The following is a 452,835-nucleotide window of genomic DNA, read 5'->3' as shown; positions in this document are numbered from 1 at the left end:
GAGCTCGTCGCGAGCGGGTTCGGTCGCCGGCAGCGGCAGGAGTCGCTGCACGGCAGGTAGGTGTGCGCGGCGTGGCCGCACCCCGGGCACGGCAGGTCGTGGCTGAGGTGGGTCCTGCTGGTCTGGACGGTGTCCCACATGGTGAGTCTCCTTCCGGTGCTGGTCGGGTCGTGTGTCCTCCAGCGTGCGCCTCGACGTACCCCTCGCGCATCCGGGTTATTACGTACGACGGCGCCCTCCCGCCGCGCCAGGCGTCCGCGTCCCGCCGGTAAAGGCGTTGCCGGGTACGGCGGTCACGAGGACGATCGCCCCATGCCCTCGACGCCTCCGCCCGGCATCCTCGAGCCCTTCCTCGCGGCCGCCGACGCCGCCGCCTCGTCGCGACCCGACGTGGACGCGGAGACCGCGCGCGAGCTGATGGCAGAGGCGGCGAGCATGCTGCACGACAGCCTCGCCCTGGACCACCTCGACGAGCACGACCTGCCGCAGGTGGTCGCTGCCCTCGCCGCCGACCTCACGGCCGTCGACCCGGGCGCGGCCGTGCGCGACCGCGCCGCCGCGGCCGGGGACGACCCGGCCCTCCACGACCCCGACGGCGTGCGCGGGGCGTACCTCGTGGTCGTGCAGGTGCTCGGGCTCTGACCGGAGACGCGCGGACCAAACCCCGGGGCAAACCGGGCGGCTGAGCGTGGGCCGGACCTCGACCGGCAGGTTCGGTCCGCGTGTCTACGCGCGCGGTCCCGCTCATCGCAGGCGCGCGACAAGCAGGCCGGGGCTCAGTCGTCGCGGGTCGCGGCGTGCTGGTCGACGTTGCGCACGTCGTCCGGCTCGGGCGAGCTGCCGGCGTCGACGCCGGCCACCATGTCCTCGGCGCGTACGCCGGCGGGGAGGGTCGTGAAGCGCGTGTCGCGCGAGCTCTCAGGTGCTCCCATGCGACGACCCTAACGCCGGATCGGACCAGTCAGCCGAAGGTCGCCCGGAGCCCGACGGCGGGACAGGTGGCCGGTCATTGACCGGCCGGACGTCCGGGGCGATGGTGGTGGCGGAGGAGTGACCATGGACGAGTACGCCAGCGTCCGCTACGTCGTGGACGACGTGCAGGCGGCGATCGACTTCTACACCGAGCACCTCGGCTTCACCGTGCTGAGCCACCCTGCGCCGCCGTTCGCCGACGTGGTGCGGGGGCACCTGCGGGTGCTGCTCTCCGGGCCGCCGAGCTCGGGCGCGCGGGCGACCCCGCCGGACGCGTCGGGGCCCGGACGCAACCGGATCCACCTGGTCGTGGACGACCTCGACGACCACCTCGAGCGCTTGCGGGCAGCCGGGGTCACCCTGCGCAGTGACGTCGTCGCGGGGCCTGGCGGCCGGCAGTTCCTCGTGGCGGACCCGTCGGGCAACCTCGTCGAGATATTCGAGGCCGCCCGCGGCTGATCAGCCGAAGGTCAGCCAGAGCCCGACGGCGGTCGGGACGACGGCGAGCAGCAACCACGGGGAGACGATCCGCTTGCCGTGGATCGCGCGGCCGACGGCGACGGCGAAGGCACCGAAGAGCCCGGCGATGACGTTGAGCCCGATCTTGGACGACGTGGGGGAGTCGTCCAGCATGACGGCTGCCACGACGAGGCCGACGACGAGGTGCAGGATCGTGGTGACGGCAAGCGTCGACATCACCCAGCGCTGGACGCGGGCGAGGTCACGGGCGTCCTTCTCGGGGTCCTGGACGATCCGGCGCGGGGCGTCGAGGTCGAGCAGGTGGCCGCGACCCTTCTCCGTACGTCGAGCGGGAACGCTGCCGGCCATGCGAGCCTCTCTCACGAATCGTTTGCTGTGACAACGATTGCTAGGCTAACGGAATGTCCGAGCCCCGCCGAATCGACGACCTCGACGACCCCCTCGCCCTCGAACGACAGGTCTGCTTCGCCCTCGCGGTGGCGTCCCGCACGGTCATCTCGGTCTACCGGCCGGTGCTCGAGCCGATGGGGCTCACCCACCCGCAGTACCTCGTGATGCTGGCGCTCTGGGGCGGGGAGCCGTTGTCCGTGACCGAGCTCAGCCGTCGGCTCGAGCTCGACCCGGCCACGCTCTCGCGGCTGCTCCGGCGGCTCGAGGCGGCCGGCCTGGTGCGTCGGGACCGCAACCCTGCGGACGAGCGCAGCCTCGCGGTGGCCCTGACGGACCGCGGCCGCGACCTGCGGACGCAGGCGCTCGAGGTGCCCGGCACGATCCTCCAGCGGCTGGGGATGGAGCTCGACGAGCTGCTGGACCTCCGCGACCGCCTCACCGAGGTGATCGGGGCCGCGAAGGCGGCGGTGGATGCGGGGGTGGAGGCGGGGGTGGAGGCAGCCACGGAAGCACGGCCCGCCTGAGCGGGTGCAGACTGCGCACGTGCGATCAAGTGCGCGGCCTCGTCGCGGGCGAGGGTGGTGGTCATGACGACAGCGGCCGACACCTTCGCCGAGTTCCTCGCCACCCTGGCCGAGACCCTCGACCTGGGCGGCGACGAACGGGCGCGTCGGCTCCACCTCTCCCGCTTCCACCTCGCTCGCGTCGTGTCGGCGGCGGGCGGTGAGCCGCCGGAGCGGATGCGCCGGAGGCTGCTGCTGGAGCGCGCGGCGTACCGCCTGCTGACGGGCGACGAGCAGGTGGTCGACGTCGCGTTCGAGGCCGGTTACGGCTCGCACGAGGCGTTCACCCGGGCGTTCGCGCGGGAGTACGGCATCGCGCCGAGCCGTTGGCGTCAGCACCCCACCCGCACCCAGATCGAGGGTCCGAGCGGCGTGCACTTCCACCCGCCCGGCAGCCTGCGGCTGCCGACCTCACGAAAGGTGACCCCGATGGACCTGATGACGCGCATGATCGAGCACCACGTCTGGCTGACCGGCGAGATGATCGACCGGGCGACCCGGCTCACCGACGAGCAGCTCGACGCCGCGATCGAGGTGCCGATCGGCACCATCGACGACGACATGACCATCCGCTCCGTGCTCGGCCGGCTCGTCGGGCAGCTCGCCCAGTGGAACGCCGCCGTCGACCAGCGGTCCTACGACTGGGACCAGGAGCGCGGCAAGTCGCTCAGCACGCTGCGGCGCGAGCTCGCCGAGGAGGGCCCCGCCTTCCTCGAGCAGGTCCGTACGACGATCGACGAGGGCCGTCTCGACGACACCTTCGTCGACGTCACCTGCGAGACGCCGCGGGTCTTCACCTACGGCGGGATGGTGGCGCACGTGCTCACCTTCGCCGCCGTACGACGCCTCGTGGTGCTGGGTGCCTTCGAGAACCTCGGCATCACGGACCTCGACGCCGGTGACCCGATGGAGTGGATGGGCGCCCCCGCCTGACCTCCGGGCGGGGCTCAGGTCTGGCGCAGCACCAGGACCGAGCGCGCCTGCAGTGCCATCGTCCCGCCCGCGACCACCGGGGTGCCGACGGCGACGTCGGTGTTGGTCGACAGGACGACCTCGCCGTGGTGGACCCACTGGTTGGCCGGCAGCACCAGCTCGACGTCGTCGACGCCGGAGTTGAGCCAGATCATGAACGAGCGGTCGCGCACCTGCTCGCCGTGCGGGCCGGGTGAACGCAGGGGAGCCCCGTTGAGGAACATCCCGATCGTGCGGATGCTGTCGTCGTTCCAGTCGTCGACCGTCATCTCGTGGCCGCTCGGGTGCACCCAGACGAGGTCCTTGATGCCGCCCTTGATCGTGGGCCGCCCCTCGAACCAGTGCCGCTGCCGCAGCGCCGGGTGCTCGCGCCGCAGCCGCAGCGCGGTCTTGGTGATCTCGTAGACGTCGAGCCACGCGTCGTCGGGGCGCCAGTCGATCCACGAGGTCTCGTTGTCCTGGCCGTAGGCATTGTTGTTGCCGCCCTGCGTGCGTCCGCGCTCGTCGCCGGCGGTGAGCATCGGGACGCCGCTGGAGAAGCACAGCGTCGCCATCAGGTTGGCCGCCTGGCGACGACGCAGCGCGATGATCTCCGGGTCGTCGGTCTCACCCTCGACGCCGCAGTTCCACGACCGGTTGTTGTCGGTGCCGTCGCGGTTGTCCTCGCCGTTCTCCTCGTTGTGCTTGTCGTTGTACGACACGAGGTCGCGCAGCGTGAAGCCGTCGTGGGCGGTGATGAAGTTGACCGAGGCGTAGGGGGACCGGCCGTCGTCGGCGTAGAGGTCGCTCGACCCGGCCAGCCGGGTCGCGACGGTCCGTACGCCGCGGGAGTGGCCGCGCCAGAAGTCGCGCACCGTGTCGCGGAACTGGTCGTTCCACTCGACCCACGGCGGCGGGAACTCCCCGACGCGGTAGCCGTCCATCGACGCGTCCCACGGCTCGGCGATCAGCTTCACGTGGCGGAGCACGGGGTCCTGCCCGATCGCGGTGAGCAGGTGGGAGCCCATGTCGACGACCTGGTCGGTGCGGGTCAGCGCGCTCATCAGGTCGAAGCGGAAGCCGTCGACGTGCATCTCGGTGACCCAGTAGCGCAGCGAGTCGAGGATCATCCGCAGGCTCTGCGTGTGGGTGGCGTCGACGGTGTTGCCGCAGCCGGTGACGTCCCAGTAGCGCACCGGCTCGGGGGCCTGGCCCGGCTTCGTCGCCGGCGGCACCACGCGCTGGTAGTAGCCGCGGTCGTCGAGGCCGCGGAAGCTGAGCGTCGGCCCGCGGGGGCCCGCCTCGGCGGTGTGGTTGTAGACCACGTCGAGGATGACCTCGAGCCCGGCGAGGTGGAAGTCCTTGACCATCTGCTTGAACTCGGTGACCTGCTGGCCGCGGTCGCCGGCAGCGGAATACGCGTTGTGCGGGGCGAAGTAGCACAGCGAGTTGTAGCCCCAGTAGTTGACCAGGCCCCGCTCGGCGAGGGCCGGCTCGGAGAAGAACTGGTGCACGGGCAGCAGCTCGACCGCCGTCACGCCGAGGTCCTTGAGGTACGCGGTCACGGCCGGCGCCGCCAGTCCGGCGTACGTCCCCCGGAGCTCCTCGGGCACCCGGTCGTGCAGCGCGGTCATCCCCTTGACGTGCATCTCGTAGATCACGGTGTCGCGCCAGCGGCGGTGCGGCGAGGTGTCCGGTCCCCACTGGAAGTCGTCGTGGACGACGACGCTGCGGGGGATGTACGGCGCGGAGTCGAGGTCGCTGCGGGTCGCGGGGTCGTCCTTGACGTAGCCGAAGATGGCCTTGTCGACCACGAGGTCGCCCGACACGGCCCTGCCGTACGGGTCGAGCAGCAGCTTGGCGGGGTTGAACCGCAGGCCGGCCTCGGGGTCCCACGGCCCGTCCGCGCGGTAGCCGTAGCGCGCGCCACGGGCCACACCGGGGACGGCGCCGTGCCACACGCCCAGTGCTTGCTCGGTGAGCCGGTGGCGCGTCTCGACACCGTCCTCGTCGAACAGGCACACCCACATCGCTCGTGCCTCGGGGGCGTACACCGCGAAGTTGGTCGACTCCCGCGACCACGTCGCGCCCAGGGGGTGGTTGCGACCCGGCCAGACCGCCATGGTCTCGCCGTCGTGGTTCCAGACTGCGCTCGTCTCGGGGGGCGGTGTCACGCGAGCCATTGTGGTGGCACAGTCCCGGCACGGCACAATGCGCCTCGCACCACGCCAACCGCGACGCCAACCGCGACGCCACCCACGACGCCGTCCCACGCGACAAGGAGCCACCATGGAGTTCGTCTCGATCGACGTGACCGACGGGGTCGCAGTCCTGCGGCTGGACCGGCCGAAGATGAACGCGATCAGCGTCCAGGTCCAGGCCGACCTGCGCGAGGCCGCCGCCGAGCTGACCGAGCGCGACGACGTGCGCTCCGTGGTGATCTGGGGCGGCGAGCGCGTCTTCGCCGCGGGCAACGACGTCAAGGAGATGGCCGACCTGACCTACTCCGACATGGTCAAGGTCTCCGCCTCGGTGAGCTCGGCCACCACCGCGATCGCGCGGATCCCCAAGCCGGTCGTCGCGGCGGTCAACGGCTACGCCCTGGGCGGGGGCTGCGAGCTCGCCCTCGCCGCCGACCTGCGCTTCGCCGCTGAGGACGCCGTCCTCGGCCAGCCCGAGGTGCTGCTCGGCATCATCCCCGGGGCCGGCGGCACGCAGCGGCTCGCCCGGCTGGTCGGCACGTCGCGGGCGAAGGACATCATCTTCACCGGACGCTTCGTCAAGGCCGACGAGGCGCTGCGGATCGGGATGGTCGACCGGGTCGTCCCGGCGGACAAGGTGCTCGAGGAGTCGGTGGCGTACGCCGCCCAGTTCAGCGGCGCCGCCGCGCTGGCCGTCCGGGCCGCCAAGGAGTGCATCGACCGGGGCAGCGAGGTCGACCTCGACACCGGCCTGGAGATCGAGCGCCAGCAGTTCGCCGGAGTCTTTGCGACCGAGGACCGTACCCGCGGCATCACCTCGTTCGTTGAGAACGGACCGGGCAAGGCAACCTTCGTGGGCCGCTGAGCGGCCCCGGGACGAGAGGAAGACCACCACGTGGCAACGAAGATCCGGGCGACGCTCGCCCAGCTGGTGTGGCTGGCGTGCGCGCTCGCGGCGCTGGTGCTCGCAGCGGGGGCGCTGCTGATCGCGCTGGACGCCAACAGGTCCAACGAGCTCGTCGACGCAGTCCTCACGGCCGCCTCGTGGGCGGACCTCGACGTGTTCTCCCGCCAGGACGGGATCAAGCAGTTCCGCGGGGAGGGCGCCGAGGTCAAGAACGCGCTCTTCAACTGGGGCCTCGCCGCCATCGCCTGGCTCGTGGCCGGTCGCGTCCTCTACCGCGTGATCAAGCCCTGACGCATGCCCGGGCCGGCCGCTGACCGTGACAGCGCCACTGTGAGCGACCGCACCCGGAACGCCATTCCGGTCGGCACTGACCGACCAGTAACCTCATAGCCACATCCGAGTGCACAGGAGGGGCCGCGAGGCCACACCACCATGAACATTGTTGTCTGTGTGAAGTACGTGCCGGACGCCACCGGTGATCGCAAGTTCGAGGACGACAACACCGTCGACCGCGTTGGCGTCGACGGCCTGCTGTCCGAGCTCGATGAGTACGCCGTGGAGCAGGCGCTGCAGTTCCGTGAGAAGCGCGAGGGTGAGGAGATCACCGTCACCGCGCTGACCGTGGGTCCGGAGAAGGCGGTCGACGCGGTGCGCAAGTCGCTGCAGATGGGTGCCGACTCCGGTGTCCACGTCGTCGATGACGCGATCGCGGGCTCCGACTACCTCGGCACCTCGCTGGTGCTCGCCAAGGCCATCGAGAAGATCAAGGCCGACACCGGCGCCGACCTCGTGATCTGCGGGATGGCGTCCACCGACGCGTCGGGCTCGGTCGTGCCGGCGATGCTGGCCGAGCGCCTCGGCATGCCCCAGGTGACGCTGGCCTCGGTCGTGGAGTCGCAGGGCGACCAGGTCCGGATCAAGCGTGACAACGAGGGCTCGACCGAGGTCATCGGCGCGACCCTGCCGATCGTGCTGTCGGTGACCGACCAGTCGGGCGAGGCCCGCTACCCGTCGTTCAAGGGCATCATGGCGGCCAAGAAGAAGCCGCTCGAGACGTGGTCGCTGAGCGACCTGGGCCTCGACGCCGACCAGGTCGGCCTGTCGGTGGCCTACACGCAGGTCGAGGACACCACCGCCCGCCCGCCGCGCACCGCCGGCGAGATCGTCACCGACGAGGACGGCTCGGGCGCCGGTGCGCTGGTCGAGTTCCTCGCGTCCAAGAAGTTCATCTGAGGAGCTTGTCGACATGTCTGAGGTTCTTGTTGTAGTCGACCACGCCGACGGCGAGGTCAAGAAGCCCACCTACGAGCTGCTCACGATCGCGCGCCGTCTCGGCGAGCCGTCCGCGGTGTTCTTCGGCTCGCCCGAGCAGGGCGACGCCGTGGCGGAGAAGGTCAAGAAGTACGGCGCCGCGAAGGTCTACGTCGTCGACGACGCCCAGATCAAGGGCTACCTCGTCGCGCCGAAGGCCGAGGCGCTGCAGCAGCTCGCCGAGAAGAGCAGCCCCGCCGCGATCCTGCTCCCGTCGACGTTCGAGAACAAGGAGGTCGCCGGTCGCCTGGCGATCAAGCTGGGCTCGGGCCTGATCACCGACGCCGTCGACGTCGCCGACTCGGGCGTGACCACGCAGAGCGTGTTCGCGGGCAACTACACCGTGCAGGCGAAGGTCACCCAGGGCACGCCGATCATCACCGTCAAGCCCAACTCGGCCGCCCCCGAGGAGGCCGACGGCGCGGCCACAGTGGAGGCATTCGCCGCGACCATCAGCGACGTCGCGAAGACGGCGCAGGTCGTGGCCACCCAGCCGCGTCAGTCCACGGGTCGCCCGGAGCTCACCGAGGCCGCGATCGTGGTCTCCGGTGGTCGTGGCACGGGCGGCAACTTCGAGCCGGTCGAGGGCTTCGCGGACTCGCTCGGCGCGGCCGTGGGCGCCTCGCGTGCCGCGGTCGACTCCGGTTGGATGCCGCACGCGTTCCAGGTCGGCCAGACCGGCAAGACGGTCTCGCCGCAGCTCTACGTCGCCAACGGCATCTCGGGTGCGATCCAGCACCGCGCCGGCATGCAGACGTCGAAGACCATCGTCGCGGTCAACAAGGACCCCGAGGCGCCGATCTTCGAGCTTGTCGACTTCGGCGTCGTGGGCGACCTCCACACGGTCCTGCCCGCCGCGACGGAGAAGATCACCGAGCGCAAGGGCTGACCCGCACCGCGTACGTCGAACGCCCCCGGCCGACCGGCCGGGGGCGTTCGTGCGTCGCAACCTGTCACCAGCGCTGGATCCGCACCGTCCACCCGTCGCCGCGCCGCACGATCCCCACGGTCTGGCCCTGGTCGATGCGGGTGCTGTCCATCTCGAACCGGCTGGGCCGGTCCCAGGACTGCTCGGTCCCGGCGCACCTGCCGGCCGTCGGCGCACTGGACCGCCCCAGGCGGTAGGCCCCGTCCGCGGAGAGGTGACGCAGGAGCACCGGCCACCTCCGCGAGTGCTGTCCCGCGACGAGCTGCACGGCTCCGTCCGGACCGTCCGGCACGACGACGTCGCACCTCCCGGTGACACCGCCGGGCAGGGTCACGACACCACGCTCGGGCGAGATGACGTGGGTGCTGGTCGGGCCCGGTACGGCGACGTACCGGCCGTCAGCTGACTGGCCCAGCGTGCGCGGGCCCATGCGCAGCGCCTGCCAGGCGAGGCCGTCGCGGGTGGTGAGTGCGACGTTGTTGCCCCCGCACGTGACGACCGCGACGAGGACCGCGAGGGGCTGGACGGTCTCGCTGCTGCCCCAGCGGCACCGGGTGCGCGACTCGTGCACCGAGACCGCGGGACCCCAGGCCTGGCCCACCGGGTCGTAGACCTGGGCCCGCACCCTGCGGCCCGAGCGCGAACCCAGGGCGACGAGCGGGACCCCGGGCGCCGTGAAGATGTCCGTGCGGAGGCCCCGCTGGACGAGGGTGAGGCCGGGGGCGTCGAGGGGTGCCACGCGTGTCACCGCCCAGGGGGACGAGGAGTCGGGCCGCGAGATGACGGCGACGGAGGCGGGGAGGGCGAACTCCCCGAACACGGCGGTGTTCGAGTCGACGTTGGCGAAGTTGCGGTCCTGGCAGGAGTCGTCGACCTCGACTTCCTGGCGCGTCGGCGCGGCGTCCCCGGTGCGGGTCAGGACGACCATCGCGCACCGCCGGCGCGACACGTGGGCGCCGTAGAGGTAGGAGATCTGGGCGTCGTCGGTGATCGTGACGGTGGTGGTGTACTCCTCGCGCGGTGCCTCGAACGCGTACCGCGTGAATCCCTCCGGGCCCCAGGTGACGTAGCCGTGGAACTCGGGCCACACCGCCCGGTTGCCGCCGGGGGAGATGCCGGGCTCGTCGTACGCCTCGCCCTCGAGCAGGAACGACGACCAGGTGACGGTGTCGGCGGACCACAGCGCGTGGGAGGCGGTGGGGGCCTGGTCGTCGGAATAGCTCCCGCGGTCGCACTTCGCCATCACGGCCACGGCGCCGTTGGCCGTGCGTGCGTCGACGTCACCGCACGAGAGGTCCTTCTCGCGCAGCACCTCCTGGCGCCCGCCCCACATCCGGGTGGCGGCGTCGTACCGCTTGCCCCAGACGGTGCGGTAGTCCTCGTCGACCCAGACGCGGAAGACGTCGCCGTCGGCGAGGGTCAGCTCGACGCCACCCTCGATCTCGCGTGGCAGGTCGGCCAACCCGGGGACGCCCCCCGGTGCGGACGGTGGTGCGGCGCCCGAGGTCGAGCCGGTCAGGACTGCCGCTGTCGTCGCCAACGCGACGATCACCCCCGTGATGCGAGACATGACGTCACCCTAGGTGCGCCCGCCCTACGCTGGACAGCATGAGCAGCGAGGAGGCAGTGCGCGAGGTCGCCGGTCGCGCCCGGACGGCCAGCCACGAGCTGGCCACCGCCACGCGGGCGACCAAGGATGCGGCGCTGCGGGCGATGGCCGACGCGCTGGTCGCCTCGTCGACCGAGATCCTGGCGGCCAACGCCGAGGACGTCGCCCGGGCCGAGGCCGCGGGCACGCCTGCCAACATCGTCGACCGCCTCCGGCTCGACGAGTCCCGCCTCGAGGCGATGGCGCAGGGCCTGCGTGACGTCGCCGGGCTGCCCGACCCCGTCGGGGAGGTGCTGCGCGGCAGCACGCTGGCCAACGGACTCGAGCTGCGGCAGGTGCGGGTGCCGTTCGGCGTGGTCGGGATGATCTACGAGGCGCGCCCCAACGTCACCGCAGACGCGGCCGGGATCTGCCTGAAGTCCGGCAACGCCGTGCTGCTGCGCGGCTCCTCCAGCGCCCGGTCGAGCAACGCCGCGATCGTCGAGGCGATGCGCGGTGCGGTGGCGCGCAGTGGCCTGCCGGAGGACGTCGTACAGCTCGTACCGGGGGAGACCCACGACGGCGTCAAGGCCCTGATGCGGGCCCGGGGCCTCGTCGACGTGCTCATCCCGCGAGGGGGAGCGGGGCTGATCCGCAGCGTGGTCGAGGAGTCGACCGTGCCGGTCATCGAGACGGGCGTCGGCAACTGCCACGTCTACGTCGACGCCTCGGCCGACCTCGAGCAGGCGCTCGCGATCGTGCTCAACTCCAAGACCCACCGCACCAGCGTCTGCAACGCCGCCGAGTCGCTCCTCGTGCACGAGGACGTCGCCGACGAGTTCCTCCCCGCCGTGGTCGAGGCGCTGCAGGCGTCCGGGGTGCTCATCCACGGCGACAGCGCGTTCGCGGAGTACGACGACGTGGTGCCCGTGACCGACGAGGACCACGCCGCCGAGTTCCTCGGCCTGGAGATCTCCGCCGCCGTGGTCCCCGACGTCGAGGGCGCGATCGCCCACATCCGCCGCTGGTCGTCGGGTCACACGGAGGCGATCCTGGCCCGCGACCAGGCGACCATCCGGCGCTTCGTCGCCGCGGTGGACTCCGCGGCGGTGATGGTCAACGCCTCCACCCGCTTCACCGACGGCGGCGAGTTCGGCTTCGGTGCCGAGATCGGCATCTCCACCCAGAAGCTCCACGCACGCGGCCCGATGGGGCTGCCGGAGATGACGTCGAGCAAGTACGTCGTGGTCGGCGAGGGCCACGTCAGGTGACCGTGCATCGGTGCCGGTAGGGTGAGCGCCATGCTGAGCACCGTCATCACGCTGGCCGCCGAGGCCGAGAGCGAGCCTGCCGTCCACCCCTACGTCGTGGGCGCCATCGTGCTGGGGCTGCTGCTCGTCCTGCTGCTGGCCGTGGTCTCCTTCGGTGGCGGTCGCGAGCACAGCTGATCCGGTGACAGGTCCCGTGGGGCAGCGTCGTGTCGGGGTGATGGGTGGCACCTTCGACCCCATCCACCACGGCCACCTCGTGGCCGCGTCCGAGGTGCAGGCCTGGTTCGACCTCGACGAGGTGATCTTCGTGCCCACGGGCGACCCGTGGCAGAAGAGCGACCGGCAGGTCACGACGGCCGAGCACCGCTACCTGATGACCGTGGTCGCCACGGCTGCCAACCCGCGCTTCAACGTCTCCCGGGTCGACATCGATCGCGAGGGCAAGACCTACACGATCGACACGCTGCGTGACCTCAAGGCCGAGATGCCCGACGCCGAGCTGTTCTTCATCACCGGCGCCGACGCGCTCGCCGACATCTTCACCTGGCGTGACGCCGACGAGCTCTTCGAGCTCGCCAACTTTGTCGGCGTCACCCGGCCGGGCTACGAGATGGACCCGGCGGCGATTGCCAAGATCCCCTCCGACCGCGTGACGATGGTCGAGATCCCGGCCCTCGCGATCTCCTCGACCGACTGCCGCGAGCGCAAGCGTCGCGGCGAGCCTGTCTGGTACCTCGTGCCCGACGGCGTCGTGCAGTACATCGCGAAGCACGACCTCTACACGGCTGCCGGCGCCATCGCCGACCACCCGACCAGCACCACCCACCGCACCAGCTCCACCTCGAGCAAGGACTCTGCATGACTGCCACCGACCACGCCCTCGAGCTCGTCGCCGTCGCGGCCCAGGCCGCGCACGACAAGAAGGCTGACCAGGTCCTGGCCTTCGACGTCAGCGACCAGCTCGCCATCACCGACGCCTTCGTGCTGGCCAGCTCCAACAACGAGCGAGCCGTCGGCGCGATCGTCGACGAGGTGGAGGAGAAGCTCCGCGAGGTGGGCGCCAAGCCGATCCGCCGCGAGGGTCACAAGGAGGGGCGCTGGGTGCTCCTCGACTACGGCGAGATCGTGGTCCACGTGCAGCACGAGGAGGAGCGGTCCTTCTACGCCCTCGAGCGCCTCTGGAGCGACTGCCCGCTCATCCCGCTGACCCTCACGTGAGGCGCCTCGTCCTGCTCCGGCACGGCCGCACGGAGTGGAACGACACCGGGCGTGCGCAGGGCCACGCCGACGTACCCCTCGACGAGACCGGTGAGGCGCAGGCCAAGGCGGTCGCTCCCGTCCTCGCCGCGCTGTCGCCGGTGGCGGTGTGGTCCTCCGACCTCGCCCGCGCCGCGGGCACGGCTGCCGTGCTCGCCGCGGAGGCCGGGCTGGAGCCGGCGCACGACGCCCGCCTGCGCGAGTTCGACATCGGCCCGCACCGCGTCGGGCTCACCGACGAGCAGTACGCCGCCGCCCATCCCGAGGAGCACGCGGCGCTGGTGGCCGGTGACGCCGCGTCCGTCCCGGGGCGCGAGACGCCGGACGACGTGGTGGCGCGCTTCCTGCCCGCGCTGACGTCGTACGCCGACGCGCTGGGGGAGGGCGAGACCGGGGTCGTCGTGTCGCACGGCGCCGCCCTGCGCGTGGTGGTCCCCGCCTTCCTCGGGTGGCGCGGGGAGGTCAGCGAGTCCCTCGGGGTGCTGAGCAACTGCGGCTGGATCGTGCTCGAGCACGGGGCATCCGCGTGGACCGGAGGGGTGGAGCGGTGGCGGCTCGCGGCCTGGAACCGGGTCGTGTGACCGATCGCGCCCGCGAGGTCGACGTGGCGCTCAGCCGCCAGCTCGCGAGGGTGATGGACGACGCCGTCACCGTGCCCGGCACCCGCTTCGGGCTCGGCCTCGACGCGGTGATCGGCCTGGTGCCCGGCATCGGCGACGCCGTCGGCAGCGCCCTGTCCAGCGTCATCGTCCGCGACGCGATCCGGGCCCGGGTCCCGATGCCGGTGCTGGCGTGGATGGGTCTCAACCTCGTCGTCGACGCGCTGCTGGGACTGGTCCCGGGCATCGGCGACGTCCTCGACGTCGCCCACCGGGCCAACCGCAAGAACCTCCGCCTGCTCCTCCGCGAGATCGAGCGCCAACCGCTGCGCGAGCCGCCGAGCACGGCGTACGTCGTCGGCGCGGTCGCGCTGATGATCGTCCCGGTGCTCGCCGGACTGGTCGTCACCGCGCTCGGGATCTGGCTCCTCTGGCGCTGGATGACCTGAGTCCGGACCCCGATTTCACCTGCCGGTCGGGTGTCGGCTAATGTTCTCCGCGTTGTCCTTCCGGCTCCACGGAAGGGCGATGTTGGGGCTGTGGCGCAGCTGGTAGCGCATCTGCATGGCATGCAGAGGGTCAGGGGTTCGAGTCCCCTCAGCTCCACCAACGAGAAGTCCGGCGCGAGAGCGCCGGACTTTTTCTCGTTTGGTGTGCCGGGCGCAGCTGGTAGTGGCTCCATCATTCCTGGGCGATGGCGTGCAGAGGGTCAGGGGTTCGAGTCCCCTCAGCTCCACCAACGAGAAGTCCGGCGCGAGAGCGCCGGACTTTTTCTCGTTTGGTGCGCCGGGCGCAGCTGGTAGCGGCTCCATCATTCCTGGGCGATGGCGTGCAGAGGGTCAGGGTTCGAGTCCCCTCAGCTCCACCAACGAGAAGTCCGGCGCGAGAGCGCCGGACTTCTGTCGTTTCCGGGGGATCGGGGAGCCGTGGCCTGCCCTGGGCGAGCCGAACGTCCCCGATCGGTGGCCGAGTCGCGAAGTCGGCGTTCGGATCGGCTCGATGGCACCATGTGCTCATGACCGCGACCGACGTCTCCACGGGCACCACCCCCGCCCAGATCTCCGAGCGCACCGCAGCCCACATCGAGGCCACCGAGCGCTACGCCGCACACAACTACCACCCGCTGCCCGTGGTGCTCGCCGAGGGCGACGGCGCCTGGGTCATCGACGTCGACGGCAAGCGCTACCTCGACTGCCTCGCGGGCTACTCCGCGCTCAACTTCGGCCACTCCAACGAGCGTCTCGTCGCGGTCGCGCGCGAGCAGCTCGGCAAGCTGACGCTGACCAGCCGGGCGTTCTTCAACGACAAGCTCAGCGGCTTCGCCGAGGCCCTGTGCCGCCTGACCGGCAAGGACATGATCCTGCCGATGAACTCCGGCGCCGAGGCCGTCGAGACCGCCATCAAGGTCAGCCGCAAGTGGGGCTACGAGGTCAAGGGCGTCCCGGCCGGCCAGGCCACCATCATCACGATGGAGGGCAACTTCCACGGTCGCACCACGACCATCGTGAGCTTCTCCGACGACGAGGTCGCGACCTCGGGCTACGCCCCGTTCACCACCGGGTTCCGTGGCGTGAAGTACGGCGACATCGAGGCCATCGCCTCCGCCATCGACGAGACCACCGTGGCCGTCCTGTTCGAGCCGATCCAGGGCGAGGGCGGCGTCGTCATGCCGCCCGAGGGCTTCCTGCGCGACCTCCGCGCGCTCTGCACCGAGCGCAACGTGCTGATGGTGGCCGACGAGATCCAGTCGGGGCTCGCGCGCTCCGGCAGGACGTTCGCCTGCGACCACGAGGACGTCGTCCCCGACATCTACATCATGGGCAAGGCGCTCGGCGGCGGCATCTACCCGGTCTCCGCGATCGCGGCCGACCACGAGGTCATGGACGTCATCACGCCCGGCTCCCACGGCTCGACCTTCGGCGGCAACCCGCTCGCCGCTGCGATCGGCACCGAGGTCATCACGATGCTCGAGGAGGGCACCTTCCAGGCCCGCTCCGCCGAGATCGGCGCGCAGCTCGAGGCCGGCTTCGGCCAGCTCATCGGCAAGGGCCTCTCCGACGTCCGCGTCCGCGGCGCATGGGCCGGCATCGACATCGACCCGACGCTCATGTCGGGCCGTCAGATGTCGGAGGCGCTGATGGCGCGCGGCATCCTCGCCAAGGACACCCACGGCTCCACCGTCCGCTTCGCCCCGCCGCTGGTCGCCAGCGACGAGGACATCGCCGGCCTGGTCGCCGCGGTCACGGAGATCCTCACCGGCGTCTGAGCCGCCATACCGGCTGGACGGGCCTTCTAGCCTGTCAGACATGGGAGCACGCTTCGACCACCTCGTCGTCGCCGTCGAGGACCTCGACGAGGCGGCCGCGCGGTGGGGTGCCGCCGGCATCCCCGCCGAGCGCGGGGGAGCGCACCCCGTCGGCACCGAGAACGTGCTCGTGCGCGGCCCCGCGCCCGCCTACGTCGAGCTGATCGCGGCCGGGTCGGAGGAGTCCAACCCGTGGCTCGACCGCATCCGCTCGGCTCGCGGCCCGATCTCGTGGGCCGTCGCAGTCGACGACCTCGACGAGGCTCGTACGGCGTTGCAGGCGGCCGGGTTCGAGCCCGACCCGCCTGTTCCCGGCTCGCGCCGCACTCCCGACGGCGAGCTGCTCGAGTGGCGGGTCTGCGACGTCGGCCCGGAGCCGTACGACGGTGCCCTGCCGTTCCTGATCGAGTGGACGACGTCGATGCGGCCCGGCCCCGCTGACGGCCCGGTCCTCGAGTGGATCTCGCTCGCGCCGCCCGACCCCGACCGGGTCGCCGAGCTGCTGCTGGTGCTGGGCTTCACCGGCCACCGCCACTTCCCGCGCCGCGCCTTCTTCGAGCGGGACGGGGTCTCGATCACGCTGGTGCCGCTCGGGGAGCCGGAGCACCTCGGCGAGGCGACCTGGGTGTCCTTCGGGACCGGTGCCGACATGCAACCGGCGTCCATCGTCCTGGCGATGCCGCACGGCCTGCCGGCCACGCTCGTCCTCGACCAGGTGGAGGTCACGACCCGCCCGGACCGGCGCCGGTTCCCCGAGAGGGCGTTGCTGCCTGCCGTGGACGAGGCGTTCGCACGACTGCGCGAGGACCTCGCCGACTGGCCTGACCCGCATCCCGACGGGCGTCCGGCCGCGGAGGAGGAGTACTCCCGGGTGACCGAGCCGGAGCGCTACCGGCTGCTCGCCGCTCGCGCGGACGCCTGGGTGGAGGCGATCGTCGCGGCCGGGCTGGGCGAGGCCGAGCAGGTCGATCCACGCTCCGTGTCGTGGGTGGGCGAGCAGCACCTGGCCCCGAGCCGCACCACCGTCGTGCGCGGGCGCCCGGGGACGCAACCGGTGGTGGTGGCGCTGCTGCAGGACGAGACCTTCGTCCAGGTCGGGGTCGGCGACCCGGTCGAGGTGCTGGACCTCCAGCCCGACTGCGGCTGCGACGCCTGCGACACCGGGTCGGCCGACCTGCTCGACACCGTCGACAGCGCGTTCGTGCTCGCCCTCCGCGGCGGCGTTCTCGTCGTCCGTGATGGCGACCGCGTGGTGCGGCGGTCGCTCGACGGGTGGTCGAGCAGCGGCGGGTCCGACGCCGAGCGCTGGCTGGACGACGCTGCGGCGGGACGGCGTACGGACGGCGTCGTCGCGGGCGAGCCCTGGCTCAGCTGAGCCGGTCGACCACCCCGGACAGGCCGGCCGCCCGCGCGGCCTGCAGCGGTGTCGTGGCCTCCAGCGGTGACCGGAGGGTGGGGGAGGCCCCGCGCTCGAGGAGCAGCATCGCGACCTCCGCGCGGCCCTCCTCGATGGCGGCGACGAGCGCGGTGGACTGCAGCTCCGGGTGCACGAAGTCGACGTCGACCCCCGCGTCGAGATGGTGCCGGACCAGCTCGACGTCCCCTGCGCAGGCCGCGGCGAAGAACGCCTTGTAGTCCCCGTGGGACATCAGGCGATGGTGAGTCCGCCGTCGACCGGGATCATCTGCCCGGTCACGTAGCCGGCGGCGTCGGAGGCCAGCCACACGGCGGTCGCCGCAAGCTCGCGGGGGTCGCCCTTGCGGCCGGCCGGCACCCGCGTCATCACCTGGTCGAGGTAGCCGTCGGGGTAGGTGGCGGTCATCTCGGAGGAGAAGAAGCCGGGCGCGAGCGCGTTGACGCGGATGCCCTTGCGGCCCATCCACTGTTGGGCGAGGTCGCGGGTGAGGCCGCCGAGACCGGCCTTCGAGGCGGAGTACGCCGCCTGCGGCAGGCCGCCGGTGGTCAGGCCGAGGATCGAGGAGATGTTGATGATGCTCGAGCCGGGCTGCATCACCCGGCCGCACGCCTGGGCCATCCAGTAGCAGCCGTTGAGGTTGACGTCGATCACCGAGCGGAACTCCTCGGGCGTCTCGCGGGTGGCGGGGACGGCGGTGCCGACGCCGGCGTTGTTGACCAGCACGTCGACCCGGCCGAACTTGGCGATCGCCTCGTCCACGAGCCGCTGGCACTGCTCGGGGTCGGCCACGTCGGTCGCGACGGTGTGCACCCGGCGGCCGGTGGAGCGCACGGAGTCGGCGACCCGCTCGAGCTTCTCCACCCGACGCGCACCCAGCACCACGTCGGCGCCGGCCTCGGCGAAGCAGTGGGCGAACGCGACGCCCAGCCCGCTCGAGGCGCCGGTGACGATGACGACCTTGCCGTCGAGGCGGAAGAGATCCATGACGCTCATGCTCGCTGACCCTAGGACGTGCCGCTCGTCACCTGGGCCACGGGGGTCGCCGGTGCCCGCGGCAGGTCGCGCACGGACCGGGAACAGAGCACCAGGGCCACCACGGCGACGTACGCCACCGCCGAGACGACGAGCACCTCCTCCACGCCGAACGCCACTGCCAGCGGCCCGAAGGCCAGCTGGCCGACGGGCAGCGCCACGAACGAGCCGAGCGCGTCGTAGGAGTAGGCGCGCGACAGCATGCCGTCCTCGATGTTCTCCTGCATCGCGAGGTTCCAGCCCATGCCGAACACCTCCATGCCGACGCCGGCCAGGAAGGCCGCGACGACGAGCCCGACCACATGGGGCGAGACCCCCAGCAGCAGGATGGGCGGGGCCATCAGGGCCACGCCCAGCATCCCGAGCAGGAGCGGTCGCTCGAGCCGCACGCGCAGCAGGACGACCGTGGTCAGCAGCAGCCCCGCGGCCTCGGCGGACAGGACGAAGCCCCATCCCTGGCGGCCGATCGTGTCGTCCGCGATCGCCGGGCCGAGGGTGAACCAGGCACCCGCGTGGATGAAGTTGAGGGCGCCGAACCCCAGGACCACCTGCCACAGCCACGGGGTGGCCCAGAAGAAGGTCCAGCCCTCGCGCAGCTCGCGGACGGTGTCCGCCGACTCGGCGCCGGGCTCCTTCGGGGGGAGCGTCACGGGCAGCAGGAGGGCGGCGGAGAGCAGCCAGGTGGCGGCGTCGACGGCGAGCGCCCAACCGGAGCCGACGGTGACGACGAGCAGGGCGCCGGCGGTGGGGCCGAGCACCATCATCCCGTTGCGGGTGAGGGAGACCAGGGCGTTGGCGGGCTGCAGCTCCGACCGCGGGACGAGCTGCGGGAGCACGCTCGCCATGGCGGGGAACGCGACGCCGGAGACGGCTCCCTGCACGACGGACAGCACGACGAGCATCCAGATCTCGGCGTGGCCGGACAGCACCAGTGCGGCGATCGCGCCCTGGCTCGCGGCCGAGCCGACGTTGGACACCTGCAGCACCAGGGTGCGGGGCAGGCGGTCGGCGATCACGCCGCCGTAGAGCAGGAGCGCGACCATCGGGATGGTGCGTGCGGCGAGCACCTGGCCGAGGGCGATGGGGGAGTCGGTGATGTCGAGCACCGCGAAGGCGAGCGCGATGCTGGCCATCATGTTGCCGAGGGTGTTGACGAAGCGCGAGGCGAAGTACCAAGCGAAGTTGCGGTTGCGCAGCGGGGCGATGGCCTCGGTCCAGGTCACCGGCCCTCCTCCTGCCCCGCGTCGCGCCGCGGAACCCAGCGGGCGGCGTCGCCCTCGAGCCCACCGGTCATCGTGAAGGCGTTGGTGGTGGCGCTGACGTGCACGGTCTCCGGGGTGTCGGCCGGCCGGGCCTCGGCGTGGAGGAGGTGGGAGGCCTCGTGCATCAGGTCGAGGGCACGTCGCCACACCTCGACCGGCACCCACGCCTCGAGGTCGCTCGACGACCCCGACCCGGGCCCGGCGTCGAGCAGCCGTCGCTCGACCTCGACTGCCGTGGCCCTGGCGTAGGCGATCCGGTCGTCGACGGGGCTCGAGCGGTCGGCGACCTCGCGCGTCGCGTCGTAGCGGTAGCGCTTGGCCACGCCGCCGCGGATCTTCTCCTCGCTCTCCACCACGAGCTCGCCGGCGTCGTGCAGCTGGCGCAGGTGGTACGACGCGTTGGCGTGGGTGATCTCCAGGGTGCGGGCCACCTCGGCCGCGCTCATCGCCTCGGCGGTGAGCAGCGACAGGATGCGCAGCCGCACCGGGTGCGCCGTCGCTCGCAGCCGCGCCACCGTGTCGTGGTCGGTCTCGTCCATGCCACCCTCCAAGAGTTCTTGGGGAGTAGCGTGCCCGGCGCCTCCAGCGACTGTCAAACCGTTCTTGACGGGTGGGTGTCCCAGCGCGGTCGGAGAGCACCCGCGACCGACCCTGAGGTCACCCTGACTCGCCCCCGGGAGGGGATGAATCCGGCTGGCCGGCGTGCTTGGCTTGTCATCGACAAGGCACGGGCACCCGGCCCGCCGAGGAGTGAGTGAGATGTCCGACCAGTACCCCAGCCCGTACGACCAGTCCGGTCCGGGCGGCCAGCAGCAGGGCGGCTACGGCCAGCAGCCGGAGCCCGCCTACCGCGCGACGCCGGCGACCATGTCGGCGCAGGAGGAGCGCACCTGGGGCGCGATCAGCCACGCCGGCGCCGTGGTGGCGATGGTCTGCTCGGCCGGCTTCCTCGGGTTCCTGGCCTCCATCGCGGTCTACGTCGTCTACAAGGACCGTGGTCCCTTCGTCCGCGCGCACTCCGCGAACTCGATCAACGTGCAGATCTCGATGTTCATCTGGCTCATCGTCGCCACGGTCCTCTACGTGATCCTGGGCATCATCACGCTGGGCATCGGCTTCGTCGTCTTCCTGCCGGTCTTCCTCGTGCCGCCGGTCGTGGCCGGCATCCTGCACGTCATCGGTGCGGTGAAGGCCTACAACGGCGAGTGGTGGAACCCCCCGATGACGCCGCAGTTCGTCAAGTGACGCTCACCTGAGCTCGCGCAGGACCTCGTCCTGCCACGCGAACGCTGCCCGGGTCCGGACCGCCAGGTCCGGCCCGGGCAGCACTGCTTCCACCTGCTCGGCCATCCCCGCGGGCAGGTCGGTGCGCAGGTAGCGCAGCCCGAAGTCGTGGCGCGCCGGGCAGTGCTGGATGCGCAGCAGCCGCACCAGCGGCTCGACCGCGAAGCGCAGGTGCAGGGCCGTCGCCTCGGCCAGGTCGCCGCGCACGATCGCCCGCTCGACCAGCCACGCCGCGGTCTGGCGCCGCGCGGAGGTCTGCGCCACCGCCTGCCGGCGCTGCGCCTCCATCTCGGCCTCGTCGTCGTCCTCGAGCACGAGCAGGCGGTCCGGGTCGTGCAGCACCAGCGGTACGCCGTGCCGGCGGGTGTCCATCGTGAGGCGGTCGGGCGTGGTCTGCACGACCACGTCGAGCAGCCGCGTCGGGCGGCCGAGGTCCGCGGCGTCGGGCTGCAGGTGGACGAAGCACTGCCGTCCCGTGGGCCACGTCGTCTCGGGCAGCTCCCACACGTGGTCGACCGGGAGCTCCTGCCGGAACAGCGCCAGCACGGCGTCGTACGTCGTCGCGGCATCGCCGCTGCACCAGGCCTCGACGTCGAGGTCGGAGTGCTCGTCCCAGCCGCCGGTCACTGCCGAGCCGTTGACCACGACCACCTGCAGCGTCGGCACACGGTCGGGGAGCGCGGTGAGGAGGCGGAGGCAGTCGTCGTACCTGCTCAGGTCAGCGGCCATGGGAGCGAGTATGATGTCTCCATGCAGAAGCAGCTCCTCCTTCGACAGCCGCGCTGATCGCGTCCCACACCCAGCGGACCGACCACGCGGCCACCCCTCCATGTGAGGGGTTTTTTCATGCCCGACCCCAGCACCACCCGCACCTGCAGAGGACATGCCATGAGCAGCCCAGACACGTCAGACACCGCAGCCCACGACGCTGAGCGCGCGACGTACGACATCGCCGCCACGGAGACGAAGTGGCAGCGTGTATGGGGGGAGCTCGACCCGTTCCGCGCCGACGACGACAGTCCGCGGGAGAAGCGCTACGCGCTGACGATGTTCCCCTACCCGAGCGGCGACCTGCACATGGGCCACGCCGAGGTGTTCGCGCTGCACGACGTGGTGGCGCGCTACTGGTGGCAGCGCGGCTACGAGGTGCTGAACCCGATGGGGTTCGACTCCTTCGGCCTGCCCGCCGAGAACGCGGCCATCCGCAACGACGAGCACCCCGACACCTACACCCGCGCCAACATCGCCAAGTCGATCGAGTCGTGCAAGAAGTACGCCGCGTCGTTCGACTGGTCACGCACCTTCAACACCTCCGACCCGGAGTACTACCGCTGGACGCAGTGGCTGTTCCTGGAGTTCTTCAAGCGCGGCCTGGCCTACCGCAAGAACAGCCCGGTCAACTGGTGCCCCAACGACCAGACCGTGCTGGCCAACGAGCAGGTCGTCAACGGCGCCTGCGAGCGCTGCGGGGCGGTGGTGACCAAGAAGGAGCTGACCCAGTGGTACTTCAAGATCACCGACTACGCCCAGGAGCTGCTGGACGGCCTGGACGACCTGCAAGACACCTGGCCGGACCGCGTCGTCACCGCGCAGCGGAACTGGATCGGGCGCTCCGAGGGGGCGCACGTCGACTTCGTCGTCCCGGGTCGCGAGGAGCCGATCACCGTCTACACGACGCGTCCGGACACGATCTTCGGGACGACCTTCATGGTCGTCGCCGTCGACTCGCCGCTGGCCGCTGACCTGGTCACCGACGGCCAGCGCGCGGCCTTCGAGGCCTACCGCGAGGAGGTGCGCCGCGAGACCGAGATCGAGCGGCTGTCGACCGACCGGCCCAAGACCGGAGTCGACCTGGGCGTCACCGCCACCAACCCGGTGACCGGGACGCAGATCCCGGTGTGGGCCACCGACTACGTGCTGGCCGACTACGGCACCGGCGCCGTGATGGGCGTGCCCGGCGGCGACCAGCGCGACTGGGAGTTCGCCACCGAGATGGGGCTGCCGATCGTCCGCACGACCGAGCCGCCGGCCGACTTCGACGGCGAGGCCTTCCACGGCGAGGGTGCCACCATCAACTCGCCCGCGCCGGGCGTGGACGCGCCGCTGGACATCAACGGGCTGCCGGTCGCCGAGGCCAAGAGCACGACGATCGCGTTCCTGGAGGACCGGAAGACCGGTCAGGGGACGGTCAACTTTCGCCTGCGCGACTGGCTGATCAGCCGTCAGCGCTACTGGGGCCCGCCCATCCCGATCATCCACTGCCCGGTGGACGGGGAGGTCCCGGTGCCGGAGGACCAACTGCCGGTGACCCTGCCGATGCTGAAGGGCTCGGACCTGAAGCCGAAGGGCACGTCGCCGCTGGGCGGCGCCACCGAGTGGGTGAACGTGGCCTGCCCGACCTGCGGCGGCCCGGCGACCCGCGACAGCGACACCATGGACACCTTCGTGGACTCGTCCTGGTACATGTTCCGCTACTGCTCGCCCCACGAGGCCGACCGCGCGTTCGACAGCGCCAAGGTCAACGCGTGGATGCCGTCCAACCTGTACGTCGGTGGCGTCGAGCACGCGGTGCTGCACCTGCTGTACGGCCGCTTCTTCACCAAGGTCCTGAACGACATGGGCCTGGTCGACTTCCGCGAGCCGTGGTCGGCGCAGCTGAACCAGGGCTTCGTGATCAACCAGGGCAAGAAGATGAGCAAGTCCCTGGGCAACGGCGTCGACCTGGGGAACCAGCTGGGCGCCTTCGGCGTGGACGCCGTGCGCCTGACGCTGGTCTTCGCGGGTCCGCCCGAGGACGACATCGACTGGGCCAACATGTCGCCGGACGGGTCGCTGCGGTTCCTGCAGCGGGCCTGGCGGCTGTCGGGCGACGTCACCTCGGAGCCCGGCGCGGACGTGTCGAACGGCGACGTGGCGCTGCGGCGTACGACCGCGCGGACGGTGCACGACGCCGCCGAGCTGGTCGAGGGCTTTCGCTTCAACGTGATGGTCGCCCGGGTGATGGAGCTGGTCAACGCGACCCGCAAGGCCATCGACTCCGGCTGCGGCCCGGCCGACCCCGCGGTGCGAGAGGCGACCGAGGCGGTGGCGATCCTGCTGTCCCTGGTCGCGCCCTACACCGCCGAGGAGATGTGGGAGCGGCTGGGCAACAACCCGGACCACGCGGTCACGGTCGTCCACGCCGGATGGCCGGCCGTCGACGAGGCGCTGCTGGTCGACGAGACGGTCACCGCGGTCGTGCAGGTCAAGGGCAAGGTGAAGGCGCGCCTGGAGGTGGCCCCGGACATCTCCGAGGCCGACCTGGAGGCGGCCGCCCTGGCCGACGCCGGCGTGCAGCGGGCGATCGACGGCGCGACCGTGCGCAAGGTGATCGTGCGCGCTCCCAAGCTGGTCAACATCGTCGTCTGACGTCCTGCCCCGACGAGTCCGACAAGTAGGGTCGCGCTATGCCTCGCGTGGTGGTGGTGACCGACTCGACCGCGAGCCTGCCCGCCGAGCTGGCGCAGGCGCGTGACATCCGGGTCGTGCCGCTCCAGGTGGTGATCGGCGCCCGGGTGCTCGACGAGGGACCCGACGGCGCCACGCCCGACGTGGTCGCCGAGGCGCTGCGTGACTTCGTGCCGGTCAGCACCTCGCGTCCGGCGCCGGCCCTGTTCACCGACCTCTACCGCTCGCTCGAGGCCGACGGGGTCGAGGAGATCGTCTCGGTACACCTCTCGGGCGAGATGAGCGGGACCTTCGAGTCCGCCCAGCTGGCGGCGCTCGAGGTCGAGCTGCCGGTGCACGTCGTGGACTCGGGGCAGGTCGGCATCGCGACCGGCTACGCCGCCCTCACCGCGGCCGACGTGCTGGACGCCGGCGGGACGGGGGAGGAGGCGGCGCTGGCGGCGCTCGCCCGGGGTCAGGCGGCCACCTCGCTGTTCTACGTCGACACGTTGGAGTACCTCCGCCGCGGCGGGCGCATCGGCGCCGCCGCCGCGATCCTCGGCAGTGCGCTGTCGGTGAAGCCCCTCCTCGAGATCGCCGAGGGTCGCGTGGCACCGCGCGAGCGCGTGCGTACGGCCTCACGCGCGCTGGCCCGGCTCGCCGAGCTCGCGGTCGAGGCGGCCGGCGACCAGCCGGTCGACGTCTGCGTGTCCCACCTGGCCAACGCCGGTCGCGCCGAGGAGCTCGCCGCCGCGCTGGCCGAGCGGCTCGCCGACGGGCTGGACGGGCGCGAGGTGATGTGTGGCGAGCTCGGGGCCGTGCTCGGTGCCCACGTCGGGCCCGGCATGGTCGCGGTCTGCGTCTCCCCGCGTCCCTGACCTCGATGTCTGAGGACGCCGTGAACGGATTCGGGTCGTGACCACGTTCACCACGTCCCCAGACGTCTGACGGTTCTCCACAGATCGGTCGGCGCCCCTGTCGACGGGGCTCGCGCGTTCCTAGCGTGGACGGCATGCGCCGATCCCAGTCGTCCTCCGAGCACGCCGAGGCGGTGTCGCGGCGGCTGGCGACGCTGAGCGCGGAGCTCGCCGCCGTGCGCGGTGATCCCGACGACGCAGCCGACCCGGCCCACGGGCACACGCGGGTCCGCGAGCGTCCCGACCCGTTCCCCGCGCCTGCTCCCGCGCCCGTCGTGCCGTCGGTGCCGGGCCGCCACGCGTCGCGCCGGCTGCGGGTCGGCGGGCTGCAGCTCGGCCCGGTGCACCTCGCCGTCGTTGCGGTGGTCGCGGCGCTCGCCGTCGGGCTCGCGGCGTGGTGGGCGGTGCGCGACCAGGCCAGGGCCGTGCAGGTCGCACCGGCTGTGTCCGACGCCGGGCCGGCGACGCCGCTCGCGCCGGTCGTGCCGCCGGACGGCGCGGGCGGTGGGTCCGGGCCTGCCGACCCCAGGGAGGACCTGGTGGTCGACGTCGCCGGCAAGGTACGACGTCCCGGGATCGCGGTGCTCCCCACCGGATCGCGCGTCGTCGACGCCCTGGAGGCGGCGGGCGGCGCCCGTCGCGGCGTCGACCTCACCGCGCTCAACCTCGCCCGGCCCGTCGTCGACGGCGAGCAGATCCTCGTGGGCGTCGCCCCCGCCCCGGGTGTGGCCGGCACGATCGACTCCCCGGTCCCCGGCGGTGAGGCGCTCGTCAACCTCAACACCGCCGACCAGGCGGCCCTCGACACCCTGCCCGGCGTCGGGCCGGTGACGGCCGACGCGATCCTCGCGTGGCGCGACAGCAACGGCGGCTTCACGTCCGTCGACGAGCTGCTGGAGGTCGACGGCATCGGGGAGGCCACCCTCGCCGACCTCGCGCCGCTCGTCACCCTCTGATCGACCGTGCCCGACCTGCGCGCGGTCGCCCTCGGCGTCGGCGCCTGGGCGGGCGCGCTCCTGGTGCTCGTCGCGCCGGGGTGGCAGGCCCTCGCGGCGGTCGCGCTGGTGGTGGCCGTCGTCGGGACCGGTGTGGTGCGCCGGTGGTGGTCCCTCGGGTGGCTCGGTCCGCTCGGAGCACTGGTGGCGGTGGCAGGCGTCGCCGCCCTGCAGCACGTCCTCCTCACGACGTCACCCCTCGCCGCGCTGGCCGATGAGGGCGCTGTGGTGCAGGTCGAGCTCGAGCTGACGTCGGACGTGCGGGTGGTGGCCGGGCAGTACGGCGACCTCCAGGTCGTCCGCGCCGAGGTGACCCGTCTCGAGGGGCGAGGGAGCGCATGGACGCTCGACGCGCCCGTCGTGGTGATGGCCGGTGCCGACTGGCCGCGGCTGCCCCTGGGCACCCGACTGGAGTCGACGGCACGGCTCGTCCCCGGCGACGGTGACGTCGCCGCGCTGGTCCGCCCGACCGGTGAGCCGGAGGTGGTGGCCGAGCCCGACGTGTGGTGGGACGCCGCCGCGGGCGTGCGACGGTCGGTGCGCGCCGCCGTCGCCGGGCGGGACGCCGACGCCCGAGAGCTGGTCCCGGCGCTCGTGGTCGGGGATGACGGCGGGCTCGACCCCGACCTCGCGGACGACTTCCGGACCACCGGGCTGACCCACCTGCTGGCGGTGAGCGGGACCAACCTGACCTTGGTGGTGGGGTTCCTGCTCGTCCTCGGCCGGTGGGCCGGGGTGCGGGGCCCGTGGCTCTACGCGCTCGGTGTCCTCGGCATCTGCGGCTTCGTGCTGACCGCACGCGCCGAGCCGAGCGTCGTACGCGCGGCAGCGATGGGTGTCGTGGCGCTGGTCGGGATGGGCCGCAACGGACGGTCTCGCGGGGTGCGCGGCCTGGGCGTGGCGGTGCTCGGCCTGCTGCTGGTCTGGCCGCGGCTCGCCGTGACGGCGGGGTTCGCGCTGTCCGCGCTCGCGACCGCGGGGATCCTCGTGCTGGCGCCGGTGTGGCGCGACGCGCTGATGCGGTGGACGCCGCGGTGGGTCGCCGAGGCGGTGTCGGTCCCGCTGGCGGCACAGGTGGCCTGCACGCCGGTGGTGGCGGCGATCTCGGGCCAGGTCAGCCTCGTCGCGGTGGCTGCCAACCTGCTGGCCGCACCGGCCGTCGCCCCGGCGACCGTGCTCGGGCTGTCGGGCGGGCTGCTGGGCCTGCTGTGGGGCCCGCTCGGTGTCGTGGTCGCAGCCCCGGCGGCGTGGTCGGCGGGCTGGATCATCGCGGTCGCCCGCTGGGGTGCGGGCGTCCCGACGGCGGCGGTCGACTGGGGCACCGGACCGGTGCCGCTCCTGCTGCTCACGGGGCTGTGCGTGCTCGCGGTGCCTCTCGCCCCGCGGGTGCTCGGCCGTCCGGTCACGACGCTTGCCTGCACCGGCCTCCTCGTCGTGGTGATGCTGGTCCGGCCTCCGACCCCGGGCTGGCCGCCGCGCGGCTGGGTGCTGGCGATGTGCGACGTCGGCCAGGGTGACGCGCTCGTCCTGCGCGCCGGTCCGGGGTCGGCGGTGGTCGTCGACGCCGGCCCCGAGCCCGCACCGACCGACGCCTGCCTCGACCGCCTCGAGGTCACCGCCGTGCCGCTCCTCATGCTCACGCACTTCCACGCCGACCACGTCGGCGGGGTGGCGGGTGTGCTGGACGGTCGCGAGGTGGGGGAGGTCGAGGGCACGGCGCTGGTCGACCCGCCCGAGGGGGCCAGCGCGGCAGCGCGCGCGGTCGGCCGCGACCCGGCCCCGGCGGCGTACGGCGTCACGCGGCGGTTCGGCGAGGTGACCCTGCAGACCGTGTGGCCTCGTCCCGGTGCCCGCCCGGTCGACCCCGCGGAGAGCGCGCCCAACAACGCCAGCGTCGTCCTCGTCGCCGAGGTGGGCGGGGTGCGGGTCCTGCTGACCGGGGACGTCGAGCCGTCGGCGCAGGCCGCACTGGCCCGCGACCTGCAGGGGTTGCGCGTCGACGTGCTGAAGGTGCCGCACCACGGCAGCCGTCACCAGGACCTCGACTGGCTCGCCTCGCTCGACGCGCGGCTCGCACTGGTGTCGGTGGGGGAGGAGAACGACTACGGGCACCCCGCCCCCGACCTCGTGGCCGCCCTCTCGGCTGCCGGCGCGAGCGTGTGGCGCACCGACGTCTCCGGCGACGTGGTCGTGGTGGTCCGGGACGGCGAGCTCGGTGTCGTCGCCCGCGGATAGGGTGGTCGCACCATGGCTCGCACCCCCTCCGCCGCGCAGGTCCTCGGCCACGTCGTCCTCGTGACGGGCAAGGAGGAATACCTCTCCGCCCGCACCGTCGCGTCGGTGCGTGACGCCGTCCGGGCCCACGACGCGGAGGCCGAGATGGCCGAGTCGACAGCCTCCGACCTGACCCTGGCCTCGCTCGGCGAGATGTCGGCGCCGTCGCTCTTCTCCTCGATCCGGTGCGTCGTCGTGCGCGGGCTGGAGGACCTCCCCGACGAGTCCGTCGACGGGCTGCTCGACTACTGCGGGGCCCCGGCCGACGACGTCGCGCTCGTGCTGGTGCACTCCGGAGGGCAGAAGGGGAGCGGTGTGCTCACCAAGCTGCGCAAGCTCTCGCCGGTGACCGAGGTGAAGTCGGAGGAGGTCAAGCCGAGCGAGATGACCGGCTTCGTGACCGCCGAGGTCTCCTCGCACGGCGCGCGGATCGACTCCGACGCAGCAGCCTTCCTCGTGCAGGCCGTCGGCACCGACCTGCGGTCGCTGGCCGCCGCCGCCGACCAGCTCACCAACGACTTCCACGGCGAGCAGCTCACGATCGACAAGGTCCAGCGCTACTTCGGCGGCCGCGCCGAGGCGAAGTCGTTCACCGTCGCCGACGCCGCGTTCGCCGGTCGTCGTGCCGCGGCCCTCGAGGAGCTGCGCTGGGCGCTCGACTCCGGGACCTCGCCCGTGCTGGTCACCTCGGCGATGGCCGCCTCCGCGCGCAGTCTCGCCCGCTACCTCGGGTCCCCTCGGGGCGCCCGCGACGCCGACCTCGCCCGCGACCTCGGCGTACCTCCGTGGAAGGTGCGCACCGTGCGCGACCAGTCCCGCTCGTGGACCGCCGAGGGCATCGCCGCCGCGGTCCGCGCGGTGGCACACGCGGACGCCGACATCAAGGGCCAGGCGCACGACGCGTCCTACACCCTCGAGCGGCTCGTGCTCACTGTCGCCGGTCTGCGCGACGGGCGCTGAGCCGACGCCTGCCCAGGGTCCGGGGGCAGCTTCTCGGACACGTGTGGCGGTGGCGGCCCTTGGCCGGGGACGTCATGGGCGGTGGTCGTCGGGGCAGCCCACCGCCATGACGTCCTGCTGACGAGGTCGTCCGAAATGCAGAACACCCGCCACGAGGGCGGGTGTCGCAGGTGAAGGTCCGCGTCAGAGCGAGGCGGCCTTCTTGGCGATCGAGGACTTGCGGTTCGCAGCCTGGTTGCCGTGGATGACGCCCTTCGAGGCGGCCTTGTCGAGGGCCCTCATCGCGTCGCGGCTGGCGGTGACGGCGGCGTCCTTGTCGCCCGCCTCGGACAGCTCGCGGAAGCGGCGCACAGCGGTCTTCAGGCGCGACTTCACGGCTTGGTTGCGCTGGCGCGCCTTCTCGTTCTGCTTGTTGCGCTTGATCTGGGACTTGATGTTCGCCACGTGTGAAATCCTCGGAGCTAGAACTGGTCTGGAATGGAAGTCTGGTGCTTGTCGGCTGCCTGGCAACCCCTCCCAAGATCAGCACGGGGAGGGTCGGGTGCCGGACATGCAGTGAGAAAGACTACCGCCACGCCTCGTGGGCGCCCAAATCGCCTGCACCGGTGCCGGAGCGCGTCCGACGTACGTCGAGGTGTGATCAGCGCCCGGTGCGTCGGGCCACGGCCTGAAGCATCCTCCTCGACTCCCGGACGCGGAAATCGTTGAGCGTGGGCAGGTTGACGTCGACCGCGACCACCGAGCGCACCGCGAGGTGGGCGCCGAAGCCGGCGAGGAAAGCCGTGATCGCCTCGTCGCCCACCTCCACGAGCGCTGGAGACGACGCCGCAGAGGTGTCGAACCACGGGTCCTCGACGCGCTCCAGCCGGGCGAGCAGCGGGTCGACCCAGGCGGGTCCGCGGGCGGCCACACCCCAGTCGACGAACACCACCTCACCTCCCGGGCGACGCAGCAGGTTGTCGACGCGGATGTCCCAGTGCACGACCTGCGACATGGGTCGGGCGCCGTGGTCGCGCAGGACCGCCGCCCAGTCGTGGGGGTCGTCGCGCAGCCACTCCGGCACCGGTGTCGCGGCAGGGGCGTCGGCGAGGGTGGCCAGGCTGTCGGCCCACTTCCCGAAGACGTGGGCGACGTCGACGAGGTCCACCGCCGGCGGCACGTCGCGCTCCTGCAGCACGACGGCCAGGCGGTCGACCGAACGGAGGACCGCGTCGACCTCCGCGGCATCGCCGAAGTCGGGATGGCGCCCGTCGACGTCCTCGATGAGCAGCGCGACCCACGCCCCGTCGTCGTACGACGCCAGCAGCGGAGCCCAGAGCTCGTGCTCGCCGAGGTGGTCGAGCACCGCGATCTCGCGGCGGAACAGTCCGGGGGTGTCGGGGTTGAGCTCGGCCCCCACCGCCTTGACGAAGGCGCGGGTGCCGTCGGCGCAGGTCAGGCGGGTGGCGCATCCCGGCGACATGCCGCCGACCTGCTCGCCCGTCCGGACGACGGGGGAGCCGAGCTGGTCCTCGACCCAGGAGTGGATCGCGGCGGGAACGGCGTCGTAGGTGAGGCGTACGCCGACCGCGCGCGGGGCGGTCACGCCCAGCCTCGCCGCTCCGCCAGCCAGTCCCAGCACACCTCGCCCTGCCAGCGCTGGTGGTCGCGGATGTGCGGCGACGTCGGCGGCACGGGCAGCTCGCACTGGGTGAAGAAGTAGCCGACGTAGAGGGCGAGGTTGATGTCGAACGCCTCCGGGTCGACGTCGCGCAGCAGCCGGCGCTCGGCGATGACGGCGTCGACGTCGATGCCCTCGCCGCGCGGCCCGATGAGGGCGGCGAAGGAGTCGAACCACGCGGCGCCGCGCACCGGCCAGTTCCAGTCGCAGATGAGCGCGCGACCGTCCGGGTCGATGATCGCGTTGTCGGAGCGGATGTCGGTGTGGACCAGGGTGTCGCCTCCGACGACCTCGGCGTAGCGCCGTGCCAGCGCCTCGGCCTCGGCCAGCCGGCCGGCGTCGAGGTCCGTACGCCGCTCGCGGAGCGCCGGCCAGCCCTCGAGGAGCGGGGCGAAGTCGTCGGCCGCCGTGTCGAGGTCCAGCCCCGGCGGGGGCGGGGTCAGCACGTCGGCGACGACCTCGAGGGAGTCGAGGAGCGCGTCGAGGTCCTCGGCCTGCCACGGCCGGTGCGGCGGGCGGGCGGCGACGTACTCGATGCCGAGGACCACCCAGTCGTCGTCGAGGTGCCACAGCAGCCTCGGGGCCGGCACCCCCTCCGGCAGGGCGGCGAGCTTGCGCGCCTCCTCGCGGTAGGAGTCGGCGAACATCCGCTGGGCCTTCGTCGAGGCCGCTTTCACGAAGTGGCGTGACCCGTCCTCGCAGACCAGCACGGAGGCGAAGCCGGGCGTGAACCCGCTCGTCTGGGAGATCGCCGAGACGACAGGGGAGCCGCACCGGCGCTCGATCCACGCCCGCAGGTGCGGCGGGAGGAAGGCCCACTCGAGCCGGCGCGCGGTCCGGCCGTGCGGAGCGGGGTAGGGGGCGATCGACGTGGAACGGGCCATGGGCGCATCCTCCACCACGCCGTCGGCGGTCACGACCGGATATCTGAGGACGTGACGAACGGGCCGGAGGGTCGTCCACGTCCACCGCGTCCTCAGATATCGGGTGGAGGCGGGAGCTGCCGACCCGGGAGACTTGCGCCATGCCTGAGCTCGTCCTGCCGACCACCACCGTCCGCGAGTCGTTCCTGGAGGCGATGGACGAGTTCGTCGCCGAGGGCGCCGAGTTCAGCCAGACGGCCGCGTGGATCGAGCACAACGCGCCCGGCTGGAAGGAGCCCGACGCCTTTGCGGCCTTCGTGGACACGGTCAGGGCGGACGCGCTCGCCGAGACGCCGCGGCTCGAGTGGCACGTGCCGTGCACGACGCTGTGGTGGGTCGACGGCGAGGACTACCTCGGCCGCATCGCCATCCGCCACGAGCTCAACGACTTCCTCCTCGACGTGGGCGGGCACATCGGGTACGACGTGCGCCCGACCCGGCGGCGTGAGGGCCACGCGACCGCGATGCTGCAGCACGCCCTGCCGTGGGCGCTCGGGCTCGGGATCGACCCGGCCCTGGTCACCTGCGACGACGACAACGTCGGCTCTATCCGCGTCATCGAGGAAGCCGGCGGCGTGCTCGAGGACGTGCGCGGGGTGAAGCGGCGCTACTGGGTGCCGACCGCGTCCTGAGGGTCCTGGTCAGGTTCCTGGGCCGGCACCGGCGTACGCCGGGTGCGCGTGGCCGCTCCGACGCCGACCACCGCGACCACGAGGCCGACGAGCTGGGTGGGTGACAGCGTCTCGTCGAGCACCAGCCAGGCGAGCACGGCCGTCACCGGCGGGCTGAGGAAGAACAGGCTGGCCGCCGCGCCCGAACCGCCGCGCAGCACGAGCAGGGCCAGCAGGACCAGGCCGACGATCGAGTTCACGACTGCCAGGAACAGCACGGACACGACCGCCTGCGAGGTGTCCGTCACCGGCCAGGCGCCCTCGGTGGTCCAGCCCAGCACGAGCAGCGGGGGAGCGGACACGGCGAACTGCGCCGCCGCGGACCACAGCAGGTCGGGCTGCGCGCCGATCCAGCGCTGTCCGAGGGTGCCGAGGCTGAGCGTGAGCATGCTCAGGCAGCCGACCAGCACGGCGACCGGTCCGCCGGCATGGCCGAGGTCGGCGCCGAGCACGAGCAGCACCCCCACGACGCCGGCGGCGAAGCCGGCCACCTGGAGCGCCGAGACCCGCTCCCCGAGGAGCACGGCCGCCAGCAGGGCGGTCAGCACCGGGCTCAGCGCGTGGAGGAGCGAGGCCAGGGTCGCGCCGAGGCCCAGGTCGAACGCGACGTACATCAGGCCGAACTGGACGGCGTTCATCACGAAGCCGACGACCGCGACGCGGCCCAACGTGCCGCGGTCCATCCGGGTCGGCCGCCTCAGCGCGAGGGCCAGGCCGGCGGCGAGGAGGGCTGCGAGGACGAAGCGCCAGCCGAGGACCGTGAACGGCGCCGCCGCGTGGACCGCGGCCGGGCCGGAGATGTAGCCGGACGACCAGATCAGCACGAACGCCGCCGCCGGGACGAACGGCAGGCTCGTTCCGTTCCGCGAGGTCACCGCTGCACGCTAGCGTCCGGACATGGAGGCACCGGCACCGGTCAGGAGGTCGGTGCCGCGCGCGCTGCGACGCGCCTGGCTGGCCGGCCTGGTGCTCCTCATCGTGGGGGTCGTCCTGCCCGGCACCCTGCTCTCGGTCCCGGGGCTGGTCGTGCTGGCGGCGGCGGCCGGCGTGACGGCCGCCCGCGACGACACCCCGCGCGGCTGGTACGCCCTCGCGGTGGCCGTGCCCGCCCTGCCGCTCGTGGTGGTGGCCGGCGTGATCGCCTGGATGGCGGTGCAGGGTGCCGACCTGCTGGTCGCCGCGCTGCTCGTCGTGTACGGCGGACCGGTGCTGGTCGGCTTCTGGGCGGTCTTCGCGATCGCGGCCGTGGTGGAGCTCGTCCGGGGGCGTCGGCGCCGGTTCGGTGCGGCAGGACCCGCGTGGGAGAATGACGCGACCCCGCCGTCGTACTCCTGAAAGCAGTCCGTGAGCCTCACCAACGCGCCGAAGCCTGGCTCCACCGACCCGTCGATCATCCGCAACTTCTGCATCATCGCGCACATCGACCACGGCAAGTCGACGCTGGCCGACCGGATGCTCCAGCTCACCGGGGTCGTCGACGAGCGGGCGTCGCGTGCGCAGTACCTCGACCGGATGGACATCGAGCGCGAGCGCGGCATCACGATCAAGTCGCAGGCCGTGCGGATGCCGTGGACCGTCCCCGTCGGCAACGCCGAGGACGCCGAGCCCGGCACCTACGTCCTCAACATGATCGACACCCCGGGCCACGTCGACTTCACCTACGAGGTGTCCCGCTCGCTCGAGGCCTGCGAGGCGGCGGTCCTGCTGGTCGACGCCGCCCAGGGCATCGAGGCGCAGACCCTGGCCAACCTCTACCTCGCGATGGGCGCCGACCTCCACATCATCCCGGTGCTCAACAAGATCGACCTCCCGAGTGCCAACGTCGAGAAGTACGCCGCCGAGCTCGCCGGCCTGGTCGGCTGCGAGCCGGAGGAGGTGCTCCTCACCAGCGCCAAGACCGGCGTGGGTGTCGAGGCGCTCCTCAACGAGATCGTGAAGCAGACCCCGGCGCCGGTGGGCGACGCGGACGCTCCGGCCCGCGCCCTGATCTTCGACTCGGTCTACGACACCTACCGCGGTGTGGTGACCTACGTCCGCGTGGTCGACGGCAAGCTCAGCCACCGTGACCGGATCAAGATGATGTCGACCAACGCCGTGCACGAGATGCTCGAGGTCGGCGTCATCAGCCCCGAGCCCGTCAAGGCCGGGGAGATCGGCGTCGGCGAGGTCGGCTACCTCATCACCGGGGTGAAGGACGTGCGCCAGTCGCGCGTGGGTGACACGGTCACCTCGCAGCACCACGGCGCCACGGAGTCGCTCGGCGGCTACAAGCACCCCAACCCGATGGTCTACGCCGGGCTCTACCCGATCGACGGCGACGACTACCCGTCGCTGCGAGACGCCCTGGAGAAGCTGCAGCTCAACGACGCGGCGCTGACCTACGAGCCGGAGACCTCCGGCGCGCTCGGCTTCGGCTTCCGCTGCGGCTTCCTCGGCCTGCTCCACATGGAGATCACCCGCGACCGGCTCGAGCGCGAGTTCAACCTCGACCTGATCTCGACCGCGCCCAACGTGGTCTACGAGGTCCTCCTGGACGACGGCACCGAGGTCGAGGTGACCAACCCCAGCGAGTACCCCGACGGCAAGGTCGCGGAGGTCCGCGAGCCCGTCGTGAAGGCGACGATCCTCGCGCCGTCCGACTACATCGGCACGATCATGGAGCTGTGCCAGCTCAAGCGCGGCAACCTGCAGGGGATGGACTACCTGTCGGAGGACCGCGTCGAGATGCGCTACACGCTGCCGATGGGCGAGATCGTCTTCGACTTCTTCGATCAGCTGAAGTCGCGCACCAAGGGCTACGCCTCGCTCGACTACGAGCGCTCCGGCGAGCAGGCCGCCGACCTGGTCAAGGTCGACATCCTGCTCCAGGGCGAGCCGGTCGACGCGTTCAGCGCGATCGTGCACCGCGATGCGGCCTACTCCTACGGCGTGATGATGGCCGGCAAGCTCAAGGACCTGATCCCGCGCCAGCAGTTCGAGGTGCCGATCCAGGCCGCCATCGGTGCGCGCGTCATCGCCCGCGAGACCATCCGCGCCATCCGCAAGGACGTCCTCGCCAAGTGCTACGGCGGCGACATCAGCCGCAAGCGCAAGCTGCTCGAGAAGCAGAAGGCCGGCAAGAAGCGGATGAAGAACATCGGCTCCGTCGAGGTGCCTCCGGAGGCCTTCGTCGCCGCGCTCGCCACCACGCAGCCGACGGAGAAGACCGGCAAGAAGTGACCGTCGTCCGTGCCGCCGACGTGCGGCCAAGACCGTGGGCCAACGGTGGCGGCACGACGCGTGAGCTCGCGGTGGCCGGCGACGGCGCGTGGCGGATCAGCCTGGCCGACGTGGACCGCGACGGGCCGTTCTCGACGTTCACCGGCCGACAGCGCCTCCTGACCGTCGTCGAGGGACCGGTGCTCGACCTGGAGGTGGACGGCGACGCCCACGTCGTCGAGCCGCAGCGTCCGTTCGCCTTCCCGGGCGACGCGACCACCGTGGCGTCCGTGCCGGAGGGGCCCGTGCGCGTGCTCAACGTCGTCGTCGACCAGGGGGTCGTCCGGCCCTACGTCACCGTGCTCGAGCTGGGCCGCTCCTCGACCCTCCCGCTGGGCGCCGACCAGGCGGCGTACGTCGTCTCCGGCGCACGCGACGGCCTCGAGACCGGCAGCCTCGTGCTGGGCCCCGGTGAGGTAGCCGGCCGGTGCACGGTCGCTGTCGTCACCCTGCAGCGCTCCTGACCCGACCGCCGGGTGGAACGGTCGCCCAGGTCGCGCCGTCCCACGCGCATGGTGGTCACCCGGATGCGCGCTGCGGGCGTGCTTCTCGCGGCATCGCTCCTCACCGGGTGTGGCGGCGGCTCGGAGTGCGAGGTCGCCGCCCACGTCGTCAGTGAAGTGAGTCCCTCGCTCGTCCTCGCCTCCGTGACCGGCACCGACGGGGGGCCCATCGACTCCGTCGAGCTGTCGCGCCTCCGCTTCGACGGCCACAGGGTGGATCGACGGTCGCTGGTGTCGTCGTGGTTGTCCGAGGGCCTGTCCCTCGACCGAGGTCGTCTGGTCTGCAGCTTGCCGTGCGGGCTGGCCGGGGCGACCGGGCGGTGGCAGATCCGCGTGACCGGACCCGCCGGGAGCACCGCGCTCGTCGACGTCCAGGGCCACCCACGGCTAAGCCCGGGCGGGTGCAGCCCGGTGGTGGGCCGGGTGCCGACGATCACCCCCGAGCTCACGCCGGGTGCCGACGCCTCCTGACGGCAGCGCGCGAGGCGCGTCAGCCGTTGCCCGGCTGCCAGCCGGGGTCGCGCCCGAGCCGGGCGAGCAGCCGGTCGGTCACCGAGGCGTCCGGGCCGACCTCGACGGCGTCGGCGCACACGCCCTCCGAGTGCAGGGCCGCGCCCCAGCCGTCCGCGGTGGCGTGCAGGTCGGCGGCCTCGGCGTCGCTGACCGACCACTCCTGACCAGTGGCGCGGGCGACGTCGGATCCGTGCACCACGAGGTCCCAGCCGTAGAAGTCAGCGACGGTGGCGGCGATCGTCGTACGGCCGAAGTAGCCGTCGTACTCCCGCGCGGCCACGCCGTCGGCCTCCAGAGCCGCCGTGACGTGCGCGCGCTGGGCCCGCCACGCCGCCGCCGGGTCGGCGAGGTCCGGCGGCGGACCGGCGTCGAGGCCCTGCGTGCTCAGGAAGTCGCGCTGGGTCTGGAGCACGTGACCGACGACGTCGCGGGCGCTCCAGCCCTCGCACGGCGAGGGCCCGTCCCAGTCGCCCCCCGAGACGTCGACCGTGTCCACCACCTGGGTGAAGCGGTCGGCGCGCTGCTGGAAGAGGGAGAGGTAGTGGTCGATGCCGGGGGTCGTCGTCTGGGTCATGCGACCACTCTCGTCGCTGTGGTGTCGGAGGTGATTGTGATAATCCGACACATGACCAGCCGGACCGGGGCGAGCGGCCCGCACCCGGTGGACCCGATCGACCGGGCCCACCTGACGAGCGTGAGCCGACCCTCCCCGCCGATCCACCGCTACGGCCCCAGCGAGCGCCTCGTCGGCCTGGTCGAGCGCTACTGGATCCCCGTGTGGTCGCTGGCCGAGCCGTCGACCCAGTCCACGCTCCAGCACCCGGTCTGCCTGGTGGTCGTCAGCAACACCTACGCCCGGTTCTACGGCGTGAGCCGGGGCCGCTCGAGCGTCACGCTGGAGGGCGACGGCTGGGCGGTCGGCACGATGCTCAGCCCGGCCGCGGGTCGTCTGGTCCTCGGACGGTCGGTCGCCGAGGTCACCGACACATGGGTCGAGCTGGCCGACCTCGTCACCGACCCGGCCGTCGTCGCCGGCGTGCGCGCTGCGATGGAGGACGACCCGCACGACCCCGCCGCCCACCTCGCGGCGATCGCCCACCTCGAGACGTGGCTGACGACGCACCTGCCCGTCGACGCGTCCGGCCTGCTGGTCAACCGGCTGGTCGCGTGGCTGGGCGACCACCCGGAGGTCACCCGCGTCGACGACCTGGCGCGCGAGGCGGGCCTGTCCGAGCGGAGCCTCCAGCGGCTGGTGGAGCAGCGCATCGGGCTGAGCCCGAAGTGGCTCCTCCAGCGGCGCCGCCTGCACGACGCGGTCGAGGCGCTGAAGGCCGGCCGCGGCACCCTCGCCGAGGTGGCCGCCGACCTGGGCTACGCCGACCAGGCCCACTTCACCCACGACTTCCGCACGGTCACCGGCATGACGCCGGGGGAATACCTCAAGGACCAGCCCCGGGACCAGCCCGTCAGGTCGCCTCGCGGCTGAGCGCCACCTCGGTGACGGTGATGCCGAGGGCCGACTCGAGGGCGGCGACGGGCTCGTCGAGCTCGGCCTTGCGCGGCCGCCTCGTCCGCGCGAACCACGTGATCTCGAGCGGTCGGCGCCTCGCGGTGCCGGCGGCTCGCCAGAAGCCGGTGATCCGTCCGTCGACCAGCAGCGGCGGGAGCAGCATCCCGTTGGACTCGTTCCACAGCCGCCGGTGGTGCTCGGACGTCGCGAACCGGTCGCGGGCCTTGGAGTCGTAGCCGCACAGCACGGCGTCGAACTCAGGCAGCAGGCGCACGCCCGGCAGGTCCCGCGGCGGCGGAGCGTCCGGCAGGTCGACGTACGCCCTGCCGTCCGGGCCGTCCTGCTCGACGACGTCCAGGCCCGCGAGCCCCTCCTCGACGGCCTTGAGCGGGACGCCGGCCCACCACGCGACGTCCTGCCGGGACGAGGGTCCGTGGGCGCGCAGGTGGAGCCGTACGACGTCGGCCAGCGTGACCGGTCCGGTGCGGTCGAACGTGCCGTAGACCGGCTTGCCCTGACCCTCCCACCGGTCGCCCGAGGCGGGTCTGCGGACCAGGGCGCCGTGGGCGAAGCCGAGGTACCGGCCCGGGCCGGCGGCCGCAGCGTCGAGGGAGGCGGGGGCGTGGCGGGCGAGCCAGGCGTCGACGTGGGCGCGGAGCTCGTCGGGGGTGCGCCACTCGCGGGCGTAGTCCTCGATGGAGACCCACAGGTCGGCGATCTGCGCGTCGCTGATGCCGAGCACCCGGGCCCACCGCTGGTGCTGCCCGACGCGAGTGGCCTCGGCGAGCACGGTGTAGGCCTCGGGGGTCGCGGTGTGGACGGTGCCCCGGATCGTGCTGCCGCGCACGATCTCGCCGGCGTCGTAGGCAGCAGTGATCTCGGCGTGGGTCACGCCGGGGAAGCGTGCGCCGAGGCCGATGAACGCCGAACGCGCGGTCTGGGTCTGCAGGTCGCCGATCGCGCGCACCCGCTCGGCCACCGTCCCCGGGTCGTCGGGGAACTGGCGGGCCAGCGACGCGGCCGCCAGGTCGTCCCAGCTGAGGCCCATCGCTCAGCCGCGCATCGGGCCGCCGGCCCGGCCGTAGGACTCGGCGACGATCTCGGCCACCACCGACAGGGCGATCTCGCCCGGTCCCTTGCCGCCCAGGTCGTGCCCCGCCGGCACGTGCAGCGTCGACACGTCGACCCCCTCCGCGGCGAGCTCGTCGAGGAGCCCGGCCGCACGGCCCCGACTGGCCATCATCGCGACGTACGACGCGTCCGAGGCCAGAGCGGCACGCAGCACGGCGGGCGCGTCGGGAGCGTCGTGGTCGCACAGGACCACGGCGTCACCGGGCCCCGGGTCGAGCCCGGGCCCGCCGTCGTCCACCGACTCGACGACCACCGTGCGCCCGGCCGTGGACGCGATGGCGGCGATCGACCGCGAGATCGGGTTGTCGCTGAGGACCAGGATCCGGCCGTGCCGGACGGCCTCGTCCGACCACGGCTGCTGCCGAATGCTCATGCACGTACTCGCTTCGCTCCGTGCGCGCATGAGGCACATGTCGCGCTGTACAGGATGATGAGCTCGCTGCGCTCGCTCATGCAATGCAGCCTAGGCTCGCGGGCATGCCGCTCACCATCCCTGCGGGGCTGCTCGCGCAGCGGGCGCTCGGTGACGACTGGGGGAGCTGGCTCGACCGGCTGCCGCGGCTCGCGGCCGAGCTGCTCGACGACTGGCGGCTGCGTCCGACCGGCACGTCGCTGCACGGCTTCTGCTCGCTGGTGCTGCCGGTGGTGGACGCCGACGGCACGACCGGTGCGCTGAAGGTCGGCTTCGACGGCGACGACGAGTCGCTCCACGAGGGCCTCGCCCTGCAGCACTGGGGCGGCCGGGGCGCCGTACGACTCCAGCGGGCCGACCCGCGGCGACGCGCGCTGCTGCTGGACTGGCTGCCCGGGCCGGACCTCGGTGACTCCTGGGACGTCGAGGCCTGCGAGGTGGTCGGCGAGCTCTACGGCCGGCTCCACATCCCGGCGATGCCGCAGCTGGCCGGCGTCTCGTCGTACGTCGAGCGGTGGCTGCGGGAGCTCGGCGAGCTGGGCCGCGACCTCCCCGTCCCGCGCCGCTACGTCGAGCAGGCCCTGTCGCTCGGCGCCGACCTGGTCGCCGACGAGGTGGCGAGCGTCGTCGTGCACGGCGACCTCCACTACGCCAACGTGCTGGCCGACGACGCGGGGGAGTGGCTTGCCATCGACCCCAAGCCGATGGCCGGCGACCCGCACTACGAGCCGGCGCCGATGCTCTGGAACCGGATGGACGAGCTCAGCGGCCCGGGAGCGGTCGGGTCGGTGCGCGACGGCCTGCGCCGGCGCTTCCACGCGCTGGTCGACACGGCCGGCCTCGACGAGGACCGCGCGCGCGACTGGGTGGTCGTGCGGATGGTGCTCAACGCGGGCTGGGCGGTGCAGGACGCGCAGCGCGCCGGTCGTCGCCTGTCGTCGGAGGAGCAGGACTGGATCACGCGCTGCATCGCCGTCACCAAGGCCGTGCAGGACTGAGCGAACCGGATGACGTCCTCTCGGCGTTGAAGCAGTGAGGGCCGCTCGGGCTCGTCCCTCCTGCACAGGGAGATGGTCATCACGCGCGCACGACACCTGGTGGCGACCGTGCTGGTCCTGGCGACCGGCTGCTCGACCGCGGCCGAGAGCCCGCCGGAACCGGCTGGCGCCGACCCCAGCGTCAGCGCGTCGGCGACGCCGTCGTCCAGCCCGGTCCGTGACATGGTGGGCGACTTCCCGCCCTTCCCGTCGGGAGGCCTGCCCCGGTCGACGGCTCGCGCCCTGCAGGCAGCCCTCCGCCACGGCGTCCTCGTCAGGCCGGAGATCCGGGGCGCCACCGCCTCGGTGATCGTGACGGGAGAGGGGAGCTGGTCGGGCGCCGTCGGCCGCGGGGCGCACGGACAGGTGTTCACCCCGACGTCCCGACAGATGACAGCGAGCATCGGGAAGACCATCACCACTGCCGCCATCCTGCGCCTGGTGGACGAGGGCGAGCTCGGTCTGGACGACCCGGCGACCGACCATCTTCCGCCCGCTCTCGCGTCCTTCGACCTCAACGACGCCAGCGTCCGGGACCTGCTGGGGATGCGCGGCGGCTTCGGAGAGCCGGACAGGTACTGGGAGCTGCAGGGCAAGGGCGTCAGCGTGAAGCGGTTGCTGTCCGGTCTGCCCGCCCCGCACTCGGCCGCTGGGGAGACGACGCAGTACACCAACGTCTACTTCGTGATCCTCGCGGCGATCGTCGAGCACCTCACGGGGCAGCCGTTCGCCGAGGCGGTCCTCGCAGGCGTGCTGAGCGACCCCGCCCTGAAGGGTTTTCGATTCCCCCTCAGGAACGCCCTGGCCGGGGACGGCGATGAGGTCGAGGTCGATGCCGCGACGCTCGCGCGGTGGGGGTACGAGCTGTACGGCGGCCACGTGGTCTCCGAGGCGATGGTCCGTGAGATGGCTGACTTCAAGGGTGAGTGGTACGGCCTCGGGACCATCGACATGTCCGGTGACGGCGACCTCGGCGTGCCAGCCCTCGGTCACGGCGGCGGCGACGTCTCCATCGCGAGTCGCCTGGTGGTCCTCCCCGAGGCGGGCGTGGTCGTCGCGATCCAGGCGAGCCCCGACCTCCTGGACCCGGTGTTCGAGATCGTGCCGGAGCTCGTCGACGCCGCCACGCGCCACTGACCAAAGTCGGAAAGTCGCTCGCCTGACGGGACTTTCGCCGCGTTTGCTACCGCTGGGTAAACCCAGTGATCTAGGTTACAGCCAAGTCAGCAGCAAGCCCCGCTGTGTGGTGCTGCCGCGCCACGCTCCGACGAATGAGTAGGTAACAGATGCCGACCACCATCGACACGGCCTTCCTCGACACCATGCCGCCCAACGTCGCTGTCCAGTTCTTCGACCGCGTCAGCGCGACCCCCGACGCCGAGGCCTTCCGTTTTCCCCGTGGCGAGGCGTGGGAGTCCGTCACCTGGAAGCAGGCCGGCGACAAGGTCGAGGCGCTCGCCGCAGGCCTGATCGCGCTGGGCGTCGAGCCCGAGCAGCGCGTCGGCATCGCGTCCGGCACGCGCTACGAGTGGATCCTCGCGGACCTCGCGGTGATGTGCGCCGCCGGTGCCACCACCACGGTCTACCCGAGCACCAACGCCGAGGACACCGTCTACATCCTGGGTGACTCCGAGAGCCGCGTCGTCTTCGCCGAGGACGACGAGCAGGTCGCCAAGCTCACCGCGCACCGCTCCGAGCTGCCCCACGTCACGAAGGTCATCACCTTCGAGGGCGCGTCGGACGGCGACTGGGTCATCTCCCTGGAGGACCTCGCCGCGCTGGGCGCGGAGAAGCTCGCCGAGCAGCCCGACGTGGTGCGTACGACGTCGCAGGCGATCCGTCCCGACCAGCTGGCCACCCTCATCTACACCTCCGGCACCACCGGCCGCCCCAAGGGCGTGCGGCTGCGCCACTCCTCGTGGGTCTACGAGGGCGAGGCGATCCGCGCGCAGGGCATCCTCGGCCCCGACGACCTCGAGTTCCGCTGGCTGCCGATGGCCCACTCCTTCGGCAAGGTGCTGATGTCCACCCAGATGGCGTGCGGCTTCGCCGCGGCGATCGACGGTCGCGTCGAGAAGATCGTCGACAACCTGGGCGTGGTGAAGCCGACGTTCATGGGTGCCGCTCCGCGCATCTTCGAGAAGGCCCACGGCCGCATCGTCACCATGCAGGCCGCCGAGGGCGGCGCCAAGGAGAAGATCTTCAAGAAGGCCTTCGACGTCGGCCTCGAGGTCGAGCGCCGCAAGCGCGAGGGCAAGTCGGTGCCGATCGGCCTCAAGGTGCAGCACGGGCTGTTCGACAAGCTCGTCTTCTCCAAGATCCGTGACCGCTTCGGTGGAAACGTCCGCTTCTTCATCTCCGGTGCCGCGGCGCTCAACCGCGACATCGCGGAGTGGTTCGGCGTCGCCGGCATCACGATCCTCGAGGGCTACGGCCTCACCGAGACCTCGGCGGGCTCGTTCGTCAACCACCCCGACCGCAACAAGTTCGGCACCGTGGGCCCGGTCTTCCCCGGCAGCGAGGTCAAGCTCGGCGACAACGACGAGATCATGATCAAGGGTCCCGGCGTGATGGACGGCTACCACAACCTTCCCGAGGAGACGGCCAAGACGCTGACCTCCGACGGCTGGCTGCACACCGGCGACAAGGGCGCCGTCGACGAGGACGGCCACCTGGTCATCACGGGCCGCATCAAGGAGCTCTTCAAGACCTCCGGCGGCAAGTACATCGCCCCGCCGGCGATCGAGTCGAAGTTCAAGGCCGTGTGCCCCTACGCCAGCCAGTTCATGGTCTTCGGCGACGAGCGCAACTACTGCACCGCGCTCATCACCCTCGACCCCGACGCGATGGCGGGCTGGGCCGAGGAGAACGGCATGGGCGGCAAGTCCTACACCGAGATCGTGCAGTCCGACGAGGTGCAGAAGATGGTCGGCGGCTACGTCGACGAGCTCAACAGCCACCTCAACCGCTGGGAGACCATCAAGAAGTGGAAGCTCCTCGACCACGACCTGACGGTCGAGTCGGGCGAGCTGACCCCGTCGATGAAGGTCAAGCGCAACGTGGTGCAGGAGAACAACCAGGCGCTCATCGAGCAGATGTACGCCTAGGACCGAGGCGACGGACGGGTGCCGGTGGGAGACCACCGGCACCCGTTCGCACGTGTGGCACGTGGTTGGATACCGGCGTGTCCCCCGCCCAGCCCGACGGTGACGTCGCCCCCGAGGACGGCCTGCTCCCCGACGAGGCGTGGGCCCAGTTCGGCAGCAAGCCCTTCGGCCTCTACATCCACGTGCCGTTCTGCTCGGTGCGGTGCGGCTACTGCGACTTCAACACCTACACAGCCCAGGAGCTCGGCGACGAGGTCGGCGCCAGCCGGTCGTCGTACGCCGAGGCGGCCATCCGCGAGATCCGCTTCGCGCGCCAGGTGCTCGGCCACCGCGACGTCCCCATCGAGACGATCTTCTTCGGCGGTGGCACCCCCACCCTGCTCAAGCCCGCGGACCTCGGGGCCATCGTGGCCAGCGCCGCGGCGGAGTTCGGCCTCGTCGACGACGTCGAGATCACGACCGAGGCCAATCCCGACAGCGTCGCCGCCTGGGACCTCGAGGAGCTGCGCACCGCCGGCTTCAACCGGATCAGCTTCGGCATGCAGTCCGCGGTCGACCACGTGCTGCGCACGCTCGACCGGACCCACGACCCGATGCGCGTACCCGCGGTCGTCGACTGGGCACGGCAGGCCGGCTTCGACGACGTCAGCCTCGACCTCATCTACGGCACGCCGGGGGAGTCGCTGGCCGACTGGGAGACCTCGGTCGACGTCGCCCTGAGCTGTCGCCCCGACCACATCTCGGCCTATTCCCTCATCGTCGAGGACGGCACCGCGATGGGCCGCCAGGTCAAGCGCGGCGAGCTGCCGATGCCCGACGAGGACGACCTGGCCGACAAGTACCACCTCGTCGACGAGAAGCTCTCCGCCGCTGGGATGAGCTGGTACGAGGTGTCCAACTGGGCCACGTCGCCCGACCACTGGTGCCGCCACAACCTCCTCTACTGGACCGGCGGGCACTGGTGGGGCGTCGGCCCCGGTGCGCACTCCCACGTCGGCGGGGTGCGCTGGTGGAACGTCAAGCACCCGGCGGCGTACGCCCAGCGGCTCGCCAGCGGCGTCTCACCCGCCCTCGCGCGAGAGGTCCTCGGCTACCACGACCAGCGGGTCGAGCGGATCCTGCTGGAGATCCGGCTCGTCGAGGGGCTCCCGGTCACCGCCCTCGAGGCCACCGGCCGCTCCCACGTCGCCCGCCTCGTGGCCGACGGACTCGTCGAGCTCGCCACCGAGCGCCTCGTGCTCACCCAGCGCGGCCGGCTCCTCGCCGACGCCATCGTGCGCGACCTGGTGGACTAGCCCCCTCGGTGGTCGAGTAGCCCGCGAGGAACGAGCGGGCGTATCGAGACCCATCAACCACGCGGATCCCGATACGGGTCGCCGGCCCTTCGCTCCGCTCATGGCCGGCCGAGCCCTACTCGATCTCCTGACCTCGTCAGCCCTTCGCTCCGCTCAGGGCTGGGTCGTGAAGTCGATCAGCTCCTCGACCCGGCCGAGGAGGGCGGGCTCGAGGTCGGCGAAGGAGCTCACCCGTCCGAGGATGTGCTTCCAGGCGCGCGCGATGTCGGCCTGGTCGCGGTGCGGCCAGCCGAGCTGCTGGCAGGTGCCGGTCTTCCAGTCGATCCCGCGGGGGACGGACGGCCACGCGTGGATGCCGAGCCGGTCGGGCTTGACCGCCTGCCAGATGTCGATGAACGGGTGGCCGACGACCAGGACGTGCTTGCCGATGGGGGAGCGGGCGATGCCCTGCGCGATGCGCGCCTCCTTGGACCCGGCGACCAGGTGGTCGACCAGGACGCCGACGCGGCGCTGCTGGCCCGGCTTGAAGTCGCGCAGGTGCTCGGCGAGGTCGTCGACGCCGCCGAGGTACTCGACGACGACGCCCTCGATCCGCAGGTCGTCGCCCCAGACCTTCTCGACGAGCTCGGCGTCGTGCCGGCCCTCGACGAAGATGCGGCTGGCGCGCGCGACGCGGGCGCGCGCGTTGGGCACCGCCACGGAGCCGGACGCCGTACGCGTGGGGACTGCGGGTGCACCCGTTCGCACGGGCCGGGTGAGGATCACCGGCCTGCCCTCGAGCAGGAAGCCGGGGCCGAGCGGGAAGGTGCGCCGCTTGCCGCGCCGGTCCTCCAGCGTGAGCGTGTCGATGTCACGGTCGACGGCGACGACCTCACCGCACCAGTCGGTGGTGACCTCCTCGACGACCATCCCGATCTCGGTCGGCACCTCGGTGGCGCGGCCGTTCTTGGGGACACGCCAGTCGCCGGAGAGGACGTCGGTTCCGTAGCGATCCTGAGGCACTGCTCCACGGTAGGGGCCCGCCGGCCCGCCGGCCGGGTGGCACGCCGTGCGTCGCGGATCACACCGGCACGAGGACGTGCCGGGGACTCAGCCCCCGGCGGCGTCGGAGTCGTCCGACTGGGTCGGCGCCTGGCTCGCGCCGTCGTCGTTGCCCAGGTCCTCCTGGGTGGCGTCCATCTCGAGCTCCTCGCGGCTCTTGGTGTCCTCGTCGTCGGGGTCGAGGGGCTCGGCCAGCGGGTTGTCCTCGCCGGGCTGCAGGTCGTCGGGCAGCTGGTCGTCGGAGATGCCGCCCAGGGTCGCGCCGTCGGGCGAGGTGGTGCCGCCGGAGTGGTCGGAGTCGGCAGGGCTGGTGCCGCTGCCCGCCTTGGGCGTGTCGGTCGACTCCGTGTTGTCGGTCTGGGACTCGCTGTTCTCGGTCATGCACCAGTCCTACTGGGCCGACCACCGCGGGACCAGCCCCCGGAGGGTGTGGGCCGGGTCGGGCGACTAGATGAGGGGGAGCCGCTTCTGGCTGCGGGGCAGGTGCTCGTAGCCCAGCTGGACGGCGCTCCCGAGCCGCTCGCGCTCCCACGGCCACTCGCCGGCGGCGAGGGCCTCGGACTGCGGCACCCCACGGGAGGCGAGGTCGCGGATGGTCTCGGCGATGACGCCGAGCTCGGTGCGCTGGTCCTGCACGAACTCCTTGTCGACGACCTTCCCGTGCCCCGGCACGACCACCGTGGCGTCGGTCATCAGGCCGAGGACCAGGTCGAGGGTCAACGGCCACTCCAGCGGCCACGAGTCGTCGCCGATGAACGGCGGGTCGGACTCCTCGACCAGGTCGCCGCCGAGCAGCACGTCGGCGTCCGGCACGCGTACGACGAGGTCGCCGGCCGTGTGCCCACGCCCGGGGTGGATCAGCTCGACCGCCCGGTCGCCCAGGTCGAGCTGGACCGCGGAGGAGAAGGTGCGCGTGGGCAGGCGGAGCGTGGTCGCGAGGATCTCGTCGCGGCGCGGGTGGCCGGTGTCCTGCTCGTACTGCTCGAAGGTGTGGGCCGACGACACCTCCATGTGCTCGGCCGCCCAGTCCGTCGCGTGGATCGGCACGTCGCCGAACTGCTCGACCATCGTCGCGTTGCCGAAGTGGTGGTCCCAGTGCTCGTGCGTGTTGACCAGCCCGGTCAGCGGACCCGCGCCGAGGCGGCGTACGTCGTCGGCGACGGTCCGCGCCTCAGCGGCCGACCCGTGCGTGTCGACCATCAGCAGGCCGTCGGACCCGCCGATCAGCGTGATGTTGACGTGCATCCAGTCGTAGTGGGCGACCCACACGCGCGGGGCGACCTCGGTGAACCGAGGGGTGTCGTCGGGCATGACCGCGAGCCTACGGACTGCTAGTAGTCTTGGCACTCCGGGCGAACGAGTGCCAGAAAACGCGATGAGCAGAGGAGTGGCTCGATGGTCGACGACCGCAAGCTCGACGTGCTCCGCGCGATCGTGGAGGACTACGTCGCGACGGAGGAGCCGGTCGGCTCCAAGGCGCTCGTCGAGCGGCACGGCCTGGGCGTCTCGCCGGCGACGGTCCGCAACGACATGGCGGCGCTCGAGGACGAGGGCTACATCCACCAGCCCCACACGAGCGCGGGGCGCGTCCCCACCGACAAGGGCTACCGGCTCTTCGTCGACAAGCTCGGCACGCTCAAGCCGATGAGCACGGCCGAGCGCCGGGCGATCGCGACGCTGCTCGACGGGGCGGTGGACCTCGACGACGTCGTGCAGCGCTCGGTCCGGCTGCTCAGCCAGCTCACCCGCCAGGTCGCGATCGTGCAGTACCCGACGCTCTCGCGCTCGACGGTCCGCCACATCGAGCTGGTGTCGCTGACGCCGACCCGGGTGATGCTGATCCTCATCCTCAGCACCGGGCGGGTCGAGCAGCGCCTCGTCGAGCTCGACGCACCCGTGGTCGACAGCGACCTCGCCGAGCTGCGGGTCGCGGTCAACCAGGCCAGCGTCGGCGTGCAGATCGCGGCGGCAGCCATCGCGCTCTGCGACCTGCCCGACGGCGTACGCCCCGAGCAGGCCGACTCCACCCGCGCGATCGTGGGCGCGCTCACCGAGGCGATGTCCGACCACCGCAACGACGAGCGGGTCGCGGTCGGCGGCACCGCCAACCTCGCCCGCTACGGCGACTTCGACACCGCCGTCCGACCTCTGCTCGAGGCGCTCGAGGAGCACGTCGTGCTGCTCAAGCTGCTGGGGGAGTCCGGGACCGACGCGCTGAGGGTGCGCATCGGCCACGAGGGCCCCTACTCCGAGCTCGCGGCCACGAGCGTCGTCGCCACCGGCTACGGCCCGCAGGAGTTCCACCTCGGCTCCCTGGGCGTCGTCGGCCCCACCCGCATGGACTACCCCGGATCCATGGCAGCCGTGCGCGCGGTCGCGCGCTACGTCTCCCGGATCCTCGATGAAGGAAACCAGTGACCCAGGACCCCTACGACATCCTCGGCGTCTCGCGTGACGCGAGCGCCGACGACATCAAGAAGGCCTACCGCAAGCTCGCGCGGCAGCTCCACCCGGACGTCAACCCCGACCCGGAGACGCAGGAGCGGTTCAAGGACGTCTCGCGCGCCTACGAGGTGCTGAGCGACCCCGGCAAGCGTGCGGCCTACGACCGTGGCGGCGACGCCTTCAGCCAGGGCTTCGGCGGCGCCGGGCAGGGCTTCAGCTTCACCGACATCATGGACGCGTTCTTCGGTGGCGGTGCCGCCGGCGGCGGGCAGACCCGTGGCCCGCGATCGCGCGCCCGGCGCGGCCAGGACGCGCTGATCCGGCTCGACGTCGAGCTCGCCGAGGCCGGCTTCGGCGTCACCCGCGACCTCAAGGTCGACACCGCGCTGCGCTGCGAGGCCTGCGAGGGCCAGGGCACCGCCCCCGGCACCTCGCCCACCACCTGCGAGACCTGCCACGGCCAGGGCGAGGTCGCCGTGGTCCAGCGATCGTTCCTCGGCGAGATCCGCACGCTGCGCCCGTGCGCGGCCTGCCGCGGCTACGGCTCGATCATCCCGGACCCCTGCCGTGAGTGCTCGGGCGATGGCCGGGTGCGTTCGCGCCGCACCCTGACGGTCAAGATCCCCGCCGGTGTCGACCACGGCACCCGCGTCCAGCTCACCGGCCAGGGCGAGGTCGGCCCCGGCGGCGGCCCGGCCGGTGACCTCTACGTCGAGATCCACGTCGAGCCGCACCCCACCTTCACCCGCCACGGCAACGACCTCCACACCACGATCTCGCTGCCGATGTCGGCGGCCGCCCTCGGCACCCAGCTCACGCTGCCGCTGCTCGAGGCCGACCTGCCCGCCGCGTCCGACGAGTCCTCGGAGACCGTGACGACGTACGACCTCGACATCCGCCCCGGCACGCAGTCGGGCAGCGAGCAGGTGGTCCGCGGCTTCGGCGTGCCGAGCCTGCGCGGCGGTCGTGGCGACCTCGTCGTCAGCATCGCCGTGGAGACCCCCACCCGCCTCGACCCTCGCCAGGAGGAGCTGCTGCGCGAGCTCGCAGCGATCCGTGGCGAGGAGCAGCCCGACGGCAAGAACGAGGCGCCGCACAAGTCGATGTTCGGTCGGCTGCGCGACGCCTTCCAGGGCTGAGCGGGGTGTCGCTCCCGGTCCACCTCGTCGAGTCCCTCGACGGAGCATCGCCCGGCACGCTCGTCGAGGTGACCGGCGACGAGGCGCACCACGCGGTCGCCGTACGACGCCTCCGCGAGGGTGAGCAGGTCGTCCTCACCGACGGCCGGGGCACCTCGGCCACGGGGTCGGTGGCGTCGACGGGCAAGCGGGTCTTCTCCGTCACCGTCGAGTCCGTCGCGCAGGAGCCCCGCCCGGAGCCGGCCATCACCGTCGTGCAGGCGCTCCCCAAGGGGGAGCGCGGCGAGCTCGCGGTCGAGGTCCTCACCGAGGTCGGCGTCGACCGCATCGTGCCGTGGGCCGCATCGCGCTCGGTCGCGGTCTGGAAGGGCGAGCGAGCGACGAAGTCCCACGCGAAGTGGCAGGCCACCGCCCGCGAGGCGGCCAAGCAGTCGCGCCGCTCGTGGCTGCCCACCGTCACCCCGCTGGCGTCCACGGCCGACCTCGCGGCCCTCGTCGCGGAGGCCGACCTCGCGCTGGTGCTGCACGAGAACGCCACCTTGCCGCTGGGCGCGCTGGTGGTCCCCGAAGCAGGCCGGGTCGTGCTCGTGGTGGGACCGGAGGGCGGCATCAGCCCCGACGAGCTGACGGTGCTGGCCGACGCCGGCGCCCACGTCGTACGCCTCGGGGCCGAGGTGCTGCGCACCTCCACCGCCGGTGTGGTCGCCGTCGCCGCGGTGCTGGCCCGAACCTCCCGCTGGGCCTGATCGGCGCGTCGTCACTCCACGGTGATCGTCTTCGTGTCGACGGCCGGGCCGGGGCCCTCGGTGCCCCCCGTGGGGTCGTCGGTCTCGCACTGCACGACCACCTCGCCGGAGACGTCGCCGAGCGGGAGGTCGACCTCGAACGGGAACAGCCGGTCCTCCATCCAGCCCGCCGACTGGTAGCCCTCGAGCGCGATCTCCTTGCCACCTTGCAGGAGTCGGCAGGGCCCGCTGGCCTCGAAGGAGTTGGCCACCCCCGTCACGGTCAGGGTGTCGCCGCTGACGGTGTCGCCCTCGGCGGGAGAGGTGATGTTGACGAGGTTGAGGGTGCGCAGCGCCCCGGCCGCCTCGAACGGCGTCCCGGTCGGCAGCCCGAAGAGAGGCGCGCCGCCCTCGCGCTGCACCTGCACCGGCACGCGCTCCTGCTGCACGCCTTGGAGCGTGTACACGAGCTGCTGGACGGCGAGCCTGGCGTCGCGCCTCGACATCCCGTCGGGGCGGTCGGTGAACCCGTCGGAGGGGATCTCGACGAGGAGGACCCCGTCGGTCGCCTGGACCGAGCTGATCTCCACGCCCGGCCAGAGGGTGCGGTAGTCCGGGTCGACGGGCTGGCCGCCGCCGGCGACGAGCCGGGCGGCCTCGGTCAGCGGGTCGCCCTCGACGCGCTGGAACTCGCGGAACAGGACGGTGCGCCCGCCGGGGCCGTCGCCCGCGAAGTAGACCGGGACCGCGGTGCCGGACGCAGGCTCCGACGGGGACTCGGCCGGTGACTCGGTCGGGGACGACGGGTCGGACTCCTGCCCGGCGTCGGACCCGGTCTCCGAGGGCTGCGGCTCCTCGGTCGCCGTGCCCGTGTCGTCGGAGACCGGCGTCGGGTCGTCGCTGCACCCGGCGAGGGCCAGGCTGCTCGCCACGACGACGGCCGCGACGCCCGCCCAGCGTCGTACGGCGCGGGCGCGAGCCGGTCGAGGAGTGGAGGGGAAGGTCATGATCGCCACGGTAGTGCGAGGCGCGGCCACCGTTTCCGGTCCCACGCCGCGCCGCCAGAGCCTAGGCTGGCGCCATGAGCGAGACGGCCCCCGACTGCATCTTCTGCAAGATCGTCGCCGGCGAGATCCCGGCCGACGTGCTCGGCCGCAACGACCACGCCGTCTCGATCAAGGACCTCAACCCGCAGGCACCGTTCCACGCGCTGGTGATCACGGTGGACCACCACGACAACGCCGCCGCCTCCGCGGCCGCCGACAAGGCCAGCATCGGCCACCTCGTCGCGCTGGCCGACGAGGTCGCCCGGGAGTCCGGCAACGCCGACTACCGGCTCATCGCCAACACCGGCACGGGCGCCGGCCAGACGGTGTTCCACACCCACCTCCACGTGCTCGGCGGCTCGCCGCGCATGTCCGAGACGCTGGTCTGAGCCGCCATGTCCCTCCGTGTGCCCTTCCTGCCGTCCCGCACCCGCCCCGCGCTCGCGGCCCTGCTCGCCGCCGGGCTCCTCGCCCTGTCCGCCTGCAGCGGCAGCGACGGCTCCGGCGACGCCGACCAGACGGCCACCCAGCCCGCGGACTCCCCGACGAGCGCGTCCACTGCGGACGCCGAGGAGGCCGCGCAGAGCGGGCAGGCCGGGCACAGCGGCCACTACGCCGAGCCGGCGAGGTCCCGACGCCTGCGCGCGGGTGAGACGCGTACGACGATCGCGATGCCGGGCGCCTACACGCCGTCCGCGCCCTACGGCACCGGCACCGACGACTACCGGTGCTTCCTGCTCGACCCCGAGCTCGACCAGGACACCTGGCTCACCGGCACGCAGGTGCTGCCCGGCAACCCCGACGTGGTGCACCACGTCATCCTGTTCCAGGTCCCGCCCCGGCAGGTCGCGGCCGCCGAGGCCAAGGACGCGGCGGAGGAGGACGAGGGCTGGACCTGCTTCGGCGGCACCGGGCTCGATCGCTTCCAGAACGTCGACCGGTCCTCGTGGATCGGCGCGTGGGCCCCGGGCGGCAAGGAGTCGGTCACCAAGCCCGGCTACGGCATCCGCCTGCGCAAGGGCAGCCGGATCGTGATGCAGGTCCACTACAACCTGCTCGCCGGGCAGCAGCCCGACACCTCCGCCGCCCAGCTGCGGCTCGCGCCCGGCACGAGGGACTACGAGGCGCTCAGCACCATGCTGCTGCCCGCGCCCGTGGAGCTGCCGTGCCGGCCGAAGCACTCCGACGGAGAGCTGTGCGACCGCGCCGCGTCGCTCGCTGACGTCAAGGAGCGCTTCGGCTCGGAGGGCAACACCGCCGACCTCCTCCACCTCCTGTGCGGTGGCGAGCCGCGCGCCGGCGAGGTCCAGTCGTGCGTGCGCACCCTCGGCGAGCCGATCACCATCCACGGCGTGGCCGGGCACATGCACCTGCTGGGCCGCTCCCTGAAGATCGAGGTCAACCCGGGCACCCCGCAGGCGCGGACCATCCTCGACATCCCCGTCTGGGACTTCGACGACCAGGGCAGCCGCCCGATCGACCCGATCCGGCTCGAGCCCTTCCAGCAGGTCAAGGTGACCTGCCGCCACGTCCAGTGGCTGCGCGACAAGCTGCCGTCCTTCGAGGGTCAGCCCGACCGCTACGTGGTGTGGGGCGAGGGCACGACCGACGAGATGTGCCTCGGGATGCTGCAGGTCACCCGCCCCTGACGGGGGCCACCCCACGTCAGGTGGGCCGCGCGTGGCCGGCTCGGTAGCATGGTGGGGCTCTACCACCGACCCGGAAGGCCGCCCGCACGGGCATCCATGACTGCGACGAACCAGCCAGGCTCCTCCCAGGAGCGACCGACCCACACCGTGGTCGTCCCCAACAGCATCGACATGGTGTCGGTCCTGGGCCCGGGAGACGAGCACCTCCGGCTGATCGAGCGGGCCTTCGACGCCAGCGTCCACGTCCGTGGCAATCGCATCACGCTCGCCGGCGAGTCGGCCGAGGTCGCCACCGCCGAGCGCCTCCTCGACGAGATCGTGACGCTGGTCCGCACCGGCCAGGGCGTCACCGGCGAGACGGTCGAGCGGATCATCCAGATGCTGCGCACCGAGACGCAGGAGCGCCCGGCCGACGTGCTGAGCCTCAACATCCTGTCCAACCGCGGTCGCACGATCCGGCCCAAGACGGTCAACCAGAAGCGCTACGTCGAGTCGATCGACAAGAGCACGATCACCTTCGGCATCGGCCCGGCCGGCACCGGCAAGACCTATCTCGCGATGGCCAAGGCCGTGCAGGCGCTGCAGGCCAAGGAGGTCAACCGGATCATCCTCAGCCGCCCGGCCGTCGAGGCGGGCGAGCGGCTCGGGTTCCTGCCCGGCACGCTCAGCGAGAAGATCGACCCCTACCTGCGCCCGCTCTACGACGCACTGCACGACATGGTCGATCCCGAGACGATCCCCAAGCTGCTCGCCGCCGGCACCATCGAGGTCGCCCCGTTGGCGTTCCTGCGCGGCCGGTCGCTCAACGACTCGTTCATCATCCTCGACGAGGCGCAGAACACCACGCCCGAGCAGATGAAGATGTTCCTCACCCGCCTCGGCTTCGGCTCGCGCATCGTCGTCACCGGCGACACCAGCCAGGTCGACCTGCCGTCCGGCACGAAGTCGGGCCTGCGGGTCGTCGAGGGCATCCTCGACGGCGTCGACGACATCACCTTCTGCCGCCTCACCGGCACCGACGTCGTGCGCCACCGCCTCGTGGGTCGCATCGTGGAGGCCTACGAGGTCTTCGACTCCGACAACGAGCGCCCGGGCCCGAAGAAGACCGAGCGGAGCCCTCGATGAGCATCGAGGTCCTCAACGAGTCCGGCCTCGACTTCGACGTGCGCCGCCTCTCGCGGCTGGCGCGCTTCGTGATGGACCAGATGCGCGTGCATCCGCAGGCCGAGCTGTGCATCAAGGCGGTCGACGAGGACACCATCGCCGAGCTCAACGGCCAGTGGATGGAGAAGGAGGGCCCCACCGACGTGCTGGCCTTCCCGATGGACGAGCTGCGCCCCGGCAAGGTCAACGAGGAGCCCGAGGAGGGCGTGCTCGGCGACCTGGTGCTGGCCCCGGCGGTGGCCGAGCGGCAGGGCGAGGAGGCCGGGCACGGACGCGAGGCCGAGATCGACCTGCTGACCGTCCACGGCATCCTCCACCTCCTCGGCTACGACCACGCCGAGCCCGAGGAGCACGCGGTGATGTTCGGGTTGCAGGGCGAGCTGCTGGAGAAGTGGCGCGCGTCGGCCGAGCCTGCCTGACATGACTGCTGACATCTGGCAGCTCGGCTCGGCCGCACTGCTGGTCGTGCTCGCCGGGCTCTTCTCGGCCGCCGACGCCGCCCTCGGCGGCTTCTCGCGCGCCCGTGCGGAGGAGCTCAAGGCCGAGGGCCGTCCCGGCGCGGTGCGCCTGGTCAAGCTTCTCGACGACCCCGCGCGCTACCTCAACACCGCGCTGCTGATGCGCCTGCTGTGCGAGATCAGCGCGATCGTGCTGGTCGCGACGTGGGCGCGCGACGCTTATCAGGGCTCGCCCGTCCCGACGTTCCTCACCACGATCGGCGTGATGCTGGTGGTGTCCTTCGTCGTCATCGGCGTCGCCCCGCGCACCATCGGCCGCCAGCACGACGTACGCGTGGCGCTGGCGTCGGCGGGCCCGCTCTCCCTGGTGACGACGATCCTCGGGCCGATCCCGGCGCTGCTGATCCTGCTGGGCAACGCGATCACGCCCGGCAAGGGCTTCAGCGAGGGCCCGTTCTCGACCGAGACCGAGCTGCGCGAGCTCGTCGACCTGGCCGAGGCCGGCGCGATCATCGAGTCCGGCGAGCGCAAGATGATCCACTCGGTCTTCGAGCTCGGCGACACCATCACCCGCGAGGTGATGGTCCCGCGCCCCGACGTCGTCTACATCGAGCGCCACAAGAACATCCGCCAGACGCTGTCGCTGTTCCTGCGCAGCGGCTACTCACGCATCCCGGTCATCGACGAGAACCTCGACGACATCGTGGGCATGGCCTACCTCAAGGACCTCGTCCGCCGCGACTTCGAGGCCCCCGACGTGGAGTTCACCCAGCGCGTCGACGAGGTCATGCGGCCGGTCCACTACGTCCCCGACTCCAAGCCCGTCGACGCCCTGCTCACCGAGCTGCAGGCCCGGCGCCAGCACATCGCGGTGGTCGTCGACGAGTACGGCGGCACGGCCGGGCTGATCACGATCGAGGACGTGCTGGAGGAGATCGTCGGCGAGATCACCGACGAGTACGACGCCGAGGAGGTCGAGGTCGAGCACCTCGAGGGCGGCGCCATGCGGGTGTCCTCGCGCTACCCGGTCGACGACCTCGACGAGCTGGTCGGCTTCGACGTCGAGGACGACGACGTCGACAGCGTCGGCGGGCTGATGGCGAAGCACCTCGGCAAGGTCCCGCTCCCCGGGTCGGTCGTGGAGTGCCACGGCCTGCGGCTTGAGGCCGAGCGCGCCACCGGCCGCCGCAACAAGATCGAGACCGTGCTCGTGACAGTGCTCGCCCCGGGGTCGGACGCCGCCGCCGACGACACCTCGGTCACCTCCGCCGGCCGCTGACGGACGGCGACCGGGCCGCTCACTAGGGTTCTCGCATGAGCAACGACGCCGTCGACCTCAGCGCCGAGGACGCCAAGCTGGTGACCCTCGCCCGAGCGACCCGGGCGCGGGCGCGGGCCGACGAGGGCGCCGCCGTGCGTGACCTCGACGGCCGTACCTACGCCGCCGCCAGCGTGCGCCTCCCGCACCTCGACCTGCCGGCGCTCGACGTGTGCGTGGCGATGGCCGTGTCGTCCGGATCGGCCGGCCTCGAGGCTGCTGTCGTGCTGGCGGACGACGAACCCGTCCTCGACGCCGTACGTGACTTCGCCGGCGCCGGCGTGCCGGTGCACCTGGGCGACGCACGGGGCGTGATCGCCCGCTCGCTCGCCACCTGAGAACCACTGGACTGCAACCTGCTCGCGCGCGCGGTCCCGGATCGCTAGCGTGGAGGGGTGCGAACGGCTGTTGGTCGCGAGCAGCATGCTGCCGGGGAGGCGAGGCTCAGGGAGTCCTACGCAGCCCTGCCGGCTGGTGCGCCGGTGCGACTGGCCAAGCGCACCAGCAACCTGTTCCGTGGCCGGTCGGCGTCAGAGGGTGGCCTCGACGTCTCCGGACTGACGGGTGTCGTCGAGGTCGACGGCGACGTGGCCGAGGTGCAGGGGATGTGCACCTACGAGCACCTCGTCGAGGTGACGCTCGCGCACGGCCGCATCCCACTGGTCGTGCCGCAGCTCCGGACGATCACGCTCGGCGGCGCGGTCAGCGGCCTGGGCATCGAGTCGACGAGCTTCCGCAGCGGCCTGCCGCACGAGTCGGTCCTCGAGATGGACGTGCTCACCGGGGCCGGCGAGGTGGTCACGACCAAGCCGGGGGACGAGCTCTTCGATGCCTTCCCCAACTCCTACGGCTCGCTCGGCTACGCGACCCGGTTGCGGATCGAGCTCGAGCAGGTGCCGTCGTACGTCGCGCTCCGGCACGTCCGCTTCCCTGACGCGGCCACGCTCGCCGGGGCCGTCGTCCGGGTGGTCGAGGAGCGGGCCTGGGCGGGGGAGCGCGTCGACGCGGTCGACGGCGTCGCCTTCGCCCCCGACGAGCTCTACCTCACCCTCGCGCGGTGGACCGACGACCCCGGTCCGACCAGCGACTACGCCGGCCAGCAGGTCTTCTACCGCTCGCTGCAGGAGCGCAGCACCGACCGGCTCACCGTGCACGACTACCTGTGGCGCTGGGACACCGACTGGTTCTGGTGCTCGCGCGCCTTCGGCGCCCAGCACCCGCTCGTCCGACGGGTCTGGCCGCGACGGCTGCGGCGCTCCGACGTCTACTGGAAGCTCGTCGCGCTCGACCGCCGTCTCGGCGTGGCCGACCGGCTCGACCGGCGTGCCGGGCGGCCCCAGGGGGAGCGCGTCGTCCAGGACGTCGAGGTCCCCGTCGAGCGGCTCCCCGAGTTCCTGGAGTGGTTCGACCGGGAGATCGGCATGCGCCCGGTGTGGCTGTGCCCGCTGCGGCTGCGTCGCGGGGCGGACGGCTCCGGCGACCGGCCCTGGCCCGGCTACCCGCTCAGCGCCGAGACGACGTACGTCAACGTGGGCTTCTGGGGCATCGTCAACGTCGGCCCCGACGCGCCCTCGTCCCCGCGCAACCGGGCGATCGAGGCGAAGGTCTCCGAGCTCGGCGGCCACAAGAGCCTCTACTCCGAGGCCTTCTACGCGCAGGCGGAGTTCGACCGCCTCTACGGCGGGGACCACCTGGCCCGCGTCAAGGCCGCCCACGATCCCGACGGCCGACTCACGTCCCTCTACGACAAGGTGGTGCAGCGACGATGATCTTCCACACGGATCCGGGCTCGGGACCCCGCCCACCGGCCCGCCTGAGCATCGGCGACGCGATGGACCGGCTGGTGAGGGGCGGGCTGCCGCTGCACTTCACGGCGTACGACGGCAGCAGCGCCGGCCCTCCGGACGCCGACGTCGGGATGCAGCTGCGCACCGAGCGCGGGCTCGCCTACCTGATGACGGCACCCGGCGACCTCGGCATGGTGCGGGCCTACGTCAGCGGCGACCTCCAGCTCTCGGGGGTCCATCCCGGCGACCCCTACGACGCGCTCGTGCTCCTCAAGGACCACACGAAGTTCCGGGTGCCGGCGCCGTCCGAGGCCGTGCACATCGCCCGCAGCCTCGGCCTCACGCACCTGCGGCCACCGCCCCCGCCGCCTCAGGAGCACCTGCCCCGCTGGCGGCGCGCGGTGGAGGGGCTGCGCCACTCGATGACCCGCGACGCCGAGGTCATCTCCCACCACTATGACGTGTCCAACCGGTTCTACGAGCTGGTGCTCGGCCCGTCGATGGCCTACACCTGCGCGCTCTACGAGACGCCCGACATGACCCTCGAGGAGGCGCAGGCGGCGAAGTTCGAGCTCGTCTGCCGCAAGCTCGACCTGCAGCCCGGCCAGCGCCTGCTCGACGTCGGCTGCGGCTGGGGGACGATGGTCCGCCACGTCGCCCGCGAGCACGGCGTACGCGCGCTGGGCGTGACGCTGTCGCTCGAGCAGGCGCAGTGGGCGAAGGAGGCGATCGACCGCGAGGGGCTCGGCGATCTCGCCGAGGTGCGCCACCTCGACTACCGCGACGTCGTCGAGTCCGGCTTCGACGCGGTCAGCTCGATCGGGCTCACCGAGCACATCGGCGTGCGCAACTACCCCGCCTACTTCCGCCACCTCCGCGACCGACTCCGGCCCGGCGGCCGCCTGCTCAACCACTCGATCACCCGGCGGCACAACCGCCGGCAGGAGACGGGCCACTTCATCGACCGCTACGTCTTCCCCGACGGGGAGCTGATCGGCTCGGGCACGATCATCCGCGCTGCGCAGGACCAGGCCCTCGAGGTGCAGCACAGCGAGAACCTGCGCCTCCACTACGCCGCCACGCTGCGCGACTGGAACCGCAACCTCGTCGAGCACTGGGACGAGTGCGTGGCCGAGGTCGGCGAGGGGACGGCCCGCGTGTGGGGCCTCTACATCGCCGGCTCGCGCGTCGGCTTCGAGCGCGACGAGGTCGAGCTGCACCAGGTGCTCGCGACCCGCAACCACGACGACGGCCGCTCCGACTTCCCGATGCGCCCCGACTGGTGAGCCACCGATAACCTCAGTGGGTGAGCACCCGTGCAGCGCAGTTCCAGGCGACCGTGCGTCGCCGCGAACCGCTCTCGGACCACCTCCTCCGGCTGGTCCTCGGCGACCTCGACGGCTTCACCTCGACCGGGATCGCCGACGAGTGGGTCGGCCTCGTCGTGCCGGGGCAGTTCCAGAGCCGCTACTACACCGTGCGGTCCTTCCGGGACGGCGAGCTCACCCTCGACGTGGTGGTCCACGACGTCGGCCTGGTCACCGAGTGGGCGATGCGCGACTGCGTCGGCGACACCGTGACGATCACCGAGCCCAAGGCGTCGTTCGCCCCGCCGCCCGGGGCGTCCTGGCTGCTGCTCGTCGGCGACCTGACGGCCATGCCGGCGATGGCCCGGATCGCCGAGTCCCGTCCCGACCTGACGACGTACGTCATGGCGGAGGTGCCCGACGACCTGTCCGGCTACCTGCCCGCCGGCGTCGACGTCACCTGGCTGGCGCCTCCCGCGCCCGGGCAGAGCGCGCTGGCCGAGGTGGTCGAGGGCATCGAGTGGCCCGAGGGCGAGGGCTACTTCTGGATGGCCGGCGAGTCCGCGCAGATGCGCGCGATCCGCAAGCACCTGATGCGCGAGGTCGGCCTCCCGAGCAGCCACTACGACGTGATGGGCTACTGGCGCGCCACCGCCGCGCGTCAGCCGCGCGCGGTCGACCCCGGACCGATCTGGCGCGCGGGCAAGGCGGCAGGCAAGACTGACGAGCAGATCTGGGCCGACTACGACGCTGCCCAGACCGAGGCGGCACCGACCGAGCAGGCGAGGGAGGCCAGCGATGGCTGACGACGACGACAAGGACCTCGCGCAGGTCGACGACGAGCTCGACGACCAGGTCGACGAGCCGGACGAGGACGAGGACGACGAGCTCGACGACGACTTCGACCTGTCCGGGGTCGCGCCGGCGGGCGCCTTCTACGAGGCGCCGGAGGGCTACCGCAGCGGCTTCGCGTCGTTCGTCGGCCGCCCCAACGCGGGCAAGTCGACGCTGACCAACGCGCTCGTCGGCCAGAAGATCGTCATCACGTCGTCCAAGCCGCAGACCACCCGCAACGTGGTGCGCGGGATCGTCCACCGCGACGACGCGCAGCTGATCCTTGTCGACACCCCCGGCCTGCACCGTCCCCGCACCCTGCTGGGCGAGCGGCTCAACGACCTGGTGCGCACCACGTGGGCTGAGGTCGACGTGGTCGCCGTCTGCTTCCCGGCCAACGAGAAGATCGGCCCCGGCGACCGCTACCTCGTCAGCGAGCTGGCCAAGGTGCGCCGCACGGTGCGCATCGCGGTCGCGACCAAGACCGACCTGGTGACCCCCGAGCAGCTCGGCCAGCACCTGCTCGACATCGCGGCGCTGGGGGTCGAGACCTCGACCGAGTGGGCCGAGATCGTGCCGGTCTCCGCCGTGGCGGGCGACCAGGTCGACCTGCTGGCCGACCTGCTCGTCGGGCTGCTGCCGGAGGGGCCGCCGCTCTACCCCGACGGCGACCTCACCGACGCACCCGAGGAGGCGCTGGCCGCCGACCTCATCCGCGAGGCCGCCCTCGAGGGCGTGCGCGACGAGCTCCCGCACTCGATCGCCGTGGTCGTCGAGGAGATGGGCCTGCGCGAGGGGCGTCCCGACGACAAGCCGCTTCTCGACATCGTCGCCAACCTCTACGTGGAGCGCGACTCCCAGAAGGGCATCATGATCGGCCACAAGGGCTCGCGCCTGCGCTCGGTCGGCACGACCGCGCGCAAGCAGATCGAGGCGCTGCTCGGCACGCCGGTCTACCTCGACCTCCAGGTCAAGATCGCCAAGGACTGGCAGCGCGACCCGCGTCAGCTGCGCAAGCTCGGCTTCTGAGGCGCCTCTCTTCTCCTTTTCCGCGACACCGGAGATCGTCGGCGTAGGGTGGCGGTGTCGAGGACAACCGACAGGCGTCGATCAACGAGCGTCACTCCTCCGCGATCGACCACCTGGCAGGACCGACACCCTTTGGCGCTCCATGCATCCCATCGCCCGACCCTCGTGACGGTGGTCAGGCGCGTCTCGCTGAGCCTGCTGGTCGCGGTGGTGGTCCCCGCGGCCGTCTTCTACGGCACCTTCGCCCTGGCCGGTGTGTGGGCCGCGATCGCTGGCGCGCTCGTCTGGTCGTACGGCGCCATCGCCTGGCGCGCGCTGACCCGGCGTCGTACGTCGGGGTTGCTGGTCCTGACCGCGGTCCTGCTCACGGGCCGGACCGCACTGTCGGTCATGGCCGACAGCACGTGGCTCTACTTCCTGCAGCCGGTGATCAGCGACGGCGTCGTCGCGACGCTCTTCCTGCTCTCGCTCGCAAGCGCGCGACCGATGGTGGCCCGCCTGGCCGGCGACTTCTACCCGATGGACCACGAGCTCGCCGTGCGTCCGCGGGTCCGCCGCCTCTTCCGACACCTCACCGCGCTGTGGGCGGCACTCGGGTTCGCCAAGGCAGGCATGACGCTGTGGCTGCTGCAGTCCCAGACACTGGAGACGTTCGTCCTGGTGAAGAGCGTCTCCATGCTGGCGATCAACGTGCTTGCGGCGTTCGCGACGATCGGCCTGGCCGCGCTGGTGGCGCGGAAGGAGGGGCTGATGGGCTCGACCCGCCCGGCACCCGTGCCGGCCGAGGCTCCCGCCTGACCGGACGACTCAGGCCGGCAGCCAGCAGATGCCGTAGCGCTGCCCGGCGTCCCACTGCTCGCGCGTGGGGCTCTCCTGCGACCACGTGAAGTCCAGGGCGTCGGTGGCGTCCGCCGCGACGTCGCGGCAGACCTGGTCCATCCGCGCGGCCACCGCGTCGCGGGTGGGCAGCTTGCGGCCCGGGATGTCAACGGTCGCGACCGCACGCCATGAGTGCTTCACGCCGCACGTCACCCGCCGGAACCCCCTGGTGCCGGGCGCCGCGGTGGCGCACATCAGTGGACCGTCCCATCCCTTCGTCCGGCGCGGGAGCCGAAGCAGCGTGCCGGGTGACGCCACGGCCACGATGTCGCAGCGGAACCAGTCGGCCCCGCCCTCGGCCCGCGCCTGGCTCGGGCTGAACCAGACGGCTCGCACCATGCTCAGCCTCAGCTCGCGCGGCGTACGTCCGAGGTGCCGGGGGAGCCGGGTGGTGCAGGCACGGCTCATCTGCCGCTGGGCGGCCTGCGAATCCACGCGCCGGGTGAAGCCGGACTTCGTCGTGAGGTCGAGCCGACCAACGAAGTAGGTCTGCGCCGTGTGCGGGCGACGGCACGCGACCGGCGCCGTACGGCCCACCACGGCGACCGCCTGGCGCATCGACAGGGCGTGGCACTCGCCGACCTCGGGCGTCGGGCCCGGGTCCGGGGCCGCGACCTCGGTCGGGGTGGCGGTCGAGGAGGGCGACGGCGTCGCGTCGTCCGCGGGCGCGTCGGTGGGCGAGGTGCAGCCCGACAGCAGGACGGCCACGGCGAGAAGGGTGGCGAGGGCCGCGTCAGGCCGTCTCATCCCATCACCAGGGCCGCGAGCGTCCCGCCCAGCTCGTACGCCGACTCGCGCTCCGCCTCGCCCACGTCGCCCAGCACCTCGAGGACCGGCGCGCTCTGCCGCCAGCCGAGCGCACCCACGATCGACTGCACCGATCGCACGGCCCCCGTCGTGTCGTAGCGCCCGTGGACGTAGAGCCCGAACGGCTTCCGGCCGCCCTCGACCGCCGCCGCCGAGCCGTCGTCGGTGAGGGCGCCGCCGGCCTGGAGGAAGATCGAGTCGAAGAAGTGCTTGAGTGCGCCGCTCATGTAGCCGAAGTTCGCAGGCGTCCCGAGCACGTAGCCGTCCGCGGCCAGCACGTCGTCCGCGTCGGCCTCGAGGGCTGCCCGGACGACCACGTCGACGCCGGTGATCGCCTCGTCCGAGGCGCCGGCGACGACGGACTCGGTCAGCGCGGCCACCGAGGCCGTCGGCGAGTGGTGGACGATGAGCAGGCGCGGCACGGAGCCGAGGCTACTCACGGCCCTGCGAGCGGCGTACCGTCGACGCGTGAGCTTCGAGGTGGCGGGGGAGGCCTACGACCGGTTCATGGGTCGATACTCCCAGCCGCTCGCGGTCGGGTTCGCCGACCTGCTGGAGGTGACCGCGGGGCAGCGAGCGCTCGACGTCGGCTGCGGGCCCGGTGCGTTCACCGCGCCGCTGGTCGACCGCCTCGGAGCGGAGCAGGTGTCCGCGATCGACCCGTCGGCACCCTTCGTCGAGACCTGCCACGCCCGCTTCCCCGGGGTCGACGTCCGCCGCGGCGCCGCCGAGTCACTGCCGTGGGACGACGACTCGTACGACGTGAGCGGCGCGTGCCTCGTCGTGCACTTCATGACCGACCCGGTCGGCGGGGTGTCGGAGATGAAGCGGGTGACCCGGGAAGGCGGCTGGGTCGGCGCCACGGTGTGGGACCTCGCCGGCTCACGGGCACCGATGGCGCCGCTGTGGACCGCCTTCGCCGAGGTGGCTCCGGAGCAGCCGGACGAGCGGGGCTTCCAGGGCGGCTCGCGTGAGAGCCTCCGCTCGATCCTGGAGGGGGCCGCCCTCCGTGACGTCGAGGTGAGCGAGCTGCCGGTCACCGTCACCCACCCGGGCTTCGACGAGTGGTGGCAGCCCTACCTGCACGGCGTGGGTCCGGCAGGGGAGGTCGTCGCCGCGCTCGACCCGGAGCGCAGGCGCGAGGTCGAGGAGACCCTTCGCCGCAGCCTCGGCGACGGTCCGTTCGACATCACCGCGGTGGCGTGGGCGGGCCGCGGACGGGCGTGAGCCCCGGCCTCGGCGCCTGACCCGGCCCCGACGCGTCTCACCCAGCGGGAGACGGGCGACGGCTGCACGCACACGGGGTTACAGTTGGTCCGTCATGATGCGCAGCCTTCTCCTCCTTCGCCGCCGCAGCGAGGCCTGACCCGGCCCCCTCGTTGCGGAGTGTGGCGCGTGCCGGTCGCCCGTTTCCGCAGATCGAGGAACTCATGACCAACCTGAGCAACACCGCCAACCAGCAGGGCACGAGCCCGATGCCGTTCGCCCGCTACACGCCGTTCGTCCCTGTCGACGTGCCCGACCGCACCTGGCCGACCTGGAAGGTCGAGAAGGCGCCGCGCTGGCTGTCCACCGACCTGCGCGACGGCAACCAGGCGCTCATCGACCCGATGACACCCGCCCGCAAGCTCACGATGTTCGAGCTGCTGGTGTCGATGGGCTACAAGGAGATCGAGGTCGGCTTCCCCAGCGCCAGCCAGACCGACTTCGACTTCGTGCGCAAGCTCATCGACGAGGACCGGATCCCCGACGACGTACAGATCTCGGTGCTGACCCAGGCCCGTGAGGACCTGATCGAGCGCACCGTCGACTCGCTGGTCGGCGCCCCCCGCGCGACCGTCCATCTCTACAACGCCACGGCCCCGCTGTTCCAGCGCGTGGTCTTCAACGTCACCCCCGACGAGTGCCGCAACATCGCCGTGCGCGGCACCGAGATGGTGATGAAGTACGCCGAGGAGCGGCTCGGCGGCCTCGTCGGCAGCGAGGCCTTCGGCTACCAGTACAGCCCGGAGATCTTCACCCAGTCCGACACCGACTTCGCGCTGAGCGTGTGCGAGGCGGTCTCCGACGTGTGGCAGCCCGAGGCCGGTCGCGAGATCATCCTCAACCTGCCCGCCACGGTCGAGATGTCGACGCCCAACACCTACGCCGACCAGATCGAGTACTTCGGCCGCGGCCTGACCCGCCGCGAGCACTCGGCGATCAGCCTGCACCCGCACAACGACCGCGGCACCGCGGTCGCGGCCACCGAGCTGGGGCTGATGGCCGGCGCCGACCGCGTCGAGGGCTGCCTGTTCGGCCACGGCGAGCGCACCGGCAACGTCGACCTGGTGACCCTGGCGATGAACCTCTTCAGCCAGGGCATCGACCCGCAGGTCGACCTCGGCGACATCGACGAGGTCCGCCGCACCGTCGAGTACTGCACCAACCTGCCGGTCCACCCGCGCCACCCCTACGCGGGCGACCTCGTCTACACCGCCTTCTCCGGCTCCCACCAGGACGCCATCAAGAAGGGACTCGAGGACCTCGACAAGAAGGCCGCCGCGCTGGGCGTCGAGGTCGGCGAGCTGCCCTGGGAGGCGCCGTACCTGCCGATCGACCCCAAGGACGTCGGCCGCACCTACGAGGCGGTCATCCGCGTCAACAGCCAGTCCGGCAAGGGCGGCGTGGCCTACGTCCTCAAGTCCGAGCACAAGCTCGACCTGCCGCGTCGTGCGCAGATCGAGTTCAGCCGCGTCGTCCAGCAGCGCACCGACTCCGAGGGCGGAGAGATCACGCCCGAGGAGATCTGGGCGGTCTTCCGCGCGGAGTACCTCGACCGCGAGACCCCGCTCAAGCTCAACTCGGTCCACACCTCCAGCGCGGCGGGGGAGAAGGACCAGCTCACCGTCGGGGTGTACGTCGACGGCGAGCGCCGCGAGCTGACCGGTGCCGGCAACGGCCCGATCAACGCGTTCACCAACGCGCTCAACGAGCTCGTCGAGGCCGAGCAGGCGGCGGGCAACCCGGCCTACGCCGCGCGCGGCGAGGTCCGGGTCCTCGACTACCACGAGCACGCGTTGTCGTCCGGTGGCGACGCCATCGCGGCGGCGTACGTCGAGTGTGCCGTCGGCGAGAAGGTGCTGTGGGGCGTGGGGCTCGACGCCAACATCGTCACCGCCTCGCTTAAGGCGGTCATCAGCGCGGTCAACCGCGGCTGAGCGCCGGCAGCGCTACATTCGGTCCATGTTGGTCAGCGAGCGGATCGGACAGTTCTTCGTCGAGTCCGATGGTGGGCGCGACCGGCTCGAGTACACCGAGTACGGCTCGGGCGACGACTGGGTCGTGCTGCTGCACGGCCTGCTGATGCCGCGCCGGATGCAGCAGCCGCTCGCCCGAGCGATGGCCGCGCAAGGGCTGCACGTGGTGACCCTCGACCTGCTGGGGCACGGCCGCTCGGACCAGCCGGCCGACCCGCTGGTCTACTCGATGACGTCGTTCGGCGAGCAGGTCGTCGCGCTGCTCGACCACCTCGGGGCCGAGCAGGCCGTCATCGGCGGCACCTCGCTGGGCGCCAACGTCTCCCTGGAGGTGGCGGTCATCGCGCCGGAGCGGGTCAAGGGCCTGATCGTCGAGATGCCGGTGCTCAACAACGCGCTGGTCGCCGGGATCCTCGCGTTCGTCCCGATCATGCTCGCCGCGCGCTACCTGCCGGTCACGGCCAACACCTTGCAGCGGGTCTCGCGGTCCGTGCCCCGCGGGATCGTCCCGTTCTGGGCCGGCATCTGCCTCGACACCGTCGACCACCGCGCCGAGTCCATCGCCTCGGTGCTGCACGGGGTGATCTTCGGCCGGCTGGCCCCGTCCCGCAGCCAGCGTCGTCGGATCCAGGCGCCGGTCTTCCTCGTCGGTCACCCGATCGACCCCATCCACCCGTTCGTCGACGCCGACATGCTGGCCGCGGAGCTGCCCAACGTCCGGCTCGAGCGAGCGACCTCGATCCTCGAGTGGCGGTTCCGGCCGGAGCGGCTGACCACCGCCGCTGCCGACTTCGCCCTCGAGTGCTGGCAGGAGCACCCCGCGACGACGAAGGCCACGACGAAGACCCGCACCCGGAAACGCTGACGCCGCACCCCGCCCGTACGGGCTTGCGCAGGCTCGGTGGGGGAGAATGACCTCGTGCCCCTGTACCGCGACGAGGCCGTCGTGCTCCGCACCCACAAGCTGGGCGAGGCCGACCGCATCATCACCCTGCTGACCCGTCAGCACGGGCGCGTGCGCGCGGTCGCCAAGGGGGTGCGGCGTACGACGTCACGCTGGGGCTCGCGCCTCGAGCCGTTCAACCACGTCGACCTCCAGCTCGCGGAGGGACGCAGCCTCGACGTGGTCACGCAGGCCGAGACGCTCGACCCGTTCCACGCGCGGCTGGGGCTCGACTACGACCGCTACACCGCCGGCACGGTGATGCTCGAGACCGCCGAGCGCCTGGTCACCGAGGAGAAGGAGCCCGCGGTCCAGCAGTTCCTGCTGCTCGTCGGCGGGCTGCGGGCGATGGCCGGCGCCGAGCACCCCGCCAAGCAGGTCCTCGACTCCTACCTGCTGCGCTCGCTGGCCGTCGCGGGCTACGCGCCGTCGTTCGACCACTGCGTGCAGTGCGGCGTCGAGGGTCCGCACCGATTCTTCAACCCGTCGGCCGGCGGCGTCCTGTGCTCCTCCGACAAGCTGCCGGGATCGGCCACCCCCGCCGGGGAGACGGTCGTCCTGCTCGGGGCACTGCTCGTCGGCGACTGGCCCGTCGTCCACGCCGCCGAGCCGCGCCACCTGCGCGAGGCCAGCAACCTCGTCTCGGCCTACCTCGCCTGGCACCTCGAGCGCGGCCTGCGCTCGATGGCGTACGTCGAGCGCTGAGGCCAGACGCGCGAGGCGGTCAGTCGGCTCGTCCCGCGGCCATCCCGCGCCGCGTACGACGAAGGGCGCCGGGCGCGCAGGCGGTGAGGACGACACCGCAGATGGCCATGAACCACGGGCCGCGACGACCGCTGTCGCCGAAGAACGTCTCGGCCACACCGAGGCCCCCGAGCGTGTAGACGACCGCGAAGACGGGGCCGGTCAGCAGGAAGGTCCAGGCGAGGATCCAGCCGGTGCGGTACTTCTGGGCCGGCGCACGAAGGAACGCGCCCCGCACCAGCATGGTCACGATGCCCACCCAGAACACCACCCACGCAGCGACCTCGAACCCCCGCACCACGGTCATCGACGGACCGTAGCCGCGTCCGCACGGCCGAGGACACACCCGCAGGAGTCACGGGCCGGCCACCGACATCGGCGGAGAATGAACAACCGACACCGACCGCCCGGTTCGCGCCGCGGGCACCACATCTTGGGGAAAGATCCTCGAGACGCTCCTGCACGCGTACCCGTACGCCACGGGACCTCGTTGAGCCCGGTAAGAGCCTGAGGGCCACGTCCGGCCCGGGCGAGACGGCTGTCCGGAGGCGATCATCATGACGAAGCAGTTGCACCCACTACCCCTACGACGATGGGTGGGGCGCGGTGTCGTCCTGGTTGCCGCCACGGTCGTGCTGGCTCTGTCCGCGGGCACGGGGGCGCACGCAGGTGATGCCGGACCCCTCGGCGACGTCACCGAGGGCCTCGGAGGTGCGATCCAGCCCGTGGTGCAGTCGGCGGTCGAAGCGGTCCAGTCGGCCGTCCCGCAACCGGTGCAGGAAGCCGTCGAGCCAGCCGTCGAGAACGTCGTGGAGCCGGCGGCGTCCGACGTCGAGCAGGCCGTCACGTCGCTACCGGGTGCTGGCAAGGCTGCCGAGCCGGCGGTCAAGGTCGTCGAACCGGTGGTGCGTCCGGCCGACGACCGTGCTGATGGCGGGGACGGCCGCGGCGCTGGGGGTCGGGCCGGTGAGCCAGTCGAGCAACCGGCGGGAGAGCCCGCGACAGGGACCGTCGATCCGGTCGACGGGCCGGCCCAGACCCCCGCCGCTGCCCAGGCGTCCGCTTCGAGTGGTCAGGCCGACAGCAATGCCGTCGGCGGCTCGGGCGACGGTGCGGCCGCCGGTCCCGCGTCGACCGGCCCCACACGCGTCGGACAACCGCCGTCACGAGCAGGTCTCTGCGACGAGCTGCCTCCACGCCCGATGGCAGTGTCGGCCATCGTGCAGCACCCCGACGAGCTGGACGCGGACCAGGAGCTGTGGAACCTGACGAACGCGCTCATGCACTCGTGGATCGATGGCGACGTGCCGGGCTCGGTCGACGTCGGCCCACCGAGTGATGAGGACGGCGACGCGTGGGCGCTCGGCCCGCTGGGGGGTGAGGAGACGGACCTCCGGGCGCCCGGACGGTGGGGCACGGTCGAGGTGCTGAAGCTGATCGGGCTGTTCGGGCTGCTCGGGCTGCTGGCTGCCGGTCTGGCAGTGGTCGTGGCCCGGCAGACCGAGTGACCTGAGGTCCCACCTCATGGCTGGTGCACGTCCACGCGCCTAGGCTGGCGCCGTGAAGCGACAGGTGAAGCCGCCGACCCCGCACCCGAGCGGCGCGACGCCGCCGCCGGTCCCGCGCGACCTCGTGCCCGAGCACGTCGCGATCATCATGGACGGCAACGGCCGGTGGGCGAAGGAGCGTGGACTGCCCCGCACGAAGGGGCACGAGCAGGGCGAGCACACGCTGTTCGACGTCGTCGAGGGCGCGATCGAGATCGGCGTGAAGGCCATCTCGGCCTACGCGTTCTCCACCGAGAACTGGTCGCGCTCGCCCGACGAGGTGCGCTTCCTGATGGGCTTCAACCGCGACGTGATCCGCCGCCGGCGCGACGAGATGCACGACCTCGGCGTACGCGTGCGCTGGGCCGGTCGCGCTCCTCGGCTGTGGCGCTCGGTCATCAAGGAGCTCCAGGTCGCCGAGCAGATGACCAAGGACAACGACGTCCTCACCCTCACGATGTGCGTGAACTACGGCGGCCGGGCCGAGCTCGCCGACGCCGCCCGCGCCATCGGCCGCGAGGTCGCCGCCGGCCGCCTCAACCCGGACAAGATCGACGAGCGCGTCTTCGCCCGGCACCTCTACGTCCCCGAGCTCCCGGACGCCGACCTGGTCTGGCGCACGTCGGGGGAGCAGCGACTGTCCAACTACATGCTGTGGCAGGCCGCCTACAGCGAGATGGTCTTCACCGACGTGCTGTGGCCCGACGTCGACCGACGGCACCTGTGGTCGGCCGTCGAGACGTACGCCAGCCGCGACCGCCGCTACGGCGGCGCGATGCCCAACCAGGCGCCCGACCACGCGCCCGACCAGGCTCCCGGCCAGCCCTAGCGGCAGGCGGGGCAGGTCCCGAAGATCTCGAGCGTGTGGCTGATGTCGGCGTAGCCGTGCTCGCTCGCGATCGCACTCGTCCACCGCTCGACGGCCGGGCCCTCGACCTCCACGGTCGCCCCGCACGTGCGGCACACGAGGTGGTGGTGGTGCGTGTCGGAGCAGCTGCGCCAGATGGCCTCGCCGTCCTCGTTGCGCAGCATGTCGACCTCACCGGCGTCGGCGAGGGTCGCCAGCGTGCGGTAGACGGTCGCGAGGCCGACCGACTCGCCCTGCTGCGAGATGAGGTCGTGGATCTCCTGCGCGCTGCGGAAGTCGTCGAAGCCCGCAAGCGCGGCGGCGACCGCCCGACGCTGGCGGGTCGGTCGGACCGAGGGCCGCGGGGTGGGGTCAGTGCTCGTCATAGTGCTCTCCGTGTACGGCGTGCCGGTGGCCGTCGTGGACGTAGTCGACGTGGTCCGCGTGCGGCACGGCCGGGTGGCCGCAGTCCGTGCCGTGCTGGTGCGGGTGCTCGTCGGTGATCGTGTGCGTGGCGACCTCGACGCTCGGGAACGGTGAGAGCATCCGACGGCGCCTGCGCAGCCACACGCCGATGGGCCAGGTGGAGGCGAACATCGCGAGGGCGAGCAGCACGATCGTCGGCCCCGGAGCCACGGTGGCCCGGAACGACAGGCCCGCGCTGAGCAGCAGCCCGCCGAGGGCCGCCAGGACGCCGACGACCATCGCGCCCGCGATCGTCGTACGGAACGAGCGGGCGAGCTGCTGGGCGGTCGCGACCGGCACCACCATCAACGCGGACACGAGCAGGAGGCCGACGGTGCGCATCGCGACGGTGACGGTCACCGCGGCGAGCACGGCGATCAGCAGGTTGTAGACGCGCACGCGCAGGCCGGCGACCCGGGCGAAGTCGGGGTCGCTGGAGACGGCGAACAGCTGGGGGAGCAGGCCGAGCGTGGTCACGAGCAGCACCACGGTCAGGCCGAACGTGAACCACACGTCGCTGGCGGTGATGCTGGTGAGCGACCCGAAGAGGTACTCCTGGAGCCTCGCCGCCCCCTGTCCGGCGAGGCCGGTGATCAGCACGCCGCCGGCGAGGCCGCCGTAGAAGAGCAGGGCCAGCGCGACGTCGCCGTTGGTGTGGCCCCGCTCGCGGATGACCTCGATCAGGACGGCGCCGAGGACCGCGACGACGACGGCGGTCCACGTCGGCGAGGTGCCGGTGAGCAAACCGATCGCGACGCCGGTGACGGCGACGTGGCCGATGCCGTCCCCCAGCAGGGCGAGGCGGCGCTGCACGAGGAAGGTGCCGATCGCCGGCGCGGCCAGGCCCGTCAGCAGCGCGGCGAGGAGCGCGCGCTGCATGAAGGGCAGCGAGAAGAGGTCGACGAAGTCGCTCATCGCCCGCCTCCCAGCTCGTCGAGCGGCGATCCCACGTGCGGGACGTGGTCGTGCGAGGCGGCCAGCGGGTGGTGGTGCCCGTGGGCGTCCTCCTCGTCGAGCGCAGGCCCGTCGTAGGCGATGCGGCCGTCGCGCATCACGACCGCGCGGTCGATCAGCGGCGCCATCGGGCCGAGCTCGTGGGCGACCAGCACGATGGTGGCGCCGCCGGCCTTGAAGGTGGCGAGCGCGTCGGCGAGGGCGCGCTGGTTGCCGAGGTCGACCCCGGCGGTGGGCTCGTCGAGCACCAGGAGGTCGGGCTCGCCGGCCAGTGCGCGGGCGATCAGGACGCGCTGCTGCTGCCCGCCGCTCAGCTGGGACACGCCGAGGCCGGTGCGGTCGGACAGCCCGACGACGTCGATCGCGTCGGCGATCGCCCGTCGGTCCTCGCGGGAGAGCGGGAGGAAGGGGCGCCGCCGGGTGATGCGCCCTGACGCGACGACCTCCCAGACGGTCGCGGGCACGCCGCTGGCCGCTGAGGCGCGCTGCGGCACGAAGCCGACCCGCTTCCAGTCGCGGAAGTCGGCGTACGGCGTTCCGAAGAGGCTGATGCCGCCGCCCGTCACCGGCAGCAGGCCGGTGACCGCGCGCACGAGGGTCGACTTGCCGGAGCCGTTCGCGCCCATCAGCGCCAGGAACTCGCCGGACCGGACGGTGAGGTCGATCCCGCGCAGGATCGGGCGGCCGCCGATCGCGACCGACCCGTCGCGGACCTCGACCGGAGGTGCTCCGGGGCTCACTGGCATCCGTTGGCCTTCCGGAGCGCGTCGAGGTTCTGGCCCATGAGGGAAAGGTAGTCGTCGTCGGACGTCTCGTCCGAGAGGCCCTCGACCGGGTCGAGCACCGCGGTCTCGAGGCCGAGGTCGCCGGCGAGGGAGTCGGCCATCTTGCTGCTGGCGAGGCGCTCGGAGAAGACGGTGGTGATGCCGTCGTCGGTGATCAGCTGCTGGAGCCGGGCCAGGTCGGCCGGCGTGGGCTCGGCGTCGGGGGAGAGGCCGGCGATCGCCTCGAACTGCAGCCCGTAGCGGGCGAGGTAGGAGAACGCCTCGTGGCTGACGACGGTCGTCGTTCGCTCGCACTGCGCCAGGCCGTCGACGTACTCCTGGTCCAGGGCCTCCAGCTCCGTGCGCAGGTCCGCCGCGTTAGCCTCGTACGCCGCGGCGCCGTCGGGGTCGAGCTCGACCAGCCGGTCGGCCACGGCGTCGCCGAGGTCGGCCATCAGGAGCGGGTCCTGCCAGAAGTGGGGGTCGAGGTCGCCGTGGTCGTGGCCCGCCTCCTCGTGTTCGTGCTCGTGCTCGGAGGCGGGCATGAGCTCGACCACGTCTGCCGCGTCGACGATCTCGGCGTCGGGCGCGTTGGCGTCGACGGTCTCGTCGACCGCGGGCTGGAAGTCGTGCTGGAGGACGATCAGGTCGGCCTCCGCGAGGGACGCGGTCTGCTTGATGTCGAGGGACAGGTCGTGCGGCTCGGTGCCCGGTGCTGTGAGGTTGGTGACCTCCCACTCGTCGCCCGCCACCTGACCGGTCACCCAGGCCAGCGGGTAGAACGCGGCGACGGCCGAGCGACCATTCCCGGCGCTGTCGTCGGACCCGCCGCAGCCGGCAAGGAGAGCGGCCGAGGCGAGGGCGGTGGCGAGGGCGATCGGTCGGGTGGCGGACAACATGAGAACGATTCTCACCCTGTTTGAGAACCGTTGTCAAACCGGGTGGACCACCCCGGCCGTAGGGTGAGCCCGTGCTCGTCGTGACCCGCCTCCGTACGCCCTCGTCCGATGCGGCAGCCGAGAGCGAGCTGCGCGCCGGACTGCTGCAGGCCCTCGACATCCTGGCCGCCAAGCCCGGGTGGGTCGGCGGCGACGTCGGCCGCAACGTCGACGACCCGACGCTCTGGGTGCTGACCACACGCTGGGAGAACGTCGGTTCCTACCGGCGCGCGCTGGGGTCGTACGAGGGCAAGATGCACATCCAGCCGCTGATGGTCCACGCGCTCGACGAGCCCAGCGCCTACGAGGTGGTCGAGGAGGGGACCGACCTCAACCAGGCGCACCCCCGCTCGATAGGCTGACCGCTCGTTTCTCCGAGCCGGCAGCCAGCCGGCCCGACCTGCCCACACCTGAGGACCTGCACCGTGGCCAAGCCCGCCCCCACCGCCCTGGACAACGTCGTCTCCCTCGCGAAGCGCCGAGGTTTCGTCTACCCCTGCGGTGAGATCTACGGCGGTACGAAGTCGGCCTGGGACTACGGCCCGCTCGGCGTGGAGCTCAAGGAGAACATCAAGCGCCAGTGGTGGAAGTTCATGGTGACGCGGCGCGACGACGTCGTCGGCCTCGACTCCAGCGTCATCCTGCCCACCCGCACGTGGGAGGCCTCCGGCCACCTGAGCACCTTCAGCGACCCGCTCGTGGAGTGCCAGTCGTGCCACAAGCGCTTCCGCGAGGACCACCTCCAGGAGGACCACGCGGCCAAGAAGGGCATCGACGACCCCGACACCGTCGACATCAACGAGTCGGTCGCCTGCCCCAACTGCGGCACCCGCAACGCGTGGACCGCGCCGCGCAACTTCAACATGATGCTCAAGACCTACCTCGGCGTGATCGAGGACGAGTCCGGCCTGCACTACCTGCGGCCCGAGACCGCGCAGGGCATCTTCCTCAACTTCGCCAACGTGGTGACCTCGAGCCGCCAGAAGCCGCCCTTCGGCATCGCCCAGATGGGCAAGAGCTTCCGCAACGAGATCACGCCCGGCAACTTCATCTTCCGCACGCGCGAGTTCGAGCAGATGGAGATGGAGTTCTTCGTCAAGCCCGGCGAGGACGACGAGTGGTTCCGCTACTGGATCGAGCAGCGCACCAAGTGGTACGTCGACCTCGGCATCAACCCCGACAACCTGCGCCACTACGAGCACCCGCAGGAGAAGCTGTCGCACTACTCCAAGGGCACGACCGACATCGAGTACCGCTTCGGGTTCTCCGGCCGTGACTTCGAGGAGCTCGAGGGCATCGCCAACCGCACCGACTTCGACCTCAAGCAGCACAGCGAGTTCTCCGGCAAGGACCTGTCCTACTACGACCAGGCCGCCGACGAGCGCTACCTGCCCTACGTCATCGAGCCGGCCGCCGGTCTCACCCGCTCGCTGATGGCGTTCCTCATCGACGCCTACACCGAGGACGAGGCCCCCAACACCAAGGGCGGCGTCGACAAGCGCGTCGTGCTCAAGCTCGACCCGCGCCTCGCGCCGGTCAAGGTCGCGGTCCTGCCGCTGAGCCGCAACGCCGACCTCTCGCCGAAGGCCAAGGCGCTGGCCGCCGAGCTGCGCGAGAACTGGAACGTCGACTTCGACGACTCCGGCGCCATCGGCCGTCGCTACCGCCGCCAGGACGAGATCGGTACGCCGTTCTGCGTGACGGTCGACTTCGAGACCCTCGACGACGACGCGGTCACCATCCGCGAGCGCGACTCGATGGCCCAGGAGCGGGTCAGCCTCGACGGCATCACCCGCTGGTTCGCGGAGCGCCTGGTCGGCTGCTGACGCAGGAGGCGATCTGCGTCGAACGCCGGCGCAACGCTTCGGACGCGAGGCATGATCCGCGGGTGCGCACACCTGTCGGCCGTCTTCTTGGCGTCGCTGCGTTCGCCCTCGTCCTCGTAGCCTTCGTCATCCTGGACGTGTGGCTGGGCGGGGACGGCCCGGCGCTCGAGCCCCTCGACGCGAGGGGCGACGAGGGCTCGGGACTGCCGATCCCGAGCACGGACCTGCCCGTTCTCGGTCCCCTGCCCGGCGACCCTGCGGACCTACCCAGGACGTTGTCCTTCGGTGCCGCCGAGGTCGTCCAGATGTCGATCGGGGAGGACGCCTGGGCACCCGTCGCGATCACGGTGCACGCAATCCGCCGCGGGGACGCCACCGCGATCGACCGGACCCGCCCCCACGGGCTCGCGCGGCCGCGCCACGTCTACTACGCCGACGTCACGCTGACGTTCGAGGGCCTCGGCGTCGTCGACGTGACGCCCTTCCTCACGCTCGCCCAGGGCTCGCGCGAGCTGAACATCCACCACGCCCCGTTGCCGCTGTACCGACCGTTCCCACCGTGCCCCGGCGCGGCTGACGGGGTCACCCTGCGGGCCGGCGAGCCGGTCGACGTCTGCATGGTCTTCCCCGGACCGCGACCCGAGCGGGTCCGCGGCGTCTCGATCCTGGGCGAGGCCGGCGTGCCGACCTGGGAGGGACCCGTGTCGTAGGCGGTCGAGCCGTGTGACCATGTCGCCATGCGGCGCACCACGCTCCTCGCGACAGCCCTCGCGCTGACGCTGGCGGGGTGCAGCGACCCGGGCCCCACCACGGACGAGGAGCCGACCGCCGCCGCCACGACCGCTGTCGACGACGGCACCGAGCCCGGCACCCGGCTCGAGCACGGTGAGACGGCGACCCTGGTGTGGCAGCCCACCCGCGACGTCGACGGCGAGCTCGAGCTGAGCGTCGACGAGGTCGCCGAGCAGCGACCGTCGGTCTTCGACGGGTGGACCCGCGACGGGGCGATCGCCGCGGCGCGGCCCTACTTCGTGACCGTGAACGTGGCCAACACCGGCGAGTCCGACCTCGGCGGCCAGGACGTCCCGCTCTACCTGCGCGACACCGCGGGCACGCTCGGTGCCCCCTGGACCCTCGGCGGCGACTTCACCGCCTGCCAGAGCGGCCCGCTGCCGGTGCCGTTCGAGCCCGGGGACGAGACCGGGATGTGCCTGGTCTACCTCGTCCCCGACGGCGGGCGGGTGCGCGACCTGGTCTTCCAGCCGACAGAGGGCTACGACCCGATCTCGTGGACCGGCAAGGTCCAGGAGCCGAGCACGGCGGAGCCCGGCCGAGAGCGCGGACGCGGCTGATTTTGGCCGGGCACGATCCCGCTCGGACAATGGGGGCATGACCGTCGTGCCCGACTCCCTCACCCTGGGTTCGCTGCGCGTCGACACCCCCGTCGTGCTCGCACCCATGGCCGGCATCACCAACGCCGCCTACCGCCGTCTCTGCGCCGAGCAGGGCGCGGGGCTATACGTCTCCGAGATGATCACCAGCCGCGGCCTCGTCGAGGGCGACGAGGTCACGAAGAAGATGCTGACCTTCGACGAGCTCGAGACGGTGCGCTCGGTGCAGCTCTACGGCACCGACCCGGTCTACATCGGCAAGGCCGTCGAGATCCTCTGCGCCGACCACGGCGTCGCCCACGTCGACCTCAACTTCGGCTGCCCGGTGCCCAAGGTGACCCGCAAGGGCGGTGGGGGAGCGCTGCCGTGGAAGCGCGGCCTCCTCGGCGAGATCCTCGAGCACGCGGTCGCCGCCGCGGCGCCGTACGACGTCCCGGTGACGATGAAGACCCGCAAGGGCCTCGACGACGACCACCTGACCTACCTCGACGCTGGTCGGATCGCCCAGGAGAGCGGCGTCGCCGCGATCGCCCTGCACGGACGCACGGTCCAGCAGGCCTACTCCGGCGAGGCCGACCGGGACGCCATCGCCGCCCTCGTCGACCACGTCGACATCCCCGTCCTCGGCAACGGCGACATCTGGGAGGCCGCCGACGCCGTCCGGATGGTCGAGCAGACCGGCGCCGCGGGCGTCGTCGTCGGCCGCGGCTGCCTCGGACGCCCCTGGCTGTTCCGCGACCTGGCCGCGGCCTTCCACGGCGAGGACGTCGCCACCCTCCCCGTCCTCGGCGAGGTCAAGGCGATGATGCGTCGCCACGCCGAGCTGCTGTCCGAGCACATGGGGGAGGAGCGGGGCTGCAAGGAGTTCCGCAAGCACATCACCTGGTACCTCAAGGGCTTCCCCGCCGGCGGTGAGCTGCGCCACCAGCTAGCCCTCGTCGACTCCCTCGCCTCCCTCGACGCGCTGCTCGCAGGGCTCGACGACACCGCGCCGTTCCCCGAGCGCGAGCTCGGCACGCCGCGCGGACGACAGGGGGCTCCACGCAAGCGGGTCGTGCTCCCCGACGGGTGGCTGGACGACACGGACGGGCGCGGCGCACACCTGCGCGAGGACGTCGACGAGACCACCGGGGGCTGATCCCGCGGGGTCGGCGTCGTACGCACGGATCCCGTCACGGGTGAGCCGGAACACGCCGGAATTTACCGGGGAAGATTGGGACAGGCCGAGTTTCCTGTGCTCTACTCGATGATCGCGTCGACGTGGGCACGAGTTCTTCCCCCGTTTCCGGGCTCGTGGATCGACGCAACGTCCCCCGTCAGCAAGTGCAAAGGATCAGCGCTGTGGCTCATCATCGCCACAAGCGGGAAGCCCCTGCTACCACCCCCCGTCCGTCTCGGATCCCCCGTTCCGTCCTCGTCTCCGCACCGCTCGCCGTCGTGGCGACGCTGTCCGCGGTGACCATGGGCGTCCTCGCCGCAGAGCCGGCGACCAACGACAGCCTGCTCGCCTCGTCCGGCACGTCCCAGCCAGCCGCTGGAGCGGCCGCCGACACCGTCGACGACACCGCACTCCGTCGGCGCAGCGAGACGACCACCGTCTCCCGCTCGCAGATCCGCACCGCTGCGAAGGCCGAGGCCGCCGCGCGCAAGGACATCAGCGTGGACCAGAAGGCGCGCCGGCTCGCCAAGAAGACCGACGACGCCGTGTGGACCACCGACGTCCTCAACCTCTGGGACGGCCCGTCCGGGGCGTCCGACAAGCTGGGCGTCATCGGCGCCGTCAAGCAGGTGTCCGTGACCGGCCGCACCCAGGCCGGCCGCACCCAGGTCGTCATCGACGGCCAGTCGCGCTGGGTCACCTCCGACTACCTCAGCCCCGAGAAGCCGAAGCCCGAGCCGAAGGAGCCTGCCGGCCCGAGCCTGGGCGGGGTCTGCTCCAACGGCTCGTCCATCGACGCCGGTCGCGCGTCGCTCTACGGCATCCACGACGTGGTGTGCGCCAACTGGCCCTCCGTGACCAGCTACGGCACGTGGCGCGGTGACGGCGAGCACGGCGAGGGTCGTGCCATCGACATCATGGTGAGCGGCGAGACCGGCTGGGCCATCGCGAACTTCCTGCGGGCCAACTACGCCTCGCTGGGCATCGAGTACATCATCTACTCGCAGAACATCTGGTCCGTGGAGCGCTCCGGCGAGGGCTGGCGCGGGATGTCCGACCGTGGGTCGACGACCGCCAACCACTACGACCACGTGCACGTCACGGTCTACTGAGATGTAGCCCGCCTCGGACGTCGTCGGCGTCCGAGGGGGGAGCTAGGCTGACCGGCCCATGAGCATCGAGGACCCGTACGACGACTCGGCGCGCGAGCGCATCGTCGCCGAGCCACCCAAGCGGGTGGAGGCGCCGGTGCGCCTCGCGTTCGAGCGCGACCGGGCGCGCGTCGTCCATGCGGCGGCGTCACGCCGGCTCGCGGCCAAGACGCAGGTCGTCGGACCACAGACCGACGACTTCGTCCGCAACCGCCTCACGCACAGCCTCGAGGTGGCGCAGGTCGCCCGCGACCTGGCCCGGGCCATCGGGACGCACCCCGACATCGCGGAGACCGCGGCACTCGCGCACGACCTCGGGCACCCGCCGTTCGGCCACAACGGCGAGCGGGTGCTGGCCGAGCTCAGCGCCGACTGCGGCGGCTTCGAGGGCAACGCGCAGACGCTGCGCCTGCTGACACGGCTGGAGTCGAAGACCTTCGACGCCGACGGTCGCTCGGTCGGGCTCAACCTGACGCGCGCGACCCTCGACGCCTGCACGAAGTACCCCTGGGTGCGGGCGGAGGCGACCGGGCCCCACGGGGTCCACGCCGACGGCACGCCGCGGGTCGTCGTGAAGTTCGGCGTCTACGACGACGACCGCCCCGTCTTCGACTGGCTGCGGTCGGGGGTCGAGGGCCGCCGGCGCTGCCTGGAGGCCCAGGTGATGGACCTCGCCGACGACGTCGCCTACTCCGTCCACGACGTCGAGGACGGCATCGTGGCCGGTCGCCTCGACCTGACCCGGCTCGACCGTGACGCGCTCTGGGAGACCGTCCGCTCGTGGTACCTGCCCGGGATCGACGACGCCGCGCTCGACGTGGCGCTCGCCGACCTGCGGGCCGTGGGCAGCTGGCCCCGGTCGTCGTACGACGGGAGCAGACGCAGCCTCGCCGCGATCAAGAACCTCACCAGCGACCTCATCGGCCGCTTCTGCGGCAGCGTGCAGCAGGCGACATTCGCCGCGACGGCGGGGGAGCCGCCGGTGCGGCACCGCGCCGACCTGGTGGTGCCCGAGGCCACCGAGGTCGAGATCGGGGTCCTCAAGGGGATCGCCGCCCACTACGTCATGCAGGCCGACGACCGGGTGGCGCTGATGCAACGACAGCGCCAGCTCGTCGCGGAGCTCGTCGAGGCCCTGTGGGTGCGCGGGGTCGACGCCCTCGACCCGGTCTTCGTCGAGGACTGGGAGCGAGCGGGCGACGACGCCGGCCGACGACGCGTGGTCGTGGACCAGGTCGCGTCACTGACCGACGCCAGCGCCGTCACGCGTCACGCCGCGCTGACCTGACAGGGGCCCGGCCCGAAGGCCGAGCCCCTGTCAGGCGTGCGTCCGGCGACCTACGGCAGGTTGCCCTGCGGGTACGGGTCGTCCTGGCGGGCCGTGCTGTCGGGGTGCAGCTGCTCCTCGAGGTCGGAGCGGTGATCGCCGCTGCCGCTGCCCGAGGGCGTCACCTTGTCGGCCGCCGTGCTGGCCGCCGAGGCGACCTTGTCCTTCACCACGGGGGCCTTGTCCTTGGCGAGGTCGGCCGCCTGGTGCGCCTTCTCCTGGACCCGGGGGTCCTCCTTGACGCGGGTGGCCGCCTTCTTGATCTGTTCGTAGCGCTCCCGGCCGGCACGCGTGCCGAGCACGTAGCCGACACCTCCGGCGACGAGCAGCATGAGCTTCTTCATGGGGTCTCCCTTCCCTGGTTGGCTTCTGTGCGAGCTGTGGTGCTCGGGGTGTTGCTCAGCGGTGTTGCTCAGCGGTCGCCGCGGCGCCGCCACAGCAGCAGGACCACGGCCATCGCCACGAGCGAGCCGGCGGCCGCGAGCACCTCGGTGCGGGGCTGGCCGGTGTCGGTCGTGGCGGCGTCCTTGAGCGAGGCCACCCGCTGCTGCGCCTGCGACTTCACGTCGAGCTTGGCCGCGAGCTGGTCGACGGTCCCGGCCAGCTGCTCGCGCTGCACCGCGATCTCGGCCTCGAGCTGCTCGGGCGTCTTCTCCGGCGTCTGGTCACTCATGGGTGATCTCCCTTCACCGTCGCGATGTCGTCCTTCAACCCCTGGATCGCCCGCTCGGGAGCGGGGGGTCCGGCCTCGGCGACCTTGTTCCTGCCGACCAGTCCGGCCACGGCAGCGACGGCGAGCAGGACGAGCGCCACGATGAGGGCGGCCAGCCAGGCGTCGACGACGAGCGTGAGGGCGAGGATCGCGGTCGCGACGAGCGACCCGAACGCGAAGAAGGCGAGCAGCCCGGCGACGCTGAACATGCCGATCCCGACACCCGCGCGCTTGCCCTTCTGGGCGACCTCCGCCTGGGCGAGGCGCATCTCCGAGCGGATGAGGTCGGGGACCTGCTGGGTGAGCTGGTGGACGAGCGCGCCGAGGGTCTGGTCCTGGGTCTGACTCTCTGGCGCTCCGTGCTGAGCGGTCATGCTTCGACCTTCCCAGACGCGCCCACGGGGCACCAGCGACGTACGCCCCAAGGGGTGGCCGGACGTGAGGATCCGGGCCACCGGCAGCCGTTGTGGAGACTCCGCCGTGCTCGTGGGAGGGCGCCCGTAGACTCCCCGGCGTGGTAGGCCGGATTCGCGACGACGACATCGCCGAGGTGCGCGAGAAGGCGCGGATCGACGACGTGGTGTCGGGCTACGTCACGCTCAAGCGCGCCGGCGGCGGGTCGCTCAAGGGCCTGTGCCCCTTCCACGACGAGAAGACGCCGTCGTTCAACGTCAATCCGGCCCGCCAGTTCTTCCACTGCTTCGGCTGCGGCGAGGGCGGTGACGTCATCTCCTTCCTCATGAAGGTCGACGGGCTCACCTTCACCGAGTCCGTCGAGCGGCTCGCCGACAAGTTCGGCGTCCAGCTGCGTCGCGAGGAAGGCGACGACGAGCCCGTACGACCGCGCGGACCGGCCCGCGGCCGACTGATCGAGGCGCACAAGGTCGCCCAGCAGTTCTACGCCGAGCAGCTGGCCGGCCCCGACGCCGTGGTCGCGCGGCAGTTCCTGCACGAGCGCGGGTTCGACCAGTCCGCGGCCGCGACCTTCGGGGTGGGGTTCGCGCCCCGCGACGGCGAGGCGCTGGTACGCCACCTGCGCGGTCGACGGTTCAGCGACGAGGAATCGGTGGCCGCCGGGCTCGTCGCGCTGGGTCGCTCCCACTACGACCGCTTCCGCGGCCGTCTGGTGTGGCCGATCCGGGAGGCCAACGGCGACACGATCGGCTTCGGCGCGCGCCGGATCTTCGACGACGACCGCATCGAGGCGAAGTACCTCAACACCTCCGAGACCGCGATCTACAAGAAGAGCCACGTGCTCTACGGCATCGACCTGGCCCGCACCGCGATGAAGGACAGCCAGCAGGCCGTCGTCGTCGAGGGCTACACCGACGTGATGGCGTGCCACCTCGCCGGCGTCAAGACCGCGGTGGCCTCGTGCGGCACGGCCTTCGGCCAGGACCACGCGCGGGTGCTGCGCCGCTTCCTCGGTGACCACGACACCACCAGCGGCGAGGTGATCTTCACCTTCGACGGCGACTCGGCCGGGCAGAAGGCAGCCATGAAGGTGCTCGACAGCGACCAGGTGTTCGCCTCGCAGACCTACGTCGCCGTCGCCCCCGAGGGGATGGACCCCTGCGACCTGCGGCTCAAGGAGGGCGACGAGGCCGTGCGCGAGCTGGTCGCCAGCCGGAAGCCGCTCTACCGCTTCGCGCTCGACAACGTCCTCACCCGCTACGACCTCGACCGCGCCGACGGCCGCGTCGACGCGCTGCGCGACGCCGCCGGGCTGGTGGCCGGCATCCGTGACAAGACCAAGGTCGAGACGTTCTCCCGCGAGCTCGCGCACATGGTCGGGGTCGACCTCGACCAGGTGCGGGCGGAGGTGCGCCGGGCGGCCGCCCGCCCCGCTGCCGTCAAGGACGAGCGCCGTCCGGTCCGCGGCGGCGACGCCCCGCAGGCGCCCGAGCCGGCTCGTCCGGCCCTGCCGAGCCTGTCCGACCCCCGGTTCCTCATCGAGCGTGAGCTGCTCAAGCTCGTCATCCAGCACCCCGCCGGGGTGGGCCGCACGACCGCCCACGTGACCACGGGCGACTTCACCCACCCGACGTTCCAGGGCGTCTGGGAGGCGGTGACCGCGGCCGGAGGGCCCGTCGCCGGTGTCGACGACGCGGGGTGGGCCGCCAAGGTGCGTGGGTCGGCCACCGACCCCGCCGTCGTCGCGGCGGTGACCGAGCTCGGGGTCGAGCCGGTCCGCGGCACCAGCGACCCCAACCCGACGTTCGCCGTCGCCTACGTCTACCGACTCCAGGAGCTCACCACGTCCCGCCGCATCGCCGACGTCAAGGCCCGCCTTCAGCGCACCAACCCCGTCGAGCAGGCGCTCGACTACAACCGGATGTTCGGCGAGCTGGTGACGCTGGAGCAGCACCGCCGCAAGCTGCGCGAGGGTGCCGTGGGCCAGCCGGGAGGGCAGTCCTGATGGTGCCCGTGAGCTGGCGGCGGCGTTCGCTCGTCCCCTCCGTGGAGGTGCCGCGCGGCGAGAAGGTGCTCGCCGTGACCACCACGACCGACGGCGCGGTGCTCGCCGGCACCCGCGACGCGTTCTACGTCGTCCGGGACGGCGAGACCCGGCGCGTGCCCTGGGAGCAGGTCGAGGCGGCCAACTGGGACCGCGACGCCGACACGTTCCGGCTCACCGAGGTCGGCAGCTGGGGCGAGGAGCGACCGGTGCACACCGCGACGCTCACCGACCCGGGGCGCCTGCTCGAGCTGGTCCGCGAGCGGGTCACCGCCAGCGTCGTGCTCCAGCGCCACGTGGCGCTCGGCCGACGCCGCGGGCTGCGGGTGATCGCGCGCCGCGCACCGTCCGGTGCGGGTGGTGTCGAGTGGGTCTACGAGTACGACGAGGGGGTCGATCCCGACGACCCGGAGGTCCGTGCCGCGGCCAGCGAGGCCCTCGAGCTGGCCCGCCGCGACGTCGGCCTGCCCTGATTTCACCCGCGGTGTCGAGGCTTGCTAAGGTTTCGCCTCGCTGCACAAGCGATCCCCTGTAGCTCAATTGGCAGAGCATTCGACTGTTAATCGGAGGGTTGTTGGTTCGAGTCCAACCGGGGGAGCAGTGATGAACGGCTCGTGACCTGCGGAGACGCAGGTCGCGAGCCGTTTCGCATTCCCGATGCAGGGGCCAGCCGCCCAGCCTCGCTACCCCTCGGTCGCCACCTCGAGCGGGGTCGCCGGCTCGCCGTCGCCGAACAACGTCGCGTACGTGGCTCCGGCGATGAGCCCGCCGAGGAGCGGCGCCAGGATGAACAGCCACAGCTGCCAGATGGCGTCCCATCCCGCGAACATGGCCGGACCGATGGAGCGGGCGGGGTTCACCGACGTGTTCGACACCGGGATGCTGACGAGGTGGATCAGGGTCAGCGTGAGTCCGATGGCGATGGGTGCGAAGCCCTTGGGAGCTCGGGTGTCGGTCACGCCGAGGATGACGTACAGGAAGAACGCCGTGAGGAGGACCTCGATGATCGCCACGGCCCACCAGTCGTAGCCCATCGGCGACCGGTCGCCGTAGCCGTTGGTGGCGAAGCCCGTCTCCGTGGAGTCGAATCCGGGGATGCCGTGCGCCACGACCCACAGCACGAAGGCCGCGGTGATCGCGGCAACGACCTGGACGACGACGTAGCCGGGCACCTCCTTCCAGGAGAGGCGCTTGCACATGGCCAGGCCCACCGTGATTGCCGGGTTGAAGTGTGCACCCGAGACGTGGCCGACGGCGTACGCCATGGTCAGCACCGTGAGGCCGAAGGCGAGCGAGACTCCGAGCCACTGGACGTTCTCGCTCGCGAGCACCGCCGTACCGCAGCCGCCGAAGACCAGCCAGAACGTGCCGAAGAACTCCGCCGCGAGACGCTGAGGGTTGGTGTGCATGGAGTGCCCCCTTCGGGCGATGACGGTTCGTCGCGGAGGAGGCGGCCTACTGGTCGTGCCGGTACTTGCGGTAGCCCACCACGATCCCGCCACCGACGATGACGAGGAGGACCAGAGCCACGATCAGGTAGACACCCGTGCTCGTGATCATGACAACCATGGCGCCCTCGCCCTCCCATCGCTCGACCGGTGCGCATCCGCGCGTTCGTGCGGTGGTGTCCGATCACCTCGGGCGACCGCCGGCTCCACACGCTAGCCAGCGCACGAACGCCGCACCTCATCCTCTCCGGGTGAGGCAGGCGCGACGCGTCACGCGTGCGAATCGTTGCGGGCCTATCCGGGTACGGCGGGCCAGGTCCCCGCTGCGTCGCGACACAGCGCGGACCAGGCCCGGGTGGTCAAGAAGCGGCCACCCGGGCCGCATCCCTCTGCCTGCCGGCTCGGGCTCCACCGGCCCATCTATACGATGCGCTCGGGGTCGAGCCACTGGGAGGGAAGGCGTGCGCATGGACCGTCATGAGTTCGGACGGCGGCTGGCAGAGGCTGCGCGGGGGATGTCGGAGGCCCGGCACCCTGCCGACACCCTGCAACGCATCGCCACGATGGCCGTCGAGCTGATCGACGCCTGCGACGTCGCCGGTGTCTGCGTGCTGCGGTCGGGGCGCAACGACACCTGCGCCCACACCCATGCGTCGCTGCAGGTGATGGACGACCTGCAGCACGACCTCGCCGAGGGGCCCGCAATGGGCGGACCGCCGATCGCCGACGTGGTCTCGGTGGGCGACCTCAGCACGGACGCCCCCTGGCCGCGGTGGGGGAGCGAGGTGGTCGACCGGACCGGGGTGCGGGCCTACCTGGGCTTCCGCTTGTTCGTCGAGGGCGACAGCATCGGCATGCTCAACCTCTACGCCTACGAACCCGACGCCTTCGACCACGAGGACAAGCTCGACGGCCTCGTCGCGGCGGCGCACGCGTCCGTGGCCCTCAGCGCGACCGTGCGGCACGACCAGATGCACACGGCCCTGACGAGCCGGCAGCTGATCGGCGAGGCGACCGGGATCCTGCGCGAGCGGTTCGCGCTGACCTCGGACCAGGCCTTCGCGGTGCTCAAGCGGCTCTCGTCGGAGCAGAACATCAAGCTCTTCGCCGTGGCCCAGCAGGTGGTCGAGACGGGCACCCTGCCCGGCTCGGCGTCCTGACCCGGTCCGGTCACCCGGTTGCCGTGAGGTAACGCTTCCACGGTCGCGTGTGAACTGTGCGTTACGCCGCCCCGTCCGGCGCAGGGCTGGGACAGGGTGGCGCCATGAGCGCAGGACCGATGGATGGCCACGACCGTTGCGAGTTCGTCGTACGCCCGGACGGGATCGTGGTCGGTGACGACGGCTCAGCGGGTGCGCTCGCCGCTGCTCTGCCCTACACGGGCCGGCTGGCGCGTCGCGCGGGGGAGCTGGTCGAGATCGGTGACCTACGGGCGCTGGAGGCGCTGGGCACGTGCCGCCTGACGGTCGGGGTGACCTGGACGCCCGCCGGGGAGGGCACCTACCGGGCGGTGCTCGCGCCCGCCGAGGCCCGCACCGTGCCGACCTTCATGGTGATCGGCGGCGCGGACGCCACGGCCACGGTCGTCCACTGCCTCGGCCGGGTCCAGGCGGTCGGGGGCGTCCGCTGGGCTGGTGTCGTCACAGCCGGGTCGCGCGTCGTCGCCACGGCGGGGGACGGGGCGGCGAGGCGCCACCTCGACGAGGTGGGCAACCGCATGCTCGCGATCCTGCGCTCGCTGGAGGACCAACCCGTGGCGGGATTCGTCCGGCTGCGGTTCGAGGAGGCGTACGTGGTCGGCGCGTCGCTCGGTCGCCACGCGCTGGTGGCCTGCACGGACGCGACGGACGAGCACGCGCTGCTCGCGACGATCGACGAGGTGCGCGCGATCCTGGCCGATCACGACCTGTCGTCGGTGCCGACGCAGGACGACCCCACTGCAGCCCATTCCACATCTGTCGACGAGACGGCCGACGAGGTCCTCGTGGAGGCCGCGCCGACCCCGCCGCCTCTGGTCGGCGCGCGGTTCGCCGGTGCTGGTGCGAGGCAGCCACGCGGGGGCAGGCGCCGGTTCGGGCGGGGGGCCCTCAGCCCCAGCCCAGGGGAAACACCTCGAACGTCGACGCATGGGTGACGCCGAGCCCCTGGCCGCCGCCGCGGAGGATCCCGTCGAGGAACTCCTCGGGGTCCCAGCCCTCCCAGCCGAGGCCCTCGATGTAGGCCCGGTGCTCCTTCAGGGAGGCGACGCCGGCCGCGAAGGTCTCGGTCACGTCCACCGCGTGCGTCGCCTGCGGTGACCCGCCCGCCCACACCGCCTTCACGCCGCCCCACGGCTCGAGGCCGTCGGTCAGCTGCTCGGGGAACACCCAGCGGTTGCCGGCGTCGCGGACCGCGTCGAGGAGCGCCCTGCCCACGGCGATGTGGTCGGCCTGGTTGAGGTTGGTGCCGCCGAACGTCTCGCGGAAGTTGATGGTCAGCGCGACGTCGGGTCGCTGCTCGCGCACGACCTTCGCGAGCGCGCGCCGCAGCTCGACGCCGTACTCCAGGACCCCGTCGGGCAGGCGCAGGAACAGCACCTCGTCGACGCCGACGGCGGCGGCGGACGCGATCTCCTCCGCCTCGCGCAGTGGTCCACACTCGTCGGGGTGGATCCCGTCGATCCCGGCCTCGCCGCTGGTCACCATGCAGTAGACGACCTTCTTCCCCTGGCCGGTCCACCGCGCGACCGCAGCGGCCGCGCCGTACTCGATGTCGTCCGGGTGCGCCACGACGAACAGGGCGCTCTGCCAGTCCTCGGGCAGCGGTTCGAAGGACGGGGGTGCGGGTCGTTCGGCGCTCATGCCCCGAGCATGGCACCGCGACGGCGGCGTGTCTGCCGGCTCGTGTTGTGTAGTGAAACGAACGACTTACTCCTATATGGTCGGGCGCATGACCTCGTACGCGCCCACCCGCCGTGGATTCCTCACCGCCGCTGCCGCTCTCGTCGGCGCCGCGGCCGTTCCCACCTCCGTGTGGCGCGCAGCCCCTGCGTCCGCTGCGTCCCCGTTCATCCTCAAGCCCACCCCGCCGGCCTACTTCACGGACTTCGGGACCAACGCCGAGATGCGCTGGGCCTCGGTCGACCCCCAGCGCTACCTCACGCCCCAGTCGCGCCTGTTCGTGCGCAACCACACCCGCACCCCGCAGGTCGACCGGTCGACCTACGCGCTGCGCGTGTACGGCGACGGGCTGGCGACGCCGAGGGGAGACGGGGAGGCGCTCAGCTTGTCGTTCGCCGACCTCCAGCGGCTGCCCCACCACGAGATCACCGCCGTGGTGGAGTGCACCGGCAACGGTCGGAGCTACTTCCGGACCCAGCAGGGACAGACCGTCTCCGGCACCGCCTGGACGCTCGGCGCCGTCGGCACCGTGCGCTGGAGCGGCGTCCGCCTGCGCGACGTCCTCGCCTCCGTCGGGCTGTCGCCGGACGCGGTGTCCATCCAGGCCACCGGGCTCGACGACCCTTTCGTCTCGGGTGGCACGGACTACGGCCGGGTGCGTCGTCCGTTCCCGGTGGAGAAGGCGCTCGACGACGCGCTGCTCGCGTGGGGGATGAACGGTGAGGACCTGCTGCCCGACCACGGCTACCCGCTCCGCCTGGTGCTGCCCGGCTGGGTCGGCATCGCGAGCATCAAGTGGCTCGGGTCGCTGGAGGTGTCGACGACGCAGCTGACGTCGCCGTGGAACACCACCTTCTACCGGATGGTCGGCCCCGACTGGCCGGCCGACTCCCCGCCGCTGACGGTCAACCCGGTGCGCTCGGCGTGGGAGCTGGCCCCGGACCAGGTGCTGCCGTCGCGGCCCGTCACCCTCAGCGGGCGGTCGTGGAGCGGCGCGGGCCGGATCAGTCGCGTCTCGGTGAGCCTCGACGGCGGGTCCAGCTGGCGCCCGGCCGTCCTGGACCGCCGGTCCCGCGAGGACGAGGGTTGGACGCAGTGGTCGGTGCGCTGGGGCAACCCGCGCCCCGGACGCCACGAGCTGCTCGCCAGGGCGACCGACGAGCAGGGCCGCACCCAGCCGTTCGTGGCCGCCTTCAACACGCAGGGCTACTTCTTCGACGCCGTCGTGCGCCATCCCGTGCAGGTCGTCTGACCGCCTGCGGGAGAACGGGAGGCCGTCAGGCCATCACGCCGACGGCCTGCGGGGCGAAGCCCGGGAAGACCTGCGCGACCGAGACACCGAACCGTCGGGTGACGACCTCCGCGAGCACGCTGCGGTAGTCGGTGGTGACCAGGAGGTCGGCGTCCGGTGTGTCGGACAGGCCGGGCCACGAGCCGTAGTAGCGGCCGCCCCGCACCCCGGCGCCGGCGACGAACATGACGTTGCCGAAGCCGTGGTCGGTGCCGTAGTCGTCGTTCTCCCGCACCCTGCGGCCGAACTCGCTCAGCGTCACGAGGGTGACCCGCTCGGCGGCCGGGCCGAGGTCGGCGAAGAACGCCGCGATCGAGCTCGCCAGGTCGCCGGCGTTGCGCTTCATGTCGCCCCACTCCAGCGTGCCCGCGTCGGTGTGCATGTCCCAGTCGCCCTGGTCGACGGTGATCACCTCGGTGCCGACGCCCGAGCGCACGATCCGGGAGACGTCCGAGAGTGCCTGGCCCAGCCCGCTGGCGGGGTAGGCGGTGGCGGGCGCGCCGGCCGGGGTGTCCCGGGCGGCGCCGAAGGTCTGCGCCCCCGAGATCGCGTCGCGCACTGCGCGGCTCATCCGGCTGCTTCCGCGCCACGCGTGCGTCAGGGACGCCAGCCGGCGTCCCTCCTCGTCGGCGCCGGCGACCTTGGCCTGGTCGACCCGGCCGACGACGAAGGCCGGCTGGGCGCCGAAGAGCGAGGTGGGCGCCTGGTTGCCCATCGCCGTGCCCTGCAGCGGCGAGGTGCCGGGCAGCTCGCCCAGCAGGCGGTTGAGCCAGCCGGTGCGCTCGGACGAGCCGGGAGCGGCGTCCTCGATGGCCTCCATGGCCGCGAAGTGCGAGCGGTTGGGCGCGGCCATGCCGGTGGCGTGCACGGCGGCCAGCGTGCCCGCGTCCCACATCGGCAGCAGCGGCGCGAGGGCGGGGTGCAACCCGAACATCGCGTCCGGTGCCAGCAGCGCGGTGTGGGGGATCGCGAGCCGCGGGCGCGCGGCGTAGTAGACGGGGTCGGCGTGCGGGACGACGAGCGAGAGGCCGTCGGCCGCGCCACGCAGCGAGAGGATCACCAGCACGGAGCCGCCGGGCGCGGCCAGTCGGGCGGCGCTGCGGCCGGTGACGGCGTACGCAGGCGGGCCGGTGCCCGTGAGCGACGGGCCGAGCGCGACGGCACCTCCGGCGAGGGCGGTGCCGAGCAGCGCACGGCGGCTCAGGGCCAGTCGTGCCTCGTCGTAGTCGGGGCAGCCGCAGGGTCGGGCCCCCGGAGCAGCAGGGGAGGCAGGGGTCGGGTGGGGAGCAGTCATGTCAGCACGCCAGGTGGTCGGGGGAGTCGAGGACGGCGGCCAGCAGCCGCGGGAAGCCCCACTGGTAGAGGGCGTGGTCGCGGTCGATCTTCTCCCTGGCCTTGCAGCCGGTGGCGATGGTCGCCGTCTGCACCAGACGCTTGCTCGCGGGCCGGTGCAGCAGGTCGCGGCTGACCGCGTCGACGAGGTCCTCGAAGCGCACCGGCTTCTTCGACGACACCCACGCACGCGGGGTGCGGTAGCGGATGCCCTCGGAGGGCCACCACCCGCCGGCCATCGAGTAGTGCAGGTCCATCGAGCCGAGCGCCCGCGAGGGCGAGGCCCACACGCGGTCGGTGACGGGAGTCCCGTCGGGGCGCGGCCAGGCATGGGGGGTGAGGCCAAGCCGGGACGCCTGCCAGAGGATCGCGTTGGACGCGGAGTCGTTGCGGCTCGGCCGGCCGACCTCGACGCCCAGGGCGCGATAGGTGGCGACGACGTCCTCGCCCGGGTCGCGCAGCTTGTCGCCCGCGGAGGACCGGAACTCCTTGCTGGCCGCCAGGGCGCGCAGCACTGGCACGATCGCGGTGTCGTTCTTCAGGTAGACCTTGGCCAGCCGCTTGACCAGCGACCGCGGCGGGTCGTCGCGCACGAACTTGGTCGCGAGCCGCTCGCAGACGTGCTGGGCGGTCAGCGGGTGGTGCGCGAGGTAGCGGAGGTACTCCCGGGTGACCTCGCGGCCGTCGGCCTTGCGGTTCGTGTGGGTGAACCCCTTGACCCGCACCTTCCCGGTCGCGTGGTCCTCCTTGACGTACGACGCCTTCCACGACTCCCAGAGGTCGACGTGGTGGCCGGTGAGGATCCGCGCCGACGCCTTGACGTCGTCCTCGTCGTAGTTGCCTGCGCCGAGCGTGTGCAGCTCGAGCAGCTCGCGCCCGAGGTTCTCGTTGGGTGCGCGCTTGGTCGAGGTCGCGGCGGAGAGGAAGATCAGCATCGCCGGGTGGGTCGTGGTCGCGGTCAGCAGCTCGTCGAAGCGGCCGAGCGCGTGGCGCCGGACCGTGTCGCCGTAGTCCACCCGCCAGGTGAAGTGGGCGTCGCCGCTCACCGGGACGTGGAGCATCGCCTCCCAGAACTCGGTCATCTTCTCCAGCACCGGGCGCCGCGTGCGGATGCGCCGGACGAGCAGCCAGCGGCCGTAGTCCTCCATGACCTGCCAGCCGCCGCGGACCTCCTGGACCTGGCGCTGCCAGAGATCGGAGGCCCGCCGGTCGAGGTCGGGCCACCACCGTCGGACGGCGTCGGCAGCCCCGTCGGGGAACGAGCCCGGGCTTGTGAGCTGCTGCTCGAACCACGCGGGCGCCCCGCCGGCACGGCGTACGTCGCGCGCGAGCGTTGCGTCGATGCCGTAGCCGAAGCGCGTCACAAGATGACGCTGCGACGGGGACAGCAGAGCAGACCGATCCTTGGCCACCGAGGTCCTCCCGTACCCGAGCCGCTGCGAAAGACGCATCACTGTCCCATGCCGGGCGGCGGACGCGAAGTCGAACGTCCGAATCCCGGTTGCCCGTCGGCTGGCGGGTGCGGTCGGATGGGCCGGTGGACACCGACGCGCAGATCGTGGAGCTCGACACGACCGACCCGCACGCCCTGATCGCCACGGCGGCCGCCTTCGAGGTCACGGCCACCTCGCCGAGCACCCACTACGCCCGCACGTGGCTGCAGGCCGTCGAGGGCGGCGAGGTCGTCGGGGTCGCGGAGCTCGAGCTGCCGCTGAGCGAGAACACCGACGTCGCGTGGGCCGAGGTCCAGGTGCTGCCCACCCACCGGCGTCGCGGCGTCGGCCGTGCCCTGTGGCAGGCCGTGGTGGAGCGCTCCCGTGCCGCCGCCCGCACCCGGGTCGGGGGAGAGGTGACCGTCGACGTCGCCACGCCCGGCCCCGCCCGCGAGTTCGCCGCGGCCATGGGCACGGTCGACAAGCACCGCGAGGACCACCTCGTCGCCGACCTCCCCGTCGCCACGTCGCCGGTCGACCCGGCGTACGAGGTCGTCACCTGGCGTGGCCGCTGCCCCGACGAGCACCGCGAGGCCTACCTCGCCATGCGCAACCAGATGAACGCCGACGTCCCGACCGGGGAGCTCGACCTCGAGCCCGAGGTCCTCAACGACGAGCGGCTGGCCACGTCGGAGGAACGGCTCATGCGGGCGTACGACGTCCGGGTGGCCGCAGCCCGCCGCCGCGCGGACGGCACGTTCGGCGGCTACTCGCTGCTGTTCGTCCCGCACGGCACCGACTACGGCTGGCAGGACGACACGCTGGTGATGCCCGAGCACCGCGGCCACCGCCTCGGAGCCGCCCTCAAGACCGCCAACTACGCCGACCTGCCCGACGACGTCCGGCTCGTCCACACGTGGACCGCGCCGTCCAACACCGCGATGCACCGCACGAACACGGGCCTCGGCTTCCGCGTCGTGGAGCACATGTACGAGGTCGAGGCCCCCATCGCCTAGTGTGCGGCCCGAGGGGCGGTAGCTCAGTCGGTCAGAGCAGAGGACTCATAATCCTTGGGTCGTGGGTTCGAGCCCCACCCGCCCTACGCAGTGCGCGTATTGCTTCGCCTCGAGGTCAGGATGCCGCTGTCAGCGTGCGGGACATGTCCTCGCTGTGTATGAAGTACGCGCCGCCGTGACCAGTCCGGGGGCGGACGGTCAGCTGCGCCTGAGGCAGCTGTGCTTCCCACCAGAGGCCATGCTTGAGCGGCAGCAGGTCGTCGTCGGCGCCGTACCACAAGAACGTCGGCTGGTGGATGGTCGTCAGGTCGATGTCCCAGTTCCTCCCGGCCGCGATGTTGTCGTGGGCCATGCCGTCGTAGGTGGTGAGCGCCTCGCGCACATCACGCGCGAACCGCTCGCGCCACTGCGGCGGGAACGCGTCCCAGTCGACGTCCCGTTTCCCGTCCGGCGACACCATGGCGTCGAACGCGACCATCAGCTCCTCGTCGGACTCCTTGGCCAACATGTCGTCGAACACGCCCGCCATCAGCTCGCGGTACGCCTCAACGGCCTCGTCGGTGCGTCCCGCGTCATCGAGGGCGAGGATGTCGAGCTCCGCAACCAGGTCGGGGTCGTCGGCGTCGAGGATGCGCCAGGGACCGATCCCGACACAGATGCCGAGCGCGGAGACCCGCTCCGGGTCGGCAGCCGCCGTCGCGGCCGCGAACGGGCCGCCGAACGAGATGCCGAGGACCGCGAACGTGTCTGCGCCCAGGGCTGTAGCGACGTCGAGGGCGTCGCGGCCGCATGAGGCGAGGCTGGGCTCCGCCCATGAGGACTGGCCGAAGCCGGGCCGGCTGAGGGCGAGCAGCCGCACCCCGGCCTCGCGGGCGCCGTCGTCGAGGTGGGTGGCCACCAGCCGGCATTGCGGCATCCCGTGTTGCACGAGGACGGCGGGCCCGTTCGGGTCGCCGCCGACGTAGGTGTCGACGCGGCGGCCGTCGCTCAAGGTCACGTGACCGAGCTCCATCCGAGCAGCGTAGCCCCGTGGGAGGCCAGGTTGAGCCCTAGCCGGTGGTGACCGGGGCCCAGAGGTAGCCGTTGTGGGAGATGGAGATCGTTCGCATCCCAGTGCGGGCGACGATCACTCCACCCGAGGTGGCGATCCCCACCGATCGGAAGGGGCCGAACAGTGCGCGCAGTGCGTGCCCCGGCGCGCTATCCCTCACCGGCGATGAGGAACCCGTCGCCCTGCTGCTCGAGCTGCAGCCGGCCCTGCTCCGTCCGCGTCTGGCCCGACGTGGTGACGAAGTCGATCGTGTACGTCGTGCTCAGCGACCGGGGATCGGCCTTGATGGCCCGCGGCGTCGCGGACTGGATGGTGCTCCAGAAACCGGTGTAGCCCTCGATGCCACCGCTCGCGGACTGGAACTCGGGCGTCAGCATCGCGAAGGTCGACTCCGGGTCCGAGGTGACGGTCGCGAAGTAGTCCTGGACGAAGGACCGCATCGCTGCGGGAGTCCCGCCCGCCGCGTTGGACGGACTCGGCTCGGTGGTTGGCTCCTCGCTGGCGGACGGGCTGTCGCTGGGGCTATCGGACGGGGAGTCCGAGGTCGGGTCCTGCGAGGCGCTCGGTGAGGCGTCGCTCCGTCCGGCGTCGCTCGGCTCCTCGTCGCGCGGCCACAGCAGCCACGTGCCGACGCCCGCCACCAGGACGAGCGCGACCAGGGCCGCCATCCAGCCGCGCGACCGTCCGCGCGAGGTGTCCGCGGCCGGGCTCACCGGGGTCGGGGCAGGTGTCGCTGACCGGCCGGCGCGCGGCGGTGTCGGGGCTGCAGCGGGCCCGGAGGTCGTGCTTGTGGTGGTGCCGCGCTCGTGCGGCGGAGGTGCCGGTGGAGCGGCGGCCATCACGGCGGTGGCCTGACCGTCGCGCCCGGTGGGCGCGGGCGCCTGCGACGGCTCGCCGCGGGCGATCCGGCGCAGGTCGTCGCGCACCTTCGAGGCCGGCCAGCGCTGCGCCGGTTCCTTGACGAGCATCGCGGCCAGGAGCCCGGCCGCCGGGTGGTCGTCGGGCAGGCGGGGCGGGTCCTCGTGGACGATCTTGTAGAGGCCCCCGAGCACGTTGTCCCCGACGTCGTACGGCGGCCTGCCGGCCAGCGCGTGGAACAGCGTGCCGCCGAGCGACCAGACGTCGCTGGCGGCGGTCGCGGGCTCTCCCGTGGCCACCTCGGGCGCGAGGTAGGCGGGGGACCCGGTGATCAGGCCGGTCTGGGTGAGCGCAGTGTCGCTGGCGGCCCGCGCGATGCCGAAGTCGCCGAGCTTGGCGCGGTCGTCGGCACCCACGAAGATGTTGCTCGGCTTGACGTCGCGGTGCACGATCCCGGAGGTGCCGGCCTGCACGAGCGCGTCGGCGGCCTGGGCGAGGATCGCCGCTGCGCGCCGGACGGGGAGCGGGCCGTCGTCCGTGACCAGCTCGGCGAGCGTGCGTCCCTCGACGTGCTCCATCACGAGCCAGTAGCAGTCCTCGTCCTTGACGAGGTCGAAGATCGACACGACGTGCTGGTTGCTGATCCCGGCCGCCAACCGCGCCTCGCGCTGGGCGCGCGACACGTCCTCGGTGGTGGTCCCGGGGAGCAGGCCGATGCGCTTGACGGCGACCCGGCGGTCCAACAGCTCGTCGTGCGCGAGGTGGACGACACCGGCACCTCCACGGCCGATCTCCTTCTCCAGGCGATACCTGCCTGCGATCACGTAGGCCCCTTCCGTGGCTGACCTTCAAGGCTAGTCACCTGCACCACGTCGCCCTCACACCCGTTGGGACCAGTCCGGGGTACTAGCACCATCGGCCATCTCGTCGGCGTCGCCCCGGGCGACGAGGCTGGGACCACCAACCGAGGAGGACCCATGAACAGCACGATCAGCAGCACGACCCGACTCGCCCGAGCACTCGCTGTCGGTGTCGCCATCGCCGGCCTGAGCGTCGGCACGGTGGGCGTCGGCACCGCCGGCGCCGCACAGGACGACGACGACCGCGTGATCCGCACCGGGAGCTGCAGCGCGGGCGCGGACTGGAAGCTCAAGGTCAAGACCGACGACGGGCGCCTCGAGGTCGAGGGCGAGATCGACTCCAACGTCGCGGGTCAGCGGTGGCGCTGGACGTTGCGCCACAACGGCTCGGTGAGCGACCGCGGCGTGGCCACGACCACCCCGCGCAGCGGCTCGTTCGAGGTCGAGCGCAAGGTGGTCGACCTCGCTGGCACCGACACCCTGGCGTTCCGCGCCGTGCGGGACGGCCAGGTGTGCCGGGGTGTGGTCAACTACTGACCACATCGGAGGTACGCCCCATGCGCTGGCTGACGAATCCCGTGGCACAGTTCCTGGCCGCGGGATTCGTCACGCTCGTCGTCGTCGTGCTGGCCACCAGTGCCCTGAGCCGCTCGGCAGCGGACGAGGAGGCGATCGCCGACGCACGCTCGCTGACCTGGGTGCTCGCGCGCTCCGTGGCCCAGCCGGCGATCCCGCCCGGCCTGACGGAGGGCGACGCGGCCGCCATCGACCGCATGGACCGTACGGCCCTCGACCGGTTGCTCGTCGACGACGTGCTGCGCATCAAGCTGTGGGACGCCGACGGCACCGTGCTCTACAGCGACCGCACCGAGCTGATCGGCGCGGTCTACCCGCTCGGTGACGACGAGCTGGAGGTGCTGCGCGACGGGGGGACCGATGCCGAGCTGTCCGACCTCGGCCGGCCGGAGAACCGCTTCGAGCGTGACCTGGGCGGCGACCTCCTGGAGGTCTACACCCGCGTCCGTTCGCCCGAGGGGGAGCCGCTCCTCTTCGAGGCCTACCTCGGCGTCGACGACATCCGCGCGAGCCGGGCGCAGATCCTCGACCGGTTCCTGCCCATCACCATCGGCGCCCTGGTCGCCCTCGTCGCGCTCGGCACCCCGCTGGTCCTCCTGCTGTCCAGGCGCCTGTCGCGTGCCGCGCGCGAGCGCGAGCGCCTGCTCGAGGCCGCCGTCCGCGCCTCCGACGCCGAGCGGCTGCGCATCGCCCGCGACCTCCACGACGGCGTCGTGCAGGACCTGTCCGGCTCGTCGATGGCCCTCTCGGCGCTGGCGGCCCACGCGGACGAGCCCGACCGCCGCGAGCTCGAGGACGTCGGACGGTCCTTGCGGGTGAGCATCCGGTCCCTCCGGTCCCTCCTCGTCGAGATCTACCCGCCCGACCTGCACACGGCCGGCCTGGCCGCCGCGGTCGACGACCTGGTCGCCCCGCTGGTGGCGGCCGGGACGACGGTCGACGTCGACGTCAGCGGCGCCGACGGTGCGTCCCGTCCGGCGGTCGCGCTGCTGTGGCGGGTCGCCCAGGAGTCGGTCCGCAACGTGGCGCGCCACGCCCGCGCCGACCGGATGTCACTGACCGTCCGTCACGAGGACGACCGGCTGGTGCTGGAGGTCGTCGACGACGGGGTCGGCTTCGACCCGGCCACCATGGCGACCGACGACCACTTCGGCCTGCGCGCGGCCGAGAGCCTCGTGCGCGAGCACGGCGGCACCTGGGAGGTCGAGTCCGCACCGGGCTCGGGCACGATGGTCCGCGTGGAGGTGCCGGTCGGATGATCCGCGTGGTGGTGGCCGACGACCACGCCGTCGTACGGCGCGGACTGACCGGTCTGATCGAGTCGACCGACGACCTCGAGGTGGTCGGCGTCGCGAGGGACGGCAGCGAGGCCGTCGACCTGGTGCGCGAGCACCGGCCCGACGTGGCGGTGATGGATCTGCAGATGCCCGTCCTCGACGGCGTCGAGGCCACCCGCGCGATCGTCGGCGAGGCGACCGGCACGGAGGTGCTGGTCCTGACGTCCTTCTCCGACTTCGCCCGCATCGACGCCGCCATCGAGGCCGGTGCGGTGGGTTACCTGCTCAAGGATGCCGAGCCCGAGGTGCTCCTCGACGGCATCCGCGCAGTGGCGCGGGGCGGCTCGCCCCTCGACCCCCGGGCCGCGCGACGGCTGTTGTCACGCCGGTCGACCGCCGCCGCCGAGTCCGAGGACGTCGAGGTCTCGGCCCTGTCACCGCGCGAGGCCGAGGTGCTCCGGCTCGTGGTCGAGGGCTTGCTCAACAAGCAGATCGCCCAGCGGCTCGGCATCACCGAGCGCACCGTCAAGGCGCACCTCACCTCGGCCTACCAGCGCATCGGCGTCGCCGACCGCACCCAGGCCGCCCTGTGGGCGCAGCGTCACCGCCTCGGCGGATCCGCGACGGGTTCCGGCTGACTACCCCTCGCCGGCGATGAGGAGCTGGTCGTCGAACCGCTCGAGCTGCAGCCGCACGCGCTGGGTGTTCCGCTCTCCGGTCCTCATCACGTAGTTGACGGTGTAGCCGACCGTCAGGTCCGACGGGTCGCTGGCGACCTCGGCCAGGGACGCCGACTGCACGCGGCCCCACCACCCCATGTAGCCCTCGTAGCCACCGCTGGCCTGCTGGAACTCGGGCGTCAGCCGGTCGAAGGCCGCCCGGGGGTCGCTCGTGACGGTGGCGAGGTAGGAGGTGATGAAGGCATCCATCTGCTCGCGGGTGTCCTCCGCCGTCACCGGCGGAGCGGTGCTGCCGGTGGTGGTCTCCGACGTCTCCGCCGAGCGTGTCTGCTGCTCGTCCGGCAGCGCCTCGGGGGTGCCGCGGCCCGCCCAGACGTACGCCGCTACGACGGCCGCGACCGCGAGCACCGCGACGGCAGCCAGCCACCCCCACCGGGCGCCGTGCCGGGGGGCGGGCGCAGCCGGAGGACCGGCCTGCACCGGCAGCATGCCGGTCACCTCGCGGGTGGGCGGCGGAGCGGGAGCCGGGGCCACGGTGGAGCGCTGCCCACGGGCGATGCGCGCCAGCTCGTCGCGCACGCGCGGCATCGTCCAGCGCGCATCGACCTCGCGGTTCATCATCACCGTCAGCAGACCGGCCATGGGGTGGTCGTCGGGCAACCGCGGCGGGTCCTCGTGGACGATCTTGTAGAGCGCCCCGATCAGGTTGTCGCCGACGTCGTACGGCGGCTTGCCCGTGACCGCGTGGTAGAGCGTGGCGCCGAGCGACCACACGTCGCTCGCCGGGGTGGCCGACGAGCCCGACGCGACCTCGGGAGCGAGGTAGGCCGGCGAGCCGGTCACCAGGCCGGTCTGGGTGAGGGAGGGGTCGTCCTCCGAGCGGGCGATGCCGAAGTCGTTCAGCTTGGCCGCGCCGCCCGCGATCATGATGTTGCTGGGCTTCACGTCGCGGTGCACGATGCCGTGGTCGTGCGCCTCGACCAGAGCGTCGGCGGCCTGCGCCAGCAGCGTCGCCGCCTCGGTGGCGTCCATCGCACCCGAGGTCCGTACCCGCTCGCTCAGCGTCTCGCCGTCGACGTACTCCATCACCAGCCAGCGCACGTCCTCCTCGTCGACGAGGTCGAAGACGGACACCACGTTGGGGTGGTTGAGCGCGGCGGCGAGCCGCGCCTCGCGCTCGGCGCGCTCGAGCTCGGCGCTGTCCGAGCCCGGGATCAACCCGATGCGCTTGATCGCCACCTGGCGGCCGAGGACCTCGTCGAGCGCGAGGTGCACCGTTCCGGAGCCACCGCGGCCGATCTGCCGCTCGAGCCGGTACCTGCCTGCGATCACGTGCCGAACCTCCTGCGTCCTCGCCCTAGGCTAGTGCCCGCGAACCAGTCCACCTCACCCGAAGGAACTCACGTGACCAGCCCCAACGTCCTCGACGAGCTGGAGTGGCGCGGCCTCATCGCGCACTCCACCGACCGCGATGCGCTCCGCGCCGCGCTGGGTGAGGGGAGCGTCAAGTTCTATGTGGGCTTCGACCCGACCGCCCCGAGCCTCCACATGGGCCACCTCGTGCAGGTGCTGACCGCGAGGCGGCTCCAGGAGGCGGGCCACACGCCGTACGCCCTCGTCGGCGGTGCCACCGGCATGATCGGCGACCCGCGCGACTCCGGGGAGCGCACGCTCAACTCCCTCGACACGGTCAAGGAGTGGGTCGAGCGCGTGCGTGGGCAGATCGAGCCGTTCCTGTCGTTCGACGGCCCCAACGCCGCGACCATGGTGAACAACTACGACTGGACCGCCTCGCTGTCGACGATCGACTTCCTGCGCGACATCGGCAAGCACTTCCCGGTCAACCGGATGCTCGCGCGCGACACCGTCAAGCGACGGCTCGAGTCAGGCATCAGCTACACCGAGTTCTCCTACGTGCTGCTGCAGTCGATGGACTTCCTCGAGCTCCACCGCCAGCACGGCATCACGCTGCAGTTCGGCGGTTCCGACCAGTGGGGCAACCTGACCGCAGGGGTGGAGCTGATCCGGCGCACCGACGGCGGGCACGCACATGCGCTCGCGACACCGCTCCTCACCAAGTCCGACGGCACCAAGTACGGCAAGACCGAGGGTGGCGCGCTCTGGCTCGACCCGGAGATGCTGTCGCCCTACGCCTTCCACCAGTTCTGGCTCAACGTGGAGGACGAGAAGGTCGGGGAGCTGCTCCGCGTGTTCACGTTCCTCTCCCGAGAGGAGATCGAGGACCTCGAGCAGCAGACGGCCGACAAGCCGTTCCTGCGTGCCGGCCAGAAGCGCCTGGCCGACGAGGTCACCGCCCTGGTGCACGGCGCAGACGAGGTCGAGCACGCCAAGGCCGCGGCCGCCGCGCTGTTCGGCGGGGGAGACCTGGACGGCATCAAGCCCGACACCCTCGCCTCCGCCCTGAGGGAGGCCGGCGGTACGACGCTTCCCGCCGGCGAGCTGCCCGGCATCCTCGACCTCCTCGTGGCCGCAGGTCTCGCGAAGAGCAAGGGGGAGGCCCGACGCACCGTCGCCGAGGGCGGCGCCTACCTCAACAACGTGCGGGTCGAGGACCCCGAGCTGCAGCCCTCCGCGTCCGACCTGGTCGCCGGGTCCTGGCTCGTGCTGCGCCGCGGCAAGAAGAAGTTCGCGGGCGTCGAGGTCTCCTGAGGACGTCGTCGGGCGGGTCCTTTCGGCCCGCCCGACACCCCCTCCCAACTGCCCCAGGGGTCACAACGGGCCTCTGACCTGCGGAAACGCAAGTGTGCTCGCGGTCACAGCGTTTCGATTTGCACGATCCGGGCGAACTGCATAATGTTCTCTCTGTCGCCAGGGAGCGGCGGGGAGCAAGACCGGTCAGGTCGGGCTCCCGGCCCCGGGCAGGACAACTCGAAGCGGTCACCGGTCACGGTGACACCACCGGGTCAGAGCGAAACAGCCGAGGATTTGCCACGGCAGAAAGTCGCTCGCTAAGTTTCACCAGTTGCCTCACGCAACCGAGATCCTCACCGGATCGCGATGTGGGTGCGTCTGATTCTTGAGAACTCAACAGTGTGTTTGATTAGTCGACGAATTAGTTTGTTATGCCCCGTTGACATCATGTTTGCTCACCGGCCTTTTGGGTTGGTGGGTGTGGTGTCGCGGTTTCTTTGACAATGATTCTGGCGGGACCCTTTCGGGGGTTCCATCGCTAGTTTTGTTCAGTCATGGATGTGGCTCTTATTGATAGTCCTGTTGGCCTCCTTTTGGGTGGTTGGTGGGTATGTTTTCGATGGAGAGTTTGATCCTGGCTCAGGACGAACGCTGGCGGCGTGCTTAACACATGCAAGTCGAGCGGAAAGGCCACTTCGGTGGTACTCGAGCGGCGAACGGGTGAGTAACACGTGAGTAATCTGCCCCTGGCTTTGGGATAGCCACCGGAAACGGTGATTAATACCGGATATGACATCTGACCGCATGGTTGGTTGTGGAAAGTTTTTCGGCCAGGGATGTGCTCGCGGCCTATCAGCTTGATGGTGAGGTAATGGCTCACCATGGCTTCGACGGGTAGCCGGCCTGAGAGGGTGACCGGCCACACTGGGACTGAGACACGGCCCAGACTCCTACGGGAGGCAGCAGTGGGGAATATTGGACAATGGGCGGAAGCCTGATCCAGCAACGCCGCGTGAGGGATGACGGCCTTCGGGTTGTAAACCTCTTTCAGCAGGGACGAAGCGCAAGTGACGGTACCTGCAGAAGAAGCACCGGCCAACTACGTGCCAGCAGCCGCGGTAATACGTAGGGTGCGAGCGTTGTCCGGAATTATTGGGCGTAAAGGGCTCGTAGGCGGTTTGTCGCGTCGGGAGTGAAAACCAGGTGCTTAACACCTGGCTTGCTTTCGATACGGGCAGACTAGAGGTATTCAGGGGAGAACGGAATTCCTGGTGTAGCGGTGAAATGCGCAGATATCAGGAGGAACACCGGTGGCGAAGGCGGTTCTCTGGGAATGACCTGACGCTGAGGAGCGAAAGTGTGGGGAGCGAACAGGATTAGATACCCTGGTAGTCCACACCGTAAACGTTGGGCGCTAGGTGTGGGGTCCATTCCACGGATTCCGTGCCGCAGCTAACGCATTAAGCGCCCCGCCTGGGGAGTACGGCCGCAAGGCTAAAACTCAAAGGAATTGACGGGGGCCCGCACAAGCGGCGGAGCATGCGGATTAATTCGATGCAACGCGAAGAACCTTACCTGGGTTTGACATACACCCTGCCGCTCCAGAGATGGGGCTTCTTTTGGGGGTGTACAGGTGGTGCATGGCTGTCGTCAGCTCGTGTCGTGAGATGTTGGGTTAAGTCCCGCAACGAGCGCAACCCTCGTTCTATGTTGCCAGCACGTAATGGTGGGGACTCATAGGAGACTGCCGGGGTCAACTCGGAGGAAGGTGGGGATGACGTCAAGTCATCATGCCCCTTATGTCCAGGGCTTCACGCATGCTACAATGGCCGGTACAAAGGGCTGCGATCCCGTAAGGGGGAGCGAATCCCAAAAAGCCGGTCTCAGTTCGGATTGGGGTCTGCAACTCGACCCCATGAAGTCGGAGTCGCTAGTAATCGCAGATCAGCAACGCTGCGGTGAATACGTTCCCGGGCCTTGTACACACCGCCCGTCACGTCACGAAAGTCGGCAACACCCGAAGCCGGTGGCCCAACCCTTGTGGAGGGAGCCGTCGAAGGTGGGGCTGGCGATTGGGACGAAGTCGTAACAAGGTAGCCGTACCGGAAGGTGCGGCTGGATCACCTCCTTTCTAAGGAGCACACACCCCGACATCTGGCCGGCCCATACTGGGTCGCGAAGCGCCCAGGTGCGATGGTGGTGTCTCACTAGTGGAATCGTCGACATCAGCGAGCTGGTTCGTCACGGGTTTCCGTGGAGAGCCGGGTACTTCTGGTTCACTCATGCCCTGCGTTGGTGGGGGTGGGGTCAAGCACACTGTTGGGTCCTGAAGGATCAGCCGTCGCGGCCGTCCTTGGCGTCAAAGCCGAGGGTGGTGTGTGTGGTTGGGCTTCTGTTCCTCTCTTCGCTCGTGCTCCTCCTTGTGGGGGGTGGGGGGGTTGGTGGGGTTGTTGTTTGAGATCTGCATAGTGGACGCGAGCATCTTCACTGCACGCCGTGATCGGGTGGCGCACCTTTTGGGTGTGGCTCCTGGCGATGGGTGTGTGGTGAGTGTGTAATTATCTTCGCGCCGTGGACTCGTTTCCTTACGGGTTTGCGGTGTGTGAAGAGTCTGCCGGCTCATTCCTTTGATTGGGGGGTGGGTCGGGTGTTCTTTGGTTTGTCTCGTGCGTTGTGTATGACGTGCGCGTGAATGGCGTGTGCTGTTTGGGCGTGTGTTGTTTTGACGTTGTTGAGACAAGCTATGAAGGGCACATGGTGGATGCCTTGGCATCAAGAGCCGATGAAGGACGTTGGAGCCTGCGATAAGCCCTGGGGAGTTGGCAACCAAGCTGTGATCCGGGGGTGTCCGAATGGGGAAACCCAGCACGAGTCATGTCGTGTTACCTGCACCTGAACACATAGGGTGTGTGGAGGGAACGTCGGGAAGTGAAACATCTCAGTACCGACAGGAAGAGAAAACAACAGTGATTCCGAGAGTAGTGGCGAGCGAAATCGGATGAGGCCAAACCTCGAGTGTGTGATACCCGGCAGGGGTTGCATTCGGGGGGTTGTGGGACCGTTCAGCTGAGTCTGCCGGCTCAGCACAGAGTAAGAAACCAGTGTGGAAGTCGAAGTCGGTTGGAAAGCCGTACCGTAGAGGGTGATAGGCCCGTAGACGTAAAGCGCTGGCTCTGGAGCGTGTTCCCAAGTAACACGGAACCCCTGAAATTCCGTGTGAATCTGGCGGGACCACCCGTTAAGCCTAAATACTCCTTGATGACCGATAGCGGACAAGTACCGTGAGGGAAAGGTGAAAAGTACCCCTGGCGGGGAGTGAAATAGTACCTGAAACCGTGTGCCTACAATCCGTCGGAGCTTCTGCCTTGTGCAGGGGTGACGGCGTGCCTTTTGAAGAATGAGCCTGCGAGTTTGCGGTGTGTTGCGAGGTTAACCCGTGTGGGGAAGCCGTAGCGAAAGCGAGTCCGAATAGGGCGTTTCAGTAGCGCGCTCAAGACCCGAAGCGAAGTGATCTATCCATGGGCAGGTTGAAGCGTCGGTAAGACGACGTGGAGGACCGAACCCACTTAGGTTGAAAACTGAGGGGATGACCTGTGGATAGGGGTGAAAGGCCAATCAAACTTCGTGATAGCTGGTTCTCCCCGAAATGCATTTAGGTGCAGCGTTGCGTGTTTCTTGCCGGAGGTAGAGCACTGGATAGCCGATGGGCCCTACAAGGTTACTGACGTTAGCCAAACTCCGAATGCCGGTAAGTGAGAGCGCAGCAGTGAGACTGCGGGGGATAAGCTCCGTAGTCGAGAGGGAAACAGCCCAGACCATCAGCTAAGGCCCCTAAGCGGTGACTAAGTGGAAAAGGATGTGGAGTCGCATTGACAACCAGGAGGTTGGCTTGGAAGCAGCCACCCTTGAAAGAGTGCGTAATAGCTCACTGGTCAAGTGATTCCGCGCCGACAATGTAGCGGGGCTCAAGTCATCCGCCGAAGCTATGGCATTCAGCGAATACATCAGCATCGACTTGATCGGTGTTCAGTGCGCTGGATGGGTAGGGGAGCGTCGTGTGGGCAGTGAAGCGCCGGAGTGATCCAGGCGTGGAGCCCACACGAGTGAGAATGCAGGCATGAGTAGCGAATCACGGGTGAGAAACCCGTGCGCCGAATGATCAAGGGTTCCAGGGTCAAGCTAATCTGCCCTGGGTAAGTCGGGACCTAAGGCGAGGCCGACAGGCGTAGTCGATGGACAACGGGTTGATATTCCCGTACCGGCGAAGTTGCGCCCATGACGAACCTGGTGATGCTAACCACCCGAAACTCATCGGACCGGACCCTTCGGGGCGAGGCTGGTGAGCGGAGCGTGGGACCCGAGCTGGTAGTAGTCAAGCGATGGGGTGACGCAGGAAGGTAGCCCAGCCACAGCGATGGTTGTCTGTGGGCAAGCGTGTAGGACGTGGTGTAGGCAAATCCGCACCATCCACTTCAGTGTGGAGTCTGAGACGTGATGCGGAGCCATATGGCGAAGTGGGTGATCCTATGCTGTCGAGAAAAACCTCTAGCGAGCAACGAGCCGCCCGTACCCCAAACCGACTCAGGTGATCAAGTAGAGAATACTAAGGCGATCGAGACAACCATGGTTAAGGAACTCGGCAAAATGCCCCCGTAACTTCGGGAGAAGGGGGGCCCGGATCGTGAACCCACTTGCTGGGGGAAGCGTGAAGGGCCGCAGAGACCAGGGGAAAGCGACTGTTTACTAAAAACACAGGTCCGTGCGAAGTTGTAAGACGATGTATACGGACTGACTCCTGCCCGGTGCTGGAAGGTTAAGAGGACCGGTTAGACCCTTTGGGGTCGAAGCTGAGAATTTAAGCCCCAGTAAACGGCGGTGGTAACTATAACCATCCTAAGGTAGCGAAATTCCTTGTCGGGTAAGTTCCGACCTGCACGAATGGAGTAACGACTTTCCCACTGTCTCAACCATGGACTCGGCGAAATTGCACTACGAGTAAAGATGCTCGTTACGCGCGGCAGGACGGAAAGACCCCGGGACCTTTACTATAGTTTGGTATTGGTGTTTGGTACGGCTTGTGTAGGATAGGTGGGAGACTGTGAAACCCTCACGCCAGTGGGGGTGGAGTCAACGTTGAAATACCACTCTGGTCGTACTAGATGTCTAACCTAGGTCCGTCATCCGGATCAGGGACAGTGCCTGATGGGTAGTTTAACTGGGGCGGTTGCCTCCTAAAATGTAACGGAGGCGCTCAAAGGTTCCCTCAGCCTGGTTGGCAATCAGGTGGCGAGTGTAAGTGCACAAGGGAGCTTGACTGTGAGACAGACATGTCGAGCAGGGACGAAAGTCGGAACTAGTGATCTGGCCACGGCATGTGGAAGCGTGGTCACTCAACGGATAAAAGGTACCCCGGGGATAACAGGCTGATCTTCCCCAAGAGTCCATATCGACGGGATGGTTTGGCACCTCGATGTCGGCTCGTCGCATCCTGGGGCTGGAGTAGGTCCCAAGGGTTGGGCTGTTCGCCCATTAAAGCGGCACGCGAGCTGGGTTTAGAACGTCGTGAGACAGTTCGGTCCCTATCCGCCGCGCGCGCAGGAAACTTGAGAAAGGCTGTCCCTAGTACGAGAGGACCGGGATGGACGAACCTCTGGTGTGCCAGTTGTTCTGCCAAGAGCACGGCTGGTTGGCTACGTTCGGAAGTGATAACCGCTGAATGCATCTAAGCGGGAAGCACGTTTCAAGATGAGGTTTCCCACCCAATAATGGGGTAAGGCCCCCCACAGAACATGGGGTTGATAGGCCGGAGGTGTACAGCAGTAATGCCTAGCCGACCGGTACTAATAGGCCGAGGGCTTGTCCCAACACCGTACAAAACCACACACACCAACTGTGTGACGTACGACCGCGCAAACCAACGAACACACACACTTGTTCGCGTCCACTAAGCAGTTCCCAACCAACAAACCCAACCCAGGACACCTGGGGGTTTGTAGAGGTTGAAAGAGTTACGGCGGCCATAGCGAAACGGGAAACACCCGGTCCCATACCGAACCCGGAAGTTAAGCCTTTCAGCGCCGATGGTACTGCAACCGAGAGGTTGTGGGAGAGTAGGACGCCGCCGGACAAACATTTGGCAGGGGCCACCAGTGATCTGGTGGCCCCTGCGCCATTTCTGGCGCGGTATGAGTAGCGTTGCCCCCGAACGGGGTGTCGAGGCGTGGAGAAGGGAAGTGCGGCTGTGGCCGAGGACCGTCGAGGACAGCGACCGTCACGAGGTGGGTCCGGCGGCGGACGAGATGGCTCGTCCGGCAGTGGCCGCGGCAGCTCGTCGTCCCGTGGCGGGTCGCAGAGCGACTCGCGAGGCGGCGCCCGCGGTGACTCCCGAGGGGGATCCCGCAGCGACTCACGCAGCGACTCCCGCGGTGACTCCCGTGGCGGCGCGAGCCGAACCGGGGACACCCGTGGCAAGTCGGGTGGCCGCGGCCCGTCGGGTGGCAAGCCGACGGGCGGCAAGCGCCCGGCCGGCGCCCAGCAGCGCGGGCCCAGGAGCCGCGCGGAGGAGAAGGAAGCCCGCACCGCCGACCAGGCGGCGTACGACGGACCGGACCTGCCCGAGCACATCACGGGCATCGAGCTCGACCGTGGGGTCCGTGCCCAGCTGAAGGGCCTGCCCGAGAAGCTCGCAGCCCGCGTCGCCCGGCACCTGGCAGCGGCCGGAGCCTTCATCGACGAGGACCCCGAGCTCGCCTACCGTCACGCCCTCGCTGCACGTGCCCGCGCCTCCCGCATCGCGGTCGTCCGCGAAGCGGTGGGCGAGACGGCGTACGCTGCCGGGCACTACGCCGAGGCACTGGCTGAGCTTCGTGCCGCCAAGCGGATGAACGGTGCGACCGACTACCTGCCGATCATGGCCGACTGCCACCGAGCACTCGGCAATCCCGAGCAGGCGATCAAGCTGGCCAAGACCCCGTCGGTCGCCAACTTCAGCTCCGAGGCGAAGGCCGAGATGACGCTCGTCGAGGCGGGTGCCCGGCGCGACATGGGCCAGCTCGACGCTGCCCTGCGCACCCTCGAGCTCGCGCCGCTGACGTCGAAGAGCCGTGCTGCCTGGGTGGTGCGGCTGCGTTACGCCTATGCCGACACGCTCGAGGCGGCCGGCCGCGAGTCGGACGCGCTGGCGTGGTTCCACCGCACGCACGCGGTCGACTCCGATGAGCTCACCGACTCCGCCGAGCGCGCGGAGATCCTGGAGCGCCGCCAGTCCTGATCGGACCTCATCGGCGTGACTGCTGGCGCTCGGGCGCCACATGGGTCACAATGGGGCCACTAATCACATACGTGTCACTCAACTCTTTGAGCACTGACGACAGAACGCTGGGGAAGGCGCATCTGGAGCGTCGGAACTCAAGGAGGTCACAGTGACCACACGCATTGCTTCCCGTCCGGACGGTCCGGCCACGAGGGGCATTCTTTACGTGCACTCTGCTCCCTCCGCACTCTGCCCGCACATCGAGTGGGCCGTGGGCGGGATCCTCGGAGTCGCCGTCTCGCTCGACTGGACGCCGCAGCCTGCCCAGCCGGGGTCCTACCGTGCCGAGCTGTCCTGGTCGGGTTCAGGTGGCACCGCAGCGGCGGTTGCGTCTGCCCTGCGTGGCTGGAACCACCTGCGCTTCGAGATCACCGAGGAGCCGACGAGCTCCACCGAGGGCACGCGCTTCTCGTGCACGCCCGACCTCGGGATCTTCCACGCCATCACCGGACCCCACGGCGACATCCTGATCCCCGAGGACCGGCTGAAGGCCGCGGTGGTGAAGGCCGCCCTGGGTGACACCACGCTGCTGCTCGAGATCGACAACCTGCTCGGCAAGCCGTGGGACGACGAGCTCGAGACCTTCCGCCACGCCGGCGAGGGTGCTCCGGTGCGCTGGCTGCACCAGGTGGTCTGAGGACGCCCTCAGAGGGGGATGTTGCCGTGACGACCGCGGCGTACGCCGACCGTGTCGATCTCGTGGCGCATCGCCTCGGCGATGGCGCTGCGGGTCCGGGTCGGCTCGACGACCTCGTCGACGACGCCGATCTCCACGGCCTTGTCCACGCCGCCGGCGATGCGCTCGTGCTCGGCTGCCAGCTCCGCCTCGACCTGCGGTCGGATCTCGGGGGAGACCTCCGCCAGCTTGCGGCGGTGGAGGACGCGAATGGCGGCCACGGCGCCCATGACGGCGACCTCGGCCCCCGGCCACGCGAACACCCGGGTCGCGCCGAGCGAGCGGGCGTTCATCGCGATGTAGGCGCCGCCGTAGGTCTTGCGGGTCACCAGCGTCACCCGCGGCACCACGCACTCGCCGAAGGCGTGCAGCAGCTTGGCGCCACGGCGTACGACGCCGTCCCACTCCTGACCCACACCGGGCAGGTAGCCGGGCACGTCGACCAGGACGACCAGCGGCACCCCGAAGGCGTCGCACATGCGCACGAAGCGGGACGCCTTCTCCGCTGAGAGTGAGTCGAGGCAGCCGCCGAGGCGCAGCGGGTTGTTGGCCACGACGCCGACGGTGCGGCCCCCGAAACGGCCGAGGGCGGTGACGATGTTGGGGGCCCAGCGGGCGTGGATCTCCTGCATGGTGCCCTCGTCGAGCAGGCCGTCGACGAGCGGGTGCACGTCGTAGGCGCGCTTCTTGGACTCCGGCAGGAGGGCCCCGAGGTCGCGGTCCTCGACGGACTCGGCCGCCAGGCTCCCCTGGGCGCCGAGGAGGGAGGCGACCGTGCGGGCACGGTCGAGCGCTTCGCGCTCGGACTCGGTGAGGATGTGGACGACGCCGGAGCGCCGGCCGTGCGGCTCGGGGCCGCCGAGACGGAGCATGTCGACGTCCTCGCCCGTGACAGAGCGGACGACGTCGGGGCCGGTGACGAAGATGCGACCCTCGGGACCGAGGATCACCACGTCGGTGAGCGCCGGGCCGTAGGCTGCGCCGCCGGCGGCGGGGCCGAGCACGACGGAGATCTGGGGGATGACCCCGGAGGCCTGCGTCATCACCTGGAAGATGCGGCCCACGGCGTGGAGGGACAGCACGCCCTCCGCGAGCCGGGCGCCACCGGAGTGCCACAGGCCGATGATCGGCACCCCGTCGGTGATGGCGCGGTGGTAGGCGTCCACCACGACGCGGCAGCCGACGTCGCCCATGGCGCCGCCCATCACCGTGGCATCGCTGCAGAAGGCGACGACGGACGTGCCGTCGACCCGACCGACGGCGGCGAGCATCCCCGAGTCGTCGTCGGCGGTGATCAGCTCGAGGGTGCCCTCGTCGAGCAGCGCCGTGAGCCGGTGGACCGGGTTGCGCGGGTCCTGCTCGCGGGGCAGCTTGGCGGGCTTCGTGGCCGTCGTCGTCATGGGGAGTCCTCTTCCGGTTCTCAGACGCTGCCGAAGGCGACCGCGACGTTGGCGCCGCCGAAGCCGAAGGAGTTGTTGAGCGCGACGACGTCGCCGTCGGGCAGGGCGCGCTTCGACGTCGGGATGTCGAGGTCGACCTCGGGGTCCTTGTCGTCGAGGTTGATCGTCGGCGGGCTGACGCGGTCGTGGAGCGCCATGACGGTGGCCACGGCCTCCAGTGCTCCGGCGCCACCGAGCAGGTGGCCGGTCATCGACTTGGTGCTGGTGACCACGCAGCGGTCCACGTGCTCGCCGAGGACGGCGTGGAGCATCAGGCCCTCGGCGATGTCGCCCTTGGGCGTGGAGGTCGCGTGGGCGTTGACGTGGACGACGGTGGCGGGGTCGACGTCGCCCTCGCGGAGCGCCATCTTGATCGCGCGGGTGCCGCCGCGACCCGCGGGGTCGGGCTGTGCGATGTCGTGGGCGTCGTTGCTGATGCCGGCGCCGCGCACCTCGGCGTAGATCTTCGCGCCCCGGGCGCGGGCGTGCTCCTCGGACTCGAGGATGAGCACGGCGCCGCCCTCGCCGAGGACGAAGCCGTCGCGGCCGGTGTCCCAGGGGCGGGAGACCGTGGTCGGGTCGCCGCCCTCCTCGCTGCCGGTCTTGGACAACGCCATCATGTTGGCGAACGCCGCCATCGGGAGCGGGTGGATCGCGGCCTCGGTGCCGCCGGCCATGACGACGTCGGCGCGGCCGAGGCGGATCAGGTCGATCGCCATGGCGATCGCCTCGTTGCCCGACGCGCAGGCCGAGGTGGGGGCGTGGACCGCCGCGCGGGCGCCGTACTTGAGGCTGACGTTGGCGGCCGGGGCGTTGGGCATGAGCATGGGGACCGCGAGCGGGGAGACCCGGCGCGCACCCTTCTCGAGGAGGGTGTCGTAGTTGTCGAGGAGCGTGGTGACGCCGCCAATGCCGGAGGCGAGCGCCACGCCGAGCCGCTCGGGCTCGAGGCCGGAGTCCTCCAGGCCCGCGTCGGCCCACGCCTGCTCGGCGGCGACCATCGCGAACTGGCTCGACCGGTCGAGACGGCGCGCCTTGACCCGCTCGAGGACCTCGGACGGCTCGACCGCCACGCGGCCACCGATCTTCACCGGCAGCTGGTCGACCCACTCGTCGGTGAGGCGCCGGATGCCGGACGTGCCGGACAGCATCGCCTGCCACGTGGAGGCGACGTCCCCGCCGACGGGGGAGGTGGTGCCGAGGCCGGTGACGACTACGCGGGTCGAGGGCATCTGATGTGGTTCCGTTCTCGCTGGGGATGAGGTTCCTGGGTCACGGGGGCCGGGGCTGGACGCCGGCCACCCGTGACGCGGGGGAGAGCGTCAGCCCTGGGCGCGCTCGATGTAGGCGACGGCGTCGCCCACGGTCTTGAGGTTCTTGACCTCGTCGTCGGGGATGGTCACGCCGAACTTCTCCTCGGCGGCCACGACGACCTCGACCATGGAGAGCGAGTCGACGTCGAGGTCGTCCACGAAGGACTTGTCCAGCTGGACGTCGTCGGCGTCGACGCCGGCCACCTCGTTGACGATCTCGGCGAGGTCGGCGCGGATTTCTTCGGTGCTGGCCATGGGGCCTTCCCTTCTTCTGGTGCTGCTTGGGCTGGTCTGTGGGTGGTGCGGGTCAGGGGACGGTGACGACCTGGGCGGCGTAGGACAGCCCGGCGCCGAACGCGATCAGCAGTGCGGTGTCACCGGACTTCGCCTCGCCCTCGGCCATCATCCGGTCGAGCGCGAGCGGGACCGAGGCGGCCGAGGAGTTGCCCTGGTCGGCGACGTCGCGGGCGATCTTCACCGAGGCGGGCAGCTTCATCGAGCGCGCCATGGCGTCGATGATGCGCATGTTGGCCTGGTGGGGCACGAAGACGTCGAGCTCGTCGAGCGAGACCCCGGCGCTGTCCAACGCCTGCTGACCGATCTTGGCCATCGCGAAGGACGCCCAGCGGAAGACCGGGTTGCCCTGCATGGTCAGGTGCGGCATCACGCCGGAACCCGGCTGGGTGTCGGTGCCGACGACGTCGCGCCAGTCCTCGCGCTGGCGGATGAGGTCGAACTGCTCGCCGTCGGAGCCCCACACCACCGGTCCGATGCCGGGGGTGTCACTGGGTCCGACGACGGCCGCTCCGGCACCGTCGGCGAAGATGAAGGCGGTGCCGCGGTCGGTGAGGTCGAGGATGTCGGTGAGCCGCTCCACCCCGACCACGAGGACATGGCGGGCGCTGCCGGCGCGGACGATGTCGGAGGCCAGGGCGATGCCGTGGCAGAACCCGGAGCAGGCCGCGGAGATGTCGAAGGCGGCCGCGCCGTCCGTGCCGAGCTCGTGCGCAACGGCCGTGGCCACGGCGGGCGTCTGGAGCAGGTGGCTCACGGTGGCCACGACCACGCAGTCGATCTGGCCGACGTCGAGCCCCGCCCGCTCGATGGCGATCCGCGAGGCCTCGACGGACATCATCTGCACGGACTCCTCGGGACCGGCCCAGCGGCGCGTCTTGATCCCGGAGCGCTGCTGGATCCACTCGTCGCTGGAGTCGATGGCGTCGACGACCTCGGAGTTGGGGACGAGGCGGGTCGGGCGGTAGGCCCCGACGCCCATGATGCGTGCGTGGGGGGCGCCCGTGCCGCCGGCGATGGTCGCCATCAGAGGGTGGCCTCGGGGTGGAGGCGCAGGAGGGGCTGTCCGGGCGAGACGAGGTCGCCGTCCTCGACCAGCCACTCGACCACGGAGCCACCGTGCAGCGCGGTGATGTCGGTGCGGTCGCGCAGGCTGGCGACGGCTCCGATGATGGCGCCGGGCGCGAGCAGGTGGAGCTGGGCTGCCTCGGGGGAGATGTGGAACGTGCCCTTCGCGGGCGAGACGACCATCCGCCACGTCGGCGTGGTCTCGATCATCGACGCCTCGCCGTGCTTGTCGCAGAACTCGCGGGCGTCGTCGAGCTGGTCGGGTGTCTTGAGCGCAAAGGTCTCGACGCCCTTCAGGGCGCGCTTCGCGATGCCGGTGAGCGTGCCGGCGGGCGGCATCTCCAGGATGCCGGTGACGCCGAGGTCGCTCATGGTCTCGAGGCAGAGGTCCCAGCGGACCGGGTTGGAGATCTGCCCGACCATGCGGCGCAGCACGTCGCGGCCGTCGTGGACGACCTGGCCGTCGCGGTTGGAGATCACCGGGGTGCGCGGGTCGTGGGTGGAGACCGACCGGGCCAGCGAGGCGAGGCGGTCGACCGCCGGTGCCATGTGGACGGTGTGGAATGCGCCGGCGACGCTGAGCGGCATCAGACGGGCCTTGGCGGGCGGGTCCTCGGCGAAGGCCGCGAGCTGCTCCGTCGTACCGGCTGCGACGACCTGGCCGGGGCCGTTGTCGTTGGCGGCGGTGAGGCCGTGGCGCTCGATGACCGCGAGGACCTCGTCGCGGTCGCCGCCGAGGACGGCGGTCATCCCGGTGGCGGTGGTGGCGGCCGCGTCGGCCATCGCGTTGCCGCGCTCGCGCACCAGCACCATCGCCTGCTCGGCGGTGATCACCCGGGCGCCCGCCGCGGCGGTGAGCTCGCCCACGCTGTGGCCGGCGACCGCGCCGATGCGTGCGAACGCGTCGGCGGGGTGCGGGAAGAGGTCGAGCGCCGCGATCAGCCCGGTCGCGACCAGCAGCGGCTGGGCGATCTTGGTGTCGCGGATCGTGTCGGCGTCTGCCTGGGTGCCGTAGTGGGCGAGGTCGATGCCGGCCACGGTGGCCAGCCAGTCGAACCGCGCAGCGAAGGTCGGGTCCTCCAGCCAGGGCGTGAGGAAACCGGGGGTCTGGGCCCCTTGACCAGGAGCGACAATGACGAGCACACGTCCACTGTGCCGGGTCGTGGCCGGTCGGCGCGGGTCCGACGCCGACGAAACTAACCCCCAGATCCTTGTAGGGTTCCTACAATTCCGTTCGACCCGACTGACGCCCTAGGATCAGCGCCAGCTGGAGGGCGAACGCTTCGCGCGGTCGGGTCGGTGACCACCCCGTGGTGTCGGAGATCTGGCGCAGCCGGTAGCGCACCGTGTTGGGGTGCACGAAGAGCGCGCGAGCCGTCGCCTCGATCGACGAGCCGTGCTCGAACCACGCCGACAGCGTCTCCAGCAGGGTGCCGCGAGCGGCCACCAGCGGGAGGTAGACCTCGTCGACGAGGTGGCGCCGCGCGTGGCCGTCGCCGGCGAGGGCCCGCTCGGGCAGCAGGTCGCGGCTGGCGACCGGGCGCGGGGCGTCGGGCCAGCCGCTGGCGGCCCGGTGGGCCGAGAGGGCGGCGCGGGCGGACGCGTTGGCGTGGGCCAGGTCAGCGGTCACCGGTCCGACCACGACGGGCCCGTCACCGAAGTGGTCCAGCAGCCGGGTCGCGGCGGGGAGCGGGTCGGTGACGCCGCCCAGCACGACCACCAGCCGGTCGCCCTGCGTGGCGCACAGCGCGTCCATCCCGCCGGCGCGCGCCGAGCGGCGTACGGACTCGAAGACGTCGAGCTCGGCCCGGTGCGGAGGCGTGGCGCCCAGCACCACGGCCACGTCGCCGTGCGCCCCCCAGCCCAGCGCGCTCGCGCGCGACAGCACGCTCTCGTCGGCCTCGGCGCGGACGACCGCGTCGACGACCAGCGCCTCGAGCCGGGCGTCCCACGCGCCGCGGGACTCGGCAGCGCGGGCGTAGACGGCGGCGGTGGCGAACGCCACCTCGCGCGCGTAGAGCAGCACCGCGTCGTGCACCTCGCGGGCGTCCTCGGGGTCGAGGAGCGTGTCGATCGTCGTCTCGACGACCCGGATGCTCAGCCGCACCAGCTCGACGGTCTGCTGCAGCGAGATGACGCCGGTCAGCTCGCGCGGCGCGGCGCCGAACACGACGACGTCGAGCGGGTCGTGGGCCGACGCCTCGACCTCGTGGTCGTACCAGTCGACGAACCCGCGGATGCCGGCCTGCACGATCAGGCCGACCCACGAGCGGTCCTCGGCGCTCAGGTCGTCGAACCACGGCAGGTCCGTCGACATCCGGCCCGTGGCGGCGGTGCTCAGTGCGCCCGTGGAGTTGCGCAGGGCCTCGGCTGCGCGGCGACGGGACGGGGTCACGGGACGACTGTAGTGGGGTGCGTCACGTAGTGGGATTCCCACGAACCGTGGAGCGTCGAGAGCGGCCCACCGTGGCGGCGTGTCCGTTCCTACGCCGCTCGACGCCCCAGGTCACGACTTGGCATCGCCGCGAGGCGGGTGGGGTACGGGGCAGCACGCTCTGGTTGAATCCCGAACAGTCCGCACCCCCTGAGATCGAGGTGGAAGGTCGAGTGACCCGTCGCAGCAGCCCGCAGGTCGAGCACGTGACCGTGCACGGTCACCGACGCGCCTACGTCCGCGCCGGATCGGGGCCCGTCGTCCTCCTGCTCCACGGCCTCGGCTGCGACCACACGACCTGGGGACCCGTCATCGACTCGCTCTCCCGGACGCACACCGTCATCGCGCCCGACCTGCTCGGGCACGGGTCGTCCGACAAGCCGCGCGCCGACTACAGCGTGGGCGGCTACGCCAACGGCATGCGGGACCTGCTGACCGTGCTGGGCATCGACACCGCGACGGTCGTCGGGCACAGCTTCGGCGGGGGAGTGGCGATGCAGTTCGCCTACCAGTACCCCGAGCGCACCGAGCGGCTCGTCCTCGTGGGCTCCGGCGGCCTGGGGCCCGAGGTCAACCCCGCGATCCGCGCGATCACCACGCCGGGCTTCCACCAGGTGATGGGCCTGCTGGCGGCGCCGGGGCTGCGCCACGCGGCCACGACGACGATGCGGATCCTCGCCCGGAGCGGGATCAGCCAGCTGCGCGACCTCGGCGAGGTCGCCGCCATCTACGACTCCTTCAAGGACCCCCGTGCCCGCGCCGCGATCCGCCACGTGGTCCGCGCCGTCGTGGACTGGAAGGGCCAGATCGTGACGATGGCCGACCGGGCCTACCTCACCGAGGCCATGCCGATGTGCGTGATCTGGGGCGCCGACGACCACGTGATCCCGGTCGGCCACGCGAGCAACGCCAGCGCCCTCGCGCCGACCGCGCGCGTCGAGATCATCCCCAACGCCGGTCACTTCCCGCACCGTGACCACCCCGAGCGCTTCGCGAAGATCGTGCGCGACTTCATCCGCGCGACCGAGCCCAGCCGCTACGACCGTGACCGCTGGCGCGACCTCCTCGACGAGGGGGCGCCGGTCCGCCCGGCCGGGGCGCGCGCCGGCGACGGCCCGGTCGACCCGCGGGGCGACGTACGACACGCAACACCCGCCTGACCCGGGCGGGTCAGGCGGGTGTCATCGCTCGTCGTCGCGGGGTTGACGCCGGTCAGGCGTCGCCGCCCTCCTGCTTGATGTCCTTGGTCGCAGTGGGGTCGTCGATCTTGTAGCGCTGCGCGGCCTCGACGACCTTCTCCACCGGGAAGTCACCGGCGTCGGCCAGGGCCTGGAGGGCCTGCACGACGACGCTGACCGCGTCGATGTGGAAGAACCGGCGGGCGGCCGGGCGGGTGTCGGCGAAGCCGAACCCGTCGGCACCGAGCACGCGGTAGTCGGCCGGGACCCAGCGGGCGATCTGCAGCGGGACGGCGCGCATGTAGTCGGACACGGCGACGACCGGCCCCTGGGCGCCGGCGAGCTTGTCGCTGACGTAGGCCGTGCGACGGTCCTCGCCCGGGTTGAGCAGGTTCCACTGCTCGGCGGCGGCGCCGTCGCGGGCGAGCTCGTTCCACGAGGTGACCGACCACAGGTCGGCCTGGACGCCCCAGTCGTCGGCGAGCAGGCGGGCGGCCTCCTCGGCCCACGGGAAGCCCACGCCGGACGCCATCAGCTGGACCCGCGGGCCCTCGCCCTCGGCGGTGGCGACCTTGTGGATGCCCCGCAGGATGCCGTCGACGTCGACGTCGGAGGGCTCGGCCGGCATGGAGACCGGCTCGTTGTAGACGGTGAGGTAGTAGATGACGTCCTCACCGGTGCCGTCAGGCCCGCCGGTGCCGTACATCCGCTCGAGGCCGTTCTGCATGATGTGGCTGATCTCGTAGGAGAACGCCGGGTCGTAGTGGACGATCGCCGGGTTGGTCGCGGCCAGCAGCGGCGAGTGCCCGTCGGCGTGCTGGAGGCCCTCGCCCGTCAGCGTCGTGCGACCGGCCGTGGCGCCGATGAGGAAGCCACGGGCCAGCTGGTCGGCCATCGCCCAGATGGAGTCGCCCGTGCGCTGGAAGCCGAACATCGAGTAGAAGATGTAGAACGGGATCATGTGCTCGCCGTGCGTGGAGTACGCCGACCCGGCGGCCGTGGCCGACGCCATCGCGCCCGCCTCGGAGATGCCCTCGTGGAGCATCTGGCCCTGCGCGGACTCCTTGTAGGACAGCAGCATCTTGCGGTCGACCGACTCGTACTGCTGGCCGCCCGGGTTGTAGACCTTGGCGCTCGGGAACATCGAGTCCATGCCGAACGTGCGGTACTCGTCGGGGGCGATCGGGACCAGGCGGTCACCGATCTCCGGGTCCTTCATCCAGTCGCGCAGCAGCCGGACGACGGCCATCGTGGTGGCGAACTTGTTCTTGCCAGATCCCTGCTTGAGCTCGGCGTAGAGCTCGTCGCCGGGCAGCTTGAGGGCGGCGGCGCGGTTGACGCGGCGGGGGATCGAGCCGCCGAGGGCCTGGCGCCGCTCGAGCATGTACTCGATCTCCGGGGCGTCGGCACCCGGGTGGAAGAACGGCGCGCCGCCGGTCTTCTCGTAGGACTCCTCGAGGTCGCGATCGCTGATCGGCAGGTAGAGCCGGTCGCGGAACTTCTTGAGGTCCGGGAGGGTCAGCTTCTTCATCTGGTGGGTGGCGTTCTTGCCCTCGAGGGCGTCGATCGTCCAGCCCTTGATGGTGTGGGCCAGGATCACCGTCGGCTGACCGGTGTGCTTGGACGCGGCGTCGAACGCGGCGAAGACCTTGCGGTAGTCGTGACCGCCGCGGGGGAGCTTCTCGATCTGCGTGTCGGACATGTGCTCGACCATCTTGCGCAGGCGCGGGTCGCCGCCGAAGAAGTGCTCGCGGACGTAGGCGCCGTCCTCGGTCGAGTAGGTCTGGAACGCGCCGTCGGGCGTGGAGTTCATCCGGTTGACCAGGACGCCGTCGACGTCGCGCGCCAGCAGGGCGTCCCACTCGCGGCCCCAGACGACCTTGATGACGTTCCAGCCGGCACCGCGGAAGTTGGCCTCGAGCTCCTGGATGATCTTGCCGTTGCCGGTGACCGGACCGTCGAGCTGCTGCAGGTTGCAGTTGATGACCCAGGTGAGGTTGTCGAGCTCCTCGCGCGCCGCGACGCGGATCGCGCCCAGCGACTCGGGCTCGGCCATCTCGCCGTCGCCCATGAAGGCCCACACCCGCTGCTGCTTGGTGTCCTTGATGCCGCGGTTGTCCAGGTAGCGGTTGAAGCGGGCCTGGTAGATCGAGCCGATGGCCGTCAGGCCCATCGACACGGTCGGGAACTCCCAGAAGTCGGGCATCAGGCGCGGGTGGGGGTACGACGGCAGGCCGGCGCCCTTGCCGTGCTGGACCTCCTGGCGGAAGCGGTAGAGCTGCTCCTCGCTGAGGCGACCCTCGAGGAACGCGCGGGCATAGACACCCGGCGAGCCGTGGCCCTGGATGTAGATCTGGTCGCCACCGCCCTCGTGGTCCTTGCCGCGGAAGAAGTGGTTGAAGCCGACCTCGTAGAGGCTCGCCGAGGACTGGTAGGTGGCGATGTGGCCGCCGACCTCGAGGCCCTTGCGGTTGGCCGACGAGACCATGACCGCGGCGTTCCAGCGGATGAACGCACGGATGCGGCGCTCGACCTCCTCGTCACCCGGGAACCACGGCTCGCGCTCCGGCGGGATCGTGTTGAGGTAGTCGGTCGAGCGCAGGGCCGGGACGCCGACCTGCTTCTCGCGCGCGCGCTCGAGGAGGCGCAGCATCAGGTAGCGGGCGCGGTCGCGGCCGCGGTCGTCGAGCATCGCGTCGAACGACGCGAGCCACTCCTGCGTCTCGTCCGGGTCGATGTCGGGCAGCTGCGTGGGAAGACCCTCGTGGATCACCGACGCGATGGCCGGGTTCTTGCTGGACTTCTCGTCGGACTTCTCGGCGTCACTCACCCGCTCATCGTGTCACGACCGTCGGCGCCACGAAATCTACCCATGGGTAGTCCCACAGGCCGTGCGGCGCGACCGCGGCCGCGGTCCGCGACGGGCGTGCGAGAGGACGGGGCGTGGACCGGGGTTGCGGCTCCTGCTGTGTTCCTGTGGACTGTGCGCATTCACGCCTGACCTCGACTGGTCGGGCACCCCGAACACAGGAGGCACTGCGTGAGCTCGACGGTGGGCGATTCTGCCCCGGTGACAGGAACGGGGGACCGCCTCGGGCTCAAGCCCGGCATGGTCGTCCAGGAACTCGGCTGGGACAACGACACCGATGACGAGCTGCGCGTCGCGGTCGAGGACTGCATCGACGCCGACATGGTCGACGGCGACTACGGCAACGTGGTCGACGCGGTCCTGCTCTGGTGGCGCGCCGACGACGGTGACCTCGTCGACGGCCTCGTCGACGCCCTGACCGACCTCGTCGGCGGCGGATCGATCTGGCTCCTCACCCCCAAGGTCGGCCGACCCGGCACGGTCGACGCGTCCGACGTCACCGAGGCGGCGCCGATCGCGGGCCTCTCGCAGACCACGACGGCGGCGGTCAGCAAGGACTGGCAGGCCACCCGGCTGGTCGCGCCGAAGACCCCCGCGTGACCGTTCGCGACCTCCCGTCCACGCTCGCGTCCCGGGCGTCGGGGGTCGCGACCACCGTCCGCGTGCTGGGTCGCGCGGGCGTGATCAGGCCCCACGGACCACGCACCCTGCTCGACATCGGCCGGCTGGTCGTGCGCTGGGGCACCGGCCCGGCGGGTGGCTTCGCCACGCTCGCTGCCCGTGAGCCGCACCAGGTGGGCGTGGTCGACGAGCTCGGCGAGCTCACCTGGGGCGAGCTGCAGCGTCGCTCGAACTCCCTCGCACGGGCGCTCGCGGAGCGCGGTGTCCGCGAGGGCGACTCGGTCGCGGTGATGTGCCGCAACCACCGTGGCTTCATCGACGCCACCATCGCGATCGCCAAGCTGGGCGCCGACATCCTCTACCTCAACACCGCCTTCGCGGGACCGCAGCTCGTCGACGTGCTCGAGCGCGAGGCGCCGAGCATGGTGATCCACGACGAGGAGTTCAGCGGGCTGCTCGCCGGCGCCGACCTCGAGCGCCGGGTGCTGGCGTGGACCGACGGCGACTCGGAGGCGCCCGGGACCCACGACACCCTCGAGCACCTGGTGACGGCGTACGACGAGGGTGACCTGCAACCGCCCGCCCGCCACGCCCGGATCGTGATCCTCACCTCGGGCACCACCGGCGCGCCCAAGGGTGCGCCGCGCAAGGAGGCCGGCATCGACGCCGCCGTGTCGCTGCTGTCGCGGATGCCACTGCGGGCGGGGTGGCGCACCCACATCGCGGCGCCGCTGTTCCACACCTGGGGCTTCGCGCACCTGGCGCTGGCGATGCTGCTCGGCTCGACCGTCGTGCTGCGACGCACCTTCGACCCGGTGGAGGCGCTGCGCACCACGCAGGCCGAGCGGTGCCAGTCGATGGTCGTGATCCCGGTGATGCTCCAGCGCATCCTGGCACTCGACCCCGCGGAGCTCGAGGGGGTCGACCTCTCCCGCGTCGAGGTGGTCGCGTCGTCGGGCTCGGCGCTGCCGGCCACCCTCGCGCAGGCGTGGATGGACCGCTTCGGCGACAACCTCTACAACATCTACGGCTCCACCGAGGTGGCCTACGCCTCGATCGCCACTCCCGAGGACCTGCGGGCCGACCCGACGTCGGCGGGCAAGCCGCCGCACGGCACCGTCGTGAAGATCCTCGACCACGACGGGCACGAGCTGCCGCGGGGCGAGACGGGCCGGATCTTCGTGGGCAACGGGCTGCTCTTCGAGGGCTACACCAACGGCGGGTCCAAGGAGGTCGTCGAGGGACTGATGTCGTCGGGGGACCTCGGCTGGTTCGACGAGGCCGGTCGCCTGCACGTCGCGGGCCGTGACGACGACATGATCGTCTCCGGCGGCGAGAACGTCTTCCCGCAGGAGGTCGAGGACTGCCTGGTCACCCACGAGGGTGTGGGGGAGGTCGCCGCCGTCGGCGTCGTCGACGAGGACTATGGTCAACGACTGCGCGCCTTCGTGGTGCGCACCGGCGAGGTGTCGGAGGACGACCTGCGCGAGCACGTGAAGGCCAACCTGGCCAGGTTCAAGGTGCCGCGCGAGATCGTGTTCCTCGACGAGCTGCCGCGCAACGGCACCGGCAAGGTGCTCAAGCGGGAGCTGGCCGGGTGGGACACCAGGGACGACCAGGCAGACGACCAGAAGGACGGCGAGGGACCAGCGTGACGGGCAACGGACTGTGCATCGGCGACGAGGCACCGGACTTCACGCTCCGTGACCAGTTCGGCCAGGACGTCCGGCTCAGCGACTTCCGGGGCCGCAAGGCGGTCGCGCTGATGTTCTTCCCGTTCGCGTTCACCGGCGTGTGCACCGGCGAGCTGTCGGGGGTGCGCGACCGGCTCGACGAGTTCCTCACCTTCGACACCGAGGTGCTGGCCGTGTCGTGCGACTCGGTCTACGCCCTTCGGACCTTCGCCGAGGCCGAGGGGCTGAACTTCCCGCTGCTCTCGGACTGGTGGCCCCACGGCGCCGTGTCGCGGGCCTACGAGGTGTTCGACGAGATCAAGGGCGCGCCGCGCCGGTCGTCGTACGTCATCGACCGTGAAGGCCGCCTGCGGTGGTCGGTGCACAACGCGAACCCCGACGGCCGCGACCTCGACGAGCACCTCCACGAGCTCCACGCGGCGCTCGAGACGCACCTCGTGTGAGCTCCGGTCTAGACCGATCCGGATCAATTCCGCGAATCCTCACCGCCGTTTGGGGCCGGGTGTAATCTTCTTCTTGTTGAACCGCTGGTGACCCGAGACGCCAGCGGTTCAACTCATTTCCGGACCCGGTCGCGCCGGCCCTGAGGGGCCTGGTGGACGCCGGCCGATGGTTTGCTGCGCCGGGTGCGCGGTCCCGTAGTGTGTGCCCCTGCGCGTCGGTAGCTCAGCGGTAGAGCACTCGGTTTACACCCGAGCGGTCGGCGGTTCGAAACCGTCCCGACGCACCCCTCCCGCACGCCGGGGACCGGATGAGAGGCCTCTCATCCGCGCCTCACGGACGGCTCACGCCGCCGCAGCACTCTTCTCGTGCACCGGGCCGAACCGGCCCCCGACGAGAGGAACCACGATGAGGAAGATCCTTCCCACCACCCTGCTGGGTGTCGCCGGCCTGACCGCCTTCGGCCTGATCGCCATGTCGACCCCGGTCGTGTCCGCCACGCCGGACGAGGCCGCCAAGCGCGACGACGACGCGCCCTCGCTCGTCCTGGTCTCCGACGACGACGATGACGACACCAACGACGACGACAACGACGACGACACGAACACCAACAGCCCGTCGTACACCGACCAGAGCCGCGACACCAACGACAACACGAACAGCCGGGTGACCGACGTCAGCCGTGACCGCGACAAGAGCCGGGGCGACAAGACCCGCGACTGGACGCGCGACGGTGGCGACAAGACGCGCGACAAGACGGCCAACAACACCAACGACCGCAGCCGCAACGACACCCGCGGCTGACCGCGGGCGGTGAGGGAGGCGACGTGGGAGACGAGATGGGCAGGAACGACGACGGCTGGCACCTCGACGAGGGCGAGCTCCTCGCGCCCGGCCTGAGCGCGCTGCGCCGCCTCGGTGGCGGGGCCGCCTACGAGGCCTGGCTGTGCTTCGACGAGGTGACCTGGTCGCCGGTCGTCGTCAAGGCGCTGCGTCCCTCCCAGCTCGAGGACGAGTCCTCCCGGCGCGGCCTGCGCCGGGAGGTCCTCGCCCTCGCCACGGTCAACCACCCGGTGGTGGTGCGCGGCCTCCGGGACGGGCAGGACGGCGCCCGTCCGCACATCGTGCTGGAGCACGTCGACGGCCCGCGGCTCTCCAGCCTGGTCCGCCGCTACGGGCGGCTCCAGGAGCAGCAGTACCTCCCGCTCGCCATCGACGTCGCCGCGGCCCTGCACTACTTCCGCCACATCGGCTGGACCCACCTCGACATCAAGCCCAGCAACGTCATCATGGGCGCCCCCGCGCGCCTGATCGACCTGTCGGTGGCCCGCCCCGAGGAGGACGCCCGCCGGCTCCGCCACCCGATCGGCACCGACGCCTACATGTCGCCCGAGCAGTGCGACCCGGGAGCCGCGCACCAGGATGGTGGGCCCGTGCCGTCCTACGCCTCCGACGTGTGGGGCCTGGGCGCGACGCTCTTCCACGCGGTCGCCGGCCGGCGACCGTTCGAGCTCGGCGACCCCGTCGCGGACGACGTACGCCGCCGGTTCCCGCAGCTCGTGGACGCCCCCGCGGCGCTGCCCGACGACGTACCGGCCGTGGTCGCCGAGACGGTCCACGCCTGCCTGCGCCGCGACCCCGACGACCGTCCGCTGCCCCACGAGGTGGCCGAGGCGCTCGAGCCGGTGCTGGCCGGGCTGCCGCGCGGCTCGCTGGCAGGCTTCAAGATCAGGGGCTGAGCCGGTAGCCCACCCCGCGCACGGTCGCGATGGTGTCGGTGCCGAGCTTCTTGCGCAGGTAGCCGACGTAGACGTCCACGACGTTGGAGCCGGGGTCGAAGTCGTAGCCCCACACCAGGTCGAGCAGCTGCTCGCGGGTCAGGACCTGGCCCGGGTTGAGCAGGAAGATCTCGGCCAGCGCGAACTCGCGTGCGGAGAGCTCGGACTCGCCACGCGGCCCGGCGATGCGGCGTGTGCGCCGGTCGAGCCGCAGGCCGCCGACCACGAGGTCGTCCCCGGCGACCTGGGCGTCGGCCGGCACCAGCGCACGGAGCCGCAGCCGGATGCGGGCCATCAGCTCGGCGAAGCGGAACGGCTTGGCCATGTAGTCGTCGGCGCCGCTGTCGAGGGCGGTGACGGTGTCGGTCACCGAGTCGCGGGCGGTCAGCACGATGACGGGCATCCGGCTGCCCTGGGAGCGCAGCTGGTCGAGCACCTCGAACCCGTCCATGCCGGGGAGCCCGATGTCGAGCACCATCAGGTCGAAGCGTCCCGACAGCGCCTCGTCGAGCCCGCTCGGACCGTCGCCCGCCACGGTCGGCTGGTGGCCCTCGGCGCGCAGGCCCTTGGCCACGAACGAGGCGATCCGCTCCTCGTCCTCCACGATCAGGATCTGGGCCATCTGGTGTCCGTCCTCGTCAGGTCGTCGGTCAGGTCGTCGGTCAGGTCGTCGGTCATCGTTCGATCTCCCGGTCAGGCAGGACGATCTCCACGTGTGCGCCGCGGGGCTCCGCGTCGGTGATGCGTACGTCGCCCCCGTGGGCGTCGGCGATCGCGCGCACGATGCTGAGCCCGAGGCCGAAGCCGTCGTCCCCGGCCCGCACGCTGCTGCGGCCGAACCGCTCGAGCACGGCCTCGCGGTCCTCGGCCGGGATCCCGTCACCGGAGTCGCGTACCCACAACCGAACCAGGCCGTCCTCGCGGGCCGAACCGACCGCCACGGCGGAGCCGGGGTCGGTGTGCTTGACCGCGTTGTCGGCGAGCTGCAGCAACGCCTGGGTGACCCGCTGCTCGTCGAGCACCGCGCGACCGCGGGCGACGCCGTCGAGCTGCCACTCGCGGTCGCCGAGCGCGGTGGCCTTGGCCAGCACCGACTGGGTGAGCTCGGCGAGGTGCACCTCGCCGAGGACGAGGAAGTCGGGCCGGCGGCTCTTCGCGAGCAGGATGAGGTCCTGCACGAGTCGCGACATCCGGTCGACCTCGTCGAGGAGGAGCTCGCGGGTCTGGGCCAGCTCGGCCGGGTCCTCGCCGTCGAGCAGCTCGAGGTGTCCGCGCAGGACGGTGAGCGGGGTCTTGAGCTCGTGGCCGGCGTCGTCGAGGAACTGGCGCTGCGCGGCGAAGCCGGAGTCGAGCCGCTCGAGCATGCTGTTGATCGTGCGGGTGAGCGCGGTGATGTCGTCGTTGCCGCGCTCCGGGATGCGGCGCGAGAGGTCCGTGGTGGTGATCTCGCGGGCCGTGCTCTCGAGGGTGCGAAGTGGTGCCAGGAGGCGGCCGGACTGGAAGGCGGCGATGGTGGTGATCAGCCCGAGCGAGAGCAGCGCGATGAGCGTGTAGGTCTGCAGCGTGCGGTCGAGCTCCTCGTGCTCGTCGCGCAGGAAGTTGACGATGACCAGCGAGCCCTCGCCCTGCGTGTTCGTGACGGGCACGAGCGTCACCCAGGTCTCGCCGAAGGTGGGCGACTCGATGACGCGGGTGCCGCCGACGCCGTCGAGGTCGGCGAGCGCGTCCTGGTAGGCGGGCTCGTCGAGGACCTCCTGGCCGTAGCGGTTGACGGTGCGCTCAGGGGTCTCGCCGCGGACGTAGCCGACGAGCATCTCGTCGTCGTCGGGGACGTTGCGGGTGAGGAAGACGTTGAGCACGCGGCCGACGTCGTCGAACTCCTCGCCGGTGTTGGGGTCGATGCGGAGGGCGCGGAACTCGGCGATCTCCTGGCTGATCTGCGCGTTCACCTGGCGCTCGATGCGCGCGGACTCGAGCGCATAGACCAGCAGTCCCGCCCCGGCCATCGCCACCGCCGTGAGGAGCGCGATGACGACCGTGATGCGGGTGCGGACCGAGACGCGCGCGAAGCGTCGGCGGGCACCGTCAGTCGTCCCACTCGTCGTCGGTGTCGTCATCGTCCGGCCCGTCGTCGTCATCCCGCTCGTCGTCGTCATCCTCTCCGACCGGTGTCGGCTGCGGCGTCACCACCCGGGCCTCGTCACCGTCGCCACGCTGCGCGTCCTGCCCGGGCCCGTCGTCCGGTCCGTCCGGGGCCAGCCGCGGCGTGCGGGGGGACTCCCGGCCGGGCGGGGGAGTGGCGGGGTCGGTGGTGGCCGGATCGGTGGTCGGGTCTGTGGTCGGCGCTTCGGTGGGGGCGTCGCGCAGGATCACCGGACTGTGGTCGGCAGGTGCCGGTGCTCCCGGCGAGGCCAGCGACCCGGCGACGTACGCCGTCACCGGCACCACGACCGCCAGGAGGAGGAGCACCCTCGTCACCTGTCCCATGGGGGTCATCGTGCGCAGCCGGCGTGGGGGCTGCGTGAGACGCGGATGAGAGCCTTCTTAGAGTCCGCTCCCGGTCCGCTTGTCGACGCCCTCGTGCCGTCCGTCGCACCCGCCGTCCGACCTCTCGCAGTGACAGGTGACGCGTGCCACAGTGGGCGCATGATCGTCCCCTTCAGCGTCACCGACTTCATCGAGCGCGCTGCGGCCGTCTACGGCGAGCGCCCGGGGTTCATCGACGAGCCCGACCAGCCCGCCGCGTCGCTGGGCACCCTGACCTATGCCGAGGCGTACGAGCTGGCGCGCCGGCAGTCCGCGAAGCTGGACGAGCTGGAGCTGGAGGTCGGCGACCGGGTCGCGATCATCAGCCACAACTCCGCGCGCCTGCTGACGTCGTTCTTCGGGGTGTGCGGCTCGGGGCGGGTGCTGGTGCCGATCAACTTCCGGCTGCGACCGGACGAGATCGCCTACATCGTGGCCCATTCCGGCGCGCGGGTGCTCTACGTCGACCCGGAGCTGGTGGACTCGCTGAAGGGCGTCGACGTCGAGCACACCTTTGTGCTCGGCGAGGACGGGTCGATGTACGCCGAGCCAGGCGTCGAGCCGCGCGCGTGGGAGCCCGACGAGAACGCGACGGCGACGATCAACTACACCTCAGGCACGACCGCGCGGCCCAAGGGCGTGCAGCTGACCCACCGCAACCTCTGGACCAACGCGGTGACCTTCGGCCTCCACGCCGGGGTGAGCGACCGCGACGTCTACCTCCACACCTTGCCGATGTTCCACGCCAACGGCTGGGGGATGCCGTTCGCGATGACCGGCCTCGGCGTGCCGCAGGTGGTGCTCCGCAAGGTCGACGGGGCGGAGATCCTGCGACGGGTCGAGCAGCACGGCGTGACCGTGATGTGCGCGGCCCCGGCCGTGGCGGCCGCGGTGCTCGAGGCCGCCCAGGACTGGGAGGGCGAGATCCCCGGTCGCGACCGGGTGCGCATCATCATGGCGGGCGCACCACCGCCCACGAAGACCGTCGTGCGGGTCGAGGAGGAGCTCGGCTGGGAGTTCGTGCAGATCTACGGCCTCACCGAGACCTCGCCGCTGCTGACCGTCAACCGCGGCCGCGCCGAGTGGGACGACCTGCCGGCCGAGGAGCGGGCCGCCCGCCTCGTGCGTGCCGGCGCGCCCGCCATCGGCGTACGCCTGCGCACCGACGCCGAGGGGGAGGTGCTGGCGCGGTCCAACGTCATCCTCGAGGGCTACTGGGAGCGGCCCGACGAGACGGAGAAGGCGCTCGTCGACGGGTGGTTCCACACCGGTGACGGCGGGGTGATCGGCGACGACGGCTACCTCACGATCAGCGACCGCAAGAAGGACGTCATCATCACCGGCGGCGAGAACGTCTCCTCGATCGAGGTCGAGGACGTGCTCTTCTCGCACCCGGCGGTCGCCGAGGTCGCGGTGATCGGCGTGCCGAGCGAGAAGTGGGGCGAGACCATCAAGGCGCTCGTCGTGCTGGCCGAGGGTGCGAACGCCGACGAGGCCGAGCTGATCGCGTGGTGCAAGGAAAGGGCCGCGGGCTACAAGGCGCCGACGTCCATCGAGTTCCGCGACGAGCTCGCCCGCACGGCGACCGGCAAGCTTCAGAAGTTCAAGCTGCGCCAGCCCTACTGGGAGGGGCAGGAGCGGCAGGTCAACTAGCCTGCGCGCATGCCCAGCCTCGCCGACGTCGTCGCCCTGCTGCACGCCTGGTACCCGCCCCGGACGGCCGACTCGTGGGACGCCGTCGGCCTGGTGGCAGGGGACCCGTCCGCGGAGGTGGCGCGGGTGATGTTCGCCGTCGACCCGACGGTCGAGGTCGCCCGCGAGGCGGTCGAGTGGGGCGCGGACCTTCTCGTCGTGCACCACCCGCTGTTCCTCACGCCCGTCAGCTCGGTCGCCGCGGACACGCCCAAGGGGCGCACCCTGCACACCCTGACCGCCGGTGGCTGCGCGCTGCTGGCCGCCCACACCAATGCCGACCAGGCGGTCTCCGGCGTCTCCGAGTCGCTGGCTCTGGCGCTCGGGCTCACCGACCTCGCGCCCATCCGGCCGGCCCCGGCGGGACCGCTCGACAAGGTCGTCGTGTTCGTGCCGGTCGACTCGGCGGAGGCCGTCCGCACGGCCATGACCGACGCGGGCGCAGGTCGGCTCGGGGACTACGACTCGTGCACGTGGACCAGCGCGGGCGAGGGCCGGTTCCGCCCGCTCGAAGGCGCCTCGCCCGCGATCGGTGCGGTCGGCGACCTCGAGGTGGTCGAGGAGGCCCGGGTCGAGGCGGTGGTGCCGCGTGGTCGTCGTACGGCGGTGGTGCGGGCGCTGCTGGCCGCGCACCCCTACGAGGAGCCGGCCTTCGACGTGGTGCCGCTCGCCGACCCCGGGCTGGCGGCCACCGGCACCGGACGGATCGGCACGGTCGCGGAGATGACGCTCGAGCAGCTCGCCGCGCGGGTCGCGGATGCGTTGCCCGCGACGGCCCACGGCGTACGCGTGGCCGGTGACCCGCAGCGGCCGGTGCGGAAGGTCGCGGTGTGCGGCGGGGCGGGGGACTTCCTGCTCGACGAGCTCGCCCACAGCGACGTCGACGTCTACGTCACGAGCGACCTCCGGCACCACCGGGCGGCCGAGTTCCTCGAGCACGACGGGCCGGCCCTGGTCGATGTCGCGCACTGGGCGGCCGAGTGGACCTGGCTGCCGGCGGTGGAGGCTCGGCTGCGCCGGGAGATGGGCGATAGGGTCGACACCCGGGTCAGCACGCGGTGCACCGACCCGTGGACGTTCCGCCACTGAAGCAGCAGGAGAGCCGTTGAAGGCCGATCCCACCCACCAGCACGCGCTCCTCGACGTCGCCGCGCTCGACTCCCGTGCCGCCCAGCTGCGGCACCAGCGGGGCCACCTCCCCGAGATGGCCGAGATCAGCGCGCTGGAGGCCGAGCGCACCCAGCTGACCGACCAGGTGCGCGACGCGCGCATCGTCGTGGACGACCTGACCGTCGAGCAGAGCAAGGCCGACCGCGAGGTCGAGCAGGTCAAGACCCGCCGTGAGCGCGACCGCTCCCGGATGGACAGCGGGCAGATCACCAACCCCAAGGACCTCGAGCGGATGCAGCACGAGCTCGTCTCGCTCGAGCGCCGGATCTCCACGCTCGAGGACGCCGAGCTCGAGGTGATGGAGAAGCTCGAGGAGGCGCAGCAGCTGTTCGACGGCCTCGGCATCCGCGCCGAGGACATCGACGCCCGGCTCGCCGAGCTGGTGGCAGCGCGCGACGAGAAGCGCGTCGAGATCGACCGCTCGCTCGACGAGGTGTCGGCCGCACGCGGTCCGGCGACCGAGGGCATGCCCGAGGACCTGATGGCGCTCTACGAGCGGCTGCGCGAGCAGAAGGGCATCGGTGCCGCGCTGCTCCGGTCCCGCCAGTGCGGCGGCTGCAACATGACCCTCGACGCCTCCGAGCTGTCGCGGATCAGGTCCGCTCCGGCCGACGAGGTCATCCGCTGCGAGGAGTGCCAGCGCATCCTGGTGCGCACCGACGAGTCCGGCCTCTGAGGAGCTGACGCGTCGTGCGGTTCATCGACGCGGAGCTCGTCGCCGAGCGCAGCCGCATGTCGCTGCGTGCCCGCGTGGCCCGGCTGCGGGCCAAGGGCTGGGTGATCGGCCAGTGCGCGATCGCCGCCGGCATCGCGTGGTGGCTGGCCGCCGACGTCTTCAACCACCGGCTGCCGTTCTTCGCGCCGATCGCGGCCGTGGTGTCCCTCGGGATGTCCTACGGCCAACGCCAGCGCCGGGTCGCGGAGGTCACCGTCGGAGTGGCGCTCGGCGTCTTCCTCGGCGACGCGGCCACCCACCTGATCGGCTCGGGCGGGTGGCAGATCGCGCTGATCGTGGCCGCCGGCATGTCGATCGCACTGCTGCTCGACGCCGGGCAGCTGATGGTCATCCAGGCCGCCGTGCAGGGGATCGTGGTCGCCGCCCTGGCGCCCGCCCCGGGCGACGCGTTCCTCCGCTGGACCGACGCGATCATCGGGGGATCGGTGGCGCTCGTGGCGGCGACCGTCGTCCCGCGCGCACCGCTGCGCAAGCCGCGCGACCAGGCGGCCGTGGTGGTGCGCAAGATCGCCGAGCTGCTGCGCTCGTCCGCCGACCGCCTGGGTGACGGTGACGTCGACAAGGCGCTGGCCGTGCTGCGCGACGCCCGCTCCACCGACGCGCTCATCGCCGAGCTCCGTGCGGCGTCGTCGGAGGGGTTGTCCGTCGTGAGCTCCTCGCCGTTCCGGCGACGCCACGGCGAGCACCAGCGACAGCTGGCCGAGCTCGTCGAGCCGCTCGACGTGGCCCTGCGCAACACCCGCGTGGTCGTGCGCCGGGTCGCGGTGGCCTGCTACCGCCGCGAGCCCGTGCCGGCGTCGTACGCCTCCCTGATGCGCGACCTGGCGGACCTCTCCGAGCGAGTCGCCGACGAGCTGGTGGCCAACCGGATGGCGGGGGCGGTCGTCGACGACCTCATCGCCCTCGGGCGGGCCACGGCGCAGGTCGAGCACAGCGACGACCTGTCCGCCGAGGTGATCCTGGCCCAGGTGCGCTCGATCGTCGCCGACATGCTGGCGCTGTGCGGGATGGACCCGCTCGAGGCGACCGACATGATCCCGCTGCGCTAGACCTCGGCGACCACCACGTCGAGCTGGGTGCCCTTCGCCGTGGGCTCGCCCGTCTCGACGGTCCAGCCGAGCCGGGTGAGGGTGTCGGCGAGCGCTGCGGGCGTGCGGGGGTTGGCGCCGTCCTCGAGCAGCGCGCGCACGATGCGGCCCTTGGTCGCCTTGTTGAAGTGGCTCACGACCGACCTCTTGCCGGCCGACTCGTGGAGCACGCGCACGGTCGCGACGCGGCGGGCCAGCGACGCGTCCGGCCGCCAGAAGGCGGCGTACGTCCCGGAGCGGAGGTCGACCAGCAGGCCGGTGCCGACCGCCTCGGTGACGGCCCCGCCGAGGACCTCGCGCCACGCGCCGGCGACCGAACCGGTGCCGGGCAGGGTGGCGTCGCCGGAGAGCCGGTAGGCCGGGATCCGGTCGCCGGGCCGCACGATGCCGAAGAGCGAGCTCGTGATCGCCACCCGCGCGGTCGCCCGGCGGCGGGCCCCGGTGGAGAGGGTGTCGAAGCCGAGGGCGTCGTAGAGGACACCGGTGTAGATCGCGTCGGCGCGGGCGGTCGGGGCGTCCTCGAGGTCGGCGTTGCGCTGCACCAGGTCGCGCTGGGCGGGACCGAGGCCGAGCACGGCGGCGGCCTTGTCCGGGTCGTCGCCGCACAGCCGCACGAGCGACTCGAGCAGCGTCGTCCGGGTGGTGGTGAGGGACGGCGAGGAGAGCGAGCCGAGGTCGAGGGCCTTGCCGCGACGGGGCGCGGTCTTGCCCTCGCTGGGCGGCAGCAGGATCAGCACGGGCGCAAGCGTAGGCAGCGCGGGCGGCCACGCCACGGCTAGGGTCGTGACATGCCCAGCAACCGTGTGGTGAAGGTCCGCTCCAGCGGGGACAGCGTGACGGCACAGGAGATGCGCGACGGCATCGCCGCGATCCAGGCGGAGCTCGACGTCACGCCGACCTTTCCCCCGGCCGTCGAGCGAGCAGCCGCCGAGGCGGCCGCGTCGCCCCGGCTGCCGGAGCTCGACCGCACCGACATCCCGTTCGTCACGATCGACCCCGAGTCGGCGCGCGACCTCGACCAGGCGATGCACATCGAGCGGTCGGGGGACGGCTACGTCGTGCACTACGCGATCGCCGACGTCGCGGCGTTCGTCGCGGCGGGCGACCCCGTCGACGTCGAGGCCAACCGCCGGGGCGAGACGCTCTACGGCGCCGACTCCAAGATCCCGCTGCACCCGACCGTGCTGAGCGAGGGGGCCGCCTCCCTGCTCCCCGAGGAGGTGCGTCCGGCGCTGCTGTGGACGATCAAGGTCGACGAGACGGGCGAGGGCACCGACGTCGAGGTCGAGCGGGCGCTGGTCCGCTCGCGCGCCAAGCTGTCGTACGAGCAGGTGCAGGCCGACCTCGACGCAGGGAAGGCCGACGAGCTCATCGGCCTGCTCAAGGAGGTCGGGGAGCTGCGCCTCGCCCGCGAGGCCTCCCGCGGCGGCGTCTCGCTGCCGCTGCCCGAGCAGGAGCTCGTCGAGACCGGTGACGGGCACTGGGAGCTGGAGTTCCGGCGGCTGACGCCGGTCGAGACGTGGAACGCGCAGATCTCCCTGCTCACCGGGATGGCCGCTGCCTCGCTGATGGTCTACGCCCGCGTCGGCATCCTCCGGACCCTACCGCCGGCCGACCCCCACGACGTGCAGCGCCTGCACCGCACCGCTCGTGCCCTCGGCATCTCGTGGCCGGCCGAGCAGCTCTACCCCGACTTCATCCGCACGCTCGACCCGTCGAAGCCGACGCACGCCGCGATGGTCGTGGCGTGCACCCGCCTGTTGCGCGGCGCGGGCTACGTCGCCTTCAACGGCGAGCTGCCCGAGCAGGCCCAGCACTCCGCGCTCGCCTCGGAGTACGCCCACGTCACGGCCCCGCTGCGTCGGCTCGCCGACCGCTACGCAGGCGAGGTCTGCGTCGCGTTGTGCGCCGGCACCGAGGTCCCGTCGTGGGTCATCGAGGCGATGGGCGGGTTGCCCGAGACGATGACCGAGTCGGGGCGTCGGGCCAACCGCTACGAGAACGCCGTCGTCAACCTCTGCGAGGCCGAGCTGCTCCACGACCGGGTGGGTGAGCGCTTCGCCGCCGTCGTCGTCGACCTCGACGAGAAGAGCAAGCAGAAGGGCGACGTCACCATCCAGGACCCCGCCATCGAGGCGACGGTGACCAGCACCTCGGACCTCCCCCTCGGCGAGGAGGTCACCGTCGAGCTGGCGACGGCCGACCCGACGACGCGCACCGTGGAGTTCCGGCTGGCGTGAGTCGGCTCCCGGACGACAAGCAGCGGCTGCCCGAGCACCATGCAGGCAGTTCGCCGGGCCGGCAGCCGCGCTGAGCGTGAGCAAGCCTCATGACGGCTCGAACTGCCTGCATGGTGTCCGTCCGCTCGTCGTCCGACGCGCCGGCCGGTGAACCGTCGCGGCGTCAGGCTCGTACGCCCGGGGGAGGAGGTGTCCCGTGGTCGGAGTGCGGCGCGGCCTGGCCGTGTGCCTCGTCGGGGTGGCCGCCCTGCTCGCTGTGCTGGACGTGGGACCCAGTGCGTGGGGCGTCGGTCTGGCCTGCGCCGTCGTGCTGGCGGTCGCGGCCGGCCGCCGGGCGACCGTCGACCGAGTCGCGGCACTCGGGCCGGCGGACCTGGTCACGCTGACCCGCGCGACGCTCGCCTGCGGGATCGCCGCGCTAGTGGCGGAGGCCATCGCCGGGGCCGACGTCGTCGGCGTCCTGGTGCCGCTCGCGGTCGTCGCGCTGGTGCTGGACCTCGTCGACGGCCGCGTCGCGCGGCGTACGGGCACCGCGTCGGCGTACGGCGGCCGCCTCGACGGCGAGGCCGACGCCTTCCTGATCCTCGTGCTCAGCGTGCTGGTCGCGCGCGAGCACGGCGCGTGGGTGCTCGGGCTGGGCGTGATCCGTTACGCGTACGCCGTCGCGGCGCGTCTCCTGCCCTGGATGCAGCAGCCGTTGCCGCCGCGCTACTGGCGCAAGGTGGTGGCGGCCTACGTGGGCATCGCCCTGACGCTCGCGGCGTCCGACCTCGCACCGGCAGCGACGACGTACGGCGTGCTGGTCGTCGCGGCCCTGCTGCTCGCCGAGTCGTTCGGCTGGGACGTGGTGTGGCTGTGGCGGCGCCGACTGAACCGGGCGGGCGCCGCGGACGTACTCCCGGCAAAGGTCCTCGAACACGACAGGTGAGTGGCATGCGCGTCCTCGCAGCGTTATCGGTGCTCGTCTCGGCGGCGGTGCACCTCTACCTCTGGCTCGACTTCGCCCGGGACGACGACTTCCTCGGACCGTCGTTCATGCTCAACGCGATCGCCGGAGCCGTGATCGCGGTGCTGCTGCTGGTGTGGCGGCACTGGGTGCCGGCGTTCCTCGCGCTCGGGTTCGGGGCGAGCACGCTGCTGGCCTTCGTGCTCGCCACGACGGTGGGCCTGTTCGGCGTCACCGCGAACTGGACCGGCTGGGCGGTGTGGGTCGCGGCCGCGGCCGAGGTCGTCGCGATCGTCGCGGGAGCGCGCCTGCTCGCCGCTGACAACCCGCTCGCCTCACGCGTCAAGTCGTAGGACCACCCGCCCGCTCGTGGTCCGCACCTCCACGCTGGCGATGTCGTCACGGGGGACGGAGGTGGCGGCCGGGACCTCCATGGTGGCGCCGCTCAACGAGGTCCAGCTCCCGACCTGCTCGGACCGTCCGTCGGAGGCGGTGACGAACAACAGGTAGTCGACCTGCTCGGGCAGCTCCACCTCCGCGGCGTCCTTGTCGTAGGTGCAGGTCAGCAGCATCCGGGTGCCCCAGGCGACCTGCTCGAGGCCGAGGCTGGCTTCGACGGGCACGTGGCCCATTGGGGCCATCTCGTGCGTCTCGACCGTGTCGCTGCCGTCCGGCGACTGCGGCGAGGACGTGCTGGTGCCCGGCCCGGAGACCGGCGCGTCGGCGCGATCGAGGACAGCAGGCACGGCGAGCGCGACCACGGCCGCCGATGCGGCCGCGAGCCCGGCGACGACCAGGACGCGCCGGCGGCTGCGGACCTCGACCGCGCGGGTGAGCGAGGGCAGCAGGGTCGCCGGGAGGGGCGGGTCGGCAGGCGGGTCCTCGAGGACGCCTGGGTCGACGAGGTCGAGCAGCCCGGGCATCCCGGCGAAGGAGCGGACCGAGCGCGAGCACTCGTCGCACGTGTCGAGGTGTCGCTCGAAGTCGAGGCGCTCCGCGGGGCTGAGGGCACCGAGCACGTACGCCGCGTCGTCGTGCGCGTGGGGGCAGCTCGTCGGGGTGCTCATGCGGAGACCCCCATCTCCTCGAGCGCGAGCTTGAGCGCCCGCAGCGCGTAGTGGGTGCGGGACTTCACGGTGCCGGGCGGTACGCCGAGGCGGCGGGCGACCTCGGCGACCGGACGGCCGCGGTAGTAGCACTCCAGCAGCACGGTGCGGTGGTCCTCGGAGAGGTGGGTGAGCGCCTCCGCGACGACCCACGACAGGAGGAGCTGGTCGTCGGCGTCGTCCTCGGTCGAGCGGCGCTGCTCGGGGACCTCGTCGACGGGGGTCTCGGGACGGGCCTTCCGGCTGCGCCAGTCGTCGATGACGATGTTGCGGGCCACCGTGAAGAGCCACGAGCGGACCGCCGCCGGAGGGCTGTGGAGGATCGTGCCGTGGCGCCAGGCCCGCAGCAGCGTCTCCTGGGTGACGTCCTCGGCGTGGCCGCGGTCGTTGCCCACGAGGCGCAGGCAGAAGCGCCAGAGCACCTCGGCGTGCTCGTCGTGCACCCGCTGCATCAGCGCGACCTCGTCCTTCGGCATCCCACCCTCCTGCCCGGGAGGACGACGGCGTCGTCCGGATGGTTCAACGCGTGACCGCCCGTGCCGTCCCAGTGTGGTCCTCGGGGCCGTACGCGCGGAGGAGCTCGTCGCGGAAGGCGTCCATCCGCCAGACCGGGGCGTCGTCCGAGGGCCGCATCCCGGGGTCCCAGCCCCAGTCCGATCCTCGCGGGCCGAGGGCCTCGACGACCGCCGGGTCCTTGGCGATGACCGTGACCGGCACGTCGTGGCCGGGATCGTCGCCCGAGCCGCCGGACACGATCGTCGCCGGCTGGTGGTCGCCGAGCAGCACCACCACCAGGTCGTCGTCGGCGTACGTCGAGAGGAAGGAGACGACCGACTGCAGGGAGTAGGCGATCGAGTCGGCGTACGCCGCGCGCACCCGGGCGGCGTCGGGCCAGATGTCGGCCTCGGAGGGCAGCGTCTCGGGCATCCCGGCGTAGACGCTCCCGTCGCCGACGGACTCCTGCGGCAGCAGCTCGGGGGTGCGGGACCACGGCGCGTGGCTGCTGATCAGGTCGATCTCGGCCATCACCGGTCGCCGGTCACGCGGCGCGAGCTCGGCCTGCTGGAACGCCTCGAGGGTGAACTGGTCGGGCATCGTCGGGTAGCCGAAGCGCGGCCCGCGATAGCCGACGTTGCGCGAGTCGTAGACGTGGTCGAAGCCGTAGAACGCGCCCTGCGGCCAGTCGCGGTCGTTGGCCGGTACCGAGGCGACGGTCCGCCAGCCGGATCGGCCGAACAGGCTGGAGAGGGTCTCGCGGTCGGTGGTGACGAGGTGGTCGTAGCGCTGCTGGCTGTCGACCCAGAGGCCGGACTGGAGCGTCGCGTGCGCGAGCCAGCTGATCGCGCCGAAGGTGGGCGAGGTGAGCCAGGCGCTGCGCGCGCGGTAGCCGTCGCGCTCGAGGCGGCGGGTGCCCTCGTCGAGCGTGGCCTCCACACCGGGGGAGAGGCCCGGGTCGTCGAGCGCGACGCGTCCGTAGCTCTCGACGAAGACCACCAGCACGTCCTTGCCGCGCAGCCCGGTGAGCAGGTCGGCCGCCGGGGTGTCGCGGGCGGGATCGTCGGCCGCTGCGCGGGCGAACTCGCGCTGGTCGCGCAGCTGGGACGGCACCCGGGTCACCTGCGCGAGGGCGTACGACGCCGCGGCGTCGGAGGCGACCGGGACGGTGCCGGCGCGGGTGCCGAGCAGGCTGAGCGCCACCCACACAGGCAGCAGCACCGAGACGACGCGCACCGTGGCCGGTCGGTGCCGGACCGCCGATCGGCAGACCCGGCGCAGGGCGAGCGGCACGACGAGGAGTGCGGCGAGAAGCACGAGCCCGGCGACCGCCAGCAGGACCACGCCGAGCGCCCCCGGGGCGGAGCCGCGGACGGTCCCGACGAGGTCGCTCGCGTAGCGCCAGTCGATCATCGGGTCGAAGGGGCGGTTGAGCGCCTGGCCGAAGCCGAGGTCGAGCAGCTTGAACACCGCGAGCACCCCGAGCAGCAGGCCAGCGGTCGCCACGACGAGGCCGCGCACGCGCCGGGCGCGGTCGGGAAGCGCGAGCAGCAGCGCGACGAGGACGACCAGCTCGACCGGGAGCCGCAGGAACGCGCTCGGCGACATCTCGTCGAGCCGGTCGGGGGCGGTGAGGACCACCAGCACGAGCCCCAGCGCGAGCAGGGTGAGGCCCGTCGCGGCGAGTCCACGCCACCGTTGAACCGTCGGCACGTCTGCTCCGTTCACCCCGGGTACGAGCACGTCGTCGAGGGATACGGGACCAGCGCCGTCGAGGTTCACCGGGCGAGGAGGAGCGGATGCGGGCACGGGCCTTCTGGCTCCGCGAGCCGGGCGCGGGCGAGATCCGTGACGTCTCGCTGCCCACCCCACGACCGGACGACGTGGTCGTCCGCACGCTGCGCTCCGCGGTGAGCCGCGGGACCGAGAGCCTCGTCTTCGGTGGCCGGGTGCCGGCGAGCCAGCACGACGCCCTGCGGGCGCCGTTCCAGGACGGCGACTTCCCCGGGCCGGTGAAGTACGGCTACCTCAACGTCGGTCGGGTCGAGGAGGGCCCGGCCGACCTGCTCGGCCGCGACGTCTTCTGCCTCCACCCGCACCAGACGGCGTACGTCGTCCCGGCCGGGGCGGTCGTGCCGGTGCCCGATGGCGTACCGGTGGCGCGCGCCGTGCTGGCCGGGATCGTCGAGACCGCGGTCAACGCGCTGTGGGACGCGCCGCCACTGCTCGGCGACCGGATCGCCGTGGTGGGCGCCGGCGTCCTCGGGTGCAGCGTCGCACGGCTGGCGTCGCGCGTGCCCGGCACCTCGGTGACCCTGGTCGACGTCGATGCGTCCCGTGCCCCGGTGGCCGCCGCGCTCGGCGTGGACTTCGCGCTGCCGGACGACGCGCCGCCCGGGTGCGACCTCGTCGTGCACACCAGTGCGACGTCGGCGGGCCTGCAGCGCAGCCTGGACCTGCTCGCGAGCGAGGGGACCGTGCTCGAGCTCAGCTGGTACGGCGACGAGCCGACGACCGTGTCGCTCGGGGGCAGCTTCCACTCCGGGCGGCTCGCCCTGCGTGCCAGCCAGGTGGGCCGGGTGGCGCCCGCCCGGCGTGACAGCCGCACCACCGCCCAGCGGCTCGCGCTGGCCCTGGACCTGCTCCGCGACGACGCGTTCGACTGCCTGCTGACCGGGGAGTCGCCCTTCGAGGACCTGCCCGAGGTGATGCCACGACTCGTCTCCCGCGAGCTGCCGGCGCTCTGCCACTCGGTCACCTACCCGGCCGGTGTGGAGGAGGTCCCGTGTTCGGCGTGACCGTCCGCGACCACATGATGGTGGCGCACAGCTTCCGTGGCGAGGTGTTCGGGCCCGCGCAGGCGCTGCACGGGGCGACGTTCGTGGTGGACGCGACCTTCCGCGGCGAGAGCCTCGACGCCGACGGCATCCTCGTCGACATCGGCCGGGCGGCCACGGCGCTCGCGGAGGTCGTCGGGACGCTGTCCTACCGCAACCTCGACCAGGAGCCGGTCTTCGCCGGCACCAACACCACCACCGAGGTGCTGGCCCGCCACGTCGCCGACCGCCTGGCCGAGCGGATCACCGCGGGCGACCTGGGGCCCGCCGACCACGTGGACCGGCTGGTCGTCACGCTGCACGAGTCCCACGTGGCGTCCGCGAGCTACGAGAGGTCGCTGTGACGGCGGGGGTCCTGCACGTCCTGGTGCCGCGAGGGGTCGACGACCCGCTCCGGCCGAGCGGCGGCAACACCTACGACCGCCGCGCCTGCGTGGCGCTGCGCGACCTCGGCCGGCAGGTCGAGGTCGTCGAGGTCGAGGGCGGCTGGCCGTGGACCGCAGATGTCGGGCGGGACGGCCTGCGCCGGGCCCTCGACGGGATCCCGGACGGGGCGGTCGTGCTGGTCGACGGGCTGCTCGCGTCCCGGCTCCCGGAGGTGATGGTGCCGGCGGGTGCGCGGCTGCGGGTCGTGCTCCTGGTGCACCTGCCGGTCGGTGTCGACGACGTGCTGGCCCGGATCGTCGAGCGGCAGGTGGTCGCGGCCGCAGCGTCGGTGGTCACGACGAGCGCGTGGTGCAGGGACTGGCTGGTGCAGGAATACGACGTCGCGCCGTCCGACGTGCACGTGGCGCACCCCGGCGTCGACCCTGCAGCCCTCTCCACGGGCACGCCGGCGGGGACCAACCTCCTCTGCGTCGGGACGATCAGCCCGGTCAAGGGACAGGACCAGCTGCTGGCGGCGCTGTGCGACCTGCGCGACCTGACGTGGCACTGCACCTGCGCAGGCGCCGACTCCGTCGACCTGGACTTCGCGGACCTGGTGCTCAAGACGAGCGCCGAGATGGGGCTCGCGGGCCGCTTCGCGCTGGCGGGTGCGCTGACCGGCGACGCGCTCGAGGCGGCGTACGCCGGTGCGGACCTGCTGGTCCTGCCGAGTCGCGCGGAGACCTACGGGATGGTGGTGGCCGAGGCGCTGGCGCACGGCCTGCCCGTGGTGGCGACCGACGTCGGTGGGGTGCGCGAGGCGCTGGGAGAGGTGCCGGGAGACGGGGTGCCGGGGATCCTGGTCCGCCCGGGGGATCCCGGCGCGCTGGCGGCTGCGCTGCGCTGGTGGTTGACGGACGCGGGCCTGCGTGAGGAGCTCCGGGCGCGGGCGGTCGAGCGGCGCGGGCACCTGGCGGGCTGGTCTGTCACGGCCGCTCGCGTGGCCGCGGTCGTGCGGGGGGTGGCGGCGTGAGGAGGGCGTGGCGCCGACTGGCGGGGGCAGCGATCCTCGGGGTGGTCGTCTGGCAGGTCGGCAGCGACTCGGTGGTCGACGGTCTGCGGTCGCTCGACGTGGGTGTGCTCCTGCTCGGTCTGGCGATTGCCGCGGTCACCACGGTCGCCTGTGCGTGGCGCTGGCACCTGGTGGCGCGCGAGCTCGGCGTGGAGATCGCAGTGCCCGCCGCAGTGGCGGCCTGCTACCGCGCACAGCTCCTCAACACGGTCCTGCCAGGTGGGGTGCTGGGCGACGTGCACCGCGGGGTGGCGCACGGTCGCTCGACGGGGGAGACGGGGCGCGCGCTGCGCGCGGTCGGCTGGGAGCGGGTCGCCGGGCAGGCGGTCCAGGCCGCTGCCGCGGTGCTGCTCGTGGGACTGCTGCCGTCGCCCGTGCGCCCCGTTCTTCCCTGGGCGCTCGCCACCCTCGTCGTGGTCGCTGTCGTCGCGGCGCTGGCGGTCCGGTCGGCGCGGGGTGACGGCTGGTGGAGCCGGCTGGCCCGCACGGCACGCGACGACGTACGTCTTGCGCTGCTGGTGCGGCGGTCGTGGCCCGGTGTCCTCGTCGCCTCGCTGGTGGCGCTCGCCGGCTACGTGGCGACGTACGTCGTCGCGGCTCGCGCCGTCGGCGTGCAGGCTCCCGTCTCGACGCTGCTCCCGCTGGTGCTCGTCGTGCTGGTCGCCGCCGGTCTGCCCCTCAACCTGGCGGGCTGGGGTCCGCGGGAGGGGATGGCGGCGTGGGCGTTCGCCGTGTCGGGGCTGGGCGCCGCGACGGGGGTGGCGACGGCGGTGGCGTACGGCGCGATGGTGCTCGTCGCCAACCTGCCCGGGCTCGTCGTCGTGCTGGCGTCCGGCGGACCGACGACCGTGCCTGCCACGACCAGGGGGTCCGTCCGTGCCTGAGCGCCCGTACACGATCCTCAGCTGCAGCATCTCGCTCGACGGCTACCTCGGCGGCGCCACCCGGGAGCGGCTGGTGCTCTCCAACGACGCCGACCTCTGCCGGGTGGACCGGGTGCGGTCGGAGTGCGACGCGATCCTCGTCGGCGCCGGCACGGTGCGCGACGACAACCCTCGGCTGCTGGTGCGCGACCCCGTCCTGCGCGAGCGGCGACGCGCCCGGGGGATGGCCGAGTCGCCGACGAAGGTGACGATGACCAGGCGCGCCCGGCTCGACGCCGCCAGCAACTTCTTCGCGACCGGCGACAGCGAGAAGATCGTCTACTGCGCCACCCCCTCGGTACGCGCGGCACGGAGCCGGCTGGCGCACGTGGCGACCGTCGTCGACGGCGGTCCGGACGTCGAGGTGGACCGGCTCAGCGCGGACCTGCACGACCGCGGCGTGCGACGGCTGATGGTCGAGGGCGGGGGACGGGTGCACACCCAGTTCCTCACGGCCGCGGCCGCCGACGAGCTGCACCTGGTCGTCGCCCCGTTCTTCGTCGGCAGCTCGCAGGCGCGGCGCTTCGTCGGCGACGGCGCCTTCCCCTGGAACCCCGGCCACCGCGCGCGGCTCGCGGAGACCCAGCAGATCGGCGACGTCGTCTTGCTGCGCTACGCCCTCTCGCCGCGCTTCGAGGAGACCGGATGAGCATCGAACCCGTCCTCGGCGGGCTGCCCGCTGCGTCCGTCCGGCGAGCGGTGGACCTGCCGTTGCGACTGGCCGACGGCACCTCGGTGCCCGCCCGGCTGACCACCTTCCACGGACTGGTCGACGGTCGGGAGCACGTGGCCATCGGGCTGGGGAGCCGTGCGTACGACGACGCCCGCCCCGTCGGCGTACCCCTCGTGCGGCTGCACAGCGAGTGCCTCACCGGCGACGTGCTCGGCAGTGCACGCTGCGACTGCGGGCCCCAGCTGGAGGAGGCGATCAGACGCGTCAGCCACGCCGGCGGTTACCTGCTCTACCTGCGCCAGGAGGGACGCGACATCGGGCTCTACAACAAGATCGACGCCTACGCCCTCCAGGACCGCGGCCTCGACACCTACGAGGCCAACCGGGCGCTCGGCTTCGCCGACGACGCGCGCGACTACACCGTCGCCGTGCAGATGCTCGAGGCTCTCGGCGTCGACCGGCTCGACCTGCTCTCGAACAACCCCGACAAGGCCGCCCAGCTCGAGGCGGCCGGCCTGCGGGTCGAGCGCCGGGTGCGCACCGGGCTGCACCTGAGCGCGGTCAACCACGGATACCTGGCCACCAAGGCTGCCGGTGGCCACGTGCTGCAGCTGCCGGGGCTCTGAGTCGCGCGGCCGGTCGCTACGGGATGTGCACCTGGACGGTGTCGACCGTCATGTAGGGGATGCCGAGCGTGATCCACGTGTACACCTTGAAGTTGGTGCCGTTCGTGCCGGTGAGCGGCCGCCCCTGCGGGTCCGTGAGCGTCGACATCGCCTCGACGCGGCCCACGACCCCGAAGAGGTAGTCGCGTCCGCCCTGGACGAGGAAGCGCTTGCGGAAGGGGCGCGGCGTGAACAGCGAACCCGGCAGCTTGGCGCGCTCGGGTCCGTAGCTCTGGTCGCGGGTGATGCCGGCGATCGGCGACACGGCGTGGTCGAGCAGGTCGAAACCACCGGGAATCACCTGCCAGGACGCCAGCACGACGCTCGCTCGCAGCGTGACGTGGCCTGCGGAGAGAGTCGGGTAGTAGTCGAGCACGGCGGCGAGGATGCCGTCCTTGACGTTCACCATCGGCTGGAAGTCCACGGTGCCGAGGGTGAACGTCGGGGAGTACCGGATCCCGATCCCCGCTTCCGAACGGACGTCGGCGCCCGGCGACGTCCACGGCACGATCGCGTACGTGAACAGGTCGCCCGTCTGCGCCGAAGCCCAGTCCGGTCGCGTGGGGCTCCCCGTCGTGGGCCACGCCAGGGCGTAGCGCTGCTGGTCGGGGGGCGGCACCATCCAGTGGTCCCGGTAGTCGGCGTCCCTGGGGATGTACAGCCCCGCCGGCCACCGGAACCGGTCGAGCTCGACGTCGAGGTCGAGCGTGGGCTTCACCCGGAAGGCGTCCGACCACTCGACATCGGTCCAGACGTCCCAGATCCGGTCCGCCACGTGACCGCCGCGCGTGGGGAGGACCTCGGCGATCTCGGACTGGAGCCCACTCGACCGCAGTGCGTCCTCGACGTGGGTCATCGCGTGGGTGGACGGCGGCGCCGACGCGGGGAGCTCGAGGAGTGCCGGGTCGACCTCCTGCGCCTCGGGGAGACGCTGCGATTCATCCATGGTCATGCTCCTCACCCGGGGCTGCACAGGGATGGCGGCACGACGGCGGCCCCACCATCGAGGCATAGCGCAACCCCCGACCCGGCACAAGGGCGGGCCAGACAGCTCGGAGGCCGGTCGGTCGCGGACGAAGCGCCCGGCGCGCGCTACCCGGCGGGCGTCCCAGCGCCTCCGGCGCGACGGCGCATCGGGATGTAGAGCACGGCGGTCAGCACGACCGCGAACGCGGAGGTGAGCGGGGCGATCATCGCGAGCAGCGATGCGCCGACCACCAGGACGGCGAGCGTGGCCGCCGCATCGGCGGCCCGGACGCGGGTGGTGGAGGGTTGGCTGCTCACCTCCCCACTGTGGGCGCCCATCCGACCTCGTGCCCCCCATGAGCACCCCAGATCAGACGGAGGTTCCATCCAGACCCGGCGGCGACGTCCTCTCGTCCAGCTCCGCGAGGAAGTCCCGAGCCTCGGGAAGGGCAGGATCGGACGGGTCTGCCCGCCGCACGGCACCCCGCAGGATCTTCGCCGCCTGCACCGGGTCGCCCTTGCTGTCAGCGAGCACGACGGCGTTGAGCAGGCCCTCCCGCAGCGGGGACGCCTCGCCGACCGGGTCCGGAGGGCCGTCGCGGAAGAACCGGATCCAGTTGCCCGCAGGGTCGATCAGGCTGAACCCGGACACGCCTCCGACGTTCTTGCGGGGCCGAGGGCGGGTGATGCGGGGAAGACCTGACACCGGGAGCTTTCCGTAACGGGCGCGGAGCCCGGCTGCGAAGGTCTCGAACATCGCCTCGGTGTCGGCGACCAACACCCCGCAGGTGCTGTGCGAGTGTTCGGCGACGTGTCCCTCGAGTCCGTAGTACTGGATCGGGAACCCGTGGCCCTCGAGCGCGACGAACGGGTTGGGCCTGGTCTGCCGGTAGGTGACCGTGAAGCCGAGCGCAGTGAGGAACTCCGCGACCTCGTCGATGTCGGCGCAGGGCAGCATCGGGATGACCGTGGGCGGCATGCCCCAGCGTCCCACAGGAGGGCGCACCCGCCCGGACGTAGGCTCTCGACATGGAGCTGATCCTGATCGTGGTCGTCCTCGCGGTGCTCGGAGCTGTCGCGGTCGGTGCGTCGCGCCGCAACAAGGAGCGTGAGCTGACCCGGCGGGAGGACGAGCTCGCGCCGGTGAAGAAGCTGGCCTTCGAGGACATCACCGCTTTCGGTGAGGACCTGCAGCAGCTCGACCTGGAGATGAGCGGTCACGAGCTCGACGCCGGCGCCACGGCCGACTACCAGCGGGCACTCGACTCCTACGAGTCCGCCAAGACGGCCGGTGACTCGATCAGCGGTCCCGAGGACATCCGGCACGTGACGGCGATCGTCGAGGACGGTCGCTACGCGGTCGCCTGCGTGCGCGCCCGCGTCGCGGGCGAGGCGTTGCCGACCCGGAGGCCGCCCTGCTTCTTCGATCCTCGCCACGGCCCCTCAGTGGGTGACGTCCCCTACGTCCCTCCGGACGGTGTCGAGCGGGACGTGCCTGCCTGCGCCCTGGACGTCGAGCGCGTCCGCGCCGGCGCCGAGCCGGACGTGCGCAAGGTGATGGTCGGACCGCAGCGAGTCCCGTACTGGCAGGGCGGCCGCGCCTACGAGCCCTACGCGATGGGCTACTTCGGCGCCTTCGGACCCATGACCTGGATGTTCATGGGCGGCATGATGTTCGGCGACCTCGGTGGCGGCTACGACGGTGACGGTGGGGGTGACGGCGGCGACGGCGGCGACGGCGGCGACGGCGGTGGCTTCGACGGGGGTGGCGACGGCGGAGGCTTCGACGGCGGGTTCGACGGCGGCGGCTTCGACATGGGCTTCTGATCCATCCGATGCCGGGTCTCGTCCCCGGTTCACGGGAAAACGGCGGCAGTTCGGCCGGACCCGGGCAGGGGTGACCCAGGCTGGCTCCCACACCCGCTCGCGCGTCGCACGGCTGGGAACTGGTGAGGAGCGGTTCACATGGCCATCGCCATCATGCATCCCGGAGCACGACTCCTCGCGCCCGCCCTGGACGCCCTGGCCGATGTCGTCGCCGGTGACTGGACGAGCGCCGCACGCATGTGTGCCGCCCGGCTGAGGGATCCCAGTGCCTGCGCGCTCGACCTCGACGCGGCCGCCACTCGCGCCGGCGTCGCCCGCAGCCAGCACCAGCCGTACCGGTACCGGGTGCACCACCGGATGCTGGTCGTGGATGAGCACCCGGCCCTGCTCTGCGCCGCCCTCGACCTGCAGATGAAGCTGTGGATGGGGCAGTGGGACGCCCTCGAGCTGGTCGCCCCGTCCAGTGGCAGACCGGTGCAGGGCTGGCGGCCCTCCGAGGTGGTCGAGGTGCGCATCCGGCACCAGCGTCCCGACGCCTGGTCCAGCCGCCTGTACGCGTGCCAGAACCTGTCCGTGGCGCCCACGACCGCACGGTTGGCGCACCACGTCCTGACGAAGCTCGACGGCGGAGTCGTGCTCCATCGCTACGACGTGCCGGCCGGACCCGCTGCAGTGCACGTCGGTTGACCCGAGGACCACATCACCCCGGCACCTGCGCCGGGACGTCGGCAAAGTCCCGATCTTCCCGAAGCGTTCGGGACTGCCGTCCCATGTGTGGCGTGCGGCTGGCGCCCATCCTGAATGGCATCGGATGCGGGGAAGGGACGAGGACATGGACACACACCGAGGCACAGCTGGACGAACCACAGGGCCGCGCCTGGTCCTCGCGGGCTTCGCGCTCGTCGCGCCGCTGCTTCACGCAGTTCCCGCGAGTGCAGCCGCGGGGACGTGCGAGGGCCGGCCCGCGACACACCTGGGCACGCCCGGGGACGACGTGCTCACGGGGACCAACGGCGACGACGTGATGGTCGGGCTGGGGGGCGACGACACGATCTCGGGACTCCTCGGCAACGACGTCATCTGCGGCGATGAAGGGACGGACCGTCTGGAAGGGTTCGCGGGCGACGACCGCATCCTCGGCGGGTTCGACAGCGATGCCGGCGGCGACGTCATCTGGCCGGGTGTGGGCAGCGACTACGTCGACGCCGGCCTCGACCCCCTGACACGCGACGACTACTCCCTCCCCGCGGACACGGTGCTCTACTCGGACCTCCTCGCCGCCGGCTTCCCGGGCGGGATCAGGGCCGACCTCACTCCCGTCGGCGGACTGGGCTACGTGGCAGAGCCGTCGGGCACCGACCAGATCGTCGTGACCGAGGCCCTGAGCATCGTGGGTACACGAACCGCGGACGTCCTGGTTGGCTCGCCGTACCTCGACGTGCTGATCGGCCGCGGAGGTGCTGACCAGATCGACGGCGCCGGCGGCAACGACACCCTCGTCTCCGACTTCACCGACACGGACCTCGACCCGGCAGCTGACGCCCCGGACGACATCGACGGAGGTCCGGGCATGGACTGGATCCGCCTGGGGCAGGCCGGAGGTACGGCGCGTGGCGGGGAGGACATGGACCACCTCGAGGTCCACCCGGAGACCGCCCCGGCTGTCCTGCGCGGTCAGAGCGGGCCCGACGAGCTCCTGGTCGAGGCCGTGGAGGACGTCGACGTCGATGGCGGGGGAGGCCACGACAACATCTTCTTCAGGCTCGCCCCCTCGTCCCGCCGGTTGTCGGTGGACGGAGGCGGTTCGCGGGATCTCGCCATCCTCAACGTGCGCAAGGGCGGCTTCGCGAAGGGCTCGACGATCACCGTGGACCAGGGCCGCGGGATCCTCCGGACCAGGGCGCGGGCCGGTCGCGTGCGCAGCCTCGAGGTCATGGCGATCTTCAGCAAGGACGAGCGCTGGCGGTTCCGCGGCACCCCCCACAACGACGACCTGATCATGCAGGGCGGACGCAGCCTGGAGGCCGTGATGCGCGGGGGCCGCGACTCCGTCGTCGCCACCCGAGGGCGGGACGTCCTGGACCTGGGCGCTGGTCGCGGCGACTTCGCGAACGGCCGCAAGGGGAGGGACACCTGCCTCGGCGCCGAGCGGGTCACGAGCTGCGAGGACCCGGGCTCGGGCCGGTCGGATCGAGCCGAGGGTCATGCGGCGCGGGCACGCGATGCCGTCGAGCGACTCGAGCGCGGCGCACAGATCGTGCCCCGGCCGCTGCTCATGGTCTCCGGGCAGCACGGGTGAGCGGACGTCGTCGGAGGCGTCTGTTGGTGCGATCGGTCACCAACGCAGCGAACCCGGACCATCTGCGGGTCCAGATGCCCCGGCACGCGGCGCAGGACCAGACGGCGAGGTCGCATCCTCCGACGGCTCCGGCTCGGACAGGTCAGCCAGCACGAGGTTGAAGCGGCGTCGTTGAGCACTGATCACGACGTCCTCGGACTCCGCGACTCCGGTGCGCGGGTCCAGCGCAGTGAGCACGTATCTACCCAGCGGCGGCAACCCGATCTCGTAGTGACCTTCCTCGTCCGTCCTGGTTGCTCCCGCGGACTCGCCCGACGAGTCAGTGAGCACGACGAGCGCGTCGTCGATGGGCCAGCCGCCGCGAGAGATGACGCCCGCGACCGTGAGGCGATGGTCGAGCTGCAGCATGGGTACGGCGTCGGGCCTGAGCTGGCGGAGCTCGGACCGTGCCGCCCAGCCCTCCGCGGAGCAGATGACGAGGTACTCGCCGGCTCCCGGCAGCACGACAGACCAGCGTCCGTCGTTGTCGGCCCGCGCCCAGTCCGCTTGCCGTCCGCTGCGGTCGAGGACGGAGACGACTGCCAGTCGCGCGGGCACGCCGTCTGCACGCTGCACCCGGCCCCGCACGACGACCTCGGTGCCGACGTCCGCACGACGCACCGAGTCGGCGCGCACAGCAGCCGGAGTGTCACCGGGTTCGAGGGGACGGGTGGCGAGGACGGGTGCGATGCGGGCCGGAATGAGGAACCCGACGACTGCAGCGAGGAAGGCAGCACCTGCCGCCAGCCAGCTCATGGAGTGCAACGCCGCTTCGGACGGATAGCCCCCGGCGACGAGCCCAGCAGCAAAGACTGCCGCGACGGTGGCCGAGCAGGTGGAGGTGCCGATCGAGCGAACGACGGTGTTGAGACCGTTGGCGGCAGCCGTCTCGCTGATCGGCACCGACTGCATGATGAGCACCGGCATGGCCGCGAAGCTCACCGCGATGCCCACCGAGACGATGCAGACCCCGAGCACCAGCTGGGCCAGGGTGGCGTCGAGCAGCACCCGGACGACGTACCCGAAGCCGGTGATGCACAGCCCCGTCACCAAGGTGATGCGAGCGCCGAACCGGCGGGTGACCTCGGCCGACACCGGTGCCATCAGGACCATCAGCACGCCGCCGGGCAACATCGCGAGCCCGGCCTCGGTGACGTCCAGACCGAAGCCGACGCCGCTGGCGACAGGTATCTGCAGCTGCTGGGTGGCCACCAGGAGATTGGCGAACATCGCGAACCCGGCCAGGAGCGAGGCGATGTTGGTGAATAGCACGGGACGCCGTGTCGACGTGCGCAGGTCCACCAGGGGCTCGCCGGTGCGCAGCTCCCATGGCGCCCACAACGCGAAGACCAAGAAGGCCACGGTGAAGCTCAGCAAGGTCCATTGCGAGGTCCAGCCCCAGACGCCGCCCTTGGAGATGCCCAGCAACAGGGAGGTCAAGGCGATGGACATCAAGATGGCACCCACCCAGTCGAAGCGACCAGGCGTCCTCACACCGGACTCCGGCACCACGACCAGGACCAGGACCAGCATCACGGCAGCCATGACGACGCTGCCCCAGAACACCGCCTGCCAGCCGAACGTCTCGTAGATCACCCCCGACAGGGGAAGCCCCACCGCGCCGCCGATCCCGAGCGTCGCACTCATCAGGGCGACCGCGCCACCGATCCGCTCCGGCGGCAGCTCGTCACGCATCATCGAGATGCCGATCGGGATCAACGCAGGTGCGAAGCCCTGCAGGCTTCGAGCGGCGATCAGCGCGACCAGTGAGTCGCTCACCGCCCCGAGGAGCGAGCCAGCGAGCAGGACCAGCAGCGAGACCACGATCATGAGTCGCTTGCCGTGCATGTCAGCGAGCCGGGACAGGATCGGCGTGGCCACTGCGCTCGTGAGGAGGGTGACCGTGACCAGCCACGAGGCGTTGTCCGAGGACGTGCCCAACAGTCCCGGGAAGTCCGGCAACAGGGGCACGACCAACGTCTGCATGAGCGACACGGCCGTGCCGCACAGTGCCAGCACCAGGACGATGAGTCCCGAGCGGCTCGACCGTTCCGGAGCCACCCCGGTCGTCGTGGCCGTCACGGTCACCGGCAGGACCGCCCATCGACTCCCATGCAGCCGACCCTAGTCTCGCTCCTCAGGCGGCGAGACCTGGGGATGCCGGACATGGTGGGCGTACCGTCGAGGTAACCGAGTGAGGGGTGGTTCGCCATGGCTGACACACCTGAGCCCCCATCGGAGCCTGCCATGGTCGAAGCCCTCACTGCCTCGGCTCGCGAGTGGCACAAGCTGCAGGTCGCTGCCTTGGCCTTCGTGGGACTGTGCGGCGTGCTCACCGGCGACAACGGCACCAGGCTCCCGATGTGGTTGCAGTCGGTCGCCGGGGTCCTCGCGCTCCTCGCCCTTGCGTGCGCCGCATTCGGGCTCTTGCTCGTGGCGGTTGTGGCGTGGCCGCTCGGCGTGCTGAAGGACGCCACGGCTGGTGCCCGCCGGCTCCGAGCCGGCGTCGCATTCACGTGTTTAGCGGTTGGACTGACCGCGCTCTCGGCATCCAGCAACTGGTGGCCACAGTCCGGTGCTGAACGGCCTGTCCAGGTCAGCACCAACGATGGCACGGCCTGCGGCCCGGTTGTCGACAGCGCCGCCGGGTGGGTCGACGTCGAGGTGGGCGGCACCGTGGTCCGCGTGGATCTGGCGAGTGTGGTCTCACTTCGGCCCGTGGAGTCGTGCTGATGCACCCGGGTCGGCTCGGTTCCGGGTCACCTGCGCGGGTCACCCGTCGTCTCGGCGCTTGAGGATGAGCCTGTCATCGTCCGCCGAGACGACCTGCATGTGGCGAGGCACCCCTTGCGCCGCCCCCTCGCTCAGCGTGATGGTGTCGCCCTCGAGCGTCCAGATGCCGGTGGCCTCTTCGGGGACATCGGTGGCGCCGAGGCCGGCCTCCGCAAAGGTTCCGTCCGGACGCAGGTCGAGTGTCATCCGGCCCCGGGACGGAGGGAGGTCGGTTCCAGCGGGCCGGAAGACCATCTCACCGGCTGTGTCCTCCTCGTGAGCGTGCACCCAGCACCCGCTCACCTGGTAAGTCATCACGGACGGCTACGCCGTCGCGAACGACTTGCGGGGCCCGGCGAGGCAAGCACTCATCCGGGCAACCTGTCCTGCGGTGAACATGAACATCGCAGCGTCGTCGACGTAGTCCATGTAGTTCATGAACATGTCGCCGTTCGGGCCGTTGCCGCAACTGATCACTGGGAAGCTGGGCTTGCCGTAGTTCGGCCCTCTCGAGTTGGGGGTGTCGGAAACTAGGTCGCCTCCGCTGCAATCGAGGGTGTCGCCCCAGATGTGTCGCAAGTTGAGCCAGTGCCCGACCTCATGGGTCAGGGTGCGGCCTCGGTTGAACGGCGCGATCGCGCTGCCTTCGGTCCCGAAGGCGGAGTGAAGGATCACCACGCCATCGGTTGCCTTGGGGCCGCCGGGGAACTGGGCGTAGCCGAGCAGCCCGCCTCCGAGCGCGCACACCCAGACGTTCAGGTAGGCATCGGCGGGCCAGGCTGTGGACCCGCCTTGGCTGGCCTTCTTCACGCCGTCGCCGGGGCCGAACGAGGCACGGTCGGTCTGGACGCGGACGATGCCGTCGGTCCTCTTGCCGTCGGGGTCCTTGGTGGCGAGCTTGAACTTGATCTTCGCGTCAGCGGCAAGCCCTTTCCACGCGTCGGGCACCTTGGCGGTGTCGGGGTTGGTGAACCTGTAGTCCTGGTTCAGGACCGCGATCTGGCTCTGGACCTGGGCCTTGCTGATGTTCTCCTTCGGCTTCTTGTAGACCACGTGCACCACGGTGGGGATCGTGATCAACCTGCGGGCCACCCGTTCGGCCTCGCCCGAGGTGACGGCTCGGGCGGTGAACGCCTCGGCGCGCTGTTGATTGGTCCGGAATGACGGCTGTTCCTCGAGCAGGCGCTCGTACTCCTGCATTGCTGCGCATTGCCGACGTCTGGGAGCCATCTGCACCACCTCCCGGTCCCGGGTGAACCGCTGCTCCTACGGATCCGGTTCCTCACAAGTGAGGTTCTACTTCGCTTTCTGGCCTGTCAAGGAAGGAGGACGGCCCGAGGCGGGTGCCCCAGCGCGGCTCGTCTGCGCCTCGCCGCGGGATCGGGATCAAGGCGTCCGACGAACGGGGTCAGTCGATTGCCACGGGTGGCCCATGCCACGTGGCGCGTTGCGCGTGGGTCCTTGCATGGCAACGTGACCAATTTTGGCCATGCGGGTAGTCGCGCGACCCGAGGAACATCAAGAGCATCCCTCGGGAGGGGACATGACTCGGACACGGCACAGCATCGCAAGCCTGACACGCGGCGACGTCGCTGCCGCGGCGACAGAGGCCTGGCATCCGGTCCTCGACACCTATGCGCGCGGCGTCGATCTCATGCGGGAGCTGCCCGTCGACAATCCTGCATCCTGGCTGTGGGCGGCCAACACCCACGGATTCCCGCCGGGAACCTCGGCTCGGCCCGCGTGGGGACAGTGTGCGCACGCCTCGCTGTTCTTCCTTCCTTGGCACCGCGCCTACCTGGCATGGTTCGAGGGCACGATCCGCGCCCTCACCGGCGATGATGACTGGGGCCTGCCCTACTGGGACTACTCCGACCCGGACAACCCCGACGCACCTCTCCTGCCTGCGGAGTTTCGGGCACCGACTCGGATCGTCGACGGCGCGGTGGTCGACAACCCACTCTTCGACCCAGCTCGCAACGACGGACCGATCCCGGCCGACGACGTCGACCTCCTTCCCGCCCTCAGTGAGTCGCGCTTCGTCGGCGGGGTCCCCGACGTCGGGTTCGGAGGAACGGACCGAGACCGCCGCTTCGGCGACGTGGAGAGCACCCCCCACAACTGGGTGCACGTCGACATCGCAGGACTGATGGAAAGCCCGGCGACCGCCGGCCGGGACCCGATCTTCTGGCTCCACCACGCCAACATCGACCGGTTGTGGGAGGTGTGGCTCGCCCTGCCGGGATCGATCCGGCTCACGGACCCCGGAGGTGCCTCGGCGTTCCTGGTCTCGCAGTGGCAGTCGGCGATCTTCTGGTTCGGCTCCGAGCAGTCGCCGTCGACGTACACGATGGCGGACGTCGAGGACCTGACCAGCCTGAAGATGGACTATGGGTACGAGTCGATCGAGCTGCCGGGGGTCCTGACACAGGCAATCGCATCCGCCCGCCCGCCAGAGCCGGCCGGAGGAGGCCCCATGCCGTTGGACGATGCCGAGGCCCGGTGGGAACCGGTGGCCGCCACCTTCGACCTCGACTCCGAGGAGGAACGTGATGTGCCCTTCCAGGCCGGTCCGCGTGGGCTGGACGACGCGCTGCCCTCGCGGTTGGTGCTGGAGCTCGCCGGCGTCCGCGCCGAGCAACCGCACGCGGCGTACGTCGTTGAGGTGCGGTCCGCGCCGGACCAGCCGGCCCATCGCGCCGGCAGGTTCGCGACCTTCGGGCTGGCCGGGACTGCGCCCGAGGAGGAGCGCAACTACCTCGTCGACGCCTCGGCGATCCTGCCTGACCTGCTGGCAGAGGACTGGACCGGTGGGCAGCTGTCGGTGAAGCTCGTGCCAGAGGAGGGACGGCCCGACTCGGACGACCCCGACCGGGCCATCCACATCCAGCAGCTGACGGTCTACACCCAGACGCCATGAGCGTGCTCCAGGCCGCGCCGCTGGCCGATCGCCTCTCGGACTCGGTCCGCGCCACGACCGCGCGGGTCATCCTCGGTGCTACGGCGACGGCCTGGCTCGCTCTGAGCATCCCCTGGCCAGGCCGTGGATCTGCCGGGCAGACGCACGACCACCACGCGCACGCCGTATCGCCGGTCGCCGATGTCGTCGACCCGTGGAGCCTGACCTGGATGAGCTCCTGGCTGCTGATGGTGATCGCCATGATGTGGCCGCTGGCCGTTCCCACGGTCGGCGCAGTGTCCCGCTCGAGCTACCGCGGCTGGCGAGCTCGGCTACCGGTTGTCTGCCTCGCGACCGTGACCGCCCTGTGGCTGGCCGTTGGCCTCGCCGGCGCCCTGCTTGCGCGCTCGCTCGGCGTACCCGCTGGCAGTGTCTGGTGGCAGCTCGCGTTCGTCGGCCTCGCGCTGGCGGCTTTTCGGTCGGCGCGACGCACCCGCGTGCTGGAGACGTGCCTGCGGCTGCCGCCATTGGCCCCGGGAGGTCGTCGCGGTGTGGTCACCGCAGCCAGGGCGGGACTGCTGACCTGGCGTCGATGTGTGGTCCTGTGTGGGCCGGTGATGCTCGCGATGAGCGTCGGACACAGCGCGGTCCTGATGGTGTGCGCCTCGCTCGCCGCGTGGTGGGAGTCCTGGCACCCGAGGGCATGGCGCGATCCAGTGCCCGTGATGCTTGTCGCTGCCGGGGGACTGTGGCTGCTGGTCTCCCATGCATTGGCGCAGGGAGTCGGCCATGGCTGACGTCGTCGCTGAGGTCGACCTCCTGGTCCAGGACGGCTCTCTCGCATTGGCCGAGACCGGCGTGCCGGGCGGAGGCGCGGTCAAGGAGACGAAGGAGCTCAGGCTGTCCGGCGACGTCAACGACCGCTTTCTGGACGGACCGGCCTGCCGCCGGATCGCCATCGTCGACTTCGAACCCGCCACAGGCCTGCCCTCGTCCCCTCCGGCCACCTTCACCCCATTCACGTCGAATCCGCGCTCCGGGAAGTACGTCGCCGACGGCGACGAGACCTCGGCGACGAACATCGCGATCAACGCGTTCGGAACCGTCTTCCAGACCGTGCGCATGTTCGAAGGCCGGGACGCTCTGGGCAGACGGGTCGACTGGGCGTTCGGCAGCGAGCAGCTCCTCGTCGTACCCCGGGCGGGGGAGTGGGCCAACGCCTTCTACGAGCGGGCCACTCGCAGCCTTCAGTTCTTCTCGTTCGTCGGCGAGTCGGGTGCGCGGGTCCACACTGCCCTGAGCCGCGACATCGTGGCCCACGAGTGTGGGCACGCGCTGCTCGACGCGGTGGCGCCGTCGCTCTACGACAGCTCGACGCCGCAGTCGGTAGCGATCCACGAGTCCGTCGCGGACCTGGTCGCGGTGATCATGGCCCTCGACAGCAGGCGCCTGCGCGAGGCAGTCCTGGCTCGGAGCGACAACGTGCTCGCTGGAGCGAACGCGTTCACTGCGATCGCCGAGGAGTTCGGCATGGCTCGGCCAGGTGCGGACGGCATAGCCCGGCACGCTTTGCGGGAGCTGGAGAACGACGAGACCTTGGAGACCCTCTCCGGCGCCAGACCCCACATCCTCAGCACGCTGCTCTCGGCCATCTTCTACGACACGCTCAACGTCGTCTTCGCCAAGCTGTTCCAGGAAGCGAAGCTGCCCGACGCCAACGGAGTCACGCCAACGCCAGCGGCCGCGGCCAACAAGGCGCTCGGCACAGCCCAGATCGTCTTCCGCCGGTTCTTGCTCCGCGGGATCGACTACCTGCCGCCCGGTGAGCTCAGCTTCGCCGACGTCGGCCGCGCCACCCTGGCCGCCGACCGGGCCGCCCGCCCTGCGGCCAGCGAGGTGCGCGAGAACTTCTCCCACCAGTTCGTCAAGCGGCTGGTGGTTGCGACCGCGCAGGAGCTCGAGAGCCCCCAGCCCCAGAGTCTCGCTGTGCCCCCGGACCAGGTGTCGTCTCTCCACGACAGTGACTGGGCGGCCTACCAGTACGCCACCCGGCACCGTTCGACGCTCGGGCTCCCGGACGGCGTGTCGTTCACCGTGCTGCCCCGGGTCGACAGCACGAAGGTGATCGGCGCCAAGGGTGACGACGGTGTGGCGCCGATCCAGCGGGAGCTGATCGTCAAGATCGCTTGGAACGACACCGAGGATTCGACAGGCACTGTCGGTGGGATGCGCGTGGTCCCCACCGGGGCAACCGTCGTGCTGAAGTGGGACACCGGCGAATGCCTGGCCCTGGTGCGCAGCGATGTGACCGGAGTCGAGCACCGGCGCGACCGGGACCGGCTCCTTGCGCAGCTCGAGGAGGACGGAGCGCTCGCCACCCACGACGGTGCTGACGTCGGGGAGAGCGTCGGGCTCCGTAGCGACGGCGACTCGGGCCTGCGCGCCAGTCACCGGTTGCTCCACCTGGCGGGGTGGGACGGATGAGCGACCTCGTCGTGCGCGCCTACAACGTCGGGTTCGGTGACGCCATCCTGGTATCGGTGCCGGAGCGCACGAGCAGGGGCAAGGAGAAGACACGGCACCTGCTCTTCGACGTCGGCAACCTCCTGGCCGGGGACGGCAATGACGACGCGGTCTTCACCGGAGTCGTCCAGGACATCGCTGACCGCACGGGTGGCACCGTCGACCTCTACGTCATGACGCACGAGCACCTCGATCACGTGCAGGGGCTGCTGGCAGCAAGACGGGCCGGCGTCGACCTCGCGGCGAAGCACGCCTGGCTCACCGGGTCGGCGCACCCCGACTACTACACGACCCATCCCGACGCGAAGCTGAAGAAGCGCTCGCTCGAGCTGGCGCTGGAGGACGCACACCGCATCGTGCAAACCGCGCCCGACCCGTGGCTCGAGATGATGATCCGGAACAACTCCACGCTGCTACCGCCTGGTGCGCTCGGCCTGAAGACCAGCGACTACGTCGACCACCTGCGCAAGATCGCCCCGCCCGACCAGACCCACTACGTCGACCGCACCACCGACCTCGCCGGGAAGCACCCGTTCAGCGAGGCCACCGTGCGGCTCCTGGCCCCGGAGGAGGACACGTCCTCGTACTACGGGCGAGGTGGACCGACGTTGACCGTCGCAGAGGCCGACGCCGGGGCGGCCGCAGCCACCGCGTCGGAGGCACCGGTCGGGCTGTCCGTCCCGCCGGTGGGAGTGGATCCCGGCGCATTCTTCGACCTCCAGGCGGCGCGCCGCCGCAACACTCGCCGCCAGATCATGGAGATCGACCAGGCCAACAACAACACCAGCGTGGTCCTGGAGCTCGAGTGGCGCGGCTGGCGGCTGCTCTTCGCCGGAGACGCCGAGCTGAAGTCATGGAAGACGATGCACGCCAACGGACTCGAGCCGGCGCACTTCGTCAAGATCTCCCACCACGGCAGCCACAACGGGACGTACGACGACCTGTTCGACGAGCTGATGCCGCAGCAGAGCCCCGACGGACGCGAACGGCACGCCCTCGTGTCCACGCACGACGGCGACTGGGACAGCGTGCCGGATGCGGACGGAACCCTGTCGCTCTACCGGCCACCGCGCTGCACCCTGCACGACACCCGGACCGTCGCTCGCGGCGCGTCTCTCGAGATCAGGTTTGCGGGCTAGCCCCGGACCGTCGAACCGAGCAGGCGGAGGTAGACAGATGAGTGAAGGCGAAGAACCGTTCGCGGCCCCCAGCGAGGAGTTCGCCGCGGCAGAACCTGTGGCAAGGCAGCCCGGGGAGGGGGACGATGCCCCAACGACGGGACTGGCGCTGTGCCTCTCGGGTGGTGGCTACCGAGCCATGCTCTTCCACGTCGGCGTCCTCTGGCGGCTGAACGAGGCCGGGATGTTGCGGGAGCTGGACCGCATCGCGAGCGTCTCCGGTGGCTCGATCACGGCCGGAGTCCTGGGCCTCAACTGGAGCAAGCTGGACTTCGACGAGGCTGGTGTCGCGGGGGACTTCAACGACCAGCTGGTCGAACCGGTCAGGCGCATGGCCGGCGTCGGTATCGACGTCACCGCGGTGCTGGCGGGTCTGGGACTGCCGTTCACCTCGGTCTCGGACCGGGTGGCGAAGGCATACCGCAAGCATCTCTTCGGGAAGGCGACCCTGCAGTCGCTGCCCGACGCGCCGCGGTTCGTGTTCAACGCGACCAACCTCGAGTCCGGGGTGCTGATGCGTTTCAGCAAGGCCTATCTGGCCGATTATCGGGTCGGGCAGGTGCTCAACCCAGACCTGCCGCTCGCGGTTGCGGTGGCCGCGTCCTCGGCGTTCCCGCCGGTGCTCTCGCCGTGCACGATCGACCTGGAGCACGAAGACTGGGTGACCCTGCCGGGCAACGACCTGACCACGCCTGACTTCCGCGGCCAGATCCGACTCAGCGACGGTGGGGTCTACGACAACCTCGGCCTGCAACCTGCCTGGAACCAGTTCCGCACCTTGCTCGTGGCCGATGCCGGCGGGCACATGGGTGCGGATCCCTCCCCGGCCACCGACTGGGCGCGCCACAGCGCACGGGTGCTGCAGGTGATCGACAACCAGGTGCGCTCGCTGCGCAAGCGCCAGGTCATCGAGGCCTTCAGGGCGGACCGTCGAGCCGGGGCCTACCTCGGGATCCGGAGTCATGTTGAGGACTACCACTTGGCGGACGCCATGCCCGCCGATCCCACGGTCACGATCAGGCTCGCCGCCACGCCCACCCGACTGGACGACCTCCCGGCGGAGCGTCAGGAGATGTTGATCAACTGGGGCTACGTCATCACCGACACGGGTGTCCGCAAGCACGTCCGTCCCGCCCTCCCGCGCGGCGAGCTGCCGTACCCCTCACGACCGTTGGTCAAGTGACATGTCCGAGTCCTACGAGGTCGAGGACCGGCGATAGCAGTGCCCGGGGGCGTCGAGTTCACCGAGTCCGCGGACACGCCGCGCAGCCACATCGCGCTGCGGATCATCGCTCAGGATCCGTCCGTCAAGGGCGACGACGACAAGATCCTCACCGCAACGGTCCGGATCCCCTGGTCCCGGATGGAGGACGGCCCGCGCGGCGCACGCCTGCATGTGGTCGACTTCGACGCCTCGACCGGGAGATACCTCAAGCATCCGGGGCTGCCCAACGACGACGAGTTCGCGGACGCCGAAGACGAGGAGCTCGAGACCAGCCATGTCTTCCATGCGCAGCAGGTCTACGCGGCGGCGTCCCGGACGCTGTCGGCCTTCGAGTCTGCACTCGGGCGGCGGCTCGCGTGGGGCTTCAACGGACACCACCTGTACCTGGTGCCGCACGCCTTCGCGGAGGCCAACGCCTACTACTCCTTCGAGGACAGGGCGCTGCTCTTCGGCTACGTGCCCGGTGACGACGAGACGGTGACCTACACCTGCCTGAGCTACGACGTCGTCGTGCACGAGACCACCCATGCGTTGCTCGACGGTCTGCGCCGCCGTTTCCTCGAACCCGGGCTCCCGGACCAGGCGGCCTTCCACGAGGGCTTCGCCGACATCGTCGCGCTGCTGTCGGTCTTCTCGATGCACCCGGTTGTCGAGCAGGCGCTCGGCAAGGCCGACAAGAACGGCCGGATCAAGCGACGACAGGTCGAGCGAGACCATCTGCGCAGCGGCGTGCTCACCGGAGTCGCTGAACAGCTCGGCAAGGTTCTCACCCAGGGACGCGGCGCACTGCGGCGGTCCGCGATGACCCCTCCGCCGCCGGACTGGGCCGAGCTCCCGCAGTACGAGGAGCCGCACCGACGCGGTGAGGTGCTCGTGGCGATCGTGCTGGACGTCCTCCTCGACATCTGGGTCAAGCGACTCGAGCCGCTGCTCCAGCCGGATGAGGAGGCCCGCGTCGCCACCCTGGACCGTGCGCGCGCCGCCGAGGAAGGTGCGCGGGCAGCTGCCCAGCTGCTCACCATGATGATCCGCGGCCTGGACTACCTCCCACCGGTGGAGTTCGAGTTCGGCGACCTGCTCGACGCCGTGCTGCTCGCCGACGCCGAGGTCGTCCCCGATGACGACCTCGGTTACCGGGACATGCTCATCGACCGGTTCGACAAGGCCGGCGTCGAGCGTCCGAGGAACCGCGTCACCAACGTCGTCGAGGCCGAAGTCGCGCCCCACTACCTCGGCTTCAACTTCGCCGCACTGCGCAGCGACCGGGACGAGGTGTTCCGGTTCCTCTGGCAGAACGCGCAACGGCTCGACGTCTGCACGAAGTACTACACCGTCATCGAGTCCGTCCGGCCCAGCCAGCGCGTCGGGCCGGACGGCCTGATCGTGCCCGAGTTCGTCGCCACCTATGTCCAGATGCTCGACCTCAGCGCCGGGGAGCTCCGGCAGATGGCCGAGCTCGCGACCCCCGAGACCCTGGATCCGGCTACCCCCGTCCAGCTGCTCGGCGGCGGAACCCTGGTCTTCGACCAGTTCGGACGGCTGAAGCTGCACATCCACAAGAACCTCGACGACTGGCGTCGCCAGCTCCGCCGGTTGGAGTACCTGCACCGCACCGGCCGCTACGACACCGACAAGCGCCTGGGCTTCTCCGAGGGCGCTGCGCGCGGGCAGGCGTTCGCCGAGCTGCACAACACCGAGCTCGGTGCGGGGGAGGCGTGGTGAGCACCGTCGAGCGGGTCAGGGTCCGGATGTACCAGGTCGGGTTCGGAGACTGCTTCCTGCTGTCGCTCGAGTACGACGAGCCCCTGCAGGATGGCCGTGCCGAGCGGCACGTCCTGATCGACTACGGCTCGACACGGTCGGCCCGCAAGGACCGGGCCAAGGGCCGGATGAAGGACGTGGCTCCCCTCATCCGCGAGCACACCCACGGCCAGCTCGACGTCGTGGTCCTCACCCACCGCCACAAGGACCACCTGTTCGGATTCGCCGACGACGCCGGGGCAGCGACCCTGAGGATCCTCGAGCCCAAGCTGGTCCTGCGTCCATGGACCGAGGACCCGAGCCTGCCCGCCAGGGCAGACGGTCCGGCGTCGGGGGCCGGGGCCATGGTTGCCGGCCCCGACGGCATCGGCGCCGCGTCGGCCAGGTTCGCCCGCAACCTGTCGGACGCCCAGGAAGCCGCCGGCCAGCTCGCTGCCCGGCCGGGGCTCCATGCCGGGCTCAAGGCGGCAGCCGACGAACAGCTCAAGAACGCCGACGCGATCGCGCTGCTCGACGAGCTGGCCACACAGCAGGCCGGCGCGTACCTCTTCGCGGGCTGCGACGCCGGTACCGCGAACCTGGTGCCCGGTCTCGAGGTCACGGTGCTCGGCCCCGCGACGGTCGAGCAGGACGCCCGCGTGGCCAGGCAGACAGAAGAGCACACGGAGTACTGGATGGCCGCGCTGCGCGCGTCGCTGCACGAGGCAGCAGGCCCTGCGACCACCGCCCGAGCCGGCGCGGAGTCGACGGTCCCGGTCGGGCCCGGCCCCGTGCGCTGGCTGATCGGACGGCTCGGGGAGCACAAGACGCACTCGGTCGCCCGGCTGGTCCGCAAGCTCGATGACGCGCTGAACAACACCAGTCTCATCCTGCTGATGGAGGTCGGCGGCCTCAGCATGCTCTTCCCCGGCGACGCCCAGATCGAGGACTGGCAGCACACCCTCGACCGGATCGCCGGCGATGCCGAGCTGAAGAAGAAGCTGACTGGCATCGACCTCTACAAGGTGGGCCACCACGGCAGCCGCAACGCCACCCCACGCTCCTTGCACGCACTGTGGGCCGACCGCTCCGACACGCTGCCGCCCCTCACCGCACTGATGTCCACCCGCCCCGACGTGCACGGGGGGAGCGAAGCCACTGCCGTACCCCGGGCCACCCTGGTCACCGCACTCAAGCAGGTGGCCACCCTGATCTCCACCGACGACCTCGACCGGGGCCAGGCCTTTGTCGAGATCGTTGCCGAGACCACGGGTGGTCCGTTCAGGTTGGCACCCTGATGACCACCGCCACCTACGTGTGGTTGCCCCGGTGACTGAACCGGACGGTCTTGTCTAGACCTGTGACCGCAGGAACTCCTGCACCAACCGCTCCTGCTGTTCGCTGGTCGCGTGGGACAGCTCGAGCGTCTGCTCGCCGATCGTGAGCTTCACGGACCTACCGGGATCCTGGCGGCGTTGCAGCCACGTGCGGATCGTGGAGACGAGCACGTCGAGCGCACGCACCGAGCCAGTCACCTGGACGAGGAGGGCGGCCGCGGCAGCCATGTCGAGGCCCTTGCTTCCCGGTGGGGCTGGCCCACCCGGAACCGTGGACACTGACTCGACATCGAGCTGCGTGAGCTCGTGCCGCAGGTCGAGCATCAGCACCTCGCGTGCCTCGAGGTCGCTGCCCGGCTCGACCAGCTCGACCTTGACGACTGTGTCCATGTGGGCCACCCCCGGCGTCTTCGCTGCCGTTCCTGATCCTGACTCGACCACGGAGTCGCGCCGCGGTCAATCCCCGGAGGCTCGTCGGACTGGTCGCTGGTGCCGTTGCGGCGTATAACGAGTTGAGGGGGCGCCATGGCAGTCTCGACCGAATCCCTCGGTGACCGACGCTTCGCCCTGCTGCTGGCCGTCAGTCAGTACGCAGACCCGGCGTTGAGTCGGTTGCGCTCTCCGGCAGTGGATGCGGTTGCTCTGCGGGACCTGCTGGCGGATCCGGAGATCGGAGCCTTCGCCGTCACCTCCGTGTTCGACGAGAAGGCGCAAGCCATGCGTCTGGCCGTGGAGGAGTTCCTGGCCGACCGGCACCCCGACGACCTCGTGCTGGTCTACCTGTCGTGCCATGGGCTCGTCGATGCGCGTCGCCGGCTGTACTTCGCGGCGCGCGACACCCTGAAGAACCGGCTCGCCTCGTCCGGGGTCGAGGCGCACTGGTTGCTGGAGCAGCTCGAGGACTGCCGGGCTCGCCGCCAGGTCGTGGTCCTCGACTGTTGTTTCAGTGGGGCCTTCGCACAAGGGGCCAAGGGCGACACGGATCTCGACCTGGGCGAGCGATTGATGGGAGAGGGGCGAGGACGAGTCGTGCTGACTGCGTCGCGAGGCACTGAGTACTCCTTCGAGGGGGATCCCACGGAAGGCCGGCCACCGCCGGGCTCGGTCTTCACGACTGCCCTGGTCAGCGGGATCACGAGCGGGGAGGCCGATGCCGACGACGATGGGCAGATCTCGGTGGACGAGGCATATGCCTACGCCTTCGAGAAGGTTCGCGAGGCTGGTGCGCAGCAGACCCCGCAGCGATGGCTCTACGGCGCAGAGGGCTCGATCGTGCTCGCCCGGACGCCCGTCGACATCGGCTCGACGACCCGGACCGAATCACCATCACGACTGACGTCTCCGGAGCCCCGGATCGAACCAGCTCCGGCGCCGGCCGGCTCCGAGCCGCGTCCGCTCCCACACCGGTGGCGCCCATGGTTGCTGGGCGCCGCAGCTGCACTGGTCGCGCTGGCTGGTGCACTGGGTGCCGCCCAGCTCTTCGGACGAGACGACGGCGGCAGCCCGGAGGGTGGCGGCGTGTCAGGGCCCCACCAGTTCACCGTGGAGGCACCCTGGCGCCTGGTGGTCCGCGGCGACGACGTCGGCGACGGCTGCACGGTGACGGTCACCGACGAGGGCGGCCAGACGCAGACCGTCGAGGGTGTCTACTCCACCGAGTACTTCCATATGCACACCAGCGGCACGGTCGAGTGGGAGGCCGATCACCCTGCCTGCCAGGTGCTGCAACAGCCGACCGCCAACGAGCAGCAGCTCCCGCTTGTCTGGCGGATCAGCCAAGGAGACACGCCTGCCTTCAGCCCGGGCGACGCCGTCACGGTGGAGGTACTCAGCTTCAACGGAAACGACGACTGCGACCTGGAGCTGCACGCCGTCGCGGACGGCCGCGCGATCTCGTTCGGGACTGTTCGGAACAAGGCCGAGCCCGAAGTTCTCGACACCTACGGGGACTCGCCGGTCTACATCGCGGACCCGGCCTGCTCGATCCGCCTGACTGATGGCCGCTGACCACGATCGGGGTGTGGGGAGTGGGTCGGCCTGTAGGCCGGGTTCTGTCCCGCAATGCGGGGGCGACCATCCATCTGCGACGACCGTTGCCGGCCGCCTGGTGCGATCTACCCGGATGCTCGGGCGGGCCGCCCTCGAACGCATCCTGTCTGATCTTGCTCCGGGTGGGGTTTGCCTAGCTGCGCCGGTCGCCCGGCGCACTGGTGGTCTCTTGCACCACCGTTTCACCCTTACCGGTCCGAGGACCGGCGGTCTGTTCTCTGTGGCACTGATCCCGCGGGTTGCCCCGGGTGGCTGTTGGCCACCACCCTGCCCTGTGGAGCCCGGACCTTCCTCGACCCACCACCGGAGCGGTGAGCCGCGGCCGCCCGGCCGACCCACTCGGGAGGAGTCTAGGGGTGCGTCAGCACCTCGGCGCCATCCTCGGTGACGAGCAGGGTGTGCTCGAACTGCGCGGAGCGGCGCAGGTCCTTGGTGACGACGGTCCAGCCGTCGTCCCACATGTCGTAGTCGGGCGTGCCGAGGTTGAGCATCGGCTCGATGGTGAACGTCATCCCGACCCGGATCTCGTCGTCGAAGCGTTCGTCGTCGTAGTGGGGGATGATCAGGCCGGAGTGGAACGAGGTGCCGATGCCGTGGCCGGTGAAGTCGCGGACCACGCCGTAGCCGAAGCGCTTGGCGTAGGCCTCGATCACCCGGCCGATGATGTTGACCCGGCGCCCGGGCTTGACCGCCTTGATCGCCCGGTCGAGCGCCTCCTTCGTGCGCTCGACGAGCAGCCGCGTCTCCTCGTCGACGTCGCCGGCGAGGAAGGTGGCGTTGGTGTCGCCGTGCACGCCGCCGATGAAGGCGGTGATGTCGATGTTGACGATGTCGCCGTCCTCGACGACGCGCGCGTCGGGGATGCCGTGGCAGATCACCTCGTTGACGCTCGAGCACAGCGACTTCGGGAAGCCGCGGTAGCCGAGCGTCGAGGGGTAGGCGCCGTGGTCGCAGAGGAACTCGTGGCCGATGCGGTCGAGCTCGTCGGTGGTGACACCGGGTACGACGTGGGAGCCGACGAGGTCGCGCGCCTGCGCGGCGAGGCGGCTGGCGACTCGCATGCGCTCGATCGTCTCGGCGTCCTTGACCTCCTCGCCGGTGAACCGCTGCGGCGCCGGCCGGTCGACGTACTCCGGGCGGGCGATGTGGGCGGGCACGGCACGACGCGCAGATACCTCTGCGGGGGATACGACAGGCACGGCGCGAGTGTATTTCACAGGTCTCGATACGCCCTTTCGCGACCTCGTCCCTCAGTCGCGGGGCTACTCGACCTCCCGCCACACGCCGTGCGCGACTGCGTCGCGCCCGGCTAGTGTCGTGACATGAGCGAGAACGAATACTGGTTCTGCCTGACGCACCACGCAGTGGAGGGCAGGGACGGCTGCAAGAACAGCGACCGCCTCGGCCCCTACGCCTCGGCTGCGGAGGCCTCGCGCGCCCTCGAGAAGGTCGAGGAGCGCAACGAGGAGTGGGACAACGACCCGAAGTGGAACGACGACGGCGCCGGCTCCGGCGACGGCGTCACCGACGGCACGCCGGACAACTGATCACTTCTTCTTGTTCTTCTTGCCCTTGACGGGGTTGGCCGCCTGAGCGACGTCGGCTGCGGCCCGGACGCTCTTCAGCGCCCGCTTGGTGTTCTTGTCGAGGGTCTTGGTGAGCTCGGCGATCGCCGCCTCGTACTGCTTGCTCACGCGCGCGGACGTCTCGGCCGCCACCCGCTCCGCGGTGTCCTGCGCGACCTTCTGGACCATCGCCGCTGTCGACATCGCCTGGGTCCCGACGTCGGCGGCGCGCTCGACATGTGAGCGGCGCGCCGCAGCTGCCACGGGCTTGTCGGACGCGGTCGTCCCCGACGTCGTCGGGCGCGCCGCCGCCCTGGCGACCGTCGCCTTCTTCGCGGGGGCCTTCTTCGCCGTCGACTTCCTGGCCGGTGCCTTCTTGCTCGGTGCCTTCTTGGCGGCGCTCTTCGTCGTGGTCCTGGTCGCCGTCTTCTTCGTGGGGCCGGCCTTCTTCGTTGGGCCGGCCTTCTTCGCGGCGGTGCTCGTGGACTTCGTTGCCGTGGACTTCGTGGCCGCCGACTTCTTCGCGGGTGTCTTCTTCGCAGTGGCGGCGGCGGACGACGTCGTCTTCTTGGCCGGAGTCCTCTTGGCGGTCGACTTCTTCGCGGGTGCCTTCTTCGCGGTGGACGTGGTGGCTGCCGTCTTCTCGGCCGGGGTCTCGCTCACGGAGGTCTCCTCGCGTCGTCGGAATCCCTGATCCTGCCGCGCCGGGCGGACGTTGTCACCGGCCGGGGCGTCGGTGTGCCCCGGCCCGCGGTGCGCGAGGCGTCAGAACGTGTGCTCGGCGGCCGGGAAGGTGCCGCCGCGGACGTCGTCGGCGTACGCCCTGGCCGCCTCGAGCAGCACGCCGTGCACGTCGGCGTACTGCTTGACGAAGCGCGCCATCCGGCCGGTGCGCAGGCCGAAGGCGTCCTGCCAGACGAGGACCTGGCCGTCGCAGCCGGCGCCGGCGCCGATGCCGATCGTCGGGATCGTCAGCTCCTTGCTGATCTGCTCCGCGACGTCGCCCGGGACCATCTCCATGACGACGGCGAACGCGCCCGCCTCCTGCACAGCGCGGGCGTCGGCGATGACGCGGTCGCTCGCGTCGCCGCGGCCCTGGACGCGGTAGCCGCCGAGGGTGTGCTCGGACTGCGGGGTGAAGCCGATGTGCGCCATGACGGGGATGCCGCCCTGCGTGCACTTCTGGATGACCGGGGCCATCTCGGCGCCGCCCTCGAGCTTGACGCAGTGGGCGCCGGCCTCCTTCATGAACCGGACCGCGGTGAGGTAGCCCTGCTCGGGCGAGGCCTGGTAGCTGCCGAACGGCAGGTCGCCGACGACCATCGCGCGCTTCACCGAGCGCGCAACGGCGCGGGTGAGGGGGAGGAGCTCGTCGACCGTGACCGGGAGGGAGGTCTCGTTGCCGAAGACGTTGTTGCTCGCGGAGTCGCCGACCAGCAGCAGGTCGATGCCCGCCTCGTCGAAGGTCGCGGCGGTGTACATGTCGTACGCCGTCAGCATCGTGATCTTCTCGCCGCGCTCCTTCATCTCCCGCAGGTGATGGGTGCGGACCCGCTTGGCGGGGGCGGCCTGCTGCGATGCAGCCGGGCCGGAACCGTAGGGGGCGGTCTCTTCAGGCATGCTCACTCCTCGTCATCTCGCGGCTCCCTGATGGAGTCCACGGACCACTTGTCAGGCTAGTGCCGACCCGTGGGTACGGCGCTGTGGCGACGGTCACGCTCAGCGCGGCGACACCCGTACGACGCGGTCCCGCACGCCGTTGTCGGTGGTGACGAGCAGGTCGCCGTCGCGGGCCGACGTGATCGACCGCAGCCGGCCGAACTGCTGCAGCCGGGGCGGGCGGGTGACCGAGGTGAGGCTGCCGGCTGCGTCGAAGCGCAGGAACAGGACCTCGGAGCCCTTGAGCGCAGCGACGGCGAGCGTGCCCTCGAGCGCGCCCCACTGCGGACCACGGACCCACGCAGCGCCCGAGGTGGCGATCGTCGGTTCGCCGGAGGACCAGACCGCGTCCTGCTGCTCGCCCGGCAGCGACTGGTCCGTCATCGGGACCGACTCGTCGTAGCCCGGGACGGGGTTCCAGCCGTAGTCGCCGCCGGCGACGAGCAGGTTGACCTCGTCGTCGCGGTAGCTGCCGTGCTCGACCGACCAGACCGAGCCGTCGGCGCGCTGGGCGAGGCCCTGCACGTTGCGGTGGCCGTAGGTCCACACGAAGCGCCGCGCGCTGCTCGCGTCGGCGTACGGGTTGCCGGCCATCGGTGCGCCGGTGCCGCGGTGCACGCGCAGCACCTTGCCGCCGAGGGAGTCGAGGTTGCGGGGGTTCGTCCCCACGGCGGCGTCGCCGGTGCCGATGAACAGGGCGTCGCTGTCGCGGTCGAGGAGCAGCCGGCAGCCGCCGTGGCGGCCCGAGGTCGAGGGGAGGCCGGTGAGGAGCGTGCGGTGGCCGCTGAGGCGGGTCCACTTCCTGTCGACGCGCCAACGGCTCACCTGCACGTGGTTGCCGCCCCTTGCACTGCCGTGGCACGCCCACAGCGTCCGTGCGCCGGGGTCGACCGCGAGGGACATGAGCCCGGTCTCGCCGGAGACCCACACCAGCTTCGAGAGGTCGGCGAGCGTGCGTCGCTTGCCCTTGCGTACGACGCTGAGGCGGGCGCGGTCGCGCTCGGAGACGACGAGCCGGCCGCCTGTGGCCTGCTGGACGTCCCACGGGTGCTCGAGGCCGCGCGCGACCGTGCGTACCCGCAGCTGCGGGGCTCGCGCCTCCTGATGGCCTGCGGCGTCAGCAGCCGCGACCGACGGCGGTGGCCCCGTCAGCAGGCCGCCGGCGAGGGCGCCGGTCGCGAGGACCGTGGCGAGGGACAGGGACAGGCGGGTGGTGCGGAGGCTGTGGCGCACGCGGGCGACGCTACGGCGAGCGGAGCCGGCGGGTAAAGGTCCATCGCCCGTCAGGGATTGCCGAGCAGGCCGGCCAGCGGCCGGGCGAGCTGGATCCCGATCATCGTCGTGTCGTAGCCGAGGCGCTCGTTGAGGGTGCGCATCGCGGCGTTCCCGTCCTGGGTCCAGGTGTAGACCTCCTCGATGCCGTGCTCGGCGGCCCAGGCCAGGGTGACCAGCTTGAGGTGCACCGCGAGTCCGCGGCGGCGCCAGTCACGGCGTACAGCGGTGAGGCCGTTCTCTGCCCGGGTCGGCTGGTCGGGGTCGAGCCCCACCCCGGCGCACCCGACCACCTCGCCGTCGTGGAGGGCGAGGAACATCGGGTCGACCAGCCAGTCGCGCGCCCACCGCTCGGGGCTGACGTCGAGCGGGGTGTCGACGGCGAAGTCGGCGAGTGCCTCGAGGCCGAAGCGCTCGTACGACGCTTCCCACAGGCCGGGCCGCTCCTGCGCGGTGACGACCTCGATGCCCTCGGGTGCGGGGGTCGGCTCGACGGGTCCGGTGAGTCGGTAGGTCTGCTCGACCTCGCGGTTGACCTCCTCGAAGCCGAACCGGTGGGCGAAGGCGAGGGAGCCGTCGTCGTCGGCGCCCGCGCGCACCGTCGGCAGGCCGAGCTCGCCGACGTGCGCGACGAGGCGCTCGAGCAGGGCGGTGCCGACGCCCCGGCGCCGATGGCCTTCCAGCACCCGCGGGATCACCGAGCCGCCGCCGCTCGAGTCGGACGGTTGGGCCAGCCCGTGCCCGACGACCTCCCCGTCGGCACGGGCCAGGAGCATGAGCCGTTCGGGCTTGTCGCCCTCCCGCAGCTCGGTGAGCGACTGGGTGCGCTCGTAGGGGATCACCGCGATCCGGACGCGCCGCCACGCCTCGTAGTCGTCGTCGGTGACGCAGCGGGTGATCTCGAGGGCCATGGGGAGAGCCTCCCTGCTGCCCGCCCGGGTAGTCCACCGGGTTCTGGTCGTCGTACAGACCTCCGGCCGACCGTTTCCCGGTGGACCACCCCGGGGTGGGGGGCAGGATCCCTAGAGTGGCGGCGTGGACTTCTACTCGGCCTACGCCCAGGGCTTCGCCCGGATCGCGGCAGTGACCCTGCCGGTGCACCTCGCCGATCCCGTCGCCAACGCAGCTGTCGTGATCGAGCAGGCGCGGGCCTGCCACGACGACTCCGTCGCCGTCGCGGTGTACCCCGAGCTGTGCCTGACCGGCTACTCGGTCGACGACCTGTTCCTGCAGGACACGCTGCTCGCGACGGTCGAGGAGGCGCTCGCCGAGATCGTCGCGGCGAGCGCCGACCTGATGACGATGCTGGTGATCGGCGCGCCGGTCGTGCACGGCAACAGGGTCTTCAACGCAGCCGTCGTCGTGCACCGCGGCTCGATCCTCGGCGTCGCCCCGAAGTCCTACCTGCCCAACTACCGCGAGTTCTACGAGCGGCGCTGGTTCGCGCCGGGCGACGACCGCGAGCTGGAGTGGATCACCGTCGCCGGGCAGGACGTCCGCTTCGGCCCCGACCTGATCTTCCGGTGCCTCGACGTCCCCGGCCTCGACCTGCACGTCGAGGTGTGCGAGGACATGTGGGTGCCGGTGCCGCCGAGTGCGGAGGCCGCGTTGGCCGGCGCGACGGTGCTCGCCAACCTCAGCGGGTCGCCGATCACGATCGCCCGCGCGGAGGACCGGCGGCTGCTGGTCCGCAGCGCGAGCGCACGCTGCGCAGCGGCGTACGTCTATGCCGCCGCCGGGCAGGGCGAGTCGACGACCGACCTGAGCTGGGACGGCCAGACGATGGTCTACGAGTGCGGTTCGCTGCTGGGCGAGAGCGAGCGGTTCCCCGACGGTCCGCGGCGCACGGTCGTCGACGTCGACCTCGACCTGGTCCGCCAGGAGCGGATGCGGCAGGTGACCTTCGACGACAACCGACGCACCCACCACGAGCGGGTCAACCGCTTCCGCACCGTCGAGTGGGAGCTCGAGCCGCCGACCGGCGACATCGGCCTGCTGCGCAAGGTCGACCGCTTCCCGTTCGTGCCCGACGACGCCGAGCGGCTGGCCCTCGACTGCTACGAGGCCTACAACATCCAGGTCACCGGCCTCGAGCAGCGGCTCAACGCCATCGGCTCGCCCAAGGCCGTGATCGGCGTGAGCGGCGGCCTCGACTCGACGCACGCGCTCATCGTCGCCTGCAAGGCGATGGACCGGCTCGGCCGCCCGCGCAGCGACGTGCTCGCGTTCACGATGCCCGGCTTCGCGACGGGGGAGACCACCAAGTCGTACGCCACCCGGCTCTCGCAGGCGCTCGGCGTGACCTTCGAGGAGCTCGACATCCGGCCCGCGGCCGAGCAGATGCTGAAGGACCTCGGACACCCCTACGGCCGCGGCGAGAAGGTCTACGACGTCACCTTCGAGAACGTCCAGGCCGGGCTGCGCTACGACTACCTCTTCCGCCTCGCCAACCAGCGCGGCGGCATCGTCGTCGGCACCGGCGACCTCTCCGAGCTCGCGCTCGGGTGGTGCACCTACGGCGTGGGCGACCAGATGTCGCACTACACGGTCAACGCCGGCGTCCCGAAGACGCTCGTGCAGCACCTGATCCGCTGGGTGATCAGCCACGGCGAGTTCGACGAGGCCGTGGGGAAGCTGCTCGGGGAGATCCTCGAGCTGGAGATCACCCCCGAGCTGATCCCCGTCGAGGACGGGAAGAAGCCGCAGGCGACGCAGGACACGGTCGGTCCCTACAACCTGCAGGACTTCACCCTCGCGCTCGTCGTACGCCACGGCTTCCGGCCGCGCAAGATCGCGTTCCTGGCCTGGCACGCGTGGAAGGACCTCGAGTCGGGGGAGTGGCCGCCCGGCTTCCCCGAGGACGCGCGGGTGGCGTACTCGCTGGAGGAGGTCCGCACCTGGCTGGTGGTCTTCGTCAAGCGGTTCTTCGCCAACCAGTTCAAGCGCTCGGCGCTGCCCAACGGCCCCAAGGTCAGCCCCAGCGGCACGATGAGCCCGCGCGGTGACTGGCGGATGCCGAGCGACGCGAAGGGGACGGCCTGGCTGGCCGAGATCGACCGGGACGTGCCTGCCTCCTGAGCGCGGACGGGCCTTTGCCTGCCCTTAACGACGGGCTGGAGCGCGGTTAGCCGCGCCCGCGCGAACCTCCTGTCACGACGCCGCACCCGGCGTCGGACGACGAGGAGGAACCGTGCAGAAGAAGAAGGCAGTCATCGGCGGCGTCGCAGCGGCGGCGGTCGTGGTCGGGCTCGGGTCGTGGTGGGCCGTCGGCAACGCCGTCGAGGCCCAGACCACCGAGCGCGGCACCTGCGGCGGCGCCACCTGGGAGCTGAGCGCCGAGGCCGAGGACGGCGGCACCGAGGTGAGCGCCGAGCTGCAGTCGGCCGGACCCGGCGAGGAGTGGGAGGTCGAGCTGACGCGCGACGACACCTCCCTGCTGACCGGCACCCGCACCACCGACGAGGACGGGGAGATCGACGTCGACGCCTACAGCGACGGCAACCCCGGCGACGCGACGTACGCCGTCACCTTCACGCCCGCCGACGGCGAGCCCTGCACCGCCACGCTCGGCTCCTGATCCACCCCACCAGACACCCCGATCCACCCCACCTGAGGAGACACCCCATGAAGAAGACGCTCATCGCCACCACCCTCGTCGCGACCGCTGCGGCAGGCACCACCGTTCTCGTCGCCGGCCCCGCGAGCGCCGACGTCGAGCGACGCGGCACCTGCGCCGGGGCGACGTACGAGCTCAACGTCGACCGCGAGCGCGGCGGCTACGACGTCGACGCCGACATCGAGAACGCCCGCGCGTTCAGCGAGTGGACCGTCGCGGTCCGCCACAACGGCAAGGTCGCGGTGTCCCGCACCCTCAAGGCCGACGACGAGGGCGAGCTCGACCTCGACACCTTCCGCAAGAACACCCGCGGCAAGGACACCTTCAAGCTCACGGTGACGCCGGCCGGCGGCGGCGCCTGCTCGGTGAAGGTCTCCGTGGCCTGAGACCAGCTCACCGGCAGGAGCCCGGGTCAGTCCGTCCGCAACGTGACGGAGACCCGGGCTCCTCCCATGTCCGAGGCACCCGTCGTGATCGCACCGCCGGAGTCCTCGGCTGTGCGCGCGGCGATGGAGAGACCGAGGCCGGTCGATCCCGAGCCGCTCTCGCCGCGACCCGTCGCGTCGAGGCCGGCCGGCAGGCCGGGACCGGCGTCCTCCACGACGAGCTCGACCAGGTCGTCGGTGGCGTCCAGCGTGATGCGTACGGCGGCGTCGTCGGGCGTGTGGGAGAAGACGTTGTCGAGCAGCACGTCGACCAGCGCCTCCAGGTCGGCGCGGCTGGCCCGCAGCAGCGGCCCGGACGCGGTGAGGTGCAGGTCGTAGGCGCGGCCCTGGTCCTCGGCCAGCGCCTCCCAGTGGCGCACGCGCTCGGTGACGACCGCGACCGCGTCGGTGCGCGGGTCGAGGCCCTCGCGCTCGGAGCGACGGGCCTCGCGGACGATCTCGTCGACGGTGGCCTGCAGCGCGTCGAGGTCGCCGGCCAGGCGGTCGCGCAGGACCGGGTCGTCGACGGTCTCGACGCGCAGTCGCAGCGCCGTGACGGGGGTGCGCAGGCGGTGGGAGAGGTCGGCGACGCTCTCCCGCTCGCGGGCGAGCAGCAGCTGGATGCGGCCGGTGAGGCGTTCGACGGCGCCGGCGAGCTCCTGCACCTCGGGCGGACCCTCGATCGCCGCCACCGGGGTGACGGCGCCCGGGCGGCCGAGCGTCTGCGTGTGCTCGGCGAGCTGGCGGATGGGCAGCACGAACGACCGGCCGAGGCGGTCGACGACCACCAGTGAGCCGGCCAGCAGCGCCAGCGCCAGCACGGCCAGCAGCCCCCAGGCGACGCCGACGACCGACGTGATGCCCGGCTCGTCGACGACGATCCGGATCACCGGGGTCTGGGAGGGCAGGGCGGAGTTGCCGCCCCGCGACACCGGCACGAGGATCTGCGACCCGCCCGGCACGTCGTCGACGCGGGCGCGGCCGGTGTTGCGGGCGTCGAGGACCAGCTCGTCCTGGCCGCGGTCCGGTCCGATCTCGAGGCCGTCGGGGTAGAGCACCGTCACCTGGGTGTGGCTGTCCTTGTCGTTGAGCCGGTCGACGTACTGCCCGACCGCGCCGGCGTCCTGCCCGGACACGACCGTCTCGACGGCCTGCACCTCGAGGGCCGCGCGGGCCAGGCGGTCCTCCAGCGCGTAGCTGCGCACGAGGATCGCCATCGGCACGAGCATGGCCAGCAGCACCATCGAGATGGCCGCGGCCGCGGTCACCAGGAGGCTGCGGCGCACCTCAGCCGTCCTCGGTCGGCGCGGGCACGTCGGGGACCGGTGCCGCGAGGCGTACGCCGACGCCGCGCACCGTGGTCAGGTAGCGCGGGGCGGCGGCGGTCTCGCCGAGCTTGCGGCGCAGCCACGACAGGTGCACGTCGACCGTCTTGTCCGACCCGCCCCACGGCTGGCGCCACACCTCGACGAGCAGGTCGCGCTTGGTCACCACCTCGCCCGGCCGCTCGACGAGGTGGGCGAGCAGGTCGAACTCGCGCGGCGTGAGGTCGACCTCGGTGCCGTCGAGGTGCACCCGTCGGCCGGCGAGGTCGACGGAGAGGCCGCCGACGGTGATCGTCGACGGCCGCTGGCGGCCCGCCTCGACCCGGCGCAGGACCGCGCGGATGCGGGCGTCGAGCTGGGCGCTGGTGAACGGCTTGACGACGTAGTCGTCGGCGCCGGCGTCGAGAGCCCCCACGAGGGAGGGGTCGTCGGCGCGGGCGCTCGCGATGATCACCGGCACCTGGCTGACCGCACGGAGCATGGAGAGCACCTGGGTGCCGTCGACGTCAGGCAGCCCGAGGTCGAGCACGACGAGGTCGGGACTGGAGTCGACCGCGAGCTGCAGGCCACCCATTCCGGTGGGCGCGGAGGTCACGGTGTGCCCGCACTCGCGCAGGCCGCGCACCAGCAACGGCCGGATCCGGTCGTCGTCCTCGATGATCAGCACCTCGGCCACGTCGCGACCGTACCGCCCGCGACCGCACTGATCCGCGGGACGAGCAAGCCTTAGCAGTGCCTTAACCACCGCCTCACCTCACGCTGTCGTGCGGACGGGCACCATGGTCCCGTGAGACGTCGGATGCTGCTCGTCGGCCTGTGGGCCGCCACCACGGTCGTCGCCGTGCTCGTCGGCGTCTTCGCCGTGTCGACCGTCGGCGCCACGATCCGCGACCGTGGACCGGTGGGCGACGAGGTCGCCCGCGACGTCTCGGTGTCCTCCGCGTCGGTGCCCGAGCCCGAGGGTCCGGGCGTGTCCGAGGAGATCTCGGGGGAGTGGGGCGCCTTCCTCGTCGAGTGCCGCGACACGTGGGCGTACGGCGTCGGCGTACGCCCCGACAAGGACGCCGGCTGGCGCATCGTCAGCTGGGAGAAGGGCCCGGACGACGACGTCGACGCGGTCTTCAGCGACGGGCGCAACTCCGTCGACCTCGAGGTGTTCTGCAACCGCGGCCGCCCCACGCTCGCCGAGCTCGAGCGCAACACGCTGGGCGAGGACTGACCGGTCCGCCCCATCCCGTGCAACCTTCGGGTGAGCAGGTGCGTCCAGTCAGCGACAGACCACCTCACGGGGAGACCGAGATGACCTACCGCACCACCGTCCTGGCCCGCACCACCGCGCTCGCGAGCGCCGCCCTCCTGACCGGCTCGCTGGCGTTCGCGCCCGCCCAGGCCCAGCCCGCCCAGGCCCAGCCCGCCCAGGCCCAGCCCGACGACCGCAGCGCCGCTGCGCGCACCACGCTGACCTTCACCGTCGACGACTGCGAGGGCTGCGAGGTCCAGCTCGTCAACGCGCGCGGCACGCTCGACGCCGACGTCGTCCACGTCTGGGAGTCGCAGACCAAGGAGGTCAGCGGCGGCGCGGTCACCTTCCGCGTCCCGACCCGCCGCACCTGGGGCATGTCGGCCACCGTCGTCGCGCCCTGGGAGGGCTTCACCGGCTATCGCACCACGGTCGCGTGGCGCTACAACGGCGAGCGCGTCGGCGACACCGTCACCCTCGAGGAGGCAGTGACCAAGACCAAGGCGTCGGCTTGCTGGGAGGGCGTGCGCAGCCGGGAGGTCGTCGTGCCGCTCGTCGTCGAGAAGGTGCGCGTGCGCGGCCAGAAGAAGGAGGTCGACGGCAGCATCGCCTTCGTGCCGACGACCCAGAGCTGGCTCGCGCCGATGCGCAAGGTCTGGGACGGCGTGCTGGGCTCGCAGGACGTCAACATCTGCCGCTGAACCTGCTGCGGGATCTGACGCTGTGCGACCCGGACGTTTCCGGGACGCGGGTGCGGGGGAGGATCCTCCGCATGAGCGACGACGTCACGGCGACCGGTCCCGCGGAGCCGCGCAGGCTTCCGCGGGACTACCCGCCCTTCCTCTACATCCCGTGCGTGTCCCACGTGACCGACGGGAGGTACGCCGAGGCGGTCTACCGCCAGACGAAGGACGGGCGCACCGCCCTGCTCGTCTACTCCGCGCTCGACCGGCTGCAGGCGTGCCAGGGCGAGGACCAGCCGTGGTTCGGGCTGCCGCTGCAGAGCCTCCAGATGCTCCACGACGTGCGGCCGTTCGACATCGTCTACACCGACGTCTACGTGCCCGAGGAGCGTCGCGCCCCGGAGGCCGGGGTGCCCGCATGAGCGCCGCGGACGGCGGCGGTGGCGGTGGTGGTGCCTCCAGCCTGGTCGTCGACCACGCCACCCTGACCCGGGTCGCCGAGCAGCTCGGGCAGGCCGGGTCGACCTTCGACTCCGTCGGCACCTCGCGCCCCGGCGCGGGCGGCACGGGGCAGGCCGAGCCGCTGCTGCTGATGATCCTCGCCGCGGCCAGCGACGCGGCCGCCCGGCTCGCCTTCGAGTCCACGACCATCGCGGCCGCCGTGGAGGACTGCAACAGCACGGTCGCCACCGTCGACGCCCACGAGGCCGCGTCGTTCCTGATCAACGGGGTGGACACCGATGGCTGACCTCGACACCGAGATCGAGGGCGAGGTCGCCAACGTCCGTGCCGTCGGCCGGTGGCTGCGCCAGGACCTGCGCACCGGGTTCGACGGCCTGGCCACCACGGTCGCGCAGCAGCGCACCGACGCCGCCGGTGACTGGCAGGGCGAGGCGGGCACGGCGTTCTCCGGGCGCGCCCGCGAGCTCGCGCAGTCCGGCGACGACGGTGCCTCGATCACCGGTCACGTCGCGACGCTCGTCGACGACCTCGCGGAGGACATGCGCACCGCCAAGGACGCCATGGCCGACGTCCGCACCGCCGCACGCGAGGGCGACCTCGTGGTCGACGGCTTCACCGTCCGCAACCCCGGCGACGGGCCGCCTTCCGCCGGCCAGTCGCCCGCTCCCGACGCCACGCCGTCTGAGTGGGACGCGTGGGAGGCGCGCGACGCCGCCGTCCGACGCCACAACCTGAAGGTCGAGGTCTGGAACCAGTGCGTCGAGGACGCCACCGCGGCCTGGGACGCCTGGCAGCGCGCCCTCGAGGCGGGGGCGTCGGCGTGGGAGCGTCACGACTCGGCGTACGTCGGCGTGTCGGGCCAGCTGATCTCGGCGGGCATCCAGCTCGAGCTCATCCGCCGCGCGACGCCGCACCTCACCGGCGAGGTCGACCGGATGCTGACGCGTGCCGCCGAGCTGCGGGCTCACGCGGACGCGCTGCGGACCCCCGACGGCCGGGTCACCGACCCCGGTCGCTTCTACGACCTGATGGACGAGGCCGACCGCCTCGACGACGCCCACCCGTCCGCACGACGGGCGCTGTCCAGCTGGGAGCTGCCCAAGGGCCTGACCCGCGGGTTGTGGGTCATCGACATCGCCACCGCGGGCTACAGCATCGCGTCCGACTGGGAGGAGGAGGGGCCGGCGCAGGCCATCACCTCCAACGCGGTGCCCGCGGCCGCGTCCATCCTCGCCGGCACCGCGTCCGGTGCCTACCTCGGCGGCGTGGTCGGCAGCTTCATCCCGATCCCCGGCGTCGGCACCGCGGCCGGTGTCATCGTCGGCGCGGCCGTCGGTACGGTGGTGGGCGCCTTCACCTCCGGGGCCATCGACAGCCTCTTCGACTCCGGCGCCGACACCCTCGGCGACTGGGGTGGCGCGGTCGTCGACGGGTTCGAGGAGGTCGGCGAGACCTTCAGCTCGATCGGCGAGGGAGTGGGAGACGTCTTTGACTCGATCTTCTGAGCGGATGGCGGGGCGCAACGTCTTCACCTCCGGTCCCGTCGGGATCTTCACCGCCCTCGTCACCGGCCTGATCGGTGCCGGGGCGCTCTACCTCGCCGCCACGACCGAGGAGCGGCGACTGCTCAACCTCGTCCTCGGCGCCTTCATGCTGTCCGTGGCGGCGATGGTCGTGCTCGGCCAGCGGCGCAGCGTCTCGACCTGGCGCCGGACGGAGCTGCGCGGACGCCCGGCCTGGGCGCTCGCCCTCGGCGAGCGCGGGCAGGTGCCCGCCGTCGCCCTCGTGCTGACGACCCTCGGCATCGGTCTCGCGCTGGCGGCGGTGCTGGACGACCGGACGGGCGTACGCGTCGTGGCCGGCATTCCGGCGCTGTTCCTGCTGGTGCTGGCGGCCGAGCTGTGGCGTGCGTGGTCGCGTCGCCCCGAGCTGCGGATCTCGGCCGACCTCGTCGAGCTCCACGGCGCCGGCATCGACAGCGAGATCGCGTGGGACGACGTCGGCACCGTGGTGCCGGAGAACCTCGGCACGCGGTGGGCGGCTCTCGTGCTGACCGCTGTGGCCGGCGCGCCGTCGTACAGGTGGACGCTCAGCAGGTTCCTGCTGCCGACCGACCGCGAGCCCGACCCGCCCGGCATCCACCTGCGCTTCGGGCTGGTGCCCGACGAGGCCCAGCTGCGACGCGTCCTGCGCGAGCTCCACGTGGCCGACCGGGCCCGACGCGAGGCGATGATCGGCGGCGGGCTGCCGTCCGACGCCGGTTTCTGATCCGGCTGCTGACACCGGCCGACCGCCGTACGACCGTGCCCCTAGGGTGGTGCCATGGGCAAGCAAGAGGACTTCGTGCTCCGGGCGCTCGAGGAGCGTGACGTCCGGTTCGTGCGACTGTGGTTCACCGACGTGCTGGGCTTCCTCAAGAGCGTGAGCGTGGCCCCGGCCGAGCTCGAGAACGCCTTCGAGGAGGGCATCGGCTTCGACGGCTCGGCCATCGAGGGCTTCGCCCGCGTCTACGAGTCCGACATGCTCGCCCACCCCGACGCGTCGACGTTCCAGATCCTGCCCTGGCGCACCGGCGAGGACGGCGGCCCGGCCACGGCCCGCATGTTCTGCGACATCGTGATGCCCGACGGCAGCCCGTCCTACGCCGACCCGCGGCACGTCCTGAAGCGCACGCTGAGCGCGGCGGCCGACAAGGGGTTCACCTTCTACACGCACCCCGAGATCGAGTTCTACCTGTTCAAGGACGTGCCCGGGAAGGGTGACGAGCCGGAGCCGGTGGACCGCAGCGGGTTCTTCGACCACACCGCGCAGTCGCGCGGCGCCGACTTCCGCCGCGAGGCGATCACGATGCTCGAGGCGATGGGCATCTCGGTGGAGTTCAGCCACCACGAGGGCGGTCCCGGCCAGCAGGAGATCGACCTGCGCTACGCCGACGCGCTCACCACCGCCGACAACATCATGACCTTCCGCACCGTCATCCGTGAGGTCGCGCTCGGCCAGGGCATCTGGGCCTCCTTCATGCCCAAGCCGTTCACGACGCACCCCGGGTCGGGCATGCACACCCACGTGTCGCTCTTCGAGGGCGACCGCAACGCCTTCTTCGAGGCCGGCGCGCAGTACCAGCTCTCCAAGACCGGTCGGCAGTTCATCGCCGGCATCCTGCGCCACGCCGCCGAGATCAGCGTCGTCACCAACCAGTGGGTCAACTCCTACAAGCGGCTCCTCGGCGGCGGCGAGGCCCCGTCGGGCGTCTGCTGGGGCCACAACAACCGCTCCGCGATGGTGCGCGTGCCGATGTACAAGCCCAACAAGGGCCAGTCGACCCGCGTCGAGCTCCGCACGATCGACCCCGCCTGCAACCCCTACCTCGCCTTCGCCGTGGTCCTGGGGGCGGGCATGAAGGGGATCGAGGAGGGCTACGAGCTGCCGCGCGAGGCCGAGGACGACGTCTGGTCGCTGACCGAGCGCGAGCGCAAGGCGCTGGGGATCTCGCCCCTGCCGCGCAGCCTGTGGGACGCGATCGGCATCGCCGAGGACTCCGAGCTGCTGGCCGAGACGCTCGGCGAGCACGTCTTCGACTACTTCCTGCGCAACAAGCGCGCCGAGTGGGAGGAGTACCGCACCCAGGTCTCCGCCTACGAGCGCGACCGGATGCTGCCGGTCCTCTGAGCCCGGCCGTTCTCCGATGACGTCCGCCGGGACCTACGTCCGCAAGGGCTTCGTCGACGGAGCCGCGGCGGCCCGCGGGATCGAGCAGCTCGGCGACGCCGGCCTGCCGCTGACCGACGAGCTCGCCGCGTCGGCCGATCCCGACGCCGCGCTCGACGGGCTGCTGCGGCTGGTCGACGCCCTCGACGAGCAGGCGGAGGGTGCCGGGCGGGAGATGCTCGCCGAGGTCGCCGACGACGAGGGCACCGCCATGCGGTTGTGCAGCGTGCTCGGCGCGAGCACGGCGCTCGCCCACCACCTCGCGCGCCACCCGGAGCAGTGGCGCGAGCTGACCGACCCCACGCTGGGCAGCACCCGCCCGGCGGCGTACGCCCTGCGCGAGGCGTTGCTGACCGCGGTCGGCGCCGACCCGCACGCCGACGAGCCCGTGGCCGGGCTGCCGGACAAGGAGGCCGTCGACGCGCTGCGGGTGGAGTACCGCCGCCACCTGCTGCGGCTGGCCTCGCGCGACCTCGCCCACCACGTCGGTCTCGACGACGCCGCCGCCGAGATCTCCGACCTCGCGGGTGCGACCCTCGACGGCGCGCTCGCCGTCGCCCGCGCCCGGGTCGGCGAGCCGGCGCACGCCGTGCGCCTCGCGATCATCGCGATGGGCAAGTGCGGCGGCCACGAGCTCAACTACATCTCCGACGTCGACGTGGTCTTCGTCCACGAGCCGGTGGACGGCGCCGACGAGGGAACGGCACTCCGGGCGGCGACCCAGCTCGCCTCGCACCTGATGCGCATCTGCTCCGACCACACCCGCGAGGGCACGATCTGGCCGGTCGACGCCAACCTGCGGCCCGAGGGCAGCCAGGGTCCGCTCGTGCGGACGCTCGCCAGCCACGAGGGCTACTACGACAAGTGGGCGAAGACCTGGGAGTTCCAGGCGCTGCTCAAGGCGCGGGCGGTGGCCGGCGACGTCGACCTGGGCCGGCGCTACTGCGAGATGGTCGCGCCGATGGTGTGGAGCGCAGCCGGTCGCGACGGCTTCGTGTCCGACGTGCAGGCCATGCGGCGGCGGGTGGTCGACCACATCCCGGCCCACGAGGCGGAGCGGCAGATCAAGCTCGGCTCGGGCGGGCTGCGCGACGTCGAGTTCGCCGTCCAGCTCCTGCAGCTCGTGCACGGCCGGTCCGACCCGTCGCTGCGAGAGGGCGCGACGCTGAGCGCGCTGGCCCGCCTCAGCGAGGGCGGCTACGTCGGCCGCGTGGACGCCGAGAAGCTCCACGAGGCCTACACGTTCCTCCGCACCCTCGAGCACCGGATCCAGCTGCACCAGCTGCGGCGTACGCACGTCCTGCCCGAGGACGAGGCGTCCCTGCGGCGGCTCGGCCGGTCGATCGGCATCTTCTCCGAGCCGGCCGCCCAGCTCGACCGCCAGTGGCGCCACCACCGGCGCGAGGTGCGCCGGCTCCACGAGAAGCTCTTCTACCGCCCGCTGCTCGGCGCGGTCGCCAAGCTGCCCGGCACCGAGGCGCGGCTGTCGCTCGAGGCGGCGGAGGCCCGGCTGTCCGCGCTCGGCTACGCCGACCCGCGGGCCGCGCTGCGCCACCTCGAGGCGCTGACGAGCGGCGTCTCGCGCACCTCCGACATCCAGCGCACCCTGCTGCCGGTGCTGCTGGAATGGTTCGCCGACTCGCCCGACCCGGACGCCGGGCTGTTCGGCTTCCGCCGGATCAGTGAGAGCCTGGGCCGCAGCCCGTGGTACCTGACGATGCTGCGCGACGAGGGCCAGGTCGCCCAGCGGCTCGCCGTCGTCCTCGGCACCTCGCGCTACGCGACCGACCTCCTCGAGCGCGAGCCGCAGGGCGTCAAGATGCTGGGGGAGTCGCTCGTCCCGCTGAGCGCCGAGGCCGCGCTGGCGGAGATGCAGTCGCTCCTCGAGCGGGCCGAGACGCCCGAGGCCGCGGTCGTGGCGGTGCGGGCCGTACGCCGCCGTGAGCTGCTGCGGATCGCGTGCGGTGACCTCGTGGCGGGCACCGACGTGGCGGTGGTCGGGCAGGGCCTGAGCCGGCTCACCGACGCGACGCTGCAGGCCACGCTCGACATCGCGACCGAGTCCGTGCGCCGGCAGCGCGGGCTGGACGCCCCCGCCAGCCGGATCGCGGTGATCGCCATGGGGCGCTACGGCGGCTTCGAGCTGTCCTACGGCAGCGACGCCGACGTGATGTTCGTCCACGAGCCGGTCGACGGCGTCGAGGCGCAGGCCGCATCGTCGTACGCCACCGCCGTGGTCGCGGAGGTGCGACGCCTGCTGTCGCTGCCGGCGAGCGACCCCCCGCTGGAGGTCGACGCCGACCTGCGCCCGGAGGGCAAGAACGGCCCGATGGTGCGCACTGTCGAGTCCTACGCCGCCTACTACGCGAAGTGGTCGCACGTGTGGGAGTTCCAGGCGTTGCTCCGCGCCGACGCCGTCGCGGGCGACCCCGACCTGCGTGCCCGCTTCACCGAGCTCATCGACCCGCTGCGCTTCCCGGCCAAGGGGATCCCGGAGTCCGCGGTGGTGGAGGTACGCCGGATCAAGGCGCGCGTCGACGACGAGCGGCTGCCGCGCGGCGCCGACCGTCACACCCACCTCAAGCTCGGGCGCGGCGGCCTGGCCGACGTCGAGTGGACGGTGCAGCTGCTCCAGATGCGGCACGCCGGCAGGGTGGAGGGACTGCGCACGCCCCAGACGCTGCCCGCGCTGCAAGCGGCTGCCGACGCCGACCTGATCTCCTCGGAGGACGCGGAGACCCTGGCGGAGGCGTGGCGGCTGGTGAGCCGGGTGCGCAACGCCGTGACCCTCGTCCGCGGCCGGCCGTCCGACCAGCTGCCCCGCGACTCCCGCGAACGGGCGGCGGTCGCGCGGGTGCTGGGCTACCCCCAGGGGGCGTCGGACCAGATGGTCAACGACTACCTCCGGACCACGCGGCGTGCGCACGCGGTGGTGGAGCGAGTGTTCTGGGAATGAAGCGTTTTGCTTCATCCATGGACAAATGAAGCAATGACCTTCATCATCGAGAAGTGTCCGAGACTGCTGTCGCCACCCTGATCGGGGACCTCGTCGGGTCCCGATCATCGCAGGACCGCGCGGTCCTGCACCAGCACCTCGACGCGGCCCTCGCCGAGGTCAACGACCTCCTCCGCCCGCTGCGGCCGATGTGGATCACCGCCGGCGACGAGTACCAGGGTGCCTTCGCGACGGTCGCCGAGGCCGTGCGGGCCACGCTGCTGGTCCGGGTGCGGTTGCTGCCGGCGTACGACATCCGGCACGGCATCGGCTGGGGAGCGACGACCATGCTCGACGGGGAGGCGGGGATCGAGGACGGCCCGGGATGGTGGGCCGCCCGCGCTGCCATCGAGGCGGCGGCGAGCGCCGAGGCCAGTGCCGCCCACCGCTGGCTCCGGACGGCGTACGTCGTCGCGGACGGCGCCGCGGGCGCGGCGGACCCAGGGTTGGTCAACGCCGGGCTCGTGCTGCGCGACGAGCGGGTCACCGGCCTGTCGGAGCGCTCGGTGTCGGTGCTGCGTGGTCTGCTGTCACACGTGACCCAGCGCGACGTCGCCGAGGCGTTGGGGATCAGCGCGTCCGCGGTGTCACAGCGGGTGCGTGCCGACGGGCTGGCGGCGATCGTCGCCGCCCACGACCTGCTCGCGCCGGCTGATCCCGGCATGGGGACTGGGGGAGGAGATCGATGAGCTGGCTCGGGATCCTGCTGATCGGCTTCGCCGTGACCGACCTGACCCACTCGGTGCGCCGCACGCGCTACCTGCCCGAGTGCGTCGGGGCCCTGGTGGCGCTCTGCGTCGGCCTGCTCGCGGGCCTGACGTCCGGGCGTGACGTCGCCGCGCTGCTCGTGATCGCCGCCGTCGTGCTGGTGTGGGGGCTGACCGTCACGTGGGGCTTCGGCCACCCCGGGCCGAAGGCCGCCCGCCTTCCGCTCGCCGTCTTCCTCGCGTCGCTGGTGGGGGCGATCGCCTGCTCGGGGCTCGCGCCGTCGGCTGCCGGCCCGCTCGCGCGGTGGCTGGAGTCGCTGGCAATCGCCGACCTCAGCGCCGTCTCGCCCGACCGGTTCCTGCTGCTGTCCGGTGCCTTTGCCATCCAGCTCTCCACCGGCAACGTGCTGGTCCGGCTGGTGCTGAAGGCGACCGGCACCATCAACCCGCGATCCGACGGAGGCATGCCGCCGACCCAGCTCAAGGGTGGCCGGCTCCTCGGACCGCTCGAGCGGATCTTCATCCTCGCCCTCGCCCTTGGTGGCCAGGTGACCGCCGCCAGCGTGGTCGTCGCGGCGAAGGGACTGCTCCGCTTCCCCGAGCTCTCCTCGCGGCACGAGCAGCAGACCGTCCACGAGATGACCGAGTACTTCCTGCTCGGGTCGTTCGCGTCGTGGCTCGTGGCGCTGGGGTCATTCGTGCTGGTGGCGTGATCGCTCTCTTCAGTGTTCGAACATGCTTACGAATATGGCTGAATGCGTGTAGGATGGCGATGAACCTCAGTTGAGAGGTGTGCCACGAAGGCCTCGGCCCAGTTGGCGTCCTGGTGACGACCCGTTGACCTGCCGCACGTGTGTGCGGCGTGGAACCGTCGTCGAAGGAGGCCGCCCGTGATCGGCGCCACGGTCGTCGTGGCGGCGGTCTTGGCGGTCATCTCGGGTGCTCCTCGGTTGGGGTTGACCTGCAACCTGAGCCTAAGAAGGTGGCCGGGTAGGGCCCAATCCGAAACGGCGTCTGACCTGCGAAAACGGTGCGCTGCAGCCCAATCCAGGGACCCGGTCAGTCCGAGTCGCACATCGAGGAGCGGATCATGTGGACCACGGAGGACCCCACGACCCCGTGGTGAGGACTAGCGACGGTCCGGGTCGTCGTGCAGTCCCAGTCCCGCCTGCGGGTCTGCGAAGCCTTGGCGGTCGTAGGACGAGGCCCCGGCGTACCGCTTCTGACGCCAGGCCGCCCACGCGAACAGGCCGACCAGCAACCCGAGCAGGATCCAGAACAGCAGCATGGCAACCACCTCTTCCACCACAGGGTAAGCCGCGGGCCGGTCGGTGCTGCGGTGGTCTAGTGGGGGAATTCCTAGGATCTGAAGGCGCAGCACTGCGTGTCTGGCTCTCGTTTCCGCCGCTCACGAGGCCATTGGGAGCCCGTCACGACCCCGAGACCTACCAGCAGGGCATACACAACGGCGTCCTGCTCTGCAGCCACCACCACCATCGAGCCCACGAACCACGATGGCGCCTCCAACGCCTCCCCAACGGCGACTACCGCTTCCACCCACGCAGATAGGCGGCGAAGCAAACGTGCGCCGGCGACCTTCCGCGGGTTGTGCCTCACGACTCCGCACGTCGGCGACCGGTCCAGAGAGGCGCCCCAAGCAGTGCCAAGCCGACCGACAACATGACGCTGCCGCCGATCGCGAACAGCAGCACGTCGTCGGTGACCGGCTCGTTGCGGGACAGGGCGACGAGAAGCGTCGTGGGCGTGGCGACTGCGAGCCAACCGATGAGCCGCCACGGACGCGCATGCGTGCTGAACGCGAGTCCACCGAACAAGAAGGCCGGAAGCATCACCATGCCGGGGCTCGCGAAGAGCAGGAGGCCCGGTGCACCGAGCAGCGCCCACCACGGCTTCCGTCCGCCGCGCCGGGCCGCTGCCAGGAGCCCGCTGCCCAGACCCAGCCAAGCGGCGAACCCCAGGATCATCAGGGTCCCTGTCCAGCTGAACTCCGGCACGTCGGTGATGGCGCGCATCCAGATCCGGGCCGCCAGGCCCCACGCAAGACCGAGGACAGCGCCGCGGCCCGCCCCCAGCAGCAGGCCAGAGACGCCGGTCGTCGGTGCGGGGAGCCGACTGTCCGCGGTCACGTCGTCTCGCGGCGCGGGTGCCGGTGCTGCGGCCACCTCCGTAGCGGGCGGGTGCCCCGAGGTGGGAACGTACGAGAATGGTGCGTGCTCGGTCATGGCGTCTCCTTGAGGAGGGTGGTTCCGACACCTCACGGACCCCTCCTGTGAGGTGAGCGGGTGACAGCGTGAACCAACCGAAATCAGCTCGACGGCCCGGTCACCCGGGAGGCGTCGCGACTCGTCTGTGAGGTGATGGAGTCCGTGTTCGCGCCCGAGGACCAAGCCTCGTCGCCGGCCGCGTCCGCCACGCCGGTGGACGCGGCAGACAGGCTGGTGCTGACGCTGTTCCGGGCCGAGGGTGCTCGCCTGGTGTCGCTCGCGAGGTTCTTCACCGACGACCGCGCTGCCGCCGAGGACCTCGTGCAGGAGGCTTTCATCCGGCTGGCCCGGTCGGCGCACCGGATCTCCGACCAGGACCGCGCAGCGGCGTACCTGCGCTCCATCGTGATCAACCTGGCGCGGGACCACAACCGCCGCGGCCTGGTGTCGTTCCGGCACCGTCCACCCGCGGTCGCCGACGAGCCGTCGGCCGAGGACCAGGCCACGCGCCGGGAGTCGCAGCGCGAGGTCGTCGAGGCGCTGCGCGCACTCCCTCGCCGCCAGCGCGACTGCCTGGCACTCCGCTACTACCTCGAGCTGCCCATCGACCAGATCGCCGCGACGCTCGACATCTCCGCCAACTCGGTCAAGACGCACCTCAAGCGGGGCCTGCGTTCCATGGCGGCCAGTCTCGACAGCACCCGGGAGGAACAATGAGTGGTCTCGAAGATCGTCTGCAGGAGGCCCTGCAGCGCGAGGGTGGTCGCACGACGGCGTCGCCTGACCTGTTCCAGCGCGTCGCTGACAGCATCGACGCCGACCGTCTGCGGCGGTCGCGTCGCGCCCGCGGCGTGGCTCTCGGAATGCTGGCCCTCGGGTGCCTCGCCACACTGATCGCCATCACCACACCGCGAGACGAGGAAGGAGTGCACATGTCCTGGTGGGTCCTGGAGCTCGGAACCAACGCAGTTCTGGTCGCCGTCGCCGTGTGGCTCGGCCCGTTCATCAAGCGGTTCGGGCGGGCGTACGCTGCCGACGTCTTCCACGACAACCCGATGACCGGCAAGAGCTACATCGTGCTCACCGACATCGTCTACTACCTGATCTTCGCGGCCTACATCTTGTTCACCGTGCGCTTGGAGGCGATGCCAGGGAGCCTGGGCGAGGTGACGGCCGGGCAGGTGGAGAACGCGTGCGTCAGGGTCGGGGGGATCCTGCTGATCATCGGCGTCCTCCACGGCCTCAACATCGTGCTGATGCCGGTGCTCGGCCGACTGTTCTCGCTGAACCGGCGGCTCCCGCGCGACCACTGACCCTGACCACCGACAACCCGGCACGCGGGACACCGCCGCCTGTCAGCGTGACTGAGCTGCTGCGCAGGCGCACGACCGATCGGCTGAGTGATGAGATCCACCCGCGACGCCGCGATCAGCGCGGCAGAGGATTCGGACCGGTGGCGGTCACGAGCCGCTGGGGTGCCCAATCGTCGACGTGGTGGAACCCGTCGCCGAAGGGGCCGGCGTCGAGCTCGACGGACGCCCTCAACGAGAGGCGGTAGAACTTCACGTGGGTGAAGTCCTCGAACAAGATGTAGACGGGGTCGGGTGTGCTCTTCGGTCCCTGGAACTGCTGTCCGGTCAGGACGGGTTTGTACGTCGTGACGAAGGCGTCGAAGGCGTCGCCGACCACGACGCCGAGATGTTCCAGTCCCATCTTGTAGACGCGCTGGTGCACAGGAGGGATGAGCTCGATGAGGGGCACGAGCTTGCCGTTGAGGACTTCGAGCGGCTCCGCAGGGACGATCAAGGAGATCGGGCGGCCGTTCCAGACGTTCTCCCGGTTGCAGACCGCGTGGCGCTCCAGCAGGTTGCGCACATGGACGTACTGGTCCCACTCCGGCACGCGGAAGGCGAGGTGGCTGAGCGGGTACGGGCCGATGTCGACACCACGTGCGAGCAACCGTTGGTGCTGCTGCGCGGCGAAGGCCTGGTAGTCCCCGATGATGTCGCCCAACGGATCGGCCATCGCCGCCTCCTTCCGCCCGCCATCGTAGGACCCACGAGTGCGGCCAACGCGGGAGAAACGACTCGTGGCGCAGAAGCTCGTGGAAGAGGACAGTGAGGCCATGGACGCATCCCAGCAGACAGCAGACGAAGTCGCAGAGCGGCTCTTCGGATCTCTGCTCGGCACGGTGGAGATCATGTCGGTCTACCTCGGAGACCGTCTCGGTTGGTACGTCAGCCTCGCCGATCAGGGGCCAGCGACTGCTGTCGAGCTCGCGGCCCGCACCAACACTCAGCCGCGTTACGCGCGTGAGTGGCTCGAGCAACAAGCGGTGATCGGCCTGCTCTCGGTGGAGCACGACGCTGCAGCCGACGAACGCGTCTACGCGATTCCCCCCAGCACCGCAGAGGTCATGACTGACGTCTCGAGCCTGGCCTATCTCGCACCCATGGGCAGGATGTTCGGGGCCGTGGGTCCAGCACTGCCTCGGTTGCTCGAGGCCTACCGCGACGGGGGCGGCGTCAGTTGGGACGACCTCGGCCCCGACGCCCGAGAGTCGCAGGCTGACGCCAATCGGCCGTGGTTCGAGAGCCAGCTCGGCCCCGCGCTATCTGGGATCAGCACGTTGCACGACATCCTCCGCCGGCCAGGGGCCAGGTTGCTCGACATCGGCAGCGGTGGCGGGTGGTCGAGCATCGCCCTTGCTCGCGCTTACCCGGACGCCTCCGTGATCGGTATCGACATCGACGAGCAATCGGTCACGATGGCCACGGTCAACGCCCGGGCGGCCGGCGTGGCAGACCGGGTCACCTTCCTCCACCAGGACGCCTCGACCTTGCCGGCCGAACGCTTTGACGCGGCATTCGCCTTCGAGTGCGTCCACGACATGCCACGACCGATCGACGTCCTCTCAGCCGTCCGCAAGGCCTTGGCACCCGGGGCGCCGCTGGTCGTCATGGACGAGGCTGTCGCTGACGAGTTCGCACCCAACGGCGACGATCTCGAACGCCTGATGTACGGCTTCAGTCTCTTCGTCTGCCTCCCCGACGGCCTGTCGAGCACGCCGAGCGTCGGGACCGGCACCGTCATGCGCCCATCCACCCTGCGTGGATATGGCGAGGCAGCAGGGTTCACGGACTTCGAGATACTGCCCATCGAGGACTTCGGGTTCTGGCGCTTCTACCAACTGTCGTGACAGCCCACCGAAGTCACCGGCGGCGGTGGGTGGCCTGCTCGCCGGAGAGATCAGTTCACGCACGGCGTCGCGGGATCAGCTCGATGGTCTAGCAGCATCTGGCGTCGTGGCGGTCGCCTGACGGCGCGATCCGGAGAGCTCCGGCCACGCCAGGGCCACAAGCGCGACTCTCGCGATCCCGAACAGCCAGGGAATGGGGAGAGCGAAGCCGATCCAGAAGACTGCCTCCAGCGGCAGCAGTCCCAGGTTCAGCACCGCCCCTCCCTTGCGCATCTGCCACAGCAGCCAACCCGACCAGACCGCAGCCAGCACAAGGCCTGCGTACGCCAGAAGCAGGGCTATCACACGGTCCTGTGCTAGCTGGGTGGACCAGAGGCCGGCGTACATGTCGAACATGCCCCACAGCGAGGGAAGTCTGCCGTTCTCGGCGAGGAAGATCGCCACAGGCACGGCCGGGACGCCAAACATCGCGGCATAGGTCCAGGTCACCAACGCTGCGGTCCGCGAGCGGCTCATCGAGGTGCCTCCTTCCGCTCGGGTTCCAGGTCCTCCACGATCAAGGCCAGACCGAGGGCCAGGAAGGCGAGCGCATAGAGGCCGACGGCGAGCGGGAGAGCCGGGGTGAACTGCAGCGGCATCATGACGACCATCCAGACCCCGAGGACGAGCGGGGTGTATCGGCGCCAACGCGACCAGACTCCCGCCCGCAGCGCGGCCGCGCCGGCCATGATCAGGCCGACCGCGGTGAGCATCGTTCCGACCCCGAAGCACGAAAGCACTGCGACCGAGATGGGGTCGTCGAGGGCGGCGTCGAACGCAACCAGCGACAGACCGTGCGCGACGACGTAGAGCAAGGCCCCGGCCACGGCGAGCCGCCCTCCGACACGCCCGGCCGTGGTAGGCGCCGCGCCGCTACGCGCGAAAGCCACGAGTCCCACAACGATCAGCACCTGACTGGCGGCCCAGATCAGCGACGTGGTGATCGCGGTGGCGCCGTCCCACGGGTAGGACAGCTGCTCCTCGGAGATCGGCGAGGCGCTTCGGTAGGCCGCCGTGATGATGGCGCCGTCGCCCTGCACGGCGGCAGCGATGATGATGAGCAAGCCCGGTGCCAGGGCGGTGCGCAGATCGCGGCGCAGCGGCCGGGTTGGGGTGGTCGGCTGCACGGAGTGGGTCGTCATGGTGGTCCTCCTGGGACGGCATGGCTGGGTGCTGTCGACGCTAGGAACACACGCCCCGGGTGCACATGAGGGGAACCACTCAAGTAGGCGCTCAACCAGGCCGCGACAGCCCGGCTCTGGGAGCCCTACGGTGGTGATCATGGAGGACGAGCTCCGCGAGCAGCTCGGCCGGGCTCGTGAGCAGTACGCCGCAGGCGCCGTGGCGGAGGCCGTGCGCAGCTGCGTTGCGATTGTCGAGGGCTGCACCGAGAACACTGACCCGTCGCTGATCGCGGCTACGGCCACCCTGGTCCGCGGGCCACTCGATCCCCTGCTTCGCGCGCGAGTGCACGCGCTGGCCAGCGACGCGCTCGCGCTGTTGAAACGCGCCGGACCGGCCGGGCAGGAGGCGGCAGCGCGGGTGGTGGCCCAGGTCGAGGCGACCCGTGACGTGTTCCGCGCCATCGAGCTGGTCGACGTCGACGGTGAGGTAGGTGCCGAGGTCGAGTTCGTCGAGATTCAAGCGCGCATCGCCGCGCTGCAGGACCCGCTCCTGGGGGCGGACCGCCTGGCGCTGGCTCGCCGCGCAGTTGCGCTGGGCCAGACCGTCAGCGACCGGGAGATGCAAGCCTGGGGCCGGCTGTGGTCGATGGACGTTCACGCCGCCAACGGCCAGCGGACGGAGCTGTTGGGAGAGTTGGCTTCGCTGACTGTGCTCGCCGAGCAGTTGGGTTCGGCCTGGCAGTCGCGGGTGCTCCTGGTGCGGGCCTCGCAGGCACTCGTCGACGGGCGGTTCGACGACGGCGTACGCCTGGCCGAGGACGCTGCTCGGATCGGAGGGGAGCACAGCGACGCGGCGTTCCTGCGGCTGCCGTTCGCGTTCGAGGCCGCGCGCCATCAGGGCACGGCGAAGACCTTGCTCGAGGAAGTGCGTGAGCAGGTCGAGCACCTCCCTTTCGTCGCACGCACCTGGCTGTGCGTGGCGCTCAAGAGCGCGGGCCTTCGAGCGGAAGCCGCCGACGAGTGGCGAGCGCTCGCAGCCCAGGTCGCGGCAGTGCCGGTGGAGGCGCCGGAGTTCTTGATGGCGATCGCAGACGGCGCGGACGTCTGCGTCTGGCTGGGTGACGAGGCCAACGCCGCAAGGCTGTACGCCACCCTCCTGCTGTACGAGCACCTGCACGTCGTCGCTCACGCACACGCGCCGTACCAGGGTCCCGTAGGGCTGGCGCTAGGCCGCCTGGCTCGACTGCTCGGCGACCTGACCACAGCAGACGAGCATCTGAGATCCACATTGGTGCGGTCAGAGGAGATCCACGCTCTCCCGTCAAAGGCGTATGTGCTGGCCGAGCTCGCCGCCGTCGAGCCGACCCGCTCGCGAGCCCGCCGCGAGCACGCCCACGGCGCCCTTGATCTGGCGCGGCGACTCGGCATGGCACCGCTGGTCGACCAGCTCGACACGCTGCTCGGCCCCGGCGAGAGGGATCAGGTGCTCACCCCTCGCGAGGCCGAAGTGACGGCGCTGGTCGCTCAGGGGATGAGCAATGCAGCGATTGCGCGGCAGTTCACCTTGTCCGAGCGCACGGTCGAGAACCACATCAGCCGGATCCTGTCGAAGCTCAACCTCAGCTCGCGCACCGCACTGGCTCTCTGGCACGAACGCCGCTAGCCAGCACCTTGCGTTGCCACTGGACGGAAGTCGCCGGGGTCATACGCTGGCGCATGGTCATCTTCGCAAGCATCGCGGCCAGTCTCGATGGTTTCATCCGAGCAGAGAACGGCGACATGGCGTGGCTCAACGACGCCATGCGAGGTGATGAGGACTACGGAATGAAGCAGACGATGCAGCGGGGTGGAGCCTACGTACTGGGGGCCACGACGTATCGCGAGTCCGTGGGAATGTTCGGCGGCGGCAGGTCCACTCCGCCCACCTTCGTGATGACGCACTCCGCACCCGAGGAGGCGCCATCAGGAATCACTTTCACGTCAGAGGACATTCGCACCGTCGTGACCACCGCACAGTCCACGACCGACAAGGACGTGAATGTCTTCGGTGGAGGCGATGTGCTGACGCAGGCCCTTGCCGCCGACGCCCTCGACGAGCTGATCATCGCTGTGATACCCGTCGTGCTGGGCCGCGGGACTCGACTCTTCGGTGATCTCGAACAGTCCAGACGGCTACGCCTGACGGACTGCACGTCGTTCAACAGCGGCATCGTCCTGTTGAGGTACGCGAAACCCTAGGGAAGCCCGCCCGGCCCCGGCGAGTGCGTCACGCCGCCGCTGTCGGCGCGTGGCCGCGGATGTCGGCGAGAACACAGGCGCTGCGGCCGCTACCGCGATGCCGGGACTGCATCCCGGTTGCGCAACGTCAACCATCCCACCAGCATCCAAGCGAGACCAACGCACACGAGCGGGATCTCGAGGAGCCGCTCGTCGATCTCGGCCAGAGCACCTCCAACCGCAAGTGCTGGCAGCGTGCCTACGCCGATCCAGAACGTCAGCGGGGCGGGTGCTCGGCCGCTCCTCGGCAGCGTCAGCTGCCCCATCAGCAACGCCAGGGACGACGCAGCAATCGACGCGTCCCAGCCCTTGTCGAGCAGCTCGCTCACGAACGCCACCAGCCCGGCAACGACAGCCAGCCAGGCCAAGGACGCGACCACTCTTCGGCGCACCTGCCGAAGAGTGAGGTGGGCAACGCCCAACAGGCTCAGGCCGAAGAGCGGAAGGGCGACGTCGAACATCAGTGGCGGTTGGTCGTCTGCGGCAAGGATTGCGACGCCCTTGATGACCCAGGCCAGCCCGCCTGCCAGACCAGCAGCTCCGCCGATCCAGATCAGCCGTGGGCTGCCGCCGGACTGCAGGCCTTCAACGTGCGCCACCCGATCAAGGATGCGCTCACAGGAGCCCCAGCGCGAGCAACCACCCTCGGCACCGAGCGAGCGGGGAGGACCCCAGCCGAGTGCCTCGAGGGAGTGGTCTATGCAGCCCGCGACAGCCGGTTGTCGCAGATCGTTGCCGCGAGGAGAGTGAGGAGGTTACCCAACTGCGAAGGAGTTGAGCATGCCCCTGATGTCCCCCCGGCCGAGGAGATCCTCGGTGTTCCTCGCGGTGTTCGCCCTGCTGCTTGCCGCCATGCCTGCACTGCTGGCAAGCAACGTCCACGCCGCGTCCGCTACCAAGGCCAAGACCTGGAACGTCATGGTCGGCGCAGAGTCGAGCTCAGGCGCCGTACAGACGATGGCGTACGGGCCCAAGAAGATCTGGATCAACGCCGGCGACACAGTGCACTGGGTCGCCAACTCGATGGAGCCGCACACCGTCTCGTTCATCGACGACAAGCACCCCGCCGTCGAGTTCAGTCCGATGACCACCTACATGACGGCGCCGACGTCGAAGGGCTCGATCTCCAAGCCGGGGCAGTTCCGCAGCTCGGGGATCATGGCCCCCGCACCCGACGCCCTCTTCCCCGACGCCGTCACGTCGTACGACCTGAAGTTCAAGAAGCCGGGCAAGTACAAGTACTTGTGCTACGTCCACGGCGAGGCCATGAAGGCGGTCGTCGTGGTCCGCAAGGCCGGCACTCCCTATCCGCACACGCAAGCCGAGTACAACGCCATGGCCACCAAGGCGTCGAATGCGGACATCGAGCATGGGCTCAACCTGTGGTCTGACGCACTGGGCGCCGCCAGCTCCCACCACGTGTTCATGGGCGCTGCCGACATGCGCGCGCAGGTCAACCGGTTCATCCCCGGCAACATCGTGGTGAAGGTCGGCGACAGCGTGACCTTCGACATGGCGAGGAACGTGTTCCCGGTCCCACACACGGTCACGTTCGGACCTCCGCCGGCGAACCCGTTCGCGCCCACCGGTGACCCGACCAACTTCCAGGGTGCTGCCCTCAGCTCTGGGGTGATCCTGCCTGCAGGGTTCGGGCCGCCGCCGAGCACGTTCACGGTGAAGTTCACCAAGGCAGGCACCTACTCGTACGTCTGCCTCATCCATGCCGGGATGGGCATGGTCGGTCAGGTGGTGGTGCAGTAGCTCGCAGACTGGAGGTGCGCAACGTCGAGAAGCCCAGGCGGTGCCTAGGCTGGGACCGCCATCCCCGAGCACGAACCGAGGTACCTGTGCCCGCCAGCCGTTCCGCCCGACAGAGGAAGGCCAGCGCCGAGGCAGGAGCGCTGGCCTTGGTCCGCATCGACGTGAGCCCCGACGACTCCTTCGCCTACACGATCTCGTGCACGCAGTGCGAGGTCCCGCGACCCGGGACCGGCACGCGCGCCTGGAGCACGCGCCGGCCGGGGGAGGACAACGGGTACATGGCCGCGATGGATCGATGGATCCTCCACCTCACGTCCAAGCACCCCGACGCCGAGGCCCCGTGTCTCAACTACCTGGCCGAGGCCCGCGCACGTCTCCAGGAGCGACGCGACGCTCGGGACTGAGGAACCTGCCCTGCCGCTCCGCACGGCGGCCGCGATCCGACGTTGCCCCCGCGCAAGCACCAGGCGCTTGGATCGCTCGGCCGCCGGTGCCTAGGTTCGAAGCATGCCACTTCCCAAGATCACTCTCGGCGCAGTCAACATCGAGGCCGCCGATCCAGAGGCACTCGCGACGTTCTGGACAGCTGTCACCGGGAGCGGCCGAGAATCGTCCGGAGGTTCCGTCTATCTGCCTCCGGCCCAACCTGGTGGACTCGCCATGTTCTTCCAACCCCTCACCGGTCCGCGGCCTGACCGTCAGACGATGCACCTCGACCTGACAGTCCCATGGGGCGAACGACGAATCGAGGTCGCTCGACTGGAGAAGCTCGGTGCGACCACGCGCTGGCATGTGTTGGACGAGCACCCCCACGTGCAGTGGACAACGATGGCCGACCCTGAGGGCAATCTCTTCTGCCTTGCGGAGCACCCGCCCAAGCCCTGAGCCCTACGGTTCTGCCGTGCCGCAGACAGGGCTTCCGTCAGTCGGCCAAGGCGGCCGCATCGGAGGGGATGTCCTCCTTGTGGGCGTTGATGAAGATGACCGACACGAGCAGGGCCACCGCGAAGAAGGCGGCGCCCCAGTAGAACGCCACCTGGTAGCCGTGGATGAACGCGAGAGGCAGGACCTGCTGGCCCTCCTCGGGGCTGGCCGGCGGGTTGTCGGTGAAGTACGCCGTCACCGCCCCGGCGAAGATCGTGTTCAGGAGCGCCGTGCCGAGCGAGCCGCCGATCTGCTGCGAGGTGTTGAGCACGGCGGAGGCAACGCCCGCGTCGTGGCTACCGACCCCGACCAGTGACGTACTGGCTGCGGGGATGAACACGCCGGCCAGTCCCACCGACATGATCACCATCGCCGGGAAGACCAGCGCCCAGTAGGACGAGTCCTGGTCGATCCGGGTCAGCAGCAGCATCCCGACGACGGCCATGGCGAGTCCCGGGACCATCAGCGCCCTCGGACCGAGTCGAGGGAGCAGCTGGGCCACGACCCCCGCGGCCAGGATGATGCCGAGGCTGAACGGCAGGAACGCCAGGCCGGCCTCGAGCGGGGTGTAGCCGAGATTGACCTGGAAGTAGTAGGTGAGGAACAGGAACATCGCGAAGAGCCCGGCGCCCACCAGCAGGAACACCAGGAACGACCCGCCGCGGTTGCGGTCCATGACGACGCGCAGCGGTAGCAGCGGGTTGCGGGCCCGTTGCTCCCAGAGCACGAACCCGACCAGCAGGACCACCGCGGCAATCAGGAAGGTCACCGTGCTCGGATCGCCCCAGCCCTGCACCTCGGTCGAGGTCGGGTCGTCGGGGTGCGCCGCACGGGCGGCCTCGGTGAAGCCGTAGACGAGGCAGAACAGGCCACCGGTCGCGAGCAGGAGGCCCGGGACGTCGTACCTGGTGTCGCCGTGGGCCTTGCTCTCGCGGACCAGGGGGACGGCCGCGGCAGCGACGATCAGGGCCACGGGCACGTTGACGCCGAGGCACCAGCGCCAGGAGGCGTACTCCGTGAGCACGCCGCCCACGATCAGGCCGATCGCTGCCCCGCCGCCCGCGAGCGCCCCGAACACCCCGAACGCCTGGGCCCGCTCCTTCGGCTCGGTGAACGTGACCGTCACGATGGACAGAGAGGCAGGCGCCATCAGCGCTGCGAAGCCACCCTGGAGGGCGCGGGCGGCGAACAGCAGCTCCTGGTTGGGTGCGAGCCCGCCCAGCGCGGACGCACCGGCGAACCCGAGGAGGCCGATGATGAAGGTGCGCTTGCGGCCGGTGTAGTCGGCGATCCGGCCACCCAGCAGGAGCAGGGCGCCGAAGGCCAGGGTGTACGCCGTGACCATCCACTGCCGGTCCGCGTTGCTGATGTCGAGGTCCGCCTGCGCCGACGGAAGCGCGATGTTCACGATCGAGGCGTCCAGGATGATCATGAGCTGGGCGGCCGCCAGGACGGCCAGCGCCCACCAGCGACCCGGGTCGGGGCCGTCAAGGTCCGACGGGTTGTTGCCCGAGCGGGCAGGGGGTTCGCTCACGACACCTCATCTCACGATCCATCCGCGTTGGTCGGATGCCGGCTGACCCTGATGAGTGGCCACACTGCCGTTGATGGACCCGAACCAACTTTCATGGAATGCCCGACCCGAAGCCCCGGTCAACCCACAAATCGACGATGTTGCCCCGGTCCGACCTCCTACACTCGCCTGATGGCGGACCTCGACGCTGTCGAAGCTCGGATCTGGGCGCTCCTCGACCCGTACCGGGACGAGCTCGAGGACGCGACCATCTACGGCATGCCGTCGCTGCGCTGGCCGGGATCCGGCAGTCACGACTACTTCGCCGCAGTGAAGCGGAGCGCGCACAAGGTCAGCCTCTACGCGATCGCCGTGGACACCTGGCCCGAGACGCTCGAGGGTTCCTCCGAGGAGCTCCGGTCCCGACGCACCGGCAAGGCGACCTTCTCCTTCCCGTCCCTGGACGAGGACCTCGCCTCGGAGCTCGAGAAGTTCCTGGGGCGGCTGTACCAGCCGTATCGCGAGCACCACGCGAGCCGCCCGAATTCGTAGCGGCTGCCCCGATAACGTCCGGGGGTGGCCAGCTCTCGTCGATCCAGTGCGCGTCGACGCAGCGCGTCCCCGCGCCGGAGCGGCCCGCGGAAGCAGCAGCGGCCGCTGCCGGTCGCGGGGCCGGGCGAGCGGCTGTGGGTGCTCGACGTCCCGTACGGGACGCAGGTCGACGGCGCCACCTGGCACCCCGCCGTCAGGACCCACCTGTACGTCGGGCGCGCCCTGCCGAAGCACCTCGCGCCGTACGCACCGGGCGCCCACACGCTCGGTCGGTTCATCGAGAACACCCTCAACCCTGACGATCCGACGCCTGCCCCCGAGCCGACCGACGACCTCGAGCCCCGCCGGATCCAGTTCGAGGCAGCCGATGCGATCGCGGCGCGCGCCGACGCGGGAGGACGGCAGTTCCTGCTCGCCGACGAGCCCGGTGTGGGCAAGACGATCTCCGCGGTCCTCGGGGCGACGGCGGTGGGCGACCTCCGCGGCGCAAGACGGGTGCTCGTCGTGGCCGACCGGCCAGCCGCGATCACGATCGGCCACTGGTGCCGCACGATCACGGCGCTCGGAGACGGCGGTCTGGAGTGGGTCGTGATCACGTGGGACCGGCTCGAGAAGGTCAAGGACCACACCTGGGACGTGATCATCGCGGACGAGGCGCACGCCCTGCGACGTACGACGACGAAGCGGTGGAAGCTGTGGGCGCGGATCTCGGGTCACGGGAAGCCGCACGACGCGGCGCCGTTCGTCATCGCGACCACCGCGACGCCCGGACACACCCCGCTCGAGCTCCCGTACCTCGCGCCGGCGTACGCGCAGGTGCTGGGCGAGTCGATGCGGGAGTGGACCTCGGCGACGCAACCCGGGGACATGTTCGCCACCGCGCTCGAGCGCCACGGCGTCGGGGTGGAACGGGGACGCTACGGCGCGACGTGGACCACCGATCCGGCGCGGCGCGCGGCGGACCTCAAGCTCGTGCGCGGCTGGCTCGACGAGGAGCGGCCCCCGGCGATGCTGCACCGCGCCGCTCCGTGGGGGCCGGTGCCGATCTCCGGCATGCCCGTGACGCTCGCGCCGGCGGAGCGTTCGGCGTACGAAGCCGAGTGGGGGGAGTTCTGCCGCGAGATGGACATCGCGCGGCGCGGCCGCAACGTTGCGAAGGGTCGGGCCGCTCTCCTGCGGTTCCGGCAGAAGGCCGGACTCATCCGCGTCGACTCGACGGTCGCCTGGATCGCCCAGCAGGTCGAGGCCGAGCGACAGGTGGCCTGCTCGGTCGAGTTCGTCGCGACCGCCGCCGACCCGATCGCCGACCGGTTGCGCGACTCCGGCATCGAGGTCGCCACCATCTACGGCCGCGACCGGTTCGACCCGGAGGCCGAGCGGCTGCGCTTCCAGACCGGGCAGGCGAAGGTCTGCGTCTTCACCACGGTCGCCTCGATCAGCCTGCACGCCGGCGAGACCCTGGCCGACGGCCGCAGTGCGAGCACGGAGCCTCGGGTCGGTGTCTTCCACCAGGCGCGCTTCTCGGGCATCGCCGGTCGGCAGGTGACCGGCCGCACCCACCGCGACCACCAGGTCTCGCCGTGGCACATCGCGTATGCCGAACGAACCGTCGAGGAGCAGGTCGGCAAGGTGATGGTGGAGCGGATCGCCGCGGCCTCCGACACGGTGGGTGGCGACACCACCGGCCTCGCCGACCTCGCCCAGCTCCTCGGAGCCGACTGGCTCCCGATGACGACCCTGACCGAGGACGGCGCCTGAGCAGGCTCGCCTCAGAGGCGCAGGACCCGGCCGGCGACGACGAGGTGGACCTCGTCGCAGGCGGCGGCGACCCGCTGGTTGACGAGGCCGAGCAGGTCGCGGAAGAGCCGGCCGGAGCGGTGCTCGGGCACGACGCCGAGGCCGACCTCGTTGGTGACGAGCACGACGTCCTGCTCGCAGCGGTTCAGCGCCTCGACCACCTCGTCGGTGCGGGCGAGGACGAGGGTGTGGACGGCGTCGGAGTCGTGCTCCCAGGCGTCGTCCGCGTCGATGATCGCGGTCAGCCAGGTGCCGAGGCAGTCGACGAGCAGCGGGTCGGCAGCCCCTCCGATCACGCCGGCGAGGTCCTGCGTCTCGAGCGTGCCCCAGGCGTCGGGCCGACGGGCGCGGTGGGCGTCGATCCGGGCGGCCCAGTCGGGGTCCTGCTCGCGGTCCGGCGGCGTGCCGGTGGCGACGTACGTCGCGGGGGCGCCGCCGATGAGGTCCTCGGCGTGGGTGGACTTGCCCGACCGCACTCCGCCGGTGACCAGGATCCGCATGGCGCGCATCCTGTCAGAGTCAGGCGGTGGCTGCCGCCAGCACGAGCACGGCGAACGAGATCTCCACCGCCGCGCCCAGCACGTCGCCCGTGATCCCGCCGAGCCGTCGTACGCACCGCAGCAGCAGGGCGAGCACGACGGCCACCATGGCCACCACCCCGATCACCGTCGACCACGCCGACCCCAGGCCGTGGCCGGCCAGCCCCACGACGACCGCGACCAGCACCAGCGACGCGGCGGCAGCCACGACCGGCACCGAGCCCACGTGGGTCACCCCGAGCCCGTCGGCGCGGGCGGCGGGCACGCCGCGCACGCAGGCCAGCGCCAGCGCGGCCCGGGACGCGCACACCAGGACCCCGACCACCCACCAGCCGTGGTCGTGCCGCACCACGGCTGTCAGCCCGGCCGCCTGCAGCCCAGCGACGAGCACCACCGCGACGACGCCCGCAGGCCCCACGGGTCCGGTGCGCATCACCTCGAGGGAGCGTGCGGGGGAGTAGGACGCGGTGAGGCCGTCGGCGGTGTCGGCCAGGCCGTCCCAGTGGAAGGCGCGGGTGCCGAGCGCGAGCACCAGCAGCACGACGTACGCCGTCGCGAGCGCCGGCAGCCCGACCCAGCCGGCGACCAGGGCCACGGCCGCCGCGGCCAGCCCGAGGGGGAGCACCGCCAGCGGCGCGAGGACCATCGCGAGGCCGGCGACCCGGCGGTCGACCCGGCTCGGCGGTGGGACGCGGACGGCGGTGAGCGTGCCGGAGGCGAGCAGCCACGCGTCGCGGACGATCACGAAGGCAGGATCTCCGAGAGCAGCGCCACGTCACGCAGCACCGCGACCCCGGAGCGCAGCACCGGCAGCGCCGTGACGGCGCCCGAGCCCTCGCCCAGGCGCATGCCGAGGTCGAAGAGCGGCTCGAGGCCGAGAGACTTCAGGGCGTGGGCCTGGGCGGGCTCGGTGGAGCGGTGGCCGGCGAGCCACCAGGCGGCGGCTCCCGGTGCGTGGGCCTCGGCGACGACCGCGCAGGCGACCGACATGAGGCCGTCGAGCAGGACCGGCACGCCGCGGGTGGACGCTTCGACCAGGAACCCGACGGTGGCGGCGAGGTCGGCGCTGCCGAGTGCGGTGAGCACGTCGATCGGATCGGAGGTGCGGCCCTCAGCGCGCGCGAGGGCCTGTGCGACGACGTCCCGCTTGCGGACCCAGCCGTCGTCGTCGATGCCGGTGCCGCGACCGGTCACCTCGTCGGCCGGGAGGCCGAGGGTCGCGGCGACGAGCGCGGCGGCGACCGTCGTGTTTCCGATGCCGAGGTCACCGGTCATCAGCAGCTGCGCGCCCTCGTCGACGAGCTCCCCGGCCAGCTCGGTGCCGAGGGCGATCGAGCGCTCGGCCTCCTCGCGGGTCAGCGCGTCGGCCAGGTGGATGGCGCCGGAGCCGCGCCGGACCTTGCGGGCGGTGACCTCGGCCGGGAGGTCGCCGAGGTCGGCGTCGACGGCGACGTCGAGCACCGTGACGGCGACGCCGTGCTCGCGCGCCAGCGCGCTGACGCCGGCGCGGCCCGCGACGAGGGTGCGCACCATGGCCTCGGTGATCGCCGCGGGATAGGCCGACACCCCGTGCGCGGCGACGCCGTGGTCGCCGGCCAGCACCACGAGGCGTACGTCGGTGAGCGGCCGCGGCGGCACCACGCCCTGGGCCGCCGACAGCCAGACGCCGAGCTCACCGACCCGGCCGAGCGCCCCCGGCGGGGTGGCCAGGCCGGCGAGGCGCTCGCGGGCGAGGGCGGCGATCTCGGGGGAGGGCGGGGCTACGCGCGGTGATTCGTTCATGGCGGCAGCAGCCTAGTGACGGCTGTGTCGGCGCGGCCTGCCAGTCTTGCCCGCGTGACCGGCCACTCCGTCCTGCAGCTCCCGGTGCCGGCGCTGGAGGGGTGGGTGCGCAACCGGACGGCGCACTACGACGCCGGGTTCGTCTCCGCCGACCCCCGCTTCGGGCACGCGCACATCACCGCACTCGGACCGTTCGCACCGGCCCCCAGCAGGACGGACCTCGAGACCGTCGCGGGGCTCGCGAGCGCGACGCCGCCGGTCCGGGTGCGCCTCGAGCGCCTCGGCCAGTTCCCCAACGGGATCATCCATCTCGTCCCCGACCCCGACGACGCGCTGCGCGACCTGACCGCGCGGCTCGTGGCCGCCTTCCCCGCGTGGCCGCCGTACGGCGGTGAGTTCGGCGCCGACGTGCAGCCGCACCTCACCGTGGACGCGGCGTCCGACGAGGTCGACCTCGCCTCCACCGCGGCGCTGCTCGCGGACGTCGTACCCGTCGACGTCGTGCTCGACCGGCTGCAGCTCGCGTGGTGGGAGAGCGACCGGTGCCACGTGGTGGCGGAGTGGGCGCTCGGTCGTTGACCGGCGTGCGGACCGGCATGGCAGGATCACGGCATGGCTTCTTGGGCACACCTCGAGATCACTGTCGATGACCAGGGCAACGTGGAGGTCGGCGGCTACAACGCCGACCCCGAGGCGCTCGTGGAGGGCACCGAGTCGTGGGAGGACCTCCTCTCCACCCTCGGCGTCAATGGCTGGGAGCTGGTGCAGGTCATCCCGGGCGTCGAGACGACCTACTGGTTCAAGCGCCACGCCTGACGTCTGCCTGACGCCGGCATGAGCGACCTCCTGGACCGCTTCCGGGCGGCGTCGGCATCGGCCGACTGGATCTTCCACCGCCCGCCGTCGACACCCGCGGCGATGCTCCGCGAGCTCGCCGACCACGCCGAGGCCAACGACCTCGCCTGGGACCGCTACGGCGAGCGCGGCGCCGTCGCCCAGCTCGAGGCCGAGGTCGCCGAGCTGCTCGGCAAGCCCGCCGCGGTGATGTTCCCCAGCGGCGTGATGGCGCAGCAGGCGACCCTGCGGGCGTGGTGCGACCGGGCCGGCTCGCGCCGCGTCGCGCTGCCCGACCTGTCGCACCTCGTGCACCACGAGCAGGACGGCCCGCGCCGGGTGCTGGGCCTCGAGCTCGAGTGGCTCACCACCGGCCGGCGCACCGCCACGGCCGACGACCTCGCCGCGGTCGGCGGCCGGCTGGGCGCGGCGATGGTCGAGCTGCCGTTGCGCGACGCCGGCTGCCTGCTGCCGTCGTGGGACGAGCTGGTCGCGCTGTCGGCGGCCGCCCGCGAGCGCGACGTACGCCTGCACGCCGACGGGGCACGGATCTGGGAGTCGGTGTCCTACTGGGACCGCAGTCTGGCCGAGGTCGCCGCGCTGTTCGACTCGGTCTACGTCTCGCTCTACAAGGGACTCGGCGGCTCCAGCGGCGCGCTCGTGGTCTGCCCGGACGACCTCGCCGGGGAGCTGCGCTCGTGGCGGCAGCGGATGGGCGGCACGCTCTTCTCGCTCACCGCGCCGGCGGTGGGCGGGCTGATCGGCCTGCGGGAGCACCTCGGCCGTTTCGGTGACTACCGTGCGTGGGCCGTCGAGCTCGCGGCGGCCCTGCGGGAGCAGGGGTTCCGGACGTTCCCGGACGAGCCGCACATCGGCACGTTCCTGGCCTACGCCCCCGGCACCGCCGACGAGGTCAACGAGCGGGTCGTCGCCTTCGTCGAGGAGCGGGGCGTCGTCGCGTGCGGACTGTGGCGCGACGGCGAGGTGCCGGGCTGGGTCGAGACCGAGCTGACCTGCTACGAACCGGCGATCCGCCACGACCCGGCCGAGGTGGCTGGTTTGATGGCGGCGGCCGTCGGGAAGAGTCCACCCGGCACCTAGCGGAGCACGGGGGAGTGGCAGTGACGGTGGGCGGGTGCGTACGACGCGCGGTGCAGCACGCAGCAGTGGTGGCCGTCCTCGCCGGAGGAGCCTCGTGGGGGCTGGCCTCGCCGGCCGCTGCTGCTGGTGACCTGTGCGACCGCGGCGTCGTCTTCGACGAGGCCGACGTCCTCGACGACCGGGTCGTGGCCCGTGCCGCGCGCGCGGCCTTCGGCGACGGGCGGGTGACGGTCAAGGTCATCGCCTGGCAGGACACGCCCGGCACCGGCGACCTCTACGACGCGCTCCTCGCGGCCCGCCGGCAGTGCAACGGGTGGGGGTTCACGGGCGGCGGCCGGCAGTCGCTGCTCGTCCTCGGGGTGTCGGTCGACGGGCGCGAGCTCGGCAGCCACTACGACGGGCGGGCCTTCGGGCGCTTCGACGCGGCCCGCGACGACGTCGAGCTCGACGGGATGGGTCCGGCGTTCGGCAACGGCGCCTGGACGGACGGCATGCTCGCCGGCGTCGATGGCTACGCCGACGCGTACGCCTCGCAGGGGTCGGGTCAGGACCCGGGCGACCACCTCGACGACTTCCCGGGCGGGTTCCCCGACGACCCCGACGACACGGGCTCGAGCGGCGGCGCGGACGTGCCGGGCTGGGCGCTCGGGGTGCCGGTCGGTCTCGCCGCGGTCGGTGGTGCCGGGTGGGGTGCCACGCGCGTACGCCGCCGCCTCAAGGCACGCGCGGCCGCCCGGGCCGCCCTCGGCACGGCGACGAGCGCGATGGCCCAGGCGTGGTTCGAGCTCGACGAGAGCAACGAGCTGATCGACGCCCGCGTCGCCGCGCTGCCACCGGTCAGCGACGCGGTCGCCGACCAGAGCCGCGCCGAGCACGCGCAGGCCGTCACGGTCCGTGATGCCGCCACCGGGACCTACCTGCGGCTGTCCGAGCTGCACACCGACACCGCGATCGCCGACACGGACACCGACGAGGCGCTGCGCGCGACGCACGACGTCGATGCGGCGACCCGCGACCTGCGGGACGCGCAGGCCGCGATGGCAGCGGTCGAGGTGCGGCTCTCCGCCTACGACACGCTGCGCGCAGAGCTGCCCGCCCGTGTCGCCGCGCTGCGTGCCCGGGCGAGCGTCGTGTCCGGGCTGATCGCCGACCGGCAGGGCGAGGGCTACCGCACCACCGACAACGACCCCGCGCCGCAGGCTGCCGAGGAGGCGGCTCGGAAGGTCGAGGCGCTGGTCGCCGAGCAGCGCTTCGGGGACGCCGGCGCGGCGGGCGAGCGCGCCGACACCGACCTCGCCTCCCACGAGTCGTGGCTCACCGGCCTCGCGGCGTTCCGGGCCGCGCTGGAGCGCGACACCGCCACGCTGAGGACGCGCACGGCCGAGCTCGACCGGGCGATCGCCGACGCGTACGTCACCACCGAGGGGCTCGAGGCCGACCAGGACCCGAGCTGCGTCGACGGGGTGCGCGTCGCCGTGGACCGCGCGGCGGCAGGGCGGAAGGCCCTCGACGGGACGATCCGCACGGTGGAGGCCCACACCTCGATGTCCGACCAGCAGTTCGCGCGGGGCCGCGAGGAGCTGACCGCGGCCCAGCAGTCGGCCGACGCGATCGCGGCCGACGCGGCGCTGCCGGCGCAGCGGGTCGAACAGCTCCGCGCTCTGTCGGTCGACCTGCCGCTGCGGGTGCAGCGGGCCGTCGTCGAGGCCGACGCCGTCCAGGGGCAGGTCACCACCCACCCGGCGGCGATGACGTTCCTCGCCGTGGTGCCCGACGTCTCGACCCTGCGGGCCGGCGCGGTCGCCGTCGGCGACGACCTGACCACGCCCCGCCCGCCCTACCTCCGTCTCGACCAGCAGCTGGGCGAGGTCGAGGCCGGGCTGGTGCGGGCACGGGCCGAGGTCGACCGGGCGATCGCCGACCACGAGGCGTCCCAGCGTGCGCTCGAGGACGCCGCGTCGGCCATCGCCGCCGCCCGGGGTGAGGTGCGGCACAGCGACGTCTCGCGCGCCGCCCGCGACCTGCTCGAGGAGGCCGCGGCGCTGCTCGCCCGCGCCGAGGCCGAGACCGGATCGCTCGCCGCCATCACGTCCGGAGCCGGCAACGCCAAGGACGCCGCCGACCGGGCAGGCGCCCGGGCGCGCAAGGACCGCCGCGACGCCGAGCAACGGCGCGAGGCTGCGCGCCGGGCGGCGGCCGCCAGTCGGCGCAGCTCCGGCGGGGGCGGCTTCGGGGGCGGCTCCGGCGGGGGCGGTGGCTCCCGAGGGGGCGGCGGCGGAGGGTCGCGCAGCTTCGGCGGGGGCGGCGGCTCGCGGGGCGGCGGCGGTGGGGGCTCGCGCGGGTTCTGACGACCGAGCGCGGGTGCCCTACATTCCTCCCGTGAGTGCCCAGGCCCCTTCTGCAGTGATCCTCGTCCGCGCGACCAGCTTCGTCCCCAACCCGGCGACCGCTGCCGACAACGCTTTCCAGGCCGATGCCCCGGCAGGCCAGAGCGAGGAGGCGACGTCGGCCTGTGCGCTGGCCGAGGAGGACGCCCTCGCCACGGCCCTGCGGGAGGCGGGCGTACGTGTCCACGTCTTCGAGGACGACGACCACACCCGCCCGGACAGCGTGTTCCCCAACAACTGGGTCTCCACGCACGCCGGCGGCACGGTCGCCGTCTACCCGATGTATGCCTCCAACCGCCGCCACGAGCGCCGGGCCGACGTGCTCGAGATGCTCAAGTCGGAGTACCGCGTCCAGGCGATCGTCGACTACAGCGGCCTCGAGCCCGACGGCATCTTCCTCGAAGGCACGGGCGCGATGGTGCTCGACCACGTCTCGCGGGTGGCCTACACCGCCCGCAGCTACCGGGCCGACTCCGCCGTCCTGGAGCGGTTCTGCACCGACTTCAACTACGAGCCGATGGCCTTCGACGCCGTCGACTCCGAGGGCGTGCCGGTCTACCACACCAACGTGATCGCTTGCATCGGCACCGACGTCGCGATGATCGCGCTGGAGATGATCGCCGACGAGCAGCGCCGCGAGCAGGTGCGGGAGCGGCTGGCCGTGACCGGACGCACGATCGTCGAGCTGACCGAGGAGCAGATCCGCGAGTTCGCGGGCAACGCCGTCGAGCTGTGCGGTCGTACGCCGGACGGCAAGCGCCGCTACATCATGGCGATGTCGGCCCGGGCCAAGCGGTCGCTGCGGCCCGAGCAGGTCGCCGCGATCGAGGAGTCGTGCGAGATCGTCGCCGTCGACATCCCGACGATCGAGCTCGCCGGCGGATCGGTGCGTTGCATGATCGCCGGCATCCACCTCGACCGTCGTCCGCCGCTGGAGCAGGTCGAGCTCACCGAGGCGGTCGCGGCGATCAACGAGGACAACCCGGTCACGCCCGACGGTCGCTACGTCGACGGCAACGCCTGACCCGACCGTCCTCCCGCACGCTCCCGCCATCGCGCAGGGGAACCGTGACCGCCCCGGCGGTGTAGACACGGTGCTGGGACCCAGCCTGGGGTCGAGGGACGGGAGGGACGATCAGCACCGACGACGGCAGCCACGACCTCGCGGACGACGCCGACCTGGTCGTCCGGGTGCGCGCCGGGGACACCGACGCGTACGCCGTCCTCGTGCGCCGGCACGCCCCCGTGGCGATGCGCACGGCCGCCCTCCTCGGGGCGGGGAGCGACGCCGAGGACGTGGTGCAGGAGGCGCTGGTGAAGGCGTACCGATCGCTGGGGTCGTTCCGCGAGGACCGGCCGTTCCGGCCGTGGCTGCTGCGGATCGTCGCCAACGAGACCCGCAACGCCCACCGCTCCGCCGTACGACGTGCCGGTCGTGAGGCGCGGGAGGCCCGCCCGCCGCTGACCGACCTGCTCGACCCGTCCGCGGAGGTGGTCGGCCGGGAGGACCGGGAGCGGCTGCTCGCGGCGGTCGGCAGGCTGCCCGACAAGCTCGCCCACGTGGTGGCCTGCCGCTACCTGCTCGAGCTCGACGAGGCGACCACGGCCGTCGTGCTCGGCGTGCCCCGGGGCACGGTGAAGTCCCGGCTGAGCAGGGGCCTCGCGCGGCTGCGCGACGACCTCGCCACGACGATCGAGGAGGTGGACCATGCCTGACGCCCTGGAGGAGCGGCTGTCCGCCCTGGCCACCGACCTGCAGGTGCCGGTCCCGGACGGGCTCGAGCGGGCCGTGATGGACCGCGTCGCCAGGACGCGTCCGCGCCGGCGGTGGCGGCGGTGGCTGGCCGGCCTGGCCGCCGGCCTGGTCGGCGTCGGTGTCGTGGCGTCCCCGGTGGGTGCGGAGATCCGCGGGTGGCTCGGCCTGCCCGGGGTCTCGGTGACGTCGGGCGACCCCGTCACCGAGACACCGACGGTGCCGCCGGCGCCCGGCACCCCTGACCTTCAGCGCGCGGAGCGGCTCGCCGGCTTCACCCCTGTCGTGCCCGCCGAGCTCGGTGCCCCCGACGGCGTGGAGGTCTCGGCGGACCGGCTCGTGGTGTCGCTCAGCTGGACGACGGAGGACGGCACGGTCCGGCTCGACGAGCTGCGCGGCGACGTCGAGCCGCTCTTCTGGAAGACCGCCGACCGGGCCGAGCACGTCCTCGTCGCCGGGACCGAGGCGCTCTGGCTGCCGACGGCGCACCGGGTCACCGTGGTCCCCGACGGCGGCTCGGAGCGCGAGCTCCCGTCCCGCCTGGCCGCCCCGACCCTGCTGTGGCTCGACGGCGACCTCACCCTGCGGCTGGAGGGCGACCTCGACCTCGCCGCCGCGACGCGGATCGCCGAGTCGGCCGGCTGAAGGGAACCTCCGCCCGCGCGGCGGTGTATCCCCGGCAACCCCGTCCCGAGGAGGAGCCATGCGCAGGATCCTGGCCGTCGCCGTTCTCGCTCTCGCCGCCGCCGTGGGACTGCCGGCCGCCTCGCAGGCCGGTGGACCCACGAGCGTGCTCATCACCCAGCCCGGCCAGTCTGCCGGCGCGCTCTACTACGACGATGCGGCGTACGACGCCCTGCTGGGGCTGCTGCCCGCCGACGAGACGCGGGGCGAGCCGCTGGCGCCCGGTGGAGGAGTCGACTACAACCTCACCTGGCTGGTGCACGACGTGATGCCGTGGCGCTTCGACCGCGTCCACGTCACCCCCGACGGGACCGCCTGGGTCTCCACGACCTTCTCGGCCGAGGCCACGGGCGAGTGGGTGGAGGTCGCCGAGGCGGACGAGCTCGAGGCCGTGCTGACGCAGGTGCTGGACGACTCGGTCGCCCCCGAGGTGGTCTCGATCCCGGCCGACGCGACCCCTGCCCCGGCACCTGCACCGGCTCCCGCAGAGCCCGGGACGGCGTGGTTCTCGCTCACCGGCTGGCGCTGGGCGGTGCCCGGCGTGCTCCTGGGCCTCGTCGTCGGCGCCGTCGCCGCTCGGCGCTCCCGGGACGAGGAGCCGCGTCAGGTGCTGATCAGCTCGGAGGCGTAGACCCGTCCGGGTGCCTCAGGTGACGAGCTGCACGAGCAGCACGACGTTGAGGACGATGATCGCCCCCGCGGCCGCCACTCCCGCCACGGTCGTCACGCGCCGGTTGACCAGCGACCCCATCACGTCGCGGCGCGCGGTGAACCACACCAGCGGCACCAGCGCGAAGGGGATGCCGAAGGACAGGACGACCTGCGAGGCCACGAGCGCAGCGGTCGGGTCCACCCCGAGGGCGAGGACGACGACCGCCGGCAGCAACGTGACGAGGCGCCGCACGACCAGCGGGATCCGTCGCCGCAGGAACCCCTCCATCACGACCTGGCCCGACAGGGTGCCGACGCTGCTGGAGGCGAACCCCGAGGCGAGCAGCCCGAGGGCGAAGAGCAGCGCGGCCCCGGTGCCCAGGGTCTCGCCGAGACCGGCGTACGCCCCCTCGATGGTGTCGATGCCACGCCCCGCCAGCGCTGAGGCGGCGACGAGCAGCAGCGAGAGGTTCATCAGCCCGGCGATCGTCATGGCCGTGACCACGTCGATGCGCTGGCCGCGCATGACCGTGCGCCGCGCTTCCTCGGTGCGGGCGTGCAGCCGCTCGCTGGTGAGTGCGCTGTGCAGGTAGATCGCGTGGGGCATGACCGTCGCGCCGAGCATGCCGGCGGCGAGCACGACGCTGTCGATCCCGTCGAAGCGCGGGAGGGTGCCGTCGAGCACCGCCATCGCGTCGACGCCGCTGATGGCGATGTCGTAGACGAACCCGACGAGGATCACCCCGAGCAGGCCGATGATCACGGTCTCGAAGTGCCGGTGCCCGGCGCCCTTGACCGCCAGCAGGGCGAAGGCCACGACGGCGGTGATGGTGCCGCCCACCAGGAGCGGCAGGTCGAACAGCAGCTTGAGCGCCAGCGCGCCGCCCACGACCTCGGCCAGGTCGGTCGCGATGGCGACCAGCTCGGCCTGGCCCCAGAGTCCCTTCACGACCGGGCGGGGGAGGTGCTCGCGGCACAGCGCCGGGAGGCTGAGGCCCGACGCGACGCCGGCCTTGGCGGAGAGGTACTGGATGAGCATCGCCATGATGTTGCTGACCACGACCACCCACACCAGGAGGTAGCCGTAGCCCGACCCGGCGGCGATGTTGGTCGCGAAGTTGCCCGGGTCGACGTAGGCCACGGCGGTCACGAACGCCGGGCCCAGGAGCGGCCAGATGCGTCCGGGACGTGCGGGCGTCACCTCGGCGTCGACACTGCGGCGACGCGTCGGGGGAGCGGCATACCTCTTGGTCTGGAACACGTCAGCTCCCCATCCCCACCTGGGCGCGCGCGCGGGCGGCGCGGCGACGGTCCACACCGCGGGTGATGACCTCCGCGACGAGGAAGAGCACCATCATCGGGATGGCCAGCATGAGCATCGAGAACGGGTCGGTCGACGGCGTCGCGATCGCCGCGAAGACCACGGTCGCCATCATGATGATCGACCGGTGCTGTCCGAGCTGCGCGCCGGTCACGACACCGGCGAGGTTGAGCAGCACCAGGAAGAACGGCAGCTCGACGGCGAGCCCGAACACCAGCAGCATCCGGGTGAAGAAGGAGAAGTAGTCGCCGAACTCGACCAGGTTCTCGAGGCCGTCGGGGGTGAAGCCGATCAGCACGCCGAGGCCCTTGGGGAGCACGTAGTAGCCCAGGGCCACGCCCCCGATGAACAGGGGGCCGGCGACCATCGCGAAGACGCGTGACCACCGCCGTTCGCGCTCCAGCAGCCCGGGTACGACGAACGCCCAGGACTGCCACAGCCAGTAGGGGCTGGCGGCCATGAGGGCGGCGACGCCGCAGAGCTTGAGGTGGAGCATCAGCGGACCCGTGGCCCCGGCGACGTACGCCGAGGTCGTGGTGTCCGCGCCCACCAGGTCGCGAGCCTGGTTGTAGGGCCCGAGGACGAGTGCGAGGAGCGGGTCGAAGAAGAGCAGCGAGACGCCGAACGCCACCACGAGGACGAGCGCGGACCGGATCAGCCTGGCCCGCAGCTCACGGAGGTGGCTGGCCAGCGACATCTGCCCGGGGGTCGAGCCGGGATGGCTGGGTGCGACACGGAGCATGTCGGTGACACTGGCGATCGACATTGCTGGTCCTCTCAGCCGCGCGAGGCGTCCTGGCCGCGGGGCGTCTCGACGATGATCGGGTCGACGGCCACGTCAGCCGGAGCGGCCACGTGCTTCGGCTCGGCCTCGTCCTTCGTGGCCGACTTGTCGTCGTCCATCAGTCCCTTGGTCTCGGACTTGAAGATGCGCAGGGCCTGGCCGGAGCCGCGGGCCAGCTCGGGGAGCTTGGAGGCTCCGAAGAGCAGGAGCAGGACGGCCAGGATGATGAGCAGCTCCATGCCGCCCAGCCCTCCGATCAGGAGGGGCGTCGTGGTGGAGGTCATGCGGTCTTCCTTTCATCGGGTGATGCGGGGGTGAGGATCTCGTCGACGATCTCCTCGACGGTCTCGTCGTCGACCTCGTCCTCCTCGTCGCGCTCGGCGAGCGCTTCCTCGACCTGGCGGCGGATCAGCTCGCGCGGGTTGAGGTCACGCAGCTCGAGGTCGGCGTAGTCGTCGCCGAGCGAGGAGCGGAGGTCGTCACGGACGGAGTCGCCCATCCGCTTGGCGGCCCTGATCCCGTGGGCCAGCTGCTTGGCCAGCCCGGGGAGCTTGTCGGGTCCGAGCAGCACCACGCCGAAGAAGGCGATGACGGCGAGCTCAGGAAGTCCGATGCCGAACATGTGGTGTCCTCTCAGCTGCCCCGGGGCGGCCCGGACGCCGTGTGGCGCCCGGACCGTCCGGGGAGGGAAACGCTCAGGCCCGGTGCTTCGCCGGCTGGCGGCTCAGCACGCGGTCGACCTCGGCCGACCAGTGGGCAGGCCGCATCGCGGCGTGGTGCACTGACGGGTGCGTGGCCAGCCACGAGGCGCGCAGCACCACGAGACCGAGCACGAACATGCCGAGCAGCTCGATCGCGGGCACGACGATCAGGCGCTCTTGTTGACGGCGCCGTTGACGCCCCTCGGGAAGAAGCCTCCCTTGGTGACCGACTTCGGGTTGAGGTAGACGACGTTGAGCACCTGGCCGGGCGTACGGCTGAAGGCGATGCCGTTCTTGTCCGTGGGGACGAGGTTGGCCTTGCCGGCCTCCGAGCCGATGCCCTGGTCCTTGCCGGACTTGCCGTCGAGGCTGTCGCGGGCGTTGGAGATGGCCTTGGCGGCATCCTGCAGACCCTTGGAGTACAGCGCGCTGCGCACGATGCCGGCGTGGTAGGCCTCGACGGCCAGGATGCCGGCGGCAGCCTCCAGGTAGGTCTTGTTGCTGATGAGCGGCGCCGCGCCCTTGTAGGCCGTGACGCCCACGTCCTCGAAGATGTAGGCCGCGAGGAGGAAGTTGTCCTCGTTGGCGTACGGGTCGAAGGTCTGGCCGGGCTGGATCAGGCCGGCCGCGGTCGCAGCAGCGGTGAAGCTCTCCTGGATGTTGATGGCCGGGCGGGCCACCTTCGCGCCGCCGAGCGCCTTGCGCAGGAAGGTGACGTGGTCGAGTTCGTCGGTGGCGATCTCCTCCGCGTACTTGCGGATCGCCGGGGTGGCGAAGGAGACCTGACGACCGCCCTTCACCCCACCCTTCTTGCCCTTGCCGGACGTGAGCTTGTCGTCCAGGCCCTTGCCGAACGCGGCGTACTGGTAGAACTCGGCCTCGAGGTACTCGAGGTTGAGGGCGAAGTTGAGGACCGCGCCGTCGCTGACGCCTGCGGCCTGGGCCGACCCTGCGGTGGTCGCGCCGAGCGCACCGGCGCCGACCACTCCGAGACCGGCGACGCCGGCCGACTTGAGGAACAGGCGGCGATCGGTCTCGTTCTCCGCGCTCCGGTTGATCATGTCTGTGACTACTGCCTTGCCGAACATGCGTACTCCATTCGGATGTCGCTGTGCGTTCAAGGACGCCGCGCCTCCGGCGGCCCACCGGGACCGTGGCCCGGCTGGTGTGACCGTGTGCTTCGGTGCTGCCCGAGCAGACGGATTGGCCGGATGTGACCCGGACCACCCCCGGGGGTGGGCAGGCGTTGCCTACCGGGTCGTGCGCTCGGAGGCGTAGAGGCGGTAGAGCCAGTACGCCGAGACGGCGCACAGCAGGTGCCAGGCGGCGTGGCCCTGCAGCAACGAGTCGGGGTCGCACCACCCGGCGTTGCTGAGCAACCAGATGGTGAAGGCGACCAGCATCGAGGCCAGCGCGACGACGCCGTGGCGGAAGACCCGGCTGGTCTCGCCGCGGCGCCACAGCGCCGTCTCCAGCACGACCGCCACGACCAGCAGCACCCCGAAGGCGAGGTTGCCCGAGTAGTGGACGACGGGGACCGGGTCGGGCCACAGCCCGACGAGCTCGCACGCCGCGACGCAGACGACGTACGCCGTCACGAACGACGCGGTGCCGCGCCGGGTCCAGCGCACCCACGCCCAGGCCGCGGCGAAGCCGGCGATGAGGTACATGCTCAGCATGTCGAGGTGGCCGCCCCACTCGCTCTGGGTGGCGTGCATGGCGGCGGAGCCGGGCCCGAGCAGCACGACCACGCAGGCGTAGAACGTGGCGACGGTGGTCGACATGACGTGCTCGACACCGGGGTGCTCCGTCGCCCGGCGCTGCGCGTGCCGGGCGACCAGGAGGCCGGCGACGACGAAGCCGAGGTTGGACAGCGTGTTGGCCGGCTGCGAGATCGCGCCGTCGTACGCCCGCTCGCAGAAGTTGGCGCCGCGACCGACGTCCGGTCCCAGCCAGCCCTGCGCGACCGCCACGGCGAGCAGCGCCGTCGACCCGACCGCGACCCCGGCGGTGGTGATGAGGGGCCGCGGCACGGGTCGATCGTAGGCGGACCTAGGCGCGGGTGACCTGCACGACCGTCGGGCGGGGTCCGGCGAACTGTCCTGCGGCAGGTGCCGCGCCGGCGGGCACGTAGTCGGGGAAGCGCGACTGCGGGGCGGCCCACGAGCCGTCCTCGCCCGGGTGCTGGACGGCGACGAACACCGAGTCGTCGCGGTCGCGGATGACCGGGCCGCAGGTCTCGGCGCCGGACGGCACTGCCAGGAACTGCTGCACGTGGCCGCGCTCGGGACCCTCGACCGGCACCTTGAACAGGCCGTCGCTCACCTTGATCGCGCTCGGCTGGCCGTCGGTGGAGACCCACAGGTTGCCGAGGCTGTCGAAGGCCACGTTGTCGGGGCAGGAGATCGGCGACACCGGACCCGTCCAGCCGCCGAAGTAGCGCCCGGCCGAGGCCTCGTCGCCGCAGATGAGGAACAGGTTCCACCCGAACGTGTCGGCCGTGTGGTCGCCGCCGGTCGGGATCATCTCCACGACGTGGCCGTCCTTGTTGGCCGGGCGCGGGTTGGGCTCGGTGGGGCCCTCCTTGCCGACCTTGCCGCGGTCGGTGTTGTTGGTGCAGGCGACGTAGATGCGGCCGTTGTGGAGGTTGGGCTCGACGTCCTCCGGGCGGTCCATCTTGGTGGGCTGGACGGCGTCGGCCGCCAGGCGCGTGTAGACCAGCACCTCCTCCAGCGTGAACCCGGCGACCATCGACTGACCGCCGCGGGTGAGCGGGATCCACTCACCCGAGCCGTCGCTGACGCCGTCCTCGAGGCCGTCGCCGGTGAAGCGGGCCACGGACAGGTCGCCCTCGCTCAGCAGCGTGAGGTTGTGGCGCCGGGCCTTCGGGCTGGTGCCGGGCCGCAGGGTGTCGCGCGAGACGAAGCGGTAGACGTAGTCGAAGCGCTCGTCGTCACCCATGTAGGCCACCACGTGGCCGCCGCGGTTGACGATCACGTTGGCGCCCTCGTGCTTGAAGCGGCCCATCGCGGTGTGCTTCACCGGCGTCGAGGACGGGTCGCTCGGGTCGATCTCGACGATCCACCCGAAGCGGTTGGGCTCGTTGCGGTAGTCGGCGGTCGTGGCGTCCCAGCGCGGGTCGACCGAGCGCCAGTTGCGCGAGTCCTGCGTGGCGGAGAGGCCGTATCGGGTCTCCTTCGGGTCGGTGCCGGTGGCGCGGAAGTACTGGTTGAAGTTCTCCTCACCGGACAGCACGGTGCCCCACGGCGTCGTACCCCCGGCGCAGTTGTTCATCGTGCCGCGGACCGTGAGACCCGTCGGGTCGGCCGCCGTCCTGAGCAGCTCGGACCCGGCGGCGGGGCCGTCCATGGTGAACGGGGTGTCGAGGGTGATCCGGCGGTTCAGGCGCGCTCCGGGGACGTACGTCCACACGTCTCCGCGCTTGCGGCGCCGGAGCTCGACCACGGACATGCCGTGCGCGGCCCAGGCCGTGCGGATCACGGTCGCCGGGTCGGTGCCGGGGGCGAACATGATGCCCTCGTTGGTGTACTCGTGGTTGCACACGAGCAGCGCCTCGGTGCCGGAGCGGTTGGTCTCGATGATGTCCAGGTAGTCGTTGTTGTAGCCGAACTGTCCGGCCTGCGCCTCCGGCGTCTGGTGGGTGCCGTCAAAGGCGGGCGCCCCCGGCAGGATCGGGTCACCCCACCGCAGGATCGGGTCCCAGCGGTAGCCGGCCGGGACGGTGACGTCGTCGACGGTGGTGGCGGCGGGAGCGATCGGCATGAACGGCAGGTGGACCGGCTTGCCGTGACCGCCCTTGCCGGGCTTGGGGCCGGCCGGAGCGGCGGCCGCGCGGGCCATCGGGACCGAGGTGAGCGCGGCGACGGAGAGGCCGGTGCCGACGACGGAGCGGCGGCTCAGGACCGTGGCGGCGACGTCTCGGAAGTACGACGTCTCGGTGGTGTTGGGCACCGGGGCGGAGCAGGCGTCACCGCAGCGCAGGTGGCAGGTCACCGCGCTGCGGCTGCCGTGGGTCTGGCCCGCCATCGGCAGCAGCGTGCGGGTCGGGCTCGGGGTCTGGCTCGGGCTCGTGGCAGGGCGAAGCGGCATGGGGGGAGTCTCCGGAGGTCGTCGGGACGGACAGGCCGACTCTCGTCATCCGGGTGGCCCCCCGAGGGGCCTGCGGGTGGACGTCAGGTGAACGTCCGCAGGCTCCTCGGCGAAGCGGCTGCGGGACGTCAGGGCCTGCCGAACCGCTGGACGAACCGCCTCTGCCACGGCGTCTCCACGGCCGCCGGGTGGTAGGAGCGGCGCACGAACGCCACGGCCTCGTGCGTGGGCATGCCGTCGATGACCGCGAGGCAGGCGAGAGCCGTCCCGGTGCGACCGCGACCACCGCGGCAGGCGACCTCGACACGCTGGTCGGACGACCGTCGCCAGGTGTCGATGAGTGCCTCCCGCGCGTCCTCGGGGTCGGAGGGCGTCCGGAAGTCCCGCCACCGGATCCAGCGCGACGGCCAGCCGGGCGGAGGAGGAGCCTCGGCTGCCAGGTGGAGCCCGAAGTCCGGCCTGCCGGCGCCGCCCACGTCGGCCAGCGGGCACCCGCGGAGCGTGCGCCCGCTGGGCAGCACGAGCACGCCCGGCGTCGTCGGCTCCCATCCCGCTCCCACTGCGCGACCGTAGCGCCCGCTGCAGGTGGGCTGCCTGAGATGCTGTCGCCCGTGATCCCCAGCCCCCGGCGTACGGCCATGCTCCTCGTCGGATGTGTCGTCCTGGGCGTCGGCGTCGCCCTGCTGCTGGCGGCCGACCTGGGCTCGGACGGCTACTCGACCTTCGTCAACGGCCTGGCCATCACGACCGGGGTCGACTTCTGGATCGTCAACCTCGTCGTCGGTGTCGTGCTGGTCGCGCTGGCCGCGCTGCGGAAGGTCTACCCGGGCATCGGCACGGTGGTGCAGGTCGTGCTGGTCGGGGTGACGGTCTCGGTGGTGCTGGACCTGATCACGACGCCCGACGCGCTGGTCTCGCGGGCAGCCCTCCTGGCGGCGGCCTTCCCCGTGCTGGCGTTGGGCATCGCGCTGTACCTCGGCAGCCACACCGGCGCGGGCCCGGCCGAGGCGGCCGCGCTCGCCTGGGACCCGCCGGTGCCCTTCAAGTGGAGCTACAGCGTGGTGCAGGGCGGGGGAGCGCTCGGCGGATGGCTGCTGGGGGCGACGGTGGGTGTCGGCACGTTCGCGGTGATCCTGCTCCTCGGTCCCGCGGTGGACCTCGCGGCCCGGTTGTTGTCGCTCGATCTCCACCAGCAGGCGGATCCCGAGCACCACGCCGCGACCTAGTCTGGCGGCATGCTCATCGCCGAGGAACTGTTCCTGCTGCTGCGCCGCGACGACGGCAAGCCCGAGAGCGCCATGGCGCAGCGGAGCTACGGCCTCGCCGCCGCAGTCATCGCCGACCTGGTCGTCGCCGAGCGCATCACCCTGAGCGAGGACGATAAGGACCCCCGCATGACCGTGCTCGTGCCGGGGCCGGTCGGCCACCCGGCCCTCGACGCCGCGATGGTGCGGCTCGAGCAGAAGGACGGCAAGAAGCTGTCGTCGCTGGTCACGGACGGCAAGGTCGCCGTCGAGCGTGAGGTCGCCGCCGCACTGAGCACCGCGGGCGTCGTCGACGTCGAGGCGAAGCGCGCCCTCGGGCTGGTGCCCGAGAAGTACCCGGTGCGCGACCCCGAGCCCGAGCGACGCCTCCGCGAGCGGCTGCGGGTCGTCCTGCAGGGGGGTACGCCGACGCCCGCCGACGCGAGCCTGCTCTCCATCCTCCAGGGCCTCGACGTCGCCCCGAAGGTGCTCGAGGAGGAGAAGGGGACCCTCGGCAAGCGGCACCTCAAGAGGCGCATCGAGGAGGTCTCGACCGACGTCGTCGCCGGTGAGGCGGTGGCGAAGGCCGTCGCGGCGATGAACACGGCGATCGTGACGGCCGTGGTCGTGCCGATCGTGGTGTCCTCCGGCGGCAGCTGACGCCTTCGGACGTGGAGCGGCCGCGGGACCGCAGCTCACTGCGCAAGGGCTGCGACCCCGCGACCCGGGGATGGATCCGGCGGTCGATCAGACGGTCAGCTCGGCGCGGCCCGATCCTGACTGCGCGATCTCGATCTTGCGGGGCTTGGCCTTCTCAGCGACCGGGACGACCAGCCGCAGCACCCCGTCGGCGTACGCCGCTTCGATGCGGTCGAGGTCGAGGTTGTCGCCCAGCACGAGCTGGCGGCTGAATGCACCACGGGGACGCTCGGACGCCAGCGGCTCCCAGTCGCCGTTGCGGGCCACCCGCTCGGCGCGCACGGTGAGGACGTTGCGCTCGACGTCGAGGTCGATGCTGTCGGTGGTGACGCCGGGCAGGTCGAACTCGATGACGAACCGGTCGCCCTCGCGCCACGCGTCCATCGGCATGACCGCGGGACGGTTGGTCGTGCCCAGCAGCTGCTGGGTGAGCCGGTCGAGGTCACGGAACGGGTCGGTGGTTCGAAGCAACATCGTCTCCTCCTGGATCTGCCGGGTGGACCTGCAGGTCTCGAGGTCCACGACCTGTATTGATGGGTACAGGTTTTTTATACTCACGCGATGAGGCAGGATCAAGTCGTCCGGCTGAGAATTTCGTGAGATCCAGGGGGTGCTCGGTGGCAGGCAGCGACGACGGCGTGTACGCGATCTCCGTGGCCGCCTCGATGGTGTCGATGGAGATCCAGAACCTCCGCGTCTACGAGCGCCGTGGGTTGCTGACGCCCGACCGGACGGCAGGCGGCAGCCGGCTCTACAGCGACGACGACGTCGTCCGTCTCGAGCGCATCCGTGACCTGCTCGCCGACGGGCTCAACCTCGTCGGCATCGCGCGCGTCCTCGAGCTCGAGGACGAGGTGGACCGGCTGCGGGCGCGCCTGGGTGAGCAGTCAGCCTGACGCGGGGCGGCTGGTCAGCACCCGCACCGCGAAGTCGGTGGTGAAGTCGTTGTCGAGGAAGCCGACCACCTTGGTGACCCGGTCGAGATCGAGCGGCAGCAGCCCACGTGAGCCGGGGACGTCGGGGGTCAGGCCGAGGTCGAGGTCGTCGCGCCCGGACATCATCTGCACGTTGAACTCGTAGCGCTCGCGCGCGCCCGAGGCTGACAGCCGGCGTACGACGGTGGCGCCGACGCGCCGCCCGCCGGTCTCGGCCGACCAGTCGTCGAGGGCGCCGAGCAGGGCGGTGCCGCCGTTGTGGTCGATGTCCGACCACGCGGCGTCCATCGAGCCGGCGACGTCGAGCAGGATCGCGGCGGTCTTCTCGCCGATGCCCTGCACGCCGGGGAGGTTGTCGCTGCTGTCGCCGCGCAGCGCGGCGAAGGCCAGGTAGTTGGCCGGGCGGACGCCGTACATGTTGAACAGGCGCGCCGGGTTGAGCATGGGCGAGCCGTGGATCCCGCCGTCGATGAGCCGCAGCACCCGCGTGTGGTGGCTGATGTGGGCGAAGGCGTCGCGGTCCGAGGTGATGATCACGCAGTCCCAGCCGTTGGCCGTCGCCCACGTCGCCCCCGAGGCGTTGACGTCGTCGGCCTCCAGCCCGGGCGGGGTCAGGGTGGCCAGCCCCAGCGCGTCGAGCAGGGCGGCTGCCCGGTCGAGCTGGTCGATCAGCTCGGGGTCCTTCTCCGCCCGGCCGGCCTTGTAGTCGGGATAGAGGTCTCGCCGCATCGACCCGGACCGGTCGTCGAGGCCGAAGACGACGGCGTCGGGGGCGAAGGAGTCGATCGACTCGAGGATCTGGCGCAGCATCCCGTGCAGCGCCCAGATCGGGCGACCCTGCCGGTCGCGCAGCCCGGTGTGCGACCGCGCGTGGTGGTTGCGGTGCAGCAATGACGGCGCGTCGACGACGAGCAGCAGCCGGCGGGTGCGGGTGGTCGGTGTCATGGCGATCGGCGACAGCCTAGGCGAGGCTCGTAGGGTCGGGGGAAGTGAGCCGAGCCCGAAGCACCGAGGAGACGCCTTGATCTTCATCACCGCCAAGTTCCCGATCAAGCCCGAGCACGCCGACGACTGGCCCGAGCTGTCGCGGGCCTTCACCGAGGCCACCCGCGCCGAGGACGGCTGCCTGTGGTTCGAGTGGTCGCGCAGCCTGGAGGACCCGAACGAGTACGTCCTCGTCGAGGCCTTCCGCGACGGCGACGCTGGTGGCGCGCACGTCGGCTCCGACCACTTCAGGGCCGCGCAGGCCGAGCTCCCGCAGTACCTCGCCCGCACGCCCGACATCGTCAGCACCGAGGTCGACCAGGACGGCTGGAACGAGCTGGGAGAGATGAAGGTCGGCTGACCCTCAGGCGCCGAGACCGTCGAGGTAGCCCGCGAAGCCGTCCGGGGCACGGCCGGTCCGGCGTCCCGAGGTGACGACCGGCACGGCTCCGGTCGCCAGCGTCGGCACCCCGGCCTCGCGCATCGCCGTCACCAGCCCGACGTCCTCGTGCGTGGGCAGGAGCGGGAACCCGCCGACCGCCCGGTAGGCGTCCAGCGTGAAGCCGAGGTTGGCGCCGTGCACGTGGTCGTGGCCGTCCGCGGTCGTGTGGCGCTGGTGCCAAGCCGACAGCGCTCCGGCGGACACGTCACCGGGTCGCGGCTCGACGGTGCCGACCACGAGGCCGAGGCCGTCGGCCGCCCACCCGAGGTGCGAGGTCAGCCAGTGTCGCGGGACGACGCTGTCGGCATCAGTGCTCGCCACCCACAGGGAGCGGCTGCCGACGCCGGCCGCCCACGCCGCGGCAGCCTCGACGCCCTCCGAGCGGGCGACGCCGACGCAACCTGCGTGGGCGGTGACCGCGACGACGCCGTCGCGGTCACGCACCACCTGGGCGGAGCCGTCGCGACACGCGTCCAGGACGACAACGACCTGCGTGGGGACGTCTGCGTACGCCGCACGCAGCGCGTCGACGGCGGCCGCGACCGCGTCGAGGCAGGCGGGCAGCAGGACCTCCTCGTCGCGGGCCGGCACGACGACGGCCACGGCGTCGGGACGCGTCACGTGGACCGTCCCAGCACGTGCAGAAGGAAGTCGGGCTCCTGGTGCTCGACCAGCACGCGACCTCCGGCAGCGACGAAGGCGTCGACGAACGTGTCGTGGACCGCGGGCCCGGCGAGCGGCCAGCCGACGGGCTGGTGGCGCCAGTGGCACAGGAGCACGTGCCCGTCGTCGGCCAGCGAGGTGAGGCAGAGCCGGACCAGCTCCGCGAGCCCTCGGGGGCTGAGAAAGTAGCCGACCTCGGACACCGACACCAGGTCGTAGCGGGCCGCCGGCCACTCCTCCGGCACCCGGGCCAGCTCCACCTCCAGCCCGTCGATGCCGGCCGTGCGCCGACGGGCGAGGTCGACGGCCGCGGGGCTGTCGTCGACTGCCAGCAGCCGGTCGGAGCGGGTCGCGAGGTCGACGGCCAGCGCACCGACCGAGCAGCCGACCTCGAGCGCGAGCGGGTAGCGCTCGCGCGGCAGGCTGGCGAGCGACACGGCGCGCTTGCGGCGCTCGTAGGAGGAGTCGACGTCCCACGGGTCGGGTCGCTCGCGGTGGACCCGGTCGAGGGACTCGTCGTCGGCCTCGGGCCCGCCGACCAGGAAGACCTCCTGGTCGCGGTCGAAGTGGGCGAGCAGGTCGGGGCCGAGGAGCACCTCGTCACCGGGTGCGGCCGAGAGCGGCCGGACCTGGCTCTCGTGGGCGGCGACGGCTGCCCGCTTCGCCGTCCGGGCGTCCATCGACAACGGCAGCCGCGCGACGTGGGCCGCCGCGAGGTCGTCCGGCCGACCCCAGTGCCACCACCAGACGGGGTACTCCCAGAGGAGCGCATCGGTGCGGTGGGCGGCGGTCGCGGCGGCCCGCCCCACCGCCTCGTGGTCGGGGTGGCCATCGCCGCGCCACGGCGCGCAGAGGAGCACGTCGTCACCGTCGGTGCCGATGGCCTCGACGAGCGCTGCCACCAGCTCCTCGTCGTGCTGGGCCACCGCGCCGTCGGGCAGGTCGAGGCAGGTGACGTGCGCATCCGGGGCGAGCACCTTGGTGGCGCGCCGCAGCTCCGCCCGGCGCGCCTCCGCGAGCCGGTCAGGGGAATGGGTGGGTGAGTGCGGGTGCGAGCCCTCGCCGGCCGTCGCGGTCATGACCTCGACGCTCCGACCTGCGCGGGCGGCGGTGTGCAGCAGGCCGCCCGCCCCGAGCGTCTCGTCGTCGGGGTGCGCGCCCACGACGACGACGCGGCCGCGCGACCCCGGCAGCTCGAGGGTCGGCACGCTCGCCAGGACGTCGGACCACGACGAGGCCGTCGTACCGGGGAGGTCGTGCCGGAAGCGGGGAGCGATCACCAGCGCGACCCCGGGTCGTCGAGGACCTGCCGCCCGAGGGACGCCTGGTCGCGCTCGGCGTGCCACTGGCGGAGGTAGAGCTCGAGGTCGGCCACCCGGCGCGCGTGAGCCTCGTCGGTGGCCAGGGGGCCGGGGCCCAGTGCGTGGGCGGCGCGCCGCAGGACGTCCTCGCACGCATCGGCCACCACCTCGCGCACGCGCAGCGCCGCCCGCCAGCCAGCCGGTCCGGCGAGGTTGCCGGCGTCGAGGGCCGCGGCCGCCTGCTGCAGCACGGCCCGGGCGCCGTGCAGCCGCGCGTCGACGGCGCCGAGGTGCATCAACGCCACTTGGTCGGGCTCACGCGTGCTGGACGCCGCCACCAGGCGCCTCGCGACACCCACCGCCCCGCCGAACCAGACGGCGGCCACGCCGATCGCTCCCCACGCGAAGCCCGGTCGTTCGAGGTACCACCCGGGCACCCCGACGGCGCGCGCGTCCACCCCGTCGAGGTCGAGGGGACCCGAGTCGACCGCGGTGAGCCCGCGCGCCACCCACGTCCCGGCCACGGCCGTCACGTCCGGGTGGTCGAGGTCGACGGCGAAGAGCTGTCGCTCCTGGCCCACCCACGCGCTGATGAGCGCGTGGTCGAGGTCGCCCCCCAGCGAGCACCAGTGCTTGCGCCCGTCGAGGACGTACGACGACCCGCTCGGCGTCGCTCGCAACGGCTCGCCCGGACCCTCGGCGGCGAACACGCCCCACGTCCCGTCGCCGATCTCCTCGCCCGCCTGCCCGAGGATGGCGTGCGCGTCGAGGTGCGGCTCCAGCACCCGCGCGACGGTCAGGTCGGCCGCGGCGACGCTGGCGAGGGCCGACCACAGGAACGCGGTGCTGCCGCTGCCGGGATGCGGAAGCCGGCCGCCGACGTCGCGGGCGAGGTCCAGTGCAGCACGTACGTCGCCCGCTGCCGCGGTCGCCTGCTCGGACAGCGCGGTGAGCTCGCGTTGTTGCTCGGTCGTCGTGGCTCCGAGCTCGACGGGCCGGGCTCCGGCCCTTGCATGGTCGTCCGTCATCTGTCCCCCCGGGCTCGCGCGCCACCTCCCGGCGCGTGGCGCTACGCGCCGAGCAGGACGCTACGAGCGCGCACGCCCCCGCGGGACCTCCCAAGGGCTGGGGGTCTGGTGGCCCGCGGTGGTCGAGGAGGGACGACGTCCCGTCACGAGACCAGTCCACAGAGGGTGGCCAGGAACCGTCCACAGGCGTGGCCGCTGTCGGTGGTCACCGATAGAATCGAACACATGATCGAGGCGCTGGCAGGACCGCAGGCGGGTGGGGTGGACGACCTCACGGCCTCCGATCTGCTTGCGCTTGCGCGGGACCGGAAGGCGGCCGAGGACCGGGCAGCCGCCGACCTCCTGGTCGTGGCTGCGCGGTGGGCCGATCTGCATCCGCCGGAGTCGATCCACGACGCGGCTGCGTTCGCGGTGCCCGGCTGTGAGCACGAGGAGCCGATCGCCGGTCAGGGTGCGCCGCTGGTCGCGGAGTTCTGCCTGGCCGAGCTCGGTGCGGTCCTCGGGGTCTCGACGACGGCGGCGAAGAAGCTGGTCGGCCACGCCCTCGAGCTGCGCCACCGGCTGCCGCGGCTGTGGGGTCAGGTCCAGGCCGGGCGGGTCCCCGCATGGCGAGCGCGTTCGGTCGCGGAGGTCACCATCCACACCAGCCCCACCCTGACCGTCGAGGCCGCCGCCTTCGTCGACGCCCAGGTCGCCGCCGTCGCCGGCCGTGTCGGACCGGCGCAGCTGGACCGGCTCGTCGCGGAGACGATCAAGCGGTTCCACCTCGCCGACGTCGACCCGACCCAGGATCCGGAGGACGGCTACCTCCACGTCGACCCCCGCCACGCCACCATCCACTCCGACGACGTCCACTACGCCGGGACCATGCGGCTCGAGGCCGAGCTCGACATCGCCGACGCCCTCGACCTCGACCGGGCACTCGCCCACGGCGCCGAGACCCTGAAGGCCCTCGGCTCCGATGCCTCGCTGGGCGTCCGCCGTTCCGCTGCCCTCGGCGACCTCGCCCGCACCCAGACCGCGCTCGACCTCCACACCCAAGGCGCCACCGGCATACGCGATGCCGACGGGCTGCCCGCCGCCCGCGAAGTCGTGCTGCACGCCCACTTCGACGCCACCCTCGACGGCCTGACCACCGTCTTCGGACCGACCGGGCGGATGGAGGAAGGCCAGCGCCTCGTCCTCCTCGACCAGCTCCGGTCGTGGTGCGGCGACTCCCGGACCAGGGTCACGATCAAGCCGGTGATCGACCTCAACGCCGACCTCTCAACACCGGCGTACGAGGTGCCTGACCGGATTCGCGAGCAGGTCATCCTCCGCGACCGCACCTGCGTGTTCCCGTGGTGCACCCGCCCGGCCCGGGGATGCGACATCGACCACGTCGACGAGTACGACCACCACGCCGACGCAGAAGGCCGACCACAGCCCGGACCTACCCGAACGTCGAACCTCGCCGCCCTTTGTAGGTTCCACCACCGGCTGAAGACCCACACCGCCTGGCGCTACCAGATGACTGAGCCCGGGACGTTCGAGTGGACCTCCCCGCACGGCCACCACTACCGCCGCGACCGCCACGGCACCACCGCGGTCGACCAAGCGGAGCCACCTTGCCCGCCCGACATCCCGCGACCACGCCGACCATGACCCCGCCCCACACCCCGCCACCCACCAGGTAGCGGGGCCACAAGCACGCTCGGTCGGCCTGTGCGTGCCCTGACTGACGTCGGCGCCAGGGCACGTCCGTCTAGGGGTGGTGGAGGCGCGGTGTGGTTGCGTCGTCGTCCCACCCCGCACGGCCGGTTCCGTAGGCATGGTCCTCCCACACGGCCTGGCCGAGCGGGTCGTCGGGTCCGGCGTTGTAGCGCATGGTCGACGCGATCACCTCGGCCTCGATCCAGCGCGGATGTCCCATGCAGCTGCGGGGCAGCGTCATGGTCAGCGTGTCGGTGCTCCGGTCGACCGCGGCGTCTGCCGTCGTGCAGCGCGACATGTCGTCGTCGTACAGGTCGAGGGTGACCTCGTCACGGTAGACGAGGGCCGTTGCCTGGACCGGGAGTCGGGACCCGGTGCGATCCGTCGTGACGTACGCCGTCAGGTCCAGGTACCGGCGGGGGCGCAGGTCCCGGAAGGTGACCTCGACCGTGACGACCTCCACGCCATGGTCGACGGTGGTGCCGAGGATGTCGGTGACGGCGTTGCGCGGCGCGGCCGCGGCGACGTCGCGGTCGGGTCCGAGCCCGCCGACGAGCACGTCGCCCGACGCGTCGGGATCCGAGCTGGTGGTGACGACCTTGCGCTTCGTCGGGTCGCTGGAGCACCCGACGAGGGCAGCGGCGAGGACGGCGAGGAGAACGAGGCCGTGCGCCGGAGGGCGAGGGCGACGGGTCGTCACGGGGAGGTGCTGGTCAGTCGGCGATGTCGACGACGAGGCGGGGCGGGTCGGTGAGCGTGAAGACCCGGAACGGCCGCTCGTCGCCCTCGACGCCGGCGAAGACCTGGGTGTAGCCCTCGAACCAGCCGTTGACCTGCACTTCGGCCACGGCGCCGGCGGGCCCGAGGCGGGCGGGCACCTCGAAGGAGCCGGGCTCGGGCATCGCGGTGCCGGACGCACTGATGGTCAGCACGTGGTCGCCCGCGAGCGGCACGACGTCGCCGGTGCCCTCGGCGACTGCCTCGTCGCTCCAGGCGACGCCCCAGCCCGGGGTCGCGGTGCCGCTGAGCTCGAGCACGACGCGGTCGAAGCCGTCGTGGTCCCCCGCGCGTACGTCGACGAGCTGCAGGTCCCACTCGCCCGTCGGCTCGGCGGTCTGCGGGTCGGTCGACTCCGGGAACGGCGGCCCGTCGGCCGCGGGAGTCGCGGAGGGCGACTCCGCCGACGCAGACGGGGACGCGGCCGACGACGGTGTCTCGGTCGGTGTCCCGGGGGACGCCTTGGGCGAGCGCGACGACGTGCCCGTGTCGCTCGCCGAGGTCGGGAAGGCCTCGGTCCCGCAGGCCGCCAGCAGCAGCACGGCAGCCGCGAGTGTCCCGCCCAGCGCTCGGCCCATGGTTCTCCCTCGGTAGGTGCCGTCGACCGGCGGGCCCAGCCTAGGGGCCGGGACCGCCGGTCCTCGGGACCACGGCCGCGTCAGGGCCGGGGAGTCACGGGCGCAGCAGGATCTTGCCGCGCCGACCCGGTTCGGAGCTCGCACGAGCGGCGGCGGAGATCTCCTCGAGCGGGTAGACCTGCTCGACGGGGAGCGTGACGACGCCCGAGGAGATGCCGGCGACCAGCTCGCCCATCAGCGCGGATCGCTTCTCGCGGTCCATCGCCGGGAAGACCTTGCTGCCCCAGAAGCCCTTGATGACGACCTGCTTGAAGATGACCTCGCCCGATCCGATCTCGAGGGTGGGGGAGGCCATCGCCCCGAAGACGACGAGCACGCCGTCCTCGGCCAGGAGCGACACGACGTCGCCGGCCGCGCTTCCGCCGACCGAGTCGACGCCGGCGACGACCTTGCCGTCACCCACGACCTCGCGCACGCGCTCGCGCCAGCCGTCGTCGTCGGTCGCGACGACGTCACCGATGCCCTGCTCGCGCAGCTCGTCGACGCCGGCGGAGCGGCGTACGAGCCCGAGGACCCGGACGCCACGCGCCACGGCCAGCTGGGCGACCATGCGACCCACGGCGCCGTTGGCGGCGTTCTGGACGATCCAGTCGCCCTCGGACACCTCGAGGAAGTCGAGCAGCGCGATGGCGCTGAACGGCATCGATACGAGCTGCGAGGCGGCCTCGTCCGTCATGCCGTCCGGCACCGGGATGAGCCCGGCCGCCGGGGCGACGATCAGTTCGGCCCAGGCACCGAAGCTGCCGCCGGTGGCGACCCGCTGGCCGACCTGGAGGCCCTCGACGCCCTCGCCGAGCGCCTCGACGACACCGACGGCCTCGGTCCCGGCGCGTGCAGGCATGTCGGGCTTGAAGCCGTAGCTGCCGCGCGTCGTCCAGAGGTCGTGGTTGTGGATCGGGGAGAGCAGCACCCGCACGAGCGCCTGGCCCGGACCGGGCTCGGGGTCCGGCACCTCCTGGACCGAGAGGACCTCGGCCGGGTCGCCGAACCTGGGCTGGACGAGTGCGCGCATGGGACTGCCTTCCGTTGCTGTTCTGGTTGCTTCTTGCGGGGACGTACGTCGGGCACAACCAGCCACCGGGTCCGGCTATGCCGCGGAGCGGCCTGCTGAGGGAAGGGTCACAGGCCGGGCCGGCGGTGCGCGGCACACTGGGGAGCATGCCCCCGGAGCCGAAGACCTGCCAGTCGTGCGGGCGCACCATCGAGTGGCGCAAGAAGTGGGAGCGCGACTGGGACCAGGTGCGCTACTGCTCGAACGCGTGCCGCAATCGGGGCGTGTCGGACGTCGACCGCAGGCTGGAGGAGACGATCCTCGACCTGCTCGCGCAGCGGGCGCGTACGTCGACGATCTGCCCGTCCGACGCGGCGCGCGCGGTCGGCGACGAGGGCTCCTGGCGTGACCTGATGGAGCCGGCCCGTCGCGCCGCCCGACGGCTGGTGGACCGCGGCGAGGTCGACATCACCCAGGCCGGGCACGTCGTCGACCCCTCGACCGCCAAGGGGCCGATCCGGATCCGGCGCCGCTGAGGGGGAGTCCTCTCGTCCGGTCGGTCAGAAGGCGTAGCCGAACCGCTCGAGGTCCTCGGCGTGGGCCGTCTCGACCAACCGGCGGCTCGCGACCGAGTAGGAGCGCCAGTAGGCGCGTTCGCGGTCCGTGACGTTGGTGGGCGGCACGGGCAGGTCGAGGCCGACGAGCTCACGGACGTCGGACTCCAGGTGCTCCATGCGCAGCACGACGTCCGCCTCGGTGACGTGGCCGCGGTTGATCCGCAGCTGCCGCACGGGGCTGCCGATGACCCGCTCGAGCCATGCGTCGAAGTCCAGCGTCACCGCGTCGACGATGCGGTCGACGGCGTCCGGCACGTCGTGGACCCAGGAGTCGGGGCGGCGCAGCTCGTGCACCCATCGCGTCCGCGTCCTGGTGTGCTCCGCGACGTAGAAGTCGAACGGGTTCCGGGTCGTCGTCACGACCCGCATCCCGTGCCCGGGGTCCACCACCCCCGCCTCGACGAGCTGCCGGACGGTCGCGTGCTTGGCGTCCACGCCCACCTGCCGGGCCTGCTGCGACCCGACGACCTCGGTCGCGCCCCGTCGTGAGATCAGTGCCTCGCGCAGGGCGGTGCTGCCGGTGCCGGATGCCGCGGTGACGAGGAGGCCGGCGCGGTGGTCGACCACCGCCATCAGCGGGAGCCGTGACAGGGAGAGCCTTGATGCATGCAGGTATTGGAGCAGACGGCGTGGTCAGTCGCCGAAGAGGTGGTCCTCGGCCTCGGCGGACGTCACCTCGATGCGCAACGCCATCACCTTGTCCGAGGGCAGCCCGAGGCGGGACAGGATGACCTGCACCTGGGGGAGCACCCAGCTGTAGGACTCCACGGCGACGCGGCCGGCCTCGCTCTGCACCCGGATCCACACGACGGGGTCGCCGGCGCGATCAGGCAGCCAGTGCGCGCTGGTGACGCCGGCGGGCGCCAGCGACGTGACGATCGGCAGCATCGCCGCGTCGGCGGCTCGACGGAGCTGGTCGTCGGTCACGCGCCCACGCTAGACCCGCCGGCGTGTGGTGGTCAGGGCATGACCGGCGGCACGAACTCGAAGGTCATCCCGAGCAGCCACAGCAGGAGCAGCACCACCGGCAGGTGGAAGATGAACTGCAGGAACGTGAAGCCGACGAGGTCGCGCGCCCGCACGCCGAGCACCGCGAGCAGCGGGAGCATGAAGAACGGGTTGACCAGGTTGGGGAGCGCCTCGGCGGCGTTGTAGATCTGCACGGTCCAGCCGAGGTTCATCCCGACGTCGGTCGCCGACTGCATGACGTACGGCGCCTCGACGAGCCACTTGCCGCCCCCCGAGGGGACGAGGAGGCCGAGCAGCGCGGTGTAGATCGCGATCACGACGGCGAACGCCCCGCCGCCGCCGATGTTGGTGAACAGGTCGGCGAGGTGCTCGGAGACGGTGACCCCGCCGCGGCCCTCCGCACGGGTCAGCACCGCGGCCATGGCGGCGTACAGCGGGAACTGCACCAGCACGCCGGCCGTGGTGGGCACCGCCTTGGTGACCGCGTTGAGGAAGCCGCGCGGGGTGCCGTGGAGGACGAGGCCGAGGATCAGGAAGACCATCAGGTAGCCGTTGAGGCTGCTGATCACCGTGAGGAACGGCAGCGTCGCGAGCTGCTGGACGAGCCAGCCGAGGGTGAGCAGGCCGATGAGGATCGGCAGGATCCGGGAGTACTCCAGCCGCTCGCCGGGACGCGTCTGCGGAGCCAGCGGCTCGACGGAGTCGGAGAGGTCGACCTCCATGTCCTCGGCCGAGCGGATCGCGTCGCCCTGCGGTGCCGACGCCCAGGCGACGGCCACGCTGAGCGCGATGAGGACGGCGGCCATCACGAGCGACTGCCAGGTGAGGATCGTCGCGCCGAAGTCGAGCACGCCGGTGATCTCGAGCAGCTCGGGCGGCAGCGACGCGGGGGTGGCCTGCAGCTGGGCGGCGGACGACGAGAGACCGAGCGCCCACACCGCGCCGAGCCCGAGGTACGCCGCTGCACCGAGGGCGCGGTAGTCGGTGCGCAGGTCGGGCCGGCGGGCGATCGCCCGGGCGAGCAGGCCACTGAAGACCAGGCTGAGGCCCCAGTTGACCATCGACACCAGGCACGACAGCAGCGCCACGAACGCCACGGCACCGCGCGGCGTCGTGGGGTAGAGCGCGATCCGCTCGATGATCCGGGCGACCGGCGGGGACGTCGCGACGACGTAGCCGGTGAGCACGACCATCGCCATCTGCAGGGTGAAGGTGGCGAGGTCCCAGAAGCCGCCGCCGAAGGTCTCGGCCACCGTGGCCGGGCTCGACCCGTTGAGCATCGCGGCCACCGACACGAGCACGACCCCGGCAAGGGCGAAGACATAGGCGTCGGGGAACCACCTCTCGGTCCATGCGGCGCTGCGCTGTGCGAGGCGGGCGAGGCCGCGTTCTTCCTGGGTCTCCGAGAGAGTCGACATGGGTCAGCAACGTATCCGCATCGTCGCGGGGCGCTCGGGGCCGGGCGGGTGGCCAGGACGCGCGGCTGGTCTGCTAGGCGGCGTTCCACTGCCAGCGGATCCACGGGCAGCAGAACGCCCTGTGGCCGCGCGCCGCAGCGCGCCACGCTGGCGGCATGACCACCCACACCACCTCCGAACGCATCGAGGACGAGCTCGTCCGACGACTGATGCACCAGCGGATCATCGTCCTCGGCGAGGAGCTCGGCGAGCGCAACGGCAACCGCCTCATGCACCAGCTCCTGCTCCTGTCCGCCGAGGACCCGCGCGCCGACATCAGCCTCTGGATCAGCTCGCCCGGCGGCTCGGTGTCGTCGATGCTCGCCATCCACGACGTCATGCAGCTGATCCCCAACGACGTCAGCACCCTCGCCATGGGCATGGCCGCGAGCGCCGGGCAGTTCCTGCTCTCGGCGGGCACGCCCGGCAAGAGGTACGCCCTCCCGCACGCGCGGGTGCTGCTCCACCAGGGGTCGGCCGGCATCGGCGGCACGGCCGTCGACATCGAGATCCAGGCCGACGACCTGCGGCACACCCGCGACACCGTCCTCGGCCTGATCGCCGAGCACACCGGCCAGGACCGCGAGACCGTCGAGCGCGACTCGCGGCGCGACCGCTGGTTCAGCGCCCAGGACGCGCTGACGTACGGCTTCGTCGACCAGGTGATCAGCTCGGTCGACCACGTGACACCGGCGCGCTCGCGCGCGGTGGGCCTGGCGGGTGCGCGATGAGCAGCTACACGATCCCGTACGTCGTCCAGCAGACGCCGCGCGGCGAGCGCACCCTCGACCTCTACTCGCGGCTGCTGTCAGAGCGGATCGTCTACCTCGGCACCGAGATCGACGACGGCGTCGCCAACGCCGTCATCGCCCAGATGCTCCACCTCGCCTCGGAGAACCCCGAGCTCCCGATCAGCCTCTACCTCAACTCGCCCGGCGGCTCGATCACGGCGATGCTGGCGGTCTACGACGCGATGCAGTTCGTGAAGCCGCCGGTCGAGACCGTCTGCGTCGGGCAGGCCGCGTGGACCGCGGCGGTCCTGCTGGCCGGGGGAGCGCCGGGGCGGCGCGCGATCCTGCCGCACGGGCGGGTGGTGCTCCACCAGCCCGCGACCCAGGGCCGCGGCACCATCCCCGACCTGATCCTCGAGGCGGACGAGGTGGCTCGCGTGCGCCTGCTGCTCGAGGAGGTCCTGGCCCAGCACACCGGGCGTACGGCCGAGCAGATCCGGCAGGACACCGACCGCACGCTCGTGCTGCCGGGGGAGGCCGCTGTCGACTACGGGCTCGTCGACCTGGTCCTGCGCGAGCAGGGGCCGGCGATCAGCTCAGCAACGTAGGCAGTTCGCGGGCTCGGGCCACGGTCGTACGCCGCCGACGCTGGTGGTGTGGCCCAACTGCCTACGTTGTGGCTCAGGCGGCGAGGGCGAGGGCCTCGGGCCGGGCGGTGCGGACCGCGAGCTCGCGGACGCTGAGGTCGAGTGCGCCGGCGATCGCCTGCAGCATCTCGGACGACGGGTCCTTGAGCCCGCGCTCGACCTCGGAGAGGTACTGCAGCGAGACCCCGGCCCGTTCGGCGACATCCTTGAGGCGCTCGCCGCGGTCGGTCCGCTCGCGATGCAGCGCGTCGCCGACGAGCTCGCGCCAGAGCGGCTCGGGCGCACCGGACTGCTGGACCGGGAACCGCACGACGTCACCCATGTCGTCGAATCTAGCCACGTCGCCGGTCTCGTGGCACGACCTTCTGCTGACAGCAGAACGGGCTCCGGTGCTAGGTCCCGCAGAACGTCGTGTAGGCGCCGAACGAGTCGGGGGCGGGCTCCGCGTAGCGCTCGAGGCCCGGCCGCTCGTCGTACGGCGCGGACACCGCCTCGAGCAGCCGGTCGAGCGGCGCGAGGTCGCCGTCGGTGGCTGCGGCGAGGGCCTCCTCGACGAGGTGGTTGCGTGGCACGTAGACCGGGTTGGTGCGGTCCATCGCGTCGGCGTCGGGGCCGAGCGCGAGCCAACGGGCGGTCCATGCGTCGAAGCCGGAGAGGTCGAGGAACATCCCGCGCGCAGGGTCCGCGTCGCCGCGCGCCGCCGCGCCGAGGCTGCGGAAGAACGACGTGTGGTCGACGTGGTCGCCCTGCACGAGCGCGACGAGGTCGGTGACGAGGCTCGACGCCTCGGCGGCGTCGACGTCGGCGGGCAGGCCGAGCTTGCTGCGCATGCCGGTCGACCAGGCGGCCGAGTAGAGGTCGCGGAACGCGCCGAGCGCCTCGACCGCGACGGCCACCGCCGCGTCCTGGTCGTCGGCCAGGAGGGGCAGGATCGCCTCGGCGAAGCGGGCGAGGTTCCACTCCGCGACCACGGGCTGGTTGCCGAAGGCGTAGCGGCCCCCGGTGTCGATGGAGCTGTAGACCGTCGCCGGGTCGAAGGCGTCCATGAAGGCGCACGGCCCGTAGTCGATGGTCTCGCCCGAGATCGTCATGTTGTCGGTGTTCATCACGCCGTGGACGAAGCCGACGAGCATCCACTCCGCGACCAGCGCCGCCTGGGCGGCGACCACCGACTGGAACAGTGCGAGGTGGGGGTGCTCCGCGTCGGCGGCCCCGTGGTGGTGGCGCGCGATCGCGTGGTCGGCGAGGCGCCGGAGCAGGTCGAGGTCGTCCGTGGCCCGGGCGTACTGGAACGTGCCGACGCGCAGGTGGCTGCTCGCCACCCGCGCCAGCACGGCCCCGGGCAGCACCGTCTCGCGCTGCACGGGGCGACCGGTCGCCACGACGGCGAGGCTGCGGGTGGTGGGGATGCCGAGGGCGTGCATCGCCTCGCTGACGACGTACTCGCGCAGCATCGGGCCGACCGCGGCGAGGCCGTCGCCGCCGCGGGAGAACGGCGTACGCCCGGAGCCCTTGAGGTGCAGGTCGCGAAGGCGGCCGGAGGCGTCGACCACCTCGCCGAGCAGCAGGGCGCGGCCGTCGCCGAGCCTCGGGGAGTAGCCGCCGAACTGGTGGCCGGCGTAGGCCTGGGCGACGGGCGTCGCCCCCTCGGGGAGGTGGGTGCCGGTGAGCAGTCCGACGCCATCGCCGCGGAGCCAGCCCGGGTCGAGGCCGAGCTCGGCGGCCAGCGGCTCGTTGAGGGCGAGCACCCGGGGCTCCGGGGTCTCGGCGGCCTGCCAGGGCAGGGCCAGCTCGGGCAGCTCACGAGCGAAGCGGCCGTCGAGGACGAGGGTGGGTGCCGAGGTCACTCCCTCGACGATACGCGGCGCAGTCGTAGGAGGATCGGCGCATGACCACCCACGACGAGAGGGCACGCGGTCGCTGCCTGTGCGGAGCAGTGACGTACGGCGTCCGCGGCGAGCTGCGGCCGGTGGTCAACTGCCACTGTGCGCGCTGCCGGCGGTTCACCGGGCACCACATGGCCGCGACCGCGGCTGCCGTTGCCGACATCGAGGTGGTCGATGCGGATGGTGACCTGACGTGGTTCGCGGTGCCGGGAGCCGCGTACGGCTTCTGCCGCGCGTGCGGCTCGTCGCTGTTCTGGCGCAGCGAGGAAGCGCCCGAGCAGTGGTCGGTCTGTGCAGGCACGCTCGAGCCGCCGACCCACCTGTCGACGGTGGAGGCGTGGTGGGTGTCGGAGGCGAGCGACTACGCGGAGCGCCCGGACCTGCCCGAGCGGGCCACCGAGTGAGGATCAGGCGCCGCCGGCGGGCAGCGCCTCGAGCATGATGTCGGGGTTGTCGCGGGCGGTGACCTGGGCGCGCCACTGGTCGACGAACAGGGCCAGGCGGGTGCCGTCGCTGCGCTCGAGGACCTCGACGCCGCGCTTGCCCGCGAGGGCGGTCGCGCCCTCGGCATCCGTGCGCCGGGCGACCTGGTAGTCGAGGCGCGAGAAGCGGATCGGCGAGTTGAACTCGTTGGTCATGCGGTCCTCGACGACCTCGAACTGCATCGGTCCGACCGCGGCGAGGACCGGGTTCTGGTCGCCGCGGAGGTCGGAGCGCAGCACCTGCACCACGCCCTCCTGGTCGAGCTGCTCGATGCCGCGTCGGAACTGCTTGTAGCGGCTGATGTCGCCGGCGCTGGCGGTGACGAAGTGCTCGGGCGCGAAGCTCGGGACGGGTGGGTACTCGATGGCGTCCCCGACGTAGACGGTGTCGCCGACCCGCAGGGCCTGCGCGTTGACGAAGCCGATGATGTCGCCGGGCTCGGCGCTCTCGACGGCGGCGGTGTCGCGACCGAAGACCGACTGCGCGAACTTCGTCGCGAAGGGGCGCCCGCTGCCGGCGTGGGTGACGACCATGCCGCGCTCGAACGTCCCCGACACGACCCGGGCGTAGGCGAGCCGGTCGCGGTGGGCGTTGTTCATCCCCGACTGCACCTTGAAGACGAACGCGCTGAAGTCGTCGGACGTCTCCCGCACCGAGCCGTCCACCCCCTCGGTCGCGCTGGGGTCGGGAGCGATGTCGAGCAGCAGGTCGAGCAGCTGGGCGACGCCGAAGTTCTGCAGGGCCGAGGCGAACATGACCGGCGTGGTCTCGCCGGCCAGGAAGCGCTCCTGGTCGTGGTCGGCCTCGTCGAGGGTGAGCAGCTCGTGCTCCTCGAACGCCGCGTTCCACTGGAAGGAGTCGTCGTCCTCGACCTCGTCGGCCCCCATCCGCCGCTCGGGTGCGCGGGTCGCGCCACCGGCGGTGCGGGTGTACTTCACGAACTCGCCGGTACGCCGGTCCAGCACGCCGCGGAAGTCACCGGCCTCGCCCACCGGCCAGGTCAGGGGAGTGGGCCGGAGCTTGATCTTCTCCTGGATCAGGTCCATCAGCTCGAGCGCCGACAGCCCGGGCCGGTCCCACTTGTTGATGACCGTCAGGACCGGGATGCCGCGCAGCGCGCACACCTTGAAGAGCTTGAGGGTCTGTGGCTCGAGGCCCTTTCCGGCGTCGACCAGCATCACGGCGGAGTCGACGGCGGAGAGCACGCGGTAGGTGTCCTCGGAGAAGTCGCTGTGGCCCGGGGTGTCGACGAGGTTGATGACGTGGTCGCGGTAGACGAACTGCAGCGCCGCCGACGTGATCGAGATGCCGCGGGCCTTCTCCATGGCCATCCAGTCCGACACCGTGGCGCGCCGGTCGCCCTTGCCGTGCACCGCGCCGGCCTCGGTGATCACCCGCGCGTGCAGGGCGAGAGCCTCGGTGAGGGTGGACTTGCCGGCGTCAGGGTGGCTGATGACGGCGAAGGTACGGCGGGGGCGGGTGTCGGGCACCGCGGCAACCTACCCGGACCAGGGGGCAAGGGCCGCGTCGACGGCTCGGGTGGGAGGCGTGGCGTCACTCGTCGTGGAGGCCGACGATGACGCGTGCGAGCCGCACGACCGGGACTCCGGCGCGGTCTGCGGCGTCCTCGAGCTGCCACCGGGCCTCGGTGACAGGGATCTCACGTGCGGCGGCGATGATGCCCGTGGCCGTGTCGACCAGCGCGAGCTGCTCGAGCTGGTCAGGGGCCTGCTCGGCAGCGCGTCGCGTGGAGAAGGACAGGTCGGCGTTGGTGACGGCTCCGGGAGCCCAGGCGCCGAAGACGTCCGCGAGCTGCTGGTGCCTTCCCTCGAAGGTGTCCGTGCTGCTTCCGTAGAGGTTGACCGTGGCGACGACGACGTCGTCCGGGCCGACGACGGGAAGGGTGAGGGTGCTGTGGACGCCCGCGGCCGCGCTCGCCCGGGCGAAGTCCCGCCACCGCGACTCGTCGAGGAGCCCGCCGGGCGACGTCGCGATCCCGTGGCCGAGGTCGATCGCGTCGACGCACGGACCGCTGCTGACGTACTGCACGGCGTCCAGGGTCGCGATCTCGTCGTCGGTGGCGACCACGGTGAAGGTGACGTCGAGCTGGCGCAGGGCGAGACTCACCCCGACCAGCCCGGACGCGACCTCACGTGCCCGCTCCGCCGTCGCGACCAGGCTGCCCGGCAGGGCGGTGTCGTCGACGTCGATGTCGAGCTCGTCGAGGGCTACGAGCGTCTCAGGGATGGGTTCCACGAGCCGGCGGTACCCGTCATCGCCCCGGGTGATGCCCGGGCTACCGGGCCAGGGCCGCGTCGACGGCACGCGGTGAGAGCACCGAGTCGAGGGCGAGCCGTACGCAGCCGACCAGCCCGGCGCGGTCGCCGTACGCCGCCGGGACGACCTGCAGGTCCCGCCCGGCCAGTGCCGTGGTGGCGCTGAAGACGCCCTCGCGCAGCCCGGCGGAGAAGGTGTCGAAGGCGCCGGCCATGTCGCCGCCGACGACGACGGTGCGTGGGTTGAGCACCGTGACGGTCGCGGCGAGCGCCTCGCCGATGTGGCGGCCGGACTCGCGCACGACGGCCCGGGCCCTCCCGTTGCCGCGTCCGGCGGCGGCGACCAGGTCGCGCACGTGGTGGACGTCGTCGCCCGCGGCGCGCAGCCGCTCGACGAGCGCCCAGCCGCTCGCGACCGTCTCCAGGCAGCCGGTCTCGCCGCAGCGGCAGCGGAGTCCGTCGGCGGCAGGGACCTTGACGTGCCCGAGCTGGCCGGCGGCGTTGCGGTGGCCGCGGACCAGCCGCCCGTCGGCGACGATGGCGAGGCCGACGCCTGTCGACGCCTTCAGCACCAGCGCCTCGTCGTGCTCGAGCACCGTCGGCTCGACGTCGGCCCGCGCGGTCGGCATCTGCGACAGCGCCATCACCCGCATGTCGTTGTCGAGCGTGAGGGGGGCGCTGGTGAGGTCCTGCAGGTGGGGCGCGAGCGCGACGCCGTCCCAGCCGGCGAGGGCGGGGGAGTCCACGCTCATCCCGCGGGCCGGGTCGACGGTGCCGGCCAGCGACATGCCCACCCCGCGTACGTCGTCGCCGTGGCGGCCCAGCTCGCCCAGCATCCGGTCGAGGTGGCGGACGACGAGCGGCATCAGGACGTCGGGTCCCAGGCCGGACTCCTGGTCCAGGCTCACGGAGGCGAGCTCGGTGCCGTCCAGCGCGCACACCGAGAGCTGCGAGCGGCTGCGCCCGACGGCGATCCCGAGGACCAGCCCGGCTGCGCTGTTGAGGACGAGCGTCGTGGCGGGGCGCCCACCGGTCGCGGACTCCTCCTCGCCCTCCAGCACGAGGCCGGCGTCGGCGAGCGCGGTGAGGCGGGCGTTGACCGCGGTGCGGGAGAGGCCGGTCGCCCGGCCGAGGGCGCCGCGCGTGGACGCCTGGCCGGAGCGGATCAGCCCGAGCACCTCGCCGGCGGTCGCCGCGGGAAGGACCGGCGGCTGGGGAGGCGGGGTCTGCGTCATGGTGCGCCGATTGTGGCACCAGCAAATATGTCTTGAAAAGTCGTAAGTTGCGTTGCATCGGGACGGAAGCGTCCGTACGGTGGTGCGTCATGGACTCGATCACCCCCGTCGACGCCTGCGACTTCACCGTCTTCGGTGGCACCGGCGACCTCGCCCTGCGCAAGCTCCTCCCTGCGCTCTACCTGCGCGACCGCGACGGCCAGCTGCCCGACGGGTTCCGCGTCATCGGTGTCTCCCGCGCCCAGGTCGACGACGACGGCTACCGGGCCCTGGTGGCCGACGCGCTGCGCGAGCACGTGGTGGCCGAGGACCTCGACGCCCCGGTCGTCGAGCGGCTGCTCGCCCGGCTGCACCACGTGACGCTCGACGTCGCCGACGTCGCGGCCTGGCACCAGCTGCACGACCGCCTCAAGGACGGCGCCGCCTCCGACGACGTGATCCGCGTCTTCTACCTCGCTGTCGCCCCCGGCCTCTTCGGGACGATCTGCGAGCACCTCGACGAGGCCGGCCTGGTGACCGAGCGCTCGCGCGTCGTGCTCGAGAAGCCGATGGGTACCGACCTCGCCACCGCCCAGCAGGTCAACGCCGCGGTCGGTCGCGTGTTCGAGGAGTCGAGCATCTTCCGGATCGACCACTACCTCGGCAAGGAGAGCGTGCAGAACCTCTTGGTCACCCGCTTCGCCAACACGTTCCTCGAGCCGCTGTGGAACAGCCGGTGGGTCGACCACGTGCAGATCACCGTGTCCGAGTCGATCGGCGTCGGCGACCGCGGCTCGTACTACGACCGTTCCGGTGCCCTGCGCGACATGGTGCAGAACCACCTGCTGCAGCTGCTGTGCCTGGTGGCGATGGAGCCGCCCACCTACGTCGACCGCGAGACCGTGCGCGACGAGAAGCTCAAGGTGCTCCAGGCCCTGCGGCCGCTGACGCCCGAGCTGGTCGACCGCGACACCGTCGCCGGGCAGTACGCCGCCGGGCTGTGCGAGGGCACCCCCGCGTCGTCGTACGCCGACGAGGTGGGCCACGCCACCAGCACCGAGACCTTCGTCGCGCTGCGCACCGAGGTGCAGAACTGGCGCTGGGCGGGCGTCCCGTTCTACCTGCGCACCGGCAAGCGGATGCCCGAGCGGGTCTCGGAGATCGTGGTGGTCTTCAAGGAGCCGCCGCACGCGATGTTCCCGCACAGCGAGGGACCGACCGAGGCCAACCGGCTGCACATCCGCGTGCAGCCCGACGAGGGCATGCGTCTCCACATGACCGCCAAGGAGCCCGGTCCCGGCGGCATCCGGCTGCGCCCGGTCTCGCTCGACCTCAGCTACGCCGCCGCCTTCGGTGGCCGCTCGCCCGACGCCTACGAGCGGCTGCTCATGGACGTCGTGCGCGGCAACACCACCCTCTTCATGCGCCGCGACGAGGTCGAGGCGGCGTGGACCTGGGTGGCTCCCATCCTCGAGCGCTGGTCCCAGCCCTCGCACCGGCCGCGCTCGTACCCGGCCGGCACGCACGGTCCCGTTGCCGCCGTCACGCTCCTCGAGCGCGACGGCCGATCCTGGCAGGAGACAGAATGAGCACCAGCGCATCCCAGACGCCCGTCCACCCGGTGGTCGCCGACGTGACCGACCGCATCGCGCGGCGCAGTGCCGCGACGCGCGCCGCCTACCTCGCCCGCACCGACGCCGCGATCGTCAAGGGCCCGGCCCGCGGCAAGCTCGCCTGCGCCAACCTCGCGCACGGCTTCGCTGCCGCCGACGAGCCCGTGAAGTCGGGCCTGAAGTCGGGCCGCAAGCCCAACGTCGCGATCGTCTCGTCGTACAACGACATGCTCTCGGCGCACCAGCCCTTCCGTGACGTGCCCGAGGTGCTCAAGAAGTCGATCGTGCGGGCCGGCGGCCTGGCGCAGTTCGCCGGGGGAGTGCCCGCCATGTGCGACGGCATCACCCAGGGTCGCGCCGGCATGGAGCTCTCGCTCTTCAGCCGCGACCTCATCGCGATGTCGACGGCGGTCGCGCTCTCCCACGACATGTTCGACGCCGCGATGATGCTCGGCGTCTGCGACAAGATCGTGCCGGGGCTGCTCATCGGCGCGCTGTCCTTCGGCCACCTGCCCACCGTCTTCGTGCCGGCCGGTCCGATGACGTCCGGTCTGCCGAACGGCGAGAAGGCGCGGGTGCGCCAGCTCTACGCCGAGGGCAAGGTCGGGCGCGAGGAGCTGCTCGAGGCCGAGTCGGCGTCGTACCACTCCAAGGGCACGTGCACGTTCTACGGCACCGCCAACAGCAACCAGATGCTGATGGAGGTCATGGGCCTGCACCTGCCCGACGCGACGTTCGCCAACCCCGACACCCCGCTGCGCGCGGCGCTCGACCGGGCGGCCGGCGCGCGCGCCGTCGCGATCACCCACGCCGGCGGCGAGCCCACCCCTGTCGGTCACCTCGTCGACGAGAAGGCGATCGTCAACGCGTGCGTCGCGCTGCTCGCGACCGGCGGGTCGACCAACCACACCATGCACCTCGTCGCGATCGCCGCGGCCGCGGGCATCACGCTCACGTGGGACGACCTGTCGGACCTGTCGGCCGCCGTGCCGCTGCTGACGCGGATCTACCCCAACGGCTCGGCGGACATCAACCACTTCGTCGCCGCCGGCGGTACGCCGTTCCTGGTGCACACGCTGCTCAAGCACGGCTACCTCCACGACGACGTCCTGACGGTCTCGGGCCGCGGCCTGTGGCGCCACACCCGCGAGGCGCGGCTCGACGGGGAGCAGGTCACCTGGGAGGAGGGCCCGAAGTCGTCGCTCGACACCGACGTCCTGCGCGCGGCCGACCAGCCGTTCGCGCCGGACGGCGGCCTGCGGATGCTCTCGGGACGCCTCGGCCGTGCGGTCATCAAGACCTCCGCCGTCAAGCCCGAGCACCGTGTCGTGACCGCGCCGGCGATGGTCTTCGACGACCAGGCCGACTTCCTCGCCGCCTTCGCCGAGGGCCGCCTCGACGGCCGCGACCTCGTGGCCGTCGTCCGCTACCAGGGCCCGGCAGCCAACGGCATGCCCGAGCTGCACAAGCTGATGCCCGCCCTCGGCGTGCTGCAGGACCGCGGCCAGCGGGTCGCGGTCGTCACCGACGGCCGGATGTCCGGCGCGTCGGGCAAGGTCCCGGCCGCCATCCACGTCACCCCCGAGTCCGCCCTCGGCGGTCCGTTGGCACGGGTCCGCGACGGCGACCTGGTCACCGTCGACGCCGACGCCGGGGTGCTCGAGGTCGAGCTGCCCGACGCCGAGTTCCAGCGCCGCGAGGCCACCGGCCGCGCGCCCCACGACGTCGAGTGGGCCGGCACCGGGCGGGAGCTCTTTGCCGGCTTCCGCGCCATCGTCGGCACGGCCGAGACCGGTGCCAGCGTCATCCGTCCCCTGCCCGCCCCCACCGAGGAGGCCCCCGTTGTCCAGCCCGTCTGACGTCCAGCCCGCTCCCGACCTGTTCCCAGACGGCGGTGGCTCGCTCCTGTCGCTGGTGCCGGTCGTGCCGGTCGTCGTGCTCGACGACCTCGACCACGCCGTCCCGGTCGCCCGGGCGCTCGTCGCCGGCGGCCTGCCCGTCATCGAGCTGACCCTCCGCACGCCGGTCGCGCTCGACGCCATCGCCGCGATCGCCGCGGAGGTGCCCGAGATCCTCGTCGGCGCGGGCACGATCACCTCGCCCGAGCTCGTCTCGCGCGCCGTCAAGGCGGGGGCGCAGTTCCTCGTCTCTCCCGGCACGACGCCGGGGCTGCTGCGGGAGATGGCCTGGGCCGGGGTCCCGTTCCTGCCCGGCACCGCCACCGTCTCCGAGGCGATGGCCGTGCTCGAGGCGGGCTACTCGGAGATGAAGTTCTTCCCCGCCGAGGCTTCCGGCGGGGCGGCGTACCTGAAGTCGCTGGCCTCGCCGCTCCCGGCAGCCCGGTTCTGCCCGACCGGTGGCATCACCGCCGCGAGCGCACCGTCGTACCTCTCCCTGCCCAACGTCGGCTGCGTCGGAGGCTCGTGGCTGACCCCGGCCGACGCGCTCGCCACCGGTGACTGGGACCGCGTCGCCGCCCTGGCCCGGGAGGCTGCTGCGCTGGGGTCCTGACCCGACAACAAAACGGGGCGCGGCGGCGTCCCAGTGGCGTGCCGAACCGACTCCTTCTCTGTGCCGCGACCGCCCTGCTGCTCCCGGCCGCCCTGCTGGCGGGGGCACAGCCCGGTGCCGCCAGCGGCTCCGCCCCCGCGGTCAGCTCCGCGGCCGTCGACGACGTGCCCGCCAACGTCTCGGTGCGTGCCAGCCGCCACCAGCGGATCCGGCTCGAGGCCCTGCCGCAGGTCGTCCAACCGGGAGGGGCCGTTGCCAGCCCCGGCGCGGCCCGCGCCGCGGTCGTCGCCACGCTCCGGCCGGTCCGCCCCGGCCGCCGCGTGCAGCTGCAGGTGCAGGAGGGCGAGGGGTGGCGGGCCGTCGCCTCCAGGCGGCAGGACGGCCTGGGCCGGGTGCAGTTCGCCGCCGCGGCAGCGGTCGACGGCACGTCCCTGACCTACCGGGTGAAGGCGATGGCGTCGTCGTCGACCAGCCCGTTCACGAGCGCTCCCGTCAGCACCGCCCGCTGGCTCGACGCGACGTGGACCGACGAGTTCGACGGCTCGCACCTCGCCCCGGTCTGGAACCACCGCGGCCGGGAGTACGCCCACGGCAGCCGTCGCTCCTGCGCCAAGGGCGACCCGAGCGCGGTCAGCGTGGGCGGCGGCGCCGTCCGACTGAGCGTCATCGCTGACCCGGACGCCACGACGCGGTGCCGGATCGAGGGGCGCGACGCGCGAGCCGGACGGTTCGCCTACCGCCTCAACGGCCACATCGGCACGCAGCACGCCTTCGCGTTCCGCTACGGCGTCGCCGCCGCGCGGGTGAAGTTCCACCGCCTGCGCGGCCAGCACGGCGCCTTCTGGCTGCAGCCGGTCGACGGCATGCAGGCCGGTGCGCTCGGGACCGAGATCGACGTCGTGGAGTACTTCGGCGACGACCACCCGCAGGGCGGGCTGGCCTCCTTCATGCACCGCTACGAGGGCAAGCGCCGGATCGCCGCGGGTGGCTGGATCCCGAACTCGCGGTCCTACCTCGCGAGCCGGAACGACGGCTGGTCGAAGAACTACCACGTCTTCTCGGTGGAGTGGACGCCTCGGATGCTGGTCTTCCGCATCGACGGCCAGGAGACCGGCCGGCTGCGCGGAAAGGTCTCCGCCGTTCCGCAGTTCCCCATCCTGAGCCTCATCGCCGCCAACTACGAGATCCCGAAGATCAAGGAGAAGCGGCTGCCCCAGCACATGTACGTCGACTGGGTGCGGGTCTGGGAGACCGGCGGGAACCAGGCTGGCGGGTGACTCACCCCCGGGCGCCGAGCCCCTTGTAGAGGTTGATCTCGGACCGCAGCCGCGGGGGCACGGGTGCCCCCGCCAGGGTCAGGGCGGCGGCGTAGGCCTCGAGCGAGGCGAGCAGGTCCCTGCGCAGCTGCTGCTGCTCCACGTGCCGCTTGTCGTGCCGGGCGAGGTCGAGGAGCCGGCGGGCCGCCTTGACGTCCTCGAGCAGCGACGTCAGGCGCAGGTGCCGACCGGGATCGAGTCCTGGTCCAGGTTCCAGCATGAGGCGTCCGACCCGCCCAGCAGGGCTGCGGCGCGGTGCCGCAGCGTCGTGGACCCCTCCAACCTACCTGCTGCTGCCCATCGTCGTTGCCACTCGACGCTCGACCGGCACCGGCGCTGCGGGCTTCTCGACGGTCGATGCCGTGCGGAGGCGCCGCTGCTGGGTCGACATCAGCGCGACCGCGAGCACCGTCGCACCGACGGTCACGCCGAACGCCGCCGTCGCCCCCGACGCGTCGGCGAGGCGACCGGCGAGGCTCGAGCCGAGCGCGTAGCCGAGGCCGGTCGCGCTGGCCAGGGTCGTCATCGCCGCGCCGACCCGGGCGGCCGGCACCACGCGCTCGGCGAGGGAGAAGACGGCGATCATGTAGGGCGCTACGGCGAACCCGAGGAAGAGCACGGTGGCGGCGGTGCCGGCCAACGACCCGACGGCCAGGAGGGGGAGCGAGAGCACGAGCAGCGCCCACGCCGCGACGAGCGCCCGGCGCTCGTGCCCGATGCGCTCGGGGACGTACGCCGTCGCCAGGCCGGCGAGCGCGCTGCCGACGCCCAGGGTGGCGTGCACCAGCCCAGCGACGCCGGGCGTGCCGGCATCGGTGGCGAGCACGGTGGCTCCGGTCTGCGTGGCGCCGAAGAGCATCCCGATGGAGACCTGCGCGCCGACGAGCACGACGAACGCGGCGCCCAGCAGACGGCCCCCGCCGACCGGGTGGTCGGCGTCGTGGGCCAGGCGCGCGGACGGGTCGAGGGCGAAGGCCGACCCGAAGACCGCCAGCAGCACCGCCGCGAGCAGCAGCGCGCCGGACGGCGAGACCATCGCGACGGAGAGTCCGACCAGGGCGGGCCCGATCGCGAACGAGGCCTCGTCGGCAGCTCCCTCGTAGGAGAACGCGGCGTCCACGAGCCGACGCTGGTGCGCCCCGGTCGAGCGGGTCAGGGGCCGCCACCGGACGCGGGCCAGGGGCCCCACCTGCGGGAGCACCAGGCCGGTGGCGGCGGCGCTGAGCACGATGGCGGCGTCCGTGGACCCGCTGCCGACGACGGCGACGAGCGTGGCCAGGCCGGTGGCGCCCAGCAGCGACTGGACGAGCACGACGGGACGCTGCCCGACCCGGTCGGCCAGCGAGCCCGCGATCGGCGCGCCGACGGCGTTGGCGACGGCGAGGGCGCCGGCGCTGAGGCCGCCGAGGCCGTAGCTGCCGGTCGCGGTGGAGACGAGCAGGAGCGTGCCGAGCTGGCTCATGGCCAGCGGGAGGCGCCCGACGAACGCCACGAGGACGTAGGCGGGGCCGGCGATCGACAGGAGTCGTCGATAGGAGGCGAGAGGGGTCACGAGGGGGTCCTTCGGGTGCGTCGGTACGACGCGCCGAACCCACCTCCAAGGACGCGTTGAACCCTCTGCGGTGCCCATTCTAGGAGCGGTGGCGACTCGTGCGGAATCGCCGCCGGCGGGGTTCCGGTGCACGCGGCCCAGGACTAGGCTCGGGAGTCGCGGGAAACGTCGGGAGGGCGATTGCACGCGGACGGGGACGGCGGCGCGGAGCCGAGGGACGACGGACTGGCGGAGGTCGATTTCGATCACCTCCTCCGGGAGGTCCTGACGCGCGTGCAGGGGGTGCTCGACGAGCAGGTCAGGCTCCGGCACCTCCTCGACGCGATGGTCGCCATCGCCTCCGAGCTCACCCTCGACGGCGTGCCGACGCGCATCGTCCGCGCCGCCAGCAACCTCGTCGGCGCGAGGTATGCAGCACTCGGCGTCCTGACCGAAGGACCCGACCGCGTGCTGCGCACGTTCGTGCACCACGGGATGGGCAGCGACGTGGTCGCGCAGATCGGCGACTGGCCGGCAGGGCACGGTCTGCTCGGCCAGCTCATCGACGAGCCGCGTCCGCTCCGCCTGCGAGACATCGCCGCGCACCCGGCGTCGTACGGGTTCCCCGAGCACCACCCGGTGATGACGTCGTTCCTCGGTGTGCCCGTCCGGACGCGCGAGCACGTGTTCGGCTACCTCTACCTCACCGACAAGGAGGGCGGGCAGGACTTCACCGAGGTCGACGAGCTGGTCGCCGTGGCACTGGCGGCCGCCGCGGGCGTCGCGATCGAGAACGCCACGCTCTACGAGGAGGCCGAGCGACGCCAGGCCTGGCTGAGCGCCACCGTCGAGATCACCTCCCTGCTCTCCGAGGACACCCCTACTGACCGCGCGCTGCAGGCCGTGGCCGACCGGGCCAGGTCGGTGTCGGGCGCCGACGTCGCCTGGGTCGTCAGCGGTTCCGACCCCCAGGACCTGCACCTCGAGGTGGTGGCGGGAGCACCGGTCGACCGGGAGGCCATGCACGCCCTGCCGATGGAGAAGTCGCTGGCCAGCCTGGTGGTGCGCACCGGCCTGCCGGTCTCCGTGGACGACCTCGCCACGGATCCGCGCGCCGTGGACCCCTCGTCCCTCGACGACTGGCCCCAGCTCGGTCCGATGATGGCCCTCCCGCTGCGATCCGGGTCGGGGATCGAGGGCGTGATCTCGCTGGCGTGGACGCCCGAGCGCATCGACGCCTTCCGACGCCTCGACCCGCGCCTGCCCACCAGCTTCGCCGAGCAGGCGGCACTCGCCCTGCAGGTCGCCAGGAGCCGGGAGGACCGGAAGCGGATGTCGCTGCTGGAGGACCGCGACCGCATCGGGCGAGACCTGCACGACCTGGTCATCCAACGGCTGTTCGGCGTGGGCCTCGGGCTGGACAGCACTGTGCGGATGGTGCCCGCCGGCGAGCCGGCCCGGCGTCTGCGCCAGGCCATCGTCGACATCGACGACACGATCAAGGACATCCGCCGCGCGATCTTCGCCCTCGGGGCGCTCGAGGGCTCGACAGACCTGCAGACCGAGATCGAGATCCTCGTCGACCGAGCAGCCGCGACGATGAAGCTGCGGCCCAAGCTGCGGCTCGAGGGACCGATCCGCACCACAGTGCCCGCGTCGGTCACCCCGGACCTGCTGGCAGTCGTGGGTGAGGCGCTGACCAACGTCAGCAGGCACGCGCACGCCTCGACGGTGGAGGTGAGGGTGATCGTCGACCACGACACGCTCGAGGTGATCGTCGCCGACGACGGGCTCGGCATGCCGCAGGACGTCCTGGAGAGCGGGTTGCACAACATGCGCGAGCGGGCGGCCGGTCACGGGGGTGAGCTCGTGATCGAGTCCGAGGCAGGCACCGGCACGACCCTCACGTGGCGCGTCCCGCTCGTCGATGGCGGCTCGACGATCCAGGGCGGCTGACCGCGGTCCCGGGACTTCTCGGCCACTCGCGTCCCGGGATCGGGTCCCGAACGGGCGGGGACTTTGGTCCGTTGCGCCCTGTCCTGCGCTGCATTGCTATGGAGTCGCACCGGGGTCGCACCGGGTGCCCCGCTCCACCGGCGCTCCTCAGCCGCACGCCGTGCTGACGAACACGAGGGTCGGTGGAACGGGGCACCCGGGAACGCGACCCGGGTGCACGGACAGGAGGAAGCATGGTTCCGCAGCAGGGGGAGGAGCACTCATGACGAACGCGCCCGTAGGGGTGGCCGACCTGACCTGGATGCCCGGTCTGACCAACCAGGACCTGAGGGACGCGGCGGACCGCCTCGTCCTCGACCGCTGCGACGTGCCGGCCGGTTCGGTGCTGCGGACCTTCTCCCGATCGGTGCGCACCGCACTGCTCGACGGCTTCCTGACCTCGGAGGTGGTGGCGGAGGCAGAGCGCAGGACCAGGGACCTGCTGGCCCAGCGGCCGGCCGCGGGCAGCCGCCCCCGCCTGCGCGCCTGGGCCGGCGTGCGCGCCCCTGAGGTGCCCCTGCCGCGGAGGTCCCGATGACCGCCCGCGACCGGAGACGGCCCCGGAGCCGCGTCGGCCCCGACACCGACCGAGGCCTGTGGAGGCACTGGCGAGCCCGGTCCGCCGTGCGCGCCGCCCGCCTCGTGACTGCCGCGGCGCAACGCCGCACCCGGGAGGACGTGACGTAGGACCGGTCAGTACCAGGTAGGAAGTCCGGGGCCATTGGCCCCGGGCGGTAGTACCGTGCTCGTATGGACGGACACGCGGATGTCCCCGTCTCGGCCGACACCATCACGGTGTTCTTGCTGGACGACCACGAGCTCGTCCGGAGGGGGGTCCGCACGCTCCTGGAGTGCGAGCCCGGCATCGAGGTGATCGGCGAGGCCGGTTCGGCCGCCGAGGGCGAGGCTCTCATCACCGCGCTGCGTCCCCGCGTCGCCATCGTGGACGGTCGGCTTCCCGACGGCTCGGGCATCGAGGTGTGCCGCCAGGTCCGGTCGGTCGACCGGAGCATCGAGGTGCTGGTCCTGACGTCGTACGACGACGACGACGCGCTCTTCGCGGCCATCATGGCCGGCGCCTCCGGCTACGTGCTGAAGCAGATCAGCAGCGGTGACCTCGTCATGGCCGTACGGCGGGTGGCGGCGGGCCAGTCGATGCTCGACCCGGCCGTGACGGCCCGGGTGCTGCACCGGCTGCGGCAGGGGTCCGACAAGGACCCGCTCACCCAGCACCTGACCCCCAAGGAGGAGCAGGTCCTCGGGCTGGTGGCCGAGGGGCTGACCAACCGCCAGATCGCCGAGCGCCTCGGCGTGGCCGAGAAGACGGTCAAGAACTACGTGTCGACGCTGCTCGCGAAGCTCGGTGTCGAGAGCCGGACGCAGGCGGCGGTGATGGCGACCCGCCGTCCGGCCCCGGGCGACGGCCGTCCGGGACGCCAGGCCCCCTAGCTCGCTCCTGCGCGTCCCGCTCGTCGCGTGACGTTCGGCCCTGCCACGAGCGGCTCGATCGCGGTGTGGTGGAGGAAGCGGGTGGCGCCGCCACCCCGGGCGCCGCAGCGCGTGAGAGGAGGAGGGGCTGATGACCGCCGCGATCGCGCTCTCCGGTCTCGTCAAGGACTTCGGGCCTCGGGTCCGCGCGCTCGACCACCTCGACCTCCGGGTGGAGGCGGGGGAGGTGCACGGCTTCCTCGGCCCCAACGGCGCGGGCAAGACGACCACGATCCGGGTCCTGCTCGGGATGCTCCGCGCGGACGGGGGTCGGCTCTCCCTGCTCGGCGGCGACCCGTGGCGCGACACGGTCCAGCTGCACCGACGCCTGGCCTACGTGCCCGGTGAGGTGAACCTGTGGCCGAACCTGACCGGGGGCGAGGTGATCGACGTGCTCGGCGAGCTCCGCGGGGGCATCGACCAGGGCCGTCGCGAGGAGCTGCTCGAGCGGTTCCGGCTCGACCCCACGAAACGGATCCGCGCCTACTCCAAGGGCAACCGGCAGAAGGTCGCACTCGTGGCGGCGTTCTCCTCCGACGTCGAGCTCTACCTGCTCGATGAACCCACGTCGGGTCTGGACCCGCTGATGGAGGCGGTCTTCCAGGACGTCGTCCAGGACCTGCGGACGGAGGGACGCACCATCCTGCTCTCGAGCCACATCCTGTCCGAGGTCGAGGCGCTCTGCGACCGCGTCACGATCATCCGGGCCGGTCGAGCGGCCGAGTCCGGCACCTTCGACGAGCTGCGTCACCTGACCCGCACCTCGGTGGTCGTCCAGACGGTCGAGCCGCTCGGGTCGGTGGGTGGGTGGCCCGGCGTGCACGACGCGCGCGTCGAGGGTGGCCGGGCGACCTTCAGCGTCGATCCTCGCGAGCTGAACCGGGTGCTGGCCCGCCTGGTCGACCTCGAGGTCCGGTCGCTGGTCACCTCGCCGCCGACGCTCGAGGAGATCTTCCTGCGGCACTACGGCCAGGACATCGCAGGGGCGTCGAGCGTGCAGGACGCCGAGGTGGTGGCGGGGCGATGAGCGGCGTGACCGGTTGGTCCCGGCTGGCACTCCTGGCGCTCCGGCGCGACCGGGTGACGCTCCCCGCCTGGGTGCTCGGCATGTCCGTGTTCCTGGCTGCGACCACGGCCATGTTCGACACCAGCTACGCCGATCACCCCGAGCTCCTCGAGCCCGACACCCGGATCGTGGTCGAGAACCCCGGCATGCGCGTGCTCGGTCTCGTCACCGGGCCCAGCGTCGGGGGCTACGCGCTGCACCGCGACGCCCTGGTGCTGGCCGTGCTCGCCGCCATGATGGGCATCCTGGCGGTCGTCAGGCACACCCGGCAGGCGGAGGAGCTCGGGCGGTCGGAGCTGGTGGCCGCGGGTGCGACCGGGCGGTACGCCTCGCTGGCCGCTGCCGTCGTCGTGGCCCTGGTCGCCGAGGTGGCGCTGGCCGTCGGCCTCGGGACCGCCCTGCTCGTGGCGGGGCAGCCGGTGGCGGGCTCGTTCGTCGGCGGCGCGTCGATCGCCCTCGTCGGGATGGTCTTCACCGGCGTCGCTGCGGTCACCGCGCAGCTGGCGTCCACGACGCGTGGTGCGACCGGGGCCGCGGCCGCGGTCCTCGGAGTCTCCTTCGCGCTCGCAGCCCTGGGCAACATGGTCGGGACGGTGGACTCGGCAGCCCTGCGGGTCACGAGCGCGTGGCCCGCCTGGGTCTCCCCGATCGGCTGGGGCCAGCAGATGCGGCCCTTCGCCGACGACCTGTGGTGGCCGCTCGGGCTCGCCGCAGGGGCCACGGCCGTCCTGGTGACCCTGGCCGGCGTCCTCGCCGCACGGCGCGACGTGGGGCGCGGGATGTGGCCCGAGCAGCCGGGAGCGGGGCGTGCCGGCCCGACCCTGGTCAGACCTGCTGGGCTGGTGTGGCGGCTGCAGCGTGGCCCCCTCCTCGGGTGGGCCGTCGGCCTGCTCGGGACCGGCCTCATCTTCGGGGCGCTCAGCGAGCGCATCGGAGGGCTCGAGGGAGCCGCCACGCAGTGGTACGAGAGCTTCGGCGGCGCCACCGACCTCCTCGGCGCCTACTGGGCCTCGATGCTGCAGATCGCGGGCACGGCAGTCGCGATCTACGTCGTCGCGCTGCTCCTGCGGCTGCGGCACGACGAGGCGGGCGGCGTCCTGGAACCGGTGCTCGGCACCGCGGTCACCCGGCTGCGCTGGCTGGGTGCGTACGCGGTCAACGCCGTCGTCGGCGCCACCCTCCTGATGCTGCTGTTCGCGACGGCGATGGTCGTCGCGGGCGGCCAGGCCCTGGGTGGCACGAGAGCGCTCGCCCGCGAGCTCGCGGGCGCAGCGCTGGTGCAGCTCCCCGCGATCGCGGTCCTCGGCGCCGCGGTCGTCGTGGTGGTGACGGTGCTGCCCCGGTGGGCGACAGGTGTGGCCTGGGGCCTGGTCGTCCTGTGCGTGTTCGTGGGACCGATGTTCGGCCCCTCCCTCGGTCTCCCGTCCTGGGTCGTGGACCTCTCCCCGTTCAGTCACGTGCCGAACGCTCCGGCCGTCGACATCAGCCAGGGGCCGCTGCTGGGGCTGGGTCTGGTGGCAGCCCTCCTCGCGGCCGCGGGGGTCGTGGTCCTGCGACGGCGCAACCTGGTGCTGCCGGCCTGACCGGCCGCCGCTGCCGTACTCCGTAGGGTGTCCGCGTGCCCCCTCGCCCCGACCGGTCCGACGGCGTCCGACCCGGTGGGGTCTCGCGGTTGCGCGCGATCGACCCGCTGGTGCCCGTGGTGGCCGGGGTGTCCCTGGTGGTCTACGTGCTGCACGGCTTCCAGGGGATGCTGACCCGCGACCTGGGCATCTACAGCTACGCCGGCCAGCAGGTGGCCGACGGCGTCCCGCCCTACCTCGGCGTCCTCAACCGTGCCGGGCCGCTGGCGCACGTGCTGCCGGGGGTGGGGGTGCTCGTGGCACGCCTCGGCGGCCTCGACGACGTCATCACGATGCGCGTGGTCTTCATGCTGATGGCCACCGCCACGGTCTGCGTGTCCTACCTGCTGGGGCGCGACCTGTTCCGGTCCCGGGGTGCCGGCCTGGTGACCGCGAGCGCGATGCTCGCCATCCATGGCTTCATCCAGTACGCCTCCAACGGGCCGCGCGAGAAGACCCCGATGACGCTCTTCGTGATCGGCGCACTGTGGGCGGTGACGCACCGGCGCTGGTTCACCGCGGGCGTCCTGACGAGCCTGGCCACGCTGTGCCTGCAGACGGCGTTCTTCAGCACCTTCACGGCCGTGGCCGTGGGCGCGCTCCTGCTCGCCTCGGGCGGCCGGGTCCGAGCCCTGGCGCGGATCGGTGTCGGCGGTCTGGTGCCCGTGGTCGTGCTCGGCACCTGGTTCGCGCTCGCGGGGTCGCTGCGCGCCACGTGGGACGGCTTCTACGCCATCAACCGTCGCTACACCGTCCCGAACCCGCTCGACGCCGAGCGCGCGCTGGTGTGGGACGACCTGCAGCTCGCCTACGGGGTGACGGTGTGGCTGCTCCTGGCCGGCGCGGTCCTGCTCGTGCTGGTCTCCCTGGCCGCCGTGTCCCGGCGGGCCCGGGCCGCGGAGCCGGGACTGGCGGTGCTGCCCGCCATGGCGGCCGGCCTCGTCGCCGGGCTGGCCTGGATCCTCCAGGAGTACGACGCATGGGCCGACCTGTTCCCAGTGCTGCCGTTCGCGGCTGTCGGGCTGGGGGCCGGTTTCGCGGTCGCCACCCGCGGGCTCGCCGGCCGCAGCCGGGACGTCGTGGCGGGGGTGCTCGCCACCGCCGCCGTCGTCCTCGCACTGACGTACTCGATCTCGACCCGGGACGACTCCCTGCAGGACCAGCGCGAGGCCACGGACGCGGTGCTGGCGACCCTGCCCGCCGGCGCCACCATCACGTCGGTCGAGGCGCCGCAGCCGCTGGTGCTGACGGGCCGGACCAACCCCACGCGCTACCAGATGTTCCGCAGCGGGCTGCAGGACTACATGGAGGACACCTGGCCCGGTGGGCTCGACGGGTTCAAGCGCGACCTCGTCGCGGACGCCCCGGACCTCGTCGCGGTGGGGGAGACGGTCTCGCGTCGCTGGCGCGCGTCGATCCAGCCCGACTACGTCTACGTCGGCAGCGCGCCACTGTGGGACTGGTACGCCCGCGCGTCGCTGGGTGACGAGCAGATCGCCGCGCTGCGGGCGGCTGCCGGCTACGACGCCGACAACCCGCTGGCCGAGCCGCTCGTGCCATGAGTCGACGCAGCGCCCCTCTCCTGCTCGCCGCCGGCTCCATCGCGAGCGGGGTGCTGGCCTACGTGCTGTTCGCCCTCGTCACCCGCGGGCTGGGAGCGAGCGCCGCGGCCCCGGTGTCGGTGCTCTGGACGGTGTGGGCCCTCGCGGCGGCCGCGTTCACCTTCCCGCTGCAGCACTGGATCACCCGGTGCGTCACGGCCGGCCGGGCGGGCGATGTCCGCGGCTCGGCCGGGCGCGTCGCCGCCGTCGTGGTGGCCGCGGCCCTCGCCAGCGGTGCCCTCGCCTGGGTGTTCCGGGACCGGCTCTTCCACCGCGACGACGCGTGGTTCCCCGCACTCGTCGTGCTCGTGGTCCTCGGCTCGGCGGCGGTCGGCGTGCTGCGGGGCAGCCTGGCGGGGCGGGGCCGGATGGGTGCGGTGGCCGCGAGCCTGGTCGCGGAGAACGCGGTGCGGTGCCTCCTCGTGGCGGTGCTGCTGCTGGCGCAGGTGCACGACCCGGTGGCCCACGGCCTGTGCCTGGTGGCCGGGTCGTTGATCGCGCTGTGGCCCGGCGCCTGGCGCTTCGACGAGGCGGGTGCAGGCCGGGGCGGCTCGCTGTCGTTCCTGGGGGGCGCTGCGACGGGGCAGCTGCTCGCGCAGGGTGTGCTGACCGGGGGAGCGGTGGTGCTGGCACTGCTCGGTGGCTCACCCGCGGAGATCACGGCGGTGTTCGCGACACTGGCCTTGTTCCGCGCGCCGTACATGGTCGTGCTGGGCACGCTGCCGCAGGTCACGCACCGCATGACCGGGCTCGTCGAGGCGGGCGACCTGCGTACCCTCCGCCTCCTCGCTGGCAGGCTCGCGGTGCTGGGGGCCGCGGTCGTGGCGCTGGGGGCCGTCATCGGGGGGACCGCAGGTCCGGCACTCGTGCGCGCCGTCTTCGGTGACACCGTCGAGATCGGTCACGGTGACGCCGGGGTCATCGCGACGGGCTGCGCCCTGGCCCTGGTCAACGTCGTGCTGATGGTGGCCGCGCTCGCGCTGGACCGCCCGGGACGGGTCGCCGGCGCCTGGGGCCTCGCCGTGGTCGCGGGCGCGGTCGTGCTGCTGCCGACGACCTGGTTGCTGCCGGTCGAACGCGTCGCGTTCGCGTTCGTCACGGCCGAGGTGGCGGCGACGGTGCTCCTCACGGTGGCCGCGTCGTCGGTGCTCAGGGCCGGGCGGACGACGGCCTGACAGCAGCGACGAACACCGACGAGCCGAAGGGCAGGTCGCGGCGTCGCAGCAGGCGCGCCTCCGCGCGGCACACGCCCATGAGCGCCCGGTCGAGGCCCGGCGAGACCTCGGGAAGGCGCGAGTCGCCGGCGGCGGGAGGACGCAGCCGGCGGCGCAACCGCTCGGCCGCGAAGAGCGGGAACACGCCGCCGAAGGCGTACGTCGCCCGCCGCACCTCCATCCCGGCGCCCTCGACCACCCCGACGATGCCCGCGCGCGTGTAGCGGCGGTGGTGACCGGCCTGGACGTCGTGGTCCGACCACGCCCACTGGTAGGCCGGGACCGAGAGCAGCATCCGCCCGCCGGGCACCAGCACCCGTTGCAGCTCGGACACCGCGCGGGCGTCGTCCGCGCAGTGCTCGACCACGTCGAACGCCGAGACCACGTCGAAGGTCCCGTCCCCGAAGGGCAGCTCGGTCGCCGAGCCGACGACCCCCTCACCGGGCCGCAGGCCGTCCGGGAACAGGTCCAGGCCCACGTGCTGGTGAGCGCCCCGCATCCACCCCACGCTGGGCGCGTCCGCGCTGCCGACGTCGAGCGTGCGGCTCGGGGTCGCGAGGTGCGGCGCCATCACGGCCGCGAGCAGGTCGGTGCGGGCCCGGTGCCACCAGTAGCCCTCGCGTCGCAACGACGACGAGCCCGGCTGCCCGTCCGGTCCGAGCGGGTCGGGTCCGGCGCCCGGAGCGGGGCTCACCGCTCCGGGAGGGTGGCGGTGCTCGCCTCGAGGAAGGCGGCCACCACGCGGTCGAGGTCGGGGTCGGACAGGTTGTTGTGGAAGGGCAGGCGCAGCAGCCGGTCGCCGATGTCCTGGGAGACCGGGCAGTCGGTCTGCCGGACCGCGAAGGAGCGCCCGGCGTCGGAGGTGTGCAGCGGCTGGTAGTGGAAGGTGGCCTGCACGCCCGCCTTGCGCATCAGCTCGAGCACGTCGTTGCGCCGGTCGCGGTGGGACAGCAGGACGTAGAACATGTGGTGGGCCGAGCCGCGGTCGTCGGGCACCCGCATCACCTCGAAGCCCAGCTCGTCGGCGTACGGCGCCAGCGCTGCGGCGTAGCGCTCGCTGACGCGTCGGCGCTTGCCCTGCACCACGTCGCGCTGCTCCAGCTGGCCGAGGAGGTAGGCGGCTAGCACGTCGGAGAGGCCGAACGAGGAGCCGGTGTCCTTCCAGGTGTACTTGTCGACCTGGCCGAGCATGAAGGCGTGGCGGTTGGTGCCCTTGTCGTAGAGCACGCGGGCGCGGTCGACGTCCTCGGGGTCGTTGAGCAGGAGGGCGCCGCCCTCGCCGCACACGAAGTTCTTGGTCTCGTGGAAGCTGAGGGTGGCGAAGCGTCCCAGGCTGCCGAGCGGCTCGCCCCGCCAGGTGCCGAAGAGCCCGTGCGCGTTGTCCTCCACGAGCTGCACCTCCGGCCAGTCGGCCAGGACGTTGCGGATTCCCTGCACGTCGCACGCGACGCCGGCGTAGTGCACGATCACGACCGCCCGCACGTGCTCGTCGAGGAGCGTGGCGAGGTGTGCGGGGTCCAGGCCCAGCGTGTCGGGCTCGATGTCGCAGAAGAGCAGGCCGGCGCCCTGCCGCGCGAACGCCAGGCCCGTGCTGGTGAAGGTGAACGACGGGACGATGACCGTGTCGCCCTCCTGCAGGTCCATCAGCATCGCCGACAGCTCCAGGGCCGCCGTGCACGAGGTGGTCATCAGCACCTCGGCAGAGCCGGAGTCGGCCGCGAGCAGCTCGGCGGTCCGCCGGGCGAAGGCACCCCCGGACGACAGGTGGCCGCCACGGACCACCTCCTGGACGTAGTCGAGCTCGCGCCCCTCCACCGACGGGACGTTGAACGCGATGTCCGGCAGCTCTGCCGCGGGACCGTCCTCGAGCTCCTGTGCCTGTGCCACGGGGGGCACCTCCCTCTCGTCGTTCGTCTCGTCGCGGGTCACCACGGCAGTGGCCTCCCCAGCTGGTCGGCCAGTCGCGCGTTGCTCTCCTTGAAGTACCCCTCGAGCGTGCTCGTCACGCCTGCGTCGAGCACGGGCGCGACGCCCGGCGTCGCATTGACCACCTCGCCGTCGGGGACCGGCGTACGGGCCGGGTCGAGCCCGAGGTCCGCCACGAGCCCGGACAGCACCGCGGGGTCGGCCAGCAGCTCCTCGGTGAACAGCACGTGCGTGGTCGAGGGGAACGTCGCAGACCAGGGCTCGAGCTGCTCGGCGTAGCGACCACGCCGCAGGTAGGCGAAGGGCGACACGGACGAGCGCTGCGGGTCCCACCGCCGGTCGTCGTCGAGGTCGGCGAGCAGGGCGTCCTCGAGGTCGAGGGTCTCGAACCCGTTGGCCGTGCTGAAGCGCCAGTGCGACACCGCCCGGCGCACGGGGTCGCGCAGCAGCACGACCACCTCGGGCTGGCCGAGCATCTCGGCCGCGCGGCCCGGGGCGTGCGGGTCCTCGAGGTAGCTGGTGCTCTTGTCGCCCAGCAGCGTCTCGTCACGGGCGTGCGCGAACCACGTGCGGTGGTAGGACTCCACGCCGCGGGCGGAGAGCGTCGCGTCGCAGAAGACCTTCGGCTCGGGCGGCGACGGTCGGGCCATCGTGACGTCGGGGTGTGCGTCGAGCGCGCGACTCAGGTACGTCGTGCCGCACCGTTGTGCCCCGACGACGAGCAGGTGCCGGTGGTCGCAGCCGCTCACGAGGACACCCGGCGCGCCACGTGGTAGGTGGTGACCGCGCTGACCGCGTTGAGCGTGCGGACGACGTACTCGCCCAGCATCGACAGCAGCATGATGACGAAGCCGTTCATCAGCGCCAGCAGCACCGCGATCGTCGTCCAGCCGGGCACGGACGAGTCCACGAACAGTGCGCGGACGAGGTAGAAGAGGCCGAGCAGGAAGCTGCCGCCGGCGACCGCGAAGCCGATGCCGGCGGCCAGCCGCAGCGGGAACACGGAGTAGCTGAACAGGATGGCCAGCACGAGCGAGGCGATGCGGCGCAGGCCGTAGTTGCTGGTGCCGACCGGTCGGGGGTCGTGACGCACCAGCACGTCGGCGGGGTCGCTGGAGAACATCAGCGCCTGACCCGTGATGTAGGGGTGGGCGGTGCGGGAGCCGCAGATCCGCTCCACCACGTCGCGGCGCAGGATCCGGAAGTTGGACACGGCCAGGCCGGGCGGCTGGTCGAAGACCCGCCGGTTGACCATGCTGATCGCCCTGCTGCCCAGTCGTCGGTAGCCCCGCGCCTGCTTGCGGTCGAAGCGGCCGAAGACGACGTCGTGGCCCTCCATCGCCTTCTCGATGAGCAGCAGCGCCTGGTCGGGCGGGTTCTGCAGGTCGTCGTCGAGGGTGATCACGTAGTCGCCGGTCGCCTCGCGCATGCCGGCGACGTTGGCGTGGTGCTGGCCGTAGTTGCGCAGCAGGTCGAGCGCGACGATGTGCGGGGACGTGCGCGCGCGCTCGGCGATCACGTCCCAGCTGCCGTCCCGGCTGCCGTCGTTGACCAGCACGACCTGGTAGCGCAGCCCCGCGGACTCGAAGACCTCCACGACGCGGTCGACCGTCGATCCCACGACGTCCTGGCTGTTGTAGACGGGGATCACGATGGAGTAGGAGCTGGCTGACCGGTCGGGGGCGGGCGGCACGGGAGCGCTGTGGTCGTCGCCCACCATGCCTCCCGATCGTCGTCCGGTCGTCGCCGCAGGGCGGCTCGTATCGAGCATATGGCCCATCGACCTACCGGGGGGACGGCCGGTCCTGTCGTCCCACCCGCACGGGCGACCGACCGATACCCTCCCCGCACCGCACGACGACAGGAAGTGGCCATGACGGGCTCCCGATCCCCGCGCGTGCGGGCGTGGTCGCCCGTCCGGCACGCGTGGCGGTCGGCATGGCGCCACCGGCGGGGCGAGGCCCTGGCGCTGGTCGCGATCTCAGCGCTGATCACCGCCTGCACCGCCTTCGCCCCGGTGTACGACCGGGCCATGCAACAGTCGTTGGTCGACACACTGCTCGCGCAGGCGACGCCCGCCGACGCGACGGTCACCCTGGTGTCCGAGAGCAACGACTTCGCCGGCGGTACGGAGCCGCGCGACCCGCGGGAGATGGCGGCCCTGATCCCCGACGACCTCGCTGCGCTTCTCGGGCCGGTCGTGCTCGGCCGCGCCGCGATCGTCGTGCCCACGACGGGCGAGGTCCCGCCGTCGGGCCTGCTCCTCTGGCGCGACGGCGCCTGTGAGCACGTACGCCTGCTGAGCGGCGTCTGCCCGAACGCGCCCGGCGAGATCCTGGTGAGCGAGGCGGACGTCGACAACTTCGGGCTGCGGCTCGGCTCGGTCCGCACGGTCGGCTCCTCGATCGCCGACCAGCCCGACATCCGCCTCGAGGTCGTCGGGACCTATGCCCCGCTGCTGGACGACGTGTGGTGGCAGGGCCAGCGCACCGATGGCGTCTCGGCCGTCGTGCACGGGCTCGATCCCTCGGCCAACCACGACGCGTGGTTGACCACCGAGACGACCTTCACCGCCGGCTCGATCATGACGGCGGAGACGTCACAGGCAGGCGCACCCGTGCGCATGGACCATGACGGCGCCGACGTCGACGGCGTGCTCGCGCTGGACGACGGCGTCCGGCAGGTCGCCGACGACCTGCGCGGCGAGGACCTGGAGCTCCGCACCGGCCTCGGCGAGCTGACCGACACCATGCGCACCCAGGTCGACCAGGCCCACCGCACCGTGCCGCTGCTCCTGGCGCCGATGGCGCTGCTGTCGGTGTTCGTGCTCTGGCTGGTGCTCAGCGCCGCCACGTCCTCGCGACGCGGCGAGGTCGCGGTCGCGCGGCTCCGCGGTCGCGGCCCGTCCGGTGCTGCCGGGCTCCTCCTGCTGGAGCTGCTCCCCGCGCTCCTGCTCGGGGTCCTGCCGGGTGCCCTCGTGGCGCTGGCGGGCGGGCTGGTCGTCAGGCGCGTGCTGCCGGGGGCCGCACCGCCCGAGGCCGGGCCCGGGTTCGGCACCGCGCTGCTCAGCGCTGTCGCGGTGATCGTGCTGACCACCCTCGCCGCCGCCGTACGCACGGCCCGCCAGCCCCTGCACGAGGTGGTGCGCAGCGGCCCGGCGCCGAGCGGCCGGTGGGCGCTGGGTGCGGTCGACGCGTTCATCGTCGCGTGCGTCGGCACGGGTGTGGTCGCCTTCGTGACTGGGAGCCTCCAGGGTCCCCTCGCCCTCGTCGGTCCCGCGCTGATCGCACTGCTGACCGGCCTGCTGCTGGCGCACCAGGCCGGTCCTGCCGGTCGGGTGCTCGGCCGCCGCCTGCTGGCGCGCGGTCGCCTGGTCTCGGGCACCAGCCTGCTGGAGGTCGGACGCCGGTCGGAGGGGCGGACGGTGATCGTCGTCCTCACCGTCGCGTGCGCCCTCGCGGTCTTCTCGATGGACGCCCTGGCCATCGGCGAGCGCAACCGCGCCAACGCCAGCCGCCACGACGCCGGCGCCCCGGTCGTGCTCCAGGTCGCGGGCGGCGACATCGACGGGGTGCGAGCGGCGTTGACGGCAGCCGACGCCTCGGGCCGTGCGACGGCCGTCCTGGCCGGACGCGACACCCTCGCCGTCGACCCCGACGAGTTCCGCCAGATCGCGTTCTTCCCGCGCGGTGGTCCGACGGCCGAGGAGTGGCGGGCGATCGCCCCGCCCGACCGTGAGCCGACGGAGATCACCGGCACGCGCGTCTCGCTCGACGTCGAGCCCGGCGCCGGGCTCGCCTCCGGAGACGTCTTCGGCAGCGAGGTCGACGTAGGGCTGAGCCTGGTCGTCACCTCTGCCACCGGCGTACGCCGCACGATCCCGCTCGGAACCCTGCCGGTGGACGGCCCGCGCCAGCGGCTGACAGGCAGGGCCGACGCCTGTGCCGACGGCTGCCGGCTGGCCGCCCTGCAGCTGACGACCGCCCAGGGCGCGGTCGTCCAGGGCGAGCTCGCGCTCGCGGGCCTGCGCGTCGACGGGCGGAAGGTCGCCTGGGCGACCTCGGCCTCGGACTGGAACACCACCGACGACGAAGACACCCTCGTCTCGCCGGTCGACGGCGGTGACGGCACACTGCGGCTCGCGATCGAGGCGAGCGGCTTCTACCCGATCGAGGTCTCCCCGGCCTGGGTTCCGCGGGCGGTTCCAGCGCTGCTGACCGTCGAGCCGCCCCGCGCGTCCCCGGAGCCGCTGGTGCTCGAGGGCGTGGACGGAACCGACCGGTTGGCGGAGGACGCTGGTTCGCTCGTCCTCGTCCCGGCGATGCCCGACGGATCCAGCCTGGTGGACATCGACGCCGCCACCCGCGGTGCGGCGATCACCCGCGACACCCGAGTCGAGGTCTGGATGGAGGACGACGCGAAGCTGGTGGCAGCCGTGCAGACGGCGCTGCGCGACCGGGCGATCGCGCTGACCGACGTACGCCGCTTCTCGACGATCAGTCAGGCGTACGACGACACCGTCGCCAGCTGGAGCCTGGCGCTCGGGGCCGCGGTGGCGCCGGCGGTGATGGTCCTCGCGCTGCTCGTCCTCCTCGTGCTCGCGGCGATCGGCTGGCGGACCCGCGCCCGCGACCTCGCCGTGCTGCGGCTCAACGGGATGGGCGTGCGGACGACCCGCCGCCTGGCCGTCTGGGCACAGCTGTCGGCCGTCATCCCCGCCATCGTCGCCGGAGTGGCAGCAGGCATGGCGGGCGCCGCGCTCGCGATGCCGGACGTGGCGTTCTTCCCCGAGCCGCCGCACGTCCCGGTCGTCGACACGTCGACCTCGTGGCCGGCCGTCCTCGCGGTCACCGCCACCTGTGTCGTGGTGCTGCTCGCGGTGGCCGCCGTCGCGGGCCTGGTGGTGGCCCGCCGAGCCCACGTCGAGCGCGTGAGGGAGGGCGCCTGATGCCCGGACTCGCGATCCGCACCCGCGGCCTGGTGCACATCTACCACGCCGAGGGGCACGACGTCGCGGCGCTGTCCGGGGTCGACCTCGACGTCGCGGCGGGGGAGATGGTCGGGTTGCTGGGCCCGTCCGGGTCGGGCAAGTCGACCCTGATGAGCCTGCTGGCAGGGATCTTCCGCCCGGGCGCCGGCAAGGTGTTCGTCGGAGGGACCGAGCTGTCCACCGCGCCACCGCGCGCGCTCGACCGGCTCCGCGCGACCGAGGTCGGCCTGATGCTCCAGGGCGCGAGCCGCAACCTGCTGCCCCACGCCACCCCGGCCGACAACGTCCGGTTCGCCCAGCAGCAGGCTCTTCGCGCCGGCCGTTCGCTCGCCGACCCGGCTGAGGTGCTCAGCGAGGTCGGGCTCATCGACCAGGCCGACGAGCCGCTCGCGCAGCTGACTCCCGGCGGGTTGCAGCTCGCGGCGGTCGCCGTCGCGGTCTCCACCCGTCCCGGCCTGCTCCTGTGCGACGAGCCGACCAGCCAGCTCGACCACGCCGCGCGCGACCATGTCCTCGCCGCGCTGGCGCACGTGAACACCACCTACGGGACCACCGTCGTCCTGGTCACCCACGACCCCGACGTCGCCCGCGTGCTGCCACGAACGGTCACCATCCGCGACGGCAGGATCGGCGGCGAGGGGCGCAGCGGCGACGAGTACGCCGTGGTCACCGTCGATGGCTTCCTGCCCCTCCTCGGCCACGTCCGCGACAAGCTGCCGCCGGGCACTCTCGTGCGGCTCGACGAGGTCGGCGACCACATCGAGCTCAGGGCCCAGACCGACCAGGAGGAGCGATGAACGACCTCCGGTGCACCGACCTCGGTGTCGCGTACGGCGAGCTCGTCGCCGTACGTCCCCTCGACCTGCAGGTGCTCGGCGGGCAGGTGCTGGCGGTCACCGGCCCGTCGGGTGCCGGCAAGTCGTCGCTGCTGTGGGCGCTGGCGTGTGCCCTGCGCCCGGCGGCCGCCACGGTCACGGGCGCGGTGGAGGTCGACGGCCGGGAGCTCGGCGACCGGGACGACGCTGCCCGGGCTGGGGTCGTGCTGGTTCCGCAGGGCAACGGCCTCAGCGTGACGCTCTCGGCCGAGGAGAGCATCCTCGTCCCGCTGCTCGGGCTCGGCGTGCCCGCCCGCGAAGCGACGGGCCGCGTGACCGAGCAGCTCGCCCGCGTCGGGCTCGCGGAGTTCGGCCGCCACCTCGTCGACCAGCTCTCCGGCGGCCAGCAGCAGCGCGTCGCGCTGGCGCGTGCCTTCGCCCTGCAGCCGCGGGTGCTCCTCGCCGACGAGTCCACCAGCGACCTCGACGCCGGCAACCGCGAGCTGATGATCGCCGCCCTCCTTGAGGAAGCCGCCCGCGGAGCGGCCGTGGTCCTCGCGACCCACGACCCCGAGGCCGCGGCCCGGACCGACGCGGTGCTCGCGCTCGACGAGGGCACGGCGACCTGGGTGCGTCCGCTCACCTGAAGTCGCGCGACGACGCCCGGGCCTGCAGCACCGCTCCCGCGCCGGGCACGACGACGTCGATGCCCTCGACGCGGTCGGCCACGAGGTTGGTGACGCCCTCGTTGCGCTCGAGCCGTCCGCGCACGACCACGGCCACCCTGTTGCGGGCCGCCTGCCGGTGGGCCTTCATCACCCCGATCGAGCACACGATGTTGAGCATGCCGGTCTCGTCCTCGAGGTTGAGGAAGGTGACTCCCATCGCGGTGCCCGGACGCTGGCGGTGGGTGACGAGCCCGCCGACGTGGACCCGCCGGCCGGACTCGGCGTCGGCCAGCTCGGCGACGGACCGGACACCGGCGCGGCGCAGCTCGTCGCGCAGGTGCTCGATCGGGTGGCGGTCGGGTGAGATGCCGGTGGCCCACAGGTCGGCGAGGGTGAGCTCCGGTGCGCTCATCCCGGGCAGCGTCGGCGCGGCAGGCGCGGGGGTGATGCCGGGCAGGTGCTGGGAGCCCTCGGCGAAGCCGGCCGCCCACAGTGCCGATCGCCGGTCGAGCCCCCAGGCGTCGAACGCGCCGGCGGTGGCCAGTGCCTCGAGCTGCGCGGACGTCAGGTCGGCTCGCCGGGAGAGGTCGGTGATGCCGGTGAACGGGGCTTCGTCGCGCGCGGCAACGATCCGGCGCGCGACCTCGAGGCCGATGCCGCGCACCGAGTCCAGCCCCAGGCGTACGGCGAGCGCCCCGTCGCGACGGTGGGCGGGCACCGGGTCGGGGGTGCCCGGCACCCACTCGACCCGCTCGAAGCGGGGCCGGCAGCACGCGTCGAGGCCTGTGGCCGTGGCCGCCTCGGCACCGGACGGGTGGAGCTGCTCGAGGTCGGCCTGCGCGCCCGACAGCGTGACGTCGGGGCGGCGTACGTCGACGTCGTGGCGGCGGGCGTCGTGGACCAGCGACTGCGGGGAGTAGAAGCCCATCGGCTGGTTGCGCAGCAGCCCCGCCAGGAAGGCGGCCGGGTAGTGCAGCTTGAACCACGAGGACGCGTAGACGAGCAGCGCGAAGGACAGGGCGTGCGACTCGGCGAACCCGAAGTTGGCGAAGGACAGGATCTTGACGTAGATCGAGTCGGCGAGGTCGCCGGTGATGCCGCGGCGCTGCATGCCGGCGTAGAGCTTCTGCTTGACCGACTCGATGCGCTCGACGCCCCGCTTGGAGCCCATCGCGCGGCGCAGCAGGTCGGCGTCGTCGCGGCTGCAGTCACCGAGGGTGACCGCCATCGCCATCAGCTGCTCCTGGAACAGCGGCACACCCTTGGTGCGCTCGAGCACCGGCACCAGCTCGGGGTGGTCGTAGGTCACCGGCTCCTGGCCGGTCGCGCGCCGTACGTAGGGGTGCACCGCGCCGCCCTGGATCGGGCCGGGACGGATGAGGGCGATCTCGATGGCGAGGTCGTAGAACTCGCGGGGGCGCAGCCGGGGCAGCGTGCCGATCTGCGCGCGGCTCTCCACCTGGAAGACGCCGATGGAGTCGGCGCGGCACAGCATGTCGTAGACGGCCGGCTCCTCCTTGGGCATCGTCGCGAGGTCCCACTGCTCGCCGAGGTGGTCGGCGACGAGCCGCATCATGTGGTCGAGAGCGCCGAGCATGCCCAGCCCGAGCAGGTCGAACTTGACCAGCCCCATCGACTCGCAGGCGTCCTTGTCCCACTGCAGCACGGTGCGCCGGTCCATCCGGCCCCGTTCGATCGGGCACACCTCACCGATCGGTCGCTCGGTCAGCACCATCCCGCCGGAGTGGATGCCGAGGTGGCGCGGCGCACCCATCAGCTCCTCGGCCAGGGCGACCACCGGGGCGGGCACGTCGTGCGCGTCGGGGTCGCCCTGGTCGCCGGCGACCACGGACTTCCAGCCGTCGATCTGCTTGGACCAGGCGTCCTGCTGGCCGGGGGAGAAGCCGAGCGCCTTGGCGGCGTCGCGCACCGCCATCCGCGGGCGGTAGGCGATGACGTTGGCGACCTGGGCGGCGTTGCGGCGACCGTAGGTGTCGTAGACCCACTGGATGACCTCCTCGCGCCGGTCGGAGTCGAAGTCGACGTCGATGTCGGGCTCCTCGTCGCGGTGCGCGGAGATGAAGCGCTCGAAGGGGAGCTTGTAGAAGACCGCGTCGACGGCGGTGATGCCGAGGGCGTAGCAGACCGCTGAGCTGGCGGCCGATCCTCGGCCCTGGCAGAGGATCTTCCGCCCTCGGGCGAAGGCCACGATGTCGTGGACGATGACGAAGTAGCCGGCGAAGTCCTTCTCGGCGATGACGCGCAGCTCGTGCTCGAGCCGCTCACGCGCCTCCCGCTCGTGGGAGACGCCGGCGTACCTCTCCGCGAAGCCGCGCTCGGCCAGCACCCGCAGCCACGAGTCGGCCGTGTGGCCCTCGGGGATCTGCCGCTTGGGCAGCGCGGGGGAGGCCTTGCGCAGGTCGAAGGCAAGCTCGTCGGCCAGGGTGACGCTGCGCGCCACGGCATGGGGGTACGACGGCAGCGCCGCGGCTGTCTCCGCCCCGCTGCGCAGGTGGGCCGAGCCCGACAGGTCGAGCCAGCCGTCGAGCTCGGCCAGGCTTCGCCGAGCCCGTACGGCTGCCATCGCCGAGGCGAGCCGGTGCTGCTGCGGGGTGGCGTGGTGGACGTTGCCGGCGGCGACGACGTCGAGGCCGTGGACGGCGGCCAGCCCGGCGAGCGAGGCGTTGGTGGCGTCGGCACCGGGGCGCGGGGAGAGCTCGACGAGCACGTGCTCGAGGCCGAAGAGCGACGTCAGCCGGTCGAGCGCCTCGGCCGCCGCCGACTCACCACCCGTCGCGAGCGCCTGTCGCACCGCACCCTTGCGGCAGCCGGTGAGCACCGCCCAGTGGCCGCGCCCCTGCTCGGCCAGCTCGTCGAGGTCGTAGACGGGTCGGCCCTTCTCGTCACCGCGCAGGTGGGCGTCGGTCATCGCCGCGGCCAGCCGGTGGTAGCCCTCGACCCCCCGCGCCAGCACCAGCAGGTGGCTGCCCTCGGGGTCGGGCACGCCGTTCTGCGGCCCGCTGAGTCCGAGCGACAGCTCGGCGCCGTAGATGGTGGGCAGGTCGTAGGCGGCCGCCGCCTCGGCCAGCATGGGGGCGCCGTAGAAGCCGTCGTGGTCGGTGACCGCCAGGGCGTGCAGGCCCAGCCGGACGGCCTCCTCGACGAGCTCGGCGGGCGAGGAGGCGCCGTCGAGGAAGCTGAAGTGGCTGTGGCAGTGCAGCTCGGCGTAGGGGGTGACCGCCGCGGGTCGCTCGATGGAACGGGCCTCGGTCGAGGGGCGCTTGCGACGCGACACCGGGGCGTCGTCGGCACCGGGCAGCCCGCTGAGCCGGCGCTCCAGCTCCTTCCACGGCATGGTGGGGTTGTTCCAGCCCATCACGGTGTCCTTCGGTGGTCGAGCAGCCGAGCGAGGGACGAGCGAGGCGTATCGAGACCCTCAGTCATAGCCCGCCTCCAACGACCAGCCGTCCGGCGCTCGCAGCAGGAGCCAGGCCCGGCCGTCGGCGCCGACGACCTGGAAGCGTGCGGTGGGTCCGGCCCCGCCCGACCACCAGCCCTCATCGGTGGGCCACGGCCCCGCCCACGCCGTCACCGGCTGCCAGGGCAGCTCGCCAGCCTGCCCGGCGACCCGGAAGTGCCTCGGCTCGCCGCTCACCACGCCGCGGTCGGTGACGCACACCGTGCGGCCGCCGTCGTCGACCACCTCGGCGGCCCGGGGAGGGGCGAACACCCGGACCGGTGCCGGCCCGGGCACCCGCCCGGGCCACGGCCGGTCGACCGGGCGCAGGTCGACCGCCCGCTCGCCCCACGGCACCAGCGCCTGCCGCGCCGACGGGCTGCGGCCGCCCTGCAGCACCGGGCGGCGTACGGCGTCGAAGCCGACCATGCCCTGCACCCGAGCCACCCCGCGCTCGACGAGGTCGTCGGAGGCCGACCCCCAGAGTGCCTCGCCGTGCGCGGCCGCCGGCTCGACGAGCTCGGGCACGAAGCGCACCCGGTCGATCGGCGCGTGCACGACGCCCGCGTCCTTGCGGCCGCGCAGGGAGCCGCCGGCCCCGCTCGTGGACCCGGCCGACTGCAGCTGCCAGTGGACGCGGTCGACGAGGTCGCGCGCGCTGAAGTGTCGTGGATGCAGCCACGAGCGAGACGAGCACACGACCCCGTCGGACTCGGCCTCGACTCGCACGCCGGTCGCGACGAGCTGGTGGTGGGCGAGCTGGGTCACGAACCGCTCGGCGGTGGTGCGGACGCTGAACGTGATCGCCTCGACGGAGTCGAGCGGCGGCTCGAACGGCACCTCCGCGTCGAGCTCGGGCGGCGGGGTGCGCGCTGCGAACAGCGTCGGGTCCTCGCCGCGCGCCCTTCTCCGGACCGTGGCGCCGTAGGCACCGAGCCGGTGCTCGACCGCGTCGCCCGGCAGGTCGGCGAGGTCGCCCAGGGTGCGCAGGCCCAGCCGCTGCAGGAGCCCCACGAGCTCGCGACCGCGGGCGCCGTCGTCCTGCAGCACGTGGACGGGCAGTCCGCGCAGGAACGACGGCGACCCACCGGGAGGGACGACCGTCCACGACTGCACGTCCGCCACCCGGGCGGCCTGCTCGGCGGTGAAGAGGTCGTCGGCGATGCCGACCCGCACGTCCCACACTCCCGTCTCGACCAGCGCCTGGCAGGCGGTCGCCGCTGCCGCGGTCTCGCTGCCGTACCAGCTGCCCGGGGCCCGGACGGCGAGCAGCCCGGGACGCAGGGCGGCCACCCCGGGGCGCAGGTCCTCGACCACCGCGAGGACCGGCTCGAAGGCCCGGGCGTCGCGGTCGGGGTTGGTCGGCAGCAGCAACAGCTCGGGACACCGCGCCTGCGCGTCGCGGCGGCGCTGCCCCCGGCGTACGCCCTCGGTGCGGGCGGGACCGTTGCAGACCTCCACGACGTTGGCCGACAGCACCGCGGCGGGGGAGCGGAGCGACCGGTCGGCCTCCTCGAGGGCCGCGACCACGGACCAGTCGGGGCACCACACGACCATGACCCTCATCGCCGGACCTTCATCGTCGGACCCTCGTCATGCCCGTCGGATCTCCCGGACCTCGCCGGCCTGCCGGTCGGAGCCCGGGTCGGCCCGGTGGACGCCCGGCCAGGTCAGGTCGGCGCGTTGGGGTGGCCGCGCGCCGCGGTGCACCGCGACGCGGGCGCGCCGTTCCCGCAGCTCACCGGCTCCGGACGTCGGGCCGGTCCAGACGGACTCCTCGACGCTCAACCGGGCCGACACGCGCGGCCACTGGCCGTGGACGACCAGCACCGCGGACCTCGTGCGCAGCCGGGAGTCCAGGATCCCCGCGGTGCGCTCGTCGACGGTGGCCGGCGGACGCAGCACCACCACCCGCAGCACGTCGACGAGGGCTGCGGTGACCTCGAGCCAGTGCTCGCCGGGGTCGGGCACCAGCACCGTGCGGGACAGCTCGATGCCGAGCTCCGCTGCGGCCTCGGCACCGAAGTCGGCGCACCCGGCGAAGCCGACCCACTCCCCGGCCTGCGAGGCCCCGGCGGCGAGGGCGAGCGCCAGCGACGCCGAGTCGACGGCGTAGGTCGACCCCGCGTGCAGCGGGACCAGGTCGGCCAGCCCCGGCAGGGTCGCCACCGGCTCTCCGGCAGGCCTGCGCTCCATCGCGGCGACCCGCTCGCGCAGCTGCTCGACCACGGACCTGCCCGGGTCGAGCGCGGCGACGGAGCGGGCGGAGGACATGGTTCCATGATCGAACACGTGTTCGAACGAGTCAAGCGAGGGGTCCACTCCTGCCGCCCTGCGGGTGGGCCATCAGACCACGGCCGCCAGGTCGTGGCGAGACGCGGTGCGCTGCGCGGCCCGGAACGGGTCGGGTCTGCTTATGCTGACCGGACTGTCGACGGAAGGGTTGGCGTCGTGTCGATGATCTCGAGGCTCGTGGGGAGCCTGTGCCTGGTGCTGGTGGTCTCGTGGGGCCTGGTGGCTCCCGGGCAGGCGAGCGACGTCGCGTCGTCCGCCGGCCAGCCGGTGGCGGCGAAGCCGAAGCCGAAGAATTGGGAGGCCTTCAGCGGCCCCTTCTTCAACGACCCTCATCTCGCCAAGGGTCACTTCGAGATCGAGCGGCGGGTGATCCAGACCATCAAGAACACGCCCAAGGGCTCGTCGATCAGGATCGCGATCTACTCCTTCGACCGCCTGCCGGTCGCCCACGCGCTGGTGGCGGCCCACCGTCGCGGCGTACAGGTGCAGATGCTCCTCAACGACCACTGGGAGACGCCCGCCATGAAGGTGGTGCGCGCCGAGATCGGCAAGAACCGCAACAAGAACAGCTTCATCTACAAGTGCAAGCAGAGCTGCCGAGGGGCGGCCAACGAGTTCAACAACCTGCACACGAAGTTCTACCTGTTCAGCCAGGCCGGGAAGTCCGAGGACGTCCTGGCGGTGGGCTCGGCCAACATGACGCGCAACGCCGCCATCCACCAGTGGAACGACCTCTACTTCACCGACGGCGACCACGAGATGTTCCGCCATTTCGTGGCGCTCTTCAAGGATATGTCCAAGGACTACGACACCCGTCAGGAGCCGTGGTACTTCTGTGGCGTCCCGACCGGTCCGGCGTGCGACGACTCGGTCGACAAGCACACGGCCGTCGCGTTCCCGCGGGTCTCGCGGCCGAAGGACGACCTGGTGGTCCAGATGCTCGACCGCATCCAGTGCCTGACGCCCGACCCGGTGACCGGCAAGGTCAAGCGCACCCGCCTGGCCCTGTCGATGCACACGATGCGCGGCAACCGCGGCAACTACCTGGCCGAGGCGATCCGCCAGAAGTGGGTCCAGGGGTGCGACGTGCGGGTCAGCTTCGGCCTCATCGGCTACCACACGAAGGGCGTCATCGCCGCCCCCACCAAGCGTGGCCGGATCCCGCTCCGCTCGACGGGGATGGACTACAACACCGACGACAACTTCGACCTGAACAACGACGGCATCGACGACCTGATCCTCGACTACTACAGCCACCAGAAGTACTTCATCGTCCAGGGCACCTACAACGGCGTCCCCGACACCTCGATGGTGCTGACCGGATCGGTGAACTGGTCGAGCCTGAGCACCGCCAACGACGAGGTGTGGTTCACCGTGAAGGGCGCGGTGGTCGCGAACAAGTACCTCAAGAACTTCGACTACCAGTGGAACAACACCCGCAACACCCGCAACGCCTACACGACGACGTACGCCAACTTCCGGGTCCGCCGCGAGGTGCGTCAGCCCGACGGCACCATGCGCACCGTCTGGAAGACCGTCCGTCGCCCGGTCACCACCCTGGATCCCGCCCACTACCTCCCGGGTCCCTACTGGGAAGCCGACTGACGGTCGACGTCACGCCCGCTCGCGCGGGTGCGTCGCGGAAGAGGCGCGTCCGTGCTCGACGACGATCACGGCGAGCGCCACGACGACGCCGAGCAGGGTCTCGACACCGCGGTCGAGGAGGAGTCCGACAGCGTCCTGCGACGACCCGAGCTGGCCCATGAGCAGCGCCATCGGGGTGATGAAGAGCATCGCGATCCCGTAGTTGCGGCCCACGACGAGCTCGGTGACGACCTGCAGGACCACGACCACCAGCACGAGCGACACCGGGTCGAGCCCGAGCAGCAGCAGCGGCGCGGCGGTGAGCAGGCCGAGCACCGTGCCGACGATGCGGTGGGCGGCCCGTACGGCCTGGTGGTCGCGGCCGCTGACGCTCAGGGGAGCGACCGCAGCGACCATCGCCCACCACGGATGGCCGATCCCTGCTGCGGTGGCCGCTCCACCCGCGAGGACCGTGACGAGGAGGTAGCGCAGCGGGTCGACGTACCCCGGTACCCGCCGCAGCGGCGGGGCAGCGGTCCACGGCGTACGACGTGCGACCGCGCCGACGTTGCCGATCACCACGGCGAGGGCCGCGCTCGCCGCGGACACGGCAAGGGCGACCGGGACGTCGGCCGTCGTGGCCGGCACCGCGGAGACGGTGCCGAACGCGAAGAGCAGGAAGAGCGGGCCCGAGGGGTGCCAGTCGAAGACCGTGGACGCCACGGACCCGGCGGCGGCGACGAGTGCGCTGAGCAGGACGAGCGCCCACGGTCCGACTCCCACGGTCGACACCAGCGCCCCGAGCCCGCCGGCGGTGACGAGCGACAGGCCCGCGGTGCACTGCATGGCGGCGCGCGGGAGGTGGACCCGGCTGCGTCCGTAGAGCGCGGTGAACGCGCCGAACGCTGCGTAGACCGCCCACGAGCTCCGGTCGGCCGCGACGAGCGTGAGCAGCGGTACGGCGACGCTGAGGCCGGCGCGGAGCGCGACCCGGTGCTGCCCGGGCGGGACGGGGTTCAGGCGGAACAGGTCACGGGCGAGACCACGCGGACGGACCCGGGAACCACTGGTCCCGGGTCCGTCCGCGAGGGGGGTGCTGGTGCTCGGCGAGGTGATCAGGCGTTCTTGATCGCGGAGACGTCGAACTCGAGCTTGATCTTCTCGGAGACGAGCACGCCGCCGGTCTCGAGCGCGGCGTTCCAGGAGAGGTCCCAGTCCTTGCGGTTGATCGTGGTCGCGCCCTCGAAGCCGACGCGGGTGTTGCCGAACGGGTCGATCGCGGTGCCGGTCTCCTCGAAGGGGATCGTGACCGACTGCGTGGTGCCCTTGATGGTCAGGTCGCCGGTGATCGTCCACTCGACACCGTCGCGCTCGACGGAGGTCGACGCGAACGTGATGGCGTCGTGGTTCTCGACGTCGAAGAAGTCGGCGGAGACCAGGTGGCCGTCGCGGTCGGCGGAGCCGGTGGAGATGCTGGCGGGGCGGATGGTGAGGGAGACGGTCGAGGCGGCCGGGTTCTCGGCGTCGACCTGCGCGGTGCCCTCGAAGTCGGTGAACTGGCCGCGGACGGTGGTCACCATCGCGTGGCGGGCCGAGAAGCCGAGGCGGGAGTGGCTGGCGTCGATGGTGTAGTCACCGGTGAGCGCGTCGCGCTCGGCGACGGCGACGGGCGCGGCGGCCTGGGTGGGCGTCGAGGTGGCGACGTGGGCGGCGGGCTTGGACGTGCGGCGGAAGAACGACATGGGGGCTCCTGAGGGCGAGGGGTTTTGGTTGACGGTTCAACCAATCTAACCGGTCGGCCGCCGTTCTTGTTCCCACCTCGATGTGATCCGCGCCTCATGCCGACGGCCCGGCCCTCCGCGGACGGGAGGCCGGGCCGTCGTGCGTGTCAGGCGATCGACGAAGGGTGCTTCGCCAGGGGGGTGACCTGGATGTCCATGTAGGGGAACAGCGGCAGCCCCGAGAGCAGGTCGTGGAGCGCGTCGTTGGACTCGACGTCGAAGATCGAGACGTTGGCGTACTCGCCGACGACGCGCCACAGGTGCGGCCAGCGACCGGAGCGCTGCACCTCCTGGGCGTACGCCTTCTCGCGGGCGACGAGGTCGGCCTTGACGTCGGCGTCCATGTCGAGCGGGATCCGGACGTCCATGCGCACGTGGTAGAGCATCGGCGATCAGCCCTTCGCGGGGTCGAGGACGAAGCCGTAGGCCACCGTCGCGGTGCCGTCGGCCTGCTGCTGCGGGTCGAGGATCAGCTCGGGCTTCACGGCCGAGGCGATGTCGTCGTCGTTGTGCTCGTCGCCGGGGAAGTAGAGCTGGGCCGTGAGGAGCTCGTGACCGGGTGCGGACACTTTGACGTGCAGGTGGGCGGGACGCCAGGCGTGCCAGCCGGCGGCGGCGATGAGCTTGCCGCACGAGCCGTCGGTGGGGATCTGGTAGGGCGCGGGCTGCACCGTGGTGATCTCGAAGTACCCGTCGGCGTCGGTGGTGAAGGTGCCGCGGAGGTTCCACTCGGGAATGCCGGGGGCGAACTGCGAGTAGAAGCCGTCGTCGTCGGCGTGCCAGAGCTCGACCTTGGCCCCGCCGAGGGCGGATCCGTCGCACGAGGTGACCTGACCGCTCCACACGAGCGGGGTGCCGCCCTCGTCGTCGCGCATCGAGATGGTGCCCTTCGCGCCCTGCTCGGGAGCGTCCGGGACGTAGTAGGGCCCCTCGATCGATCCCTTGTTGCCCTCGCGGTGCTCGGTGGCGACGTCCTCGACGACGTGCTCGAGCCAGACGTCGAGGAAGAGCGGCCACTCGCCGTCCTCGCCCACGCCGATCAGCCATGCCTTGAGGGCGTTGAACTCGTCGTAGGTGACCTTGTGCGCGCGCACGGTCGTGTAGATCGCCTCGAGCACCTCGCGGGCCAGGGTGTCGACCCGCTCGGCGGGGACGTCCTTGACCGCGGCGTACGGCGACTTGTCGGCGTGGAAGCGCTCGGTGGCGCTGGCGCCGGAGGCCGCTGCCGTGGCGGACTCGTTGACGGTGGTGGACATGGGGGTGCTCCTCGGAAGGGGTGGGGTGTGGTGCTGCGGAAGAGGGAAAGGGTGGGGAGGGTGGGTCCTTGGGGTGGTCAGTCCTGGCGGTAGCGCGCGAGCTTGTCCGGGTCGATGACCGCGCCGAGCCCGGGGCCGGACCGGGCGACGAGCTGGCCGCCGTGGATCTCGAGCGGGTCGGCGAGCAGGTCGTCGGTCATGTCGAGGAAGTTGGACAGCTCGCCCGCGCGGCGCGACGTGAGCTCGAAGGCCGCGCCGAACGCGACGGAGCACAGCGAGCCGAGCTGGCCGTCGATCTGGTTGCCCATCACGAGCTCGACGCCCAGTCCCTCGGCGAGGTGGTGGACGCGCCGACTGGTGGTGAAGCCCGTGCGGGCGGTCTTGATGCTGATCGCGGTGGCGGAGCCGCCGAGGACCTCGCGGGTCACCTCGGCGGGCGTCACCACCGACTCGTCGGCGATGAAGGGGACGTCGAGCTGCTGCACCAGCCAGCGGCGTCCGAGCACGTCGTCGGCCGGGCACAGCTCCTCGGCGAAGGTCAGGCCGAGGTCGGCCATCTCGGCCATCGCGCGCGCCGACTCCGAGGCCGACCAGCCGCGGTTGCCGTCGACGTACAGCTCGACCTCGTCACCGAGTCCCTCGCGCAGGGCGCGGACGACGGCGGTGTCGAGGCGGTAGGGGTGGCGGCCGACCTTCACCTTGAAGGTGGTGATGCCGTAGGTGTCACGCATCCGCTCGGCCTCGGCGACCATGGCCGCGGGCTCGTCGAAGCCCAGCATGTGGGAGACGTGCATCCGGTCGGTGTAGCCGCCGAGCAGCTCGGTGACGCTGTAGCCCAGCGACTGGCCCAGGGCGTCCCAGATGGCCATGTCGAGCGCCGACTTGGCGGTCGGGTTGCCGATCGTGCGGGAGAGCCGGGTGTGGATCTGCTCGCGCTCCATCAGGTCGAGGCCGACGACCTGGCCGGCGAAGATGGTGTCGATGACCGCGACGATGCCGACCTGGGTCTCGCCGTAGGTGAACGGTCGCGGCGGGGCCTCGGCGACGCCGACGACGCCGTCGTCGGTGGTCACGCGCACGAGCACGTGCTCGGCGACGTGCACCTCACCGCTCGCGAACTTCAGTGGCTTGCGATAGGGGATGGCGAAGGGGATCGCCTCCACCCGGGTGATCTTCATCGGACGACCTCGTCGGAGTCGGGGAGGGCAACAGGGGAGTCGGCGGACAGCACGTCGAGGACGGCGAGCACCGCGGGGTTGGTCTCGTCGGCGCGCCACACTAGGGCCAGGTCGACGGTCGCGGCGTCGGTGACGTCGCGGAAGACCACGCCGGCGAGAGGGGCCGCCCGGACGGAGGCGGGGACCAGCGCGACACCGAGGTCGGCCGCGACGAGCGGCAGCAGGACCGAGATGCCGGCCGCCTCGTGCTCGCGGATCGGCACGAAGTCGACCTCGCGGGCGCTGCGCAGGACGGCGTCGTTGACCGCGGAGTCCGGACCGGAGAACAGGACGAAGCGCTCGGTGCGCAGGTCGCTCATCGAGATGCTCGGCCGGTGGGCCAGAGGGTGGTCCTCGGCGACCGCCAGGACCAGTGGCTCGGTCGAGAGGGTGCGCGAGGCGAGTCCGTCGCCGGACATCGGCGGACGCAGCACGCCGAGGTCGAGGGTCCCCTCGTGCAGCCCGTCGACCTGCGCGGGGGTCAGGAGGTCGGCGTGGATCTCGAGTGCCATGCCGGGGAGCGCGCGCTTGACGGTGCGCGCCATCCGGGGGAGCTCGGTGTGGGCAGCGCTGCCGGTGAAGGCGATGCGGACGAGGCCCTGCCGTCCGGCGGCGATGCGTCGTACGCCGCGCACGCCGGCCTCGACCGACTCCAGGATCCGCCCCACCTCGAGCTGGAAGAACTCGCCAGCGGGCGTGAGTCGCACCTGACGGGTGGTCCGGACGAAGAGAGGGGTGCCGAGCTCGGCCTCGAGCTGGCGGATCGACTGCGACAGGGCGGGCTGCGCCATGTGGAGGCGGTCGGCCGCGCGCCCGAAGTGGCGGGTCTCGGCCACCGCGGCGAAGTAGCGCAGGTGTCGCAGCTCCACGGGTCCTCCCTCGGTCGACTGGATGGTGACGACGCTCACGTCGTCGCGTCGACTCACGGTAGGTCGGAACATTGATCGAGGACAAGGACTTGTTTCGGCGCCATTGATACGTCAGAGCGATCAAATGCGTCCGACGCGGGAGCGGGCTTCCGCGGTGCGCCCGATCGGCGCATCCTGACTCCATGGCCGACCGCACGGCAGCACGGACCTCCGGGAGCATGGCGGTCCCGCTCGCGGCCTTCGCGGCGGGTGCCGTGGTGGCGGTCCTCCTCGGCGTGTTCGGGCGGGTGCACGACCCGACCCTGAGCGGGACGACCGACCTCGGCTTCCGCACGGTGATCGAGATGAAGGTCGTGCTCACGACGGTGATCGGCGCGCTGGTCGTGCTCCAGCTGCTGAGTGCGCTCTGGCTCTACGGCCATCTCGGCGGCCGGCCCCCGGCCTGGCTCGGCACGGCGCACCGGGTGTCGGGCACGGTCGCGCTGCTGCTGGCGGTGTTCGTCGGCTACAGCTGCCTGTGGGCGCTCGGCCTGGAGGTGGGCACGCTCCACACCGGCGAGGCGGTGCCGCTGCGCGCCGTCGTCCACGGCGTGCTCGGCTGCGCGGTCTTCGGTGCCGTGGTGGTCAAGCTCGTGGCCGTGCGGGCCCGCCGCGCTCCCGGCTGGTTCCTGCCGGTCGCGGGCGGGCTCCTCTTCACCCTCCTGCTCGTCGTCGTGCTGACCTCGGCGGCCTGGTACGTCGCCGCGCGTGGCTGGCCCGGCAACGGCGGCTACTGATCCCGGCTAGCGACCCCAGCGGGCCGGGACCACCAGGCGCGCCACGACCCCGGCGTGGTCGGAGGGCCACAGGCCCGAGGCCGTCATCTCGGACGGGTCGTCGCCGACGATGGTCGCGCGCGGCGCCTTCACCTCGTCGCTGTGGAGGACCAGGTCGATCCGCGAGGTGAGCGGGTTGTCCGGGTCGGTCAGCGTCGCACCGAGGCAGCAGGTGAAGCCCGGGTCGCCCGGGTGGCTGCGCGTCCACGCATCGTTGCCGACACCGGCCAGGAGCCGGACGTACGCCGGGGCGTCAGGGGCATCGGAGTTGTAGTCGCCGACGTAGACCATCGGGAGCGCGCCGAGCTGCGTCGTGAGCGCGGCCTGCGCGGCGAGGAGCTCGCCGACCTGGGCCACGCGAACCTGTTCGCCGTCGACGCCGGGGACCCCGAAGGCCTCGAGGTGGGAGTTGACGAAGCGGAAGGTCGACTTGCCCACGGACAGGTCGGCGGAGCCCCAGCCCCGAGCCACTGGCAGCTGGGCGCCGCCGATCGGGAAGCTGATGATCGTGGAGTAGGTGCCGGTGCGGCCGTTCGTCGTCGCGACGTCGTCGCGGACGATGATCACGTCGCGGTCGGCGAGACGGACCGCCCGCGTCGGGAACGTCGCGGTCGGGCTGGCCAGGTAGGGGATCGGCGGCGACGAGAAGTTGTTCGCCGTCGCGCCCGTGACCTCGTGGTAGCCGGCGCCCCGCTCGGCGAGGGCGTCGAGCAGCAGGTCGAGGAAGTCGTAGGCGACCGTCGGGTCGCTCGTCGTGCCGTTCAGCGGGTTGTAGGCGAACGTCGTCCAGGTGGTGACCTCCTGCAGGCCGACGGCGTCCGCGTCGGCCGCCACGATCTCGTCGGCGATGGCCCCCATCCGCTCCGCGGGCCGGGTGGCCTGGACGGCGGCCCATGTCTGCGTCGCCGCACCGACGATGGCGGCGTTGTTGCCGCTGGCGAGGGCCACCAGCATCGGGGTGAGATCGGCGCCGAGGTAGAGGTTGCGGGTCATCACGGTGGCCGTTCGGGCCGGCGTGCCGTGTCCGCCGCCGTGTCCGCCGTGGCCACTGCCGTGCCCGCCGCCGTGTCCACCGCCCGGGGGACCGGCATGGACGCTCGCGCTGGGCACCAGTGCGGTGCCCAGCGCGAGTGCCGTGGCGAGGAGGCCGAGGAGGACGCGGTGGCGGGGGGCTCTGGTCATCTTCGGACCGTGGCACTCCCGCTCGCGGTGGGCAAGCCCCCATTTGGGGGCATTGCTGTCAGCCCTCGCGGGAGCCCGAGAGGGCCGGCTGGGCCGGCTGGGGAGGTGTCGTGCCCGGGGGCACCGGCTCCGTCGCGTCCCTGTCGGTGAGGCTGGTCCGGTAGGTCTCCGGCGCGAGCAGCGCGGACACGAACGTGATGGCGGCCAGCACGACGACGTAGATGCCGACCGGCCAGGAGGCACCGTTGGCCGAGGCGGCGAGGCTGACGGCGATCAGGGGAGCGAAGCCACCGAAGATGATCGCGGCGAACTCGCGGCTGACGGCCGCACCGCTGTAGCGGCTGGCCGTGCTGAACAGCTCGGACAGGATCACGCCCTGGACGCCGAACATGATGCCGACGCTGCCGCCCTGGGCGAGCGCGAGGGCGAGCATGGCGAGCACCGGCCGGCCGCTGTCGACCAGCATGAAGAACGGGAAGGCGAACGCGATCGCGTAGAGCGCACCCACCATCAGCACGGGGCGACGGCCGAACCGGTCGGAGGCGATGCCGGCCAGCGGCGCGGTGATCATCACGACCAGGCCGGCGACGAGGAGGCCGGTCGTGCCGGTCACGCGGTCGTAGCCGGCGTCGGCCATGTAGGAGAGCGCGAACACCTGGTAGAGGTGGCTGAAGGAGAGGGGCGCCGCGACGAGGCCCATCACCAGCAGCATGCTGCGCCACTGGGTCCGCACGAGCGTGAGGAGCGGTGCCTTGGCCGGGGCGACGTCCTCGGTGGCCTCCTCGAAGGCCGGCGTCTCCTCCAGGCGCAGGCGGATCCACAGGCCGAGGGCGATCAGCAGCAGGCTCGCGAGGAACGGCAGCCGCCAGCCCCACGCCGCGAACTGCGCGTCGGTGGTCAGCGACGTGGTCAGCAGCAGGGCGCCGGACGACAGCACCAGGCCCAGGTAGACGCCGGCCGCGCTGAACGAGCCGAAGAGCCCGCGACGGCCGGGCGGTGCGTACTCCACGGCGTACACCGAGGCACCGCTGTACTCCGCGCCCGAGCCCATGCCCTGCAGCAGTCGCAGCAGCACGAGCAGGAGGGGCGCCGCCACGCCGATCATCGCGTGGGACGGGATGAGCGCCATCGCCGTGGTGGAGAGGCCCATCAGCATGAGTGTCGCGATGAGGGCGGGGCGGCGACCGTGCTTGTCGCCGATGTGGCCAAAGACCATCGCGCCGATCGGGCGGGCGACGAAGCCGACGCCGAAGGTCGCCAGCGACAGGAGCAGCGACGTCGACTCCGAGGCGGTCGGGAAGAACACCTGGCCGAAGACCAGGGCCGCGGCCGCGCCGTAGAGGAAGTAGTCGTACCACTCCAGTGCCGAGCCGAGGAGCACGGCGGTGCAGACGCGTGTAAGCGTACGACGGTCGGTGGCCGGCTCGCCGGTGGACGACCCCGGCGGCGGCCCGGACGGGCCCGACGGGGTGGACGGGGTGAGGGTGTGGGACATCGAGGTCTCCGGTGGTGGATGGCTGCACGCGGGCGCACAGCAGCGGCTCCCGGCACGTCGTCGTGCCGGGGTGCGGACCGGGTCAGCGGTGGGAGGCGGTGACCCGTTCGAGGGTGCGTACGTCGGCCGCGGCGCGGGCGGGAGCCCAGCCGAAGCGACCGGGGGCCCAGTCCTCGTCACCCGGGACCCAGAAGAAGAACGTCACCTGACGCTCGGCGAAGCGCCACCGGCCGTCGTCACCGCGGACCATCTGGTCCTGGTAGCGCCCGGCGGCGACGTGGGCGCGACCGTCGACGACGCACGGCTGGTCGAGCCACGTCGCGCCGGTCGCTGCGTGGGCAGGTGTGCCCACGAGGTCGATGGTCTCGTTGGACGAGAAGTGCCACCAGGCCGACAGCGGGCCGTCCTGGAGGTCGGAGAAGAAGGTGCGCAGCTCGTCGTGGCCGCGCGCGGTGGAGAGCCCGACGAACGCGCCGTCGGGGGTGAAGAGGTCGACCAGGTCGTCCCAGCGGCCGTCGTCGAGGGCCTGGCAGTAGTGCGCGCGGAGCTGCCCGATCGCGTGCAGGTCCTCCAGGCGGCGCACGCGTGCGGCCAGGTCCTCTGCCAGGTCCTGCTCGGGGGTCGGCACGTCAGACCCCGACCGGCACCCGGACCGGGGCCCCGGTGCGCTCGGAGATCTCCTCGACGGTGACGCCCGGCGCGAGCTCGACGAGCTCGAAGCCGTCGCCCGCGACGTCGAGGACGCCGAGATCCGTGATCACGCGGTCGACGACCCGGCGACCCGTCAGCGGCAGGTCGCACTCCGCGACCAGCTTGTGGCTGCCGCTGCGCGACACGTGCTCCATCAGCACGATCACCCGGCGGGCGCCGCTGACGAGGTCCATCGCGCCGCCCATGCCCTTGACCATCGACCCGGGCACCATCCAGTTGGCGAGGTCGCCGGCCATGGAGACCTGCATCCCGCCGAGGACGGCGGTGTCGATGTGGCTGCCGCGGATCATCGCGAAGCTCAGCGAGGAGTCGAAGAACGACGCGCCCGGCAGCACGGTGACCGTCTGCTTGCCGGCGTTGATGAGGTCGGGATCGACCTCGTCCTCGTAGGGGTAGGGGCCGACGCCGAGGATGCCGTTCTCGGCGTGCAGGGTCACCGTCGAGCTCGCCGGAAGGTGGGCCGGGATCATCGTCGGCAGGCCGATCCCGAGGTTGACGTACTCACCGGGCTTCAGCTCCAGCGCCGCACGCGCGGCCATCTCGTCACGCGTCCAGCTCATGCCGTCGCCGCCTCTCGGGGTCGGGTGGTCAGCTTCTCGATGTCCTTCTCGTGCGCCTGGGTCGGCGTCAGCTCGACGACGCGCTGGACGAAGACACCGGGCAGGTGGACGTCGTCCGGGTCGATGTCGCCGATCTCGACGACCTCCTCGGCCTCGACGATCGTCAGTCGTCCGGCCATCGCGGCCGGGATGTTGAAGTTGCGGGCGGAGGCGTGGAACACGCAGTTGCCGGCGCGGTCCACCTTGGCTGCCCGGACGAGCGCGACGTCGGTGACGATCGACTCCTCGAGCACCATGTCGACGCCGTGGAAGGTGCGCACCTCCTTGGGCTCCGAGGCCAGCGCCACGGTGCCGTCGGGGTGGTAGCGCCAGGGCAGGCCGCCCTCGGAGACCATCGTGCCGACGCCGGTCGGGGTGAAGAACGCCCCGATGCCGGCCCCGCCGGCCCGCATCCGCTCGGCGAGGGTGCCCTGCGGGGTGAGCTCGACGGTCAGCTCGCCGGCGAGGTACTGCCGGCCGAACTCCTTGTTCTCGCCGACGTACGACGCGATGACCCGGGTGATCCGGCGGGCCTCGAGGAGCAGGCCGAGGCCCGCGCCGTCGACGCCGCAGTTGTTGGAGACCACCGTGAGGTCGTCGGCGCCCTGGTCGAGGAGGGCGCTGATCAGCGTCCACGGGATGCCGACGAGGCCGAAACCCCCGACGGCCAGGCTGGAGCCCGGCGCGATGTCGGCGACGGCCTCGTCGGCGCCGCTGACGACCTTGTCGATGCGGTCGATGGTGCTCATGCCGCCCCGCCCTTCAGGTGCGCGATGATCGCGGGGGTGATGGTCTGCGGCTGCTCGGCGTTGGCGAGGTGGGCCGACTCGGGCACGACGAGCAGGTGCCCGTCCTGCACGCTGTCGGCGATCGCCTCGAGGTGCGGGGGAGGGGTGGCCGGGTCGTCGGCGCCGGCGATCGCCAGCGTCGGCGCGGCGATGCCGCGGAGGTCGTCACGCAGGTCCATCTCGGCGATGACCTCGCAGCACGAGGCGTAGCCCTCGGCAGGGGTGGCCGCCACGATGCCCTCGCACGCGGCCTTCACGTCGGGGTTCTTCTCCAGGAACTCCGGGGTGTACCACCGCGCGACGACGGCCTCGGCCACGGCGGTGCTCCCGTTCGCACGCACGGTCGCGGCGCGGTCGTGCCACGCGCTCGACGGCTCGAGCCGGGCGCCGGTGCACAGCACCACGAGGCGGTCGACGCGCTCGGGGTTGCGGGCGGCGAGGCGCATGCCGGTCATGCCGCCCAGCGAGAGACCGACCACGTGCGCCTTCTCCACGCCGAGGGTGTCGAGGAGGGCGACGACGTCGTCGGCGAGGTCGTCGATGTCGTACGGGCCCTGCGGGACGGGGGAGCCGCCGTGGCCGCGGGTGTCGTAGCGGACGACGCGGAAGTGTTCGGCCAGCTCGTCGACTTGGGCGTCCCACATGGACGTCGTGGAACCGAGGGAGTTGGACAGGACGACCACGGGTGCGTCCTCGGGCCCGGTCACGACGTGGTGGACGGCCACGGCGCTCATCAGGCGACCCGCTCGAAAATGGCGGCGAGGCCCTGGCCGCCGCCGATGCACATGGTCTCGAGGCCGTAGCGCGACTCGCGGCGCTGCATCTCGTGGGCCATGGTCGCCAGGATGCGGGCGCCGGTGGCGCCGACCGGGTGACCGAGCGAGATGCCCGACCCGTTGGGGTTGAGCCGATCGTCGGTGGGGTCGACCTTCCACTCTCGCAGGCAGGCCAGCACCTGGGCGGCGAACGCCTCGTTGAGCTCGATCAGGTCGATCTCGTCGAGGGTGAGCCCGGCGCGGTCGAGGGCGGCGGCGGTCGCGGGGACCGGACCGATGCCCATCACCTCCGGGCCGACACCGGCCACGGCCCAGGACCTCAGGGCGAGCAGCGGGCGCAGGCCGCGACGCTCGGCCTCCTCGCGGGTGGTCACGACGCACATCGCGGCTCCGTCGTTCTGGCCGCTCGCGTTGCCGGCGGTGACGGTGGAGGCGTCGTCGATCTTCTGGCGCACCGGCCGCAGCGCGGCGAGCTGCTCCAGGGTGGTCTCGGGACGGGGGTGCTCGTCGCGGTCGACGACGACGTCCGGCTTGCCGCGGCGGCCCGGGACGGTGACCGGCACGAGCTCGTCGGCGAACCGACCGGCCTCGTGGGCGGCACCGGCCCGCTGCTGGGAGCGGACGGAGAGCTCGTCCTGCTCCTCGCGCGAGATGTCGTACTCCCTGCGGAGGTTCTCGGCCGTCTCGAGCATGCCGCCGGGGACCGGGTGGTCCCTGCCGCCGGCGGTCTCGCGGGCGCGGACCAGACGGTCCATCAGCTCGACCGATCCGCCCTTGACCCCCGTGCGCAGGCCGAGGGCGTAGTGCTCGACGTTGGACATCGACTCGGCGCCGCCGGCGACGATCAGGGTGCCGGCACCGCTGGCGATCTGCGAGGCGGCGTAGAGCACCGCCTGCAGGCCGGAGCCGCAGCGACGGTCGAGCTGCAGGCCGGGCACGCCGGTGCCGAGGCCCGCGTCGAGCGCGGCGATGCGGCCGATGGCCGGGTTCTCGCCGCTGGGGTAGCAGTTGCCGAGGATCACGTCGTCGACGTCGCCCTCCTGCAGGCCCGTCCGACGCACGAGCTCGGTCAGGGTGGTCGACGCCAGGTCGACGGCGGACAGGGAGGCGAACGCGCCCCCGTAACGACCCACCGGGGTGCGTACGGGTTCACAGATGACGATGTCGGGCATGGGTCGAACCTAATCGTGACGTTCGATACAGTGAAGTATCCGTTTGGCAGTCACTGAGACGTTCGAAGTCCTAAACGCTGCGGGAGGTGATCCGGCCGTGGAGGTCCGCTCCGCACTGCTCGAGGATGCACCGGCCCTGGGCCGGGTGATCGTCGAGGCGTGGTTGTCGGCTCATCGCGGTCAGATGCCCGAGGAGGCGTGGCGGAAGCGGGTCGAGGAGTGGACCCCGGAGGTGTCTGCGGAGGGCTGGGCCCGGCTGCTGTCCGAGATGGCCACGGACGACCAGCTGCGGACCGTCCTGCTCGTCGCCGAGGAGGGACCGGGTGAGCCCGTCGCTCTCGTCCTGGGAACGACGGACGAGTCCGACGCGTCCGGTGCCACGGCCCAGGTCATCGCCCTCTATGTCCTTCCGTCCCACCAGCGGCACGGCGCGGGGCGGCTCCTGCTACACACCGTGGCGGCGCAGCTGCGGTCCCTCGGGTTCACCGCGCTGCGCATCGGTGTCCTCACCTCCAACCTGCCCGCCCGGGAGTTCTACGAGGCGATGGGCGGACGCGAGGTCGAGCAGCGGACCTTCGACGAGGAGGGCCTGCTGCTCCCGGAGACCGTCTACGCGTGGCCCGACCTGACCGCCCTGCTCCGGCGCGAGTGAGCCATCGCGCGGCGCGTCGGACGACCAGAAGTCCCGTCCCGCACTCCGTGTGAGCGTGAGCCCCGCTGCTCGCCGCGAGTTGTGGTCGTCCGACACGCCGCTCAGAGTGCGGTCACTCAGGTGAGGCAGCCTCGCGCACCCGGCGGATCACCTCGGTCGTGGAGATGCCGTCCGTGCGCGGCACCGCGACGAACCGACCCGTCGCGACAACTGGTCCGTAGATCGACGCAGCGCCTTCGGGTGACAGGTCGTCGCCGTGGACGACCGTGGTGATCGCGTGCTCCTCGAGGAAGTCCTCGGTCACGGTGAACGGTGCGTCAGCGATCACCTCGTCGACCCACCGGCACGCCTCGATCACGGCGACCCGTTCGTCGAGGGTCATGATCGGTCGCCGCTTGTACGCCGCTGCCGTCTCGTCCGAGAGGACGCCGACGACCAGCCGGTCACCGTGGCTTCGCGCCTCGCGCAGCAGTGCGACGTGGCCGGCGTGGAACAGGTCGCCCACCATGTCGACGTACACACGAGCTGTCTCCTGGTCGTGTGGCATGCCCGTGAACGTATCGCTGACCCTTGCGGTCGGGGTGCGCCGGCGCGACCATGGGGGCCGGCGAGGGGGAGTCGCATGGACACCACGAGATGGAGTGCTCGCGCACTGGCTGCGGTCACGGTGGGCGCAGTGCTCGCACTGCCGGGGACGGCGCACGCGGGACACGGGTCGTTCGACGACCCGGTGGGGGACTCGACGGCCGTGGACATCACGCGGGTCCGCGTCGTGCACGCGAACGCGGTGAAGGTCCGCGTCCGGTCGGCCGTGCCGCTCGACGCTGGGCAGGTCTACTCGTTCTGGATCGACACCGGACGAGGGCCTCGACCCACGTTCCACGTGTCGTTCCGCGCCAACTCCGACTTCGGCAGCGGGATCGCGGTCGTGGAATCCTTCGGGCAACGACCGATCCGGACCGTGCAGTGCCCGGGCATGCGGGCCCACGCCGACATGTTCGACGACCAGCCGGTCTCCGTCCGGATCCCGAGGACGTGCCTGGGTGACCCGAAGAGGGTCCGCGTGGCGGTGAAGTTCGAGGACGAGATCACCGGCTCGGCTGACTGGGCGCCGGAGCGACGTACCTTCGGCCCGTGGGTGGGCCGGTAGCGCTCGGTGGGTTGTCAGGCTCTCGCTGGACACGACCACGAAAGCGGCGCGGTAGCGGTCAGCGCAGCTGGTAGTCCTTGAGGAGGCTGCGACCGATGATCATCTTCTGGATGTCGGAGGTGCCTTCGCCGATGAGCATGAACTTGACCTCGCGCATCAGGCGTTCGATCTCGTACTCCTTGGAGTAGCCGTAGCCGCCGTGGATGCGGAAGGAGTCCTCGACGACCTCGTTGGCGTACTCGGACGCGACCATCTTGGCCATCCCGGCCTCGACGTCCATCCGCTGCCCGGTGTCCTTCAACCGGGCGGCCTTGACCATCATCGTGTGCGCGACCTCGACCTTGGTGGCCATCTCCGCGAGCCGGAACAGCACCGCCTGGTGCTCCGCGATCGCCTTCCCGAACGTCTTGCGCTGCTGGGCGTAGGCGATGGCGAGCTCGAACCCGCGCCACGCCAGACCGCACGCGCGGGCGGCGACGTTGACGCGGCCGACCTCGACGCCGTCCATCATCTGGAAGAACCCCTTGCCGGGCTCCCCACCCAGCACCTGGTCGGCGGCGATCACATGTCCTTCGAGGATCAGCTCGGTGGTCTCGACGCCCTTGTAGCCCATCTTGTCGATCTTGCCCGGCACGGTGATCCCCTGCGCGGTCTGACCGAACCCGGCCTCCTTCTCCACCAGGAACGTCGTCATGTTCTTGTACACCGACTCGTTGCCCTCGTCGGTCTTGGTCAAGACGGCCACGAGGGTGGAGGTGGCGCCGTTGGTCAGCCACATCTTCTGCCCCGTGATCGAGTACGAGCCGTCCTCATTCTTGGTGGCCTTGGTCGACACCGCGGACACGTCGGAGCCCAGACCGGGCTCGGACATGGAGAACGCGCCCCGCACCTCCCCGGTCGCCATCCGCGGCAGGTACGTGGCCTTCTGCTCCTCGGTGCCGTGCTGGATCAGCATGTAGGCCACGATGAAGTGGGTGTTGATCACCCCCGACACGCTCATCCACCCCCGCGCGATCTCCTCGACCACCAGCGCGTACGTCAACAGCGACTCGCCCAGCCCGCCGAACTCCTCGGGGATCGTCAGCCCAAACACCCCGAGCTCCTTCAACCCCTCGACGATCTCGGTCGGGTACTCGTCAGCATGCTCGAGCTCCTGGGCCACCGGGATGATCTGCTCGTCCACGAACTGCCGGACGGCCTTCACGATCTCGGACTGGTCCTCGGAGAGGCCATCGGTCTGGCAGAGGCGAGGCATCAGCGTGCTCCGTTCATCGCAGGGGTGGGGGCAGAAGTGGGGGAGGGGGAGGAGGGGCGTACGACGCCGGCGTCGGCGAGCCGGCCGATCTCGAGGTCGCTCAGTCCGAGCACGTCGGCCAGCGCCCACTCGGTGTCGGACCCGAAGGCCGGTGCGGGACGCGGCACGGCGTACGCCCGGTCCCAGCGCAGCGGCGACGTGCCGGTGAGCATCGGGCTGCCGCCCTGCTCGACCTCCACGAGGACGGCGGACTCGTCGCCGCGCCGATAGGCGTCGACGACCTCCTTCGGCGAGCGGAACTCGCCGACCATCACCCGGCTGTCCGCGGCGGCGGCCACGACCTCGGCGGCGGTGCGGGCCGCGAACCACGGGGCGAGCACGGCCTCGATGATCGAGCGGTGCTCGAACCGCTGCCCCTCGACGGACAGGTCGGCGCCGGTGCTCGCCGCGAGCGCGTCGAAGACGACGCCCGTCCCGGTGAGCCGCACCAGGTCGCCCCACTGCTGGCGGGTGATGGCGACCGCGATGACACGGCGGCCGTCGGCGCACGCGAAGTCGACGCCGAAGGCGCCGAACATGTGGTTGCCCAGCCGGGGCCGGTCGTGGCCGCGCTCGGCCGCCTCGGCCAGCCAGCCGAGGTGGGCGACGTGGGCGGCCGCGACGTCGGCCAGGGCCAGGTCGATCCGGGACCCGACTCCGTCCTGGCGCCGGCGGTGCAGACCGGCCAGCAGCCCGGAGACGGCGAGGAGGCCGGTCGCGATGTCCCACGCGGGCAGCACGTGGTTGACCGGGCGCTCGCTGTCGACCTGCCGGGTGAGCATCGGCACGCCGTAGAGCGGGTTGACCGCGTAGTCCATGGCCGGGCGTCCGTCCGGGTGGCCCTGGATGTGCACGTGCACCAGGTCCGCACGGCGCGCGCTCAGCGCCTCGTAGGAGAGGAAGTCGCGGCCGATCGTGTTGTCGACGAACAGCCCGGCGTCCTCACCGGGCGCCGTGACCAGCGCGCTCGCCAGCTCCTGCCCCTCGGGGCTCCGGAAGTCGAGCGCGACCGACCGCACGCCCTTGTTGAGCCCGGACCAGAACAGGCTGTGACCGTCGCGGTCGAGCGGCCAGCGACCCGCGTCGGCAGGACCGGACGCCGGGTCGAGGCGGATCACCTCGGCGCCGAGCTGGGCGAGGGTCATCCCGGCCAGGGGACCTGCCACGAAGCTCGTCGTCTCCACGACCCGGAGGCCGGTGAGCGGCGCACTCATCAGCACCACCCCGCGAAGCGCCAGTCGAGCACGGGTCGCGGGTCGCCGCCGTCCGTGGCGTCGGCGGTGACCACCGAGCGGAGGTCGAGCACGTGCGTGCCTCCCGGCCCCGGACGTACGTCCTCGACGGTGACGGTGCTGCGCAGGGTGTCGCCCTCGTGCACCGGACCGGTGTGGTCGCAGGAGCGCCACCCGAGGATCGTGACGAGGCCCGGGAGCGCGCGGCTCGCCTGGGCCGCGGCGATGCCGATGGTGTGGCCCCCGTAGACCAGCCGCCGACCCCCACCGGCACGCGCGTCGTGGTGCACCTGCGCGAGGTTGAGGGTCAGCCTGGCCAGCTCGGGCGCGCTGCTGACCACGTCGCCGCCGACCACCTCGATCGTGGTCCCGACGGCGGGCGGCGCAGGGCGCTCCGGGAGGGCGCTGACGTCGAGGCCGTCGAGCATGCCGAGCGCGACCTCGGCCCCCGAGCCGATCGACGAGAGGTCGTCGGCGTGGTCGGTGGGCGAGGTGCCGGGGGAGAGCGGGAGCATCGCGCACCGGTGGTAGTCCAGGACGGGTGCGCCGTCCTGGTCGACGGTGCTGATGCGGAGGGCGGCCAGCCCGGTGAGCGGCTTCCCCTCACGCGGGGTGTTCTGCCTGAGGCCGACGACGGTGGTGGTCGTGGACAACGTGTCGCCCAGCGCCGGCAGCCGCCGGAAGGCCAGCCCGCGGTAGAAGAGGTTCGCCCGCACGAAGTGGGTGGCCTGCGTCGACTGCCCGATGGAGGTGTCCCAGACGTACGCCGGATGGGCGAGCGGGCCCCGCCCGGCGAGGCGCCGGCCGAGCTCGTGGTCGGTCGCGAGCGGGAGCCGGTCACCGACGATCGCCTGGTGCAGGGCGGCGCCGCCCGAGGTCAGCGTGGCTGCCGGGGCGGAGTCGAAGACCTGACCGCGGCGCAGCTCGTCGAACCACGGACCGCGCGCCTGGGTCGTGGGGGCGCTCATCGCAGGGCCTCCGCTCGCGCCAGCACCGCGCGTGCCCGCAGCGCCACGGCCTCGTCGAGCATCTGCCCGTCGAGGGCGACGGCTCCGGCGCCGCCGGCCACCGAGTGCTCCAGCGCGGACACGACCCGCTCCGCCCAGTCGAGCTGCTCGGTCGACGGGCTGTAGGTCCGGGACGCCGCCTCGACCTGCGCGGGGTGGATCACCCAGGTGCCGTCGAACCCCAGGGCCCGGGCCCGCTCCCGGTCGCGGGTGAACGCGCCGTCGTCGGCGGTGCCGAGCCACGGCCCGTCGATCACCGCCCGGCCGGCCGCCCGTGCGGCGACGACCACCTGGTGGCGTACGACGTCCCACAGCGTCGGGTCCGCGCCCGGGTCGCGGCCGACGTCGGCGGCGAGGTCGGCGTAGCCGACGACGACCGCCCGGACGAGCGAGCTGGCCGAGACGATGGCATCGAGGTCCCGGAGCGCGGGGGCGGACTCGACCAGCACGTCGATCTGCGCGCGCGCACCGGGGGCGGCACCCCGGAGCAGCCGCTCCACGAAGCCGACGTCGGCGGCCGACTCCACCTTGGGCACCACGATCGTGACCGCCCGGTCGGTGCCGGCCAGCAGGTCGGCGACGGCGAGGACGTCGCGGTGGCACCAGGGCGTCCCGACCTGGTTGACCCTCACGGCGAGTGACGGAGTCGCGTCGCCCTCGAGGACCTCGACCACCGCCGCGCGGGCAGCGTCCTTGGCGTCGGGCGCCACGGCGTCCTCGAGGTCGAGCACCACCTCGTCCGCCCCGGACACCAGCGCCTTCGCGACCATCCGCGGGTGCGAGGCGGGGACGACGAGCGCGCAGCGGGGGACCGGGGGACGGGGCATGCGGTCGAACCTAGGCGCGACCCAGTGATACACGGAAGTATCCATTTCCAAGTGACTAGAACCCTGCAAGTATGAGTGGATGGAACTGCGTCACCTCCGCTACTTCGTCGCCGTCGCCGAGCAGCGGCACTTCGGCCGGGCGGCCGAGCGCCTCCACATGGCGCAGCCGCCGCTGTCGCAGCAGATCCGCCAGCTCGAGGCCGAGCTGGGCGTCACCCTGCTCACCCGCACCACCCGACGGGTGGACCTGACTCCGGCAGGGGCGGCCTACCTCGACCACGCCCGCGAGATCCTCGCCGCGGTCGACGAGGCCGGCGCCGTCGCCGCCCGGATCGCCGCCGGCCGCACCGGCCGGCTGATGGTCGGATGCGTCGGGTCGGCGACGTACTCGCTGCTGCCGGCGCTGGCCAAGCGGATGCGTGCCGAGCTGCCCGACGTCGACTTCGGCTTCCGCGGGGAGATGCTGTCACCCGACCAGGTGGCCGCCCTGCACGACGGGTCGCTCGACCTCGCACTCCTGAGGCAGCTCCCCGACATGTCGGGCCTCGCCGTGACCGACGTACGCCACGAGCGCCTGATCGTGGCGCTGCCGCAGGAACACAGGTACGCCGACCGCAAGCGGTTGCGGGTCGCCGAGCTGGCCGGCGAGGGGCTGATCATCCACGCGGGCAACGGCCGTTCGGCGATGCACACGCTGGTCCACGACCTCTTCGCCGCCGCCGACCTGGACCTCCAGGTCGTGCACCAGGTGGCGGAGACCTCGACGCTCGTCACCTTCGTCGCAGCCGGGCTCGGCATCGCGGTCGTGCCGGAGCCGACATCCGACCTCAACGTGCCGGGCGTAGTCTACGTCCCGCTCGTCGGCACCCCGGGCGTCGACCTCGTCATGGCCACGCGCGAGGGCGACGCCAACCCGGTGCTCGCGCGAGCCCTGGCCCGGTTGAAGGAGCTGGCGGAGGCCTGACGTCAGTGCCCGGGAGGAGGCGGGAACATCCCCGGCCGCGGCCCGCCGGGCAGCACCCGGGGGCGCGCGGAGATCACCTGCAGGTCGGCGCTGACCGCCTCGGCACCCTCGAGCAGCAGGGGGAGCGCATCGCGGATGACGTCCTCGGGCGTGTGCCGGCCACGTGAGGTCGACCAGGCCAGGGCGCCGACCACCTCGCCCGCGCTGTCGCGGACCGGGACGGCGATCGAGAGGAAGCCCTCCTCGAGCTCGCCGTCCACCAGTGCGTACCCCTGGTGGCGGACGTCGTGGAGGACGTCGCGGAAGGCGATCGGATCGGTCACGGTGTGGGGCGTCAGGGCGGGGAGCCCGCCCTCGTCGATGATCCGGTCCACCACGTCTGCCGGTGCGAAGGCCGCGATGACGCGCCCCATCGACGTCGCGTGCACCGGGAGCCGCGTGCCGATGTCGACGTTGTGGCTGAGCACCCGGCGGGCGTGGACGCGGGCCACGTAGACCACGTCGATGCCGTCGAGCTGGGCGAACGACGCCGACTCGCCCGTGAGCTCGACGATGCGCAGCAGGTGCGGCTGGGTGATCTCGACGACCCCGTGCGTGGCGGCGTAGTGGGCGCCGATGGTGAGCACGCGCGGGGTGAGCGACCAGCGGCCCGCCGCCCCGTCGACGTACCCCAGGCGCTGGAGCGTCAGCAGGATCCGCCGGATCGCCGGACGGGAGAGGCCGGTCTTCTCCGCGAGCTCGGCGAGCGACGCCCGGGGCAGGTCGGCGTCGAACGCCAGCAGCACCGCGAACCCCCGCTCGATGCTCTGGATGATGTCGCGCTCCGAGACCTCGTCCACCGTGTCGCCCCCTTCATCCGTCTCAGTCGATATCGCCTGCGTACCAATGGGGCAGGTCCCACCCGTTGACTTCCGCTGTGACGGCCGACACAGTCGAAGTACGCCAGTCGTACAGATCGTACGCACAGCGTACAGGAGGTAGGCATGGACCCGCGAGAGCTCCGCAACGCCTTCGGTGGTTTCGCGACGGGGGTCACCGTCGTGACCTGCGAGAACGACGAGGGGCAGGCGCACGGTGCCACCGTGAACGCGTTCACCGCCGTCTCGCTCGACCCGCCGCTCGCCCAGGTCACCCTGGGTCGTACCTCCAGGGCGTGCCAGTTCCTCGAGGGCCAGCCGTTCGCGATCAACATCCTCGCCGACGACCAGCTCGCCGTGGCCTGGCACTTCGCCGGCCGTCCGGCCGAGGAGGCGCCCGCCTGGGTGGAGGGGCCGACCGCTCCGCTGCTCGCCGGCGCCGCCACCACCATCTCGTGCCGGCCCTGGCGCACCTACGACGGCGGTGACCACCTCATCGTCATCGGCGAGGTCGAGTCGGTCGACACCACCGACCGCCTGCCGCTCCTCTTCCACGGCGGCCAGTTCCGCTACCTCAGCGCCGAGCACGACCGGGCGCCGGGCATCCACTGGGGCGGGTCGATCGACTGCCCGACCAGCGGGTGGTTCGACGCCGCCAGCTTCCGGCCCCTGGCCGAGCCTGCACCCGCCTGAGCACCGTCAGCCCACTCCCACTCCCACTTCGACGACACACGTTCCGCATCCCACCAAGGAGATCGACATGACACAGATCGACGAGCGCCCCGAGGTCCAGCCGGCCCCTGACGCGCCCACTGCGACGCAGCCCATGGACGGCCAGGAGTACATGGACAGCCTCAAGGACGACCGTGAGATCTGGATCTACGGCGAGCGCGTCAAGGACGTCACCGAGCACCCGGCGTTCCGCAACCCGATCCGGATGACCGCGCGTCTCTACGACTCCCTGCACGACGAGCAGCTCAAGAAGGACGTGTGGGTCCCGACCGACACCGGCAACGGCGGCTGGACGCACCCCTTCTTCAAGACCCCCACGAGCTCCGAGGACCTGGCCGCCGACCGCAAGGCCATCGAGACCTGGGCCCGCAAGACCTGGGGCTGGATGGGCCGCAGCCCCGACTACAAGGGCAGCTTCCTCGGCACCCTCGGCGGCTACCCCGAGTTCTACTCGCCCTACCAGGAGAACGCGAAGCGCTGGTACAAGGAGAGCCAGGAGAAGGTCCTCTACTGGAACCACGCGATCATCAACCCGCCGGTCGACCGCAACCTGCCGCCGGACGAGGTCGGCGACGTGTTCATGAAGGTCGAGAAGGAGACCGACGCCGGCGTCGTCGTCTCGGGCGCCAAGGTCGTCGCGACCGGCTCGGCCATCACCAACTACAACTTCATCGCGCACTACGGGCTCCCGATCAAGAAGAAGGAGTACGCCCTGGTGTGCACGGTCCCGATGGACGCACCCGGCGTGAAGCTGATCTGCCGCCCGTCCTACGGCATGCAGGCCGACACCCTCGGCAGCCCGTTCGACTACCCGCTCTCGAGCCGGATGGACGAGAACGACACCATCTTCGTCTTCGACAAGGTGCTGGTGCCGTGGGAGAACATCTTCGTCTACGGCGACACCGACAAGATCAACGGCTTCGCCATGCAGACCGGCTTCTTCCACCGGTTCACCTTCCACGGCTGCATCCGCCTGGCCACCAAGCTGGAGTTCATCGCCGGCCTGCTGCTCAAGGCGCTCGACGCGACCGGCACCAGGGACTTCCGCGGCGTGCAGACCCGCGTCGGTGAGGTCATCGGCTACCGCAACACCTTCCGCGCGCTCGCCGACGCGATGATCGCCAACCCCGACCAGGGCCCCGGCGGCATGGTGCTGCCCAAGCTCGACTACGGCATGGTCTACCGCCAGCTGATGATCCAGATGTACCCGCGCGTCAAGGAGATCATCCAGCAGGACGTCGCCTCCGGCCTGATCTACCTCAACTCCAACGCGGTGGACTTCAAGACCCCCGAGGTCCGTCCCTACCTCGACAAGTACGTCCGTGGCTCCAACGGCTACGACGCCGTCGACCGCACCAAGCTGATGAAGGCCCTGTGGGACGCCGTCGGCACCGAGTTCGGCGGCCGCCACGAGCTCTACGAGCGCAACTACTCGGGCAACCACGAGAACGTGAAGGCCGAGATCCTGTTCGCCTCCGAGGCGCAGGGTGAGGTCGAGAAGATGACCGGCTTCGCCGACTCGTTCCTCTCCGAGTACGACCTCGACGGCTGGACCGTCCCCGACCTGATCAACCCGACCGACGTCAGCCAGATCCTCAACCGGAAGTGAAGGAGCACCCCATGACTGCCACCCAGGAATCGCCCACTGCCGCGGGCTCGGGCGCCAACGCCAGCCAGAGCTTCAAGGCCGCCGCGTCCACCCGCGACGTCGCCGACACCCCGCCGGAGCGCGTCGCCGCCATCGTGACGTCGATCCTCCAGGGCGTCCACGGCGCGATCGCCGAGCACGACGTCACCTACCCCGAGTTCCAGGCTGCGAAGGCGTGGCTGATGGAGGTCGGCGAGGGAGGGGAATGGCCCCTGTTCATGGACGTGTTCGTCGAGCACGCGGTCGAGGAGCAGGTCGCCAAGGCGCAGACCGGCACCAAGGGCTCGATCCTCGGCCCCTACTTCCTGCCCGACCAGACGAGGCTGTCCTCGACCTGCTCGCTGCCGCGCCGCGACGACGAGCAGGGCACCCCGCTCGTCCTCGAGGGGCAGGTGCGCGACACCGGCGGCACGCCGCTGGCCGGCTCCGAGGTCGACATCTGGCACGCCGACTCCGACGGCTACTACTCGGGCTTCGCCCCGCACGTGCCCGACGGCAACCTGCGCGGCGTCGTCGTGACGGACGAGGAGGGACGGTTCGCGATCCACACGATCCAGCCCGCGCCCTACCAGATCCCGCACGACGGTCCGACCGGCCAGCTGATCGAGGCTGCCGGCTGGCACCCGTGGCGCCCGGCGCACCTGCACATCCAGGTGCGCGCCGAAGGCCACCGCCCGATCACCACGCAGCTCTACTTCGCCGGTGGGGACTACCTCGACTCCGACGTCGCCGAGGCGACCAAGCCGGAGCTCGTGCTCGACCCGCAGGACGACGGCACCGGCACCCGCCGCAGCACCTACGACTTCGAGCTCGAACCGGTGCAGGGCTGAGATGAGCAACCGCCAGCGGGTGTGGCGCGACTGGCCGGAGCTCGGCGAGCTCGACGCCTCGGTCGCCACCGTCGGTGTCTTCGACGGCTTCCACCGAGGCCACGTCGCGCTCGTCGAAGCAGCCCTGGTCGAGGGGCGTCGGCTCGGCGTCCCGACCGTCCTGGTCACCTTCGAGCCGCACCCGCTCGTGGTGCTGGCCCCCGACCGCGCGCCGCTCCAGCTCCTGTCCGTCGACGACCGCATCCAGCAGGCGCTGGCCCTCGGTGTCGACGGGGTCGTGGTGCTGCCCTTCACCCGCGAGCTCGCCGCGCAGCCCGCGTCCGACTTCGTCGAGCACGGCCTCGTCGGCCGGCTCGGCATCCAGTCGCTCGTCGTCGGCGACAACTTCCACTGCGGCCGCGGGGGAGAGGGCGACGTCGCCTTCCTCGCCGCGTCCGGGCGCCACCTCGGCTTCGAGGTGAGCGGCGTCGACCTGGTGTGCCACGGCGAGCGCACCTGCTCCTCGACGGAGGTGCGCCGCGCGCTCGCCGCCGGTGACGTCGCTGCCGCCCTCGACGTGCTCGGTCGTCGTGACCCGCGCATCGCGGCGATGGCAGTCTGACCTCCGTGCGCTTCACCCACGAGACGCTGCCGCAGCGGGTCCGCTTCGCCGCCGGCGAGGCGGCCGCTGCCGTGCGTGAGGAGATCGACCTGCTCGGTGCCCGCAGGGCCATGGTCATCGCCTCGCCACGCGGCACCGACGCGGCGCTGGCGGTGGCCGCCGCGATCGAGGTCGCGGTGCTGCACGACGGCGTACGTGAGCACGTGCCGGTCGAGGCCGCCGAGGCCGCGCGGGCGGTGGCGTCCGGGCACGGCGTCGACGTGGTCGTCCCCGTCGGCGGCGGGTCCGCGACCGGACTGGCCAAGGCCGTTGCCCTGACGACCGGACTGCCGATCGTCGCCGTGCCCACGACGTACGCCGGCTCCGAGGCCACCGACATCTGGGGCCTCACCGCCGACGGCACCAAGACGACCGGCACCGACCGGCGCGTGCTCCCGCGCTCCGTGGTGTACGACGCCTCGCTGACGCTGGACCTCCCGGCCGGGCTCACGACGACCAGCGGCCTCAACGCCCTGGCGCACGCCGTCGACGCCCTCTGGGCCCCCCGCGCAGACCCGATCAACGCGGCACTCGCCGGCGAGGGGGTGCGTGCTCTGGCCCGGGCGCTGCCCGCCGTGCTCGACGCGCCGCGGGACGTCGCCACCCGGGAGCAGGCCTTCTACGGGACCTACCTCGCCTCGGTCGCCTTCGCCTCGTCCGGCTCGGGGCTGCACCACAAGATCTGCCACGTCCTCGGCGGCCGGTTCGACCTGCCTCACGCTGCGACGCACGCGGTCGTGCTGCCGCACGTCGTCGCCCTCAACGCGCCGCACGCGCCCGCCGCGGAGCAACGCCTTGCCGCCGCGCTCGCCGGCGCCTCCGCGATGGACGGCCTCGCCGAGCTCTACCGGCGCCTCGGTGCACCCCGGAGCCTCGGGGAGCTCGGCCTCCGCGAGGACCGGGTCGTCGAGGCGGCCGCGGCCATCCTGCCGTCGGTGCCGCCGGGGAACCCCGCCCCGGTGGACGCGCACGTCCTCGAGCGGCTCCTGCGCGCCGCCCTCCGGCCCTGACCTCGCACCGACCCCGGCCCTTGGGTAAATACGCTACGATAAGTGTATCGAAAATCTGAGGGCCGGCAACGGCCCGGGAAGAGGTGGCACATGGGTGTCGAAGTGGTCGTGTTCATCGTTGCGGCGTCGATCGCGGGCGGGCTGTCGATGGGTGCCGTGACGTGGATCTACTTCCTCGACAAGTGGCGGTCGGACCCGGAGGCGTCGTCGACGCCGCCGGTCCCCTCCGTCTTCGCGCAGCCCGGTGACCGCCGGCTCGACGAGGCTGCGTGAGCGGAGATGCACCCGCTCCTCGTCCTGCTCGCGTTCGGCCTCGCTGCGCTGGTGACGTACCTCCTCGTGCTCGGGCTGCTCACGGCGCTGTCGATCCCCGAGCCCGATCGCGCGCGGGAGATCGAGGGAGAGCCAGCCGGGAGGGGTGAGCATGCCCGACCCTGACGGAGCGGCTCCCCGTCCCGGGCGACCGCGTGAGGCCTCGGTCGACCAGCGACTGCAGGCCGCCGTCCTCGAGCTCCTCCGCGAGGGTGGCCCCGGTGCCGTCACCATGGACCGGGTGGCGGCGACGTCGGGCGTCGCGAAGACCACCGTCTACCGCCGCCACCCCAATCGCGGGGAGCTGCTGACGGCTGTCCTCTCCGCGGCCATCGGACTGCCGGACGTGCCCGACGAGGGCGACGTCCGCGACAAGATCCGCTACGCGCTCGAGCAGGCGTGGCACCAGATGGGCGTGGTCCTGGGCCCGGGTGGACTCGCCGCGATCGTGGGCGACAGCGACCCGGAGTTCACCGGGCTGTTCCGCGCCGCACTGCAGCCCTACGTCGACAACCTCGTCCGGCGGATCCAGGAGGACGTCGACGCCGGCCTCCTGCGGAAGGGCCTCGACGCCGAGGGCGTGGTGAGCCTGCTGGTCGGTGCCTACCTCGGTGAGCTCGTCCGCCAGGGCGAGGTGGCGCCGGAGTGGATGGACCGGGCGCTCGAGCTCCTGTGGGTGCTCATGGCACCCGGGTGAGCGCAGCACTGCCGCCTGTCTGATGCGTGCGCGAGACTGCGGAGATGGCCGACCTCGGGTACGACCCCCGCTTCCTCGACACCGACCTCGCACCGCCGCAGGCGCCTGCGCCCGGTCCGGACGACGACCCCGCCCTCGCGACGCCGCTCGACTACGTGCACTTCACGGTCCGCATGCATCCCGAGCGCCGGCTGGCGTGGTGGGTGGCCTGGAACATCGACGGCCTGCGGCTGTTCCCCAGCGACAGCATCAGCCGCTCGGGCCAGCGCTTCCGGCTCGACCCCCGCATCCCTGCCGACGCGCAGACCGGCGAGGAGGTCTACGCCGACAACGACCTCGACCGCGGCCACATCGCGCGCCGCTCCGACCTGTTGTGGGGCACCCTCGACGAGGCGAAGCAGGCCAACTCCGACTCCTTCTGCTTCACCAACATCACGCCGCAGCACCAGGACTTCAACCAGTCCGGTCGCGGCGGGATCTGGGGACTGCTCGAGAACGCCGTGCTGGCGCTCGAGGGCCTCGAGGACCGACGCCTGACCCTGTTCGGCGGGCCGGTGCTCGCCCCGGACGACCCGCCCTACCGGGGCGTCCAGCTGCCGGTCGAGCACTGGAAGGTCGTCGTCTACCGGCTCGACGGACAGCTGCGTGCGAAGGCGTTCGTGCTGACCCAGGACCTCGACGGCCTCGAGGGCGCGGTGCCCGACTTCCTCGACGACTTCGACACCTGGCTCGTCCCGCTCGACCTGCTCGAGGAGCGCACCGGCCTGGCGTTCCCGAGCCTGCGGGAGACGGTCGAGCCCGACGAGCTCCGGCCCGCCCTTCCCGTGCTCGTCACGGATGCCGAGCAGGTCGCCTGGTAGCGGTGCGCGCGGCGGTGCGGCCGGCCCCCGGGAGGGTGCCGGCCGCACCTGTGACGGGCTGGGTCAGCTGAGACCCCAGAGCTCCGTGAAGCCGTCCTGGTAGTCGGTCGAGCCGTACCACGCCCCGGTCCGTTCGGCGTCCGGGGTCAGGTCGAGGTCGCCGACGTTGTCGGCGTTGAACATCCGCACGTAGGGGAAGTCGACCATCTGGTTGGCGGGCTGCCCGACCATGAGGCGCAGTGCCTGGTCGGCGGCGTACCAGGCGAGTGCGTCTGCGTTGAGCCCGACGTTGCTGCCCACGGTCTGACCGGACTCGAGCATCTGCAGGACGCCCAGGGTGCCGTCATGGCTGCTGATGGTGACGTCGGTCGCGTTGGCACCCTGGAGCCCCTGGACGGTCGGCTGCACCGCGGAGTCGAACTCGGTCTGGACGTAGCCGATGTCGGGGTTCTTGGTGAGCTCGCTGGTGACCAGGCTGCCGAGCTTGTCGAACTGGCCCGTGTTCGCCTTGACCACAGTGACCTCGCACGACGGGCACGCCGTCTCGTACTCCGCGAGGATTCCCTGCTCGGCCCACATGTTGGTGACGGGCGTGTCGGTGACCTGGACGACGAGGACCTCGGCCTTCGCGTCGGAGTCGGCGATGACCCAGTCGGCGGCGAGGGACTGGAGCTTGACGAAGTCCGGGGTCAGGTAGGCGACCGCGGTCTGGTCTGCGTCGCTGCCGGGGATGGTCATCAGGTTGACCACCGGCACGCCGGCGCGCTGCGCACTCTTGTACGCGTTGGCGACGAGCACCTCGTCGATGCTGCCGGTGACGATGGCGGCGGCGCTGGCGTCCACGCCCTGCTGGATGCAGGAGGCCATGTTGCCGGGGTTGGCCTTGCCGTCGCAGACCTCGACCTTCACGCCGGCCGCGCCGAGCGCCTGCTCGAGCGAGCCGCGGATGGCCTGGAAGAGCGGGACCTGGCCGTTGGCAGGCACGTAGTAGACGGTGGAGCCCTCGAGGGCGTCGACCCCGGTGATCGGGTCGCCGGGCGCCTCGAAGGCAGCCACCGGCTCGCTGGCCGCCCGGACCTTCTCCAGCGCGGCCGTCGCCTCGGGACTGGTGGCCTCGGTGCGGTCGGTCTGGTCGGCCGCGGCCTGGTCCTCGACCGAGCTGCAGCCGGTCAGGAGGAGGGCTCCCGCCGCGAGGGCGGCGAGCGTCGTACGGGTCGGGCGCATGGGGGTTCTCCGATTCTCGGGTGGAGCAGTGGATGGGTGTGGGTCCGAGACAGGTACGGCGGGTGGGTCAGCTGCGGACGCGCCGCTGCACGCAGGCCGAGGCGGCGACGGCGATCACGAGGACGCCGCCGTAGAAGACGTCGGTGACCCAGCCCTGGTAGCCCAGGAGCTGGAGGCCGAAGACGCCGGTGATGAGGAAGTAGACGGCGACGAACATCCCGATCGGGTTGAAGCGGCCCGGCACGACGGCGACGGTCCCGAGGAAGACGCTGGCGAAGGCGGGCAGGAAGTACTCGCGGGCGGACGTCGCGTTGAAGCCGCCCAGCCCGGCCGCGGTGACCACGCCCGCCACGCCGCACAGGAGCGCCGAGGTGAGCCACGCGCCGACGCGGATGCGGGTGACGCGGATGCCGGCCAGGCGCGCCACGTCGCGGTTCGACCCGACGAAGAGGATGTGGCGACCCAGGGGAGTGGCGGCCATGACGTACGCCGCCACCGCGACCAGCACGACTCCGTACCAGAAGACGAGCGGGAGCCCGGCCACCCGTGCGAGCGCGAGGTTGGACAGCGCGAAGTCCAGGCCGCTGATGGTGGTCTCCTGCGAGATCCAGCCGCCCAGTCCCAGCGCCACGCTGCCGACGCCGAGGGTGACGATCACCGAGTTGATCCCTGCGCGGACCACGAGCAGGGCGTTCAGCGCACCCACCAGCACGGCCAGCACGACCGCGGCCAGCGCAGCCGCGCCGAACGACCATCCGTGCAGCACGACCAGCGAGGACACCGCGGCGCCGGACAGGGCGTACACCGAGGGGAACGACAGGTCGAACTCTCCGACGGCCATGGTGATCACGACCGCGAGCCCGAGGAGGACGAGCGGGGTCTGCCGGGCGAAGATCCCCTGGAGGAAGTTGCCGAGCGGGACGTCGGCGAGCGCGAAGAACACCACCGCCATCACGAGCCACAGCACGACCAGGCTCGACCGGCGGACGAGGGCGCCCGCCGCGAAGCGGCGCCGCTCGGGCGGTGCGGTCGCCAGCGGCGGCGCCGTGGTGCTCGACGTGTCGGTGCTGGTGCTCATCGGGGTCCTCCGGAGGTGGCGCGGGAGCGGGTGAAGGTCGCGTCGAGGACGGACTCGGGGGTGAAGGGGCCGGTCAGGTCGCACGCGACGACCCCGTCCTCGAGGACGAGCAACCGGTCGCACACGGCGGCGAGGTCCTCGACCTCCGACGAGACGAGGAGGACGGCGGTGCCGCCCTGAGCGGCCTTCCGTGTCGCCTCGAGGAGGGCGGCGCGGGCGCCGACGTCGACGGCCTGGGTGGGCTCCTCGAGGGTGAGCAGCGCCGGCTCGGCGACGAGCCACTTCGCGAACAGCACCTTCTGCTGGTTGCCGCCGCTCAGCGCGGCGACGACGTGGTCGCGGTTGCGCGGACGTACGTCGTACCGCTCGAGGAGGGTGTCGGTCGTCTCGCGGCGCCAGCGGCTGCCGAGCGACCAGGGCCGCCCACGACGGCGGACGTGGGGGATGGTGATGTTCTCCTCGACGGTCAGCTCCGTCGCGAGCCCGAGGCCGTGGCGGTCCTGCGGGATCAGGACGACGCCGAGTCGGAGCAGGTCACGCACCCGACCGCGAGCGAGGTCGACGCTCAGCCGACCGACCGTGACCGTGCCGTGCGCCGGGGTCGCTCCGCCGAGGAGCGCGGGCAGGTCGAGGATCCCCGAGTCGATGGTGCCGGTGACCCCGACGACCTCGCCGCGGCGAAGGGTTGCGCTCACGTCGCGGACCCGCCCGCCGCGCACGCCGCGCAGCTCGACGGTGCCGTCGAGCGGACGGTAGGGGTACTCCGCAACGAGGTCGGCGGGGGCGCCGTCGCGGCCCAGCACCAGCCGCGTGAGTGCGGCCTCGTCGAGCTCCGCGACCGGCACACCGGTCTCGATCACGCGACCGTTGCGCAGTGCCGTCACCCGGTGCGCCAGACCCAGGACCTCCTTGAGGTCGTGGCTCACGAACAGCACCGACGTGCCGTGCGAGGCGAGGAACCGGACCACGTCGTAGAAGGCCGGCAACGCCTCCGGCGGGATCGCCCTCGACGACTCGTCGAAGACGATGACGCCACTGCCCTCCTCGCGGTCCTGGAGGGCCCGGGCCACGGCGACCGACACCCGCTCGCTCGGTGTGAGGGAGGAGACGCGTGCCTCCGGGTCGATGTCGAGCCCGAGGAATTCGTAGGTCCGGCGCACGGCCTCACGGTCGACCGCGGTGTCGACGGCGCGGGTGAAGCGGTGCGCGGAGCTGTGCCCGACGCGGACGTTCTCCCGGACCGTCAGGTCGGCCACGAGGCCGAGGTCCTGGTGCACGAAGGCGAGGCCCTGGTGGTGCAGGGCGCCCGGGTCGACGGGTGGGCCGACGAGCTCGCCGTCCACGCGGATCTCGCCGCCCGGGTCCGCGCGGTGCACGCCGCTCACCAGCTTGATCAGCGTCGACTTGCCCGAGCCGTTCTGGCCGACGAGGGCATGGATCTCACCGGGGGCGAGCGTGAGCCCGGCGTCCTCGAGCACGGTCACGCCCGCGAAGGTCTTGGAGAGCCCGCGCACCTCGAGGCGCGGTGCCGGCGCGGTCACGCGGTCACCACCGGCTCGCACAGCCGGCGCAGCCGGGGAATCGGGATCCGGACGTTGATCGCGGCCGCCGCGGGACCGGCGCCGTCGCCGTCCCAGCGCAGGACGTGGCGGTCCTCGGCAGGGTCGCCGTCGACCAGCTCGGGGGCACCGGCGAACGGCAGGTGGCCGACGGCCTTCAACGACAGTCCGAACTGCTCGGTCCAGAAGTACGGCCGGTGCTCGGGCCGCGGCGCGTCTGCGCGGAGCAGTGCGGTGGCAGCCGCGCGGCCCTGGTCGATCGCCGAGCTCCACAGCGGGACGCGTCGCAGGCCCAAGGGAGTTGGCACGGTGGCGACGTCACCCGCGGTCACGATGCCCGGCCGCACCCGGCCCCACGCGTCCGCGAGGAGGACGCCGTCGGTGAGCAGCCCGCTGCCGGCGAGCCACTCGACGTTGGGGAGGTCGCCCACGGCCGTGACGACCAGGCCGGCCTCGAGACGCGTGCCGTCGGCGAGCACGACACGGGTGGTGCCGGCGTCGCCCTCGAGTCGGGCGCCACCGGTCTCCACGACACGCAGTCCGCGCGACCGCGACGCGGCGAGGAAGAGCCCGGACAGATGGGGCCCGAGCTGAGCCCGCAACGGTGGACCCTGCGAGACGAGCGTGACGGCGCACCCGTGGTCGAGGCAGGAGGAGGCGATCTCCATGCCGAGCGGGCCGCCACCCACGACGACGACGTCGGGGCGGGTGGCCACGCCGGCCCGCAGCCGCCAGGCGTCGTCGAGCGTGCGCAGGGTGATCTCGGTGGTCCCCTGGTCCGGTCCGCCGAGCCGCCGGGCCCGGCAACCCGTGGCGAGCACCAGGCCGTCGTACGACAGTCGCTGCCCGTCGTCGAGCAGCACGGTCCGGGCCACGGGATCGAGGCCGACCGCCGCGACGCCGCGCAGCTCCGTGGCGTCGTGGGTCGACGGCGGCAGCTCGTGGGCGGTGAGCTCGTCGGAGTCGCGGAGCAGTGCCTTGGACAGCGCCGGCCGGCTGTACGCCGCGCGCGGCTCGTCGCCGACCAGCGTCAGCTCACCGTCGTACCCCTCGGCCCGGAGCTGGTCGGCCGCGGTGACGCCGGCGATGCCGTGGCCGACGACGACGATGCGACGCGCGGTGGTCATGCCAGCCTGAGCGCCGCGACGGGGCAGACGCGCACCGCGGCGCTCGCAGCGGCGGCCTCGGGGCTGCCGTCGGTGACCTCGGCCGTGTCGAGCACGAGGTCACCCTCGTCGTCGAGGTGCATCAGCTGAGGGGCTTCCTCCTCGCACAGGCCGTGGCCCTCGCAGCGGGGGCGGTCGAGGGCGATCGTCAGGGTGCTCATGCGGGCACCACCTCGAGGACGGGGAGCGCGTCGATGCTCCGGGTGATGTTGCTCGGCACGCGGGTCGCCTCGCCGACGACGAGGCGGTCGACCCGCTTCGCGAGGGAGGTGATGATCGCGTGGGCCTCGAGCCGGGCGAGCCCCTGGCCGGCGCAGCCGTGCGGGCCGTAGCCGAAGGAGAGGTGGTCGACCGGGTTGCGCTCGACGAGGAACTCGTCGGCTGCGTCGTAGTGGCGCGGGTCGCGGTTGCCGGCCCCGAAGAGGATCGCGACCTGCGAGCCGGCCGGCACGAGGGTGCCGTCGACCTCGACGTCGCGGGTCACTCGGCGTCCCCAGGCGTGGACGGGCGCCCAGTAGCGGAGCACCTCGTTGAACGCCGAGCCCACGAGCGCGTGGTCCTTGCGCACCAGGGCGAGCTGGTCGGGGTGCGCGGCGAAGAGGGCGACGATGTTGCCGATGGCGGCGACGGTCGTGTCCACGCCGGCGCCGAGGTACTGGTGGATGATGTGGCCGGCCGCGCCCGCGGGGATGTCCCCGCGCGCCTCGGCGTCGAAGATGCCGCGACCGACGGACCCGGGGGCGAGGTCCTCGGCGGTGACCTGCGAGCACCAGCCGTAGAGCTCGCCGGCGATCGGGAAGTTCTCGACCGTGCGCTGGTTCAGGGGGCCGATGACCTCCATCGCGGCCTGGCCCCAGCGGAGCATGGTCGCGCGGACGTCGTCCTGGAAGCCGATCAGGTCGGCGACGACCTGGATCGGGAAGACCCGGCCGAGCTGGTCGATGGCTTCGAACGACCCCGTCTCGACGAGCTCGGCGACGAGGGTGTCGGCCTTCTCCTCGATCTGGCCCTTGAGCCCGCGCAGCGCCCGCGGCGTGAGGTTGGCGCTCAGGGTCGCGCGCAGCTGGGTGTGCACCGGCGGGTCCGAGGCGAGGGACGTGCCCTGCAGCGCCTCGTTGACCATCGGGTTGAAGCCGATCGAGGACGACGAGAACGTCTCGGTGTCGGCCAGGGCGTCGCGGATGACGTCGTACCGGGTGAGCGCGTAGACGTCGTTCGCCGGCAGGTGGACCACTCCGGCGGTCTCGCTGAGTGCCTCGTAGGTCGGGTAGGGGTCGAGCAGGACCTCGTCGGAGAAGAGGTCGGCATCACTCGTCGCGGGGGCTTCGGTTGACATGATGCAAAGTGAATGTGCTAACCGTCACAAATGTCAACAGGTTGTTTGAAATTGGTCACAGAGTGGCTGGAAGTCCTTCGGCGTCCGAGCGCGCCGAAGCGCCCGACCGCCCCAGGGGGCGATCGGGTCGAGGGGCCGGCCGGGTCAGTCCGTCAGCAGGTGGACCCAGGAGTCGGTGAGCTCCTCGAGGTAGACCGCGCGCGAGATCTTCCAGCCCGTGGCGAAGTAGCGCCGGGAGAGGTACTCGAGCTGGCCGAAGGCCAGCACGCACCGCGCGCGACGGACGTCGGGGGTGAACCGGCCGGCCCGCTCGAGGCCCTGGGTCATCTCGCCGACCGCGTGCTCGAACCAGCTCTCGGTGCGCTCGAGGACCGCAGCCTCGTGGGTCGCCTGGTAGGACGCGGTGAGGTAGGGCTTGATCTCGTCCCACTGGGAGAACTTGCGGTCGATCCAGGTGCGGATGAGCTCACGCGACCCTGACTCGACCACCTCGGACAGCGAGGGGTCGTCCGCCGAGGTGAGGATCGTGTCGACCTTGCCGAGCAGGGCAGCCATCACCTCCGCCTTGGACGAGAAGTGCAGGTAGAAGGTCGTCCGGGTCGACCCCGCGGCCTGCGCGATGTGGTCGACGGTGGTCGCCGCATAGCCCTGCTCGCCGAAGAGCTCGAGGGCCTTCTCGAGGAAGAGGTCGTACGTCATCTGCTTCTGGGCGGCACGCAAGGACATGCGCGGCAGCATACGGGTCCGTCCACCCACACATCGTGACGATCAGTCGCTTGACAGGCTGTAAAGTGAATGCCTACTGTGACGCCCGACACCCGAATTCCTTCACAGTGAGGCTCCGCATGACCGAGCTCGCCCACACCGTCCTGGGCCCCGTCCCCGCAGACGACCTCGGGGTCGTCGCGGTGCACGAGGGCCTGCTCTCGGTGCTGCCCGGGGCCCAGTTCGCCCACGACATCACGATCGACCGGGCCGAGGTGTTCGAGTCGCTGCACGCGCTGCTCGTCGACTTCCGCGAGGCCGGTGGCGGCACCGTCGTCGACAGCACCGGCATGTTCCACGGCCGCGACGTCCGGCTCCTCGAGTCGCTGTCGCGGGCCACGGGCGTGCACGTCGTCGCCTCGACCGGCCAGGGGCCCGAGTCGCTGCTCGGCGGCTACTTCCTCACCCCGCAGACCAACCCGCCGACTCCCTGGCCGGCGGACAAGTGGGCCGACATGTTCACCCGCGAGATCGCCGAGGGCATGGTCGTGCCGCGGGTCGAGCGTCGCGGGGCGGCCGGCCTGGTCGCCACCGCAGCGACTCGCGACGGGATGACGGCCACCGACGAGAGCCTGCTGCGCGGTGCCGCTCGAGCTGCGCTCGCCACCGGCGTCCCCGTCTCCTTCCGGGCCGGTGCGGACGCCGTCGTCGAGGTCGAGGTCGCCCTCGCCGAGGGCGTGCCGGCCGCCCGCCTGCTGGTCGCCGATGCCGGTGACCAGGCCGCCAAGGTCGCCGACCTCGGTGCGTACGTCGTCCTCACCGACCCCGCGGACGTCGTCCTGCTCGCCGAGGCGGGGCACGCCGAGCGCGTGCTGCTCGCCACCGGCGGGGTCGGCGTCGCCTTCGGCCACGACGCCGCCCCGGCGACGTACGCCCCGCTCGCCACGGCCCTGCCGACCGAGCTCGTCCAGCAGGTCCTCATCGCCAACCCGCGCGACCTGCTCACCGTGAAGGAGCACTGACATGGCCCGCGTCAACACCGTCCTCGGGGCGGTCCCCGCCGCCGAGCTCGGCTTCGTCGCCGTCCACGAGCACATCGGCTACGGCATGCCCGGCTCCGAGCTCGACACCCAGTGGTGGAAGACACCCGAGCAGCGCTACGAGGAGACCGTGCCCAAGCTGCGGGCCTTCCACGACAGCTGCCGGCCCTACGGCGCCGCGACCTTCGTCGACGCGACCGGCATCTGCAACGGCCGCGACATCCCGTACTACCAGTCGCTCTCGGAGAAGACCGGCGTGCACATCGTCGCCTCGACAGGCTTCGTCGGCGGCGACACGGCGTTGCCGTTCTTCGAGCGCGCGAGCGTCGACTACCTCGCCGACCAGTTCGTCCACGAGACCACCGTCGGCATCGGCAGCACCGGCGCGAAGGCCGGCATCATCAAGGTCGGCGTCAGCCGCGGCTTCCAGATGAAGGAGCTCGACCTCCGCATCTACCGCGCCGCCGCACGCGCCGCGCTCGCCACCGGCGTACCGATCTTCACGCACCTCGCCGTCAACGCCGAGCCCGCGATCGAGATCTTCGGCGAGGAGGGGCTGCCGCTCGACCGGGTCCTCTTCGGGCACGCCGACGACGGCATCAGCCAGGGGCTGGTGCGGGACCGCTGGATCGCCGAGCAGGGCGGGCGCATCGGCTTCGACACCTTCGGCTACGACCTCGAGCTCCCTGACCCGCCGTTCTGGGGGCGGCCGCGCGCCGAGCGGCTCGAGCACTTCCTGGGCTACCTGCGCGACGGGCTCGTCGACAGCGTGCTCGCGTCCGCCGACGCCAACTGCAGCCCGCTCGGCTGGCCCGGCGTCAAGGGCCACACCGTCAACTACCTCTTCGAGGTGCTGCTCCCCGCCCTGCGGGAGGCCGGCATCGACGAGGACACCATCACCCGGATCTTCGTCGACCTCCCGGCCGACTTCTTGTCCATCAAGACCTTCTCCCACACCCACCACTGAGGACACACCCATGGACTTCAAGGACCTCACCATCGCCATCGTCGGCGGCGGGTACGGCGGCGCTGCCGCGGCCAAGGCGCTCAGCCTGCGCGGTGCCGACGTCACTGTCTACGAGCAGGCGAGCCAGATCTGCGAGGTCGGCGCCGGCATCGGCCTGCGCCCCTCCACGATGGACCTGTTCCGCCAGTGGGGCGCGTTCGACGCCATCGCCGGCGTGAGCTCGGCCAGCGACTACTTCGAGATCCTCACCGCCACCGGCGACCCGATCATGAAGGACGCCTGGCCCGGCATGGACGACTTCGAGGTGCACACCCACACCCACCTCATCCACCGCGGTGACTTCATCGACGCGCTCGTCGGCGTCCTGCCCGACGGAGTCGTCAGGGTCGGCCACCGGCTCGAGCGCATCGACGTCACGGGCGAGCGACCCGCCCTCACCTTCGCCAACGGCGCGACCGCCACTGCCGACCTCGTGATCGGCGCCGACGGCATCAAGTCGACCGTGCGGCAGCAGTTCTTCAGCGACCAGCAGCCGCTCTTCGCCGGCGAGCATGCCTACCGCGTCGTCGTCGACGCCGACGCGGCGCACGGCCTGGTCGTCGACGACAACCTGCGCATGTACGTCGGTCGCGGCACCAAGGTGTACGTCCTGCCGCTGCGGCACCGCGGCCAGATGTCCTTCGACGTCACGGCGCTGCACCCCGACGGGACGTGGAACCCCCACGTGACCAGGGACGACCTGCTCCGGACGGTCGAGGGCTTCGACGAGCGCATCGTGCGCACCGTGCAGGACCTCGACATGGACGCGGTCAACGTCCGCGCGGTCTACGACATCGACCCCGTCGACGCCTGGCACTCCGATGCCGTCGTGCTCCTCGGCGACTCCGCCCACGCGATGTGCCACCACCAGGGCCAGGGGGCCAACTCCGCGATCATGGACGCCGGTGCGCTGACCGACGCGATCGCCGACGCGGGCACGGTCGCCGAGGCGCTCGCCGCCTACCAGGCCGCCCGCAAGCCCGTCACCGACGAGCTCCAGCGGATCTCCCGCCAGGGCTGGTCGGAGGACGAGATCAACGACGTCTTCCCGGGCCAGAACCCGCAGTCGCAGCCCGAGCCCACCGAGTCCGAGTCGGTCGCCTGATGGCCCTCCACCCCCAGGTGGCCGCGGTCCTCGCCACGCTGCCCGCGCCGCCCCCGGGCCCGCTCGACCCGGTCGCCATGCGCGCCGCCGAGGAGTCGCACGTCGCCCCGGTTGGGGAACGGCTGCCGCTCCACACGGTCGAGGACCGCACCGCACGCACGACGTACGGCGACGTCCCGGTCCGCGTCTACACACCGACCGCCGACCCGGTCCCGGGCGTGCTCGTCTACCTCCACGGCGGCGCCTTCTTCCTCGGCAGCCTCGAGACGCACGACCACGTGGCGCGCGCCCTCGCGCAGGCGACCGGCCTGCAGGTCGTCTCGGTCGGCTACCGCCGCGCGCCCGAGGCGGCGTACCCCGCCGGGCTCGAGGACTGCTACGGCGTCGTGCGTTGGCTGGGGGAGGGCCTCGAGCCCGGCGCGCCCCTGGTGGTCGCCGGCGACAGCTCGGGCGGCACGTTCGCTGCGGCCGTCACCGCGATGGCGAAGGACGACGACTGGGATCGGATCACCCACCAGGTGCTCTACTACCCCTCCCTCGACCTCGACCTCGACGAGGACCGCTACCCGTCGATGCGCGAGAACGCCGTCGGCTACGGCCTCGAGACCGCCGGGCTGAAGCCGTTCAACGCCTTCTACCTCGAGTCCGGTGCCGATCCCGCGGACCCGCTCGTCTCGCCGATCAAGCGCGAGGACCTGTCGGGTCTCCCGCCGGCGCTCGTCGTCACGGCTGAGCACGACCCGCTGCGGGACGAGGGCGAGCTCTACGCCGAGCGCCTGCGCGCAGCCGGCGTCGACGCCACGACCAGCCGCTACGGCAGCGTCGGCCACGGCTTCGTCCAGCACTTCTCGTGGGTCCCCGACTTCCAGGGGGTCTACACCGAGACGGCCGAGTTCCTGTCGTGAGCGTCGACGTCCACCCGATTGCCGCCCCGTGGGGCCGGTTCGCGCTCTACAGCTACCTGATCGACGCCCCCGAGCTGGCGATCGTCGACACCGGCGTCGCCGCCTCCGCGGCCAACGTCCCCGCGGAGCTGGAGAAGCTGGGCCGGCGGATCGAGGACGTTCGCTGGATCCTGCTCACCCACGGCCACATCGACCACGTCGGTGGCGCCGACGCGCTGTGGGAGGCCACCGGACGTAGGGCCGAGGTCGTCATCTCCGCGACGGATGCGCACTTCCTGCGGTCGCGCCGCTCGCACGTCGAGGAGGCCCTCGAGCTGCGCGGGTCGTACGTCGACGCCGCCACGCTGGAGGAGCGCAAGTCGCGCGAGGTGCTCGAGGCCGTCTCCGGCGAGCTCGAGCCGACCCGGACGGTCGGCGACGGTGACGTCCTCGACCTCGGCGGCACCACGGTGCGCGTGGTCGCGGTGCCCGGCCACACCGCGGGTGCGGTGGCCTACGTCGTCGATTCCGACGACGTCGGCGGGGGAGCCGAGCACGTCTTCGTGGGCGACGCCGCGCAGTGCTACGGCGCCGCCAGCGGCTTCCCGGGCTACGAGGACCCCGACGCCTACCGGGCCTCCCTCGAGCGGGTCCTCGCCCTCGACCCGCAGCACCTCTACCTCGGGCATCCCTACCGCCAGGCGGACGGCACGCCCTTCCCTGTCGTCCTCGACGACGGCGGCGCACGTGCGGCCCTCACGGCGAGCCTCGCACGCGAGGCCGAGGTGCGTGCGGCGATGACCAGCAGCACGCCGACGGCGAGCGGGTCGGCGTACGCGCCCTTCGCCGAACACGCGGCGCGGCTCGGCTACACCGGCGACCCGACGCTCGAGCCCTCACCCTTCTTCACCACGATGCGCGGATATCTCTGCGCCCAGCTCAAGGAGTCGACCCATGCGTGAAACGATCGAGCGGACCATCGACGCCGGCGGCGAGAAGGTCGCGGCGCTCAAGGACCTCGCGGTCCCCATGCGCGACGGCGTGCACCTGGCCGGGGACGCCTACGCATCAGACTTCGGCACGCCGCGGCCCGCGCTCGTCGCGCTGTCGCCCTACGGCAAGGAGCTGCAGGCGCTCGCCCTCACGATGCCGCCGCAGAAGCGACCCTCCCCCCTGTGGGACGGCTGCATCGAGGCGGGCGACATCGCCCGCGTCGTCGACAACGGCTACGTGCACGTCATCGGCGACCTGCGCGGCTCCGGCTACTCCGAGGGCGACCACATCGGCAACTACAACGCCGGCGGTGTGTCGCTCGGCGAGGACGCCTACGACTTCATCGAGTGGGTGGCTGCGCAGCCCTGGTGCGACGGAAACGTCGGCATGATCGGCATCTCCTACTTCGGCTCCATGCAGGTCATCGCCGCGGCCGAGCGGCCCCCGTCGCTCAAGGCGATCTTCGTCTCCGGCGGCCACTACGACTTCTACGAGACGACCTACCACGGCGGCATCATGTGGCTGATGCCGCGCGCCGCCCGCGAGGGTCGCGGCGGTGACTCGGGGTGGGCCTTCACCGACGGCGTGAAGTCGCGGATGCTCGAGACCCACAGTCCCGAGCAGATCGACAAGCTGGTCGCCGAACGGTTGCAGGACCCCGACATCCAGGCGTGGCCCAACCTGGTGCACGCCCTGCACTACCCGAAGAACCACGAGCCGTGGTTCGACATCGTGATGAACGACGTCGACGGGGAGTGGTACGAGGAGCGCAACCCGGTCAACTTGGCGGAGAGCATCGACATCCCCGTCTGGCTGCAGATCGACCAGGGCCGCGGCTGGACGATGGACGGCACCATCGAGTGCTTCGACCGCATCCCGGCGAAGAACAAGAAGCTCACCATCGGCCCCTACCCGCCGATGCAGTCGCGCCCCTTCGTCGAGGAGCACGACAAGATGTTCCGCTGGTACGACAAGTGGCTCAAGGGCATCGACAACGGGGTCGACGAGGAGCCGGCCGTGTCCGTCTTCGTCGAGGGCACCCGGCAGTACGTCGAGGGCGACACGTTCCCGCCGCGACGGGCGGAGCACCGCGAGCTCTACCTGCGCCCCCGCGGCAAGCTGTCGTCCGAGCCCGAGCCGATGGGCCCGGCACACGCCGGCCCAGAGGGCTTCTTCCAGGCTCCGCTGACGACGACCTCTCGCGTTGAGACCCTCAGCTGGTCGACCGACGTCTTCGATGAGCCGGCCACGCTGATGGGCACCGGCGCCTTCCACCTGTTCGCCGCGATAGACCAGGACGACACCAACTGGATCATGCGGATGTGGGACGTCGGTCCGGGCGGGAAGCGCCAGCTGCTGACGACGGCGTACCTCAAGGCCTCCATGCGCGAGCTGGACGCCGACAAGTCGACGTCCGGCAGCCCGGTCCACCCGCTCACCCGCAGGGTGCCGGTCGAGCCGGACCGGATCGAGGAGTACGTGCTCCGGGTCTACCCGATGGCCGCGACGATCCTCCCTGGGCACCGGATCACGGTCGAGCTGAGCTGCAACGAGCCGATGGTGGACGAGCACAACTCGCTGCTCCCGCCCGACGCGTTCCACCTCCCCGTCGGCCGGCCGGTGACCCACAAGGTCTACCGCGACGCCGCGCACCCCTCGCGGCTGGTGCTGCCCTTCACCGTGTGAACCTCACCGTGCGAGGCGCGTGATGCCCGCCGCCGCGACCGAGAGCGCTGCGACGAGGCGTTCCCGGTCGCGGCGCAGCGACGGCACGACGATGCCGAGGGCGGCGACCACGTCACCGTCGGCGTCGCGCACCGGCACCGCGACGGAGCAGGCGCCCAGCGTCAGCTCCTCCCGGGTGGTCGCGAAGCCGTCGCGACGGACGCGCTCGAGCTGGCGTTCCAGGGTGCCCGGCGTGACGATCGTGTACGGCGTCAGCGGCCGCAGGTCGGCCAGCACCCGCTGCTGCACGTCGGCCGGGGCGTGCGCGAGCAGCACCTTGCCGACCCCGGTGGCATGCATCGGCAGCCGCGAGCCCACGCGGCTCACCACCGGCACCGAGGCGACGCCGGAGAGCCGGTCGAGGTAGAGGACCCGGTGGCCGTCGCGCTCGGCGAGGTGGACCGTCGCGCGGGTGGCCGCCTGGAGGTCCTGGAGGAAGGGTGCGGCGACCTCGCGCAGTCCGGTCTGCACCGGCGCGAGCAGACCGATGTCCCACAGCCGCCGGCCGACGACGTACGAGCCGTCATCGGTGCGCTCCAGCGCCCCGGCGGCCAGCAGGCGCCGCACGATCCGCAGGGTCGTGGGCGGGGTCAGGCCGCTGCGCGCGGCCAGCCGGGTCAGCGTCAGCCGCCGGTGGCGCTCGTCGAAGGCGCCGAGCACGTCGAGGGTGCGGTCGACCAGCGACGCGCCGGGAGCGGAGCCACCTGCCATGTGCGCAGACTATTCCACTGAGTGACATCCGGATGGTGACGCGGCAACAGCCACCTCCCTAGCGTCCGACCCATGACCATGACCCGCACCCAGGTCGCGATCGTCGGCGGCGGCCCCGCGGGCCTGATGCTGTCGCACCTGCTGCACCGCTCGGGCATCGAGTGCGTCGTGGTCGACAACCGCACGGTCGAGGAGATCCGCACGACCCACCGCGCCGGCATCCTCGAGCGCGACAGCGTGCGGCTGCTCGCCGAGACGGGCGTCTACGAGACCGGCCACGAGCGGGTGATCACCCACGGCGACCGGCACGGTGGCATCTACCTGCGCTTCGGCGGCGGGAGCCACCACATCGACTTCGAGGAGCTGGTCGGCGCCTCGGTGTGGCTCTACCCGCAGACCGCCGTCTTCGTCGACGTCCACGCCGCCCGCACGCGCGACGGCGGCGACCTGCGCTACGGGATCACCGACACGGCCGTGCACGACCTCGACACCGACCGGCCGCGGGTGACGTACGCCGATCTCGACGGGCGGGCGCACGAGGTGACGGCCGACCTCGTCGTGGGCGCCGACGGCTCCCGCTCGCTCTGCCGCGACCACGTCGAGGCGCGGAGCCGCTACTTCCGGGAGTACCCGTTCGCCTGGTTCGGGATCCTGTGCGAGGCGCCCCGCTCGGCCCCCGAGCTGATCTACACGCGCTCGGACCGGGGCTTCGCGCTGATCAGCCAGCGCACCGACACCGTGCAGCGGATGTACTTCCAGTGCGACCCGGCCGAGGAGGCGAGCGCCTGGTCCGACGACCGGATCTGGAGCGAGCTGCAGGCGCGGCTGTCCGGGCCCGACGGCTTCGAGCTCGAGGAGGGCCCGGTGATCGAGCGGACCGTGCTGCCGTTCCGCTCCTTCGTCCAGACGCCCATGCGCAGCGGCCGCCTCCTGCTCGCCGGCGACGCCGCACACACCGTGCCGCCCACCGGCGCGAAGGGCCTCAACCTCGCCCTGGCCGACACCCGCGTGCTGGCCGAGGTCATCGAGCGCGCCATCGGCAAGGGCGACCTCGACGCGCTGGACGCCTACACCGATCGCGCGCTGCAACGGGTGTGGAAGGCGCAGCACTTCTCCTACTGGATGACCACGATGCTCCACCGGGCGCCGGGGCAGCAGGAGCACCGGGACTTCGACGAGCTCCGCCAGCTCGGCGAGCTCACCAGCCTGGTCTCGTCCGAGGCCGGCGCCACCTACCTCGCGGAGGGATACACCGGATGGCCGACAGCATGACCGGGTTGGAGCCACAGGACGTCATCGACCAGGAGATGCGTGACATCTCGGCGTCGTACGCCGCCGGCAGCGCGGTGGAGACGCAGCCGCGGCGCGACTACGCGCCGTACCGGTCGTCCCGGCTGCGCCACCCGACGAAGGATCTCCAGCAGGCCGACCCCGAGGGGATCGAGCTGTGGGCGCCGGTGTTCGGCGCACGCGACGTCGGCGAGCTCGAGTCGGACCTGACGATCCAGAGGGGCGGCGAGCCGGTGGGGGAGCGGATGGTCGTCACGGGCCGCGTCCTCGACGGCGAGGGGCGGCCGGTGCGCCACCAGCTCGTGGAGATCTGGCAGGCCAACGCCGGTGGGCGCTACATCCACCAGCGCGACCAGCACCCGGCGGCGCTCGATCCGCACTTTACCGGGATGGGGCGCTGCCTCACCGACGCCGACGGCACCTACCGGTTCACCACCATCAAGCCCGGCCCCTACCCGTGGAAGAACCACCACAACGCCTGGCGGCCGGCGCACATCCACTTCTCGCTCTTCGGCACCGACTTCACCCAGCGGCTGGTGACCCAGATGTACTTCCCGGGCGACCCGCTGTTCGACCGCGACCCGATCTACCAGTCCATCGTCGACCCACGCGCCCGCGACCGGCTGGTCGCGACCTACGACCACGACCTGACGCAACACGAGTGGGCCACGGGCTATCGGTGGGACATTGTGTTGACGGGGTCGCACCGCACCCCGCTCGAACAGGACGCCGCCGAGGAGGCCCACGCGTGACCCCCATCCCGACTCCCGGCCAGACGGTGGGTCCGTTCTTCCACTACGCGCTGCCCTACGACGGCGACAACGAGCTGGTGCCGCCGGCCGCGGCAGGTGCGGTACGCCTGCACGGCACGGTCCGCGACGGCGCGGGCGAGCCGGTGCCCGACGCCGTCCTCGAGCTCTGGCAGGCCGACGCGGCCGGTGAGGTCGTGCAGCAGGCGGGCTCGCTGCACCGCGACGGCTGGACCTTCACCGGCTTCGGTCGAAGCGCGACGGACGCCGAGGGGCGCTACTCCTTCACCACCCTGAGACCCGGTGTGGTGCCGGGCGCGTCGGCGCCGTTCTTCGCCATCACGGTCCTCGCCCGCGGGCTGCTCCACCGGCTCTTCACGCGCGCCTACCTGCCGGGCGCGTCCGATGCGTTCCTCGACGGGCTCGACCCGGACCGTCGGACGACAGTCCTGACCGTCGCCGACGAGTCCGGCTTCCGCTTCGACGTACGCCTCCAGGGCGAGGACGAGACCGTCTTCCTCGACTTCGGCGATGAGTGACCTGTTCTGGCCCGGCGACCGCCGGGCGGGCGACGTGGTCACCGACGAGGCGTTCGTGGCGGCGATGGTGGCCGTCGAGTCGGCCTGGGCGGACACCTCCCTCACGGTCCCGGACGGTCCGTTCGATGCGGAGGCCGGCGGCAACGCGGTGATCCCGCTCGTCGCCGCGCTGCGTGACGCCAACCCCGGGGTCGACGTGCACACCGGGCTCACGTCGCAGGACGTGCTCGACACGGCGATGGTGCTGATGCTGCGGGACGCCGTGGACGCGGTGCGCTCGCACCTCTCCTCTGCCTCATCGGCGGTCGACCGGCTCGCGGCCTCCCACGGCGAGGCGCCGATGATCGGCCGGACACTCACGCAGTGGGCACTGCCCATCACCTTCGGGCACAAGCTCTCGGCGTGGCGCTCCGGCCTGTCGGGCGCCTCCGACGACCTCGCCGCGCTGGCCTTTCCCGCGCAGTCCGGGGGACCGGTCGGCACCCTGCGGGACGACCGCCTGTCCACCCGCCTCGGCCTGGACGACGTCCCCGCCTGGCACACCGACCGCCGGCCGATCACCCGCATCGCCGACGCCCTGACGGCGACCACCGACGCCTGCGGACGGATCGCGCGCGACGTGCTCGAGCTCTCGCGACCCGAGATCGCCGAGCTCGAGGAGTCCTCCGGCGGCGGGTCCTCGTCCATGCCCCACAAGGCCAACCCGGTCCTGTCGGTGCTCGTCCGGCGGGCCGCCCTGACGGCCCCCCAGCTGCTCGCGACCCTGCACCTGTGTGCCGCCGACCAGGTCGACGAGCGCGCCGATGGTGCGTGGCACGCCGAGTGGGACACGCTGCGCCTGCTGGTCCGGCGTACCGCCGTCGCCGCGAGCCAGACCGCCGACCTGCTCGCCGGGCTCCGGGTGCACGCGGACCGGATGGCCGAGAACCTCGCTGCTGCCGAAGCGGCCCGGTGACCCACGTTCGACCCCACCTGGAGGTGGCATGACGAAGTACGACGACGGCATGGCCGTGCGCCGCGAGGTGCTCGGCGACGAGCACGTCGATCGCGCGACCGACCGGATCACCGACCTGGACCGCGACTTCCAGACCATGATCACGGAGTACGCCTGGGGCACGGTGTGGACGCGTCCGGGCCTCGACCGGCGTACCCGCTCGCTGATCACGATCACCGCGCTCGTCGCCCGGGGCCACCACGAGGAGCTGGCGATGCACCTGCGCGCCGCACGCCGCAACGGGGTGACGGTGGAGGAGATCGGCGAGACCCTGCTGCAGAGCGCGGTCTACTGCGGCGTCCCGGACGCGAACACCGCATTCCGGATCGCCCGCGAGGTGTTCGCGGACGTCGACGACGAGGTCTGAGGTCCGGCAACGCTGGCACTGCCTACGCGGCCCCGGTGGACCCGCGCAGCACGAGCTCCGTGGGCAGGACGACGGACGGTTGGTCGTCGTTCGCCCGGGTGTCGGCGGTGAGCAGCAGCTCGACGGCGACCCGCCCGAGGTCCGCGTGGGCCCCGCCGAGCGTGGTGAGTCCGGGGGTGCACACGTCGGCGGCGAAGATGTTGTCGAACCCGACGACGCTGACGTCGGCCGGCACTCGTAGGCCCCGTTGGGTGAGGCGCTGGATGACGCCGATCGCGAGCAGGTCGTTGTGGGCGACGATCGCCGACGCGCCGTCGTTCAGGGCGCCGTCCGCAGCTGCCCCGCCCTGGCTGACCTTCGGGGTGAACGGCCCGATCCGGCGAGCGGTGGTCCCGGCCTGCTCGGCTGCCTCCTTCAGGGCGGCCCAGCGGGTGGCAGCCATCCAGGAGTTGCGCGGTCCGGCGAGGTAGACGAGCTCGCGGTGGCCCAGCGAGGTGAGGTGGGCGACGATCTGCCGACACCCCTCGACGTGGTCCAGCACGACGCTGGCGAGCCCGGGCACCTCTCGGCTCATGAGGACCACGGGACGCTGGTCCGCGATCTGCCTCAGGTTCTCGTCGGGCAGTCGGCTCGCTGCGAGGAGGAATCCGTCGACAGCCGGCGCGAGTCGCTGGATCTGCTCCCACTCCATCCGCGGCGACTCCTCCGCGTTCACGAGAAGGAGCGTGTACTCCGACATGCGAGCCCGCATCTCGGCGCCCCGGATCAGCTCGAAGTAGTGCGGGTTGGTGATGTCCGAGACCACCATGGCCACGGTGTGGTGCCGGCCTGACAGCAGTGCCCGCGCATGAGGGTTGGGCCGGTAGCCGAGCTCGGCCGCGCTGGCCAGCACCCGTTCGCGGGTCGCCGCCGAGACCCTCCCTGGGTTGGTGAAGGCGCGCGAGACGGTCGAGGTGGCGACGCCCGCAGCGCTCGCGACGTCGTAGATGGTGGGTCGGGCCACGAGGACAGGACAACGCACCTGGCAACAGGATGGCAACCCCTTGCCGCCTAATTGCCGGACTCCGTAACTTCGCCGATGTGACGACCATCACCGACAACGGCCGAGGCGGCCGGCGCATGCCCGCCTGGCTGACGCGGGTGGCACGGGTGCTGACCGCCGTGGAGCTGACGATCGGTGTCGCCGCGCTGGTGCTGATCTTCGCCCTGGTGCTGGTGCAGGCGGCGCAGCGCTACCTCCCGATCGACGGGTGGCCGTGGAGCGGGGAGCTCGCCAGGTTCTGCCTCGTCTGGCTCACCTTCGTCCTCGCCGGCGTCCTGGTCACCAACGACTCCCACATCGCCATCGAGATGATCGACCTCGTCCCGGGCGATCTCGTGCGGCGGGTCGTCCGCGTCGTCTCCTGCCTCATCGTCGCGCTGATCGGTGTCGCCCTGTGCGCCGAGGCGTGGGAGCTCTGGCAGACCCAGGACATGCTCAAGTCGCCGGCGATGCGGATGCCGATGTCCTGGCTCTACGGCATCTCGATGATCGGCTTCGTCAGCGTGGTGGTCCGCTCGCTGATCGCGGCCGTGGACTACGCCGTGCACGGCGTTCCCGAACCGACGTACGACGACCTGGCGACCCACGAGATGCCCACAGCATGAGCGTCCTCGTCCTCTGCCTCCTGATCGCCGCGCTGCTGGTGATCCGCGTCCCGGTCGCGTTCGCGTTCTTCGGTCCCTGCTTCCTCTACATGATGACGAGCGACCAGTCCGTGGGCCTGGCCCTGCGGCTGGTGTCCAACTCGACGGCGAGCTTCCCGCTGCTCGCGGTGCCGCTCTTCATCCTGCTCGGCTCGATCGCCAACAAGGCGGGTATCGCCGACCGGCTCTTCGACTTCGCGCTCGCGCTGCTCGGCCGGGTGCGCGGCAGCCTCGGCTACGTCAGCGTCGGTGTCAGCCTCGGCTTCTCGTGGATGAGCGGCTCCGCGGTGGCGGACGCGGCCGCGCTCGGCAAGGTCGAGATCCCGGCCATGCTGCGCGCCGGCTACTCGCGTCCGTTCGCACTCGGGGTCGTCGGATCGTCCTCCCTGATCGCCCCGGTGATGCCGCCGAGCATCCCGGCAGTCATCTACGCCGGCCTGGCGGGAATCTCGACCGGGGCGCTCTTCGCGGCCTCGGTGGTGCCGGCCTTCCTGATGGCCATCGGCCTGTGCGTCGTGGTGTTCCTGTGGGTGCGGCGGATGCCCGACCTGCCGAGGACGGAGTTCAGCTGGAGCCGGGTGGCGGTCACCGGCCGTCGTGTGATCGCGCCGCTCGGTGCGCCGGTGATCATCCTCGGCGGGATCCTCGGCGGTTTCGTCACGCCTACCGAAGCGGCGGCCGTCGGCGCCCTCTACATGCTCCTGCTCGGATTCGGCCTCCGCACCCTGCACCTGCGTGACCTGCCGAAGGTGTTCATCGAGGCCGCACTCACCACCGGCAGCATCATGCTGATCGTCGCGTCGGCCAACCTGCTCGGCTACGTCCTCGCCCGCGAACGGGTGCCCCAGGAGATCTCCCAGTGGATGCTCGGACTGACGAGCGACGCCACCGTGTTCCTCCTCCTGGTCTTCGCGTTGTCGATGGTGCTGGGCACGGCCCTCGACGCGATCGCCGTGCTCACGCTGACCGTCCCCATCCTGCTGCCGATCGCGGCGCAGTACGACGTGGACCCGATCGCGCTCGGCGTGCTGATGATCCTGTCGCAGATGATCGGGCTGCTGACGCCGCCGGTGGGCACGGTCATCTTCGTCCTGCAGGCCATCACCAAGGCCAGGATGGCGGAGGTCTTCTGGGGCTCGCTGCCCTTCCTCGTGCCGCTGACGCTCCTCTGCTTCGGGATCATCTTCTGGCCCGACGTGATCCTCTACCTGCCCGAGAGGCTGGGCCTGTGAGCGCGCCGGACCGGCGTTCGTGGCTCGCCGGCCTCATCGGGCAGGGCGTCGGACCGTCGCTGACGCCCGAGATGCACGAGCGGGAGGCCGAGCGCCAGGGCCTGCGCTACGTCTACAAGGTCATCGAGCAGGCCGGCGGAGCGGTGGACGCCGCCCACCTCGAGCACCTCCTCGGCGCCGCGATCGAGCTGGGCTACGACGGTCTCAACATCACCCACCCGGTGAAGCAGGCGATGGTGCCGCTCGTCGACGAGACGGCTCCCGCGGTCCGGGCGATCGGCGCGCTCAACACGATCGTCATCCGCGACGGGCGGACGACGGGGCACAACACCGACGTCACCGGCTTCAAGAGGTCCTTCACCGACGGGCTGCCGGACGTCGACCGCGACCGCGTGGTCCTGCTCGGCGCCGGCGGGGCCGGCACGGCGGTGGCACACGCGCTCGTCGACCTGGGCGTACGCCGGCTCCTCGTCGTGGACCTCGACCACGAGCGTGCTGACCAGCTCGCGGCCTCACTGGACGACCGCTCGACCGACATCGAGATCGTGCAGCCGACCGCGGGCTGGCTGCGGGCGGCTGTCGGCATGGCCACGGGTCTGGTCAACGCCAGCCCCATGGGCATGGCCGCCCACCCCGGGTCGCCGGTCCCGGCCGAGGTGCTCCGACCGTCGCTGTGGGTGGCCGACATCGTCTACCGCCCGCTCCACACGACTCTCCTGGACGCCGCCGCGGCGGCCGGGTGCACCGTCCTGACGGGCGCGGGGATGGCCGTGCACCAGGCCGCCGACGCCTTCGAGCTGATCACCGGCCGGCCCGCCGACCGCGCCGCGATGCTGCGCGACTTCGACGAGCTCGTCGCGACCGAGACGAGCCGCTCTCGGAACACCACTGAGAAAAGGAATCGATGATGGCACCTCGAACGAAGGGAAGGAGCGCGGCCCTCGCAGCCTGCGTCGTCGCGCTACCGATGTTCCTCGCCGCCTGCGGTGGCGACGACGAAGGCGGCGGAGCCGGGGAGTCCGGCGGGGACGTCACTCTGCAGCTCGCCCACAGCTACACCGAGGACCAGCCGCAGCACCGCTGCGGGGCGCAGGTCATCGCAGACGAGGTCGAGAAGGCCGACGTCGGGATGTCGATCGAGGTCTTCTCCTCGAGCCAGCTCGGAGCGGACGCCGACCGGATCGCGTCGGTCGTCTCCGGCGACATCGACATGGACATCCAGGGCGCATCCGCACTGGGCGCGGTCTACGAGCAGGTGTCCGTGCTGGACGCGGCGTACGCCTTCGACGACAGCGACCACCTCGCTCGCTACTTCGACGGCGACGCCGCCGGCGAGCTGCTGCAGGGATTCGAGGACGAGACCGGCGTGCACACCCTGGGCGCCTGGTCTGCCGGCATGCGTGAGTTCACCGCCAACGAGCCCATCCGCGAGCCCGGTGACCTCGACGGCCTGCGGATGCGCTTCCCCAACTCCCCGCAGTTCCTCATGAACGCCAAGGCGCTGGGCGCCGACGCGACCGAGGTGGCCTACGAGGAGCTGTTCCTCGCCCTCCAGCAGGGCACGGTCGACGGGCAGGAGAACCCGATCACCAACATCGCTGCCAGCAGCCTCCAGGACGTCCAGGACTACATCTCGATGTCGGACCACCAGGCGAACTCCAACCTGGTGATCATCGGGGGCGACTCGTGGTCGGGCCTCAGCTCCGAGCAGCAGGATGCCCTCGCGGCTGCGGTGGAGACGGCGGAGGAGAAGGTCCCGGAGTGTGTGGCCGAGGACGAGGAGGCCACGATCGCGGAGTGGGAGGAGAGCGGCGACATGGAGGTCGTCGACGACGTCGACGTCGAGGCCTTCCGCAGCCAGGCCGACGACTACCTGCGTGACAACTTCGACGAGGAGCAGCTCGCGGTCTACGAAGGCATTCGCGGCGAGGCCGAGTGACGACAGGCGTGACAGGACGGTGACCGAGCGGACGGTGGAGACCTTCCGGGGGCCGGTGTCGACCGACGACCTCGGCACGACGCTCATCCACGAGCACGTGTTCGTGGGCCATCCCGAGCTGGATGTGGACTTCCCCCACCCCGAGTGGGACGAGGACGTCGCGATCGAGACGGCGGTCCAGGGGCTGGAGCGGCTGTGGGACCTCGGGGTCCGCACCGTCGTCGACCTGACCGTCCTGGGCATCGGTCGCGACGTCGCCCGCGTTGCGAAGGTGGCCGATCGGGTCCGCGTGCACCTGGTCGCCTCGACCGGCTACTACGCGGCCGACGTCCTGCCGGCGTACTTCTCGACGCACGGGCCGGGCCGCCTGGTCGGGGGACCGGACCCGCTGCTCGAGCTGTTCCTGCGCGACATCCAGGTGGGGATCGCGGGCACCGGTGTACGGGCCGGCATGCTCAAGGTGGTCACCGACCGCTCGGGCATCACCCCCGACGTACGCCGGGTGATGGAGGCGGCAGCAACCGCGCAGCGGCGCACCGGCGTCCCGATCACGACCCACACCCACGCGCCGTCGCGCAACGGGCTCGAGCAGCTCGCCTTCTTCCGGGAGCACGGCGTCGCACCCGAGCGGCTGGTCATCGGGCACTGCGGCGACAGCGAGGACCTGGACTACCTGCGCGAGCTGATGGACGCCGGCGCGAGCACCGGGATGGACCGCTTCGGGATGGAGCACGTGCTCCCCGACGACGTACGCGTGGCGACCGTCCTCGCGCTGCTGCGGGAGGGGTACGCCGACCGCATGGTCCTCTCCCACGACGCGGCGTACTTCAGCCGCGTCACGCCCCCGTCGTGGCGCGTGGCGAACGTGCCGCACTGGAACCTCGAGAACATCTCCCGGCGGATCCTTCCCCGGCTGCATGACGGAGGCGCGACCGACGAGCAGATCCACCAGCTGATGGTGCTCAACCCGGCGCGGCTGCTCACCCCCTCGACCCCTGAGGAGCCGTGATGCGCACGTCGATCGCGACGGTCTGTCTCAGCGGCACCCTGACCGACAAGCTCCACGCCGCTGCCGAGGCCGGCTTCGACGGGGTCGAGATCTTCGAGCCCGACCTGGTCGCCTCACCGGCGAGCCCTGAGGAGATCGTGGCGCTGGCGGGTCGGTTGGGGATCTCGCTCGACCTGTACCAGCCGTTCCGGGACGCAGAAGGCGTCACCGAGGACGAGTTCGAGACGGTGCTGCGGCGGGCCCGGGCGAAGTTCGTCCTGATGCAGCGACTGGGCATCGAGACGATGCTCGTGTGCAGCAACGTCGGGACCGCGACGATCGACGACGACGCCGTGTCGGCCGACCAGCTGCGACGCATGGGGGAGGCGGCTGCCGAGCACGGTGTGCGGATCGCCTTCGAGGCGTTGGCCTGGGGCCGGTACGTCGACGACTACCGTCGGGCGTGGCGCATCGTCGAGCTCGCCGACCACGAGGCCGTCGGGGTCTGCCTCGACAGCTTCCACATCCTGTCCCGTGGCCACGACCCGGCCGCGATCGAGGAGATACCGGGCGGCAAGGTGTTCTTCCTGCAGCTCGCGGACGCTCCGGCGCTGAGCATGGACGTGCTGTCGTGGTCGCGCCACCACCGCCTGTTCCCGGGGGAAGGAGCCTTCGACCTCGGGTCGTTCCTCACCCACGTGCTGCGCACGGGGTACGACGGACCGCTGTCGCTGGAGGTATTCAACGACGTGTTCCGGCAGACCGAGGTCGGGCGGACCGCGCGCCAGGCGCGCCGGTCCCTCACCTGGCTCGAGGACCTGGTCGGCAGCCGGCCGTTGCCTCCGGTCGCCGAGCCGACCGGCTTCGACTTCGTCGAGGTGCGGGCGGAGGACACCGGCGAGGTCGACGTCCTCCTCGGACAGCTCGGCCTCACCTTCCGGGGCCGACACCGGAGCAAGGACGCACGGCTGTGGGCCGACGGGCCCGCGCGGATCGTCTGCAACGAGCAGCACGCCCGGGACCGGACGCCGTCGCTCGCCGCCGTCGGGTTCCAGGTGGCTGACCCGGCCGTCTCGGCCGCCCGCGCACGCGCCCTCCAGGCACCGACCGTCTACCGCAGGACGCTCGCCACCGAGCAGGAGCTCCCGGCCTTCCGGGCACCGGACGGCACGGAGGTCTTCCTCGGCTCGGGCTCCGGGGGAGAGGCCACGTGGGCGCCGGAGTTCGAGGGCGGCCGGACGTCTGGAGCCGCGCTCCTGACCGGGATCGACCACGTCAACCTGGCCGAGCCGTGGCAGTGCTTCGACGAGGCGGTCCTCTTCTACAGCAGCGTCCTGGGGCTGCGAGTGGACGTGAGCCAGGAAGTGCCCTCCCCCCACGGGCTCGTTCGCAGCCAGGTCGTGCGGTCGGCCTCCGGCGCCTGCCGGCTCGCCCTCAACGTCGCACCGCTGGTGTGGGACGCGTCCTCGGGCTTCCCGCAGCACGTGGCGTTCTCGACCGACGACGTCGCCGCCGTTGCCAGACGGGCGGTCGAACGCGGCCTGGTGCCGCTGGCCATCCCGCAGAACTACTACGACGACCTCGTCGCCCGGTTCGACCTCTCGAGAGCCGAGGTCCGGGAGATGGCCGAGCTCGGCCTCCTCCACGACCGTGACGGGGCGGGCACCTTCACGCACTTCTACACCGCCACGGTCGGTGAGGTGTTCTTCGAGGTGGTGCAGCGCGTCGACGGCTACGACGGTTACGGCGCTCCCAACGCCGGCGTACGCCTTGCGGCCCAGGACCCGGATCGCTGACAGCGCGCCCGGACTCGACCGGATCAGTCTCGCCCTTGCCTCGCTGGACCAATCGGGCCACAGTGGGCTGACAGTTCTCGGACCGTCGCACGAGTGAGCGGGAGCCGCCACGGTGAGCAGAGAGTCCGGCGGTGTTGCCGGCCAGGCTGGCCCGGTCGCGATCAGGCCGGAGGCGGTCCGCAACGTCCTGGTCGTGGGTCCGGCGGGTGCGGGGAAGACCACCCTCGTCGAGCGGCTGCTGGTCACGGCCGGGGTGCTGAACAGGGCCGGCAGCACCGAGGACGGCACGACCGTGTGCGACTTCGAGGAGGTCGAGCACCGGCAACGACGCTCCGTGGGGCTCGCCCTCGCGCCGCTGGTGCACGGCGGCGTGAAGGTCAACCTGCTGGACGCCCCCGGGTACGTCGACTTCGTGGGCGAGGTGCGAGCGGGCCTCCGCGCTGCGGACTGCGCGCTGTTCGTCGTCGCCGCGAACGAGGGGGTCGATGAGCAGACCCGGACACTCTGGCGTGAGTGCGCCGACGTGGCCATGCCGCGGGCGGTGGTCGTCACCAAGGTCGACCACGCCCGCGCGGACGTCGACGGCGTCGTGGCGCAGGCGCGCGATGCCTTCGGCGAGCGGGTCCTGCCCGTCTACCTCCGGGAGGGCGGGCGTCTCGTCGGCCTGATCACCGGGGACCATGGCCACGACGCGCAGCGAGCAGCGCTCGTCGAAGGCATCATCGAGGAGTCCGAGGACGAGACGCTGATGGAGCGCTACGTCGGTGGCGAGGTGATCGAGGCCAAGCTCCTCCTCGCGGACCTGGAGCTCGCCGTCGCCCGGGGGTCGCTGCACCCCGTCGTCCCGGTCGACTCGACCAGTGGCGTGGGGGCCGGCGAGCTGCTGGACCTCATGGTGTCCGCGTTCCCGTCACCGCTCGAGCACCCGCTGCCGAAGGTCTTCACACCGGCGGGTCGACCGGGCCCGGAGATCGCGTGCGACCCGTCCGGTCCGCTGGTCGCGGAGGTCATCAAGACGACCACCGACCCGTACCTCGGGCGCGTCAGCCTGGTCCGCGTCTTCTCGGGGACCGTGCTGCCGGACGCCACGGTGCACGTGTCCGGGCACCGCTCGGCGTGGACGGGTGCGGCCCCCCCGGACTCCAGCCACCCGGACCATGACGAGGACGAGCGGATCGGGTCCCTCTCCGTGCCGCTGGGCAAGTCCCAGCGCACCGCCCCGGCCGTGGTCGCGGGCGACCTGTGCGCCATCGGACGGCTGAGCCGGGCCGAGACCAGTGACACCCTCGCCGACGTCGACACGCCGCTCGTGCTCGAGCCCTGGCAGGTTCCCCACCCACAGCTGCCGGTGGCGATCCAGGTCCGCACGAAGAGCGCCGAGGACAAGCTCGGCCCGGGACTCCAGAGGCTCGCCGCCGAAGACCCCACCCTTCGCGTCGAGCACAACGAGGAGACCCACCAGGTCGTGCTGTGGACGATGGGGGAGGCCCACGCAGACGTGCTGCTCGACCGGCTCGCCGGCCGCTACGGCGTGGACGTCGACGAGGTCGAGGTCCAGGTGCCGATGCGGGAGACGTTCGTCCGCCCGGCCACCGGTCACGGCCGGCACGTCAAGCAGAGCGGCGGACACGGGCAGTACGCCGTGTGCAGCATCGAGGTCGAGCCGCTCCCGCAGGGCGGTGGGTTCGAGTTCGTCGACCGCGTCGTGGGAGGCGCGGTGCCCCGGCAGTTCATCCCCTCGGTCGAGAAGGGGATCCGATCGCAGATGAGGGACGGGGTCGTGAACGGCTGTCCGGCGGTCGACCTCAGGGTGACCCTGACCGACGGCAAGGCCCACAGCGTGGACTCCTCCGACATGGCGTTCCAGACGGCCGGGGGGCTGGCGCTGCGCGACGCGGCGACGCGTGGCGGGACGTGCCTCCTCGAGCCGGTCGACGAGGTGGAGGTGCTCGTCGCGGACGCCCTGGTCGGCACCATCATGGGTGACCTGTCCGCGCGTCGGGGCAAGGTCCTCGGCAGCGAGCCGGCCCGCGAGCCGGGCATGGTCGTGGTCAGGGCCCACGTGCCCCAGCTGGAGCTCCGCCGGTACGCCGCCGAGCTGCGCGCCCTCGCCCACGGCTCGGCGTCGTTCACCCGGGCGTTCGCTCGCTACGAGCGGGTCCCCGACCAGGTCTCGGCCATCCTTCCGCCCCGGTGATCCCACGCATCGATGGACCACGCTTGGGTTCGCGCACGCCCCGGTGCTTGGCTGGGCGCATGAGCAAGCACGGAACCATGGCCACCGACCGTCCCGAGCGCTACGCCAAGCAGCTGGCCGGGCACTGGTCGGCGAAGGCGACCGTCACCGAGGACGGGGACACGCGAACGCTCGTCATGGCCGGCGGCCAGACCGTGGTCCTCCGCCCCGTCGAGGGTGCCCTCGAGATCGAGGCGAGCGTGCCCGCCGACGGTGAGCTCGACGTGGACCGCTGGGCCCAGGTGGTCGCCGACCACCTCCAGCGATTCGGCCAGCGCGACGAGCTCGAGGTCGTCTGGGCCTGAGGGCCGGGACCGGGTCCGTTCAGCTCGTCGTGGCGTGCGCAGCGGTCTCGGCCAGCTCGACGAGGGCCTGCCTCAACCATCGGTGGCCGGCATCACCGTCGGTGCGGCTGGTCCAGGCCAATGATCTCGGTGATGGGCTGGAGCCGGTCCACAGGTTCCCGCGGCGTGCCGTCGGCGCGACGTACGAGCGGCCTCTCGTCGACGGGCAGGAGTACGTCGTCGAGCTGGGCGTCGATCGGCTCGGCACGACCTCGCTCACCTGGACGTGGCGGGTCCTGACCGGCACCGAGGTCGCAGTGACGGGCTCCCACACCGTGGTGCACGTCGACGAGAGCGGACGCCCGGCCCCCGTCCCGGACACCCTGCGGGAGGCGGTGGCCGAGCGGGGCTGACGCGCGGCCAGCGCGCCGGCCGAAGCGCGAGCCGCTCTGGCGGCGTGCAGGACCCGAAAACGGTGGACACCGGCTCGGCCACCCGAGGATGCTCGGATCAGGTCGCACCTCGACCCCCGGGAGGCAACGCATGGGAGCGCTCACCAGGCCCGAGGTCCCCCCAGGGCCCCAACGGGACCTCGTCGCTGCACTCCACGAGCTCCACCATCGCGCCGGTTGGCCGAGCCTCCGGACCCTCGCTCGCGAAGTCGGCTGCAGCCACACCGCGGTGTCCAACATCTTCTCGTCCGTCCGAGTGCCGTCGTGGGGCGCGCTCGAGCTCGTGGTGAAGGCGATGGACGGGGATGCCGCGGAGTTCCACGAGCTGTGGCTCGCGACCGGCCGCCCTGCGACGTCGACCCCGGAAGTGCGGATAGCCGGCCGCCGCGACGAGCTCGTGGCCGTGCGCCGCCACCTCGACCACGGCACGGGCCTGTTGCTGGTCACTGGAGAGGCGGGAATCGGCAAGACCGCACTCGTTGCGGCGGCGGCCGCCGGTGCGGAGGCATTCGTGACGACAGGCGCCTGCCGGCCGCTGTCGGCGGAGGTGCCCCTGCTGCCTGTGGCAGATCTGCTTCGCCGGGTGCGCACCGAGCACCTCGCATGGTTCGACGACGCGATGGCAGCAGGGCCGGCGTACCTCTCGGACGCCCTCGCGCAGCTCCTGCCCGAGCTGGCGACCGCGGACACCGTCGCGGCCGTGAGCGAGGACTGGGCCCGGCACCGCGCCTTCCACGCGGTCGGCGCGCTGCTGTCCGCGCTACGCGAGCGTCGCCCGCTAGCCGTCGTCGTCGAGGACGTGCACTGGGCCGACGCCGCGACGCTCGACGTGCTCGAGCTGCTGGGGACCCACCGGTGCCCGCTCGTGGTGACCGTGCGGACCGAGGACCCGGACGTCGGGGAGGCGTTCGCCGACTGGCTGACGCGCGCCCGCCGCCTGCCCGGCGCGGTCGGCCTGGCACTTGGCCCGCTGACGCTCGCCGAGACGACCCAGCAGCTCGCGCTCCTTGCGGGTGACGACCTGGCACCGGGCGAAGTGGCGAGGATCCACGCACGCAGCCTCGGCCAGCCGCTGTTCACCGAGCAGTTGGCTCTGCATCCCGACGACCAGCCCCTGCCCGAGCTGCTGGCGGACCTCCTGCTCCGCCGCCTGCGTGGTCTCAGCGAAACGGCATGGTCCGTGGCACGGGCCCTCGGTGTCGCAGACCGGCCGCTGCTGCCCCAGCAGCTGGAGGAGATAACGGAGGTCGACATCGGCGTCGGGCTGCGTGAGCTGGACGCCCGGCGGCTGCTCGGCCCGGCTGACGGACTGGAGGTGCACCTGCGGCACCCGCTCGTGGCCGACGCGATCCGCCGGCACCTCGTGCCGGGCGAGGCCCCGGACGTGCACCGGCGAGTGGCCAGGGTCCTGGCCTGTATGCCGGATCCACCGGCTGCCGAGATCGCTGAGCACTGGGGCGCTGCCGGCGCCTGCCGGGAGGAGCTCGGCTGGCGCATAGCCGCCGCGAGGGCCGCCTCGGCCGGGCGGGCGGTCGAGTCCGCTGCCAGTCAGTGGCGGTGCGTGCTCGAGCTCTGGCCTGCCGACCTCCGAGAAGCGGGAGATCCTCCGCTCGCCCGCGCCGCAGCGTATGCCTCCGCCCTCGATGCCATCGCGCGCGTCGACTTCGCCGAGGCGACCTCCCTGGTTGACGACGCGCTCGCCGCCGCTGCGGATGCCGCTCCCGAGCACGCGGCGGGAATCATCCGACGCGTGGGCGACTACCGCCACTGGCAGGCGCAGCCCGCCGTGGCGCTCGAGCTCAACGCGCGAGCCGTGGACATGTACGCACAGCTGACGCCCTCGCGCGACCATGTCGATGCCCTGACGTCGCTGGCAAGCGCGTACGAATCTCTCGGTCGCTTCCGCGAGTGCGCCGAGATCGGGGTCCGTGCCGTGGCCGAGGCGCGGCGTGTGGGGATCCCGTCGGTCCTGAAGGAGGCACTCGTGCGACGCGCGTGGGACCAGGGGCTCGCGGGCGACGGATCCGGCGCTCGGGCGAGCATCGACGAGCTGAGCGCCATCACGATCGATCCCGAGGATCCCTACTGCGAGATCGAGGTCGCGGTGGGCGTGACGGACATGTTGCTGATGAGCGGAGCGCCGGCCGAGGAGCTCCTCGATGTCGCCCGGACCGCGCTCGCCCTCGCCGACGCTTGGGGTCTCCACCAGTGGATGGATGCGATCCTGCGCAGCAACCTCGCCGAGGCCCTCATCGCGCAGGGTTCCCCGCAGCGCGCCTGGGACCTTGTCGCCCAGTTCACCGAGGGCGATCCCGAGCAGCAGCGCTGGCCGCTGTACGAGCAGCGTGCGGTGCTCGACTTGATGCGCGGCCGTGCAGATGACGCCGACCGGCGCATCACGATGGCGGGGGAGGGGCCAGCGCCGACGGGGGGTCTCGCGTTCAGGCTCTTTCACCACTCCGTCGCCGCCACGATCGAGCTCTGGACGGGTCGACCCGCCGCGGCCGCGGAGCGGGTGCTCGCCGTGCTGCGGACGGGCGAGGGGACGGAGGAGCCGGCCATGCTCGCCCCGGTGCTGGTCCTGGCCGCGCGCGCAGCCGCAGACCTGCGCGACCCGGTCCTCGGCACCGAGCTGCGTGACCTGCGTGGCCGACTGACCGGCGACCCGTTCGCGCCCCACCCCCATCTCGCCAGGCCCGTGGCGGAGGGTGCCACCTGGTCGGCTGAGCTGGCCAGGCTCGAGGGTGCCGGGACCGTGGACATTTGGGTGGTGGCCGCGGGGACCTGGGACGGGCTCAGACGCCCCTATGACGCGGCGTACTGCCGCTGGCGGGCAGCTCAGGTGGCCCAGGCGACCGGGCAGGGCACGATGGCAGGTCGGCTGCTGAAGCGCGCCGCTGCCGACGCCCGTGGACACGTTCCGCTGTCCGACGCGGTCCGGCGAGCCGCAGATGCAGTCGGGAGTCGGGCCGCGCCCGTCTAGCGCACGGACGCTCGCGGGCAGGCCCGCCCCACGCGCCGTCGGTGCCCTTTGCGATGCTTGCGCACCGACACAGGTGGGACGACGCAGGGGAGACCGGGTGGTGATCGAGATCGCGGGCGAGCTCGCGCGCGTGAAGAGCGCGTTCGCGCAGCCCACGCTGACCCTGCTCCACCAGCGGCAGGCGCCCGTGGTGATCACGATCTTCCGCACGGCGTTCGGGCGCAACAACAACCCGATCCCGACGGCCCGGCTGCACGCCCAGGTCGAGGAGCACCTGGCCCAGATGCGGCTGGCGGGGGAGCAGGACGTCCCCACCGGCACGGGCCGGGAGGTCTGCCAGCGCTGGATGCGCGGCCAGTGGCTCGTGCGGTCGCTCGACGAGGCGGGCCACGAGGTCTACGCGCTGACCTCGCACGCGCAGCAGGCGCTGGAGCTGGTGAAGAACCTCGCGCGCGACCGGGCCACGCTCAGCGAGCACCGGGTCGCCACGATCCTCGGCACCGTCCGCCGCTTCAACTCCGAGGCCAACCCCGACCGGACGACTCGCGTGACGATCCTCAACGAGGAGATCGCCCGGCTCCGGGTCGAGCGCGACCGCCTCGTCGACGGCGGTGACCTGGAGGGCGCGACCGAGGACTACATGCTCGAGGGGTTCACCGAGCTGCTGTCACTGATCTCCGCGTTGCCGAGCGACTTCGCCCGGGTGGAGGAGCGCTTCGCGACCATCCGGACCGAGATCCTTGCCGCGTTCCGGGCGGAGGACCGTCCGGCCGGCGAGGTGATCGACGACTACCTGTCCCGCGCAGACGCACTGATGACGGCGACGCACGAGGGACGGGCGTTCGAGGGGGCTTTCGCGCTGCTGCGCGACGACGCCCTGGTGACCCAGCTGCGCGAGGACCTGACGGACCTGCTCGAGCACCCGCTGTCGGACCGGCTCCTCAGCGACGCCGACCGGGCCGAGCTGCGCGGCACGGTGCGGCTGGTGCGAGACGGCCTCGACCGGGTGCTCGCCCAGCGATCGCGGGTGACGGCGACCCTGAAGGAGTACATCGTCTCCCACGACGCGGCCCGCGACCGTGAGCTCGAGCAGACGCTGCGCCAGGTGGAGGCCGAGCTGATGACCTGGATGGCCACCACCGGCCCGCGGGCTGCCCACGACGTCCCGCTCCTGCCCGCGCGGACGGGCATCGACCACCTGCGCGAGCGCTTCTACGACCCCGCCGACGACGTGCTGCCCGACCGCATCAGCACGCCCGACCCCGACCTCGCGCCTCCCGTCTCGCTCGCCGACCTCGTCGCCCAGGGCGGGCCCAAGCTGGCGACGCTGCGTGAGCGCCTCGACGCGGTGATGGCCTCCCTGCTCCCGGTCGCGTCCCTCGGCGCCCTCTTCGACGGGCTCGAGCCGTCGCTGCGCCGGCCGGTCGAGATCTTCGGGCTGCTGCACCTCGCCGCCGACCGCGACTGGCGGGCCGAGGAGTCCGTCGAGCCGTTCGAGGCCGTCCGCCCCGACGGGAGCAGGCGGACCTTCGCGGTGCCTCGTACGCCGCTGCCCGACCCCGACCTCCCCGAGACCCACCAACAGACCCACCAACAGACCCAGCAGCAGACCCAGCAGCAGACCCAGCCGACGGAGACCCGCGCATGAGCGTCGAGACGCACCCCGAGACCGGCCCCGAGCTCGGCTCCGAGGTCGAATCCGAGGTCGAATCCGACGTCCAGGACATCGACCTCGTCGACGACGAGCTCCTCGACGAGCTCCTCGACGAGCACTCCGTCTCGCTGTTCGAGGGCGACGAGGGCGGCCTGGAATACGCCCAGCGCCGCGCGCTGGTGACGTTGCTCAAGCAGCGGTTCATCAGCGCGCGCACGCACCCGCGCGACTGGCGCGTGCTCGTCGAGCACGAGCGCCTGCTCCGGTCGCGGCTCAACGACCTCTTCCTGGACCTGCAGGTCGACCGCGCCCGCGAGGTCGCGTGGAAGCGCCAGGCGACGTCCGAGACGGGGAGCCGCTTCCCCACGATGCTCTACGACGCCGCGTGGTCACGCGAGGAGACGCTCGTGCTGGTCCACCTCCGCGACCGGCTGCGTGCCGGGGTCGCGAGCGGCGACGCACGCGCCTTCGTCGACCGGGAGGACGTCGTCCGCTACGTCTCGAGCTTCCGGCCCTCGCACGCGACCGACGTCGCAGGCGACGAGAAGCGGGCACGCAACGCGATCGCGGGCATCGTGAAGGCCGGGCTGCTGATCGGCACCGGCTCCGAGGAGCGCTTCGAGATCAGCGAGGCCGTGGAGCCGCTGATCCCGCTGGAGCTCCTGCAGGACCTGCTCGCGGCGCTGGTGGCCGCCAACGACACCGAGGTCCCGTCCGGGCCCGACGACACGGCCGACCTGTTCGACGACGAGGCCGACGCGGACGCCACGGCCACCGGCGACCGCGCAGAGGAGCAGTGAGCATGTCGATCGACGAGATCGAGCAGACACCGGTCGACGGACTCTTCGAGCGGAGTGACGTGGCCACCCCGGCCGACGACACGATGCAGTGGCGGGCGGCGCTGCTCCAGATGGTCAACTGGGGCGGCTTCGACGGTCTCACCGTCGTCCCCCTGCGCGGCGACGCGACGATGATCTCCGGCGCCTCAGGCGTCGGCAAGAGCACCATCCTCGACGCCTACACGGCGTTGATGATGCCGTCGGACACCAAGTTCAACGGTGCGTCCAACGACGCCGTCGCGGGCCGTGCCCGGGGCGCCGGCCAGCGCAACCTGCTGTCCTACCTCCGCGGCGCGGTCGACGTGGTCGACGACCCCCGCACCGGTCGGCCGGTCGAGAAGCTGCTCCGCGGCAAGGGCGCCGACACCTGGGGCGCGATCGCGATGACGTTCGTCAACGACCAGGGCGGCCGGTTCACGGTGCTCCGCACCTACTACGTGCCGCGGCGCGCGACCCGCTCCGCCGACGTCCAGATGCAGCTGGCCACCCAGGACGGGGCACTGCCGCTCGACACGCTCGAGGTCGCGGTGCCCGAGCGCTTCCACGCCACCACGCTGAAGAAGCTCTACCCCGGCATCCGGGTGCACCGGACCTACGCCGAGCTCGCCGCCGTCCTGCACGCGCGGCTCGGCATCGGCGCCAACGGCGACGGCGCGAAGGCGCTGCGGCTGCTCGCCCGGATCCAGGCGGGCAACCAGGTCCGCAGCGTCGACGAGCTCTACAAGGACATGGTCCTCGAGCGACCCACGACGTTCGCCGCCGCCGACCGCGCGATCGAGCACTTCGACGACCTCGACACCGCCCACTCAGCCATGCGCACCGAGGAGCAGAAGCTCGAGCTCCTGGCGCCGATCACCGACCTCCACGACCGCAAGGTGGCGGCCACCCGACGGCTCGCGGAGCTCGACTCCTACGGCGTCACGCTCGACGGTGACACCCCGCTGCGGATGTGGCTGCTGCGCACCCACCTCCGCCTCATCGAAGCCGCTGTGGTCGACAACCGCGCCGACCGCGCGTCAGCGGCCGACGAGCTGGGCACGACGACCTCGGCGGAGCGCACCTACCTGGCCGACCTGGAGGCCGCCAAGGAGTCGCACCGCGCGGCCGGCGGGTCGACGCTGCAGTCGCTCGCGCTGTCGCTGGAGCAGGAGCAGGTCGTCCGCGAGGACCGGCTCGGGCGCCGGGAGGTCCTGCAGGGGCGGCTGCTGCCGCTCATCGACGCCACCGACGCCCAGGCGCCCGACGTCGAGGCCGCGCTGCTGTTGAGCGAGTCGTTCGCCGTGCTGCAGATGCACGCCCAGCAGTGGCTGGCCGGCTTCCAGCGGGAGCAGGAGCGGATCCGGCGCGAGCGCGACGCCACGCTCCGCGACCAGTTCCCGCTCAGCCAGCGCCAGGCCGAGCTGCGCCGCGAGCGGACGTCCCTGGAGAGCCGCGCCGGCCGGGTGCCGGCCCGGATGGACGAGCTGCGCGCGGAGGTCGCGCAGGCGAGCGGGATCGGCGTCGACGAGCTGCCCTTCGTTGCCGAGCTGGTCGACGTCGCGCCCGACGAGGTGCGGTGGCGCACGGCGATCGAGACGGTCCTCGGCGCGAGCGCCCGGATGATGCTCGTGCCGCTCGACCGGCTGGAGAGCTTCGCCGCCGCCATCGACGGGCTGCGGCTCCGCGGCCGGCTGACGTTCGAGGGCGTCGAGCTCGACCTGCCCGACCTCGGCCCGGCCGACCCGGAGCGGGTCGCGGGCAAGCTGGTCTTCAAGGACTCGCCCTTCTCGGGCTGGGTGCAGGCCCACGTCGGGGAGGCGTCGCGCAACGCGCTGTGCGTGGAGTCCGCCGAGGGCCTCGCGGGCGCTCGCCCCGGATCCGATCTGCGGGTCACCCTCGCCGGCCAGACCCGCAACGGCCGACGCGGTGCCCACGGACGCAACGACACCCGCAGCATCATCGGCTTCTCCAACTCCGACGCGATCGCCGAGGTCGACGCCGAGCTGGCCGAGCTCGAGGAGCGGCTCGACGGCGTCGGCGCCGAGGTGGCCCGGCTCGACCAGCGGTCACGGGTGCTGGAGCAGCAGCGCACGTCGTACGACGTCGTGGCCACCGCGCGCTTCGACGACTTCGACGTCGACGGCAGCGACCGACGCATCGCCGACCTCGAGCGTCGCCGGACGGAGATCCTCGAGTCCGACGACGGCCTCCAGGCGCTCGACGCGCAGATCGCCGACCTCACCGCACGGCTGGAGGAGACGCGACGGGCCCGCTATGCCGCGGAGCAGCGGCAGCGCGAGCTCAACGCCGCCCACGGCGAGCTCGTCGACTCCGAGGACGTCGTCAAGGACCGGCTCCAGGCGATGGAGGACGCCGGCCGGGTCCTGCTCAGCCCGGAGCAGGACGCCGCCCTCGCGGTGGACTTCGCCGCCGCCGCGTCGCCCGCGGACCCCGACGACCTCGACCGGTTCGCCGAGTCGTCCCAGCGGCTCGCCGAGCGGCTCCGCACCGCGGTCGCCGACGCCGATGCCGAGGTCCGCCGGGTCGACGACGACCTCGCCCAGGTCTTCCGGGTCTACAAGTTCCAGTGGGACTCGCCCAACCTGGGCGCGACCGCGGACTCCTACCCCGACTACGCCCGCATCCTCGACGACATCCGCGGCGAGGGCCTCGCGGCCCGGCGGGCCGAGTGGCGACGCCGGCTCACGGAGTGGAGCGGCCAGGACCTCGTACCCCTCGTGGGCGCGATGGCCGCGTCCGTCGAGGAGATCGAGGACCGGCTCGAGCCGATCAACGCGATCCTTCGGCGCCTGGAGTTCGGGGCGTCGGGGGACCGGCTGCGGATCCGCCTGCGGCGGCTGTCGCCCGCCCACGTCCAGACGTTCATGAAGGACCTGCGCACCCTGTCGTCCGGCTCCACGACCGAGCTGGACGAGGACGCCCTCGAGAAGCGGTTCGCCGAGCTCAGCCGCTTCATGCAGCAGCTGCGCCGGCCGAGCCAGGTCGGTGACGCGGCGACGTCACTGACCGACCGCGAGCGCCTGCTCGACGTACGCCGTCACGTGGAGATCAGCGCCGAGCGCTACGACCACACCACCGGCGAGCTGCGGGCGACCTACCGGACGCTGGGTGAGAAGAGCGGAGGCGAGAGCCAGGAGCTGGTCGCCTTCATCGTCGGCTCCGCCCTCCGCTTCCGGCTCGGGGACGAGATGCGGTCGCGGCCGCGGTTCGCCCCGGTCTTCCTCGACGAGGGCTTCGTGAAGGCCGACTCCGAGTTCGCCGGCCGCGCCGTCCAGGCATGGCGCGGCCTCGGCTTCCAGCTGATCGTCGGAGTTCCGCTCGACAAGGTCACCGGCCTCGAGCCCCACATGGACGAGCTGCTCGCCATCACGAAGAACAGCACCACCCACCAGTCCTGGATCACGCCGATCACCGACGCCGAGCGGGCAGGTCGCGTCGGCGCATCCTGACGCCCGTCACACGTCGAGTCGGCGCGTCCTGACGCCCGTCACACGTCGAGTCGGCGCATCCTGACGCCGGGTGACACCTCGTCAGCCGGGCTGGATGTTCTGGTTGTGCCGGAAGAGGTTGTCCGGGTCGTAGCGACGCTTGGTCTGCGCCAGCCGGTCGTAGTTGCCGCGGTAGTTGGCCCGGATCCGGGACTGGTCGTCCTCCGCCATGAAGTTGACGTAGCCCCCCTCCTCCGAGTGCGGGGCGGTGGCGGCGTAGTAGTCCTTCACCCACGCGGTGTTCGCGTCGTTGTCCGCCGGGTCGGGCCACATCCCGGCGATCACCGTCGCGAACGTGGCGTCGCGGTAGGCGAACGCCGTCGAGTCGGGCGCGACCCGCTGGGCTGCGCCGTTGATCGGGTAGATGTGCATGGTGGAGTTCACGACGGGGATCTTCGGTCCGTGCTCCAGGTGGGCCGCGATCGCGTCGTCCGTCAGCTCGGTGACGAAGTTCGCCTTCCAGTAGTGCTGGAGCCCGGGCGGGACGAGGGCGTCGAAGGCACTGTTGAGCGCCGGGTACGGCATCACGCCGACGTGCTCGGCCACCCTCGGGGCCACGTCCAGGATCGGCTGGAGCGCCTTCTCTCCTGCATCCAGGTCGCCGGCCCAACAGGTCACCATCGCGAACAACGGCTCGCCGTGGCGGTCCTCCGGGATGAACGGCAGAGGAGGGGCGATCTGGTACGCCGGGAAGCAGCCGAGCTCCTCGGGGGCGTCGGCGATGAATTCGCGGTAGAACCGCAACAGGTCGCCGGCCCGGTCGAGCTCGAAGAACATCGGCCCGCCATAGATGTCCTTGACCGGGCTCATCCGGAACTCGAAGGACGTGACGACGCCGAAGTTGCCGCCGCCGCCGCGGATGGCCCAGAAGAGGTCGGCGTCCTCCTTGTCGCTCGCGACGTGGAAGCTGCCGTCGGCGGTCACCACGTCCGCGGCGAGGAGGTTGTCGCAGGACAGCCCGAGGCCCCGGTCGAGGTGGCCGATGCCGCCGCCCAGCGTCAGCCCGCCGACCCCGGTCGTCGAGATGATGCCGCCCGTGGTGGCCAGACCGAACGGATATCCTGCGGCGTTCAGGTCGCCCCAGGTGGCGCCGCCCTCGACGCGGGCGGTCTGGGTCAGCGGATCGACCCGGACGCCCCGCATGGTCGAGAGGTCGACGACCAACGCGCCGTCGGCGGTGCCGAACCCCGGCACGCTGTGCGACCCTCCCCGTACCGCTACCGACAGGTCGTTCTCGGCCGCGAACCGCACGGCAGTCATCACGTCGCCGGTGTTGGCCGGGCGCACGATCACCGCGGGCCGGCGGTCGATCATCGCGTTGTACACGCGGCGCGCCTCGTCGTACTCGGCGTCCTCCGCGGTGGTCACGGTTCCCCGAACGTTCTCGCGCAGGGCCGTCAGCGCATTCGTGTCCATGAGCAAGTCCTCGCCTCGTCGTTTGACTGGTCCCAGACGAGTGGGCCCGAGGTCGCCACGTGCCGCTGCGATCCACAGCGGTGCGTCAATGGGATCGACTTCACGCTAGACCCGCCCGCGTCGACATGGCAGGACCTCTAGACCAGAGCCTGGCGGCTGGTCGCCCTCGTCGCCGTCGTCGCAGACGGTGCGGTGCGGGGCCAGGTCCAGGCGTACCGCACGATGAGGGCGAGCAGGACCAGCTCGAGCACGATGCCGAGGCCGTAGAAGAACAGCCAGGACTCGCCCACCACGTTGAATGCCGTGACGGGGACGTAGAGCGAGGCCACGACGAGGTTCGTGGTGCGGGCCGCCCCGGCGGGCAGCGTCATCGACAGCACGACCATCAGGATCGGGACGGCCACGAGGACCAGCGCCGTGGTCGAGAAGGTCTGGGAGAGGTCGAACTCGAAGACCTTGCCCTCGAGGATCTCCTCGATGACGCCCGGCGTGAAGAAGTTGAGGATGTCCACATAGGCGTACAGGAACATGAAGCTCGTCCAGGTTGCGGCGAGCTTGGCGCGCACCGGGATCGGCTGGTCTTCCAGCGTGGCGGTGGCGGGTTGACGGATGCTCATCATGGACTCCGTTGCTGTGGCGAGGATCGGTAGGTCCACGATCGCCGTGCACGGCGGTGGGCGCCTCGGCTCGGAGGCTGGGCTCGCCCGGCCGATCGGCGGGGTCACTCGGCCGTTCGGCCGGGGATCGAGTCCCGGCTACGACGGACGTACCCGGTGCATCACAGCCACCGCACAGGCGGGCGGATCAGAGCTCCAGCAGACGCCCGGGGTCGAGGTCGAGCTCGTGCAGCACCAACCGGCTGCGAAGCTCCCGGACCCCGTGCTCCCGTTTGAGGGTGTCCACGACGGTCTCGAACTCGGCTGCGTCGACGCAGGCCAGCCGGAGGAGGAAGTCGTACTCCCCGGTGAGCCGGCTTCCCGACACCACCTGAGGCACGCGAGCGAGGCCGCGTTCGAACTCCTGCCGGTCCCAGCCGTCACGCAGCCGGATGTCGCTGACCATCAGCAGCTTCCTGCCCAGCGCTGCAGGGTCGAGCTCGGCACGGTAGCCCTGCAGCACCCCGCTGGCCCGTAGTCGCCGGACCCGGTCGCTCACCGTGTTGGCGCTCAGCCGGACCGAGACGCCGAGGTCGTGGTAGGTCATGCGGGCGTCATCGATGAGGAGGCGCAGCAGCGAACGGTCGATGGCGTCCATCCTGGCAGTGTCGCAGATTCCTCGGCTACATCGCGATCTGATCGAGGAATTCCCGGGTCATGACCCGCAGCGGCTCCATATACCGAACCACAATCGGCGACGGACGTAGAAGTGTCGAACGCGTGGAAAGCCTCGTCCTTCGTCTCGTCCTCCCGCCCCTCGTCGTCCTCGCCGCCGGTTGGGTGCAGCACCGGGTCGGACCCCGTCTCGCTGGTCGGCTTGTCGGGTTGCCGCTCACCTCCGGGCCACTGGTCCTGCTGCTGTTCCTCTCCGACGGGGCGTCGGCCGCGGCCGTCGCCGCGCGCGGCGTCCTCGCCGGTCAGGTGATGGTGGTGGCGTTCACGTGCGCCTACTCGGTCGCGTCCACACGAGCCAACGCGACCGCGACCCTGGCCACCGCCACGGCGGTCACTGTTCTGCTCGGGACCGGCGCCCACTCGGCCGGCGCGACCCTCGCATGGTCGGGCCTCGCCGTCCTGCCGGTGGCACTCATCGCGCTCCGGATGTGGCGACCCGACGCAACCCCGATCTCGGCCGTCACGCCCAGGGGGCCGACAGGAGCCCAGCTCGGGATGCGCGCCGCGCTCACCGGGCTGCTCGTGGCGGGGTTGTCCACCTCCGCGCGCGTACTCGGTGCGGGGCTGACCGGCCTGCTCGCGAGTGTGCCGCTGGTCATGGGGGTCGTGGCGCCCAGCGCGCACCGCGACGCGGGCGCGCCGGTTGCTCGGTCCATGCTGCGGGGGACCCTCACGGCCGTGCCCGGTACCGCCACCTTCGCGGCCGTCCTGGCCGTCACCCTCGTCCGGCTCGGCGGACCGGCCGCCTTCCTCGCGGCGGGCTTCTCCCTGGCGGTCGTCAACGTCGCCACCAGCCGGTGGGACGACAGGAGCTCGCTCGGGGGACGGCAGCGCGGTCACGGTGACGTACTAGACGGCAGCGGGTTCGCCGACCTCCACCGAGGAGAGGGGGAACACCGGGTAGTGCGGCGGCTCCTGGTCCGGCGTGAGCGCCGTGGGGCCGTAGATCCAGTCGGTGTAGGTGTAGTCGTGGGTGTCGCGACCGCGCAGCACCACGTTGCGCTGGCGGCGGGCAAGACCGTCGAGGTGCCAGAGCTCGCCCCAGGAGCGGGCGGTGGTCAGCACGCGGGCGCAGTGCGGCGGGCGCACGGCGTCGTACGCCGACAGCGCGGCGTCCCAGTCGACGCCCGAGCCCGACTCCGTACGGACCGCCTGCTGTGCCGCGACGTGCTCGGCCAGGACCCAGCCGTCCTCGATCGCCATGATCGCGCCCTGCGCCATGTACTGCAGCGGCGGGTGCGCGGCGTCGCCGAGGAGCGCGACCCGGCCGTGGACCCAGTGCAGGATCGGCTCGCGGTCGAACATCCGCCACCACTTGTCGCGCCACATCAGCGGCAGGCCTTGCTGGACCTGGCCGCAGGTGCCGTCGAAGGCGGCGTCGAGCTCGTCGGGGGTGCCCCAGTCGTCCTCGCCCGCGACCGCCTTCGGCGACTCGAAGACGGCGACCTGGTTGAACATCTCGCCACCCCGCAGCGGGTACTGCACGAAGTGGCAGCCCGGCCCGAGGTAGACGACCACGTCGGTCTCGGACACGTCGTTGGCGCGGACCTGCTCGATCGGCACCGCGCCGCGGTAGGCGACGTACGCCGAGCTGACCGGCTCGTCGTCGACGAGAAGGCTGCGGGCCACGGAGTGCAGGCCGTCGGCCGCGATCACCGTCTCCGCCTCGTCGCTGCTGCCGTCGGCAAACGTGACGCGGGCGCCGGGCCGACCGGTGGGCAGCGTCACCTGCTCGTACGCCGTCGCGGCGAGGCCGGTGCGCAGGTCGACCCCCAGCCGCTCGGCCGCCCGCAGGAAGGTGCCGTGCAGGTCCGAGCGGTGGATCACCATGTAGGGGAAGCCGTAGCGCCGCTCGAGGTCGACCAGGTCGAGGCGGGTCAGCTCGGACGCGTCGACCGCGTCCCTCATGACCATCGAGGTCGGCACCACGCCCAGCGACTTGACCTCGTCGAGCAGGCCGTAGTCGTCGAGGATGCGGGTGCAGTTGGGTGCGATCTGCAGCCCGGCGCCCACCTCGCCGAAGGCCGGCGCCTTCTCGTAGACGCGGACGCGGATGCCCTTGCGGGTCAGGGCGACGGCGGCCGAGAGGCCGCCGATGCCGCCGCCGACGACGATGACGTCAGGTGCTGGGGATGGCTGGGTGGTCATGGTGGTTCCTCTCAGGTCACAGGTCACAGGTCAGGGGACGGGTCAGAGCCAGGGCGGCAGGACGGGAGCGGGTCCGCCGTCGACGGAGGTGACCCCGTCGGTGCCGCGGCCGGCGAGCCAGGCGACGCGGTCGGCCAGGGTGCCGGCCACGTCGGGGACGTCGTCGCCGCGCTTGGTCCGGATGTCGGCCTCGAGCGCGACGAGGAAGTCCGGGGGGAGGTCGGCGAAGATCTGCCCGGTGGCGAGGTCGACAGCGTGGACCATCACCTCGCGGGCGCGCAGCCACGGGATCTCCGTGGCGGGGACCTCGCGGCCCTGCGCCGTCCGGATGGTGCGCTGCCAGTGACCGGGGGAGAGCCGGCGCAGGTCGCGGTCCAGGGCGGCGGCCTCCTGCGCAGACCAGGTGCGCAGGGCCGCGGGGGGACGCGTCGCGCCCTCCTCGATGCCCATCGCGCGCTCGTCCGGCGAGCTGTACATCGGGGTCTCGGTGCCGGTGGCCGCCCACCGCGCCAGGTTGCGCAGGGCCGCCGCGTTGGCGGCCAGGTGGGCCACCAGGTGCGCGCGGCTCCAACCCGGCAGCGCCGACGGCTCGGCGAACCCCGCGTCGGGCAGCCCGGCCACGGCGACGTTGCACAGGCTGGTGCCCTGCTGGACCCAGCGCAGGTTGTCGGTGAGAGTGCGCCCCGCCAGGCGCTCGGAGCCGGTGACGGTCATGACGGGTCCGCCACGACGACGTTCTCCAGCCGGCCGATGCCCTCGATCTCGGTGACCACGCGCTGACCGGCCGAGAGGTAGACCTCCGGCTTGCGGGCGTGACCGACGCCGCCGGGGGTGCCGGTGGCGATGAGGTCGCCGGGCTCGAGGCGGATCATCGTCGAGACGTACTGCACCAGCGCGACGGGGTCGAAGAGCAGGTCGGCGGTGGAGTCCTTCTGCATCAGCTCGCCGTCGACCTCGCAGGAGATGGCGAGGGCGGGGCGTACGCCGCCCGGCAGCTCGTCGGGGGTGACGAGGACCGGCCCGACCGGGGTGGTGTGGTCCCAGTTCTTGCCCTGCAGCCACTCGCGGGTGCGGAACTGCCAATCCCGGCAGGTGATGTCGTTGAGCACGGTGAAGCCGGCGATCGCGTCAGCCGCCTGCTCCTCGTCGGCGCGGCGCACGGACCTCCCGATGACGACCGTCAGCTCGGCCTCCCAGTCGAAGGCCTCGGTCTCGACGGGTCGGTGGATCTCGTCGTGCGCACCGATCAGGGTGTCGGCGTACTTGCTGAAAAGGGTGGGGTGCTCGGGGAGGTCTCGACCCATCTCGAGGATGTGGTTGCGGTAGTTGAGGCCGACGCAGACGACCTTGCCCGGGCGGGGGACCAGGGGCGCGTAGTCGGCGCCCGTGGCGTCGTACGTCGCCCCGGTGGCGGCCGCGGCCGACTCGCGCCAGCCGTCGGTCGCCAGGACCGCCGCGACGTCCGGGGCGCCCAGATCGACGAGGGTGGTGCCGTCGACGCGGACCGCGCGGGTGCCCTCAGCCCCGTCGTCGTTGTGGAGTCGGATGGTGGCGAGCTTCATCGGGAGTCCTCCTGGGACCGGTAGAGGTTGAGCTTCTCGAAGACGGGTGCGTCCCCGAACTGGAAGAGGTCGAGTGCCCCGGAGTCGGAGTCGGTGCTGCCGGCCTCGGAGACGAAGGAGACGGGCTGCCAGCTCGGTACGACGAACAGGTCGCCGCGCGTGACGGACCAGCTGGTGTCGCCGACGGTGACGGTGCCCGAGCCGTCGAAGACCTGGTAGACGCTCGACCCGGTCTCGCGCCGGGGCGTGGTCTCCGCGCCGCGGACGACGCGGTGGAACTGGGTGCGCATGGTGGGCAGCACGTCGGCGCCGTTGGTCGGGTTGGTGAAGCGGACGAGCGCGTGGCCGGGCTCGACGGTGCCGCCGTGGCCCTCCCGCTCGAGGGCGAGCTGGTCGTCGAGCGCGCGGTCGGTGTGCTCCCAGCGGTAGGCCAGCAGAGGGCTGCCGGGCCGGGACCCGAGCTGCGAGACGGGGGCGATGCCCGGGTGGCCCCAGAGCCGCTCGGCGCGCGAGCGGTCGGGCGTGACCCGCTCGGCGTCGCTGATGGCGTCGCGGCCGAAGTCGAAGAACTGCGACTCGACGTCGTACTGGAGCGGGATGTCGAGGCCGTCGATCCACGCCATCGGCGTGCTCGCGGCGTTGTGGTGGGCGTGCCAGTGCATGCCGGCCTGCGGCAGGAAGTCGCCGCGCCGCATCGGGACGGGGTCTCCCTCCACGACCGTCCACACGCCCTCGCCCTCGACGACGAAGCGGAAGGCGTTCTGCGTGTGGCGGTGCTCGGGCGCGTCCTCGCCCGGCATCAGGTACTGGATCGCCGCCCACAGCGTCGGAGTCGCGTAGGGCTTGCCGCCCAGGCTCGGGTTGGCCAGTGCGATGGCTCGGCGCTCGCCGCCGCGACCCACGGGGACGAGGTGACCGGCGCGGTCGGCGAGCTCCACCAACCGGTCCCAGCGCCACAGGTGGGCAGCGGCCCGCGTGGTCGGGTGCAGCGGCATCAGGTTGCCGATCTCGGTCCACAGCGGGACGAGCAGCTCGGACTCGAAGCCGCGGTACAGCGCCTCCAGCTCGGGGGTGACGGTCGGCTGGTCGGGGGCGTCCACCGCCGTCAGCCGGACCGCGGTCGGGGCCGGGTTCTCAGTCGTCGTGGTCATGGATCCAGCGTGACCGCCGTCTCACCCGTCGCCGCTAGGATTCTGGTGGGCGGAACGAGGAGGCCGGAGGGGCGCATGGCCGCACGAGAGCTCAAGACGCCACCGGCGTACGTCGTCTCCAGCGCCGACCACGCCCTCCGGGCCGCGGTGATGCTGCAGATGGAGGGTCCGCTCACCGTCAGCCAGGTCGCCGACCGGCTGGGTGTCGCTCGCTCGACGGCGCACCGGCTGCTCGCGACCCTGGTCTACCGCGACTTCGCCGCGCAGGACGACGAGCGGAAGTACCACCCCGGTCCGGTGTTGGCACTCGCGCGTCACTCGCAGGCGGGGACGTCCCAGCTGCGCGCAGCCGCGCTGCCGCACCTCCAGCAGCTGGTGGACGTGGTGGGGGAGACGGCCAACCTCACCGTCCGCACCGGCGCCACCGCCCGCTTCGCGGCGAGCGTGGAGAGCACGGAGGCGCTGCGGGTCGGCTCTCGCGAGGGGATGGCGTTCCCGGCCCACCGCACCACCGGCGGCCTCGTGCTGCTCGCGGCCCTCGACCGGGCGGAGGTCGAGGCCCTCTACCCGGTGGAGGACTACGCCGAACGGCCCGCCGAGCGTCCGGACCTCGCCCGGCTCGCGAAGGACCTGGCCCGGGTCAGGAAGTCGGGCTTCGACGTCAACAACGAGCGCTCGGAGCGGGGCATCGTCGCCGTCGGCGTCCCGGTCCAGGGTGGTGACGGCGCACCCGTGGCCGGCCTGTCGGTGTCGTTCCCCAGCGTCAGGTACGACCGGCACCAGCTGCCCGCGCTCGTGGAGGAGCTGCGGCGGGCGGCCGGTGCGGTCGAGGCGGCCATCGGGGTCTGAGCCCTCGGCCGTCCGGCGGTCAGTGGACGAGCACCGTCTCCGTCGCGTGGGCCGGCTCCTCCTCCGGCGCAACGCGCGGCCGGGTGATCAGGTGCACCGCGACGAGCAGGACGGCACCGAGGCCTGACGCGGCGGCGAAGAGCACGATGCTCGACGTGGCGCTCGTGGGGTTCAGCGCGAGCAGCCAGCCGGCCACGGCCGGGGCGATGACGGCGCCCACGCGACCACCGCCGAGCGAGCTCCCGAGTGCCGTGCCGCGCAGCGTGGGCGGGTAGTGGGTGGCGATCGCCGAGATGATCAGGCACAGCGTGCCGTGGCTGCCCGCTCCCGCGAGGATCAGCAGGAGGTAGACGACCGCGATGGAGGACGGGAACGTCGTGAGGACGGCGAGGCTCAGGGCACCGACGGACGCGGCCGCGACCGCGACCCTGAGCGCGCCGAACCGCGTCGCGCTCCACGCGGTGACCGCGGAGACCGCGACCGCGCCGAGGTTGAGCGCCAGGAGGTAGGTCAGCGGGTTGCCCCCGAGGTCGAACCGAGGGTCGGACTGCGTCAGCCTGGGCAGCCAGGTGCCGAGGCCGTACCACGCGAACATGGTGGCCGTCGTGGCCACGAAGAACAGCAGGGTGGCGGCGACGTACGGCGGGCGCAGGACGTCGCCGGCGCTCGTCCGCGTGACGTGCAGCAGGTCGCCGACCGGTGCCGGCAGGTCGTACGTCGCCTCGACGCGAGCCGCCTCCTCGTGGCGGCCGCGGGCGCGGAGCCACGCCGGCGACTCGGGCAGCAGCGCCGTGACCAGGACGGCGAGCACGAGGCCGCTGAAGCCGAAGAAGTAGAGGGACTCCCAGCCGAACGCCGGGATCGCGTCGAGCGCGACCACCGCCGCGATCGAGCCGCCGATCGGGACGCCGGACATCATGGCCGTGGCCACCACCGAGCGCCACCGGTCGCCCACGAACTCAGCGGTGAGCGCGTTCGCCGACGGCACGAGCGCGCCGAGGCCGAACCCACCGACGAAGCGCAGCAGGCCGAACACCTCCGGGCCGCTCGCCCAGCCGCACAGGCCGGTGAAGACGCTGAACCACAGGACCGACACGATGATCGTCCGGCGCCTGCCGAGCCGGTCGGCGATGGCCCCACCTGACAGGGCGCCGATCAGCATGCCGGCGAACGCGAGGCTGCCGATGCGTCCGGCCGCCCCCGGCGTCAGCTCCCAGCCCGGCTCCTCGAGCAGGGCCGGGATGGTGGTGCCGTAGACGATGAGGTCGTAGCCGTCGAAGACGACGATGAGCCAGCACAGCGCGATGACCCCGAGAGCCGACTTCTTGCGTGGTGTTGTGACCATGGACACACGATGCGCGCCGGTCGGGTCGTGGGCCGTCGGATTCTGCAGCGCGGAACCGCCCGGGTGGGCGGCCGCTCACGCAGCGGTCAGGGGCTCGGCGAGATCGGTGCGGAGCCGGCGCAGGATGCGGGCGAGGGTCCGCGACACCTGCGCCTGCGTCAGGCCCAGGAGGTCTGCGATCTCCTGCTGGGTGCGCTCGTCCTCGAAGCGCCAGCGGAGGATCAGGCGCTCGCGGTCGGACAGACGGCCGACCGCTGTGTCGAGCACCAGCCTGGCCTCGAGGGTTGCGAACCCGCGGTCGTCCTGGCCGAGCACGTCGGCGATGGTGCCGCGCTCCTGCGCGTCGCCCTTGCCGTCGATCGAGGTGGGGCGGAAGCAGCCGTCGGCCGCGAGCGCCTCGACGACCCCGTCGACCTCGACACCGAGGTGCGCGGCGACCTCGGACGGACGGGGTGAACGCCCCAGCCGCGCCTCGAGCTCGTGCTGGGCGTCCTTGATCCGTGCCTGCATCTGCTGCACCCGACGGGGGACCCGGATCACCCAGCCCGAGTCGCGGAAGTGGCGGCGCAGCTCGCCGCGCACGGTCGGCACGGCGTACGACAGGAAGTCGTGCCCGGCGGCGGCGTCGAACCGGCGGGCGGCCTTGACCAGGCCGACGAGCGCGACCTGCTCGAGGTCGTCGAGGTCGATGCCGCGGTTGCGGTAGCGGGCCGCCATCGAGCGCGCCACGGCGGCGTTGGTCCCGATCAGCTCGTCCACCAGCTCCAGGCGCCGCGACTCCGTGGGTCCGGCGCGCAGCTGCTCGACGATGGCGCCGGTGCGGCGGGCGCGATCCTCGCGGTCGCGGTGGGTCCGTGCGGCCTTCGGGTGCGGGGGCTGAGGGGGCTGCGGCGGCGTCGCGAGGGTGGTCACGAGCTTCTCCTTCCGGTCTGGGAGGTCACGGTCGCGGCCCGGGGTGCGAGCCGTGACGAGATCCTCGCCGGGCGGGGATGCGGCTCGACAGCCGAAATGCGAAACGTTGGACAAACCATAGACAACCCGGTCTGGTCCCGCAATCGGGGTGGATCCCGGCGCCGGGTCCCGGCCGCTAGGGTCGGGCCATGGCACGCAGCGTCTACGTGGCCGGCGTCGAGGGATTCACCGGCAAGTCCGCGGTCGCGCTCGGGGTGCTCGAGCAGCTGTCGCGACGGGTGGCACGGGTCGCGGTCTTCCGCCCCGTGGTCCGCGCCGAGGCATCGACCGGGGACGTCCACGACTACGTCCTCGACCTGCTCGTCTCGCACGACGCGGTCTCGTTGTCGTACGACGAGTGCGCGGGTGTCAGCTACGACGACGTGCACGCCGACCCGGACGGCGCGATGGACCGCATCGTCGCGCGCTACCACCAGGTCGCCGAGCAGAGCGACGCCGTGGTCGTCGTCGGCAGCGACTACACCGACGTCGGCGCCCCGGCGGAGTTCGCCTTCAACGCCCGCATCGCCGCCAACCTCGGCGCACCTGTCCTGCTGGTGCTCAACGGCCAGGGGAGAGGAGTCGACCAGCTCTGCACGGCGGCGGCGATGGCGCAGGCCGAGCTCGCCGCCAACCACGCGACGCTGTTCGCGGTCATCGCCAACCGCGTCGACACCGAGGCCACCGACCGGACGGCGACGGCGCTGCGCCGCGAGGGCGTACCCGCCTTCGCCCTGCCCGAGCAGCCCCTGCTCAGCGCCCCGTCGGTGGGCGACCTGATGGCGGCGTGCGACGGCCGCCTCGTGCGGGGCGACGAGACCCAGCTCGCGCGCGAGGTCCCCGGACTGGTGGTCGCCGCGATGACGCTGCCCAACGTCCTCGACCGGCTCTTCGACGGCGCACTCGTCGTCACGCCCGGTGACCGGCCCGAGGTGGTCCTCGGCGTCCTCACCGCCCACCAGTCGGCCAGCTTCCCGCAGATCTCCGGCATCGTGCTCAACGGCGGGCTCGACCTGCCGGAACAGATCGACCGGCTCCTCGACGGGCTCGAGGTGGCGCTGCCGATCATCGCGACCGACCTCGGCACCCACGCCACCTCCACGACGCTGACCAACCGCCGGGGACGCCTCGACAAGGACTCCCCGCGCAAGATCGCCACGGCCCTGACGCTCTTCGCCGAGCACGTCGACGGCGACGAGCTGATGAACGGCCTCGAGGTGGCGCGCACCTCGGTCGTCACGCCGTTGATGTTCGAGCACAAGGTCCTCGACGACGCGATCGCCGATCGTCGCCACATCGTGCTCCCGGAGGGGGAGGAGGAGCGCATCCTGCGCGCCGCCGACATCCTGCTGCGCCGCAACGTCGCCGACCTGACGCTGCTCGGCGACCCGATGATCGTCCGGGCGAAGGCCGCCCACCTCGGCATCGACGTGTCGGGCGCGCGCCTGCTCAGCCCGTACGACGAGGAGCTGCGCGAGCGGTTCGCACAGGAGTACCACCAGCGGCGCGCCCACAAGGGCATCGACCTCGAGGCGGCCCGCGACATCGTGGTCGACGTGTCGTACTTCGGCACGATGATGGTCGAGCTCGGCCTCGCCGACGGGATGGTGTCGGGGGCGGTGCACACCACCGCCCACACCATCCGTCCGGCTCTCGAGGTCATCCGCACGGTGCCCGAGGTGTCGGTGGTGTCGTCGGTCTTCTTCATGTGCCTCAAGGACCAGGTGCTCGTCTACGGCGACTGCGCGGTCAACCCCGATCCCACCGCCACCCAGCTCGCCGACATCGCGGTCGCGTCGGCCCGCACCGCCGCGGCGTTCGGCGTCGAGCCGCGGGTCGCGATGCTGTCGTACTCCACCGGCACCTCCGGCAGCGGCACGGACGTCGAGAAGGTCACCCAGGCGACGGCGATGGTGCGCGAGCGTGCGCCGGACCTGCTCGTCGAGGGCCCGATCCAGTACGACGCCGCGATCGACGTCGCAGTCGCGCGGACCAAGCTGCCCGACTCCGCCGTCGCCGGGCGGGCGACCGTCTTCGTCTTCCCCGACCTGAACACCGGCAACAACACCTACAAGGCCGTGCAGCGGTCGGCCGGCGCGCTGGCGGTCGGTCCGGTCCTGCAGGGCCTCCGCAAGCCGGTCAACGACCTCTCGCGCGGCGCGCTGGTGCGCGACATCGTCAACACGGTGGCGATCACCGCGATCCAGGCGCAGGAGCGGTCGTGACGGAGCGGGTGCTGGTCCTCAACGCGGGGTCGTCGTCGCTGAAGTACCGCCTGCTCGACGGCAGCACCGGCGCCGCCGAGGCGTCCGGGACGGTGGAGCGGATCGGTGAGGACAGCGGCATCCTGACGCACAGCGTCGGCGGCGAGGAGCACGCGGAGGAGCGACGCATCGCGGACTTCGAGGACGCGCTGCGCTCGGCGCTCGATGCCTTCGACCGGCACGGTCCGGCGATCGACACGAGCCAGCTGGCGGCGGTCGGGCACCGCGTCGTGCACGGCGGCGACCTCTTCTCCGAGCCGGTGGTCGTCGACGACCGGCTGCTCGCCACCGTGGAGGACCTCGTGCCGCTGGCCCCGCTGCACAACCCGGCCAACCTGGAGGGCCTCCGGGTCGCGCGACGACTCTTCCCCGACGTGCCGCAGGTCGCGGTCTTCGACACGGCGTTCCACCAGACGATGCCCGAGCACGCCTACACCTACGCCGTGCCGCTGGCCTGGCGCGAGGAGCACCGGATCCGGCGCTACGGCTTCCACGGCACGTCGTACGCGTTCGTCTCCCGCCGCGCCGCCGAGCTTCTCGGCCGGCCGGTCGAGGACACGAACCTCGTCGTGCTGCACCTCGGCAACGGCGCGTCCGCCGCCGCGGTCCGGGGCGGTCGGTCGGTCGACACGTCGATGGGGCTGACCCCGCTCGAGGGGCTGGTGATGGGCACCCGCTCCGGCGACCTCGACCCGGCGATCCACGGCCACCTGCACCGCGAGCTCGGCTGGTCGCTCGACGAGATCGACCGGGCCCTCTACCGCGACTCCGGGCTGCGCGGCCTCTCCGGGGTCAACGACTTCCGCGAGCTGACCCGCCGCATGGCCGCCGGCGACGAGGCAGCGAGGCTCGCCTTCGACGTCTACGCCTACCGCGTCCGCAAGTACGTCGGCGCCTACTACGCCGCTCTCGGCGAGCTGCACGCCGTCGTCTTCACCGGCGGAGTCGGCCAGCACAGCGCCGAGCTCAGGGCCGCCGCGCTCGACGGACTCTTCCGGCTCGGGATCGTGCTGGACCCGGACCGCAACGAGGCCCCGGCCACGGATGCCCGCGCCGTCTCGGCCGACGGCTCAGCGGTCGCCGTCCTCGTCGTCCCCACCGACGAGGAGTGGGAGATCGCCCGCCAGGCGCTCGAGGTCGTGCGCCGCTGAGCGCGCAGCCCACGACACCCGGATCCGACTCAGTCGCCTTCTCCGGATGCCGCGAGCCGCGCGGCTCGTCATGACGAGATGGTCAGCCGTTGACGGCGTTCTTGAACGCAGCAGCCGGCTTGAACGCCGGAGCCTTGCTCGCGGCGATCTCCATGGTCTCGCCGGTCTGCGGGTTGCGGCCCGTGCGAGCGGACCGCTCACGGGACTCGAACGTCCCGAAGCCCGGGACGGTGACCTTGTCGCCGCCGGCGACCGCGGTGGTGATGGAGGTGATGACGGCCTCGAGGGCCTTGTCGGCCTGGGCGTTGCTCAGCTCGGCGTGCGAGGCGATGGCGTCGCGCAGTTCAGTCTTGTTCACGTAAAGCTCCTGCTCGTCGGTTACGGACAGCGGCCATTCAACATCGCCGCTCCGCCTCGGTGCGCGGTGCCCCAGCCCCAAGGGGTGAGACGCGATGGCACGCACGAGTCGCGACAGAGCTGTCCGCCCCCACCCGGACGGCTCGCCGGCGTCGCGAGCCGACGTCGACTAGCGCCCGGATGTCGGCAGGTCAGGCGATGGGTCGTAGGTGAGCTGGCTGTCCACCTCGTGCTGCTGCCGCTCACCGGCGTCGGCATCCCGATCACCGGCTGACCAGCTCCGGTCCTTCCCGGACTCGCGCCGGTCGTGCTGCCCGGCGCGACGATCCCCAGCGGACGCGAGCCGATCATCGTGTGCGGCGTCCATGACCTCGCGCAGGTTGTCCTCCGCCATCTCCGCCTCGGTCGTCGCCACCTCCCGATCGATGAGCGCCTGCTCGTGCTCAGATGTGAGGAGGCGGTGGCTGCGCCTCAGCTGGTCGAGCTGATATCGAGCGTCCGCCCGGAGCCGCCTGGCCCAGAGCCGGTCCAGGATGGCCTGGTCGCGCTGCCCTCTCTGCTCGTCGCGGAGGACTGCCCGGTCGTCACGATCCTTGGCGTCGTCGTCACGTCGCGTTGCGGCGACATCTCTGCTGTCAGCGGCCTCGTCGCGTTCGGGGCCGTCGCCCGTCGCGTCCATACGACGACGGTACCGCGCCCCGGAGAGCCGCTCGTGCGCGAGCTCGGGTCACGAGGGACCCTCCGATCGCCTCCGCTGTCGGATGCCCGTGGTGTGATCCGCGGATGCTGAGAGTCGTCGTCGGTGCGCTGGTCCGGGACGGTCGGGTGCTGCTCGGGCACCGGAGCCCGAGCAAGCGTGCGAACCCGGACGTGTGGGACCTGCCCGGTGGCGTCGTCGAGGTCGGCGAGTCGGAGATGGAGGCACTGACCCGCGAGCTGCACGAGGAGCTCGGCGTTCGGATCGCGGCCGAATCGACGGCCCACCTGTGTCGGGTCGTCGTCGGACCTGCGGACGGGCCGGCGCTGCTGAGCGCGTGGCTGGTGACCCGGTGGCAGGGGACACCGGCCAACCTCGCCCCCGACGAACACCTCGACATCGGGTGGTGCGGTCTGACAGAGCTGCCTCCCCTCGCGCACCGGCTCGTGCGCGAGAGCCTGGTCCGCGCGGCGCGGCCGGCCACGCCGCACGACTAGGAGCGCAGGCGGCGCGGGACGCCGGTGTCGAGATCGGGCGGCTCGGCGATGCGGAGCTTTACGTCGACGCAGAAGAGACCGTGGGCGTTGACGACCACGGGCTCAAGGGTGAGGTCGGAGACATGGGGCACGTCCGCGGCCAGCCGACCCACGGACGCCACGAGCGCCTCCAGCGGGGCGAGGTCGACCTCCTCGAGGCCGTGGTCGCCGACCAGCTGGGGCCACAGCCGCAGCGCCCGTACCGCCCGGGCTGCGTCGGCGGCCCCGACGGGCGGCAGGAGCAGCACCTCGTCCGCCCAGCTGCCGACCGGTCCCGCAGCTCCACCGGCGACCCGGACGAGGGGGCCGAGCTGCGGGTCGCGGACCAGGCCGACGGACGCGAGGTGGCCGAGCACCAGCGGCTGGACGAGCACGTCGACCCGGTCGTGGCCGAGCTCCTCGGCGAAGCGTCGTACGGCGTCGGCGACGTCGCTGCCGGTGCGCAGGTCGATCCGCACCAGGCCGCGGTCGGACTTGTGCAGCACCGTCGGGTCGGCCACCTTCACGGCCACCGGGTAGCCGATCTCCGCCGCGGCCGCCTCCGCCTCGTCCGGCCCGCCGGCGAGACGGCCGACGAGGTGGATGCCGTAGGGCGCCAGCAGCTCGCTCTGTGCAGAGGGCGCCAACCACTCCGGCTCCCCACGCCGGTCAGCCAGCCGCGACCGCGCCCAGGTGCGGGCGTGCACGCCTCGGGTGCCGAGCTCGACCTCCGGCTGGTCGGCCGGCACACGCCGCCACGCGGCGTACCGCATGGCCCGGCCCAGCGCACCGATGGCCGCATCGGTCGAGCGGTAGACGGTGACGCCGGGGAGCCCGCGGGCGGCGTCGAAGGCAGCGCCCGGCGTGACCAGCAGCAGAGGTGTGTCGGCGCCCGCCGGCCGTGCCCGGGCGACGGCGTCGAAGAGCGCGTTGCGGTCGGTCAGCCGGTTGGCCACCAGCATCACCAGGACGGCATCGGCCTCGCGCGCGTCGAGCACGGCGCGGAGCGCTGCGGTGAGCTCGGCAGGCGTGACGTCGGCTCCGAGGTCCACCGGGTTGCGGACGTCGACCGCGCCCGGCACGGCGGCACCTAGGGCGGCGCTCAGGTCGTACGACGTCGGCGCGACGACCATGCCCTGGCCGCCGGCCCGGTCGGTCGTGAGGGCGCCCACGCCACCGGTGTTGGACACGATGCACACCCGGAGCCCGGCGGGCAGCGGCTGCTGAACGAGGAGCAGCGCGGTCTCGGTCAGCTCGGCACCGGTGCGGCAGGCGATCACCCCCGACTGGTCGAGCAGCGCGTCGACGCCGACGCCGACGGTCGAGGAGGCCGACGGGTCCTGCCGCGCGCGCGAGCGGCCGCCCACCACGGCCAGCAGCGGCTTCTGCTCGGCGAACCGGCGAGCGGTGCGGGCGAACTTGAGCGCGTTGCCGAACGACTCGAGGTAGAGCGCGCCCGCCGCGACCGACTCGTCGTCCATCCACGCCGCAAGGAGGTCGTTGCTCGACACGTCGACCTTGTCGCCGAGGGAGACGAAGGCCTGCACGCCGAGGCCGACGTCACGGGCGAGGTCGAGCAGCGCGAACCCCATGCCTCCCGACTGGGACGCGACGGCCAGGCCACCCACCTCGGGCACGTCGTGGAGGAGGGTCGCGTTGAGGCCGGCGCCGTTGGCCAGCACGCCCTGCGAGTTGGGCCCGACCAGGCGGAGGCTGTGCGCGCGAGCCAGGGCGAGCAGCTCGTGGCGGCGCTCGTCGCTCCCGTTGCCCGAGAAGCCCGACGAGATGACGACCGCCGCCCCGGCTCCGTTGGCGGCGGCGTCGCGCAGCACCTCGGCGACCCCGTCGGCCGGCACCGCGACGACGACGAGGTCGACCGGACCGTCGAGGTCGGCCAGGCTGCGGACGGTCGGCAGCCCGTCGATGACGTCGGCCGCCGGGTGCACCACGTGCACGGCGCCGGCATAGGTCGAGCTGCGGATCGCGTCGAGCACGCCGTGCCCGAAGCCGCCCGCCGACCGGCGTACGCCGACCACGGCGACGCTCGCCGGGTGCAGCAACGGCCGGAGCGACCGAGCGGCGGCGCGCCACTCACGCTGGTCGGCCGCCTCGACCGCCTCGCGGGAGGCATCGGTGCGCAGCTCGACCTCCACCTCTCCCGCGACCGTCCGGCGGGTGGCGCCGAACCCGGCCGCGCGGAAGACGCGGAGCATGCCGTAGTTGTCGCCGAGGACCTCCGCCTCGAAGCGGCTGACCCCGTGCCGTCGGCCGAGCGCGGCGAGGTGCTCCAGCAGCAGGCTGCCCAGGCCCCGGCCGCGGTCCTCGTCGGCGACCAGGAACGCGACCTCGGCGCTGTCGGGGGAGAGCAGCTCGGCGGTCGCCAGGCCGGCGACCCGGCCACGCACGAGCGCCACCAGGGCCGCCGACGCGGTGTTGTCCGGGGCGAAGAGGTGGTCGACGTAGAGCCGACCGGCCTCCCGGCTGGGGGAGAAGAAGCGCAGCCGCAGCGTGTCCACGGACACCGACTCGTGCAGCCCGAGCACGGCGTCGCGGTCGTCCTCGCGCAGCGACCGGATCACCGCGACGGTCCCGTCGGCGAGCAGCACGTCCGCGGGCTCCGCGATCCAGTCCCGCGCGGCGAGGGGTGGGGCCACCGAGTCGGTCACGTGCCCAACGTGCCAGAGCCGGCGACGGGGTGCTAGAGCCCCCAGATCGCTTCTGCGAGCCTGCCGGAACCCTTCTGCGCAGACATTGAGAAAAGTCGCGGACCTTGTGTGTTGACGCCGTCGAATCCTGCTCCCTACTGTGACAAACATCACGGTGGCCCCCGGCCACCTGCTCGTGGGAGAAGGCCGACGCCATGGCGCGCAACGCTCCGTCGACGGGTCGCTCCATCCCCGCTTGGTCTCGAGAAGGCAGGACAGCATGAGCAGGTTCCGTTCACCCTCGGCACGCGTCAGGACAGTCGTTGCGGGGGTGGCGGCTGCGGCCGTCGCCGTCGGCGGCATGGCCACGGTCCCCGCCGCGGCAGCCGCGCCGGCAGCCGCTCCCGGCGCGAGCACGACGGCTGCCGCGAGCGCCGCGCCCGCGCCGGCAGCTGCGGCGCTCGCCCCGCCGACGTACGACGTCCTCGTCTTCAGCAAGACGGCCGGTTTCCGCCACGACTCCATCGGCGCGGGCATCCGTGCGGTGGAGCGCCTCGGAGCGCAGTACGGCTTCTCCGTCACGGCCACCGAGAACGCGGAGCAGTTCACTGCCGACAACCTCGCCCAGTACGAGGCCGTCGTGTGGATGTCCACGACCAGCGACGTGCTCAACGCGGCGCAGCAGACCGCCTTCGAGAACTACATCAAGGGCGGTGGCGGCTACGTCGGCGTCCACGCCGCCTCCGACACCGAGTACACGTGGCCGTGGTACGGCCAGCTCGTGGGCGCCTACTTCCAGAGCCACCCCGCCGGCACCCCCACCGCGACCATCGACGTCGAGGACGACACCACGCCGTCCTCCTGCGCGCTGCCGGACCGGTGGGAGCGCACCGACGAGTGGTACAACTTCCAGAGCCCGACCAACCCCGTGGTCAACGGCGGTGGGCCCGACTACAGCCCGCGCACCAACAGCAACATCAACGTGATCGCCTCCCTCGACGAGTCGACGTACGACGAGCAGGACGGCGCCCCCGGCGACGACGACCACCCGATCGCCTGGTACCAGGAGTTCGACGGCGGCCGCAGCTTCTACACCGGCGGCGGCCACACCCAGGCGTCGTTCTCCGAGCCGCTCTTCCGCCTCCACCTGCTCGGCGGCATCCAGTACGCCGCCGGTGAGGCCCCCGACGCGTGCACCCCGCCGGCACCCACCGACGCCTCCTTCGAGCAGGTCACGCTCGCCAAGGGCGTCGACAAGGTCGGCGAGCCGATGAGCATCTCGGTCCTGCCCGACGGGCGCGTGCTCCACAACGCCCGCGACGGCCGCATCTTCCTCACCGACCTCGAGGGCAACACCACGCTGCTCTACGACGTCCCGATCTACTCCCACGACGAGGACGGCCTGCAGAGCCTGACGGTCAGCCCGACCTTCGAGGAGGACGGGTGGGTCTACCTCTACTACGCCCCACCGCTCAACACCCCGGCCGGTGACGCCCCCAACGACGGCACCGCAGCGGAGTTCGCGGCGTGGGACGGCTACAACCTGCTGACCCGGATGAAGATGGTCGACGACGACCTCGACCCGTCGACCGAGCAGGAGCTCCTGCGCGTCGACGCCGACCGCGGCATCTGCTGCCACGCCGGCGGCGCGATCGACTTCGACGCCAACGGCAACCTCTACCTGTCGACCGGCGACGACTCGAACCCGTTCGCCTCCGACGGCTACGCGCCCCTCGACGAGCGGGCCACGCGCAACCCGGCGTACGACGCCCAGCGCAGCTCGGCCAACACCAACGACCTGCGCGGCAAGGTCCTGCGGATCACGCCCGACCCCACCGCGGCGTCCTACACGGTCCCGGCTGACAACCTCTTCCCGGAGGCGTCCGACACCCAGGGGAAGACCCGCCCCGAGATCTACGCGATGGGCTTCCGCAACCCGTTCCGGATGACCGTCGACAAGCGCACCGGCTACGTCTACCTCGGTGAGTACGGCCCGGACGCCGGAGGGGCGAACGCCAACCGCGGGCCCGGCGGGATCGTGGAGTTCAACCAGATCCGCCAGGCCGGCAACTTCGGTTGGCCCTACTGCACCGGCTCCAACACCCCGGCCGAGACCTACAACGAGTGGGACTTCGCGACCAACACGACCGGCCCGAAGTTCGACTGCACGGCCCCGGTCAACAACAGCCCGCACAACACGGGCCTCACCAACCTGCCGGCGGCCCAGGCGGCCTGGATCAAGTACGACGGCGGCAACGTCACCTACAACGGCGTCACCACCAACGAGTTCGGCGGCGGCGGCGAGGGCCCGATGGCCGGACCGGTCTACAACTACGACCCCGACCTCGAGTCGGACGTGAAGTTCCCCGCGTACTTCGACGACCACTTCTTCGCCGGTGAGTGGACGCGCGGCTGGATCCGCGACATCGGGATGGACGCCGAGGGCGACGTGGCCGGCATCGACCCGTTCTTCGACTCCATGACGCTCTACGCAGCGATGGACATGGAGTTCGGTCCCGACGGCTCCCTCTACGTCCTCGACTACGGCAACGGCGGCTACTTCACCGGCAACGAGAACTCCGCCGTCTACAAGATCAACGCGATCAACGAGGGCGCCCGCTCGCCGTCGGCGTCGGCCACCGCGACGCCCGACACGGGTGTGGCACCGCTGTCGGTGAAGTTCTCCAGCGAGGGCTCCCGGGACCCCGACGCGGGTGACTCGATCGTCAGCTACGCCTGGGACTTCCAGAACGATGGCTCCGTCGACTCGACCGAGCCCAACCCGACGTTCGTCTACACGGCCAACGGGGTGTACGACGCCCGCCTGACCGTCACCGACACCACCGGCCGCACCGGTGTGGCCACCGCGGTGGTCACGGTCGGCAACACCCGTCCGGTCGTCGAGATCGAGCTGCCTCCCAACGGCGCGTTCTTCGAGTTCGGCGACTCCGTCCGGGTCAAGGTCAACGTGACCGACCCCGAGGACGGCGCGATCGACTGCTCCAAGGTGGAGATCGACTACGTCCTCGGCCACGACTCGCACGGCCACCCGCTCAGCTCTCGCACCGGCTGCGACGTCGTCCTGCCGACCGTGGCTGACGGGGGCCACGACGCCTCGGCCAACCTCTTCGGGGTGATCAACGCCAGCTACACCGACGAGGGCGCGAACGGCGTCCGGACGCTGACCGGTGAGGACGAGGTCGTCCTGCAGCCCAAGCGCAAGCAGGCCGAGCACTTCACCACCCAGCAGGGCGTCCTCACCGAGGCGACGACGGACCCGCTCGGCGGATCCCGCAACCTGTCCAACATCGACGCCGGTGACCACGTGTCCTACGCGCCCGTCAGCCTGTCCGGCGTGCCGCGGCTGCGCTTCCGCGTGGCCTCGGGCGGCGTGGGCGGCACCATCGAGGCCCGCCTCGACAGCCCGACCGGTCCGCTCGCCGGCTCCGTCGCAGTCCCCGTGACCGGTGGCTGGCAGCAGTGGCAGTTCGTCGACATGGACATCGCCGAGTCGGCGCAGCAGGGCTCGCACGAGCTCTTCCTGGTGTTCACCAACGCCAACCCCGCAGCGACCGGCTTGTTCAACGTCAACTTCTTCGACGCCGCCGGCAAGGGCGTCTCGGTCAACTCCAGGCCGCAGGTCGGCGCGCAGGGCACGCCCACGCAGGGCACCGGTCCGCTGACCGTCGACTTCACCGGCACGGCGTCGGACTACGACGGCGACGAGCTGACCTACAAGTGGGACTTCGGCGCCCCGGGTGAAGGCGACACCGCCACCACCCTCGACGCGGAGTACACCTACACCGATCCGGGCACCTACACCGCACGCCTGACCGCGACCGACCCGTCGGGAGCCTCCGGTTCCTCGACCGTCCCGATCCGGGTCCTCAACGCCTGCGGCGTCCAGCAGTCCGACGAGTTCGACGGCACGTCGCTCGACGGCAAGTGGGACGTCACCCGCGACAGCGGTGACTGGCGCGTGGAGAACGGCGGCCTGCAGCTGCCGATCAACAGCGGAAGCCTCTACGGGATCGGCGGCAACGCCGAGGACATCATCGTGCAGGAGGCGCCCGAGGGTGCGTTCGAGGTGACCGCCAAGGTCACCGCCGAGGTGGCCGAGAACTACCACCAGGCCGGCCTCCGTCTCTACTCCGACGACGAGAACTGGGCCTCGGTCCACCTCATCTCGGCCGGTGGCAACCGCGACGTCGAGTTCATCTACGAGGCGCAGGGCAACCCGCGCAACGAGGGCGCGGACAAGCTCGGTGGGGTCCCCGCCGACTTCCCGACGACCTACTACGTGCGGCTCACCTCGGACGGCACCGACCTGCGGGCGTCGTACTCCGCCGACGGCGAGACGTTCTCCCCGGTCGGCCGGCCCGCTCCGATGAGCACCTTCACCGCGCCGAAGATCGGCCCGGCGGCGGTGTCGGGCGGTGCGACGACCAGCCCGACGGCGACGTTCGACTGGATCCGGTTCGAGCCCGACGGCACGAGCGGCGCCACCGACCCGAGTGACGAGTTCACCGGCAACGGGCTGGACGAGTGCCGCTGGAACGCCATCGTCCGGGAGGACCCCACCAAGTACCAGGTGGCCGACGGCGCGCTGACCATCACCACCACGGAGGGCGACATCTACCAGACGCCCAACGCGGCGGGGGCGACCAACTTCGTGCTGCAGTCGGCCGCCAACCTGCCGACGGACTACACGGCGGAGACCAAGCTGTCGACGACGTTCACCGACGGGTATGCCCAGGCCGGCCTGCTCGCCTACGGCGACGACGACAACTACGTCAAGCTCGACGTCATCTCCGACACCGGGCAGGGCCGCATCAACCGGGTCGAGCTGCGTTCCGAGCTGGGAGGGGCCATCCAGGACCCGCAGCCCCAGGTCGACCTGCCTGCCAACGTGACGTCCTACCGCCTGCGGCTGACGAAGCAGGGGACGAGCTACCTCGGTGAGGTCGCGGTCGACGGCGGTGAGTGGCAGCCCGTGGGAACGGTCGCGCACCCGACGGCCGACCTGGACCTCGGCCTGTACGCCCTCGGCGTGCAGCAGCCGGGCCGGACCGCGTCGTTCGACTACTTCAAGCTGACGCCGGCAGCAGCCGAGAACCGTCCCCCCGTCGCCGACGACGACACCGCCGCCACCTCGGCGGGCCGCGGGGTCAACATCAACGTCCTTGCCGGCGACACCGACCCCGACGGTGACACCCTCACCGTCGAGTCGGTGACCACGCCCGGCGACGGAACGGCGACGATCAACGCCAACGGCACGGTGCGCTACACGCCCGACGCCGGGTTCGTCGGCACCGACACCTTCGACTACACGGTGGCGGACGGCAACGGCGGCAGTGACACCGGCACCGTGACGGTGACGGTCACCGAGGCCTGCGAGCTCGAGACGCCGGACGACACGTTCGAGGGCAGCAGCCTCGACACCTGCCGGTGGAACGCGATCGTGGCCGACGACGCGACCAAGCGTCGGGTCGCGGACGGGCGTCTGGTCCTCACCACGACACCGGGCGAGATCTACCAGGGCGGCACGGGCAAGTCGAACCTCGTCATGCAGTCGGCCGACCACGCCGGCGAGGACTGGGTGATCGAGACCCACGCCGACGTGACCAAGCTCGACGGCGGCTACAGCCAGGCCGGCCTGATGGCCTACGGCGACGACGCCAACTACGTGAAGATCGTGGTGATCTCCGACGACGGCAGGTCGGCCCCCAACCGGGTCGAGCTGCGCTCCGAGGTGAACAACGTGATCGTCGGGGCCAACCCGCAGCCGGAGCTCCCGATCCCGGCCGGGACCGACCTGACCGACATGAGGCTCCGCCTCACGAAGGCGGGCACGACCTACGAGGGCGAGGCGTCCTTCGACGGCGGCGCGACCTGGGTGGACCTGCCGCGAGCGGTCGAGAACGCGATGACCGGGCCGCGCTTCGGCATCTTCGCCGCCGGCGTGCTGCAGGAGGGTGACGAGGTCTCCTTCGACACCTTCCTGGTCGACGGCGAGGACCCGGTCGACCCGGTCAACGCCGCCCCGGAGGCGACCGACGACACGGCGACGACGACGCAGGGCACGGCGGTCGACATCGACGTGCTGGCCAACGACACCGACGCCGACCAGGACGAGCTCTCCGTGGCGTCGGTGACCAAGCCGGCGCACGGCACCGCAGTGGTGGCCGCGAACGGGACGGTGACCTACACCCCGGACGCCGGGCACACCGGGACCGACACGTTCGACTACGTCGTGACCGACGAGACCGACACGGACACCGGCACGGTGACCGTCACGACCACCAAGAAGGCGGACGAGCCGGTCCCCGACACCACGATCACCGGTGCGCCGCGTGACGGCACGCGGGCGAAGACGGCGACCATCAGGTTCGCCGCCACTGGCCCGGGTGCGGCGGGAGCGACGTTCCAGTGCTCGCTCGACGGGGCCGCGTGGCAGACGTGCAGCTCGCCGCAGACCTACCGCGGCCTGGCCGACGGCCAGCACGAGGTGCGGGTCCGAGCGGTGAGCACCGGCGGTGCCGACGCCACCCCGGCCACGGCCACCTGGACGGTCGACCGCACCGGGCCGCGGGTCCGCAAGGTCACGCCGAAGGGCAGCACCCGCGACCGCACGCCGACGGTCGGCGCGATCGTCGCTGACCGGCTCTCGGCGGTGCGTTCCGGCGACCTGAAGCTCTTCGTCGGTGGCGAGCGGGTCCGAGGCGTGCGCTACGACGCCCGCAAGGACCGGATGACGTGGACGCCGAAGCAGGCCCTCGCACCGGGCCGCTACACCGTGCGTCTCGTCGCCGAGGACGCACTCGGCAACCGCACGGTCGAGGAGTGGGGGTTCACCATCCGCCGCTGACGCGGCCATCGGCCGCAGCACGGACGCCGGCCGCCGGGGGAGCACCCCGGCGGCCGGCGCTCGTCCCGGCACGACCTCTCGCTCACCACAGGCCGTAGAAGGGGCCGAAGAGGAAGAACCAGGTGAACCCGATGGTGTCGTCGAAGCCGTGGGCCAGGATCGGGGCCCACAGGGTTCGACAGCGGAAGCGGAGCGCGCAGAAGACCACACCGGCCACCATCGCCGCGACGACCCCGACGACTCCCTGCTCGGTGTGCAGCAGCCCGAAGAGCACCGAGGACCCGAGCACCCCCACGAGCCGCTGCAGGCGGCCGGGTCCGAGGACGTCGGAGAGCCTGGTCAGGAGGTAGCCGCGGAACGCGACCTCCTCGCAGAATGCGGCGAGCACCCACGAAGCGGCCAGGTACAGCACCAGCAGTCGTACGTCGCCCTCGAGGTCGGAGAACGCGCTGACGTCCTGGCGCGTGCCGCTGAGATGGTTGGTGACCGGGATCAGCAGCGCCACGTTCACCAGCGTCCAGAAGCCGGCGAACGCGGCCATGCCGCCGACCATGCGCCAGGGGCGGGCCACCCGCCGAAGTCCCAACGAGCCGGGACCGCGCCGACGCACCACCAGGGAGATGGCGGCCATGGCGACGATGACCACGGCCGGGATGAACCGATCGGTGAGGACGGCGATCGCGACGGCGACCACCTCCACGCCCGCCACCAGCCGCCACCCCGTGTCGCGTCGCACCTTCCCGTGAACGGTGCGCGCCCCTCGGTCCGGCGCCTCCCCTCTCGCGGTACGCGGAGCTGCCATCACCGGTCACCCGCTGACGGCCCGGGGCCGGGGGTCGCTGTCGGGGACGAGCAGGACCTCCGTGGATCCGCTGAGCCTGCTCAGCATCGTGGCGCGGTTCGCCCAGACCACGACGGCCGCGACGACGACGAATCCGAGCATGTCCCACGGTTGAGCGTCGGGCCATGCGGGGCCGTTCATCTGCGCGTGGAAGAGGAACGCGACCAGCAGGCTCCCGCCCGCCGCGTTGAACATGGCGGTCAGGATGAGCCCGATCGCGATCACCCCGAAGAAGTAGGGCCAGAAGCTCCACGCCGACTGCTTCGTGCCGGACATGAGGAACGCCGGTGCGTGCCACGTCGCGGACACGAGCCCCAGGATGAGTCCCGCCCACAGCGGCGCGAACCGGCGCTGCAGCAGGGGGAGCGCAACACCGCGCCAGCCGAGCTCCTCGATCGGTCCGATGAGGAACGCCGGCAGCAGGGCAGGCAGCACCCCGTACCAGGGGTCGAACGGGAAGTCGTCGGCCGTGCCGGCGACCACGGCACCGCCGTAGAAGACGGCCGGCATGCCGAGGAGCAGCAGCAGCCACCAGCCGGCGTTCATCCGCCACAGCGTGAACCGGCGGAAGAACGCCCGCAGCCCGCCGACCCCGTAGTGCCGCCACACCATGAAGACGCCGATGAGGCCGGGGGCGTAGACCATCAGGATGAAGGCCGGGTTGGTGTAGCCCATCGGCCCGAACCACGACTCGACCTCGTCCATGAAGGTGACCACGAGCGCCCCGAGGCCCCAGCTCAGGACGAAGGTGGCAGCGAAGAAGCGCCACACCGAGCGCGCGGTCAGCTGTCCGTGCCGGAGTTGCTGGCCGGCGCCTGACGAGGTGTCTGTCGGGTGAGATGTCGTGGCCATGGCGCGGTCCTTCGCTGTCATCTCCGACGCTATGACTCGCTCATGGGCGGCGGGAGAGGCGAAGGTCCGTCGCCCGCGGTCCGTCGGGCCCTGATGTCGGCGAGTGACTGCTCAGGCTGGTGGAGCCACCGTTGCCTCGACCCCGCTGCGCGCGAGCTCGTCGCGCACGAAGCCGGAGGCCTTGAGCTCCTCGACGAACGACGCCACGGCCGCGACGACCTCGCGGTCGAGCGTGCGGGGCAGGCCGACCGACTGCCGGATCTCCATGAAGGCCGGCTCGAGGATGCGTCGGCCGGTGGCAGCGACGTAGTCCTCCATCGGCTGGCGCACGCCCGCCGCGGCATCGAGCCCCTGCTCCTCGAACACGTCGGTCGCCTCTGCCGCGCGGACGACCTCCGCGTGCTCCAGGGTGCGGGTGAGGAAGAGGTCGTACGCCGACCCCTCGCGAACGCCCACGCGGATCCCGTCGCGGTCCACCTCGGTCGAGGACTGCAGCGGGGAGTCCGCGTCCGTGACGTGGACGCCCTCGATCAGCACGTAGGGGCCGGTGAAGGCGACACCCTCCTCGCGTGCCGGCTCGTCGGCCAGGAAGCACAGGTCGACGCGACCGTCGCAGATGGCGGCGTACGCCTCGCGCGCCGCGTCGACGCACACCAGCTCGAGCGGGACGCCCAGCCAGTCCGCGACGGCGCGGGCGATGGCGACGGTGACGCCCCTCGGCTCGTCGTGGGTGCCCTGGGCGAGCACCGGGTTGCCGAGGTTGATGACGACGCGGAGCCTGCCGGTCGGTGCGACGCGGTCGGTGGGCGGGGTGGGTGGCATGTCGGACCCAGCCTGCGCGAGGCATGCGCGCGGCGCCTCACCCGAAGGAGGCACGAGCCCGCCGGAACACCTGACGCCGCGGAGCGCGGCGGTTAGCGTGGAGTCCGGCCACGCGACGGCGCGTGGACGAGCCCGAGCGCGGGAGGTTTCGGGTGCTGACGCTGCTCGCGAGCCTGATGGCCGGCGCCGGACTGGTGCTGGCCGTGCTGGCGGCGTACGTCGCCTGGCGTCGCGGCACGGCCCTGGGTTGGAGCCTGGCGGTGCTGCTCGTCGCCGTGGCGTGGTGGGGGACCGCCTACGCCGTGGAGCTCTCCGCCGACTCGCTGGTCGTCAGGAGCAGGTGGGGCGACCTGAAGTACGTCGGCATCGTCACGCTCGCGCCCGCCTGGCTGGTCTTCGTCCTGCAGTACACCGGCCGGAGCCACCTGGTCACCCGGCGCCTGGTGGCGCTGCTGGCGATCCCGCCGGTTGCCGCGCTGGCGGTCCTCGCGGTCCCCGCCACGCACGACCTGGTGCGCTCCTACTCCGCGACATCCGGCGCCCAGGACCTTCCGAACGTCGAGTCGGGGCCGGTGTTCTGGGCGATCTTCGCCTACAACAACCTGCTGCTGATCGGCGCGACGGTGCTGTTCGTCGCCAGCATGGTGCGGCTGGCCCGGACCTACCGTCGGATGGCCCTGGTGCTGCTGTGCTCGGCGCTGCTGCCCTGGGCGGCGAACATCCTGCACAACCTCGAGGTCGGCTGGTTCGCGCTCATCGACCTGACGCCGTTCGCGTTCATCCTCACCGGCGGGCTGCTGGTGTGGGGCCTGTTCGAGGAGCGACTCGTGGACTTGGCTCCGCTGGCCCGTAGCGCGGTGGTCGAGAGCATGGTCGACGCCGTCTTCGTCCTCGATGCGTTCGAGCGGGTGGTCGACGTCAACCCGGCTGCCGTCGCCCTCGCGGGCAGGACCCGCGGCGAGCTCGTCGGGAGGCGGGTGCGCGACCTGATGGACACCTCGGGGATCGCGGAGGTCGGCCCGAGCGGGCTCGTCCTGGACGACGAGGCCGGCGGCGGCCAGAGGACCTTCGACGTCAGCCAGCAGCCGCTCACCGACATCGCGGGTCGTACGGCCGGGGCGCTCGTGGTGCTCCGCGAGGTGACCGACCGGGTCCGCGACCAGCAGCGCCTCCAGCAGGTCCTGGACGACCGCTCCCGCGTCGCCGCGACCCTGCAGGCCAGCATGGTGCCGACGAGGCTGCCGGCCGTCCGGGGGTGCTCGCTCGCCAGCCGCTACGTCCCGGCGGGCGACGGCGGCGAGATCGGCGGCGACTTCCTCGACGTCTTCCCGCTGGACGGGGACACGTGGGCCTTCGTGCTCGGTGACGTCAGCGGCAAGGGCGCCGAGGCGGCGGCCGTCAGCGCGGCGACCCGCTACACGCTCCGCGCCCTCGCCGGCCCGACCCTGTCGCCCGCGGCGACGCTGCGCGGGGTCAACGCCGTGCTGCAGGCGCAGACCGAGTCCGAACGGCACAGCACGCTCGTGCACGGGCACCTGCGACCACCCCGCGAGCACGACGTGCCCGAGGCGCCGCTGCGCATCGTCCTCTCCCTGGCTGGCCACCACTGGCCGCTGGTCCTGCGGACCGACGGCCAGGTCGAGGAGGTCGGCACGCTCGGCACCGCGCTCGGCCTGTTCGACGATCCCGAGCTGCACGACGCCGAGGTCGAGCTCATGCCCGGCGAGGCGCTGTGCGTCTTCACCGACGGCCTGGTGGAGGCGCGTCGCGGCCGGGACCAGTTCGGCTCCGAGCGGGTCGCCGAGCTGCTGCGCGCGCATCGCGACCTCTCCGCCGACGAGCTGGCCGGGGCCGTGCTCGACGCCGTCCGCGCCTTCCACGGCGAGGAGCTCGTCGACGACCTCGCGATGCTCGTGGTCAGGTACGACGGCGGGGTCGCGACCGCCGCGAACGCAACGCCCTGACGTCCCGGGGGGTGGTGCGGTTCACCCTTGCCGGGGGAGGCCGCCACGGAGCTCGGCAGATGACGATCGACGTACTCTGCCCACACCGAAGGGATCACCCATGGGAACGCTCACCGTCTGGAAGTTCGACACCGCTGACGGCGCCGACAATGCGACGGACATCCTCAAGGACATGGCGGCCCAGCGCCTGCTCACCATCCACGACGCCGCCACCGTCCGATGGGAGGCAGGGAAGAAGAAGCCCCAGACCAGGCAGCTCAACAACCTCGCCGGCGCCGGAGCGCTCGGCGGTGCGTTCTGGGGGATGCTCTTCGGACTGATCTTCTTCGTCCCCCTGCTCGGGGCGGCGATCGGCGCGGCGTCGGGCGCGCTGGCAGGTTCGTTGTCCGACGTCGGCATCGACGACAAGTTCATCAACCGCCTCCGAGAAGAAGTCACCCCCGGCACGTCCGCCTTGTTCATCATGACCTCGGACGTCGTGGTCGACCGGGTGCACGAGGCGTTTGCCGACTCGAAGCCGGAGCTGATCTTCACCAACCTCAGTGACGAGCAGGAGCGCGCGATTCGTGAGGTCTTCGCGGAAGCCTGAGCACCTCCGGCCTGTGCCACACCGTCAGGTCCGGTCCTCGTGCCGGCCCTGACGGTGTGGTGCTACGGCACACCGCTCGGCGCCACGGCCGGGTCGGTGCGGCTCCGACGGCTCGAACAGGCCCGAGCCCTCGAGGTGATCGACGCCATCACCGTCTCCTGGGCGCCCGGCGCGCACCGTCCCCGCGTCACGCGGTTGTGGCCCCCGCCGGAGGTCACCGCCCGAGAGCCGTCGGTCCTCGTCGCGCTGCTCCGCTCCGCGATCGGCGACTCACAGAGCGGCGACCCGCTGCCTCCGGACTTCGCTGACCGGCTTGCCGCGACCGGCCTGGACCCGGCGCTCCTCGAAGCGGTCACCGAACGACTCGTCCCGCGCACGTCGGCGCTGCTGGTGCTGTCCGGGGCCGCGGACCTCTCCGTCGTCGTCCCGGCCGTGAGGCAGCGGATCGTCAGCGGCGAGGTCACCCTGCTGCGGGCGGACCTTCCCACCGACGGGCCGGCGCTCCTCCGCACAGCGGTCGGTCTCGAGCCGTCAGGGCCCACCGATTAACGGCGACAGTGGCCTGCGTGCCCGGTGTCGCGAGCGGTCAGGCGGATTCACGGCGCTTGTCGTACCAGCCCCAGGCCAGGGTGAGCAGCAGGGCCCCGACGAAGGAGCCGATCAGGCCGCTGGGGCGGAGGTCGAGACCGTCACCGGCGAGCAGGCTCACCAGCAGGCCGCCCACGAAGGAGCCGATCAGGCCGGTCAGGATGGCGAGCGTCCAGTTCACGTCACGCATCGACCGGCCGAGCACCATCTGTGCCAGGGCGCCGGCGATCATGCCGAACAGGATGATGGCGAGGATCAACATGGAGCGAGCGTAGTGGCTCGCGGGCCCTTCCCGCACTGTCCGCCGTCCGCCGCGTTTCCCAGGGCACAGGGCGTGGCGACACACGTCCTGGACCGCCACGCCGAGGCGGGGTAGGGAGCTGACGTGGTCGAGCGGAACGAGACCTACCTGGCCTGCGACCTCGCCCTGCGGGTCGGCGAGATCCTGCTGTCGTCGGGCGCGGGCGCTGCTGACGTGACCGCGACCATGCTCGCCGTGACCCGTGCGTCAGGGATCAGAGGGGTGGAGAGCGACGTCACCTACACCGACCTGATCCTGCGCCACCAGCCGAGCGTCGACGCTCCCGAGGTGATCCAGGTCCGGCGGGTGACGCGACGGGAGGTCGACTACGCCGTCCTGACCGAGGTGGACCTGATCGTCCGCGACCTCATCGCGAAGGACATCACGCGGGAGGAGGCCCGCGATCGAGTCGCCGCAGCCGTGTCCAGTGGCGGGCGGCGGCCGCGGTGGGCGATCACGCTGGGTTGGGGGGTGATGGGAGCCGGGATCGCGATCACGCTGGGCGGGCGCCCTGTGGTGCTGGCCCTGGCGTTCCTGGCGGCGTGCGCCATCGATCGGATCCAGCGGCTGATGGCGCAGCGTCGCTTCCCTGACTTCTACCAGCAGATCGCGGGGGCCGCGACGGCCACGCTGATCGCGGTTGCAGCGGCCGGGGCCCAGATGGAGGCCAACCCCTCGCGGGTCGTCACCGCCGGCATCGTGATGCTCCTCGCCGGGATCGGTGTCATGGGTGCGACGCAGGACGCGATCACGGGTTTTCCGGTCACCGCGAGCGCGCGACTGCTGGACGCACTCCTCGCGACCACCGGGATCATCGGGGGTGTCACCGCCGGGCTCAGCATCGGCCTCCTTCTCGGGGTCGACGTCGGAACCCTGAATCCGGGCGCCGTGGGCGCCCAGCGAGCCGGCCTGATGGTCTTCGGCGCCGCCCTGGCGGCCGCGGCCTACGCGTACGCCTCGTACGCACCGGTGCGTGCACTCGTCGTCGTCGCGATGCTGGCTGGCCTGGGTCAGGCGGCGTGGCTGCTCGTCGACCAGGCCGACCTGGGGGCGACGTTCGCCTCCGCGGTCGCTGCGGTTGCCATCGGGCTGGCGTCCGCGGTCGCGGGGCGGTTCCGGGTCCCGCCCCTGGTCATCGTGGTGCCGGCGATCGTGCCACTGTTGCCCGGACTCGCCATCTACCGAGGCCTGGCATTGCTGGCCGACGGCGAGGACGGATTCCCGAAGCTGGTCGCAGCCGCGGGGACGGCGATCGCGTTGGCTGCCGGCGTCATCCTCGGTCAGTACCTCTCACAGCCGCTGCGGCGCGAGGCTCGCTGGCTCGAGACGCGGCTCTCCGGCCCCAGGCTGGTCGGTCCGTCGCGGGGGCGCAAGCGCCGCGCCTGACTTCCCGGTCCAGACCAGCGGATGGCCCGAGCGCCCACTGGGTAACGCATCCGTGGACCGCTCAGTGTTGGGGTACCCCGGCCCCACAACCTGCCCGCGGGGCTGGCTGGACTAGTCCCGCGGGCAGTTCCCCCGGGTGTGCACCCCCGCTGCAGGGATCGACGCTACGCCACGCGCTCGTGGACGGACACGCTGTCTAGCCAACCCCGGCGCCGGTGCAGGATGCGCCGTCAGTAGCCCGATCCCCGCTTGGTCTGCGCGCGCTCGGTCTCGGTCGTCCCGCCCTTCTTCTCGAGGGTCGCGCACGCGTCCGCGATGTCACGGGTCAGGCGTTCGACCTGCTCGCGACTCATGGTCTCCTTCACGAGCGCACGCATGATCTTCACCCGCTCGGCGTTCGGCGGGAGCGTGTACGCCGGCACCATCCAGCCCCGCTCCGCGGACAGCTGCCACGCGATGTCGGACTCGTCGTACGTCGTGTGCTCGCCCGAGAGCCGGAAGGCCACCAGCGGCAGCTGCTCCTCACCTGCGCCGATCACCTCGAAACGGCCGCTGTCGCGCAGGTTGGACGCCAGCGCCTGGGCGTTCTGCTGCATCTGCTTCATCACGTAGGTGTAGCCGTCGCGGCCCAGGCGGACGAAGTTGTAGTACTGGGCCAGCACCATCGAGGCGCCCGTCGAGAAGTTCAGCGTGAAGGTGGCGTCGAGCTTGCCGAGGTAGTTCTCGTAGAAGACCAGGTCCTCGGCGAGGTCGGACTCCTCGCGGAAGACCAGCCAGCCGATGCCGGGGTAGACGAGCCCGTACTTGTGACCCGACACGTTGATGGAGCGCACCTGCTCGAGGCGGAAGTCCCAGGGTGAGTCGGGGTAGAGGAACGGCCACACGAATCCGCCGCTGGCGCCGTCGACGTGGAGTGGGACGTCCAGGTCGCGCCGGTTCCTGATGTCGAGCAGCAGGTTGTTGATGCCGACGATGTCGTCCATGTGGCCGGTGAAGGTGGTGCCCAGGACGGCTGCGACGCCGATGGTGTTCTCGTCGATGTGCGGCTCCACGTCCGCGGGGCCGATGGTGTACTTGTTCTCCTCGAGCGGGACGATGCGTGGCTCGACGTCGAAGTAGCGGCAGAACTTCTCCCACACGACGTGGACGTCTCCTCCGAACACGAGGTTCGGCCTGTCCGTCGGCAGGTTCGCGGCCTGACGGCGTTCCTTCCACTTCCACTTCAGGGAGAGCGCGCCGAGCATGATCGCCTCGGACGACCCCTGGGTGCGACAGCCCGTCGTGGGACCCGGGGCGTTGAAGAGGTCGGCCAACATCCGGACGCAGCGTTGCTCGATCTCTGCCGATATCGGGTACTCGGCGTGGTCGATGAAGTTGCGGTGCAGGTTCTCGGCGATGATCCGCTGCGCCTCGGGCTCCATCCAGGTCGTGACGAAGGTGGCGAGGTTGCGCTGCGGATCGCCTTCGAGGTTCAGGTCCTCGCCGAGGAGCCGCATGGCGTCGGTCGGGCGCATCCCGGTCTGCGGGAACGACGTCGAGGGCGCCTTCTCCGTCAGGAACCGGTTGCCGTACAGCGCTTCGGCTGCTGATTGGCTCAATGTCGTCATGGCGTTTTCTGCACCACCGTTCTTGTCGAGGTTGGCTTGTCGAAGAGCTGCACGACGCCGCCGGCCGCGAAGCACACGGCCCCCGAGAAGGTCCCCCAGTTGACCAGCCCGGCGTCGAGGGCGGCGGAGGTCGCCGGCCGGACGAAGGCCGCCAGCCCGGCGAGGAAGAACAGGATCGAACCGAGCTGGTTGACCGCCACCACCCACCACGAGAGCGCATCGACGTGCACCCCGACGTGACCCCCGCCGACCTCGAGCATCGCGAGGTGGCCGGACACGAGGAAGCAGATGCAGCCGAGGATGTCCGGGAACCAGATCCAGCCGTTGGACTGGCGCGGGGTGAGCCCTTCGGCGAACGCCGCCACGAGGCTGACCGCGAAGAGCAGCGTCCCGACGAACAGCACGACGGCGCTCATCCAGTCGCGCCGTTCGGGCTGGTATCGCCACCACCGCACGTGCGCTCCCGCGGTGCCGTCGTTGCCGAGCCCCGTGTTGACCGCGAGCAGGACCGACACGTAGCCGCCCAGGCTGAAGAAGAAACCGCCCACGAGGTAGGTGATGTTGACCGTCCGCAGCGCGACCTCCCCGTCCTGGGCGAGGACCGCACCCAGGGCGAAGAGGCTGCCGCCGAGGATGAACGCCACAGCGGCGACGAGGTTGATCGTCGTGAGCCGTGCCGACTCGGCCGTGGCCGTCGGTTGTCGTGTCATCTCCCCACCCGTCGCATCGATGTCGACCCACTAGTGCTCGGGCGCCACGGACGGGAAGACGGTCGCCCAGTCGGCCGCCATGCTGACCACCGTCCACCCCAGCCGAGAGCCGACGTCCGTGATCGGCTCGGGCTCGGCGAACGTCTCGGCGCTGCTCACGTAGGCGAACTCGCGGTCCGCGTCGTCGTGGTCGATCAGCAGGGCGAGCGAGGGGCCCGGGCCGGACGCCGCCCACTCCAGCATCTCCCGGTCACCCCCGGAGTTGCCCGCGACGAGGAGCGGGCGGCGGCCCAGCTGGCTCTGGATGTTGCTCACCTTGGCGGCGCCCTCGTTGGCCCCGCCGGCCGGGCGACCGGTCCTCAGCAGGCGGGGTGCCCCGTCGTCGCCGCGGCTGAGCTCGTAGCCGATCAGCGTCCCGACGACCGCTTCGGGAGGAACGCCGTACAGCTGCTGGCTGACGGCACGGACGAACTCGGTCCCGCCGCCGGTGACGATCGTGACCGTGACGTCCCGGCGTCGGAGCTCGTCGATGAGCTCGAGCATCGGCTGGTAGACGTTGCGGAGCAGCGGACGACCGAGCGTCGGGTGCTGGGCGACCGACATGAACGCGCGGACCCGACGGGTGAACTCCTCGGGTGAGATGCCTTCGCACAGGCTGGTCAGGGCCATGGCGATGCGTTCCAGGCCGAGCTCACCCATCGCGGCCGTGTCGTTGCCCAGGAGCGCGTCGAGCTCGGGCGTGTGCACGAAGTCGGGCTCGGACGCCCTGGACCTCAACGTGTCGATGAAGAAGTCGAGCTGGACGTAGCTCGGGCGCTCGCACCACAGGGTGCCGTCGTTGTCGAGGCACGCGACCCGCTCCTCCGTCGGCACGTCGAGCACGTCGTCGAGGAACGCGACGAGCGCATCACGCGTGGGCCCGGGGCGCCAGGAGGGGAGCAGGTCGTCAGGCATGGTCGGCCCTTCGTGCTGCGGGTCCGGGTCGTCGCACGCAACGGAAGCCGACGTGGCTCATGCCGGTGTCGATCGGCTGGGGTCGCCGCGCTGCAGGCCGGTAGCGCAGGCAGTAGGTGTCGGCGCACAGGTGGGAGCCGCCCTTGATGACCTTGCGCCCGACGCGGAACTGCGGTTGTGCCGGGTCGTAGCTCGCCTGGAGGTCGCCACCGCGCGGGTTCTCCGGAGCGCAGCAGGGCGAGCCGGCGTCCTCGGGGTGTCGGCTCGTCCACCAGTCGTCCGTCCACTCCCAGACGTTGCCGGCCATGTCGAAGAGCCCGTAGCCGTTGGCCGGGAAGCTGCCGACCGGCGCGGTGCGCAGGAACCCGCTCTCGCCGGAGCTGCGCCAGGGGAAGTCGGGGCCGTCCCAGGTGTTGGCCATCAGCCTGCCCCCGGGGCGGGCGTCCTCGCCCCAGGTGTACGCCGTCCCGTCGAGGCCGCCGCGGGCGGCGTACTCCCACTCGGCCTCGGTCGGCAGCGAGGCCCCGACCCAGGACGCGTAGGCCAGCGCGTCCTCGTGTGCGACGTGCACCACGGGATGCTCGAGCAGCTGGTCGACGGAGCTCGTCGGTCCTCGCGGGTGCCTCCAGCTGGCGCCGGGCTTCCAGCGCCACCACTGGCTGAGGTGGCGCAGGTCCACCGGCCCACGGGTGGGGACGAAGACCATCGATCCCGGTTGCAGGCTCTCGGCCGGCGCGTCCGGGAAGTCGGCCGGGTCGGGGTCCCGCTCGGCCACGGTCACGTACCCCGTCTCGGCCACGAACGCCGCGAACTCGGCGTTCGTCACCGTGGTCGCGTCGATCGAGAAGGCGTCGACCCGCACGCGGTGGGTCGGCGCCTCCTCGGGGTAGTGGGCGTCCGACCCCATCGTGAACATCCCACCCGGGAGGTCGACGGCCATCTCAGGTGCTGCCAACGCCGGCCTTGAGCTTCTCGAGCACCCGGTCGATGCTGAAGCTGGGTGGTTCCTGCCGGGCCGGGAACTCGGCCAGGGACTCGATCATCCGGGAGACGTACACCTGTGCCGGGATCGGCAACCAGGCGTGGTCCAGGCACCAGTCGTAGTAGGTGTTGGACGTGATGTCGGCGCGCTCGTAGGGGTCGGTGCGGAGGTTGAACATCTTCGGCACCCGCAGCTCCGTGAACGGTTCTGCCCACACGCGCAGCGTCCCGGTCGCGCGTTGCTCGAGGAAGACCAGCTTCCAGTTGTCGTACCTCAGCGCGGTCAGGTCGCCGTCGTCGGAGACGTAGAAGAAGTGCTTGCGGGGGCTCTCGTCCAACGCCCCGGTGATGTAGTCCAGCTGGTTGTGCCCGTCGAGGTGCACCTTGTACGTCGTCCCGCCCAGATCGGTGCCCCGCTTCAACCGGTCCGCAACGTCGGTGTCACCCGCCGCGGCGAGGAGGGTGACGAACCAGTCGTTGTGGCTGACGATCCCGTTCAGCACCGTGCCTGCCGGGATTCGTCCGGGCCATCGAACCACCGCCGGCACCCGGTACGCGCCCTCCCAGTTCGAGTTCTTCTCGCTCCGGAACGGTGTCATGCCGGCATCGGGCCAGGAGTTCATGTGGGGACCGTTGTCCGTGGAGTACATGACGATCGTGTCCTCGGCCAGCCCGTTGTCGTCGAGGAACGCCAGGACGTCGCCGACCAGGTCGTCGTGGTCGCACATCGTGTCGTGGTAGGCCGACTGCCACCGGCCGGCGCGACCCCTGCTGCCGTCCTTGACATGGGTGCGGAAGTGCATGTGGGTGGTGTTGAGCCAGACGAAGAACGGGGTGTTGGCGGCCCTGGCGTCGGACATGAACCGCAGCGCCTCGGGAGCGACCTCGTCGTCGATGGTCTTCATCCGCTCCTTCGTCAGCGGGCCGGTGTCCTCGATGCGCTGCGTGCCGTCGCCGTTCGACCACGAGTGGATGACGCCTCGCGGGCCGAAGTTCTTGCGGAAGTCGGGGAAGTCCTCCTCGGGCGGGTAGTCGTCGAGCTCGGGCTCCTCCTCGGCGTTGAGGTGGTAGAGGTTGCCGAAGAACTCGTCGAAGCCGTGCATGGTGGGGAGGAACTCGTCACGGTCGCCGAAGTGGTTCTTGCCGAACTGCCCCGTGGCGTAGCCGAGCGCCTTGAGAGCCGTCGCGATCGTGGGGTCCTCGGCCCTCAGCCCGACGTCCATGCCAGGCATCCCGACCTTGGTCAGGCCCGTGCGGTACGGGTTCTGACCGGTGATGAACGCCGCGCGACCTGCCGTGCAGCTCTGCTCGCCGTAGTAGTCGGTGAACCGCACCCCCTCGTCCGCGATGCGGTCGATGTGGGGGGTCCGGTAGCCCATCACCCCGTCGCTGTAGCAGCTCAGGTTGCTCACCCCGATGTCATCGCCCCAGATGATCAGGATGTTCGGCCTGTCCGCCATGTGGTGCTCCTTCGGTAGGGGCAGCTGCCCGCCAGCGGCCGAGCCACGCGGGCCCGTGCGCCCGGGCCGGCCTGACCGGGCGCCGTCGACGGCACGCACGTGGGACTCGTCGTGACATCCAACGTCGGCGACCCGACGGCCGCGTGCCTCACCCGGGAAGGGTGAGCCTTAGCCGCGACGTGTGGAGCCTCAGTGCTAGCCCAGCGACCGGAGCTCGTCCTCACCCAGCCCCATGGCGTGCCCCACCTCGTGCACCAGCACCTTGCGCACCCGTGGCGCCACGTCCTCGGGGTGCTCGCAGACCGCGAGGATCGGGGTGCGGTAGAGCGTGATGGTGTCGGGAAGGGTGCCGGGTGCACGCCCGTAGTGAGTGGTGCGCGGAACGCCGCGGTACAGCCCGAGGCACAGGACACCGGGGCGCCTGTCCTCGGGAGCCTGGTCGTCCTCGACGAGGACGGCGATCTCGGCCACGATCGGGATCACCCAGTCGGGCAGTGAGTCCAGGGCGTCGACGACCATGGCCTCGAAGTCCTGCAGAGGGATGGAATCGGGGTGCATCGTCTGCTCTCGCTCCTGCTCGGCGGAGGGTCCTTGCTCGACACGTCTCGCGCTGGGTGTGCCGAGGAAGATTCCGTGTGGACGGCTGGTGGACCTCGCCCTCACCGGGGGATGTTCGACCTCGCGCGTGGCTTCTAGGTTCGACGTCATGCGCACGCCGCTCGAGCGCCTCACCGATGCCCAGAACGCCCACGACGTCGAGCTGTTCGCATCGTGCTTCGCGCCCGACTACCGGAGCGAGCAACCGGCGCATCCGGGTCGCGAGTTCTCGGGGCGGGCGCAGGTCCAGGAGAACTGGTCCTCGGTCTTCGCCGGTGTCCCGGACTTCCGGGCGGAGCTCCTGGCGACCTGTCGCGATCGAGACGTGGAGTGGGGCGAGGTCTCCTGGCACGGCCACCACAGGGACGGCGCGGTCTTTGCCATGCGGGGGGTCTTCATCGCCACGGTCCGCGACGAGCTGATCGTCTCTGCCCGGTTGTACGTGGAGCCGGTCGAGCAGCACGACGAGGACATCGGTGCCGCGGTGGAGCGGCTCTACCGGCCGCCCGGTCACGACTCATGACGTAGACATCGGGACGTGCCGTCGTCACCACACGCGACCAGGACAGGCACGCGCAGGCGACGACAACCGCATCTCGCGCACGGGCAGTCCCCACATGGCGCAGGGCTACGTCGCGGAGTCGGTGTCCTTGGCGGCCTTCGCCTCGGCGGCCGCCTCCTCGGCTGCAGCCTTGATGTCATCGGCTGCCACCTTGTCGATCGTCCGCTCCACGATCGCATCGGCCAGGGTGAGCGCCTGGCGGATCTTCACCGCCCTGGGGTCGGAGACAAGAGCCACGATTCCCGAATGGCCGGGTGCGATCGAGCCCTCCAGGTCCTCGGTCAGCTCATGGCGATGCTGCAGCTGGCGGATCTTGCCGGCAGCGGCACCGGTCGAGCCCAGGACGGCAGCGCTCCCCAGGATCGAGGGTGGGAAGAGGATCCCGAGTGCGATGCCGCCGACCAGTCCCCACCGGAGTCCGGAACGGGTGCTGTGGTCGGTGGACTTCTGGATCTCGAGCCTGCCGTCCGTGCCGCGCTTGACCACGACGACGCCTTCGATGGCGACCGTGCGACCGTCCTCGACCGCTTTCAGGTCTTCGTAGGCACTCCACGCTGACTCGGTGTCCGCGTAGTCGGCGATGACGAGGGCGTAGGCCCCGTCCGAGACGCCGGTGACGATGTCCGCGTCGGGTCCGTCCGGGCCCTGGTTCTCCGTCATGTCTGCTCCTTGGTTCGTGCCGAGCTGCCCGGCCGGTAGTCGCTCGGGCCCGGGCCGCTTCCGTGCGGTCGCCGTGCCGTCGCCCGGCGACGTGCACCGGGGCGTGAGGTCACCTCGACGATGGTGGCAGTCCGGATGGACCGTGGGGTCACCCGCGGTGGGGGACCGGTGCGCACGGCGCCGGCGAAGCCACAGGTGACCGAGGACGTCGCGCGCGAAACGTCGCGGTTCGCCCTATGGTGGCAGCGTGCCCGATGCGCCTGATGACCCCATTGCGTACACCGCGCTTCAGCGAGGCACGCCTGTGCAGACGAGGGACGGGTCGAACCTGGTCGAGATCAAGCCCGCGCGGTCGATCGGTGACCGGCTCGACCACCTCTTCGGACGGCGGCGACGGTGACGCCTCCGGTTCTCGGCTCGCGCGCCTCGAGCCTCGCTCCTCGATCGCGGCAGGCACCGTGACCGAGGAGGGCGCTGAGGACACGGTGCACGTGGCACGTCGCGCGGCGACGGCAGCCACGCGAGAGTTCGTGCACCTGAGGCTCCCGCCCTGGCTCCGTACCCTCGGCACGGGCGCATGGCTGGTGGTCGGGATCGCCGTCCTCGTCGGGATCGCCCTCCTGCTGCTTGCAGGGGTGGCGTCGTTGATGATCCCGTTGGTCGTTGCCGCGGTGCTCGCCGCGATCCTGGTGCCCGCGGTCGACCGACTCGAGCGCTGGCGCGTGCCGCGCTGGCTGGGCGCTGCCCTGCTTCTGCTGGTCGGGCTGTCGATCGTCGTGGTCGTTCTCGTGGTGGTTCTCCAGGTGCTCATCGACCAGGGCTACGACATCTGGCTCCAGGTGACTGCAGGTCTCGACTCGGCCGGCGACCAGCTGGATCCGGGCGGCGACCGCGGCGAGCACCTCGCGACGGTGCTGGCATCGGCGCTGCGCGCCCTCCTCGCCGGCGCGCTCGGCTCAGCGCTGTTCTCCGCGACCGCACTGCTCGTCGGCATCGTCCTCAGCGTGTTCGTCCTGCTGTTCCTGCTCAAGGACTGGCAGCCGATCACGACCTGGAGCACACATCACGCGGGTCTGCCGCCGCGCGTGGCGAGCGAGCTCTTGGACGGCACCGTCCGGGCGTTTCGTGGCTACGCCCTCGGGCTGACGGAGATCGGTGTGATGAACGCAGCCGTGGTCGGCATCGGGGCCGTCGCCCTCGGGATACCGGCAGCGGTGCCGATCGCTCTGGTCACCTTCATCGCCTCCTACGTGCCCTACTTCGGCGCCGTTCTCGCCGGTGCCTTCGCCGTCGTGGTCGCACTCGGAGCGCAGGGGCTCCCCGTCGCCCTGGCGATGCTCGCGATCGTGCTGCTGGCCAACACCACCATCCAGAACTTCTTCGAGCCGTTTGCGTTCGGGCGGTCATTGCGGCTCCACCCGCTCGTGGTCCTCGTCGCCACCACCGCAGGGACCCTTCTCTTCGGGTTGATGGGAGCCATCCTGGCTGCCCCGCTGACCTCCGCCTCCGTCAACGCGCTGCGCGTCCTCAGGGAGGTCGGACTCTTCGACGCGGCGGCGCCGAGCGATCAGCCAGGCTGAGATGCCGGGTGCGGGGAGCCGACGGGAGTCCTGATCGGCGACACGGCGACCGGGTCGGTGACGTGGGTTGCGTGGGCGGTGACTGTCTGGCCAGCACAGACCGAGGGGCCGGCCGCGGCGCAGTGCGTCCACCCGGCGGTTTGCTGTAGATCCCTTCGAGGTGGGTCGTGGCTGCGACAGCAGAACCGGGCCAGCGTCGGCGGACTTGTCGGGAAGCAGTCAGTCAGTAACAATTGACTCAACAACTGTTGAGTGAATGGATGACTGATGGACTTCGAGGCACGGGTCGCGGGCTTGTCCGCCTTGGCTGAGCCGGCGCGGTTGCGCATTGTGGACCTGCTCGGCATCGGTGACGCGTCCCCTGGGGAGCTGCGCGCGGAGCTCGGACTGCCCTCGAACCTGCTGGCCCACCACCTGAAGGTGCTGGAGGATGCCGGCATCGTGTCCCGTCACCGCTCGCACGCCGACAAGCGCCGCACGTACCTCCGGTTGCACCGCGAACGCTTGGCGGGCTTGCTGCCGGCTGCGTCCTCCGCGGCTGGTGCGACGGCGGAACGCGTGGTGTTCGTGTGCACCGCGAACTCGGCGCGTTCGCAGCTCGCGGCGGCGCTCTGGCGCGAAGCCAGCCCCATTCCGGTCACGTCGGGCGGCACGCACCCGGGCGCCGCCATCGCCCCCGGGGCAGTGGCCGCGGCCCGTCGCCACGGACTGGTCCTGGTCCAGGAACGGCCCCAGTCGCTCGACGGACTGCTCCGCGACGGCGACTTCGTCGTGACGGTGTGCGACGCCGCGCACGAGGAGCTCCCGGCGGACCGTCGGTCGGGTACCCGGCCGCGGCTGGCGGGCGTGAGCCACTGGTCGGTCCCCGACCCGGTCGCGGCCGGGACCGACGCGGCCTTCGACGCCGCCTACGACGACATCGCCGGTCGGGTGGCCGACCTTGCCCCGCGCCTGACCCCCACCGTCGATGCCACCCCAGACGCCACTGCCTCCTAGGAGCACACCGTGACCACTCGCCAGCAGCACGCACCCGGCCGGCCCGGCCCCTGGCTCTTGCTCGACCAGCAGCTCGCCCTCACTCCCGACACGGGGGCCCGCGCCTGATGGCAGCACCTCTGCACCGTCGGCTCGTCGCCGAGCTCCTCGGCACCGCACTACTCGTCACCGTCGTCGTCGGCTCCGGCATCGCCGCCCAGCAGCTCTCACCCGACGACGTAGGCCTGCAGCTGCTGGAGAACTCCACGGCCACCGTGTTCGGCCTGACCGTCCTCATCCTCCTGTTCGGCCCCGTCTCCGGGGCCCACTTCAACCCGGTCGTCTCTGCCGCCGACTGGCTGCTCGGCCGCCGCGCCGGAACCGGCCTCACCGGCGGCGAGGTCGGCGCGTACACGCTGGCGCAGATCGCGGGCGCCGTCGCCGGCGCGGTGTTGGCGAACGTCATGTTCGACATCGACATCACCGAGCTGTCGACCAAGGAGCGTGCCGGGTCGAACCTGCTCGTCGCCGAGGTCGTCGCGACCGCCGGCCTGGTCGCGCTCATCTTCGCGCTCGCCCGCACCGGCCGCGGCGCGCTGGCGGCACCGGCCGTGGGTGCCTACATCGGTGCGGCCTACTGGTTCACGTCCTCCACGTCGTTCGCGAACCCGGCCGTCACCATCGGCCGCATCTTCTCCGACACGTTCGCGGGCATCGACCCCGCGTCCGTGCCCGGGTTCATCGCTGCGCAGGTCGTCGGCGGCCTGATCGGCATCGCCCTGGTCCGCTACCTGTTCCCCGACGTCGCAGCTGCCGCAGGCGACGTCGTCGTCCCGCACACCACCCACCCGTCCTCTTCCGAGACGGCTGACACCAGGAGCACCCGATGACCGCCGCCACGTCCACGCCCGCCACCGAGACGACCACCCCCGTGCCGCAGGTCGTGTTCGCGTGCATCCGCAACGGCGGCCGCTCGGTCATCTCCCGCGTCCTGACCGAGCACTACGCCGGCGGTCGGGTCCTGGCTCTCTCGGCGGGCACGCAGCCCGGTGAGCACATCCACCCCGAGGTCGCCGACGCCCTGGAGGAGCTCGGCCTGGACACCTCCGCCGAGACGCCGACGAAGCTGACGCGAGAGACCATCCAGACGTCCGTCATGGCCATCACGCTCGGCTGTGGCGAGGAGTGCCCGTACGTGCCCGGCGTGACGTACGTCGACTGGCCGGTCTCCGACCCGGGCGGTCAGGACGACGAGACGGTGCGCGGCATCATCGCCGACATCGACGGCCGCGTCCGCGCGCTGCTGGTCGAGCTGGTCCCGGACATCGAGCTGCCGCCCTCGGTCCTCGACTGAGCCGAGCCCTGTGCGGGCGGGTCAGTCGACCTTGCGACGCTCGAGGAGGACGGTGTCCCGCCACATGCCGTCGAGCTGGGCGATGCGGGAGCGGACCGCGAGGGTGGCGTAGCCGGCCGAGTGGTGCAGCGCGATGGACGCCCGGTTCTCGGGGAACACCGAGGTCTGCAGCGTCCACAGCCCGCCGGTGTCGGCCTCGTTGACCTGGCGCCACAGCAGTGCCTTGCCGACACCACGGCCACGCGCGGCCCCGGCGACGTACACCGAGGACTCGCCTACACCGGAGTAGCACGCGCGCTCCGACACGGGGGAGATGGCGGTCCAGCCGACGACCTGGGTGGTGCCGCCGAGGTCGGCCTCGGCGACCCACCGATGCCTGGGCAGCCACTTCGCTGCCATCGTGCGCAGGTCGGGCACCTCGGTCTCGAAGGTCGCGTTGCGGGTGGCGATGCCCTCGGCGTAGATGTCGCGCACGACCGGAAGGTCGTCGTCGGTCATCGCGCGGGTGGTGACGTCGATGGGCAGGTCCTCAGGGCAGCAAGGACGCGCGGCGAGGGTGCCCATCACGACGTCGGCGGCGTGCGGCAGGCCCGTGCAGCAGGCCGGGTTGACCGAGACGTGCTTGCTGGTGCCGACACGGTCGACGTTGAGGAACCCCACCTCTGCGAGCTTCTGCACGTGGTGGGTCACCGTGGGCTGGGCGATGCCGAGCTCGAGCGCCAGGTCGCCGATGCGGATGTGCCCGGCAGGCGCGGTCGAGACGGCGTGAAGCAGTCGAACGCGCGTGGGGTCGGACAACGTCGAGAACCAGCTGGCGAACGTCTCGGCCTCGTCGCGACCCAGCGCCAGCGGCGTCTCGCTCGCCGGCTGGCACGCGGCGTCACTGCACGCGGCTGCCTCGACACCGCCGGTGATGCCGGTGATGGCGTCCTCGAGCGTCTCGACGGTCTCGTCCTGCGTCGTGGTGGTCACGACTCCCACCTTACATCGAAGATTGTCGATGAAACCCTTGTGTGCATCGACGGAGGTCGATACTGTCCCATTACATCGATCCCCGTCAATGCTCCCAGGAGATGTTGTGACCACCTCAGCCAGTCCCACCCCTGCCGCGTCCTTGCCGGTCGTCATCATCGGCGCCGGCCCCATCGGCCTGGCCGCCGCGGCGAACGCCGCCGAGCGCGGGATGGGCTTCGTCGTCCTCGAGGGCGGCCCAGATGCCGGTGCCGCGGTCGGCGAGTGGTCGCACGTGCGACTTTTTTCGTCCTGGTCCGAGCTCGCCGACCCCGCGGCGCGCCGTCTCCTCGACGGCGCCGGCACGTGGACGGCACCCGACGACGACGCCTACCCGACCGGCGGGGAGTGGCGCGACGCCTACCTGCACCCCTTGGCGGCGCTGCTCGACGCTCTGGACGGCGGCTCGGTGCGCTACGACTCCCGCGTGGTGGGCGTGAGCCGTGCCGGCCGTGACCTGATGGTCGACTCCGGCCGTGAGGGCGACCCGTTCGCCGTCCACGTCGACGGTCCCGGAGGGCGCGAGCGGCTCCTCGCCAGCGCGGTCGTGGACGCCTCAGGCACCTGGACCAGCCCCAACCCGCTCGGCGCCGACGGTTATCCCGCACTGGGCGAGAGGGAGAACGCCGCCCGCTTCACGTATGGCATCCCCGACCTCCGCGACCCGGCGGTCGCCGCCCGCTACGCGGGCAAGCACGTAGCCGTCGCCGGCAAGGGTGCCTCGGCCCAGGGCGTCCTCATCGGCCTTGCCCAGCTCGCCCGGACCGACTCCGCCACCCGAGTGTCGTGGCTGCTGCGTCGCCCCTCCGTGGGCGACGCGTTCGGTGGCGGCGACAACGACCAGCTCGAGCAACGCGGCAAGCTCGGCCAGGACGCCAAGGCGGCCGCAGCGAGCGGGCTCGTCACCAACGTGACCCACTTCCGCACCGAGTCCGTCGCCACCCAGGACGACAGCCGCCTCACCATCACCTCGGTCGACGGCCAGCAGGTCACCGACGTCGACGAGGTCATCGTCGTCACCGGCTTCCGGCCCGACTTCGGGTTCCTGTCCGAGGTCCGCCTCGACCTCGACCCCGCCCTGGGGTCCGCCCGCATCCTTGCCGACCAGATCCACCCCGACCACCACAGCTGTGGTGATGTGGCCCCGCACGGGCACCGGGAGCTGACGCAGCCCGAGCAGGGCCTGTTCCTGGTCGGGATGAAGTCCTACGGCCGCGCTCCGTCGTTCCTGGCGATGACCGGGTACGAACAGGTCCGCTCCGTGATGGCCGCCCTCGACGGCGATCTCGAGGCCGCCGACCGGGTCGACCTCGTCCTTCCCGAGACAGGTGTCTGCAACGGCGCCGGCGCGTTCGACGACCCGGACGCCGTCGCGCTGGCCGGCGGCGGGGGAGGGTGTTGCGGTCCCGCCCCGGCGGACGTGGCCCCGCTGGAGCTCGAGCCGCAGCTGCTGAGCATCGGCTCGCCCGTCGCGGTCGGCGTCGGCGCGGCCCCGGCCGGGAGCGAGGAGACCAGCTCGGGCTGCTGCGGATGACCGGAGCCCGACAGGCCGGGATCAGCCCCGGGACCGCTGCTGCAGCGTCGGCACCGGTTCCGGGGCTGTCCCGCGCCGTGGCGGTGCTGTGCGCCACCGAGATCGTGTCCTGGGGGGTGCTCTTCTACGCCTTCCCGGTGCTTGCCAGCACCATCAGCGCCGACGAGGGCTGGCCGATGGTGTGGCTGGTGGCGGCGTTCACGCTGGCACTCGTGGTCTCCGGCGGATGCGGCATCTGGGTCGGCCGCCGCATCGACCGCGCCGGACCCCGCACCGTGATGACTGCCGGGTCCGCGCTGGCCGTCGCATCGGTGGTGGCGCTGTCCGCTGCACCGAGCCTGCAGTGGTTCTTCGCCGCCTGGATGACGGCCGGCGCCGCGATGTCGGCAACCCTGTACGCACCCGCATTCGCCGCCGTCACCGGGTGGAGCGGGGGAGACGCGGTGCGTCGCGTCCGGTCACTGACTGCCATCACCCTGGTCGCCGGACTGGCGTCGACCGTGTTCGCACCCGTGACGGCACTGCTGCTGTCCGGCCTGGGATGGCGCGACACCTACCTCGCGCTCGCAGGTGTCCTCCTGCTGACGGTGCCGCTTCACGCCTGGGGACTCCGGCCGCAGTGGACCTCGACCAGCATCCCGCCCGCCGCGCGCGACGAAGGCGGCTCGTGGCAGCGGGAGGGCGACTTCGACGGACGTGCCTTCGCGCGCCTGGTCGTCGCCATGGCTCTGGCCGGCTTCGCCGTCTACGCCGTCGTCATCAACCTCGTCCCGCTCCTGACCGGCAACGGGCTCACCACCACTCAAGCTGCTGCCGCGCTCGGTGTGGGAGGCGTCGGGCAGGTGGTCGGCCGCTTGTTCTACGGACCGGTGCTCAGCCGACTGGGACCGACCGCACGAACCGTGACGACCATCGCCGGGGTCGTGGCGACCACCGGTGCTCTCGCGGTGTGGCAGTCGCCGTTCGCGCTGGTGTGCGCCCTGACGTTCGCCTCCGGCACGGTCCGCGGCGTCTTCACCCTGATCCAGGCGACTGCGGTGGTGGACCGCTGGGGTGTGGGCGACATCGGGCACCGCAACGGCATCCTCACCGGCGCCATCACGGTCGTGTCCGCGTTCGCTCCATGGGTGGGGGCGCTGCTGGCCGCAGGTCTCGGGTCGTACGACGCGACGTTCACGTTGCTCGCCGTGGTGGCTGCCGCGTCGATGCTCCTCCTGCTGAGCGAGCGAGGGCGCCGCTACGCCTGAGTGGGGGTCTTGAAGCCCTTCACGATGAGGTAGATGCCCAGGCCGAGCTCCCAGAAGAACTCGGGTGCGGCCGAGAGGGTCTGGACTGCACCACCGGGCTCGATGAGGCCGAGGACGGCTGCGGAGCCGGTGGCGATCAGGAGCGGTCCGCCGATGAGGCCGAGCACGGCAAGCCGGCGCGGCACCAGGCCGCTGCGGAACATCATCCAGCCGAGGATGCAGCCGTTGCCGACGCCGACGACGAACGCGGGGCCGAGGTTGAACGTCCACTCCTGCATGGCGAGGAACGCGTCCCCGACGACGGCCAGGCCGGCGGCGGACTGGTCGTCGGCGGCCGCGTAGTCCTGCCGCAGGGTGACGACGGTGAGGACGGCGAGGATGCCGACACCGATGAAGACGCTCTCCATGATGCGGGCGGCGATGAAGCTGAGGCCGAGGTTGGGATAGCGGTGCTTGACGACGGTGTACAGCGCTGTGGCGGTGCCGATGTTGGCGATGATGAGGATGCACTCCGCGAACGCACCCCACAGGACGCGGGAGTCGTCTCCGGGACCGGTGACGTAGTTCCCGTCGAACAGCGGCGGGTAGAACCCGATCTTGGCGGAGATCGAGGTGACGTAGGTGACGATGAAGAGCCAGCCGACGATGGTGGCGGCGCGGCGGGTCTCGTCGCGAGCCGTCTGGTGGGTGACGGTGGACTGTGTGGTGCCTTGGGTGGTGGTCATCTTGAGCTCCTGGATGCGTTGACGAATGCTGTGGACGGGCTCACACACCCGGGCCGGAGTCGGTCCGGGTGACGGAGAGGAGCGGGACCCCGAGGTCTCGCAGCTTGTGCAGCAGTCCGTGCAAGGCCGCCTGGTCGGTGACGGGTCCTCGCAGGGCGGTCGTGCCGTCGGCGGCGCGAGACAGTTCGAGTCCGTCGAACCAGGCGGCCCAACGGTCGTCGAGTCGGCCCTGGACACGGATCTCGTACCAGTTGCCGGTGTCCCGGCCGTTGGCCGGTTCACGCGGGGTGTCGCTGCTGCTCATGGCGCGAAGCTACGAACGCACCTGATGAGAGCGCGTCATCACAGGTGATGACAGCAGTGATGAACTTCGTCCGGCAGACGTGAGGGCAACCGAGGTGGCGTCAGAGACGCAGCTGGTGTGCCCGACGCACGGCAGCACGGCGGTTGTTCACGCCGAGCTTCATGTAGATCCGTTGGGTGTGGGTACGCACGGTGGGCAGCGACACGTTGAGGTGGCGGGCGATGGCGGGACCGTCGAGGTCCGAGCCGAGCAGGCGCAGCACGTCGAGCTCTCGAGCGCTGAGGGGTACCACCAGCGTCTCGCCGCCTCCCGGGTCCTCGGAAGCCTCTCGGGCAGCGACGGAGCCCGCCTCGCGGGAGGCGGCCGCCACAGCATCCGCAAACGCCGACCCGTCAGGCATCATCGCCATCAGGCCCTGGATCCGGGGGGCGGCATCGAGGAACGGGCGCACCCAGCCGACGGCTTGCGCGAGAGCGCTGGCATCCGTCAGCCACGAGAGAGCCTCCTCATCGTGACCCGCAGCGTCGGCAGCCGAGGCCAGCAAGATGGAGGTCTCGACGACGGTGGCCGTGCGAGAACCTTCGGCGGCCGAGTCCCGGAGCCGGCTCAGCAGGGCGGCTGCCACCTCCAGCGTCGCCGAGTCGCCCGTCCTCTCGTGCTCGGCCAGCAGGAGCAGCGCGAAGGTGACGTGCTCGTACTCGCGCAGGTAGCTCAGGTCCTCGTCGACGACGATCCCGGCCATGGCGGCCCACCGCCGCGCGGCGGAAAGGTCGCCGTGGCGGATCTGCAGCCTGGCGCGCACGGCGGGGAGAGGCCGGACGTCGGGGGAGAAGTCGCTGTTGAAGAGCCGCTCGGCCTCGGCCAACAGCGTGTCCGCGGCCTCGTGGTCGCCGATGCGTTCGCGCAGGGTGACCATCGCGACTCGCCACCGGTACGGCTGTTGCGGCAGGCCGGCCTCGTCACCGAGGTCGCCCGCCCGCCGCAGATCCTCCGCGGCCTCGGAGGTCTCGCCCCGTTCCCACGCCACTCGCGCCAACGCGACCCACATGTCCGCCGTGCCACGCACGACGCCTGCCCCGGACTCGTCCGGAGCACCGGCCAGCTCGAGTGCGTCCTGTGCGGCCCGGTGGGCTGCGTCGAGGTTGCCCAGCGCCAGCTCGAGGTCGACCACCGTGACCGTGCAGCCCAGTGCGTCCGAGACGTAGCCCAGCGCTGCGAGTCCCCGGGCGGCGGCCCGGTAGTTGTCCCGTGCGGCCACGAGATCCCCGGCCGCCCACGATGCCAGCCCCTTGAGCGCGGACGCGGATGCGACCGTCAGCTGGTCTGAGGCACCCGCAAGTTCCAGCGCGATGTCGGCCTGCCGGAGGGTCGCTTCCAGGTCGCCGGACACCAGTGCGAGGCCGGAGCGATGGGTCGCCACCACCGCGGGGAGTCGCCGCCACTCGACCTCGTCGCGCACCACCATGTCCACCGGCGGCGACGCCAAGGTGGACTCGATCGCGTCGAGGCGGTCGCTGACACCGTGGAAGACGTTGCTCGCCATCAGCGCACCGACCAGGTTGCTCGCCAGGACCGGGCGGCGCGCCAACACCTCCGACGGCACCGCCGGCACCCAGCTCCGCAGCACCCTCTCCGCCCGCCGCCGCCTCAACCCCGGAGTGGCGACTTCGATGAGGTCCGCTGCACGGTCCACATCACCGGCCGCAAAGGCGTGACGTACGGCCGCCTCCACGTCCCCCGCCTGCTCGTACCAGTCGCTGGCGCGCCCGTGCAGGACCGGAATGTCATCGGGACGCTCCGCCAGCAGCCTCGCCTGCAGCACGTCGGCGAACAGGTGGTGGTAGCGGTACCAGCGTCGGTGGTCGTCGAGCGGCACCAGAAGCAGGTTGCGTCGTTCCAGCAGCTCGAGCACAGCATCGCCGGCCATGCCGTCGACGGGGCCGGCGACCGCATCGCACAACGGGCCCGAGAGCCGGTCCAGCACCGAGGTGTCCAGCAGGAACCGCCGCAGAGGGCGGGGCTGCTGGTCGAGGACCTCGTCGGCCAGGAAGTCGACGACGAACCGGTCGTCACCGGCAAACGACGCGATGAAACCCGAGGAGTCGTCCCGGCCACGCAACGAGACCGCGGCCAGCTGCAGCGCTGCGGCCCATCCTTCGGTCCGAGTCTCCAGCGTCTCCACGTCCGACTCGGTCAACCCGAGGTCATGGACCTCGTTCAGGTAGTCGCCGGCCTCGTCGAGGCTGAACCGCAGGTCTGCGGCACGGAGCTCGACCAGCTCCCCTCGAGCGCGAAGCCGTGACAACGGCAGCGCCGGATCGGCGCGTGTTCCAAGGACCAGCCGAAGCTGTGGCGGCCGGTGCTCCAGGAGCTGCGCGACCGTCTCGCTGACCTCGGGGGTGTCGGCGAGGTGGTAGTCGTCGAGCACCAGGGTCACGTCCTCGGCGCGGACGCTCAGCTCGTTCACCAGGCTCCCGATGACATCGGTCAGCGTGCCGCCGGCTGACTCGAGGAGGTTCAACGCGGCGGCGGCCGACCCGGAGCTCACAGCGTCGAGGGCATGGAGGACGTAGGTCCAGAAGCGAGAAGCGTCGCCGTCCCGCCGGTCCAGGGACACCCACGCCACCGAGGCTGCGTCGCCGTAGGTGGAGGCCAACAGCGTTGTCTTCCCGAAGCCGGCGGGCGCAGACACCAGAACCAGGGCGGCGTGCTGGGCGCGCTGCAGCTCCTCGGTCAGACGGGCACGGGCCACCAGCCCCGGTCGGGGTCGCGGCAACGTGAGCTTGGTCTGCACCAAGGCGTCCACCACCGGCGCTCCCTCCCAGCAACCCTCCTCGAAGCGTAGGGGAGGAGGCGGCTCGGGACCTGCCCGATTCCGGTCAAACCCCGACCGTGCCCTGTCGCTGACCCTCGGGCAGGGCCATTCTGGGTCGGACATCAGCCATCGCTCGGGCGGACGTGCGGGGGGAGTCGTGCCCGGACCCGAGCATCGCGACGTCAGACGCCCGCTCGCCGCCGACCACATCGGGCGTGGCCGGGTCGGGTGGGGCTTCATCGCTCTGTACGCGGTCTCCTACACCGGAGGGGCGCTGCTGTTCCTTGCGCCGCTCCTCGTGTCGCTCGCCTTGAAGGTGCGTGACCTCGTGGGCGCCGAGGCGGCCCCCAGCAACCTCGCCCTGGTGGCCGGTGTCGGGTCGCTGCTCGCCCTGGTGGCGAACCCCCTGTTCGGGAGGTTCAGTGACCGCACCACCGGCCGGTGGGGCATGCGGCGCCCGTGGATGGTGATCGGAGTGGCGGTCGGTGCGCTCGGGACGATGGTGGTCGCGACCGCACCGAACGTCGGCACCGTCCTGCTCGGCTGGTGCCTGTGCCAGGTCTTCTTCAACGCCACCCTCGCCGCGCAGACGGCCGTCCTGGCCGACCAGGTCCCGACCAGTCAGCGCGGCGTCGTCTCCGGTGTCCTGGGCCTCGCCGTTCCCGCCGCATCCGTGACCGGCACGTACCTCGTTCAGCTCTTCGACCACTCGACGGTGCTCATGTTCGCAGTGCCGTGCGCCGTGGGAGGTTTCGCCGTCCTGCTGTTCGTGTGGCGCCTGACGGACCGGCGTCTCGACGCCCGCGACAGACCGCCGTGGTCCCTGCGCGAGCTCGCCGCCACCTTCTACGTCAACCCTCGCAGCAACCCCGACTTCGCGTGGGCCTTCCTGTCCCGGTTCCTGCTCGTCACCGCCTACGCGTTCCTCGTCACCTTCCAGGCGTTCTTCCTCCTCGCCCAGATCGGCAGCTCCGAGGATGCTGTGCCACGCCAGGTCTACCTCGGCACCGTCGCCCAGTCCGTCGCACTGGTCACCGTCGCACCCGTGGCCGGGCGCATCTCCGACCGGCTCGGGCGGCGCAAGGTGTTCGTCATGGCTGCGGCAGTGATCTATGCCGTAGCCCTGTTCGTCATCGCCGACGCCACCTCCGTCGATCGGTACCTCGTCGGCATGGCCATCGGCGGCGTCGGGTTCGGCATGTACATGGCCATCGACCTCGCCCTCGTGGTCGACGTCCTCACCGACCCGCTCACCGCGGCGAAGGACCTCGGAGTCCTCAACATCGCAGGCACCCTGCCCTTTGCTGTCGCCCCAGCGGTCGCTCCAAGCCTCCTGGCTCTCGGGGGCGGCAGCTACGCCGTCCTGTACGCCGTCGCCGGTGCCTGCGCGCTCGGCGGCGCCGTCGCCGTGGCACCCATCAAGAGCGTGAGATAGCGACCTGCCGGAGCCACTGACGAGGCTGCTCGCCGTCAGTTCTGAGTGAGCCTCCCCTCGACCTGCGGGTCGACCGGGCTGTTGGCCGTGACGTAGTCGGTGGCGATCTGCATCAGGTCGTCGCCGGGCTGCTGGACGTCGGTTCCGCCCGCGAAGACCGTGTAGCCGTCACCGCCGGTGAACATGAAGTCGTTCGTCACCAGCCGGATGCTGTCGCCGTCGGTGATCGGTGTCTGCGTCCCGCCGATGCCGTCGGGTGTCTTCCACATCCCGTCGACGACCGGCGTGGTTCCCTCGCAGTGGAAGGTCGCACGCAGGCCGGAGACCTGGGGGAAGCGCCCGGTGGCGATCGACGTGTTGCACACCGGTGAGAACCCGTTGAGGAACGCCTGGCGCAGCTGGGCACCGGTCAGGGTGAGGAGGGTGGTGCGGTTGCCGAACGGCAGCACCGCGAACATCTCGCCCCACGTGACCTCGCACGGCGCCTCGCCGGCGCTGGGCGGCGAGCAGACGATGTCCTGCCGCAGGCCGCCGGAGTTGGTGAAGGCCGCATCGATGCCGGGGTACTTCCCGCGCATCGCGTCGGCCACCATGTTGCCCATCTCCGACTCGAGGAGCCGGGTCGGGGCACGCAGGATGTCGTTGGCCTGCGTGCCGATCACCTGGTTGCGCAGCACCGCGGTCTCCGCGTTGGCCTGGTCGACGATCGCCTGGACGTCGGGACGGCCGGTGACGCCGAGCGTCTTGGCCACGCGGGTCGCGCCGCCGGCCCACGCCACGTCGCCGTTGCGCACCATGAGCTGGAGCACGGAGTACGACGCACCGGCGTTGATGCCCTCGGTGATGAGGATGTCGCCCCGCATCAGGTTGGAGACCCGGTGGGTGTGGCCCACGATCATCGCGTCGACGGTCGTGTCCTGCAGCTCGTCGGCGATGCCGATGATCGGGCCCTCCCACGGCACTCCGGGCGTGGTGCCGACCGGGTTGGCGCCGAGCGCGGTGCCCTCGTGGATGACGACGACCTGGACCTTCACCCCCAGGCGGCTCAGTCGCTCGGACTCGGCCTTGATCCGCGGACCCTCGTCGAGGAACTCCAGGCCCTCGGTCGCACCCGCGGCGACGAGCTCGGGCGTCCCCTCCAGCCCGGCCCCGATGACACCGACCTTCACGCCGTTGACCCGGAACACCGCCGACGGCGTGACCCAGTCCGGCGCCTCGCCGGTGTCCTCGTCGACGATGTTGGTCGCCAGGAACGGGAAGTCGGCGCGCGCCTGGTGCTCGAGCAGCCGGGCGACGCCGTAGTCGAACTCGTGGTTGCCGTACGACGTGGCGTCGAGGCCCCACGCGTTCTCCACGTCGATCGCGGGCATGTCCTCCAGCAACGCCGAGTTCGGCGGGGAGGCGCCGACGTTGTCGCCGCCGGCCAGGATCAGGCCCTGGCCCGGAAGCGTGGAGAGGTCCTCGTCGAACATCGTGGCGAGGAAGGACGCCCCGCCGACCCGCGCGTTGATGCCGGCGTCGTACGCCCGCGTGGTCGGGTCGAGCTGGCCGTGGAAGTCGTTCAGGCCCACGATCGGCACCGGGGTGTACTTCTTCCCCTGGTCGGACACGTCGAGCAGGACCTTGCCCTGGCTGTGCTGCGGCTCGGGGATCCCGAGCAGGAACGCCAGCGTCGGGGCGAGGTCGATGGAGCGTGCGTCGACCGTGCCGTGGCCCACGCCCTTGCCGCCCGCGATGAACGTCGCACGCATGTTCACGTTGGCGGCGAGGTTCTGGACGTCGGGGACGTAGCCGTGCTGCCCGAAGAAGTGCGAGGGCGCCACGAGCGTGCCAGGCGTCTCTGCGTCGAACTGGTAGGGCGGGTAGGAGAAGACCACCAGGTCCCCGGTGCGGGTCGGGTGGGCCATGTCGGCGGTGCTGCCCGGACCGTTGGGGATGTAGCGGGACTCTGCCTTGGTGAAGGCGCGGTCGATGACCTTCCACCCCTCGGGGTTGCCGTCGTGCGTCCAGTCGTTGGGGTCGGTCAGGCCGAGGTACTTCGCCTTGATCGCCGCGACGGTCGACGCCTCGTCGGCCGCGGCCACCTGCTGGAGCCCGCCGCCTGCCGGGTCGCGCCCGGCGAGGTTGAGGTAGACCTGCAGCGCGCCGCCGGCCCAGCAGGCCTTGGCCTTGCCGATCGTCTCGCCGGTGGCCGTGCGGCAGTTCGAGGTCTGCGGTCGCGACAGCAGGCCCATCTCGACCAGCGGCAGGCTGGCGTCGATCGCGAGGAACTGCGGCGCGAAGCCGTGGTCGGAGCCGACGAACGTGGTCGGGTTCTTGCCGACCAGCGAGCGCGCCAGACGCAGCGTCTGGTCGGACTCCTGGTAGGCCTCGCGGATGAACGCGGAGCGTTCCTTCACGCGTCCGTCCTTGACGCCGTCGAGGTCCACGTCGTCGTACGCCGGGTTGGCTGCACCGTTGGGCAGGCGCTTGCTGATCAGGCCCAGGAACTGGTGCTGGAACTCGTCGGTGGTCGGCATGCCGACCATGAGCAGGTCGGGCTCGTAGGTCTCGGCGATGTACTCCAGCATCGGCCAGTGGCCGGTGGACCAGTAGAGGCCCTGCTGGACGTAGGTCTCCTCGCTGGTCACGCCCGCCTCGAGGATCGCGAAGTCGGCTGCGGTGGAGGTCGGGAACTCGGCGGCAAGGTACTCGTCGAACTCGGTGTATCCCGGCTCGCCCGGCCACGTCGGCCAGCTCGCGATCGCGCGGCTCACCGAGGTGTGGAACAGCCGGACCCGGGACAGGTCGGGGGAGAGGGTCTCGACCTTGACCAGCATGCCGGCGGTCTTGCCGGCCAGCGCGCCGCCAACGATCTTCACCTTCACGTCGGCCCACTGGCCCTGCTTCAGGTCGCCGACCGCGTCCGCGCCGTTCTTCGTGGGCGAGAACAGCACCCGGTCGTACTTCGTGCGGCCGTCGTTGCGGCTGTCGTAGATGTAGGCGTTCAGGCCGTACTTGTCGACCGTCCCGTCGAGCACCCGCATCCGCATCTCCTGCGCCGGGCTGTACGACGTCGGCACGCCGGTCCAGCCGGTGGCCGGGGTGGGGGCGGCGGCCGGGAACGGGTCGCGTCCGGCATACCCAGCCGGGTGGTCGAACTGCAGCCCGAACGAGGCGATGAACGGCGCGTCGTCGAAGAGCACGTCGCCCTTCTGGCCGATGAAGTTCGTGGCCACGCCCCGACCGGAGGAGAAGGTCTGGAAGTCGATCGTGGGCCCCTGGATCGAGGCGTTGCGCCCGCCGGCCCACTCCATCTGGGCGACCTTCAGGCCGCCGCGCTCGGCCGCTTGCGCGATCGACTCCGCCTGCAGCACACCGGGGTCGAACGCCGCGGTGCGGGTGGTGCCGAACGGGTCGCCGTTCTTGTGGAAGGTGTTGTTGGTCGAGCCGGTCACGCCCGGCCACGCGCCGGTCGCCATCGTGTACCAGCCCGCTCCGGTGTTGGGCGGCGCCTGGGTGAGCATGCCGTCACCGCGCGCCTTGACGCCGTTCTTGAGGAACTTCCGCATCGTCGGCATCGCCCCCTGGTCGGCGTACTTCTCGACCAGGTCCTGACGCAGGCCGTCGGAGGCGAAGAAGACCGCCTTGCCCGAGGTGGAGGGGGGCGACGGATGGTGTCCGCCGCCCTTGTGGGCCGACGCGGCGGGCGTACCCACGGTGAGGGCTGCGACGGCGGCCGGGGCCACGAGGGCCAGGGCTGCGGCGACGACGACGGGACGACGGTCTCTGCGGTTCACGGCACCCTCCAAGGCGGGGTGGGAGCCCATCCTCAGGGAACGTGTGGCGCCCGGGCACGGCTCCCCGGGGATGGATCGAACCTCCACCCGCTCTCCGATGGCGTCAAGGCCCCGCTTGGGTATGTCCCTGCCTGAGGCGGACCCGTCGCACTTCCGGTCCAGACCGCGTGAGGACCTCTCGAACGAGGGAGTCAGCTCACCGGACCTGACCGGTCGCGTCTCGTTCGGACGAGATGAAGTCGCGCAGCACTCGCGCGAACCGCTCCGGGTCGTCGAGGTGCGGGAAGTGACCAGCGCCCTCGAAGAGCTCGACGCGACAGTCGGGAACGGCCCGTTGTGCGTTGAGCGCGTGCCACGCGGGAATCATCCGGTCGTTCGACCCCCACACGATCATGGTCGGGGGAGCGGTCACCGCACTGAGGTGGTCGTGCGCATTGATGCTCTGGCCACCGAAGTCGATGACCGCCCGTGTGGTGGCCAGGAACGCGCGCCGGCTGTCGCGGTCACCGAGGGTGGTGAGCCCGCGCCAGATCGCGCCGACGTCGGCTCCCGGTTTCCACCCGATCCGCTGAGCGCCCCGTCCGAGTGCCTCGACCCTCTCGAGCACTGGAGTCGAAGCGATGACGCTGAGGACCTGCTCGGCACCCGGCAGTGTGGCCGATCGCAGGGCGAGGTTGACCTCGCGCCCCAGCCCGCCGCTCGACACGAGGACGAGACAGTCCACCCGGTCGGGGAAGAGGTAGAAGAACTGCATGGCGATGCCGCCGCCCAACGAGTGTCCGACGAGCGTGACCCTGTCGATGCCGAGGTGGTCCAGGAGGTCCCGCAGCGTCGCGGCATGGGAGCTGAGTGAGTAGTCACCCATGGGTTTGGCGGAGTCGCCGTGGCCGAAGAGATCCGGGACGATCACCCGGTGGTCGTTGTCGACCTTGTCGACCAGCTGGGACCACTGTCGCTCGGACCCGAGGATCCCGTGGACGAAGAGGACGACCGGTCCCTCACCACTGTCGACGAAGGACAGTTCGTGGCCGTGGAGGGTGACCTTGAGCGTGCTGAGGCGAGCCATGGCCGTCATCCTCGCCGTTCGGCGCGGCTTCAACCAGCCGCAGCCCGACAGTGACTGGGGCTGGCGCCTGGTGGGCCACCACCTGTCCCTCAACTTCACGGTGGCTGGGCAGGACCTCATGGCCGCGACGCCGTTCCTTCTCGGCTCGGAGCCGGCCCGGCTGGGACCGTTCCGGATCCTCGGCACGAGGAGGACCTCGGCTTCGCCGTTCTCGCACAGCTGGACGATGACCAGCGCGCGACGGCGACGATCCACACCACCCCTCCGCCCGACTTCGCGAGCCGGTGCGTGCCCGTGCTCGGAGACGAGGAGTGGCCGGACGTCCATGGCGTCGGCCGGCGCGACGCCCCGATCACCGACGCGGACCGCGAAGCGCTGCGGTGGGTGAAGGGACAGCCCCGTGGCCTGTCCCGTGCCCGAATGGGCGCCAACCAGCAGCAGGCGTTCGACGAGCTCGTCGAGGCGTTCCTCCTGCGGCTCAAACCCGAGCAGGTGGGACGGGAGATGGACCGGATCCGGAACGCCGGTCGGGACGACCTCCACTTCGTGTGGGCCGGGTCCCACCGCATCGAGGAGCCGCACTACTTCCGCCTCGAGGGTCCAGTGACCCTCGTCGAGTTCGACAACACCGAGGACGACGCCAACCACGTTCACTGCGTGTGGCGCGACCCCACCAACGACTTCGGTGTCGACATCCTCGCCCAGCACCGGGCGGCCCAGCACCCGGGTCCCGCCGACCACGCCGACAGGCCCTGACGGCGGCGCGTCGGACGACCACAAGTCCCGGCACACCGCTCGCACGCCGCGTGGAGCGTCGTCGTACCCACGAGTTGTGATCGTCGGACACGCCGAAGGCCCCGGCCCCCACGAAGGGGACCGGGGCCTCGTCGTACGACGGTACGGCTCAGATGTCGTAGTAGCACCGAAACTCCGATCGTGCTCGCGGTGGATACAGGCCGTTTCCGCAGGTGAGAGCCACACTGTGTCAGGTTTTGTGTCCGCTGCAGTCCCACTCGAAGTGAGTTGTGGAGAGAAGTTCCGGGGGAAATTCGGGGGAAGACACGCGACGAGCGACCTTCATGCTCATGCGATGCGGAGCGGCCAGGCACCTCGCTTGAGGGTCGGACAGGGGCGCGCCCAGCGCGACGTGCGCAGAGCGAGTGGGGTGGTGCTTGACCTGGTGGTCATGCGGGTCTGTCGGCGCGCGCAGGCAAGATGGCCTGCGTGAGCGAAGCGATCCCTGAGGCCGAAGCCTTCCTGCGTTTCCGACTTGAGGAGATGTCGTCGCGCAACGAACACCACCGATTCGAAGAGATCGCGGCTCGCGTCGCGCACAAGCGCATCAGTGCAAACATCCTCGTCGCGACCGGACCCGTCAGCGCCGGCGGAGACCAGCAGCGTGATGCGGAGACGTTCCACACCAGGATCCCAGACGAGCTCCCGCACGCCACGGGGTTCGCTGCCTCCGCCAGTACCTCTCCGATCGTGGTCGCCTGCACGGTCCAGCGCACCGGCCTACGGCAGAAGGTCCGCGACGACCTCGCGGGCATCTGCGCCGAGGACGCCGCAGCGGTCGAACATGTCGCCTTCTTCTCCGTACATCCCATCTCGGAGGGGCACACCCACGAACTACAAAGGTTTGCCCGGGAGACATACGGGGTGACTCTCGACATCTTCTGCGGCGACGACATCGCCACACAGCTCGCCCAGCCGGACTTGATCTGGGTCGCGCGTCACTACTTAGAACTCCCGTCCTCGATGGTGCCGCCACCCGAAGGCGATCCGGCGCCCGAGTGGTACACCGAGCTGCTCGACAAGCTCCGACGCAACAACGGACCCAGCATGCTGACGCCTGCCACCCAAGGCGAGGTGACCGAAGGGCTGCGGTTCGCAACTTGGGACGCCGACGCCAACGCCGACATCCCCGAATGGCTGGCGTTCATGCGCTCGTTTCTCTCACACACGGACGAGGACGAAGCCGACGGAGAGCTGGCGTTCCGTGCCTGCTACGAGATTGCGGTCGCGCGATTCCGCGGAACCGGTGTAGCCGAAGACATCGAGGACCTTGTTCGGCGCGCGCTCGAGTACGCGTGCACTAGCGATCAGCCCAACATCGTCGACGACGCCGTGACCCTCGCGTCGTACTGGGGTGTCATGTGGACCACTGGCGTAGGGCGCGCCGAAGCCGCCGAGATTGCCGCGGCACAGCAACGCCTTCGCCAGCACGTGTCATCACTCCTCATCGGCACCAATCCCGACACCCATCCGGTACGCGCCGCGTCCCTGACCGGGACGCTTGCGTTCTCCTACCTGCTGCCCAACTGGGAGCTCGCCGCATCCAGTTACGGCACGCCTGAGCCCGCAGAGCGTGCCCCCCACGTCGGGGTCACGCTGGATGACTTCGAGGTCAACGTGGGGCTTCTCGACCCCCGCTACTTCACTGGTCTCGAGCAGGCTATGGAGCAGTTGGATGCGCTGATCGACCTCCTTCCTCGCGCGAAGCCCTACTCGGTGCGCCAACTTGCGCGGGTCTTCAACCTGGTGGCTCCGCTGACCGTCGAGCACCCCTCGTACGCGAAGGTCCGCGATGGTCTCGACGAGGCCACCGCTGCGGTCCGCGGAGATGCCGCCACGGCTGAGGCGTGTCGCGACCGGGGGACCGCGTTCCTAGAGGCGGATCAACCCCTGCATGCGTTGGCCGAACTGCACACCGCGAAGGTCAAGTGGTTCAACGGCGACACGATGTACGGCGCCATCCTCACCATGCGCTTCATCGCACAGGTCTACGCGGAGTTGGGCCTGATGTACGCCGCCAAGATGTACGGGTGCGCAGCCGCGACCCTCGCTTTGTTATCCGATGACACCGACGTCAAGTCCCAGCTCCCGAAGGCGCTGCTGGAGAGCGCGGGCTTCGCCCAGCGGGCTGGAACGTGGGTGGACGCCGCGGCGCTGACAGAGGTCGCACTTCTTGCCCGCGCCCAGTTCATGGTGGACGGGTTCGACTACGACACGAACCCCGACTTGGCGCACCACGAGACCAACGCAGCCCTTGAGCTGGCAGGAATCCGAAGCTTCTGGCCGGAGATCGAGCCCCTCATCGCTGCCGCCCACCCGACCACAAGGTGGTACGAGGGCCTCGTCGAGCTCATCGAGACCGACGGCTCAACGTTCGACCTGAGCGAAGACGAGTTCCAAGACCGAGCCACAGCGCAGCTCGGGGGACCCGTCCTGAGCGATGTCGGCCCTAGCCGCATCATCGACTTCACTGCGCTGGGCGTGCGGTGGACCTTCACGTTCGACAACGACCAGACATCTGTCCTGACCGCCGAAGCGGCCGTGGCAGCCTTTCAGGTGCTCCTCGCCGACATCGCGCACCTGCACCCGGTGCTCATCCCAGCGACCGTGCACACGACGATCGACGTTGTGCCCGGAGCGGAGCGAGCAGACGACAACATCGAGATCGGCGAATCCGATTCAGAGGTGCACGCCCAGATCACCCTGACAGACGACTGCGCAGACGCCGACGCACGATGCCAGGCGTTGATGGTCATAGGTTTCCAGCTCATCCAGTCGGCGCATGTGCGTCCGCCCGGCGAACTTCAGGACCTCATGGAGCCACTATTCCGGGGCGGCATTACACACAAGATCGCAATCGGCAGGCCCTACGAGGAGACCACGCGGCTCTTCCCGCCGGAGCACTACACGCGACTTGCGGAAGCGACCCGCCCAGCATCGTCCGACTCATTTCGACCGACCGATCGGCCGGCGCTCGCGGCCTCGACCAAGCGAGGTCCGGGCTACGACGAAGCTGCCTCGCTCCGGACCATTCGGGAGCGCTACGAGGTTGCGAATGACGCTCTGCGATACACGTTGCCCCGCATCCTCGCCGACGCTCACGGCCGGGCACAGATCGAACGCCTGCGCGCGGACGGATGGCTCGACTGGCAGATCTTGGTCACGTTCCTCAATGCGGCCCTCAATTGGAAAATGCAAGTCGCCGGAATGACGCCCGACCATCACGACAACGCTGCGCTCATGAGGCTCGGCCGCGCTCCGGAGACCGCCGACTCCCCGGAGATCCCGCTCAGCGTGTTCGACGCGGACAACCTCGAACTGCACTTCTTCATGCAGACCGTCACTGTCGCGCGTCGATGGAACATCCGTGGGCGAAACGAAGGCAAGGAAGAGGGCGCGTTGCGGGACCTTCTCACGCGGCGCTACCGATACGCGGTCGATGATGTCCCTCATCGCGATCTCCTCGACTGTGTCGACGCTGATGGGGCTCTCCTGCCGCTGCTCGACATCAACGAGTAAGTCCAATGGCCCATAACTCGAGTCACATTCCTACCGATCGCTCAGGGACGAACCTTGTTCGCTGACGACGCGCGGCTGTCGCATCGCGACCTGCCCAAGGAGGTGGCTGTGGTCGGCGCAAGACTCGACCGCAGTGTCGAGCATTTCGGCGCATTCCGAGACGCCTGGGCAGCTCATCTCGATACCAGCCCCCATGCCGTCGGTGTCGAGGTTGGTGACGACGGGCTGGGCCGCATCGTGTTCACGCGCCTGCAGGAACCTCCTGCGAAGTTGTCCCTCATCCTGGGTGAGTTCCTCTACGAGCTACGCGCCGCACTCGACAATGCTCTGTACGCCGTAGCCATCCTGGACTCCGGACAGGACCCCCCACCCAAGGCGTCAGCCCTCGAGTGGCCAATCTGCGCTGATGAGAAGGCCTGGAAGTCACATCGAGATCGCCGGCTGAGTGCGCTCTCGATCGAAATTCAGGACGCTCTTTACGCGATCCAGCCGTTCCAGGCGGAATTGCCCAGCTGGAACTGTCTCAGGATCCTCAACGAGATGGCACGCACCGATCGGCACCGCGCAGTCCACTTCGTCACGTCGTTCGCGTCGAACGGGTGGCTCCAGCACGACATGAACCTTGTAAAGGATTTGCAGGTCTTCCCAGGCCCCGTGGCCCCTGACGGGACGTTGGCGACCTTCCGATGGCTCGGGGACTTCCCCATCAACCCCGACTACCTCGATGGCGGGACCGAGTTCGACGTCGAGGTAGCTGGAGTCGAGCTCGGGCCGGGACCCAACGGTGACGAGGACGTCAGACCATGGCGCACCCTCGAAGAACGACTCCGCGCGCTTCACCGTGCGGTCACCGAGTACGTGTATGGCCTGATCGACCTGGGAATCGAACTTGCTTACGAGCGCGAGCATGGCATGGACGCGAAGCCGCCGTGTTAGACCGACGTGCTGCATTGCTGGCGGGCCCTACTCAGGCTGTCTGGCGAACGTCGAAGCCGTCGCGATTGTCAGCCAGGTAGTCAGGAACTGACAGATTGCCGGCATTCACGTGCCGGGGAGTGAGCACGTGAAAGGAGTTCGGCTAGGTGGCGCACGACTGCCGTGTGGGGCAGATCACACCGGATTTCTGAGCGATCGACCTGCTGCCCCGCACACCTCAACCCCTGAAGGGGTGAGGAGGGCCAACCCGGCCCTACCTCTTCAGTCGGAGGTGCGGTATGCGTGTGTTCGTTCGGGTGTTGGAGCTGCTGCCGAAGCCCAGTAGTCCGGTGGCCGATGCCATCTGGATCACGGTGGTAATTGTCTTGGCCGTCGCGATCTTGTCGTGACTGTCGGCGGGGTGACTGGCGGCGCGTTCCATCCCGTGGATCCGCGCCGCCCGTCGTCAGCCCCACCGATCCCAAAGCCAAAGGCGAGGCTGGCGAGGCCAAGCCGGCGCAGATGATCGGTCGGGGCGTTGAGGTCGTCGAGTTCGGAGAGGATCTGCTTGGGTCCACGCGCGCTGGCGTCGACTCGAGGGTGTTTGCCGGCGACCTCGCGTTGCCGTCGTGGTCGAAGAGGTTCTTCATCACCGCACGCCGCTGACCCGGCCCTGCTGTTCGGCTGCGCCTACGTGGCGTGACGGCTACGGTCCGAACATGGAGCCACCTGCCCGCAAGTCGGCCGCCGGCCATCGACCCGTCTCGTCGTCCTCGTGGCTAGTGCTGGGCGGCCTGATGGCGGCGGTGCTGTCGGGGTGCAGCGCCGCCCGCTCGGACACGGGTTCCGGTGACGTGTCGTGGCGCGACGCAGCCGACCATGCCGGCGATGTGGTGCGGGTGTGCGGGCCGCTGAAGAGCACCGGCTCGGACGGCAACGACCGGTTCCTCAACCTGGGTGCGCCCTACCCGCAGGAACCGCGGTTCACCATCGTCGTGTGGGACAACCCGGACAGCGTCGAAGCCGTAGACCCGGCGACGGCCTCGTACCGCGCCTGCGCGTCCGGAGAGGTGTCCATGTACGAAGGCGTGCCGCAGATCGAACTCGACGACGGGAGCGACATCACGCTCACCCGCCGCTGAACCTGCGAGGGCGAGTAAGGACGCAGCCTCGGCCAAGGTGACCCCGGGGACCGCGTCCTTCACGAAGCGCACGCGACTTGAGCCGCCACCGCCTCGCCGCCTACATCGAGCTTGCCTTGGGGAAGTGGATGGGTGGCGAAACGGTTGCCGTGCGGACTGTCTCCAGCATGACCACCACTTCCGCCCACGCCACGAGCCGTAATGACCGCCTAGAAGACTTTCGCAAGTTGCTGGAGAAACTCACGGAGCTGTCGAACGCCGAATTCGATGAACTCGACATCGGCGCGCTCATGCCGGTCGACATCTCCGTGCGCGTCCACGTGCGCCGCGCCGAGGAGCCGTCGGCCGCGGACCAGACGAGTGCACACACGTAGGGCCGGAGAGGTCGAACCTGCGCGGCAAGTGCAAGGTGTCGGGCATGGGCAGAACTGCCGGGCCCGCTCCGGTAGGTCCGGGAGATCTGTGCAATTGATTGCGTGGCGCAACTGAGTCCACACCGTGCTTCGGGACGACTCCACCGAGGAGTCCTTCCCGGAAGGCACGCCCCATGACTCTCTTCACCGACCGCTCCGTGTACAAGCCGCTGGCCGACAAGCTGCCGGCCCTGCGGCCGCGCTACGTCGACATCGCCCGCTACTCCAAGGCAGGCGAGGGCGGTGTAGCAGGTCAGCGGAGCGCCCACTTCTCGCGCTACGCCGCCGATCCCGACATCCAAGAACTTCGCCGCATCCCGGAGGCGGCCTGGGATCCGAAACAGCCCGAAGTGGGGGCTGTGCACGGCATCACGTGGATCTCCCTCTGCGACCTCCACCCGTCGCTCGATGGCCGCAACTCCTTCGCAGCCGTCACGTGGCGGGGTGAGACCGTCTTCGCCAGTGTCGAACTGTCCGCCGTCACGGCGCACATCCAGCGCGATGACGGCTCCGAGGAGAACGGATACACCTGGCTCGTCACATCTCTGCTCAACCACTACCGCAAGGCCGACGCTATCCGCTGGGCCGACGACCTCAAGCGCGCTGGCCGCACCGAGGTGTCGTGGGCGCAGATCAAGGAGAAGTGCCTCAACTACGACATCCTCATGACGTTCGGGGGCAAGGCTTTCGACCTCAGCGAGAAGTCCGACAAGGTTTCTCTTGACATCCTGAGCGCGGTCACCAGCTCCGACAACAAGGAGCGCCAGGAGATGCTGACGGGCAAGCGGATCGCCAAGCTCCACGATGGCGGCGGCGCAGTGCCCGAGCAGGGCCTGACGCGCGGGTGGAGGCAGGCGCGGGATCGTTGGGGCCGCCCCATCACCGACGGCCGAAAGGGATCCGTAGTCCCGGAAGGTGACGCGGCGATGATCCCCGTCATGCAGGCGCTCTTCGCGCGGCATGCCGCGGGAGACAGCTACCAGGACCTGTGGCGCCTTCTCGTTGACTTCGAGAAGGAAGGGCTTGTTGCTCGCCGTGACCACGCGAATCCCGACAACACCTACGCATCGGCGTCCACCGCCGTGAGCCGGGACGACGCGATCAGCCCGTTCTTCGCAATCTCCAAGTCCAAGCCGGCAACGCCCCCCACCGAGGAAGCCATCGCTCGCTACCTCGACGGAGAAGACCCAGCCGATGTCTTCGACCGGGACACACGCGTCTACCTGTCACGCGTCGAGCACATCCGCACCGGTCGGTACTTCAGGAGGCTCCGCAACGACATGAAGGGCATCACCGCGAAGGGGGTGAACGGCTACAAGCCCGAACTGCGCGACGAGCTGGACTTCAAGGGGGCGTTCTACGTGCTCTCCCAACCCTGGCCGTGGCCGGTCGACGAGGCCGGGAACGAAGTTCCGTCCTTCGGAATCGACGACCAGACCTGCCGTCAGGTCGGCGCCAGGCTCCTGCGCGAACTCATCGCGGCTCGGGAAATCGGGGGAGGACGTCCGCGACGAGACGGCTTGCGCCGCGTGTTTCAGGCGATCGCTTCGTGGCGAACCGAGCCCGGCGACCCTGCGAGCGTCTACGACAGCGAGCCGACGGCGTGGGGAGTGCGCGGCCGCACCCAGCGTGGCGGCAAGAACACCATATGCGTCATGCACCGGCCGGTCAGCGAAGACACGGGCGGGTGGGGCTACCTGCCCGATGCCGGTTCCGGATCGTTGGCAGAGCTGTGTGCCTCCGTCGCCCGCGACTGCGATGCGCGGGTGACGGCACTACTCGAGGAGAACACGCCCGTCACCCTCAACGCAGTTCGTCACCTCGGCGACGACCCCACGATCGCCTGGCGGGATCGCCTCGAGCGCCGTCAGAAGGAGCAGAAGGACAGCGAGGACGAAGAGGCTGGCTTCAACAGGTTGGCCGCCCGCGCTGAGGCTGCTGACGATGCCGCCAAGCGGGATGAGTACCTGAAGTCGGCGTCGATCGCGGCCGAGCGAGTCGCTGCGTTGAAGCTCGAGATCGGCGACATCGAGCGACAGTTGGAAGACCACCGGCTGCTGGGCTCGGACCACGACGCAGAAGGCGATGTCAGCATCCTGGCCTACCTTGTTGTTGCTCTTGAGAAGGCAGCGACCAACCATGGCCTTGCGGACGATCGAATCGGGAAGCTCTGTGACCGAACCTTCGCTGACTGGCGCTTCGTCCCCGACGGTGAGCACCTCTACTGGTCGTGCGTTGCGCGGATTCCGGTCACGTCCGGCCAGACGGTTGAGCTTCCGTTGTCCGGCACGATCCGGAACCTTCGTACCGAGACTGGGCGGAAGAAGCGCAGGCTCGCCGGCGCTGCCCGCTACGTCTTCGGCGAGGGCCGCAACGTGGACGAGGTCGCCGAGTTCGTTGGATGCATTCGACGCACCGTGTACCTCTACTACCTGATGCCCTGGTTGCGGGATAACGGTGTCACCTCACCCGGGCTCAAGTGCGCAGCCGTGGACCACCCGACACCGCTGGTGCGCACGATCCTGTGGCGCGTGGCCAACGGAGAGTCGTTGCTCGACATCCCGGAGTCCCCGGCGTATCTCGACCGCATCGCGTCGACGTACCGCGATCCGGACGGGTCGTGGGGCAACACGGCCGTCCCCGACGACACCGTGTGGATCCAGCGCGCCCTGGACATCCTGACCCACGACGAGGACGTGGCTAGCCAAGGGATGACGCTCCAAGAACTGGCCCTGCGGCTGGGCAAATCCGAGTGGAACGTTCGGCAGCTCGTCACGCCGCGAGCACGCAAGGCTGGCTTCAAGCGTCCTCGCTACTTGGAGTACGCGGACGCCGCGAAGAATCGAATTCGTCCGATCTCCTGCCCGCACGACGGTGTGCCGGCCGACTTCGTTTCGCTCCTGCCTGAGGTGGCCGCGAGCGGGGTTGGTGTGCTCTGTCGTCGCTGCCGGCGTGTGCCGGTCAAGGACCCAATCTGGGCAGCCACGCTCTTCCCAGCCGGGTACGTGACTGAGCTCTGGACCAAGAACCCGGCCAAGGCTTCCATCATGGACGTCGCCGGGACCGTCGCCGGATCTCAGGGGTGAGGGAGCCATGGGAATCGACCTACTGCCTCAGCCGTGGCAGAAGCGTCGGCCGTCTAGCTTGCCCGGACGGCAGGGCGACGCATGCTCTACACAATCCGGGTTCGGCTTGGCGTTCGCCTGACAGGACGGGATGAACGCTCCCCGGCCCCCCGTCGCTGCCGGACCCACTGCTCGATGTCATCGCGACGAGCAACACTCGTAGCGGGGCGAGCAGTACGGCCTCGATGTCGAGGGCTGCTGTCGGTCTCATCCGACACCATGTCTGTCATGAACGCCGGTGAACCCACGAGACAGCGAGGACGGGCGGCCGAGGGCGTGCGGTTCCACCCCGACGTCCTAGGTGGTCTGGAGGCCGAGGTCCGGACCGCACAGTTTCGAGCGCGTGTGGCCGCGAACGCCGAGATGTTGCGCCTGTACTGGACCATCGGCCGCACTCCTGTCCCAGCAGATCGGTGGAACCGGCGACGAGTCCGCGGTTGAGCCCGTCGGCGCAGACCTCAGCGCTGCGTTCCCGGGCATGCGGACATCGACGCGAGGCACGTCGAGGCCATGCGGCGCTTCGAGGCCGCCTACCCGCCGCACGACGATGGCACTCCGGCTCCCTTACCCGGCGCTGGTGCCTTGCCCTGGGGGCAGGTCCGCGTGCTGCTCGATGAGCTCAACGACGGTCCGACTCGAGACCGGTATGCCAACCGCGCGGTCGAACACGGCTGGTCGCAAGACGTCCTCGCACACCACATCCGCACCGGCCTCCATGGCCGAGAACAGGTCGCCCCGGGCACGGTGCCGTCATGAAGTACCACCTACAAGACCGACGCAACGTCGAGACGCCACGGAAGGTCGAGGTGCGGGTGCGTGCAGCGAAACAGCAGCGTGTCGAACTGACCGCGGGGAGCCGCGACTTCGTCGCGACCGTAACCACCTTCCTGTTCGGTGACGACCCTCTCGGCATCAACGCCGCGTCCAACACCGACGAGAACATCCGCGGAGATCGATCCGGGTTTCGAGAACCTGCCGGACCTCCTCCAGAAGGAAGCACTCGCTGACGAACTGAATTGGGACGCCTGGCCGACGTGAGGCTGTCTGGTTTGGCTTGACGCTCATGGACGCTGCGTCTCCCGATCAGCCGGAGCTGTTCGGAGGTAGTCCGATCTGGAGTCGGTACTTGTGCCCGAGCCTGGCGTCGTCCCGCCCCGTCACCTCGCCGACCCAGAGCGTGCCTCCTTCGTCGCGGACAAGCACTGAGTCGCCGACTGCCAGGTTCTGGTCGGCGTCAAGGTACACGTCGTGAAGGTACATGACGCCGATCCGGCGTGCCGTCGGTGACACCTCGAGCTCGAACATGGGGACGGGGGAGCGGTCCCAGCGGATCCGGACCTGTGCCGTGTTGTCGGCGACGGACAGTACTTCCGCCTCAACGGCGTCGGCTTCGTCGTCGACCAGGTAGACCGTCTCGCCTGGCGTGAGAGCAGTCCCCGGTGGGATGCGTGCCACGCCGTGGCCAGCACCCGTAAAGCTTGCCATGTCGGTGTGCAGGATCTTCACCATGCTCCTTCGCTGGTCATCGGGCGTAGGGAAGTGGTGGCGCTAGGTCGGGTTGAAGCACGGTCACAGGCGAGCTGCTCTGATCGCGTCGAGCAGGGCGCTGGAGTTCGGTCCGTCTGGTCGCCAGGAGGACAGCACCAGCTCTAGGGTCTCGTAGTCGGTTCGCCCGAGGAGGGACTCGAGGATCATCGTGTGCGGGAACGGGATGTGCATTCCATGGACGTACCACTTGCGCCAGCCGCCGGCGTAGTCGCGAGCCGGACCGTCGAAGCGGTGGAGCTGGTCGTGCCGGTGCCACTCGAGCGTGCCGTCGGCGTACTCGATGGCGGGACCGTCCTCGCGGTGAAGCTTCCCGTGGAGGTACCACCGGAGGTCGTCTCGCGAACCGTCCGACACAAGGGCCGGCCATCCTCTCGATGCAGCGCGCCGTCGACCCACCACTGCTGGTGATCGCCCTCGACGTTCGCCGGCCCCAGCTTCGCGGTGGCGCTTCCCCTCGAGCCACCACTCCTCCCAGCCACCGATGCCCGACGGGTCGGGCGGGACCACGATTGCGGGACCGTCGACGCGGTGGAGCTTGCCGCGCTGGCACCACCAGACGGGCCCGTCGGGGCGTCCGATGGCAGGTCCGTCCTCGCGGTGGTAGGTGCCTCGGGCAGGCATCAGGCCCACGCGCCGCCGTCGATCTCGCGGCGAGCGATCTGCGGTCACTTGTCGGTCCTCTCGTGGGATGTCTTTCGGGTGGACGCCGAGAGCGCCCTTGCGGTTGTGTGCGCGGAAGCGGCCGGCACACGAGGTGTGCCGGCCGCTGGGTACTACTCGAACGCGGGGATGCGCGCGAGGAGTTCGTGGATGCCGAACCGGCCGCTGCAGACGCTGCAGTCGAACCCGGCGGGCGGTTCGCCCCGGCCGTGGATCAGCGCTGCGTCGCGGATGGCGTACTCCGCTGCCAGCTCGGCGGCGAGGTCGAGGTCCGGCACCATGTTGAGCAGCGTCTCCTCGACCAGTTCGACCTGCTGGTCGAGGGAGGGTGCCTCCGTGACGCCAAAGCAGTCCGTTTGTGCGACCGTTTCGGCGAGGACGAGACGCTGCTGAGCAAGCCACGTGAATCGTCGTCCCCGGGCTCCGGTGAGCAGGGCTAGGACCTGCTGTTCGAGGTCGAGCATGGTGTCTCCATGGGTTGTGGCATCCGGACTCCCGACGGGGCCGCGATGCGGACACATGTCGTGCCGCTGGAGACCCGTCGTGGCGCAGCACCCAGGCGCAAGAGCGGCTAGATCACGAACTCAAGCGTGATCGCGATCTGGACGGCGATGAGCTCGGGCTGGTACCGACCCCACACGCTCACGAGCATCGGCAGGTCCGGGTCCACCCCGGCAAGAAGCTGGCCGGCTGCCAACAGGATGTCCTCGATGAGGTCATCAGGCACTCCACTCGTGCTGCGAGAGCTGAGCAGCTGGACCAGGCCGGCGTGGTCAGCACCCGCGTCCCTCGCCGTGGCGAGCGCCAGAGCGACCTGTCGTAGTGCCGGGGTCAGCAGGTGCCTAGGAGTCTCCATGAGGCGAAGGTCCGGCCCGAGGAACGGTCCGCAATGGTCTCCAGTGAGTTCTTCGCAGGAGGTAGGTCAGGTAGGTCACGGCAGTACCTGGAACGCGACAGGCACGCGAGTCCTCAGGACGTCCTCGGTCGTGCGCATCGATCGCATGTGGACCTCGGCCCGCGGGTCGCCAGAGGTCAGAGGCTGGCGCTCCTGCACCGCGAGAGCCGCGACGGCTTCTAGCGTCTCGATCCCGGCCTCCTCGAAGCACTCCACCCGGACCAGGGAGTAGTCGTACGCGTGACACCCCTCCACATCACGCAGGCGAACCAGACAGCTCAAACGAGCCCGGTCGCCGGCGCGGCTCGGAGGCAGCAGCAGAGCCGGAGACCGCCAGCCACCAAGGTACGGATAGGACGACTCGTCGATGAGCCAGTCCGTCGCGGTCGTCTTGATGACGCCGACCGCGTCGAGCCGCGACGCGTGCGGCGGAAGACTCCCGTCGACGACAACGAAGTGACCGGAAGCCCGAGGAGCTCCTTCGAGTGCGCGTTCTTCGAGGCGTCGTCGGGTTTCGTCGATCCAGCCGTCGGTGGCACTCGCCACGCCCCACGGCAGCAGGTCTGGAAGCGCAACCACCGGGACGTCTGAGAGCGCGGCCCGCACGAACTGCTCGTCCTGGACGCTGCACAGTACGGCCAGCCGCTCCTCAACGTTGAGCAGCCGGTTCCCGAGCACGGTGCCCGCGGCCAGGAAGACGAGACTGATGTCGAGCCGGTTCCTCCTCCCGACGAGGGCACGGCGCTGCACGGCATCGAGAAAGCCGATTGGCTCGAGCGGGGCCGCCTCGATCATCCGGGGTGCGGCACGTTCGACGAGCATGGCCGTCCGGCGGTACTGCGTCGACGTCGCAGATCCCCGTGCGCGAGACGCCCCCAGGTTGCGGATGAACGTCTTCAAGTCCACGGGCCCCGTCGGCGGCCACGGGCTGGGTTCGAGCGGAGCGGTGTGCTGGCGGGTCATGGCGGTCCTCCAGTGCGGGCTCGGCGGGCGAGCGGTCAGTGATCTGACGCGGCCACGGTGTAGCCGGTGGTGGCGCACGCAGTCGAAGGAAACGGCGCACAGTGAGAGATGTGCACGAGGGGTAGGCGCAGCCGCGCGACATCTCCCAGGTGTTCTACGTGGCGAAGGGCTACACCGAAGCGGGGCCCTGGCGCTCGGGCGCCTCGCCGTCATAGTAGGTCAGCCACTCCGGCCACTCATCGACGTCCGTCGGCACGTCGAGAGCTCCGTAGTCGAGCAGGCCGAAGGTCACCTGTTGGAAGAGCAGCCTCGCGTACCGGCGCGCTTCGTCGACGTCGTGCACGAGCGCTCGCAGTGCCTCCCGCCCGTGGGCGAGCGTGGCAGCCCGATCCTCGAGGGAACCTTCTGCCAGGTCGGTCAGGCTGCCTTCGATGCACGCCTCCGGGGTGTCCCAAGCGTTGTGCGTGTGGGGCGGCGTCAGCGGCGGTGCGGCTTCGCCGTCCAGCCTGCGCAGGAGCGCGTCGTATCGGCGCTGCAGCGTTGCGATGGTCAACTCGGCGGCATGGGCGTTCTCCGGCGTTGGCGCGGCCGTGTAGTCGAGGAACGCAGCCTCGGCGGTGTGGTCGTGGTCGTAGTAGGTCATCGGCGTCTCCGCCTCGTCTCGTGGGTCGTGCACGGCAACTCGCCAGACGAGCTACCCGGCTCACGGCTCATGTCCCCCCAGCAGCCATGGCCACTCCGATACGTCGCCAAGGAAGATGCGAGCTCCCGGCTCCAGGTGGCCGTAGAGCCACGCCCGATGCGACGCGCCTCGAGCACCTCCTCCTCGGGGCGCTCCACTTCAGCAAGGAGCGCAAGCGCCGCATCTCCGAGCTGCTCCGCGACGTCAGCAGGTGCGGCCTCGTCGGGATCGAGGCGCAGTTGAGCGAGCCACGTGGCACGTTGGCGCCAGTGTGCGCGTTGGGCGGGGGTGCTCATGGCGGACAGGATCGTGGGAGACCACGACATTTCTACGCACCTCTGTTGCGGGCTGTGGATCTGGAGGCGCTGTGGGTCCGCGGAGCCAACGTGCCGGTGGGTGGTTGCGGAGATCCGCCATGTCGGCACCAGGGCGACCGTGGCTATGCCATGGGCAAAGCTTGCGCGACCATCCCAACTCCACTAATCTGCAAGTGTCAAAGTCACAGAAATCGCAAGAGAAGGGATGGTCGCCATGCACAGGATAGAGGTCGACGAGGAGGTCTACCGCTTCCTTGAGGGGCACGTCCGCGGGTTCGAATCGCCGAACACGGTGTTGCGACGGCTGCTGCTGCCGGACGCCGCGGTCGAGATCCCGCAGCCGGAGCCGACCGTGATGCCGGGTCGACTGCTGCCGCTCATTGAGGCGGGGCTGATCAAACCGGGGGACTCGCTGGAGCACCGTCAGGTGCGCAAGGGTCGGGACTTCGGGGCGATCGTGGACAACCACGGCTGGACCGTCACAGAAGTGAACTCATACCGGGAGCCCTCGCCGGCGTTGCGCGACTTGGTGGGGTCGCAGATCGACGGTTGGGCGAACTGGACCCACGTGCTGTCCGGGAAGACGCTGCGGGAGCTTCGTGAGGAACTGCGGAAGTCCGCATCGGGCGAGTGAGGTGACATGCGGGAGCCCCGGAACCATCAGGTTCGGGGGCTCTCGCATGTTCGGCGTCAGGTCCGGTTGAGGGAAGTGGCGTCGACGAAGATCCACGCGCTCCTCCTCGCTCTTGCGTTCCGACGCGGGCCCGCACTCGCACACACTCCTGAGCCTCCGCAGCGGCAGAAGGCCACATCCGACGCGACGGCCTCGCAGTTTCGTCAAGACGGTCCATTCGGTCGGCCCCTCAACTACCGTCAGCCAAGAAGGTAAAGACTGCGGTGGGAACGGAACGGGAGACAGGTGTCGACGAAGGTCATCGGGGGCGGGTCGAGTGCGGTCGCAGCCTCAGCGCACGCGGCGTGCGCGCGGTTCCGTCGCACCGACCCGCTGATCACCGGAATGTCACGCAGAGCTTTGGCGGAGAAGCTCGGTCATCCGGACACGTCCGGCCGGATACCCGACGCTCGCTGGATGCGCGCCATGACGTTCGAGCGGCTGGTCAAGAACGAGGCGTTCGCCAGTCAGACGGTCACCACCACCGTCGGTGCGGTCGGGCTCAACCGGCCCAGCGAGGTAGTGATCGCGGATGCCAAGATTAACAAGGACCGCACAGCGGACCTCCTTTCAGCGGCCCACCAGCGGGCCATCGGGGACGGTGCTGCGACCCTGATCCACCAGCTGGCCGTTCCGTTCGCGGGCTTCGAGAACACCAGCGCGACCGACGTCAAGCCCGACTTCGCCGTCGTTGCTCCGACAGTCGACCAGAGCGGATCCTGGCTCGTTGTCGGGGACGCAAAGGACTACGAGCGCCACCGCTCGCGGGTGGAGGACTCACGCCTCCTGAAGGGATTCCTCCAGGTCGCCGTCGGCGCCGAGTCCGCCGCGGCGTGGTCCAAGCTCCCCGCCGGCATGAGCGTCCACCGGTACGGCGCCCTCGCGGTCCCGCGTAACGCGTTCCTCCAACCAGAGGCACTCGTGGAGGACTTGGCCGACCACCGTCGCGAGGTCGCGATGCGGATTGCCGAACGTCGAGCAGAAGCGAAGGACGCTGCGTTCGACCCGAGCGAACTCGACCTGTTCACCGAACACCTCGTCGCGACCTTCGACCCCGGGTCCTGCCCGTCGTGCTCGCTGTTCGCGTACTGCCGCGCCGAACTGCGCAAGTCCGCTGACCCCACCGATGTGCTGGTTGAGATCGGCATCCCGCGCGACGTCCGGCCGCTCGTCGCCGGGATCGTCGACGGCACCGGCCACATCGGCGCGGCGCAGCCGTCCCTCATCGCCCAGGTCGTCGCCACCAACGCAGGCGTCGCCCAGCAGACGAAGCAGCGACGCGTCGATCCAATCGGCCTCCCCGGCACCGTCAACTTCGTGCTCGCCAAGGCCGACGCCGCGTCCCTCGGCGTTCACGGGATCGGGATCCAGGTCGTCACCGCCGACGGCCCAGGAGACTGGATCCAGCATGTCTTTCCCGAGCCGCAGTCGCCGCAAACACGTCGCGCCGTCGTCCGCGTCATCGGGTCCGCTCTCACCAAGGCGATCAAGGACCGTCGTCTGGCGGATCCGGACAACCCTGAACCGGTCCACCTCGTCGTGCCGGACAAGATGACCGCCGACGTCCTCGTATCCATCGCCGACAACCTGGCCGGCCTCGAGCTGAGTCGCCTCCGCTGGGCGCAGGACAAGCTGATGGGCCGCCCCCAGCTGACCTTCGACGGCGAGCCAGCACAGGTGCCGCTCCGCCTGAGCGAGGACGACCGCACCGCGGTCGCGTTCCTGCTCGAAGACGACCGCGCTCGCGCGATGACCCTGCGCTCGCCGATCGTCAACGCCCAGGAGGTGCTCACCCGTCACCACGTCGTAGGCGGCCCGACGGTCAGCGCCCTGCGTCTGGACTACGTCGTCGCGTGGTTCCTCGAGGGCAGCGCCGTCGACCACCGCAACCTCTCCGACGAGATCGAGAACCTCGAACACACTCCGGGCGCCCGGCTGACGAACACCCAGTCCAATGCCATCCACGCGACGATCTCCGGTCCGGAAGAGCGTCGCAACCTGGCCGAGTACGACCGACTCGTCCGCGCCGAGCTCACCTACAAGTCCGACGTCCTGACGAAGGCGATCGAGATCCTCGACAACGATCAGCCGTCCCGCCTGCGCGACGTGCACCGCACGATCGAAGCGGACGCCCAGGCCGTCTGGCAGCGCCGCTTGCGCCTCCACGCCTCCGACCTCGTTCGGTTCGGACGCACCTATCGTTGGTGGCGCAACGCACTCGTCGAGCCGATCCAGGACGACCAGAAGTGCCGCGACCAGCTCCTTGCGCTCGCCAACCCGCAGGCCGCCCAGGACCTGGCCTCCGACGCCGGCCAGCGGATGGTCGCGTTCGCCGACGTCGTCTCCGTCGACCCGCTCGTCCTCGACGTCCACTCGCGGCGCATCGCCGCCGGCTCGTCGGTGGTCCTGCTCCACGTGAACGACGACCCCTGCGTCGAAGACCCGGCTGTCGGGCTGAAGGTGCAGGGCGGGTCCTTCCAGTTCCAGGGGATGGCAATCGGGCCACTCAGCAAGGACGGCATCGACGAGGACGCCCCACGCGGACACCTCTCTTGGGGGGCCGCGATCGCCCCCACCCTCGCCGTTCGAGATCGTGTCGTGGTGGCCGACTGCGACTGGTTCGCGGGCACTCCCTACAGACGCAACCTGAACGTGAAACGGCCCGCCGTCGACGGGCACGCCGCGCCGAAGCCCGACTGTCTCACCGCCGGCTACTCCGACGACCCCGACGCCCACGCCTACTGCTGCAAGCCGCACGAGGTGAACGAGGCCGAGTGGTCCGACACACTCGCCGAACGTCGCGCCGCGGGCCTCCTCAACCCGCAGACCTGGCCCCCGGTCCGCAACGACGACGCGTTCGAGGCCGCAGCCGCCGGACAACCCCAAGGCGACCCGTACGCAGAGGCCCCGGTCAGTTCGCCCGCCGATCTCACTGAGGACGACCTCGACTGATGGAAACGTTCACTCCACCCGCCGAGACCGCGACGGGCGTGCACCACGCCGCAGCGGCAGCCGGCAACACCGCCGTCGCGATCGAGGCGTCGGCTGCCCTCCAGGCCGCCCTAGCCGGGACGAGCGACCACCGGCGCGTCCTGCTGAAGGCCGCCGCCGGCGCGGGCAAGTCGTTCGCGCTCAAGCGGCTTGTGCAGGACGCCGTCGCTCACGAACGCTGCTCTCGGGTCGCGATCATCGCGTTTACGAACAAACAGATCCACCCGCTCGCCGTCGACATCGCCAAGGCGATCGGCAAGGACTACGTGTGCATCTTCGTGAAGAAGGGCACCGTCAACGACCTTCCCGATGACGTCATCAAGCACGTCACGATCGCCGAGAAGACCTCGGAGATCCCCACCGACGCGAAGGTCGTGGTCGCTACCAGCCACAAGCTCGGCGCGCCGAGCGAGCTGCGCCGCCAGAAGGACGCACTCGGGCCCGGCCGCAACGGCGACGCCCCCTACGACGTGCTGTTCGTCGACGAGGCGTGGCAGCTTCCGCACTACCTGTTCGACCGCGTCAACAAGGCAGCACCCCTGTGGGTCGGTGTCGGCGATGTCGGACAGCTCCCGCCGCTGGAAGTCGGCAGCAATCCGTGGCGCGGCGACCCCGGTCACAACCCCTACCGCGCCTGGCCGACCGACTACACCGACGGCAAGGACCCCGACCACACCTGGGAGCGCGAGCTCCCGGCCGTGTGGCGCCCGCCCGCCGGAGCGCTCGCCCTGTGGCGAGCGTTCTACCCCGAGTGGGACCGACTCAACTGCGTCGCCGCGCCCGGCGACCGCAGCCTCACAACCCAGGTCAACGGAACCGCCGCCGAGGTGTGGCGCTCGGTCGGCAGCGGCGTCCCCACCCTGCTCGAGGTCGACGGCCTACCGCCCGCCGAGGCCGCCGACATCGACCTGCCGCTGGTGGAGTACGTCGAGGCGCTCCTCGACGAGCTGTTCACGGCCGGATTCACCCTCGAACGGGCCGAGTACGACGACACCGGGGCCCCGACCGGCGAACGCGACACGTGGGAGCTGAGGACCCACACCGGAGACCCCTTGGTCGCGATCCTGGCGACCCGGAATCAGGCGGTCGATGACGCGGCCGACGCCGTCGACCGGCTCCGCGACAAGCACGCCCTGACCGACAAGGACATCGTTGCCTCCACCGTCGACTCGTGGCAGGGCCAGACCAACGGCATCACGATCGCCATCCACCCGCTAACCGGGGCCGGTGAGCTCAACGACTTCAACTCCGCGTTCGGCCGCCTCGCCGTCACCTGTACCCGAGCGACCCACGGGCTGCTGATGGTCAGCCGACCCGGCCTCGACACGCTGCTCGGCGAGGCGCCGGCCCGCCCGGGCAACCCGTACGGCGAACCCGGCAACCGGCAGCTGCCGCGCCAGACCCACCGACGCATCCTCGACACGTTCGCCCGTGCCACCATCACCTACACCCCAGACGACGTTGCTCAGGAGTAATCACGTGTCCCGGCTCAACGACCTGCTCCGCCAGCTCGAAGCGAACGAGAAGACCGCGGCGATCGCCAAGGAACTCCGCACCGAGTACGACGCGCTCGCCGACCGTCGTGCCTTCGGTCTCAACTTCGAGCGCCACACCCCGGAGACCGTCGAGCTCCCCGGCCGCCCGGTCCGACGCGGCGACAAGGTCCACGTCCTCCCCGAGCGCGGCAAGAACCCCACCCAGGAGAACTCCCGTCTGTGGCGAGTGATCGCGATCGACCGAGCCACCGGCGTCGCGACGATCGAGGATTCGAGCACCGAGCCGGCCGAGACGCAGGAGCAGCCGGCCACCGAGCTCGTCGTCGTCGCCGAGTTCCGCGACCCGATCTACCCGGGCCTCGCTTCGACAGGGAAGGTCGAGCGCGGCGGCGACAAGCCGTTCCACACGGTCATCAACGCGGAGAACTACCACGCGCTCCAGACGCTGCTGTTCACCCACCGCAGCCAGGTTGACTGCATCTACATCGACCCGCCTTACAACACCGGGAACGAGGGCTGGATCTACAGCGACAAGTACGTCGCCGGCGACGACCACTACAAGCACTCCAAGTGGCTCGCGTTCATGGAGCGACGGCTGTTGCTCGCGAAAGAGTTGCTGAAGCCGACCGGAGTGATCATCGTCGCGATCGGCGACGAGGAGCACCACCGGCTGCGGATGCTGATGGACCAGGTGTTCGAGGCGCAGAACTTCATCTCGGACGTCGTATGGCAGGGCGGGCGCAAGAACGACTCGCGATACGTGTCCAACGGCGCTGACTACATGTTGGTGTATGCCCGGGATGAGTCAGCGCTGGCGACTGCCGACGTCCAGTGGAGTGATCGGAAGCAGGGCGTCGACGACGCTCTTCTGGCTGCGTCGACTGCCTGGGCGGAAGCGGACGGCAACGCGACGCTCGCCACTACGGCGTTCAGATCGTGGATTCGTTCCAATCGAGGCCGGTTGACGGATGGTGTCGCACGCTACAACGCGATTGACAGTGCCGGGCGCGTGTTCTTCGCCGGCGATCTAAGCAGCCCGAACCCTCGGCCAAATCTGAGGTACGACCTGGTGCATCCGCATACCGGACTCCCGGTGAAGATGAACCCAAACGGCTGGAGAACCAGCCGAGAGGCCATGGACAAGTTGCTTGCTGACGACCGCGTCTTGTTCGGCGTCGACCACACGTCGACGGCCTACTACAAAAGGTTTCTTTCGGACCAGACACAAGAGACGGTGGGCTCGGTCTTCGAGCGTGATCGACGGGCGTCCGGGCTCCACCTCAAGAAGGTCCTTGGAGAGGGGCGGTTCCCGAATCCGAAGGATCACGAGGTCATTGCGCGCTGGCTGCGCATCGCAGGACATGCCGATGACGTGGTCCTCGACTTCTTCGGAGGATCGGGCACCACCGCCGAGGCAGTCATGCGCCTCAACGAAGAGGACGGCGGCACCCGCCGGTGCATCCTCGTCACCAACAACGAGGCCGCCGCAGCCGATGCCAAGAAGCTACGCAAGGCCGGCCACCGGCCTGGTGACCAAGAGTGGGAGAAGAAGGGTGTCTACGAGTACGTGACCAAGCCCCGCATCAGCACCGTCGCCACCGGCGTCCGGCCGGACGGATCGACGTACTCCGAGGGGCTGGAACAGAACGTCGAGTTCTTCGACCTCAGGTATGAGGCGCCGCTGCGCGTGTCGAGCAACCGCGAGTTCGCGAAGGTCGCGCCGCTGCTCTGGATGCGGGCAGGCTCGCAGGGTCGCCGGATCGACGACGTCTCGGCCGGGTTCGAGGTCGCGGACACCTACGGTGTGCTCGCCGACCTCGACCAGACCGAGCCGTTCCTCAAGGCGCTCGCCGAGCGCGAGGCGAGCGGTGCGGAGATCCGGGTGGCGTTCGTGGTTACGGACGACGACCGGCTGTTCACGTCGGTGTGCCGGGACCTTCCCGAGCACGTCGAGGCCGTACGTCTCTACGAGGCGTACCTGCGGAACTTCGAGATCGAAGCGGGACGGAGCGCGCGATGAGGTTCGAGCTCCACCCGTACCAGCGCGACGCGGTCGAGAAGGTCCTCGACAACCTGGAGCGCGCACGAGTCGCGTTCCACCGCGACGGTGAGAGCTCGTCTCTCTCGCTGACCGCGACCACTGGCGCCGGCAAGACGGTGATGGCGGCTGCCGCGATCGAGGCGCTCTTCTACGGCAGCAGTGACCTGCTGGACGGATTCGAGCCCGATCCGGGCGCCGTCGTCGTCTGGTTCTCCGACGACCCGGCTCTCAACCTGCAGACCCGAGACCGGTTGATCCAGGCCTCCGAGCAGCTCAACGTCGCCGACCTGGTCGTGATCGAGCCGCCGTTCTCCCGCAAGAAGCTCGAGCCCGGCAAGGTCTACTTCCTCAACACTGGCAAGCTCGGCAAGAACTCGCTGCTGACGCGCGGGCACGTCGCCGACGCGGACGTTGAGCAAACCGCTGCGTTCGCGGTCGCACCGGACCTGCAGTCGTCGACCATCTGGGAGACGATCTCCAACACGATCGAGGACGAGGACCTCACGGTGTACCTCATCCTCGACGAGGCCCACCGCGGGTTCACCCCGGCGAAGGTGCAGGACAAGCCGACCCTGGTGCGACGCCTGATCAACGGGCACGCGGGCTACAAGCCGATCCCCATCGTGTGGGGGATCTCGGCGACGATCGAGCGGTTCGACGATGCGATGAAGACTGCCGACGCGTCGAAGAACCGGCGCGCCTTGCAGCGGGTGCTCGTGGACCCGGGTCTGGTCCAGGCCTCCGGTCTCGTCAAGGACACGATCGCGCTGACGATCCCCGACGAGGCCGGCCAGTTCGATCTGACGTTTGTGCGCCACGCCGCCGAGCGACTGAAGGCGTCTGCCGACCGGTGGGCCGGCTACGCGAAGCAGCAGGAGGAAGCAGACGTCGTCGTACCCCTGCTCATCCTGCAGGTGCGCAACACCCCCGACGACGAAGCGGGCGAGACGACGTGGCGCGACGAGATCGGGCAGGCGCTCGACGTGATCGCGGCGGTCCTCGGAGACGTCGACGCCCGCCACGTGCGGCACGTCCTTAGTGGCCACAAGCCGCAGAAGTTCGGGCCATGGGAGATCGACTGGATCCCGCCGCAGCGCGTCGAGGGCACCCGCGAGGTCCGCGTCCTGGTCGCGAAGGACGCCATCTCCACCGGGTGGGACTGCCCGCGCGCGGAGGTGATGGTGTCGTTCAGGCCTGCCAAGGACAGCACCCACATCACCCAGCTCCTTGGGCGCATGGTGCGCTCCCCGCTAGCGCGCCGCGTGCCCGGGGACGAGCGGCTCAACGCCGTCGACTGCATCCTGCCGTTCTTCGACCGGACCACGGCCGGGAACGTGGTGAAGTACCTGACCGGCCAGATCGAGGAGATGCCTGGCTCGGCTCAGCGCAAGGTGCTCCTCGAGCCGTGCGAGCTCACCCGGAACCCCGCGATCCCGCAGGCGGTGTGGGACGTGTGGGACCGGCTGCCGACCCAGACGATGCCGCAGCGCGGAGCGCGCCCGGTGATCCGGCTGACGGCTCTGGCCCAGGCGCTCTCGCACGACGGCATCCGGCCCCGCGCACTCGAGGCGGTCAACGGCGAGCTGATCCCCGTGCTCGACAAGCTCGCGGCCGACCACGCCGACGCGCTCGAGGCGGCGGTGTCGGAGATCTGGGACGTCCACGTCAAGGAGATCCTGGGTCGCACGGGCGGGTCCAGGCTGACCTACAACGACTTCGTCATCCGCGCCGACGACCGGGCGATCCGCACCGGCTTCCGGTTCGCCACCAAGGCGCTCGGCCACTCGCTGGCGACGGCGTACGTGGACCACCTGTGCCCTGAGGACGACGATGACGACGAGCTCCGCGACGCGTTCGTCCGGACGGCAGCGCTCGCCTCGACCCGCGACGTGCGGGCGCGGGTCGACGAGGTGGCGAACTCGATCGCGGAGCGCTGGTTCGACGAGTTCCGCCGGGAGACCGCCAAGCTCAGCGACGAGCGCCAGGAGGAGTACGAGAAGATTCGCGGACTTGCGGTCGACCCGCAACGAGGCTGGCTCGGCGAGCCTCGCCTGCGGATGGAGGACTACAAGGTCGTCGACAAGGCGACCGGCGAGGTGTCCGAAGCGCCGCTGCTCGAGGGCCACCTAATGGCGGACGCGAACGGTCTCTATCCGCTCGGCGGACTCAACCCCTGGGAGGTCGACGTCGTCCGCACCGAGATGTCGCGCGACGGCGCGCTCGGCTGGTATCGCAACCCGCCGCGCCCGGCGACCGACTCGCTCACCATCGCCTACCGCGACGACGCAGGCAACTGGCGGTCGATGCACCCCGACTTCGTGTTCTTCCACGACATCGACGGTGAAGTGAAGGCGTCGATCGTCGACCCGCACAGCCACCACCTCGACGACGCCCGGATGAAGCTCAATGCTCTCGCCGATTACGCCGAGAGGTACGGCGACAGCTTCGATCGCATCGAGCAGGTCACCGTCATCGGGAACCGCAAGCGCACGATCCCGCTGCACTTTGAGTACTCGCGCGAAGGCATCCGCAAGCTGGGCCGGTCCGTGGTGGAGTACTACGAGTCGGACATCGCGATCGCCTACGAAGCCTGACCAGGAGCACGCCATGCAGGTCACCCAGATCCTCAATCAGATTGACAGCGGAGACATCGCTCTGCCGGAGTTCCAGCGCGGCTACGTGTGGAACCGAGACCAGGTGCGCGGCCTGTTCACCTCGCTCTACCGCGGATACCCGGTGGGTGGGTTCATGACCTGGAACACGGCCGCCGACACGGCCGCGGCGCGCGGCGGGGTAAGCACCGACGGGACGATCAAGTTGCTGCTCGATGGACAGCAGCGCGCGACGTCTCTGTACGGCGTCATTCGCGGTCAGGCTCCGAAGTTCTTCGAGGGCAATGCGCAGGCGTTCACCGGCCTGTACTTCAACGTGGTCGACCAGGCCTTCGAGTTCTACGCGCCGGGCAAGATGAAGAATGATCCGGCTTGGATCGACGTGAGCGCGTTGATGGGCTCCGGCGTCGGCAGCCAGATCCCGACCATGCAAGCGCTAGCGGCGGGCGACAACGCCCTGTTCGCGACGTACCTCGACCGTGTGAACGCGGTGAACGAGATCCAGCGCCGCGACATGCACATCGAGGAGGTCAGCGGAGCTGACAAGACGATCGACGTCGTCGTCGACATCTTCAACCGGGTCAACTCGGGCGGCACCAAGCTGTCGAAGGGCGATCTCGCCCTGGCCAAGGTGTGCGCGTCGTGGCCCGAGGCTCGCCAGGAGTTCAACGACGCCCGGACCGAGTGGCGCAACGCGGGCTTCAACTTCAAGCTCGACTGGCTGCTGCGCGTCGTCAACGCGATCGTCACCGGCAAGGCGCCGTTCTCGTCCCTTGCTGGAGTCCCGGTCGCCGATGTACAGAACGGCCTGAAGCTTGCCCGCAAGTACGTCAGCGCCTGGCTCAACGTGATCGGAGGCCGTCTCGGGCTCGACCACGACCGTGTCCTGTTCAGCAAGTTCGCGCTGGTCATCCTGGCCCGTCACATGCACCTCAACGGAGGGCAGCTCCCCGACGCCGCAACGCAGGGACGGCTCCTCGCGTGGTTCGCACACACCGGAATGTGGGGCCGCTACGCCGGGTCGACCGAGACGTTCCTCAGCCAGGACCTCGACGCCGTCAACAACGGCGGGGTCGACGCGCTCATCGACGTCATCCGTCAGTCGCGCGGCGACCTCACCGTGCGGGAGAGCGACTTCGCCGGCAGCACGATGGGCTCGCGCTTCTACCCGACGCTGTACATGCTGACCCGGACCCAAGCAGCCCGTGACTTCGGTACGGGCGTCCCGCTGTCGGCGTCGCTCCTCGGCCATCTCGCGTCCTTGGACGTGCACCACATCTTCCCCAAGGCGCAGCTGTACAAGGCCGGATACCACCGCAGCGACGTCAACGCCGTGGCGAACTTCTGCTTCCTCACCAAGCAGACCAACATCTCCATCAGCGCGACTCCGCCGGCGACCTACATGCCGAAGGTAGAAGCGAGTCAGCCAGGCGCCCTCGCCAGCCAGTGGATCCCGAACGACCTCGCTCTCTGGGAGGTCGACCGCTTCCATGACTTCCTTGCCGCGCGCCGTCGCACTCTCGCCGCGGCTGCCAACCAGTTCCTCTCCAGCCTCGAGAGCGGAGCAACACCACAGCCGGACCTCATCTCAGCAGCCCCGGCCGAGCTGCCAGCGGTCGAGCAAGACGAGGCAGTCTCCGAGGTGGACGAGCTCGTGGCATGGCTTCTGGACGAAGGATTCTCCGCTCCGGAGCGCGACGTCGAAGTGGCTGACGAGGTCACCGGTGAGTACCTGTGCACTGCCGAGGCATTCTGGCCCGCCGGGCTGCAGGAAGGCATCGGACGCCCAGTCGTCCTTGAGTTGGACGAGCGCGACGTGGTCGACCAGTTGGCTGCGCGCGGTATCGAGGCGTTCACGACAGTAGTGGCGCTCCGCGGGTACGTTGAGCGCCTCCGGGCCGGTGCGATCGAGTAGGTGTTCAGCGGGCTGACTCGCGGCGGGCCCAGGGACCGCGGCACAGACAGTGACGCCGACGCGTATCAGCCCCGAAATCTGGTGATCTACCGGATAGTGTCGGCCTCATCGGCGATGCTGATTCGGTGAAGGTGGACGAGCTCTCCTGGACGGTCCGCGACCTACGCGACGCGCACGAGACGGATCTGCTCCTCGGCGTGGAACCGAGAGTCGTCGTACTGCTGATCCGGGAGCGCAACGCCTGGAACAGCACCTGGGTGAAGCACTACCTCAAGAACGCAACGATGTACACCGACGTCGACAGTGCAAAGGCGGGCGCCGAACGGCAACGGCAACGCGGCAACGTCTTCTCCATCCGCGAGGTGCCCGCCATCCTGCTGCGCGGCGAGCGTTCCGCCGTGGCACTGACCGACGCACATCCGGACAATCCGTTCGGGGCCTTCACGGCCACATCCCGCGTCCAAGACACGCCTTTCGGGCGCTACGTCACGGGGATCTATCCCGGAGTGTCGGTCTACGACGCGGTACAGACCTTCGGACACGACTCAGGATTCTGGACGGGGCCAAGGCCCAACGTGCATTCGCTCCGGACCGGCAAGTTGGACACCGCCGTCCAACTCCGGCGGATCCCAAAGACGCTGTACGCCGCGACATCGTTCGGGCAGGGCAGCAACTACTACCTGGGATGGAAGCAACAAGACTCCCGCCACGTCTCGAAGGCAGCTCGTCAGCTCGCGAAGCAGTGGCAAGACATGCTGGCCTCCGCCGAGCTGGGAGCGTCCCCGAGTCGCGACGACCTCGTCCGACACAGGGACGACGTCCTTCAGGCCTTTCCGCACTCGGCATGGAAGTCCTTGAAGGCAGCGGCCATCGCCCAAGCACAGCAGGATTTCGACCGTGCCAGCACCGAGTGGGAGGAACTGTCGGATCTCGCCTCGACCATCGAGGAGGAGACCTGGGACGCCGAGGTCGAGTTGGAGGAAGCCCGCAGGGACCGCCTGCAGCCCGCCGACACGTCTCGAGGAGTCCGGGAGCAGCGCGAGCGTGTGGAGCGAGCCGTGGAACGTCTCGAGCACCTTCGTCTGTCGGCCCAGCAAGGCGAAGCCGCTGCGGACGCCGCGTGGAAGCGCCGTTCGGCAGCGCACGGCGTACTGCGTTCTGCCATGGTGGTGAGGTGAGGAGCGAAGTCGTGAGCCGCACCCATGGGCCGGACCAGGGTCTACCGGCCACTGTCACCACAGCGGCAATAACACGTTGATTAGAGGGTGAAACGGGGGCAGGACCAAGGGCGTGAATCGACTGACTATGAGGCCAAGGTTCCCGTGTCCAGAGAATGCCCGCGCGAATAGCTGTCAGTCGAAGGCCGCCGTTGCCTGGTTGTTGGCCTCGTCGCCGCTGCGGTAGTAGCGGTTCTGGACCGTGGCGATGTTGATCCAGCCTCCGGCGGCCATGAGAGCGCTCTCGGAGAGCTTCTTGTCGTCCACGCAGATGCGCGCGAACCGATGGCGAAGCGAGTGCCAGGTCAGACGTGCGTCGCGGCGCCGCGAAACCCGTACGACGAACGTCTTGCCGTCCCACTGGTGCCACGTGTCCTCGTACACGTCGATCGGCCACCCGGCGCGCTCCATGGCCGGCAGGAGGTGGTCGGCGTTGAAGGACGTGTGCCAGAGCATGCCGCCGTTCTCAGCCGGAAACAGCAGCCCTTCCGGATTGGTGCCGGCCTGCTGCTCCAACCGCGCCTGCTCGACCCGCTTGCGCATCTCCGCGCGGAGCGGATAGCCGGTGAAGGATTCTCGTGCGATCGGGGCGCGCCGAGTGATGTCCCCCTTGGGCAAGCAGCGACGGTCCTCGTCCGCCGTGCCGCTGGGGTTGATCTGCCAGTTGATGTGCATGTGAGCCGAGGGGTCCTCACTGCAGCCATCGACGTGTGCGTCGTCGGCCGTGAGCTGGAACTGCTCACCCCACCGGCATCCCGAGTTCGCGGCGAACTCCGGGGCGAGCTCCGCCCATAGGGGGAACGAGGCGGCCAGCTGTGCGCAGATCGAGCGGACTTGGCGGGGGGTGGGCGCGTCCTCGTCGCGGATGTACTGGTGCGCCTCGCCGATCCGGCGACGACGGGCGGGGGAGTTGGCCTCCTCGATCAGGCGGGACCGACGCGGGTACGCGGGATCGGGTGCGAGTGCCCCGCGCGGGAGCTGCTCGGCCTGTGCGTACGAGATGTACTTCCGCTTACCGGCCCAGACCAGGAACGCGCGGAGCGCCGACGTGTTCTGTCGGACAACGTGGTAGGTCCCACCCTGGGCGCGCATCGCGTCGACTACCTTGCGGTCGAGATCGATGTCCATAGCCCGCAGGTGCTCGTGGCCGTGCAGGCAGCGGTTGAGCGCCTTGCGAATGTTGTTCTTCTGGGCGGGCTTCCACAGCTCCGGCTTGTTCGTCCGCTTGTGCGGGTAGGGGCTACGACCCTCCTCGACGAACTGGTCGACGGCCTTTCGGAGCGGGGTCACGGCGAGGGGCCCGACAGCCAGGTCGAGACGCAGGTCGATCGCGGCCGCCTTGGCTCGTGCGGTCTCCATCGTCGGTCCGCCGCTGGTGTCGCCCCGGGTGCCGTCGGGCTCCAGCCACTTGAGGCGGAAGTAGCCCTTCGAGCAGCGCTGGAAGATGTTGACGTTGCCGACGGTCTCGAGCGGGAGGGTGCGCTTCTTGGTCTGTGTCATGGACAGACAGGTCCGGCTCCGAAGAACCTGCGCAGTCACTGCCGTTCTGGGTCATCAATCTGCCGACCAGGGATGATCGTCCGACTTCGCGGCAGCGAGTCAGTGCCGGGCGAACAGCGCTAGTCCCCGCTCGGTGTGCTCGCGACCGGTGCGGTAGTAGCGGTGCACCACCGTGAGCTCGTTCTCCCAGCCACCCAGCGCCATGAGCACGCCGGGGTCGGCGCCGAACTCGTCGATGGCGATGCGTGCGAACCGATGCCGGTGGGCGTGCCACGGCATCACCGCGAGGACGCGGTGTCGCGTCTCGCGCGTGTAGGTGGCGGTGACCGGGTCCCACGTGTCGCGCTCCTCTACCCACTCGCGGAGAGGCCATCCGGCCTCGATCATGGCCGGTCTCAGAAGGTCGGCCTCGAAGCTGGTGTGCCACCAGAGCCCACCCCGCGGCGCCGGGAACAGGAGGGCGTCAGGGTTGGCGCCCGACGACTGCTCGGCGAGAGCCGTGTCGACGCGATCGCGAACCATGTTCTTCAGGCTTACGCCGGTGAAGGAGACGGCCGGGAGGGGAGCGATGCGGGTCTTGTCGCCCTTGGGACGTGCGCGACGCCCGTTGGGAGCGTCGGCGGGGGCGCCGGGGTCGATCGCCCAGTCGATGTGAAGGTGCGGTTGCTCAGCCTCGTGACATCCGTCCAGGTGGATGTCTGGCGCGCGCAGCTGGAACTGCTCGCCCCATCGGGGTCCGCAGTTCGCGGCGAGCTCGGGTGCCAGTGCTCCCCACGGGCCGACGCGGTGCTGCAGGGCCTGGGAAAGTGCGCGCACCTGGCTTGCTGACGGGGCGTCCTCCTCGTGGATGTAGTCCTCAGCCTGGCCGACTCGGCGGGCCCTGGTGCGTCGCGTCGGTGCCTCTGTCCCCTTCACCGCCGGAGCCGGCATGACCACCCGCGGGGGGAGCAGGTCGGCTTGGGCGGCGGTGAAGAAGCTGGGGGAGTGCCGGTAGCCCCAGAGCAGGAACGCCCGCAGGGCGGTGGTGTTGATTCGAACCATGTGTGGTGTGCCAGCTTGTGCGCGCATCCGGTCGAGTAGTTCGCGGGTAACGTCCATCGCCGCGGCGTCGGTGTGGCCGCGCAGGGCGCGGCCCAGGTTGTCCTCGATCTGGTTGCGGGTCGACCGTCGCCAGGGCCGGCCGGTGTACGGGCTGCTGCCAGCCTTGAGGTACAGCTCGAAGAGCTCGGCCAGGGTGGTGCTGGCCTGCGGGCCGGCCGCACGTGAGAGTCCGGCGGCGACCTTGGCTGCCTTGCAGCGTGCGCCGTCGAGGTCGCGCCCGCCAGACGTGTCCGCTCGTCGGCCATCCAGGCCAGTCCAGCGCAGCCTGTAGTAACCGCCCGAGTTGGCCGGGGCAAACACCGCGACGCTGTCGATGACATCCACGGGCCGTGCCCGCGGCACGGGGCGGCGGCTCATGGCAGGCCGCCGGTCCGCGGGCGCAGCAAAGCCCCCGCCCGTCGTCCGCCGGATCCTCGGGGGAATCCGGGGGAAACCCGGGAAGGGGCTTCGCGTTTATGCAGGTCAGGGGCGGTGTAGCCCCTCTTGCTCAGATGTCGTAGTAGAGCTCGAACTCGTGCGGGTGCGGCCGCTGCTGGACCGGGGCGATCTCCTGGGTACGCTTGAAGTGGATCCACGTCTCGATCAGGTCGTCGGTGAAGACACCGCCGGCCGTCAGGTAGTCGTGGTCCGCCTCGAGGGCCTCGAGCACGGCGTCGAGGCTGGTCGGCACCTGGTTGATGTCGGCCATCTCGTCCGGCGGCAGCTCGTAGATGTCCTTGTCGATCGGCGCTGCGGGCTCGGTCTTGTTCTGGATGCCGTCGAGGCCGGCGAGCATCAGGGCGGAGAAGGCGAGGTACGGGTTGGCCGACGGGTCGGGGAAGCGGGCCTCGACGCGCTTGGCCTTGGGGTTGGCACCCGTGATCGGGATACGGACCGAGGCGGAGCGGTTGCGCGAGGAGTAGACCAGCGAGATCGGCGCCTCGAACCCGGGCACCAGCCGGTGGTACGAGTTCACGGTGGGGTTGGTGAAGGCGAGCAGCGACGGAGCGTGCTCGAGGATGCCGCCGATGTACCAGCGAGCCATGTCGGACAGCCCGGCGTAGCCGGTCTCGTCGAAGAACAGCGGGTCGCCGTCCTTCCACAGCGACGAGTGGATGTGCATGCCCGAGCCGTTGTCGCCGAAGATGGGCTTCGGCATGAACGTGACCGACTTGCCCTGGTCCCAGGCGGTGTTCTTGACGAGGTACTTGAACTTCATCACGTCGTCGGCGGCCTTGAGCAGCGTGTCGAAGCGGTAGTTGATCTCCGCCTGCCCGGCGGTGCCGACCTCGTGGTGGGCACGCTCGACGAGCAGGCCGCACGCCTCGAGGTTCTTGACCATGTCGGCGCGCAGGTCGCTGTAGTGGTCGTACGGCTCGACGGGGAAGTAGCCGCCCTTGAGGCGGGTCTTGTAGCCCTTGTTCTGGCCGTCGTCCTGGCCGGAGTTCCACCAGCCCTCGACGGAGTCGATGTGGTAGTAGCCCTCGTTCACGCCCGTGCTGTAGCGGACGTTGTCGAAGATGTAGAACTCGGCCTCGGGAGCGAAGTAGGCAGTGTCCGCGATGCCCGTCGAGTCGAGGTACGCCAGCGCCTTGCGCGCGATGTTGCGCGGGTCGCGGCTGTAGGCCTCACCGGTGATCGGGTCGTGGATGAAGAAGTTGACGTTGAGCGTCTTGGACTTGCGGAACGGGTCGAGGTACGCGGTGGTCGGGTCCGGGAAGAGCGACATGTCCGACTCGTTGATCGCCTGGAAGCCGCGGATCGACGAGCCGTCGAAGCCGAGGCCGTCATCGAAGACGCTCTGGTCGAACGACGACGCGGGCACCGTGAAGTGCTGCATGATGCCCGGCAGGTCGCAGAAGCGGACGTCGATCATCTCGACGCCCTCGTCCTTGATGAACTTCAGGAGCTCATCGGAGTTGTTGAACATTCGGTTCCTCCTTGACGGCGGCGCGCGCACGTCGAGTTTGCAGCGTTCGGGAGCGGAGCCTCGTTGCACCGTGCCGCCACGCTAGGTGGGAGCAGTTTCAAGACCGTATCCCGTTTGTTTCGCTCGTGTTACGGGTGACCGGTCGCTGGGCCGTCCCAGGACGCCTCCTAGGCTGGTCGCGTGACCAGCGCTGTAACACCGGAGCTCGCGTCCGCCTCGTGGGGGCGACGCATCCTGGCCCTGTTCGTCGACTGGGTGGCCTGCCTGGCGGTCGTCGAGGGCCTGGTGGCGGTCGACGTCCTCGGCGGCAACCCCAACGGCCTCGGCACGCTGGCGCTCTTCGTCCTCGAGTCGGCGCTGTTCACCACACTGGCCGGCGGGTCGTTCGGCAAGCTCGCCACCCGGCTGCGGGTGGTCCGGAACGACGGCTCCGGCCAGCCGGTCTCGCTGCTGCGCTCCCTCGGTCGCTCCGTGCTCGTCGCGCTGCTCGTGCCGCCCCTGCTGACCTTCGACGGTCGTGGGCTCCACGACGTCGCGGCCGGCACCCGCACCATCGCGGTCTAGTCAGGGCTAGTCAGGTCCACGCGTGAGCCGGCGGCCGTCGCGTTCCCCGGTCGCCTCGCGTCGCCGCCCGGCGTAGCGTCGAGAACTTGCCACGGGGGACCTTCCGGCTGTCGGAACTCGCTGAGGAGGACCGATGACGACAACCTCAACCAGACACGTTCATGTGGCGCCGGCAGCGCGCGCAGGTCGGCGGACAGCATCGGCTGTCACCACCGCGCTCGTCACGCTGCTCGCGCTCCTCGTACTCGGTGGCAACGCCGAGGCGACCGATGACGAGGGCTCGCAGGACGCCCTCGCCCCGACCCTCGCCGCCGCGACCGGTCACTCGCACCCGACCGCGACCAGCAGCGACGTCGTGGTCGACTGGAGCCGCATCGCCTTCGAGGCGGCGACGACGGACGACGGCTTCGTGTCGTTCCTGGGCGCCCGGCACCAGGCGATGATGCACATCGCGATGCACGACGCCCTCAACGCCATCAGGCCGAGGTACGAGCAGTACGCCTACGTCGGCCGTTCGTACGGCGCGGACCCGGTCGCGGCCGCCGCGGCAGCAGCGCACGACGTGCTCGTGACCGTCTATCCCGCGCAGCAGGCGACGCTGGATGCCGAGCTGGCGACCTGGCTCGCCACCGTGCCCGACGGCCCTGCCAAGACGAGGGCCCTCACCCTCGGCGCCGCGACGGCGGCGGCCATCGTCGCCCTCCGCGAGGACGACGGCACGGTCGTCGACCTCTTCAGCTCGACCTACGTACCGGGGACCGAGCCGGGCGACTACCAGTTCGTGCCGCCGTACCCCTTCACCTTCGCCGAGGACTTCCGCTACGCGACTCCCTTCGGGCTCACGTCACCTGAGCAGTTCCGGGTGCCGCCGCCCCCCTCGCTGAGGAGCCGCGCCTACGCCCGGGCGTACGACGAGGTGAAGTCGGTCGGCGCCCTGGGCAGCACGACGCGCACCACGGACCAGAGCAACTACGCCAACTGGTGGTACGAGGGGTCGGAGATCGGCTGGCCCCGCATCGCCCGCGTCACCGCGACGAGCGAAGACCTGGAGCTCTGGCGGGCGGCCCGGATGTTCGCGCTGGTCGACATGGCCCTGTACGACAGCTACGTCGCGGGCTGGGACTCCAAGTTCCACTGGGACTTCTGGCGGCCGTACACCGCGATCCGGGCCGGTGACACCGACGGCAACCGCCGCACGGTCGCTGACCCTGCGTGGCTGAGCTACCTGGAGACCCCGCCGGTCCAGGACTACCCGTCGACGCACAGCGTCCTCGGCGCCGGGGCGGCGGAGGTGCTCAAGCGAGCCTTCGGCACCGACCACGTGCCGTTCTCCATGGACTCGACGACGGCGCTTCCGGCGAACCCGGTCCGTTCGTTCGAGACCTTCACCCAGGCGGCGGACGAGAACGCCGACTCGCGCGTGCGAGCCGGCATCCACTTCCGCTTCTCGACCGAGATGGGCAAGGCCCTCGGGCGCAAGGTCGGCGCCTACATCGCCAAGAACCACATGCAGCCGTTGCGCCACTGGCACTGACGGCCGAGTCGCAGCAGCGTGGTCAGCGGCCGCGCTGCTGCGAGCGCATGCCCTTCATCGAGGTCGGCATCGGGCCCTTGGGGAGCGGCAGCTTGCCGCGCTGGGCGTCGAGGGCCTTGAGGCGCTGGAGGATGTCGGTCATCTCGGCGGGCTTGACGTTGCGGCCGAGCTTCTGGACGTGCTTGACCAGCTTGGGCAGCGGGACCTCGCCCTCGCCGCGGCCGCAGACGACCTCGTGGATCGGGACGCCGTAGGCGACGCGCTCGTGCTTCTTGCGCTCCGTGGCGAGCAGCTGCTTGACCCGGCTGGGGCTCGAGCCCTCGCCGACCAGCACGATTCCGGGCGGGCCGACCACGCGGTGCACGACGTCCTGCTGCTTGGTGAAGCCGACGACCGGGTCGACCTTCCAGCCGCGACGGAGCATCTGCAGGGCTCCGGCCCCGGCGGCCGGCTGGCCCTCCATCTGGGTGTACGCCGCCTTCTGGGCGCGGCGACCGAAGACGAGCAGCGCGCAGAGTGCACCGATCAGGAGCGCACCGACGACCGACATGATCCAGCCGATCATGCCGTCGCCCGGCAGCACCCACATGAGCGCGAAGCCGAGGGCGGCGCCGAGCACGAAGACGCCCATCACGATCAGGCCGATGCGCGGGTCGCTCCGCTTGGCCATCTGGTAGGTCTGCATGATCTGCCCGCGGCGCGAGCTGGGCGTGGTGGCGGGGGTCGACATGAGGTGGCCTTGTCCGGTCAGGTGTTGAACAGGTGCTGGTGCTGGTGCTGGGTGGAGCTGGGTGGTGCTGGGTCAGACGGCAGCGGCGGCGCGCGCGTCCATCGCCTGACCGTACAGCCGGCCGGCGCGGTAGGACGAGCGGACCAGCGGACCCGAGAGCGCTCCGGCGAAGCCGATCTCGTCGGCCTCGGCCTTGAGCTCGACGAACTCCTCCGGCTTGACCCACCGCTCGACGGGGTGGTGCCGGGGGGAGGGGCGGAGGTACTGGGTGATGGTGATCAGCTCGCAGCCGGCCTCGTGGAGGTCGCGAAGCGCCTGGCTGACCTCCTCGCGGGTTTCGCCCATGCCGAGGATCAGGTTGGACTTGGTCACCAGGCCGAAGTCGCGCGCCTGGGTGATCACGTCGAGCGAGCGGTCGTAGCGGAACGCGGGGCGGATCCGCTTGAAGATCCGCGGCACCGTCTCCACGTTGTGGGCGAGCACCTCGGGACGGCTCTCGAAGACCTCCTGGAGGAGGTCGGGCTTGCCGTTGAAGTCGGGGATCAGGTTCTCCACGCCCGTGCCGGGGTTGAGCTCGTGGATCACCCGGACGGTCTCGGCGTAGAGCCAGGCGCCACCGTCGGGCAGGTCGTCGCGGGCGACGCCGGTGATGGTGGCGTACTTGAGCTGCATCTTCTGCACCGACTCCGCGACGCGGCGCGGCTCGTCGCGGTCGAGCGGCTGCGGCTTGCCGGTGTCGATCTGGCAGAAGTCGCAGCGGCGGGTGCACTGGTCGCCGCCGATGAGGAAGGTGGCTTCCTTGTCCTCCCAGCACTCGAAGATGTTGGGGCAGCCCGCCGACTGGCAGACCGTGTGGAGCCCCTCGGACTTCACGAGGTTCTGCAGGGAGGTGTACTCCGGCCCCATCTTGGCCCGGGTCTTGATCCACTCCGGCTTGCGTTCGATCGGGGTCTCCGCGTTGCGGATCTCCAGTCGGAGAAGCTTGCGTCCTTCGGGTGCGGGAGCGGTCGTCACACGCGCCACTCTACGACGGTGCCCCGAGCGTCCCCAATCAGCATCCGGAGCACTCAGGTCGAGGCGTCGACGTAGTCGGGCTCGGTGGACTCGAGCCGCTCGTGCGCCGTCGTACGACCCTTCCCGCGGCCGCGCTCGACGGAGCCGAACGCGGCGGCCAGGCCGAACTCCGTCATGTTGCCGTAGACGGACTCGACGCGGTCGGCCGGGACGACGTAGGTCTCGTGGAAGATCCCGACGTCCCCCGTCGCGGCCACGTCCTGGTTGAACGCGCGCCACGCGGGCGCGTGCGACAGGGAGACGTCGCGGGCGAAGGCGCCGAGCTCCTCGGCGCTGCGCCAGTACTGGATGGTGACGAGCGTGCGTCCGCCGACCAACGAGTGCGCGCCGAGCAGCCCGCGGTCGCTGCCCGCCAGCTCGCGGAGCATCCGCGGCATGCCGACGAACACGGGCCACCAGGTGCGTACCCGGCGCAGTCGGTTGATGCGCATGCCGATGACGAAGACGACGACGTCGTCGACCTGCGGGTCGGCGACGTACTGACCGCCGCGCACTCCTGCTGGGGCGCGTCCGGGCGCCGGGGCATAGGCGCGGGGGACACGCCGGGTGGTGGAGCCGGCCATGGCGGCCTCCTTGGATAGTGGTACTGTCTTGTACGACAGTGGCACTATCTATGAAGTAGGTCAAGGGGGACGAGCGTGCGGATGTCCGAGCTCTCGGAGCGGACCGGCGTGCCGGTGCCGACGATCAAGTACTACCTCCGGGAGGGGCTCCTCCCCGAGGGCGACAAGCGGACGCCGCGGCTCACCGACTACGCCGAGCAGCACGTACGACGCCTCGAGCTGCTGCGGATCCTGCGCGACGTGGGCGACGTGCCGGTCGAGGGCCTGCGGCGTCTCGTCGCTGCTTCGGAGACGCGGGGGACCGTGCACGACCTCTTCGCGGTGGCCGCCGACGCACTCGCACCCACCCCGCCTCCGGCGTCCGCCGACCCGTCGCGAGGGCAGGCGCGGGAGATCGCCGACGCGATCATCGCCCAGGCGGGCTGGGACTGCGTGCGCAAGGACTCCGTCGACCGCGACAACCTGGCGGCGACGCTGGAGCTGGTGGCGTGCTTCGACACCCACCCCCGCGACCCCGCCGAGATCGCGCCCTACGTCGCGATGGCCGACCAGCTCGCACGCCACGAGATCGCCAACCTCGACGACCGCAAGGACCGCGTCGGCCTGCTCGAGGAGATGATCGTCGGGCAGGTCGTCTTCGCGACCGTGCTCACCACGCTGCGGCGGCTCGCCGAGGAGCACCACTCGCACGAGCGGTTCGGTGAGGACCGGCGCGACTGACGCACCGGTCCGCGCGGGTCACGCGCCCGGGCGCACCAGCTCGATGCGGGAGCCGTGGCCCGGCTCGGGACGGGCGTCGTAGTCGGGGGTGGCGTCATAGGGCTGCCAGGCGAGGTACGTCGCCAGGTGCCGGCGCACGCTCGGCAGCACGTCGTCGATCGTGACGTCGCGACCGAGCTCCTGCGAGAGCGAGGTGACGCCGGCGTCGGCGATGCCGCACGGGACGAAGCGGTCGTACCAGCCCAGGTCGACGTCGCAGTTGAGGGCGAAGCCGTGCATCGTGACGCCCCGGCTGACCCGGATCCCGATGGCGGCGATCTTGCGCTCGGGGCCGCGCTCGTCCTCGCGCAGCCACACGCCGCTACGGCCCGGGATGCGGGCGGTGGTGACGCCCAGGTCGGTGCAGACCGCGATGAGCGCCTCCTCGACCCGGCGCACGTAGTCGACGACCTTGACGTGGTCGGGCAGCTGGACGATCGGGTAGCCGACGAGCTGGCCGGGGCCGTGGAAGGTGATCTTCCCGCCGCGGTCGACGTCGATCACCGCCGCGCCGCCCGGGTCGAGCGGCCGCTCGTGGGGGTCGGTGCGCTTGCCGGCGGTGAACACGGGCGGGTGCTCGAGCAGCAGCACGGTGTCGGGCCGCGAGCCCGCGACGACCTCCTCGTGCACCCGGCGCTGGAGGTCCCAGGCGGCCAGGTAGTCGACGGCGTCGTCGCCGAGACCGGCGACCTCGAAGGCGAGCGCGTGCGTGGCGATCTGGTCCGACGACATGGCCCCGAGCGTACGCCGCTGGGCCGTCCGTCCCGCCGCGGGGACATCTGAGGACGCAACGGTCGGCCCAGGCCCTCGGTTCCGTCCACGGCGTCCTCAGACATGTCCGAGCGGGGACGGGCGAACGCCTGTGGATGACGCCTGCAGCCGACCGCGGGATCGGCGAGGGTGGCGGGGTGGACCCGCGACGACTGCTCCCCGCGCTCACCGCCGTCGCCTGCGCGCTGGTGGTGGCGACGCTCGTGGTCGTCGTGGCGCGCCCCGACCCGGCGCCACGCCCGCGCCTGGCGAGCCCGGCGTCGTCCCCGTCCGCGCCGCAGGCCGAGCGGTCCGGGCCGGCCGCGGTGCTGGCGGCCTGGGACGAGCGGCGGTCCGCCGCCTGGGCCGAGGGCGACGCACGCGCTCTCGGGAGGTTGTACGCCGACGGGTCCGGAGCGGGGGCGGCCGATGTCCGGCTGCTGCGGGACTACGGCCGGCGCGGGCTGCGCGTGGAGGGGATGGTGACGCAGGTGCTGGCCCTGCGGGTGGCCGCCCGGTCACCGGGCCGGCTGGAGCTGGTGGTCACGGACCGTGTCGTCGGTGCGGAGGCCGTCGGGTCCGGCGCGTCCGTCTCGCTGCCGGTCGAACGACCGTCCACGCGACGGGTGGCGCTGGTCCGCGAGGGTGCGAGGTGGGTGGTGGCTGAGGTGCGCGATCAGGACAGCGCGGCGGTCAGCACCTCGCGCACGTCCTCGTCCTCGAAGTCGTAGCCGGCCCGCTCGAGTGCTGCCGGCCGGGCGTTGACCGAGCCGAGCACCTCGGGTGCGAGGTCGCCGGCGGCCAGCTTCATCAGCGGCGCCGGGACGGCGAGGAAGGCCTTGCGGCGCAGCGCGGCCGCCAGAGCCTTGGTGAACTCGGCGTTGGTCGGCGTGTGCGGGCAGCAGAGGTTGAAGGCGCCGGAGACGTCGCGCGACTCGATGAGGTAGCTCACCGCGCCGACCCAGTCGCGCAGCGAGATCATCGGCATGAACTGCTCGCCCGACCCGAGGCGGGCGCCGCCGCCGGCCTGGAAGAGCAGGCGCAGCTGCTTCAGCGGCGGCGAGGTGCGGTCCATGACCGGGGAGGTCCGCAGCTCGCACACACGAGCGCCCGCCTTGCGGGCCGGGTCGGCCGCCTCGGACCACTCGTGGGAGACGTTGGTGAGGAACGCGTCGCCGGTGCTGGGCGTGTCCTCGGTGACCGGCGACGTGCCGTGGTCGCCGTACCAGGCGATGCCGTTGCCGGCGAGGAAGGCAGCCGGGCGCGCGGTCTCGGCGATCGTCTCGGCGAGCAGGCGGGTGGTCGAGACTCGCGACTCGAGCACCTCCCGGGCCCACTTCCTCGAGTGCGGGTTGCCGGCGATGGGCGCGCCGGCGAGGTTGACCACCGCGTCGGCGGACTCGATCACCGCAGCGTCGATGCTGCCGGCGGCCGGGTCCCACCGGGACTCGTGGGCCGAGCCGGGCTCGCCCCGGACGAGGGCCGTCACCTCGTGCCCGTGCACCCGCAGGTGGTCGGACAGGTGGGTCCCGAGAAAGCCCGAGGCACCAGCGATGACGACGCGCATGTCCCCACCCAACCATGCGGCCAAAGCGGCTGCGGATGGTTCAGCCGGCCAGGTGGGCCCACCGCGACGACAGCTCGTGCCACGGTCCGTCGTCGACCACGCGACCGGAGTCGAGCACCACGACCCGGTCGGCCTGCGCGAGTGCCGCAGCCTTGCTCGTGGCGCCGATGACGGCCGTGCCGCGAGCCCGCAACGCCTGCCACAGCTCGATCTCGGTGGCGGCGTCGAGCGCGGACGACACGTCGTCGGCCAGCAGCACGTCGGCGTCCGTCGCCAGCGCCCGGGCCAGCGCGAGGCGCTGCACCTGCCCACCGGAGAGGCGTACGCCGCGGTGGCCGACGACGGCATCGGCGCCACCGGCCTCCGAGACGTCGCGTCCCATGCGGGCCGCCTCGAGCGCGGGCACCACCGAGCGGTCGGCGTGGTCGAGGGCGACGTTGCCGGTGAACGTGCCGGACAGCACTCGCGGCACCTGCGCCACGTGGGCGACCCGACCGGGCCGGAGCGTGGTCTGCGGGTCGTCGACGAGGCGGTCGTTCCAGCGGATCTCGCCCGTGCTCCCGACGAGGCCGGCGAGCGCGCTGAGCAGGCTGGACTTGCCCGACCCGACCTGGCCGAGCAGCAGGACGAGCTCGCCGGCCCGCACGTCGAGGTCGACGTCCTGCACGCCGACCGTGCCGTCGTCGTGCACCGCGGCGAGGTCGCGGATCGTGAGGATGCGCAGCGGGTCGCGGTGGGGCGTGGAGGGCTCCGGCCCGGTGCCGCGGACGAGGTCGACGCCGGGGGGCAGGTCCATCAGGTCGCCGCCTCCGGCGAGCTCGCTGGTGGCGTTCATCCACGCCCGGGTGCCGGGCGCCTCGGTCACGACCGTGCCGGCGACCCGACCGAACCAGTCGAACCCGCTGACGGCGTTGGCGACGAGCAGCGCGGTCGCGAGCTCCCACCGGCCGGTGAGCAGCCCGGCCCACGCCGCGACGACGCCGCACTGGACCATGACGACCGGCACGCCCTCGAGCAGCGCCTGCACGCGGTGCTCGCGCACGGCGGCGTCCACGCGGCCACCGTCGACGTCGCGCAGGTGCTGGTGGACCTGCGGCGTGGCCGCGGCGAGCTTGACGGTGCGCACCGACTCCAGCGCCGACACGAGCGACTGCCCGAACCTCGCGCGTGCGGTCGATGCGGCCGCAGCCGAGCGTCCGGCGACGCGGCGGCCCAGGGTCGAGGCGAGGGCGGACGCGACCATGACGGCCAGCAGGACCGCGCCGGCCAGCCAGGTGCGGGCGATCAGGGCGGTCACCACCGCGATGACCAGTCCGTTGACGAAGTCGACCCAGCGGTCGGTGTAGCGCGCGAGCCGGTCGGCGTCCATCGTGCGGGCGACGACCTCACCGGGCGGCGTGCGCAGCAGTCGGCGCTGGGACGTCTGCCCGTGGAGCACCGCGGCGCGCACGCGGAGGCGTACCTCCACCCACCAGTGCGGATAGGTGCGGAACGCCTGGGCGAGGAGGAGCGGGCCGACGAGGAGGGAGGCGACGAGGGCGACGACCAGGAGCCCGGGGCGCTCACCCGCCTGCAGGTCGGTGACGATGTGGCCCCATACCCATCCGGTGACCGCACCGAACGCACCGGTCAGCGAGGAGACGAGGAACAGGAACGCTCCGAGCAGGCCCCACTGCGGCTGCATGCTGATCGTGTGGAGCACCTGGCGGGCCAGGCTCGGCGTCGGGGCGAGCTCGGGCGGCGCCGGGGGAGTGGTGCTGCGGCGCACCGACCCGATGGTGGAGTCGTCGTGGTGGTGCTCCTCGACGACCGCCTCGTGCGCGGCGGCGTCGAGGAGGTCGCGGAACCGGCCGTCCTCGGCGGCGAGGCGGGCCCGCGGGCCCTGCTGGACCACGCGACCGGACTCGAGGACGGCGACCTGCTCGGCTCGCTCGGTGGTGGAGAGCCGGTGGGCGACGAGGATGCCGGTGCGTCCCGAGATCAGCCGGTCGGCGGCGCGTACGACGCGGGCCTCGGTGACCGGGTCCATGCGGGCCGTGGCCTCGTCGAGGACGACGACGCTGACATCGCGCACCAGGAGCCGGGCGAAGGCGACGAGCTGCTCCTCCCCGGCGGACAGGCTGGTGCCGCCGGGGCCGAGGACGGTGTCGAGGCCGTCGGGCAGCCCGGCGACCCACTCGGTCAGGCCGAGCTCGGCCACCGCCGCCTCGACGACCGAGCGGGGGACGTCGTCGAAGAGGGTGATGTTGTCGGCGAGGGTGCCGGCGAGGACCTCGGTGCGCTGGGTCACCACGCCGACGGCGGAGCGCAGCTGCTGCAGGTCGAGGTCGAGGACGTCGACCCCGCCGAGGAACACCATGCCGCGCGGCGGCTCGACGGCACGGGACAGCAGGGAGGCGAGGGTGGACTTGCCCGACCCGGTGCGACCGACGAGCGCGCAGGTGTGGCCCGCGGTGAGCAGGAGGTCGACGTCGCGGAGCGCGAACGTGCCCGTGCCGTAGCGGAACTCCAGGTGCCGGAACTCCACGTCGAGCGGGCCGTCGGGCACGGGGAGGCCGCCCTGGGGCTCGACGGACGAGGCCATCATGGCGCGCAGCCGGAGCACGGCGCCGAAGCCCTCCTGGAGGTCGGGCAGGTGGCGGGCGAGCATGTCGACGCCCCCGACGAACATCGTCGTGACGAGGAACAGCGTGACCAGCCGCGCCGTCGACAGGTCGCCGGACAGGACCAGCGCGACGCCGACGACGCCGACCGCGGCGAGGGCGCCGTGGAGCAGCCCGCCGCTGCGCCGGGTGACGCGCACCTCGACCGCGAGGACCGCGTCGAGGGTCTGGTGGATGACCGACGCGAGGTAGGCGTTGCGGCGCAGCACGTGGGCCTGGCCCAGTGAGGTGCGTACGTCGTCGCGGGCGGCGACGCCTTCCTCGGTGGAGGCGGCATGGTCGGTCCAGGCTGCCTCCTCGACGACCTTGCGCTGGGCGATCTGGGGGAGCAGGTGGCGGATCGAGAGGTAGGTGACGACCGCGGTCACCGGGAACAGGAAGGCCGCCGGCCACCAGGTGAGGGACGCGACCACCCACAGCGGGCCGGAGGCCAGGAAGGTGCGCGCGGCCTGCCACACGCCCCAGCGCATCAGCTGGCCGACCTCCCAGGTGTCGTCGTCGATGCGGTCGAGGACCTCGCCGACCGCCTGTTCGGAGAGCTCGGACAGCGGCTGCGCCATCGCCGCGTCGAGCAGGTCGGCACGCAGCTGCCCCTCGGCGCGGTCGCAGATGGTGGCCCAGATGGTCTTGGCGACCGTGTCGATCACCGCCCCGCCCACGACGCACAGCGCCAGGAGGGTCAGCAGCGTGCTGGTCGGGCCGACGGCGAGGCGCCCGGCGACCATCGAGCCGAGGGACGCCGCGACCGCGCCGAGCAGGGACATCGAGAAGCAGAGGTAGGTCAGCGGACGGCGGACCCGGCGCCAGTCGACAGGCACCCGACCCGGCGGCAGTCCGTCGGTCGCGGACGTCGTCGCCGGTGCCGGGTGGGTCTGCGTCTCGGTCACCGTCACAAGCACAAGACGTTACGTGCCGGGGCCGACATCGCGCGCCCGATTTTCGTGTGACCCCGGCCGCTGGCCGGAGCTCTTCGAGCGCGGGGCGTACGGAGATCGTGGAAGGTCTGGGTCACCTGGTGGCTCGGATCTTCCACGATCCGTGGGAAGTCACCGGATATCCGGTGACTCCAGGCAGCCGGCGACCGGGGCAGGACGCGACGACGCCCCGCCCACCGAGGTGGACGGGGCGTCGATCAGCGGCTGTGCTCAGACCTCGAACTGGCCGGCCTCGAGGCGCTTCTTGACCTCCTGGAGGAAGCGACCCGCGTCGGCGCCGTCGACCAGGCGGTGGTCGTACGTCAGCGACAGGTGGACCATGTGGCGCACCGCGATCGTCTCGCCCAGGTTGGGGTCGTCGATCACGACGGGACGCTTCACCACGGCACCGGGGCCGAGGATGGCGACCTGCGGCTTGTTGATGATCGGGGTGTCGAAGAGCGCCCCGAAGCTGCCGAGGTTGGTGATGGTGAAGGTGCCACCGGACAGCTCGTCCGGGGTGATCTTGTTGGTGCGGGTGCGCTCGGCGACGTCGGCGATCTTCTTCGCCAGCCCGGCGATCGAGAGGTCACCGGCCTCCTTCACCACCGGGGTCAGCAGGCCCTTCTCGGTGTCCACCGCGAACGCGATGTTCTCACGGTCGAAGTAGGTCACCTCGCCCTTGTCAGAGTCGATCGCCGCGTTGAGCTTGGGGTGCAGCTTGAGCGCGTCGATCGCGGCCTTGGCGAAGAAGGGCAGGTACGTCAGCTTCACGCCCTCGCGGGCCAGGAAGTCGGCCTTCGACGCTTCGCGGAGACGGGCGATCGAGGTGACGTCGACCTCCATGACCTGCGTCAGCTGGGCGGCCTCCCGCAGCGACTCGACCATGCGCGTGGCGATCACCTTGCGCAGGCGCGAGAGGGGCTCGGTGGTGCCACGCAGCGGCGACGGCGACGCCGACGACGGGGCGGCAGCAGCAGGCGGAGCGCCGGCGGCGGGCGCGGACGGCGCGGCGGCCGGAGCAGCCGGGGCGGAGGCAGCCTGCTGGGCGGCAGCAGCGGCGTCGAGGACGTCCTGCTTGCGGATCCGGCCACCGACACCGGTGCCCTGGACCGACCCGAGGTCGATGCCGTGCTGGTCGGCCATCTTGCGCACCAGCGGGGTGACGTACGCCGACTGGTCGCGGCCACCCTCGCTCGCCACCGGGGCTGCCGGCGCGGCCGGAGCCTCCTCCTTCGGCTGCTCCTTCGGCTCTTCCTTCGCCTGCGGCTCGGGCTCTGCCTGGGGCTTCTCCTCGGCCTCGGGCGCCGGCTCCGGCTCGGGCTCCGGCTCGGACTTCGGCTCTTCCTTGGCCTCGGGCTCGGGCTCCGGCTCGGCGGACTTCGCGGGAGCCGCGTCGCCGGACCCGATGATCGCGAGCTCGGCGCCGACCTCGACCGTCTCGTCCTCCTCGGCCTTGATCTCCAGCAGCGTGCCGGCGACGGGCGAGGGGATCTCGGTGTCGACCTTGTCGGTGGAGACCTCCAGGAGCGGCTCGTCGACCGCGACCTCGTCGCCGACCTTCTTGAGCCAGCGGGTGACGGTGCCCTCGGTGACGGACTCACCCAGCGCGGGCAGCGTGACCGGCGTACCGCCGCCACCACCGGAGGAGGAGCCGCCGGACGAGGCCTGCTCGGCCGCGGGCTCGGACTCGGCCGGGGCGTCGTCCTTCTCCGACTCGGGGGTCTCGTCGCCGGCGGGGAGCTCGCCGGTCTCCTCGGCGACCTGCTCCTCCTGCTCGGCCTTCTTCTCCGACTCGCCCTCGTCCTGGGGCTGCGCCTCGGGCTCGGCGGTCTCGGAGGCGTCGCCCGCGGACTCGCCCTCCTCGCCGATCACGCCGAGGACCGCGCCGACCTCGATGGTGTCGTCCTCGTTGGCCTTGATCTCGAGGAGCGTGCCGGCGACGGGCGAGGGGATCTCGGTGTCGACCTTGTCGGTGGAGACCTCCAGCAACGGCTCGTCGACGGCAACCGTGTCACCGACCTGCTTCAGCCAGCGGGTGACGGTGCCCTCGGTGACGGACTCGCCGAGTGCGGGGAGGGTGACTTCGGAGGCCATGTGGTTCCTTCGCTCGCGTTGGTTGGGGAGATTCTGAGGGATGTTCAGGAGTGCGCGTGCAGCGGCTTGCCGGCCAGCGCGAGGTGCGCCTCGCCGAGGGCCTCGTTCTGCGTGGGGTGGGCGTGCACGAGCGGCGCGACGTCGTCGGCGTGTGCCTCCCAGTTGTAGATGAGCTGGGCCTCGCCGATGAGCTCACCGACCCGATCGCCCACCATGTGGACGCCGAGGACCGGGCCGTCGACCAGGCTGACCAGCTTGACGAAGCCCTGGGTCTGGAGGATCTGGCTCTTGCCGTTGCCGCCGAGGTCGTACGTCACCGTGGTGACCGCGTCGCCGTGCAGCTCGCGCGCCCTCGCCTCGTCGAGCCCGACCGACGCGATCTCCGGGTGGGAGTAGGTCACCCGCGGGATGCCGGCGTCGTCGACGGGGCGCGGGTCGAGACCGGCGATGTCCTCGGCCACGAAGATGCCCTGCTGGAAGCCGCGGTGGGCCAGCTGGAGGCCGGGGACGATGTCGCCGACGGCGTAGACGCCCTCGACGTTGGTCCGGCAGCGCTCGTCGGCGAGCACGAAGCCGCGGTCCATCTCGATGCCCTGCTCGGCGTAGCCGAGGCCGTCGGTCGAGGGGCCGCGCCCGACGGCGACGAGGAGCACCTCGGCCTCGATCACGTCGCCGCCCTCGACGGTGACGGCGACGCCCGTGTCGGTGGTCTTGACGCTCTGGAACGGGGTGCCGGTGAGGAAGCTGATCTTGCGCTTGCGGAAGGCACGCTCGAGCGCCTTGGAGGAGGCCTCGTCCTCGGCGGCGACGAGCCGCGGGAGGGCCTCGATGATGGTGACCTCGGAGCCGAAGGACTTCCAGACGCTCGCGAACTCGCAGCCGATCACGCCGCCGCCCAGCACGATGGCGGACGCCGGGACGCGGTCGAGGCGGAGCGCGTGCTCGGAGGTGATGACCTTCTCGCCGTCGACCTCGAGGCCGGGCAGCGACTTGCTGTAGGAGCCGGAGGCCAGCACGACGGCCTTGCCGGTGTAGGCCGTGCCGTCGACGGTGACCTCGCGGGGACCGGTCAGTGTGCCGGTGCCCTGGACGACGGTGATGCCGCGCGACTTGATGAGGCCGGTCAGGCCCTTGAACAAACGGTCGACGACCTTGTCCTTGTAGGCGTTGACGCCGGCCATGTCGATGCCGTCGAGGGTCGCGGTGACGCCGAACTGCGCGGCCTCGCGGGCCGAGTCGGCGACCTCCGCGGCGTGCAGGAGGGCCTTGGTCGGGATGCAGCCCACGTGGAGGCAGGTGCCGCCGAGGTTGCCCTTCTCGACCAGCCCGACGCTCAGACCCAGCTGGGCCGCTCGCAGGGCACAGGCGTAACCGCCCGATCCAGCCCCGAGGACGAGGACGTCGAACTCACCGTCCGTCACTGACTTTCCTCCACACGCTCGACTCGCACCGACCATCTCGGGCGCGTCCATCTTTGCACTCTTCGCGAGGCTGTCCACACCGGGTCGGGTGGGCTGAACCGGCGATCCGCGCGCGCACGATGGGGAACCTCCCGGCAGAATGTGCGCCATGGGCCTGTTCGACCGATTCCGCCGCAAAGGGCGCTCCAGTGCTCCGGCGCGCGACGCCACCCGCACCGGCTCGACGCGCGTGCGTGCCTCCGACGGTGAGGACGTGCGACACCTCGAGAACTTCGTCGCCACCCGCCAGGGGGTCGAGGGGTTCGTCGAGCCCCGCACGGCCGTCAACGACGTGACCCTCCTGCTGGTCGCGCACGACGGCGAGTGGACCCGACGGCGCGTGCCGAGCGTGAAGTGGGCGCACGACTTCGCCAACCGCCACCGCGTGCCGTCGTACGACGCAGCGGTGGTCGGCGTCCCGCAGCGGATGCGCGACTACAACCGGCGCAAGAAGGCCGGCGGGATCTAGGAGGTCAGGGCGCGAGCCCGGGTCAGTCCTCGGACCGGCCCTCGGTGAGGGACCGCGCGATCTCCACGAGCGTGGTGACCCCGAAGCCGGTGGCGCCCGAGGGCACGTGGCCGTAGGGACCACCGGTGTTCATCTCCTTGCCGGCGATGTCGAGGTGCGCCCACGGCAACCCGCCGGTGAACTCGCGCAGGAACGCTGACGCGTAGAGGCCGCCGCCCCAGCGCACCCAGTCGTGCTGGAGCAGGTCGGCGACCTTGGAGGAGTTGATGCGCTCCTTCATCTCCTCCGGGATCGGCATCGGCCAGTGCTGCTCGCCGGCGGCCCGGCCTGCGGCCAGGACGACCTGCACCTCGCCGTCGGTGCCCATGACGGCGCCGACCTTGTCGCCCAGCGCGAGCTGCATGTGGCCGGTGAGGGTGGCGATGTCGACGACCACGTCGGGCTCCTCCTGCACCGCGAGCGACAGCGCGTCGCCCAGCAGCATCCGGCCCTCGGCGTCGGTGTTGGCGATCTCGACGGTCGACCCGTTGTGCATGGTGATGACGTCGCCGGGGCGGGTGGCGGTGCCCGACACCATGTTCTCGGCCATCGGCGCGAACGCGGTCACCTTGACCGGCAGGCCGAGCCGCGCGATCGCGAGGGTGGCCGCGACGACGCTGGCCGCTCCGGCCATGTCGCCCTTCATGTTGACCATGCTCGCGGACGGCTTGATGGTGAGGCCGCCGGAGTCGAAGGTGACGCCCTTGCCGACCAGGGCGAGGTGCGCCACCGCGTCCTGCGGCGCCCAGGTCAGCTTGACCAGGCGGGACGGCGCGTCCGAGGAGTCGCCGACGCTGAGGATGCCGCCGCAGCCCATCTCGGCGAGCTGCTCGTGGTCGAACACCTCGAGCTTCACCTTGGGCGCACCGCGGCCCTTGGTGACCTCCTTGTGCGCGGCCGTGACGAGCTCGGCCAGCAGCGGGGGCGTGCAGTCGCGCGGCGGAGTGTTGACCCAGTCGCGGGCCAGCGCGACGGCGTCGGCGAGGACCTCCGCGCGCTCGAGGGCGGCGACGGCGTCGGCCTTGCGCGCGATCGCGGTGAGCACGACGACGTCGTTGGGCTCGGTGGTCTCGGACTTCGTGGACTTGTAGGCGGTGAACGTGTAGCCGCCGAGGCGGTGGCCCTCGACCACCGCGGCGACCAGCTCGGGGGTGTCGCTCGGCAGGGCGAGGGCGACCGAGGCGGCGTTGGGGACGTTGCGGGCCGCGACGCCCGCGGCACGGCGTACGGCGATGGGGTCGGTCGGGTCCTCGCCGAGGCCGACGAACACCAGGAGCGGGGCGTTGACCTCGTCGCGCGTCGGCGTCCGGACCGCCTCGCCGGCCTTGCCGGTCACGCCCATGGTGGAGAGGAAGGGGCGCAGTCGGCGGCCGTACGCCGCACTGACGTCCGCAGCGGCGTCGCACAACCGTGGACCCTTCGGGCCGGCGACTACTCCCACGACGACGGCGTCGGCTCGGGTCTTGGCGGGGCTGGCGCTGCGGAGGGCGTAGGTGGTCACCCGCGGCATGCTAGGCGAGACCTGACGCAATTCCTGCTGCGGTAGGTTCGCGCCATGGCCGGATCGCTCAAGCAGTCGCCCCTCCACGACCGTCACGAGGCCCTCGGTGCGAAGTTCGCCGAGTTCGGTGGGTGGTCGATGCCGCTGGAGTACCCGACCGGTGTCGTGAAGGAGCACACGGCCGTCCGCGAGTCGGTCGGCATCTTCGACGTGAGCCACCTCGGCAAGGCGATGGTGTCCGGTCCGGGCGCCGCCGACTTCGTCAACGCCACGCTGTCCAACGACCTCGCGAAGATCGAGCCCGGCAAGGCGCAGTACACCCTCTGCCTCGACGAGTCCGGCGGCATCGTCGACGACCTGATCGCCTACTGGCACGACCTCGAGCACGTGCTGCTGATCCCCAACGCGGCCAACACCGCCGAGGTCGTGGCCCGCCTCGCCGCCGCGGCGCCCGACGAAGTGACGGTCAGGAGCCACCACGACGACTACGCCGTGCTGGCGGTGCAGGGCACCCGCTCCGACGAGGTGCTCGACAAGGTCGGACTGCCCACCGGTCACGACTACATGACCTTCGTCGAGGCCGAGCTGGGCGACACCGGTGTCGGCGTCGTCGTGTGCCGCACCGGCTACACCGGCGAGCGCGGCTACGAGCTGGTCGTCGCCAACTCCGTGGCGGGCCGGCTCTGGGACGAACTGATGGCCGCCGGCGAGGAGTGGGGCATCACCGCGTGCGGCCTCGGCTCCCGCGACACGCTGCGCACCGAGATGGGCTATCCCTTGCACGGCCAGGACATCAGCCTCGAGACCAACCCCGTCGAGGCGGGGCTGTCGTGGGCGGTCGGGTGGAAGAAGGACACCTTCTGGGGCCGCGACGCGGTCGTGAAGGTCAAGGAGGACGGGCCCAAGCGTCGCCTGCGCGGCCTCGTCGCCGTCGGTCGCGGCATCCCGCGACCCGGCATGGGCGTCACCCTGACCCACGACGTGCCCCTGGCCGACATCACGTCCGGCACGTTCTCCCCGACGCTGAAGAAGGGCATCGGGCTCGCCCTGATCCCGACGATGGTCGCCGAGGACGCGCAGGTCGGCGTCGACATCCGCGGCCGGCGCGAGATCTTCCAGCTGGTCAAGCCGCCCTTCGTCGACCCGTCGGTCAAGGAGTCCTGACGTGCTGCCCGGCCAGCCCCCGACGTTCCGCCAGCCCTCGGCCGCCGAGCGGCCGTGGTGGTGGCGCCTCGAGGACGCGTCCGGCGAGGCTGTCGAGGTCGCCGGCCACTCCGACCAGCGCTTTGCCAACCAGGGCGACGCGGAGTCGTGGGTCGGCGAGATCTGGGCCGACCTCGCCGAGCACGGCGTGGCTGCAGTGACGCTGTTCGAGCACGACCGCCAGGTCTACGGCCCGATGTCGCTGAGCGCCTGAACCCATCCGCGCCGGCCACCGGATCCGAAAGGTCCACGACGCCTCGCCCAGAGTGGCGAGACGGTGGGAGGTGGGATGACGGAGCGGACCGACTTCGCGTCGTACGTCGACGCGCGCTGGCCCGACCTCGTCGGCGGGCTCGAGGACGAGGGCGTGCCGGGCGACCGTGCACGGCTCGCGGTCGCCGAGGCCCTGCTCGCCGCCCGCCGCTCGTGGCATCGCCGGGTGCGCGACGAGCAGGTCGACGTCACGCTCTGGGCGGAGGCGCGGGAGCGGGCGGGACTGCCCGTGCGGCCGGGAGAGCCGGTGCCCCACGCCGTACGTCCTCGCGACCCGCATGACGGGCCGGAGGAGTGGCTCGAGCGCGCGGGGGAGGTGCGTGCCGCGCGTCGACGGCGGGGCGCCCTTCGCGCCGTCGTCGGGCTCGCCGTCGTGGCCCTGCTGGCCGCGGGGTGGGCGTGGTGGGCGGCGCAGCCGGAGCCACCGGCGGTGCGCGCGGAGGCCAACCGGCTCCCGGTCGCGTGGTACGCCGAGGGCGAGCTGCACCTCGAGGACGTGGTGGTCGAGCTCCCGGAGGTCGAGGCGTTCGTCGCCGACGGCCCGGCCGTTGTCGCGCGGCTGCGCACCGGCGAGGTGGTGCGGGTGGACGCGGAGGGTGGGGTCGAGCCGGCCGACGAGACCTCCGCGCTCGACGCGGTCCTGACGCCGCCGCCACTTCTCGGGCTCGGTGCGTACGACGTGCTGGTGGAGAGCGTGCCCCTGCCCGGTGGGGGATGGGCCCACCTCGTCGACTCCGCACGCCGCGCCGGGGCGGAGGACGAGCTGCGGCAGTCCGAGACCGGGCGTCGCGCGGTCGTGGTGTGCCCGACGGAGTTGACGTGCGACGAGCCGGTCACGGTCGTCGCCGGCGGCACGGTGAGGCTGCGCTGAGGCGTCGGCGCCGGTCGCTAGGGTCCCGCCTCGTGGCCGAAGCACTCTGGACAGGCGTGGCGCACGCCTACGCACGCAGCTTCGCCGGCCTCTGCGCCGGCGCGATCCCGGTCCTGGTGGCGGGCCTGCCCCGCGACGGGCGGTTGCTCGACGTCGGGTGCGGCACGGGCGCGCTCGTGCGGACGGCCCGTGAGGCGGGGCACGACGCCGTCGGGGTCGAGCCCGACGCGGAGATGGCGGCGCTGGCCTCGGCGGCCCTCGGCGCCGACGTGGTGGTCGGCGGCCTTCCCGACCTGCCCCTGGCCGACGACGGCTTCGAGGCCGTGACGGCGTCCTTCGTGCTCAACCACGTCGACGACCCCCGCGCCGGGGCGCGCGAGCTGGCGCGGGTGGCCGCGCCAGGCGGCACCGTGCGCGCGACGATCTGGGCCGCGACCCCACCGCCGCAGGCGGTCATGTGGAGCGGGCTGCTCGACGCCGCCGGCGCCACCCGCTCCCCGTCGCCCCGGCTGCCGGCCGAGCGCGACTTCGAGCGCTCGCCCCACGGTCTCGCCGGCATCCTCGGCGAGGCCAGGCTGGCCGTCACCCACGCCGGCACGCACGCCTGGCGGTGGCGCGTCGCCGCCGACGACCTGTGGGAGGGGCTCACCTCGGTCGGGAACTTCGGCGTCCTGTGGCGTGAGCAGACCGACGACGTGCGGGCCCGCCTGCGAGCGGCGTACGACGTCCTGGACGCGCCGTGGCGCGACGGACCCGACCTCGTCTTCGACGTCGAGTGCGTGCTGGTCGAGGCGCGGGTGCCCCGCTCCTGACTTGACCTCAAGTCAACGTGAGCTCCTAGCGTCGTCGCCATGGCGACGATGACAGCAATCGGGCAGCGTGAGCACGGCGGTCCCGAGGTGCTGCTCCTCGACACCGTCCTGCGCGAGGGCGAGCCGGGACCCTTCGGCCGCACCGTGCCATGGCTGCTCGTGAGACGACCGGCAAGGTTGTCCTGGTCCCCTGATCCGGCGTCGTAGAGTCGTCCCGTGCGCGCCTACCTCGACCTGCTCCAGCGGATCCTCGACGAGGGGGTCGAGAAGACCGATCGCACCGGCACCGGCACGCTGAGCGTCTTCGGCCACCAGATGCGCTTCGACCTGTCCGAGGGGTTCCCCCTCGTGACCACCAAGAAGGTGCACACGCGATCGGTCTTCGGCGAGCTGCTGTGGTTCCTGCGCGGCGACACCAACGTGAAGTGGCTGCAGGACCGCGGCATCACCATCTGGGACGAGTGGGCCGACGACAACGGCGACCTCGGTCCCGTCTACGGCTACCAGTGGCGGTCGTGGCCCACGCCCGACGGCCGGCACGTCGACCAGGTCGCCCGGTTGGTCGAGGGCATCCGCACGAACCCGGACTCGCGTCGCCACATCGTGTCGGCATGGAACGTCGCCGACGTCGACGACATGGCCCTGCCGCCCTGCCACACGCTGTTCCAGTTCTACGTCGCCGACGGCCGGCTCTCCTGCCAGCTCTACCAGCGCTCGGCCGACACCTTCCTCGGCGTGCCGTTCAACATCGCGTCCTACGCGCTGCTGACGCACATGGTCGCCCAGGTGACCGGGCTCGAGGTGGGCGACTTCGTGCACACGATGGGCGACGCGCACCTCTACCTCAACCACGTCGAGCAGGCCAGGCTGCAGCTCTCGCGCGAGCCGCGCGCGCTGCCGCGCCTCGTCCTCGACCCCACCGTCACCGAGATCGACGGCTTCGACCTCGAGCACGTCGCGGTCGAGGGCTACGACCCCCACCCGGGCATCAAGGCGCCCATCGCGGTCTAGCGGCGCTCGAGCGCCTGGCTGACCGCCTTCGCGACGTCGGCCACCAGACGCGTGTGCCACCGCTCGTGGGCGGTGAGGTCGGCCACGACGGCGTGGCAGTCGGGGCAGGTCGGGCTGTCTTCAGTGCTCATCGGAGCCTCCGGAGGTCGGGGATCTACCTTCCACCGTGACAGGGCCCCGGCGCAGGGAACAGGGCCCATGGACCGTCCATCAGTAGGGTCGGTCCCGTGCTCCGTCCCGACCAGCGCGTCGTCCTCGTCGCGGCCCATGCCCGCAACCGGGTGATCGGCAACGGCCCCGACATCCCGTGGCGCCTCCCCGGCGAGCAGGCGCAGTTCAAGGAGCTCACCTGGGGGCACACCCTCCTCATGGGCCGCACCACCTTCGAGTCCATCGGCCGGCCGCTGCCCGGACGGACGACGATCGTGCTGACCCGCCACGCCGGCTGGCGCCACGAGGGGGTGCTGGTCGCCCATTCGGTCGAGGCGGCGCTGGAGCTGGCCGGCGCCCAGTCCGGTGACCTGATGGTCGCGGGCGGCGGCGAGGTCTACGACGCCCTGCTGCCGCACGCCACCCACCAGGTGCTGACCGAGGTCGACCTCGAGCCCGAGGGTGACGTGCACTACCCGCAGTTCCCCGCCGGGGAGTGGGTGGAGACACGGCGCGAGGCCTTCGACGGCTACGAGCGCGTGTGGCTGGAGCGGATGGACCCGGCCGCGTGAACCTCGCCGTCGACCCGTCCTCCGGCGTCCCTCCCTTCGAGCAGGTGCGCGACGGCATCCGCGCGCAGGTCGACGCCGGCACCCTCGACGCGGGCTTCCGCCTGCCACCCGTGCGCGCCCTCGCCGACGAGCTCGACCTCGCGGCCGGCACCGTGGCCCGCGCCTACAAGGAGCTCGAGGCGCTCGGCGTCGTCGAGACCCGTGGCCGCGCCGGGACGTTCGTCGCCGGGTCGGGCGTCCAGCGGTCGCTGCGCGAGGCCGCGTCGTCGTACGTCGCCTCGGTGCGCACGCTGGGCCTGAGCGACGACGACGCCCTCGACGCCGTTCGCCGCGCGCTGGGGTCGTGACCGCTGCCCTGGAGATCGTCGTCGCGACGCGCGACCTCCTCGAGGAGTGGCGCGCGATCCACAATGCGATCATCCCGAGCGCCCCGCTGTCCGCAGCCGAGGTGGCCGAGCGCTCCGCCCGCAACCGCCTGACCATCGCCTACGCGGACGACGAGCTGGTCGGCAACGCCACCGTGCGCCCACCCTCTGGTCCCGGACGGGTGGCCACCGTGATCGTCCGCATCCTGCCCGAGCACCGCGGTCGGGGTCTCGGGTCCGCCTACCTCGAGGCGGAGCTCGCACAGGCACGATCGGCCGGCGCCGTGAGGATCGAGACCGTGGTCCTGGCCTCGAACCAGGAAGGGCTGCAGTTCGCCCTCGCGCGCGGCTTCGTCGAGCACGACCGCTATCTCCTCGAGGGCGACACCGTTGCGTTCATCGACCTGCATCTGCAGGGTTGAGCTGGTCGCACGGCCCAAACATCCCGGGCGGGGCCACCTCTCGGACACGTGCGGCGGTTGTTGCCCGGGCACGTGACGCAGGTCGTCCGCGACTGCCGGGAATGAACCCGGCCCGGTCGCCGTTGGACCGGACAGCTGGCTCCGCATTCATGCCCCCGGGCCTCACCACTTGCCGCTTCGAGCGGCCCTTCGCCGAGAGGCGGCTGACGGACCAGCGAGCAGCATCACTCAGCCACCCGCCGGGTAAGCCCCGGTCAGGGTGGCTGAGTGATGTCCGGGGCCACCTGCGATCCTCGGCCCATGGACGTCGACCGGGACAGGCACATCGTCGTCGCGGCCGTCGCGCTCGTGCGCGACGGGCACGTGCTGACGGTCCGCAAGCGGGGGACCGAGCGGTTCATGCTGGTCGGCGGCAAGCTCGAGCCGGGCGAGTCGGCCCGGGACGCGGCGCTGCGGGAGACCTACGAGGAGGTCGGCCTGCAGATCGAGTCGGCCACGCTGCTGGGGGAGTTCCTCTCCGAGGCGGCCAACGAGCCGGGGCACTCGCTGCACTCGACGGTGTTCTGGGTGGAGTCCGACGCCGACCCGGTGGCGTCCGCCGAGATCGCGGAGGTGCGCTGGACCCCGCTGCACGACCACCCCGACGACCTCGCTCCGATGCTCGAGCACCACGTGCTGCCCGTCATCCGGGCGACGGCCGGCGAGGCCTGAGCGGGCCCTCAGCCGGCGCGCACCTCGAACAGCCGCAGCTCCTCGCCCCAGCCCTGGACCATGTCGGTCGTGCGTGTGTGGCCGCGGGAGGCGTCGTACGACGAACAGGCCGGGCGCACCCGGGCGAAGGTCTCGCGGATCGCGCCCACGTCGCCCTCCAGAGTGCGCTCGACGAGCCCGAGCAGGTCGTCGGCCGGCCAGCCTTCGAGTGGGTGGGTGCGGAGCTCCCAGGGGAGGTACTTGTTGTAGGGGCGCACCCGGCCGGCCATCGCGAAGACCACGTCGAGCAGCCACGGCACCGACTCGGCCGCGTCGAGGCGCGTCTCGAGGGAGCGGCCGTCGCGGTCGCCCTTGAGGGCGCGGTAGGCGAAGTTGAGCCAGCCGTCCAGCCGGTCGTGGTCGATCAGCACGCCGTCGGCCTCCTCCGGGGACAGCGTCGCCTGGCGGCGGACGGCGTCGGCCAGGGCGCCGTCCGTGCGGTCGAGGAGCACAGGCGCCCAGGCGCAGGACCAGCGGCACCACCAGTCCTCCGTGCCGAAGGTCCCGACGGTGTCGAGCTCGGACCGCGACCACGGGATCTCGTCCACCTCGGACGAGTGCGCCGTCGTCCTCTCCGCGGCGGCCTCGTCACTCAGCACGACCAGGACATCGAGATCCGACCTGTCCGTGGCCAAGCCGCGGCCGGCGGACCCCGACAGCACCAGCCCGAGGAGCCCGTCGCCGTGGTCGGCGAGGTTGCGTTCGGCGAGGGCCGCGATGAGTGCGCGGTCGGTGGCGGCCAGGTGCTCGGGAAGGTCCAGGGTCAGCGTCACGGCGCCAGCCAACGCGCTCGGCCGGGTGAGGGCAATCGATTACTTCGGAGGCAGCGTCCGGACGAAGGCGACGCCACGGTCGACCCACAACTGGAGCTGGTCGTCGTCGGCGAGCGCGTCGGAGGCCACCAGCAGCCACCCGGACATCGGCCGCCCGCGCATCTCCATCGGCGTCACGGACGTGCCGTCGGCCCACTCCGCGCCGTCGGCCGGGTCGGCCCGCACCATGAGCGAGCCCTGGCTCCCGGCCGCGACCGCCATGTGCCCGTCGACCATGAAGCCGAGCCCGCCGAACATCTTCTTCGACGTCACGCCGGGCTCGCCATCGAGCAGGTCGTGGATCCGCTGCGCCAGCTCCTCGTCGTACGCCATGCGGCGAGCGTAGGTCAGCCCTCCGACAGGCACCCGGCTCGGCGCTGACTGTCATCCCGGACCGGGGCGATAACCTTTCACCATGAGCTCTACCGTCCCGTTCGGCCGCCTCCTCACCGCGATGGCCACCGCGTTCCACGAGGACGGCAGCGTCGACCTCGAGGGCACCGCGCGGATCGCGACGCACCTCATCGACCACGGCAACGACGGGGTCGTCGTCAGCGGCACGACGGGGGAGAGCCCCACCACCTCGGTGGCCGAGGACGGCGAGATCCTCCGTGCCGTGCAGGACGCGGTCGGCGACCGCGCGAGCGTCGTCGCGGGCGTCGGCACCAACGCCACCGCACACTCCGTGGAGCTGGCCCGCCAGGCGGAGAAGATCGGCGTCGACGGCGTGCTCCTCGTCAGCCCCTACTACAACAAGCCCGGCCAGGTCGGCCTGCGCCACCACTTCACCTCGGTGGCCGAGGCGACCGACCTCCCGGTCATGCTCTACGACGTGCCGGGCCGCACGGCGAGCCTCATCGAGCTCGACACCTACGAGGCGATGCGCCGCTACGACCACGTCACGTCGGTCAAGGAGGCGTCCGGCCTGCTGCCACGCACCGCGCAGCTGGTGGAGATGGGCTACTCCGTCTACTCCGGCGACGATGTCGCCACCCTGGGCTACCTCGCCTACGGCGGCGTGGGCCTGGTCTCGGTCGTCGCGCACGCCGCGGGCGACCAGCTGGCGTCGATGATCGACGCCTGGGTCAGCGGCGACCACGCCGAGGCCCTCCGCATCCACACGTCGCTCCTCCCGGCCTTCGACGCCGTGATGGGCGTCCCCAACTACGGAGCCACCACCGCCAAGGCAGCCCTCGAGCTGCTCGGCGTGCTCGACAACCGCCGCGTCCGCGGCCCGCTCGTCGCGCTCGACGACCACGAGGTCGCGGCGCTCCGCACGGGTCTGGCTGCCGCCGGCCTCATCTGAACCACTGACACCGAAGGAATACCTTGAGCCATCCCCATCCCGACCTGAGCGCGCCCGCCCCCCTCCCGGCAGGAGGCCTCCGGGTCATCCCGCTCGGTGGACTGGGCGAGGTGGGCCGCAACATGACGGTCTTCGAGTACGACGGCCGCCTGCTGATCGTCGACTGCGGCGTGCTCTTCCCCGAGGACCACCACCCCGGGGTCGACCTGATCCTCCCCGACTTCGACCCGATCCGTGACCGCCTCGACGCCGTCGAGGCCCTGGTGCTGACCCACGGCCACGAGGACCACATCGGCGCCACGCCCTACCTCCTGCGCGAGCGCGGCGACATCCCCCTCGTCGGCTCCAAGCTCACCCTCGCGCTCCTCGGCTCCAAGCTGCGCGAGCACCGCCTCAAGGAGACCGCGCAGTACGAGGTGGCCGAGGGCCAGACGATCACCTTCGGGCCGTTCGTCCTGGAGTTCGTCGCGGTCAACCACTCCATCCCCGACGCCCTCGCGGTCGTGATCCGCACGGGTGCCGGCGTCGTGCTGCACACCGGCGACTTCAAGATGGACCAGCTCCCGCTCGACGGCCGGATCACCGACCTCAACGAGTTCGCCCGCCTCGGCGACGAGGGCGTCGACCTCTTCCTCACCGACTCGACCAACGCGGAGGTGCCCGGCTTCACGACGTCCGAGAAGGACATCGCCCCGGTGCTCGACCGGGTGTTCGCCAAGAGCGACCAGCGGATCATCGTCGCGTGCTTCGCCTCCCACGTGCACCGCGTCCAGCAGGTGCTCGACGCAGCGGCGGCCCACGGCCGCAAGGTCGGCTACGTCGGCCGCTCGATGGTGCGCAACATGGCCATCGCCCAGGAGCTCGGCTACCTCACGGTGCCGCCCGGCGTCATGGTCGAGGCCAAGGAGCTCGCCGACCTGCCGCCGCACAAGCAGGTCCTGGTCTCCACCGGCTCGCAGGGCGAGCCCCTCGCGGCACTGAGCCGCATGTCCCAGAACAACCACCACTTCGTGCACCTCGAGCCGGGCGACACCGTCGTCCTCGCCAGCTCGCTGATCCCGGGCAACGAGAACGCCGTCTACCGCGTGATCAACGGGCTCTCGCGCCTCGGCGCCAACGTCGTGCACAAGGGCAACTCGCTCGTTCACGTCTCCGGTCACGCCAGCGCCGGTGAGCTGCTCTACTGCTACAACATCGTCAAGCCGCGCAACGTGATGCCGGTGCACGGCGAAGTCCGCCACATGCGGGCCAACGCCGATCTCGCCCGCGCCACCGGGGTGCAGAACGTCGTGCTCGCCGAGGACGGCGTCGTCGTCGACCTGATCGACGGCGTCGCCAAGGTGGCCGGCAAGGTCGAGGTCGGCTACGTCTTCGTCGACGGCACCACCATCGGTGACGTGTCCGAGGCGTCGATGAAGGACCGCCGCATCCTCGGTGAGGAGGGCTTCCTGTCGGTCATCGTGGTCGTCGACTCCGTGACCGGCAAGGTGGTCTCGGGACCGGAGATCCACGCTCGCGGCTTCGCCGAGGACGAGTCGACCTTCGCCGAGATCCGGCAGCCGATCATCGACGCGATCGACGCCGCCATCGCCGACGGCACCAACGACAGCTATCAGCTGCAGCAGACCATCCGCCGTGTGGTCGGTCGCTGGGTCAACCGCGCCCACCGCCGGCGTCCGATGATCATTCCTGTGGTGATCGAGGCCTGACGGCCCTAGCATCAACGCGGGGACGGTGGGACCAGCAGGAGTGGGGCCGTCGGGCCTGGGTGGGGAGGTGGACATGCCGCGAAGCCAGGGCGCGTTGAGCCGGTTGGCGGAGCTGATGCGGCGCGTCAACTCCTCCACCGACACCGAGGTGATCCTCGAGGAGATCGCCCACGGTGTCGTCGACGTCCTGGGCTACGGCGTCGCCGCCATCGCCCGGCTCGAGGGTGACGTGCTGGTGATGACCCACGTCGCGGGCCCGCCCGACGTGGTCGCGCAGATCCTCCACCGCCGCACCCCGGCCGAGCAGATCCTCGACGAGTTCCGCGAGGCCGACAAGTGGGGCATCCTCCGCTTCGTGCCGGCCGGGCGGATGTCGGCGGCACGGCTGCAGGCGGCGTGGATCCCGGAGTTCCAGCCGTCCGGTGACCCGGACGCGTGGCACCCCCAGCACGCCCTCTATGCACCGCTCTACTCGGCGGGCGGCGAGCTCCTCGGCAACATGGCCGTCGACCTCCCGGCCGACGGCCGGGTGCCCGACGAGGCCGACCGCGAGCTGCTGGAGATGTTCGCCGTGCAGGCGGGCGTCGCACTGTCCAACGCCCGCGAGCGCGAGCGCCTCACCGACCGCGTGCGCCTCGACCGGATGCTCACCACCGTGGCGGGCGCCGCGACCGCCCAGAACCTGTCCCAGGCGCTCGGCGCGGCCGTGGTGGCCGTCGCCGAGTCGCTCGGCACGGTGCAGACGGTGGTGCGCACCTTCCCCACCGACGCGCAGGGCAGCCAGCTCGGCGTCGGGACGCCGTACGCCTTCACCTCCGAGCACGACGTGCCCGAGATCCGCGAGGACCTCACCCGCCTCGAGGACCTCCCCGTGCTCATCGAGCTCGGCGTCGACGACCCGTCGTCACCGCAGCTGCCCCGCAGCGCGGCCCGGATGCAGGAGCTGATGCGGGGGATGCGCGTCGACCGTGCGCTCGTGTCGCCGCTCGTGTCGCAGGACGACCTGGTCGGCTACCTCGTGCTCGGCTTCGCCCGCCACGCCCGCGCTGTGACCGCCAACGAGGCCGACGCGGTGCTCGAGGTGGGGCGGCTGCTGGCCCAGACCGTCCGCGCGTCCCGCGTCCTGGAGACCGAGCAGCGCCTCGTCCAGGAGCTGCGCGAGCTCGCTCGCTACCGCAGCGAGCTGATCGCGACCATCTCCCACGAGCTCAAGACGCCGCTCACCGCGATCCTCGGCCATGCCGAGCTCATTGCCGACCGGCACCCCGAGCTCTCCTCGATCGACGCGATCATCCGCAACGCCGGCCGGCTGAACAACCTCGTCGCCAACCTGCTGCACTACTCGCGGATCCAGGGCAGGCGCGAGACCGTGCGCCGGGCCGTCGACATCGCCGAGCTGTGCGAGGCCAGCGTCGACCTGCTCAGCATCCGCGCCAAGCAGGCCGGCGTCCGGCTCCACTTCGACCCGCCCGGGACGACGCCCGTGGTGGTCTTCGGCGACCCCGAGGAGCTGGCCCGGGTGATCGACAACATGGTCGACAACGCCGTGAAGTACACGCCCGAGGACGGGTCGGTGTCGGTGGCGATGACCGTCGGTGGTGACGAGGTGAGTGTCGACGTCACCGACACCGGCCTCGGCATCTCGGTGGCCGACCAGCAGCACGTGTTCTCCGCGTTCCACCGGTCCACCAACCCGAACGCGCTGTCGGTGCCGGGCACGGGGCTCGGGCTGCCGATCGCGCAGCGGATCGCG

General features: G+C 71.4%; 434 protein-coding genes, 4 tRNA genes, 3 rRNA genes, 1 other RNA gene and 2 pseudogenes (2 of these 444 only partly in view). 255 read left to right on the top strand and 189 right to left on the bottom strand.

Annotation, left to right across the window (positions count from 1 at the left end; translation table 11 throughout):
* A protein-coding gene (locus tag JOD65_RS18190; RefSeq protein WP_191195179.1) for a hypothetical protein crosses the window boundary here: on the bottom strand, positions 1-140 show its 5' portion. The gene continues 10 nt to the left of window position 1, outside the view; 140 of the gene's 150 nt are visible here — the first part of the coding sequence; the start codon lies at positions 138-140; its stop codon lies beyond the left edge, outside the window.
* Positions 141-312: 172 nt separating this feature from the next.
* Here JOD65_RS18190 and JOD65_RS18185 point away from each other — a divergent pair, with 172 nt between their 5' ends.
* Positions 313-642, top strand: coding sequence for a hypothetical protein (locus JOD65_RS18185; RefSeq protein WP_191195180.1), 330 nt, complete (start codon positions 313-315; stop codon positions 640-642).
* A gap of 134 nt (positions 643-776) precedes the next feature.
* On the opposite strand, the gene JOD65_RS18180 is transcribed toward JOD65_RS18185, so the two are convergent.
* Positions 777-932, bottom strand: coding sequence for a hypothetical protein (locus JOD65_RS18180; RefSeq protein WP_191195181.1), 156 nt, complete (start codon positions 930-932; stop codon positions 777-779).
* Positions 933-1,056: 124 nt separating this feature from the next.
* Between JOD65_RS18180 and JOD65_RS18175 the strand changes: the two genes are divergently transcribed.
* Positions 1,057-1,431 (top strand): VOC family protein, encoded by a 375-nt coding sequence (locus JOD65_RS18175; protein WP_191195182.1) that lies wholly within the window; start codon positions 1,057-1,059, stop codon positions 1,429-1,431.
* On the opposite strand, the gene JOD65_RS18170 is transcribed toward JOD65_RS18175, so the two are convergent.
* A complete protein-coding gene (locus JOD65_RS18170; protein WP_191195183.1) occupies positions 1,432-1,800 on the bottom strand; it encodes a hypothetical protein in 369 nt (122 codons plus the stop codon).
* A 53-nt stretch (positions 1,801-1,853) separates the two neighbouring features.
* Between JOD65_RS18170 and JOD65_RS18165 the strand changes: the two genes are divergently transcribed.
* Entirely contained in the window at positions 1,854-2,366 is a 513-nt protein-coding gene (locus tag JOD65_RS18165) for a MarR family winged helix-turn-helix transcriptional regulator (protein WP_191195184.1), read from the top strand.
* A gap of 63 nt (positions 2,367-2,429) precedes the next feature.
* A complete protein-coding gene (locus tag JOD65_RS18160) occupies positions 2,430-3,338 on the top strand; it encodes a helix-turn-helix transcriptional regulator (protein WP_191195185.1) in 909 nt (302 codons plus the stop codon).
* A gap of 14 nt (positions 3,339-3,352) precedes the next feature.
* Here the strand turns inward: JOD65_RS18160 and glgX are convergent, their stop codons facing one another.
* Positions 3,353-5,530, bottom strand: a complete 2,178-nt coding sequence (gene glgX / locus JOD65_RS18155; protein ID WP_307821250.1) for a glycogen debranching protein GlgX — start codon at positions 5,528-5,530, stop codon at positions 3,353-3,355.
* Positions 5,531-5,645: 115 nt separating this feature from the next.
* Here glgX and JOD65_RS18150 point away from each other — a divergent pair, with 115 nt between their 5' ends.
* The 4 genes from JOD65_RS18150 to JOD65_RS18135 all read left to right on the top strand — a co-directional run bounded on the left by JOD65_RS18150 (position 5,646) and on the right by JOD65_RS18135 (position 8,664).
* A complete protein-coding gene (locus JOD65_RS18150) occupies positions 5,646-6,422 on the top strand; it encodes an enoyl-CoA hydratase/isomerase family protein (RefSeq protein WP_191195187.1) in 777 nt (258 codons plus the stop codon).
* 30 nt (positions 6,423-6,452) lie between these two features.
* Positions 6,453-6,755, top strand: a complete 303-nt coding sequence (locus tag JOD65_RS18145; protein WP_191195188.1) for a hypothetical protein — start codon at positions 6,453-6,455, stop codon at positions 6,753-6,755.
* A gap of 159 nt (positions 6,756-6,914) precedes the next feature.
* On the top strand, positions 6,915-7,697 hold the full coding sequence (locus JOD65_RS18140) for an electron transfer flavoprotein subunit beta/FixA family protein (protein ID WP_307821249.1): 783 nt from the start codon (positions 6,915-6,917) through the stop codon (positions 7,695-7,697).
* Between the two features lie 13 nt (positions 7,698-7,710).
* The gene (locus JOD65_RS18135) at positions 7,711-8,664 is read left to right on the top strand and encodes an electron transfer flavoprotein subunit alpha/FixB family protein (RefSeq protein WP_191195190.1); all 954 of its coding nucleotides are present in this window, start codon (positions 7,711-7,713) and stop codon (positions 8,662-8,664) included.
* A 64-nt stretch (positions 8,665-8,728) separates the two neighbouring features.
* Here JOD65_RS18135 and JOD65_RS18130 read toward each other — a convergent pair whose 3' ends face one another.
* A complete protein-coding gene (locus tag JOD65_RS18130) occupies positions 8,729-10,273 on the bottom strand; it encodes a hypothetical protein (protein WP_191195191.1) in 1,545 nt (514 codons plus the stop codon).
* 38 nt (positions 10,274-10,311) lie between these two features.
* Here JOD65_RS18130 and JOD65_RS18125 point away from each other — a divergent pair, with 38 nt between their 5' ends.
* From JOD65_RS18125 to JOD65_RS24225, 10 genes and pseudogenes are all read left to right on the top strand, one after another.
* Positions 10,312-11,562, top strand: coding sequence for a glutamate-5-semialdehyde dehydrogenase (locus JOD65_RS18125; protein ID WP_191195192.1), 1,251 nt, complete (start codon positions 10,312-10,314; stop codon positions 11,560-11,562).
* A 30-nt stretch (positions 11,563-11,592) separates the two neighbouring features.
* Complete coding sequence (locus JOD65_RS23450; RefSeq protein WP_191195193.1) at positions 11,593-11,739, top strand: hypothetical protein; 147 nt, start codon at positions 11,593-11,595, stop codon at positions 11,737-11,739.
* A gap of 4 nt (positions 11,740-11,743) precedes the next feature.
* A complete protein-coding gene (nadD, locus tag JOD65_RS18120; protein WP_307821248.1) occupies positions 11,744-12,424 on the top strand; it encodes a nicotinate-nucleotide adenylyltransferase in 681 nt (226 codons plus the stop codon).
* Positions 12,421-12,780 carry a ribosome silencing factor gene (gene rsfS, locus JOD65_RS18115; RefSeq protein WP_191195194.1) on the top strand — a complete coding sequence of 120 codons (360 nt, stop codon included), beginning with the start codon at positions 12,421-12,423 and terminating at the stop codon, positions 12,778-12,780. The genes nadD and rsfS overlap by 4 nt, the downstream gene beginning before the upstream one ends.
* Complete coding sequence (locus JOD65_RS18110) at positions 12,777-13,400, top strand: histidine phosphatase family protein (protein WP_191195195.1); 624 nt, start codon at positions 12,777-12,779, stop codon at positions 13,398-13,400. Before rsfS ends, JOD65_RS18110 begins: the two co-directional genes overlap by 4 nt.
* Complete coding sequence (locus tag JOD65_RS18105; protein WP_204811263.1) at positions 13,397-13,867, top strand: DUF4112 domain-containing protein; 471 nt, start codon at positions 13,397-13,399, stop codon at positions 13,865-13,867. The genes JOD65_RS18110 and JOD65_RS18105 overlap by 4 nt, the downstream gene beginning before the upstream one ends.
* An 84-nt stretch (positions 13,868-13,951) precedes the next feature.
* Positions 13,952-14,027, top strand: a tRNA-Ala gene (locus JOD65_RS18100).
* Between the two features lie 406 nt (positions 14,028-14,433).
* Positions 14,434-15,684, top strand: a complete 1,251-nt coding sequence (gene rocD, locus JOD65_RS18095; protein WP_191195196.1) for an ornithine--oxo-acid transaminase — start codon at positions 14,434-14,436, stop codon at positions 15,682-15,684.
* Between the two features lie 40 nt (positions 15,685-15,724).
* A pseudogene (locus JOD65_RS24230) lies at positions 15,725-16,216 on the top strand (VOC family protein); the annotation flags it as partial.
* Positions 16,217-16,372: 156 nt separating this feature from the next.
* On the top strand, positions 16,373-17,098 hold the full coding sequence (locus JOD65_RS24225) for a DUF6226 family protein (protein ID WP_443678562.1): 726 nt from the start codon (positions 16,373-16,375) through the stop codon (positions 17,096-17,098).
* Here JOD65_RS24225 and JOD65_RS18085 read toward each other — a convergent pair.
* The 4 genes from JOD65_RS18085 to JOD65_RS18070 are packed head-to-tail and all read right to left on the bottom strand — an operon-like array spanning position 17,091 to position 19,973.
* Entirely contained in the window at positions 17,091-17,372 is a 282-nt protein-coding gene (locus JOD65_RS18085; protein WP_191195198.1) for an ankyrin repeat domain-containing protein, read from the bottom strand. The genes JOD65_RS24225 and JOD65_RS18085 overlap by 8 nt on opposite strands.
* Entirely contained in the window at positions 17,372-18,133 is a 762-nt protein-coding gene (locus tag JOD65_RS18080) for an SDR family NAD(P)-dependent oxidoreductase (RefSeq protein WP_191195199.1), read from the bottom strand. The genes JOD65_RS18085 and JOD65_RS18080 overlap by 1 nt, the downstream gene beginning before the upstream one ends.
* Positions 18,134-18,144: 11 nt before the next feature.
* On the bottom strand, positions 18,145-19,395 hold the full coding sequence (locus JOD65_RS18075; protein ID WP_191195200.1) for an MFS transporter: 1,251 nt from the start codon (positions 19,393-19,395) through the stop codon (positions 18,145-18,147).
* Complete coding sequence (locus JOD65_RS18070; protein WP_191195201.1) at positions 19,392-19,973, bottom strand: ArsR/SmtB family transcription factor; 582 nt, start codon at positions 19,971-19,973, stop codon at positions 19,392-19,394. Before JOD65_RS18070 ends, JOD65_RS18075 begins: the two co-directional genes overlap by 4 nt.
* Positions 19,974-20,193: 220 nt before the next feature.
* Here JOD65_RS18070 and JOD65_RS18065 point away from each other — a divergent pair, with 220 nt between their 5' ends.
* Positions 20,194-20,679 carry a DUF4870 domain-containing protein gene (locus tag JOD65_RS18065; protein ID WP_191195202.1) on the top strand — a complete coding sequence of 162 codons (486 nt, stop codon included), beginning with the start codon at positions 20,194-20,196 and terminating at the stop codon, positions 20,677-20,679.
* A 3-nt stretch (positions 20,680-20,682) separates the two neighbouring features.
* Here JOD65_RS18065 and JOD65_RS18060 read toward each other — a convergent pair whose 3' ends face one another.
* A complete protein-coding gene (locus tag JOD65_RS18060; protein WP_191195203.1) occupies positions 20,683-21,447 on the bottom strand; it encodes a hypothetical protein in 765 nt (254 codons plus the stop codon).
* A gap of 159 nt (positions 21,448-21,606) precedes the next feature.
* Between JOD65_RS18060 and leuS the strand changes: the two genes are divergently transcribed.
* The 5 genes from leuS to holA all read left to right on the top strand — a co-directional run bounded on the left by leuS (position 21,607) and on the right by holA (position 29,290).
* Complete coding sequence (leuS, locus tag JOD65_RS18055) at positions 21,607-24,126, top strand: leucine--tRNA ligase (RefSeq protein ID WP_191195204.1); 2,520 nt, start codon at positions 21,607-21,609, stop codon at positions 24,124-24,126.
* Between the two features lie 38 nt (positions 24,127-24,164).
* A complete protein-coding gene (locus JOD65_RS18050) occupies positions 24,165-25,022 on the top strand; it encodes a DegV family protein (RefSeq protein WP_191195205.1) in 858 nt (285 codons plus the stop codon).
* A 134-nt stretch (positions 25,023-25,156) separates the two neighbouring features.
* On the top strand, positions 25,157-26,017 hold the full coding sequence (locus JOD65_RS18045; RefSeq protein ID WP_204811261.1) for a ComEA family DNA-binding protein: 861 nt from the start codon (positions 25,157-25,159) through the stop codon (positions 26,015-26,017).
* A 6-nt stretch (positions 26,018-26,023) separates the two neighbouring features.
* Positions 26,024-28,291, top strand: coding sequence for a ComEC/Rec2 family competence protein (locus JOD65_RS18040; RefSeq protein WP_191195206.1), 2,268 nt, complete (start codon positions 26,024-26,026; stop codon positions 28,289-28,291).
* A 12-nt stretch (positions 28,292-28,303) separates the two neighbouring features.
* A complete protein-coding gene (gene holA / locus JOD65_RS18035; protein ID WP_191195207.1) occupies positions 28,304-29,290 on the top strand; it encodes a DNA polymerase III subunit delta in 987 nt (328 codons plus the stop codon).
* A gap of 183 nt (positions 29,291-29,473) precedes the next feature.
* Here holA and rpsT read toward each other — a convergent pair whose 3' ends face one another.
* The 3 genes from rpsT to JOD65_RS18020 all read right to left on the bottom strand — a co-directional run bounded on the left by rpsT (position 29,474) and on the right by JOD65_RS18020 (position 31,834).
* Positions 29,474-29,734, bottom strand: coding sequence for a 30S ribosomal protein S20 (gene rpsT / locus JOD65_RS18030; protein WP_191195208.1), 261 nt, complete (start codon positions 29,732-29,734; stop codon positions 29,474-29,476).
* 196 nt (positions 29,735-29,930) lie between these two features.
* On the bottom strand, positions 29,931-30,875 hold the full coding sequence (locus JOD65_RS18025; protein ID WP_191195209.1) for an aminoglycoside phosphotransferase family protein: 945 nt from the start codon (positions 30,873-30,875) through the stop codon (positions 29,931-29,933).
* Positions 30,872-31,834, bottom strand: a complete 963-nt coding sequence (locus JOD65_RS18020; protein WP_191195210.1) for a phosphotransferase family protein — start codon at positions 31,832-31,834, stop codon at positions 30,872-30,874. The genes JOD65_RS18025 and JOD65_RS18020 overlap by 4 nt, the downstream gene beginning before the upstream one ends.
* A gap of 140 nt (positions 31,835-31,974) precedes the next feature.
* Here JOD65_RS18020 and JOD65_RS18015 point away from each other — a divergent pair, with 140 nt between their 5' ends.
* Positions 31,975-32,505: a GNAT family N-acetyltransferase gene (locus JOD65_RS18015; RefSeq protein WP_191195211.1), complete on the top strand. Its 531-nt coding sequence runs from the start codon at positions 31,975-31,977 to the stop codon at positions 32,503-32,505.
* Here the strand turns inward: JOD65_RS18015 and JOD65_RS18010 are convergent.
* The gene (locus tag JOD65_RS18010; RefSeq protein WP_191195212.1) at positions 32,481-33,419 is read right to left on the bottom strand and encodes a DMT family transporter; all 939 of its coding nucleotides are present in this window, start codon (positions 33,417-33,419) and stop codon (positions 32,481-32,483) included. The genes JOD65_RS18015 and JOD65_RS18010 overlap by 25 nt on opposite strands.
* Positions 33,420-33,441: 22 nt before the next feature.
* Here JOD65_RS18010 and JOD65_RS18005 point away from each other — a divergent pair, with 22 nt between their 5' ends.
* The 4 genes from JOD65_RS18005 (at position 33,442) to JOD65_RS17990 (ending at position 36,776) form a co-directional block, all read left to right on the top strand.
* On the top strand, positions 33,442-33,879 hold the full coding sequence (locus JOD65_RS18005) for a hypothetical protein (RefSeq protein ID WP_191195213.1): 438 nt from the start codon (positions 33,442-33,444) through the stop codon (positions 33,877-33,879).
* A gap of 9 nt (positions 33,880-33,888) precedes the next feature.
* The gene (gene lepA, locus JOD65_RS18000; protein WP_191195214.1) at positions 33,889-35,763 is read left to right on the top strand and encodes a translation elongation factor 4; all 1,875 of its coding nucleotides are present in this window, start codon (positions 33,889-33,891) and stop codon (positions 35,761-35,763) included.
* Positions 35,760-36,266, top strand: a complete 507-nt coding sequence (locus tag JOD65_RS17995) for a HutD/Ves family protein (protein WP_191195215.1) — start codon at positions 35,760-35,762, stop codon at positions 36,264-36,266. The genes lepA and JOD65_RS17995 overlap by 4 nt, the downstream gene beginning before the upstream one ends.
* A 78-nt stretch (positions 36,267-36,344) precedes the next feature.
* Positions 36,345-36,776, top strand: coding sequence for a hypothetical protein (locus tag JOD65_RS17990; protein WP_191195216.1), 432 nt, complete (start codon positions 36,345-36,347; stop codon positions 36,774-36,776).
* Positions 36,777-36,795: 19 nt separating this feature from the next.
* Here the strand turns inward: JOD65_RS17990 and JOD65_RS17985 are convergent, their stop codons facing one another.
* A complete protein-coding gene (locus tag JOD65_RS17985; protein ID WP_191195217.1) occupies positions 36,796-37,392 on the bottom strand; it encodes a TIGR03086 family metal-binding protein in 597 nt (198 codons plus the stop codon).
* Between the two features lie 51 nt (positions 37,393-37,443).
* On the opposite strand from JOD65_RS17985, the gene JOD65_RS17980 reads away from it, so the two are divergent.
* Positions 37,444-38,304 carry a helix-turn-helix domain-containing protein gene (locus tag JOD65_RS17980; protein ID WP_191195218.1) on the top strand — a complete coding sequence of 287 codons (861 nt, stop codon included), beginning with the start codon at positions 37,444-37,446 and terminating at the stop codon, positions 38,302-38,304.
* Here JOD65_RS17980 and JOD65_RS17975 read toward each other — a convergent pair.
* Positions 38,285-39,376 (bottom strand): winged helix DNA-binding domain-containing protein, encoded by a 1,092-nt coding sequence (locus JOD65_RS17975; RefSeq protein ID WP_191195219.1) that lies wholly within the window; start codon positions 39,374-39,376, stop codon positions 38,285-38,287. The genes JOD65_RS17980 and JOD65_RS17975 overlap by 20 nt on opposite strands.
* A 3-nt stretch (positions 39,377-39,379) precedes the next feature.
* Positions 39,380-39,832: an XdhC family protein gene (locus JOD65_RS17970; RefSeq protein ID WP_191195220.1), complete on the bottom strand. Its 453-nt coding sequence runs from the start codon at positions 39,830-39,832 to the stop codon at positions 39,380-39,382.
* A 104-nt stretch (positions 39,833-39,936) separates the two neighbouring features.
* Here JOD65_RS17970 and JOD65_RS17965 point away from each other — a divergent pair, with 104 nt between their 5' ends.
* The 4 genes from JOD65_RS17965 to hemW all read left to right on the top strand — a co-directional run bounded on the left by JOD65_RS17965 (position 39,937) and on the right by hemW (position 45,310).
* Positions 39,937-40,869, top strand: a complete 933-nt coding sequence (locus JOD65_RS17965; protein ID WP_191195221.1) for an aminoglycoside phosphotransferase family protein — start codon at positions 39,937-39,939, stop codon at positions 40,867-40,869.
* A gap of 72 nt (positions 40,870-40,941) precedes the next feature.
* On the top strand, positions 40,942-42,045 hold the full coding sequence (locus JOD65_RS17960) for a serine hydrolase domain-containing protein (RefSeq protein WP_204811259.1): 1,104 nt from the start codon (positions 40,942-40,944) through the stop codon (positions 42,043-42,045).
* 149 nt (positions 42,046-42,194) lie between these two features.
* On the top strand, positions 42,195-44,015 hold the full coding sequence (locus JOD65_RS17955) for an AMP-dependent synthetase/ligase (protein ID WP_191195223.1): 1,821 nt from the start codon (positions 42,195-42,197) through the stop codon (positions 44,013-44,015).
* A 77-nt stretch (positions 44,016-44,092) separates the two neighbouring features.
* Positions 44,093-45,310 carry a radical SAM family heme chaperone HemW gene (gene hemW / locus JOD65_RS17950; protein ID WP_191195224.1) on the top strand — a complete coding sequence of 406 codons (1,218 nt, stop codon included), beginning with the start codon at positions 44,093-44,095 and terminating at the stop codon, positions 45,308-45,310.
* Positions 45,311-45,463: 153 nt separating this feature from the next.
* Here hemW and JOD65_RS17945 read toward each other — a convergent pair whose 3' ends face one another.
* From JOD65_RS17945 to JOD65_RS17935, 3 genes are all read right to left on the bottom strand, one after another.
* Entirely contained in the window at positions 45,464-46,312 is an 849-nt protein-coding gene (locus JOD65_RS17945) for a DUF3097 domain-containing protein (protein WP_191195225.1), read from the bottom strand.
* 87 nt (positions 46,313-46,399) lie between these two features.
* Complete coding sequence (locus JOD65_RS17940) at positions 46,400-46,732, bottom strand: hypothetical protein (protein ID WP_191195226.1); 333 nt, start codon at positions 46,730-46,732, stop codon at positions 46,400-46,402.
* A 66-nt stretch (positions 46,733-46,798) separates the two neighbouring features.
* On the bottom strand, positions 46,799-47,662 hold the full coding sequence (locus JOD65_RS17935; RefSeq protein WP_191195227.1) for an MBL fold metallo-hydrolase: 864 nt from the start codon (positions 47,660-47,662) through the stop codon (positions 46,799-46,801).
* Between the two features lie 84 nt (positions 47,663-47,746).
* On the opposite strand from JOD65_RS17935, the gene hrcA reads away from it, so the two are divergent.
* From hrcA to JOD65_RS17920, 3 genes are read left to right on the top strand one after another with little or no spacing between them, the layout of a single operon-like run.
* Entirely contained in the window at positions 47,747-48,769 is a 1,023-nt protein-coding gene (gene hrcA, locus JOD65_RS17930) for a heat-inducible transcriptional repressor HrcA (protein WP_191195228.1), read from the top strand.
* The gene (gene dnaJ, locus JOD65_RS17925; RefSeq protein ID WP_191195229.1) at positions 48,766-49,935 is read left to right on the top strand and encodes a molecular chaperone DnaJ; all 1,170 of its coding nucleotides are present in this window, start codon (positions 48,766-48,768) and stop codon (positions 49,933-49,935) included. Before hrcA ends, dnaJ begins: the two co-directional genes overlap by 4 nt.
* Before the next feature lie 5 nt (positions 49,936-49,940).
* The gene (locus tag JOD65_RS17920) at positions 49,941-50,681 is read left to right on the top strand and encodes a 16S rRNA (uracil(1498)-N(3))-methyltransferase (protein WP_191195230.1); all 741 of its coding nucleotides are present in this window, start codon (positions 49,941-49,943) and stop codon (positions 50,679-50,681) included.
* Between the two features lie 11 nt (positions 50,682-50,692).
* Here the strand turns inward: JOD65_RS17920 and JOD65_RS17915 are convergent, their stop codons facing one another.
* On the bottom strand, positions 50,693-51,667 hold the full coding sequence (locus JOD65_RS17915; protein WP_191195231.1) for a Gmad2 immunoglobulin-like domain-containing protein: 975 nt from the start codon (positions 51,665-51,667) through the stop codon (positions 50,693-50,695).
* Positions 51,668-51,741: 74 nt separating this feature from the next.
* Between JOD65_RS17915 and JOD65_RS17910 the strand changes: the two genes are divergently transcribed.
* The 11 genes from JOD65_RS17910 (at position 51,742) to JOD65_RS17860 (ending at position 62,050) form a co-directional block, all read left to right on the top strand.
* Complete coding sequence (locus JOD65_RS17910) at positions 51,742-52,095, top strand: HIT domain-containing protein (RefSeq protein WP_191195232.1); 354 nt, start codon at positions 51,742-51,744, stop codon at positions 52,093-52,095.
* Positions 52,096-52,101: 6 nt separating this feature from the next.
* Positions 52,102-53,355, top strand: a complete 1,254-nt coding sequence (locus tag JOD65_RS17905) for a hypothetical protein (RefSeq protein ID WP_191195233.1) — start codon at positions 52,102-52,104, stop codon at positions 53,353-53,355.
* Positions 53,356-53,451: 96 nt separating this feature from the next.
* Positions 53,452-54,480 carry a PhoH family protein gene (locus JOD65_RS17900; RefSeq protein ID WP_191195234.1) on the top strand — a complete coding sequence of 343 codons (1,029 nt, stop codon included), beginning with the start codon at positions 53,452-53,454 and terminating at the stop codon, positions 54,478-54,480.
* A complete protein-coding gene (gene ybeY / locus JOD65_RS17895) occupies positions 54,477-54,938 on the top strand; it encodes an rRNA maturation RNase YbeY (protein ID WP_191195235.1) in 462 nt (153 codons plus the stop codon). The genes JOD65_RS17900 and ybeY overlap by 4 nt, the downstream gene beginning before the upstream one ends.
* A gap of 1 nt (position 54,939) precedes the next feature.
* On the top strand, positions 54,940-56,256 hold the full coding sequence (locus JOD65_RS17890; protein WP_191195236.1) for a hemolysin family protein: 1,317 nt from the start codon (positions 54,940-54,942) through the stop codon (positions 56,254-56,256).
* 35 nt (positions 56,257-56,291) lie between these two features.
* Positions 56,292-56,633, top strand: a complete 342-nt coding sequence (locus JOD65_RS17885) for a cytidine deaminase-like protein (RefSeq protein WP_191195237.1) — start codon at positions 56,292-56,294, stop codon at positions 56,631-56,633.
* A gap of 57 nt (positions 56,634-56,690) precedes the next feature.
* A complete protein-coding gene (locus JOD65_RS17880) occupies positions 56,691-58,064 on the top strand; it encodes an FAD-binding oxidoreductase (RefSeq protein ID WP_191195238.1) in 1,374 nt (457 codons plus the stop codon).
* Positions 58,061-59,368 (top strand): class I SAM-dependent methyltransferase, encoded by a 1,308-nt coding sequence (locus JOD65_RS17875; protein WP_191195239.1) that lies wholly within the window; start codon positions 58,061-58,063, stop codon positions 59,366-59,368. Before JOD65_RS17880 ends, JOD65_RS17875 begins: the two co-directional genes overlap by 4 nt.
* Positions 59,369-59,388: 20 nt before the next feature.
* Complete coding sequence (locus tag JOD65_RS17870) at positions 59,389-60,195, top strand: siderophore-interacting protein (protein WP_191195240.1); 807 nt, start codon at positions 59,389-59,391, stop codon at positions 60,193-60,195.
* Positions 60,188-61,252, top strand: a complete 1,065-nt coding sequence (era, locus tag JOD65_RS17865; protein WP_191195241.1) for a GTPase Era — start codon at positions 60,188-60,190, stop codon at positions 61,250-61,252. Before JOD65_RS17870 ends, era begins: the two co-directional genes overlap by 8 nt.
* Positions 61,253-61,423: 171 nt before the next feature.
* Entirely contained in the window at positions 61,424-62,050 is a 627-nt protein-coding gene (locus JOD65_RS17860) for a VC0807 family protein (RefSeq protein ID WP_191195242.1), read from the top strand.
* Between the two features lie 9 nt (positions 62,051-62,059).
* On the opposite strand, the gene JOD65_RS17855 is transcribed toward JOD65_RS17860, so the two are convergent.
* Positions 62,060-62,878, bottom strand: coding sequence for a septum formation family protein (locus JOD65_RS17855; protein ID WP_191195243.1), 819 nt, complete (start codon positions 62,876-62,878; stop codon positions 62,060-62,062).
* Entirely contained in the window at positions 62,875-63,360 is a 486-nt protein-coding gene (locus JOD65_RS17850; protein WP_191195244.1) for an NAD(P)H-dependent oxidoreductase, read from the bottom strand. The genes JOD65_RS17855 and JOD65_RS17850 overlap by 4 nt, the downstream gene beginning before the upstream one ends.
* Positions 63,361-63,406: 46 nt before the next feature.
* Here JOD65_RS17850 and JOD65_RS17845 point away from each other — a divergent pair, with 46 nt between their 5' ends.
* From JOD65_RS17845 to recO, 4 genes are all read left to right on the top strand, one after another.
* Positions 63,407-64,165 (top strand): class I SAM-dependent methyltransferase, encoded by a 759-nt coding sequence (locus tag JOD65_RS17845; protein ID WP_191195245.1) that lies wholly within the window; start codon positions 63,407-63,409, stop codon positions 64,163-64,165.
* A 203-nt stretch (positions 64,166-64,368) separates the two neighbouring features.
* Entirely contained in the window at positions 64,369-66,138 is a 1,770-nt protein-coding gene (gene leuA / locus JOD65_RS17840) for a 2-isopropylmalate synthase (RefSeq protein ID WP_191195246.1), read from the top strand.
* Between the two features lie 25 nt (positions 66,139-66,163).
* Entirely contained in the window at positions 66,164-67,042 is an 879-nt protein-coding gene (locus JOD65_RS17835) for an alpha/beta fold hydrolase (protein WP_191195247.1), read from the top strand.
* A gap of 54 nt (positions 67,043-67,096) precedes the next feature.
* A complete protein-coding gene (gene recO, locus JOD65_RS17830; RefSeq protein ID WP_191195248.1) occupies positions 67,097-67,825 on the top strand; it encodes a DNA repair protein RecO in 729 nt (242 codons plus the stop codon).
* A gap of 19 nt (positions 67,826-67,844) precedes the next feature.
* Here recO and JOD65_RS17825 read toward each other — a convergent pair whose 3' ends face one another.
* Positions 67,845-68,171 carry a hypothetical protein gene (locus JOD65_RS17825; RefSeq protein WP_191195249.1) on the bottom strand — a complete coding sequence of 109 codons (327 nt, stop codon included), beginning with the start codon at positions 68,169-68,171 and terminating at the stop codon, positions 67,845-67,847.
* 250 nt (positions 68,172-68,421) lie between these two features.
* Between JOD65_RS17825 and JOD65_RS17820 the strand changes: the two genes are divergently transcribed.
* Both JOD65_RS17820 and JOD65_RS17815 read left to right on the top strand, forming a co-directional pair.
* Positions 68,422-69,372: a hypothetical protein gene (locus JOD65_RS17820; RefSeq protein WP_191195250.1), complete on the top strand. Its 951-nt coding sequence runs from the start codon at positions 68,422-68,424 to the stop codon at positions 69,370-69,372.
* Between the two features lie 52 nt (positions 69,373-69,424).
* Entirely contained in the window at positions 69,425-70,240 is an 816-nt protein-coding gene (locus JOD65_RS17815) for an isoprenyl transferase (protein WP_191195251.1), read from the top strand.
* Here JOD65_RS17815 and JOD65_RS17810 read toward each other — a convergent pair.
* From JOD65_RS17810 to JOD65_RS17795, 4 genes are read right to left on the bottom strand one after another with little or no spacing between them, the layout of a single operon-like run.
* Entirely contained in the window at positions 70,237-70,644 is a 408-nt protein-coding gene (locus JOD65_RS17810) for a Fur family transcriptional regulator (RefSeq protein WP_191195252.1), read from the bottom strand. The two genes, JOD65_RS17815 and JOD65_RS17810, sit on opposite strands and share 4 nt — an antisense overlap.
* The gene (locus JOD65_RS17805) at positions 70,631-71,638 is read right to left on the bottom strand and encodes a metal ABC transporter permease (RefSeq protein WP_191195253.1); all 1,008 of its coding nucleotides are present in this window, start codon (positions 71,636-71,638) and stop codon (positions 70,631-70,633) included. Before JOD65_RS17805 ends, JOD65_RS17810 begins: the two co-directional genes overlap by 14 nt.
* Complete coding sequence (locus JOD65_RS17800; protein ID WP_191195254.1) at positions 71,635-72,423, bottom strand: metal ABC transporter ATP-binding protein; 789 nt, start codon at positions 72,421-72,423, stop codon at positions 71,635-71,637. The genes JOD65_RS17805 and JOD65_RS17800 overlap by 4 nt, the downstream gene beginning before the upstream one ends.
* Positions 72,414-73,340, bottom strand: coding sequence for a metal ABC transporter substrate-binding protein (locus JOD65_RS17795; protein ID WP_191195255.1), 927 nt, complete (start codon positions 73,338-73,340; stop codon positions 72,414-72,416). Before JOD65_RS17795 ends, JOD65_RS17800 begins: the two co-directional genes overlap by 10 nt.
* A gap of 71 nt (positions 73,341-73,411) precedes the next feature.
* Between JOD65_RS17795 and JOD65_RS17790 the strand changes: the two genes are divergently transcribed.
* The 7 genes from JOD65_RS17790 to JOD65_RS17760 all read left to right on the top strand — a co-directional run bounded on the left by JOD65_RS17790 (position 73,412) and on the right by JOD65_RS17760 (position 80,194).
* Positions 73,412-73,741 carry an antibiotic biosynthesis monooxygenase family protein gene (locus tag JOD65_RS17790; protein WP_191195256.1) on the top strand — a complete coding sequence of 110 codons (330 nt, stop codon included), beginning with the start codon at positions 73,412-73,414 and terminating at the stop codon, positions 73,739-73,741.
* Between the two features lie 63 nt (positions 73,742-73,804).
* Positions 73,805-75,205 carry a glycine--tRNA ligase gene (locus JOD65_RS17785; RefSeq protein ID WP_191195257.1) on the top strand — a complete coding sequence of 467 codons (1,401 nt, stop codon included), beginning with the start codon at positions 73,805-73,807 and terminating at the stop codon, positions 75,203-75,205.
* A gap of 62 nt (positions 75,206-75,267) precedes the next feature.
* Complete coding sequence (locus JOD65_RS17780) at positions 75,268-75,915, top strand: hypothetical protein (protein WP_191195258.1); 648 nt, start codon at positions 75,268-75,270, stop codon at positions 75,913-75,915.
* 27 nt (positions 75,916-75,942) lie between these two features.
* Complete coding sequence (locus tag JOD65_RS17775) at positions 75,943-76,557, top strand: hypothetical protein (protein ID WP_191195259.1); 615 nt, start codon at positions 75,943-75,945, stop codon at positions 76,555-76,557.
* A gap of 37 nt (positions 76,558-76,594) precedes the next feature.
* Positions 76,595-77,734, top strand: a complete 1,140-nt coding sequence (gene dusB / locus JOD65_RS17770; protein ID WP_191195260.1) for a tRNA dihydrouridine synthase DusB — start codon at positions 76,595-76,597, stop codon at positions 77,732-77,734.
* 323 nt (positions 77,735-78,057) lie between these two features.
* Positions 78,058-78,867 carry a VldE C-terminal domain-containing protein gene (locus JOD65_RS17765; protein WP_504739245.1) on the top strand — a complete coding sequence of 270 codons (810 nt, stop codon included), beginning with the start codon at positions 78,058-78,060 and terminating at the stop codon, positions 78,865-78,867.
* A 58-nt stretch (positions 78,868-78,925) separates the two neighbouring features.
* A complete protein-coding gene (locus JOD65_RS17760) occupies positions 78,926-80,194 on the top strand; it encodes a deoxyguanosinetriphosphate triphosphohydrolase (protein ID WP_191195262.1) in 1,269 nt (422 codons plus the stop codon).
* Between the two features lie 50 nt (positions 80,195-80,244).
* On the opposite strand, the gene JOD65_RS17755 is transcribed toward JOD65_RS17760, so the two are convergent.
* The 3 genes from JOD65_RS17755 to JOD65_RS17745 all read right to left on the bottom strand — a co-directional run bounded on the left by JOD65_RS17755 (position 80,245) and on the right by JOD65_RS17745 (position 81,319).
* Positions 80,245-80,577 carry a YtxH domain-containing protein gene (locus tag JOD65_RS17755; protein WP_191195263.1) on the bottom strand — a complete coding sequence of 111 codons (333 nt, stop codon included), beginning with the start codon at positions 80,575-80,577 and terminating at the stop codon, positions 80,245-80,247.
* A 68-nt stretch (positions 80,578-80,645) separates the two neighbouring features.
* Entirely contained in the window at positions 80,646-80,906 is a 261-nt protein-coding gene (locus tag JOD65_RS17750) for a DUF3618 domain-containing protein (RefSeq protein ID WP_191195264.1), read from the bottom strand.
* Positions 80,903-81,319 carry a phage holin family protein gene (locus JOD65_RS17745; RefSeq protein ID WP_191195265.1) on the bottom strand — a complete coding sequence of 139 codons (417 nt, stop codon included), beginning with the start codon at positions 81,317-81,319 and terminating at the stop codon, positions 80,903-80,905. The genes JOD65_RS17750 and JOD65_RS17745 overlap by 4 nt, the downstream gene beginning before the upstream one ends.
* A gap of 140 nt (positions 81,320-81,459) precedes the next feature.
* On the opposite strand from JOD65_RS17745, the gene dnaG reads away from it, so the two are divergent.
* The 3 genes from dnaG (at position 81,460) to JOD65_RS17730 (ending at position 84,001) form a co-directional block, all read left to right on the top strand.
* Entirely contained in the window at positions 81,460-83,364 is a 1,905-nt protein-coding gene (dnaG, locus tag JOD65_RS17740; protein WP_191195266.1) for a DNA primase, read from the top strand.
* Positions 83,364-83,876: a hypothetical protein gene (locus JOD65_RS17735; RefSeq protein ID WP_204811257.1), complete on the top strand. Its 513-nt coding sequence runs from the start codon at positions 83,364-83,366 to the stop codon at positions 83,874-83,876. The genes dnaG and JOD65_RS17735 overlap by 1 nt, the downstream gene beginning before the upstream one ends.
* 52 nt (positions 83,877-83,928) lie before the next feature.
* A tRNA-Asn gene (locus JOD65_RS17730) sits at positions 83,929-84,001 on the top strand.
* An 85-nt stretch (positions 84,002-84,086) separates the two neighbouring features.
* Here the strand turns inward: JOD65_RS17730 and aqpZ are convergent.
* Positions 84,087-84,812: an aquaporin Z gene (gene aqpZ, locus JOD65_RS17725; RefSeq protein ID WP_191195267.1), complete on the bottom strand. Its 726-nt coding sequence runs from the start codon at positions 84,810-84,812 to the stop codon at positions 84,087-84,089.
* 506 nt (positions 84,813-85,318) lie between these two features.
* Here aqpZ and JOD65_RS17720 point away from each other — a divergent pair.
* Together JOD65_RS17720 and JOD65_RS17715 are read left to right on the top strand one after the other, a co-directional pair.
* Complete coding sequence (locus JOD65_RS17720; protein ID WP_191195268.1) at positions 85,319-86,011, top strand: GAF and ANTAR domain-containing protein; 693 nt, start codon at positions 85,319-85,321, stop codon at positions 86,009-86,011.
* Positions 86,012-86,115: 104 nt separating this feature from the next.
* Positions 86,116-86,985 (top strand): hypothetical protein, encoded by an 870-nt coding sequence (locus JOD65_RS17715; RefSeq protein ID WP_191195269.1) that lies wholly within the window; start codon positions 86,116-86,118, stop codon positions 86,983-86,985.
* Here the strand turns inward: JOD65_RS17715 and JOD65_RS17710 are convergent.
* Entirely contained in the window at positions 86,939-87,691 is a 753-nt protein-coding gene (locus JOD65_RS17710) for a PIG-L deacetylase family protein (protein ID WP_191195270.1), read from the bottom strand. The genes JOD65_RS17715 and JOD65_RS17710 overlap by 47 nt on opposite strands.
* An 88-nt stretch (positions 87,692-87,779) precedes the next feature.
* Here JOD65_RS17710 and JOD65_RS17705 point away from each other — a divergent pair, with 88 nt between their 5' ends.
* The gene (locus JOD65_RS17705; RefSeq protein ID WP_191195271.1) at positions 87,780-88,982 is read left to right on the top strand and encodes a sulfite oxidase; all 1,203 of its coding nucleotides are present in this window, start codon (positions 87,780-87,782) and stop codon (positions 88,980-88,982) included.
* A 25-nt stretch (positions 88,983-89,007) separates the two neighbouring features.
* Here JOD65_RS17705 and JOD65_RS17700 read toward each other — a convergent pair whose 3' ends face one another.
* Both JOD65_RS17700 and JOD65_RS17695 read right to left on the bottom strand, forming a co-directional pair.
* Positions 89,008-90,315 (bottom strand): DUF1501 domain-containing protein, encoded by a 1,308-nt coding sequence (locus JOD65_RS17700; RefSeq protein ID WP_191195272.1) that lies wholly within the window; start codon positions 90,313-90,315, stop codon positions 89,008-89,010.
* A gap of 1 nt (position 90,316) precedes the next feature.
* Complete coding sequence (locus JOD65_RS17695) at positions 90,317-91,717, bottom strand: DUF1800 domain-containing protein (protein ID WP_191195273.1); 1,401 nt, start codon at positions 91,715-91,717, stop codon at positions 90,317-90,319.
* Between the two features lie 173 nt (positions 91,718-91,890).
* Between JOD65_RS17695 and JOD65_RS17690 the strand changes: the two genes are divergently transcribed.
* Positions 91,891-92,802, top strand: coding sequence for a GNAT family N-acetyltransferase (locus JOD65_RS17690; protein WP_191195274.1), 912 nt, complete (start codon positions 91,891-91,893; stop codon positions 92,800-92,802).
* 12 nt (positions 92,803-92,814) lie between these two features.
* Positions 92,815-92,888, top strand: a tRNA-Ile gene (locus JOD65_RS17685).
* A 29-nt stretch (positions 92,889-92,917) separates the two neighbouring features.
* Here the strand turns inward: JOD65_RS17685 and JOD65_RS17680 are convergent.
* Complete coding sequence (locus JOD65_RS17680; protein ID WP_191195275.1) at positions 92,918-93,814, bottom strand: alpha/beta fold hydrolase; 897 nt, start codon at positions 93,812-93,814, stop codon at positions 92,918-92,920.
* Positions 93,815-94,002: 188 nt separating this feature from the next.
* Positions 94,003-95,535 carry a serine/threonine-protein kinase gene (locus JOD65_RS17675; RefSeq protein WP_191195276.1) on the bottom strand — a complete coding sequence of 511 codons (1,533 nt, stop codon included), beginning with the start codon at positions 95,533-95,535 and terminating at the stop codon, positions 94,003-94,005.
* Positions 95,536-95,688: 153 nt separating this feature from the next.
* Between JOD65_RS17675 and JOD65_RS17670 the strand changes: the two genes are divergently transcribed.
* Genes JOD65_RS17670 through JOD65_RS17660 form a run of 3 tightly spaced genes read left to right on the top strand, consistent with a single transcriptional unit; the run spans position 95,689 to position 98,062 of the window.
* Positions 95,689-96,108, top strand: coding sequence for a hypothetical protein (locus JOD65_RS17670; protein WP_191195277.1), 420 nt, complete (start codon positions 95,689-95,691; stop codon positions 96,106-96,108).
* 20 nt (positions 96,109-96,128) lie between these two features.
* Complete coding sequence (locus JOD65_RS17665) at positions 96,129-97,406, top strand: sensor histidine kinase (RefSeq protein ID WP_191195278.1); 1,278 nt, start codon at positions 96,129-96,131, stop codon at positions 97,404-97,406.
* Positions 97,403-98,062, top strand: a complete 660-nt coding sequence (locus JOD65_RS17660; protein WP_191195279.1) for a response regulator — start codon at positions 97,403-97,405, stop codon at positions 98,060-98,062. The genes JOD65_RS17665 and JOD65_RS17660 overlap by 4 nt, the downstream gene beginning before the upstream one ends.
* Here the strand turns inward: JOD65_RS17660 and JOD65_RS17655 are convergent, their stop codons facing one another.
* Positions 98,063-99,436, bottom strand: a complete 1,374-nt coding sequence (locus tag JOD65_RS17655) for a serine/threonine-protein kinase (protein ID WP_191195280.1) — start codon at positions 99,434-99,436, stop codon at positions 98,063-98,065. It lies immediately after the preceding gene.
* 72 nt (positions 99,437-99,508) lie between these two features.
* Between JOD65_RS17655 and tyrS the strand changes: the two genes are divergently transcribed.
* The 6 genes from tyrS to JOD65_RS17625 all read left to right on the top strand — a co-directional run bounded on the left by tyrS (position 99,509) and on the right by JOD65_RS17625 (position 108,705).
* Positions 99,509-100,774, top strand: coding sequence for a tyrosine--tRNA ligase (gene tyrS, locus JOD65_RS17650; RefSeq protein WP_191195281.1), 1,266 nt, complete (start codon positions 99,509-99,511; stop codon positions 100,772-100,774).
* A gap of 598 nt (positions 100,775-101,372) precedes the next feature.
* Positions 101,373-102,887 (top strand): 16S ribosomal RNA (locus JOD65_RS17645).
* Positions 102,888-103,490: 603 nt separating this feature from the next.
* Positions 103,491-106,620 (top strand): 23S ribosomal RNA (locus JOD65_RS17640).
* Between the two features lie 145 nt (positions 106,621-106,765).
* A 5S ribosomal RNA gene (rrf, locus tag JOD65_RS17635) occupies positions 106,766-106,883 on the top strand.
* Together the 16S, 23S and 5S rRNA genes form the textbook arrangement of a ribosomal RNA operon.
* Before the next feature lie 93 nt (positions 106,884-106,976).
* On the top strand, positions 106,977-108,026 hold the full coding sequence (locus JOD65_RS17630) for a tetratricopeptide repeat protein (protein WP_224747770.1): 1,050 nt from the start codon (positions 106,977-106,979) through the stop codon (positions 108,024-108,026).
* Positions 108,027-108,225: 199 nt separating this feature from the next.
* Positions 108,226-108,705, top strand: coding sequence for a DUF3145 domain-containing protein (locus tag JOD65_RS17625; RefSeq protein WP_443678561.1), 480 nt, complete (start codon positions 108,226-108,228; stop codon positions 108,703-108,705).
* A gap of 8 nt (positions 108,706-108,713) precedes the next feature.
* Here JOD65_RS17625 and JOD65_RS17620 read toward each other — a convergent pair whose 3' ends face one another.
* The 6 genes from JOD65_RS17620 to JOD65_RS17595 all read right to left on the bottom strand — a co-directional run bounded on the left by JOD65_RS17620 (position 108,714) and on the right by JOD65_RS17595 (position 115,253).
* On the bottom strand, positions 108,714-110,144 hold the full coding sequence (locus tag JOD65_RS17620) for an acyl-CoA carboxylase subunit beta (RefSeq protein ID WP_191196194.1): 1,431 nt from the start codon (positions 110,142-110,144) through the stop codon (positions 108,714-108,716).
* 20 nt (positions 110,145-110,164) lie between these two features.
* The gene (fabF, locus tag JOD65_RS17615; RefSeq protein WP_191196193.1) at positions 110,165-111,415 is read right to left on the bottom strand and encodes a beta-ketoacyl-ACP synthase II; all 1,251 of its coding nucleotides are present in this window, start codon (positions 111,413-111,415) and stop codon (positions 110,165-110,167) included.
* Between the two features lie 90 nt (positions 111,416-111,505).
* Positions 111,506-111,751, bottom strand: a complete 246-nt coding sequence (locus JOD65_RS17610; RefSeq protein WP_172260204.1) for an acyl carrier protein — start codon at positions 111,749-111,751, stop codon at positions 111,506-111,508.
* A gap of 52 nt (positions 111,752-111,803) precedes the next feature.
* Entirely contained in the window at positions 111,804-112,817 is a 1,014-nt protein-coding gene (locus tag JOD65_RS17605; RefSeq protein ID WP_191196192.1) for a beta-ketoacyl-ACP synthase III, read from the bottom strand.
* On the bottom strand, positions 112,817-114,001 hold the full coding sequence (locus JOD65_RS17600) for an acyltransferase domain-containing protein (RefSeq protein WP_191196191.1): 1,185 nt from the start codon (positions 113,999-114,001) through the stop codon (positions 112,817-112,819). Before JOD65_RS17600 ends, JOD65_RS17605 begins: the two co-directional genes overlap by 1 nt.
* A gap of 79 nt (positions 114,002-114,080) precedes the next feature.
* Positions 114,081-115,253 (bottom strand): PucR family transcriptional regulator, encoded by a 1,173-nt coding sequence (locus JOD65_RS17595; RefSeq protein ID WP_307821245.1) that lies wholly within the window; start codon positions 115,251-115,253, stop codon positions 114,081-114,083.
* 212 nt (positions 115,254-115,465) lie between these two features.
* On the opposite strand from JOD65_RS17595, the gene JOD65_RS17590 reads away from it, so the two are divergent.
* The gene (locus JOD65_RS17590; protein WP_307821244.1) at positions 115,466-116,452 is read left to right on the top strand and encodes an alpha/beta fold hydrolase; all 987 of its coding nucleotides are present in this window, start codon (positions 115,466-115,468) and stop codon (positions 116,450-116,452) included.
* Between the two features lie 52 nt (positions 116,453-116,504).
* On the opposite strand, the gene aceE is transcribed toward JOD65_RS17590, so the two are convergent.
* On the bottom strand, positions 116,505-119,252 hold the full coding sequence (gene aceE / locus JOD65_RS17585; protein WP_204811585.1) for a pyruvate dehydrogenase (acetyl-transferring), homodimeric type: 2,748 nt from the start codon (positions 119,250-119,252) through the stop codon (positions 116,505-116,507).
* Positions 119,253-119,540: 288 nt separating this feature from the next.
* Here aceE and JOD65_RS17580 point away from each other — a divergent pair, with 288 nt between their 5' ends.
* The 6 genes from JOD65_RS17580 (at position 119,541) to JOD65_RS17555 (ending at position 123,834) form a co-directional block, all read left to right on the top strand.
* Positions 119,541-119,939: a DUF3052 domain-containing protein gene (locus JOD65_RS17580; protein ID WP_307821243.1), complete on the top strand. Its 399-nt coding sequence runs from the start codon at positions 119,541-119,543 to the stop codon at positions 119,937-119,939.
* Positions 119,936-121,615, top strand: a complete 1,680-nt coding sequence (locus JOD65_RS17575; protein WP_191196189.1) for an AMP-binding protein — start codon at positions 119,936-119,938, stop codon at positions 121,613-121,615. The genes JOD65_RS17580 and JOD65_RS17575 overlap by 4 nt, the downstream gene beginning before the upstream one ends.
* On the top strand, positions 121,612-122,097 hold the full coding sequence (locus tag JOD65_RS17570) for a peroxiredoxin (RefSeq protein WP_191196188.1): 486 nt from the start codon (positions 121,612-121,614) through the stop codon (positions 122,095-122,097). The genes JOD65_RS17575 and JOD65_RS17570 overlap by 4 nt, the downstream gene beginning before the upstream one ends.
* Positions 122,098-122,309: 212 nt before the next feature.
* Positions 122,310-122,381, top strand: a tRNA-Val gene (locus tag JOD65_RS17565).
* Positions 122,382-122,503: 122 nt separating this feature from the next.
* On the top strand, positions 122,504-122,899 hold the full coding sequence (locus JOD65_RS17560) for a hypothetical protein (protein WP_191196187.1): 396 nt from the start codon (positions 122,504-122,506) through the stop codon (positions 122,897-122,899).
* 23 nt (positions 122,900-122,922) lie between these two features.
* Positions 122,923-123,834 (top strand): serine/threonine-protein kinase, encoded by a 912-nt coding sequence (locus tag JOD65_RS17555; protein ID WP_307821241.1) that lies wholly within the window; start codon positions 122,923-122,925, stop codon positions 123,832-123,834.
* On the opposite strand, the gene JOD65_RS17550 is transcribed toward JOD65_RS17555, so the two are convergent.
* Genes JOD65_RS17550 through JOD65_RS17540 form a run of 3 tightly spaced genes read right to left on the bottom strand, consistent with a single transcriptional unit; the run spans position 123,824 to position 126,360 of the window.
* Positions 123,824-124,495, bottom strand: a complete 672-nt coding sequence (locus JOD65_RS17550; RefSeq protein ID WP_191196186.1) for a response regulator transcription factor — start codon at positions 124,493-124,495, stop codon at positions 123,824-123,826. The two genes, JOD65_RS17555 and JOD65_RS17550, sit on opposite strands and share 11 nt — an antisense overlap.
* 52 nt (positions 124,496-124,547) lie before the next feature.
* A complete protein-coding gene (locus JOD65_RS17545; protein ID WP_191196185.1) occupies positions 124,548-125,990 on the bottom strand; it encodes a sensor histidine kinase in 1,443 nt (480 codons plus the stop codon).
* Entirely contained in the window at positions 125,959-126,360 is a 402-nt protein-coding gene (locus JOD65_RS17540) for a hypothetical protein (RefSeq protein WP_191196184.1), read from the bottom strand. Before JOD65_RS17540 ends, JOD65_RS17545 begins: the two co-directional genes overlap by 32 nt.
* A 159-nt stretch (positions 126,361-126,519) precedes the next feature.
* Here JOD65_RS17540 and JOD65_RS17535 point away from each other — a divergent pair, with 159 nt between their 5' ends.
* From JOD65_RS17535 to JOD65_RS17520, 4 genes are read left to right on the top strand one after another with little or no spacing between them, the layout of a single operon-like run.
* A complete protein-coding gene (locus JOD65_RS17535) occupies positions 126,520-128,052 on the top strand; it encodes an AMP-binding protein (RefSeq protein WP_191196183.1) in 1,533 nt (510 codons plus the stop codon).
* 9 nt (positions 128,053-128,061) lie between these two features.
* Complete coding sequence (locus JOD65_RS17530) at positions 128,062-129,180, top strand: Nif3-like dinuclear metal center hexameric protein (protein WP_191196182.1); 1,119 nt, start codon at positions 128,062-128,064, stop codon at positions 129,178-129,180.
* Positions 129,181-129,196: 16 nt separating this feature from the next.
* A complete protein-coding gene (locus tag JOD65_RS17525) occupies positions 129,197-129,937 on the top strand; it encodes a zinc ribbon domain-containing protein (protein WP_224747769.1) in 741 nt (246 codons plus the stop codon).
* A 14-nt stretch (positions 129,938-129,951) separates the two neighbouring features.
* Positions 129,952-131,046 (top strand): FUSC family protein, encoded by a 1,095-nt coding sequence (locus tag JOD65_RS17520; protein ID WP_307821239.1) that lies wholly within the window; start codon positions 129,952-129,954, stop codon positions 131,044-131,046.
* Here JOD65_RS17520 and yaaA read toward each other — a convergent pair.
* Positions 131,043-131,822: a peroxide stress protein YaaA gene (gene yaaA / locus JOD65_RS17515; protein WP_191196181.1), complete on the bottom strand. Its 780-nt coding sequence runs from the start codon at positions 131,820-131,822 to the stop codon at positions 131,043-131,045. The two genes, JOD65_RS17520 and yaaA, sit on opposite strands and share 4 nt — an antisense overlap.
* A 51-nt stretch (positions 131,823-131,873) precedes the next feature.
* Between yaaA and JOD65_RS17510 the strand changes: the two genes are divergently transcribed.
* The 3 genes from JOD65_RS17510 (at position 131,874) to JOD65_RS17500 (ending at position 134,624) form a co-directional block, all read left to right on the top strand.
* Positions 131,874-133,325 carry an RNB domain-containing ribonuclease gene (locus JOD65_RS17510; protein ID WP_191196180.1) on the top strand — a complete coding sequence of 484 codons (1,452 nt, stop codon included), beginning with the start codon at positions 131,874-131,876 and terminating at the stop codon, positions 133,323-133,325.
* Positions 133,326-133,521: 196 nt separating this feature from the next.
* Positions 133,522-134,253 (top strand): CDP-alcohol phosphatidyltransferase family protein, encoded by a 732-nt coding sequence (locus tag JOD65_RS17505; RefSeq protein ID WP_191196179.1) that lies wholly within the window; start codon positions 133,522-133,524, stop codon positions 134,251-134,253.
* 5 nt (positions 134,254-134,258) lie between these two features.
* The gene (locus JOD65_RS17500; RefSeq protein WP_191196178.1) at positions 134,259-134,624 is read left to right on the top strand and encodes a hypothetical protein; all 366 of its coding nucleotides are present in this window, start codon (positions 134,259-134,261) and stop codon (positions 134,622-134,624) included.
* Here the strand turns inward: JOD65_RS17500 and JOD65_RS17495 are convergent.
* The 3 genes from JOD65_RS17495 to JOD65_RS17485 are packed head-to-tail and all read right to left on the bottom strand — an operon-like array spanning position 134,607 to position 137,585.
* Complete coding sequence (locus JOD65_RS17495; RefSeq protein ID WP_191196177.1) at positions 134,607-135,338, bottom strand: anti-sigma factor family protein; 732 nt, start codon at positions 135,336-135,338, stop codon at positions 134,607-134,609. The genes JOD65_RS17500 and JOD65_RS17495 overlap by 18 nt on opposite strands.
* Positions 135,335-135,853 (bottom strand): sigma-70 family RNA polymerase sigma factor, encoded by a 519-nt coding sequence (locus JOD65_RS17490; RefSeq protein WP_191196176.1) that lies wholly within the window; start codon positions 135,851-135,853, stop codon positions 135,335-135,337. Before JOD65_RS17490 ends, JOD65_RS17495 begins: the two co-directional genes overlap by 4 nt.
* A gap of 43 nt (positions 135,854-135,896) precedes the next feature.
* The gene (locus JOD65_RS17485; protein ID WP_204811255.1) at positions 135,897-137,585 is read right to left on the bottom strand and encodes an alkaline phosphatase family protein; all 1,689 of its coding nucleotides are present in this window, start codon (positions 137,583-137,585) and stop codon (positions 135,897-135,899) included.
* A gap of 86 nt (positions 137,586-137,671) precedes the next feature.
* On the opposite strand from JOD65_RS17485, the gene JOD65_RS17480 reads away from it, so the two are divergent.
* Genes JOD65_RS17480 through JOD65_RS17455 form a run of 6 tightly spaced genes read left to right on the top strand, consistent with a single transcriptional unit; the run spans position 137,672 to position 142,369 of the window.
* Entirely contained in the window at positions 137,672-138,670 is a 999-nt protein-coding gene (locus JOD65_RS17480; RefSeq protein WP_191196174.1) for a zinc-dependent alcohol dehydrogenase, read from the top strand.
* Complete coding sequence (locus JOD65_RS17475) at positions 138,658-139,053, top strand: 6-pyruvoyl trahydropterin synthase family protein (protein WP_191196173.1); 396 nt, start codon at positions 138,658-138,660, stop codon at positions 139,051-139,053. The genes JOD65_RS17480 and JOD65_RS17475 overlap by 13 nt, the downstream gene beginning before the upstream one ends.
* Positions 139,050-140,108 (top strand): glycosyltransferase family 4 protein, encoded by a 1,059-nt coding sequence (locus JOD65_RS17470; protein ID WP_191196172.1) that lies wholly within the window; start codon positions 139,050-139,052, stop codon positions 140,106-140,108. The genes JOD65_RS17475 and JOD65_RS17470 overlap by 4 nt, the downstream gene beginning before the upstream one ends.
* Positions 140,105-141,031, top strand: a complete 927-nt coding sequence (locus JOD65_RS17465; RefSeq protein ID WP_191196171.1) for a lysylphosphatidylglycerol synthase transmembrane domain-containing protein — start codon at positions 140,105-140,107, stop codon at positions 141,029-141,031. Before JOD65_RS17470 ends, JOD65_RS17465 begins: the two co-directional genes overlap by 4 nt.
* Entirely contained in the window at positions 141,024-141,719 is a 696-nt protein-coding gene (locus tag JOD65_RS17460) for a RibD family protein (protein WP_191196170.1), read from the top strand. Before JOD65_RS17465 ends, JOD65_RS17460 begins: the two co-directional genes overlap by 8 nt.
* The gene (locus tag JOD65_RS17455; RefSeq protein WP_191196169.1) at positions 141,716-142,369 is read left to right on the top strand and encodes a GTP cyclohydrolase II; all 654 of its coding nucleotides are present in this window, start codon (positions 141,716-141,718) and stop codon (positions 142,367-142,369) included. The genes JOD65_RS17460 and JOD65_RS17455 overlap by 4 nt, the downstream gene beginning before the upstream one ends.
* A 16-nt stretch (positions 142,370-142,385) precedes the next feature.
* Here the strand turns inward: JOD65_RS17455 and JOD65_RS17450 are convergent, their stop codons facing one another.
* From JOD65_RS17450 to JOD65_RS17440, 3 genes are all read right to left on the bottom strand, one after another.
* Positions 142,386-143,354 (bottom strand): hypothetical protein, encoded by a 969-nt coding sequence (locus JOD65_RS17450; protein WP_191196168.1) that lies wholly within the window; start codon positions 143,352-143,354, stop codon positions 142,386-142,388.
* Between the two features lie 146 nt (positions 143,355-143,500).
* Complete coding sequence (locus JOD65_RS17445; protein ID WP_191196167.1) at positions 143,501-143,692, bottom strand: hypothetical protein; 192 nt, start codon at positions 143,690-143,692, stop codon at positions 143,501-143,503.
* A 52-nt stretch (positions 143,693-143,744) separates the two neighbouring features.
* Positions 143,745-144,353, bottom strand: a complete 609-nt coding sequence (locus JOD65_RS17440) for a DUF8817 family protein (RefSeq protein WP_191196166.1) — start codon at positions 144,351-144,353, stop codon at positions 143,745-143,747.
* Positions 144,354-144,403: 50 nt separating this feature from the next.
* Between JOD65_RS17440 and JOD65_RS17435 the strand changes: the two genes are divergently transcribed.
* The 3 genes from JOD65_RS17435 (at position 144,404) to JOD65_RS17425 (ending at position 147,500) form a co-directional block, all read left to right on the top strand.
* Positions 144,404-145,201: a hypothetical protein gene (locus JOD65_RS17435; protein WP_191196165.1), complete on the top strand. Its 798-nt coding sequence runs from the start codon at positions 144,404-144,406 to the stop codon at positions 145,199-145,201.
* 138 nt (positions 145,202-145,339) lie between these two features.
* Positions 145,340-145,888 carry a hypothetical protein gene (locus JOD65_RS17430; RefSeq protein ID WP_191196164.1) on the top strand — a complete coding sequence of 183 codons (549 nt, stop codon included), beginning with the start codon at positions 145,340-145,342 and terminating at the stop codon, positions 145,886-145,888.
* Between the two features lie 124 nt (positions 145,889-146,012).
* Complete coding sequence (locus JOD65_RS17425) at positions 146,013-147,500, top strand: calcium-binding protein (RefSeq protein ID WP_307821237.1); 1,488 nt, start codon at positions 146,013-146,015, stop codon at positions 147,498-147,500.
* A gap of 36 nt (positions 147,501-147,536) precedes the next feature.
* Here JOD65_RS17425 and JOD65_RS17420 read toward each other — a convergent pair whose 3' ends face one another.
* Complete coding sequence (locus tag JOD65_RS17420) at positions 147,537-149,627, bottom strand: MFS transporter (protein WP_204811253.1); 2,091 nt, start codon at positions 149,625-149,627, stop codon at positions 147,537-147,539.
* 159 nt (positions 149,628-149,786) lie between these two features.
* On the opposite strand from JOD65_RS17420, the gene JOD65_RS17415 reads away from it, so the two are divergent.
* The gene (locus JOD65_RS17415) at positions 149,787-150,272 is read left to right on the top strand and encodes a hypothetical protein (RefSeq protein ID WP_191196162.1); all 486 of its coding nucleotides are present in this window, start codon (positions 149,787-149,789) and stop codon (positions 150,270-150,272) included.
* A gap of 39 nt (positions 150,273-150,311) precedes the next feature.
* Here JOD65_RS17415 and JOD65_RS17410 read toward each other — a convergent pair whose 3' ends face one another.
* A complete protein-coding gene (locus JOD65_RS17410; RefSeq protein WP_191196161.1) occupies positions 150,312-150,518 on the bottom strand; it encodes a lipocalin family protein in 207 nt (68 codons plus the stop codon).
* Between the two features lie 117 nt (positions 150,519-150,635).
* A complete protein-coding gene (locus JOD65_RS17405) occupies positions 150,636-151,511 on the bottom strand; it encodes a zinc metalloprotease (protein ID WP_191196160.1) in 876 nt (291 codons plus the stop codon).
* A gap of 343 nt (positions 151,512-151,854) precedes the next feature.
* Between JOD65_RS17405 and JOD65_RS17400 the strand changes: the two genes are divergently transcribed.
* Genes JOD65_RS17400 through JOD65_RS17370 form a run of 7 tightly spaced genes read left to right on the top strand, consistent with a single transcriptional unit; the run spans position 151,855 to position 161,174 of the window.
* On the top strand, positions 151,855-153,231 hold the full coding sequence (locus JOD65_RS17400; protein ID WP_191196159.1) for a tyrosinase family protein: 1,377 nt from the start codon (positions 151,855-151,857) through the stop codon (positions 153,229-153,231).
* Positions 153,228-154,007, top strand: a complete 780-nt coding sequence (locus JOD65_RS17395) for a copper chaperone (protein ID WP_191196158.1) — start codon at positions 153,228-153,230, stop codon at positions 154,005-154,007. Before JOD65_RS17400 ends, JOD65_RS17395 begins: the two co-directional genes overlap by 4 nt.
* On the top strand, positions 154,000-155,694 hold the full coding sequence (locus tag JOD65_RS17390; protein ID WP_191196157.1) for a gluzincin family metallopeptidase: 1,695 nt from the start codon (positions 154,000-154,002) through the stop codon (positions 155,692-155,694). The genes JOD65_RS17395 and JOD65_RS17390 overlap by 8 nt, the downstream gene beginning before the upstream one ends.
* Positions 155,691-156,872: a ComEC/Rec2 family competence protein gene (locus tag JOD65_RS17385; protein ID WP_191196156.1), complete on the top strand. Its 1,182-nt coding sequence runs from the start codon at positions 155,691-155,693 to the stop codon at positions 156,870-156,872. The genes JOD65_RS17390 and JOD65_RS17385 overlap by 4 nt, the downstream gene beginning before the upstream one ends.
* 37 nt (positions 156,873-156,909) lie before the next feature.
* Positions 156,910-158,094: a patatin-like phospholipase family protein gene (locus JOD65_RS17380; RefSeq protein WP_191196155.1), complete on the top strand. Its 1,185-nt coding sequence runs from the start codon at positions 156,910-156,912 to the stop codon at positions 158,092-158,094.
* A gap of 39 nt (positions 158,095-158,133) precedes the next feature.
* Positions 158,134-159,858 (top strand): gluzincin family metallopeptidase, encoded by a 1,725-nt coding sequence (locus JOD65_RS17375; protein WP_191196154.1) that lies wholly within the window; start codon positions 158,134-158,136, stop codon positions 159,856-159,858.
* The gene (locus JOD65_RS17370; RefSeq protein ID WP_191196153.1) at positions 159,855-161,174 is read left to right on the top strand and encodes a ComEC/Rec2 family competence protein; all 1,320 of its coding nucleotides are present in this window, start codon (positions 159,855-159,857) and stop codon (positions 161,172-161,174) included. Before JOD65_RS17375 ends, JOD65_RS17370 begins: the two co-directional genes overlap by 4 nt.
* Positions 161,175-161,228: 54 nt before the next feature.
* On the opposite strand, the gene JOD65_RS17365 is transcribed toward JOD65_RS17370, so the two are convergent.
* Positions 161,229-161,603: an effector-associated constant component EACC1 gene (locus JOD65_RS17365; RefSeq protein WP_191196152.1), complete on the bottom strand. Its 375-nt coding sequence runs from the start codon at positions 161,601-161,603 to the stop codon at positions 161,229-161,231.
* A gap of 135 nt (positions 161,604-161,738) precedes the next feature.
* On the opposite strand from JOD65_RS17365, the gene JOD65_RS17360 reads away from it, so the two are divergent.
* Positions 161,739-163,220: a caspase family protein gene (locus JOD65_RS17360; RefSeq protein WP_191196151.1), complete on the top strand. Its 1,482-nt coding sequence runs from the start codon at positions 161,739-161,741 to the stop codon at positions 163,218-163,220.
* Positions 163,221-163,237: 17 nt separating this feature from the next.
* Here JOD65_RS17360 and rnpB read toward each other — a convergent pair.
* Together rnpB and map are read right to left on the bottom strand one after the other, a co-directional pair.
* Positions 163,238-163,600, bottom strand: an RNA gene (gene rnpB, locus JOD65_RS17355) — RNase P RNA component class A.
* Between the two features lie 12 nt (positions 163,601-163,612).
* Complete coding sequence (map, locus tag JOD65_RS17350) at positions 163,613-164,461, bottom strand: type I methionyl aminopeptidase (RefSeq protein ID WP_191196150.1); 849 nt, start codon at positions 164,459-164,461, stop codon at positions 163,613-163,615.
* A gap of 123 nt (positions 164,462-164,584) precedes the next feature.
* Between map and JOD65_RS17345 the strand changes: the two genes are divergently transcribed.
* Positions 164,585-164,809: a hypothetical protein gene (locus tag JOD65_RS17345; protein ID WP_191196149.1), complete on the top strand. Its 225-nt coding sequence runs from the start codon at positions 164,585-164,587 to the stop codon at positions 164,807-164,809.
* Here JOD65_RS17345 and JOD65_RS17340 read toward each other — a convergent pair whose 3' ends face one another.
* Entirely contained in the window at positions 164,810-165,091 is a 282-nt protein-coding gene (locus tag JOD65_RS17340) for a hypothetical protein (RefSeq protein WP_191196148.1), read from the bottom strand. It abuts the gene before it with no gap.
* A 4-nt stretch (positions 165,092-165,095) separates the two neighbouring features.
* Between JOD65_RS17340 and JOD65_RS17335 the strand changes: the two genes are divergently transcribed.
* A complete protein-coding gene (locus JOD65_RS17335; RefSeq protein WP_204811251.1) occupies positions 165,096-165,521 on the top strand; it encodes a hypothetical protein in 426 nt (141 codons plus the stop codon).
* 71 nt (positions 165,522-165,592) lie between these two features.
* On the opposite strand, the gene panB is transcribed toward JOD65_RS17335, so the two are convergent.
* From panB to JOD65_RS17320, 3 genes are all read right to left on the bottom strand, one after another.
* Positions 165,593-166,447 (bottom strand): 3-methyl-2-oxobutanoate hydroxymethyltransferase, encoded by an 855-nt coding sequence (gene panB, locus JOD65_RS17330; protein WP_191196147.1) that lies wholly within the window; start codon positions 166,445-166,447, stop codon positions 165,593-165,595.
* A gap of 99 nt (positions 166,448-166,546) precedes the next feature.
* The gene (locus JOD65_RS17325; RefSeq protein WP_191196146.1) at positions 166,547-167,719 is read right to left on the bottom strand and encodes a PQQ-dependent sugar dehydrogenase; all 1,173 of its coding nucleotides are present in this window, start codon (positions 167,717-167,719) and stop codon (positions 166,547-166,549) included.
* Positions 167,720-167,769: 50 nt separating this feature from the next.
* Positions 167,770-168,669 (bottom strand): GNAT family N-acetyltransferase, encoded by a 900-nt coding sequence (locus JOD65_RS17320; protein WP_191196145.1) that lies wholly within the window; start codon positions 168,667-168,669, stop codon positions 167,770-167,772.
* A 124-nt stretch (positions 168,670-168,793) separates the two neighbouring features.
* Between JOD65_RS17320 and JOD65_RS17315 the strand changes: the two genes are divergently transcribed.
* From JOD65_RS17315 to JOD65_RS17305, 3 genes are all read left to right on the top strand, one after another.
* Positions 168,794-170,836 carry an NAD(+) synthase gene (locus JOD65_RS17315; protein WP_191196144.1) on the top strand — a complete coding sequence of 681 codons (2,043 nt, stop codon included), beginning with the start codon at positions 168,794-168,796 and terminating at the stop codon, positions 170,834-170,836.
* Between the two features lie 112 nt (positions 170,837-170,948).
* A complete protein-coding gene (locus JOD65_RS17310) occupies positions 170,949-171,335 on the top strand; it encodes a hypothetical protein (protein WP_191196143.1) in 387 nt (128 codons plus the stop codon).
* Positions 171,336-171,382: 47 nt separating this feature from the next.
* Positions 171,383-171,760 carry a hypothetical protein gene (locus JOD65_RS17305; RefSeq protein WP_191196142.1) on the top strand — a complete coding sequence of 126 codons (378 nt, stop codon included), beginning with the start codon at positions 171,383-171,385 and terminating at the stop codon, positions 171,758-171,760.
* 26 nt (positions 171,761-171,786) lie between these two features.
* On the opposite strand, the gene JOD65_RS17300 is transcribed toward JOD65_RS17305, so the two are convergent.
* Both JOD65_RS17300 and JOD65_RS17295 read right to left on the bottom strand, forming a co-directional pair.
* Entirely contained in the window at positions 171,787-173,085 is a 1,299-nt protein-coding gene (locus JOD65_RS17300; RefSeq protein WP_191196141.1) for a sensor histidine kinase, read from the bottom strand.
* Position 173,086: 1 nt separating this feature from the next.
* Positions 173,087-173,800 carry a response regulator transcription factor gene (locus JOD65_RS17295; RefSeq protein ID WP_191196140.1) on the bottom strand — a complete coding sequence of 238 codons (714 nt, stop codon included), beginning with the start codon at positions 173,798-173,800 and terminating at the stop codon, positions 173,087-173,089.
* A gap of 111 nt (positions 173,801-173,911) precedes the next feature.
* Here JOD65_RS17295 and JOD65_RS17290 point away from each other — a divergent pair, with 111 nt between their 5' ends.
* From JOD65_RS17290 to JOD65_RS17245, 10 genes are all read left to right on the top strand, one after another.
* Complete coding sequence (locus JOD65_RS17290; protein ID WP_191196139.1) at positions 173,912-174,343, top strand: hypothetical protein; 432 nt, start codon at positions 173,912-173,914, stop codon at positions 174,341-174,343.
* Positions 174,344-174,423: 80 nt separating this feature from the next.
* Complete coding sequence (locus JOD65_RS17285) at positions 174,424-175,065, top strand: hypothetical protein (RefSeq protein WP_191196138.1); 642 nt, start codon at positions 174,424-174,426, stop codon at positions 175,063-175,065.
* Positions 175,066-175,136: 71 nt separating this feature from the next.
* Positions 175,137-175,469 (top strand): SAV_915 family protein, encoded by a 333-nt coding sequence (locus tag JOD65_RS17280; protein WP_204811249.1) that lies wholly within the window; start codon positions 175,137-175,139, stop codon positions 175,467-175,469.
* Positions 175,466-175,795 (top strand): hypothetical protein, encoded by a 330-nt coding sequence (locus JOD65_RS17275; protein WP_191196137.1) that lies wholly within the window; start codon positions 175,466-175,468, stop codon positions 175,793-175,795. Before JOD65_RS17280 ends, JOD65_RS17275 begins: the two co-directional genes overlap by 4 nt.
* The gene (locus tag JOD65_RS17270; protein ID WP_191196136.1) at positions 175,788-177,014 is read left to right on the top strand and encodes a DUF1269 domain-containing protein; all 1,227 of its coding nucleotides are present in this window, start codon (positions 175,788-175,790) and stop codon (positions 177,012-177,014) included. The genes JOD65_RS17275 and JOD65_RS17270 overlap by 8 nt, the downstream gene beginning before the upstream one ends.
* A gap of 4 nt (positions 177,015-177,018) precedes the next feature.
* Positions 177,019-177,777, top strand: coding sequence for a hypothetical protein (locus tag JOD65_RS17265; RefSeq protein WP_191196135.1), 759 nt, complete (start codon positions 177,019-177,021; stop codon positions 177,775-177,777).
* Positions 177,778-177,831: 54 nt separating this feature from the next.
* Entirely contained in the window at positions 177,832-179,178 is a 1,347-nt protein-coding gene (locus tag JOD65_RS17260; protein ID WP_191196134.1) for a glutamine synthetase family protein, read from the top strand.
* A 16-nt stretch (positions 179,179-179,194) separates the two neighbouring features.
* Positions 179,195-182,173, top strand: a complete 2,979-nt coding sequence (locus JOD65_RS17255) for a bifunctional [glutamine synthetase] adenylyltransferase/[glutamine synthetase]-adenylyl-L-tyrosine phosphorylase (RefSeq protein ID WP_191196133.1) — start codon at positions 179,195-179,197, stop codon at positions 182,171-182,173.
* Between the two features lie 53 nt (positions 182,174-182,226).
* Positions 182,227-182,901 (top strand): SatD family protein, encoded by a 675-nt coding sequence (locus JOD65_RS17250; protein ID WP_191196132.1) that lies wholly within the window; start codon positions 182,227-182,229, stop codon positions 182,899-182,901.
* Entirely contained in the window at positions 182,898-183,632 is a 735-nt protein-coding gene (locus tag JOD65_RS17245) for a hypothetical protein (RefSeq protein ID WP_191196131.1), read from the top strand. Before JOD65_RS17250 ends, JOD65_RS17245 begins: the two co-directional genes overlap by 4 nt.
* A 416-nt stretch (positions 183,633-184,048) precedes the next feature.
* On the opposite strand, the gene JOD65_RS17240 is transcribed toward JOD65_RS17245, so the two are convergent.
* Entirely contained in the window at positions 184,049-184,207 is a 159-nt protein-coding gene (locus tag JOD65_RS17240; RefSeq protein ID WP_191196130.1) for a hypothetical protein, read from the bottom strand.
* Between the two features lie 325 nt (positions 184,208-184,532).
* Positions 184,533-185,066 carry a hypothetical protein gene (locus JOD65_RS17235; protein ID WP_191196129.1) on the bottom strand — a complete coding sequence of 178 codons (534 nt, stop codon included), beginning with the start codon at positions 185,064-185,066 and terminating at the stop codon, positions 184,533-184,535.
* 231 nt (positions 185,067-185,297) lie between these two features.
* On the opposite strand from JOD65_RS17235, the gene JOD65_RS17230 reads away from it, so the two are divergent.
* Both JOD65_RS17230 and JOD65_RS17225 read left to right on the top strand, forming a co-directional pair.
* Positions 185,298-185,861 carry an RNA polymerase sigma factor gene (locus JOD65_RS17230; RefSeq protein WP_191196128.1) on the top strand — a complete coding sequence of 188 codons (564 nt, stop codon included), beginning with the start codon at positions 185,298-185,300 and terminating at the stop codon, positions 185,859-185,861.
* A gap of 215 nt (positions 185,862-186,076) precedes the next feature.
* Positions 186,077-186,457, top strand: a complete 381-nt coding sequence (locus JOD65_RS17225) for a hypothetical protein (RefSeq protein WP_204811247.1) — start codon at positions 186,077-186,079, stop codon at positions 186,455-186,457.
* A gap of 115 nt (positions 186,458-186,572) precedes the next feature.
* Here the strand turns inward: JOD65_RS17225 and JOD65_RS17220 are convergent, their stop codons facing one another.
* Positions 186,573-187,169 (bottom strand): VOC family protein, encoded by a 597-nt coding sequence (locus JOD65_RS17220; RefSeq protein WP_191196126.1) that lies wholly within the window; start codon positions 187,167-187,169, stop codon positions 186,573-186,575.
* A gap of 64 nt (positions 187,170-187,233) precedes the next feature.
* Here JOD65_RS17220 and JOD65_RS17215 point away from each other — a divergent pair, with 64 nt between their 5' ends.
* Complete coding sequence (locus JOD65_RS17215) at positions 187,234-188,343, top strand: class I SAM-dependent methyltransferase (RefSeq protein ID WP_307821235.1); 1,110 nt, start codon at positions 187,234-187,236, stop codon at positions 188,341-188,343.
* 75 nt (positions 188,344-188,418) lie between these two features.
* Here the strand turns inward: JOD65_RS17215 and JOD65_RS17210 are convergent, their stop codons facing one another.
* Complete coding sequence (locus tag JOD65_RS17210) at positions 188,419-188,859, bottom strand: hypothetical protein (RefSeq protein ID WP_191196125.1); 441 nt, start codon at positions 188,857-188,859, stop codon at positions 188,419-188,421.
* A complete protein-coding gene (locus JOD65_RS17205) occupies positions 188,856-189,524 on the bottom strand; it encodes a hypothetical protein (protein WP_191196124.1) in 669 nt (222 codons plus the stop codon). The genes JOD65_RS17210 and JOD65_RS17205 overlap by 4 nt, the downstream gene beginning before the upstream one ends.
* Before the next feature lie 139 nt (positions 189,525-189,663).
* Here JOD65_RS17205 and JOD65_RS23445 point away from each other — a divergent pair, with 139 nt between their 5' ends.
* Positions 189,664-191,169 carry a helix-turn-helix transcriptional regulator gene (locus JOD65_RS23445; RefSeq protein WP_191196123.1) on the top strand — a complete coding sequence of 502 codons (1,506 nt, stop codon included), beginning with the start codon at positions 189,664-189,666 and terminating at the stop codon, positions 191,167-191,169.
* Between the two features lie 53 nt (positions 191,170-191,222).
* Positions 191,223-191,744, top strand: coding sequence for a dihydrofolate reductase family protein (locus JOD65_RS17195; RefSeq protein ID WP_191196122.1), 522 nt, complete (start codon positions 191,223-191,225; stop codon positions 191,742-191,744).
* Positions 191,745-191,833: 89 nt separating this feature from the next.
* On the opposite strand, the gene JOD65_RS17190 is transcribed toward JOD65_RS17195, so the two are convergent.
* Positions 191,834-192,382 carry a hypothetical protein gene (locus tag JOD65_RS17190; protein WP_191196121.1) on the bottom strand — a complete coding sequence of 183 codons (549 nt, stop codon included), beginning with the start codon at positions 192,380-192,382 and terminating at the stop codon, positions 191,834-191,836.
* 181 nt (positions 192,383-192,563) lie between these two features.
* On the opposite strand from JOD65_RS17190, the gene JOD65_RS17185 reads away from it, so the two are divergent.
* The 3 genes from JOD65_RS17185 to JOD65_RS17175 all read left to right on the top strand — a co-directional run bounded on the left by JOD65_RS17185 (position 192,564) and on the right by JOD65_RS17175 (position 194,429).
* The gene (locus JOD65_RS17185; protein ID WP_191196120.1) at positions 192,564-193,544 is read left to right on the top strand and encodes a cupredoxin domain-containing protein; all 981 of its coding nucleotides are present in this window, start codon (positions 192,564-192,566) and stop codon (positions 193,542-193,544) included.
* Positions 193,545-193,690: 146 nt separating this feature from the next.
* A complete protein-coding gene (locus JOD65_RS17180; RefSeq protein ID WP_224747766.1) occupies positions 193,691-193,948 on the top strand; it encodes a hypothetical protein in 258 nt (85 codons plus the stop codon).
* A gap of 103 nt (positions 193,949-194,051) precedes the next feature.
* Positions 194,052-194,429: a VOC family protein gene (locus tag JOD65_RS17175; RefSeq protein ID WP_191196118.1), complete on the top strand. Its 378-nt coding sequence runs from the start codon at positions 194,052-194,054 to the stop codon at positions 194,427-194,429.
* Between the two features lie 37 nt (positions 194,430-194,466).
* On the opposite strand, the gene JOD65_RS17170 is transcribed toward JOD65_RS17175, so the two are convergent.
* Positions 194,467-196,002, bottom strand: a complete 1,536-nt coding sequence (locus JOD65_RS17170; protein WP_204811245.1) for an MFS transporter — start codon at positions 196,000-196,002, stop codon at positions 194,467-194,469.
* A 171-nt stretch (positions 196,003-196,173) separates the two neighbouring features.
* Here JOD65_RS17170 and JOD65_RS17165 point away from each other — a divergent pair, with 171 nt between their 5' ends.
* Positions 196,174-196,533 carry a hypothetical protein gene (locus tag JOD65_RS17165; protein ID WP_191196117.1) on the top strand — a complete coding sequence of 120 codons (360 nt, stop codon included), beginning with the start codon at positions 196,174-196,176 and terminating at the stop codon, positions 196,531-196,533.
* A gap of 24 nt (positions 196,534-196,557) precedes the next feature.
* On the top strand, positions 196,558-198,291 hold the full coding sequence (locus tag JOD65_RS17160) for a DEAD/DEAH box helicase (protein ID WP_191196116.1): 1,734 nt from the start codon (positions 196,558-196,560) through the stop codon (positions 198,289-198,291).
* An 11-nt stretch (positions 198,292-198,302) separates the two neighbouring features.
* Here JOD65_RS17160 and cobU read toward each other — a convergent pair whose 3' ends face one another.
* The 3 genes from cobU to cobT are packed head-to-tail and all read right to left on the bottom strand — an operon-like array spanning position 198,303 to position 200,651.
* Positions 198,303-198,830, bottom strand: a complete 528-nt coding sequence (gene cobU / locus JOD65_RS17155; RefSeq protein WP_191196115.1) for a bifunctional adenosylcobinamide kinase/adenosylcobinamide-phosphate guanylyltransferase — start codon at positions 198,828-198,830, stop codon at positions 198,303-198,305.
* A gap of 19 nt (positions 198,831-198,849) precedes the next feature.
* Positions 198,850-199,614, bottom strand: coding sequence for an adenosylcobinamide-GDP ribazoletransferase (locus JOD65_RS17150; protein WP_307821234.1), 765 nt, complete (start codon positions 199,612-199,614; stop codon positions 198,850-198,852).
* Positions 199,611-200,651: a nicotinate-nucleotide--dimethylbenzimidazole phosphoribosyltransferase gene (gene cobT / locus JOD65_RS17145; RefSeq protein WP_191196114.1), complete on the bottom strand. Its 1,041-nt coding sequence runs from the start codon at positions 200,649-200,651 to the stop codon at positions 199,611-199,613. Before cobT ends, JOD65_RS17150 begins: the two co-directional genes overlap by 4 nt.
* A 54-nt stretch (positions 200,652-200,705) precedes the next feature.
* Here cobT and JOD65_RS17140 point away from each other — a divergent pair, with 54 nt between their 5' ends.
* From JOD65_RS17140 to JOD65_RS17105, 8 genes are all read left to right on the top strand, one after another.
* Complete coding sequence (locus tag JOD65_RS17140; RefSeq protein ID WP_191196113.1) at positions 200,706-201,230, top strand: 2'-5' RNA ligase family protein; 525 nt, start codon at positions 200,706-200,708, stop codon at positions 201,228-201,230.
* Between the two features lie 33 nt (positions 201,231-201,263).
* Positions 201,264-201,467, top strand: a complete 204-nt coding sequence (locus tag JOD65_RS17135; protein WP_191196112.1) for a hypothetical protein — start codon at positions 201,264-201,266, stop codon at positions 201,465-201,467.
* A gap of 18 nt (positions 201,468-201,485) precedes the next feature.
* Entirely contained in the window at positions 201,486-202,586 is a 1,101-nt protein-coding gene (locus JOD65_RS17130; protein ID WP_191196111.1) for a threonine aldolase family protein, read from the top strand.
* A 14-nt stretch (positions 202,587-202,600) separates the two neighbouring features.
* Entirely contained in the window at positions 202,601-204,934 is a 2,334-nt protein-coding gene (locus JOD65_RS24110) for an amino acid adenylation domain-containing protein (RefSeq protein WP_191196110.1), read from the top strand.
* 31 nt (positions 204,935-204,965) lie between these two features.
* Positions 204,966-205,997, top strand: a complete 1,032-nt coding sequence (gene ctlX / locus JOD65_RS17120) for a citrulline utilization hydrolase CtlX (protein WP_191196109.1) — start codon at positions 204,966-204,968, stop codon at positions 205,995-205,997.
* Positions 205,998-206,164: 167 nt separating this feature from the next.
* A complete protein-coding gene (locus JOD65_RS17115; protein ID WP_307821233.1) occupies positions 206,165-206,689 on the top strand; it encodes an RNA polymerase sigma factor in 525 nt (174 codons plus the stop codon).
* Positions 206,682-207,371, top strand: a complete 690-nt coding sequence (locus tag JOD65_RS17110) for a hypothetical protein (protein WP_191196108.1) — start codon at positions 206,682-206,684, stop codon at positions 207,369-207,371. The genes JOD65_RS17115 and JOD65_RS17110 overlap by 8 nt, the downstream gene beginning before the upstream one ends.
* A 58-nt stretch (positions 207,372-207,429) precedes the next feature.
* On the top strand, positions 207,430-208,041 hold the full coding sequence (locus JOD65_RS17105) for a hypothetical protein (RefSeq protein WP_191196107.1): 612 nt from the start codon (positions 207,430-207,432) through the stop codon (positions 208,039-208,041).
* Between the two features lie 15 nt (positions 208,042-208,056).
* Here JOD65_RS17105 and JOD65_RS17100 read toward each other — a convergent pair whose 3' ends face one another.
* The 9 genes from JOD65_RS17100 to JOD65_RS17060 all read right to left on the bottom strand — a co-directional run bounded on the left by JOD65_RS17100 (position 208,057) and on the right by JOD65_RS17060 (position 215,537).
* Positions 208,057-209,322, bottom strand: a complete 1,266-nt coding sequence (locus tag JOD65_RS17100; protein ID WP_191196106.1) for an Nramp family divalent metal transporter — start codon at positions 209,320-209,322, stop codon at positions 208,057-208,059.
* A 1-nt stretch (position 209,323) separates the two neighbouring features.
* Complete coding sequence (gene tatC / locus JOD65_RS17095) at positions 209,324-210,148, bottom strand: twin-arginine translocase subunit TatC (RefSeq protein WP_191196105.1); 825 nt, start codon at positions 210,146-210,148, stop codon at positions 209,324-209,326.
* Between the two features lie 11 nt (positions 210,149-210,159).
* Positions 210,160-210,450 carry a twin-arginine translocase TatA/TatE family subunit gene (gene tatA, locus JOD65_RS23825; protein WP_191196104.1) on the bottom strand — a complete coding sequence of 97 codons (291 nt, stop codon included), beginning with the start codon at positions 210,448-210,450 and terminating at the stop codon, positions 210,160-210,162.
* Entirely contained in the window at positions 210,447-210,788 is a 342-nt protein-coding gene (locus JOD65_RS17085; protein ID WP_191196103.1) for a twin-arginine translocase TatA/TatE family subunit, read from the bottom strand. Before JOD65_RS17085 ends, tatA begins: the two co-directional genes overlap by 4 nt.
* A gap of 73 nt (positions 210,789-210,861) precedes the next feature.
* Positions 210,862-211,029: a hypothetical protein gene (locus tag JOD65_RS17080; protein ID WP_191196102.1), complete on the bottom strand. Its 168-nt coding sequence runs from the start codon at positions 211,027-211,029 to the stop codon at positions 210,862-210,864.
* Between the two features lie 5 nt (positions 211,030-211,034).
* The gene (locus JOD65_RS17075; RefSeq protein WP_224747765.1) at positions 211,035-211,928 is read right to left on the bottom strand and encodes a ferritin-like domain-containing protein; all 894 of its coding nucleotides are present in this window, start codon (positions 211,926-211,928) and stop codon (positions 211,035-211,037) included.
* Positions 211,929-212,117: 189 nt separating this feature from the next.
* Positions 212,118-212,900 carry a ceramidase domain-containing protein gene (locus JOD65_RS17070; RefSeq protein WP_191196100.1) on the bottom strand — a complete coding sequence of 261 codons (783 nt, stop codon included), beginning with the start codon at positions 212,898-212,900 and terminating at the stop codon, positions 212,118-212,120.
* Between the two features lie 19 nt (positions 212,901-212,919).
* Positions 212,920-214,977: a PhoX family protein gene (locus tag JOD65_RS17065; protein ID WP_191196099.1), complete on the bottom strand. Its 2,058-nt coding sequence runs from the start codon at positions 214,975-214,977 to the stop codon at positions 212,920-212,922.
* A 128-nt stretch (positions 214,978-215,105) separates the two neighbouring features.
* Complete coding sequence (locus JOD65_RS17060) at positions 215,106-215,537, bottom strand: protein-tyrosine phosphatase family protein (RefSeq protein WP_191196098.1); 432 nt, start codon at positions 215,535-215,537, stop codon at positions 215,106-215,108.
* Between the two features lie 51 nt (positions 215,538-215,588).
* On the opposite strand from JOD65_RS17060, the gene JOD65_RS17055 reads away from it, so the two are divergent.
* Together JOD65_RS17055 and JOD65_RS17050 are read left to right on the top strand one after the other, a co-directional pair.
* Complete coding sequence (locus JOD65_RS17055) at positions 215,589-216,203, top strand: DUF6198 family protein (protein ID WP_191196097.1); 615 nt, start codon at positions 215,589-215,591, stop codon at positions 216,201-216,203.
* 9 nt (positions 216,204-216,212) lie between these two features.
* Positions 216,213-216,881: a GOLPH3/VPS74 family protein gene (locus JOD65_RS17050; protein ID WP_191196096.1), complete on the top strand. Its 669-nt coding sequence runs from the start codon at positions 216,213-216,215 to the stop codon at positions 216,879-216,881.
* A gap of 87 nt (positions 216,882-216,968) precedes the next feature.
* On the opposite strand, the gene JOD65_RS17045 is transcribed toward JOD65_RS17050, so the two are convergent.
* Positions 216,969-217,394 carry an Hsp20/alpha crystallin family protein gene (locus tag JOD65_RS17045; protein WP_191196095.1) on the bottom strand — a complete coding sequence of 142 codons (426 nt, stop codon included), beginning with the start codon at positions 217,392-217,394 and terminating at the stop codon, positions 216,969-216,971.
* 143 nt (positions 217,395-217,537) lie between these two features.
* Here JOD65_RS17045 and JOD65_RS23820 point away from each other — a divergent pair, with 143 nt between their 5' ends.
* Entirely contained in the window at positions 217,538-217,816 is a 279-nt protein-coding gene (locus tag JOD65_RS23820; protein ID WP_307821232.1) for a MerR family transcriptional regulator, read from the top strand.
* Here the strand turns inward: JOD65_RS23820 and JOD65_RS17035 are convergent.
* Positions 217,808-218,800 carry a 5'-3' exonuclease gene (locus JOD65_RS17035; RefSeq protein ID WP_191196093.1) on the bottom strand — a complete coding sequence of 331 codons (993 nt, stop codon included), beginning with the start codon at positions 218,798-218,800 and terminating at the stop codon, positions 217,808-217,810. The genes JOD65_RS23820 and JOD65_RS17035 overlap by 9 nt on opposite strands.
* Before the next feature lie 76 nt (positions 218,801-218,876).
* Between JOD65_RS17035 and JOD65_RS17030 the strand changes: the two genes are divergently transcribed.
* Positions 218,877-219,200, top strand: coding sequence for a putative quinol monooxygenase (locus tag JOD65_RS17030; protein WP_191196092.1), 324 nt, complete (start codon positions 218,877-218,879; stop codon positions 219,198-219,200).
* 3 nt (positions 219,201-219,203) lie between these two features.
* On the opposite strand, the gene JOD65_RS17025 is transcribed toward JOD65_RS17030, so the two are convergent.
* From JOD65_RS17025 to JOD65_RS17015, 3 genes are read right to left on the bottom strand one after another with little or no spacing between them, the layout of a single operon-like run.
* The gene (locus tag JOD65_RS17025) at positions 219,204-219,902 is read right to left on the bottom strand and encodes a glycosyltransferase family 2 protein (RefSeq protein ID WP_191196091.1); all 699 of its coding nucleotides are present in this window, start codon (positions 219,900-219,902) and stop codon (positions 219,204-219,206) included.
* Complete coding sequence (locus JOD65_RS17020) at positions 219,899-221,224, bottom strand: bifunctional PIG-L family deacetylase/class I SAM-dependent methyltransferase (protein WP_191196090.1); 1,326 nt, start codon at positions 221,222-221,224, stop codon at positions 219,899-219,901. Before JOD65_RS17020 ends, JOD65_RS17025 begins: the two co-directional genes overlap by 4 nt.
* On the bottom strand, positions 221,221-222,273 hold the full coding sequence (locus JOD65_RS17015; RefSeq protein ID WP_191196089.1) for an acyl-CoA dehydrogenase family protein: 1,053 nt from the start codon (positions 222,271-222,273) through the stop codon (positions 221,221-221,223). The genes JOD65_RS17020 and JOD65_RS17015 overlap by 4 nt, the downstream gene beginning before the upstream one ends.
* A gap of 225 nt (positions 222,274-222,498) precedes the next feature.
* On the opposite strand from JOD65_RS17015, the gene JOD65_RS17010 reads away from it, so the two are divergent.
* Positions 222,499-223,917, top strand: a complete 1,419-nt coding sequence (locus tag JOD65_RS17010) for an HNH endonuclease signature motif containing protein (protein ID WP_191196088.1) — start codon at positions 222,499-222,501, stop codon at positions 223,915-223,917.
* A gap of 100 nt (positions 223,918-224,017) precedes the next feature.
* Here the strand turns inward: JOD65_RS17010 and JOD65_RS17005 are convergent, their stop codons facing one another.
* The 3 genes from JOD65_RS17005 to JOD65_RS16995 form a co-directional block, all read right to left on the bottom strand.
* Positions 224,018-224,665: a hypothetical protein gene (locus JOD65_RS17005; protein WP_191196087.1), complete on the bottom strand. Its 648-nt coding sequence runs from the start codon at positions 224,663-224,665 to the stop codon at positions 224,018-224,020.
* Between the two features lie 13 nt (positions 224,666-224,678).
* The gene (locus tag JOD65_RS17000; protein ID WP_191196086.1) at positions 224,679-225,320 is read right to left on the bottom strand and encodes an AMIN-like domain-containing (lipo)protein; all 642 of its coding nucleotides are present in this window, start codon (positions 225,318-225,320) and stop codon (positions 224,679-224,681) included.
* Between the two features lie 94 nt (positions 225,321-225,414).
* Positions 225,415-226,392 (bottom strand): zinc-binding dehydrogenase, encoded by a 978-nt coding sequence (locus JOD65_RS16995; RefSeq protein ID WP_191196085.1) that lies wholly within the window; start codon positions 226,390-226,392, stop codon positions 225,415-225,417.
* A 146-nt stretch (positions 226,393-226,538) separates the two neighbouring features.
* On the opposite strand from JOD65_RS16995, the gene JOD65_RS16990 reads away from it, so the two are divergent.
* Positions 226,539-226,907 (top strand): DUF2256 and DUF3253 domain-containing protein, encoded by a 369-nt coding sequence (locus tag JOD65_RS16990; RefSeq protein ID WP_191196084.1) that lies wholly within the window; start codon positions 226,539-226,541, stop codon positions 226,905-226,907.
* A gap of 24 nt (positions 226,908-226,931) precedes the next feature.
* Here JOD65_RS16990 and JOD65_RS16985 read toward each other — a convergent pair whose 3' ends face one another.
* Genes JOD65_RS16985 through JOD65_RS16975 form a run of 3 tightly spaced genes read right to left on the bottom strand, consistent with a single transcriptional unit; the run spans position 226,932 to position 229,375 of the window.
* The gene (locus JOD65_RS16985) at positions 226,932-227,561 is read right to left on the bottom strand and encodes a hypothetical protein (protein ID WP_191196083.1); all 630 of its coding nucleotides are present in this window, start codon (positions 227,559-227,561) and stop codon (positions 226,932-226,934) included.
* A gap of 60 nt (positions 227,562-227,621) precedes the next feature.
* Positions 227,622-227,915 (bottom strand): hypothetical protein, encoded by a 294-nt coding sequence (locus tag JOD65_RS16980; RefSeq protein WP_191196082.1) that lies wholly within the window; start codon positions 227,913-227,915, stop codon positions 227,622-227,624.
* 32 nt (positions 227,916-227,947) lie between these two features.
* Positions 227,948-229,375 (bottom strand): short-chain fatty acid transporter, encoded by a 1,428-nt coding sequence (locus JOD65_RS16975; RefSeq protein WP_191196081.1) that lies wholly within the window; start codon positions 229,373-229,375, stop codon positions 227,948-227,950.
* A 155-nt stretch (positions 229,376-229,530) separates the two neighbouring features.
* On the opposite strand from JOD65_RS16975, the gene JOD65_RS16970 reads away from it, so the two are divergent.
* On the top strand, positions 229,531-230,145 hold the full coding sequence (locus tag JOD65_RS16970) for a ClpP family protease (protein WP_191196080.1): 615 nt from the start codon (positions 229,531-229,533) through the stop codon (positions 230,143-230,145).
* Entirely contained in the window at positions 230,142-230,753 is a 612-nt protein-coding gene (locus JOD65_RS16965) for a ClpP family protease (protein WP_191196079.1), read from the top strand. The genes JOD65_RS16970 and JOD65_RS16965 overlap by 4 nt, the downstream gene beginning before the upstream one ends.
* A 73-nt stretch (positions 230,754-230,826) precedes the next feature.
* Here the strand turns inward: JOD65_RS16965 and JOD65_RS16960 are convergent, their stop codons facing one another.
* Both JOD65_RS16960 and JOD65_RS16955 read right to left on the bottom strand, forming a co-directional pair.
* Positions 230,827-231,114, bottom strand: a complete 288-nt coding sequence (locus JOD65_RS16960; RefSeq protein WP_191196078.1) for a helix-turn-helix domain-containing protein — start codon at positions 231,112-231,114, stop codon at positions 230,827-230,829.
* A gap of 70 nt (positions 231,115-231,184) precedes the next feature.
* Positions 231,185-232,639, bottom strand: coding sequence for a protein adenylyltransferase SelO (locus JOD65_RS16955; RefSeq protein WP_191196077.1), 1,455 nt, complete (start codon positions 232,637-232,639; stop codon positions 231,185-231,187).
* Between the two features lie 41 nt (positions 232,640-232,680).
* On the opposite strand from JOD65_RS16955, the gene JOD65_RS16950 reads away from it, so the two are divergent.
* Positions 232,681-233,082 carry a GFA family protein gene (locus JOD65_RS16950; protein WP_191196076.1) on the top strand — a complete coding sequence of 134 codons (402 nt, stop codon included), beginning with the start codon at positions 232,681-232,683 and terminating at the stop codon, positions 233,080-233,082.
* Between the two features lie 3 nt (positions 233,083-233,085).
* On the opposite strand, the gene JOD65_RS16945 is transcribed toward JOD65_RS16950, so the two are convergent.
* The 3 genes from JOD65_RS16945 to JOD65_RS16935 form a co-directional block, all read right to left on the bottom strand.
* Entirely contained in the window at positions 233,086-234,651 is a 1,566-nt protein-coding gene (locus tag JOD65_RS16945; protein WP_191196075.1) for a peptide chain release factor 3, read from the bottom strand.
* A gap of 64 nt (positions 234,652-234,715) precedes the next feature.
* Entirely contained in the window at positions 234,716-235,417 is a 702-nt protein-coding gene (locus JOD65_RS16940; RefSeq protein ID WP_191196074.1) for an ANTAR domain-containing protein, read from the bottom strand.
* Between the two features lie 40 nt (positions 235,418-235,457).
* Positions 235,458-236,672, bottom strand: a complete 1,215-nt coding sequence (locus JOD65_RS16935; RefSeq protein ID WP_191196073.1) for an ROK family transcriptional regulator — start codon at positions 236,670-236,672, stop codon at positions 235,458-235,460.
* Positions 236,673-236,761: 89 nt separating this feature from the next.
* Between JOD65_RS16935 and zwf the strand changes: the two genes are divergently transcribed.
* The 4 genes from zwf to JOD65_RS16915 are packed head-to-tail and all read left to right on the top strand — an operon-like array spanning position 236,762 to position 242,052.
* Positions 236,762-238,240, top strand: coding sequence for a glucose-6-phosphate dehydrogenase (gene zwf, locus JOD65_RS16930; protein ID WP_191196072.1), 1,479 nt, complete (start codon positions 236,762-236,764; stop codon positions 238,238-238,240).
* The gene (gene edd / locus JOD65_RS16925) at positions 238,237-240,123 is read left to right on the top strand and encodes a phosphogluconate dehydratase (RefSeq protein ID WP_191196071.1); all 1,887 of its coding nucleotides are present in this window, start codon (positions 238,237-238,239) and stop codon (positions 240,121-240,123) included. The genes zwf and edd overlap by 4 nt, the downstream gene beginning before the upstream one ends.
* Positions 240,107-240,775 carry a bifunctional 4-hydroxy-2-oxoglutarate aldolase/2-dehydro-3-deoxy-phosphogluconate aldolase gene (eda, locus tag JOD65_RS16920; protein WP_224747764.1) on the top strand — a complete coding sequence of 223 codons (669 nt, stop codon included), beginning with the start codon at positions 240,107-240,109 and terminating at the stop codon, positions 240,773-240,775. Before edd ends, eda begins: the two co-directional genes overlap by 17 nt.
* A gap of 38 nt (positions 240,776-240,813) precedes the next feature.
* Entirely contained in the window at positions 240,814-242,052 is a 1,239-nt protein-coding gene (locus JOD65_RS16915; protein ID WP_191196070.1) for a glycoside hydrolase family 16 protein, read from the top strand.
* A 1-nt stretch (position 242,053) separates the two neighbouring features.
* Here the strand turns inward: JOD65_RS16915 and JOD65_RS16910 are convergent, their stop codons facing one another.
* A complete protein-coding gene (locus tag JOD65_RS16910; RefSeq protein WP_191196069.1) occupies positions 242,054-242,311 on the bottom strand; it encodes a hypothetical protein in 258 nt (85 codons plus the stop codon).
* A 63-nt stretch (positions 242,312-242,374) separates the two neighbouring features.
* Entirely contained in the window at positions 242,375-243,643 is a 1,269-nt protein-coding gene (locus tag JOD65_RS16905) for an MFS transporter (protein ID WP_191196068.1), read from the bottom strand.
* Positions 243,644-243,916: 273 nt separating this feature from the next.
* On the opposite strand from JOD65_RS16905, the gene JOD65_RS16900 reads away from it, so the two are divergent.
* From JOD65_RS16900 to JOD65_RS16870, 7 genes are all read left to right on the top strand, one after another.
* Positions 243,917-245,578 carry a sensor histidine kinase gene (locus tag JOD65_RS16900; RefSeq protein WP_191196067.1) on the top strand — a complete coding sequence of 554 codons (1,662 nt, stop codon included), beginning with the start codon at positions 243,917-243,919 and terminating at the stop codon, positions 245,576-245,578.
* 262 nt (positions 245,579-245,840) lie between these two features.
* Positions 245,841-246,155, top strand: a complete 315-nt coding sequence (locus tag JOD65_RS16895) for a hypothetical protein (RefSeq protein WP_191196066.1) — start codon at positions 245,841-245,843, stop codon at positions 246,153-246,155.
* A 212-nt stretch (positions 246,156-246,367) separates the two neighbouring features.
* Positions 246,368-247,066, top strand: a complete 699-nt coding sequence (locus JOD65_RS16890; protein ID WP_191196065.1) for a response regulator — start codon at positions 246,368-246,370, stop codon at positions 247,064-247,066.
* Positions 247,067-247,196: 130 nt separating this feature from the next.
* Positions 247,197-248,132, top strand: a complete 936-nt coding sequence (locus tag JOD65_RS16885; RefSeq protein WP_191196064.1) for an ABC transporter ATP-binding protein — start codon at positions 247,197-247,199, stop codon at positions 248,130-248,132.
* Complete coding sequence (locus JOD65_RS16880; protein ID WP_191196063.1) at positions 248,129-249,754, top strand: ABC transporter permease; 1,626 nt, start codon at positions 248,129-248,131, stop codon at positions 249,752-249,754. Before JOD65_RS16885 ends, JOD65_RS16880 begins: the two co-directional genes overlap by 4 nt.
* A 35-nt stretch (positions 249,755-249,789) precedes the next feature.
* Positions 249,790-251,355: a glycosyltransferase family protein gene (locus tag JOD65_RS16875; protein ID WP_191196062.1), complete on the top strand. Its 1,566-nt coding sequence runs from the start codon at positions 249,790-249,792 to the stop codon at positions 251,353-251,355.
* Positions 251,352-252,569 carry a lipopolysaccharide biosynthesis protein gene (locus tag JOD65_RS16870; RefSeq protein WP_191196061.1) on the top strand — a complete coding sequence of 406 codons (1,218 nt, stop codon included), beginning with the start codon at positions 251,352-251,354 and terminating at the stop codon, positions 252,567-252,569. Before JOD65_RS16875 ends, JOD65_RS16870 begins: the two co-directional genes overlap by 4 nt.
* On the opposite strand, the gene JOD65_RS16865 is transcribed toward JOD65_RS16870, so the two are convergent.
* From JOD65_RS16865 to JOD65_RS16850, 4 genes are read right to left on the bottom strand one after another with little or no spacing between them, the layout of a single operon-like run.
* Entirely contained in the window at positions 252,544-253,302 is a 759-nt protein-coding gene (locus JOD65_RS16865; protein WP_307821230.1) for a class I SAM-dependent methyltransferase, read from the bottom strand. The two genes, JOD65_RS16870 and JOD65_RS16865, sit on opposite strands and share 26 nt — an antisense overlap.
* A complete protein-coding gene (gene rffA, locus JOD65_RS16860) occupies positions 253,299-254,495 on the bottom strand; it encodes a dTDP-4-amino-4,6-dideoxygalactose transaminase (RefSeq protein ID WP_191196060.1) in 1,197 nt (398 codons plus the stop codon). The genes JOD65_RS16865 and rffA overlap by 4 nt, the downstream gene beginning before the upstream one ends.
* 38 nt (positions 254,496-254,533) lie before the next feature.
* Positions 254,534-255,283: a sulfotransferase family protein gene (locus JOD65_RS16855; protein WP_191196059.1), complete on the bottom strand. Its 750-nt coding sequence runs from the start codon at positions 255,281-255,283 to the stop codon at positions 254,534-254,536.
* Entirely contained in the window at positions 255,280-256,254 is a 975-nt protein-coding gene (locus JOD65_RS16850) for a glycosyltransferase family 2 protein (protein WP_191196058.1), read from the bottom strand. The genes JOD65_RS16855 and JOD65_RS16850 overlap by 4 nt, the downstream gene beginning before the upstream one ends.
* A gap of 153 nt (positions 256,255-256,407) precedes the next feature.
* Here JOD65_RS16850 and JOD65_RS16845 point away from each other — a divergent pair, with 153 nt between their 5' ends.
* Genes JOD65_RS16845 through JOD65_RS16835 form a run of 3 tightly spaced genes read left to right on the top strand, consistent with a single transcriptional unit; the run spans position 256,408 to position 260,986 of the window.
* Positions 256,408-259,482: an FtsX-like permease family protein gene (locus JOD65_RS16845; protein ID WP_191196057.1), complete on the top strand. Its 3,075-nt coding sequence runs from the start codon at positions 256,408-256,410 to the stop codon at positions 259,480-259,482.
* Positions 259,482-260,321 carry an ABC transporter ATP-binding protein gene (locus JOD65_RS16840; protein WP_191196056.1) on the top strand — a complete coding sequence of 280 codons (840 nt, stop codon included), beginning with the start codon at positions 259,482-259,484 and terminating at the stop codon, positions 260,319-260,321. The genes JOD65_RS16845 and JOD65_RS16840 overlap by 1 nt, the downstream gene beginning before the upstream one ends.
* Positions 260,318-260,986 carry an ABC transporter ATP-binding protein gene (locus JOD65_RS16835; RefSeq protein ID WP_191196055.1) on the top strand — a complete coding sequence of 223 codons (669 nt, stop codon included), beginning with the start codon at positions 260,318-260,320 and terminating at the stop codon, positions 260,984-260,986. Before JOD65_RS16840 ends, JOD65_RS16835 begins: the two co-directional genes overlap by 4 nt.
* On the opposite strand, the gene JOD65_RS16830 is transcribed toward JOD65_RS16835, so the two are convergent.
* From JOD65_RS16830 to imuA', 3 genes are read right to left on the bottom strand one after another with little or no spacing between them, the layout of a single operon-like run.
* Positions 260,979-264,383 (bottom strand): error-prone DNA polymerase, encoded by a 3,405-nt coding sequence (locus tag JOD65_RS16830; RefSeq protein ID WP_191196054.1) that lies wholly within the window; start codon positions 264,381-264,383, stop codon positions 260,979-260,981. The two genes, JOD65_RS16835 and JOD65_RS16830, sit on opposite strands and share 8 nt — an antisense overlap.
* 60 nt (positions 264,384-264,443) lie before the next feature.
* Positions 264,444-266,030: a Y-family DNA polymerase gene (locus tag JOD65_RS16825; RefSeq protein WP_191196053.1), complete on the bottom strand. Its 1,587-nt coding sequence runs from the start codon at positions 266,028-266,030 to the stop codon at positions 264,444-264,446.
* Positions 266,031-266,057: 27 nt separating this feature from the next.
* Positions 266,058-266,738 carry a DnaE2-dependent mutagenesis accessory factor ImuA' gene (imuA', locus tag JOD65_RS16820; RefSeq protein WP_191196052.1) on the bottom strand — a complete coding sequence of 227 codons (681 nt, stop codon included), beginning with the start codon at positions 266,736-266,738 and terminating at the stop codon, positions 266,058-266,060.
* A gap of 183 nt (positions 266,739-266,921) precedes the next feature.
* On the opposite strand from imuA', the gene JOD65_RS16815 reads away from it, so the two are divergent.
* Complete coding sequence (locus JOD65_RS16815; protein ID WP_224747905.1) at positions 266,922-268,364, top strand: phospholipase D-like domain-containing protein; 1,443 nt, start codon at positions 266,922-266,924, stop codon at positions 268,362-268,364.
* Between the two features lie 9 nt (positions 268,365-268,373).
* Here the strand turns inward: JOD65_RS16815 and JOD65_RS16810 are convergent, their stop codons facing one another.
* The 6 genes from JOD65_RS16810 to JOD65_RS16785 all read right to left on the bottom strand — a co-directional run bounded on the left by JOD65_RS16810 (position 268,374) and on the right by JOD65_RS16785 (position 273,523).
* A complete protein-coding gene (locus JOD65_RS16810) occupies positions 268,374-269,189 on the bottom strand; it encodes an FUSC family protein (RefSeq protein ID WP_191196050.1) in 816 nt (271 codons plus the stop codon).
* A 269-nt stretch (positions 269,190-269,458) separates the two neighbouring features.
* The gene (locus tag JOD65_RS16805; protein WP_191196049.1) at positions 269,459-270,085 is read right to left on the bottom strand and encodes a YceI family protein; all 627 of its coding nucleotides are present in this window, start codon (positions 270,083-270,085) and stop codon (positions 269,459-269,461) included.
* 146 nt (positions 270,086-270,231) lie between these two features.
* Positions 270,232-270,510, bottom strand: a complete 279-nt coding sequence (gene catC / locus JOD65_RS16800) for a muconolactone Delta-isomerase (protein WP_191196048.1) — start codon at positions 270,508-270,510, stop codon at positions 270,232-270,234.
* A 6-nt stretch (positions 270,511-270,516) separates the two neighbouring features.
* Positions 270,517-271,380 (bottom strand): catechol 1,2-dioxygenase, encoded by an 864-nt coding sequence (gene catA / locus JOD65_RS16795; protein ID WP_191196047.1) that lies wholly within the window; start codon positions 271,378-271,380, stop codon positions 270,517-270,519.
* Positions 271,381-271,457: 77 nt separating this feature from the next.
* Positions 271,458-272,558 carry a mandelate racemase/muconate lactonizing enzyme family protein gene (locus JOD65_RS16790; protein ID WP_191196046.1) on the bottom strand — a complete coding sequence of 367 codons (1,101 nt, stop codon included), beginning with the start codon at positions 272,556-272,558 and terminating at the stop codon, positions 271,458-271,460.
* Positions 272,555-273,523: a LysR substrate-binding domain-containing protein gene (locus JOD65_RS16785; RefSeq protein WP_307821227.1), complete on the bottom strand. Its 969-nt coding sequence runs from the start codon at positions 273,521-273,523 to the stop codon at positions 272,555-272,557. The genes JOD65_RS16790 and JOD65_RS16785 overlap by 4 nt, the downstream gene beginning before the upstream one ends.
* Before the next feature lie 125 nt (positions 273,524-273,648).
* Between JOD65_RS16785 and JOD65_RS16780 the strand changes: the two genes are divergently transcribed.
* Positions 273,649-274,242 (top strand): DUF6529 family protein, encoded by a 594-nt coding sequence (locus tag JOD65_RS16780; protein WP_191196045.1) that lies wholly within the window; start codon positions 273,649-273,651, stop codon positions 274,240-274,242.
* A gap of 6 nt (positions 274,243-274,248) precedes the next feature.
* Here JOD65_RS16780 and JOD65_RS16775 read toward each other — a convergent pair whose 3' ends face one another.
* The 7 genes from JOD65_RS16775 to JOD65_RS16745 all read right to left on the bottom strand — a co-directional run bounded on the left by JOD65_RS16775 (position 274,249) and on the right by JOD65_RS16745 (position 281,004).
* Positions 274,249-275,463, bottom strand: a complete 1,215-nt coding sequence (locus JOD65_RS16775) for an endonuclease/exonuclease/phosphatase family protein (protein ID WP_191196044.1) — start codon at positions 275,461-275,463, stop codon at positions 274,249-274,251.
* A 58-nt stretch (positions 275,464-275,521) separates the two neighbouring features.
* Positions 275,522-276,958 carry an MFS transporter gene (locus tag JOD65_RS16770; RefSeq protein WP_191196043.1) on the bottom strand — a complete coding sequence of 479 codons (1,437 nt, stop codon included), beginning with the start codon at positions 276,956-276,958 and terminating at the stop codon, positions 275,522-275,524.
* An 82-nt stretch (positions 276,959-277,040) separates the two neighbouring features.
* Complete coding sequence (locus JOD65_RS16765; protein WP_204811241.1) at positions 277,041-277,586, bottom strand: nuclear transport factor 2 family protein; 546 nt, start codon at positions 277,584-277,586, stop codon at positions 277,041-277,043.
* 1 nt (position 277,587) lies between these two features.
* Positions 277,588-278,229 carry a CoA transferase subunit B gene (locus JOD65_RS16760; RefSeq protein ID WP_191196042.1) on the bottom strand — a complete coding sequence of 214 codons (642 nt, stop codon included), beginning with the start codon at positions 278,227-278,229 and terminating at the stop codon, positions 277,588-277,590.
* The gene (locus tag JOD65_RS16755) at positions 278,226-279,017 is read right to left on the bottom strand and encodes a CoA transferase subunit A (protein ID WP_191196041.1); all 792 of its coding nucleotides are present in this window, start codon (positions 279,015-279,017) and stop codon (positions 278,226-278,228) included. The genes JOD65_RS16760 and JOD65_RS16755 overlap by 4 nt, the downstream gene beginning before the upstream one ends.
* Positions 279,014-279,790, bottom strand: a complete 777-nt coding sequence (gene pcaD / locus JOD65_RS16750) for a 3-oxoadipate enol-lactonase (RefSeq protein ID WP_191196040.1) — start codon at positions 279,788-279,790, stop codon at positions 279,014-279,016. Before pcaD ends, JOD65_RS16755 begins: the two co-directional genes overlap by 4 nt.
* The gene (locus tag JOD65_RS16745; RefSeq protein ID WP_191196039.1) at positions 279,790-281,004 is read right to left on the bottom strand and encodes an acetyl-CoA C-acetyltransferase; all 1,215 of its coding nucleotides are present in this window, start codon (positions 281,002-281,004) and stop codon (positions 279,790-279,792) included. Before JOD65_RS16745 ends, pcaD begins: the two co-directional genes overlap by 1 nt.
* A 97-nt stretch (positions 281,005-281,101) precedes the next feature.
* On the opposite strand from JOD65_RS16745, the gene JOD65_RS16740 reads away from it, so the two are divergent.
* On the top strand, positions 281,102-281,656 hold the full coding sequence (locus JOD65_RS16740; protein WP_191196038.1) for a GNAT family N-acetyltransferase: 555 nt from the start codon (positions 281,102-281,104) through the stop codon (positions 281,654-281,656).
* Between the two features lie 112 nt (positions 281,657-281,768).
* Here JOD65_RS16740 and JOD65_RS16735 read toward each other — a convergent pair whose 3' ends face one another.
* The gene (locus JOD65_RS16735) at positions 281,769-282,203 is read right to left on the bottom strand and encodes an adenylyltransferase/cytidyltransferase family protein (protein ID WP_191196037.1); all 435 of its coding nucleotides are present in this window, start codon (positions 282,201-282,203) and stop codon (positions 281,769-281,771) included.
* Between the two features lie 75 nt (positions 282,204-282,278).
* Here JOD65_RS16735 and JOD65_RS16730 point away from each other — a divergent pair, with 75 nt between their 5' ends.
* The gene (locus JOD65_RS16730) at positions 282,279-282,806 is read left to right on the top strand and encodes a hypothetical protein (protein WP_191196036.1); all 528 of its coding nucleotides are present in this window, start codon (positions 282,279-282,281) and stop codon (positions 282,804-282,806) included.
* A 58-nt stretch (positions 282,807-282,864) separates the two neighbouring features.
* On the opposite strand, the gene JOD65_RS16725 is transcribed toward JOD65_RS16730, so the two are convergent.
* The 4 genes from JOD65_RS16725 to JOD65_RS16710 are packed head-to-tail and all read right to left on the bottom strand — an operon-like array spanning position 282,865 to position 287,166.
* Positions 282,865-284,061, bottom strand: coding sequence for an acyl-CoA dehydrogenase family protein (locus tag JOD65_RS16725; protein ID WP_191196035.1), 1,197 nt, complete (start codon positions 284,059-284,061; stop codon positions 282,865-282,867).
* Positions 284,061-285,314 carry a CoA transferase gene (locus JOD65_RS16720; RefSeq protein WP_191196034.1) on the bottom strand — a complete coding sequence of 418 codons (1,254 nt, stop codon included), beginning with the start codon at positions 285,312-285,314 and terminating at the stop codon, positions 284,061-284,063. Before JOD65_RS16720 ends, JOD65_RS16725 begins: the two co-directional genes overlap by 1 nt.
* Positions 285,314-286,300: a MaoC family dehydratase gene (locus tag JOD65_RS16715; protein WP_191196033.1), complete on the bottom strand. Its 987-nt coding sequence runs from the start codon at positions 286,298-286,300 to the stop codon at positions 285,314-285,316. The genes JOD65_RS16720 and JOD65_RS16715 overlap by 1 nt, the downstream gene beginning before the upstream one ends.
* The gene (locus JOD65_RS16710) at positions 286,297-287,166 is read right to left on the bottom strand and encodes an HpcH/HpaI aldolase/citrate lyase family protein (protein ID WP_191196032.1); all 870 of its coding nucleotides are present in this window, start codon (positions 287,164-287,166) and stop codon (positions 286,297-286,299) included. The genes JOD65_RS16715 and JOD65_RS16710 overlap by 4 nt, the downstream gene beginning before the upstream one ends.
* Positions 287,167-287,245: 79 nt before the next feature.
* Here JOD65_RS16710 and JOD65_RS16705 point away from each other — a divergent pair, with 79 nt between their 5' ends.
* Positions 287,246-288,130, top strand: coding sequence for a LysR substrate-binding domain-containing protein (locus JOD65_RS16705; protein WP_191196031.1), 885 nt, complete (start codon positions 287,246-287,248; stop codon positions 288,128-288,130).
* 2 nt (positions 288,131-288,132) lie between these two features.
* Here JOD65_RS16705 and JOD65_RS16700 read toward each other — a convergent pair whose 3' ends face one another.
* Positions 288,133-288,969, bottom strand: coding sequence for an IclR family transcriptional regulator domain-containing protein (locus JOD65_RS16700; RefSeq protein WP_191196030.1), 837 nt, complete (start codon positions 288,967-288,969; stop codon positions 288,133-288,135).
* A gap of 144 nt (positions 288,970-289,113) precedes the next feature.
* Between JOD65_RS16700 and JOD65_RS16695 the strand changes: the two genes are divergently transcribed.
* The 9 genes from JOD65_RS16695 to JOD65_RS16655 all read left to right on the top strand — a co-directional run bounded on the left by JOD65_RS16695 (position 289,114) and on the right by JOD65_RS16655 (position 295,716).
* Positions 289,114-289,680 carry a flavin reductase family protein gene (locus tag JOD65_RS16695; RefSeq protein ID WP_191196029.1) on the top strand — a complete coding sequence of 189 codons (567 nt, stop codon included), beginning with the start codon at positions 289,114-289,116 and terminating at the stop codon, positions 289,678-289,680.
* Positions 289,681-289,747: 67 nt separating this feature from the next.
* Positions 289,748-291,328 carry a 4-hydroxyphenylacetate 3-hydroxylase family protein gene (locus JOD65_RS16690; protein ID WP_191196028.1) on the top strand — a complete coding sequence of 527 codons (1,581 nt, stop codon included), beginning with the start codon at positions 289,748-289,750 and terminating at the stop codon, positions 291,326-291,328.
* A gap of 11 nt (positions 291,329-291,339) precedes the next feature.
* Complete coding sequence (catA, locus tag JOD65_RS16685) at positions 291,340-292,197, top strand: catechol 1,2-dioxygenase (protein WP_191196027.1); 858 nt, start codon at positions 291,340-291,342, stop codon at positions 292,195-292,197.
* A 1-nt stretch (position 292,198) separates the two neighbouring features.
* Complete coding sequence (locus tag JOD65_RS16680) at positions 292,199-292,798, top strand: cytidyltransferase (protein WP_191196026.1); 600 nt, start codon at positions 292,199-292,201, stop codon at positions 292,796-292,798.
* 5 nt (positions 292,799-292,803) lie between these two features.
* Positions 292,804-293,847 (top strand): maleylacetate reductase, encoded by a 1,044-nt coding sequence (locus JOD65_RS16675; RefSeq protein ID WP_191196025.1) that lies wholly within the window; start codon positions 292,804-292,806, stop codon positions 293,845-293,847.
* A 90-nt stretch (positions 293,848-293,937) separates the two neighbouring features.
* Complete coding sequence (locus JOD65_RS16670; protein WP_191196024.1) at positions 293,938-294,120, top strand: hypothetical protein; 183 nt, start codon at positions 293,938-293,940, stop codon at positions 294,118-294,120.
* A 6-nt stretch (positions 294,121-294,126) separates the two neighbouring features.
* The gene (locus tag JOD65_RS16665; protein WP_191196023.1) at positions 294,127-294,285 is read left to right on the top strand and encodes a hypothetical protein; all 159 of its coding nucleotides are present in this window, start codon (positions 294,127-294,129) and stop codon (positions 294,283-294,285) included.
* Complete coding sequence (locus tag JOD65_RS16660; protein WP_191196022.1) at positions 294,272-294,856, top strand: TetR/AcrR family transcriptional regulator; 585 nt, start codon at positions 294,272-294,274, stop codon at positions 294,854-294,856. The genes JOD65_RS16665 and JOD65_RS16660 overlap by 14 nt, the downstream gene beginning before the upstream one ends.
* Positions 294,857-294,900: 44 nt before the next feature.
* Positions 294,901-295,716, top strand: a complete 816-nt coding sequence (locus JOD65_RS16655) for a DNA/RNA non-specific endonuclease (protein WP_191196021.1) — start codon at positions 294,901-294,903, stop codon at positions 295,714-295,716.
* Positions 295,717-295,779: 63 nt separating this feature from the next.
* Here the strand turns inward: JOD65_RS16655 and JOD65_RS16650 are convergent, their stop codons facing one another.
* The 7 genes from JOD65_RS16650 to JOD65_RS16620 form a co-directional block, all read right to left on the bottom strand.
* Complete coding sequence (locus JOD65_RS16650; protein ID WP_191196020.1) at positions 295,780-296,940, bottom strand: sugar ABC transporter substrate-binding protein; 1,161 nt, start codon at positions 296,938-296,940, stop codon at positions 295,780-295,782.
* A 67-nt stretch (positions 296,941-297,007) separates the two neighbouring features.
* Positions 297,008-298,018 carry an ABC transporter permease gene (locus JOD65_RS16645; protein ID WP_191196019.1) on the bottom strand — a complete coding sequence of 337 codons (1,011 nt, stop codon included), beginning with the start codon at positions 298,016-298,018 and terminating at the stop codon, positions 297,008-297,010.
* Positions 298,015-299,559 (bottom strand): sugar ABC transporter ATP-binding protein, encoded by a 1,545-nt coding sequence (locus tag JOD65_RS16640; RefSeq protein ID WP_191196018.1) that lies wholly within the window; start codon positions 299,557-299,559, stop codon positions 298,015-298,017. The genes JOD65_RS16645 and JOD65_RS16640 overlap by 4 nt, the downstream gene beginning before the upstream one ends.
* A complete protein-coding gene (locus JOD65_RS16635) occupies positions 299,556-300,704 on the bottom strand; it encodes an NAD(P)/FAD-dependent oxidoreductase (protein WP_191196017.1) in 1,149 nt (382 codons plus the stop codon). The genes JOD65_RS16640 and JOD65_RS16635 overlap by 4 nt, the downstream gene beginning before the upstream one ends.
* Entirely contained in the window at positions 300,701-300,904 is a 204-nt protein-coding gene (locus tag JOD65_RS16630; RefSeq protein WP_224747763.1) for a ferredoxin, read from the bottom strand. Before JOD65_RS16630 ends, JOD65_RS16635 begins: the two co-directional genes overlap by 4 nt.
* Positions 300,901-302,079 (bottom strand): cytochrome P450, encoded by a 1,179-nt coding sequence (locus JOD65_RS16625; RefSeq protein ID WP_191196016.1) that lies wholly within the window; start codon positions 302,077-302,079, stop codon positions 300,901-300,903. The genes JOD65_RS16630 and JOD65_RS16625 overlap by 4 nt, the downstream gene beginning before the upstream one ends.
* 144 nt (positions 302,080-302,223) lie before the next feature.
* Positions 302,224-302,805, bottom strand: a complete 582-nt coding sequence (locus JOD65_RS16620; protein ID WP_191196015.1) for a TetR/AcrR family transcriptional regulator — start codon at positions 302,803-302,805, stop codon at positions 302,224-302,226.
* Between the two features lie 119 nt (positions 302,806-302,924).
* On the opposite strand from JOD65_RS16620, the gene JOD65_RS16615 reads away from it, so the two are divergent.
* From JOD65_RS16615 to JOD65_RS16590, 6 genes are read left to right on the top strand one after another with little or no spacing between them, the layout of a single operon-like run.
* The gene (locus tag JOD65_RS16615) at positions 302,925-303,806 is read left to right on the top strand and encodes a phosphotriesterase family protein (RefSeq protein ID WP_191196014.1); all 882 of its coding nucleotides are present in this window, start codon (positions 302,925-302,927) and stop codon (positions 303,804-303,806) included.
* Between the two features lies 1 nt (position 303,807).
* Positions 303,808-304,791, top strand: a complete 984-nt coding sequence (locus tag JOD65_RS16610) for a phosphotriesterase family protein (RefSeq protein WP_191196013.1) — start codon at positions 303,808-303,810, stop codon at positions 304,789-304,791.
* A 10-nt stretch (positions 304,792-304,801) separates the two neighbouring features.
* Positions 304,802-305,935, top strand: coding sequence for an FAD-dependent monooxygenase (locus tag JOD65_RS16605; RefSeq protein ID WP_191196012.1), 1,134 nt, complete (start codon positions 304,802-304,804; stop codon positions 305,933-305,935).
* Positions 305,935-306,840: an alpha/beta hydrolase gene (locus JOD65_RS16600; protein ID WP_191196011.1), complete on the top strand. Its 906-nt coding sequence runs from the start codon at positions 305,935-305,937 to the stop codon at positions 306,838-306,840. The genes JOD65_RS16605 and JOD65_RS16600 overlap by 1 nt, the downstream gene beginning before the upstream one ends.
* A complete protein-coding gene (locus tag JOD65_RS16595; RefSeq protein WP_191196010.1) occupies positions 306,837-307,781 on the top strand; it encodes an MBL fold metallo-hydrolase in 945 nt (314 codons plus the stop codon). Before JOD65_RS16600 ends, JOD65_RS16595 begins: the two co-directional genes overlap by 4 nt.
* Positions 307,774-309,498, top strand: a complete 1,725-nt coding sequence (locus JOD65_RS16590; RefSeq protein ID WP_191196009.1) for a CocE/NonD family hydrolase — start codon at positions 307,774-307,776, stop codon at positions 309,496-309,498. The genes JOD65_RS16595 and JOD65_RS16590 overlap by 8 nt, the downstream gene beginning before the upstream one ends.
* Before the next feature lie 3 nt (positions 309,499-309,501).
* Here JOD65_RS16590 and JOD65_RS16585 read toward each other — a convergent pair whose 3' ends face one another.
* The gene (locus tag JOD65_RS16585; RefSeq protein ID WP_191196008.1) at positions 309,502-310,248 is read right to left on the bottom strand and encodes an IclR family transcriptional regulator; all 747 of its coding nucleotides are present in this window, start codon (positions 310,246-310,248) and stop codon (positions 309,502-309,504) included.
* Between the two features lie 72 nt (positions 310,249-310,320).
* Between JOD65_RS16585 and JOD65_RS16580 the strand changes: the two genes are divergently transcribed.
* From JOD65_RS16580 to pcaC, 5 genes are read left to right on the top strand one after another with little or no spacing between them, the layout of a single operon-like run.
* Positions 310,321-311,520 (top strand): 4-hydroxybenzoate 3-monooxygenase, encoded by a 1,200-nt coding sequence (locus JOD65_RS16580; protein WP_191196007.1) that lies wholly within the window; start codon positions 310,321-310,323, stop codon positions 311,518-311,520.
* A complete protein-coding gene (gene pcaH, locus JOD65_RS16575) occupies positions 311,505-312,290 on the top strand; it encodes a protocatechuate 3,4-dioxygenase subunit beta (protein WP_191196006.1) in 786 nt (261 codons plus the stop codon). Before JOD65_RS16580 ends, pcaH begins: the two co-directional genes overlap by 16 nt.
* The gene (gene pcaG / locus JOD65_RS16570; protein WP_191196005.1) at positions 312,287-312,826 is read left to right on the top strand and encodes a protocatechuate 3,4-dioxygenase subunit alpha; all 540 of its coding nucleotides are present in this window, start codon (positions 312,287-312,289) and stop codon (positions 312,824-312,826) included. Before pcaH ends, pcaG begins: the two co-directional genes overlap by 4 nt.
* Positions 312,819-313,781: a lyase family protein gene (locus JOD65_RS16565; RefSeq protein ID WP_191196004.1), complete on the top strand. Its 963-nt coding sequence runs from the start codon at positions 312,819-312,821 to the stop codon at positions 313,779-313,781. Before pcaG ends, JOD65_RS16565 begins: the two co-directional genes overlap by 8 nt.
* A 28-nt stretch (positions 313,782-313,809) precedes the next feature.
* Positions 313,810-314,187, top strand: a complete 378-nt coding sequence (gene pcaC, locus JOD65_RS16560; RefSeq protein ID WP_191196003.1) for a 4-carboxymuconolactone decarboxylase — start codon at positions 313,810-313,812, stop codon at positions 314,185-314,187.
* A gap of 22 nt (positions 314,188-314,209) precedes the next feature.
* Here the strand turns inward: pcaC and JOD65_RS16555 are convergent, their stop codons facing one another.
* On the bottom strand, positions 314,210-315,190 hold the full coding sequence (locus tag JOD65_RS16555; RefSeq protein ID WP_191196002.1) for a LacI family DNA-binding transcriptional regulator: 981 nt from the start codon (positions 315,188-315,190) through the stop codon (positions 314,210-314,212).
* Between the two features lie 77 nt (positions 315,191-315,267).
* Between JOD65_RS16555 and JOD65_RS16550 the strand changes: the two genes are divergently transcribed.
* From JOD65_RS16550 to JOD65_RS16490, 13 genes are all read left to right on the top strand, one after another.
* Positions 315,268-315,834, top strand: coding sequence for a TRAP transporter small permease (locus tag JOD65_RS16550; protein WP_191196001.1), 567 nt, complete (start codon positions 315,268-315,270; stop codon positions 315,832-315,834).
* On the top strand, positions 315,831-317,105 hold the full coding sequence (locus tag JOD65_RS16545; protein WP_191196000.1) for a TRAP transporter large permease: 1,275 nt from the start codon (positions 315,831-315,833) through the stop codon (positions 317,103-317,105). The genes JOD65_RS16550 and JOD65_RS16545 overlap by 4 nt, the downstream gene beginning before the upstream one ends.
* Positions 317,102-318,013, top strand: coding sequence for a shikimate dehydrogenase (locus tag JOD65_RS16540; protein ID WP_191195999.1), 912 nt, complete (start codon positions 317,102-317,104; stop codon positions 318,011-318,013). The genes JOD65_RS16545 and JOD65_RS16540 overlap by 4 nt, the downstream gene beginning before the upstream one ends.
* A complete protein-coding gene (locus tag JOD65_RS16535) occupies positions 318,013-319,044 on the top strand; it encodes a DctP family TRAP transporter solute-binding subunit (RefSeq protein ID WP_204811237.1) in 1,032 nt (343 codons plus the stop codon). The genes JOD65_RS16540 and JOD65_RS16535 overlap by 1 nt, the downstream gene beginning before the upstream one ends.
* Positions 319,045-319,063: 19 nt before the next feature.
* On the top strand, positions 319,064-320,053 hold the full coding sequence (locus tag JOD65_RS16530; protein WP_191195997.1) for a phosphotriesterase family protein: 990 nt from the start codon (positions 319,064-319,066) through the stop codon (positions 320,051-320,053).
* Positions 320,053-321,828 (top strand): bifunctional sugar phosphate isomerase/epimerase/4-hydroxyphenylpyruvate dioxygenase family protein, encoded by a 1,776-nt coding sequence (locus JOD65_RS16525; protein ID WP_191195996.1) that lies wholly within the window; start codon positions 320,053-320,055, stop codon positions 321,826-321,828. The genes JOD65_RS16530 and JOD65_RS16525 overlap by 1 nt, the downstream gene beginning before the upstream one ends.
* Positions 321,829-321,940: 112 nt before the next feature.
* The gene (locus JOD65_RS16520) at positions 321,941-324,025 is read left to right on the top strand and encodes an elongation factor G (RefSeq protein ID WP_191195995.1); all 2,085 of its coding nucleotides are present in this window, start codon (positions 321,941-321,943) and stop codon (positions 324,023-324,025) included.
* A 59-nt stretch (positions 324,026-324,084) separates the two neighbouring features.
* Positions 324,085-324,369: a DUF2218 domain-containing protein gene (locus tag JOD65_RS16515; protein WP_191195994.1), complete on the top strand. Its 285-nt coding sequence runs from the start codon at positions 324,085-324,087 to the stop codon at positions 324,367-324,369.
* 101 nt (positions 324,370-324,470) lie between these two features.
* Positions 324,471-324,761 (top strand): acyl-CoA thioesterase, encoded by a 291-nt coding sequence (locus JOD65_RS16510; protein ID WP_191195993.1) that lies wholly within the window; start codon positions 324,471-324,473, stop codon positions 324,759-324,761.
* A gap of 268 nt (positions 324,762-325,029) precedes the next feature.
* On the top strand, positions 325,030-327,783 hold the full coding sequence (locus JOD65_RS16505; protein ID WP_191195992.1) for an AAA family ATPase: 2,754 nt from the start codon (positions 325,030-325,032) through the stop codon (positions 327,781-327,783).
* Positions 327,784-327,880: 97 nt separating this feature from the next.
* On the top strand, positions 327,881-329,431 hold the full coding sequence (locus tag JOD65_RS16500) for a DUF3375 domain-containing protein (RefSeq protein ID WP_307821224.1): 1,551 nt from the start codon (positions 327,881-327,883) through the stop codon (positions 329,429-329,431).
* Complete coding sequence (locus tag JOD65_RS16495) at positions 329,428-330,237, top strand: DUF4194 domain-containing protein (protein WP_191195991.1); 810 nt, start codon at positions 329,428-329,430, stop codon at positions 330,235-330,237. Before JOD65_RS16500 ends, JOD65_RS16495 begins: the two co-directional genes overlap by 4 nt.
* Before the next feature lie 2 nt (positions 330,238-330,239).
* Positions 330,240-333,725, top strand: coding sequence for an ATP-binding protein (locus JOD65_RS16490; protein WP_191195990.1), 3,486 nt, complete (start codon positions 330,240-330,242; stop codon positions 333,723-333,725).
* An 81-nt stretch (positions 333,726-333,806) separates the two neighbouring features.
* On the opposite strand, the gene JOD65_RS16485 is transcribed toward JOD65_RS16490, so the two are convergent.
* The 7 genes from JOD65_RS16485 to JOD65_RS16455 all read right to left on the bottom strand — a co-directional run bounded on the left by JOD65_RS16485 (position 333,807) and on the right by JOD65_RS16455 (position 341,372).
* Entirely contained in the window at positions 333,807-335,180 is a 1,374-nt protein-coding gene (locus JOD65_RS16485; protein ID WP_191195989.1) for an FAD-binding oxidoreductase, read from the bottom strand.
* 137 nt (positions 335,181-335,317) lie between these two features.
* Positions 335,318-335,797 carry a DUF6326 family protein gene (locus JOD65_RS16480; protein WP_191195988.1) on the bottom strand — a complete coding sequence of 160 codons (480 nt, stop codon included), beginning with the start codon at positions 335,795-335,797 and terminating at the stop codon, positions 335,318-335,320.
* Between the two features lie 187 nt (positions 335,798-335,984).
* Complete coding sequence (locus tag JOD65_RS16475; RefSeq protein ID WP_191195987.1) at positions 335,985-336,434, bottom strand: Lrp/AsnC family transcriptional regulator; 450 nt, start codon at positions 336,432-336,434, stop codon at positions 335,985-335,987.
* Between the two features lie 926 nt (positions 336,435-337,360).
* On the bottom strand, positions 337,361-338,659 hold the full coding sequence (locus JOD65_RS16470) for an FAD-dependent monooxygenase (protein ID WP_191195986.1): 1,299 nt from the start codon (positions 338,657-338,659) through the stop codon (positions 337,361-337,363).
* A 42-nt stretch (positions 338,660-338,701) separates the two neighbouring features.
* Positions 338,702-339,373, bottom strand: a complete 672-nt coding sequence (locus JOD65_RS16465; protein WP_191195985.1) for a maleylpyruvate isomerase N-terminal domain-containing protein — start codon at positions 339,371-339,373, stop codon at positions 338,702-338,704.
* Entirely contained in the window at positions 339,370-340,221 is an 852-nt protein-coding gene (locus JOD65_RS16460; RefSeq protein ID WP_191195984.1) for a fumarylacetoacetate hydrolase family protein, read from the bottom strand. Before JOD65_RS16460 ends, JOD65_RS16465 begins: the two co-directional genes overlap by 4 nt.
* Positions 340,218-341,372: a cupin domain-containing protein gene (locus tag JOD65_RS16455; protein ID WP_191195983.1), complete on the bottom strand. Its 1,155-nt coding sequence runs from the start codon at positions 341,370-341,372 to the stop codon at positions 340,218-340,220. Before JOD65_RS16455 ends, JOD65_RS16460 begins: the two co-directional genes overlap by 4 nt.
* Positions 341,373-341,447: 75 nt before the next feature.
* On the opposite strand from JOD65_RS16455, the gene JOD65_RS16450 reads away from it, so the two are divergent.
* Positions 341,448-342,221: an IclR family transcriptional regulator gene (locus JOD65_RS16450; protein ID WP_191195982.1), complete on the top strand. Its 774-nt coding sequence runs from the start codon at positions 341,448-341,450 to the stop codon at positions 342,219-342,221.
* A gap of 19 nt (positions 342,222-342,240) precedes the next feature.
* Here the strand turns inward: JOD65_RS16450 and JOD65_RS16445 are convergent, their stop codons facing one another.
* Together JOD65_RS16445 and JOD65_RS16440 are read right to left on the bottom strand one after the other, a co-directional pair.
* A complete protein-coding gene (locus tag JOD65_RS16445) occupies positions 342,241-343,566 on the bottom strand; it encodes an MFS transporter (protein WP_191195981.1) in 1,326 nt (441 codons plus the stop codon).
* A 75-nt stretch (positions 343,567-343,641) separates the two neighbouring features.
* On the bottom strand, positions 343,642-344,478 hold the full coding sequence (locus JOD65_RS16440; protein WP_307821222.1) for a sigma-70 family RNA polymerase sigma factor: 837 nt from the start codon (positions 344,476-344,478) through the stop codon (positions 343,642-343,644).
* A gap of 188 nt (positions 344,479-344,666) precedes the next feature.
* Here JOD65_RS16440 and pta point away from each other — a divergent pair, with 188 nt between their 5' ends.
* Positions 344,667-346,742 (top strand): phosphate acetyltransferase, encoded by a 2,076-nt coding sequence (pta, locus tag JOD65_RS16435; protein WP_191195980.1) that lies wholly within the window; start codon positions 344,667-344,669, stop codon positions 346,740-346,742.
* On the top strand, positions 346,739-347,932 hold the full coding sequence (locus tag JOD65_RS16430) for an acetate/propionate family kinase (RefSeq protein ID WP_191195979.1): 1,194 nt from the start codon (positions 346,739-346,741) through the stop codon (positions 347,930-347,932). Before pta ends, JOD65_RS16430 begins: the two co-directional genes overlap by 4 nt.
* Before the next feature lie 82 nt (positions 347,933-348,014).
* Here the strand turns inward: JOD65_RS16430 and JOD65_RS16425 are convergent, their stop codons facing one another.
* Both JOD65_RS16425 and JOD65_RS16420 read right to left on the bottom strand, forming a co-directional pair.
* Positions 348,015-348,290 carry an HU family DNA-binding protein gene (locus tag JOD65_RS16425; RefSeq protein ID WP_191195978.1) on the bottom strand — a complete coding sequence of 92 codons (276 nt, stop codon included), beginning with the start codon at positions 348,288-348,290 and terminating at the stop codon, positions 348,015-348,017.
* Between the two features lie 168 nt (positions 348,291-348,458).
* On the bottom strand, positions 348,459-348,968 hold the full coding sequence (locus JOD65_RS16420) for a hypothetical protein (protein ID WP_191195977.1): 510 nt from the start codon (positions 348,966-348,968) through the stop codon (positions 348,459-348,461).
* 104 nt (positions 348,969-349,072) lie between these two features.
* Between JOD65_RS16420 and JOD65_RS16415 the strand changes: the two genes are divergently transcribed.
* Positions 349,073-349,483: an NUDIX domain-containing protein gene (locus JOD65_RS16415; RefSeq protein ID WP_191195976.1), complete on the top strand. Its 411-nt coding sequence runs from the start codon at positions 349,073-349,075 to the stop codon at positions 349,481-349,483.
* On the opposite strand, the gene JOD65_RS16410 is transcribed toward JOD65_RS16415, so the two are convergent.
* Positions 349,480-352,167 carry a bifunctional acetate--CoA ligase family protein/GNAT family N-acetyltransferase gene (locus tag JOD65_RS16410; protein ID WP_191195975.1) on the bottom strand — a complete coding sequence of 896 codons (2,688 nt, stop codon included), beginning with the start codon at positions 352,165-352,167 and terminating at the stop codon, positions 349,480-349,482. The two genes, JOD65_RS16415 and JOD65_RS16410, sit on opposite strands and share 4 nt — an antisense overlap.
* Before the next feature lie 259 nt (positions 352,168-352,426).
* On the opposite strand from JOD65_RS16410, the gene JOD65_RS16405 reads away from it, so the two are divergent.
* The gene (locus JOD65_RS16405) at positions 352,427-359,014 is read left to right on the top strand and encodes a ThuA domain-containing protein (protein ID WP_191195974.1); all 6,588 of its coding nucleotides are present in this window, start codon (positions 352,427-352,429) and stop codon (positions 359,012-359,014) included.
* Between the two features lie 82 nt (positions 359,015-359,096).
* On the opposite strand, the gene JOD65_RS16400 is transcribed toward JOD65_RS16405, so the two are convergent.
* The 3 genes from JOD65_RS16400 to JOD65_RS16390 form a co-directional block, all read right to left on the bottom strand.
* Entirely contained in the window at positions 359,097-359,750 is a 654-nt protein-coding gene (locus JOD65_RS16400) for a CPBP family intramembrane glutamic endopeptidase (protein WP_191195973.1), read from the bottom strand.
* Positions 359,751-359,822: 72 nt separating this feature from the next.
* Positions 359,823-360,707, bottom strand: a complete 885-nt coding sequence (locus tag JOD65_RS16395) for a CPBP family intramembrane glutamic endopeptidase (protein WP_191195972.1) — start codon at positions 360,705-360,707, stop codon at positions 359,823-359,825.
* 111 nt (positions 360,708-360,818) lie between these two features.
* Positions 360,819-361,529 carry a transporter substrate-binding domain-containing protein gene (locus JOD65_RS16390; protein WP_191195971.1) on the bottom strand — a complete coding sequence of 237 codons (711 nt, stop codon included), beginning with the start codon at positions 361,527-361,529 and terminating at the stop codon, positions 360,819-360,821.
* 122 nt (positions 361,530-361,651) lie between these two features.
* Between JOD65_RS16390 and JOD65_RS16385 the strand changes: the two genes are divergently transcribed.
* From JOD65_RS16385 to JOD65_RS16375, 3 genes are all read left to right on the top strand, one after another.
* Positions 361,652-363,493, top strand: coding sequence for a histidine kinase N-terminal 7TM domain-containing protein (locus JOD65_RS16385; protein ID WP_191195970.1), 1,842 nt, complete (start codon positions 361,652-361,654; stop codon positions 363,491-363,493).
* Positions 363,494-363,593: 100 nt separating this feature from the next.
* Positions 363,594-364,082 (top strand): DUF1269 domain-containing protein, encoded by a 489-nt coding sequence (locus tag JOD65_RS16380; protein WP_191195969.1) that lies wholly within the window; start codon positions 363,594-363,596, stop codon positions 364,080-364,082.
* A 39-nt stretch (positions 364,083-364,121) separates the two neighbouring features.
* Positions 364,122-364,631: a hypothetical protein gene (locus tag JOD65_RS16375; protein WP_191195968.1), complete on the top strand. Its 510-nt coding sequence runs from the start codon at positions 364,122-364,124 to the stop codon at positions 364,629-364,631.
* Between the two features lie 37 nt (positions 364,632-364,668).
* Here the strand turns inward: JOD65_RS16375 and JOD65_RS16370 are convergent, their stop codons facing one another.
* On the bottom strand, positions 364,669-364,932 hold the full coding sequence (locus tag JOD65_RS16370; protein WP_191195967.1) for a GlsB/YeaQ/YmgE family stress response membrane protein: 264 nt from the start codon (positions 364,930-364,932) through the stop codon (positions 364,669-364,671).
* A 123-nt stretch (positions 364,933-365,055) separates the two neighbouring features.
* On the opposite strand from JOD65_RS16370, the gene JOD65_RS16365 reads away from it, so the two are divergent.
* A complete protein-coding gene (locus JOD65_RS16365) occupies positions 365,056-366,357 on the top strand; it encodes a threonine/serine exporter family protein (protein ID WP_307821220.1) in 1,302 nt (433 codons plus the stop codon).
* A 230-nt stretch (positions 366,358-366,587) separates the two neighbouring features.
* Here JOD65_RS16365 and gad read toward each other — a convergent pair whose 3' ends face one another.
* From gad to JOD65_RS16335, 6 genes are all read right to left on the bottom strand, one after another.
* Positions 366,588-367,964: a glutamate decarboxylase gene (gad, locus tag JOD65_RS16360; RefSeq protein WP_191195966.1), complete on the bottom strand. Its 1,377-nt coding sequence runs from the start codon at positions 367,962-367,964 to the stop codon at positions 366,588-366,590.
* Positions 367,961-368,674, bottom strand: coding sequence for a hypothetical protein (locus JOD65_RS16355; RefSeq protein WP_191195965.1), 714 nt, complete (start codon positions 368,672-368,674; stop codon positions 367,961-367,963). Before JOD65_RS16355 ends, gad begins: the two co-directional genes overlap by 4 nt.
* Before the next feature lie 30 nt (positions 368,675-368,704).
* A complete protein-coding gene (locus JOD65_RS16350; RefSeq protein WP_191195964.1) occupies positions 368,705-369,628 on the bottom strand; it encodes an HAD family hydrolase in 924 nt (307 codons plus the stop codon).
* On the bottom strand, positions 369,621-370,568 hold the full coding sequence (locus tag JOD65_RS16345) for a formylglycine-generating enzyme family protein (RefSeq protein WP_191195963.1): 948 nt from the start codon (positions 370,566-370,568) through the stop codon (positions 369,621-369,623). Before JOD65_RS16345 ends, JOD65_RS16350 begins: the two co-directional genes overlap by 8 nt.
* Position 370,569: 1 nt before the next feature.
* Positions 370,570-372,069, bottom strand: a complete 1,500-nt coding sequence (locus tag JOD65_RS16340; RefSeq protein WP_191195962.1) for an arylsulfatase — start codon at positions 372,067-372,069, stop codon at positions 370,570-370,572.
* 195 nt (positions 372,070-372,264) lie between these two features.
* Positions 372,265-372,627, bottom strand: coding sequence for a metallopeptidase family protein (locus JOD65_RS16335; protein WP_191195961.1), 363 nt, complete (start codon positions 372,625-372,627; stop codon positions 372,265-372,267).
* A 148-nt stretch (positions 372,628-372,775) separates the two neighbouring features.
* Here JOD65_RS16335 and JOD65_RS16330 point away from each other — a divergent pair, with 148 nt between their 5' ends.
* On the top strand, positions 372,776-373,189 hold the full coding sequence (locus JOD65_RS16330) for a nuclear transport factor 2 family protein (protein WP_191195960.1): 414 nt from the start codon (positions 372,776-372,778) through the stop codon (positions 373,187-373,189).
* Positions 373,190-373,294: 105 nt separating this feature from the next.
* Here JOD65_RS16330 and JOD65_RS16325 read toward each other — a convergent pair whose 3' ends face one another.
* Positions 373,295-373,888 carry a DUF1269 domain-containing protein gene (locus JOD65_RS16325; protein WP_191195959.1) on the bottom strand — a complete coding sequence of 198 codons (594 nt, stop codon included), beginning with the start codon at positions 373,886-373,888 and terminating at the stop codon, positions 373,295-373,297.
* A gap of 359 nt (positions 373,889-374,247) precedes the next feature.
* Between JOD65_RS16325 and JOD65_RS16320 the strand changes: the two genes are divergently transcribed.
* The 4 genes from JOD65_RS16320 to JOD65_RS16305 all read left to right on the top strand — a co-directional run bounded on the left by JOD65_RS16320 (position 374,248) and on the right by JOD65_RS16305 (position 377,797).
* Positions 374,248-375,468 (top strand): AI-2E family transporter, encoded by a 1,221-nt coding sequence (locus JOD65_RS16320; RefSeq protein ID WP_191195958.1) that lies wholly within the window; start codon positions 374,248-374,250, stop codon positions 375,466-375,468.
* 267 nt (positions 375,469-375,735) lie between these two features.
* A complete protein-coding gene (locus tag JOD65_RS16315; RefSeq protein WP_191195957.1) occupies positions 375,736-376,464 on the top strand; it encodes an arsenate reductase/protein-tyrosine-phosphatase family protein in 729 nt (242 codons plus the stop codon).
* A 107-nt stretch (positions 376,465-376,571) separates the two neighbouring features.
* Positions 376,572-377,333: an aquaporin gene (locus JOD65_RS16310; protein ID WP_191195956.1), complete on the top strand. Its 762-nt coding sequence runs from the start codon at positions 376,572-376,574 to the stop codon at positions 377,331-377,333.
* Complete coding sequence (locus tag JOD65_RS16305; protein ID WP_191195955.1) at positions 377,330-377,797, top strand: arsenate-mycothiol transferase ArsC; 468 nt, start codon at positions 377,330-377,332, stop codon at positions 377,795-377,797. Before JOD65_RS16310 ends, JOD65_RS16305 begins: the two co-directional genes overlap by 4 nt.
* A gap of 21 nt (positions 377,798-377,818) precedes the next feature.
* On the opposite strand, the gene JOD65_RS16300 is transcribed toward JOD65_RS16305, so the two are convergent.
* On the bottom strand, positions 377,819-378,769 hold the full coding sequence (locus JOD65_RS16300) for a GNAT family N-acetyltransferase (RefSeq protein WP_307821218.1): 951 nt from the start codon (positions 378,767-378,769) through the stop codon (positions 377,819-377,821).
* A gap of 106 nt (positions 378,770-378,875) precedes the next feature.
* Here JOD65_RS16300 and JOD65_RS16295 point away from each other — a divergent pair, with 106 nt between their 5' ends.
* Positions 378,876-380,342, top strand: coding sequence for an NAD(P)-binding protein (locus tag JOD65_RS16295; RefSeq protein WP_307821217.1), 1,467 nt, complete (start codon positions 378,876-378,878; stop codon positions 380,340-380,342).
* On the top strand, positions 380,339-381,589 hold the full coding sequence (locus JOD65_RS16290; RefSeq protein WP_191195952.1) for an MFS transporter: 1,251 nt from the start codon (positions 380,339-380,341) through the stop codon (positions 381,587-381,589). The genes JOD65_RS16295 and JOD65_RS16290 overlap by 4 nt, the downstream gene beginning before the upstream one ends.
* Here JOD65_RS16290 and JOD65_RS16285 read toward each other — a convergent pair.
* From JOD65_RS16285 to JOD65_RS24105, 3 genes are all read right to left on the bottom strand, one after another.
* The gene (locus JOD65_RS16285; RefSeq protein ID WP_191195951.1) at positions 381,580-382,314 is read right to left on the bottom strand and encodes a DUF4386 domain-containing protein; all 735 of its coding nucleotides are present in this window, start codon (positions 382,312-382,314) and stop codon (positions 381,580-381,582) included. The two genes, JOD65_RS16290 and JOD65_RS16285, sit on opposite strands and share 10 nt — an antisense overlap.
* Before the next feature lie 40 nt (positions 382,315-382,354).
* The gene (locus tag JOD65_RS16280; RefSeq protein ID WP_191195950.1) at positions 382,355-382,618 is read right to left on the bottom strand and encodes a DUF8691 family protein; all 264 of its coding nucleotides are present in this window, start codon (positions 382,616-382,618) and stop codon (positions 382,355-382,357) included.
* A gap of 100 nt (positions 382,619-382,718) precedes the next feature.
* The gene (locus tag JOD65_RS24105) at positions 382,719-385,427 is read right to left on the bottom strand and encodes a winged helix-turn-helix domain-containing protein (protein ID WP_191195949.1); all 2,709 of its coding nucleotides are present in this window, start codon (positions 385,425-385,427) and stop codon (positions 382,719-382,721) included.
* A 163-nt stretch (positions 385,428-385,590) separates the two neighbouring features.
* Here JOD65_RS24105 and JOD65_RS16270 point away from each other — a divergent pair, with 163 nt between their 5' ends.
* Positions 385,591-386,868, top strand: a complete 1,278-nt coding sequence (locus JOD65_RS16270; protein WP_191195948.1) for an MFS transporter — start codon at positions 385,591-385,593, stop codon at positions 386,866-386,868.
* A 35-nt stretch (positions 386,869-386,903) separates the two neighbouring features.
* On the opposite strand, the gene JOD65_RS16265 is transcribed toward JOD65_RS16270, so the two are convergent.
* Together JOD65_RS16265 and JOD65_RS16260 are read right to left on the bottom strand one after the other, a co-directional pair.
* Positions 386,904-390,647, bottom strand: coding sequence for a 5'-nucleotidase C-terminal domain-containing protein (locus tag JOD65_RS16265; protein ID WP_191195947.1), 3,744 nt, complete (start codon positions 390,645-390,647; stop codon positions 386,904-386,906).
* A gap of 196 nt (positions 390,648-390,843) precedes the next feature.
* Positions 390,844-391,713 carry an alpha/beta fold hydrolase gene (locus JOD65_RS16260; RefSeq protein ID WP_191195946.1) on the bottom strand — a complete coding sequence of 290 codons (870 nt, stop codon included), beginning with the start codon at positions 391,711-391,713 and terminating at the stop codon, positions 390,844-390,846.
* Between JOD65_RS16260 and JOD65_RS24210 the strand changes: the two are divergent.
* The 9 genes and pseudogenes from JOD65_RS24210 to JOD65_RS16220 form a co-directional block, all read left to right on the top strand.
* Positions 391,616-391,864, top strand: a pseudogene (locus JOD65_RS24210) (DUF3500 domain-containing protein); the annotation flags it as partial. The gene JOD65_RS16260 and the pseudogene JOD65_RS24210 sit on opposite strands and share 98 nt — an antisense overlap.
* Positions 391,768-392,469, top strand: coding sequence for a DUF3500 domain-containing protein (locus tag JOD65_RS16255; RefSeq protein ID WP_191196241.1), 702 nt, complete (start codon positions 391,768-391,770; stop codon positions 392,467-392,469). The pseudogene JOD65_RS24210 and the gene JOD65_RS16255, both read left to right, overlap by 97 nt.
* A gap of 468 nt (positions 392,470-392,937) precedes the next feature.
* Positions 392,938-396,027: a hypothetical protein gene (locus JOD65_RS16250; protein WP_191195945.1), complete on the top strand. Its 3,090-nt coding sequence runs from the start codon at positions 392,938-392,940 to the stop codon at positions 396,025-396,027.
* 54 nt (positions 396,028-396,081) lie between these two features.
* Positions 396,082-396,963, top strand: a complete 882-nt coding sequence (locus JOD65_RS16245; protein ID WP_191195944.1) for a hypothetical protein — start codon at positions 396,082-396,084, stop codon at positions 396,961-396,963.
* Positions 396,964-397,571: 608 nt separating this feature from the next.
* On the top strand, positions 397,572-398,084 hold the full coding sequence (locus JOD65_RS16240; protein ID WP_191195943.1) for a hypothetical protein: 513 nt from the start codon (positions 397,572-397,574) through the stop codon (positions 398,082-398,084).
* Between the two features lie 167 nt (positions 398,085-398,251).
* On the top strand, positions 398,252-398,458 hold the full coding sequence (locus JOD65_RS16235) for a hypothetical protein (protein ID WP_191195942.1): 207 nt from the start codon (positions 398,252-398,254) through the stop codon (positions 398,456-398,458).
* 173 nt (positions 398,459-398,631) lie between these two features.
* Positions 398,632-401,583: a hypothetical protein gene (locus JOD65_RS16230; RefSeq protein ID WP_191195941.1), complete on the top strand. Its 2,952-nt coding sequence runs from the start codon at positions 398,632-398,634 to the stop codon at positions 401,581-401,583.
* A gap of 525 nt (positions 401,584-402,108) precedes the next feature.
* The gene (locus JOD65_RS24205; protein WP_372440154.1) at positions 402,109-402,378 is read left to right on the top strand and encodes a DUF1016 N-terminal domain-containing protein; all 270 of its coding nucleotides are present in this window, start codon (positions 402,109-402,111) and stop codon (positions 402,376-402,378) included.
* Positions 402,375-402,629, top strand: a complete 255-nt coding sequence (locus tag JOD65_RS16220) for a hypothetical protein (protein ID WP_191195939.1) — start codon at positions 402,375-402,377, stop codon at positions 402,627-402,629. The genes JOD65_RS24205 and JOD65_RS16220 overlap by 4 nt, the downstream gene beginning before the upstream one ends.
* A 76-nt stretch (positions 402,630-402,705) precedes the next feature.
* On the opposite strand, the gene JOD65_RS16215 is transcribed toward JOD65_RS16220, so the two are convergent.
* The 6 genes from JOD65_RS16215 to JOD65_RS16190 all read right to left on the bottom strand — a co-directional run bounded on the left by JOD65_RS16215 (position 402,706) and on the right by JOD65_RS16190 (position 406,331).
* Positions 402,706-403,131 (bottom strand): hypothetical protein, encoded by a 426-nt coding sequence (locus tag JOD65_RS16215; RefSeq protein ID WP_191195938.1) that lies wholly within the window; start codon positions 403,129-403,131, stop codon positions 402,706-402,708.
* Positions 403,132-403,191: 60 nt separating this feature from the next.
* Positions 403,192-403,524 carry a hypothetical protein gene (locus tag JOD65_RS16210; RefSeq protein ID WP_191195937.1) on the bottom strand — a complete coding sequence of 111 codons (333 nt, stop codon included), beginning with the start codon at positions 403,522-403,524 and terminating at the stop codon, positions 403,192-403,194.
* A gap of 419 nt (positions 403,525-403,943) precedes the next feature.
* Entirely contained in the window at positions 403,944-404,294 is a 351-nt protein-coding gene (locus tag JOD65_RS16205) for a hypothetical protein (RefSeq protein WP_191195936.1), read from the bottom strand.
* Between the two features lie 107 nt (positions 404,295-404,401).
* A complete protein-coding gene (locus JOD65_RS16200) occupies positions 404,402-404,686 on the bottom strand; it encodes a hypothetical protein (protein ID WP_191195935.1) in 285 nt (94 codons plus the stop codon).
* A gap of 75 nt (positions 404,687-404,761) precedes the next feature.
* Positions 404,762-405,688 (bottom strand): hypothetical protein, encoded by a 927-nt coding sequence (locus JOD65_RS16195; RefSeq protein ID WP_191195934.1) that lies wholly within the window; start codon positions 405,686-405,688, stop codon positions 404,762-404,764.
* Between the two features lie 169 nt (positions 405,689-405,857).
* Complete coding sequence (locus JOD65_RS16190) at positions 405,858-406,331, bottom strand: hypothetical protein (protein WP_191195933.1); 474 nt, start codon at positions 406,329-406,331, stop codon at positions 405,858-405,860.
* Positions 406,332-406,892: 561 nt separating this feature from the next.
* On the opposite strand from JOD65_RS16190, the gene JOD65_RS16185 reads away from it, so the two are divergent.
* From JOD65_RS16185 to JOD65_RS16150, 7 genes are all read left to right on the top strand, one after another.
* Positions 406,893-407,321, top strand: coding sequence for a restriction system modified-DNA reader domain-containing protein (locus JOD65_RS16185; RefSeq protein WP_191196240.1), 429 nt, complete (start codon positions 406,893-406,895; stop codon positions 407,319-407,321).
* Between the two features lie 456 nt (positions 407,322-407,777).
* On the top strand, positions 407,778-410,312 hold the full coding sequence (locus tag JOD65_RS16180; RefSeq protein WP_204811234.1) for a hypothetical protein: 2,535 nt from the start codon (positions 407,778-407,780) through the stop codon (positions 410,310-410,312).
* Entirely contained in the window at positions 410,312-411,826 is a 1,515-nt protein-coding gene (locus JOD65_RS16175; protein ID WP_191195931.1) for an AAA family ATPase, read from the top strand. The genes JOD65_RS16180 and JOD65_RS16175 overlap by 1 nt, the downstream gene beginning before the upstream one ends.
* Before the next feature lie 4 nt (positions 411,827-411,830).
* Positions 411,831-413,867, top strand: a complete 2,037-nt coding sequence (locus tag JOD65_RS23425; protein ID WP_191195930.1) for a site-specific DNA-methyltransferase — start codon at positions 411,831-411,833, stop codon at positions 413,865-413,867.
* Positions 413,864-416,482 (top strand): DEAD/DEAH box helicase, encoded by a 2,619-nt coding sequence (locus JOD65_RS16160; protein ID WP_191195929.1) that lies wholly within the window; start codon positions 413,864-413,866, stop codon positions 416,480-416,482. The genes JOD65_RS23425 and JOD65_RS16160 overlap by 4 nt, the downstream gene beginning before the upstream one ends.
* Before the next feature lie 13 nt (positions 416,483-416,495).
* The gene (locus tag JOD65_RS16155; protein ID WP_191195928.1) at positions 416,496-418,415 is read left to right on the top strand and encodes a GmrSD restriction endonuclease domain-containing protein; all 1,920 of its coding nucleotides are present in this window, start codon (positions 416,496-416,498) and stop codon (positions 418,413-418,415) included.
* 125 nt (positions 418,416-418,540) lie between these two features.
* Positions 418,541-419,593, top strand: a complete 1,053-nt coding sequence (locus JOD65_RS16150) for a hypothetical protein (protein WP_191195927.1) — start codon at positions 418,541-418,543, stop codon at positions 419,591-419,593.
* 174 nt (positions 419,594-419,767) lie between these two features.
* On the opposite strand, the gene JOD65_RS16145 is transcribed toward JOD65_RS16150, so the two are convergent.
* The 3 genes from JOD65_RS16145 to glnA form a co-directional block, all read right to left on the bottom strand.
* Positions 419,768-421,132 carry a site-specific integrase gene (locus tag JOD65_RS16145; protein WP_191195926.1) on the bottom strand — a complete coding sequence of 455 codons (1,365 nt, stop codon included), beginning with the start codon at positions 421,130-421,132 and terminating at the stop codon, positions 419,768-419,770.
* Positions 421,133-421,231: 99 nt separating this feature from the next.
* Positions 421,232-422,557 (bottom strand): site-specific integrase, encoded by a 1,326-nt coding sequence (locus tag JOD65_RS16140; protein ID WP_191195925.1) that lies wholly within the window; start codon positions 422,555-422,557, stop codon positions 421,232-421,234.
* Positions 422,558-422,720: 163 nt separating this feature from the next.
* Complete coding sequence (glnA, locus tag JOD65_RS16135; RefSeq protein ID WP_191195924.1) at positions 422,721-424,142, bottom strand: type I glutamate--ammonia ligase; 1,422 nt, start codon at positions 424,140-424,142, stop codon at positions 422,721-422,723.
* A 180-nt stretch (positions 424,143-424,322) separates the two neighbouring features.
* On the opposite strand from glnA, the gene JOD65_RS16130 reads away from it, so the two are divergent.
* Positions 424,323-424,706, top strand: a complete 384-nt coding sequence (locus JOD65_RS16130) for an RDD family protein (RefSeq protein WP_191195923.1) — start codon at positions 424,323-424,325, stop codon at positions 424,704-424,706.
* A gap of 133 nt (positions 424,707-424,839) precedes the next feature.
* The gene (locus JOD65_RS16125; protein ID WP_191195922.1) at positions 424,840-426,240 is read left to right on the top strand and encodes a vanadium-dependent haloperoxidase; all 1,401 of its coding nucleotides are present in this window, start codon (positions 424,840-424,842) and stop codon (positions 426,238-426,240) included.
* 22 nt (positions 426,241-426,262) lie between these two features.
* Here JOD65_RS16125 and JOD65_RS16120 read toward each other — a convergent pair whose 3' ends face one another.
* The 3 genes from JOD65_RS16120 to JOD65_RS16110 form a co-directional block, all read right to left on the bottom strand.
* Complete coding sequence (locus JOD65_RS16120) at positions 426,263-426,970, bottom strand: DUF4191 domain-containing protein (RefSeq protein WP_191195921.1); 708 nt, start codon at positions 426,968-426,970, stop codon at positions 426,263-426,265.
* Between the two features lie 72 nt (positions 426,971-427,042).
* Positions 427,043-427,984, bottom strand: coding sequence for a lipoyl synthase (gene lipA, locus JOD65_RS16115; RefSeq protein ID WP_191195920.1), 942 nt, complete (start codon positions 427,982-427,984; stop codon positions 427,043-427,045).
* 53 nt (positions 427,985-428,037) lie between these two features.
* Positions 428,038-428,607: a DUF4188 domain-containing protein gene (locus tag JOD65_RS16110; RefSeq protein ID WP_191195919.1), complete on the bottom strand. Its 570-nt coding sequence runs from the start codon at positions 428,605-428,607 to the stop codon at positions 428,038-428,040.
* Between the two features lie 81 nt (positions 428,608-428,688).
* Between JOD65_RS16110 and JOD65_RS16105 the strand changes: the two genes are divergently transcribed.
* Complete coding sequence (locus tag JOD65_RS16105; protein WP_191195918.1) at positions 428,689-429,327, top strand: MerR family transcriptional regulator; 639 nt, start codon at positions 428,689-428,691, stop codon at positions 429,325-429,327.
* Positions 429,328-429,345: 18 nt separating this feature from the next.
* Here the strand turns inward: JOD65_RS16105 and lipB are convergent, their stop codons facing one another.
* The gene (lipB, locus tag JOD65_RS16100) at positions 429,346-430,098 is read right to left on the bottom strand and encodes a lipoyl(octanoyl) transferase LipB (protein ID WP_191195917.1); all 753 of its coding nucleotides are present in this window, start codon (positions 430,096-430,098) and stop codon (positions 429,346-429,348) included.
* Between the two features lie 134 nt (positions 430,099-430,232).
* Between lipB and JOD65_RS16095 the strand changes: the two genes are divergently transcribed.
* A complete protein-coding gene (locus JOD65_RS16095; RefSeq protein WP_204811232.1) occupies positions 430,233-430,847 on the top strand; it encodes a hypothetical protein in 615 nt (204 codons plus the stop codon).
* Here the strand turns inward: JOD65_RS16095 and JOD65_RS16090 are convergent.
* From JOD65_RS16090 to lpdA, 4 genes are all read right to left on the bottom strand, one after another.
* Positions 430,793-431,683, bottom strand: a complete 891-nt coding sequence (locus JOD65_RS16090) for a TIGR01777 family oxidoreductase (RefSeq protein WP_191195915.1) — start codon at positions 431,681-431,683, stop codon at positions 430,793-430,795. The two genes, JOD65_RS16095 and JOD65_RS16090, sit on opposite strands and share 55 nt — an antisense overlap.
* 40 nt (positions 431,684-431,723) lie before the next feature.
* A complete protein-coding gene (locus tag JOD65_RS16085; RefSeq protein ID WP_307821214.1) occupies positions 431,724-435,233 on the bottom strand; it encodes an ATP-binding cassette domain-containing protein in 3,510 nt (1,169 codons plus the stop codon).
* Between the two features lie 258 nt (positions 435,234-435,491).
* The gene (gene sucB / locus JOD65_RS16080) at positions 435,492-437,357 is read right to left on the bottom strand and encodes a 2-oxoglutarate dehydrogenase, E2 component, dihydrolipoamide succinyltransferase (protein ID WP_191195914.1); all 1,866 of its coding nucleotides are present in this window, start codon (positions 437,355-437,357) and stop codon (positions 435,492-435,494) included.
* Between the two features lie 44 nt (positions 437,358-437,401).
* Positions 437,402-438,778 carry a dihydrolipoyl dehydrogenase gene (lpdA, locus tag JOD65_RS16075; RefSeq protein ID WP_318151940.1) on the bottom strand — a complete coding sequence of 459 codons (1,377 nt, stop codon included), beginning with the start codon at positions 438,776-438,778 and terminating at the stop codon, positions 437,402-437,404.
* A 148-nt stretch (positions 438,779-438,926) separates the two neighbouring features.
* Here lpdA and JOD65_RS16070 point away from each other — a divergent pair, with 148 nt between their 5' ends.
* Positions 438,927-439,286, top strand: coding sequence for a hypothetical protein (locus JOD65_RS16070; RefSeq protein ID WP_191195913.1), 360 nt, complete (start codon positions 438,927-438,929; stop codon positions 439,284-439,286).
* 22 nt (positions 439,287-439,308) lie between these two features.
* Here JOD65_RS16070 and JOD65_RS16065 read toward each other — a convergent pair whose 3' ends face one another.
* Entirely contained in the window at positions 439,309-440,835 is a 1,527-nt protein-coding gene (locus JOD65_RS16065; protein WP_191195912.1) for a leucyl aminopeptidase, read from the bottom strand.
* A gap of 45 nt (positions 440,836-440,880) precedes the next feature.
* On the opposite strand from JOD65_RS16065, the gene gcvT reads away from it, so the two are divergent.
* The 6 genes from gcvT to JOD65_RS16035 all read left to right on the top strand — a co-directional run bounded on the left by gcvT (position 440,881) and on the right by JOD65_RS16035 (position 444,996).
* Positions 440,881-441,990, top strand: a complete 1,110-nt coding sequence (gene gcvT / locus JOD65_RS16060) for a glycine cleavage system aminomethyltransferase GcvT (RefSeq protein WP_191195911.1) — start codon at positions 440,881-440,883, stop codon at positions 441,988-441,990.
* Between the two features lies 1 nt (position 441,991).
* On the top strand, positions 441,992-442,243 hold the full coding sequence (locus JOD65_RS16055; protein WP_300052610.1) for a hypothetical protein: 252 nt from the start codon (positions 441,992-441,994) through the stop codon (positions 442,241-442,243).
* A gap of 75 nt (positions 442,244-442,318) precedes the next feature.
* A complete protein-coding gene (locus tag JOD65_RS16050) occupies positions 442,319-443,173 on the top strand; it encodes a hypothetical protein (RefSeq protein ID WP_191195910.1) in 855 nt (284 codons plus the stop codon).
* Positions 443,174-443,205: 32 nt separating this feature from the next.
* Positions 443,206-443,985: a class I SAM-dependent methyltransferase gene (locus JOD65_RS16045; protein WP_191195909.1), complete on the top strand. Its 780-nt coding sequence runs from the start codon at positions 443,206-443,208 to the stop codon at positions 443,983-443,985.
* Between the two features lie 39 nt (positions 443,986-444,024).
* Positions 444,025-444,192, top strand: coding sequence for a hypothetical protein (locus JOD65_RS16040; RefSeq protein WP_191195908.1), 168 nt, complete (start codon positions 444,025-444,027; stop codon positions 444,190-444,192).
* 9 nt (positions 444,193-444,201) lie between these two features.
* Positions 444,202-444,996: a thymidylate synthase gene (locus JOD65_RS16035; RefSeq protein ID WP_191195907.1), complete on the top strand. Its 795-nt coding sequence runs from the start codon at positions 444,202-444,204 to the stop codon at positions 444,994-444,996.
* On the opposite strand, the gene JOD65_RS23815 is transcribed toward JOD65_RS16035, so the two are convergent.
* Positions 444,993-445,127, bottom strand: coding sequence for a hypothetical protein (locus JOD65_RS23815; RefSeq protein ID WP_263575326.1), 135 nt, complete (start codon positions 445,125-445,127; stop codon positions 444,993-444,995). The two genes, JOD65_RS16035 and JOD65_RS23815, sit on opposite strands and share 4 nt — an antisense overlap.
* Positions 445,128-445,223: 96 nt before the next feature.
* Here JOD65_RS23815 and JOD65_RS16030 point away from each other — a divergent pair, with 96 nt between their 5' ends.
* From JOD65_RS16030 to JOD65_RS16015, 4 genes are all read left to right on the top strand, one after another.
* On the top strand, positions 445,224-445,718 hold the full coding sequence (locus JOD65_RS16030; protein ID WP_191195906.1) for a dihydrofolate reductase: 495 nt from the start codon (positions 445,224-445,226) through the stop codon (positions 445,716-445,718).
* Positions 445,715-446,065 (top strand): GntR family transcriptional regulator, encoded by a 351-nt coding sequence (locus JOD65_RS16025; RefSeq protein ID WP_191195905.1) that lies wholly within the window; start codon positions 445,715-445,717, stop codon positions 446,063-446,065. The genes JOD65_RS16030 and JOD65_RS16025 overlap by 4 nt, the downstream gene beginning before the upstream one ends.
* Positions 446,062-446,505 carry a GNAT family N-acetyltransferase gene (locus JOD65_RS16020; protein ID WP_191195904.1) on the top strand — a complete coding sequence of 148 codons (444 nt, stop codon included), beginning with the start codon at positions 446,062-446,064 and terminating at the stop codon, positions 446,503-446,505. The genes JOD65_RS16025 and JOD65_RS16020 overlap by 4 nt, the downstream gene beginning before the upstream one ends.
* Positions 446,506-446,805: 300 nt before the next feature.
* Positions 446,806-447,216 (top strand): NUDIX hydrolase, encoded by a 411-nt coding sequence (locus JOD65_RS16015; protein ID WP_191195903.1) that lies wholly within the window; start codon positions 446,806-446,808, stop codon positions 447,214-447,216.
* 8 nt (positions 447,217-447,224) lie between these two features.
* Here the strand turns inward: JOD65_RS16015 and JOD65_RS16010 are convergent, their stop codons facing one another.
* Positions 447,225-448,028, bottom strand: coding sequence for a nucleotidyltransferase domain-containing protein (locus JOD65_RS16010; protein ID WP_191195902.1), 804 nt, complete (start codon positions 448,026-448,028; stop codon positions 447,225-447,227).
* Positions 448,029-448,067: 39 nt separating this feature from the next.
* The gene (locus tag JOD65_RS16005; protein ID WP_191195901.1) at positions 448,068-448,400 is read right to left on the bottom strand and encodes a TfoX/Sxy family protein; all 333 of its coding nucleotides are present in this window, start codon (positions 448,398-448,400) and stop codon (positions 448,068-448,070) included.
* Positions 448,401-448,482: 82 nt separating this feature from the next.
* On the opposite strand from JOD65_RS16005, the gene dapA reads away from it, so the two are divergent.
* The 3 genes from dapA to JOD65_RS15990 all read left to right on the top strand — a co-directional run.
* A complete protein-coding gene (gene dapA, locus JOD65_RS16000; protein WP_191195900.1) occupies positions 448,483-449,373 on the top strand; it encodes a 4-hydroxy-tetrahydrodipicolinate synthase in 891 nt (296 codons plus the stop codon).
* A gap of 23 nt (positions 449,374-449,396) precedes the next feature.
* Positions 449,397-451,082, top strand: coding sequence for a ribonuclease J (locus tag JOD65_RS15995; protein WP_191195899.1), 1,686 nt, complete (start codon positions 449,397-449,399; stop codon positions 451,080-451,082).
* Between the two features lie 73 nt (positions 451,083-451,155).
* Positions 451,156-452,835, top strand: partial view of a GAF domain-containing sensor histidine kinase gene (locus JOD65_RS15990; RefSeq protein ID WP_191195898.1) — the 5' portion only. 102 nt of this gene lie beyond the right edge of the window; only the first 1,680 of its 1,782 coding nucleotides appear in the window; the start codon lies at positions 451,156-451,158; its stop codon lies off the right edge, out of view.

The sequence above is a fragment of the Nocardioides cavernae genome, assembly GCF_016907475.1.
GTDB classification, from domain to species: Bacteria; Actinomycetota; Actinomycetes; order Propionibacteriales; family Nocardioidaceae; genus Nocardioides; species Nocardioides cavernae.
This window is presented reverse-complemented; position numbering and strand designations above follow the sequence as displayed.

What these genes read in the sequence shown, in the direction of transcription:
- JOD65_RS18185 (WP_191195180.1), top strand. Translation starts at nt 313, where the DNA reads ATGCCCTCGACGCCTCCGCCCGGCATCCTCGAGCCCTTCCTCGCGGCC.
- JOD65_RS18180 (WP_191195181.1), bottom strand. Translation starts at nt 932, where the DNA reads ATGGGAGCACCTGAGAGCTCGCGCGACACGCGCTTCACGACCCTCCCC.
- JOD65_RS18175 (WP_191195182.1), top strand. Translation starts at nt 1,057, where the DNA reads ATGGACGAGTACGCCAGCGTCCGCTACGTCGTGGACGACGTGCAGGCG.
- JOD65_RS18170 (WP_191195183.1), bottom strand. Translation starts at nt 1,800, where the DNA reads ATGGCCGGCAGCGTTCCCGCTCGACGTACGGAGAAGGGTCGCGGCCAC.
- JOD65_RS18165 (WP_191195184.1), top strand. Translation starts at nt 1,854, where the DNA reads ATGTCCGAGCCCCGCCGAATCGACGACCTCGACGACCCCCTCGCCCTC.
- JOD65_RS18160 (WP_191195185.1), top strand. Translation starts at nt 2,430, where the DNA reads ATGACGACAGCGGCCGACACCTTCGCCGAGTTCCTCGCCACCCTGGCC.
- JOD65_RS18150 (WP_191195187.1), top strand. Translation starts at nt 5,646, where the DNA reads ATGGAGTTCGTCTCGATCGACGTGACCGACGGGGTCGCAGTCCTGCGG.
- JOD65_RS18135 (WP_191195190.1), top strand. Translation starts at nt 7,711, where the DNA reads ATGTCTGAGGTTCTTGTTGTAGTCGACCACGCCGACGGCGAGGTCAAG.
- JOD65_RS18130 (WP_191195191.1), bottom strand. Translation starts at nt 10,273, where the DNA reads ATGTCTCGCATCACGGGGGTGATCGTCGCGTTGGCGACGACAGCGGCA.
- JOD65_RS18125 (WP_191195192.1), top strand. Translation starts at nt 10,312, where the DNA reads ATGAGCAGCGAGGAGGCAGTGCGCGAGGTCGCCGGTCGCGCCCGGACG.
- JOD65_RS23450 (WP_191195193.1), top strand. Translation starts at nt 11,593, where the DNA reads ATGCTGAGCACCGTCATCACGCTGGCCGCCGAGGCCGAGAGCGAGCCT.
- rsfS (WP_191195194.1), top strand. Translation starts at nt 12,421, where the DNA reads ATGACTGCCACCGACCACGCCCTCGAGCTCGTCGCCGTCGCGGCCCAG.
- rocD (WP_191195196.1), top strand. Translation starts at nt 14,434, where the DNA reads ATGACCGCGACCGACGTCTCCACGGGCACCACCCCCGCCCAGATCTCC.
- JOD65_RS24225 (WP_443678562.1), top strand. Translation starts at nt 16,373, where the DNA reads ATGCAACCGGCGTCCATCGTCCTGGCGATGCCGCACGGCCTGCCGGCC.
- JOD65_RS18085 (WP_191195198.1), bottom strand. Translation starts at nt 17,372, where the DNA reads ATGTCCCACGGGGACTACAAGGCGTTCTTCGCCGCGGCCTGCGCAGGG.
- JOD65_RS18080 (WP_191195199.1), bottom strand. Translation starts at nt 18,133, where the DNA reads ATGAGCGTCATGGATCTCTTCCGCCTCGACGGCAAGGTCGTCATCGTC.
- JOD65_RS18070 (WP_191195201.1), bottom strand. Translation starts at nt 19,973, where the DNA reads ATGGACGAGACCGACCACGACACGGTGGCGCGGCTGCGAGCGACGGCG.
- JOD65_RS18065 (WP_191195202.1), top strand. Translation starts at nt 20,194, where the DNA reads ATGTCCGACCAGTACCCCAGCCCGTACGACCAGTCCGGTCCGGGCGGC.
- JOD65_RS18060 (WP_191195203.1), bottom strand. Translation starts at nt 21,447, where the DNA reads ATGGCCGCTGACCTGAGCAGGTACGACGACTGCCTCCGCCTCCTCACC.
- leuS (WP_191195204.1), top strand. Translation starts at nt 21,607, where the DNA reads ATGAGCAGCCCAGACACGTCAGACACCGCAGCCCACGACGCTGAGCGC.
- JOD65_RS18050 (WP_191195205.1), top strand. Translation starts at nt 24,165, where the DNA reads ATGCCTCGCGTGGTGGTGGTGACCGACTCGACCGCGAGCCTGCCCGCC.
- JOD65_RS18045 (WP_204811261.1), top strand. Translation starts at nt 25,157, where the DNA reads ATGCGCCGATCCCAGTCGTCCTCCGAGCACGCCGAGGCGGTGTCGCGG.
- holA (WP_191195207.1), top strand. Translation starts at nt 28,304, where the DNA reads ATGGCTCGCACCCCCTCCGCCGCGCAGGTCCTCGGCCACGTCGTCCTC.
- JOD65_RS18020 (WP_191195210.1), bottom strand. Translation starts at nt 31,834, where the DNA reads ATGGCCCGTTCCACGTCGATCGCCCCCTACCCCGCTCCGCACGGCCGG.
- JOD65_RS18015 (WP_191195211.1), top strand. Translation starts at nt 31,975, where the DNA reads ATGCCTGAGCTCGTCCTGCCGACCACCACCGTCCGCGAGTCGTTCCTG.
- JOD65_RS18005 (WP_191195213.1), top strand. Translation starts at nt 33,442, where the DNA reads ATGGAGGCACCGGCACCGGTCAGGAGGTCGGTGCCGCGCGCGCTGCGA.
- JOD65_RS17985 (WP_191195217.1), bottom strand. Translation starts at nt 37,392, where the DNA reads ATGACCCAGACGACGACCCCCGGCATCGACCACTACCTCTCCCTCTTC.
- JOD65_RS17980 (WP_191195218.1), top strand. Translation starts at nt 37,444, where the DNA reads ATGACCAGCCGGACCGGGGCGAGCGGCCCGCACCCGGTGGACCCGATC.
- JOD65_RS17975 (WP_191195219.1), bottom strand. Translation starts at nt 39,376, where the DNA reads ATGGGCCTCAGCTGGGACGACCTGGCGGCCGCGTCGCTGGCCCGCCAG.
- JOD65_RS17970 (WP_191195220.1), bottom strand. Translation starts at nt 39,832, where the DNA reads ATGAGCATTCGGCAGCAGCCGTGGTCGGACGAGGCCGTCCGGCACGGC.
- JOD65_RS17965 (WP_191195221.1), top strand. Translation starts at nt 39,937, where the DNA reads ATGCCGCTCACCATCCCTGCGGGGCTGCTCGCGCAGCGGGCGCTCGGT.
- JOD65_RS17960 (WP_204811259.1), top strand. Translation starts at nt 40,942, where the DNA reads ATGGTCATCACGCGCGCACGACACCTGGTGGCGACCGTGCTGGTCCTG.
- JOD65_RS17955 (WP_191195223.1), top strand. Translation starts at nt 42,195, where the DNA reads ATGCCGACCACCATCGACACGGCCTTCCTCGACACCATGCCGCCCAAC.
- JOD65_RS17940 (WP_191195226.1), bottom strand. Translation starts at nt 46,732, where the DNA reads ATGACCGAGAACAGCGAGTCCCAGACCGACAACACGGAGTCGACCGAC.
- JOD65_RS17935 (WP_191195227.1), bottom strand. Translation starts at nt 47,662, where the DNA reads ATGCCCGACGACACCCCTCGGTTCACCGAGGTCGCCCCGCGCGTGTGG.
- hrcA (WP_191195228.1), top strand. Translation starts at nt 47,747, where the DNA reads ATGGTCGACGACCGCAAGCTCGACGTGCTCCGCGCGATCGTGGAGGAC.
- JOD65_RS17915 (WP_191195231.1), bottom strand. Translation starts at nt 51,667, where the DNA reads ATGACCTTCCCCTCCACTCCTCGACCGGCTCGCGCCCGCGCCGTACGA.
- JOD65_RS17910 (WP_191195232.1), top strand. Translation starts at nt 51,742, where the DNA reads ATGAGCGAGACGGCCCCCGACTGCATCTTCTGCAAGATCGTCGCCGGC.
- JOD65_RS17905 (WP_191195233.1), top strand. Translation starts at nt 52,102, where the DNA reads ATGTCCCTCCGTGTGCCCTTCCTGCCGTCCCGCACCCGCCCCGCGCTC.
- JOD65_RS17900 (WP_191195234.1), top strand. Translation starts at nt 53,452, where the DNA reads ATGACTGCGACGAACCAGCCAGGCTCCTCCCAGGAGCGACCGACCCAC.
- ybeY (WP_191195235.1), top strand. Translation starts at nt 54,477, where the DNA reads ATGAGCATCGAGGTCCTCAACGAGTCCGGCCTCGACTTCGACGTGCGC.
- JOD65_RS17890 (WP_191195236.1), top strand. Translation starts at nt 54,940, where the DNA reads ATGACTGCTGACATCTGGCAGCTCGGCTCGGCCGCACTGCTGGTCGTG.
- JOD65_RS17885 (WP_191195237.1), top strand. Translation starts at nt 56,292, where the DNA reads ATGAGCAACGACGCCGTCGACCTCAGCGCCGAGGACGCCAAGCTGGTG.
- JOD65_RS17875 (WP_191195239.1), top strand. Translation starts at nt 58,061, where the DNA reads ATGATCTTCCACACGGATCCGGGCTCGGGACCCCGCCCACCGGCCCGC.
- era (WP_191195241.1), top strand. Translation starts at nt 60,188, where the DNA reads ATGGCTGACGACGACGACAAGGACCTCGCGCAGGTCGACGACGAGCTC.
- JOD65_RS17855 (WP_191195243.1), bottom strand. Translation starts at nt 62,878, where the DNA reads ATGAGACGGCCTGACGCGGCCCTCGCCACCCTTCTCGCCGTGGCCGTC.
- leuA (WP_191195246.1), top strand. Translation starts at nt 64,369, where the DNA reads ATGACCAACCTGAGCAACACCGCCAACCAGCAGGGCACGAGCCCGATG.
- JOD65_RS17835 (WP_191195247.1), top strand. Translation starts at nt 66,164, where the DNA reads ATGTTGGTCAGCGAGCGGATCGGACAGTTCTTCGTCGAGTCCGATGGT.
- JOD65_RS17825 (WP_191195249.1), bottom strand. Translation starts at nt 68,171, where the DNA reads ATGACCGTGGTGCGGGGGTTCGAGGTCGCTGCGTGGGTGGTGTTCTGG.
- JOD65_RS17820 (WP_191195250.1), top strand. Translation starts at nt 68,422, where the DNA reads ATGACGAAGCAGTTGCACCCACTACCCCTACGACGATGGGTGGGGCGC.
- JOD65_RS17810 (WP_191195252.1), bottom strand. Translation starts at nt 70,644, where the DNA reads ATGACGAGCACTGACCCCACCCCGCGGCCCTCGGTCCGACCGACCCGC.
- JOD65_RS17805 (WP_191195253.1), bottom strand. Translation starts at nt 71,638, where the DNA reads ATGAGCGACTTCGTCGACCTCTTCTCGCTGCCCTTCATGCAGCGCGCG.
- JOD65_RS17800 (WP_191195254.1), bottom strand. Translation starts at nt 72,423, where the DNA reads ATGCCAGTGAGCCCCGGAGCACCTCCGGTCGAGGTCCGCGACGGGTCG.
- JOD65_RS17795 (WP_191195255.1), bottom strand. Translation starts at nt 73,340, where the DNA reads ATGTTGTCCGCCACCCGACCGATCGCCCTCGCCACCGCCCTCGCCTCG.
- JOD65_RS17775 (WP_191195259.1), top strand. Translation starts at nt 75,943, where the DNA reads ATGCGGCGCACCACGCTCCTCGCGACAGCCCTCGCGCTGACGCTGGCG.
- dusB (WP_191195260.1), top strand. Translation starts at nt 76,595, where the DNA reads ATGACCGTCGTGCCCGACTCCCTCACCCTGGGTTCGCTGCGCGTCGAC.
- JOD65_RS17765 (WP_504739245.1), top strand. Translation starts at nt 78,058, where the DNA reads ATGGGCGTCCTCGCCGCAGAGCCGGCGACCAACGACAGCCTGCTCGCC.
- JOD65_RS17760 (WP_191195262.1), top strand. Translation starts at nt 78,926, where the DNA reads ATGAGCATCGAGGACCCGTACGACGACTCGGCGCGCGAGCGCATCGTC.
- JOD65_RS17755 (WP_191195263.1), bottom strand. Translation starts at nt 80,577, where the DNA reads ATGAAGAAGCTCATGCTGCTCGTCGCCGGAGGTGTCGGCTACGTGCTC.
- JOD65_RS17750 (WP_191195264.1), bottom strand. Translation starts at nt 80,906, where the DNA reads ATGAGTGACCAGACGCCGGAGAAGACGCCCGAGCAGCTCGAGGCCGAG.
- JOD65_RS17745 (WP_191195265.1), bottom strand. Translation starts at nt 81,319, where the DNA reads ATGACCGCTCAGCACGGAGCGCCAGAGAGTCAGACCCAGGACCAGACC.
- JOD65_RS17735 (WP_204811257.1), top strand. Translation starts at nt 83,364, where the DNA reads ATGGTGCCCGTGAGCTGGCGGCGGCGTTCGCTCGTCCCCTCCGTGGAG.
- aqpZ (WP_191195267.1), bottom strand. Translation starts at nt 84,812, where the DNA reads ATGCACACCAACCCTCAGCGTCTCGCGGCGGAGTTCTTCGGCACGTTC.
- JOD65_RS17720 (WP_191195268.1), top strand. Translation starts at nt 85,319, where the DNA reads ATGGACCGTCATGAGTTCGGACGGCGGCTGGCAGAGGCTGCGCGGGGG.
- JOD65_RS17715 (WP_191195269.1), top strand. Translation starts at nt 86,116, where the DNA reads ATGAGCGCAGGACCGATGGATGGCCACGACCGTTGCGAGTTCGTCGTA.
- JOD65_RS17710 (WP_191195270.1), bottom strand. Translation starts at nt 87,691, where the DNA reads ATGAGCGCCGAACGACCCGCACCCCCGTCCTTCGAACCGCTGCCCGAG.
- JOD65_RS17705 (WP_191195271.1), top strand. Translation starts at nt 87,780, where the DNA reads ATGACCTCGTACGCGCCCACCCGCCGTGGATTCCTCACCGCCGCTGCC.
- JOD65_RS17700 (WP_191195272.1), bottom strand. Translation starts at nt 90,315, where the DNA reads ATGACTGCTCCCCACCCGACCCCTGCCTCCCCTGCTGCTCCGGGGGCC.
- JOD65_RS17680 (WP_191195275.1), bottom strand. Translation starts at nt 93,814, where the DNA reads ATGGAGCTCGGTCACGTGACCTTGAGCGACGGCCGCCGCGTCGACACC.
- JOD65_RS17670 (WP_191195277.1), top strand. Translation starts at nt 95,689, where the DNA reads ATGAACAGCACGATCAGCAGCACGACCCGACTCGCCCGAGCACTCGCT.
- JOD65_RS17665 (WP_191195278.1), top strand. Translation starts at nt 96,129, where the DNA reads ATGCGCTGGCTGACGAATCCCGTGGCACAGTTCCTGGCCGCGGGATTC.
- JOD65_RS17660 (WP_191195279.1), top strand. Translation starts at nt 97,403, where the DNA reads ATGATCCGCGTGGTGGTGGCCGACGACCACGCCGTCGTACGGCGCGGA.
- JOD65_RS17620 (WP_191196194.1), bottom strand. Translation starts at nt 110,144, where the DNA reads ATGACGACGACGGCCACGAAGCCCGCCAAGCTGCCCCGCGAGCAGGAC.
- fabF (WP_191196193.1), bottom strand. Translation starts at nt 111,415, where the DNA reads ATGCCCTCGACCCGCGTAGTCGTCACCGGCCTCGGCACCACCTCCCCC.
- JOD65_RS17610 (WP_172260204.1), bottom strand. Translation starts at nt 111,751, where the DNA reads ATGGCCAGCACCGAAGAAATCCGCGCCGACCTCGCCGAGATCGTCAAC.
- JOD65_RS17605 (WP_191196192.1), bottom strand. Translation starts at nt 112,817, where the DNA reads ATGGCGACCATCGCCGGCGGCACGGGCGCCCCCCACGCACGCATCATG.
- JOD65_RS17560 (WP_191196187.1), top strand. Translation starts at nt 122,504, where the DNA reads ATGAGGAAGATCCTTCCCACCACCCTGCTGGGTGTCGCCGGCCTGACC.
- JOD65_RS17550 (WP_191196186.1), bottom strand. Translation starts at nt 124,495, where the DNA reads ATGGCCCAGATCCTGATCGTGGAGGACGAGGAGCGGATCGCCTCGTTC.
- JOD65_RS17545 (WP_191196185.1), bottom strand. Translation starts at nt 125,990, where the DNA reads ATGACGACACCGACGACGAGTGGGACGACTGACGGTGCCCGCCGACGC.
- JOD65_RS17540 (WP_191196184.1), bottom strand. Translation starts at nt 126,360, where the DNA reads ATGGGACAGGTGACGAGGGTGCTCCTCCTCCTGGCGGTCGTGGTGCCG.
- JOD65_RS17535 (WP_191196183.1), top strand. Translation starts at nt 126,520, where the DNA reads ATGATCGTCCCCTTCAGCGTCACCGACTTCATCGAGCGCGCTGCGGCC.
- JOD65_RS17530 (WP_191196182.1), top strand. Translation starts at nt 128,062, where the DNA reads ATGCCCAGCCTCGCCGACGTCGTCGCCCTGCTGCACGCCTGGTACCCG.
- JOD65_RS17510 (WP_191196180.1), top strand. Translation starts at nt 131,874, where the DNA reads ATGCCCAGCAACCGTGTGGTGAAGGTCCGCTCCAGCGGGGACAGCGTG.
- JOD65_RS17500 (WP_191196178.1), top strand. Translation starts at nt 134,259, where the DNA reads ATGCGCGTCCTCGCAGCGTTATCGGTGCTCGTCTCGGCGGCGGTGCAC.
- JOD65_RS17495 (WP_191196177.1), bottom strand. Translation starts at nt 135,338, where the DNA reads ATGAGCACCCCGACGAGCTGCCCCCACGCGCACGACGACGCGGCGTAC.
- JOD65_RS17490 (WP_191196176.1), bottom strand. Translation starts at nt 135,853, where the DNA reads ATGCCGAAGGACGAGGTCGCGCTGATGCAGCGGGTGCACGACGAGCAC.
- JOD65_RS17480 (WP_191196174.1), top strand. Translation starts at nt 137,672, where the DNA reads ATGCGGGCACGGGCCTTCTGGCTCCGCGAGCCGGGCGCGGGCGAGATC.
- JOD65_RS17455 (WP_191196169.1), top strand. Translation starts at nt 141,716, where the DNA reads ATGAGCATCGAACCCGTCCTCGGCGGGCTGCCCGCTGCGTCCGTCCGG.
- JOD65_RS17450 (WP_191196168.1), bottom strand. Translation starts at nt 143,354, where the DNA reads ATGGATGAATCGCAGCGTCTCCCCGAGGCGCAGGAGGTCGACCCGGCA.
- JOD65_RS17440 (WP_191196166.1), bottom strand. Translation starts at nt 144,353, where the DNA reads ATGCCGCCCACGGTCATCCCGATGCTGCCCTGCGCCGACATCGACGAG.
- JOD65_RS17435 (WP_191196165.1), top strand. Translation starts at nt 144,404, where the DNA reads ATGGAGCTGATCCTGATCGTGGTCGTCCTCGCGGTGCTCGGAGCTGTC.
- JOD65_RS17430 (WP_191196164.1), top strand. Translation starts at nt 145,340, where the DNA reads ATGGCCATCGCCATCATGCATCCCGGAGCACGACTCCTCGCGCCCGCC.
- JOD65_RS17425 (WP_307821237.1), top strand. Translation starts at nt 146,013, where the DNA reads ATGCGGGGAAGGGACGAGGACATGGACACACACCGAGGCACAGCTGGA.
- JOD65_RS17415 (WP_191196162.1), top strand. Translation starts at nt 149,787, where the DNA reads ATGGTCGAAGCCCTCACTGCCTCGGCTCGCGAGTGGCACAAGCTGCAG.
- JOD65_RS17410 (WP_191196161.1), bottom strand. Translation starts at nt 150,518, where the DNA reads ATGACACTCGACCTGCGTCCGGACGGAACCTTTGCGGAGGCCGGCCTC.
- JOD65_RS17405 (WP_191196160.1), bottom strand. Translation starts at nt 151,511, where the DNA reads ATGCAGGAGTACGAGCGCCTGCTCGAGGAACAGCCGTCATTCCGGACC.
- JOD65_RS17400 (WP_191196159.1), top strand. Translation starts at nt 151,855, where the DNA reads ATGACTCGGACACGGCACAGCATCGCAAGCCTGACACGCGGCGACGTC.
- JOD65_RS17395 (WP_191196158.1), top strand. Translation starts at nt 153,228, where the DNA reads ATGAGCGTGCTCCAGGCCGCGCCGCTGGCCGATCGCCTCTCGGACTCG.
- JOD65_RS17390 (WP_191196157.1), top strand. Translation starts at nt 154,000, where the DNA reads ATGGCTGACGTCGTCGCTGAGGTCGACCTCCTGGTCCAGGACGGCTCT.
- JOD65_RS17385 (WP_191196156.1), top strand. Translation starts at nt 155,691, where the DNA reads ATGAGCGACCTCGTCGTGCGCGCCTACAACGTCGGGTTCGGTGACGCC.
- JOD65_RS17380 (WP_191196155.1), top strand. Translation starts at nt 156,910, where the DNA reads ATGAGTGAAGGCGAAGAACCGTTCGCGGCCCCCAGCGAGGAGTTCGCC.
- JOD65_RS17365 (WP_191196152.1), bottom strand. Translation starts at nt 161,603, where the DNA reads ATGGACACAGTCGTCAAGGTCGAGCTGGTCGAGCCGGGCAGCGACCTC.
- JOD65_RS17360 (WP_191196151.1), top strand. Translation starts at nt 161,739, where the DNA reads ATGGCAGTCTCGACCGAATCCCTCGGTGACCGACGCTTCGCCCTGCTG.
- JOD65_RS17345 (WP_191196149.1), top strand. Translation starts at nt 164,585, where the DNA reads ATGAGCGAGAACGAATACTGGTTCTGCCTGACGCACCACGCAGTGGAG.
- panB (WP_191196147.1), bottom strand. Translation starts at nt 166,447, where the DNA reads ATGCCTGAAGAGACCGCCCCCTACGGTTCCGGCCCGGCTGCATCGCAG.
- JOD65_RS17320 (WP_191196145.1), bottom strand. Translation starts at nt 168,669, where the DNA reads ATGGCCCTCGAGATCACCCGCTGCGTCACCGACGACGACTACGAGGCG.
- JOD65_RS17305 (WP_191196142.1), top strand. Translation starts at nt 171,383, where the DNA reads ATGAAGAAGACGCTCATCGCCACCACCCTCGTCGCGACCGCTGCGGCA.
- JOD65_RS17285 (WP_191196138.1), top strand. Translation starts at nt 174,424, where the DNA reads ATGACCTACCGCACCACCGTCCTGGCCCGCACCACCGCGCTCGCGAGC.
- JOD65_RS17280 (WP_204811249.1), top strand. Translation starts at nt 175,137, where the DNA reads ATGAGCGACGACGTCACGGCGACCGGTCCCGCGGAGCCGCGCAGGCTT.
- JOD65_RS17275 (WP_191196137.1), top strand. Translation starts at nt 175,466, where the DNA reads ATGAGCGCCGCGGACGGCGGCGGTGGCGGTGGTGGTGCCTCCAGCCTG.
- JOD65_RS17270 (WP_191196136.1), top strand. Translation starts at nt 175,788, where the DNA reads ATGGCTGACCTCGACACCGAGATCGAGGGCGAGGTCGCCAACGTCCGT.
- JOD65_RS17265 (WP_191196135.1), top strand. Translation starts at nt 177,019, where the DNA reads ATGGCGGGGCGCAACGTCTTCACCTCCGGTCCCGTCGGGATCTTCACC.
- JOD65_RS17260 (WP_191196134.1), top strand. Translation starts at nt 177,832, where the DNA reads ATGGGCAAGCAAGAGGACTTCGTGCTCCGGGCGCTCGAGGAGCGTGAC.
- JOD65_RS17255 (WP_191196133.1), top strand. Translation starts at nt 179,195, where the DNA reads ATGACGTCCGCCGGGACCTACGTCCGCAAGGGCTTCGTCGACGGAGCC.
- JOD65_RS17245 (WP_191196131.1), top strand. Translation starts at nt 182,898, where the DNA reads ATGAGCTGGCTCGGGATCCTGCTGATCGGCTTCGCCGTGACCGACCTG.
- JOD65_RS17240 (WP_191196130.1), bottom strand. Translation starts at nt 184,207, where the DNA reads ATGCTGCTGTTCTGGATCCTGCTCGGGTTGCTGGTCGGCCTGTTCGCG.
- JOD65_RS17230 (WP_191196128.1), top strand. Translation starts at nt 185,298, where the DNA reads ATGGAGTCCGTGTTCGCGCCCGAGGACCAAGCCTCGTCGCCGGCCGCG.
- JOD65_RS17225 (WP_204811247.1), top strand. Translation starts at nt 186,077, where the DNA reads ATGTCCTGGTGGGTCCTGGAGCTCGGAACCAACGCAGTTCTGGTCGCC.
- JOD65_RS17220 (WP_191196126.1), bottom strand. Translation starts at nt 187,169, where the DNA reads ATGGCCGATCCGTTGGGCGACATCATCGGGGACTACCAGGCCTTCGCC.
- JOD65_RS17210 (WP_191196125.1), bottom strand. Translation starts at nt 188,859, where the DNA reads ATGAGCCGCTCGCGGACCGCAGCGTTGGTGACCTGGACCTATGCCGCG.
- JOD65_RS17205 (WP_191196124.1), bottom strand. Translation starts at nt 189,524, where the DNA reads ATGACGACCCACTCCGTGCAGCCGACCACCCCAACCCGGCCGCTGCGC.
- JOD65_RS23445 (WP_191196123.1), top strand. Translation starts at nt 189,664, where the DNA reads ATGGAGGACGAGCTCCGCGAGCAGCTCGGCCGGGCTCGTGAGCAGTAC.
- JOD65_RS17195 (WP_191196122.1), top strand. Translation starts at nt 191,223, where the DNA reads ATGGTCATCTTCGCAAGCATCGCGGCCAGTCTCGATGGTTTCATCCGA.
- JOD65_RS17185 (WP_191196120.1), top strand. Translation starts at nt 192,564, where the DNA reads ATGCCCCTGATGTCCCCCCGGCCGAGGAGATCCTCGGTGTTCCTCGCG.
- JOD65_RS17175 (WP_191196118.1), top strand. Translation starts at nt 194,052, where the DNA reads ATGCCACTTCCCAAGATCACTCTCGGCGCAGTCAACATCGAGGCCGCC.
- JOD65_RS17165 (WP_191196117.1), top strand. Translation starts at nt 196,174, where the DNA reads ATGGCGGACCTCGACGCTGTCGAAGCTCGGATCTGGGCGCTCCTCGAC.
- cobU (WP_191196115.1), bottom strand. Translation starts at nt 198,830, where the DNA reads ATGCGGATCCTGGTCACCGGCGGAGTGCGGTCGGGCAAGTCCACCCAC.
- cobT (WP_191196114.1), bottom strand. Translation starts at nt 200,651, where the DNA reads ATGAACGAATCACCGCGCGTAGCCCCGCCCTCCCCCGAGATCGCCGCC.
- JOD65_RS17135 (WP_191196112.1), top strand. Translation starts at nt 201,264, where the DNA reads ATGGCTTCTTGGGCACACCTCGAGATCACTGTCGATGACCAGGGCAAC.
- JOD65_RS17130 (WP_191196111.1), top strand. Translation starts at nt 201,486, where the DNA reads ATGAGCGACCTCCTGGACCGCTTCCGGGCGGCGTCGGCATCGGCCGAC.
- JOD65_RS17110 (WP_191196108.1), top strand. Translation starts at nt 206,682, where the DNA reads ATGCCTGACGCCCTGGAGGAGCGGCTGTCCGCCCTGGCCACCGACCTG.
- JOD65_RS17105 (WP_191196107.1), top strand. Translation starts at nt 207,430, where the DNA reads ATGCGCAGGATCCTGGCCGTCGCCGTTCTCGCTCTCGCCGCCGCCGTG.
- tatC (WP_191196105.1), bottom strand. Translation starts at nt 210,148, where the DNA reads ATGTCGATCGCCAGTGTCACCGACATGCTCCGTGTCGCACCCAGCCAT.
- tatA (WP_191196104.1), bottom strand. Translation starts at nt 210,450, where the DNA reads ATGACCTCCACCACGACGCCCCTCCTGATCGGAGGGCTGGGCGGCATG.
- JOD65_RS17085 (WP_191196103.1), bottom strand. Translation starts at nt 210,788, where the DNA reads ATGTTCGGCATCGGACTTCCTGAGCTCGCCGTCATCGCCTTCTTCGGC.
- JOD65_RS17075 (WP_224747765.1), bottom strand. Translation starts at nt 211,928, where the DNA reads ATGATCAACCGGAGCGCGGAGAACGAGACCGATCGCCGCCTGTTCCTC.
- JOD65_RS17065 (WP_191196099.1), bottom strand. Translation starts at nt 214,977, where the DNA reads ATGCCGCTTCGCCCTGCCACGAGCCCGAGCCAGACCCCGAGCCCGACC.
- JOD65_RS17050 (WP_191196096.1), top strand. Translation starts at nt 216,213, where the DNA reads ATGCTCATCGCCGAGGAACTGTTCCTGCTGCTGCGCCGCGACGACGGC.
- JOD65_RS17045 (WP_191196095.1), bottom strand. Translation starts at nt 217,394, where the DNA reads ATGTTGCTTCGAACCACCGACCCGTTCCGTGACCTCGACCGGCTCACC.
- JOD65_RS17035 (WP_191196093.1), bottom strand. Translation starts at nt 218,800, where the DNA reads ATGACACCGACCACCCGCACCCGCCGGCTGCTGCTCGTCGTCGACGCG.
- JOD65_RS17015 (WP_191196089.1), bottom strand. Translation starts at nt 222,273, where the DNA reads ATGACGGACGACCATGCAAGGGCCGGAGCCCGGCCCGTCGAGCTCGGA.
- JOD65_RS17010 (WP_191196088.1), top strand. Translation starts at nt 222,499, where the DNA reads ATGATCGAGGCGCTGGCAGGACCGCAGGCGGGTGGGGTGGACGACCTC.
- JOD65_RS17000 (WP_191196086.1), bottom strand. Translation starts at nt 225,320, where the DNA reads ATGGGCCGAGCGCTGGGCGGGACACTCGCGGCTGCCGTGCTGCTGCTG.
- JOD65_RS16995 (WP_191196085.1), bottom strand. Translation starts at nt 226,392, where the DNA reads ATGCGCGCACTCGTCCAGCCCAGGTTCGGCGACCCGGCCGAGGTCCTC.
- JOD65_RS16990 (WP_191196084.1), top strand. Translation starts at nt 226,539, where the DNA reads ATGCCCCCGGAGCCGAAGACCTGCCAGTCGTGCGGGCGCACCATCGAG.
- JOD65_RS16985 (WP_191196083.1), bottom strand. Translation starts at nt 227,561, where the DNA reads ATGGCGGTGGTCGACCACCGCGCCGGCCTCCTCGTCACCGCGGCATCC.
- JOD65_RS16975 (WP_191196081.1), bottom strand. Translation starts at nt 229,375, where the DNA reads ATGTCGACTCTCTCGGAGACCCAGGAAGAACGCGGCCTCGCCCGCCTC.
- JOD65_RS16970 (WP_191196080.1), top strand. Translation starts at nt 229,531, where the DNA reads ATGACCACCCACACCACCTCCGAACGCATCGAGGACGAGCTCGTCCGA.
- JOD65_RS16965 (WP_191196079.1), top strand. Translation starts at nt 230,142, where the DNA reads ATGAGCAGCTACACGATCCCGTACGTCGTCCAGCAGACGCCGCGCGGC.
- JOD65_RS16960 (WP_191196078.1), bottom strand. Translation starts at nt 231,114, where the DNA reads ATGGGTGACGTCGTGCGGTTCCCGGTCCAGCAGTCCGGTGCGCCCGAG.
- JOD65_RS16950 (WP_191196076.1), top strand. Translation starts at nt 232,681, where the DNA reads ATGACCACCCACGACGAGAGGGCACGCGGTCGCTGCCTGTGCGGAGCA.
- JOD65_RS16935 (WP_191196073.1), bottom strand. Translation starts at nt 236,672, where the DNA reads ATGACGCAGACCCCGCCTCCCCAGCCGCCGGTCCTTCCCGCGGCGACC.
- zwf (WP_191196072.1), top strand. Translation starts at nt 236,762, where the DNA reads ATGGACTCGATCACCCCCGTCGACGCCTGCGACTTCACCGTCTTCGGT.
- edd (WP_191196071.1), top strand. Translation starts at nt 238,237, where the DNA reads ATGAGCACCAGCGCATCCCAGACGCCCGTCCACCCGGTGGTCGCCGAC.
- JOD65_RS16910 (WP_191196069.1), bottom strand. Translation starts at nt 242,311, where the DNA reads ATGCTGGAACCTGGACCAGGACTCGATCCCGGTCGGCACCTGCGCCTG.
- JOD65_RS16895 (WP_191196066.1), top strand. Translation starts at nt 245,841, where the DNA reads ATGACGAACGCGCCCGTAGGGGTGGCCGACCTGACCTGGATGCCCGGT.
- JOD65_RS16890 (WP_191196065.1), top strand. Translation starts at nt 246,368, where the DNA reads ATGGACGGACACGCGGATGTCCCCGTCTCGGCCGACACCATCACGGTG.
- JOD65_RS16885 (WP_191196064.1), top strand. Translation starts at nt 247,197, where the DNA reads ATGACCGCCGCGATCGCGCTCTCCGGTCTCGTCAAGGACTTCGGGCCT.
- JOD65_RS16880 (WP_191196063.1), top strand. Translation starts at nt 248,129, where the DNA reads ATGAGCGGCGTGACCGGTTGGTCCCGGCTGGCACTCCTGGCGCTCCGG.
- JOD65_RS16870 (WP_191196061.1), top strand. Translation starts at nt 251,352, where the DNA reads ATGAGTCGACGCAGCGCCCCTCTCCTGCTCGCCGCCGGCTCCATCGCG.
- JOD65_RS16850 (WP_191196058.1), bottom strand. Translation starts at nt 256,254, where the DNA reads ATGGTGGGCGACGACCACAGCGCTCCCGTGCCGCCCGCCCCCGACCGG.
- JOD65_RS16845 (WP_191196057.1), top strand. Translation starts at nt 256,408, where the DNA reads ATGACGGGCTCCCGATCCCCGCGCGTGCGGGCGTGGTCGCCCGTCCGG.
- JOD65_RS16840 (WP_191196056.1), top strand. Translation starts at nt 259,482, where the DNA reads ATGCCCGGACTCGCGATCCGCACCCGCGGCCTGGTGCACATCTACCAC.
- JOD65_RS16835 (WP_191196055.1), top strand. Translation starts at nt 260,318, where the DNA reads ATGAACGACCTCCGGTGCACCGACCTCGGTGTCGCGTACGGCGAGCTC.
- JOD65_RS16830 (WP_191196054.1), bottom strand. Translation starts at nt 264,383, where the DNA reads ATGGGCTGGAACAACCCCACCATGCCGTGGAAGGAGCTGGAGCGCCGG.
- JOD65_RS16825 (WP_191196053.1), bottom strand. Translation starts at nt 266,030, where the DNA reads ATGAGGGTCATGGTCGTGTGGTGCCCCGACTGGTCCGTGGTCGCGGCC.
- imuA' (WP_191196052.1), bottom strand. Translation starts at nt 266,738, where the DNA reads ATGTCCTCCGCCCGCTCCGTCGCCGCGCTCGACCCGGGCAGGTCCGTG.
- JOD65_RS16815 (WP_224747905.1), top strand. Translation starts at nt 266,922, where the DNA reads ATGATCTCGAGGCTCGTGGGGAGCCTGTGCCTGGTGCTGGTGGTCTCG.
- JOD65_RS16810 (WP_191196050.1), bottom strand. Translation starts at nt 269,189, where the DNA reads ATGCAGTGCACCGCGGGCCTGTCGCTCGTCACCGCCGGCGGGCTCGGG.
- JOD65_RS16805 (WP_191196049.1), bottom strand. Translation starts at nt 270,085, where the DNA reads ATGTCGTTCTTCCGCCGCACGTCCAAGCCCGCCGCCCACGTCGCCACC.
- catC (WP_191196048.1), bottom strand. Translation starts at nt 270,510, where the DNA reads ATGCTCTACCACGTGCGCATGGACGTCCGGATCCCGCTCGACATGGAC.
- catA (WP_191196047.1), bottom strand. Translation starts at nt 271,380, where the DNA reads ATGTCCACCACCGTCAACGAGTCCGCCACGGCAGCGGCCTCCGGCGCC.
- JOD65_RS16790 (WP_191196046.1), bottom strand. Translation starts at nt 272,558, where the DNA reads ATGAAGATCACCCGGGTGGAGGCGATCCCCTTCGCCATCCCCTATCGC.
- JOD65_RS16780 (WP_191196045.1), top strand. Translation starts at nt 273,649, where the DNA reads ATGGCCGACCGCACGGCAGCACGGACCTCCGGGAGCATGGCGGTCCCG.
- JOD65_RS16775 (WP_191196044.1), bottom strand. Translation starts at nt 275,463, where the DNA reads ATGACCAGAGCCCCCCGCCACCGCGTCCTCCTCGGCCTCCTCGCCACG.
- JOD65_RS16770 (WP_191196043.1), bottom strand. Translation starts at nt 276,958, where the DNA reads ATGTCCCACACCCTCACCCCGTCCACCCCGTCGGGCCCGTCCGGGCCG.
- JOD65_RS16760 (WP_191196042.1), bottom strand. Translation starts at nt 278,229, where the DNA reads ATGAGCTGGACGCGTGACGAGATGGCCGCGCGTGCGGCGCTGGAGCTG.
- JOD65_RS16755 (WP_191196041.1), bottom strand. Translation starts at nt 279,017, where the DNA reads ATGAGCACCATCGACCGCATCGACAAGGTCGTCAGCGGCGCCGACGAG.
- pcaD (WP_191196040.1), bottom strand. Translation starts at nt 279,790, where the DNA reads ATGAGCGCCGTGGCCGTCCACCACGTCGTGACCGGGCCCGAGGACGCA.
- JOD65_RS16745 (WP_191196039.1), bottom strand. Translation starts at nt 281,004, where the DNA reads ATGCCCGACATCGTCATCTGTGAACCCGTACGCACCCCGGTGGGTCGT.
- JOD65_RS16735 (WP_191196037.1), bottom strand. Translation starts at nt 282,203, where the DNA reads ATGCCACACGACCAGGAGACAGCTCGTGTGTACGTCGACATGGTGGGC.
- JOD65_RS16730 (WP_191196036.1), top strand. Translation starts at nt 282,279, where the DNA reads ATGGACACCACGAGATGGAGTGCTCGCGCACTGGCTGCGGTCACGGTG.
- JOD65_RS16725 (WP_191196035.1), bottom strand. Translation starts at nt 284,061, where the DNA reads ATGCCTCGCCTCTGCCAGACCGATGGCCTCTCCGAGGACCAGTCCGAG.
- JOD65_RS16720 (WP_191196034.1), bottom strand. Translation starts at nt 285,314, where the DNA reads ATGAGTGCGCCGCTCACCGGCCTCCGGGTCGTGGAGACGACGAGCTTC.
- JOD65_RS16715 (WP_191196033.1), bottom strand. Translation starts at nt 286,300, where the DNA reads ATGAGCGCCCCCACGACCCAGGCGCGCGGTCCGTGGTTCGACGAGCTG.
- JOD65_RS16710 (WP_191196032.1), bottom strand. Translation starts at nt 287,166, where the DNA reads ATGCCCCGTCCCCCGGTCCCCCGCTGCGCGCTCGTCGTCCCCGCCTCG.
- JOD65_RS16705 (WP_191196031.1), top strand. Translation starts at nt 287,246, where the DNA reads ATGGAACTGCGTCACCTCCGCTACTTCGTCGCCGTCGCCGAGCAGCGG.
- JOD65_RS16695 (WP_191196029.1), top strand. Translation starts at nt 289,114, where the DNA reads ATGGACCCGCGAGAGCTCCGCAACGCCTTCGGTGGTTTCGCGACGGGG.
- JOD65_RS16690 (WP_191196028.1), top strand. Translation starts at nt 289,748, where the DNA reads ATGACACAGATCGACGAGCGCCCCGAGGTCCAGCCGGCCCCTGACGCG.
- catA (WP_191196027.1), top strand. Translation starts at nt 291,340, where the DNA reads ATGACTGCCACCCAGGAATCGCCCACTGCCGCGGGCTCGGGCGCCAAC.
- JOD65_RS16680 (WP_191196026.1), top strand. Translation starts at nt 292,199, where the DNA reads ATGAGCAACCGCCAGCGGGTGTGGCGCGACTGGCCGGAGCTCGGCGAG.
- JOD65_RS16670 (WP_191196024.1), top strand. Translation starts at nt 293,938, where the DNA reads ATGGGTGTCGAAGTGGTCGTGTTCATCGTTGCGGCGTCGATCGCGGGC.
- JOD65_RS16665 (WP_191196023.1), top strand. Translation starts at nt 294,127, where the DNA reads ATGCACCCGCTCCTCGTCCTGCTCGCGTTCGGCCTCGCTGCGCTGGTG.
- JOD65_RS16660 (WP_191196022.1), top strand. Translation starts at nt 294,272, where the DNA reads ATGCCCGACCCTGACGGAGCGGCTCCCCGTCCCGGGCGACCGCGTGAG.
- JOD65_RS16655 (WP_191196021.1), top strand. Translation starts at nt 294,901, where the DNA reads ATGGCCGACCTCGGGTACGACCCCCGCTTCCTCGACACCGACCTCGCA.
- JOD65_RS16650 (WP_191196020.1), bottom strand. Translation starts at nt 296,940, where the DNA reads ATGCGCCCGACCCGTACGACGCTCGCCGCCCTCGCGGCGGGAGCCCTC.
- JOD65_RS16645 (WP_191196019.1), bottom strand. Translation starts at nt 298,018, where the DNA reads ATGAGCACCAGCACCGACACGTCGAGCACCACGGCGCCGCCGCTGGCG.
- JOD65_RS16635 (WP_191196017.1), bottom strand. Translation starts at nt 300,704, where the DNA reads ATGACCACCGCGCGTCGCATCGTCGTCGTCGGCCACGGCATCGCCGGC.
- JOD65_RS16630 (WP_224747763.1), bottom strand. Translation starts at nt 300,904, where the DNA reads ATGAGCACCCTGACGATCGCCCTCGACCGCCCCCGCTGCGAGGGCCAC.
- JOD65_RS16625 (WP_191196016.1), bottom strand. Translation starts at nt 302,079, where the DNA reads ATGTCAACCGAAGCCCCCGCGACGAGTGATGCCGACCTCTTCTCCGAC.
- JOD65_RS16620 (WP_191196015.1), bottom strand. Translation starts at nt 302,805, where the DNA reads ATGTCCTTGCGTGCCGCCCAGAAGCAGATGACGTACGACCTCTTCCTC.
- JOD65_RS16615 (WP_191196014.1), top strand. Translation starts at nt 302,925, where the DNA reads ATGACCGAGCTCGCCCACACCGTCCTGGGCCCCGTCCCCGCAGACGAC.
- JOD65_RS16610 (WP_191196013.1), top strand. Translation starts at nt 303,808, where the DNA reads ATGGCCCGCGTCAACACCGTCCTCGGGGCGGTCCCCGCCGCCGAGCTC.
- JOD65_RS16605 (WP_191196012.1), top strand. Translation starts at nt 304,802, where the DNA reads ATGGACTTCAAGGACCTCACCATCGCCATCGTCGGCGGCGGGTACGGC.
- JOD65_RS16600 (WP_191196011.1), top strand. Translation starts at nt 305,935, where the DNA reads ATGGCCCTCCACCCCCAGGTGGCCGCGGTCCTCGCCACGCTGCCCGCG.
- JOD65_RS16590 (WP_191196009.1), top strand. Translation starts at nt 307,774, where the DNA reads ATGCGTGAAACGATCGAGCGGACCATCGACGCCGGCGGCGAGAAGGTC.
- JOD65_RS16585 (WP_191196008.1), bottom strand. Translation starts at nt 310,248, where the DNA reads ATGGCAGGTGGCTCCGCTCCCGGCGCGTCGCTGGTCGACCGCACCCTC.
- JOD65_RS16580 (WP_191196007.1), top strand. Translation starts at nt 310,321, where the DNA reads ATGACCATGACCCGCACCCAGGTCGCGATCGTCGGCGGCGGCCCCGCG.
- pcaH (WP_191196006.1), top strand. Translation starts at nt 311,505, where the DNA reads ATGGCCGACAGCATGACCGGGTTGGAGCCACAGGACGTCATCGACCAG.
- JOD65_RS16565 (WP_191196004.1), top strand. Translation starts at nt 312,819, where the DNA reads ATGAGTGACCTGTTCTGGCCCGGCGACCGCCGGGCGGGCGACGTGGTC.
- pcaC (WP_191196003.1), top strand. Translation starts at nt 313,810, where the DNA reads ATGACGAAGTACGACGACGGCATGGCCGTGCGCCGCGAGGTGCTCGGC.
- JOD65_RS16545 (WP_191196000.1), top strand. Translation starts at nt 315,831, where the DNA reads ATGAGCGTCCTCGTCCTCTGCCTCCTGATCGCCGCGCTGCTGGTGATC.
- JOD65_RS16535 (WP_204811237.1), top strand. Translation starts at nt 318,013, where the DNA reads ATGGCACCTCGAACGAAGGGAAGGAGCGCGGCCCTCGCAGCCTGCGTC.
- JOD65_RS16525 (WP_191195996.1), top strand. Translation starts at nt 320,053, where the DNA reads ATGCGCACGTCGATCGCGACGGTCTGTCTCAGCGGCACCCTGACCGAC.
- JOD65_RS16515 (WP_191195994.1), top strand. Translation starts at nt 324,085, where the DNA reads ATGAGCAAGCACGGAACCATGGCCACCGACCGTCCCGAGCGCTACGCC.
- JOD65_RS16495 (WP_191195991.1), top strand. Translation starts at nt 329,428, where the DNA reads ATGAGCGTCGAGACGCACCCCGAGACCGGCCCCGAGCTCGGCTCCGAG.
- JOD65_RS16490 (WP_191195990.1), top strand. Translation starts at nt 330,240, where the DNA reads ATGTCGATCGACGAGATCGAGCAGACACCGGTCGACGGACTCTTCGAG.
- JOD65_RS16485 (WP_191195989.1), bottom strand. Translation starts at nt 335,180, where the DNA reads ATGGACACGAATGCGCTGACGGCCCTGCGCGAGAACGTTCGGGGAACC.
- JOD65_RS16480 (WP_191195988.1), bottom strand. Translation starts at nt 335,797, where the DNA reads ATGAGCATCCGTCAACCCGCCACCGCCACGCTGGAAGACCAGCCGATC.
- JOD65_RS16475 (WP_191195987.1), bottom strand. Translation starts at nt 336,434, where the DNA reads ATGGACGCCATCGACCGTTCGCTGCTGCGCCTCCTCATCGATGACGCC.
- JOD65_RS16470 (WP_191195986.1), bottom strand. Translation starts at nt 338,659, where the DNA reads ATGACCACCCAGCCATCCCCAGCACCTGACGTCATCGTCGTCGGCGGC.
- JOD65_RS16465 (WP_191195985.1), bottom strand. Translation starts at nt 339,373, where the DNA reads ATGACCGTCACCGGCTCCGAGCGCCTGGCGGGGCGCACTCTCACCGAC.
- JOD65_RS16460 (WP_191195984.1), bottom strand. Translation starts at nt 340,221, where the DNA reads ATGAAGCTCGCCACCATCCGACTCCACAACGACGACGGGGCTGAGGGC.
- JOD65_RS16455 (WP_191195983.1), bottom strand. Translation starts at nt 341,372, where the DNA reads ATGACCACGACGACTGAGAACCCGGCCCCGACCGCGGTCCGGCTGACG.
- JOD65_RS16450 (WP_191195982.1), top strand. Translation starts at nt 341,448, where the DNA reads ATGGCCGCACGAGAGCTCAAGACGCCACCGGCGTACGTCGTCTCCAGC.
- JOD65_RS16445 (WP_191195981.1), bottom strand. Translation starts at nt 343,566, where the DNA reads ATGGTCACAACACCACGCAAGAAGTCGGCTCTCGGGGTCATCGCGCTG.
- pta (WP_191195980.1), top strand. Translation starts at nt 344,667, where the DNA reads ATGGCACGCAGCGTCTACGTGGCCGGCGTCGAGGGATTCACCGGCAAG.
- JOD65_RS16420 (WP_191195977.1), bottom strand. Translation starts at nt 348,968, where the DNA reads ATGGACGCGACGGGCGACGGCCCCGAACGCGACGAGGCCGCTGACAGC.
- JOD65_RS16415 (WP_191195976.1), top strand. Translation starts at nt 349,073, where the DNA reads ATGCTGAGAGTCGTCGTCGGTGCGCTGGTCCGGGACGGTCGGGTGCTG.
- JOD65_RS16405 (WP_191195974.1), top strand. Translation starts at nt 352,427, where the DNA reads ATGAGCAGGTTCCGTTCACCCTCGGCACGCGTCAGGACAGTCGTTGCG.
- JOD65_RS16395 (WP_191195972.1), bottom strand. Translation starts at nt 360,707, where the DNA reads ATGGCCACGACATCTCACCCGACAGACACCTCGTCAGGCGCCGGCCAG.
- JOD65_RS16390 (WP_191195971.1), bottom strand. Translation starts at nt 361,529, where the DNA reads ATGCCACCCACCCCGCCCACCGACCGCGTCGCACCGACCGGCAGGCTC.
- JOD65_RS16380 (WP_191195969.1), top strand. Translation starts at nt 363,594, where the DNA reads ATGGGAACGCTCACCGTCTGGAAGTTCGACACCGCTGACGGCGCCGAC.
- JOD65_RS16370 (WP_191195967.1), bottom strand. Translation starts at nt 364,932, where the DNA reads ATGTTGATCCTCGCCATCATCCTGTTCGGCATGATCGCCGGCGCCCTG.
- gad (WP_191195966.1), bottom strand. Translation starts at nt 367,964, where the DNA reads ATGACGACATTGAGCCAATCAGCAGCCGAAGCGCTGTACGGCAACCGG.
- JOD65_RS16355 (WP_191195965.1), bottom strand. Translation starts at nt 368,674, where the DNA reads ATGACACGACAACCGACGGCCACGGCCGAGTCGGCACGGCTCACGACG.
- JOD65_RS16350 (WP_191195964.1), bottom strand. Translation starts at nt 369,628, where the DNA reads ATGCCTGACGACCTGCTCCCCTCCTGGCGCCCCGGGCCCACGCGTGAT.
- JOD65_RS16345 (WP_191195963.1), bottom strand. Translation starts at nt 370,568, where the DNA reads ATGGCCGTCGACCTCCCGGGTGGGATGTTCACGATGGGGTCGGACGCC.
- JOD65_RS16340 (WP_191195962.1), bottom strand. Translation starts at nt 372,069, where the DNA reads ATGGCGGACAGGCCGAACATCCTGATCATCTGGGGCGATGACATCGGG.
- JOD65_RS16335 (WP_191195961.1), bottom strand. Translation starts at nt 372,627, where the DNA reads ATGCACCCCGATTCCATCCCTCTGCAGGACTTCGAGGCCATGGTCGTC.
- JOD65_RS16330 (WP_191195960.1), top strand. Translation starts at nt 372,776, where the DNA reads ATGCGCACGCCGCTCGAGCGCCTCACCGATGCCCAGAACGCCCACGAC.
- JOD65_RS16325 (WP_191195959.1), bottom strand. Translation starts at nt 373,888, where the DNA reads ATGACGGAGAACCAGGGCCCGGACGGACCCGACGCGGACATCGTCACC.
- JOD65_RS16315 (WP_191195957.1), top strand. Translation starts at nt 375,736, where the DNA reads ATGGACTTCGAGGCACGGGTCGCGGGCTTGTCCGCCTTGGCTGAGCCG.
- JOD65_RS16310 (WP_191195956.1), top strand. Translation starts at nt 376,572, where the DNA reads ATGGCAGCACCTCTGCACCGTCGGCTCGTCGCCGAGCTCCTCGGCACC.
- JOD65_RS16305 (WP_191195955.1), top strand. Translation starts at nt 377,330, where the DNA reads ATGACCGCCGCCACGTCCACGCCCGCCACCGAGACGACCACCCCCGTG.
- JOD65_RS16290 (WP_191195952.1), top strand. Translation starts at nt 380,339, where the DNA reads ATGACCGGAGCCCGACAGGCCGGGATCAGCCCCGGGACCGCTGCTGCA.
- JOD65_RS16285 (WP_191195951.1), bottom strand. Translation starts at nt 382,314, where the DNA reads ATGACCACCACCCAAGGCACCACACAGTCCACCGTCACCCACCAGACG.
- JOD65_RS16280 (WP_191195950.1), bottom strand. Translation starts at nt 382,618, where the DNA reads ATGAGCAGCAGCGACACCCCGCGTGAACCGGCCAACGGCCGGGACACC.
- JOD65_RS16260 (WP_191195946.1), bottom strand. Translation starts at nt 391,713, where the DNA reads ATGGCTCGCCTCAGCACGCTCAAGGTCACCCTCCACGGCCACGAACTG.
- JOD65_RS16235 (WP_191195942.1), top strand. Translation starts at nt 398,252, where the DNA reads ATGACCACCACTTCCGCCCACGCCACGAGCCGTAATGACCGCCTAGAA.
- JOD65_RS16230 (WP_191195941.1), top strand. Translation starts at nt 398,632, where the DNA reads ATGACTCTCTTCACCGACCGCTCCGTGTACAAGCCGCTGGCCGACAAG.
- JOD65_RS16220 (WP_191195939.1), top strand. Translation starts at nt 402,375, where the DNA reads ATGAAGTACCACCTACAAGACCGACGCAACGTCGAGACGCCACGGAAG.
- JOD65_RS16215 (WP_191195938.1), bottom strand. Translation starts at nt 403,131, where the DNA reads ATGGTGAAGATCCTGCACACCGACATGGCAAGCTTTACGGGTGCTGGC.
- JOD65_RS16205 (WP_191195936.1), bottom strand. Translation starts at nt 404,294, where the DNA reads ATGCTCGACCTCGAACAGCAGGTCCTAGCCCTGCTCACCGGAGCCCGG.
- JOD65_RS16200 (WP_191195935.1), bottom strand. Translation starts at nt 404,686, where the DNA reads ATGGAGACTCCTAGGCACCTGCTGACCCCGGCACTACGACAGGTCGCT.
- JOD65_RS16195 (WP_191195934.1), bottom strand. Translation starts at nt 405,688, where the DNA reads ATGACCCGCCAGCACACCGCTCCGCTCGAACCCAGCCCGTGGCCGCCG.
- JOD65_RS16190 (WP_191195933.1), bottom strand. Translation starts at nt 406,331, where the DNA reads ATGACCTACTACGACCACGACCACACCGCCGAGGCTGCGTTCCTCGAC.
- JOD65_RS16185 (WP_191196240.1), top strand. Translation starts at nt 406,893, where the DNA reads ATGGTCGCCATGCACAGGATAGAGGTCGACGAGGAGGTCTACCGCTTC.
- JOD65_RS16180 (WP_204811234.1), top strand. Translation starts at nt 407,778, where the DNA reads ATGCGCGCCATGACGTTCGAGCGGCTGGTCAAGAACGAGGCGTTCGCC.
- JOD65_RS16175 (WP_191195931.1), top strand. Translation starts at nt 410,312, where the DNA reads ATGGAAACGTTCACTCCACCCGCCGAGACCGCGACGGGCGTGCACCAC.
- JOD65_RS16160 (WP_191195929.1), top strand. Translation starts at nt 413,864, where the DNA reads ATGAGGTTCGAGCTCCACCCGTACCAGCGCGACGCGGTCGAGAAGGTC.
- JOD65_RS16155 (WP_191195928.1), top strand. Translation starts at nt 416,496, where the DNA reads ATGCAGGTCACCCAGATCCTCAATCAGATTGACAGCGGAGACATCGCT.
- JOD65_RS16145 (WP_191195926.1), bottom strand. Translation starts at nt 421,132, where the DNA reads ATGACACAGACCAAGAAGCGCACCCTCCCGCTCGAGACCGTCGGCAAC.
- glnA (WP_191195924.1), bottom strand. Translation starts at nt 424,142, where the DNA reads ATGTTCAACAACTCCGATGAGCTCCTGAAGTTCATCAAGGACGAGGGC.
- JOD65_RS16125 (WP_191195922.1), top strand. Translation starts at nt 424,840, where the DNA reads ATGACGACAACCTCAACCAGACACGTTCATGTGGCGCCGGCAGCGCGC.
- JOD65_RS16120 (WP_191195921.1), bottom strand. Translation starts at nt 426,970, where the DNA reads ATGTCGACCCCCGCCACCACGCCCAGCTCGCGCCGCGGGCAGATCATG.
- JOD65_RS16110 (WP_191195919.1), bottom strand. Translation starts at nt 428,607, where the DNA reads ATGGCCGGCTCCACCACCCGGCGTGTCCCCCGCGCCTATGCCCCGGCG.
- JOD65_RS16105 (WP_191195918.1), top strand. Translation starts at nt 428,689, where the DNA reads ATGTCCGAGCTCTCGGAGCGGACCGGCGTGCCGGTGCCGACGATCAAG.
- lipB (WP_191195917.1), bottom strand. Translation starts at nt 430,098, where the DNA reads ATGTCGTCGGACCAGATCGCCACGCACGCGCTCGCCTTCGAGGTCGCC.
- JOD65_RS16095 (WP_204811232.1), top strand. Translation starts at nt 430,233, where the DNA reads ATGACGCCTGCAGCCGACCGCGGGATCGGCGAGGGTGGCGGGGTGGAC.
- JOD65_RS16090 (WP_191195915.1), bottom strand. Translation starts at nt 431,683, where the DNA reads ATGCGCGTCGTCATCGCTGGTGCCTCGGGCTTTCTCGGGACCCACCTG.
- sucB (WP_191195914.1), bottom strand. Translation starts at nt 437,357, where the DNA reads ATGGCCTCCGAAGTCACCCTCCCCGCACTCGGCGAGTCCGTCACCGAG.
- JOD65_RS16070 (WP_191195913.1), top strand. Translation starts at nt 438,927, where the DNA reads ATGGGCCTGTTCGACCGATTCCGCCGCAAAGGGCGCTCCAGTGCTCCG.
- JOD65_RS16065 (WP_191195912.1), bottom strand. Translation starts at nt 440,835, where the DNA reads ATGCCGCGGGTGACCACCTACGCCCTCCGCAGCGCCAGCCCCGCCAAG.
- gcvT (WP_191195911.1), top strand. Translation starts at nt 440,881, where the DNA reads ATGGCCGGATCGCTCAAGCAGTCGCCCCTCCACGACCGTCACGAGGCC.
- JOD65_RS16050 (WP_191195910.1), top strand. Translation starts at nt 442,319, where the DNA reads ATGACGGAGCGGACCGACTTCGCGTCGTACGTCGACGCGCGCTGGCCC.
- JOD65_RS16040 (WP_191195908.1), top strand. Translation starts at nt 444,025, where the DNA reads ATGGCGACGATGACAGCAATCGGGCAGCGTGAGCACGGCGGTCCCGAG.
- JOD65_RS23815 (WP_263575326.1), bottom strand. Translation starts at nt 445,127, where the DNA reads ATGAGCACTGAAGACAGCCCGACCTGCCCCGACTGCCACGCCGTCGTG.
- JOD65_RS16015 (WP_191195903.1), top strand. Translation starts at nt 446,806, where the DNA reads ATGGACGTCGACCGGGACAGGCACATCGTCGTCGCGGCCGTCGCGCTC.
- JOD65_RS16005 (WP_191195901.1), bottom strand. Translation starts at nt 448,400, where the DNA reads ATGGCGTACGACGAGGAGCTGGCGCAGCGGATCCACGACCTGCTCGAT.
- dapA (WP_191195900.1), top strand. Translation starts at nt 448,483, where the DNA reads ATGAGCTCTACCGTCCCGTTCGGCCGCCTCCTCACCGCGATGGCCACC.